Genomic DNA, 461373 nt, shown 5'->3' on the forward strand with positions numbered 1-461373 from the left:
TCCACTACTACAACCATGACCGCATCAAGCTGAGGCTCAATGGCCTGAGCCCTGTCGAGTACAGGACCCAGGCGGCAGCATAGAACTGTCCAACTTTTTGGGGGCAGTCCATTTGTTTCGGGCCAGTTACGCCTGAAGCATTGGCGCGCGGCCCCTTGGCGCCCGCCTCGATTTCGCGCCGTACAAACAAGGGCTCGCGCGCGCTGGCACAGACATGACTGGCCCGAAACAAATGTAGGAGCGGCCTTGCGTCGCGATGCGCCGCGCGGGCGGCGCTCGATATCTGCCCCACCTCCAAACCCAAGACAGGCACCTAGCCGCCATCACTCCATCTCCCGACAAGCACATTTGATCGTGCTGCCAGGGCGCCCTACCCCTGGGCCGAGAACAACGCGAACAGCTGGCTGCGAAAATGGATGCCTAGCCGGTCGAAGGCCCGGTTACGGTAAGTCTTCACAGTACTTTCCTTGATGCCCAGGTCGGCGGCGATGCCAGCGTGGGTCATGCCCTGTAGCAGGCGGGCACAGATGTTCAACTCTTGCGTGGTGAGCTCGGGGCAGCGCTGCAGCAACTGCTGCTGAGGGTTCTTGACCGGGTTCAGGCTGTTCAGCGCCAGGTGCCCGCGCAACAGCTGCAGCAGCGCCGGGCTGAGCGCTTCGCACATCTGCAATTCCTGGTCGTTGAAAAAACCCTGATCGTGGTGCCGGTAGAGGTTGAACTGCACCGGGCGCGCCTGTTCGTCCAGGTACACGCTGGACAACCGTTCGATCATGCCATTGCGCTGGTAGATCGCCTCGCGGTATGGCCCATGGCGGATGTCCTGGGCCAGCAGGTGGCCGACCTGCCCGGGGGACTCCTTCAACGGCTCGAACAAGGGGTCATAACGATGGTAGTGCTCGATGTACGCCCGGCCGCAGCGCAGCACCAGGCTGGCGTCAGGGTGGCGGGTGCCGGCCGCCAGCAGTTGCGGCCGCGCCCCGTCCATGCGCAACACGGAAAAATGCTCGCAGGCCGCCCACTGGCCCAGGCAGTCCAGCAACGCAGCGGGAAAGCCAGGCGTGCCCAACGTGCGGGTCAGGTCGCTGAAAGCGCGAATTTGCGCGGGCAAGGTCGATGCCTGTGGGGTGCTGAGACGAATCATGGCGGCACTCGGCTATTTATTGTTATTGGCTCGGGCAAACAGCGCCCGATAAATAGTTAACCTATTAACTATCAGTCTGCCGCCAATCCTCGGCCTTGTCCACCTCACGGGTGACAGCCCTGGCAAACGCACGTCCGTAAGCTGGCCCCGACAACGACAATGATCGGGAACACCCATGAACCAGCACCCACTGAACCTGCGCGTCACGCGCTACGCCGCAGAAGCCAAGGACGTGGCACTGATCGAGCTGCGTGCAGACGATGGCCGGGCACTGCCGCCCTTCAGCGCGGGTGCCCACCTGGAAATCCTCGTCGCAGGCGACCTGCCGCGCCACTACTCACTGCTCAACGCGCCCGATGAACGCGACCGCTACCTGATCGGCGTGGGCCTGGCACCTGATAGCCGCGGCGGCTCGCGTTTCATCCATCAGCAACTGCGCCTGGGCGACACCCTCGCCAGCAGCCTGCCGCGCAACCACTTCGGGCTGGACGAGCACCTGCAACGCTATTGCCTGGTGGCGGGCGGCATCGGCATCACGCCGATACTGGCGATGCTGCGCTGGTGCCAGGCGCACGACAAGGACTGGCGATTGGTGTACAGCGCCCGCAACCGGCAACGCGCCGCGTTCTACGAAACCCTGCGCGCCCTGGACCCTACCCGGGTGCAACTGCACTTCGACGACGAAGCGGGCGGCCATCTGGATACCGCGCAACTGCTCGACACCCTGCGCGATGACGAGCACCTGTACGCCTGCGGGCCAGCGCCGATGCTCGACGCTTTGCAAGCCGCTGCCGGGCCACACGCCGATCGCCTGCACATCGAACGCTTCAGCGCCGCACCGGCCAGCGCCGAGGGCGACCGTGGCTTCACCGTGCACCTGAACCTCAGCGACCGCAGCATCTGGGTCGCCCCCCAGCAAAGCATCCTCGAAGCCCTCGAGGCCCACGGCATCGAGCTGCCGTTTTCGTGCCGGGCCGGCATCTGCGGCAGTTGCCAGACCCGCGTCTGCGCAGGCGTGCCAGACCACCGCGACCTGATCCTCTCGGATGCCGACAGGGCCGCAGGCCACAGCCTGATGATCTGCGTCTCGCGTGCCCTGGGCGACAGCCTGGTGCTGGACCTCTGAACCGCCTCACCCTTCTTCAAGGAGCATCCCCATGTCACTGCCCACCAGCAACCTCATTGCGCATGCCCGCAAAGCCAGCGAACCGATGGCCAACCGCGAGACCCCGTTCATCTACAACGAGTGGTATGTCGCCGCCTTTGACGATGAAGTCGGCCGGCACTTGCTGGCCCGGCGCCTGCTCGACCGCCGCGTGGTGATGTACCGCACAGAGGCAGGCGAGCCGGTCGCCCTGGAAGACCGCTGCGCGCACCGCTCGTTCCCGCTCTCGCGCAGCCATCTGCAAGGCGACACCATCGTCTGTGGCTACCACGGCTTCCGCTACGACGCCGCCGGCGACCTGACCGAGGTGCCGTCACAGAAAAACTGCCCACGTGGTATTGGCGTACGCCGCTACCCGCTGGTGCGCCAAGGGCCGTTACTGTGGATCTGGCTGGGCGAGGAAGCCCTCGCCGACGCGGCGCAGATCCCCCATCAGGCATGGATCGACGACCCGGCCTGGGCCTGCACCTCCGGGTATTTCCATCACCCGGGCAACTACGTCAGCCTGCATGAAAACCTCATGGACCTGACCCACCTGAGCTTCCTGCATGCCAACACCATCGGCACCCCGGACTACGCCAGCGCGCCCTACAAGCTGGACCTCAAGGAAGGCCATTACACCCTGATCCGCGAAGTGGTGCCGACCACCCTGTCGCCAGTGTGGGGCAAGACCACAGGGCTGGAAGGCTGCCCCAGCGCGGCACGCATTGCCACGTCGGAGTTTCTTTCGCCGGGGCTGCACCGGGTCAGCGTGACCTTCTACGACAGCGCCCAGCCGCTGGAGCAGCGCCAGCAGTTCCACATCCGCACCGCGCATATCCTGACCCCGGAAACCGCCAACAGCCTGCACTACTTCATCGTCCATGGGCGCGACTTCGCCCAGCACGACGAAGCCCTGGGCGAGTACATGCACGAGCAGCTGTTCGCCGCCTTCAACGAAGACGTGGAAGGCCTCGGTGCACTGGAGGCCGCGCTCGACGACCGCGACGACCATCACTACGAAATATCCGTGGCCAGCGACGCCCCTGCCGTCGCCACCCGCCTCTACCTGAAGAAACGCGCCGATGCCGAGCGCCAGCACGACAGCCGCAAGGTCGGCTGAAGGCAGCGCTGGCCGCCGTCCATAACAACAATAAAAGGGACATCACATGTTCAAGCCTGAACCGGCTATCACCTGCCTGCGCCTGGCGCTGGTGGCAGCGCTGGCCTTGCCACTGCCAGCCCGCGCCGACTTCATCGGCGACAGCCAGGGCAGCCTGGAGCTGCGCAACTTCTACCAGAACCGCGATTATCGCCAGCACGGGGCCCAGGCTTCCCAGGTCGGCAACTGGTCGCAAGCCTTCATGCTGCGAATGCAATCGGGCTTCACCGAAGGGCCGGTCGGCGTTGGCCTGGACTACCTGGGCCTGCTGGGGGTCAAGCTCGACTCGGGGCGCGGCCGCAGCGGGGACGGCACGCTGCCCTTCGGTTCGCAGTCAGGCCGGCCGGTGGACGACTTCAGCCACATGGGTGTCACCGGCAAGCTGCGGGTGTCGAAGACCCGCCTCGATGTCGGCATCCTCACCCCGACGCTGCCCGTGGTCTTTCGCGATGACATGCGCCTGATGCCCCAGACGTTCGATGGCGCGCTGCTGCAATCGCAGGACGTCGAGCGGCTGACCCTGACCGCCGGGCAGCTCTGGCGCTCGCGCACCCGTGAGTCGTCGGGCAGCGACCGCATGTACCTGGCCGGGCGCAGCGCCGCGTTCGACAGCGGCGCCTTCGATGTGCTGGGCGCCAGTTATGACGTGGGCCACGGCTTGATCGCCAGTGCCTTTCGCGGCGAGCTGCATGACGTGTACCGGCAAGACTTCTACGGCCTGGTGCACACGCTGCCATTAGGGTCGGGGTTGTCGCTGCTCACCGACCTGCGTTACTTCGACAGCACCAGCGCCGGCACTGCCAAGGCCGGCAGCGTCGACAACCGCAACTTCAACATGATGAGCACCCTCAGCGTGGGTGCGCACAAGGTCGGCGTGGGCTACCAGCGCATGTACGGCAACGATGCCTTCCCCACCCTGAACGGCTACACCCCGCCCTACACCGCCAACCTGGTCACGATCGGCACCTTCACCAGCGCCGGCGAAGTGTCGTGGCAAGCCCGCTATGACTACAACTTCGCCGCCCTCGGGCTACCCGGGCTGAGCTTCATGACCCGCTACGTGCGCGGCGACGACATCCGCACCCGCGCGGCCGACGGCCATGAGTGGGAACGCGACACAGACCTCGCCTACGTCATCCAGGCCGGCTACTTCCAAGGGCTGGGCGTGCGTTGGCGCAACGCGGCCTATCGCTCCAGCTACGCCAGCGACATGGACGAGAACCGGCTGATCCTCAGCTACACCCTGAAACTCTGGTGACCCCCTTACACCTGCCCTTCGAGGTAACCCCATGAGCCAGACCTTCGAGTCTCTGCAACACGCGCAGAGCACTGCCAATACCCACCGCCAGATCAGTTGGCGGATCATGCCGCTGCTGCTGATCAGCTACGTTTTCGCCCACCTGGACCGCATCAACATCGGCTTCGCCAAGCTGCAGATGAGCAACGACCTGCAGTTCTCCGACACCGTCTACGGCCTGGGTGCCGGGCTGTTCTTCATCGCCTACGCGATGTTCGGCGTGCCGGCAAACCTGGTGCTCGACAAGCTCGGCCCACGGCGCTGGATCGCCCTGATGATGGTGACCTGGGGGCTGCTCTCCAGCGCCATGCTGCTGATTGAAAGCGCCCACGGCTTCTATGCCCTGCGTTTCGGCCTGGGGGTGGCCGAGGCCGGTTTCTTCCCGGGCATTCTGGTCTACCTCTACCGCTGGTTCCCGGCCGGGCGCCGGGCCTCGATCACCGCCCTGTTCACCCTGGCAGTCCCCATGGCCGGCGTGGTCGGCGGCCCGGTATCGGGCTGGATCCTCGAACACATGCAAGACACCGCCGGGCTGCGCGGGTGGCAGTGGATGTTTTTGATCGAAGGCCTGCCGGTCGTGGCCTTGGGCCTGGTGATACTGGCGCGGCTGGACGACCGCATCGAAGACGCACGCTGGCTCAGCGACGAACAGAAGCACGCCCTGCGCCAGACGCTGGCCCGTGAAGAAGCACGCAAACAGATCAGTTCCTGGCGCGGGATCTTTGCCAATGGCCAGGTCTGGCTGCTGGTGGCGATCTATTTCGCGGTCATGCTGGCGGTCAACACCCTGGCGTTCTGGATGCCGACCCTGATCCACGGCGCGGGCGTTGCCCACGACAGCCAGATCGGCCTGCTCAGTGCACTGCCCTATCTGGCCGGGTGTTTCTTCATGATTGCCGTGGGGCGCTCTTCCGACCACCACAAAGAGCGGCGCTGGCACCTGTGCGTGCCGATTCTGATGTGCGCGGTGGGGTTGACCCTGACCGGCCTGCAGCCGCAGTCACCGCTGTGGGTGATGACAGGCCTGGCCATTGCTGGCATGGGTGCCAGCAGTGCGTTGCCGATGTTCTGGCAATTGCCTCCGGCCTACCTGGCCGGGCCGATACTGGCGCCGGGGTTGGCCCTGATCAGCTCGCTGGGCAGCGTGGCGGCGTTTGTCGCGCCTTACCTGATCGGCTGGATGCGCGACAACACTCAAAGCGCCAGCCTGGCGCTCTACTTGTTGTCGTTGGTGATCGCCTTGGGCGCCTTGCTGGTGCTGCGCACCTCGGCTGCGGTGGTCAACCCACGCTGAGGCAAGGTACGCAGGCAGGCGTGGCTGAGCCACGCCTGCTTCAAGCAACGGTCTTGTCAGGGACGAACCGCCGTGACTTCGATCTCGACGCGCCAGGCTGGGTGTGCCAAGCCTGCAATCTGGAACGCCGAGCGGGCAGGCAGTACTGGCTGATTGGCCGCTGGCCCGAAGAACTGGGTGTAGCCGGCCATGAAGCCGTCGAAGTCCATCTTGCCGCCGTTCTCCGGCCCGCCTACCAGGAATACCTGCATCTTCACCACATCCTTGAGGCCCAGACCGAGGTCTTTGAGCTGCTTCTGGATGTTTTCAAGCACATTGATGGTCTGCGCTTTGGTATCACCGAAGGACTCCAGCGAATCCTTGGCGGCGTCGGGGTGGATGACCGACGGAACGGAGCCGCTCAGGTAAACGACTGTCTTGCCAGCAGGCACTTCCACAGCGGCCGAAATGGGGAAACTACCTGCGCTATGGCGCACAACATCCTGTGCATGAACGCTCCCGGCACCGGCGATCGTCAGGGCCAATGCAGCAACGGTCTTGAAAGCGACCTTCATGTGTTTCTCCTAAATGATTACCAAGGGTGATGCGCACGCATCGATGACGCGTGCACGGGTCATTCCATTGTCGTAGCAGGTTTAGAATCGATACAAGCTAAACGGCTCTGGATCAAGCACTGGCGCCTTGCCCAGCAGCAGGTCAACCGTCAACTCGGAGGACACCGGGCTCTCCGTCATGCCCCAGCCGGTCGCGGTGTTGATGACCAGGCCAGGGTATTCTTTGACCGTCGAAATGATGGGGTTCTCATCCGGCGCAATGGCCATGGCGCCGCTCCACTGATCGATCAGCTTCGAGTCGTTGAAGGCAGGGAATTCGACCTTGAGTTTGGCCAGGGATGCATCGAGCTCTGGAATGTCAGGGGCCGCAGTCATCAGCCTGTTCTTCTCGAACGGCGACACCTCATCCAGCCTCCAGCTGGTTGGCTGAGTGAACGAGTCGATCAGCTGCTTGTTCAGCGAGATGTGTACCGGGAAGTCTGGGATGGCCAGCAGTGGCAGGTATTTGTAGCCATACATGAACGACTCTTTGACCACCGGCGCAACGACAACGCGCGGCGAGGTGGCGTAGGTACCGTCAGCCTGCTCGCGGAAGTAGATATTCCCCGGCAATGCAACGTTGCCCCCCGGGGCACGGGGCGCAGCGCTGATGATTTGCTGGGATTGGTAGGCGGGCAAGGTTGGCACGTCGACGCCCAGGTTCTGCATGAACAACCGGGACCAGGCACCGCCCGCGACGATCACGCGAGACGCGCGAATGGCGCCCTTCTCGGTCACCACATCAGAGATGGCACCTGCCTGGGTTTCCAGGCCCCTTGCCGCGCAGTGGGTGTAGATACGCACACCCATTTTCTTGGCGTACTCGGCCATGACATACGAGGCGCGCTCGGCGTCCAGGCTACCGGAGTCTTCCTCGAAGCCTGCGACCTTCCAGCTGGAGGCTGAGCCGCGCAGCCGTTGATCGAGCTCATTGCCTTGGATGATGCGCGTCTTGAAGGGGATGTCCGAGCCGACTTCGCGGGTTTTCAGATCGATCCACTTTCTGACGCCTTCCAGGTCTTCTTCATCGAAAGGCACTTCGACCCGGCCTTGTGTGCGATAGCTGGTATCCGCACCTACTTTGGCGTTCATTTCACGCCAGCGTTGCTTGGCCAGGTGGTGCAACTGGAACGTCGCATCAGGCATCTTGTAGGTCATGACCTGACCATAGAACCGGCACGACTGCTCGCCGGCAATCTCACCTTTTTCGACGACAACGACGGAGAGGCCACGCTCGACGAGGTTGATCGCGGTCATGAGCCCCAAAATGCCAGCGCCAACAACGACCACGTCCGCTTGCTTGGGCAGCGTGCCCTCGGTGCCCTGTACAAAACCGAAGCGCGGTTTGCCGGGGATCAACCGACCTTCGCGGGTCAGCATAGGCGTCAGAATACCCGCACCCGCCGCAGCGGCCACGACGCCGCCGCCAATCAAAAATTTACGCCTTGTCATTCCCATGACACTTTCCTTTCCAAGCATTCGGTGTGGGTTACATCAGCCCAGAGAATGGGCCATAGGCTGGCCGACAGCCCCCGTGGCCAACTTTGTGGCCATCGCGTCAGGCTGACGGTTCAAATTGAGGGCGGGCATTCTGGTGATGCTGTGCAGACGGTGGAATCGCTAAGGACAAATAATTAGTTCATGGATTTCTTAACTATCATGGAGGGGACATATAAAGTTGATATGGCGACACGCCATATTAGTTATTGGGGATTAGTTGGGGTGAAGTAACTGGATGGTTAATTGTTATATGGGTGAGGGCTGCCAGGTGCCTGTCGTGGGATTAGTGGTGGGGCGTACATCGAGCGCCGCCCGCGCGGCGCTCGATCTCATAGGCGCTGTAAAAACCAAAGACAAGCACCTAGCCGCCCTCACCCGATCTCCCGACGTACATTCACTCCCACAGAATGCCGGTACACTAACGCCCCTATCAAACCCTACAGAACAATCGCCACAACGCATCTTCGGACTGTTCGGTATTGCCCCTGCACTGTCACCCAAGGAAGAGCGGGATGCTGCAAAACCAGATTCAACACCACTACCCCAGGGCACTGGGCCGCTGGCCAATAAAAGCAACCCGCCAACACCCGACCTTACAAGTGCAGCCTTCAAATAGCGGCTGAGCCAGTATCCAGGCGTTATCGTCGCGTCGGTGATACTTCGCCCAAATGGCAACTTGATTCCAAAGACGCTGCAAGAGAACGGCGTAAAAATACCGCCGCACGCCTGGAGCGTTAACGATTTTCGCGACCTGAACCAATACATGACCGGTGTGATTTCAAGAACCCCCTGATCCTGAAATGACTGGCAGGCGCTCAGCGCCGCACTGATAGCTGGCACCCTCAAGGCTGGCTTCAAACGCTTCAAGCCCCGCGTACACCTGCTGCAACCCACTGATCTGCGCCATCACTTCAAACTTCTTGTCGGCAATGGCCTTGCCCACCAGCGCCCACGGCAACGCTTGCCCACGGTGCCCCTGGAGGATCGCCTGCATTTCCTTGAGTTTGAAGCCCAACTGCTGCGCGCATTTGATGAGCGTCAGCAGCTCAATGCTTTGCTGGTTGTAAACGCGGTACTTTCCCTGACGCTCGGGCGGCGGCAGCAGGCCAATCGCTTCATAGTGGCGGATGGTCTTGATCGTGGTGCCCGACAGCTGGGCGGCTTTGCCGATGTACATGAACGTCCTTTTCGTTCGGGTGCGCCGCATCTTCACATAGCGCTGCCGGATCGGGAACCACCCGGGCCTGGTCAGCGGCTGGCGATACTGTTGGCCTTCGCGAGCCAGGCTTCGCGTTGCTGCGGGCTGGAGCCGAGCAGCGGCCCGAACGTCAGGGTCTTCAAGGGTTTTATGCCGCAGAACTGCAACGTCGTCTTGCGTACCTGATGAAGGCCAGGCATGCGGTAAACCCATCTGTAATACCACGCGGGAGTGTCCATCGTTACCAGCAGATGCGCCGTTCGCCCTTTCAGGCGTTGCTCGGGGAAGGCCTTGCCTGCGCGGTACTGGAAAGCAAAACCGGGCAGGAACACCCGGTCGAAAAAACCTTTCATCAAAGCGGGAATACCGCCCCACCAAATCGGGTAGATGAAGGCCAGGTGCTCAGCCCAGGTGATGTCTGCCTGGGCCTTGAGCAGGTCGGGCTCCAGTGGCTGAACCTGCCTGTAGCCTTCGCGCAGCACCGGGTCGAAGTTCAAGGCACCAAGGCGTAACACCCGTACATCATGCCCGGCACTGCTGGCTGCCTCGACGTAACGCGCGGCCAAAGCACCGCAGAAACTATCGCCAGAAGGGTGGCCCAGCACCACCAGTACGCGCTTACTCATCATGACCACATCCTGAACGTGAAGCCTTCAGGGTAAAGGCTGCCCGTAACAGGAGAGTCAAGGCCAGCCAGGCCGTTACTGCGAATCCAGATGGTTGATGCACACCACCTTGGGCTGGGTCATGTCTTCATAGGCAAAGCGCACCCCTTCGCGGCCGAGGCTGCCGTACTTGAAGCCGCCAAACGGCATGGCGTCGAAGCGGTAATCGGACGAGTCGTTGATCATCACGCCCCCTGCCTCGATCCGCCGCGCCAGCTTCAGCGCCGTCGACAGGTCCCGGGTAAACACCCCCGCATGCAGGCTGTATTCCGGCGCATTGGCCAGGGCAACGGCCTCATCCAAGGTGTCGAACGGCTCAAGGATCGCCACCGGCGCGAACACTTCCTGTAGCCAGATACGGCTGCTGTGGCTGACCTGCTCCAGCACAGTGGGCGCATACAGGGCGCCTTGCCGGCGATGGCCACAAAGCAGCGTTGCACCCTGCCCCAGCGCCTCGTCCACCCACTGCTCGGTGCGACGGGCCGCCTGTTCGGTGACCATGGGGCCGACATCCGTTTCCAGGTTCGCCGGGTCACCCAGCTGCAACGCCTTGGACTGCGCCACGAACTGTTCGCGGAATGCCGCGTACACCGCGCGCTGCACGAGGATCCGTTGCGTGCCGATGCAGTTCTGCCCCGCCGCCCAGAAAGCACCCGAGACACAGGACTCCACCGTCGGCCCCAAGTCGCAGTCCGCCAGCACCAGCACAGGCGCATTGCCGCCCAGGTCCATGGCAAGTTTTTTCAACCCTGCGCTGCGGGCGATCGACTCGCCGGTGGCAAAGCCGCCGGTGAAGGAAACCATGCGCACCTCGCGCAGTTCGACCAGCGCCTTGCCCAGTTCGACACCGCCGGTGGCGGTAGTCACCACGTTTTCGCCGAGCCCGGCCTGTACCAGGCAATCGACCAGTTTCAACGCCGACAGCGGCGCCAATTCGGACGGCTTGAGGATCACCGCATTGCCACCGGCAATCGCCGGGCCCAACTTGTGCGCCACCAGGTTCAGCGGGTCGTTGTAGGGCGTGATCGCCACAATCAGCCCCAGCGGTTCGCGGCTGAACCAGCCCTGGCGGGCCTCGGAGCCTTCATAGGCTTCGAACGGCACCACTTCGCCGGCATTGCGCCGCGCCTCCTCGGCGGACAGCTTCAGCGTGTTCACACAGCGCTTTACCTCCTTCTGGGCCTGACGCAGGGTTTTACCGGCTTCGGCCACGATCAGCTCGGCGAACGCGGCAGCATCGGCTTCCACCAACCGCGCCGCCTCTTCCAGAATGCGCGCGCGACGGTGCCGGGGCATTGCTGCACTTTCAAGGCACCCCGCCCGTGCACGCGCCAGCAAGGCGGGCACTGCACTGGCGTCCAGGCAGGGCACACGCCCCACCAGGCGACCGTCAAAGGGGCTGAACACGTCTATGTGGCTTGGCGCTACAGCGTGAACACTGGCCATGCGAGATACGCTCATAAAGGCTCCGTTACTGACGGTGGGTGGTGTGCAGGGCAATGATGTCGGAGAGCAAGGCGTAGGCCGTCTCGATGCGCCCTGCGCCCGGCCCGGACACCGTGACAGCGCCCAGCAGCCCGGTGTCGAACGACACCGCATTAATTGCGCCGCTGATGCCGGCAAGCGGATGCTCAAGTGGCAGCAAGCGGGCTTCGACACTCGCAGACACCGCACCGTCAGCCGCCTTGCTGGCAGCACCGATCAGCTTCCAGCACTGGCCGCTGGCCTGCGCCTTGACGATGTCCGACGCGCTGATGCCGCTGATGCCCGAGCACGTCACATCGCTGACGCTCAAGCGTGCATCCAGCAACTCATTGGCCAGGATCACCACCTTCAGGCGCACGTCATAGCCTTCGACGTCGGCCGTCGGGTCGGCTTCGGCATACCCCAGCTGCTGCGCCTGGGCCACGGCATCGGCGAACGACAAGCCGTCTTTCATGCGGGTCAGGACATAGTTGGAGGTGCCGTTGAGAATGCCCTCGAAGCCTTGTATCTGCGCACCCGCCAGGGCCTGCTTGGCCAGGCGGATCACCGGCGTGCCGCTCATCACCGCGCCTTCGTATTCGAACGCAACGTTGTGCCGCTGGGCCAGCGCCTTGAGCTCGGCCCCGTGCAAGGCAATCGGCCCTTTGTTGGTGGTCACCACATGGATGCCGCTCTCCAGCGCCCAGCGGCAGAAGGTGGCGGCCGGCTCACCATCGACCGGGTTGGTGAAGGTGGCCTCGGCGATGATGTCGGCGCCGGACTGCTTGATGACGGTTTCGTTGAACGCCTCGGCGGTGCCGCCTGGCAGCTGTGCAAACGCGCCCTTTTCGGCTGGCAAGGCCGCCAGTGCGGCAGCGTCCAGGCCATTGCGGTCGACCAGCGAGCCGAGGAACAGGTCGGTGACGCCGACGATCTTCAGGCTGAAGCCGAGGGTGGCCTGCCAGCTGTCGTTGCTCGTTGCAATCAGTTGGGCGAGGCCTCTGTTGACACCGCCAAAACCTACCAGGGCAATTTTGTATTCAGTCACGAAGGCGTTCCTTTTTGCTGTTGTTTGATGGGCTCAGCGTACGAGGTGGCGGCGGGCAGTAGAATTGGCCAAAACGCCGTATTTATTGGGCGATCTGCACAGGCTCGCAGGCCCGCGAATGGGGCCACGCGGTAGCTGACACCGGCTTTGCCGGTGTTCGCGGGGCAAGCCCGCGCCCACAGGGTCGCTGCGTAATCAATGAGATAGATTTTGTTCGGGGGGATAGAAGCGGGGTTAAAAGACGGCGGAGAGGACGAAGGAGGTGACGGTGTTTTCAACACCCTTGATGCCGGCGATTTCTTTCCACACGGCGTGGACCCGCTCCGGGGTAGCGGCATCGACCCTGAGCATCAGGTCAAACTCGCCGCTGAGCACTTCGCACTGCACCACCTCGGGGATGCTCCGCAAGGTGGCCAGCACGTCGTCACCGCGCATGCGGTCGTAGCGATAGACGAAAATCACCGCACTGATCAACGACGATGGCCGGCGGGCGTCCCCCAGCCTAACCGTATAGCCCTGTATCGCACCGTCGCGCTCAAGCCGTTCGATACGCTGGCGCACCGCATTGCGCGACAGGTTCACCTTGGCCCCGAGCTCGGCGTGGGCGATGCGTGCGTTGGCGGTCAGTTCGGCAAGGATGCGCTCGTCCAGCGGGTCGAGAATACGCTTCATGCGGGCCTCGACTGCGCCGCCAGCAAGGCCTTGCACAAGCCATCCAGGTCACCCCGATGCAACGCCGGTGGGCCCTCTTGCACCGGTGGCAGGCAGGCCAGCTCACCCTCCCAGACACCCAGCTGCGCCAGCAGCGCGGCAGACTTGCTTGGCGCGATCTGGCCCAGGGTCACCATCGGCGCACCCAGGCTGCGCCGATGCATGCGGCCCGCCAGTGCGCCGACGGCTGTGTGAGGGTCGACCAGTGTTGCCGCTTGCTCGCGCAGGGTGATGACTTCGCGGCGTACTTCGGCGTCGTCCACCGCATAGGAGTCGAACAACACCCGCGCCTCAAGCCATTGCGCATTGCCGATGCTCAATTCACCACAGGCCTCGAAATGCTCCATCAGCGCTGCGACACGGCTGCCGCTGCGCCCATACAGCTCCCAGATGAAGCGCTCCAGGTTCGAATACAGCGAAAAGTCCATGGCCGGTGACGACGTCCGCTGACTGGCATGGGGGGCGTAGCGGTTGCGATGAAGGAAACGGTGAAGGGCATCGTTGCTGTTGGTCGAAACGATCACCTGGTTGATCGGCAACCCCATTTTCTGCGCAATGAAGCCGGCGTAGATTTCCGCGAAGCTTGCCGCCGGTACGCTGAATGCAACCGGCCGGGTGCCGCCACCCAATTGCAGGGCCGCGTGGAAGTAGAACACGATCTGCGCCAGCACCCCTACCCAGTTGGTCGAGTTGAAACACACCGGTATCAAACCCTCCAGCGGCCAGGCACGAAACAGCCGTGCTACCAGGGTCTGACAGTCGTCGAAACTGCCCTCCACCGGCAGCAGCTGAACACTGGCGGGGTCCGCCGCCTGCAAGGCGACAAGGCGGTCTGCCGGGATCTCGCCCTGCGGGTAGAGAATGGCCAGGCGCACATTGGGCCTGGACGCAAAGGCCTCGATCGCGGCAATGCCGGTATCACCATTGGTGGCCCCGACCACCAGTGCCTCGCCGCCGGAGCGCGTCAGAAAGTGGCTGACCAGCCGCGCCTGGAGCTGCGCGGCGAAGTCCTTCGAGGTGCGTGTGGGGCCATGGAACAACTGCAGGATCCATTCGTTATGGCCAATCTGCTGCAAGGGTGTGATCGCGCGGTGGCTGAAGGCCTGGTAGCTGTCGCTGAGCAGCACGCGCAAGCACGGGTCATCAATGGCATCGCCGACAAAGGGCGCGATGACCCGCCAGACCAGCTCATCGAAGGGCAGCCAGGACCAACTGGCAATCGCCTCAGGGCTGATTACCGGCAAGTACGCCGGCACATACAGCCCGCCATCGGCGGCAGGCCCCGACAGCACGACTTCACGGAAGTCCGCTCGCACATCAGCGTTGCGGGTACTGACGTAATGCATGAAAACTCCCCAGGGTTACGAAGGCCGGTGCGCGTGTGCCACCAGCCAGGATGAAAACAGCGCAGCATCGGGTGGCAGTGGCCGCCCTTGCTCGCGTACCAGGTAAAACGATTCGCTCGCTTCGATGCGCTGGCTGAAGGGTGCGACCAGTTGGCCGTCCCTGAGCAGGTCCTCGACCACGGACGATCGCGCCAGCGCCACCCCCTGCCCCAGTTCGGCCATGCGAATGGTGGACACCAGCGTGTCGAACTGCAGCCCCCGCGAGTAATCGACATCGTCCGCGCCAACCCGCTTGAGCCAGTAGCCCCAGCCCTCCTCGTAGCCCAGCACATGCAGCAGCGGGTGGTGCCTGAGGTCGCGCGGCTGGCGAATGGGCGAGCGCGCCATCAGCGCCGGCGAACAGACCGGCACCAGCACGTCCCAGGTCAAGCGTTGGGCATGCAGCCCGGGCCATTCGCCATTGCCCCAGCGCACTTCCAGGTCGTCCTCGCCATCCGGCGCCTTGACCCACAGGTTGCTGATGTAGCGGATGTCGATGTGCGGGTGCTGGCGGCTGAAGTCAGGCAGCCGCGGGGCCAGCCAGTACTGCAGGAACGACAAGCTGCCGCGCACCTTCACCGGCCCGCGCTGGTGCTGGCCGAAGATCTCGTTGGTGCCCACCGCCAGGCGGCTGATCGCATCCTGCACCACCGGCAGGTAGGATTGCCCCTCTTCGGTCAGGCCCAGGCCCCTGGGCAGACGCTTGAACAAGGCCACGCCCAGGTGGTGTTCGAGTTGCCGAATCTGCTGGCTCACCGCCCCCTGGGTGAGGTGCAGCTCCTCGGCTGCGTGAGTAAAGTTCAAGGCGCGTGCCGACACTTCGAAAGACCGCAGCCAGTTGAGCGGCGGCAGGGTTTTTTGCTTCATCGACACGACCTCGTTCACAGTGGGGTCCGTGCATCATGAACCGGAAGGCTCAGCTCACGCCAACACTCGAACCTGCCGGCGCCAGGGCCGCCAGCCGCTGTGCACGCTTGTTGCGGGTAACCCAGTAGACGAAGTAGCACCAGCCAATGAACGGGATGCCGAAGTACAGGGCGACGCGTTGTTCGGGGTCGAAGGCGATGCCGACACAGGCCAGCACGCAGCAGGCAATCGCGCCCAGCGGCACCCAGGGGTAACCGCGCACCCTGAAGTGCAGGTCTTCGACCCGCCCGCCATTGGCCACGTAATGGCGGCGGAAGGCGATCTGGCTGCCGGCAATGCTCATCCACACCACCACCACCGCCAGGCCGGAAATCGACACCAGCGCCAGGTACACCGTGTCCGGTGCCAGCACGCTGCTGAGCAGCGACGCCGCGGCCCCGGCCATGCTCAGCACGATCGCGTTGACCGGCGTGCCACGCGGCGACAGGCGGGCGAAGCACTTGGGCATATGGCCCTGGTCACTGAGCGTCCACAGCATCCGTGAGGCCGCGTACAGCCCGGAGTTGGCGGCCGACAGCAAGGCAGTGAGGATCACGAAGTTCATGATGTCTGCCGAATACGGGATGCCGATCAGGTCGAAGACCATGACAAACGGGCTTTCGACCAGGCCTGCCTGTTCGCGCGGCAGCAAGGTGGCCAGCACGATGATGGTGCCGACGAAGAACAGCGCCAGGCGCACCACCGTGGTCCGAATAGCCTTGGGCACGCTCACCTGCGGGTCTTTTGCCTCGCCGGCGGCAATGCCGATCAGTTCGGTACCGGAAAACGCAAAGGACACCGCCAGAAGCGTCATCGCAATCGGCAGCACGCCGGTCGGGAACAAGCCCTCGCGGGTGAAGTTGGACAGCCCGATACCCTGCACATGCTGCACATCGAACAAGCCGAAGATGGCGCCAGCGCCGATGGCGATGAAGGCAATCACCGTCAGCACCTTGACCAGCGACAGCCAGAATTCGGTCTCGGCGAACAGGCGCACCGACACCACGTTGCTGACCAGCACCGTGATGGCGAACAGCGCGCTCCAGATCCACACCGGCGTGTCGGGAAACCAGCGGACCATCAGGATGCCCGCCGCGGTGAATTCCGAGCCGATGGCCACGGTCCAGGTCAGCCAGTACAACCAGGCCACCGTGTAGCCGGTGCCTGGCCCCAGGTAGCGGGTGGCATAGCTGCTGAACGAGCCGGTTTCGGGCATCTGCACCGCCAGCTCACCCAGGCAGACCATGACCAGGTAGACCATCACCGCGCCGACGCAATACGCGATCACCGCGCCCAGGGGGCCAGCCTGGTTGACCGTGTAGCCCGAGGTCAGAAACAGGCCCGTGCCGATCACCCCGCCCAGCGCCAACATGACGATATGGCGGGTGTGCATCTCTTTCTTGTACCCGGCCGCGTGGGCCGACGTCGGCTTTGATTGTTCGGTGGACATAATCGAGTTCTCATGAAGTGGCTGGCAATCGACCGGCAAGCGGCCCTGGGGCCGACCCCGTCGATGTGTCAGCGGCTGTTATTGTTATGGCTTTCATGAATCAGGAAGGGCGCGCCCAACGCCTCAGGTCGACACTTCAACATGCCGATCGCAGCGGTCGCTGCCCTGCCCCTGCTGGGCGCGCACTGTCGCGAACGCCTGGCGCAGGTCTGCCAGCAGGTCAGCGGTATCTTCGATGCCGACCGAAACCCGCACCAGGCCTTCGGAAATGCCCAGTGCCTGACGCTCTTCCAGGGTGTTTTCCACGTGGCTGGTTGTCCGTGCCGGCCCGTAGATGGTTTCCACTGCACCGAGGTTGCCGGCGCGGTGGGCATAGCGCAGCTTAGGCAGCAGCGCGACGACGGTGTCCATCCCGCCTGCCAGGACGAAACTGACGATCGCGCCAAAACCGCGCATCTGCGCGTTAGCGATCGCGTGGCCGGGGTGCTGCGGCAACCCGGGGTAGTTGACCGACTCCACCAGCGGCTCGGTGCACAGGTATTCGGCCAGGGCCTGGGCGCTGGCCTGTTGCTGACGCAGGCGCAGCGCCAGGGTCTTGATGCCGCGAATGATCAAGTAGGCGGAGAACGGGTCCAGCGAGGCGCCGTTGATTTCACGGTAGTGTCGCACCTGCGCCATCAAGGTTTCGGCACCGCAGACGACACCGCCCAGCACATCGCCATGCCCGGACAGGAATTTGGTCGCGCTGTGCACCACCACGTCGACGCCCAGCAGCAGCGGGTTCTGGTTCAGCGGCGTGGCGAAGGTGTTATCGGCAACCACCAGTGCCCCCACACGCTTGGCTGCGGCTACCAGGCGGCGGATGTCGAGGATTTTCAGCGTCGGGTTGCTCGGCGTCTCCAGGTAGACCACATCGCAACCGCGAGCGATTTCACGCTCCATGGCTTCACTGTCGAGGGTGTCGCACAGCGTCACCTCGATGCCCTGGCGGGGCAGAAACTCTTCGAAGATCTTGTTGGTGCCGCCGTAGCTGTCGCGGGTCGAGACCACCCGCTTGCCGTTGCACAGGAAGGTATGCAGTACACCGCTGATGGCGGCCATGCCGGTGCTGAAGGCCACGGCCGACTCGGCGTGTTCCAGGGCGCACAGTTTGTCTTCAAGGACCGCAACCGTCGGGTTGCTCATGCGGCTGTAGATGAAGCCAGGTTGTTTGCCCAGGGCGATGTCGTACCAGGCGTCGATGTCCTGGTAGCCGTAGGCGGCACTGGCGATGATCGGGGTTTGGGTGGCGTTGTAGGGGTGCTCGACCTGTTCACCCTCCCACACCACCTGGGTACCGATACCGGGCTGCACGCCGTGGGCGACCTTTGCTTGGTTATTCATGTAATTGTCTCGCATCGATGAAACACGACGGTGTTTCGACTGGTCTGCGAGGACTATAGAGCGCGCATACGCCCCTGAAAAACGATGCAATAAGGGCCTTAGGGGCGCTTTTTTTAATGGCTTCTGGGGGGCCGCTTTGCGGCCCCGGCGTCTAGCGAACCGCGTGCAAGGCTTGCTGGTCGGCATGGTAGGACGAGCGCACCAGCGGCCCCGACGCCACATTCCTGAAGCCCATCGCCACAGCCTGCTCGGCGAACCAGGCAAAGGTATCCGGGTGCACGAACCGCTGCACCGGCAGGTGGCTGCGCGAAGGCTGCAGGTACTGCCCCAGCGTCAGCATGTCGACCTGATGCTCGCGCATGCGCTGCATCACTTCCAGCACCTCGTCGTCGGTTTCCCCCAGGCCCAGCATCAGCCCGGACTTGGTCGGCACCCCGGGCACCCGGCGCTTGAAGTTCTCCAACAGGTCCAACGACCACTCGAAGTCCGACCCCGGCCGTGCCGCCTTGTACAGGCGCGGCACGGTCTCCAGGTTATGGTTGAACACATCTGGCGGCGCCTGCTCGGTGATGGCCAGGGCCACGTCCATGCGCCCCCGGTAATCCGGCACCAGGGTTTCCAGCGTCGTGCCCGGCGACAGCTTGCGGATTTCGCGCAGGCAGTCGACGAAGTGCTGGGCACCGCCGTCGCGCAGGTCGTCACGGTCCACCGAGGTGATCACCACGTACTTCAGGCGCAGCTCGGCAATGGCAATCGCCAGGTGCTTCGGCTCATCGGCATCCAGCGGTTTCGGCCGGCCATGGCCGACGTCGCAGAACGGGCAACGCCGAGTGCAGATGTCGCCCATGATCATGAAGGTCGCCGTGCCAGCGGAAAAGCACTCGCCCAGGTTCGGGCATGAGGCTTCTTCGCAGACGCTGTGCAGCTTGTGCTTGCGCAGCAGCGCTTTGACCCGGGCGACCTCGGGGGACGTGGCGATTTCCACGCGGATCCAGTCGGGTTTGCGCGGCACTTCCTCGGTGGGCAGAATCTTCACCGGGATGCGCGCCACCTTTTCGGCGCCTCGCAGTTTCACGCCGGCTTGCAGGGGCTGCGGGCGCGTGGCCGCAGTCAGGGTCTGGTTCATGTTCATGCTCCGCCAGTCAGGGCTTCATCCACGGTTGCTTCATCCACGAGGCTTCATCCACGGCCGATTCAGGCGCGGTAGACCGGATACTCCGCACACAGCTTGGCCACCGACCCGGCCACCTGGGCCTCGACATCGGCATCACCAAGGTGGTCGAGGATGTCGCAGACCCAGCCCGCCAGGGCCACACACTGGGCGACTTTAAAGCCGCGGGTGGTGACGGCCGGGGTGCCGATACGCAGGCCCGAAGTCACGAACGGCGACTGCGGGTCGTTGGGCACGGCGTTCTTGTTGACGGTGATGTGCGCGCGGCCAAGGGCGGCGTCGGCGTCTTTTCCGGTGAGGCCCTGGCGGATCAGGCTGACCAGGAACAGGTGGTTGTCGGTACCGCCAGAAACCACGTCGTAACCGCGTTCGATGAACACCTGGGCCATGGCTTGGGCGTTTTCGATGACCTGTTGCTGGTAGCGCTTGAACTCAGGCGCCAGCGCTTCCTTGAAGCACACAGCCTTGGCGGCGATGACGTGCATCAGCGGGCCGCCCTGGGCACCTGGGAATACGGCAGCGTTGAGCTTTTTCTCGATGTCTGCGTTGGCCTTGGCCAGGATCAGGCCGCCACGCGGGCCGCGCAAAGTCTTGTGGGTGGTGGTGGTGACCACGTCGGCGTACGGCAGCGGGTTGGGGTACAGGCCAGCGGCAACCAGGCCGGCGACGTGGGCCATGTCGACGAACAGCAGCGCACCGACCTTGTCGGCGATGGCGCGAAAGCGTGGGAAGTCGAGGGTCTTGGAGTAGGCCGAGAAGCCGGCAACAATCATCTTTGGCTTGTGCTCGACTGCCAGGCGCTCGACTTCGTCGTAGTCGATCAGGCCGGTGTCGGTGTTGATGCCGTACTGCACAGCGTTATACAGCTTGCCCGAAGACGACACCTTGGCGCCGTGGGTCAGGTGGCCGCCGTGGGCCAGGCTCATGCCCAGGAGGGTATCGCCAGCTTGCAGCAGGGCCAGGTACACCGCGCTGTTGGCGGAAGAGCCAGAGTGCGGCTGGACGTTGGCGTAATCGGCACCGAACAGCTGCTTGGCACGTTCGATGGCCAACTGTTCAACCACATCGACGTGTTCGCAGCCGCCGTAGTAGCGCTTGCCCGGGTAGCCTTCGGCGTACTTGTTGGTCAGCTCGGTGCCCTGGGCCTGCATCACTTGCGGGCTGGTGTAGTTCTCCGAGGCGATCAGCTCGATATGGTCTTCCTGGCGCTGCACTTCGCGGCTGATGGCCGCATGCAGCACAGGGTCGAAATCGGACAGGGTCAGGCTTTTATGGAACATGCGTGTGCTTCCTTGTTGTTGTGGGCAGGCAAGGCCCGGACCGGGTCCGGGCCCGAGCGGTCAGGCATCCTGGTAGAGCGACAGGGGTGGGCAGGCGCACGCCAGGTTGCGGTCACCGTAGACGTTGTCCACGCGCCCCACCGGCGGCCAGTACTTGTTATCGCGCAGCGCTGGCAGCGGGTACACCGCCAGCTCGCGGGCATAGCGATGGGGCCATTCGCCGACCAGTTCGCTGGCGGTGTGCGGTGCGTTCTTCAGCGGGTTGTCGAGCTTGTCGAGGGTGCCGTTTTCCACCGCGCGGATCTCCTCACGGATGCAGATCATGGCCTCGCAGAAGCGGTCGAGCTCTTCCTTGGACTCACTCTCGGTCGGCTCGACCATCAACGTGCCCGCCACAGGGAAGGACATGGTCGGGGCGTGGAAGCCGAAATCGATCAGGCGCTTGGCCACGTCTTCGACGCTGATGCCACTGCTGTCCTTTAGCGGGCGCAGGTCAAGGATGCACTCGTGGGCCACCAGGCCGTTCTCGCCGGTGTACAGCACCGGGTAGTGCTCCTCCAGCCGCCGGGCAATGTAGTTGGCACTCAGAATGGCCAGCTGCGAGGCGCGCTTGAGCCCTTCCCCACCCATCATGCGGATGTACATCCAGGTGATCGGCAGGATGCTCGCGCTGCCATAAGGCGCCGCGCAGACAGCGCCCTCTTTGTGCGCCATGTGCGCGTGGCCGGGCAGGAACGGCGCCAGGTGCGCTTTGACACCGATCGGGCCGACCCCGGGGCCGCCGCCGCCGTGGGGGATGCAGAAGGTCTTGTGCAGGTTCAGGTGCGACACGTCACCACCGAACTTGCCCGGCGCGCAGAGACCGACCATGGCGTTCATGTTGGCGCCGTCCAGGTACACCTGGCCGCCGTGCGCATGGATGATGTCGCAGATGCGGGTGATGCCCGCTTCGAACACGCCATGGGTCGAGGGGTAGGTGATCATCAGCGCGGCCAACTGGTCGCGGTGCTGCTCGGCCTTGGCTTGCAGGTCGGCCACATCGACGTTGCCACGCTCGTCGCAGTTGACCACCACCACACGCATGCCGGCCATCTGTGCCGTGGCCGGGTTGGTGCCATGGGCCGACGACGGGATCAGGCACACATCGCGGCCCGCTTCGCCGCGGCTGGCATGGTAGGCGCGGATGGCCAACAGGCCTGCGTATTCACCTTGGGAGCCGGCGTTGGGCTGCAGCGACATTGCGTCATAACCGGTGGCCTCGCAGAGCATGGCCTGCAGTTCATCGGTCAACTGGCGGTAACCGAGTGACTGTTCGGCCGGGGCGAACGGGTGCAGGTTGCCGAACTCGGGCCATGTGATCGGGATCATCTCACTGGCGGCGTTGAGCTTCATGGTGCACGAGCCCAGCGCGATCATGGTGCGGTCCAGGGCCAGGTCCTTGTCGGCCAGGCTACGCAGGTAGCGCATCAGCTCTGTTTCAGAGTGGTAGCGGTTGAACACCGGGTGCTGCAGGAACGCGGTTTCGCGCAGCAGTTGCGCCGGCAGGCGATCGCCACTGTCAGCGGCCAGGGCGGCGAAATCGGGCAGCGCCTGGCCAGGGGCGGCGAACACCTGCCACAAGGCCTCGACACTGGCCTGCTCGCAGGTTTCATCCAGCGACAGGCCGACGCGGGTCTGGTCAATCAGGCGCAAGTTCAACTGCGCACCCTGGGCGGCGGCCAGCACCTCGGCCACAGGCTGGGCAGTCACCACGCTGACGGTGTCGAAGAAGTGCGCCTGCTCCACCAGGTGCCCAAGCTGCTGCAGCCCTTGCACCAGGATCGCGGTCAGGCGGTGAACCCGCCGGGCAATCTGCGCCAGCCCCGCGGGGCCATGGTAGACCGCATACATGCTGGCAATGTTGGCCAGCAGCACCTGCGCGGTGCAGATGTTGCTGGTCGCCTTCTCACGACGGATGTGTTGCTCGCGGGTCTGCATGGCCAGGCGCAGGGCCGGGTTGCCGAAGCGGTCGATGGACACACCGACCAGGCGGCCGGGCATGTCGCGCTTGAACGCATCGCGGGTTGCAAAATACGCCGCGTGCGGGCCACCGAAGCCCAGCGGCACGCCGAAGCGCTGAGCGCTGCCCAGCACCACATCGGCATCAAATTCACCCGGTGGGGTCAGCAAGGTCAACGCCAGCAGGTCGGCAGACACCGCCACCAACGCACCGACGGCATGGGCGCGTGCTACCAGGCTGCGGTGGTCGGCGATGGCGCCGGTGCTGGCCGGGTACTGCAGCAGCAGGCCGAAGTATGGCTCAAGGCTTTGCCCCAACAGCGCCGCTTCATCACCGATGACCACTTCTATGCCCAGGGGTTGGGCGCGGGTGCGCAGCACGTCGAGGGTCTGCGGGTGGCAATGGCGGGAGGCAAAGAACGCCGGCGCCTTGCTCTTGGCCAGGCGTTTGCAGAAGGTCATGGCTTCGGCGGCGGCGGTGGCCTCGTCGAGCAAGGAGGCGTTGGCGATCTGCATGCCGGTGAGGTCGCTGACCAGGGTCTGGAAATTGAGCAGCGCTTCCAGGCGGCCTTGAGAAATCTCTGGCTGGTAAGGCGTGTACGCGGTGTACCAGGCCGGGTTTTCCAGCAGGTTGCGCAGGATCGGCGTCGGCGTATGGCACGGGTAGTAACCTTGGCCGATGTGGTTGCCAAACAGCAGGTTCTTCGCGGCGATGGCCTTGAGTGCTGCCAGGGCTTCAGCCTCGCCCTGCCCTTTGCTCAGCGCGAGCACGCTGGTGCCCTTGATGCTGTCGGGGATGACGCTGTCGATCAGGGCATCCAGGGTGTCGTGGCCGGTCAGCGCCAGCATCGCCTCGATGTCGTGCTCACGAGGGCCGATGTGACGTGCGATGAACGCGTTATCCGTGGTCAATGCGACAGGTGCGTTGGTCATGTCGATACCCTGGTTCAGGCGTTGTCGGCCAGGAAGCACTCATAGCCTTCCTGGTCCATCAAGGTGTCGAGGTCGGCGAGGTTGGCGACCTGGATGCGGAAGAACCAGCCGTCCTGCATCGGTGAGGCATTGACCAGTTCCGGGTCGTCGGCCAGGGCTTGGTTGACCGCCACCACGCTACCGTTCAGGGGCATGCTGATGTTGCTGGCGGCCTTCACCGACTCCAGCACCGCGACTTCATTGCCCTCGGCGTACTCGCCCGGCTCCGGCAACTGCACGAACACCACGTCACCCAGCGCCTCCTGGGCATAGGTGGTGATGCCGACGGTCAACTCGCCAGTCGCTTCCAGACGCAGCCATTCGTGCTCGGGGGTAAAACGCAGCGTGCTCATGGGTCTTCCTCTCTTGTTATCAGGTAGGTCCCGGTCCAGGACTGAAACTACAAGAGCAAGGGCGATGCCAACTTGTATAAATCCTTTAATTTCAACTAGTTAGTTGAAATTTTGGATCATTTTCAAACGGCTTCTGCGGAACGAAACAACTCCAGCGCGTCGCGCCGAGAGGCGCCCTTGAAGGGGCGTACCAATGAATGAGGGGGCCCCGTTCCAGTGGAGTGCATTCACTCCACTGGAACGTATTGGCACCAGGGCGGCTACGAGGGCCGGCTGGCGATGCCGTATTTGCGCAAGCGCTGGCCGATAGCCGTGTGCGAGGTCTGCAGGCGAGCAGCCAATTGCCGGGTCGAGGGGTACGTCGCATACAGGTTTTCCAGCAGGGACTTTTCAAACCCCTGCACCGCTGCTTCCAGGCTGATGACCGCTTGGGCGTCAGGCTGCTGGCTGCTCAGGGCGGTGCCGGCCAGTTCCAGGTCGTCGCAGTCGATCACCTCCCCTTCGCTGATGGCTGCCGCACGGAACACCACGTTCTGCAACTGGCGCACGTTGCCCGCCCAGCGGTTGCCCAGCAGCAACGGGTGGGTGGCCAGCGCCAGCCGGCAGGGCGAGCGCTGGATCTGCGCGCAGGCCTGGCGCAGGAAGTGCTCGGCCAGCAGCAGGATGTCCTTGCCACGCTCGCGCAAGGGCGGCACCTTCAGGTTGAGCACGTTGAGGCGGTAGTAGAGGTCTTCACGAAAGCTGCCTTCGAGCACCATGTTTTCCAGGTTGCGGTGGGTCGCACAGACCACCCGGACATTCACCCGCACCTCACCGCCGCCGCCCACCCGACGGAAGCTGCCGTCATTGAGAAAACGCAACAGCTTGGCCTGCAGGTAGGGCGACATCTCCCCCACCTCATCGAGAAACACCGTACCGCCATCGCCCAGCTCCAGCAGGCCAGGCTTGCCGCCGCGCTGTGCGCCAGTGAAGGCGCCGGCGGCGTAGCCGAACAGTTCGCTTTCGGCCAGGCTCTCTGGCAGTGCAGCACAGTTGAGCGCCAGAAACGACGCATCACGCCGGGCGCTGAGGGCATGGCAGGCACGGGCGACCAGCTCCTTGCCGGTGCCTGTCTCACCCTGGATCAGCAGCGGCGCTTCAAGGCCGGCCACTTTGTGCAGGCGCACCTTGAGTTCCTTGAGCGCGGTCGAGTCACCGAGCAGCCCGTCCAGCCCTTCGCCAGGGTCGTGCAGCAACGACGCCAGGCGCTCGCCGATGCGGCTTGGCGGGTAAAGGGTGAGCAGGCCGCCGACCAGGGCCTCGGCACCGCCACTGATGGGCGTGGCTTCCAGCAACAGCGCCTGGCCCTGGAAACCCACCTCGCACATGGGCAGGCGAAAGCCCTTGTCGATCAAGGTTTGCGCCAGGTCTGCCTCGGCAAACAGCCGCGACAACGGCTCACCGGCCGGCTCGCGGCCAATCAGGCTGACCAGCGTAGGGTTGGCCAGCAGCACATGGCCGCCAGCGTCCACCGCCAGCACCGGGTCACTCATCGCCGCCAGCAGCGCCTCCAGTTGCAGGCGTCGGCGATGGCCGGGCAGGAAGTCGACCAGCTTGACCGCCTGCACACCGGCCACCCGCAACAGCGCAGCATGCAGTTCGTCCAGCACTGCCTGCTGCAGCGCCGGGGCGTCGATGTAGACGTTGGGCGGGATCATTTCCACCGCATCCAGGTTGAGGTTGCGCGCCCCCAGCAGTGCCAGGATTTCCTGGGTGATGCCGACGCGGTCGATGAAGGTGACGTGGATTCTCATCGTGATTCCCTGGTTGGCAAAACGACAACAGGGGGACGGCGCACCCTGCGCTGTCCCCCTGGGTAAACGTGACGTTGGCGATCAATCCGCTTCGAAGGACAACGCGCTGTTCCCCTGTTTTTTCTGGCGGATGGACCGGTAGAACAGGCCCAGCAGCGCGAACCACACCGGCATGGCGAACAACGCCATGCGGGTGTCCGCTTCCAGGGCCAGCAAGCCGAGGATGAAGGCGAAGAACGCCAGGCACACCCAGCACATGATGGTGCCGCCCGGCATCTTGAATTTCGACGCACGGTGCAGGTGGTCGCGCTGCTTGCGGTACGCCAGGTACGACAGCAGGATCATCGACCAGACGAACATGAACAGCAGGGCCGACACCGTGGTGATCAGGGTGAAGGCGTCGAGCATGTTGGGCACCAGGTAGATCACCAGCGCACCGGCGGTCAGGCACACACAAGAGAAGATCAGGCCGTTGGACGGCACGGCGCGGCGCGACAGTGCGCTGAACGTGCCCGGTGCATCACCTTCCATCGCCAGGCCGTAGAGCATGCGGCTGGTCGAGAACACGCCGCTGTTGGCCGAAGACGCCGCTGACGTCAGCACCACGAAGTTGATGATGCCCGCTGCGGCGGGTAGCCCGGCCAGCACGAACAGCTCGACGAAGGGGCTCTTGTTGGCCACCACATCTCGCCAGGGGGTAACGGCCATGATGGCGATCAACGCCAGCACGTAGAAGACGATGATGCGCAGCGGAATGGAGTTGATGGCCCGCGGCAGGTTGCGTTCCGGGTTCTTGGTTTCGGCAGCCGTGGTGCCGACCAGCTCGATGCCGACGAAGGCGAACACCGCAATCTGGAAGCCGGCGAAGAAGCCCATGAGGCCATGGGGGAACATCCCGTCGTCGTTCCACAGGTTGGCCAGCGTGGCGACGTTGCCAGCGGGCGACTGGTAGGCTGCCGCCACCATGTACACCCCAGTGCAGACCAATGCGCAAATGGCCACGATCTTGATCATGGCGAACCAGAACTCCAGTTCACCGAACATCTTCACCGTCATCAGGTTGAGGCTCAGCAACAGCCCGACGCAGCCCAGCGCCGGCAACCACAAGGGAATATCCGGGAACCAGAATTGTGAATAGGCGGAAATGGCGATCACATCGGCAATCCCGGTGACGATCCAGCAAAACCAGTAAGTCCAGCCCGTGAAAAAGCCTGCCCACGGGCCTAACAAATCGGCGGAAAAATCGATGAACGACTTGTACTGCAAGTTGGACAAGAGCAGTTCGCCCATGGCCCGCATGACGAAAAACAGCATGAAGCCGATGATCATGTAGACGAAGATGATCGAAGGCCCAGCCAGGCTGATGGTCTTGCCAGAGCCCATGAACAGGCCGGTGCCAATCGCACCGCCGATGGCGATCAACTGGATGTGGCGGTTGGAAAGATTACGCTTGAGTTCGTGCGTGTCATCCTCAGGCGGACAGTGACCTTGCGGCAGGTTATTCATTGTTATTTACCTTGCTAGTTTAATTGTTTTTATAACGTCACAAGTTCAACTTTCTGGCCGGATATGCCGTGAAACATCCGGACGAGCACAAGGGAATCAGCAAGGACTGTGCCAAGGAGTACAGGCCACTAAACACGGGGTTCTGTGCAACTATCAACTTTTGCCACTGTAATGAAGCCACTCCAGTGGCAAGGCTAAAGGGCACGGTGTACGACACCGAAGCGTCGTATACCGTGCCCTGCCCTGCGCTGTATTGATATCACTACAATGGAGCGCTATCAGTCCAAGCCTCGCTTTCGCGTCTAAAACAGGTGTGCCCCCGCGAATACCGGCGAAGCCGGTGCCATACACCCCGCCGCGCCATTCGCGGGGCGAGCCCGCTCCCACAGCAATAGCGCGTCCGCTGGGGTTCCTACAGTCCGTACTAGGGATGTTTCAACCTGTGCGCACCTCGCGCCGTGGTGCGCGGCTGCGCTGTTGATCCTGCCAATCCTCTACCAACCCGACCGGCACATCGGCCGGCGCCAGCGGCTCGCGCCCGCGCACCAGGTCGGCAGCGCGCTCGGCGAGCATGATGGTCGGCGCATTGAGGTTGCCGTTGGGCTCGCTCGGGAACACCGACGAGTCGATCACCCGCAGCCCCTGCAAGCCGTGCACACGCAACGCCGAGTCGACCACCGCCATGTCGTCCTCGCCCATGCGGCACGAGCCGCAGGGGTGCATGGTGCTTTCCATGTTGGCACGCACGAAGGCATCGATCTGCTCATCGGTCTGCACCTGCGGCCCGGGCGCCAGTTCCTCGCCGCGGAAACGGTCCATCGCCGGCTGGGCAATGATCTCGCGGGTCAGGCGCACGCAGCGGCGGAAGCCCTCGCGGTCCTCTTCACGTTGCAGGTAGTTGAAGCGGATTTCCGGGTGCTGGTAAGGGTCGGCCGACAGCGCCCGCACATGCCCGCGGCTCTTGGGTTTGTTCGGCCCGGTCAGCACCATGAAACCATGGCCTTTGAAGGGTTTGTCGCCGTCATAGCGCATCGCCGCCGGCAGGAAGTGGAACTGAATGTCCGGCCAGCGCAGCCCCTTGGCCGAGCGGATGAAACCACCTGCCTCAAAATGGTTGCTGGCGCCCAGGCCATCTTTGAACAGCAACCAGCGCAGGCCGATCATCGCCTTGCCCAGCAGGCTCATCTTGCCGTTGAGCGTCACCGGCTCCTTGCAGGCGTACTGGATGTAGATTTCCGAGTGGTCCTGCAGGTTCTCGCCCACACCCGGCAGGGCATGAAGCACCTTGATCCCGGCCTTTTTCAGCACCGCCTCGGGGCCGATACCCGAGCGCTGCAGCAGGTGCGGCGAGCCGATCGGGCCGGATGCCACCAGCACTTCGCGGCTGCAATGAACCGTGTGGGTCTGGCCGCCTTCGTCGTACTCGACCCCCACCGCCCGCTTGCCATCGAGCAGGATGCGCCGGGTCATGGCGTGGGTCACGACGGTCAGGTTCGGCCGGCTCATGGCAGGGCGCAGGTAGGCATTGGCGGTGGACCAGCGCACCCCATCCTTCACGGTCATGTGCATGGCGCCGAAGCCTTCCTGCATGTAGCCATTGCAGTCGTCGGTCTTGATGTAGCCGGCCTCGGCACCGGCTTCTATCCAGGCGCCGTACAGCGGGTTCTGCATGTTGTTGCCGTTGTTGGTGGCGAGCGGCCCGGCGCCACCACGGTAGTCGTCGCCGCCGAACTTGAAATTTTCGGCGCGCTTGAAGTACGGCAGGCAGTTGCGATAACCCCAGCCGTTCGCGCCCAGGCTTTCCCACTCATCGAAGTCGCAGGCATGGCCACGGATGTAGACCAGGCCGTTGATCGAGGACGACCCACCCAGCACCTTGCCCCTTGGGCAGTGCAGGCGTCGGCCGTCCAGGTGGGTTTCGGCGGCGGTCTCGTAGCGCCAGTTGTACTTCTTGGTGTTCATCGGCAAGGAAAACGCACTGGGCATCTGGATCAGCACACTGCGGTCGCTGCCGCCGAACTCCAGCACCAGCACCGTGGTGGCAGGGTCTTCGCTGAGGCGGTTGGCCAGGACGCAGCCGGCAGAGCCTGCGCCGATGATGATGTAGTCGTATCGTTTGTTCATTGTTCTAGTCCTGTACGCGAAGGCCTGCGGCCTCGATGGTGCTTTCATTGCCCTTTGGGTAGCCGCCCCAGCCCAGGCGCGTAGCCAGCAGACGGGTCAGCCCGTAATGCACCAGCCCGGCCAACAGGCAGGACGGCAGCGAGGCGGTGGCGAAGGTGAAGAAGTCGGTATGGGCCAGGGTCTGCGGGTTGAACACCACCACGTAGATGGCAAAGCCTGCCACCAGCGCCAGCAGCGCGATGGGGTTGAAACCCTTGCAGAAGCGCAGCGGCGAGCCGCTTTGCTCGGCATACAGATGGCGTAGGTTCAGGCGCTGCTTGCGCAGGAAGAAGTAATCGGCAATGCCAATGCCGGCCAGGGCGCTGTTCAGTGCCGAGGTCCACACCAGGAAGATGAAGAAGCCGTCGTAGATACCCGGGGCCAACAGCACGATTACCACCGGTATGATGCAGAACAGCCCGATCAATACCCCCCAGCCCAGGCTGCGCAAACGCTCCCCGGCCAGTTGCCGCAGGCCGATCACCGCGGTGTAGAGGATGTTGACCATGCCGGTCAGGTTGGCCAGCGCCAGGAAGCTCAGGGCGATGACGCCGAAGGTCATGCCGCCGGCCAGCCGCATCCAGACCGTAGGGTCGCTGCTGCCCAGGGTGGTGGCGGCGAACAGGCTGACCGACTCGCCCAGCGAAGCGGCGCCGAAGATGCCCACCAGGTTGGGCCAGAAGGCCGTGCGCTGGTTGCTGCACAGGCGCGACAGGTTGCCGATGTAGGGCCACCAGGAGAACCCTGCGGCGATGTTGATTTCCACCGCGATCATGAAGTTGACGTGCGGGTTTTCGAAGGGTGGCTGCAAAGGCGGCATCGCCAACAGTTCGCCGAAGCTGTAACGGCGGGAGATGAAGTACATCAGCGCCAGCATGATCAGGATCAGGCTGGGCGCGATCACCGCGCTCAGGCGGCGGATCATGTCGGGCCCGCGCATGGCCACCAGCGCCGCCAGCACGATGGCCAGCAGGGCCCCGGCGGTCACCAGCCAGTCGCCGGCGTCGGGCTCGCTGTGCTGTAGCAGGGTTTCCAGGTTGTCCAGCGCCCGCCCGCACATCAACCCCAGCACCGCCAGCCAGCCCATGGTCAGTATCACCACCGAGAGGATGTACACCAGGCGGCTGCCATTGACGCCGAACATGCTGCGCAGGAAGGTGAACTGCTCGACGCCATATTTGCCACACGGCAGGCAGGTGGACGATGCCGCCAGTACCACGCCGATGATGTTGCCGATGATGATCGCGGCAATCCCTTGCAACGGCCCGACGAACAGCGCGGTGGCACCGCCGATCAAAAACACCCAGGTGGCCACCGCCAACGCCGAGTTGGCGTAGGCATAGCCCCAGAAGCCCCAGACCCGTTCACCCGGCAGCAAGGGCGTGTCGCCGCGTTCGGCGGCCAGGCGAAATTCCTGCTCTCTGGCCCGGCTCATGGCTGGCCCCCCAGCACATACGCGCCGACCACCATGACCAGGGTCAGCACGGCAAGGGCGATGACGTCCGTTGCCTTCAGCGCGCCGGGCCAGTGCGCCCTGCCCTCCAGTTCTTCATAGGCGCGCAGGCGCCGTTCCAGGTCTTGTGCACGCTCGGTATCCACTTGGCTGTTCATGGGCATCACCTCGACGGGTTCTTGTTCTTGAAATTCGATGCGTTCGTGTTGCCTGCGTCGCTCGCCAAACCAGGCGACGCAGGCCGGCCCTGTTCCTCAGGGCAAGGTGATCCAGACCGCCTTGGTCTCCAGCAGAAACTCCAGTTGTTCGGCGCCCATGTCCTTGCCATAGCCCGACTGCTTGTAGCCACCGAACGGCATGGACGGGTCGAGCGTGCTATGGGCATTGACGTAGACCGTGCCGGCACGCAGGCGCGGGATCAGCCCGTGAACCTTGCCCAGGTCGTTGGAGTAGATCGCCGCCGCCAGGCCGTACTGCGAATCGTTGGCCAGCGCCAGCGCCTGCTCCTCGGCGTCGAAGGGCATGGTTACCAGCACCGGCCCGAAGATTTCCTCACGGACGATGCGCATGTCGTTGGTGCAGTGGGCAAAGATGGTCGGCTGCACGAAGAAGCCAGCGCCCTCGACCGGCTCACCGCCGTAATACACCTGCGCCCCTTCGGCCTTGCCCAGGGCGATGTATTCCAGCACCCGCTGCTGTTGCTGGCGCGACACCATGGGGCTGATGAAGCAGTCCGGGTCCAGCCCCGGGGCGATCTTCAACGTCGCCGTGTAGCGCGCCAGCGCTTCGAGGAAGGCCGGGTAGACACTGCGCTCGACATAAGCACGGGTACCGGCATCGCACACCTGCCCCGAGTTGAAGAACACACCGTTGGCGACCGCCTCGGCCGCAGCAGAGATATCGGCATCGGCGAACACGATCACCGGCGACTTGCCGCCCAGTTCCAGGGTCAGGCGCTTCATCTGGTCCATCGCCGCCTTGCCCACCGAGCAGCCCACCGGGGTCGAACCGGTAAAGCTCAGCTTGTCGATGCCCGGGTGGCTGGACATCGCCGTGCCCACCACGCTGCCGCGCCCGGTGACAATGTTCAGCACACCGTCGGGGATGCCCGACGCCTGCACCAGCTCGGCAAAGCGCAAGGCCGACAGTGAGGTCAGCTCCGCCGGTTTGACCACCACGGTGCAGCCGGTCGCCAGCGCCGCGCCGAGCTTCCAGGCCATGGTTTGCAGGGGGAAGTTCCAGGGCACGATGGCCCCTACCACGCCGACGGCCTCCTTGCGGGTATAGGCCAGGTAGTTGCCCGGCAGCGAGGGCTCGACGGTACGCCCATGGATCTTGCTGGCCCAGCCGGCAAAGTAGCGCAGCGTATCGACGGTGCCCTGAATGTCCACGGCACGGGCCTGGGCGACCGACTTGCCCATGTCGATCGACTCGATCTGCGCCAGCTCGTCGCCATTAGCCTCGACCAGGTCGGCAAGGCGATGAATCAGGCGCTCGCGCTCCAGCGGCTTGAGCTGGCTCCACGGGCCGCCATCGAATTGCGCGCGGGCGGCACGCACCGCACGGTCCAGGTCGTCCGGGGTGCCCATGGGGATGCGCGTCAGCACGCCCTCGGTGGCCGGCTCGATGACCTCGGCGCTGGCACCATCACTGGCCTCCAGCCAGGCACCGCCGATGAACATACGCTGAGGCTTGCTGAGAAAACGCTGGGTGGCCTCTGAAACCCCGAAGGCCTGCAGGTAGGCTTTTACCTTGTTGTCCACGGTACAGTCTCCGGATCAGCGGGCGTTGGCGCGCGCGTGGAAGATGAAGCCGATGCTGTTCATCAGCAACTGCGCGGCAAGAATCGAGGTCACGCCTGCCGGGTCGTAGGCCGGGGCCACTTCCACCAGGTCCATGCCGACGATCCGCCCCTCGCTGCGCCGGGCCAGCGCCTGGATGATCTCCAGCACTTCGTAGTAGAAGAATCCGCCATGGCTCGGTGTGCCGGTGCCTGGGGCGATGGACGGGTCGAAACCATCGATGTCGATGGTGATGTAGTAGTCGCGGCCTTCGGGAATTTTCGCCATCACGCCTTCACAACCCAGGCGGCGCACGTCGCGTACCGAAAGGATCTGCGAGCCGGCGTCGCGCGCGGCATCGTAGTCATCGCGGTTGGAGGACGACACGTTGCGGATGCCCATCTGGGTCATGCCGACGATGTGGTCCAGCTCCGAGGCGCGGCGCAGGGGGCTGCCGTGGCCGTAGCGCACACCATGGCGCTCGTCGACGAAGTCCAGGTGGGCATCGAAGTGCACGATGTGGATCGGCCCATGCCCTTCAAAGGCCTTGATCACCGGCGCATGGATCGAGTGGTCGCCGCCCAGCACCACCGGCATGGCGCCGGCCTTGAGAATCTGGCGCACGGCCGACTCGATGTTGGCATTGCTGCTGGCCATGTCGGTGTGCACGATATCGGCGTCACCGACATCGACCATGCGCAGTTGGTCATCGGTCAGGTAGGTGGCGTCATCTTCGAAGTCGTAGGCGCCAGCATGGCCGAACGAGAACAGGGTCGATGCCTCGCGAATACCGCGCGGTCCGAAACGTGCGCCAGAGCGCCATTGGGTGCCCATGTCGTTGGGCGCACCGAGGATCGCCACATCGGCGTCGATGGCATCCCAGTCGGTGCAGATGGGCGATTTGGCGAAGGTGCAATGCCCGACGAAGGGCAGGTTCAGGCGGCCGGATTCATAACCGTGCTTTGCCATGTTCAGGTTTCTCCACTTATTGTTCTGGTCAGGAGACGGGGCGACTGCTCGACCGCCGTTGCAGCCACTATGGCGGCAGGCCAACAGCGGAAAAATGCGCAAGTGCAGATGCATACATCGGGCAACCCGAAGTATTCGCCCGAATGCCAAAGGCCCGCCGGCATTTCCAGGCGGCAGGCATTGCAGTGATCACGGGTGCGTGGTTAGCTTGAAAAAAAACAATGGCCGGACGCTCATATCAGCCAGCGCGATGTGACGCAGCGATGTGAAGCACCGCCAGGAGGCCACAGTGATCCAGCTCCACGATGTCGATCTGAAGCTTCTCAGGGTGTTCACCACCATCGTCAGGTGCGGGGGCTTTTCTGCCGCGCAGGCAGCACTCAACGCCGGCCAGTCGACCATCAGCGAACAGATGACGCACCTGGAAACCCGCCTGGGGGTCAAGCTTTGCCAGCGCGGGCGCAGCGGCTTTCGCCTGACCGAACAGGGCGTGGCCATCCATGAGGCCACCTTGCGCCTGCTAAGCGCGGTGGAGAGCTTCTGCATGGATGCCGACGTGCTCAAGCAGCACATCAGCGGCAAGCTCAACCTGGGCATCATCGACTCCACCCTGACCGACAACGCCTCGCCCCTGCCGCGCACCACCCAGCGCTTTGTCTCACGCGGGCACGATGCCCACCTGCACATCTACATCGGCGCCCCGGCGGAGCTCGAAGAGCGGGTACTGGACAGCCGGCTGCACCTGGCCATCGGCCACTTCCCGTTGCGCGTGCCGGGGCTGTCGTACCTGCCGCTGTACGACGAAGCCCTGGGGCTCTACTGTGGCCGCCGCCATCCGCTGTATGCCAGCAAGGCGGCCAACGGGCGCCTGCTGGAAGAAGTTCGCCAGTGCCATATCGTCGTGCGTGGCTACATGCAGCAGTACGACCTGGAGCAACTGGGCATCAGCAAGGCCGCCGCAACCGTGGAGAACATCGAGGCAGCGGCGATCCTGATCATTTCCGGCGCCTACATCGGCTTCCTGCCCGTGCACTTCGCCGAGCAGTGGGTCAAGACCGGCGAAATGCGCCGCCTGGGCGCCAGCACACTGGACCTGACCTCCCCCTTCGATGTAATCACCCGGCGTGGCGTGTCGCCGCCACCGATCCTGCGAGCGTTCCTTGAAGACCTGAACACCTGCATCCACCAGGCTGGCGTCTGACCACGCTCGGCTTATGCTGTGCTACGGCTTCCCGCAAGCTGCCCCTCGATCCAGTCCATGAAGGCACGCACCTGGGGCCGCTTCAACTGCTCCTTGCGGGCGACCAGGTAGTAGGCAAAGCGTGATGGCCAGGGCCTATCCACGGCCACCACCAGGCTGCCGTCACGCAGCCCCTCCTCGGCATGCTGCGCCTGGACCAGGGCGATGCCTTGACCGCTCGCGGCCGCGCGCAGCAACAGCAGCTCCTCGTCAAAGCTCGGCCCGCGCCGGCTGCGGCTGTCAGGCTCGAAGCCGTGGGCCTGCAACCACAGCGTCCAGTCGGCACGGTCGGCATCCTGCAGCAGCGGGTACTGCAGGCAATCTACGGGTTCATCCAGGGCCGGCCCACTGGCGAGCAGCGCCGGGCTGCAAACGGGTAGCAGCACAGGCGCCAGCAAAGGCATCGACTGCAGCCCCGGGTAGTCGCCCAGGCCATGGCGCAGGGCAATGTCGACACGCTCGCGCTGCAGGTCGACCAGTGCCGCTGTGGCCTCGACACGAACCTCGATACCGGGGTGCAGCGCGCTGAAGCTACTGAGGCGCGGCACCAGCCAGCTGGACGCGAAGGAAGGTTGCGTGCTGATGGTGAGGGTGCTGGCCCGTGCCAACGCTTCAAGGTCGAGCAAGGCGCTCTCGATTTCGCCGAAACCGCGCGAAACGCCGGGGTACAGGCCCGCCCCGGCCTCGGTGAGCTGCACGCCATGGCGGCTGCGTGTCAGCAGGGTGACGCCGAGGCGGTCCTCCAGCAGGCGAATCTGCTGGCTGATGGCTCCCGGCGTAACCCCCATGCGCTCGGCGGCAGCCTTCAGGCTGCCCAGGCGGGTGGTTTCGCTGAAGGCGCGCAAGGCAAGCAGTGGCAGAACGGCACCCATGGAATTCCTCGATTTAGAAAAACTAACGCTGGCGTAAGAAGCAATCGTTTTAGTATCGCGCTCAATCTGCATAGCATAGCGCTCAGGCCAAACAACTTGCGTTAGTTTTCCTGAGGTTATTTGACATGCATGATCCCTCGCTGGTGCTGTACACCGACAGCTCGCCCAATGGCTTCAAAGCCACCATCGCACTCGAAGAGATGGGCCTGCCCTATCGCCTGGAGCATGTTCGCATCGAGCACGGCGAGCATTTGCAACCGGGCTTTCTCGCGCTCAACCCGGCAGGCCGCATCCCGGTCTTGGTCGACCATGCTGCCAACATCGTGCTGTTCGAGTCTGCTGCCATTTTGCTGTACCTGGCACAGCTCAGCGGCCAATTGCTCGACCCCGCGCCGCAGCCGCGCTGGGCGGCGATCACCTGGTTGATGTACCACAGCGCCAGCATGGGGCCGCTGCTCGGCCAGCGCGTGCACTTCGAATGCTTCGAGGCCACGCCCAACCCTGCGGCGCTCAAGCGCTACCGCAGCCTTACCGAAGGCACCTTCAGCGTCCTCGACCAGCAGCTTGCCACCCAGCCATGGCTGGCCGGAGAGCGCTATTCGATCGCAGACATCGCGACCTTTGCCTGGCTGCACATCGCCGCCCTGGTGGGCTTCGACTTCAGCCCCCACCGCCACCTGGCCCGCTGGTACCGCCAGGTCGAGCAACGCCCCGCCGTGCAACGGGGTATCCGCCTGCCCGCCCCGGCCACTGGCCCATGAAATCGCCCAACCAAGGAACGGCCATGAACCCTACAACTCCCACCTGCGGCGCCAACGCCAGCGCCTTCGCCCAGCACCCCGGCTACCGGCGCATGTTCGCGCCCGATCAACTGACCTTGGGCATCTTCATGCCGCTGCGTTTCTACGACGGCAACATGCAGGCACTGGCCGGGCAGGCACGGCTGGTCGGCGACATCGACCGCCTGGGCTTTGCCGCCGCCTGGGTGCGTGATGTGCCCTTGTTCGACCCGGCCTTCGGTGACGCCGGGCAGGTATTCGACCCGTTCACCTACCTGGCCTACCTGGCCGCGCAGACTCAGCGCATTGCCCTGGTGACCGGCAGCGCGATCTTCGCCTTGCGCCACCCGATCGACCTGGCCAAGGCCGCTGCCACCCTCGATACCCTGTCGGGTGGGCGCCTTGTGCTGGGCATCGCCTCGGGCGACCGGCCCGTGGAGTTTCCAGCCTATGGCTTGGACCACGACAGCCGCGGCGAGCGCTTTGCGCAAAGCGTGGACTACTTCCGGCAACTGTTGGCCGAGCACCCTGGGCCGATCCAGTCGCCGCTGGGCCAACTCGGCAGCGCCCGGCTGCTGCCAAGGCCAGTGTCAGGGCGCATCCCATTGGTGGTGACCGGCTCGTCACGCCAAAGCCTGCAGTGGCTGGGCGAACACGCCGATGGCTGGCTCACTTACCCCGACGCCACCCATAACGTGCTTGGACCACGACGGTTGGCCGAAAAAATCCGCGCCTGGCGCGCAGCGATACCGGGCGGTGGTTTCCGCCCGCACATGACCAACGAATGGATCGACCTGGACGACGACCCGAACTTCCCGCGTACACCGCTGCAAGGCGGCTACGTGCTGCGCACCGGGCGCAACGGGTTGATCGACCTGCTCGGCGAGTGGCGCGAGGCCGGGGTCAACCATGCAGCATTGGGGGTGCAGATGGCGCGGCGCCCGGCCCAGGACATCCTTCAGGAACTGGCCGAAGAGGTACTGCCGCTGTTTCCGGCGCTGGCAGGGCCAGCACCGCATTCGCAGGACTGGTAGCGCGCTGCTCAGTTGCACAGTGGGTCGCGCAATGCATCGGCAGGCCAGTTGCATCAAGCGAAATGGATTGGGAACACCGCCAACAGGTAGAGATAAATCCGACCATACCTTGGTCAAGATCAGATCAAGCATGGCAATCGCCCAAAATGAAAAAGGGCCGCGTACGGTGTGCGGCCCAGAGGCTCAGACGCTGCGGGTAACGCCGCCGTCGACCTTGATGTTCTGGCCGGTAATGTAGGCTGCCCCTTCGCTCGCCAGGAAGGCGATAGTGGCGGCAATCTCCTCACTCGTGCCATAGCGCTTAAGTGGCACACCTTCTCGACGCTGCTCGGTAGCAGGGAGACTGTCGATCCAACCCGGCAGCACGTTATTAATGCGAATGTTGTCAGCGGCGTACTTGTCAGCAAAGATTTTGCTGAACGACGCCAAACCGGCACGGAAAACTGCCGAGGTAGGGAAGAGTTCGCTTGGTTCGAACACCCATGCAGTAGAAATATTGATTATTGCACCGCCGCTCTGGCGCTGCATGTACGGCGTCACCAGTCGCGTGGGACGAATGACGTTGAGCAGGTAGGTCTCCATACCCAGGTGCCAGTCTTCGTCGCTGATCTCAAGGATCGGTGCCCGTGGGCCATGGCCGGCGCTGTTAACTAATACATCGATACGGCCCCATTTCTGAATGACTGCATCGACGAGGCGCTGCAGATCTTCGTTTGACTGATTACTGCCGGTTACGCCGATACCGCCTAACGCTTGCGCCAGGGCCTCCCCCTTGCCAGAGGAAGAAAGAATACCGACCTTGAAGCCGTCGGCAGCCAGTCTACGTGCTGCTGCCGCTCCCATGCCGCTACCACCGGCAGTCACTATTGCTACTTTTTCTACTGACATACATCCTCCTGAGTGAGGCGTGGATGGGTGGTTGGTGAAATGAGACTAACAGCGCTCAGCACCGCTCAGAGAGACAGCAACGCTTGTTCATGTCAGTAGAAAATCTATAGCCTCGCTTCTTCAGGTAGCCATGTTCGGACGGCGGCCACCCGACAAATTCAAAATGATAATTTTTGCATGCCCAAGACAGGGTAGGCCTTGACGTTCGATTACTTCGAAACACGCGTCAGGCCAGGGGCCGCTATCGACCCATAGCGGCCTCTTGCGTTGGCCAGCATTCGGCCTAATGCGCGGCATTGATCAGAGCTTGGATTTCAGTGACCTGCGTGTAGACACTCACGACGGACAAAACCGGGGGCGATTCACTGCCCTCAGGTGAGCGTGATTTACGACCTGTTTGATGTGGTAACCAATACGATCGTGTCGGGATCGACCGGGCAACTTCTCGTTATCGAAAGCTGATTCACTCAGCAGAGAACGGGGGGTGTAGATAGCGGCCACTCGGTGCGGAAATGCCGAGGCGTGGGAGGCCGCTATCTACGAAGGGTTATGTGCGTTTAGCGTACGCTTGCCCGTACTTTTTCGCGGAAGCTGTTTTCGTAGCCGTCCTGGAGCTTCACCCTCTCGGCCAAGTTTGGCAGGAGGTTGCGAGCAACTACGATGATGCCATCCCGGTCACCGATAATGGCATCACCTGGATAGCAAACGACATTACCGCAGGCGACTGGAACGCCGACCTGGCCTGGGCCCCATTTTGAGGGGCCTGCTGGGTTTACTGCACGGGCGTAGATAGGCAGCCCCATGCTGTCGAGTTCTTCAATGTCACGTACCGCGCCATCGATGACGACCGCTGCAACCTGCTTGGCTAGGCAGATCTCACCGAGCAGATCACCGAACACTGAGCGGTTCACTTCGCTGTTGCCGTTGATGACCAGTACATCCCCTGGCTGTGCCTCGTCCAACGCACGATGGATAGCGAGATTGTCACCCTCGCGAGTGTTCAGCGGCAAGATGGTGCCGAAGAACGTAGATTTACCGGCGGTGTGGCGAATAGCCGAAGCCATCATGCCCATGCGGTGGAGTACGTCGCCGATGAGTGCCACCGGGTAATGCGAGATTTCCTCGATCAACGTCAGGTCAGCTCGCTCCCAGGTGGCATTAACGGTGATCGACTCATCGGACACATTGATGAACATTGAATACCTCCAGTTCGGAAAAAGGCTTAGCTGAACGATTTCGGCACAGGCTGGTTGACTGGGTGAGCAGGTGCTTCGCCCTTGAGTACGGCGGCTATGGCCTCCAATGCGCTCATGCCTACGCGCATCAACGATTCATCGGTCTGGCCGGCGACGTGGGCAGTGACGATCAGGTTGGGCGTGTTCGCGATGTCCGGCGTGGCATGGTCGAACGGCTTGATCATGTCGATGTTCTCGGCAGCGAGTACATCAGCCCCCGCGCCAGCCAGCTTTCCGCTCTTGAGGGCGTCGACCAGTGCTTGCTCGTCGACAACACCACCACGACTGGTGTTAATCAGCATTGCGCCGTCTTTCATCCTGGCGAACTCAGGTGCTCCGATCAGGTTGCGAGTGGTTTCCAGCAGAGGGACATGCAGGCTCACGACATCAGCCGTAGACAGGAGGGTGTCGAAGTCTACCCAGCGGCTGTCTGAGCTCGGGTCGATGGCGGGGTCGGTAAATATCACTTTCATGCCGAAGGCTTCAGCAACAGGTGCAACGCTGGAGCCTATGTTGCCGAACCCCACCAGGCCCAAAGTGCGTCCTTCGAGTTCGATACCGGTCAGCGAAAGGCGGTCTTCTGCCCAGACCCGATTGCGGGTTTGTTCGGATACCAGCGGCAGCTTGCGGCACAGCGACAAGAGCAACGCGAAGACATGCTCAATCACGCTGCGCTGGTTTGCACCTGGAGTGTTCGTGACCCAAACCCCGTGGTCGGCGGCTGCTTTGTAATCGACGTTGTCATAGCCGGCGCCATGGCGAGCAACAATCCGCAGCTTGGGCGAGGCAGCGATCATTTCAGCGCTGATGTGGCCGCCACGCAAAAACACGGCAGCCACCTGATTACGGATTTCTTCATACCCAACGGCATTAGGGCCGTAGCCGAGACGCACTTCCCCGACATCCGAAAGTCGGCTGAGGATTGTTTCGTGAATGGGGCTGGTGACGTAGATGAGAGGCATGCGGTAGTACTCAGGCGAATTGATGTTTTTTGTCGTCGGCAGCTGCTTGGCTGCGGACAGTCCACAGCACGATCAGGCCCAGAACCCCGGCACCGCTCAGGATGAAAGCGGGAGCCGTCTGGTTGCCGGTGGCGCCGATCAGCCAGGTCGCCATGAAAGGCCCAATGCCGCCGCCGATAACGGCACCGACGCTGTGGCCAAAGGCGACCCCGGTGTGGCGAACGTGGGTAGGGAAGAACTCAGGCATGACCGAGTAGGTGCCGGCCAGGCAAAGCGCGTAAGGAATCATTCCCAAGGCCAGACCGGCCATGGCCATGCTTACCTGGCCTTGCTGCATCAGCAGGAACGATGGAACGGAAAGAACGGCGTAGCCGAGATAAGCTAGGCGGAGCAAGGCTTTACTGCCAATGATCGACCCGAGGTGACCTGCTAACGGAATCATCAGGGCTGCAAAGCTGACAGCCACCAGAACGATGGTGGAAGCCTGTCCCTTCGAGTAACCGAGGATTGAGCTGAAGTACGCAGCGATGAAAACGGTGCCGATGTAGGTGCCGATGTTCTGCACCAGGGAGATCATCATGACCTTAGTGAGCGGGCGCGTGTAGTCGCGCACGAGCTCAGCGAAAGGTGCGCTGTGTTCTTTGTTCTCCTCGGCTTTTTTCGATTCGAATTCCGGGCTGTCTTCGATGCCCAGGCGCATCCACAGGCCGATGATGCCAAGCGGCAGTGCCAACAGGAACGGAATACGCCAACCCCAATCAGCCATCTGTGGGTCGGTCAGCCATGCAGCTGCAAGACCGGCGATGGCTGCGGCAAGACCTTTACCAAACTGAGCAATCGACGGCAGGAAAGAGATGTATAGCGAGCGACGATTGGCTGGAGCCCACTCACGGATGTAGCTAGCCGCACCGCCAATTTCCCCGCCGGCAGAGAAGCCCTGCAGCATGCGAAGTGCAACGAGGAGGATGGGGGCCCAGACGCCGATTTGCGCATAGCCAGGCAGCAGGCCGATGAGTGTCGCAGCAGCCCCCATCAGGGTGATGCTCGCGATCAGGCTAGCGCGGCGTCCTACCTTGTCCCCCAGCCAACCGAACGCTACAGCGCCAATCGGGCGGACGAGGAATGCAGAGCCGAAAACCAGGAAGGTATTGAGCAGGCCTGTTGTCGGGTCGTCTGATGGGAAGAAGACCAAGGCAAGGGTGGCAGCAAGATATCCGTAGATGCTGAAGTCGTAATACTCAACGAACGTCCCGAATACCGCAGCAGCGGTAGCCTTCTTGGCTTTGGTCTTGCGTTCGATTCCAGGCTCAGGCATAGCGACGGACTCCGTCAACGTATTGTTGTTATTCATAGGTCACTCCACTTTGTGGATCACGTCCATTTTTTAAAAAATGGGACAGTGTCCTGTTTTGTTTTTTTAAGAATCCTCGCGCCCAGCGTTATTGTCAACAGGCGGTGATTGCCCTGCGGCTCGAAACCGGCACAAAATGGAGCCTTCTTGATGCTCAGCAAGCTGATCAAATGCCTATCGCGCCCTCTCAAATTCTGGCTTCCAAAGCCCCTGCAGCCACATCCAGCCACGGTCGATTGATTGAGGTAATGGATGCTTTGGTCAGACGAGCGGATGGAGACGCGTGGGGCGTAAGAGAGCTAGCCCACGATCTTGGAGAGAGCAGAAGTACCGTCAACCGCATCTTGGTGGCCTTGGTTGACCGAAATTTTGCGGTTGAAGAGGGGGTTGGAAAGTATCGAGTGGGCCCGCGCTTCAGGGTACTGATGCACGCCTTGAATAATCGCAGTGCTTTGGTGAATACAGCTCGGCATCTCCTCGATGGCTTGGCGGAGAGTGCAAAGCAAGCAGCCTTACTGTCGGTCTATGCGCCGCATTTGAACGGCTACTACGTTCTTCACTGCGGTGAAGCCCCGGCCACCTTGTTCTTCAGACCGAAGAGCGGAAATCCCTTCCCCTTGGAGTTCGGAGATATCGGTAGAGGGTTCAGTGAGTTCCTTCGAAAGCATCCGTCACCAGATGACATCCCACCTCGCCTAACACCGATCGAACCACCCCAAAGCATCTCGGAGTCCGAGTTTCCCTCAGCGGTTTCCATGGTGGTGAGGAGGTTGGCACCGGGGCTGGTGATTTCGGTGTCGCTTCACGACCTTGGGGGCCTTGATGCCAAGGTACGACATGCCGCGCGGGCCAAACTTGATGAGGTAGCTGATCGGTTATCACAGGCAGTAGGCGTGTCGGATAGCTTCGGACGTGGGGTAGTCAGCGATGGAGACAGTGCTATTGTTGCCCGGCTTGAGGGGCTGCTGCAGTTGGTGTGCGCTGAGCCCAATGGGTACAAATGCAGATTGGGCATGGCCGCCCAGTTGCAATGCAATGCGGCAACTGCCAAGAAAATTATTGAATCTGCCACCCTTGAACGTTTGATCCATATCGACGGGCAGGTGATTTACCCGGCTGCCCGGCTACACCAGTGGGCTGCACTACTCAGCAATGAAACCTACTCTCCGGTGAAGCTATGCAAGTCCATAGTCGATTCTCTGGTGAAGGAAACGGGAGAAACAATCGCGTATCTCTCGTTTGACGGAACTACCTCCAAAGCCCAGTTCCTTGATGTTACTCAAGGCTGGAGGCCTATCCAGTACAAACTGGAAACTGGGGTTGATGTCCCGCTGTATGCCGGTGGTGCCGGTAAGGCTGTGCTGGCCCACTTGCCAGCAGATTTTGCTGAGGGCTTGAAACTGGAGAAACTCACCGATGCGACAATCACTTCGCACTCCAAGCTTCGGGCTGACCTTCAGTCGATCAGAGAGCGAGGATGGTCGGTGGGTGATGGTGAACGGGTTCTAGGCGCCTTTGGTATCGGCGTTCCGATTTTCATCGATGGGCAGATTGCTGGCTCAATCTCTGCGACGATACCGCAGTACCGCAAGGAAGACTGTGACGTACCTTCCCTGATAGAGAACATGAAGCAGGCCTCAAGGCGCATAGGTCACCTGCTTTCTCTGGGAGGAATGGGCGCGTTGGCCCCTGAAGCTCAAAGGGGATGCCCGTAACGGCAACCAAGCGATCATCTATTGCTCTTCAGATGGGGGGCTTTAGGCCGATTGCTGCATGTCTCTAACGGCGGCTGTGGGTCGATAGCTGCCGACCGAGGATGACCCCTATCGACCCATAACGGACGTTCATTCAACCGATTGAGACATGGCCACGCGACCGGTGGTTGGTAGTTTTCGGGCAAATAAGTCATGAGTAGGTGCGCCTGGGGACCCTTGATGGGATCAAGTCGTGGTTGACCCCCAGGCGCATTGAAAGTTACTTCATTCCAAGGCGTTCGAGCGTAGCTTCGAGCCCCAGTAGTTGAACGGTACTGATGCCGGCCTCGATGCCATGACGAATGCCGTCCTCCTTGTCCTCGCGAGCCCTGCTCAGACTGATGACTTCCTCTACGCGATCTTTCTCTACGACTACGAGGCCGTCTCGGTCACCGACGATGATATCGCCAGGCCGGATATGCACGTTGCCGATGACGATGGGCACGTTCACTTTTCCAGGCTGGCATTTGTTCGTCCCCTTGATGCTCAACCCACGAGCAAAGGTAGGGAAACCCATTTCGATGATGGCGTCCGCATCTCGCACCGCGCCGTTCATTACCAGTCCTACGATGCCGAGTTTTTGTGCGGCGAGGGTAAGCAGATCACCCCACGGGCCAGCTTCCATGAAGCCCTTGGCATCCACGACGAGCACATCCCCTGGCTTAGCCTTGGTCAAAGCGAAGTGAATCGCGAGGTTGTCGTCAGGGCGGCAGTCAACCGTCAGGGCCGGGCCGCATAGCCTCACAGTCGGATCAATCGGTTTGAAGCCGCTATCAAGCGCACCGGTCTGACCTTGGGCTTCATGAATAGTGGCTGAGCCGAGCTTCTTGAGGACTTCGATTTGTTCTTGTGGGATGGGCATGGCTGTATCCGTCTGGTTGGATCGGGCTCAAGCCTTGAGGACTGCTCGCTGATCAATGATCACGCTTCGCCGTTGCTTGAGCGAACACAGAAAGTGTCTGCAAATACAATAAAAGTACAATCATGGTTTATGCAAACAATTTCGGTACAAACGGTAGGGCCCGTTGCGATAATGAGCACTATACCGGTGCATCGGGCAAGGATTTCATGGTGCCTGCGGTAGTTCAGACAGACAGGAGAGAGAGCGGCGGATATGGCTAGTGAGCAAATCTACGAGACTTTGCGTAATCGCATCATTGCCGGTCAGTATGAGCCTGGGACTCAGTTGAAGGAGGAGCCTCTCAGTCGAGAGTTCGAGCTGAGCCGCACGCCTGTCCGTGCGTCCCTCAAGAGGCTTGTTGATGACGGATTGGCGGTCGTGGAGACCAATCGGGGTGTATTCGTTGCGGGATGGACGAAGTGGGACGTCGAAGAGATGTTCAGCTTGCGGGAACTGCTGGAACCGCACGCCGCCATGCTAGCTGCCATGCGGGCTACAGAGCAGGACGTACAAGCTCTCCATCGAATAAATGACGCAATGGCATCCGCTATCAAGCGGGGTGACGAGAACGTCCAGCTTGATGTCCAGGCGGCAAACAGGGAGTTTCATCATCAGTTGCTGGAGACTGCTCGCTCCCAACGATTGCGCTCCATGCTCCAGACCCTTATCGACATGCCTGTGATTACGCGGTCCTTTTTTCTCTACGCTGAAGCGGACTTCGCCCGAAGCCTGCAGCAGCACCTGGACATCACCTATGCGATCGAAATCGGAGACGGGGAGCTCGCCAAGCAGGCCATGACGACGCATATCCGGATGGCCTACCGGCGCTTCATGGCCCACCGATCGGGAAAAACAGGGCCCTCATAAAAAAATACAATCCTAGTACAATCTGGTTTATAGTCGGCTCCATAAGAACAATTTCGGAGGAGCCATGAGCCCCACCCCCCAAAAAATGGCTGACGCGCAACTGCCTGTATCTGCGCGCCTGTTTAGCAGTTCACGAACCTCCCGAATGGTTCGCCCTCTTTCGATGCTGTCATGGCCTGCTATCGCCGTGCCGAGGTTCAGTCATCGTCGACGCCCCGACCGCCATCCTCAGCATCTGCATCTTCTCGATCCGCCGACGTAGCGCTTAAAGGCCTTGCGTCCTAAAGCGCACAGGCATTCGAACAATCAAGGTAAGGTCGCTAAATGCACGGGCTTAGGTCCGACGGCATGCTGTTGCCGTAAACAAACCAAGAGCGACCTGCTGATAACCCGCAACCGTTAATAATAAGAGCAGGTGAAAGCATGAGTAACGGTATCAACAACGCCCAAAAACCATCTCGGTTCCGGTGGGTCGTCGCCGGACTGTTCTTCTTGGTCTATACAGTCGCGTCGGCTGACAGAGCAAACCTCGGAGTGGCACTCCCGTTTATCCGGGAAGAATATCCAATGACCAACGCCGAAGCAGGAGCGCTGCTCAGCGTATTCCTCTTGGCATACGCTTTGGCGCAAATTCCCTCCGGCTTCGCTTCAAGTCGTTATGGCGTAAGGAAGATTTTTTCCTTCTCCATGATCGCCACCTCCGTCTTCACGGCCTTAATGGGCACCGTCAGTTCGGTTGTGGGTCTTAAAATTTGTAGGTTCTTGCTCGGAATTGCCGAGGGGCCTCTGCCGATTGGCATCGCCTCGACGATCAACAACTGGTTCCCGGGCAAGGAAAAGGGCACGGCGACAGGCATTTTCCTAGCCGCCGTCAAATTCGGTCCAGTCTTGGTCCCACCGCTTTGCGTGGCTATCGTTGCGATATGGGGTTGGCGCGAAATTTTCTACTTCTTCGCCATTCCAGGGGTCATCTTGGCGATCATGTGGTATTTCCTAGTTACCAATCAGCCGTCGGAAAGCAAATTCGTAAACTCCAAGGAGCTCGAATACATCGCCGATGAAGCTAACAACGTTATTAGCCATCAAGACAAAGCTGCACGCCGGGACCTCAAAAAGCTCGACAAATTTATCCGTGTCACGCCGGTAGAACCCATTTCTACTAGCAAGGGCCTTTTCCGCTCTTGGAACGTCATCGGCTGCTCACTTGGCTACAGCTTTCAGGTCGGCATCTCTATGATCCTTCTGTCGTGGATCCCTACCTATCTTGTGAGCGTCAAAAACTTCTCGATCATGAACATGGGGTTCGTGGCCGCGGCGCCTTGGGTAGGCGCTATTTTCGGCAATCTGCTGGGCGGCATCCTTTCCGACCGCCTTCTGGGCAAGCGTCGGAAGCCGGGCATGATGCTCTCTGCTCTGGCAACGGCCGGGATGATGTACGCCTTGATCAACTCGCCCAACGATCCGCTTCTCTACGCAGGGCTGATGTTCCTCACGGGCACGCTCATCAGCATCGGCTATTCATCCTACATGGTTTACCCGATGGGTTTGGCCTCGAAGAAGGTATTCCCTGTGGCGAGCTCGATCGTTAACACGGGTGGACAGCTTGGCGGGGCAGCAGCGCCATTCCTCGTGGGATTGCTTCTCGACAGCTACGGCTGGTCCCAAGTGTTTCTGTGCATGGCGATCGCATCGTTCGTCAGCTTCCTAATTCTGCTCACTATTAAAGAGCCCGTTCCCGCAGCTGCTGTTATCACTTTGGACGCAGACGCCACCACTCAACATCAAGCTGAGCTGAAACCGTCCAATACCTAGTTGGTTTGAGCCGACTGCGAGCGACTGTTACTGGTTTGCTTCACCACAGAGGATTTTTAAATGACTGCCGCTTTCAAGGCACGGGTGTGCCGCCTGGATCTCTGGATCAACCCCATCTTTGACGAAACGCTGGCACGCAATGCCAACGTCGATCTACAGATTGCATCCCGAGATCCAGAGGACTCGGACACGGCTAATGCGTTAGCACAAAGCCATGGGTACCACGTTTGCGCAGCTAAAGATGATCTGCCCAAGCGCTGGTGGGTGACTGAAGCGTTCATCAAGTCTTGCCCCAACCTCCTCTGTGTGTCGGCGGGTGGGGCAGGATACGACACAGTGGACGTCGATGCTTGCACTGCTGCAGGCATCCCTGTCGTGAATCAGGCTGGTGCGAATGCCCACTCGGTGGCAGAGCACACATTCGCCCTACTTCTGGCTGTGGTCAAACGTGTGGTTGAGTCCGATAGAAAGCTCAGGACCGAAACCGGCTTCACACGCGAAGATCTGATGGGGGATGAAATTCACGGAGCCACGTTCGGCATCATCGGTATCGGTGAAATTGGTACCCGAACGGCAAACGTCGCGAAGGGTTTCGGTTTGGAGGTTTTGGCCTACGATCCCCATCTGACTCCGGATGAAATCCGGTCACGTGGGGCAGAGCCGGTTAGCCTGGAGGACCTTCTGCAGCGCAGTGACTTCGTCTCGCTGCACTGCCCACTGAACTCTCAAACCAGTCATATGATCGGCGCTGATGCATTCGCAATGATGAAGCCGGGTTCGGTGTTTATCTCCACCGCTCGGGGTGGAATTCATGATGAAGCCGCCTTGTACGAAGCGCTTAAAACTGGGCACCTGCGAGGTGCTGGTTTGGACGTTTGGGAAGTTGAACCACCACGCCATGAGGCCCCGCTTCTCAGCCTCAGCAATGTCGTTGCGACCTTCCATACCGCAGGGGTGAGTCATGGCGGACGTCGCAACGTCGCGCGCTCTTCCGCAGAGCAGCTGATTTCCATGCTCGAAGGCACTAGACCTCCCCATCTGCTAAATCCTGAGGTCTGGGACCGGTTCCTGTCGCGGCGCTCAGAAGTTCTAGGGCGGCTAGAGCAGCCCGAGGCTGTGTAAGTAAGAGCCCCCGCATGGACGGTCATTGTCAGTGCGGGGACTGACGTAAAGCTTGACCTCAATTTCACTGGATGACTCATGAGCCTCACGCGACGGCATTTCGTAGCGGCTTCGGCCTCACTTTTAGGATTCGCAGCCGCAGGGCAAAGTTTGGCTGCTGTCCCCTGGTCTACAGGCGAGCAACCGCCCAGACTAAAATTCCCCTCCGGTAGCGTCGACTGTCATATGCACCTGTTCGACGACCGCGTCCCTCCCGTACCAAATGCCAAGCTTCGACCACCGAATGCTACCCTAGCTGACTACCAGCAGCTTCAGGAGCGTCTGGGGGTTCATCGGATGGTAATAGTTACGCCCTCGACCTACGGCTTTAACAATCAGGTGCTGATGGACGGCTTGGAAGCCAGTAACGGCAACGCTCGCGGGGTCGCTGTAATCGAGCCGACTATCAGCGACTACGATCTACAAAAGATGCATGCCGCCGGGGTACGCGGCGTTCGCATCAATTTGAGCTTTGGTGGAGCTGGCATCGAATATCTTGAGCCCTTAGCTGCTCGAGTGAATGAACTGGGGTGGCATGTTCAGTTTGTATCCCCAGGGAAGGCGTTGCCCGGCTTAGAAGCGCGATTGCGCAAGCTCCCCGGTAATGTGGTCATCGATCACTTAGGCGAAGTAGAGCAACCTGGCGGCTTTGACTCTGAACCGTTCAAGGTCTTGCAGCGTTTGCTGGATACGGACAAGGTGTGGATCAAGCTATCGGGCGCCTACATCAGCTCTGTTGTCGGAGCCCCTTCTTACGAGGATTATGGACAGCTGGCAGGGCTTCTTGTTGCAAAACGCCCTGATCGTTTCGTGTGGGGATCTGATTGGCCGCACGTCACTGAAAAAGGGTCTAAGCCAGACGATGCCCTGCTGGCGGACTTACTTCTTGGATGGATACCGTCTGAATCAATTCGGAATCAGATATTGTCGTTGAACCCGAGCAAGCTGTATGGCTTTCCCAGATAGTTCAACAGGATTCGCAAGGCTACGGACTCTAAATCTAGCCCGTCCATGCGAGGTTTGATAGGCAAGGGCATTGCTATCTCAGGAGCGTTCGCCGCTCTAACAAGCCTCTCGACCACCTGATGCATTCCGTTAACTTGATCAATGTCCGCTTTGGGTCGAAAGCTGCCGTTCGTGGAAGGCGGCTTGTCGACCCAAAGCCGCCCATTATGCCCCCCCACTGATTCCACTCAGTTTCAGGTGGCAGCCGACTGCCTCAATCTGCGACTCAACCCAGGCGTCTTACCCGTAACACGCTTGAACGCCCGACTGAACGCCGCCTGAGACGTATAGCCCAAACGCTGCGCGACTTCTTCAATCGGTACCCTCTTAGCGTCAGACGCTCTGGGGCATCTCACCTTGTTGCAGTCGCGCTTCGATATCGGCGATCACTCCCGGCAACTCGGCAATGGTATCGATCAGGTAGTGCGGCCGTGCGCCCTCGAATATCTGGCCAATGCGCGTGCGCGCCTGCTCAAGCTCTGCCTCCGGCAGTGCCTTGTACTGTTCGTATGTCAGGCCAAGCGCATTGCCCGAGCAAGTCAGGGCAACCGTCCACATTCCGGCACTGCGGCCTTCGAGGATCCCAGGCCAGGTGTCGTCGACCTTGACGCATGCGGCCACGTCACTGATCCCCAAGGCAATGACGTTGGCCAAGGATTGCGCCGGATAGGGGCGCCCGTTCGGCACCTCATCGGTAGCGACCACATGATCGGCCACGTAGCCTTTGGTCCTGGCCAGCGCCACCACTTTATCCATTACCACTGCCGGATAGCCAGAGCATGAGCCGATTTTCAGGTGCTTTGCGCGCAATTGCTCGATGACCTCCAGAGCGCCAGGGATCAACGCCGAGTGCTCGGCGATTTTCTCGATCTGCAACGGCATGAAGCGTTCGTAGATAGCGGTCACATCGTTGTCGGTGGGCGTGCGGCCGAATGCCAGCCGATAGCGCTCGGCGATGGCCGGCAGGTCGCACAGCGTGCGGATATGGTCCCACTTGCCCATGCCCATTGGGCCGCGGGCTTCTTCCAGGCTGACTTGCACGCCGAACTCGGCGAAGGCTTCAACGAAGATCTGGGTCGGTGCAAATGAGCCAAAATCCACCACGGTGCCGGCCCAATCGAGAATCACGGCCTGCAGTTGCTTGGGTTGCTGATAGTTCATGACATTGCTCCTTGAGTGAAAAAGCGATGAGCGAAGCCCGCCTAGCACGGTAGCGCGCTGGCGTTGAGCGCTTGAATCAGTGATTGGTCAACGAATCGAACAATTCGCCGATGATTGGCCGCTTACGGCGGATGGCCAGGCAGCACAGGAAGTAGCTGATATGGAACGGGTCCTCGGCGAAGGCGATTGAGCGCGTACCCGGCCGATCGGCATGCTCTACAGCCGAGACGAAACCCACACCGATGCCGTGCACCACTGCATGGACAATCGCCTCGCGGCTGTTCAACTGCATGGCGCAGTCCAACGCCACTGCATGCTGGCGGCAGCCTTCTTCTACCAGTTGGCGAGTACGCGAGGCCGGTTCGCGCAGCACCACTGGCTGACCGGCTATCTCCTTCACGCTCACACTGGCTTGCCCGGCCCAAGGGTGATCGTCGCGAACCACCGCAAGAATCGGACAGGTGCGATACAACCGCGTACTGAGCCGGTGGTCGAACTCCGACAAGGCGAGGATCGCCAGGTCGATGTCGAAGTTGTAGAGCCGCTCCAATGTCCCGGCCTCGCTGCTGAACGAGGTTTCCAGCTCGATCTGCGGATAATGCTGCATCAGCTCGTAGGTCAGGCTCATGGCGATGGGAGGTGATACCGCGCCGATCCGCAGCATGCCCTGCTTGCGCTGGTGGAAGCTCTGCAGCAGTTGCAATGCCTCGTCTTCCTGGCCGAACAGACCCTGGGTGATGTCGTACAGCTGGCGGCCAGCTGTGCTCAGTTCGATGAAGCGGCCGCGGCGATGGAACAACTCCACCGAAAACCGCTTCTCCAGCCCGCTCACCTGCTCGCTGATGGTGGGCTGGCCGATACTCAGCAACTGCGCCGCCTGGGTAAAGCTGCCTGTGCTGGCGACTGCATGAAAGGACCGCAACCACTTGTGGTACTGGTACATGGCTTCTCTCGATCAAGAAACAGCTGCAAGCTGAAAGCATGGTGGCGCCCTCAACGGCGTACGAACAGCGCAACCAGCGCGCTGCAGGCACAAGCCGTGGTGACCACGATGAAAATCAGCGACGTATTGCCGGTTGTATCGAGCATACGACCGATCAGCGGCTCAGCCAGCCCGGCGAAGAGATACGATGAGAAATTCATGATGCCGGTCGCAGTACCGGCGCGGCGGGCACCTACCAGGTCCGGGCACAGTGCCCAGAAACTCGATGCCGGCCCATAGACGAAGAAGCCGCACAGGAACAACGCTAGCAGACCGACTGCGCTGTGCGCCGGGAGGCTCCACATCCACAGGCTGGTGAGTGCGCCAAGCACCATGTACAGCATGATCGCCAGGTACCGCTTGCTGCCGAACAGCTTGTCCGAGACCCAGCCGTTGCTAAGTGCTCCGACCGCCATACCCACGGGCAAGGCGATGGTGATCCACTTGGGGTCGATGAAACTGTCGCCCTTCTGCCAGTTGGCACCGAGGAAGTGCACCGGGACCCAGACGATCAAGCCGTAGCGAGCGGCGTTCTGAAAGCCGAGAGAAACCGCAGCCACCAACAAGCGCGGGTTCTTCAGCACCGCCAGGTAGCGTTGCCGCGAGGTCTCTTGGTCCGTCTGCGTGGCCTCGCTGCTGCGGTCCTGGGCATTGGCCACGCCGGTGTTGTCCAGCGCCGGGTAACCCATGTCCTGCGGCCGCTCCCGGGCCACCAGGTAGAAGACGATGCCTCCTGCCAGCATCAAGAGCACGGGCAGGCGAAAGATCCAGCGCCACTCCAGATGCAACACATCGAGAATGACCACCGAGGTGACATACGACAGCACCGAGGCACACCCGGCTGCGAACACGTAGAAGCCGTAGACCCTGCCCCGCTCGGCGGCGCTCCACCAGTTCGACAGCAGGCGACTGCCCGGCGCCCAGCCCAGTGCCTGGAAGTAGCCGTTGACGCCCCAGGGCAGCACCAGGCTCAGCAAGCCGCCAGCGAAGCTGGTCACCCAGTTGGCGCCACATGACAGCACTGCGCCCAGCGTCATGATGCGCCGCCCGCCGAATTTGTCGGCCAGGTTGCCATTGATGGCCTGGCCTATCGCGTACATCCACAACATCGCGCTGGAGGCCCAACCGAGCGTCTCCTTGCTCAGGCCGAATTCGGCCTGGATACCAGGGATGGCAAAACCGAAGGTCTGACGACCCGTGTAGAAAAACAGGTAGCAGAACATGGCAGCCAGCAGCATGCGCCACTGGGCCAGGCGGAACGGCATGGTAGTCGGGATCGAGCCAGGCAGTGTTTGTGCACGGTTCATGACGGTTTCCTTTTGTTCGCTGCCGCCGGCACGGGGGCGCGGCGAGTCGGCACTCTTGTTCGGTGCGGGAGGAAAAGCGTGATGCGTCAGGCGGCTTGAGAGCCGATGAAATTGCGTCCGCGTGGACCCTGCATGGCGTCATCGATCATCGCTTCGGCTTCGGCGGCTGTCACGCCGTAATCTTCAAACTCGGTGCGCACGCCCAAGCGATGCAAGAAACCCCGCAAGCGCTGCTGGGCGGCGTCAAGGTCAGGGCCGAAAACCTTCTGCAGGGTACGGTCGCGTTGGCCGTCACGGCCCCAGGCCAGGCCAAGGACCATCGGCAGGGTGAACGAACAGGCGATGCCATGGGGCAGCCCATGGCGCAGGGTCATTTCATACGAGATGGAATGGGCCAGGGCCGTCTTGGTGTTGGAGAACGCCATCCCGGCCTTGAGCGCGGCCAACGCCATGCGTGTGCGCAGCTCGGGGTTGCCCAGGTCCTGCTGCAACTGCGGCAGGCAGTCCAGGATGTCCTCGATGGCCGACACTGCAAAGGTGTCCGAAATAGGATTAGCGTTGTGGTTCCAGATCGCTTCCAGGGCATGTGATAACGCATCCAGCCCGGTGGACACTGTCACTCCGCCGGGTACGCTGAGCATCAGCTGTGGGTCGATCAACGCCACCTGAGGCCAGGTGCACGGCAAATGCAGGGAGTACTTCTTCTGCCGGCCGGCATCCCACAGCGTGGCCCACGGCGTGACCTCGCTGCCGGTACCCGCCGTGGTCGGCGCGGCAATCAGCCGCTTGTGCCGAGCCGGAGTGAACGGTTTGCCACTGGCCAACAACTCCAGCAGTTCATCGAAGTGCCCCGAGGCGGTCCCTACGATCAACGCTTTGGCCGTATCGATGGCGCTGCCACCGCCCAAGGCGAAGACGCTGTCGCAATCGCCATGGTCGGCCCAGAAACGCTCGTGGACTTCGCGCAACCACGCCACGTCCGGGTTCGGCTGCACATTGTCTATCACACAAACCAGGCGCTCGCCGAGCAGGCCGCGCACCCGCTCCACCAGCCCCAACTGCACAGCCTCGGGGAAGGTCACCAAGGCGACCTTGCCCGGGCACAGGTCGGCGATCCGCTCCAGGCTGCCAGCGCCGAAGACGGTCGAGACAGGATTATGGAAACAGGCAGGCATGGACAGTTCCTTATTGTTGTTGGAAGGTGCAGCCATGCTCGTCGGCTGGCAGCTTTCGTTCCAATCGTTTAAACGCAGGCAGGTATCGGCGAGACCGATAACAGCGTCAGCAGGCATCGCGGTTTCTCCAGGCAAGCCCCGCCCCTGCGCAAGCGAAGGGCGCAGAGGGTAAGGCCGGGGGAACAGGATCAGTGACGGGCTGAGCCCTGGATGGCTTCGCGCAGCCGGCTGGAAAGCAGGTCTGCCAGTACCACCATCAGGGTGATCAGCAGGATGCAGGTCGCAGTTTCTTGGTATTTGAATAGCTTCAAGCTGCTGACCAGCTCGAACCCAAGGCCGCCCGCACCGACCATGCCCAGCACGGTCGCCGAACGCAGGTTGACCTCGAAGCGGTAGAGCACCACGGCAATCCAGGCAGTGATGACCTGCGGTAACACACCGAAGATAATCACCTGCAGCGGCCGAGCGCCGGTTGCCTGCAAGGCCTCGATCGGACCTTGGTCGATTTCCTCGACGCTCTCGGCGAAGAACTTGCCAAGCATGCCCACACCGTGCAGTGCCAAAGCGAGCACGCCAGGGAATGGGCCCAGACCGACTGCCGAAACGAACACCAGCGCCAGGATCAGTTCGTTGATGCTACGAATCACATTGAGTAGTTGCCGAGTACCCTGATACAGCCAACGCTTGTTGTGCAGATTGCGCGCGGCAAGCAAGCCCAGCGGGATGGCGCCGACAATCCCCAGCAAAGTGCCCCACAGCGCGATCTGCAGGGTTTCCAGCGCTGGGTGCCAGAGGCTTGGCAGGATGCTCAGGTCCGGCGGCAGCGAGCGGCCGAGAAAGTCGCCAATCTGTGGCAGGCCGCTGGCCAGCTCGGTCCAGCTCAACTGCGCCCCCTCGGCGCTCAAATGCAGGATGCACAGGACTAACACCAGCAATGCAGCGCTGCCCAGCCAGCCGCGTGATGTGGCCGGCGTGCGCACCAGCCATTGGTGAGTACGTGGATTCATGTTCAGGCCCTCGTGCCACTAGCGATGGCAAGATTTTCAGCAAGCGGGGTATCGCCTGGCTGGCGAGGCGCGGCGCTGTGGTAAATACGCTGCAGCGCAGCGTCATCCAAGGCCTGCGCCGGACCATCAAATACCAGGCGGCCACTGGCCAAGCCGACGATACGGTCGCCGAAGGCCCTTGCCAGATCCACTTGGTGCAGGTTGCACACCACCGTGATGCCGAGGGTGCGGGTCGCCTCGCGCAGATAACGCATCACCAGGTGTGCCGTTTTCGGGTCTAGGCTGGCCACGGGTTCGTCAGCCAGGATCACATCGGGGCGCTGGGCCAGTGCCCGGGCGATGCCGACCCGCTGCAGTTGTCCGCCAGACAGCGAATCGGCGCGCGCGCTGGCCTTGTCGCTCAGTTCGACGCGGCCCAAACAATCATGGGCCAGGGCTACGTCCTCTCGTCGGAACAGCTGCAGCAGCGAGGCCAGAGTGCTGCAATACGCTAGACGCCCGGTCAGCACGTTTTTCAACACCGACAGGCGCGGCACCACGTTGTGGTGCTGGAAAATCATCGCTACGCGCCGGCGAAGTTCGCGCTGCTGGGAAGCCTGCATGGCGTCCACGCCGCCGACTTCCAGCACGCCACTGTCGGCGTGTGCCAGGCGGTTGATGCAGCGCAGCAAGGTGGATTTTCCGGCACCGGACTGACCGAGGATGACCAGGAACTCGCCGGCCTGGACCTGCAGGTCGATGCCACGCAGCACCGGGTTATCGGCATAGCCCTTGTTTAATTGCTGGATGCGGATCATTTCAGCCTCCGCAGGTCGAGATCAAGCACCTTGGCGGTATCGCGAACCACGTCATAAGCCGCGTCGCTGGTGGGCTGAAAACCGTCGAGCATGCCCTGGTCGCCCCAGGGCACATCCTTGATCGCGGCGAATGCACTGCGCAGCTTGGCTTGCAACTCAGGGTCAAGGCCTTTGCGCCAGACCATCGGCGATTCGGGAATGTCCGGCGAGGTCCACACCACGTGGAAGTCCTGCTGTTTAACCTGCCCGTTGTGCACCGCGCTAGCGAGGATGCGATCGGCCACCGCTGCGGCGTCCACTTTGCGGTTTTCCACGGCGAGGATGCTCGCGTCGTGTGATCCAGAGAAGATCACCCGCGAGAAAAGGGTCTTCGGATCGTGGCCAGCCTGCTCCAGGCCCGCCTTGGGAAACAGGTGCCCAGAAGCCGAGCTGGGGTCGACGAAGGCGAAGGTCTTCCCCTGCAGGCCTTGCAAGCTGCGAATGCCACTGTCGTTACGGGCGATGATGAGGCTGTGGTAGGCGCTGCTGCCGGTCTTGCGGGTCACGGCCACGGCAAACGCCTCGGCATCAGCCATCTGTTTGGCCAGCACGTACGAAAACGGACCCAGGTAGGCCACATCCAGCTTGCCGGCACGCAGGGCTTCGATCACGCCGTTGTAGTCGGTGGCCACGAAAGGTTTGACCGGCATGCCTAGACGCTGCTCAAGCTGGTCGAGCACCAACTGGCTGCTCTTGATCATTGCCTGAGAGTCCTCGGAAGGTATCAGGCCGACGGTCAGGGTCTGTTGGGCCTGTACTGCCGGCGTAAACATCAGGGGCAGCAGGATAAAGCGGGCAGAACGGCGCAGGTTGGCAAGGGAAATCATGGCGTCACCGCAGGGTTGTTTTTGGTGAGGCCAAAGCTAGGGCTGTCATGTGACAGTCACCGCATCAATTCAATATGGTTTTTGCCCCCTTTCCATTCAAAGGATCTATGGATGTCTTCTGCACGCCTGCGTACTTTCCTTGCCGTCGCCCGCCATGCCAGCTTCAGCGCCGGGGCCAGGGCCATCGGCGTCAGCCAGCCGACGGCTACCAACCAGGTCCAGGCCCTGGAGCGCGAGTTCAATGTCGAACTGTTCCACCGGCGCGGACGCCGTATCGAACTGACCACCGTGGGCCGTGCACTTTTGCCGATCGCAGGGCAACTGGCGCTGCTCGATGCCGAAGCCACCAACCTGCTGCGCGACGCCGGCAAGCTCAACCGCGGGCAACTGCGCATTGGCGCGGTTGGCCCGTTCCATGTGATCGAAATGGTTGACCGCTACCAAGCCCGATATCCGCAAATCGATGTCTCCATCCGTGTCGGCAACTCGGCCTCGGTGCTGGCCGATCTGGAAAACTACGTGAGCGACATCGGTGTACTAGCCGGGCGGCCGGAAAACCCGGCATTCGTCGCCCAACGCTACGCACGCCATCCGGTTATCTTGTTCGTCCATGTCGAACATCCCTTCGCCAAGCATGACGAAGTGCCCCTGCAAGCCTTGCAGGGGCAGCCACTGCTACGTCGCGAGCACGGCTCGACTACCCGCTTGGCACTGGAACGGGCCTTGCATGAGGCTGACGTCAGCCCGCGGGTGGCCATGGAAATCGGCAGCCGCGAGGCGCTGCGCGAAGCGGTCATCCGCAAGCTCGGCATCGGCGCGGTGTCGGAGGCGGAATACATTGGCGCCCCCTGCCTGAAAGTCATCCGCATCGCTGGCGATGTGGTATTTACTGAAACGTACCTGTATTACCTGGCCGAGCGGAGCAGCAGCCAGGTCATCGACTCGTTCCTGTCGATCGCGCTGCGTTGAAGGTGGCAAACCCGCGCGCCATCGATTTCGGTACCACAGTGCCATTGGTATGACCTTTGACAAATTCGCCAAAGCGGACTGAATCCTCCCGGGTTTTCCGGGTACATTCAACTGACTACGCCTGGCCGATAGCAGCCCTTGAAGTAGGTGTGTTGTCGCCATATGTTACTGGCATTCATGGAGGATTCTGACTGATTGCACGTGTGGGATTGATACTGACTCGCGGTTTTTCGCGCCTGCTACGGGGCAGTTTCGCGCCCAGGGTGGATTGGCGGTAACGGTCGATGGCAGGTTCCCCTAGAAGCGGTTGCACGGGCGGCAGGCATTTTCCGAGTGATTGAAAGTGGTACCACTACGCTGAACGTACTGGGCCATTCGCGTATGGCTCCAAGTCTTGTCATTTGCCAAGGCTTGAGGCAGGGTCGATACCACTGACATCTCTGCCAACGGAGTCACTCCATGTCGAGGCTTTATCCCAGTATTGATCCTGAGGGGCTGGTCGAGTACTCGGTGGTCTATACCGACCGCTCGCTCAATCACATGTCACAAACATTTCAGGGCGTGATGAAGAACATTTCCAAGACCCTGAAACAGGTCTATGGCGCCGAAGCTGTCGCGGTAGTGCCGGGCAGCGGTACATTCGGCATGGAGTCGGTAGCGCGACAGTTTGCCACCGGCCAGCAATGCCTGGTGATACGCAACGGCTGGTTCAGTTATCGCTGGAGCCAAATCCTTGATACGGGCAACATCCCGGCGGCCACCACGGTGCTGAAAGCCCGACCGGTCGACACCGTGCACCAGGCTGCCTACGCGCCCCCGCCGCTGGAGGAAGTGCTGGCGGCCATTCAGGCGCACAAGCCTCAGATTGTCTTCGCCCCCCACGTTGAAACCGCGTCAGGGATTATCCTGCCCGACGAGTACCTGCGGGCCGTCGGCGACGCCGTGCATGCGGTGGGTGGCCTGTTCGTGCTGGACTGCATCGCCTCCGGCACGCTTTGGGTTGATATGCAAAAGTGCGCAGTCGACCTGCTGATCAGCGCACCGCAGAAAGGCTGGAGCGCCTCCCCTTGCTGTGCCCTGGTGATGCTCAGCGCATTGGCCCTCGAGCGCATCGAGCACACGCAGAGCAGCAGCTTTGCCTGCGACCTGAAAAAGTGGCTGCAGATCATGCAGGCCTACGAACAAGGCGGACACGCCTACCATGCGACCATGCCCAGCGATTCGCTCGCCCGATTCAACGACGTGATGAACGAGATGCAGGCCTACGGTTTCGACAAGGTCCGCGACGAACAACAGGCGCTGGGTGATCGGGTGCGCGCCATGTTGACCGGTAAAGGTTTCAAGAGCGTGGCCGCAGCCGGCTTCCAGGCCCCAGGCGTCGTGGTCAGCTACACCGATGATGCCGACATCAAGAGCGGCAAGAAATTTGCCGCTCACGGCCTGCAGATAGCCGCCGGCGTGCCGCTGCAATGCGACGAGACGGCCGACTTCCAGACCTTCCGCATCGGCCTGTTCGGGCTCGAAAAACTGCACAATATCGAGCGCACGGTCAGCACCCTTGAGCAGGCACTGGACGAAGTGATGGCGAACTAGGCCATCAACCTCCTACCGTAAGGTGAATTTCAGGAAGGTAGCCTGCCAGGGTTACGGAGCGGCATTCGCTTCGTACGGCAGTGTTGAGCGCAGCAAGCTGCGAGGTGGCCCATAGCAGTCACCTTTATGCCGGGGCCGTTTCGCGGCCCATCGCCGGCAACAGAGCGTTGGGTCAGGTCCGCCTTGGGTCGAGAGCAGCCGGTCCCGACTGGCCGCTTTCGACCCATTGCTGCCATTCACGGACGGGAACAGCAATCGGCCAAGAGCGGACGTTTTTGGGCTACCCCTCTCTCCGCTAGACACCTGCATGAGACGTTTCGACCTCAGCAGACCTATTCCTCCCGTGCGACGTAACCCATTTGCAATAGACACGCTCCGCATGGATCGAGTAGTGTCGCGAGAGAACTGGCTCCCGCATCTGGTCGAGCAAACGAGGATGTTCACCTATGGTGTATAAGTCCCTTACACGCTCATCGGGAAGCTGGAAGCCTCAGCATAAACATGGATAGCAAGAGGAACAAGGAATGTTACACACCACACCCGCCCGGGGAGTTACGCATCAATTAGCGTCTAGTTATAGTTAGGCTTGGCGAATAATAAGGAATGAGATGAAAATACCCTCAGCACGAGACCCAGCTTCGCGATCCCATATCAATCCGAACATGAGATCCCACATCGACCCTAGAAGGCGCTCCCATATTGATCCCAATAGAAGAAGCCATATCGACCCTCATCGGAGATCTCATATAAATCCAAATCAAAGATCCCATATTGATCCTCGTAGAAGATCACACATTGATCCATTCCAAAGATCACATATCAACCCAAAGCTGAGGTCAGCCATAGACCCTAAAAGGACGTCAAGCATAGACCCAAATAGAGCCTCAAATATTTCAGGGCTATATATCTTCTCAGAAAGCTGCCAACCCATAGGCTTCACCGTAAAGGCAGACGAAGAAGTAACTCTGATCTTTGACGCTGCGTCGGAATGGGTTGGTTTTCTAGTTGCAACCGGGGATGGAGCATTTAATCAGTTTGATCTATCTAAAAACTGGATTGGATTCTGGTGTGACACAGGAGAAGAAAGCTTTAATATATTCAACATTAACCGGGAGTGGATTGGATTCACCACTTAAGGCTTATAAAAAATAAAGTACATCCGAAGCAAAAAGCAGCCCTATAAGTCGCTGTTGTCGCACAATTTCTCCACCGTTTCGCGGCTTCAAAATGGCCGTAAAAATCTAACGGGGGTATGTCCATGGCCTGTTACGGCTGCTCGTAATGGGGCATGCCACCGTTCCCGAGAGGCCGCTTTTGGCCGATTTCTGCCTTTCGCCACCGGCCGCTATGGGTCCATAGCAGACGCTCACGACCGGCCGCTCTCGACCCATAGCTGCCCTTCAAACGCGACCCCGTGCCTAGTTCGCGGGCAAGAGAATCACGAAGTTCTTTTTCATGTCTTCCAACACGGTCCATTTGCCCTTGGCGCCCGGTTCGATAATGAACGTGTCGCCAGCAGCTAGTGTGATGGGGGCGCAATCCTCAAGCTCGATGACGCAGCATCCACTCAGGACATGGCAGAACTCCCAAACTTTGTAGTCGATGCGCCACGCGCCGGTGCTGGCTTCCCATTCTCCGGAAATGCGACCTTGCTGTTCATCGTGATAGTACTTGGACGTCAGCGTATGAGGGGTGCCTTCCACGACCGCTTCAAAAAAGGGAAGGTCGCGCACCGGTTGAATATCCAGTTCGCGGAACACCGTCAGTTTCTTGTTCATGGTTTTTTCTCGAGCACGTTGTGGGTAGGGCGATACATCAAATAGGCTTCACCGGTTACGCCTAGCATCGGGTGCGGAACGATCTGGCAGGTTTTAACAATCTGAAAACCGTGACGTTCGTAGAAGCGGCGTGCAGCGTGGTTTTCTTCATAATCGATCAGGCATAGCCCATCCAGGCCAGCGGCCTCAGCGCGCTGCTGGGCGTGGCCAAGAAACTGGACACCCAGCCCCTGGCTACGCCAGGCCTCATCCAGGGCCAGGCTGGATATGTACAAGGTGTCGGGTATTTCCATATCGGAATAAGGCGCGAGGACCGGGTCTGTCTCGACAGGCCTGTCACGGGTCTCGCGCAAGGCATAGCTATGCATCATGCCGATGACGCGCCCTTCGAAAGTGGCCATCAGGCAGTTCTTGTAGGAAAAGTCGCCCTGCTCCCTGGCATAGCGAGACGCACCGACACTCAGCAATGCCTCTCCAGGTGCGGCAAGCTTGCTCCATATGTAATCGGCCATGCCCTCCGATGTCAGTTGAAAGAAGCGCGCAATATCGTGCGCGTCCGAGGCTTGAGCGGGTCTGAAGTCGACAGGCATGTACTGCGCTCCCATGGGATCGGCTGGTTAGTTGTTCAAGGATTACGCCTTTGACAGGGTGGCAGGGTAGCCGGGTTGAACGATTCCCATCATGCTCGGGGCGAACACCGTCAGCACGGCGTGCGACGCTGCCCGGTGCTCAAAGGCACGTGGCCGTCTACTCAACGACCAGGCCGTTGATACACGCCATCCAGCCACCGCCGGCCTCGTATATGTGGTTTCGCGGGCCTACCTAAGTCAGAACTTCGCCCGCAACGCCACATTGAAATTGCGCGGCTCACCGTAGAAATTCCAGTAATTAGTATTTCCCAGGGTCTGGTAGTACTTCTTGTCGAACACGTTATCAAGGTTGTACTGCAGCTCCAGGTTGCGGCTGATCTCGTAGATGGCGTGCAGGTTGGTCAGGTGGTAGGCATCCTGCCGGATCTTGTAATCCTTGCCGACCTCGGTCTGAGTCATCTTGCTCTGGGCGTAGAAGCTGCCACCTACACGCAGCTGGTTGAGCGTACCTGGCAGGCGGTAGTCGGTTGCAACCTTGAACAAATGGCGTGGCGAGGCGCCGTTGAAGTCTTCGCCTTTCTGCTCGCCCCCCATGTACTTGGACTGGGTATAGGTGTACCCCGCCGATACGTTCCAGTTCGGCAGCACCTCACCGGTCAGCTCCAGCTCGATACCTTTGTTGCGCACTTTGTCGGACGCCCGGTAGCAAGCCCAGGTCTGCGCACAGGTCACGCGCTCGGCACGGCCGGTCTGGTCCGCCTGGAACAGCGCGATAGCGGTTTGCAGGCGCTTGTCGAGGAACTCTCCCTTCAAGCCGATCTCGTAGTTGCTGCCGGTCATCGGCAAAAGCGTTGTGCCATCCGCATCCTGCGCGCTCTGCGGCTTGAAGATTTCGGTATAGCTGGCGTAGGCCGACCAGTTTTCGTTCAGGTCCTGCACCAGGCCCGCATAAGGGGTGACTTCGCCACTTTTGGAGAAGTGCTTATGGTCTGAGGGTTCACGCACGCCATTGGTGTCATCAAGCGAATCGTGGCTGTACCAGCTCAAGCGGCTGCCGAGAATAAACGTCGTGCTGTCGGTGAGACTGAACCGGCTGGCCACATACACGCCCTTTTGCTCCTGGGTGCGGTTGTATTGCCATTGGTTGACATTGAGGGCGGTCGGTGTAGGTGGGTCAAACGCTGCCAGGTTGTTCATGTCGACGATGTAGCGGTAGCTAGCATCGCGCCCGCCGTGGTAGTCGAAGTCGTCCTTGTTCCAGTTGCCACCCACAATCAGCTCATGCTGGCGGCCCAGCAGCTGGAACGGGCCCGTGAAATAGCCATCGATGCTGGTCTGGGTGTCATCGAAGTGAAAGTGGCGCGGATTGAGGGTGAACAGGTCGGTGCCACCGCCTGGGTAGGTGTAGTTACCCAGGAAATCCGACTTTGCCCACATCTGGTTGACTGCCACCACACCCTTCCAACCGTTGGCAAAGGTGTGCTGGATATCGGCGAACAGGGTGGTATTGCGCTTGTCCAGGTGGTTCCAGTCACCGGTCAGCGAGGTAGAACGCGACATCGGATAGAACGCGCCGCTCTCCTTGCTGGGCAGGCCCGACCAGTCATAACCGGAGTTGCGTTCCTTCTGGTAGGTAAAACCGAAAGTGGCCAGGGTCGACTCATCCAGGTCGGCCTCAATGATGCCGTAGAACAGCTGGTTTTCTTTCTGGGCCGTGTCCAGGTAGCTGTTGGCATTGTTGTAGGAAAGGACCGAGCGGCCGCGCAGGGTGCCGGCTTCATTCAGCGGCGCCGACAGGTCGAGCATGGTCTTGTAGTTGTCCCAGGAGCCAACCGAGGTTTCGATCAATGCCTGAGGCTCGGCCGTAGGCCGCTTTCGGACCAAGTTGATCGAGGCGGACGGGTTACCCGCACCTTCCATCAGGCCGGTGGCGCCCCGCACCACTTCAACGCGGTCGTAGATGTCGGTGTTGGGCTTGGAAATGGTGTCCATCGAGTACGGGTTGCCGATGTTGGTAGGCACGCCATCGATCTGCAGGTTTTCGACCGTCTGCCCGCGAGCCTGGTACAGCGAGCGCTCGCTCCCGTTCTTGATGATGGTGACGCCGGTGGCGTTACGCATGACGTCGTCGAGGTTTTGCATGTTCTGGTCATCCATGCGCTGGCGGGTGACCACGGTGACCGACTGCGGCGTTTCGCGCAGGCTCATCGGCAGTTTGGTGGCGGTGGACGAACGCCCCGTCGCGTAGGCCCCGGTGCCCTCGGTCAAGTCGCCCAATCCCTGACTGGAGATAGTGGTGCTGCCCAGGGTCACGGCACCGGCAGCGTTTTCAATTTGACGCACCAGCTGAAATTCCCGCTCGCCGGTGCCCACCGCCTCCACGCCGCTGCCCGCCAGCATCTGCGCCAGCGCCTCCTCGACACGGGTGGCGTGCACCACCTGGCCCTGCTTATTGGCGGTGAGCGTGGCATCACCGCCAATCAACAACCCTGCCTGTTTGGCCAGCAGGTTCAGTTGCTGTGCCAACGGCCCGGCCGGAATGTCGAACATCGCGCGCTGCATTGCTGCGCCGTTGCTTTCGGCCTGGGTGGTGGCAGCGTGACTGCCAAGGGCAAGGAGGATGGCCAAAGTCAGCGGATGAGGGCGCGAAAAAGCAGGATGGCGAAGCAGCATGAAAGGGTCCTTCCGGAAGTAGGATGAAGTAGCGTCATCCCACCAAGCGCATGAGCGTCGCAAAACCAGAAAAAGAATTATGAAATTTCTTCAGCGCGCCTCGATGGAGACCCACCAAGGCAAGGTGCGCACCACCCGAATGGGTAACGCACGCTCGAGCATGGCCAAGGTGCGGTCGGTGTCCAGCAGCGGGAAGGTACCCACCGCACGCAAGTTGTTCAGCACAGGGTCGATGCCCAGGTGGCCGTGACGGTGTTCGCGCAGAACGTCGACTACCTGGCCCAACGGCATGTCCTCCGCCACCAGCACGCCACGGCTCCAGTCCTGGCGCAGAGCCTGCGCAGCTGTTGATGCGCCTGCCTGTTGCGCATCGAACACGAGCATTTGCCCGGCGCCCAGCGTAGTGCGCACACCACTGCCGGCGCAGGTTGCCTGCACCGAGCCTGCAAACACACTCAAGGTCGTTGCCAGCCCCTGATCCCGTACGCTGAACCGCGTGCCGAGTGGCCGCATCCGCCCTGCCCGCGTCTCGACGTACAGTGGTCGTGAGTCCTCGCCGGTCTCGATCAGGATTTCGCCGCGGTACAGACGCAGTTGCCGCACGCCTTCATCGAACTGCACATCCAGTGCCGTCCCGCCGTTCAGCCACAACTGACTGCCATCGGCCAGTGTAAGCGGCCGCACGTCCCCCAGGCTGGTGCGATAGGTGGCGAACCAGGCGCGTGGCGAGTCCACCCAACCGCGCTGCCAGCCGCCCCACCCCAACATGCCACCCGCGCCCGCTACGCAAAGGCTGCCGAGCACGGCACGACGCGAATGCCGGTGACTGCGAGCGTTGTCGAACACCTGCCGGGCCAGTTCTGCCTGGCCATCGAGGTTGCCGAAGCGCTGGTTGATGTTTTCTACATAAGACCACGCCAGGCGATGCCGCGCATCCTCGGTCAGCCAGGCTTGCCATTGCGCCAGTGTTGCTGCGTCATGCCCTGCTGCGTGTAGCCGCGCGAACCACCCTGCCGCCGCTTGCAGCACGCCATGGTCGAGTTGCCCCCGGCTCATGCCAGCGAATCATCCAGTTCGGCTTCCAGCAACAGGCACTGGTACATCGCCTGAGCCAGGTAGCTGTTCACACTGCGCTCGCTCACGCCCAACTGCTCAGCGATCTCGCGTTGCTTCATGCCCTGCAGTTGCGCCATGGAGAACGCGTCGGCCACCCGCTTGGGCATGCGCTCGAACATCGCCTGCAGTTGTTCCAGTGTTTCGAGGATGACCGCCTGCTGCTCCAGCGAGGGTGCAAGTTGCTCGGGCTGGGCGGCCAACACGTCCAGATAAGCCTGCTCCACCCGCCGCCGCCGCCAGAAGTCGACACACGCATTGCGCGACATGCGCCCCAGATACGCGCGGGCATGCTCGTGGTCATTGAAAGCCCGGGGTTTGGTCAGCAACCGCACGAACACATCCTGCGCCAACTCCGCAGCATCGTGGGCATTGCCGAGCTTGCGCTGCAGCCACTGGCGGATCCAGCCGTGGTGGGCGCGGTAGAGGTTCTCCAGGTCGGAGCCAGCAGTGCCAGGAGAAGCGGTCATGGGAACGGCGCCTAGGGTTGCTAATGCGAATAATTAGCAATTCTAGCGTTGATGCGGATTTCGGGCAATTGGCCAGGTCGGCATCATCTTCTTAGTCATCGTGGCGGCTGTGCAGGCGCGCGGCCGCTTGGTTTATACAACGCGATATCGGGCCATGCACCAAGGGGTTCGCGCGCAAAACCTGCGGGACAATTGGCCTGAAACAAACGTAGGAGCGAGCGATAGCTCGCGATGCGCCGCGCGGGCGGCGCTCGATCTGGTAAGCGCCAGAAATGTCATGACGAACACCTCCAAGCCCACTCCGAACTCAACAGTATGACCGTCCGTTCAGGGGCGAAAGCGACCAGTCGGGAACGGCTGCTTCCGACCCAAAACGGCCGTTGGTATACGGCGAGAGAAATGGTCAAAGCTGGAGTTTCACGCCCCCACGCTTTAGGCTACCGCCGGGCTCGAAGTCCGTTACCACGCTAAACGCAATGACCGAAGGATCAGAATATGGATATCAAACTGGCTCGGCTGGGTGCAATCATGGGATTGGCCATGATTTTGGCAGCTTGCTCAGAGGAAAAAGTGCCCGGGCCGACAGCAGACAACTGTGCTCCGGAGATGTACGAAAAGAATCTGGCGAGCTTGTCGAAAGAATCGAACCGTAACGAGTTCATCGCAAACTGCAAGAGTTTCCTCGCCGCGAAGAAGATGACCGAATGGGAATTCAAGAAAAGCCCAGAAGACGATTTCTGAGAGACTAGCCTGACAAGCCACCTCGCCCAATAAGGAGCCTACGGGCTCCTTATCCTTCGGAACGCGCTCAGCGGGCCTTTTGCCCATAACCGCCGTTCTCGGATGACTCCAGATCATCGCACTTATCAATTAGATCTTCCGTCTTCTTGCCATCAGGCAGCTTCTACCAGTACTAGGGGTGCAATACTCTTCTGACACTGAATAATCAGGCTCACCGGCCGCCATGGCAAAACCTGAAGCAAGCGCAGCGGTGAGATAAATTACAGATTTGGTTGTCATAAGTTCATTCCGTTGAAATGGCCGGCTGTAATAGCAAAACGTCCTTCGGTTCACAAATGCGTCTGTCCGTTACCTTGGTGGTCTGCTATGGAGCGTGCCTGCCATTCAACGCAGCCCCCCCCCAGAGCAGGCAGCGTTCCAAAGCGCTAGCCAGTACCGGCCTCATCGCCAGCAAGCCGGCTCCCGCGAAAGTATCAGCAGTCTTCAGTCATGCGCTGGACCTATGAGAGCCGCGCTTGCCGGCGACCGACCGCTATCGACCCAACGCCCAACCGGATCGAAAACAATACGCGCACCTTTGCCCTCGGTGAGCGCTGCCACCTCGGCAATCAGATCCTCGTCCTGGGTGGCGATGACATGTTTTGCACCTGCATGCAGCAACGCCTGACGCTTGGCACTTGTGCGGGTAAGGGCCACCGGGATGGCTCCCTGCATGTTGGCGATCTGGATCGCTGCCAGGCCGACACTGCTCGACGCAGCCGGGATAAGCACGGTTTCGCCAACCTGTAGATTGCCGTACTCAATCAGGGCGCCGTATGCAGTAACAAACATCATCCAGCTGGCCGCTGCCTCCACGAAACTGAGGTTGGACGGATGCTTGACGACAGCATGCGCAGGCGCATTGACCACCTCGCCGCTTTTCGGCGTGGGTACCGCGACTTCATCGAGGATCAGAACATCAGCGTCACCGGTACAGTGAAAGTGAACAACCTTGGGCATGGCACACCTCATTAACGACAAGAGATAACGGTTCCTTCTGGAAGGCCGTGTTGATCCTACCCACCCTCTTGCCTGCGATAGAGAGCTGATCGGCTCATAAATTGGTACTCAAGAAGAACCAATCCCTAGCTGATCGGCAAACAGAAAGGCACGGATCCGCGAAGCGCAGCCATAGGTCGAAAGCGCCCGCTCATGGATAACGGCTATCGACCCAGAGCAGACCCTGGGTGCTGGGGCACTTCACAGCCCACCGCCGGCAAGCCCAGCCCCCACATGCACAGTGCAGGCGTGTAAGCTGCTTCCATGTCATGGACGGCAGGTCCTGCCACCTGCGTCATCGCTGATTCACAACGGAATCTATATGGAAGCCAAACTCCGCACCGGCGTACACGGTGGCTATTGCACGCTTGACTGGAACAGTGGATGCGACGTATCGCTCAATTACCCACGCCAGGCTTTGATGAGTGGTATGTCTTTGAGCGCTTGCCAGACTGGACGAAGCTCTCGAAATTCAGAAGCGCAATCGCATTTCAACCTTTTGCCGATGGGGTCAAGGCCGACGAGTTCTGGTCGCAAATTGAAGATCTGCAACCTGAGCACGCCCTCTTGGGCGCATGCCCAAGCCTGCTGCTGATAACTCGGGACGAAGCTGTTTACGAGCGCACTCTGGCGCTCTATTCCGCATCGGTGTTTCCCGTTGGTGGATGATGCCTCTCGCATCGCCTGCGACGCTGATCTGGCTGCAGAAAAAGGAAGTAGCGACCATTCGCAATGCGTCAGGCGCAGGCCTGACAACGCACAGCGACGGGCGGGACACGGCCGTCGCTATCCACCCCAAGGCGTCTACGGCCGAAGGTCGGGCGCAGGCTGGCGGAAACCTCGTGTCAGCCAGGTAAGGAAGACCACAGGGTTGAGCGTGCCGAAAAACTGCTTTGGGCGGTTTGTCGGCCCGGCCCATGAAGTCAAGCAGGCGGCTGGTGCACGGCCCCTGAAAGGCAGAATCTGCCGAGCCGGTCATGGCGCATTCACGGAAACAACAGCGATTCATCCTGTTTGGGCTGCTCCCAAGCGCTTTATGGAATATCCTTGCACCACGCAATCAACTTCGAAGCAGTGAATTGAACGATGGGTTTTGAACAACTAGCTGAGCTACGTGACCGCCTCAGGTCGGAAAAACAACAGGCCAAGGCCGATAGCGCGAAACACCCCAAGCGCAAGCCTTCCCCGCAGGCGAAGCCTCGTGCCCAGGATCCGGCAGTGGAAGCGATCTGGCCATTGCAGAAGCATTTTCCGTTGGCCTTCCCTGTCAACCCGGCCCCCAAGGTGCCGCTCAAGGAGGGTATCTTCAAGGATGCCGAGCAACACCTGGAGCTGCTGGGTCTGACCCGCGAGCAGCTTAAGCTGGGCATCTCTACCTGGTGTCGGGGGGCTCGGTACTGGGCAAGCATGGTGGAGAATGCGCCGCGCCTGGACCTGAACGGGCAAGTAGCTGGCACTGTGACCGCCGCACAGGCATTGCACGCGAAGCAACAAGCTTCGCGGCAACGCAGCCAGGGCCGACGCGATCGTGTGAAGCCAAAGGCGAGTGCCCCGGCCCCTGCCGCCGATGCCACAGCGGAGCCGTCTACGGACTGAATCCAGTCGCACGCTGCACTGTGCTTTTCAGCAAATCAGCCCAGGTGATGAAGCACGGCTGGCGAACATGCAGGAGGAGATGACAGCGATCTGTCATCTCCTCCTGCACTGCAGTTCCGGCGTCACAGCAGATCTGTAGCCGGGTACAACGTTAGTGCGTCTTTGCGCAAGCTGAATGATTTCGGCGTACGCTCAGGATTCCCCAGGCGATACCCAGAACGGCAGAAATTACCGATCCGCAAAGCACGCCTACCTTTGCTGCGCCGAGCAGACTGGCATCGGCGAACGCCAATGTGGCGATGAAGATCGACATGGTGAAGCCGATGCCCGCCAGCAAGCCGATAAGGGTGACGCCGGTCCAAGTGACACCCGCTGGCAATGTGCACCACCCCAGACGGACCATCAGCCAGCTCACGCTCAACACTCCAAGTGGTTTACCCGCCACCAATGCAATACCGATACCCAGCATCACCCAATGTGGCGCATCGCTGGACAAGTCAATGCCCTGCAGATTGACCCCCGCATTGGCCAGCGCAAACAGCGGCATGATCGCGTATGCCACCCAAGGGTGTAGCGCACTTTGTATCCGAACTACCGGCGGCAAAAGCTCGCGCTGAGCCAAGCGCAGTCGTTTGAGGGGATCAATCAACTCGTTGACGCCCTGCTCCGGTGCCTTTGCGCTGCCAATCAGCTCGCCAGTGAATCGTCCGATCGCATCCAGTGGGCGCTCGCGCATTGGCATAGCGACGACGGGGGTCATCATCCCGAGAATCACCCCGGCCAGCGTGGGGTGGGCACCGGTCATCAATATCCCGCCCCAGGTCACGGCGCCTGGAAGAATATAGGCATAGGCAGACCCGACCCCTATTTTTTGCAGGCCAATGACCATTGCCAGCCCCACTCCAGCCACTGCGAATCCTGAATAATCCAATCCGCCCGAGTAGAAGAAGGCAATGATCAGGACAGCAATGATGTCGTCGATGATGGCAAGGGCCAGCAAGAACACGCGGATATTCGATGGGATCGACTTGCCCAGTAGTGCCAACACGCCCACCGCGAACGCAATGTCGGTGGCGGTGGGCACTGCCCAGCCGTTTTGTTGCGGTGCTTGATGGTTGAACCCCAGATAGAGCAGCGCAGGGACTGCAACGCCACCCAATGCTGCAGCCATCGGCAAGGTCGCCTGGCGCAGGCTGGACAACGCCCCTTCATGGATCTCGCGGCGGATTTCCATACCTACAACCAGGAAGAAAATGGTCATCAAGCCATCGTTGATCCAAAAATGCAGGGACTGCGAGACAACGTGCGAGCCAATGCCGAATGACACCGCGGTATGCCACAAGTCTTCATAGCTGGCAGCGGCCGGGGAGTTGGCCCAGACCAACGCGGCTATGGCGCTAATCAACAGCACGACGCCACTGACCGCTTCGATATGGAGGAAGCGCTCCAGGTTGGCAAACGCTCGCTGGGCCAGTTGTTGAGCACGGGGCAATTCTACTGTTTGCATAGGCAAGGTCACTCGCGCGCGGCGGCCCGACCGGCGTTACTTTTAACCTGCCTCACCGCCCTATGCGGCTAGCACCCAGGCGAAGTCTACAGAATCATCCTAGGCGTTGCGAACCCCGGATACGCCTCAGGCGCTGGTCATTACCCTGCAACTTACGGTTTTCTGCCTAGACTGACTGTTGTTCTGATACGCCAAAGCGCGCACGGCGTAGAACCCTGGGAAAAATAAAAACGAGAGGATGCTCCTGATGTTCAAATCTCTATCCATCGTCTTCACCTGCGCGTTGGCGCTAGGCACCCTGAGCCTTGCCCATGCGGCAGATCCGGTCATCATCAAGTTCTCGCATGTGGTCGCGGACCAGACGCCCAAGGGGCAAGGCGCCCTGATGTTCAAGAAACTGGTAGAGGAACGCTTGCCCGGCAAGGTCAAGGTCGAGGTCTATCCGAACTCCTCGTTGTTTGGCGACGGCAAGGAGATGGAAGCGCTATTGCTAGGCGATGTGCAGATGATTGCGCCTTCCCTGGCCAAGTTCGAACAGTACACCAAGTCCCTGCAACTCTTCGACCTGCCCTTCCTGTTCAATGACATCGCTGCGGTCGACCGCTTTCAGTTGAGCCCACAGGGCCAGGGGCTGCTGAAGTCGATGGAAAGCAAGAACATTACCGGCCTGGCCTACTGGCACAACGGGATGAAGCAATTGTCAGCCAACAAGCCACTGCATGTGCCCGCCGATGCCCGTGGCCTGAAGTTCCGGGTGCAGGCCTCTGCCGTACTCGAAGAGCAGTTCAAGGCTGTCCGCGCCAACCCGCGCAAGATGAGTTTTGCCGAGGTTTATCAAGGGTTGCAGACCGGTGTGGTGAATGGTGCGGAGAACCCCTACTCGAATATCTACAGCCAGAAAATGCATGAAGTGCAGAAGTACATCACTGAATCCAACCACGGTGTACTGGACTACATGCTAATCACCAACACCCCGTTCTGGAACGGATTACCGGCGGACGTTCGCAGCGAGCTGGACAAGATCGTAGTTGAAGTCACCGCCCATGTGAACAAGGAAGCTGAGCAACTCAATGAGAGTGACAAGCAACGCATCCTCGCGGCGAAGACCACTGAAATCATCGTGCTGACCCCGGCGCAACGCGAACAATGGCGAGACGCGATGAAACCGGTCTGGAAAAAGTTTGAAGGCGATATCGGACCTGAACTGATCCAGGCAGCCGAAGCCGCCAACAAGGCTCAATGATCGCAAGGCAGATGCTGCCGGGGCGGCGTCTGCCAGTCGCCCTCGACGTGAGATACCATCGATGAAAGCGCTTCGGCGAATCTGGGAACACTTCGAGGAAGGCTTTATCGTCTTCCTTCTGGCCGCCATGACATTGGTCACGTTCATTTACGTGATCCTCAACAATTTCTACAGCCTTTTCTATTGGCTTGCCGATCGCTGGCCGAGCGCAAGCACCCCGTTGTTTGCCATTGGCGACGAAATCATGGGCATGGCTCAAGCGATGACCTGGAGTACCGCGCTGACCAAGGCGCTGTTTGGCTGGCTGATTTTTTTCGGGCTGGCCTATGGTGTGCGCACGGGCGGGCATATCGGGGTGGATGCACTGGTCAAGCTCACCCGCCGGCCGGTGCAGAAATTCATCGGCGTCGTGGCCTGCTTGTGCTGTCTGGCCTATGCAGGATTGCTCAGTGTCGCCAGCTTCGAATGGATTCAGACACTGATGATCGCAAGTATCGGCGCTGAGGATCTGGGCCACTTTGGCATCATGCAATGGCATATCGGGCTGATCGTACCCTTGGGGTTTGCCCTGGTTTTCATCCGTTTTGCCGAGATTCTTGTGCGCATCTTGCGCAACCACCAGACCGGCCTGGGCCTGGCCGACGAAGCCGCTGACGCGCTGAAGCTCGCCGAGCACGAGGATGACAAGCCATGACCATTGCGTTCTTGTTCGTAGCCCTGTTCGTCCTGATGTTCATCGGCGTGCCCATCGCGATCTCCCTCGGCCTGGCCGGCTCCATGACAATCATTTTCTTCAGCCCCGACTCGGTGCGTTCGCTGGCGATCAAGCTGTTCGAAACCTCGGAACATTACACGCTGCTGGCCATTCCGTTCTTCCTGCTGGCCGGTGCCTTCATGACCACCGGTGGTGTTGCCCGCCGCTTGATCGACTTCGCCAATGCTTGTGTCGGGCACATTCGCGGCGGCCTGGCCATCGCCGCAGTACTGGCCTGCATGTTATTCGCTGCCCTTTCCGGATCCAGCCCGGCGACCGTGGCTGCCGTGGGGTCAATCGCCATTGCCGGTATGGTCCGCTCCGGTTATCCGCAGGCCTTTGGTGCAGGCATTATCTGCAACGCCGGTACGTTGGGCATCCTCATTCCGCCTTCGATCGTGATGGTGGTCTACGCCGCGGCCACGGAGACCTCCGTCGGCAAGCTGTTCATGGCCGGTGTGGTGCCTGGCCTGCTTTTGGGAACAGCGCTGATGGTGGCGATCTATATCGTCGCCGTTAAGAAAAACCTGCCCGCCCTGCCGCGCGCGACACTGCGCGAGTGGTTGGGTACGGCGCGCCAGGCGATCTGGGGCTTGTTGCTGATGGTCATCATCCTGGGCGGCATCTATTCCGGGATGTTCACCCCAACCGAGGCGGCGGCTGTAGCGGCGGTTTACTCGGCCTTCATTGCCTTGTTCGTCTACAAGGATTTGACGTTTCGTGAAACGCCCAAAGTCCTGCTGGAATCCGCCAAGCTGAGCATCATGCTGATGTTCATCATCGCCAACGCCATGCTTTTCGCCCATGTACTGACCACCGAACAGCTTCCACAACAGATAACAGCCTGGGTGATCGACGCGGGCCTGACGCCCGTGACCTTTCTGCTGGTGGTCAACATCGTGCTGCTGATTGCCGGTGCCTTCATGGAGCCGTCGGCGATTATCCTGATCTTGGCGCCGATACTCTTCCCCATTGCCATGAAACTGGGCATCGACCCGATTCACCTCGGCATCATCATGGTCGTCAACCTTGAAATCGGCTTGATCACACCGCCGGTGGGCCTGAACCTGTTCGTCACCTCGGCAGTGACCGGGATGTCATTACCCGCGACCATCAAAGCGGCGATGCCCTGGTTGATGATTCTGCTGCTGTTCCTGATGCTGGTGACCTATGTACCTTGGATTTCGCTGGTCCTGCCGGCCTGGCTGGGTATGAGCTGATGCTGACTGCCTGTCCCCTTCGGCGCTGCGATCAACTACAGTGCAATCACTCTGGATAAAAGACATAACAAGACGGAGAAGTTCCCCATGCGAGTAAAGACACGCTTCGCCCTGCTGGTCGCCGCTACCTTGGCAGTCAGCACCGCAGCTCAAGCCGCGCCAGTGTTCATCAACATTCTCACCGGTGGGACCAGCGGGGTTTACTACCCGATCGGTGTCGGCTTGTCGCAGATCTACAGCGATGGCATTGCCGGCTCCAAGACCTCGGTCCAAGCCACCAAGGCCTCGGTGGAGAACCTGAACCTGCTGCAGGCTGGTCGAGGCGAGCTAGCGCTGGCGCTGGGCGATTCGGTTGCCGATGCCAAAAACGGCGTGGAGGACGCAGGCTTCAAGACACCGCTGACCAAGTTGCGTGCCCTTGGCGGGGCCTACCCCAACTACATTCAAATTGTTGCCAGCAAGGAATCAGGGATCAAGACGCTGGCCGATCTCAAAGGCAAGACGATCTCGGTCGGGGCACCCAAGTCCGGTACTGAGCTGAACGCCCGTGCGATCTTCAAGGCTGCGGGGCTTACTTATCAGGACATGGGTAAAGTGCAATACCTGCCGTTTGCTGAATCCGTCGAACTGATCAAGAACCGGCAATTGGATGCGACCCTGCAATCGTCCGGGTTGGGCATGGCCGCGATTCGCGACCTGGCCTCTGTCATGCCCCTCAACTACGTCGCCATCCCGCCTGAGGTGGTCACGAAGATTGGCAACCCGGCCTATCAGAGCGAAATGATTCCGGCCAACACGTATGACGGGCAAACCGAGGCGGTGCCGACGGTTGCCATCACCAACATACTGGTGACCCGCGCAGACATGTCCGATGAAGTCGTCTACGAGATGACCAAGCTCTTGTTCGAAAACTTGCCACGGCTGGGTAACTCACATTCGGCAGCCAAGGACATCAAACTGGAAAGCGCAGCCAAGAATCTGCCAATTGCACTGCACCCAGGCGCCGAACGCTACTACAAGGAAAAGGGCGCGCTGTAGCTGCACGAGGCGCAGTGGGTTGTATTGCCACTGCGCCATCGATTCTTTCCAGTGTGGCCATGAGGCAGGCAATCAATGAGTGACGAGCATCAGGGTATTTCCGCGAACCCGCGGGACTGGCCAAGAACCTTGTTTTATGTAGCGTTGCTGTTTTCGATTTTCCAGATCGTCACCGCAGCCTTCTCCCCCATCTCAAGCCAGGTGCTGCGTGCAGTACACGTCGGTTTCCTGCTCTGGGTGGTATTCCTCAGCTATCCAGCCCATGGCCAGGCCCGCCCCTGGCAACCGCTGGCCTGGCTGCTCAGCCTGGCTGGCATCGTCACCGCGCTGTATCAATGGGTGTTCGAGGCAGACTTGATCCAGCGCTCCGGCGACCTGACGCCAGCTGACATGGTGATCGGCGTGCTGCTGATCGCGCTGATCTTCGAAGCCGCTCGACGGGTGATGGGCATTGCACTGCCAATCATCTGTGGATTGTTCCTGGCCTACGGCTTGTTCGGTGAATACTTGCCCGGCGAACTGGCCCACCGAGGCTATGGTTTCGACCAGGTCATCAATCAACTGTCCTTCGGCACTGAAGGGCTCTATGGGACACCCACCTACGTTTCGGCTACCTATATCTTCTTGTTCATCCTGTTCGGCGCCTTCCTGGAGCAAGCAGGCATGATCAAGCTGTTTACCGACTTCGCCATGGGCTTGTTCGGTCACAAGCTGGGAGGACCGGCCAAGGTCGCCGTCGCTTCATCCGCGTTGATGGGGACCATTACTGGCTCAGGCATTGCCAACGTGGTGACCACGGGGCAATTCACCATCCCGCTGATGAAGCGCTTTGGTTATCGGGCCGCATTTGCCGGCGGCGTGGAAGCTACCTCCAGCATGGGCAGCCAGATAATGCCGCCAGTAATGGGCGCGGTTGCCTTCATCATGGCCGAAACCATCAATGTGCCGTTCGTGGAAATTGCCAAAGCGGCGTTGATACCCGCCATGCTGTATTTCGGCTCGGTGTTCTGGATGGTCCATCTGGAGGCCAAACGTTCCAACCTCAAAGGCTTGCCTAAAGACCAATGCCCCAGCGCTTTCGGCGCGGTAAAGGAAAGCTGGTACCTGCTGATTCCTCTAGTAGTGCTGGTTTACCTGCTGTTTTCCGGGCGTACCCCGCTGTTCTCCGGCATGGTCGGGTTAGCCTTGACCGCCATTGTCATTCTCGGCTCGGCGATCATTCTCAGGGTGCAGAGCTTCGGCTTGCGCTGTGCATTCTGGATTGCGCTGGGTATTCTCTGCACAGGCTTTTTTCAACTCGGTATCGGTGTGATTTTTGCGGTCGTTGCCGTGCTGATGGTGTTTTGCTGGTTTATCAAGGGCGGCCGGGAAACCCTGACCATTTGCCTGCACGCGTTGGTCGAAGGTGCACGGCATGCGGTTCCGGTAGGGATCGCCTGCGCGCTGGTGGGGGTGATCATCGGCATCGTCTCGCTCACAGGCGTTGCTTCAACCTTTGCCGGTTACATATTGGCGATCGGCCGGGAGAACCTGCTGCTGTCACTGATATTGACGATGATCACCTGCTTGGTGCTAGGCATGGGTATCCCAACCATCCCCAACTACATCATCACCAGCTCGATCGCAGCCCCTGCGCTGCTGGAACTGGGCGTGCCGCTAATTGTGTCGCACATGTTCGTGTTCTATTTCGGGATCCTCGCCGATCTGACCCCACCGGTCGCCCTCGCCTGTTTCGCCGCAGCCCCCATCGCCAAAGAAAGCGGATTCAAGATCAGCCTGTGGGCGGTACGCATTGCCCTGGCAGGTTTCGTCATCCCCTTCATGGCGGTCTATAACCCGGCGCTGATGCTGCAGGGCGATAATCTGTGGATGACGGCCTACATGTTGATCAAGACCCTTCTGGCAGTCGGCCTCTGGGGAGTAGCGTCCACCGGTTACCTGCAACAGAAAATGGCCATCTGGGAGCGCTTGTTGAGTTTGGGTGCGGGGGCCTTGTTGATCGTGGCGCTGCCACTGACCGACGAGATCGGTTTCGCGCTTGGGATTCTGGTATTGCTGCAGCATGTCTGGAGGTCCAGGCACGCAAGGACGGCGAACGCATGATCGGCTTGTGCCTGGGGCTGGATGGCGGGGTCTGGGCGCAACTGCCGGTGTCCCATTTCACCCTGGCATGGAATCACAGCATCGAGAAGATACGCTGGGAGGAAGACTATCGCCTCACCCGCGAAGGCCTGGTGTTGGAAGGCGCCAGGATTCGAGGTAATGGTGCAGGCATGGAGATACCCGATGATGCTCGATTGGAGCTGGGCAGTTGGCATTTCAAGCGCACGTTGCCGCCCCTGCAACCTTTGAAACTAGGACGCACCCCCGAAGCTGGCGACTATCAGCTATGCCTTGAGCAGGTGTGTCACGCCATGAGCCATTGGGTTGGAACGCCCTCTACCAACCAGCCCTTCATACAGCTGTGGAGTTGCGAGACAGATAGACATCCGGTACAGAACACCAATTCCTATCGAGCCACCTACTGAAAGCCGCCGCGCTGTAGCAGACGCTCTGCATTGGGCGTCTTATCGATCGTACTGATGATTACTATCGAGCGGCGCGCCTGTGTGGTGGCGCCCACCCACTCGTATAATCGCCTTCAATTTTCGCCCTCTCCTCGCCTGCTGCAGGCGACATCCCCCTTGGAACCCAGCATCATGCCAAGCGACAGCCAGGCCCCTAGCGGCCTTCCCGAACATAACCAACAAAGCGTCAAACAGCAGTGGCTGGCGATTCTTTCGGTCGCCGTGGGTGCCTTCGCCCTGGTCACCAGTGAGTTTCTCCCGGTGGGCGTGCTCAACGACGTTGCCAGCGACCTCGGCATCAGCGCAGGCCAGGCCGGCCTGATGGTGACCCTGCCCGGCATCATGGCCGCCCTCGCCGCCCCTTTGCTGTCGGTGGGCATTGGCGCCATGGACCGCCGTTACCTGCTGATCGGCCTGACGCTGATCATGATCATCGCCAACGCGGTGGTGGCCTACGCCAGTGACTTCAGCCTGCTGCTGTTCGGCCGCGTGCTGCTGGGCGTCAGCATCGGCGGCTTCTGGGCCACGGCCATTGCCCTCAGCGGCCGCCTGGCACCCAAAGGCGTGGGCGTTGCCCAGGCCACCTCGATCATCATGGTCGGGGTAACCCTGGCCACCGTGCTGGGCGTGCCCGTGGGCACCTGGCTGAGTGGCCTGATGGGCTGGCGCATGACCTTCCTGGTTACCGCGCTGGTGGGTGTACCGGTGCTGCTGGCGCAGGTCCTGCTGCTGCCGCGGCTCAACCCGGACAAGGCCATCCGCATCAGTGACCTGCCGGCCCTGTTCATAAACCCACAAGCGCGGGTTGGGTTGATTGCGGTATTGCTGATTGGCCTGGCGCACTTTGCCGCGTACACCTATGTGGCACCCTTCTTCAAACAGAACGCTGGCTTCGATGGGCCGACGATTGGCTCGCTGCTGTTGCTGTATGGCGTGGCCGGGGTAATCGGCAACATCTTCGCCGGCTTCGCCGCCAACCGCAGCGTGCGCCACACCCTGATGCTGGTGGCCGTGATGATTGGCGTCAGCACCGCCCTGTTCCCCCACTTCGCCACTGGCATGACAGGCGCTGCAATGTTGATCGCACTGTGGGGCTTCGCCTTCGGCGCCTTCCCGGCGTGCGCCAGTATCTGGATGTTTGTGGTCGCGCCCAAGGATGTCGAGCGCGGCATGCCCCTGTTCGTGGCGATGTTCCAGGTGATTATTGCGCTGGGTTCGTTCTTCGGCGGGCAGATCGTCGACCAGTTGGGCAGCTCGGTGCTGTTGAGCCTGGCCACGGCGCTGGTAGGTTGCGGCTTTGTCACAGTGCTGGTGCTGGGGCGTAGCGTCACTAACCGATTGGCCGTTCAGCCCTGCTGACAGGCCGTAGTAAAAAACCGGCATCAATCCACGAGCGGGTACTCACCCGCTCCGGTTCAACTGGGGCAACCTGCCGCTGGTCGACAGCACGGGCGATGGAGCGCCGCGCAACGTGACGGCGTTGGTGACCTGGAAGTATTGATCGGGGGTTTGCTTTTCAGTGATGAATAATCAGATTTAACCCCTTCCTTGTAGGCCTTTTCCCAAACATACTCCTGCCGCCTTTTTTCCGTTGCGGCCGCTCAGGCACCGCTCTAGTCTCGGCCTGTCGCTGCAAACAGCGATCGGCTTTGACAGGCCGCGACGGTACATGGCACAGCTCGTCCTTATGGCGGCTGTACGTGCGGGCACGCTTGCGTGCGCCGGAACTTGCTATGTCCGCCGGTCTGTCAACCCACGTACAGCTGCCACCCTTCTGTTTGACAGCAGGCAGGTGACCGCATCTCTAAAAGGACGTAGTCATGCTCAAGATCGTTCCCGATCCACCCCACAACCACCACTCTCTCGAAGACACCCTCATCCAGGCTGCGGACTACGCGCTGTGCGCACAGACCGTGGCCCATCAGGCGATTCTGCTTCAGCCCAAGTCCCCTGTGTCGATCCTTATGATGACGACCATGCATGAGCTGGAGGCGCTGCGTGTGCTGCTTGAGTCGGCGTTGATTCAGGTGCAGATGCCAGCAGAGCCGCGTACTCGGCATTAAGGGCCTATGCGATGTGTTGCCTGATCTGGCCTCTTCGCGGGGCAAGCCCGCTCCCACAGTACACATCAGGCTCGAGTCTGTGGTGATCCTGTGGGAGCGGGCTTGCCCCGCGAAGAGGCCAGACCAGGCTGCAAAACTTCAGCGCATTGGCCAAGGCGCTGATGGACGACGCGGAACTGGGCATGATGCATTGAGGCCCGTGTAGACTAGTGTGGTGTTTCAGAATACCAATGAAAATTACGTGCCCAAAGCGTGTCCTGCACGGATGACTGGGGCCAGAATGGCCTCGGCTTTTAAGGGGGATGCCTGGAGATTGTATATGGGGCCACCAGGTGCCTGGCTTGGCATTTTCAGCGCCTATGAAGAGCGCCGCCCCACCTCCAAACCCAAGACAGGCGCCTAGCCGCCATCACCCTATCTCCCGACAAGCACATAGCAGCCGCACATTGGATGATCTCAAGCCCAAAGCGCCCAATGACTCAGAACGGGTTCCAGAAATGCTTCAACAGTCTCAGGCCCTCTGGGAGCAATACGCCGAGGCGGAATGCAATGGGTTATACGAACAGAATATCGCTGGGACTATTCGGGGTTCCGTTTCGCAATATTGAAGATACCGCATGGCCCTCCAGCGCCTGACTGAATTGGACGAATGGTGAGTGATCAGATTTTTACCGTACAAGGGTGTCACGATCATCGCCACCGCCATCATGAAGATGGCTAAAGCCCCTGTGAAATCAATTCAGTACCCCTCGATCAGGCCCCAACCTAGAATACGTCTCAACTAGAGAGCCTATAAATATTCGAGTGGGACAGCCGACCATGACGAACACAGATTTCAACTTTTCCATCAAGACCATTCGTTTCGACGAACATTATCACCCCGCCGAAAACACACGCCTCACGACCAACTTCGCCAACCTGGCGAGGGGCGCGAGCCGCCAGCAAAACTTGCGCAACACCCTGGGGATGATCGACAACCGCTTCAACGCCCTGGCGCATTGGGACAACCCAAAAGGCGACCGTTACAGCGTCGAGCTTGAGATAATTTCCGTCGCGATGACGATCGATGCTGAACGCAGCGATCACGCCCTGCCCTTGATTGAAATATTGAAAACCCACATCATCGACCGAAAAACCGGCGAGCGCATCGCCGGCATGGTGGGGAACAATTTTTCGTCCTACGTGCGCGATTACGACTTCAGCGTACTGCTACTGGGGCACAACAAAAACCAGCCAGCGTTCAGCACACCTGAGCATTTTGGCGAGCTGCATGGCAAGCTGTTCAAGCGCTTCGTGAACTCCGCCACCTACAAACAGCACTTTGCCAAGCCCCCGGTCATCTGCCTGAGCGTGTCGAGCAGCAAGACTTACCATCGCACTGAAAACCAGCACCCGGTGCTGGGCTTTGAATACCAGCAAGATGAATACTCCTTGACCGATGAATACTTCGGGAAGATGGGATTGAAAGTGCGTTACTTCATGCCTGCAAACAGCGCTGCGCCGTTGGCTTTCTATTTTTCCGGCGATCTGCTCAGTGACTACAGCAACCTTGAGCTGATCAGCACCATCAGCACCATGGATACCTTCCAGAAAATCTACCGCCCCGAAATCTACAATGCCAATTCGGTGGCAGGAAAGTCCTACCAGCCCAGCTTGAAGCACGAAGATTATTCGCTGACACGCATTGTTTATGATCGGGAAGAACGTAGCCGGCTGGCTATTGAACAGGGACGATTTGTCGAAGAGCACTTCATCAAACCTTACCACGCCATGCTTGAGCAGTGGTCCGCCCACTACGCTTCCTGACTTACGCAAATACAAGGTCTTCTTTCATGAAAAAGCTGTTACCCACGTCGACTGCCGGCAGTTTGCCCAAACCCTCTTGGCTCGCACAACCCGAAACACTTTGGTCCCCCTGGAAGTTGCAGGACGAGGCGTTGACCGAAGGCAAACAGGATGCACTGCGCCTGTCATTGCAAGAGCAGCAACATGCCGGCATTGATATCGTCAGTGATGGCGAGCAAACGCGCCAACACTTTGTGACGACCTTCATCGAGCACCTCAGCGGCGTTGATTTCGAGAAACGTGAAACCGTGCGCATCCGCGATCGCTACGACGCAAGCGTACCGACGGTGGTGGGTGCTGTCGCTCGGCAAAAGCCCGTGTTTGTAGAAGATGCCAAGTTTTTGCGTCAGCAAACCCGGCAGCCCATCAAATGGGCGCTGCCAGGCCCCATGACCATGATTGATACGCTGTACGACAACCATTACAAAAGCCGCGAAAAACTGGCGTGGGAATTCGCCAAGATTCTCAACCAGGAAGCCCGGGAGCTAGAGGCTGCCGGTGTGGACATCATCCAGTTCGATGAACCCGCCTTCAATGTCTTCTTCGACGAAGTCAATGACTGGGGTGTGGCCACGCTGGAAAGGGCCATTGAAGGCCTCACGTGTGAAACGGCCGTGCATATTTGTTATGGCTATGGCATCAAAGCCAACACCGACTGGAAAAAGACCCTGGGCAGCGAGTGGCGCCAATATGAAGAAGCGTTCCCCAAACTGCAAAAATCCAGCATCGATATCATCTCGCTGGAATGCCACAACTCGCACGTCCCGCTGGACCTGATGGCGCTCATTCGCGGTAAGAAAGTGATGGTAGGCGCCATTGACGTGGCGAACCACACCATTGAAACCCCCGAGGAAGTCGCCGCTACCCTGCGCAAAGCACTGCAATTTGTAGATGCCGACAAACTCTACCCGTGCACCAATTGTGGCATGGCCCCCTTACCCCGCCAGGTCGCCAGGGGCAAGCTGAATGCGCTGAGTGCAGGCGCAGACATCGTGCGCAGAGAACTCCTGGCCCATTAAAGGCCCCCTCACGTCAGGACCTACCATGTCACTTCCCAGTACTGCCATCGCGCCATCGAGCTTTCGCGAAGCGCTCGGGCACTACGCGTCCGGTATCACGGTGATCACCTCGCTCATCGATGGCGCGCCGATTGGCTTCACCTGCCAGTCGTTCTATAGCGTGTCGATGAGCCCGCCGCTGGTGTCATTCAGCGTGATGGCCAGTTCGGCCAGCTACCCCGGCATTCGCCAGGCGGGCCGCTTCGCGGTCAATATCCTTTCGGGTGAACAGGTGGGGATTTCCAACCAGTTCGCCCGCAAAGGTGCGGACAAATGGCATGGGGTCAAGTGGCAGGCGTCGCCGCTGGGTAATCCGGTCATCGCCGGCAGCCTGCACTGGCTGGATTGCGAGATTCACGCCGAACACGCAGCCGGTGACCACGTGATCGTGATTGGCGAAGTGAAAGCGCTGAACGTGCAGGACGCCGCAGCGACGCAACCCTTGCTGTATTTCAAAGGACAATATTGCAACCTCGCCGCGCATTGCGCGGTTTGAGCGTTGCCCTCTTCTCATGATCGACTTGAGACACCTACGCACCCTTCATGCCCTGCGCGAAACGGACAGCCTGCCCGAGGCCGCCGAGTTCCTGCACCTGACGCAATCGGCACTGTCGCACCAGTTCCGGGAGCTGGAAAGTCGCCTCGGCATGCCCGTGTTCGTGCGCAAGTCCAAGCCGGTGCGCTTCACCACGGCCGGCCTCAAGCTGCTGCAACTGGCCGACCAGGTGCTGCCACTGATTCGCACCACGGAGCGCAAGCTGAGCAAACTGGCTGGCGGTACGGCCGACCGGCTGCACATCGCCATCGAGTGCCACAGTTGCTACCAATGGTTGATGCCCTCGGTGGACGATTTCCGCGAGGCATGGCCAGAGGTTGAACTGGACCTGGCCTCAGGGTTGTCGTTCGCGCCACTGCCGGCCCTGGAACGGGGGGACCTCGACCTGGTGGTGACCTCCGACCCGGTGACCGTGCCAGGTATCACCTACGTGCCGCTGTTCGGCTACGAGGCAATGCTGGCCATCGACAAGCACCACCCCCTGCGCGAAAAGCCCTACCTGGAACCCGCCGACATCGCCAGCCAAACCCTGATCACGTACCCGATCGAGCGCAACCGCCTGGACATCTTCACCCGCTTCTTCGACCCCGCCGACCTCGAGCCCGCCCAGGTACGCACCGCCGAGATGACCGTGATGATGATGCAGCTGGTGGCCAGCGGCCGCGGGGTTTGCTGCCTGCCGAACTGGGCGGTGCATGAATACACCTCGCGCGGCTATGTCATTGCCAAGCGCCTGGGCGAGAAAGGGCTGCAAGCCACGCTATTCGCGGCGGTTCGCAGCGATATGCTGGAAATGCCTTACATGAGGGACTTCCTGCTTACAGCAAAAGACATTTCCTTTGCGACTTTGGAGGGTGTCAATGCGGTGTAAGGCCCGTTGCCTGATAGCTATGGCTCGTAAGCTGTTGCTCAACACAGGCTAGTGTGGTGTTTCAGAAATACCAATTAAGATTACTTACCTAGGGCCCGTTCCGCACGGGCGACTGAGGCCAAAATGACCTCGGCTTTTTTATGGTCTTCACGGAATGTTGGGGAAGTGGGGCTGCCATGTGCTTGTCGGGGTATAGGGTGAGGGCAGCTAGGTGCCCTCACCCTATACCCCGACACGGCTCACCATCGGCAGTCCATTTTGTGGGAGCGGGCTTGCCCCGCGAAGAGGCCGAGCCAGAAAATGGGGTTGACTGGCACGGGCTACGCCCGTGTTCGCGGGGCTAGCCCGCTCCCACAGACGGCAGGAAGAACGACTACGGCCAGGCGTAGGCAGCATGTGAGCCGCCCTAGCCGTCCCCCTCCTGCACAGTAACCCTCACCCCCGTGCTTGCAATTTCGTACTCGGATTCAGAAATCCTACGCACCGCCCCACCAAACTGCATCTCGAAATGCTTCAGCCCTTCATGCCGAATCATGCCGTTTGGCGAGCGTTCAATCGTCTCGTCCTGATAAATGTTGATCACGTAGACCACGTTGTCCGTACCCACCCCGACGATCTTCCCAACATATTTATCTGCCATGTCCGCACTCCCTGAGTAAACCCCACAGTTGCTGCAACTGAGATGCTGACTGTTCAAGGATGTGCGCAATGGCGGTAAGGGTCTGTACGCTACCGAACAGACCCCTCACGTCATTCTGCCAGCCGACGCCGAAGACGCAGGGCTGGATGTTATCCTCGACACTTCAACCCGTTTGGCGGTATTGGACGGCGAACGAAGGACAAAAGGAAAATGTCATGCGCACACGCACCCTCCTCGCGGCAATCGGTACCGCTTTCACCTTGATCTCAGCCCCGGCATCAGCCACCCAGCCCGCATCGCAGGCGTCGGCAACGTTGAGCAAAGACCGCATCTCGGTAACCGTTGAGGGCGCCGGCCCGGATGTCATCCTGATCCCAGGCTTGGCGTCTTCCCGCGAAGTGTGGCAAGACCTGGCCGCCAGGCTAAAGCATAGCTACCGCCTGCACCTGGTGCAGGTTGCAGGCTTTGCTGGAGCACCGGCCGTCTCCAACCCGCAAGGCAACGTGGCCGCCCCAACGGCCGAGGCCATCGCTGACTACATCCGCACCCAGCACCTCAAGGCCCCGGTGATCATTGGCCACTCGCTGGGTGGCGAGGTGGCGCTGATGCTCGGTGCGCGTCATCCCGACCAGGTCGCACGCCTGATGATCGTCGATGCCCTGCCCTTCTACACCCTGCTGATGGACCCCGCCGCCACTCGCGAAACTGCCGCACCGCATGCGGCGGCGTTCCGTGATGCGCTGCTGGCGTCACCGCCGGCGCAAACCGAGGCCATGCAGCGCGCCTCCATAGCCCGCCTGGCAAAAAGCGAAGCGGCCAGGCCTGCACTGCTCGCGGCGGCATTAGGCTCGGACCGGCAGACCACGGCCGATGCCACCTATGAACTGATGACCACCGACCTGCGCCCTGAGCTCGGTCGCATCCAGGTGCCGGTAGAAGTCGTCTATGCCTACGACCCTCTCTACGGCATACCCGCTGCCAACGTCGAGGCCACCTTCCGCAACGCCTACGCCACCACCCCGCACATCCGCTTCAAGCGCATCGACGACAGCTTCCACTTCGTCATGCTCGACCAGCCACAGGCGTTCGCCAACGCGGTCACCGATTTTCTGAAACCGTAGCGTTTGCCGCAGCCGTTCAGCGCTTGAGCAGGGCAATGAAAAACAACCCGCCAAGCGCTGCGGTGGCAATGCCGATGGGCAAGTCTTGCGGGGCGATCAAGGTGCGTGCAGCCACATCCACCCAAACCAGAAAAATCGCCCCCAGCAGTGCACTCACCGGCATCAGCCGGCGGTTTTCCGCACCCACCAGCGCCCGCGCCATGTGCGGCACCATCAGGCCGACGAAGCCGATGGCGCCCGACAGCGATACCAGTACGCCGGTCAGCAGCGAGGTGCAGGTGAACACCTGCAGGCGCAGGCGTCGGCCGTTGAAACCCAGGCTCAGCGCCGTCTGCTCACCACTCATCAGCGCATTCAGGCCGCGCCCCAACATTTGCAGCGTGACCAGCCCCAGCACCACGCACAGCGCCGGCAGCCAGATGACATGCCAGCGCGCCGCGCCCAGGCCACCCAGCATCCAGAACACCACCGAAGCGGCGGCATGCTGATCGCCTGTGTACAACAGCAGGTTGACCACCGCCATCAGCACGAACGACACGGCGACGCCCGCCAGCAGCAGGCGGTCGGTTTCCATGCGGCCATTGCGCCGGGCCACGCCGATCACCAGCAACATGCTCGCCGCCGCGCCCATGAACGCCGCCAGTGGCAAGCTGAAGACCCCGATGAATTCGCCCAGGTAGAGCATCACCAGCACTGCCCCCAGCGCCGCCCCCGAGCTGACACCCAACAGGTGCGGGTCTGCCAGGGGGTTGCGGGTCACGGCTTGCAGCGCGCTGCCGACCAGCGCCAGGCCGGCACCCACCAAAGCCCCCAGCAACACCCGGGGCGCGCGGATCAGCCAGACGATATGGGCCTGGCTCTGGCTCCACTCACCCGGCATGTCGATGCCCAGTTGCTGGCCGACAATACCGGCAACCTTGGCCAGCGGCACCGACGCGGGGCCAAAGGCAAGCGCGATCAGGCACGACAGCAGCAACACGACACTCAGCAGCACGATCAGCCACCGGTACGCCGCAGTGCTGTGCCCGACCCTCATCGGGCAGCACCTTGGAGCAACGGGGGATGCAATGCATCGGCAAGCTTTTCGATGGCCACTGCGTTCTCCACGGACGGTGTCACCTCTAGGTAGGTCAGCACAATGAAGCGCTGATCATGAATCGCCCGCACGTCTTTCAACGCAGGTTGGCGCAGCAGGAAGTCGCGCTTCTGCTGCCAACTGCTGGGGCCGTAGTCGACGATCAGAATGACCTCCGGGTCGCGCTCTACCACGCTTTCCCAGTTCACCTCGGTCCAGCTGGCGGCCACATCGTCCATCACGTTGAGCCCGCCGGCAGCTTCGATCAGGGCCTGGGGCACGCCAAGCCTTCCCGAGGTGGTGGGGCGGTCTTCGCCACTGTCGTAAAGGAACACCCGTGGCATGTACCGCGCCTGCCCGACCCGATGCTGCACTTCACCGATACGCGCGCGCATGCTGGCGATCACGCGGTCGGCCTGGGGCTCGACCGAGAATATCCGCCCCAGGTTGCCCAGGTCGCGGTAGACATCGTCCAGGCTGGCCCGCTGCTGGGCCATGACCCACGAGCACGACTCGCTCAGCTCGTACACCGGGATGGCAAATGGCGCGAGGGTGCTGGGGGTCACCGGGCCGCCAACCTGCATGCCGTAGTTCCAGCCGGCAAAAAACAGATCGGCTTCAGCCGCCAGCAAGGTTTCGATGGCCGGGTAGCGGCTGGCCAGCTGCGGCACGCCCTGCAGCGCCGTGTCCAGCCACGGGTCGCGGTGCTTGCGGGCGCTGAAACCGGTGTAGCCGACGATGCGCTCGCGCAGCCCCAGGTGCAGCAGCATGGCGCTCATGTTCACATCGTGCACCACCACTCGCTGCGGTGCCTGGGTGAACGTCACGTCGCGGTCACAGCTGCGCACGCTCAAGGGGTAGTCGCTGGCCGTGGCAGGCAGCGCGGTCAGGATCGACAGCAAGCCGATCAGGTAGCGAAGGGTCATGGTCGTGTGATCCAGGTAATACGTGGGTAAGGGTGCAGAGGATGGCGGTCGACCAGCGCCTCGACACCGAAGACCTGCCTGAGCAGGCCGGGGGTCAGCACCGCTTGCGGCGTGCCGCTGGCAACAAGGCGCCCGCCGTCGATGACGTACAGCCGATCACAGAACGCGGCCGCCAAGTTAAGGTCGTGAAAGCTGGCCAGAATGCTCAGGCCCAGGCTGCGCAGGTGCTGGAGCAGCTCCAGTTGGTAGCGTGGGTCCAGGTGGTTGGTCGGCTCATCGAGCATCAGCAACTGCGGTGCCTGCACCAATGCCCGGGCCAGCAGCACGCGCTGTTTCTCGCCCCCGGACAGGCTGGCAAACGCTCGCTCGGCCTGCTCGGCAAGGCCCACCTGCGCAAGTGCCTGCACCACGTGCCGGGCATCCTCGGCACTGTCGCCATCGAACAGGCCCTTGTGCGGCGCGCGGCCCATGGCAACCACCTCGGCAACGCTCAAGCCGAACTCATCGGGAAACTCCTGCAGCACCACCGCGATGCGTTGTGCGCACCATCGCGCGCTGCGCTGCCAGATGTCATCCGCGCCAAGGCTCACCCGGCCTTGGTCAGGTGGGTTGGCGCGGTAGGCGCAGCGCAGCAGGCTGGTCTTGCCGCTGCCATTGGGGCCGATCAGGCCGACGAACTCGCCCGGCCCCACGTGCAGGTCCACGCCTTGCAACAGCGGGCGCGGTGCCCGCCCCCGTTCCTGCGGGGCCCAGGCGAGGGCCTCGATGTGCAGTTGCGTCATGGGCATCACCTCCAGGAGGCACCGGCCAATGACCGGTGCGACAGGCTCAGAAGCTGTAATCGGCCGTGACGAAGAATGAGCGCGGCTCACCCAGGTACCACTGCCGGCCGTTGTTGCCGGTGGTGATGGCGTACTGGCGATCGAACAGGTTGTTCAACTGCAGGCCCAGGGTCAGGTCCGGTTGCACGTGCCAGTCAACAGTGGCGTCGACCACGGTGTAGCTGGGCACCTGAACGGTATTGGCATTGTCGGCGTAACGGCTGTCGACATAACGCGCCCCGGCACCGGCACTGAAGCGTTGGCCGAAATCCTTGCTCAACCACAGGTTGGCGGAACGGCGAGGCACATCGGTGGGCTGGTTGCCGGAGTAGTCGTCGGTACCATTGGTAAATTCGTCATACTCTGCCCGCACCCAGGCGGCGTTGGCGGACAGCTGCACGTCGTAGGGCAGGCGCAGTTCGAGGGTGGCTTCGATACCGTCCGACGACTGCTGGCCGACCTGCTGTTGCAGCGTCGGGTTGAGCGGGTCGGTGCTTAGCAGCTTTTTCTTGACGATATGGTACGCCGCCAAGGTCCACTCCCCTCGCCCCTCGGGCAGCATCTGCTTGATGCCCACTTCGGTTTGCTTGGCGGTGCTCAGGTCCCACTGCTGCTGAGCGGCGTCGAGGGTCAGCAGGTCGCTTACGCCTTCGGTACTGGTGGCGTACTGGCCGTAGACCGACAGGTCCTCGGTAACCGCGAACACCAGCCCGGCGCGCCAGTTGTTGCCGGACAAGCTGCGGTCGGTGCGGGTATCGGTATCCAGGTCGTCGCTGTGCAAGTGCACCTGGTCGCGGCGCACGCCGGTGATCAGCGACAGGCGCTCGGTCAACTGCGTGCGGTTTTCGGCAAACAGCGAAAACTGCTTGGCCTGGTTGGCTTCGCGCGAGCGGAAGGGGTCGTTGCTGATGTATTCGCCACCCCCCGAACCCGACAACGGCACCGTATCGGTCAGGGTGTTGCCGAAGTCGTGTTTGCGCACGAAGCGGATCGTGTTGTAGTCGGCGCCTACCACGGTCTGGCTGTCGAGGCCGAACAGCGAGTGTTGCAAGGTGAACGACTGGCGGTCACCGAGCTGTTCTTGGGTCTGTTTGATGCTGATGAAGCTGCTACGGCGCACCTGGTCACCTGGCAACCAAGTGTAGGTCTCGGCGTTGCGCCAGCGACGCTGGGCCTTGAGGAAGTACAACTGGTTGCTGGCGGTCAGGTTGTCGTTGATCACCCAGTCGGTCACCAGGCGCGTGGACTGGTCGTTGTAATGCAGCTCGGCGTTGTCGACGTTGTAGTTGTGGTCGCGCAGCGACTCGCGGTAGTGCCCACCCACCAGCGGCGTACCCATGTACTGCTGCGGGTTCTGGTCACCGTAGTCGTGGCTGAGGGTGAAGCTCAGCTCATCACTGGGCTGCCAGCGCAGCGCGCCGCTGATGGCGAGGCTCTGCGAGTCGCCGCGATCGACCCAGCCGTTGCTGGCCTGTTTGTTCAGGTTCAGGCGATAGCTCAAGGTATCGGTCAGCGAACCGCCGCTGTCCAGGGCCATCTGCCGGCGGTCATCCGAGCCGTAGCCCAGGCGCAGGTGGTTGCGGATTTCACCCTCGAACGGCTTCTTCGGCACCACGTTGATCACCGCGCCGGTGGCGCCCTCCCCGTACAGCACCGATGCCGGGCCGCGCAGCACATCGATGCGTTCTACCGACCAGGTGTCCACCGGGAAGGTCACCGTGCCGGCGCCTACGTACAACCGGGTGCCGTCGTACAACTGCATGGTCGAACTGTGCCCGGTAAAACCGCGGGCCGACAACGCCGTGCCGCCGTTGCCGGGGGTACCGATGAAGGTGATGCCGGGCGAACGGGTCACCGCGTCCTGAACCGTTGCGTTGTTGCGCTTGAGGATTTGCTCGGCACTGATGCTGGTCACGCTGGCGGGTGTTTCCAGCGGCGTCAGGCCAAGCCGCGAGCCACTGGTGCCTGGGGTATGCAGGTCGGGCTGCGGGTTACGCTCGGCCGTGCCGGTAATGTCCGTGGCCGGCAGCGCCAGGGCGTTGTCCGCCTCGGCGGCGTGGGCGGCAACGCTAAGGAAAACACAGGGCAGCAGGCTTGCAGGCAACAGCGAGCCTGGCAGAAAACTGAACAGCGAATAACGGGACATGTCGTTCCACTTGAAGCAGGAATGAGAGAATCCCGGGGGAACAACGCAAAGGGGCAGCGCAGGCGCACACGCCTACGGAAACCGGCCTGCGCCCGCCCACCGCGGGTTTGCCAAACAATGCTTCAGGCCGGTCTCCGGGCTCGCGAGGGGCATGAAGCATTCACCTTCCCATGCCGAGGCACAGTGGTGTCTTGAATGCTTCTCTCGCATACCGTTGCGGGGGCAGCGCCGGACTGATCATCGCGCGATGACGAACCGGCTTCCCGTTTCACCCCATGCACGGCGGCAGGGGGCACCTGAAACAGGCGCGCAGATGACCATCAAAATGCCGCTACGTCAACCGCCCTGTACAGCGCAAAGGCGCTGCTACGCGACAGCAACGGCTAGACTGACTGTTTGTACCCGCGTCACAACCCGACTCGCTGGAGGCACCTGCGCACATGAGTTTCATTGTCTGGGTGGCCATGCTCGGCAACATGCTCTCTTTTGGCGGGCTGGTGGAGCGGGCGATGGAGGTCTTTCTGGTGACCTTGCTCGGGGTCGTGTTGATCGAGCACTGGGACTGGCGAGCGCTGGTCGTCGGCGCGGCATCGGTAGCCTCTACTGCCTGTTCTACGCGCTCAATCACCAGATGCTGCCCAGCGTTGCCGCGTCGAGTACCAACCTCACGTTGTCGGTGGTGGCGCTGAGCATCGTGGTGCATGGGCTAAGCGTCCAGCCCCTGCTGGCGCGCTACGAAACCGGCCGAAAACGCCGCGGCCAATAGCCCCTCAGGGGGCGTCGCCCGCTGGCAGCGAGGCCCCCTGAGGTTTTCAGGACGGGAAGCCCAACCCCGAAGACAAGTCAGTGTCCGCTGTTCGATGCGTGCCCGTGGGCGCCTCTTTCGCGGTGGCTTCCCTTACCGACTCTTTTACCGCCTCCTTGGCTTGCTCACCCTTGGCCTTCAGCGTGTCGGTCAAGCGGTCACTGCTGGCGCCCATCAGCTCATCCTCTTTACGGGTGCCGGGCAATGCCGCGCCCAAGGCTGCACCCAAGGCGATGCCTAGCGCCGCCAGCACCAAAGGCTGCTCCTTGAGCAACTGATCGAACTGGCCTTTCAGAGCCGTGGCCTGGTCACCGATCTGCTGGGCGCTGCCGCGCAGGCTGTCAGCCGACCCGTGCACCGTGTCGCGCGCGCCCTGCCCCAGCTCGCCAGCCCGGTCACGCAGGTCATGGGCCTTGCTGCTCACCGCGTGGCCGGCATCGTGCAGCGCCTCTGTGGCATGGGCAAAAGCCCCCTTCACACTGTCGACCGCATCACCCAGTTTTTCGCCCAGGCCTGGGCCGGTGTGCGCAGGGCCAGGGTTGAACGGGCGATTCTGATTGAAGCCCAGCCACGCCAGGCCAAGCACCGTGAGGGTGGTCGGCACCGGGTTGTTTTTCAAGGTGGTGCCCAGGTTATGGAAGAACTCCCCGCCGCTGCCCTTGCTGTAAGCCAGCACCTGGTCCATCAGCTGGCCCGGGCTCAGGCGCTGTTCCAGGGCATCGACCAGGTCACTGATATGCTCGCGCTTGGCATTGATCTGTTGCTCGAGCAGGTCAGGGTCTTTCTGCGTTTCTTGTTCGAAAGAAGTGCTCATGGCAGTTTCCTCTTCAGCGCATCCTTGTCCTGCTGCAGGGCATGCAGCGTGCGATCCGGGGCCAGTTGAGCAGGCTCGAACTGCTTCTTGCCGGCCTGCAGCATGATGAACCCGATGATCACCGTTACCGCCCCGACGATAAGCGCTGCAAGCCAGGGCACGAGCACCATCGACAAGGCATACACCGCTGCCAGCAGCAGGATGATGAAGCCCGCCAATAGCACGATGGCGCCTACCGCCACCGCTGCCGTACCGGCCTTCACGGCGTTGAGATTACGCTGCAGTTCGGCCTTGGCCAGGGCCAGCTCCTGGGTGAACAGCTCTGGGATTTCGCGCATCAACTGACGCAGCAAACCGCCCACCCCGACCGTGTCCTCTGCCGGGGTATGTAGCCCCGGCGCAGGTTGTAGAGGGTCTTTGTTCATCATTCACCTCCTTTGAGCGGGTCACGCTCCAATGGGCCACCGCTTACCGGCGTGCCGCCGCCCATGCCGACAGGGTCGACCGGGGTGTAGGGTTTGTGCGTGGACACGTCGCTGGCGCGGTCCGGCATCGGCGCAGCGGCGTGCCTGGGCTCGCTGCTGCCTTGCCCTGGCACCGGCGACGGCGCCGTAGTGGCGTGGCTGGCGCTGGCGCGCAGAAAGCGGGACAAGGCAAACCCTGCCGCCACACTGCCAGCCAGGAACAGCGCCGGATTGTCCCGCGCCAGGCGAGACCCTCGGTGCAGCAGGTCCTCAGCACTTTCATGGCGGATTTGTTCGGCAAAATTGCCCATCCACTCGGCAGCTTCGCCCAGGTAGTGGGAAAGCCCCAGGCTGTCGTTGCCCTGCAACGCGGATGCAGCCGAGCGTGCACCTTGTTGCAAGGAGTCAAGTTGCTCGGCGGCTGTGGTGCGGTAGTGCTCGTACTGCTCGGTGCCCTGGTGCTTTGCCTCGCTCAGTAGGGCGCCGGCCTCGTCGGTAATGGCGTGCAGGTGATCCTGGGGGCTGCTCGGCGGTGCCGCCGAGCCTTGATCGCGTTCCATGGTCATATCCCTCGCAAATGAACAACCGGCAGGTGCCGGACTGTGTGCCTTCATTCGGGGGACGTAGCGCTGGGGCCGGGAGTTCAGTCAGAGTGATCGGCAGCCATTGCCCTCTGCACCAATGGCCTGCACGGGGTTTACTGGGGGGCAACGCTTAAGTTTGTCGGGGCCGCCAGGTGCTTGGCTTGGTTTATCCGCCCCCTGAACAAACCAAGCCAAGCACCTAGTCAGACTGCAGATCAACCAACCACTGGCCTCAACAACACCTGCGCTTCATACAGCGGCGGCAAATAGCGCAGCCGTATCTCGTCAACGCTCAACCGTGAGGCGTGGGTGGTGACCGTCAGGGTCGCCTTCAATTCACCGCTGCGGTCCAGCAGCGGCACGCCCAGCACACGCATGCCGACTTCATACTCCTGGTCGACGATGCAGAAGCCCTGCTGGCGTACCCGTTGCAGCGCTTGCTCCAGTAGCGCCCTGTCTGTCTGCGTGTAGGGCGTGAGCTGGCGTAACGGGTTGCGCGAGAAATACGCGTCGCGCGCTGCCTCGCTCAGCGCGGCCAGCCAGATTCGCCCCCCGGCCGTGCAGTACATTGGCACCCGTGAACCGGGCCTGATCGACAACGAGGCGATGTGGCTGTAGCGGCTGCGCACCAGGTGGATGATTTCATCGCCGTCTCGGGTGCCGACCGAGACATGTTCCTGGGTCTGCCGGGCAACCTGCTCGACGATGGGCCGCAGCATGCGCGGCAGTTGCGCCGAATCCACGTAGGCCTGGCCAATGCGCAGCGCCTTGGGCGTGAGCCAGTAATGGCGGCTGTCGGTGTCGGCAAAGCCTTCGTGTACCAGGGTCAGCAGGAAGCGCCGCGCAGCGCTGGGGGTAAGGCCTGACTGACTGGCCGCCTGCGGCACGGTCAGGCGCGGCTGATCGACGCTGAACAGCTGCATCAACGCCAGGCCTTTCTGCAAGCCGGCGATCAGGTCGCGGGGGTGGATCTGCGGTTTGTCCATGCCTTCACCTCGTGCGGTCTGTCGTGATCCGGGCTGTACATTGTTCAGCACTCTGGTTCGATAATCGCCAGGCCACTGCGATTATCGCACTACTTGCCCGACAAGCGCATTGTCCCCCATCCCCTCGCACGCCACCCTTGCCTGCACAACAACAGCAAGCACGGAGGTCAGCATGATTCGGGGTTCGACAGAACTGGTCGCCATCGTCGGTTCACCCATCGCCCAGGTGAAATCGCCTGAAAACTTCAACACCTGGTTCGCCAGCCATGGCTGCGACCTGGCGATGCTTCCCATCGACTTGCAGGAAACGGCGCTCGACGCCTTCGTCGACAGCCTGCGTGGCTGGCGCAACCTGCGCGGTTGCGTGGTCACCGTGCCCTACAAACAGGCGCTGGCCACGCGCCTGGACGGCCTGAGCGAACGCGCTGGCGCACTGGGCTCGGTCAATGTGGTGCGGCGCGGCAGCGACGGGTGCCTGCTGGGTGACAACGTCGACGGCGCAGGCTTCCTCAGCGCCGCGCGCAAGCAGGGCTTTCAGCCGGCGGGCAAACGCGCACTGGTGATCGGCTGTGGTGGGGTCGGCAGCGCCATCGCTTATGCCCTGGGTGAGGCTGGCGTGGGCCAGGTCACCCTGAGCGACCCCTGCTCGGCACGGGCGGGCGCGCTTTGCGAACTGCTTGGCAACACCTTCCCCAGCCTCGAAGTCGCTACCCAATACCACTCGCTGGAGGCGTTCGACCTGCTGGTCAACGCTTCGCCCATCGGCATGGGCGGCAGCGACGAGCTGCCTCTGCCTGGCGCCCTGCTGGACACCCTGCAGCCCTGCACCCTGGTTGCCGACGTGGTCACCTCGCCAGAGATCACCCCCTTGCTGCACAGGGCACGCCAGCTCGGTTGTGCGATCCAGACTGGGCCACAGATGGCCTTTGCCCAACTCGGACTGCTCGGCGCCTTCATGGGCGTCACCCCGCTGGAGATCTGAGGCACTGCCCTCACCGTCGGCTGGCTCGTCGCCAGCCGTATTGCCGAACGCCTGCAGGCGTCGGCCCCTCACCCGGAGACTGTCGCATGTACTTTGAACTGAGAACCTACACCCTCGACCCGCTGAAAATGGCCGACTGGCTGGCCCTGTACCAGAGCCATGCGCTGGCGGTGCAGAGCGAACACCTGGGCAACCTGGTCGGCTTCTTCACCAGCGAATTCGGCGAGGTCAACCAGGTGGTGCACCTGTGGGGCTATGCCAGCCTCGACGAGCGCATGCAGCGCCGCGCAGCGATGGCTGCGGACCCGCGCTGGGCGGAGTTCTCCAAGCGCAATCGCGAACTGGGCGCCGTACTGCGGTTGCAATCGCGGCTAATGCGCCCGACCGGCTTTTCGCCCCTGCAGTGAATGCCTTGCCCCCCACCTGACCGGAGCGCACCCATGCAATCCCTGGAATGTGACGTACTTGTCCTCGGCTCCGGTGCCTCTGGCCTGGCTGCCGCAGTAACCGCCGCGCATCATGGCCTGAAGGTGATCGTCGCCGAAAAGGCCAGCCAGTTCGGCGGCACCAGCGCCTGGTCGGGGGGGTGGTTGTGGATCCCCCGCAACCCGCTGGCCATCGCTGAAGGCTACGTCGAAACCGACGATGCGCCCGAACGCTACCTGCGCGCGCAAACCCACGTTGCCGAGCTGAGCCCGCGCCAGCAGGCGTTCTTGCGCCATGGGCCGGAAATGGTGGCGTTCTTCCAACAGCACACCGCTGTGCAGTTCCAGTCCGGCACAAAGATGCCCGACATGCACGAGGGCGACGGCAGCGCACCGGGTGGGCGCTCCCTGTGCGCGCAGCCATTCGACGGGCGCCTGCTCGGGCACTGGGTGCACCGCCTTCGCCCCCCTTTGGACATCGTCAGCCTGGCCGGCATGGGCATCGCCGGTGGGGCGGACATGGCCGCGTTCTTCAATGCCAGCCGTTCGCCCAAGGCCGCCTGGCACGTTGGCAAGCGCCTGCTGCGCCATGGGCGCGACTTGCTGCTGCATCGTCGCGGCCTGCACCTGGTCAACGGCAATGCGCTGGTGGCGCGCCTGCTGCGCAGCGCCCTCGACCTGGGCGTGACGCTGCTGCATGCGCGACAGGCCACAGGGTTGCTCAGGGATGGGCGCATCACTGGCGTTCAGTTCAGCGATGGTCAGGTGATCCACACACGACGCGGTGTGGTGCTGGCCTGCGGCGGATTCCCGCATGACCGCCAGCGCATCGCGCAACTGATACCCCATGCGCCCGAAGGCGATCGCCACTACTCCGCTGCACCCTTACAAAACAGCGGCGACGGCCTGCGCCTGGGCGAGCAGGTTGGCGCACAAGTCGCCACCTCGGCGGCCCACGCCGGGGCCTGGGCGCCGGTGTCACAGGTGCCACGAAGCGACGGTAGCCTCGGCCATTTTCCGCACCTGATCGACCGTGCGAAGCCCGGTTTCATTGCCGTGCGCCGTGACGGCCGGCGGTTCGTCAACGAGGCCGACAGCTACCATGCCTTCATGAATGCGCTGTTCGCGGCCACGCCGCCAGGCGAGGCACCTGAGGCCTGGCTGATCTGCGATCACGCAGCGCAGCGCCGCCATGGCATCGGCTGGGCCAAGCCGTTCCCCTTCCCTACCGGCTTCTATGAACGGCGTGGCTACCTGTTCAGCGGCCCTAACCTGGCGCAGTTGGCCGCACGCTGTGGGATCGACGCCCAGCAACTGCAGCGCAGCGTGGCCCGTTTCAACCACTACGCAACGCAGGGCACAGACCCGGACTACCAGCGCGGCGCCTCGCGCTACAACCGCGCGCAGGGCGACCCGCTGCAAGCGCCCAACCCGTCACTGCGGCCCCTGCTGCACGGCCCCTTTCATGCGGTGAAGCTGCTGCCGGGCAGCCTGGGGACGTTCGCCGGCCTGTGCACGGAGGCGTCTGCCCAGGTCCTGGACAGCGAACAGCACCCGATACCCGGCCTCTATGCAGTCGGCAACGATATGCACAGCATCATGGGCGGGCACTACCCAAGCGGCGGCATCACCCTTGGTCCCGGCATGACCTTCGGCTACCTGGCGGGCAAAGCGCTGTGCGGCCCCGCAACTTAGCGCAGCAGCACTTTTGTTCGATCAGCGAACAGTAGCCCCATCTTTGAATTGACGCTCAATCATTCACTGCTCACCATTAAATGACCTTGCGTGCCCATCCTTGCCATGGGCAAAACCGCATTCCAGACGCACTGCCGTTCAAAACAATTTCAAGAAACGACCTCACATGACCCCTTCCAAGTTCAACACTGCCACCCCCCGCCTCGCCCATGGCTCCATCGGCGACAAGGTGCGTGGCGCCTTCGCCGTCGGCAAGACCCGCTGGGGCATGCTGGCCCTGGTGTTCTTCGCCACCACCCTCAACTACATCGACCGCGCCGCCCTCGGCATCATGCAACCGGTCCTGGCCAAGGACATGGGCTGGACGGCGATGGACTACGCCAACATCAACTTCTGGTTCCAGGTCGGCTACGCGATCGGCTTTCTGCTGCAGGGCCGGTTGATCGACAGGGTTGGGGTCAAGCACGCCTTCTTCGTTGCGGTGCTGCTGTGGAGCCTGGCCACCGGCGCCCACGGCCTGGCCACCTCGGCGGCCGGCTTCATGGTCTGCCGCTTCATCCTCGGCCTGACCGAGGCGGCCAACTACCCAGCCTGCGTGAAGACCACACGGTTGTGGTTCCCTGCCGGCGAACGCGCCATCGCCACCGGCCTGTTCAACGCCGGCACCAACGTCGGTGCCATGGTCACCCCGGCGCTGCTGCCGCTGATCCTGGCCGCCTGGGGCTGGCAGGCCGCGTTCATTGCCATGGGCAGCCTTGGCCTGGTGTGGGTGGTGTTGTGGGGGTTGAAGTACTTCAACCCGGAAGCGCACCCGCACGTGCGCCAAAGCGAGCTGGACTATATCCAGCAGGATGACGAGCCGGAAGCGAAGCCGATGCCGTTTCGCCGCATCTTGCGCCAGCGCGGCACCTGGGCCTTCGCCGTGGCTTACTCGATCACCGCGCCGGTGTTCTGGTTCTACCTCTACTGGCTGCCACCGTTTCTGAACCAGCAGTACGCGCTGGGCATCAGCGTGACGCAGATGGGTATCCCGTTGATCCTGATCTGGTTGACTGCGGATTTCGGCAGCATTGGCGGCGGGATACTTTCGTCGTGGCTGATCGGCCGCGGCGTGCGTGCGATCCGCGCACGGCTGATCTCGATGCTGATCTTTGCCTGCACCATTGTCAGTGTGGTCTTTGCTGCCCACGCCAGTGGCCTGTGGGTCGCAGTGCTCGCCATTGCCGTGGCGGTCGGCGCGCACCAGGCCTGGACCGCGAATATCTGGAGCCTGGTCATGGACTACACACCCAAGCACCTGGTGAGCACGGTGTTCGGCTTTGGCAGCATGTGTGCGGCCATTGGTGGGATGTTCATGACGCAGATCGTCGGCAGCGTGCTGACGGTCACCCACAACAATTATGCGGTGCTGTTTACCATGATCCCGGTGATGTACTTCCTGGCGCTGGTGTGGATGTACTTCATGGCGCCGCGTGGGGTTGAGGGGGCTTAGTGCCTGGCATTGGATGTGTGTTGGTGCATAGATCGAGCGCCGCGCGGGCGGCGCTCGATATCCACCCCACCTCAAAACCCAAGCCAGGCACTTGGCCGCCCCTACCCTATCTCACACCCGCGCCAGCACCGCCTTGGCCTTCTCCAGCGCCAGCCGCGCCCGCTGCTCGCCGCTGACACCTTGCTCCAGCAACTGCCGCGTCGGAATCTCCAGGCTCAGCGGCACGCTTGCCGGCAAGCCGCGCAACAACCCGACCAGGTCAGCATCGCCATCACCGGGGAAGCGCCGTTCATTGCGCGCCTGGCGCAATATCTCGCCCATATCCTCCGGCACCGGGCCGGCCACGTCGCACAACTGGGCGTAACGCATGCGCTGTGGTGCCAGGCGCGCCAGGTCGTCGAGCGAGGAGACAGAGCGGTTGAAATGGAACGCGTCCACCAGCACACAGCCATTTTCCCGGCCAGCGTTGGCTACCACACGCATGGCCTGGCGCAAGTCGCGAACGTCGGTCCAGGGCATGAACTCCAGGTGCGGATGGATACCGTAACCCGCCGCCAGGTCGCACAGCTCGGCAAAGCGCTCAGTAAGGCGGGCCTCGTCCGGGTCGTTGCCGGCAACCAGCAGTTCGGTACCCCCCAACTCGGCACCCACCGCCAGAATGGCCTCGAAATCAGCCACACAGGTTTCAGGCTTGAGGCGCAGGATTTCCAGGTCGAGCACCTTGATACCGGTGTCGCGCAGGCGCGCCTGGGTCTGGCGACGCAACTCGGCATCGGCAACCAGCGGGAAGTGCTGTTCCTCCGGGGTGGCCGCGACCAGTCGCAGGCCCACGTGGCTGTAGCCGGCTCGGGCGGCAGCTTCCACCATGGCGGGCGGCGAAAGCTCGAGCACCGTCAGCGCGGCAAGGGAAAAAATACGGTCAGTCATGTTCGTTACCTGAAAGCAAAAAAGGTGTGATCGAAGGTCGCGCTTTGCTCGCGTGTCAGGCAATGATCGCGGGGGCACACGCTCGGCCGCTTTCGGCGGCCTGGCGGATCGCCTCGATCAGGGCCAAGGTACGGGCGCCGTCTGCGGCGTCGGTCAGCGGTGCTTCTTCACCGCGGGCAACGCGCACGAAGTGCTGCAGTTGCAAGGTCAATGCCTCGCCCGCCGGGGTGCCAGCCTCGCTTTGCAGCAACGGTGTATGCCAACCCGAGCCGGCTTCGGCGTACTGCCAGCGCTTGAGCTGCGGAATACTCAGCGCACCCTGGGTGCCCGCCAGCAGGAAGCAGGGCTGGCCATCCTGGCGCGGGTAGATCGGGCTCTCGCCAGACGTCAGCTCCCAGCTCCAGGGTGCAGCCACCGCGTCGGAGCCCGTCAGGCTGCCCAGCGCGCCGTTGGCGAACTGCAGCAGTACCGCCGCGCTGTCTTCATTGGCATAACCGCGTACATCGTTGCGGGTGAACGCCTGTACCTGCACTACCTCGCCGCACAGATAACGCAGCAGATCCAGGTCGTGGATCAGGTTGGTCAACAAGAAACCAGCGCCTGGCTCACGGCGCCAGGGGGTGTCGAAGTAGCTGTCGGGCTTCTGCAACTGCCACAGCGCGGTGACGTTGATCAGCCTGCCCAGGGCGCCGTCGGCGATCATCCCACGGGCACTGGCGATCAAAGGGTTATGCCGTCGGTGGTGGCCGACCAGCACGGGCACGCCACAGCGCCGAGACGCCTCCACCAGCGCACGGACTTCATCCAGGTGCACGCCCACCGGTTTTTCCAACAGCACCGGCACACCGGCCTCGATGCAATCGAGCGCCGTGGCCACATGCAGGTTATTGGGGTTGGCGACGATCACCGCCTCGGGCTGGACTACCTCCAGCATGCGGCGGTGGTCAGCAAAACAAGGTACCGCGCATTCGGCCGCGAAGGCCTCGGCCTGCGGGCCAGGGTCTGCCACCGCGCACAACTGGGCTTGTGGGACCTGGCGCAGGTGCTGGTAATGCTGGCGGCCCATGATGCCGGCGCCAATCAGGGCGATACGAAGCGGTGCGTTCAACGGATTGTCCTCTTGTCATTGTTGTCGGCTCACGGATTACGGAACACTGTTCCAGAATCCACAATCGACAATTTAGAACCCCGTTCCGCTTTACAGAAGCACCGCACGCACAGACTGTGCGGTTATCGACCACAAACGCACAGGCCTGCGCATGTCAGGCAAACAGTTCGCTGGCCTGGCTGGCGGCGGACAGCTCGTCGGCTGCGGCCAACAGCTGCGCCGCCAGTTCAGGCAAACGCGTAGGCGCCAGCCGTGCGCTGGGGCCTGCAATGCTCAGCACGCCAATCACTTCGTCGGTACGGGGGCGCCGCACCACGGCGGCCAACGCCGACGTGCCCACTGCCGAGGTTTGCTCGACCCAGGCATAGCCCCGCTCGCGTGCCCGTTGCAGGTAGCCCAGCAGCTCGTCCGTGGAGCGCGGTGCATTCGGGCCGAACTGCGCGGGGTCGGCAATGCCCTGGCGCAACACCATCTGCACGGCATCGGCATCGCTCAGGCTGGCCAGCCAGGCATGCCCGGAGGCGGTGTAGAACAAGGGCGCATCGCGGCCCATGTCGGGGTCGTAGCGCAAACCCGAGCGCGCGCCCTGGGACTTGGCGATCCAAGTCTGGCGGCTACCGTCGATCACACCGAGGCGCACCAGCTCGCCGCTGTCCTGGGCCAGGCGGTCGAGAATCGGCTGGATGATGTCGGCACCACTGCTGGAGAGGTAGCGAAAGCCCAGCGCCACCAGCTTGGCAGACAACTGGTAGCGGCTGTTATCGCGGTTCTGCCGCACGTAGCCCAGGCGAATCAGCTCGGCCAGCATGCGGTGGGTGGCGCTTTTGGGAATCTCCAGGCGCTCGGCCAGGGTCTGCAGGGCAAGGCCCTCTGGCTCGCCGGTAAGGCTTTCTACAAGACTGAAGGCGCGTTCGATCTGACTACCAGCCATGACTAAGGTCCCTGAAAATGTGGCGAATTCTGGAAGATGATTCCACAACCAAGGCTACCGTGCAGCAGCGCTACGCTGAAGTGTCCGGTAATCGACCATTACCACGCGGCGCGGCTTGCATCTTAAATCGTCACACGCGAAGAATATGGAATCACATTCCAATAATACCCCCGGAGACCCTGCAATGCCCACCGACACCTTGCAAGCCGAATACGACGTACTGGTCATTGGCTCCGGCGCAGCCGGCCTGGCTGCGGCGGTAACGGCTGCCTGGCATGGGCAACGCGTGCTGCTGGTAGAGAAGGCGCCAGTGTTCGGCGGCGCCACCGCCTGGTCCGGCGGTTGGGCCTGGGTGCCACGCAACCCGCTGGCGCGCCGCGCCGGTATCGAAGAAGACATCGAGCAGCCACGCACCTACCTGCGCAACGAACTAGGCGTGCATTATGACGCTGAACGGGTGGATGCCTTCCTCCAGGCCTGCCCGCACATGGTCGCCTTTTTCGAGCAACACACCGCCCTGCAGTTCGTCGACGGCAACGCTATCCCCGACATGCACGGCGACACCCCCGGCGCCGCCACCGGCGGCCACCAGGTCATCGCCGCCCCCTATGATGCCCGTGAGGTGGGCGCGCTGTTGCCGCGCCTGCGCAAGACCCTGCGTGAAACCTCGTTCATGGGCATGCCGATCATGGCCGGTGCCGACCTGGCCGCCTTCCTCAACATGACCCGCTCGCCACGGGCCTTTGTGCAGGTTTGCAAGCGCTTTGGCCGCCACCTGTACCACCTCGCCCGTTATGGCCGGGCCATGCACTTGGTCAACGGCGTGGCGCTGGTGGCGCGCCTGGCCAAGTCGGCCGAAGACCTTGGCGTGCGCCTGCTGGAGTCTGCCCCAGCCAAGCGCCTGCTGATCGAGGACGGCCAGGTGCGCGGGGCTGTGATAGGCACACCGCAGGGCGCTATGACGGTGCGGGCGAAAGCCGTGGTACTCGCCGCCGGTGGCTTCCCCCACGACAGTGCGCGGCGCCAGCAGCTGTTTGCCGGTGACGCCACCGGCCATGACAACCTCGCCCTGCCCCCGCCGTCCTGCTCGGGCGATGGCCTGCGCCTTGGCGAGTCGGCTGGCGGCGTCGTCGCCACCGACCTGAAATCAGCGGTGGCCTGGGCACCGGTCTCCAAGGTGCCGCACCGCGACGGCAGTGTCGGCCACTTCCCGCACATCATCGAGCGCGGCAAGCCGGGGGTTATCGGGGTACTGGCCAGTGGCAAACGCTTCGTCAACGAGGCGCACGGTTACTACGACTATGTATCGGCCATGCTCGAGGCGGTGCCGCAGGGCGAGCAAGCCTGCTCGTGGCTGGTCTGCGACCACCGCTTCTTGCGTCGCTACGGCCTCGGCCACGCTCGCCCCGCGCCGCTGCCGGTATGGCCGCACCTACGCAGCGGCTACCTCAAGCGCGGCGCCAGCCTCGAACAATTGGCCAGCGCCTGTGGCATCGACCCAGCCGGGTTGAGTGCCACCGTCGCTGAGTACAACCGCTATGCGCGCCTGGGCCAGGACCCGGCATTTGGCCGCGGCTCCACGCCGTTCAACCGCAAGCAGGGTGACCCGGCTTACAGCGGGCCTAACCCCTGCGTCGCACCGATCGAACAAGGGCCGTTCTACGCGGTGAAGGTGCAGCCAGGTTGCTTTGGCACCTTCGCCGGCCTGCGCACCGACGGCCACGCCCGCGTGCTGGATGACCAGGGCCAACCGATCGGCGGGCTGTATGCGGCGGGTACCGACATGGCCAGCGTGTTTGGCGGCTGGTACCCCTCCGGCGGTATCAATCTGGGCCCGGCGCTGACCTTCGGCTACGTGGCCGGGCGGCATATTGCCGGGGCTCACGCACCGCAATGAGGCGGGTCTGTACGCTACCGAACAGACCGGCACTGCCTGGCCGGCGCACACTGCCCACCTGACCGGCCAGCTCACGGCACCCGACTCACCATGGACAACCCTTGGCTTCACGCACTCACCTACGTGCAACGCCTGGCCAACCGTGCCCGGCGCTGGCGTGCGCCGCGCCACACGTTCACCTACGAAAGCCTGCTGCGCTCGGAGCTCTACAGCGCCCAGCAACTGGCCGACCATGGCAGCTGGCTGGCCAGCCAGCACCGTTTGAGCAAACTGCCGGCCGACGACTCGCTGCTCGAACGCCTGGCCGACAACGAACGCATGCTCTACGCCAGCTGTTCGGCCCTCGCCAGCGCGCTGCCCGACGCGCGCCCGACCTTGCCTGCAGCGCAGTGGCTGCTCGACAACTTCTACCTGGTCGAAAGCCATATCCGCATTGCCAAACGCCACCTGCCGGCCGACTACAGCCTGCAGCTGCCACGCCTGGACACCGGTGCTTCGAGCGGCTTGCCGCGGGTCTATGACATTGCCCTGGAAACCATCTGCCACGGCGATGGCCGGGTCGATGCCGAGAGCCTGAGCCATTTCGTCGAGGCGTATCAGCACACCGCCACGCTGACCCTCGGCGAGCTGTGGGCGATCCCGATCATGCTCAGGCTGGCGCTGATCGAAAACCTGCGCCGCGTCGCCGCCCGGGTCATGGCCAGCCTGGCAGACCGCGACCTGGCCAATGACTGGGCCGACAAGCTTGGCGAAACCGCCGAACGCGATGCCAAGAGCGTGGTGCTGGTGGTGGCCGACATGGCCCGCTCGGACCCACCCATGACCACCGCCTTCGTCGCCGAACTGGCCAGGCGACTACAGGGCCACAGCAGCACGCTCACCCAGCCGCTGGCCTGGATCGAGCAGTTGCTCAGCGAGTCGTCCTTGAGTATCGAGCGCCATGTGCAGCTCGATGCGCAGCAGCAGGCCATCGACCAGGTGTCGATCAGCAACAGCATCGGCAGCCTGCGCCTGCTGTCGACCATTGACTGGCGGCTATTCGTCGAACACCTGAGCCACGTCGAACACATCCTCGGCGAAGACCCGGCGGCAGTGTATGCCGCCATGGACTTCGCCAGCCGCGATCACTATCGGCACATCGTCGAACAGCTGGCACGGCATAGCGCCTTCAGTGAAGAACAGGTGGCGCGCACGGCAATCGAGCTGGCGCAGGCCGCACACGCACAACCACGCGAGCAGGCAGCGCATGTCGGTTATTACCTGGCTGGCGATGGCTTGCTGCTGCTCGAACGGCAGCTTGCTGCGCGGGTGGCACTTGCCGAGCGTTGGCAGCGCCTGTTGCACCGGGCGCCGCTGGCCTTCTACCTGGTGCCGGCGGCGCTGCTGTCGTGCCTGCTGGCCTGGGGCTTCGTGGCTGGCATTGCCGCCGAAGGCTGGCCCATCTGGGTGGCAGCGGCCATGGCGTTGCCGGTGCTGCTGACCACCAGCCGGCTCGCCCTCGGCCTGGTCAACTGGCTGGTGACGCTGACCGTGAAGCCTGCGTTCCTGCCCCGGCTGGACTACACCGAAGGGATTCCCGTCGAGGCCCGTACCCTGGTCGTGGTGCCCAGCATGCTGGGCGCTGCCGGCGACGTCGAGGAACTGGTCGAAGGCCTTGAGGTGCGCTTTCTGGCCAACCGTGACGAGCACCTGCATTTCGCCCTGTTGACTGACTTCATGGATGCCCCCGAGCAGACCCGGCCCGACGACATGGCCCTGCTCGACCTTGCCAGCGACGGTATTCGCGCGTTGAACGCGAAGTACCCGAGCGGCGCTGAGCGCTTCTTCCTGCTGCATCGCCCCAGAGAGTGGAACGCCACTGAGCGCTGCTGGATGGGCCGTGAGCGCAAGCGCGGCAAGCTGGCTGAGCTCAATGCCCTGCTGCGTGGGCGCGGCGCCGAGCGTTTCATGCGCATCGTCGGCGACCTGCGCGCGCTGGACCGGGTGCGCTATGTCATCACCCTGGACACCGACACCCAGTTGCCGCGCGATGTGGCGCAAAAGTTCGTCGGCGCCATGCAGCACCCGCTGAACCGCGCACGTTTCGATGCCACGAGCGGTCGCCTGCAGTCAGGCTACGCGATCCTGCAACCGCGGGTGGGCATCAGCCTGCCCAGCGTGTCGCGCTCAACCTACGCACGGCTGTTCGGCAGCGATGCCGGGGTCGACCCCTACACCCTGGCCGTGTCGGATGTGTACCAGGACCTGTTCCTCAGTGGCTCGTTCATTGGCAAAGGCATCTACGCAGTGGATGCCTTCGAACGCGCACTGGAGGGGCGCTTTGCCGACAACCGTGTACTGAGCCACGACTTGATCGAGGGCTGCTACGCCCATGCCGGCCTGCTCAGTGACGTGCAGTTGTTCGAGGCCTACCCGGCACGCTACAGCGCCGATGTGAAGCGCCGCCACCGCTGGATACGGGGTGATTGGCAACTGCTGCCCTGGCTGCTGCCGTGGCCGCGCACCGGGCTGCAAGGCCAGGCGCAAAGCGGGCTGAGCGCGCTGTCGCGATGGAAGATTGTCGACAACCTGCGCCGCAGCCTGGAGCCGGCCGCCCTGCTGAGCGCGCTGCTGTGGGGCTGGCTGGCCAGCGCCTCGCCGCTGCTGTGGACGCTCGCGCTGCTGGGCCTGCTACTGACCCGCCCTGTGCTCGATTCGCTGCTCGAACTGCTACGCAAGACCATCGATGTGCCGCTGGCCGAACACCTGCTGGCGGCCCTGCACACCTCAAGCATCTATTTCGTGCGGGCTGGGTTGTCGCTGGCCTGGTTGCCGTTCGAGACCCTCTACAGCCTGGACGCCATTTGCCGCACGCTGTGGCGCCTGGCCGTGAGCAAACGCCGGCTGCTGCAATGGAACCCCTCGCGGGATGACGAACGCACCAGTGCCGATACCCTGCAAGCGTTCTATCGCGAACAATGGGTACAACCCGGGCTGGTGCTGTTGCTGGTGGGGGCATTGGCGATGCGTCCGAGTGTGCTGTTGCTGGCCGCCCCCATCCTTGCCCTGTGGCTGCTTGGCCCGGCCCTGGCCTGGTGGCTCAGCCGCACGCGGGGGCGCAGCGCGTTCGCGCCGCAGGCACAGGAGCTGCGGTTTCTGCATCGGCTGGCCCGGCGCAACTGGGCTTTTTTCGACCGGCATGTCGGGCCTGATGATAACTGCACCTGGCCGCCCTGCTGCTGACGCTAAGGCCAGGGCTGCTGGCGATGGCCGATACTCCTGTGCTGGACCGCCGCCTGAGCCAGGGCCTGCTGGACACCCTGGACATCCTGCGCGAAGCGTTCACCACCGCGGGCCGTGCCGACGAGCCGCTCCAGGCCTTGGGCAAACAGCTCTGGCAAGCCCATGAACAGCCAGGCCCGCTGCCCGCCTCGCTGCTGGAACAGCTCGCCGAGCAGCTACAGGGGCTAATCCAGCAGTACGCGCCACGCGCGGGCGAGGCCGACGACTGCCTGTTCTGGTTGCAGGCGATGCACCAGCAATGCCTGGACCTGGGCGGCGAGGTGCACGCCTTCCAGTTGCCACCTGGCAACGACTCCACGCTTCAGGCACCGTTGAGCTGGCGCCAGCTGGCCGAACTGCTGCCAGAGCAGTGGCCTGCCGCCGAACGTCCGGCCGTGGCCGACATACGCACGCTGGCCCGCCAGCGCATCGCACAGTCGCAAAGGCTGGCGCTGCGCATAGCCGCCATGGCCGACATGGACTTCACCTTCCTGTACGACAACCAGCGTGACCTGTTCGCCATCGGTTACAACGCCGATGAACATCGCCTCGATTCAGCCTTCTATGACCTGCTGGCATCGGAGATGCGCCTGACCAACTTCGTGGTCATCGCCCAGGGCCAGGTGCCCCAGGCCAGCTGGTTCGCCCTGGGCCGGCTGCTGACCAGCAATGCCGGGGTGCCGGTGCTGTTGTCCTGGTCGGGTTCGATGTTCGAATACCTGATGCCGCTGCTGGTGATGCCGAGCTACGAAGGCACCCTGCTCGACCAGACCTGCCAGGCCGCCGTCGAGCGGCAGATCGACCACGGCAATGTGCTGGGCATCCCCTGGGGCGTTTCAGAGTCGGCCTACAACGCCTTGGACGCTCACCTGAACTACCAATACCGGGCGTTTGGCGTACCGGGCCTGGGCCTCAAGCGCGGCCTGGGTGAAGAACGGGTGGTCGCCCCCTACGCCAGTGCACTTGCCCTGCTGGTGGCGCCAGGCGCCGCCTGCCGAAACCTGCAACGCCTGTGCACCCTGGGGCTGGCCGGCCGCTTCGGGTTGTACGAGGCCATTGACTACAGCGAGTCACGGCTGCCCCCCGGCCAGCAGGCCGTGGTGATCCGCTCGTTCATGGCCCACCACCAGGGCATGAGCTTGCTGGCCCTGACCGCCCTGCTGCTGGACAAACCCATGCAACGGCGCTTCGCCTCAGACCCGCAATTTCAGGCGAGCATGCTGCTGTTACAGGAGCGCGTACCGAAAACGGCCGCGCCCTACCTGCACACCCTGCAGGCCCCGGCTGTGGACGCTGCGGGCCAATCCGGCGAAACACGCTTGCGGGTGTTCAGCGAGCCGAATCGGCGCCACCCCGCCGTGCAGTTACTGTCCAACGGCCGCTACCACGTCATGGTCAACCATGTCGGCAGTGGCTACAGCAAGCGCGACGCGATGGCGCTGACACGGTGGCGCGAGGACGCCAGCTGCGACGCCCTGGGCAGCTTCTGTTACCTGCGTGACGTCGCCAGCGCAGCGTTCTGGTCTACCACCTACCAACCGACGCGGCATCGCGGCAAGAACCAGGAGGCGATCTTCAGTGATGGCCGCGCCGAGTTCCGCATCCGTGAAGGCGACTTCGACTGCCACACCGAAATAGCCGTTTCCCCCGAGGACGACATCGAACTGCGGCGCCTGCACCTGACCAACCATGGTGACCAACAGCGCACCCTGGAGCTGACCAGCTACGCCGAGGTGGTGCTGGCACCCGCCCTTGCCGATGCGTTGCACCCGGCGTTCAGCAAGCTGTTCGTGCAGACCGAACTGGTCCGCCCGCTGCAGGCCATCATCTGTTCCAGGCGGCCGCGCTCGCAGCAGGACGCCGTGCCGTGGATGTGCCATGTGCTCGCGGTGCATGGCGCCGACATCGATGCCGTGTCCTACGAAACCGACCGCGCCCGCTTCATAGGGCGCGGCCGCACGCTGGTCGCCCCGACGGCTCTGGACGCGCAGACAGAGGCCTTGTCCGACAGCGCCGGGGCGGTGCTTGACCCGATCGTGGCGATCCGCTGCCGTATCAGCCTGGCACCCGGCCAGAACGCCACGGTCGACCTGGTCACAGGGGTGTCCGACAGCCGCGACGCCTGCCTGCAGCAGATCGCCAAGTACCGCGACCGGCACCTGGCCGACCGGGTGTTCGACCTCGCCTGGCCACACAGCCAGGTGCAGTTGCGCCAGCTCAACGGCTCGCTCAACGATGCCAGGCTGTTCGAGCAGATGGCCGCTTCGGTGATCTACCCCAACGCGGCGCTACGGCCCCGCGGCGTCCCGCTGGCCGACGACCGGCGCAGCCAGTCAGGCCTGTGGGGCCAAGGGCTGTCGGGGGACCTGCCAATCGTGCTGGTGCAGATCAGCGACCCGGCCAACATCAACCTGGTCAAGCAGATGGTGCTTGCCCATGCCTATTGGCGACAGAAGGGCCTGGCGCTGGACCTGGTGATCTGGAACGAAGACCAGGCCGGTTACCGCCAGCAATTGCAGGATCTGATCATGGGCATCGTCACCTCCGGCAGCGAGGCGGCGCTGCTCGACCGCCCCGGGGGCATCTTTGTGCGCCCCGCACAGCAGCTGTCGGCAGAGGACCGCACCCTGACCCTTTCGGTAGCGCGGCTGGTGCTCAGCGACAGCCTTGGCACCCTCGCCGAACAACTGCACCACCGCCGCACACCGCCCGCACCCGCCGCGTTCGAGCCAGCTCCGGCAGCCCCGCAGGCGAAAGCCGATGGCCCCGCGCCGGCCCCCGCACCCGCGCTGATGCTTGCCAACCGCTACGGGGGGTACAGCAGCGACGGCCAGGAATACGTCATCCACCACGACCAGGCTCAGCCACCCCCGGCGCCCTGGGCCAATATCCTCGCCAACCCGCAGTTTGGCAGCGTGCTGTCGGAGGCCGGCAGTGCCTATACCTGGTACGAGAACGCGCACGAGTATCGGCTGACACCCTGGCACAACGACCCGGTCTGCGACCCCAGCGGCGAAACCCTCTACCTGCGTGACGAGGACAGCGGCCAGTACTGGTCACCCACGCCGATGCCGTGCCCCGGCCCTGGCCGCTATCGCACCCGCCATGGCTTTGGCTACAGCGTCTTCGAATACACCGACGACGGCCTGGACAGTGAGTTATGGGTACATGTCGCGCTGGATGCACCAATCAAGTTCAGCCGGCTCAAGCTGCACAACCGCTCGGCGCAGGCGCGGCGGTTGTCACTGACCTGCTACGTCGAGTGGGTGCTGGGCGATCTGCGCAGCAAGTCGGCCCTGCATGTAGTCAGCGAGATCGACCCGGTCAGCGGCGCCTTGTTTGCCCGCAATAGCTATGCCGAGGGGTTTTCCAGGCATGTGGGGTTTGTCGATTGCGACCTGCCCTTTTACGGTATTACCTGCGACCGCAGCGAGTTCCTTGGGCGCAATGGCGATTGCCAGGCGCCGGCCGGCATGCACCAGGCACGGTTGTCGGGGCGCACGGGCGCGAGGCTGGACCCGTGCGCGGCGGTGCAGGTCAACGTGCTGCTACAGCCTGGCGAACGCCGAGAGGTGGTGTTTCGCCTGGGTGCCGGGCCCAACGCCGAAGCCGCCAGCCGCTGTGTACAGCAATACCGCGGGCTGCGCGCGGCCATGGATGCGCTGGAGAAGGTGCGGGCCTACTGGCGCGAGACCTTGGGCAGCGTGCAGATCGAAACCCCGGAGCCGTCGCTGGACGTGCTGGCCAACGGCTGGTTGCTGTACCAGGTGATTGCCTGCCGCTTCTGGGCGCGCAGCGGTTACTACCAGTCGGGCGGCGCCATTGGCTTTCGCGATCAGTTGCAAGACAGCATGGCCATGCTCCACGCCGCCCCGGCCCTGGCGCGCCAGCACCTGCTCGACTGCGCCGGTCACCAGTATGCCGAAGGCGATGTGCAGCACTGGTGGCACCCACCCCTGCAACGGGGTGTACGCACCCGCTGCTCGGATGACCTGTTGTGGCTGCCACTGGCAACCAGCCGCTACGTGGCGCTGACCGGTGACCGCTCGGTGCTCGACGAGCCGGTCGGCTACCTGGAGGGGCGTGCGCTGAACGCGGGTGAAGAGTCCTATTACGACTTGCCCACCCAGGCGAACCTGGTCGAGAGCCTGTACCAGCATTGCCAGCGCGCCCTCGGGCATGCCCTGCAGTATGGCGCCCACGGCCTGCCGTTGATGGGCAGCGGGGACTGGAATGACGGCATGAACCGCGTCGGTGAACAAGGCCTTGGCGAAAGCGTGTGGCTGGGGTTCTTCGGCCACGAGGTGTTGCGGGCATTCGCCAGCGTTGCCCTGCGCCACGGCGACAGCACCTTCGCTCTGCAGTGCAGCCGGCAGGCGGCCACCCTGGCCGAGCACCTGGAGCAGCATGCCTGGGACGGTGACTGGTACCGCCGCGCCTGGTTCGACAACGGCCAGCTACTCGGCTCGGCAAGCAACCAGGAATGCCGCATCGACTCCGTGGCGCAGAGCTGGGCGGTGCTTTCCGGGGTTGCCCCGCCGGCACGCGCGCAGGCCGCCATGGCGGCGCTGGACAAGCACCTGGTGCGCCGCGACATCGGTATCGTCACACTGCTCGACCCACCCTTCGACCACGGCGACCTGGACCCCGGCTACATCAAGGGCTACCTGCCCGGCGTGCGCGAAAATGGCGGCCAGTACACCCACGCGGCCATCTGGGCGAGCATGGCCTATGCCCGCCTGGGCGATGCCGCCAAGGCCTGGGAACTGCTGCGCTTGATCAACCCGGTGCGCCAGGGTGCTAGCGGGCTGATAGAAACCTACAAGGTCGAACCCTATGTGATGGCCGCCGATGTCTATGCCGTCGCCCCCCATGCAGGGCGCGGTGGCTGGAGCTGGTACACAGGCTCGGCGGGCTGGATGTACCGGCTGATCGTGGAAAGCCTGCTGGGCCTGCAACGCTGCGGTGACACCCTGCGGATCGAGCCACTGCTGCCAGCGGACTGGCCCGGTTATACCCTGCACTACCGTTTTGGCAGCACCCTGTACCGCATAGAAGTGCGCAACGGCGCTGACACCGAACTGACCCTGACCCTCGACGGCCAGCAACTGGCCCAAGCGGTGCTGCCACTCAAGGATGATGGCGTGTTGCACCAGGTGATCGCCGAGTACCAGCCGTCAGCCTTGCCCACCCATTGAGGCCTGCCGCACGGCAGCACCTGCGCGCTGGGCTAACCTTGTTGCTTCAGCTGCAGCCCTCGACGGTGCCAAGCAATGCCCCCTACGTCCAGCCCCTTGCACAATCACTTGCTGGCCGCGCTTTCGGCAGAAACGTTCGACCGCCTGCAACCGCACCTGGAACGCAGCAACCTGCCGCTCGGCAAGGCGCTCTATGAGTCCGGCGACACCCTGCGCCATGTCTACTTCCCAACCGATGCAATCGTCTCGCTGCTGTATGTGATGGAGAACGGCGCCTCAGCGGAAATCTCGGTGGTGGGCAATGAAGGGCTGGTCGGCATCGCCGTGTTCATGGGCGGCGAGAGCACCCCCAGCCGGGCGATCGTGCAAAGTGCTGGGCATGCCTACCGCCTGCCCGGGCAGCGCCTGAAGGACGAGTTCAACCGTCATGGCGAGCTGATGATGCTGATGCTGCGCTACACCCAGGCGCTGATTACCCAGATGGCGCAGACGGCGGTGTGCAACCGGCATCACTCCATCGACCAGCAACTGTGCCGCTGGCTGCTGCTATCGCTGGATCGGCTGCCGGGTGACCGGCTGTGCATGACCCAGGAGCTGATCGCCAACATGCTGGGCGTACGTCGCGAGGGGGTGACCGATGCCGCTGGCAAACTCCAGCGGCTGGGGGTGATCGAATACAATCGAGGGCACATCAGGGTGCTCGACAGGGCGCACCTGGAACAGCTCAGTTGCGAATGCTACGCCGTGGTCAGGAAGGAGACCGAGCGCCTGCTCCCCTATCTGCCACAAGCACGCCCCACCGTTTAGCTAAGGGTCACGGATAACAGGCCTATGGCCCAATGCTGTCCACTCAAGATCGCCAACGCCGCTCTGCGGCCCTTTCGCGGCACAAGGCCACTCCTACAGTGTCCGCGTGAGGCCTGTACATGTTGGCTTGCGCGGTCGTTGTAGGAGCGGCCTTGTGCCGCGATGGGCTGCGAAGCAGCCCTAAGTGAGCAGCATTAGCCTATGGCCTTATCTTCTGCTGTGGCTGATAGCTGTAGCGCTCAGCCGCCGAGGCTCTGGAGGGGTCGGGACGACCTGAACCTTTTTCGCTTTCCCTGGGCGACTCGTCGAGGTAGTCATCGCGATCTTCGGGTCGAGAACGCTTGACGTCCTCGCTATCGTCTTCATCTTTCCCGGTTGGCCAGTCTTCGTCTTGCCCAGGTTCGACACCCGTGGCATCGACATCTGTGAAGCGCTTGCCAGTGGTCATACGCACCTCTCAATGCTCAGAAGTCCTGAGCTAAGACGAGTGTGCGCCTTCCAGGCTCGGCGCAGTTTTATATCGGACCAGTTGCCGTCGCGGCATTTGTCGCGCGCGCGTGTTGCAGGGCCGCCAGGCATGTATATATGATAAGCATTATCGTTTGCAGTAATGACTCACCTGGCGGCCGCACACCATGCTCCCTTCCCCTGATCCCCTTTTGTGCGATGTCGCGCTGCTCTACCGCCAGCAGCACAGCTGGTTGACGCGCTGGCTCAGGCAGCGCCTGAATTGCTCACAAAGCGCAGCGGACCTGGCCCAAGACACCTTCATCCGGCTGTTGAACAAGGAGCAGGTGCCGCAACTGCATGCGCCGCGTACCTTTCTGGCCAAGGTGGCGCAGAGCGTGTTGTGCAACCACTACCGGCGGCAAAAGCTCGAACGCGCCTACCTTGAGGCGCTGGCGACGCTGCCTGAGCCGGTGGTGCCAAGCCTGGAGACCCAGGCGATCCTGCTGGAAACCCTGATCGCCCTCGACGCGGCCCTCGATGGCCTGGAGCGCCCGGTGCGTGAGGCGTTCCTGTTGTCGCAGGTGGATGGCCTGGGGCACGCCGAAATCGCGCAACGGCTGGCCGTGTCGGTCACCACGGTCAAGCGCTACATCATCAAGGCAGGTGCACTGTGCATCATGCTCGACCACAGCCTGGACCTGCCATGAACGGCCAGGGCGCAACGTCGATCCCGGGCGAGGTGGCCGAGCAGGCCATGCACTGGCACCTCGAACTGCAAGAGCCGGCCGTCAGTGCCGCCACCCTGGCCGCCTGCATGAGCTGGCGCCAGGCGCACCCGCTACATGAACATGCCTGGCAACGGACCCAAGTGTTTGCCCAACGCCTGCGCGAAATGCGCAGCCCGGGCCAGCGCCCCTTGGCCCATGCGGCGCTGCGGCCGCAGCAGTCGCGGCGCACTGCGCTCAAGCAATTGTCGCTGCTGATGGCCGCAGGCGCAGGGGCCTGGTACTTGAAGGACGCCGCGCTGGTACAAGACTGGCGCGCTGATTACCACAGCCGCATCGGCGAGCAGCGGCGCCTGACCCTGGCCGATGGCACCCAGGTACAGCTGAACACCGACAGCGCCCTCAATGTGGCATTCGACCAGCAGGCACGCCGCCTGAGGCTGCTGCGCGGCGAGATGCTGATCACCCGCCCCGCCCTCGCCGATAGCCGCCCGCTGTGGGTAGACACCGAGCACGGCCGCCTTGAGTCGACGCTGGCGCAGTTCAATGTGCGGCTGCACGGCCAACATACCCAGGCCACCGTGTATCAGGGCAGCGTGGCGCTGCAACCAGCCCTGCATGCCCACCCGCCCATCCTGCTGGGCGCCGGAGAACAGGCCAGTTTCAACCAGCAGGGCTTGCTGGCACGGCAGGCCGTGGCCGCTGTCGCCCCCGCCTGGAGCCAGGGCATGCTGGTTGCTCAAGGCCAGCCCCTGGCTGCGTTTATCGAAGACCTGGCCCGCTATCGCCGCGGACACCTGGCCTGCGACCCGGCCTTGGCCGGCCTGCGTGTATCCGGCACGTTCCCGCTGGAAAACACCGACAAGATCATTGCTGCCGTGGCGGAAACCTTGCAGTTGGAGGTGCAGCATTTCACCCGCTACTGGGTGACATTGAAGCCGCGCATGGCCTGACGCAAAAAAGTTGCGCAGGGGTGGTCCGATTTCGCGCCTCACGAGACTTAACCCTCAGCACTTCAAATCAATGGGGGAACACTTGTGAATCGCACCGCACGCAAACGCCAGGGCTGGCAACGCTCAGTCTCGCAGAAACTCGCCGGCGCCGTGGTCCAGGGCATCGCTTGCATGGGCGCAAGCGCCCCGCTGCTGCTGATGCCCGCCTGGGCCACGGCCGCCGCACAGGCGCAGGCAGACTTCGACATCCCCGCAGGCCCCCTGGCGCCGGCATTGGCCCGCTTCGGCCAGAGTGCGCACATTCTGCTGTCCTACCCCACCGCATTGACCGAGGGCCGCAGCACTTCCGGGCTTGCTGGCCGCTTCGACATCGACCAGGGCCTGGCGATACTGCTCGCCGGCACAGGGCTTGAGGCCAGCCGCGGCGTCAACGGCAGCTATTCGCTGCAAGCCAGTGCCAGCACAGGCGCCCTGGAGCTGAGCGCGGTGTCCATTTCTGGCAAGGCGCCAGGCTCGACCACAGAAGGCACCGGGCTCTACACCACCTACTCGTCGAGCAGCTCGACGCGCCTCAACCTCACCCCACGCGAGACGCCGCAATCGCTGACGGTGATGACCCGCCAGCGCCTGGACGACCAACGCCTGACCAACCTCACCGACACACTGGAAGCCACCCCAGGCATCACCGTGGTGCGCGATGGCCTTGGCTCGGAAAGCGACTCGTACTGGTCGCGCGGCTTTGCCATTCAGAACTACGAGGTCGACGGTGTTCCGACCAGCACCCGCCTGGACAACTACTCGCAAAGCATGGCGATGTTCGACCGTGTCGAAATCGTGCGTGGCGCCACCGGCCTGATCAGCGGCATGGGCAACCCTTCGGCGACGATCAACCTCATCCGTAAACGCCCGACTGCCGAGGCCCAGGCCAGCATCACCGGCGAGGCCGGTAACTGGGACCGCTACGGCACAGGTTTCGACGTGTCCGGGCCGCTGACCGAAACCGGCAACATTCGCGGGCGCTTCGTCGCCGACTACAAAACCGAAAAAGCCTGGATCGACCGCTACAACCAGCAGTCGCAGCTGATGTATGGCATTACCGAATTCGACCTCAGCGAAGACACCTTGCTGACGGTGGGCTTCAGCTACCTGCGCAGCGACATCGACTCGCCCCTGCGCTCCGGCCTGCCCACACGCTTCTCGACCGGTGAGCGCACCAACCTCAAACGTTCGCTCAACGCAGCGCCGGACTGGTCCTACAACGACCACGAGCAAACCAGCTTCTTCACCTCCATCGAACAGCAACTGGGCAACGGCTGGAGCGGCAAGATCGAGCTCACCCATGCCGAGAACAAGTTCGACGAGCTGTTCAACTTTGCCATGGGTGAGCTGAACCCGGATGGCAGCGGCCTGTCGCAGTTGCCGGTGCGCTTCTCGGGCACGCCGCGCCAGGACAACCTCGACCTGTACGCTACCGGGCCGTTCAGCCTGTTCGGCCGCGAGCATGAACTGATCACCGGCATGACCCTGTCCCAGTACCGGGAAAAGACCCCGAGCTGGGGCGGCTGGCGCTATGACTACGCAGGCTCGCCCGCTGGGGCCATCGACAACCTGTTCAACTGGGACGGCAAGTCGGCCAAGCCGGCCTTCGTCGAAAGTGGCAAGTCGTCGATCGACGAAGACCAGTATGCGGCGTACCTGACCTCGCGTTTCAGCGTCACCGACGACCTCAGCCTGATCCTCGGCAGCCGCCTGATCAACTGGAAACGCGACACCTCGGACCGGCCTTATGGCGGCGACGAAACCGAAGTGAATCGCGAGGAAAACGGCGTCTTCATCCCCTATGCCGGCGTGGTCTACGACCTGGACGACACCTGGTCGCTGTACGCCAGCTACACCAAGATCTTCAACCCGCAAGGGTCGTGGGTCACCGACGAGAGCAACAAACCGCTCGACCCCATGGAAGGCGTAGGCTACGAGCTCGGCATCAAGGGCACTCACCTGGATGGCAAGCTCAACTCCAGCCTCGCGGTGTTCAAGCTGGAGCAGGACAACCTGGCCATCTGGCAACACGACAACGTCTACAGCGCCGAACAGGACACCACCTCCAAGGGCATCGAGCTTGAGCTTAACGGGGAACTGGCCGAGGGCTGGCAAGCGTCGGCCGGTTACGCCTACTCGGTCACCACCGATGCCGACGACCAGCGCATCAACACCAACCTGCCGCGCAACAGCTTCAAGACCTTCACCAGCTACCGGCTGCATGGGCCGCTGGACAAGATCACCATCGGTGGTGGGGTGAACTGGCAGAGCAAGGTCGGTGCCGACCTGCATACCTTCAGCCAGGGCAGCTACGCGGTCACCAACCTGATGGCGCGCTACGACATCAACCAGCACTTGAGTGCATCGGTGAACCTGAACAACGTGTTCGATCGCGAGTACTACAGCCAATCGGGCTTGTACGGGGTTTATGGTACGCCGCGCAATGTGATGACCAGCTTCAAGTACAGCTTCTGAACCCAATGAAGCCGGGGCGCAAAAGCGCCCCCGGCTTCAGCTAGTCCGCAATCACTACCACCTCTTTCAAGCGCTCGCTCGCCGGCGCCGGGCGCCCGTACAGATACCCCTGAAAATGCGAGCAGCCCTCCGCTGCCAGCCGCCGCATCTGCTCTTCCGACTCCACGCCCTCGGCCGTGGTCTTGATCATCAAGCTGTTGGACAAATCGGTAATGGCCCGAATGATCGACATCGCCTCACGGCTGTCGCACATGTCGTGCACGAACGACTTGTCGATCTTGATCCGGTCGAACGGGAACGAGCGCAGGTACCCCAGCGACGAATAACCAGTGCCGAAATCATCCAGCGAAATGGACACGCCCAGGTCTTTCAGTGCCCGCAGGGTTCGCACATTTTCTTCACTGTTGCCCAGCAACACCGACTCGGTGATCTCCAGCTCCAGGCGCCGCGCCGGCAACCCCGAATCGGCCAGGGCCAAGGCCACGGTGTGGACCAGGTTGGCATTCTTGAACTGCACCGGTGACAGGTTGACCGACACCGTCTGCTCACTGTCCCAGCTGGCCGCCTCCTGGCAGGCCAGGTTCAACGCGCGGATGCCCAGTTCATGGATCAGCCCGGTCTCTTCGGCGATGGGGATGAAGTCCATGGGCATGACCATGCCGCGGGTCGGGTGCTCCCAGCGCAGCAGCGCCTCGTAGCCCGTCACGCTGCTGGTCTGCTGGTCGACCACTGGCTGGTAATGCAGCTCCAGTTGGCCCAGGTGCAACGCCGTGCGCAGGTCGGTTTCGACCAGGCGGCGCTGGCGGGCGGCGACGTCCAGCTCGACGTTGAAGCACTCGTAGCGGTTGCGGCCATTGCGCTTGGCCTCGTACAAGGCCATGTCGGCATAGCCGAGCAGTTGCTCTGCCTGGTCGTTGTCGTCCGGGGCGATGGCCACACCGATACTCACACCCACGGTGAACTGGTGCCCCTCGATCTGAAACGGCGGGCAGATCGCGTTGATGAGGCGCTGGGCGGTGTTGCACGCGGCATCGCGGCCATCCAGGCCGGTGAGCACCACGGCAAACTCGTCACCGCCCAGGCGGGCCAGGGTGTCGTGCTCGCGCAGTTCGCGCCGCAGGCGCTTGCCCAAGGCACGCAGCAGCTTGTCGCCGAACGCATGGCCGAGTGAATCGTTGATGTTCTTGAAGTTGTCCAGGTCCAGGCACAGGGCTGCGGTCAGCTTGGCGTTCTCGTCACCGCGCACCAAGGCTTGGCGCAGGCGCTCATGGAACAGCGTGCGGTTGGGCAACCCGGTGAGGGCGTCGTGGTGCGCCATATGGTGGATCTGCGCATGGGCGGCCAACTCTTCGGTGGCATCTTCGGCCACGAACAGCACGTAGTCGGCCTGGCCCTCGCGGTTCTGGCTGAGCAGCGTACGGCTGCGCAGGGTGCGTGGGCCACGCAGGGTGTCGACCCGGGTCTCGGCGGCGTAGCCTTTGCTGCTGCGCGCGCCCCGGGCGAGCTGCTGCTCCAGGTACTCGGCAGCGGCCGGCGCCAGGCTGTCGGCGGGCCGTTGCCCGATCATGCGCGTGCCTGGCCCACCGAACAGGCGCTCGGCCTGCTGGTTGGCCAACAGGATGCGTTGGCTCTCCAGGTCCTGCACGATGACACTGGCGGGGATGTTGGCAATCACCGAGTCGAGAAACTGCGACAGCTTGGCCATTTCCTGGCTGTACTGCTCGGCCAGTTCCTTGGCCTTGAGCAGCTCCAGCTCCTGGTGGTGGCGTTCGGAGATGTCACGGGTGACCTTGGCGAACCCCACCAGGCGGCCGTCATCGTCGTGCACCGCGTCAATCACTACATGCGCATGGAACGCCGAGCCATCTTTGCGCAGGCGCGAGCCGACCTCTTCGAAACGCCCCGTGCATCGCGCCTGCTCAAGGTTGTATTCGGGCAGCCCGGCAGCCCGTTCGGCATCGTTGTAGAACACCGAATAGTGCTGGCCGACGATCTCGTCGGCATGGTACCCCTTGGCCCGCTGGGCGCCGGGGTTCCAGTTGGCGACGATGCCTTCGGGGGTGAGCAGGTAGATGGCATAGTCCACCACGCTCTGGATCAGAAACCGGTACATGATGTCGGGGCTTGCGACTAGCGACATGAAATTAACCTGAACCTTCGACGGGTACGAAAAGGAACCCCGGCAGTTGCGCGGCGGGGTCTTGTACAGAGGTAGTGGCATTATGCCGCCAACCTGGATTTTGTGAAGTGGCTCACAAAATTTTGCTGCACGGTTCTTTGGTGTTTGAAGGTTTGGAGGCGGCTAGGTGCTTGTCTTGGGTTTGGAAGTGGGGCGGATACTGGCAACTCACAAGCTAAGTACGGTCACCTCCATGATCGTCTCCGACATCATGGTCGGGACCGTCGTCCGCGCCATGCCCTACACCGTGGGCCTCACCCACATTGTGGTTGGCCTCATGGTTGGCACCATCATCGGCCCCGTTACGTCCGCTGTCACCCCGGCCTGAGCTGGCATGTCCGCCGCCGTCGCCACTGTGTCCGCTGCCACTGCCGCCATGGCCACCGCCGCCACTGCCGCCGCCACCGCCGTGGCCTCCACCTCCACCTCCGCCGCCATGGCCGCCACCACCGCCACCATGACCGCCACCTCCACCGCCGCCATCCTTCGCATACGCACTGGACGCACCGCCCATGGAGTCAGGCACCAACACTGCCGACGCTGACAAAACCGCGCCGATCGCCAAAGCCAACAAGCATTTCTTGAGCATGATGTGCCTCCGCTTGGAGTAGCACGGGGTTGCACAGGGCACCCCGTGAGTTCCGGCCCCCGTGGGGCGACCTGCAACCAGTGCGGCCTTCCATCTGCAGCGAGTGAGCGAGGTCCTTCAGGGCCAGCTGGCCAGTTAGTGCAAAATGTTTCTTACGTCCTGAGCGTAGTCATGCCGCCCGGCTTGTCGCCGACCAGTCATCCGAATGGCGCCTAAACGGTCGCTGTGCGCGGCATCAGGTCATACGGGTGCTTCCAACCGGGTGTGCCCTTGATACGCGCTTTCCAGGCCTCGATATGGGTGAATTCGGCCAGCGCGATACCGGTGTCTTCAGGCATGAACACATACCCTGCCAGCGACAGGTCGGCGATGGTCAACCGCCCGCCGACCATGAAGGGGGTTTTGGCCAAGTGCGCATCGACGATGCGATAGGCCGCCGTGGCGCGATCACGCAAGAACTTGGTCACCTCCGTTTCGCCCATCTTTTTCAGGCAGTAGATGAACCGCAGCGCCGCGTAGTAGCTGGTGAACTTGTGGTTGTCGAACAGCATCCAGCGCCAGATTTCGCGTTTCTCGTCCTCATCGCGCGGGCCAAACTGGCCGGTCTGTTCGGCCAGGTATTCGAGGATCAGCGCAGATTGGGTGAGCGACTTGCCAGCGTGCTCCAACACCGGCACCTCGCCTTGCTCGTTCACGTCATCGCGCCAGGATTGCTCGCGGGTCTGGCCGTTGAAGAAGTCGACGAACACCGGCTGCCAGGCCTGGCCGGTGAGTTCGAGCATGAGGGCGACTTTGTAGGCATTACCGGATTCTGCGAAGCAGTGGAGTTTGTATTCGGACATGGCAGACCTTCAGTTTACTTTGAATGATCGTTGGCTGCTGGGGGCCGTTGCATGGGCCAATCACCGGCCAACCGAGCAAATCACGAGCAACTCGCAAAGGTCAATTCAAAACCTCCCACGACCCGTCACTCCCGTTATATGCCCGCCGCGTGCGTCGTGCGACAGTGAGGAAAACAACACGGATAAACCCCATGTACAGAAACACCTCTACCCCTGCGGACGACAACGGTTGCGGCTGGTTCCACCTCAGCCCCGGGCGCCAGCCTTGCGCCGCGCATCGGGGGCGGAGCGAAGCGCGCTGGGTGGTGCTCGGTGCCGGCTTCACCGGCCTTGCGGCAGCACGGCAACTGGCGCTGCATCACCCCGACGACGAGATCGTCCTGGTGGAGGCCCAGGAAGTCGGCTTCGGCGCCTCGGGGCGCAATTCGGGCTTTGCCATCGACCTGCCCCACGACATCGGTGCGCCTGACTACATCGGTGAGCTGGCCACTGCGCGAATGAACCTCAAGTTGAACCTGCGCGCGCAGTCGATACTGCACAAGCTGATCGGCCAACACGGCATCGACTGCCAGTTACGCCCGGACGGCAAGTACCAGGCCGCCGTCGAAGACAAGGGCTTGGCCGTGCTGGAAGCCTACCGCAGCGGCCTGGAAAAACTTGGCCAGCCCTACCAGATGATCGATGCCCATGACCTGCCGGCACACCTCGGCACGTCGTTCTACCGCAAGGCGCTGTACACGCCCGGCACCCAGTTGCTGCAGCCGGCCGCCCTGGCCAAAGGCCTGGCGCAAAGCCTGCCCGGCAACGTGACGCTGTACGAACACACCACCATCACCCGCCTTGAACAGGGCTCGCGCATCACCCTCAAGCACGCCCACGGCGAGATCGTTGCCGACCAATTGCTGCTGACCAACAACGCCTTCGCCTCGTACTTCGGCTTTTTGCCGGGCCGGCTGCTGCCGATCTTCACCTACGCCAGCATGACCCGCCCCCTGAGCGACGACGAGCAGGCACGCCTGGGCGGCAAGGCAAGCTGGGGCATCATCCCCGCCGACCCGTTCGGCAGCACCCTGCGGCGCACCCCGGACCAGCGCCTGCTGGTACGCAACAGCTTCAGCTTCAACGCCGACGGCCGTGCCAATCAGCGCCACTTGCAGCGGGCCGCTCGACAGCACCGGGTGTCGTTCGAACGGCGCTTCCCGATGCTCTCGGGTACGCCGTTCGAGTTCACCTGGGGCGGCGCGATGTGCCTGTCGCGCAACCACCTGTCGCACTTCGGCACACTGGCACCCAATATCCATGCTGCGCTGTGCTGCAACGGCCTGGGGATTACCCGGGGCACCGCTACCGGTACCTTGCTGGCCGACTGGCTGAGCGGTGAGCGCGACGAACTGATCGACTTCCTGCTGGGCTCGGCGGGGCCTAACCGCAACCCACCGGAACCGCTGCTGAGCATGGGCGTGAACCTGAACCTGCACTGGGGCCAGCGCCGTGCCGGCCTGGAAAGCTGACAAGGAGGCATCATGCATAGTCTGGGTATTCTCGGGGTCGGCGAGCTGACCGAAAAAGTAGTAATGGGCCTGCGCCGCAGTGGTTTCGACGGCGCGATCCTGCTGTCGCCACGCAACGCCCAGCGCGCCGAAGCGCTGGCCCACACCCAAGGTTGCCAGGTACTGCCGAGCAACCAGGCGGTGGTCGATCAGGCCGAGCTGGTGATGCTGGGCGTGCGCCCGGCAGCGCTGGCACAACTCGCCAGCGAGGTGCGCCTGCGCCCCGGGCAACGCTTGCTGTCGTTGGCGGCGGGTGTGGGCCTGGCACAGTTGCAAGCGGCCTTCCCTGCGGCCCACTGCGTGCGCGTGATGCTGTCTTACGCGGCGCAACACAACCAGGCCACCGTGGTGGTCTGCCCGCCGGACGTACCTACCGAGCAGGGCCTGGGCGCGCTGGGCAACCTGGTGGTGCTGCAGGATGAAGCCGCGTTCGAGCTGGCCACGATTGCCGCGTGCATGAACGGCTGGTTCTACTTCCTGTTGCACGATTTGCAGCAGTGGCTGACCGACAAGGGTCTGCCGGCTGCCGAAGCGCGTGCTCTGGTGCTGGGCAACCTGCACGACTGTGTGACCAGTGCCCAGCGCCAGCCCGAGCACACGCTGAAGGCGTTGGGGCAGGCGATTGCCACGCCAGGCACCTTTACCGCCGATGGGCTGGCGGTACTGATGCATCAGCCAGTGAGTGCCAGCTGGGGCGCGGCCTGCGAGGTGGTGCTGGATGGGCTGTTGACGCGGTCCAGGTAACGTCCTCTTACGTACCGTCCGCTTGCCCGGCCAGTGCAACCTTGGGTGGCAGCTGCAACAAGCCACGCGGCAAGCGGAAGCCTTTGAAAGGCTGTTGGGTAATCGGGTTGAAGGCTTTTTCAGCATTCAGCCGATAGCGCATCACGCCGTCTCCGGTCCTGAAGCTCAGGTCCACGCTGGTTGCGGTGCGCCCATTGAGCGAGCCGCGGCTAAGCAAGCGGAACATCGACCAAGGCCCGCGGTACTCCAGGCTGCTGCTATTGCCGTTCTGCCGGAGCAACGTAAGGTTGCTGCGCACTTTGCGCCCCAGGGTATTGGGCCAGACAACCCCGCTGATCTGGCTTGGACCATGGGTGTAAGCAATCAACTGGCCATCCAGGTCCAGCAGACTGGTGCGCTGATTGGCGCTGAGCCCCAACGGCTCGATGCTGAATTGCACACTCAGGTTGCCACGCTGGTCGAAGAAGGTCTCGCGGATGCGGTCTGCCAGCGCCAACTGTTCGATCACGTCGCTGCGGATCAAGGACTGCCCCTGACCTGACTGCAGGGCTTCGAGGTTGTCCTTCAGGAACACCTTCAGGTACTGATCATTGAACTGTTGCAGGCGACCCTTCGGCCCAAAGAACGCCTCGAAGTCTTCCAGAGAGGCATCGGGCGCTTTCACCACGAAGGGGTAGCGCCCCGCCAGGCGTTGCTGGAAGAAGCTGTACACTTCAACGTCCCAGCGTCGCTCCAGTTCACGCAACGCTTCCACGTTCAACACCCGCGCGGTTTGATCCGCGACTTTTCTTACCTGGAAGTTGAGGGGTTCCGGCAACCCCGTCGCAACACGCTGCAAGGTACCGATCGGGTCGTGCCCCGTCATCGAGAAGCGCTGATGCACCGCTTGCAGGGCTGCCTTACCTCGATCGGGGCTGTCCTGCACCGCCTTGGCATAGTCGTGGACGGCGGCAATGGCGGCGAGCGTTTCATCGTAGTAACTCGGTTTATCGCCTGTTGCCTGCAACATGGCACTGAGGCCCGCGAATGCCCGCTGAATCGCTAACGTCTGTTGTTGCGCGGGTGGGCGACTTGCAGGCTGCAGCGCAGCAGCCTCACTCGGCGCTTCAATGCCTGCTGCCGAGGACAGCGACGTGTTTTCGCGCACGGTATCCAGCAGCCGCTGCAGCGGCGCTGCTGGCCCCGTCATCTGTTGCAGGATCACGACAGCATGATCCAGGTCGCGAAAGTCAGCCACCGCAAACGCATTCAGGGCACGCCGCCAGCTGTCGATGTAGTCGGTGCTGTACAGATTGCGCAAGCGTTCGCTCAGCGCCTCCCGGTCGGCGTCCGAATAGTCAAGTTGCGCGCGTTCGCCGAGTGCCCACTGGTCGATCATCGCCATTTCGGCGAACCGCTGGCTGCGCGGTTCAAAATACGCCGTGTAGCCTTTGGCGGTCAGCATGGGGGCCAGCAGAAGGTTATCCTCCCGTCCGGCCCCTGCAGACGGCTGGTAAACCACATCGAACGCCGGGCCCACTTGGTGACGCAGGTCCAAGCCGATGTGTAGCTGCTCCTGGGCCTGTTGCTTGAGGCCTGCATACACCCGCTGTGGCAACGGCACCTTGCGCAATGCCTGCTGCACTTCACTGACCCGCTGGCGGAACTGCGGCAGATCTGCATCGGCATACGCCAAGGCATATTCTAGGTGCTGCATGAGGTCGCGCTGCAGCTGCCCCTGGCCTGGAAACGCCTGTTGCCACTGCCGTGCCATCCACTCCTCGACCCATTCAGGCCGGCGGCTCTTGCGGTCTTCGAGCATACGGTAAACCCTGAGCGCCGCCATTTGCTGCTCACTGCCGGGGGGCGCCGCGTTCATGGCATCGATCACTCCGCTGGCCAAGGCCGGCAAGAAGCGCTTGGAGAGCAAGCTCAGGTAGGCTTCGTCCACCCGGGGCCCGATGGCGCGCCCCTGATACAGGCCCAAATCCGCCACACCAGGCCACGCAGCACGGTAATCGCCAAACACCGATACCGCATCACGGATCTGGTCCAGTGGCTCCAGCAAATTGCGGCCGGTCGGGTCCAGGCGCTGATCCACTTCGTGATGGCTGTACTCCTGGCTCTTGGCAAGCACCCCGGCGGCCTTGGTGCCATTGATATCGAAGTAGCGTTGCCAACTGGCAATGGCGATGCAGAACGCAAGCAGGCCTACACCAGAACCCACCCACAGCAATTGGCGCTTGCTGCGAGCCACCTTGACATTGTCCCCGGCAAGGCCGGCCTCCTGGAAGATCACCCGCGCAAAAGCCCGTTGGACGAAGTAGACCAGCGCCTTGCCTGGCGCCTTACCTTCACGCAAGGGAAGCTTCGTTTTATAGGGCTGAGCCGCTTCTCGGATGAATGCATTACGCATTTCGCCTTGCTGCGTGACGGATGACCAATACACACCACGGACCAAGGCCGGTGTGGTGAAACGGTCACTCGCCAAGGCCTCGCGTAGAAACCCTAGCAATATCGGCCGCAGCCCGATCAACTGCGCATGCAAGGAAAACAGCCGTGCGCGCAGGGGTGCACTGCCCACTGAATCGATACGGTCCACGACCTGCTCGAACAGCTGGCAAATCAAGCGATCGTAGTGTTCAGCGTATTCGTCCAGCCAGGCGTCGAACGCTTCGACCGCATCCAGCTTGAACGTGAACCCCAGCATGTTTGCGCGGCTGGCCGCTGAGAGCTTGCTGTAGAAAGGATCAAAACCATCGAGCAGATCGAATTTGCTGAGCACCACATACAGTGGCAAGCGCGAACCCAGCTGACTGCTTACCTCGTGCAAGCGTGTGCGCAACACATGGGCCAATGCCGTGCGTTGCTCAGGTGACCCATGCAACAGCCCGGGCAGGTCGACAACCAGCAACAAGCCATTGAGCGCTCTCTGGCTTCTATTGCGCAGCAACCAGCCCAGCAGATGGCTCCACAACTTGCCCTGGGTGCCTTCTGATACCGCGGGCTCACTGTTCGGCGAGCTTGCCAGCGCGCCCTGACTGATGAAGGCGCCGGGTGGGTCGATGATCACCGCGTCATTGCTGATCCACCACCCCACCGGGTAAGCAAGCGTTTCAGCCTGCCGGCCGCGTGCCTGGGCCTTGTCGATACGCGTCAGGGAAAAACTCTGATCGGTGCAATCGATGAAGCTGCTTTTCCCGGCATGCTCATCGCCCAGCACCAGATACCACGGCAACCGATACAAAGCCCGTCGACCGCCTGCATTGTCCAGATACCGTGCAAGGCCCTGGTTTAACGCCTTCTCTTGGGCGTGGACGAAGGGCAATGCAGGGTCCGACTCGGCAGCCATTGCCATAGCCCGCTCAGCTTGCAGGCGGCGAAAGCGCGCACGCAGTATGACCAGCCAGCACACCAAGGGCACCAGCACGAGCACCAGGCTCGCCAGACTGCGATGGGCCACGCTCGCCAGTGGCTGTTGTTCACGCCATGTCCAGTGCGGGCCAAGCCACCAGATGGCAACCAACATCAGCGCAGCGCCAATAGCCAACAGCAGCGGCAGTGCCAGGCCAATGCGCGTAGCCACCGGCAAGCCCCAGCGTTTGAGTTGCTTCCATAGTTGATTCATGAGGGCTCCTGGTCCTTGTTCTGGTTGGCCAACGCTGGGGCTGTGGCGTACTGCTGGAGCCGCTGGAACACCTCGGGCTCCCAGGCGTCGGCGGTGGTTTGCTGCATCGTGCGGGCCACACCGGCGCACAGGTCCTGGGCCAGCCAGGACACGCCCCGCGCCGCCAGCAAGTCAGCAGCAATCACGGTGGTATGGCAGCGATCACGAGGGGCACGAAAATCCGCCTGCAGCGCTTGCAAGCGGAGCAGAACCGGCTCTACACCGCCACTTTCCAGTTGGCTGACCAACTCCTCGCGCAAGCCGCTGAACTCATGAGTGGGGGCACCCTGCTCGCCCTGCCCCTGACCGCCCTTGAGCCAAGCCAGGCATTGGTCATCGACAAACACCCTGCCGTCGCTGAAGCCCAGCTGCTGCAGGGCGGGCATACGCTGTACGAACCGCGCGGTGGTCGCGCGGATCGCCTCAGCGACCTCGCCCATCGCCAGCCGCGAAGCGGTAGTCGCGGCCAGAAAACTGCCGCGAATCCAGAAGGGGCATGCCGCCACACTCTTTTCGATCCGCTGCAGTAACCCCGGGTCAATCACCGTGCCGGCGATAGCGTCTTCGTAGGCCCCTGCTATATCCAACGGAACCGCCATCAGTTCCGTACGGTTGCCGCCCTGCCTGGCTTGGGGTGCTGCCTGGAGGTGCGCCCACAAGCCAAAACGACGTAACTGATAGCCGGTCGGGTCGTACGGGTCCTGTTGATTGATGAGCTCGGCCATGGTCAACACGGCCCGTCGTGTCTCTCGTTCGTTGCCCATCGACACACGTGGCATAGGCGTGGCGATGACTTCGGCCAGCGGCGCAACATCAATGCTTGCCGCAGGCGCCTTGGGCGACGCATCAGGCTCGCCGATGCCGTCGGCAACCGCCGTGTGTTTACTAAGCAAGCGCTGCAGTTCGCCCAGCAGGCCCGCGTCCAGTTGGGCGATGCCCTGCTGCTGTTGCAGGCACGTCAACGCTTGCTGCGCCGCCGTCGCAAGCGCCGGCGTATAGGTGAAGCGGTCAAGGCGCGGCAACGCTTCGATCAAGCGGTTGAGCATCAAGGCCGCCAGCTTGCGTTTGCCCAGGAAACCTTTAGGGCCGGGCTTTGGATGGGCGGGTTCCCAGTAGTGTTCGACCATGCCGGCCAACAACGCCAACGTGTAGCCCCAGCGCTCCCAGCAGCCACTGCGCAGCCACGCAACACTGAGGTGAGAGACGATGCGCAGGTGCTTGCATTGCTGGCTCAGGTAAAGCCGGGACGCCTCTTCAATGTAAACCCAGTCGATCGAGGCTTCCTGCAGCCCGCCCAGCTTGACCATCTCCTGGTCAATGGCCTGGTAGGTTTCGTCCTCCACATCGAACAGCCCAGCAGGGACCGCCGGATCAATCGGTGCGAGCAACCCTGTGATGTGCTGCGCAGGCACCTGCTGTGCTACCACCGGCATGTGCTTCGCACCTGGCGGATCAAAGGGTCCAGACCTTGAGCATCAAAAATCAGCCCATCGACTTCGTTGTGATCACTCACAACTTCGATGCGCTGCGCCCCTATCAGCTGCTTGATCTGCTCGATCGCCGGCAAACCTCGCCCCGCGTCGAGCACTTGCCCGTTTTCCATCACCTGCCAGGGCGTCGCATTCGTAGACCCACCTTCCCCCTTCAGCCGCACAGTCACCCAGCTCGCGCCGATGGGCTGCCTGGCAATCAACTGCAGCCGGGAGATGTGCTGTATGCAACTGATGGCCAGATAGGAAGGGTCATCGCCTGAGGCAATGGCGGGGGCCGAAATGACCCATTCAGGTGCGCGGTCACTGCCCTCGCTTTGGCTGCCAATGCGAAACGTCAGGTCATCTGCCGTACGTGTGGCCTCATTTGCCATCACCCGTAACACGCTGGTTGCTTCCAGCTCCGGTGCTGACCACTGTTTTTTCGCCTTGTGCGCAGGTGTGCCGGCCGCCTGGTCGAAACAGGCCAACCGCTCAATGTTAGACACGATCGCGGGGCAGTCCTGAATAGGGCTTGCCAGCACCGGCTGCAGGAAAAACACCAACGAAAGACCGGCGACATATGCACAGCGAATTATCATTCCAAGTTCACTCTCTACAAACAGAATAAATGCCCTACATGGCCGTGCACACTTTTCCTACAAGCACGCACCAATAAACGCACTCACACACAGCCGACCCAAATAAAATCACCACGAGCCTAGTACATAGAACCAACTGCACACAAACAAATATTCGCTTACATTTTCCCGCTCGACCAAGAGACATTATTTACTGCATGGTTTTTATAGGCCACCGACAACTATATAGAGCCAACCATTGAAACTTAGGAAATTTCCTACAAAACAAGTATCGCAATTAAACACGCGACAATACGGACCTTGCAGAAAACGATCAAAAACAACCAGTGAGTTAAACGCCAATGTCAAAAAACACAGGCTCTGTAGCGCCTAAAGAGCGCATAAACATCAAGTATGTTCCTGCCACCGGGGACGAACAGGCCGAAGTAGAGCTGCCGCACAAAATGCTCGTCCTGGGCGATTTCGGCTTGGATGACAGCCGGGCGCTAGAAGACCGCGCGGTCATGCGCATTGATAAACACAGCTTCAACAACGTCCTGAGCGAAGCCGACGTGCGCCTGAATATGTCAGTGCCCTCCCTGCTCAGCACCGCCCCCGACGCCGAGCTGGCGGTCAGCCTGCAGTTCAAGTCCATCCATGACTTCGGGCCGGACCAGATCGCTCGACAGGTACCCGAACTGAACAAGCTATTGGAGCTGCGCGAGGCGCTGGTCGCCCTGAAGGGCCCGCTGGGCAACGTGCCGACATTCCGCAAGCAACTGCAACACCTGTTGAGCAATGAGCAAACCCGCAAGCAGCTCGCCAAAGAACTGGACCTGGTGCTTGAGGCGCCAAAAGAAGACTGAGACAACGGAGCGAACCCATGCCAAAGCAAAACAGCACTACCGTCGCCGTTGATACCCCTGCCGAAACGTTGAGCCCAACCACGCTGCTTGACCAGATCATGGCGCAAACCAAATTGGTGCCTGCGCAAGAAGGCTATCAGGTCGCCCGGCAGGGTGTATCTGCCTTTATTGCCGACATCCTCAAAAACCATGACCCAGAGCAACTTATCAATAAGCACCGTGTCGACCAGATGATTGCGGAACTGGACCGGGTGCTCAGCAAGCAGATGGACGCCATCGTGCATCAGCCCGCGTTCCAGCAGCTTGAGTCTTCCTGGCGCGGGCTGAAACTTCTGGTCGACCGCACGGACTTCCGCGAAAACATCAAGCTCGAAGTGTTGCATGTCAGCAAAGCCGATTTGCTCGATGATTTCGAACATGCGGCTGATATCACATCCAGCGGCATGTACAAACACGTTTACACGGCCGGTTACGGCCAATTCGGTGGCGAACCGGTTGCGGCCATGGTGAGTGACTATAACTTCGGCCCGTCCTCACCGGACATCAAACTGCTGAGCTACATGGCCTCGGTGGGCGCCATGTCGCATGCGCCCTTTCTCGCAGCGCCGTCCCCCGAATTCTTTAACTTGAGCAGTTTCGAAGAGCTGCCCAATCTCAAGGAAATCAAAGACATTTTTGCAGGGCCTCGGCATGCCAAGTGGCGGGCTTTCCGTGAAAGCGAGGACGCCCGTCACGTGGCCCTGACCGGGCCGCGGTTCATGCTTCGCTCCGTCTACCACCATCAGGACCAGCCGATCAGCAGCTTCAACTACGACGAGAACATCGACGGCCGGCATGACAATTATCTCTGGGGCAGTTCCGCGTTCCTGCTGGCCAGTTGCATCAACGACAGCTTTGCCCGCTACCGCTGGTGCCCGAATATCATCGGCCCGCAGTCGGGTGGCGCCGTCGAAGACCTGCCGGTTCATTTGTACGAATCCTTGGGCCAGTTGCAGGCCAAGATCCCGACCGAAGTGCTGATCTCCGATCGCAAGGAATTCGAGCTGGCTGAAGAAGGCTTCATCGCCCTGACCATGCGCAAAGACAGCGATAACGCGGCGTTCTTCTCCGCCAACTCGGTGCAGAAACCCAAGCACTTCCCGAAAACCGCTGAGGGCGTGCAGGCCCAGACCAACTACAAGCTTGGCACCCAGTTGCCCTACCTGTTCATCGTCAACCGGCTTGCCCACTACATCAAGGTGCTGCAGCGCGAACAGATCGGCAGCTGGAAGGAACGGCGGGACCTTGAATCCGAGCTCAACAAATGGATCAAGCAATACGTCGCCGACCAGGAAAACCCTTGCGCCGATGTTCGCAGCCGCCGCCCGCTGCGTGCAGCCAGGGTTGAAGTCTCGGACGTTGCCGGTGACCCGGGTTGGTACCAGGTTTCACTCGCCGTGCGCCCGCACTTCAAATACATGGGTGCGAATTTCGAGATTTCCCTGGTCGGGCGGCTCGACACGCAATGAGCGCCCTTTTCGATCGCTTGATGGCGGACCAGTCCACTCCCCGAGAGCCGTCCCGGCGGGAGAGCGCTTCGCAAAAATTCGCCGCCATCAAACGCCACCTTGAAACCTTGCTCAACGCCCGCCAGGGGTGCTCGCAGAGCAGCCCTGACCTGGGCCTGCGTGACTTCAACGGGCATGACGTGAGCAGCGGCGAATTGCTTGCGCAAGTGAGCGCGGATATTCGCCGCACCCTTCAACGCTACGAGCCACGCATACAGCTGCGCACCCTTAAAGCCGTACCCGATGTTCACGCCCCACTGGACTTGCATTTCAGGTTGGATTGCCACGTACAGGTCAACAACCACACGGAGCAGCTGCAACTCGAGCTGCTGGTCAACGGGCACAACCGTTACACCCGAGTGAGGTGACCCATGTCACTAAAGGACCGATTCAGCGAAGAGTTGCACTACCTGCGCGAGCTGGGGAACGACTTTGCCAAGGACAATCCACAGCTCGCCCGGCTGCTAGGCAAGGGAGGTAGCGACCCCGATGTGGAACGCCTGATGGAAGCCTTCGCGTTCCTGACGGCCAAGCTGCGGCTCAAGCTGGAAGACGACCTGCCAGAGCTGACCCACCCCATGCTGCAGTTGCTGTGGCCGAATTATCTGCGGCCCCTGCCCAGCGCGACGATCATCCAGTTCACGCCGCTCAAGCAGTCCCTCAGCCAGTCACAGCACATCCCCAAAGGTTCAAGGCTGTTCTCGAAGCCAGTAGACAGTGTGGCCTGCGAATTTCGCACCTGTACTGCGGTGAATATCCATCCGTTCGAGATCGAGGCGGTGGGCGCAACCCAGACATTGGACAGTTCGGTGGTTCGCATCGACCTTCAAGCATTGGTTGAGCGGCCACTGAACAGCCTGGGCTGCTCCAGCCTCGACTTCCACCTCAGCGGCGATAGCAGTAACGCCCGCACGCTGTACTTGTGGCTTTCCCAGTACCTGAAGCAAGTCAGCGTGACCATCAACGGTGAGGTGCGCCGGCTACCGGCCAGCAGCGTCCTCTTCCCGGGGTTCAGCCCCGACGACGCCTTGTTGCCCTACCCGCAGAACGTCTTTGACGGCTATCGCATCCTGCAGGAGTACTTCGTCTTCCCCCAGCGGTTTCACTTCTTCAGCGTGACCGGGCTGGAAAAACTGTGGCCCGTTCATGCCAGCCAACAGGTGAGCATGGCGTTTCACTTCACGCGTCAACTACCTGACTCACTGCGTGTCGGCAAAGCAGACTTCAGCCTGTATTGCACACCGGCGGTCAACCTGTTCGCGCACAGCGCCGAACCGATCGACCTGTCCAACGAGCACGCCCAGGTCCAACTGAAGCCTAAAGGCTCAGAGCAGTCCGTTTACGAAATTTTCAGTGTCGACCACGTCATCAGTACCCGAGCGACGACAGATGGGGGTAGCGGCGAGTACCTGCGGACCTTCCGCCCATTCGAGTCGTTTGCGCATGAAATCGAGCACGTGCAAGGGCGCACCGCGCTGTATTACCGCTACCAGCTCGAAGACTCGCTGCGCGGTGATGGCGTCACCCATCGCATCTCGTTCGTCCGCGCCGATGCCAACGCCTACATTGGCCAGCTGGAAACAGCGTCGATAGACCTGACCTGCACCAATCGGGACCTGCCGCTGGCGTTGGGCGTCAATGACATCAACGTGCTCACCGAGGTCACGCCGCCGCTCGCCGCCTATACCAACATCTGCGCGCCTACCCGCCCCTATCGCCCCGTGCTGGACGGTCAGTTGCAGTGGGCATTGGTCTCCAACATGTCGCTCAACTACCTGTCGCTGCTCTCGGTAGAGCCGTTGAAAGCGGTCATCCGTACCTACGACTTCGCAGCCTTGCACGATATCCAGCAAGCACGCACCACCGCTAAACGCCTCGACGGCATCCGTGAAATTCACACCGAACCTATGGATTGGCTGATCAAGGGGCAGCCCATCCGCGGCCTGCACACCCGGTTGAAGCTGGACCAGGCCGCCTTCCTCTGCGAAGGCGACTTGTACCTGTTCAGCTGCGTGCTCGCCCACTTCTTCGCGCTGTACGCGAGCATCAATTCCTTCCATCAACTGGAAGTGATCAACACCACCAACAACGAGCACTACACATGGCCAATCCAGACCGGCAAGCAACCGCTGATCTAGCCGACAGGCTGCTCGCCGACGCGCACCAGTACAACTTCTTCCAGTTGCTGGAGCGCTTGCACGGCTTGCACGGTGATGACCTGGAACCGCGCTGGCCAGACGAGGCCACCCGGCTGCGCGTGCGCCTGGCCAGCGATCCGCGGCTGACCTTCCCTGTGTCGGACGTATACAAAGCCGAACGCGTGCCCGGTGAACAGCCGCGCTATCGCGTTTGCACCACCTTCATGGGCTTGCATGGCACGGACTCACCGTTGCCCACCTATTACCTGGAGCAGCTGGCTTATGAACATGCGCAGGGTATTGGCGTGCGGCCGGCCTTCTTCGACTTCTTCAACCATTATGTGCTCAGCCTGCTGCATCGCATCTGGCGCAAATACCGCTACTACATCCGTTTTCAGCCGGGTGCCAGCGATGAATTCTCGCAGTACGTGTTCGCCCTGCTCGGGCTGAACAACAAGCAACTTCGAGGTGACACAGCGCTGCCCTGGAGCCGGCTGCTCAGCTTTGCCGGCGTCATCGCCAGCCGCAGCCGCGCGCCGGGCACCGTCGCCGGCATCATTGCCCATTGCTTCGATCTGAAGCACGTGCATATCCGTGAATTCGAAACGCGCTCGGTGCCCACTACGGGCAAACAGCGGGTCAGCCTCGGGCGTAGCAACGGCGAGCTGGGCAGCAGCTTCATGGTCGGCAGCCGCACGCGCACCCGCAGCAGCAAGTTCACCCTGGTGATCAGTGAGCTAGACCAGGCCCAGTTGCGAGACCTGCTGCCCAGCGGCATCAACTTCGGCCGCGTGCGGGCATTGATCGACTTTCTACTGCGTGATGGCCTGGCTTATGACCTGGAACTGCGGTTGAAGCAGAACGCGCTGCCACCTTTCTGCCTGCACCGTAACCAAGGCGCCTATCTGGGCTGGACCAGTTTTGTCGATGACCGCCATGGCGAGATCAGCCCCGTCGTGCGCTTTCGGGGGCGCGCATGAGCACATTGATCTTGAGCATCTCCAACCTCGACCAGTTGCAGCACGGCGTCACTGCTCGGCATGCGTTCGATTGCAAGGGCGGCACCATCGGCAGCGAAGGCGCCAATTGGCTGATCGATGACCGTCACCATACCGTTGCAGCGATCCACTGCGAAATCCGTTGGCTAGAGGGCGGCTTCTGCGTGATCGACCGCTGCAACCGCACCTACCTGAACGACAGCATCAACAGCCTGGGAGCACTACCCCCCAGGCGCCTTCTGGAAGGCGACCAACTGCGTATTGGCGCTTATCGGCTGCACATTCAGTACGCGCTCACCCATGCGCAGTCGCTGGAGGACCTGTTCAGCCCTGCCCCGCGCGTGCTCGACCAACTGATAGCCGATGCTCCAACCCAGGCTTGGCAACCGAGGCATTCAGCCCCCCACGCAGCCGTCGAGATCGGCTCGGTGTTCGAGCCTGCCAGTGGCAATGACCCTCTGGCAGCACTGAATGCCGTGCCGGATGCGAGGGCGTCTGAAGACAACCTGCTGCAACGTTTGATTGCAGGAGAACGCCCATGACGCGTCATCCGTTGGTAATCGCCCTGCTGGTCGCAATGGTTGGGCTCTCCGCCTGCACGTCCTTGAGCAGAGTAAGGCAAGTGGTCATGGACCCTTCACTGCCCATTGGGCCGCCCAAGGATCATCCCACCGAGGTCGCGTTCAGCATTAATGCCAGCCCCACGCTGAATGGCAACCCGAACAGCATCGACCTGCCGACTGAACACGAGAGCGTCCTGGAGCCCAGCCCCTATGGGGTCAGCTTGAGCGCGGGCGACCCTTATGCACTGACAGAGAAAGTGGCGAGCCTGTTCGCGTTCTTGCAGGCGCAATTTCCAGCGATGTCCCCCGTCGAAATGGCCGAGGACGACGAAGCTGACCTGCAACGCTCCCCCTTGGAAGAGAGCACACCCGGCAGCTATGACGACCCAACGGTAGTCCTTACGTTGCCACGCACAACGGCCGTCGCCGCAGAACCTGTTGCGACCCCCATCGCCATCAAGATCCTGCAACTGCGCGACGACTCACTGCTGCGTAACAGCGTGTATCGACTGCTAGACGAAGACCCGGCCACGGCCCTGCGCAGCACCTATATCCGCGATGACGATTACCTGCTGCGCCCCGGCCAGTTCAAGTTCATCCCCTTCGCGCCCATCGAGCCCGAGACCCGTTTCGTCGCAGTCATCGGCGACTACCAAAACCAGGAAAACGCCACCTGGCAGCAGGTGCTGCGCATTCCCCCACGGGGCCGCCAGATCATCCTTTCGGTGCTGGTCAACGACACACAGATCCTGCTCAAGGAGGAAGACTGATGACGCTTGCACACCTGTTGCCCCTCTCGCTTACCCACGCTGACATGGAGCCCTCATGAGTTCACGTAACCCCGTCCTGTGGCCCGAGGGCCTGTTCGTCAAGCCGCAACATTTTCAGCAGGCGGCCCGGGCCACGGAAGCGGCGCTGCACCAGCGCCTTGGCAGCCTCAGCGCAGCCTTTTATGGCTTCAGCGAACTGCAGTTGAACGATGAGTACCTGAGCCTGGGCAAGATCGCCATCACCCGGGCGCGGGGCATCATGCCGGACGGCACGGTGTTCGATATACCCGCAGACCTGCCGCCGCCGCCGCCGCTGGAAATCGATGATGATGGCGCCAAAGACAGTGAGGTGTACCTGTGCCTGCCGCTGCGCACCGAGGGCGGCCGCGAAGTGAGCTGGCCCGACAACACCGCCAACTTCCGTTACATCGCCCAGGCGTATGAGATCAAGGACACCCACACCGCCGACGGTGATTTGGCTCAGGTCGACCTCGCCATGCCCAACCTGCAGCTCAAACGCAAAGCCGAAGACAGCAGCGCCTACACCCGCCTGGCCCTGGCCCGTATTCTCGAACGGCGCCCCGACGGCAGCCTGCAGCTGGATGAAGCGTTTTACCCCACCAGCATATCGGTGCGCGCGGTGCCGGCGCTGCAGCGCTTTCTCGAAGAAATCTGCAATACCCTACGCGAACGGGCACGCAACCTCGCCACCCGCATTGGTGCATCGGGCCAGTCCGGGATCGCCGACATCCGCGACTTCAACCTCTTGCAAGCCATGAACCGCTGGTGGCCCTGCTTCCGCCACCTGGCCAGGCAAGCGCAGACGCACCCTGAGCAGCTCTACCTGTGCATGAGCCAGGCCTGTGGCGAGCTGGTGACCTTCACCGACGAGACCCGGCTGGCGCAGGAATACCCTGCGTATCACCACACCGCGCTGCACACCTCATTCAAACCGCTGCAAGAAACCTTGCGCCGGGCATTGAGCACAGTCCTGCAACCACGCGCCGTGTCGCTACCGTTGGAGTCCCTGGACTACGGCGTGATGACGACGACGCTGGAAGATCGCCGCCTGATCGACGAAGCCGACTTCATCCTCGCCGTGCGCGCCAATCTACCACCACAATCGCTGCGCCAGATGTTTGTGCAGAAAGCCAAGGTTACCTCGCTGGAGTCATTGAACGACCTGGTGCCACTGCAACTGCCCGGTATCCCCTTGAACCCCTTGCCCGTGGCACCTCGCGACCTGCCCTTCCATGCAGGTTTCAGCTACTTCGAACTGGACCGGCGAGACCCGGCCTGGGCGTGCATGACAAAGGCCAATGGGTTCGGCATCCACATTGCGGGTGAATTCCCGGGGCTTGAATTGCAGTTCTGGGCGATCAGGGGCGAATGAGATGAGAGAGAACAGTCAAGACAGTGTGGGTGAACATTTCGGCATGCCAGGCAAGGCGCCTATAGAGGGCAAGCGGTCTGCAGGGAACGCCGAGCCAGAGAAGGAACAGGCTGAGCCTACCTTCGAGGGTTATGCCGCTGATCCCGACTTCCAGCTACGGGGCGGCTACGCAAACCTGATGCTGGATGCTGCTGCCCCCCTGTTCGGCCTGGTCATGCGCCTGCGCACCCTCGATACATTGCCCAACATCAAGGACGTGCACGGGCAAGTCCGCAACCAGATCGCTAACATCCAGGAAGAAATGCGCCAGCACGGCTATGACCCCGCTCAGTTGCTGGCGTACTCGTATGGCCTGTGCCTTTACATTGATGAAGCCGTCATGGAAAGGCCCTGGGGCAAGAACAGCTGTTGGAGCCAGGAGCCACTGCTCAGCATCTTCCACCACGAAACCTGGGGAGGGGAGAAATTCTTCACCGTGCTTTCCCGCCTGATGCAAGAACCCCAGCGGTATCAGGACGTACTGGAGTTCATGTACTTCGCGCTGGCCCTAGGCCTGAAGGGCAAGTACGCCATCGCCCCGAAGGGCGAAGAAACACTCAATGCCTTGATTCACCAACTCCACGGGATCATCCGCGAGCTCCGCGGCCCTACGCCGGAAGACGTCTGCGACCCCTACACCCACGTGGCCCCGCGCAACTTTCGCATGAACCGGCAATGGCCGTGGTGGAGCCCTCTGCTGGCGTGCGCCTTTGCCATGGCGGTGGCCTATGGGATCTACAGCTACCGCCTGCACCTGGTCACCACCGAGGTACTGGAGTCGCTCAACGGCATTTTGCAGCAATAACCAACCGCCACACGGCGCCACTGAATTCAACGAATTAGCGGGGTTGCTGCCTCGCTGACAAGCCCATCGTTTCCGATGGCCACGCCACCTTGGGGTGCGCGTGTTTTATCCAAATGGACGCAGGAGAAACTGCCATGCCAACACCCGCTTACATCGCAATTGAAGGTACGTTTCAAGGCCTGATTACGAAAGACGCTTTCACACCTGACTCTGTAGGTAATGTTTATGTCGAAGGCCACGAGAACGAGATCCTCGCTCAGGAAATCAAGCATCAGGTAACCGTGCCGACTGACCCACAGAGCGGACAACCCTCTGGGCAACGCATTCACAAGCCCTTTGTGTTTACGTGCGCGCTGAACAAAGCAGTTCCTATGTTGTATCAGGCACTAGTAAGGGGTGAAGTACTACCTATGACCACTGTCCGGTGGTATCGAACATCGGTTGAAGGGAAGCAAGAGCATTTCTTCACAACAGAGCTAGTTGACGGAATCATTGTCGACATCAACAGCGTACTACCCCATGCACAGAATAAAGTGAACGAAAATTATACACAGCTCATTGAGGTATCGATGACTTATCGCAAAATTACCTGGGAGCATAGAGTAGCCGGGACGTCGGCTATTGACGATTGGCGCAAACCCATAGAAACCGCCGTTTGATCTAGCACGCTTGCAGCCGGGCGGGCAATTATGCCCGGCTGTCAGAACTACCAGGCGGCCGACAAGGATCTCTTATGCCTCGCCAATCCGATCTGCATTACAGCTTTCAGCCCCTCGTGGGCGATGCTCAATTCGACGTCGTGTCGTTCACGCTCAAGGAAGGCATCAGCCAACCCTTCTCGCTCGCGCTGGAACTGACCAGCTTCCAGGACGACATCGACTTCGGCCAGCTGCTCGACCAACCTGTGCTATTCACCCTCTGGGACCGCGAACGCCCCGTGCGTCATGTGCATGGCCTGGTCAGCCGTTTCAGCCAAGCGGAGAGTGGCTTCTACCGCACCTACTACCACGCGCTGATCGAACCGCAGCTGGCCCGCGCCAAGCTGCGCTCGAACTGGCGCATTTTCCAGCACAAGAGCGTCCCGCAAATTCTCGAACTGATGCTCAAGCGCCAAGGCATCAAGCAGTTCGAGCTACGCGCCTCCATGGACCATCAAGCGCGCGAGTTTTGCGTTCAGGCCGGCGAAACGGACCTGGACTTCATTGCCCGCCTGGCCGCTGAGGAAGGCTTCGTCTACCGCTTCGAGCACAGTGCAAAGCGCCACAACCTGATCATCACCGACCGGCTGCAATCGCTCGGTATGATCAGCCTTGGGGCCATCAAGGCCGAGGAGGAAGACGAGGGTTTCTTCGAAGAGGGCAAGCCGCTCGTTCCCTACACCGTGCTGTACCAAGCCAACAGCGGCGGCGACCAGGAAAAACCCTGCCTGCGGCGCCTGCGCTACAGCGAACAGGTACGTAACGCCCAACAGGTGCAGCGCGACTACACAGTCAATAGGCATAAAATAATCTATTCATACGAGGAAATTTTTTTCTACGCTGGCATAGCAGAGCAACAAAACTGGTAAAACCTCCAAAAACTTAGCAGGTTATCGTATAAAAAATAGCCGGAGGAGATATGGCCCGTAGCTAGTGAAACGCTTCGACAAGTTCGCGAAGAGCTATGCCGGCATGGTCTCAATTACTCAGCACCTAATTGACCATGCGCCGAGAACAAACAAGGGCAATGGACACGAGCACTGACTTGGCTGTATTTCTTGAGCAACTACCAGGCACAATTAGAGCAGTTAGAAAAAGACAGAAAACCACCTTAGACTTTTATGAGCAAGGCATAGAAAGATACTTAGAAATCTCTACTCCAGACATCGATGACCTGCATGACGTTCTTTGCACTAGCCATACTAAACTGGAGGCCCGACCCTGAAATCGAAAAAAATTACAGCCCTGAGCTACTGGAAATGTTATGCATAGCAAACAATACCCTTATCACAATATTGACAGAAGTATCGCCAAGCATAATCAATCACCCTTGAATCATGGATTGGAGGAACACTTAAGTTTATTTGTAATTTCGGTGATACCTATCGAGACCTAACTACCAATGACGATCTGAACAGCTTCGAGCCGCTGGACAGAATTGACGGAATGCCAAACAGCGAGGAAGTCCTCTTAGGCGGCCTGCCCGAACAGCTGACAAATATCCAGGGTAATACAGGCTGGTGCAGCGAGTATGTGACATGGGGAACCCCACGCGGCGAGTGGCCGGCCCCGAAGCAGCATTCTGCACGGCTCACTCGACGTACGCGTGATCGAAGCGCGTTTCAAGACCGCCCCCATCAACGCGCACCGCATAACAGCAGTGAGCAAGCCTGACATGGCTGACACCGTAATGGCCCACTAACAAGGCCAGTGGCCCCCCGAGTCTGTATAGCGCCCATAGGCAGCGGCATCGCCACCCGCACCCTACCCCGTCACCACTGGGCTGGACACCCGCACAGGCGTGGCCGCCATCCTGCGCGCCAACGAAATTTAATAAGTCCCGTTACGGCAGGTGCCAAGCCACCCGGCAAGGGCATGCCATGACCCGTCCCAACCGTTATATGGAACCTCTGCGGCCCGGTGCGATAGTGCGGCGGCGCTACTGCGTCGAATAACAACAAGAGGTAAGTCCAATGTCCGTATCGAAACGCTCCGTCGAAGATGCGCCACTCAATGCGTTCCACCGCAAGCTGACGGTCTATTCCGCTGGCGGGCCGTTCCTCGACGGCTATGTGCTGAGCATCATCGGCGTGGCCATGCTGCAGATCACCAATGCCCTGCAACTGTCCGCCTTCTGGGAGGGGCTGATTGCTGCCTCGGCGCTGATCGGGGTGTTCCTTGGCGGGTTTCTGGGGGGGTGGTTCACCGACAAGTACGGGCGCAAGGTGCTGTACCTGATCGACCTGATCGCCATTGTCGGGTTTTCGGTGGCGCAGTTCTGGGTGGAGTCGGCCTGGGCGCTGTTTGCCTGGCGGCTGTTGATCGGTATCGCGGTGGGCGCCGACTACCCCATCGCCACCTCGCTGCTGGCCGAGTTCCTGCCACGCAAGCAACGCGGGCCGCTGCTGGCCGCGATGGTGCTGATGTGGTTCGCCGGGGCCGCCGCTGCCTACATGGTCGGTGAGCTGTTGCTGCGTGTCGGCGGCGACGACGGCTGGCGCTGGGTACTGGCCAGTGCGTTGGTGCCGGGTGCCTTGTTCCTGATTGCCCGTAGCGGCACGCCGGAATCACCACGCTGGCTGCTGAGCAAAGGCCGCACTGCCGAGGCGGATGCAGTGATCAAGCGGGTTTATGGCCAGGACTACTCCATTGCCGACCTGCCGGAGCAAGTCAGCGACAAACCCGTGTCGGTGTGGTCGCTGTTCCACTCCGGCTACGGCAAGCGCATGGCCTTCGTCACGCTGTTCTGGACGTGCGCCATCGTGCCGCTGTTCGCCATCTACGCGTTCGCCCCGAAAGTGCTGCAGGCGCTGAAACTCACCGGTGACTGGGCGGCCTATGGCTCGATCGCCATCACCTTGCTGTTCACCCTGGGCTGCCTGGTGGCCACCAAGCTGATCAACCGCCTGGGGCGGCGCAAGATGCTGATCCACAGCTTCCTCTGGTCGGGCATGTCGCTGTTGCTGCTGGGCCTGTTCCCCGATGCATCACCCACCACCGTGCTGGTGCTGTTTGGTGCCTATGCGGTGCTGATTGGCGGTGCTCAGGTGCTGGAGTACGTCTACCCCAACGAACTGTTCCCCACCGAAATCCGCGCCTCCGCCGTGGGCCTGGCCACTTCGCTGTCGCGTGTTGGCGCGGCCGTGGGTACCTACCTGGTGCCGATCTCGCTGGTGTCCTACGGCATTGCCAACACCATGTTCGCCGCCGCCTTGATCTCGCTGTTCGGTGCACTGATCTCGTGGTGGCTGGCGCCAGAGACCAGCAAGCTCGACCTGCAACAAGCCGCCGCGCTGGGCAGCACCAGCGCTGCACCGTCACCGTCCCACAAAACTGTCGCTCGTAAAGCCTGAAGGAGCCCTTCCATGACTCAAGTACTTACCGTTGTACGCAATGCCGCTGCTTCGCCCTTGGGCGCACCCGCCCCTGCCCGCCTGCCGATCGGCGAACCGATTGCCCTGGCCGCCACGGCGCAGGAGCAGACCGATGAAGCGGTCGGCGCCAGCATCGGCGTCTGGGAAAGCAGCGCGGGGGTGTTCCGCCGCTACCTGAAAAACCGTGAGTTCAGCCACATCGTCAGCGGCAGTTGCACCTTCACCCCCGACGGCGGCGAGCCGGTCGAGCTGCGGGCGGGCGACGCGGTATTGTTCCCGGAGAACTGCGAAGGCGTGTGGGACATCCACGAGACCCTGCGCAAGACTTACGTGTTGTTCTAGGCGTGAGACAGTTCGGATCGAGACTCAGGGGTTTGGCTGGTTTTGACAGTGCATCTGACTGAGATTTTGGGGCCGTTAGCGGCCCCAAAAAAGCTTGAGCAACACCCTACAACTCCGGGTCCAGCCCTACCTTGTCCCCATGCCAATCGAACCGCTCCACCTCGTGGCGCCGCTTGCGGAAGCTGTACGGCGTCTCGCCATACTGCTTGCGGAACCACAAGATGAAGTGCGACGCATCGGAAAACCCGCACGCCAAGGCAATGGTGGTGATGTTCTGGCTGGTATTCACCAGCAACCGCCGCGCATGGTCCAGGCGCAGCTTGCGCCAATAATTGGCCGGTGGTTCCTGGGTGTTGGCGACGAACTCGCGATGCAACTGGCGAGGATGGGTGCCCACCGCCTCGGCCACGGCCTTGAGCGTCATCGATGCATCCAGGTTGGCGCGCATGAAGGCAATGGCGCGCTGCACGCGGTCGTTCTGGTACACCGAATCACTGGCGGCCTGGCCTTCCTGCTGGTCGGCGCGCTCGTCCACCAGCAGGTACTCCAGCCCTTTTTGCGCGCGCACCGCACCGCAATGCCTGCGGATCAGGTTGGCCGCCAGGTCGATCGCCGTGCCGCCCGGGCAGGTGATGATGCCACGGTCATCCACATAGCTCTTGTCGATCACTGCGGTGGACAGCGGGAAGCGCTCCTTGAACTCGTCGCGCAAGGTGAAATGCAACGCGCAACGCCGGCCATCGAGCAGGCCTGCCTTGCCCAGCACGAACGACGCCGAACACAGGGCAATGATCGGGATGTTCGCGGCATGCACCTCACACAGCGCATCAAGCAGCCAGCCTGGCGGGTTGCGCGTTTCGCTCAACAGCCCGCCCGCCAGCACGATGTAGTCGTACTGGGCAAACAGGTTCAGCGGCTTGGTTGGCGAAATGGGCATGCCACAGCTGGCGGTGATCGGTTGGTCGTCGAGGGTCATCCAGTCCCATTGGCAGTACACCTGCTGGCTGCGGAACGACTTGTCGGCGGCGAAGCGCAGCGAATCGACCAGCCCGGCGACGGGCACCAAGGTGAACTGATTGAGAAGGAGGAAACCGACCCGCAGTTCAGGCTTGATCTGCGAGACGGTTTCGGCGGCCTGCGGTTGTTGTAGGTATTGTTCGGCGACCATGGACGCTGCTCTCATCACATCCGAAGTGAATGCCATTCTAAGCGTACACCGGCGTCCGCCCTATCATATTCAGCACTATAAATAGAAGATCTCAGACAAGGCAGGACGCTACGGTTGTCTGTCTAGATACCCCGCCAAGGCCTCGCTCTTCCTTACTCTGACAAGGGTGCCAGTCCCTCGCTGAGCGAACGCCTACTTCCTATCAATTGTCATGACTGTAATATCGCCCCCTGGCCGCGCTGAGCATCATGTAGGCACAAGACAAACATGCTCAGAGGCACCCCTCATGTACCGTGGATTCTGGTATGCCCAGGCGCTGGACCTGGACAACGACCTCGCCCCTGCCCTGCAGGACTCGATTCAAGCCGACGTGTGTATCGTCGGCGGCGGCTTCCTTGGCTTGTGGTCGGCTATCCGCCTGAAGCAGGCCCACCCGGAACAAACCATTGTCATCGTCGAGCGTGACCGCTGTGGCTCGGGTGCCAGCGGACGCAACGGCGGCGTTGCCACCAACTGGTGGGGCAAGTACCTGTCGGTGCGCACCATCTGCGGCGACGCCGAAGCCAGGCGCATCTGCGAGGCCGCCGAGTCGGCCATCGACGAAATCGGCAGCTTCTGCCAGGAACACGGGATTGATGCCCAGTACCGCAAGGACGGCTGGCTGTGGACTGCCACCAACCCGCGCCAGATGAATTCGTGGCGAGTGCTGACCGACGGCCTGCAGAAGCTCGACGTCAACCCCTTCCAGGAACTGGACCGCCAGACCATTCGCGGGCGGGTCGGCTCGCCGCTGGTGCTGGGCGGCATCTACGACCCCAACGCCGCCACCGTGCAGCCCGCCATGCTCGCCCGTGGCCTGCGCCGGGTGGCGCTGAAACTGGGCGTGCAGATATTCGAGAAGTCACCGTTCACCCACCTGCAGCGCGGCGCCAACCCCGTGGTGCACACTGCCAAGGGCCAGGTAAAAGCCAAACAAGTGGTACTGGCACTCAACGCCTGGGGCGCGCAGTTCCCGGAGCTGCGCCGGATGATCGCGATCATGTCCAGCGACATGGTGGCGACGGCACCGGTCAAGGCCAAGCTCTATGCCATCGGCTTCAGTGGCGGCGAATGCATGACCGACTCGCGCACCGTACTCAACTACTGGCGCAACACCCCCGATGGGCGCGTGGTGTTCGGCAAGCCACTGGGCCAGTTCGCCTACGCCGGGCGCATTGGCAACCTGTATGAAAAACCCTCGCCGGCGGCCGACAAGGTCGCAGCCGAACTGCGCCGCCTGTACCCACAACTGCAAGATGTGCCAGTGGTCAGCAGCTGGACCGGCCCCATCGACCGGGCCATGAAGGGCTTGCCGAACTTCGGCTACCTCGACCACCACCAGAACATCAGCTACGGCATTGGTTTTTCCGGCAACGGCGTGGCGACCACCGTGTTTGCCAGCCGCATCATCAAGTCGCTGGTCGAGCACGCCAATGACGAATGGGCCAACTGTGGCCTGGTCAACCAGAAGATGAAAATGTTGCCGCCAGAGCCGTTGCGCTTCTTCGGCGCGCACCTGGTGCGTGACGCCCTGGTTCGCAAGGAAACCCTCGAAGACCATGATCAGGATGCCGGTTTCGTCACCCGCCGCCTGGTGGCCATGGCCCCGGCCGGCTACGTGCCAGCCCAGAAAAAATAAGGAACGGACCGTGAGCGAACATATCGTACTGCTCGACGACGAGGGCCTGGCGCCCTCCACCCGCCTCAAGCGCCCCGACTGCGCGCACACCTGGCAGCAGTTTGCCTACACCTGCCCCGAGCAGATGCTCGACCACCTGCAGGACGCGACCATCGCCTTCACCTGCAGCGTGCCACTGCGTGAGGAACACCTGCGCCAGTTGCCGAAGCTGAAGATGATCTCGCTGGCCCTCACTGGCCGCGATATCGTCGACGTCGATTACTGCGACGCCCATGGCATCGAGGTCGCCAGCGTGCCGGGCTATGCCGCCAACACCGTGGCCGAGCACAGCCTGGCGATGATCCTCGAACTGTTCCGCCGCCCGGCCGCGTTCACCCGGCTGATGCGCCAGGTGCATGCCGGCGAGAAACCGTACCAGAACATCTACTTCAACCACCGCATCCGCGATGTGCGCGACAAGCAGTTGGCGATCATCGGCAGCGGCCCGATCGCCCTGCGCCTGGCGCACCTGGCGCGAGCCTTCGGCATGCAGGTGCTGTTCGAAGACCGCGGCGGCAAGCGCCAGGGCCCGGACTGCCGACCGTTGGCCGAATTGCTGCGCAGCTGCGACGTGCTGTCGATCAACTGCCCACTGACGCCGGCCACCTACAACCTGATCGATGCCGCGCAGTTGGCGCTGATGAAGCCCGATGCCGTGGTGGTCAATACCGGCCGTGGCGGCGTGGTCAATGAGGCTGCGCTGATCCAGGCGCTGCAGGCAGGCCGCCTGGGCGGCGTGGCACTGGATGTGGTCGAGCAGGAGCCGCTGCACCCGAGCAACCCGCTGTTCCAGCTGATCGACCGCGACGACTTCTTGCTCAACCCGCACATCGCCTGGAGCAGTGAAGATGCCATGCAGCAGTTGATGGACAGCGCCGTGGACAACATCAGCGCTTTCGTCGCCCGCCAAGCCAACGCAAAAAGGATCCGAAGCGCATGACCCTGGTCACCAAGAGCAACTATGTCGATGGCGCCTTCGTCGCGCTGGACAGCAGCAATGATGTGCTGGAAAACCGCAACCCGTCCAACCCCAGCGAGGTGGTCGAGCGTTTCGTGCGGGCCGACCAGGCGCTGACCGAGCGGGCCCTGCTGGCTGCCCGCCGGGCCGCGCCCGCCTGGGCCCGCAGCAACCCGCAGCAACGCGCCGACGCACTGGACTTCATTGGCACAGAAATACTTGCCCGCCGCGAAGAACTGGCCACGCTGCTGGCCCGCGAGGAAGGCAAGGTGCTGCGTGAGGCACTGGGCGAAGTCGACCGGGCCGGCCGTTCGTTCAAGTTCTACGCCCAGGAAGCCCTGCGCGCCGAAGGCGAAAAGTACCCATCGGTGCGCCAAGACGTGGGCATCGATGTGTTCACCCAGCCACTGGGCGTGGTCGCCATCATCGCCCCGTGGAACTTCCCGATCGCCATCCCGGCGTGGAAGATCGCCCCGGCGCTGTGTTTCGGTAACTGCGTGGTGTTCAAGCCGGCCGAACGGGTGCCCTCCTCGGCCTGGGCGCTGGCCGAGATCATCTCGCGGGCCAACTTGCCCGCCGGGGTGTTCAACCTGCTGATCGGGCCAGGGCGCAGCGTGGGCGACACCCTGATCCGCTCGCCGCTGGTTGATGGCATCAGCTTCACAGGTTCCGAGCACACCGGCCGGCAGATCGCCAGGCTGGCCGCCGAAGGCATGAAGAAAGTGCAGCTGGAGATGGGGGGCAAAAACCCGTTGATCGTGCTGGACGATGCGGACCTTGAACAGGCAGTGGAGGTGGCACTGAACGGCTCGTTCTACAGCACCGGCCAGCGCTGCACGGCCAGTTCTCGGGTCATCGTCACCGAAGGTATTCATGACGCCTTCGTGGCGCGCCTGGCGGAGCGCACCCGCGCGCTGAAGGTGGGCGATGCGTTGCAAGCGGCTACCGACATCGGCCCCGTGGTCGATAGCCGGCAGTTGGAGCAGAACCTGTCGTACGTGGCCTCTGGCCTTGAGCAGGGCGCGAAGCTGGTGTGTGGTGGGGAGCGTATCGACAACCAGGCCGGGGCCTACCTGTTCACCCCCGCCCTGTTCACCGAGGTCACGCCGCAGATGCGCATCTACCGCGAGGAGATCTTCGGGCCGGTGCTGAGTGTGCTCAAGGTGAGTGATTACGACGCGGCGTTTGCGGCTGCCGAGGACACTGCATTTGGCCTTTCAGCCGGGATCGTGACCACTTCGCTGCGCCACGCCGAGCATTTCAAACGGCACAGTTCAGCGGGGATGGTGATGGTCAACCTGCCCACGGCGGGGGTGGATTATCACGTGCCGTTTGGCGGCAACGGCGCTTCGAGCCTGGGCTCGCGGGAGCAAGGGACCCATGCGCGGCAGTTTTTTACCCGGGTGAAGACCACTTACCAATTGGCGTAAACGGCGCTTGGTGGCGCCATGCGGCGGCAACCCAGAAATTGAACTACTCGCACGTTGAGGCGCTCTTAAACACTGAGTGGTTTATTTCCTTGGGCTTCACGCTACTGGAGAATACGCTATGCGCCACCTATTCCTCGCCCCCGCGCTGCTGCTCCTGCTGCCTGCCGGTGCTGCCTTGGCCCGCGTCGACGCGGGCGACGTGGCCACCTCGGCCGGTGTTTCCGCTTCGTTGTATTCGACCTTCAAGGACGACAAACGGATCATCCCGGCCCGTGACGAGCTGTCTGCGTTCGTCGCCAGCGGTGGTGCGATCCGCGGCGCCTATGTGGAGTCGGCGCTGGAACAGGCGCGCAAGGACCATCCCGGCCTGCAGGCCAATGATGAAGAACTGGCCCGCGCCATACTCTCGCAGGACGACCCTGTCGCCGACCATTGATAACACCGCCCTGAGCAAACCCGCCCCTACCCTTTTCGCAGCGTGTGCAGGTGCGGGTTTGTGCGGCAACAGTTCTCACATTGCTCGCAGTCGGCTGAAGGGATGATAGGCTTCCAGCAACAATAACAATTGCCGCCGAGTGAGCCGATGAACATCCTCTACGACGAGCGGGTCGATGGGGCGCTGCCTGCCGTTGACCTGCCCGCCCTGCTGCAGGCCCTGCATCAAGCGTTGCCGGGCCTGGCGATTCTGCACCGCGCGGAAGACCTCAAACCCTATGAATGCGACGGCCTCTCGGCCTACCGCACAGTGCCGCTGCTGGTGGTGCTGCCCGAGCGTCTGGAGCAAGTGCAGACCTTGCTGCAACTGTGCCACCAGCGCGGTGTGCCGGTGGTGGCGCGCGGTGCCGGCACCGGTCTCTCTGGCGGCGCCTTGCCACTTGCCAAAGGCATTCTGCTGGTGATGGCGCGCTTCAATCGCATTCTCGAAATCAACGCCCAGGGCCGCTTCGCCCGTGTTCAGCCCGGGGTACGCAACCTGGCCATCTCCCAGGCTGCAGCGCCCCATGGCCTGTACTACGCCCCCGATCCCTCATCACAGATTGCCTGCACCATCGGCGGCAATGTGGCGGAAAATGCCGGCGGCGTGCATTGCCTGAAGTACGGTTTGACCGTGCACAACCTGCTCAAAGTGGAGATGCTCACGGTCGAGGGCGAACGCCTGACGCTCGGCAGCGACGCCCTCGACAGCCCCGGTTTCGACCTACTGGCACTGTTCACCGGCTCCGAAGGCATGCTCGGCATCATCACCGAGGTGACCGTCAAGCTGTTGCCCAAGCCCCAGGTGGCGCGGGTGCTGCTGGCCAGTTTCGACTGCGTGGAGGATGCAGGCAGGGCCGTGGCCGAGATCATCGCCGCCGGGATCATCCCTGGCGGGCTGGAGATGATGGACAACCTGGCGATTCGCGCCGCCGAGGACTTCATCCACGCCGGCTACCCGGTGGACGCGGCGGCGATCCTGCTGTGCGAGCTTGATGGTGTCGAGGCAGACGTGCATGACGACTGCCAGCGGGTCGCAGCGGTGCTGACCCAGGCAGGCGCCCGCGAGGTGCGGCTGGCCTGCGACGAGGCTGAACGCGCGCGCTTCTGGGCCGGGCGCAAGAACGCGTTCCCGGCGGTGGGGCGCATCTCGCCGGACTACTACTGCATGGACGGCACCATCCCCCGCCGCGAGCTGCCCCGGGTGCTCAAGGGCATCAGCGAACTCTCCGAGCAGTACGGCCTGCGTGTGGCCAACGTGTTTCATGCCGGCGACGGCAACATGCACCCGTTGATCCTGTTCGATGCCAACCGCCCAGGCGAACTGGAACGCGCCGAGGCCATCGGCGGCAAGATCCTCGAACTGTGCGTGGCCGTGGGCGGCAGCATCACCGGCGAGCACGGCGTCGGGCGAGAGAAGATCAACCAGATGTGCGCGCAGTTCAACCGCGACGAAATCACCCTGTTCCACGCGGTCAAGGCCGCTTTCGATCCGCAGGGTTTGCTCAACCCGGGCAAGAACATCCCTACCCTGCACCGCTGCGCCGAGTTCGGCGCGCTGCACGTGCACCACGGGCAGCTGCCCTTCCCCGAGCTGGAGCGCTTCTGATGAGCAAGGACCGCGACATGAGCCAGGCCCTGCTGGACCAGGTCAACCAGGCACTGAGGCTGGGCACCGCGCTGCGTATCCAGGGCGGCAACAGCAAGGCCATGCTGGGCCGCCCGGTGACCGGGGAGCTCGTCGATACCCGCAACCATCGCGGCATCGTCAGCTATGACCCGACCGAGCTGGTGATTACCGCACGCGCTGGCACGCCGCTGCTGGAGATCGAGGCGGCGCTGCACGAAGCCGGCCAGATGCTGCCCTGCGAACCCCCACACCTGGGCGCCGAAGCCACCCTCGGCGGCGTAGTCGCTGCGGGCTTGTCCGGGCCACGGCGGCCATGGGCCGGGGCGGTGCGCGATTACGTGCTCGGCACTCGTGTCATCACCGGCCACGGCAAGCTGCTGCGCTTTGGGGGCGAGGTGATGAAGAATGTTGCGGGGTACGACGTTTCGCGGCTGATGGCCGGCAGTTTCGGGTGCCTTGGCCTGCTCACCGAGGTGTCGCTGAAGGTATTGCCGCGGCCGCGCCAATGCCTGAGCCTGTGCCTGCCGATGGGCCGCCAGCAGGCGCTCGCGGCACTGGCCGAATGGGGCCAGCAGCCGCTGCCGATCAGCGCCGCCTGCCATGACGGCGAGGCACTTTACCTGCGCCTGGAAGGCGGTGAAGGCTCGGTGCAGTCGGCACGCCAACGCCTGGGGGGCGACGAGCTCGACAGCGGGTTCTGGCACGACCTGCGCGAACAACGCCTGGCCTTTTTCGACGACCCGGCGCCGTTGTGGCGGTTGTCCGTGCCCATCGCCAGCGGGGCGCTGAACTTGCCTGGGCGCCAGCTCATCGACTGGGGCGGTGCGCAGCGCTGGCTGAAGTCGAGCGCATCGGCCCAGTCGCTTCGTGCCGCCGTCGCCCAGGTCGGCGGCCATGTCACCGGCTACGCGCCAGGTGAGGACAGCAGCGCACCACTGCCTGCGGCCCTATTGCACTACCACCGGGCACTCAAGCAACAGCTCGACCCCCAGGGCATTTTCAACCCTGGCCGCCTGTACCCGGACTTGTGAGGCCCTGCCATGCAAACCAATCTGAGCGAAGCCGCCAAACACCTGGCCCGCGCCGAAGAGGCCGAAAGCATTCTGCGCAGCTGCGTGCACTGTGGGTTCTGTACGGCCACCTGCCCCACCTACCAGTTGCTCGGCGACGAACTGGACGGGCCACGCGGGCGCATCTACCTGATCAAGCAGGTGCTCGAAGGCGCGCCGGTCACCACCAGCACGCAACTGCACCTGGACCGCTGCCTGAGCTGCCGCAACTGCGAAACCACCTGCCCTTCCGGCGTGAAGTACCACGACTTGCTGGACATTGGCCGCGCCGTGGTCGAACAACAAGTACCGCGCCCGCTTGGCCAGCGCCTGCTGCGCCAGGCCCTACGGACCGTGGTGCCGCGCCCCGCACTGTTCAAGGCCCTGAGCTTCACCGGCCAGGCGCTGCGCCCGCTGTTGCCGGCGCTACTCAAAAGCAAGTTGCCGGCCCAGGTCGCCGCACCCGGACAAAGACCGGCGCCGCGCCATGCGCGCCGGGTGCTGTTGCTCGAAGGGTGCGTGCAGCCTGCACTGTCGCCCAATACCAACGCCGCCGCCGCACGCCTGCTGGACCGCCTCGGCATCAGCGTCGAACCGATCCGCGAGGCCGGTTGCTGTGGCGCGGTGGATTACCACCTCAACGCCCAGGCCCAAGGTTTGCAGCGCGCCCGGCGCAATATCGACGCTTGGTGGCCGGCCATCGAGGCAGGTGCCGAAGCCATCGTGCAGACGGCAAGCGGCTGCGGCGCATTTGTGCGCGATTATGCCCACCTGCTGGAGAAGGACACGCAGTACGCCGCCAAGGCTGCACGGGTCAGCGCCCTGTCCCGTGACCTGGTGGAAGTGCTGCGTGAAGAGCCGGTCGAGCAACTTGGCCTGTGCGCCGAACAACGCCTGGCCTTCCATTGCCCCTGCACCCTGCAACACGCCCTCAAGCTCAGCGGAGCAGTGGAAAGCCTGCTGACACGGCTGGGCTTCACCCTCACCCCGGTGCCGGACGGTCATTTGTGCTGCGGCTCGGCCGGAACCTACTCGTTGACCCAACCTGAGCTGTCACGGCAATTGCGCGACAACCGCCTCGACGCCTTGGAAAGCGGCATGCCGTCTATTATCGTCACCGCCAACATTGGCTGCCAAACCCACCTCGACGGGGCCGGGCGCACACCAGTAAGGCACTGGATCGAAGTCGTCGATGCAGCCTTGAACCCGGAGAACAACCAGGCATAGCAAGCCCGTGATCGCTGCTGATTGGACAGCAGGGGATAGCGGCAAGGAGAAGTGACCAAGCCTTCAGCGCGATCTGCAACTGATTCAGGCCTGGATCTAGGTGCACCAAAAGGCAGGCTACAGCGCACAGACGGAACCTGCCCATTGGCCAACTCAGACCTTTCTTACAAGCTATTCGGAATCGGCTTACTTGTGGCTTTCCACCAGTAAAAACATGATCAGCATTCTCGATCCAGAGGAGGCTGCGCATGCACCCACAGAACCGCACCACCGCCGAACTACGCAGCGCCCTGCGTGAATTGATCGCCCACGAAATAAGCAACCCGGACGATGACCCGCACCTGTCGGGGGTGCTGTTTTTCTGCGCCACCGACGAGCGCACCCGTGAGTTGATCGAACGCATCGAGCTGCTGGCCAGCGAGGTCTTCTTCGACGCCAGTGGGCGTGCCATTACCCACAGAATGCAGGCTGTTGCGGTTGACGGGGTGCGTATCAAGCACAAGCACAAGGCGCCAACCGATGAGACGGTAATACGCATAGCACTGTCCGACAAGGGCTACATCACCGTGAGTGCGGCACGCTTGTAAAGCGCCACATTCGCACTGTGCGATGAATCGCGATCCGCTATCCTCAGCATTCCCCTGCTCCGGACCGTTTCATGGAACTGCACATCCGCCTTGAAGGCCGCAAAGGCCTGGCCGACCAGCTGTACCGGCAATTGCGCGCGGGCATCGACAGCGGCCACCTGGCCGCTGGCACCCAACTGCCACCCACCCGTCTGCTCGCCGAACAACTGGGCGTGTCACGCAAGACCGTGGCCGAGGCCTACTCGCGGCTGACCTACGACAACCTGCTCAGTGGCGTGGTCGGCCGTGGCTCCTTCATTACCCCGCAACTGCCTGTGCGCACCAACGAAGTGGCCGCCATCCCCCTGGCGGGTGCCGCATCCCTCGAGCGCTGGCAACAACGGGCTACCGTGCTGGGCAGGCGGCAACTGCAAGCACCGTCGCGCTATGACTTCGTCGGCGGCGCCTCGAGCAAGGCGCAGTTCCCCTTCGACCAGTGGCGCAGCTGCCTCAACTACGCCTTGCGCCGCAGCCAGCGCCATCCAGAGCGGCAGTTCACTGCCCAGGGCCTGCCCGAACTGCGCGAAGCCATCGCCCACCACATCGCCTACGCCCGCGGCGTACACTGCAGCGCCGCGGACGTGCTGGTGTGCAATGGTGCGCAACAGGCGCTCGACCTGATCGCCCGGGTGCTGATCGAACCCGGTTGCCCGGTGGCCATGGAAGACCCCGGTTACCCGCCAGCACGGCAACTGTTTCTGGCCTTGGGCGCACGCCTGCAGTCAGTAGCGGTGGATGATGAAGGGATGTGCGTCGAACAGATCGCCGATGGCACACGGCTGATCTACGTGACTCCTTCGCACCAGTTCCCATTGGGTATGCCGATGAGCGAACCGCGCAGGCGGGCCTTGTTGGCACGCGCCGCCGAGCTTGGCGCATTGATCATCGAGGACGACTACGACTGCGAATTCCGCTACCAAGGGCCCGCCGCCGACGCCCTGCAGCGCCTTGACCGACATGGCCTGGTCGCCTACGTCGGGACCTTCTCCAAGACCCTGTTGCAGGAGTTGCGCCTGGGCTATGCGGTGCTGCCACCCGCCGTGCTGCAGGCCGCCTGCGTGGCCAAGCACCTCAGCGACTGGCACAGCCCGACCCTGCTGCAATGGGCCCTGGCCCGCTTCATCAGCGAAGGCCACCTGAACAGGCACATCCGCCGCTGCCACGACGTCTACAGCGCCCGCCGCGAACGCATCCTCGCGCGCCTGGAGGGCGACCTGGCGCCTTGGTTCAGCGCCATACCGGCCAGCGCCGGTTTCCACCTGAGTGCGCTGGCCAAGCCTGGGGTGGATGTCGAACTGCTGGCCAACCTCGCACGCAAGGTGGAGGTCGGCCTCTATTCGCTGGCACCGTTTTTCAGCGAGGTGCCGGTGCGTCCCGGGCTGGTGCTAGGCTTTGGCGCCATCGAGCTGCTCGACATCGACACCGCGCTCGACCGCGTTTGCGATACCCTGCAACGCCTCAGTTGACCGGCGCCGCCTGGCCCTTGCCCGCCGGCCGTGCGATGGCGGCGGCATAGCCGCGTGGCGCGAAACACACTGTCACCAGCAGCATTGCCAGCACCGTCACCGTCAACAGCGTCCATGACGCCTGAAAGTCGCCACTGACATCGCGCAGCCAACCGGTGATGTACGGCACGATACCGGTGATGATAAAGCCGATACCCTGGACAAAGGCCGCTAGGCTGCCAGCCTCGGCGGGCGTTTTCAGGTGCTCCAGGGTCAGCGTCAGGCTCTGGCTGAAACAGGCCCCCAGGCCGAGACCGATCATCGCGACCCACAGGCCCATCGACAGCGTTGGCGCCAGCAACAGGCCAAGGAAACCTGCCAGCTGGATCGATAGCGCCAGCCACAACCCAGGCCGACGATCCACCCAGCGACGCAGCAGCAACGGCAGGCCCAGCGCGCCGGCAACCTGAAAGATCGTCATCAGGCCCACCAGGTCGCCGCCGCCCTGGGCAGTACCGCCATGCTCCAGGTGATAGGCCGGCAGCCAGGCGACCATGCTGGTGTAGCCGCCATTGATCAGGCCGAAATACAACGCCAGCAACCAGGCACGCCGCGTACCGAACCAGTGCCCGCCAGCGGCGCCCGCCAGCTTGGGCGCATCCTGGCGCGGCCGCAGCAGCGTCCAGGCCAGCATCGCCAGCAATGCCGGGATGGCCCACAGGCCCAGCCCGGCCTGCCAGTGGCCAAAGTACCCACTGATATGCGGCCCAAGCACCGCCGCCAGGCCACCACCACTCATCAGCGCTGCGGAATACATACCCATGGCGCCCGCCAGGCGACCCGGGAACCAGCGGTTGACCAGCCCCGGCATCATGCCCTGAACCACCGCGACGCCGAGGCCGGCGACCACTGCGCTGGCAATGAGCGCCCAGGCGCTGCCCAGTTGCAGCCGCCACAGGCAGGCCAGCGCGATCGCCGCAAGGCCCGCGAGCATGCCGCCATGCTCGCTGATCCAGCGCCGCAGCCAGGGTTGCAACAACGGCACCAGGCCCATGCACAGCACCGGCAGCGCGGTCAGTAGCGCCGCCTGCTGGTAACCCAGGCCCGTGCTGGCGCGCATGGGTTCGAGCAGCGGCCCGATGCTGGTAAGGATCGGCCGCAGGTTCAGTGCCAGCAGCATCACCAGCAACACGTTCAAAGCCGCTCTCATTGCGCGTTGGCCTGCTGCCACTCAAGGTACAGGTCGGCTTCGCCACTCGGTTTCAGCGCCCGCACTGGCAGGCTCTGTTGCTGCGGCGGGCGCGTCATCTGCGCGTAGACTGCGGCCGTGGACAACCCATAGGGCTCGCCCTCATCGTTGCCATAGGCGAACCAAGCCCGTTCGATGCCGCACAGGTGCATGGCCGCCAGGCACATCGGGCACGGGTGGCCGCTGGCATAGATTTCGGCGCCGTCCAGGCGCGCCTGGCCCAGGGCATGCGCGGCCTTGCGAATGGCCAGCAGTTCGGCATGGGCGGTCGGGTCCTGGCTGCTGTGGATCTCGTTGACCGCGCGTGCCACCACGCGCCCCTGATACACCAGCACGGCGCCAAAAGGCCGACCACCGGCCTTGATGTTGGCACGGGCCAGATCGAGCGCTTCGCGCATGTAGCGTGCTTCGGACATGAATCGGTGCTCCTGTTGCAAGACCTGGCCATTATCCCGGCTTGCTGGCGTTGACAGAAATGAAGAGATTGGATGCACGTCAGTGGCCACCTGAATGCACCGATTGGCCTCCCGGCAAACGCTGCGATTGGCTATCGGGCCGATCGACGGGCAGCGCTAAGGTAGCGCCATGTCCACCCCACACCTTCTGGAGAACACCATGAACACGCGTATCGAATGGGCCAAGCACGCACCGGAAGCCTACAAAGCCATGGTTGGCCTGGAACAGGCGCTGGCCAAGAGCGGCCTGGAAAATTCGTTGCTCGAACTGGTGCGCCTGCGCGCTTCGCAGATCAACGGCTGCGCCTACTGCATCAACATGCATGCCAATGACGCACGCCAGGCCGGCGAAACCGAAGCACGCCTGCAGACGCTGAGCGTGTGGCAAGAAACCGCCTATTTCACCCCGCGCGAACGCGCCGCGCTGGCCTGGGTAGAAAACCTGACCCGCTTGCCGGAGCGCGGTGCGCCACAGCCTGAGTACGAGGCGCTGCAAGCCCATTTCGAGCCGCAGGAAGTGGTCAACCTGACGCTGGCCATCGCCACCATCAATGCCTGGAACCGCTTCGGCGTCGGGTTTGCCATGGTTCCGGCGTAATCGATTGCTGATTGCCTGTACCGGCCCGTTTGCGGCCGGTACTGGCACACCTACCGCGCAACCAACCTGGCGCGATAGCTGCCCGGGCTCTGCCCCGTCCATTTCTTGAACGCCCGGTGAAACGCGCTGGGTTCCTGAAACCCCGCCAGCTCAGCCACTTCGGCGATGCTCAGTACCCCTTCGCGCAGGTGTTCAAACGCCATTGCCCGGCGCACTTCGTCCTTGATTTGCTGGTACGAACGCCCTTCCCGCTCCAACTGCCGGCGGAAGGTGCTGGCGCTGATACCCTGCAGCTGCGCCAACGCCGCCAAGGTCGGCCACTGCCCATAGCGCCGCGCGCGCAGGTGGCGATAGACCTCGGCCACCAGGCCATTCTGGTTGCGAAAGCGAATCACCAGGCCTTGGGGCGCGCTACGCAAGAAGCCCTTCAAAGCTTGCAGGTTCTGCACCACGGGCAGGCGCAAGTAAGCGCTGTCGAACTCCACTTCGGTACGCCCACTGCCCAGGCGCAGGTCAGGCCCCCACAGCAGCAGGTCGTCGTCCTGGGCAGGGCGCGACACCGCCAGTTCGGTACGGTCGATGCCAATGCGCCGCCCCGCCAGCCAGCACAGCAGGCCGATCATCAGCACCAGGTAGGTTTCCTCGGCGTATACCCGGGTCAGCGGGTCGGCGATGCTCGACTGCACGCTGATCACTGCCCTGCCCGCGCGCACCGTGAGGCTGCCGCGAAGGTCACGCAAGAACAAGCCAAAACCACCCATGCACTGACGCAGGGCTTTTTCCAGGTTCGGCTCCAGAATCAGGCCGCGGCAGATCAAGGCAAAGCTGCCCAGCGGCATGCCGTGGCTGTCGAGGCAGAAGAACTCGTCGTCCAACCGTTGAATCAGCGCCAGCCACAGCTGGGCGAATGCCTTGGCCGGCACGCGGGCCTGGGGCTGGTCGAGCAGCTGTGGATCGATGCCGACCTCACGCAGGTGTGCATCGCGCACGTCCGGGCGGTCGCGCAGGGCGTGCAGCATGGCCTTGAGGAAGTACACGGCGACCGTATCGCTATCGCGCATGGCGGGTTTCGCTGTCTATGCTGAGTGGCAAAAACTGCCAGGTTGAATGAACAGATCCGGCATAGGCTCTGGCAGAGCCTTTGCCTAGACTCGGGTGGACAAAGGGATCGCCGGCCATTCTCGCAGAGCCAGGCCCGGTCCCGCCATGCCTTCGCAATCGGAGCCCTTATGAGCAGCGCAGAAATCTACGTCGTCAGTGCCGTCCGTTCAGCCATTGGTGGCTTTGGCGGCTCTCTCAAGGACCTGCCGCTGGCAGACCTCGCCACCGCCGTGACCCGCGCCGCCATCGAGCGTGCCGGCGTGGATGCCGGGCAGATCGGCCACATGGTGATGGGCAGCGTGATCCCCACCGAGCCGCGTGATGCCTACCTGGCCCGGGTGGCGGCGATGAACGCCGGCATCCCCAAGGAAACCCCGGCCTTCAACGTCAACCGCCTGTGCGGCTCGGGCTTGCAAGCCATTGTTTCGGCAGCGCAGTGCCTGCTGCTGGGCGACACCGACGTGGCCCTGGCGGCGGGCGCCGAGTCCATGAGCCGCGGCCCGTACTTGCTGCCGCAGGCACGTTGGGGCGCGCGCATGGGCGACTTGCAAGGCATCGACTACACCGTCGGCGTGCTGCAGGACCCCTTCGAACACTTCCACATGGGCATCACCGCCGAGAACGTTTCGGCCAAGCACGGCATCACCCGTGAAATGCAGGACGAGCTGGCCCTGACCAGCCAACGCCGCGCCGCACGCGCCATCGCCGAAGGCCGCTTCACCAGCCAGATCGTCCCGCTGGAACTGAAAACCCGCAAAGGCAGCGTGCAGTTCAGCGTCGATGAGCACGTGCGTGGCGATGTCACCGCAGAACAACTGGCCGCCATGAAGACCGTGTTCAAGAAAGACGGCACCGTCACCGCCGGCAATGCCAGTGGCATCAACGACGGCGCTGCCGGCCTGGTGCTGGCCAGCGGTGACGCCGTGCGCCGTCTGGGCCTGAAGCCGCTGGCACGCCTGGTGGCTTACGCCCATGCCGGCGTCGAGCCCGAGCTGATGGGCCTGGGCCCGATCCCGGCGACCCGCAAGGTGCTGGAAAAAACCGGCCTGCGTGTGCAGGACCTGGACGTGATCGAGTCCAACGAGGCCTTCGCCGCCCAGGCCTGCGCCGTAGCCCGTGCGCTGGACTTCGACCCGGAAAAGGTCAACCCGAACGGTTCGGGTATCTCCCTCGGCCACCCGGTCGGCGCCACCGGTGCGATCATCGCCACCAAGGCCATCCATGAGCTACACCGCATTCAGGGCCGCTACGCCCTGGCCACCATGTGCATCGGCGGTGGCCAAGGCATCGCCGTGGTCTTCGAGCGCGTCTGAGGGAAACTGACCCATGAACATTGAACAAATTGCCGTGATCGGCGCGGGCACCATGGGCAACGGTATCGCTCAAGTGTGCGCGGTGGCGGGCTACCAGGTGCTGCTGGTGGACGTGTCCGATGCCGCGCTGGAGCGTGGCGTGGCAACCTTGAGCAAAAACCTGGAGCGCCAGGTCAGCAAAGGCACGCTCGACGCCGACAAGGCCGAGGCAGCGAAAACCCGCATCCGCACCAGCACCGACTATGCCCAGCTCAGTGGCGCGCAGCTGGTGATCGAGGCGGCCACCGAAAACCTGCAGCTAAAGCAGCGCATTTTGCAGCAAGTGGCCGGCAACGTTGCCGCCGACTGCCTGATTGCCACCAACACCTCGTCGCTGTCGGTGACGCAACTGGCCGCGAGCATCGAGCACCCGGAGCGTTTCATCGGCGTGCACTTCTTCAACCCGGTGCCAATGATGGCCCTGGTCGAGATCATCCGTGGCCTGCAGACCAGTGACAGCACCTATGCCCAGGCCTTGCTGGTGACCGAAAAGTTCGGCAAGACCCCGATTACCGCCGGCAACCGCCCAGGCTTCGTGGTCAACCGCATCCTGGTGCCGATGATCAACGAAGCGATCTTCGTGCGCCAGGAGGGCCTGGCCAGTGCCGAGGACATCGACACCGGCATGCGCCTAGGCTGCAACCAGCCGATCGGCCCCTTGGCACTGGCCGACCTGATTGGCCTGGATACCCTGCTGGCGATCATGGAGGCCTTCCATGAGGGCTTCAATGACAGCAAGTACCGCCCTGCCCCGTTGCTCAAGGAAATGGTCGCGGCCGGTTGGCTGGGGCGCAAAAGCGGCCGCGGTTTCTTCACCTATTGAGGAGCGAGTGCCATGCCCCCGGTTAACGCTGCGATGCGCTGTGCCAGCTTTGAAGAGCGACGTGACCAGGCCATGGCGCTGTTTGCCGAGAAGGGTTTTGGCCAGGTCAGCATGCGTGAACTGGCAGCCCACGTGGGGTTGACCGCCGGTTCGCTGTATCACCATTTCCCGAGCAAGCAGGACCTGCTGTACGACTTGATCGAAGAGTTGTACGAGGAGCTGCAGGCCACCCTGGACCAAGGCCGCCGCGCCATGGCCCGGGGGGCATCGGCGTTGTCGTGCCTGATCGCGGCGCATTGGCAGTTGCATGCCGAGCGGCCCTTGCAGTTTCGCCTGGCAGAGCGGGATTTATGTTGTTTGAGCGAGGCGCAACAGGTGCACCTGGCGTCGTTGCGCAAGCGCTATGAGGCAGGGTTGCTGCGTTTGATTGCACCGCAGGCGAAACTGCCAGGGCAAGCGCTGGAGGCTACTGCGCATGTGCTGGCGACGTTGCTCAACCAACTGCCGGGGTTGCTCAAGGCATTGCCTCAAGAACAAGGCTTGGAGCTGATGGAGAACTTGCTGGTCGGTGGGATCGAGCGGACGCTGCGATAGCCTGCCAGGGCCTCTTCGCGGAGCACAGCGGATCGCCGCACCGCCGCGAAGGCCAGCTGCCTCAGCGCAACAGCGCCTGAATCTGTTCGTGCAGGGTATCCAGGTCGAACGGCTTGGCCAGGATCGGCGCCTTGCGCGTGATCGGGCTGCCCGATTCGAGAATCTCCGCCGGGTAGCCACTGATGAAAATCACCTTAAGCTCCGGTCGCAGTTTTACCGCAGGCTCGGCGATCTCCACCCCCGAAATGCCCCCTGGCAATCGAAAATCAGTGACCATCAAATCCAGGTGCGGCTTGCTCGCCAGGATCTTGAAGGCCTGTTCACCGTCTTCGGCCACCAGTACGTGATAACCCTCGCCTGCCAGGTAATCACGCAAAATCATGCGAATGGCCGGTTCATCCTCGACCACCAGCACCACATCTTGTGCATCTTCACTCATGATAACGCCTTGAAATTCTTACAGTTGGCCATCTGACCCCAGGCTTACGCAGAGGTTGCCCGCGCCTGGTCGTTTTGTTGTTGGAACGTTGCCAGCGGCAATTGCAGGGTGAATGTGGCGCCCTGGCCTTCCTCGCTGTCAACCAGAATCCGCCCACCGTGGGCCTGGACGATCTGCTCGGAGATGAACAGCCCCAACCCCAGCCCACCGCTGGCCTGCTGTGCAGCGACCCGCTCGAACTGCTGGAAGATCCGCTGCTGGTTGGCGGCGCTGATACCGATGCCCTGGTCCTGCACCTGTACCCAGGCCATGCCATCCTGCTCGAACACGCGAACCTCCACCGGCTTGCGTTCGCCGTAACGCATGGCATTGGACAACAGGTTGGCCACCACTTGTTCAATCCGAAACTCGTCCCACTCGCCCTGCAACGTTTCGCAGCACTGCAGCACAATGTGCGTTTCCAACGCCGTGGCCTGGGCCGTGAAGTTTTCCACCAGGCCACGCACCAGCTGGCCGATGTCAAACACCTTGGGCCGCAACGACAACTTGCCGGTACGGATGCGCGAGACGTCGAGCATGTCCTCGATCAAGCGGATCAGGCTGTTGATCTGCCGTTCGTCACGTTCGACCATGGCCTGCAGCTTGTCGGCGCTGAAAGCCTCCAGGTTACCCCGTGCCAGGTGCATCTTGCGCAGCTGGGTTTCCAGGATCAGGCCATTGAGCGGCGTACGCACCTCGTGCGAGACGATCGACATGAAGTCGTCGCGCATGCGCACGGCATGCTCCAGCTCGCCCCGCGCCAGTTGCAGCTGGTTCAGCAATATCTCCTGCTCCTGGCGGCTGCGTTCCAGGGCTTCGAGCTGCCGACCTAGCACCTTGCGCTGGCGAAACAGGTCGACGAACACCGAGACCTTGCTTTTTACCGCCAGGGTGTCGAGCGGCTTGTGCAGAAAGTCCACCGCCCCGCTCTCGTAGCCCTTGAAGGCGTAATTCATCTCGCGCCCCGCCGCACTGACGAACACGATCGGGATGTTCTTGGTCTTGTCGGTGCCGCGCATCAACTCGGCCAGCTCGAAGCCGTTCATGCCCGGCATCTGCACATCGAGAATGGCCAGCGCGAATTCGTGCTCCAGCAGCAGCGACAACGCAGCTTCGGCAGACTGGGCCTGGTGCACCTCGCGGTCTTCGCCCTGGATCAGGGCATCGAGCGCCAGCAGGTTTTCCGGCAGATCGTCGACGATCAGCAGTTTGGCGATGGTGTGGCTTAGCATGCGCGGGTTTCCAAGGTCGCGAGCAGTTGCCCGATACCGCTCAGAGTAAGGATATGGTCGGGCTGATGCAGGGCCAGGGCGGCCTCTGGCATCAGGGCGACCTGTGCGTCGCGAGGGTCCTGGACAATTGTGCGGCCCCCATTGTTCTTGATGTAGGCAAGGCCCTTGGCGCCGTCTTCGTTGGCACCGGTGAGCAGCACGCCAAGCAGGCCGTCGCCATAGGCATCGGCCGCCGAAATGAACAGAAAATCGATCGCCGGGCGGGAGAAATGCACAGGTGCCTCCTGGCTCAGCGACAGCGTCAGGTCGTGCTCCACCGACAAGTGATAGCTCGGCCCCGCCACGTAGACCTGCCCGGCACTGATCCGTTCCTTGTCGCACGCCTCGCGCACCGGCCGGTGCAAGCGCCGCTGCAGCACTTCGGCCAGTTGGCTGTGGCGGTCGTCCGGCAGGTGCAGCACGCACAGCACCGGAAGGCTGAACGCCGGTGGCAGCGCGCCGAGCACCTCGAACAGTGCCGCCACCCCGCCCGCCGAGGCGCCAATCACCACTGCACGTACGCCGTTCATGATTTGCGGTAGATCCGTTCGGGCTTGACCAGTGGCTCGAAGCGCTCGCTGTAGGCCGAAAAATCTACCGACTCCTTGCTGCCCAGCACCAGGAACCCCCGATGGCAGAGCGACTCATGGAACAGCCCCAAGGCCCGATCCTGCAGCTCCTTGTTGAAGTAGATCAGCACGTTGCGGCACGACACCAGCTGGGTTTCGGAGAACACGCTGTCGGTGGCCAGGCTGTGGTCGGCGAAGGTCACGTTGTCGCGCAGGCTGCTGTCCATGATGGCGTTGCCATAGGCCGCGGTGTAGTACTCGGCGAAGTCGCGACGGCCACCGGCCAGGCGGTAGTTTTCTTCATACTCGCGCATGCTCTGCATCGAGTAGATACCTTGCTTGGCCTTGTCCAGCGAATGCGGGTTGATGTCGGTGGCATAGAGGATGGTGCGCTCGAGCAGGCCTTCCTCTCGCAGCAGGATGGCCATCGAGTACACCTCTTCACCGGTGCTGCAGCCGGCGACCCAGATCTTGATCGACGGCCATGTGCGCAGCAGCGGCACCACTTCATTGCGCAGCGCCAGGAAGTGGCTTGGGTCACGGAACATCTCGCTGACCGGGATCGTCAGGAACTGCAGCAACTGCATGAACATGCCCGGGTCGTGCAGCACCCGCTCCTGCAGCGCCGAGACTGTCAGGCAGTCGAACTGGCGCAGGGCATGAAGGATCCGGCGTTTGATCGAAGCGCCGGAATAGTTGCGAAAATCGTAGCTGTACTTGAGGTAGATCGCCTCGATCAGCAGCCGAATCTCGATGTCGGTGTTGCGCTCGCTAGTCAAATTCGCTCCAGTTGCGGCAGCCACACCCGGATCAACGAGAACAGGCGGTCCAGGTCGATCGGTTTGGCCAGGTAATCATTGGCGCCAGCCTGCAGGCAACGCTGCTGGTCATCCTTCATCGCCTTGGCGGTCACGGCGATGATCGGCAGCTTGCGCCAGCGCGCTTGCTGGCGGATCAGCCGGGTCGCCTCGAAGCCGTCCATCTCCGGCATCATCACATCCATCAACACCAGGTCGATGTCGTCGTGCTGCTCCAGGCGCTCGATGGCCTCGCGCCCGTTTCGGCCGATCTCGACGATGGCGCCCTTGTGCTCCAGGGCACTGGTGAGGGCGAAGATATTACGCACATCGTCGTCCACCAGCAGCACTTTGCGGCCCTCGAACACCTTGTCGCGGCTGCGCGCGGTCTTGAGCATGCGCTGGCGCTCATGGGACAGCTGCGATTCGACTTTGTGCAGGAACAACGTCACTTCGTCGAGCAGGCGCTCAGGCGAGCGAGCGCCCTTGATGATGATCGAGCGCGAATACTTGAGCAGGTCGGTCTCTTCTTCACGGGTGAGGTTGCGCCCGGTGTAGACGATCACGGGTGGGAATGAACGGATGTCCTCTGCGGTCATGCGCTTGAGCAGCTCGTTGCCAAGCATGTCGGGCAGTTTGAGGTCGATGATCATGCAGTCGTAGATGTTCTCGCGCAGCAGCGCCAGGGCGTCCTGGGCCATGGCCACGGCGGTGATCTCGACATCGTCGTCGCCGATCAGGCGGGCGATGCTTTCACGCTGCAGGTCGTCATCTTCCACCAGCAGGATGTGCTTGAGCTTCTGGGTCAGTTTGGCTTCCAGGCGGGCGAACACTTCCTTGAGCTCTTCGCGGCTGGTCGGCTTGACCGCGTAACCCACCGCGCCCATGTGCATGGCCGCCTCGACGCGGTCTTCGACCGAAATGATGTGCACCGGAATGTGCCGGGTGCCGGCCAGCTCCTTGAGGCGCTGCAGCACGGTAAGGCCGGAGTGGTCGGGCAGGCGCATGTCCAGCAGCACGGCATCGGGAATGTAGCGCGCGGCCAGCTCGAAGCCTTCGTCGGCGCCCTGGGCCACCAGGCAGCTGTAACCCAGTTCGTGGGCCAGGTCGAAGAGGATCCGGGCGAAGTTCGGCTCGTCTTCGATCACCAGGATGCAGCGGTTGTCGAACGGCGCCCGGTCGCGGTCATCGGCGAAGGTAAGCGCCGGCAGTTTCGGTGCCGTGGCGGTGGAAACCTTGGGCGCCGGCGGCAGTGTGTCGACCGCAGGCCGCAGGCTGAGCGCCTCGACCTCCTCGCTTTCAACCTCGTAGCGCTCCGGCACGATCAGGCTGAACACGCTGCCTTGGCCCGGGCTGCTGTCGACGCTGATCTGCCCACCCAGCAAATGCGCCAGGTCGCGGGAAATCGACAGGCCCAGCCCAGTGCCGCCATAGCGGCGGTTGCTGCTGCCGTCGACCTGGTGGAAAGCGCCGAAGATCGCCTGCTGCTGGTCGGCGGCGATGCCGATGCCAGAGTCGCGGACGGCGAACACGATGCCGGTGCCGGCCTGGTAGCTGATGGTCATGTCGACCTGGCCCTGGTCGGTGAACTTGATGGCGTTGGACAACAGGTTCTTGAGGATCTGCTCCAGCCGTTGCCGATCGGTGAACAGTGTCACCGGCACCTGGGGTTCGAGCTTGACCTCGAAGGCCAGCCCCTTGTGCTCGGCCAGTGGCAGGAACATGCCGCGCAGGCCTTCGACCAGGCGCGCCAGCTGGGTGGTTTCTGGCCGCACTTCAAGCTTGCCGGCCTCGACCTTGGCGATGTCGAGGATATCGTTGATCAGGTTGAGCAGGTCGTTGCCAGCCGAATAGATGGAATCGGCGAACTTGATCTGCTCCCCGGTGAGGTTGCCCTCGCCGTTTTCCGCCAGCAGCTTGGCCAGGATCAGCGAGCTGTTGAGGGGCGTGCGCAGCTCGTGGGACATGTTGGCAAGGAATTCGGACTTGTACTTGCTTGAACGCTGCAGGTCATCAGCACGGGCCTGCAGCTCTTGCTGGGCCTGGCTGAGCTCGTCGTTCTTGCGGTCCAGGGCATCGGTGCGTTCGGACAACTGCTCGTTGGTCTGCTCCAGTTCGGCCTGCTGGGTCTCCAGGTGGGCCTGGGACTCCTTGAGCACGCGGGACTGTTCTTCGAGCTCTTCGTTGGCGGTTTTCAGCTCTTCTTGCTGCACTTGCAGCTCTTCGTTCAACTGCTGGGTCTCGGCCAGCACTTCCTGCAGACGCTGGCGATAACGCGCACTTTCGATGGACATGCCAAGGTTGCCGCCAACCCGCTCCATCAGCTCTTCATCGCGCGCCTGCAACGGGCGCAGGAACCCCAGTTCGATCACGCCGTTGATCTGCCCATCATCGGTGGCGGGCATCAGCAGTGCGCTGCGCGGCAGGCCATTGCCAAGGCCGGAACTCAAGCGGTAATAGTCGTCGGGCAGGTCCTCCAGGCGCAACAGCCGACCTTCACGCACAGCTTGGGCCAGCAAGCCATCGTGGTCGCCCTTGATCTGCTCGCGGGCCTGCTCTTCGGCGCTCAGGCCATAGCTGGCCACGCGCACCAGGCTGCCATGCTCATCGCGCACATACACCGCGCCGACCACGCTGCCCAGCGCCGCCGCGAAGAAGCGCAGGATGTTGTCGCCGAGCATCGGCAGGGTCAGTTGCCCCAGTACCTGCTGGGCCAGTTGGGTCTGGCCGTTGCGCAGCCAGGCCTGGTGCTCCAGACGCTCAGCAGCGCGCCGCTGGGCCTCGAGGTTTTCCGCGTAGCTGCTCGACAGCGCCAGCAGGTCGCGGCGCCCGAGGTAGGCCAGCAAGGCACTGAGGCCGACGATGAGCAGCACGAAGACCGAGATCGCGGTCACGGTGACCGAGCTGACTTTCTCGTTACGGGCCATGCGCAGTTGCTGCTCGGTGCTGATCAGGCCGTCGAATTCCTTGCGGATCTCGTCGGTGATGCGCTTGCCCCGCCCGTTGCCGATCGATGCCTGGTAGTCGCCCTGGTTACGGCGCAGGGTAATCATCTGGTTGCCGAAGTCGTTCCAGGCCTGCTGCAAGGCCATCAGCCGGTCGATACGGTCAACCTGCTGCGGGTTGTCCTCGACCATTGCGCGCAGGCTCTGAAGGCTGCCGAGAATTTTCGGCTTGGCCACCTCGTAGGGGTCGAGAAAGCGTTCGTCCCCGGTGATCAGGAAGCCGCGCATGCCGGTTTCCATGTCGATCGACAGCTTGACCGTCTCGTTGGCATTGCCGATCACCCGATCGGTATGCTCGACCCATTGCATGGCCGAGAGCAGGTAGTTGATCACCGCGACAAACGCCACGGCCCCCAAAAGCCCCACCCCAAGGGGCAGGCCGATGTTGCGGCTCAACAGCTTGCGGAAGCTTTGCTGGTCTATCGAGGCTGCTTGAATCATGTGATGACGCCCGAGCGAAAAAGTCCATTAAGAAGTGCGGCGAAAGACCGTTATTATTGCCAGCCACTGTGCTCACTGATAACAGCGAGTCTAACCAGCTTTGCCGAGCCTGGCAGGGCATTTAGCCAGTATTTGAAGGCTGGGTTTGCCAATCGTTCCATCTGATTGCAAGGATCGGTATCCTCGGGAACTTCTGCTGGCGTGCAGCGTACAGATTAAAGACATTCATTTGCACAGGAACCCAACCATGCACCTTCTGGTAGTCGAAGACGACGACATCGTACGCATGCTGATGGTCGAAGTGCTCGCCGAATTGGGCTACGAAGTCATCGAAGCGCAAGACGCCACCACCGCCTTGCGAGTGCTCGAAGATGCTTCGCAGGCCTTGGCGCTGATGATGACAGACGTGGGCCTACCGGACATGCGCGGCGAAGAGCTGGCGCACCGTGCACGCGCACTGCGCCCGTTACTGCCGGTACTGTTTGCCAGTGGCTATGCCGAGAATGTCAACGTGCCAGAGGGCATGCACATGATCAGCAAGCCGTTCGGCATTGACCAGTTGCGCGACAAGGTCATGCAGATACTGCCCCCCCCCTGAACCCTGCGCGCACTCTTCGCGGCCACCCGCGAAGAGGCCCGCCCCCCTGCAATCGATTACAGCGTTCGGCGCAACAGGTAGGTGTCCATGATCCACCCCTTGCGCAATCTCTCCTGCGCCCGCACCTGCAAAATCCTCGCCTTCACCGCCTGCAACGGCCCGGCAATCAACACCTCGTCCGCGGTCCCCAGGTAGGCCCCCCAGTAAATTATCAGGTCAGGGTCATCGAGCGCAGCAAACGCGCCCTGCCCGTCGAGCATCACCACCACATTGTCGATGCGCGCCTGCTCGGCCAGGCGACGCCCCGGCAGCACGGTCAGCGGTTCACCGATACGGTTGAGCGGCACCTGATGCCGAGCGGCCAGGGCCTGGACGCTACTGATGCCGGGGACCACCTGCAGGCGCACTGCCAACCCGCCTTCGCGGACAAGGTCGAGAATGCGCAGGGTGCTGTCGTACAGGCCAGGTTCGCCCCACAACAGAAAGGCACCGGCTTCGCCGACAGCCACCTCGTCTTCGATCATGCGGGCATACAGCGCGGCGCGCTGGCGGTGCCAGTCCTGCACCGCGCCCACATAATCCGCCGCCTGGCCGTCGCGCGAAGGGTCGGCCACCTGCACCAGCCGGTAGCCACCCTCGGGTCGATAGCGTTCGAGAATCGCCTTGCGCAAGCGCACCAGTTCGTCCTTCTGCGTGCCCTTGTCGAGCACGAAGAAAACGCTGGCGCGACGTAGCGCCTCGACCGCTTCATAGGTGATCTGAAGCGGATCACCCGGGCCGATGCCAATCAACAACAGGTCTTTCATTGCCCTGCCCTTTGCCACTACCCGTGACCATTCTCGGCCAGCCATGGGTCTTTGGCAAAGCCACCGGCTAGAAGATGGAGAAGTTGTAACTGACGATGACGCGAGTCTCGTCCATGTCACGTGCCCACTTCTCATAGTTGCTGCGGTAAGTGGAGTTGCGCAGACGTACGCTGACATCCTTGAATGTGCCACTTTGCACCTGGTACTTGAACTCGGTGTCGCGTTCCCATTCCTTGCCTTCGCCCGTGCTGCCCGGGACCTTGATATGGTCGCCATTGATGTAACGGGTGAAGAAGGTCAGGCCGGGGACACCCAGCGCTTTGAAGTCATAGTCATAACGCAGTTGCCAGGAACGTTCCTGGGCGGCGGCGAAGTCGTTGACCTGGGCGTAGTTGACCAGATAAGGGTTGCTGCCATCCAGGTACGGCATGGCGCTGTCACCGTACATGCGCTGCCAGCCGGCACTGACCTTGTGGCCCCCCAGGCTGTAGCCGAGCATACCGCTGAAGGCACGGTGGTCGATGGCGCCTGCGCGGGCATTGCCGATGTCGTCGCTCTTGATCAGGCGCAGGTCGGCCGACAGGCTGCCCACCGCCAGCGGCTGGCTCGCCACCAGGCCGAGAAAGTGCTGGCGATAGATGTTCTCCAGCTTGGCCACCTGGTACTGGGCGCTGACACGGTCACTGAAACGGTAGTCGAGGCCCGCCAGGTCGAAGTGGTCGGCTTCGATATCGCAGGCATAGCGCTTGTTCTTGCAGTGCACGCGAATGTCCTGGCGGTCAGTGGAGTCCCGTGCGGTGTACTTGTTCAGGCGCGCCAGGGTGAACTTCAGATCGTGTATTTCTTCGGAGGTCAACAGCGCGCCGTGGAACAGTGTGGGCAGCAGCCGGCCATCGTTGTATTTGATCAGCGGCATGTCCGGCATCATCGAGCCGTACTTGAAGACCGTGTTGGACACTTTGACCTTGGCCGCCAAGCCCATCTTCGCGTATTGATCCGCCGAATGCCGCGGGTCGTGGCCAGAAGACGGCAGCAGGCCGCTGTTACTGTCCGCCGGGCTGGAATCGAGCTTTACCCCGAACAGGCCGATTGCATCAACGCCAACGCCTACCGGCCCCTGGGTAAAGCCGGACTGCACATTGAGGATAAAACCTTGCGCCCACTCTTCGCGCTTGGAGGCGCCCTGGCTGGAACTGCTGAGGCCATCACGGAAGTCGCGGTTGAAGTAGACATTCCGCGCTTCGACCTTGGCGCTGCTGTCTTCAAGAAAACCGGCGGCCTGGGCATTGACGCCGGCACACAAAAGGAACAAGCCGGCAACACGGCGCCCTGGGGCGTGAGGGAGGGGGGCAAACATGCGTGGAAACATCCAGAAAGAAAGGCAAAAAACAACCTGCAGCAAACACCTGCTGCGGTACTGCGACACGCCCGAACAGTCGCCGGGCATCATCTGAAATGATCGCGCAAAGGCTCTGGCTCAGGCCATTGGACCTTGGTCTAGAACCGTTCGCGATGGCCCTCGAACTCCTCACGAAATAGCGCCCGGAAAACCTGTAAAGTTCCGTGCTTACTTATAAAAAGTTTGCAGTTTACCCAGTAGCAATGAATGACTACACTCGATGTCAGCGAACAGCGGAACCCACCCCGTGGCCGGCGTTTTGTACTACTTCAATGTTCGTCACGCCCTGCCACGAAAGACGTACAGGAGTGATTACAGTGTCCAGACTTGCAGAGTTTCGTGCTGCCGAAAAAGCGCTTCAGGAACAAATGGCTCAACTGGAAGCGCTGAAAAAGGATGCCGGCCTCAAACGCGAAATCGAATTCGAGCAGAAACTAGTCGGCCTGATGAAAAGCTATGACAAGGGCCTGCGCGATATCATCGCCATCCTCGACCCCAAGGCGGCAACTCGGGCCACCAGTACTGCCCCCAAACAACAGCGCCGACCGCGCGTGGTCAAGGTGTACGAGAACCCCCACACCGGCGAGCTGATTGAAACCAAAGGGGGCAACCATCGTGGGCTGAAGGCCTGGAAGGAAGAGTACGGCGCCGCCACGGTAGAAAGTTGGGTACGCTGATGAAACGTCCACATGTACTTCACACTTTTTTCACAAGGGCTGGCTCACTATCGAGACAGCTAAAGGACTAGCGACCCCACGCGCCCGCACATGCGGGCCTCTCTTCCAGCGCCCTGCCTCGTGCAGGGCGCTTTCATTTGCGCAATCGCTTCACTGCCGTATCATGGCCAGCCTGTCTGTTTTGCCGGTGCCTCGCGCCCGGCCCCGTCTCAGGAGTTCCCATGAGCCTGCACGATCTGCAAACCCTGCCTGGCGTCACCGCGCAGCCGGATACCGCCACTGCCAAATTCGTCTTCAACCACACCATGCTGCGGGTCAAGGACATCGAGAAGTCGCTGGACTTCTACACCCGCGTCCTGGGCTTCCGCCTGGTGGACAAGCGCGACTTCCCCGAAGCCGCCTTCAGCCTGTACTTCCTGGCCCTGGTCGACCCGGCGCAGATCCCTGCCGATGACGCCGCGCGCCACCAGTGGATGAAGTCGATCCCAGGTGTTCTGGAGCTGACCCACAACCACGGCACCGAACACGACGCCGATTTTGCCTACCACAACGGCAACACCGACCCACGCGGTTTCGGCCACATCTGCATTTCGGTGCCAGACGTGCGCGAAGCCTGCGCGCGCTTCGAAGCACTCGAAGTCCCCTTCCAGAAACGCCTGGCAGATGGGCGCATGAACCACCTGGCCTTCGTCAAGGACCCGGATGGCTACTGGATCGAAGTGATTCAGCCGACTGAACTCAAGGGCTGAGCCTCAACGCTATTCGCTCGTCGGGCCGGGAACTCTCGGCCCCTTGCTGTGGTATATGAAAGTAACGGTTTCATAAGCACAGCGAGGTAAGGACGATGCAATCTCTTCACTGTGAACACCGCAAGTACACCATCACCGCCAGCGTGATGCCCCACCCCGACTCCCCCCTACCCTACGCCGCCGGGTGCCTGATCACCGACCCTGAAGGGCATACCAGCAGGCGCATCCCCATGCCGATGAAGTTCTTCTCGGACCTTGAGAACGCCCAACACGTGTCACTGGCGCATGGGCGTGCCTTGGTGGATCAGCAGTTGGACAAGGGCCACAAGGCGTTCTGACTGATTGCTAACCGGTGCTGGCCCCTTCGCGGCTACCCGCGAAGAGGCCGGTCAAGACGACCTAGATATCCCTGGCATATACCACAGCAGCTTCAACCTGCTCACGTGTCGGCCGCACGTCGGTATACAGCACGAACTGCTCCAGTGCCTGCAATGCAATCACCTCCAGGCCTGTGATCACCGGCTTGCCCAACGCCTGCGCCCGCTTGATCAAGGGCGTCTGCGCCGGCATCGCCACCACATCGAATACCCGCTCTGCCGCTGCAATGGCGTTCTCGGAAAACGCCAGCACGTCGGCCTCCGGCCCACCGGCCATGCCAATGGGTGTCACGTTCACCAGCATCGGCGGGCACAGGTCACCGAGTTCGGCAACCCACCGATAACCACAGACATCCGCCAGTTGCCGCCCAGCCTGCTCGTTGCGCGCCACGATCATGCCCTCGTTGAAGCCCGCATCACGCAGGGCGCTGGCCACCGCCTTAGCCATGCCGCCACTCCCGCGCAGGGCAAAGGCGGTGGCCGAGTCGACCTGATGCTGCTCCAGCAATTGACGCACCGCCAGGTAATCGGTGTTGTACGCCTTCAGATGGCCGCCGGTATTGACCAGCGTGTTGACCGACTCGATGGCAGCGGCGGAGGGGTCAACCTCATCGACCAGGGCCATGCAGGCCTCCTTGTAGGGCATCGACACCCCACACCCGCGAATCCCTAGAGCACGAATGCCCGCCACCGCCGCCGGCAGGTCGTCGGTGCTCATGGCCTTGTAGTAGAAGTCCAGGCCCAACTGCTGATACAGGTGGTTATGGAAACGCACGCCGAAGGTACCGGGCCGGCCGGCCAGGGAGATGCACAGCTGCGTGTCTCTGCTGGGAGTCGTCGACATAACCTGCTCCTTTTTCAGAACTGAATCGTTTTTTCAGCGTATCAGACGCAGCCGCTTGTCGTCCCTTACACAACGTTTATGGCGGGCGTGATCGCGCTCGCCACGCTGGTGATCGTTGATAAAACTAATGACCACTATCGAGCAAGTTGATTTCAAACCACCGAGGCTGCTGCGTAAGGTAGGGCCATGTTCCACAGGAGGTCCCCATGGCCACTATCCAGATCATGTCCGTTGTTGGCAGCGCCGTCCCCCCTTCACTGCGTCAGCAGGGCCAGCTGGCGTGCTGGTACCTGGTGCGCAACGGCGAGCCCGTGAGCGGCCCCCTGCTGACCCGCGCCTCGGCCCAAGCCCTGGCTGAGCAGTTGCAGCCAGGTACCCTGGTCGCTTGACCTGAACGTGTTGTGCGTTGCTCCCTCTCCCTTTTGCGGCCCGCCTTTTGGCGGGCCTTTTTTTTCTTCACGGAATGCTGGGGAAGTGGGGCTGCTATGTGCTTGTCGGGAGAAAGGGTGATGGCGGCTAGCTGCCATCACCGTGTGCGGTAACCGAACGATTGTTGCTGACGCCTTGCATGTGCCAGCGCATACGTGCAAGGGTAAAAAAGGAACGTCAGCCACCAAAAAGGAAGATAAGCACCTTATGCTTGGAATCACACGTATCCATCGCTACGTGCGCCCATTGCCTGCAAGCCAAGCTGCAGCCAGTGGGCGTGACGTCAACGGCAAACCAGGCGCCCGCCTGGCCGCAAAGCTTACCGCCCTCCTCTGCACACCCCGCGCCGTCCCGCCCTACCTCTGGGTCGACCCCGAGCGCGCCCCTGTTGATCGCCTGCCCCCTACCTGACCGCCCATGCGCCGTCATACCGCACTCGCCATTCAGTGACTGAAGGTGGGATGTTTCACGCAAGAAAAGGGGCAACACCCAATGATCATGTTTCAGGGCAAGAAAATTCACAGCGCCATCTTCGACATGGATGGCACGATGTTCGACACCGAGCGCCTACGTTTCAGAACGCTGAAACAGGCTTCGCTGGAAATCTTCGGCAAAGCCTTGAGCGAGCAGACACTGATCGGCTCGCTGGGCCTGAGCGCGAAAAGGGCCGAGGCCCTCGCCAAGGCCCACAACGGCGATGACTTCCCTTATGCGCAGATCCGCCAGCGCGCCGACGAGCTCGAACTGGAGCACGTGCGCAACCATGGCGTGCCGATCAAGGCCGGCCTGCTCGAGGTGCTGGAGCGCCTGCGCAAGTCCGGCCTGACCCTGGCGGTCGCCACTTCCAGCCGACGTGCCATCGCCGAGGAGTACCTGATCAATGCCAACGTGCTCAAGTACTTCGACATCACCGTCTGCGGCGACGAAGTCAGTCAAGGCAAACCCCACCCAGAAATCTTTCTGCGCGCCGCCCGCGCGCTCAATTGCCAACCCAGCCAGTGCTTCATGGTCGAGGACTCGGAAAACGGCTTGCTCTCGGCGATCCGCGCCGAGGGCCAGGCAATCCTGATCGAAGACATCAAGCCGCCCGCGCCCGAGGTCAAGGCCGGCGCGCTTAAAGCCTACCCTGGCATGCACGCCTTCCTCGCCGACTTGAGCGAGTGCGTGCCCGACTTGGGCATGCCGGCGCTCGACGATTCGTTCCCTGCTTCACTGAACCAGTTCCGTGTCGGCATCCACGGCTTCGGCGCTATCGGTGGAGGCTACCTGACCCAGGTGTTGTCCCATTGGGACGGCTACACGCGTCCCTGTGAAATCATTGCTGCGACCCGTTCACGCATGCTCCGGGAATCAGTCGCTGCGTTCGGCCGCTACAGCGTGCGCTACGGCGCCAGCGCGTTCGACCAGACCATCGACAATGTGCGCATGATCGACATGGACGACGAGGAGGCGGTGATCGAGATGTACAACGCCGCCGAAGTGGTCGGCATGAGTCTGCCCGAACAGGCAATCCATCATCAGGCCAGGGCCATTGCCAAGGGCTTGCTGCGACGCTTCGAACGCAGGGGGCGCGAGCTGACGCTCCTGATCGTGTTGAACAAGATCGGCGGTGCAGCGTTCGTCCGGCGCCAGGTGCAAGCGCAGTTGGCATTGCTGTGCACGCCACAGGTGTGCAAGCAGGTGCTGGAAAAGACCCACTTCGCCGAAACGGTAGTCAGCCGCATCGTTTCCAAGATCAGCAATGACGCGCTGGTTCGGCAGTTGCGCATCAAGTCGCAGATCTTCAGGAACAGCCTGGAGGACGAGCCGACGGTCACCCGCAAACCCGCCACGCCGGCCCCTGAGTACGAACGGCTGATCGGGCACTTCAGGCCTTTTGCGCAGTCCAGCAGCGCCATGAGCCAGTTGCACCTGATCCTGTTCAACAGCGAGCCCGACATGCCGCTGTACGTGGAGCGTGGCAGTGATTTGCTGGAGCGGCTGCGCCAGGTGAAAACGGTCGCGGACATTACCCAGATCCAGATCATCAAGAACCGTTTGTGGAATGGGCCGCATGCAATCATCGCCTGGTATGCCAGCCTGCTGGGGCATACCTGGGTTGGCCAGGGGATGGGGGACGCCCGTGTCAGTGCGCTGGCAGAGCGTCTCATTCACCAGGAAGTGGCGCCGGCATTGATGGCCGAGTACCCGCAGATGTCAGAGGTTGTCAGCAGCTTTGCCAATGCGTTCCTCGAACGGTGCAAAACGTCGTTCAAGGACCCTTGCGTGCGGGTCGGGCGCGATCCGATGCGTAAATTGCAGCGTAACGAGCGCATCCTCAGCAGTATCGACCTGGCGCGCAAGCATGGCATTCAGACGCCTGCGCTGGCGTTCGGGGCGGCGCTGGCCATTCACTATGCGCTGCACGGCAACGCCAGCAAGGACCGGGAAGCCCAGTTGATGAAGGCGCTGTACAAGGCCAGTGACGAACGTGTCGAAGCGGTGTTGACCCATGACGGGGATTATCACGGCAAGCCTTACCTGGGACTGGACCCGGTCAGTGATGCGGACCTGGTCGAAAGCATTTCGGCCAACTTCCGGCTGTTGCAGCAACGGGACAGGGCTGACTGGACACTGCCCTCTGCGTTGACGCGCGGATCATCTCCATCCCACCTCTGCGAAGTGACGGAATGCGACCGGTGATGGCTCCGAGTTGGCCACGCTTGAAACGAGGGTAATGGGTACAGGATGGGTACAGGATTAAATTTCGTTCACGTAGCGCCCTTTAGTCATAAGGCATTCGACAGCAATTCAGCCATACTCCAGAATGCAGCGGTTTTTGGGGGAAAACCCTTGCACAGCCAACGACATACCAACCTTTAGTGAGCCTCAACGTGAAAACATCCCTGTCTATCCTCAGCCTGCTGCTGTTGCTCACAGGTACCGCGACCCTCCCGTCGACTGCTGCTGCACAACCCCCGACCCAGGTGCAACGCGACCCGGCCAAATTGCACCTGGCCTCTGGCAGCGCGCTGCTGATCGACCTGAATACCAACCGGGAACTGTATTCGAGCCATGCCGATCGCGTGGTCCCTATCGCTTCGGTCACCAAACTGATGACGGCGATGGTGGTGCTGGACGCCAAGCTGCCGATGAACGAAATGCTCACCATGACCATCGCCAACAACCCGGAGATGAAAGGCGTGTATTCGCGCGTGCGCCTGGGCAGCCAACTGGACCGCCATGAAACGTTGCTGATCACGTTGATGTCTTCGGAGAACCGCGCCGCCAACACCCTGGCCAACCATTACCCGGGCGGTTACCCGGCGTTCATCAAGGCCATGAATGCCAAGGCGCGTAGCCTGGGCATGGCGCACACCCGCTATGTCGAGCCGACTGGCCTGTCGACGCTGAACGTGTCCACTGCCCGCGACCTGTCCAAGCTGCTGATGGCGTCGCGCAAGTATCCGATGCTGAGCGAGCTGTCGACCACCCGCGAGAAGACCGTGGCGTTCCGCAAGCCTAATTACACCCTGGGCTTCCGTAACACCGACCACCTGGTGAACAAGAGCAACTGGGACATCAAGCTGACCAAGACCGGCTTCACCAATGAAGCTGGCCATTGCCTGGTGCTGCTGACCCGAATGGACAACCGCCCGGTGGCCATGGTGATCCTCGATGCGTTCGGCAAATACACCCACTTCGCCGATGCCAGCCGCATGCGTCAGTGGCTGGAAACCGGGGCAGCCAAGCCAGCGCCGGCAGTGGCCATGCAGTACAAGGCCGATCGGCAGGTCAAGGGCCGCCTGGCGTCCGAGTAACCGCCATAACCCAAGGCTGCACGGCCTGCTAGGCCGTGCCGCTGACCATGCCGCCCGCGCTGCTGCCACCCTCTTGCTGCAGCAGCTCCAGCAACTGCGCCGTGGCAGCCATGATCTGCCCGTTGAGGGTGGCGATGCTTGCCTGCTTGGCGCCCACAGCAGCCGCCTTGGCAGTTTCGTCCATCTTGCTGTTCTGCAGCGCGGCCAGCTGCTTCTGCTCCTCGACCAGTTGCTTTTGCAGGTCCTTGATCAGCTGACGCAGCTCCTTCACGGTGTCCGAGTCGCCGTTGTCAGTCTCCGTGGATTGCGCCTGCCCAGCCCCGGAAATCTTCATGCTGTCGCTACTGATGCTCAAGGGTCCCAGTGCCTCACCGGCCTCTTGTGCCTGCGCGCGTTCGGTGGCTGCATTGGCACTCAGCGTCTGCGCCGAGACGCCGTTGATCATCAGGTTGCTTGCCGTTATCCCGCTCATGTCGATTCCCTGCCTGAAAGATAGGTCCTTACCGTAACCCCCCTATCGGCCGCCCCATGCAGTTCTTTAGCCCGCTTAAATTCCCCCCTGCCTGGCTCGTTCCAAGAAATGTACTTGCGCAGGAGCCGGAGCCCCGGCGGGCGTCCACATTCGACCATTCAGGGAATCGCAGCCATGAGCCAGTCCTCACACCAGGAAACAATCAAAGATCTGATCGGCGTGGGCTTCGGCCCTTCCAACCTGGCCTTGGCCATCGCCCTGGAAGAACTCGCTCAGTCCCAGGGCCACGCCCTGGACGCGCTGTTCATCGACAAGCAGAAAGACTACCGCTGGCACGGCGAAACCCTGGCCACCCAGAGCGAGCTGCAGATTTCGTTCCTCAAGGACTTGGTTTCCCTGCGCAACCCGACCAGCCCCTACAGCTTCGTCAACTACCTGCACCAGAAGCAGCGACTGGCCGACTTCATCAACCTCGGCACCTTCTACCCCTGCCGCCTGGAGTACAACGACTACCTGCGCTGGGCCGCAGAGCACTTCGCCACCCAGGCGGTGTATGGCGAGGAAGTGGTGCGCATCGAACCCGAGGTGAATGCCGGCCGGGTCGAACACCTGCGCCTGGTATCGCGTGACCAGCAGGGCCGCGAATACAGCCGCCGCACCCGCTCGGTGGTGGTCGGCAGCGGCGGCACGCCGAAAATCCCGGAAAAATTCGGCGCGTTCAAGGACGACCCGCGCGTCTTCCACCACTCCCAATACCTGAGCAGCCTGAACAAGCTGCCGTGCACCGAAGGCAAGCCGATGCGCATCGCGGTGATCGGCTCCGGCCAGAGCGCCGCCGAGGCGTTCATCGACCTCAACGACAGTTACCCGTCGGTCAAGGTCGACATGATTCTGCGTGGCTCGGCCCTCAAGCCGGCCGACGACAGCCCGTTCGTCAACGAGATCTTCTCGCCGGGCTACACCGACCTGGTCTACAACGAGCCGGCCGATCAACGCAGCAAGCTGTTGGGCGAGTACCACAACACCAACTACTCGGTGGTCGACCTGAACTTGATCGAGCGCATCTACGGCATCCTCTATCGCCAGAAGGTCGCGCACCAGTTCCGCCACAACGTGCTGTGCCGACGCCAGGTAGAAGCGGTGGTGGCCACCCGTGAAGGCCTGGAACTGACCCTGCGCGACCTGGCCACCGGCCAGCAGCAGACCCACCGCTATGACGCCGTGATCCTGGCCACCGGCTACGAGCGTCGCTCGCACCGCGACCTGCTGGCGCCGCTGGCGGGCTTCCTGGACGACTTCAGCGTCGACCGCAACTATCGGGTCCTGGCCAGCCCAGACCTGCAGGCCTCGGTTTACCTGCAAGGCTTCTGCGAAAACAGCCACGGCCTGAGCGATACCTTGCTCTCGGTGCTGCCCTCCCGCGCGGCCGAAATCGGCCAGTCGCTGTACCAGGACCTGTCGCGCCTGAACGGCCGTTCGCAGCCGGCTGTCGCCTTGACCCGCGCCTGATTGCCCGCCTCTTCAAGCCGGCCTGACGCCTCGCGCGAAGGCCGGCTTACGCCTTCTGAAACATTTGCTTGCATTTAAAACGGCAGGATTTCCATTCTCATTCGTCTTTATAGGTGCAGCCCTCTAGGTTGGGCATAAGCTCGACTACACATTTCAGAAGACGATCAGATGGCCAAATCACCGAAAAAATCCAAATCCAAGCTGTGGTTCCTGGTCCACAGCTGGCTCGCCCTACCGATCTGGTTCTTTGTGCTGATCGTCTGTTTTACCGGCATGCTCGCCGTGGTCAGCCAGGAAATCGTCTGGCTGGCCAACCCGGACGTGCGCGCCAGCAAGCCTGACGGCGATGCCGAACGCTTGAGTTATCAGCAGGTGCTCGACGCTTTGCACAAGGCCGAGCCGGACATGGCCGTGGAGTCGCTCAGGCAGCCGGATGGTTCGCACTTCGCGCTGACCGCCGATGTGACCTTCCCTGACGGCACCAGCCCAACGCTCTACGTCAACCCCTACACCGGGGCCATCCAGGGCAAGAGCCCGGACTTCAACTTCGAAGGCTTCACCCGCGCCTTGCATGGCTGGTGGCTGGTGCCCTTCACCAATGGTTTCAGTTGGGGTTGGTACCTCGTCTCGATCCTCGGCCTGCCGATGCTGGCCTCGCTGGTCACGGGCCTGGTGGTCTACAAGAAATTCTGGAAGGGCTTCTTCAAGCCAGTGCGCACCGGCCATGGTTCGCGTATCTTCTGGGGCGACCTGCACCGGCTGGCCGGGGTCTGGTCGATCTGGTTCATTGCGGTCATTTCCATTACCGGTACCTGGTTCCTGATCCAGGCGATCCTGTTCGACAACAACATCAGCATCTCCAGCCGACCTATCGTGCCGGTCATCGCCCGTGAGGATGTGCCGCAAACAGCCGATGGTAGCCAGGCGCCGCGCATTGATGTGGATGAAGCGGCGCGCATCGCCGGCTTGGCGATCCCGGGCCTGGAGATCAGCTCCGTCTCACTGCCTGCTACTGCCTACAGCCATGTCACCCTGGGTGGCCGCGGCTGGTACCCGCTGATGTTCCAGTCCGCCGCCGTCAACCCCTACACCCGCACCGTCGACAGCCAGTTCTTGATCAGCGACCGCTCTGCCCTGGAGTTTGTCACCGAGTCCATGCGCCCCCTGCACACCGGCGACTTTGGCGGCCTGCCGATCAAGCTGATCTGGTTCTTCTTCGGCCTGGTCCTCACCCTGATGGTATTCAGCGGCCTGCTGATCTGGACCAAACGCACCGCCCAGGCGACCGCCGCCGCCCTCAAGCGCAGCGAGCGTGCGCCACGCGTGGCAAGCCGTGAAACCACCGTGGAGATCCGCCCATGAGCCAGGCCCAGACCCTGCCCGCCAGCCCGCTCAAACAGTGGTGGCTGAAGTGGCGCTTTCACCTGAACATCCTGCTGATCCTCATCCCGCTGGGGTTCATGCCCAAGTACTTCGCCGACGCCAAGCTGTTTCGCGGCGACGCGGGGCTTGGGGTGAACGTGATCAGCGACATCCAGGTCGGCCCCTACAGCCTGGACCTGGCCGAAATGCGCGACGAGGCGCCACGCGCCGACGGCCCGGCGGGCCACTTCAAGTCGTTCAATGCCTCGCTGTGCAAGGCGTGCATCAATGACGTCAAGGCGGTCTACCTGCGCATTGGCAAACCGCGCAGCCTGCGCGCCGCTGGCACCATCTTCTTCGGCGCACCGTATCGCATGGGCACCAACCTGCCGATACCGCCACGCACTCAGCCTGATGCACAAATCTGGATCACCCTCGAAGGCTGGGACGGCAGCATGCACCAAGCTTCAGTGCCACTGGCCAAGGCTTCGCCCGCCACCGTGGCGTGGCTCGAAAAACAAGGAGGCAAGAAATGAAACACCTGATGCGCAAGCTCGCCCTGCCCTTGCTGGTGCTGGCCGCCGGCCCCGCCCTGGCACACAACCCGATGTGCGAATGCGAAGAGGTCGCCAGCGGCCAGGTCAAATGCACCGGCGGCTTCTCGGATGGCAGCGGCGCCCCTGGGGTGACCCTGGATGTGATCGGCTACGACGAGCAGGTGCTGGTTGGCGGCAAGCTCGGCGACGACTCGACCCTCACCTTCAAGCGCCCCGACGGTGAGTTCTACGTGCTGTTCGATGCCGGCCCTGGGCACGTTGTCGAAGTCGACTACGCCGACATTGGCCAACCATGAGCACGCCTACCATGAGCCGTGCCCAGGTCGTACGCCCGGCTGGCGCTGGGCACGAAACCCTGTACGTGCTGCTGGTCAGCCTGCTGATCGTGATTCTTGCCGCTACCGTGGTGATGCTGCGCGGCGAACGCGAGGACGAGCAGGCCATCGCCAGCCACCAGATCGACGCCCGCCGCGACCTCACCGCCGCTGAACAGGGGCTTTACACCGACCTGCGCGTGGCCTTCGACGAGATCCAGCTGCTGCGTGAAGAAACCGCCGCCGTGCCCAGTGTGCAAGCCCTGGCCGACGAAGGCCTGCCACCCTTCGTGGTCGACGCAGGCAGCCAGAGCCGCGGTAGCCACCAGTGGTCATGGCTGGAAACCGGCGCCTACCTGGGCCGCAGCCAGGCCCCGCAGGTAGCGGGCAGCCTGCTGCTGATCCTGCCGGGCGACAGCAGCGGCCAGGCAGATGTCTGGCTACGCCGCGACAGCGCTGCCGTCACGCCGGATGACCTGGGCCACGCCGCCCTGATCGCCGCCGGCTGGCAACAGGTGGTCAGCCACTACGACGCCGGGGTCACCCGCGAACACCGTCACTGAACCCAAGGACTTCCCCATGTTCCGCTCCGCCCTCGCCCTGCTTCTGGCCCTTGCCCTGCCGGCAATGGCCCTGGCCGATAACGGCAAGCCGTTGCGCATCGGCATTACCCTGCACCCGTATTACAGCTACGTGAGCAACATTGTCGGCGACAAGGCCGAAGTGGTGCCGCTGATTCCGGCGGGGTTCAACCCGCATGCCTACGAACCACGGGCCGAAGACATCAAACGCATCGGTACGCTGGATGTGGTGGTACTCAACGGTGTCGGCCATGATGATTTCGCCGACCGCATGATTGCCGCCAGCGAAAAGCCCGGCATCGCCACCATTGAAGCCAACCAGAACGTGCCTTTGCTGGCCGCCACCGGTATCGCCGCCCGGGGTGCCGGCAAGGTGGTCAACCCGCACACGTTCCTGTCGATCAGCACCACCATCGCCCAAGTCAACAACATTGCCCGGGAGCTGGGCAAGCTCGACCCCGACAACGCCAAGCTCTACACGCAGAATGCCCGCGCCTATGCCAAGCGCCTGCGTGCCCTGCGTGCCGAAGCCCTGGCCAAGGTCACCGAAGCACCCAGCGCCACCTTCCGCGTGGCGACCATCCATGCGGCCTACGACTACCTGGTGCGTGACTTCGGCCTGGAGGTCACAGCGGTGGTCGAGCCGGCCCATGGCATCGAACCCAGCCCGGCCCAGCTGAAAAAAACCATCGACCAGCTCAAGGCGCTGGACGTCAAGGTGATCTTCTCGGAAATGGACTTCCCGTCCGCCTATGTCGAAACCATCCAGCGCGAGTCGGGCGTGCGCCTGTACCCGCTGACGCACATTTCCTACGGCGACTACACCAAGGAGAAGTACGAGGTAGAGATGAAGCGCAACCTCGATACCGTGGTCCGCGCCATCCAGGAGAACCGCGCATGACCGCCGCCGCCCACCTCGACGCGCCCAGTGGCCCGCGCATCGAATTCGCCGGCATCGACCTGACCCTCGGGCGTACCCGCATTCTTGAGCAGGTCAGCTTCAACGTGGCGGCCGGCAGCGTGCATGCGATCGTCGGCCCCAACGGCGGCGGCAAGAGTTCGCTGATCAAGACCCTGCTCGGGCAGATGCCCCACCAAGGCCAGTTGACTTTGCACTGGCCCAGCGCCCTTGAGGTGATCGGCTATGTACCCCAGGCGTTGGAGTTCGACCGGGGCCTGCCGATGACCGTGGACGATTTCATGGCCGCGATGTGCCAGCGCCGGCCGGCCTTTCTGGGGCTGTCGCGCCGCGTGCAACCGGCCATCGATGCCGCCTTGGCGCGGGTCGGCATGCTCGACAAGCGCAAACGGCGCATGGGCGCGTTGTCGGGCGGTGAGCGTCAACGGGTGCTACTGGCCCAGGGCCTGATCCCCGAGCCGCAACTGCTGGTGCTGGATGAACCCATGTCGGCCCTCGATGAAGCGGGCATCCAGGTCTTCGAACAACTGCTGCACAGTTGGCGCCAGTCCGGCACCACCGTGCTATGGATCGAGCACGACCTGCAAGCCGTGTTGCGCCTGGCCGACCGGGTCACCGGCCTGAGCCGCCAGGTACTGTTCGACGCCCCACCGGCACAGGCCCTGACCCCGGAGCGCCTGCTCAGCCTGTTCTCCGTTCACCCGCGCAGCGAGAGCCTTGCCTGATGAGTTTTGAAGCATTTCGCCAACTGGTCCAGGAATGGGCCAACGCCGGCTACCTGCCCGAGGCACTGGCCTACGGCTTCGTGGTCAATGCCCTGCTGGCCGGCCTGATGATCGGCCCGGTGCTGGGCGGCCTGGGCACCCTGGTGGTGGTCAAGCGCTTTGCCTTCTTCTCCGAGGCGGTCGGCCATGCCGCGCTCACCGGCGTGGCCATCGGCATCCTGCTGGGCGAGCCCTATACCGGCCCCTACGGCAGCCTGTTCGGCTACTGCCTGCTGTTCGGCATCCTGCTCAACTTCCTGCGCAACCGCACCGGGCTGTCGCCGGATACGCTGATCGGCGTGTTCCTGTCGGTGTCCCTGGCCCTGGGCGCCAGCCTGCTGCTGATGCTGGCGGGCAAGATCAACGTGCATATCCTTGAGAACGTGCTGTTCGGCTCGGTACTGACCGTCAGTGCCCAGGACCTTATGGTGCTGGGTATCGTCGCGGTGCTGGTACTGGCCCTGGCCTTGCCCCTGTACAACCGCATCATGCTGGCCAGTTTCAACCCGCAACTGGCGGCGGTGCGCGGGGTAGCGGTAAAGACCCTGGACTACCTGTTCGTGGTGCTGGTAACGCTGGTCACTGTGGCTTCGGTGAAGGTGATCGGGGCGATTCTGGTCGGCGCGCTGCTGGTGATACCGGCGGCGGCCGCACGCCTGGTCAGCCAGTCACTGAAGGGCTTTTTCTTCATTTCGGTGCTGATCGCCACGCTGAGCACCCTGCTCGGCATTCTGCTGCCAATCGTCTACGACCTGCCGGTGCCCTCGGGCGCGGCAATCATCCTGGTGGCCGGTATCTGCTTCGCCTTGGCCGCGCTGGCCCGCGCCCTCGTTCCACGCCTGCAAGGAAACCCGGCATGAACCTGAAACAGCTGACCTTGGCACTGGCCCTAGCGGGCCTGCCCTCGCTCTCTTTCGCCACGCAAGTGCTGACCACCCTGCCCGTCACCCACAGCCTGGCCACGGCGTTGCTCGACGGTACCTCGGTGCAACTCAAGCGCGCCGCACCTGCCAACCTGCCGGCCAGCCGCCAGCCGTCCTACTTCAGTGGCCGCGGCGGCGCCACCCTGGAGAAGGCCGCGCAACAGGCAGACGCCGTCATTGGCGTACGCTCGATCTGGCGTGATGACCCGCTATACCCGATGGCCCGGCGCAGCAACATCCGCATCGTCGAAATCGATGCGGCGCGGCCGGTGGACGGTGCCTTGCCGGGGATTGCAGTGACCGGTGACGATGCCTACGGCGCGTACCCGTGGCTCAATCCGACCAACCTCGGGCGCATGGCCGATGTGGTGGCCAATGACCTTGAGCGCTTGTCGCCGGCTGACAAGGCGAAGATCCAAGGCAACCTGGCAGGCCTCAAGCGCCAGTTGCTGGAGTTGACGGCCAACAGCCAGACCCAACTGGCCGAGGTCGACAACCTTACGGTGGTGAGCCTGTCCGAGCGCTTGGGGTACCTGGCCAGCGGGTTGAACCTGGATGTGGTGGAGCAGGCGCTACCGGCCGAGGGCAAGTGGGATGAAGCGGCGCTCAAGGCGCTGGGGGACAACCTGAAGAATCAGGATGTGGCGCTGGTGCTCGACCACCGCCAGCCGGATGCCGCGGTGGCCGAGGTGATCAAGGCCTCTGGGGCGACGCTGTTGGTGGTGGAGAGTGATGCCGATGATGCTGTGGCAGGGTTGAAGGCCAGTGTCGAGCAGGTGGTTGGAGCATTGACCGAAAGCTGACGCCTGGTGCTAGGAGCGCCCTTGCAGGGCGCTCCTACACAAGGTTTTAGCGCTAGCGCTTCATGCACCGCTGATAACGCTCATCCACCCTGCCGGCGAACCACGCGGTGGTCAGTTTGCGGGTAATTTTCGGGCTCTTCAGCTGAATCCCAGGCAGTACCGCACGCGGCACCGGCTTACCCGCCGCTGCATCCGCCAAGGCGAATACCCCGCTGTACAGCTTGCTGTCTTCAAAGGCCAGGCTGTCGCCCAATTCCAGCTGGCTGCGAATCTGCGGGTTGCGCAACCCCAGCTTCACCCCCAGCCTGCGCGCCGCCTGCTCGGTGCTCCCTGGCATGATCGCGCCTGGGGCAATCAAGTCCCCGTCCAAGGCCAGGTTGGCTCCCGCCACCTTGCTCAGCGCAGCCTGGAACGCCGCATTGCGGCTGGCGTACCAGCCTGCGTTGAAATCTGCGAAACGGTACAGCTGGCGGTCGTAATGCACCGGGTAGCCGAGCAGGTGGGCAATCCCGAAATACATGCCCCCACGCCGGCTGAACACTTCCTGGCGTACCGTGCCGTCGTAGGTGTAGGGGTAACCCTTGGCATGCTGTTCGGCAAATTCGATGCTCACCTGCATCGGCCCGCCGGTGTGCACCGGGTTGAGCCCGCCCAGCAAGGTCTTGCCCAATGGCAGGCGGGCAATGACTTCGTCGAACAGTGCACTCAGCTGCTTCTCGCTGCGTACCGCAAGTAGCCGCTGCTGATAGCTTTGGCCGTTGCCGGACGGCGTTTTCAGTGCACCGTCGACCAGCAAGCGCGGGATGTGCAGGCGCGCGGCGCGGCGGTCGATCTCGTCACGGGCAATACGCCCCAGGTTGGGCACCTGCGGGTCGGCATTGAAGGTCGACTCTTGCTCGGTCACCGCCAGTACCGCGCACAAGTTGCTCTTGCTGGGGGCAATGCGCTGGGCTTCGAAGGCCTGCTGAATGTCCTTGGCCCAGCCCTCACGGTCCTTGGCCTGAGCGGGTAAAAGCCGCAGCAACTGCGCACGCACCTTGGCCGGGTCCGCTTCTGGTTCTTCTTCACGGCGCCCGGCACAGCCTTGCAGCAGCGCCAGGGCCATCAGCCCCGCCGCCAGTAACCGCGCGTTCAGGGCTGCTCACCGACCAGGTAGGTCTTGCTGATATGGCGGAACAGCGGATGGCTGGCACTGCCCATCAGCTCGAACAGCACCATCTCGCGGGTCACGATGTGCGCCCCGGCTGCGCGCATGCGCGCCAGGCCTGCAGCCTTGCTGGCGGCCGTGCGGCTGTCACAGGCATCCTCGACCACGAACACCTGCTTGCCCAACGCCAACAGGCCGAGCACGGTCTGCAACACGCAAACGTGGGTTTCCATGCCGCAGACGATCACCTGCTCACGCGCTATCAGGCTGGCCGGCAGGCACTCGGCGGCCACACAGGAAAAATGGCTTTTTTCCACTACCTCGGCAGCGGGCGACGCAGCAATCAGCTCTGCCAACGTATGGCCAAGCCCTTTGGGGTACTGCTCGGAAACCACGGTGGGCAGCTCCAGCTCGGCAGTCGCCGCCAACAACCAGCGCGCCCGCGCGCGGGTGCCCTCAGGGTCGCTCATGGCGCCGATGAGTTTTTCCTGGATGTCGACGACCAGCAGCGTGGCCTTGTGTGGATTGATCAGCATTGTCTGCCCCTTGCCTGGGAAAAGGCCTAGCCTCCCCCAGGCAAGCGGTGACGTCAATCAGGCAGAAAGCCGATGCGGCTCAAGCGACGCGGCCAGCACGCCGAGTACGCGGTCCTCGTGTTCGTGGATGAAGAAGTGGCTGCCGGGGAACACTTCCAACGAAAAGTCCCCCAAGGTTTCCTTGCGCCAGGCCAGCAGTTGCTCCTCGCTGGCTCGGTCATCCTCGCCACCCAGCACGTGCAGCGGGCACTGCAACGCAGGCCGCTGACGATAGGCATAACGGCCGCAGAGCAAGAAATCGGCACGCAGAATCGGCAAGGTCAGGCTCATCAGCTCGGCGTTGCCCAGTACTTCCTCTGGCGTACCGTTGAGTTCGCGCAACTCGCTGATCAGCTCATCGTCGCTTTTAGGGTCGCGCCAGTTCTTGCCGTCATAGTCTTCACGCCGGGTAGGGGCGGCGGTGCCGCAGGCAAACAACGCCAACGGCGGCGGACAACCCAGCGCCTGCAGCTCGTGGGCCAGCTCGAAGGCCAGCAACGCGCCCAGGCTATGGCCAAGCAGTGCGTAGGGCGCGCTGGCCGCCAAACGCTGTTCGCCTGCCAGTTGCCGGGCAAGCGCCTGCATGTCGGTTTGCAGCGCTTCCCCCATGCGCGCGCCGCGCCCAGGCAGCTCCACCGGCCGCACCTGAAGCCAGGCTGGCAGCTTGCGCCGCCAGCGGCTGTAGACCATGGCGCTGGCCCCCGAGTACGGCAGGCACAGCAGGTTCAGCGTGGTCACTGCGCTGCGGCTTCGGCCATCTTCTGGCGCAGGCTCAGCGGGCGCATGTCGGTCCAGACTTCGTCGATGTAGGCCAGGCAGTCTTTTTTCAGGCCGCTCTTGCCCACTGCACGCCAGCCAGTGGGGATTGCCTTGTAGTCGGGCCAGATCGAGTATTGCTCTTCGTGGTTGACCACTACCTGGAACTGGATATCGTCGCGGTCGAAAACGGAAGTCATTGCCTGTCTCCTTGAGTGATAGAGGCCGATACGCGTAGGGCGTAGGGCGGCTCTTAAGTAGACGTAGGGTGGTGCGGAAAAATTAGGGGGATTTGGGGTGCAAGACTTGGGCCTTGCAGCGCCTGTCAGCCAATTCACCGGCCCCCCTTCAAGCCCCCCGCAGCAGGTCATGGTCATCGAGCAAGCGATAAGCCACCTGCGGATTACGCTCCAACCCCCGCCGAATCGCTGCCGGTATCAACTGCCGGGTCTTGCGGCACAACCCCGGCTGCTCATCCAGCTCGATCACGATCCCGCGCATGGTCCGCACCTCGTTGAACCCAGGCGCAATGCGCACACGAATACCCAGGTTCTCGTACATCCGTTGCTGCAGCCGCTGCAGGTCATCCAGGTCCTTGAGGTTTTCCAACCGCTCGATCAGGCGTTTTTCTTCCTGCCGGGTAAGCAGGAGGATGCGCTGCGCCGCCGGCGGGTGCTCGGCCAGGTGCTCGCGGCCGCAGTTACAGACACCAGGGGGGCAAGGTTGGCGAAGGCTGGGTGCTGTGCTCATGGGCCAAGCATAGCGCGTGCCGGCCTCTTCGCAGGTACACCCACCCTGACAGGGAGGACGCAGCCTTAAAAAATTTCCTGTCAGGATAAAAAGTTTCACAAAACCCTAGACCGCGACCCACCTCTTCGCCTATAAATCGCCTAAAGGAAATTAATATTCCTAACAGGAAACAATATTCGCCGCCCCGCGAACCTCTTTGCCCTTGTGCCGACCTGCCCCACTCCACCACGAGGCCCCGACATGCACCCCGCTCCCGATCATTTCATCCTGCGCGTCAGCTGCCCGGCCGTGTCCGGCATCGTCGCCGCAGTGACCACCTACCTGGCCGAGCACGGCTGCTACATCAGCGAGATGGCGCAGTTCGACGACGAGGACAATGGCCGCTTCTTCATGCGCGCCGTGTTCCGCTACAACACCGGCGTGAGCGGCGACACAGCGCAACTGGAAGCGGGCTTCACCGACGTTGCCCAGCGCTTCGACATGGACTGGAGCCTGCACAGCAGCGCCCGCCCGATGCGCGTGCTGCTGATGGTCAGCAAGTTCGACCACTGCCTGTCCGACCTGCTCTACCGCCACGCCAAGGGCGAGCTGGACATGCACATCACCGCGGTGGTCTCCAACCACCTCGACCTGCGCCCCATGGCCGAGCGCCAGGGCATCCGTTTCGTCTACCTGCCGGTGACCAGGGAGACCAAGGCCGAGCAGGAGGCCGCGCTGATGCGCATCGTCGAGGACAGCGGCACCGAGCTGGTGGTACTGGCGCGCTACATGCAAATCCTCTCCGACGACCTGTGCCGCCAGCTGTCCGGCCGGGCAATCAACATCCACCACTCGTTCCTGCCCGGCTTCAAGGGTGCCAAGCCCTATCACCAGGCCTATCAGCGGGGCGTCAAGCTGATCGGTGCCACCGCCCACTACGTCACCAGCGACCTCGACGAAGGCCCGATCATCGAGCAGGAAGTGCAGCGCGTGGACCACGCCTACGCCCCCGAAAACCTGGTGGCGATCGGTCGTGACACCGAGACCATCGCATTGTCCCGTGCGGTGAAGTACCACCTGGAGCACCGGGTGTTCCTCAACCACGACCGCACGGTGATCTTCAAATGAACGCCACCCTCAGCGTCAAACTGATCGACGGCAAGGCCACCGCCGCGCGGGTATTGGCTGAAGTCCGAGAGCAGGTGCAGACCTTGCGTCAGGGCGGCGTGCAACCGGGCCTGGCCGTTGTGCTGGTGGGGGCAGATGCCGCCAGCCAGGTGTATGTGCGCAACAAGGTGCTGCGTGCCGAGGAAGTGGGCATCCACTCGCTGGAACATCGCCTGCCCGCCGACACCTCCCAGGCTCAACTGCTGACCCTCATAGACCGGCTCAACCGCGACAGCGCGGTCAACGGCATCCTCGTGCAGTTGCCACTGCCGGCGCATATCGACGCACACCGCGTACTGCAGGCCATCAACCCGCTCAAGGACGTGGATGGCTTTCACAGTGAAAACGTCGGCGGCCTGGCCCAGGGCCGCGATGTGCTCACCCCTTGCACGCCCAGTGGCTGCATGCGCCTGCTGCGCGATGCCTGCGGTGAGCTGCGCGGCAAGCATGCGGTGGTGGTCGGCCGCTCGAACATCGTCGGCAAACCCATGGCCGCGTTGCTGTTGCAGGCCGACTGCACGGTGACCGTGGTGCACTCGCGCAGCCACGACCTGCCAACGTTGTGCCGCCAGGCCGACATCCTCGTCGCGGCGGTCGGCAAGCCGAGGTTGATCGGTGCCGACTGGCTCAAGCCCGGCGTGGTGGTGATCGACGTGGGCATCAACCGCTTCGATGAACACGGCCGCAGCCGCCTGGTCGGCGATGTCGACTTTGCCGCCGCCTTGCCCCAGGTCGCCGGCATCACCCCGGTGCCCGGCGGCGTCGGCCCGATGACCATCGCCTACCTGATGAAAAACACCCTGCTCGCCCTCGACCTGCAACAACAGGCCGCCCACCAGGAGCGCACCGCATGCCTTTCGCCCTGCTGAAATACGGCCTGAGCGCCGACTACCCGGTGGAGGTCGACCTGCCACCCCCTTGCGACCTCAAGCCGCACTACGACGTGGTGATCATCGGTGGCGGCGGCCACGGGCTGGCCATCGCCTATTACCTGGCCAAGTACCACGGCATCACCAATGTCGCGGTGCTGGAAAAGGCCTACCTGGGCGGCGGCAACACCGCACGCAACACGGCGGTGATCCGCTCCAACTACCTCACCAGCGAAGGCGTGCGCTTCTACGCAGAATCCGTGCGGATGTTCCAGAACCTGTCCAACGAGTTCGACTTCAACATCATGTACTCCGAGCGCGGCCAGCTCACCCTGGCGCACACCGACGCCACCGTGCGGGCCTTCCGCCAGCGGGCCGAGGTCAACAAGCACTTCGGCGGGCGTACCGAGATGATCGACCGCCAGCAGATTCGCGAGCTGGTGCCGAGCCTCAACCTCGACCCCGGCCACCTGCCGGTGCTGGCTGGGCTGTGGCATATCGACGGCGCCACCGCGCGCCACGACGCCGTGGCCTGGGGCTATGCCAAGCAGGCGGCCAAGCGCGGTGTGCAGATCCACCAGCTGACCGAAGTGCAGGAGCTGCTGATCCGCAACGGGCGCATCGAGGCGGTCAAGACCAACCGCGGCACCGTGCAGTGCGGTTGCGTGGTGCAGGCGGTGGCCGGGGCCAGTTCGCTATTGATGGCCAAGGCCGGCATCCGCGCGCCGATCCATACCTACCCGCTGCAGGCCATGGTCACTCAGCCGTTCAAGCCGTTTCTCGATCCGCTGGTCAGCTCGTCGGCGCTGCACTGCTACGTGCAGCAGACCAGCCGTGGCGAAATCGTCTTCGGCGGCGGCTCCGACCCCTACCCGCTGTACAACACCCGCTCCACCCTCGACCTCAAGGAAAGCCTGCTGGCCCACGCCATCGAGATGTTCCCGTTCATGGCCAACGCCAAGCTGATGCGCCAATGGGCCGGGAGCACCGACATGACCCCGGACTACAGCCCGATCATGGGCCTGTCGCCGGTCGACAACTACTACCTGGACGCCGGCTGGGGTACCTGGGGCTTCAAGGCCACGCCCATCTGCGGAAAGACCATGGCCGAGCTGGTCGCCAGTGGCGGCAAGGTGCCAGAGATGATCGCGCCGTTCGCCCTGGAGCGCTTCAGCCGCTTCCAGCAAGTCAACGAGATGGGCGCCACGGCGGCCAGCCACTAGAGGAACGCACGATGAAGATCCTCACCTGCCCCTTGAACGGCCCGCGCAACATCAGCGAATTCACCTACGGCGGCGAGTTCAAGCTAATGCCCGACCCGGCCCGTTGCAGCGACGTCGAATGGGCCGACTACGTGTTCAACAGCGACAACCTTGCCGGCGTGGTCACCGAATGGTGGCTGCACAACGCTTCCAGCTACTGGTTCCTGGCCGAGCGCCACACGGTCAGCGACCAGGTGCTGCGCACCTTCGACCCAAACGAAATCTTCGACCGCCGTGTCGAGTTCACCCCAGCCGCCAACCCGGAGATAGCCGGATGAACAGCCTCACTCGCCTCCCCGCCCCCATGGGCCTTTTGATCGACCGCGAGCGGCCGCTGCGCTTTATCTTCGATGGCCAGGCCTGCCAGGGCTTTGCGGGCGACAGCATCGCCAGCGCACTGCTCGGCAGTGGCCGCTGGCTGCTGTCGCGCTCGTTCAAGTACCACCGCCCGCGTGGCCCGCTGAGCCTGGCCGGGCAAGATGCCAACACCTTGGTGCAACTGCCCGACGAACCCAACGTGCTGGCCGATATGGAGGCGGCCCGTGATGGCCAGGTGGTCGCAGGCCAGAACTTCAACGATAGCCTGGAGCACGATCGTGACGCCTACCTGGGCAAGTTTTCGCGGTTCATGCCGGTTGGCTTCTATTACCGGTCGTTCTACAAGCCCAAAGGCATGTGGAAGGTCTGGGAGCCGCTGATCCGCAAGAAAGCCGGCCTTGGCGTGCTCGACCTGGGCTTCAAACCGCAGTACCACGACAAGGCTTACCTGTTTGTCGACGTGGCCGTGATCGGCGGCGGCCCTGCTGGCCTGCGCGCGGCGCTGGACGCGGCCTCTGCCGGGGCCAAGGTGCTGCTGATCGAGCAGCAGCCCGTGCTGGGCGGTTCGCTCACCTACGCCCGCTTCGACATTGCCGGCACCCGCGCCACCCGCCTGCGCCAGGCATTGCTCGATGCCGTCGAGGCCCACCCGAACATCCAGGTGCTGCTGCAGGCCACCTGCAACGGCTGGTTCACCGACAACTACCTGCCGGTGATCCAGCACACACGCCTGTACAAGGTGCGTGCCACTCGCTGCCTGGTCACGGCCGGTGCGTTCGACCAGCCGGTGGTGTTCCGCAACAACGACCTGCCTGGGATCATGCTGACCAGCGCCGCGCAACGGCTGATGAAGTTGTACGCGGTCAAGCCGGGGCAGCGTGCGGTGGTCCTCACCGGCCACGACGACGGCTACCTGGCGGCCCTCGACCTGCAAGATCAAGGCGTGGCCGTCGCCGCCCTGGTGGACATGCGCGCGGCGCCGGCAGACGCCGCATTGGCCAGCGAGCTCAAGCGCCGCGACATCCCTCTGCACCTGGGCAGCACCGTTTATGAAGCCCTGCACGGCAAGGGCATGCGCCATGTCAGCGGCGTCGACATCCGCCCCATCACCGGCCAAGGCAAGGTGGGTACGCAAGGCCTGCGCCTGGCCTGCGACCTGCTGTGCATGTCGGCCGGCTACATGCCGGTGTATCAACTGCTGTGCCAGGCAGGCGGCAAGCTGGCATACGACGTCGACCGTGATGCCTTCAGCCTCAGCAACTTGCCAGTCGGTCTGGCTATCGCAGGGTCGGTGAATGGCCGGCATCACCTGGACAACGTGCTCGCCGACGCGACCCGCGCCGCTGCCGAGGCGGTCGCGGCGCTGGGCCTGCCAGCGCCCGCGCTGAAGGCTTTCGGCCCCGAGGCCAAGGTCAACTTCCCCTGGCCGATCTTCCCGCACCCCAAGGGCAAGGACTTCGTCGATTTCGATGAAGACTTGCAGGTGCGCGATATCGTCAACGCCACCCGCAGTGGCTACCGCGACGTGCAACTGGTCAAGCGTTTCTCCACGGTAGGCATGGGCCCGTCCCAGGGCCGGCATTCGGCGCTGCCCACCGCGCGCCTGGTGGCCCAGGCCACCGGGCGCAGCATCAGCGAAACCGGCGTGACCACCGCCCGGCCACCCTTTCAGGCCGAGAAGCTGGCGCATGTCGCCGGCCGTGCCTTCGACCCGTACCGGCAGACGCCGATGCACCGCCGCCATGTGGCGGCGGGCGCGAAGATGATGCCCGCCGGCATCTGGCAGCGCCCTGCCTACTACGGCAAACCCGACGAGCGCGAACGCTGCATGCAGGAAGAAGCCCGCCATGTGCGCGAGAAGGTCGGCCTGATCGACGTCTCCACCTTGGGCGGCCTCGACGTGCGCGGCCACGACGCCGCCGAACTGCTCGAACGCCTGTACACCTTCGGCTTTGCCAAGCTGGCCATCGGCCGCACTCGCTATGCGCTGATGACCAACGAGCATGGCGTGGTGATCGATGATGGCGTGTGCGCCCGCCTGAGCGAGCAGCATTTCTACGTCACCGCCACCACCAGTGGCGTCGACCGCATCTACCAGCAGATGCTCAAGTGGAACGCGCAGTGGCGGCTGGACGTGGACATCACCAACGTCACCGCCGCCCTGGCCGCCGTCAACCTGGCAGGCCCGCTGTCGCGCCAGGTGTTGGCAACGGTGTGCGAGGGTGTGGATCTTTCGGCCGAGGCCTTCCCTTACCTGGGCGTGCGCCTGGGCAAGGTGGCCGGCATCGCGGCGCGCATCTTGCGGGTCGGTTTCGTTGGCGAGCTGGGCTATGAGGTGCATGTGCCGGCGCGCCATGCCGAACGCCTGTGGGACGCGTTGATGCAGGCCGGCGCCGGGCTGGGTATCCGCCCCTTCGGCGTCGAGGCTCAGCGCCTGCTGCGCCTGGAAAAGGGCCATGTGATCATCAGCCAGGACACCGACGGCATGACCCACCCGGCCGAGATCGACATGCAATGGGCAATCGGCCGCAAGAAGCCGTTTTTCGTCGGCAAACGTTCGATCGAGATCCTTGAAGCGCAGCCGCTCAAGCGCAAGCTGGTCGGCTTCACCCTGCCCAAGGGCAGCCCGCAGCCACTGGAAGGCCACCTGGTGCTGGACGGCCCGGACATCAGCGGCAACGTCACCTCCTGCGAGTACTCGCAAATCCTCGGGCAGATCATCGGCCTGGCCTACGCCGGCGCCCATCAGGCCACGCCTGGCATGCACATCCCGATCCGCGTCGAGGGCGGGGTGATGGTCAATGCCAAGGTGGTGCAACTGCCCTTCCACGACCCCGACAACCTGCGCCAGGAACGCTGAGCCATGACCAACTTGAACACGCAAGCATTCCTCTCAAACGGCCCGCAGACCTGCGCGTTGACCGACCTCACCGATTTGCCGCGGGTCGGTTTTAGGGGCAGCGACAGCGCGGGCTACCTGCAAGCGCACGGTTACCATTTGCCATCGCTGCCTAACCAGGCGCTGCGCCAGGACGACGGTGGCTGGGTGGCGCGCCTGTCGGCCAGTGAGTACCTGCTGTTGGGCAGCCTCAGCGACCAGGGCGCGAGGGTGGCCGCGCAAGAGGCCGACTGGGTGCAGGATGCCCAGCGCAACTACCTGCTGCCGCGCCAGGACAGCCATGCCTGGCTGCAGTTGTCGGGGCAGCATTGCAGCGCGGTGATGGCCAAGCTGTGTGGCGTTGACCTGCGTGCACAGGCGTTTCCGGTCGGTGCCGTGGCGCAGACATCGGCGGCGCGGATCAACGTGATGGTGGTGAATGTGGCCAGTGAGGGGGTGCCGAGGTTGCAGATCCTGTTTGATCGGCCTTCGCTGGCGTATTTCCGCGAGGCGATGCTGGATGCCATGGCGGAGTTCGATGGGCGGCTTGTCGGGTGAATCCCCAAACAAGCCCACACGATCAATACAGGCCGTTCAGCACTTGAAGTTGCGCCAATCGCTCCCGTAGAAACTCGACAAACCCCTGCACCGGCCTGGCCACCTGCCGGTGCTGCGGATACACCGCCGACAACTGCAACGCCGGCGGTGTCCAGCCTTGCAGCAGGCTTACCAACCGCCCATCGGCCAACGCCTGCCCGACAATGAAGGTCGGCAGGTACGTCACCCCCATCCCGGCAATCGCCGCGTCCCTTAGCAGCTCGCCATTGTTGGCCCGCATCCGGCCGGTCACCGCGATGGCCTGAGCCTTGCCACCTTGGGTGAACTGCCATTGCACCTGCCGTGAATGCCCATAGGGCAGGCAGTCATGCTCGGCCAGCGCTTCGGGCCGCTGCGGCACGCCTCGCGCGTCCAGATACGCCGGGCTGGCGCAATACACCCGCTCGACGCTGGCAATCCGCCGCGCGATCAGGCTGGAGTCCTCCAGCGCGCCGATGCGCAGGGCCAGGTCGTAGCCTTCGCCGATCAGGTCCACGGCACGGTCGCTGAGGTCCACCTCCACATCCAGCTGCGGGTGCAGGCGCAGAAACTCGGTCAGCAGGCAGCCCAGGTGCGACATGGCAAACGACAGCGGCGCACTCAGACGCAAGGTACCGCGCAGGGCCTGGGCCTGGCCGCTGATGTCGTGCTCCACCTGTTGCACCTCGCCCAGCAGGCGCAGCGCCGACTGGTAGTAGTGCTGGCCGAGCGGCGTGGCGTCCAGGCGCCGGGTGGAGCGGTTGAGCAGGCGCACGCCCAGGCGTTCTTCGAGCTGCATCAGGCGCCGGCTGACCGATTGCTTGGACATGCCCAGGCGGTCGGCGGCAGCGGTGAAGCTGCCGGCTTCCATGACCTGGGCAAAGATACGCATGTCTTCGTAGGGGTTCATTGTCTCGCTCTTGATGACAGTCCGCCGCTTTATAGCGGTTTTCCACCCTCAGCGCAGCTGCATAATGCTTTACATTTCTACGAAAATAACGCCAAGCATCGGCATTACCACGTAAAGCAATTCACTACTGCGATTGACAATAGAATCCCTGACACCATGAGGCCCATTGCTAATTGCATACGGAACTTCAAATACCCTGGAAACTCATCATGATCATCAGGATGCAAGGTGCCGCGCCGAATGAAGAGGCTTGGCCAGATGAGAGGCGTCGTCATACCTGCAATTATCAAGAAGCGAGACTTGAGGCCAAAATCACCTGAAGTCCGCTGTTCTTCCTTCAAGGCGGCACTGCGGCGGAACGAATCGCACATGACCTGATAGTGACGAGACATGGCTATATGCCAATTTATCGCCAGGCCCCCCAGCAACGCCACGACCGGAACAAACATTAACACCAGTCGAACGCCTATGGGCCAACCGCTCAAGTCAATCATAGATAGCCTCGTAGATCTGCTCTCCTAAAAACTCACCAAAAGCTTCGACGCCTTTTGAACTGCCGAACGCCAACCCACCAACAGTGACAATGCCACAGGCAGCTTTACCCCAAGCACCGAATTTACAGACTGCGGATGCAGCCGACTTTCCAGCGGCAGCCCCCACCGCCCCCCCGACAAGGCCTCCTGAAAAAGTACCTGCCTCTGTAAAGCGTAATTTCTTACACTCATCGGTCTCACCTGCACGGCAAGCTTCATGTACTTTCAGGTAGGAAGCACCGGCGCCAAGTCCGATCCCAACCCAACCGCCATACTTCAGATACTTTGAGACCTTTGCCACTTCGTCCAGATGCGTCACGTAACCCGGGATCTGCCCTGGCACACCCGCTTTCTTCCAGTGATGCACCACACTCTTGGTAGAGATCCCGAGATCACGTCGTAAATTATCGTAGCTTCCCAAACCTAGCGATTTGTTCAGAAACGCCGTGCGCAATTGGCCATCCAGTTGCTTGTGGAGCTCCTTGCGCAACGCAAAAAACTCAGGGCTATTTAGATGGCCATGGAGCGCAAATTGGCGTTGGTGTAAAGCTTCGATGCCTTTCAACGTATCCTTCACCTGCGACAGCCCCCGCTCCAGCATGTCCTTGCCCACCCCCATTGACTGACTTGCGCCATTGAGCACCCCGGCAATCTCACCGATGTGCTTCATCATGAAGTTTGCCTCCTCCTCGGAAAGGATCGCCAGCGACGCTCTTGCCTCCTCCGCCACCATAATCAATTCGGCCTCCGCTGCACTGCAGGAAAACCCGCTGTGGGGGCTGCCGAGCACAAAAATTTCACCCGCCTTGAAACCCTCTGGGTACGTAGGATTCAAGCGCTGCAATAACGCCACTGGCAAAGGGCTGTGCGTCGCGCCAAGGCTCTGAAGCACCTGCTCGAACGACATGCTGCGTTGCACAATATGGAAGCCAGGCTCAAGTATCGATGATGAGCCGACGGGAGATGCGTTGTACACTTGAGCAGGACTCTGCCCTGATGAAGGCGCCGAATGGCTGACGGCAGAGGCAGGCGATGCAGCCTGAGCAGGACGGCTGCCAGCCCGGTGCATGGCTGACTGCGCGATGACCCGGTTGCTGCCGTTTGGGCAATCACACTTGACCAGCGCCCCATCGACAACAGCCGGTTTACCTCCGATGACGAAAGCATTCACCCCTTCTACAATGACACCGACCTTCTTGCAGTTCGGGCACTCGGTCGTGGCATCGCCCAGGCGCAGCGCACGTCGGTTGTCCCCCCGGTAGTTCGTACTGCTGGCAATGCAGACTGCGCCTGTGGTGGTGATATCGCCATCCAGCGCTTGCCCTTTTCCATGTATCGATATGCGCGTCATGAATAGCCTCCGGCCTTAGAAAGCTGGAAGCTAGCACTGGAAAAACATGTACAGACCTGGTTCGAGGAAAATCAGAATTACCTTACAAGAACGCCAGTACTCATCCGCTCAGGGCTCGAACCCCTCGACAATGATGACCTCAGCCTTCGCCACGCCTTGGCGATGGCCGCAGGCGTCCTGGTACAGCTCGGACCGGTAACAGGCCAGCGCCTGCTCATACGATTCGAACTCGATCACCACACTGCGCTGCGGCGTCTGCCTGCCTTCCATCGCCTCGCTGCGCCCACCCCGGGCCAGGAACCGCCCGCCGAAAGCCGCAAAGGCGGAAGGCGCACGCTGGGTGTACTGCTGGTACTGCTCAGGGTCGGTCACGTCCACGTGGGCGATCCAATACGCTTTCATCCGCTGATCTCCTGTTGCAAATCTATTTGTGTATGATGGTATACCATAATAATCACCCCATCACAGCGAGCGTGCAACATGGCTTTCAACAGCATCGAAGAACTCCTCGAAGACTACCGGCAAGGCAAAATGGTACTGCTGGTGGACGACGAGGATCGAGAAAACGAAGGCGACCTGCTGATCGCCGCCGAGCGCTGTGACGCCCAGGCCATCAACTTCATGGCCCGCGAAGCCCGTGGCCTGATCTGCCTGACCTTGACCGACGATCACTGCCAGCGCCTGGGCCTGGAGCAGATGGTGCCGGCCAACGGCAGCGTGTTCAGCACCGCCTTCACGGTGTCGATCGAAGCCGCCACGGGCGTTACCACCGGTATTTCCGCGGCTGACCGGGCACGCACCGTGGCTGCGGCCATGGCGCCGAGCGCACGCCCCGAAGACCTGGTACAGCCTGGGCATATCTTCCCCTTGCGTGCCCGCGAAGGCGGTGTGCTGACCCGCGCCGGCCACACCGAAGCCGGCTGCGACCTGGCCCGCCTGGCCGGTTTCAGCGCCGCTTCGGTAATCGTCGAAGTGCTCAACGACGACGGCACCATGGCCCGCCGCCCGGACCTGGAAGTGTTCGCAGCACGGCACGGCATCAAGATCGGCACCATCGCCGACCTGATCCACTACCGCCTGAGCACCGAACAGACCATCAAGCGCATCGGCGAACGCGAACTGCCCACGGTGCACGGCACCTTCCGCCTGGTCACCTATGAAGACCGCATCGAAGGCGGTGTGCACATGGCCATGGTGATGGGCGATATCCGCCGTGAACAGCCCACCCTGGTGCGTGTGCATGTGATCGACCCGCTGCGCGACCTGGTGGGCGCCGAATATGCAGGCCCGGCCAACTGGACGCTGTGGGCGGCGCTGCAGAAGGTGGCCGAAGAAGGCACCGGCGTGGTGGTGATCCTGGCCAACCATGAATCCTCGCAGGCGTTGCTCGAACGCGTGCCGCAACTGACACAGCCGGTGCGGCCTTACCAACGCGGGCAGTCCAAGGTGTATTCGGAGGTCGGTACCGGGGCGCAGATTCTGCAGGATCTGGGCGTGGGCAAGCTGCGCCATCTGGGGCCGCCGCTGAAGTACGCGGGGCTGGCGGGGTATGAGCTGGAGGTGGTGCAGAGCATTCCCTTCGAACCCGGTGTGGAAGGCTGACACCGCCCCTACACCCAACAGCGTTGGGATGTTTGCAGAGGTGGAGTGATGGCCGGTCGCCTTCGCCTCTTGCCAAAAGTTTGGAATACCATAATATGATATCCCGTAGACCTTGAATGTGCAGGCCAGCACCTAGAATCACAATCGGCCACACGACACTTTGTTTTAGCTGCTCCCCGAATACTGTTGGCGGGCGCACCAAAAGCCCCGCCTCGAATAACAAAAGCAACGAGGGCGTAACCATGCTGTTGAGCAAACGTGTAACCGCAGTGCTGTCCGCCAGCCTGCTGACCCTGGCATGTCAGGCCACACAGGCCGCTGACAGCCTGAACTTCGTCAGCTGGGGCGGTACCACCCAGGACGCCCAGAAAGAAGCATGGGCCGTACCCTTCTCCAAATCGACCAACATCAAAGTCGTCCAGGACGGCCCGACCGACTACGGCAAGCTCAAGGCCATGGTCGAGAGCGGCAACGTGCAGTGGGACGTGGTCGACGTCGAAGCCGACTTCGCCCTGCGCGCCGCCAGCGAAGGCCTGCTCGAACCCCTGGATTTCAACACGGTCAAGAAAGACCGCATCGACCCGCGCTTCGTCTCCGATCATGGCGTCGGCTCGTTCTTCTTCTCGTTCGTGCTCGGCTACAACGAAGGCAAGCTCGGTGCCAACAAGCCGGTGGACTGGACCTCGCTGTTCGACACCAAGACCTACCCCGGCAAGCGCGCCCTGTACAAGTGGCCGAGCCCCGGCGTGCTGGAGCTGGCCTTGCTGGCCGACGGCGTCGCGCCTGACAAGCTCTACCCGCTGGACCTGGACCGCGCCTTCAAGAAACTCGACACCATCAAGAAAGACATCGTCTGGTGGGGCGGTGGCGCCCAGTCGCAGCAATTGCTGGCCTCCGGTGAAGCCTCGCTTGGCCAGTTCTGGAACGGCCGCGTCTACGCCTTGCAGCAAGACGGTGCACCGGTTGGCGTGAGCTGGAAGCAGAACCTGGTCATGGCCGACTTCCTGGTCATCCCCAAAGGCGCCAAGAACAAGGACGCGGCCATGAAGTTCCTGGCCAACGCCAGCAGCCCCGAAGGCCAGGCCGATTTTGCCAACCTCACGGCGTACGCACCGGTCAACCTGGACAGCGTGCCCAAGCTCAAAGCCGACCTCGCGCCAAACCTGCCGACCGCCTACGCCCAGGACCAGGTAACCCTGGACTTCGCCTACTGGGCGAAGAACGGCCAGGCCATCGCCGCGCGCTGGAATGAGTGGCTGGTCAAATGAAAGTCGCCATCAACGCCCTGCACAACGCGCAAGGTGCCCCCACGGGCACCGGCGCCCCGGGAACGGCCCCCCGCCGCGTGAGCCTGGGCCAGCGCTGGAAAGGCAGCCGCAACCTGCTGCCTGCCTTGCTGTTTCTTGGCCTGTTCTTCTTCGCCCCGCTGATCGGCCTGTTGCTGCGCGGTGTGCTGGAGCCGGTGCCGGGCCTGGGTAACTACGAGCAGTTGTTCGCCAACTCGGCCTACGCCCGGGTGCTGTTCAACACCTTCTCGGTGGCTGGGGTGGTAACGCTGATCAGCGTGCTGCTGGGCTTCCCGCTGGCCTGGGCGATCACCCTGGTACCCAATGGCTGGGGCCGCTGGCTGCTGAACATCGTGCTGCTGTCGATGTGGACCAGCCTGCTGGCGCGCACCTACTCGTGGCTGGTGTTGCTGCAGAGTTCGGGGGTGATCAACAAGGCGTTGATGGCCATGGGGATCATCGATACCCCGCTGGAAATGGTGCACAACCTCACCGGCGTGGTAATCGGCATGAGCTACATCATGATCCCGTTCATCGTGCTGCCGCTGCAGGCGACCATGCATGCCATCGACCCGATGGTGCTGCAAGCAGGCTCGATCTGCGGCGCCAGCCCATGGACCAACTTCTGGAAGGTGTTCCTGCCGCTGTGCCGCTCGGGGCTGTTCTCGGGGGCGTTGATGGTGTTCGTGATGTCGCTCGGTTACTACGTCACCCCAGCCCTGCTCGGCGGTGCGCAGAACATGATGCTGCCCGAATTCATCATCCAGCAGGTGCAGTCGTTCCTCAACTGGGGCCTGGCCAGCGCCGCCGCCGCACTGCTGGTGGTCATCACCCTGGTGCTCTTCTACCTGTACCTGAAGCTGCAGCCGGAATCCCCGGTCGGCAACGCGAGGTAATCCGCCATGCTCCTGTCACCCAATGCCATGGGCCGCCCGCTGCGTACGGGCTTGTACCTGACCACCGGGGTCATCGCCGCCTTCCTGTTGTTGCCGGTGGTGTTCATCGTGCTGCTGTCGTTCGGCTCGTCCCAGTGGCTGGTATTCCCGCCACCGGGCTGGACCTTCAAATGGTATGACCAGTTCTTCTCCAACCCTGAGTGGATGGACGCAGCCCTGGCCAGCCTCAAGGTCGCCGTGCTGACCACGGTCGCCGCAGTACTGCTGGGCCTGCCCACCGCGTTTGCCCTGGTACGTGGCCGCTTCCCCGGCCGCGAGATGCTCTACGGCCTGTTCACCATGCCGATGATCGTGCCGCTGGTGATCATCGCCGTGGCGGTGTATGCGCTGTTCCTCAAATTGGGCTACACCGGCACGCTGTTCGCGTTCGTGGTCAGCCACGTGATCGTCGCCCTGCCCTTCACCATCATCTCGATCATCAACTCGCTCAAGCTGTTCGACCAGTCGATCGAGGACGCTGCAGTCATTTGCGGGGCCTCGCGCCTGCAGGCGATCTTCAAGGTGACCTTCCCGGCCATTCGCCCGGGGATGATCGCCGGCGGCCTGTTCGCCTTCCTCGTCTCGTGGGACGAAGTGGTGCTCAGCGTGATGATGGCGAGCCCCGACCTGCAGACCCTGCCCGTGAAGATGTGGACCACCCTGCGCCAGGACCTGAGCCCCGTGATCGCCGTGGCCTCGACGCTGCTGATCGGCCTGTCCCTGCTTGTGATGATTATTGCCGCCGCCCTGCGCCGGCGCACCGAAGTCAACGCCTGAGTGCCGGAGAGAACAATAATGAGTGCAGTGATCAAAGACAACGCGCACACCAAGACCCTGGTCAGCCTGCGCGGCCTGAACAAGCACTACGGCGACTTCACCGCCGTGGACAACCTAGACCTGGAAATCCAGGACGGCGAGTTCCTGACCTTTCTCGGCTCCAGCGGTTCGGGCAAGTCCACGACCCTGTCGATGCTGGCCGGTTTCGAGACCCCGAGCAGCGGCGAGATTCTGGTCGAGGGCCAATCGCTGGTGAACGTGCCGCCGCACAAGCGTGATATCGGCATGGTGTTCCAGCGCTACTCGCTGTTCCCGCACTTGAACGTGCGCGACAACATCGCCTTCCCCCTGGCCATCCGCAAGCTTGGCAGCGCCGAAATCAACAAGCGGGTCGACGCCATGCTCAAGCTGGTGCAACTGGAGAAGTTCGCCCACCGCAAGCCTTCGCAGATGTCCGGCGGCCAGCAGCAGCGCGTGGCGATTGCCCGGGCGCTGGTCTACGAGCCCCGCATCTTGCTGATGGACGAACCGCTGGGCGCGCTCGACAAGAAGCTGCGTGAGGACCTGCAGGACGAACTGCGCCAGTTGCACCGGCGCTTGGGCATCACCATCGTCTATGTGACCCATGACCAGGAAGAGGCCATGCGCCTGTCCCAGCGCATCGCTATCTTCAGCCATGGCAAGATTGTCGGGCTGGGCAGTGGTTACGACCTTTACCAGAACCCGCCGAACGCGTTCGTCGCCTCGTTCCTGGGCAACTCCAACTTCCTGCGGATCAAGGCCAGCAGCAACGGCGCGGGCAGTTTCGAGGGCCAGCCTGTGGCGATCCGCCTGACCGCCGGTTTGGCTGCCGGGCAGGAGGCGCTGATCATGGTGCGCCCGGAAAAAGCCTTGGCGCTGAGCACCGCCCAGGCTGCGGCGCAACCCCTGCCGCCCGGCTGGAACGAGGTGGCTGCCAAGGTCGCCGAGGTGCTGTTCCTGGGTGAAAGCCAGACCTGCCATGTGGTCACCGCAGGCGGTACCGAGATGACCGTGAAGGCGCTGTCTGCGGCAGGCATGCCGATGCAGCCCGGCGACACCGTTAACGTGCGCTGGGCGGTGGCCGATGCCTGCGTCTATACCGAGTGGGCAGAAAGTGACCTGAGCAAGTCGGCAGGCGCGCACTGAGGGTGCTGGGGCCGCAAAGCGGCCCTAGGTGACTGTCATATTTCCATCACGCAACCGTCGTAATCTGCCGGGCAACTCTATGCCATAGGTAGCCCGGCATGCCCCGCCTGCTGCTCGCTCTACTCGCCCTGCTGCCGCTATCGGCCCTGGCCGATTCTGCCCATTTGCGCGTGCAGGGCTCCAACACCATCGGTGCTGCGCTGCTGCCGGCCTTGGTCCAGGGGCAATTGCGCTCGCAACAGGCAACCGCCATCGAGCAGGCCCCCGGCGCGCAGGCCAACGAAACCGTCATCACTGCCCGCGACGTGCGCGGGCAACCGTTGCGTATCGATATCGCCGCGCATGGGTCCAGCACTGGCTTCGCTGCCTTGGGCCGTGGCGAGGCCGACCTGGCTGCCGCCTCACGGCCAATCAACGACGCAGAAGTGCGCCAACTGCAGGCCCTGGGCAATTTGCGCGCGGCCAGCGCCGAGCAGGTCATCGGCCTGGATGGCGTGGCGGTGATCGTGCACCCCGACAACCCGCTGCCACAACTGACCACCCGGCAACTGGCGCAGATCTTCTCTGGGCAAGTCCAGCGCTGGGACCAGCTGGGCATCACCGGAGGGTCGATTCACCTTTACGCCCGCGACGATCGTTCCGGCACCTACGAAACGTTCAAGGCACTGGTGCTCGACCCTCATCAGGGCGCGCTGTCGCCCCAGGCCCAGCGCTTTGAGTCCAGTGATGAGCTGGCCGAGCGGGTCAGCAGCGACCGCCAGGCCATCGGTTTCAGCAGCCTGGCCGCAGTGCACGGGGCCAAGGTGCTGGCAGTAGCCGAGGGCGATGCGCCGGCCATGCTGCCGCAGCGCGCGCAGGTGGCCAGCGAAGATTACCCACTGTCGCGGCGCTTGTATTTCTACCTGCCAGCCAATGCCAAACCTCAGGCCAAAGCCCTGGCCGACTTCACCCAGAGCCCGGCGGGCCAGGCCATCGTCGCCCAGCTGGGTTTCGTCTCGCAGCAAGTCAAGGCCCAGGCAGTGCAGCCCCAGGCCGACATGCCGCCGCGCTACCGATCGCTGGCCCAGCAAGCGCAGCGGCTGAGTGTGAACTTTCGCTTTCAGGAAGGCAGCGCCAGCCTCGACAACAAGGCCTTGCGCGATGTGCAGCGGGTGGCCGACTACCTGCGCCAGGCGGGCAAGCTGCAGAGCAAGGCGGTGCTGGTGGGGTTTGGCGACCCCAAGGAAACACCGGGGCGTGCGGCGCTGCTTTCACGCTTGCGGGCGCTGGCGGTGCGCCGCGAGCTGGCACGCGATGGTGTGGACGTGCTGGAAGTGACCGGCATGGGCGATGAGCTGCCGGTGGCCGGGAATGACCAGGAACAAGGTCGCTTGCGCAATCGGCGGGTGGAAGTGTGGGTCTATTGAAGCGCCCGCGCACCAGGCAAAGAAATGTAACAGGTCGGCGTTCGGCATCCCGGGGAAACGCGGCTAGGCTCAAGCCTATGTGATACCGGGCCCCTCTGACGGCTGCCAAGCCGCCATGTCGGATCACTGTTGCCATGCAACGTCGACAATCAAGGAGGGGCTCATGACAGCTCTGCACACATTCCTCACCACCCCGTTTCTCGGTACCAGCACCTGGTTGTGGCTGGTGTTCATGGCCATCGTCATCGGTTTGCTAGTGCTCGACCTGGGCGTGCTGCACCGCCAGGACCGCGAGATCGAAATGCGCGAGAGCCTGCTGCTGTACTCGGGTTATTTCAGCGTCGGCGTGCTGTTCGGGGCCTGGGTCTGGTTCGAGCTGGGCGCGCAGTCGGCGCTGGAGTTCTACACCGGGTTCCTGGTCGAGCAGTCGCTGTCGATGGACAACGTGTTCGTCATGGCGATGATCTTCGGCTTCTTCGCCATCCCCCGCCGCTACCAGCACCGGGTATTGTTCTGGGGCATTCTGGGTGTGGTGTTCCTGCGCGCGATCATGATCGGCGTGGGTGCGACACTGGTGCAGAACTTTGAATGGGTGTTGTACATCTTCGGCGCTTTCCTGCTGTTCACCGGGGTGAAGATGGCGCTGTCGAAAGAAGACAGCCATCTGGACCTGGCCAACAACCCGGTCCTGAAATTCGTGCGCCGGCACATGCGCGTTACCGACCAGATCCACGGCTCGCATTTCTTCGTGCGCCTGACCCCGCCCGGGCACAGCAAGGCGCTGCGCTATGCCACGCCGCTGTTCCTGGCGCTGGTGCTGATCGAACTGGCCGACCTGGTATTTGCCGTCGACAGCGTGCCAGCGATCTTTGCCATTACCCAGGACCCGTTCATCGTCTACACCTCGAACATCTTTGCCATCCTGGGTTTGCGTTCGCTGTACTTCGCACTTTCGGCATTGATGCACCGGTTCGTGTACCTCAAGTATGCGCTGGCGATGGTGCTGATCTTCATCGGCTGCAAGATCTTCTACCACGGCATGGTGGGCAAGGTGCCGGCGTTGCTGTCGTTGGGGGTGACGTTTGGGTTGTTGTTGGGTGGGGTGGTGGTGTCACTGGTCAAGACGCGGGGGGACAAAGCGACGGTGGAGGCAAAATTGCAGCATCTTCCGCCTGAGAAAAGTGACGATGAGCAGAAGGAGAAAGACCCGCAATTGCGGGTCTGACTGACGCGCATCTCATACGTTCTAATGGACCATTGTCGCAGCAGGCATAAGTCAATTATCAAGAAACAAAAATTACTTCATTTTGGAAATTTCTATAACACAAGCTGCGAGCATCAGCCACCCAAAACCAATGATGATAAGCCATGCAGACACAGCCAGCCATCGCTTCAATTTTGGTGGGAAAACTTTTAGCTCGTCAGCATCGAGCTGGCCTCGACGAAGCACAAACCCAGGGAATGTGACAACCCCCCCAATTGCACAAACCAACATGAGCCGCCACTTAAAGCTAGAGCCACCCCATGCAATCTTCAAGCTCTCAATATACGAATTACTTTCAATCGAAGAGCAAACTATCTCATAATTTCGCGTCAAAGCTATATAGGCACTTATCGACACACCTGACAGAGAAATTACAAATGGCATCAATACAAATGATAGCTTTAGCGCAGCAGGCCAAGCATCAATATCAATCACTTGTTGCCCCATAGATGTATTCGCCTGTCCATTCCCCGAGAACTTCACCCCCCTTGCCGCCTACGAATCCTCCGCCCCCAACTACTAAAATACCGCACAATGGTGTCGCAACTCCCCCAGTACCTACGGCGAAAAAAGCACATGCTGTTCCCGCAGCTAAACTCGCAAGTGCAGAGCCTGCTATTCCACCGCTAACGCTGCCGCTGAATTTTCCGGCCTCTACAAAACGGGCGCTTCTACAAGCCTCCGTGTTCCCTGCCTGGCAAACCTCTTTCACATTGAGATACGACGATGTCCCACTGAGTCCAATAGCCGCATTCCCACCATACTTAAGGTACTTGGAAAGCTTCGCCACTTTATCAAGATGCGTCGCATACCCCGGTATCTGCCCCGCCCCACCCGCTTTCGACCAATGGTGCACAAGACTCTTGGTAGAAATATTCAGACTCTTCTTTAAACGTTCATAGTTGCCGAGGTTAAGCTGTTTATTGAGCAGCGCCGCTTTCAACTGAACATCCAGTTGCTGCAACAGCTGGCGCCGCGAGGCGAAAAACTCACGACTGTTCAAATGCCCGTGCCGCAAGAACTCACGCTGATGCAACTGCTCGATCTGGTTCAGCGTGCTCTTGACCTGTTTCAACCCTTGATCGAGCATGTCCTTGCCCACGCCCATCGACTGGCTGGCACTGCTCAGCAAACCGGCAATCTCAGCCTGGTGCTGCACCATGAAGTCGGATTCTGCGAAATCGAGCACCGCCAACGCGCGCCGTGCATCCTGAGCGGCAGCCATCAGCTTGGCCTCCTCGAGGGTACAGGCATCACCATTGTCCGGGTCACCGATGACGAAGATTTCCCCAGCCTTGAAACCTTGCTCGAACGTGGGGTTGAGCCGCTGCAAACGGGAGATCGGCAAGGTGGCGTCGTGCTCGGATAATTGCAGCAGAACCTGAGAAAACGACATGCTTTTGGGCACCACGTAGAAGCCCGGCTCCAACGTGCCTGGCATCGCAGTCACCGCGCCCTGCACGAGGCTTTTCGGATGGGCGCCGGCCGCTGCCTCGGTAGGCATTGCGCGACTGTTCGCAAGTGCCTGCCTGGATAGCGGGGCCGCACCCAGTGGTGCTACGACCCGATTGCTGCCGGACGGGCAACCACACGCCACCAGTGCACCGTCCATGGCCACGGCTTGACCGTTGGAGATGAAGTACCGAACGCCCTCAACGACAGTCCCTTGCTCGCCACAGCGCGGACAAGGCGTCGTTTTGTCCCCCTCCCGAAGCACCCTGCGGCCATTGCTCAAATAACCGAGGCCGGCAGCGATGCAAATAGCACCTGTCGTGGTGACATCGCCATCAACCGCCTGGCCTTTACCACCCAGATTGACACGCATCGGCAAGTACCTTGTGCAAAAAGTAAGGTATCGAAACCTAACAGCTGCAAAGGGCTTTTAGTGCCTGAACGTGAAAACCAGACACTTCCTACACTAAATACACATTTCATTTACAGCTGGTTCTCAAGAGCATTCCACGAGTACGGCACTACAACTTCCTACATCACCCACCGAATTCCCTGATTGTTCAACCCCTCCTTTTTTAGCCAGCATGCGCGTTCTCCGGACAAGGATTTTCCATGCAAAAGCTTACCCTCCCTGACATCACCCAAATACGCATCAACCGCAAGTTTGTCGCCGCAATCACCCTCCCGGTACTAGTCGTCGGCGGCCTCGCTGCATTGTTCAACGCAGTGTTGTTCTACAACGAAGCAGGCCAGATGACCCATGTGCGAACGATATTCGGCGAAGAAAAAGTTGTCGAAGACGTGGGCTATGCAACCCAATGGTTTGGCCGCAGTACTGTCTGGCGCCGGACCATCGGTGTACAGTCGGCGCTGCAAGTGGACGGGCAGGACGAAGCCCGCCGTGGGCACCCTTCGGTAACGCTGGACAACCTGCCCATCGCGTTCCTGGGCAACGTCGACGCCAAGGCCGAATTCAGCACCCAGTTTCGCCTGCCGTCAGGCGACGACTTTCTCAAGATTGCTCAGGAATACCGCACGCCGGACAACTTCCTGCAACGCGCGCTGTTGCCGGCAGTCAAGGAAACATTGCAGGCCACCGCCTCGTTGATGAGCGCCGATGACTACTACGCCGGTAACCGCAGCCACTTCGGCGCCGAATTCGAAAACCAGTTGCGCAACGGCCTGTACCTGACCAGCCGCAAGGAAATTCGTGTGCAGCGCGACAACTATCCGGCTCAGACAGCCATCCTTCAAGCCGGTACAGACCAGGGCAGCTTTGGCGATAACTCTGCGACCCGTTTCATCATCGAGAAGAAACTCGACAAGGACGGCCAGGAAATGCGTAAGCAGCAACAGTTCCGGTTGTTCGGCGTCGAAGTCGTCGATGCTCGGGTGACGCATATCGACCCCAACCCGCAATATCAGGAGCGAATGGTTCGGGTGCAGCAAGCATTGGCCGAACTGGCGGTGGCCCGGCAGAACAGGCTCAAGGAGGAAGAAGAAAAGCAACTTGTCTCTGCCCGCGGCGCCAAGGATGTCGAAGCCAAGCGCCAGGAAAGCCTGCGCCAGCAGATCGAACGCACCACCGCAGCCGAAACCGAGAAGCAACTCACGCTGATCAACGCGGAGCGAGAAAAACGGCGGGCCGAGATCGACAAGCAGACCGCTGAACTCCTGCGTGACAAGGCCCGGGTAAATGCCGAAGCCACCCGAATAACTGCCGATGCCGAGGCTCACGCACGTGAAGCATCGATCAAGGCCGATGGCGCGCTGCAAACCAAGCTTGACGCGCTGGTGCAGATCAATCGCGCCTGGGCCGATGCGGCGGCACGCGCCCCGGTGCCCAACGTGATGATGGGCGGCGGGGCAGAGTCCGGCATCGGTCGCCAGGATGAAATGACCAAGCTCATGAGTGTGCTGGCAACCAAGGCTGCAAAGGATCTGGTGGTGGACCTCAAGACGCCGTGAGCCGTTGAATGCCTTCTGCCCGGCATACGAGCAAGAAGGCCACCGGCTTCATCTTGAACTGCGCAGCATCTCCACCGGCACATACTTGCCGATCTCATATTTGCCAATCGCCGCCCGGTGCACTTTGTCCGGCCCAAGTCAGGGCTTGCCTGGGGGCTGGCCATTACCGGCCCGCACATAAAAAATCTGACAGTTCCCGGCTACTTATATTTTACCAGTGCCCATATAACCAACATCCAAACAGCGCCCCCCAGGCTCAGACACGCTGAAAGAACAAGTCTGCGCTTGAGGCGGAGCGGGAAAGCGGCCAACTCGTTCAAATCCAACCGCCCTGCACGCAATTCGACCCACGGAAATGCTACAAGCCCGCTTACTGTGCATACCAGCATCCATCGCCACTTAAAACCGCTATTCCCCCAAGCACCCTTTACTGTTTGAAAATAAGGATTACTGGTGATGGAGGAGCAGACGACATCGTAATCCTTAGTCAGAGTTGTATATGCACTTATGGCGACTCCCGGAACACCTATTACAAAGGGACTGAGTAAAAGAATAAGCTTTGCCATTGCTGGCCAGCCCGTAATGTCAATCATGGGTGACCTCGTAAATGAATTCTCCCACTGACTCGCCAAATGCTTCACCAGCAGTACTTCCCGCCAGCCCTCCTGTCCCTACTAATACAATCCCGCAGACGGGTATGGCAAGACCTCCCGTCCCTATGGAAATAGCGCCACATAAAGTACCGGCTACCGCACCCATAGCCCCAGAAGCAAGCATCCCTCCGACCAATCCACCTGAAAAACTGCCCGTTTCAGTGAACCGAACCTTCTTGCAAGCAGCAGCCTCACCCGCTCGACATACACCCTGAACTTTCAAGTAAGACGAAGCACCGCCTATTCCAACCCCCACATGTCCACCATATTTTATAAATTTACTAAGTCTCGCAACCTGATCCAAGTGTGTCGCATACCCCGGTATCTGCCCCACCCCACCCGCTTTCGACCAATGGTGCACAAGGCTTTTGGTAGAAATATTCAGACTCTTCTTTAAACGTTCATAGTTGCCGAGGTTAAGCTGTTTATTGAGCAGCGCCGCTTTCAACTGAACATCCAGTTGCTGCAGCAGCTGGCGCCGCGAGGCGAAAAACTCACGACTGTTCAAATGCCCGTGCCGCAAGAACTCACGCTGATGCAACTGCTCGATCTGGTTCAGCGTGCTCTTGACCTGTTTCAACCCTTGATCGAGCATGTCCTTGCCCACGCCCATCGACTGGCTGGCACTGCTCAGCAAACCGGCAATCTCAGCCTGGTGCTGCACCATGAAGTCGGATTCTGCGAAATCGAGCACCGCCAACGCGCGCCGTGCATCCTGAGCGGCAGCCATCAGCTTGGCCTCCTCGAGGGTACAGGCATCACCATTGTCCGGGTCACCGATGACGAAGATTTCCCCAGCCTTGAAACCTTGCTCGAACGTGGGGTTGAGCCGCTGCAAACGGGAGATCGGCAAGGTGGCGTCGTGCTCGGATAATTGCAGCAGAACCTGAGAAAACGACATGCTTTTGGGCACCACGTAGAAGCCCGGCTCCAACGTGCCTGGCATCGCAGTCACCGCGCCCTGCACGAGGCTTTTCGGATGGGCGCCGGCCGCTGCCTCGGTAGGCATTGCGCGACTGTTCGCAAGTGCCTGCCTGGATAGCGGGGCCGCACCCAGTGGTGCTACGACCCGATTGCTGCCGGACGGGCAACCACACGCCACCAGTGCACCGTCCATGGCCACGGCTTGACCGTTGGAGATGAAGTACCGAACGCCCTCAACGACAGTCCCTTGCTCGCCACAGCGCGGACAAGGCGTCGTTTTGTCCCCCTCCCGAAGCACCCTGCGGCCATTGCTCAAATAACCGAGGCCGGCAGCGATGCAAATAGCACCTGTCGTGGTGACATCGCCATCAACCGCCTGGCCTTTACCACCCAGATTGACACGCATCGGCAAGTACCTTGTGCAAAAAGTAAGGTGTCGAAACCTAACAGTTGCAAAAGGGCTTTTAGTGCCTGAACGTGAAAACCAGACACTTCCTACACCAAATACATACTTGTTCAGCCAGCTCATCCGTAGCCAGCATGCGCGTTAATCGGACAAGGAATTCCCGTGCAAGAACTTCCGATTCTTCATCTTGAACTGCGCAGCATCTCCACCGGCACATACTTGCCGATCTCATATTTGCCAATCGCCGCCCGGTGCACTTCGTCCGGCCCGTCGGCCAGGCGCAAGGTGCGCTGCATGGCGTACATGTAGGCCAAGGGGAAGTCACCGCTCACGCCCGCGCCGCCATGCATCTGGATCGCCCGGTCGATGACCTTCAAGGCCACATTCGGCGCCACCACCTTGATCTGGGCGATTTCACTGCGTGCGACCTTGTTGCCCACGGTGTCCATCATGTACGCCGCCTTGAGCGTCAGCAGGCGTGCCATGTCGATTTCCATGCGCGAGTCGGCGATCTTGTCGACGTTGCCGCCCAGCCGGGCCAGAGGCCGGCCGAAGGCAGTGCGCTCGACCGAGCGTTTGCACATCAACTCCAGCGCCCGCTCGGCCATGCCGACCGAACGCATGCAGTGGTGAATACGGCCTGGGCCTAGGCGCCCCTGGGCGATCTCGAAGCCGCGGCCTTCGCCGAGGATCACGTTTTCATAAGGCACCCGCACATTCTCGAACAGCACCTCGGCATGGCCATGTGGCGCGTCGTCGTAGCCGAACACCGGCAACGGCCGCACTATCTTCACGCCCGGCGTATCGGTCGGCACCAGTACCATCGAGTGCTGCTGGTGGCGCGGCCCCTCAGGGTCGGACAGGCCCATGAAGATCATGACCTTGCAACGCGGGTCACACGCGCCGGATGTCCACCACTTGCGGCCGTTGATCACCCATTCATCGCCATCACGCACGGCGGTGGCAGCCATGTTGGTGGCGTCTGATGAGGCCACGTCCGGCTCGGTCATGGCGAACGCCGAACGGATCTCGCCGCGCAGCAGTGGCTCCAGCCACTGGCGTTTCTGCGCCTCGCTGCCATACCGCACCAGCACTTCCATGTTGCCGGTATCCGGTGCCGAGCAGTTGAACGGCTCTGGCCCGAGCAGCGAGCGGCCCATGATTTCGGCCAGTGGGGCGTATTCCAGGTTGCTCAGCCCGGCGCCGTACTCCGACTCGGGCAAGAACAGGTTCCACAACCCCTCGGCGCGGGCCTTGGCCTTGAGCTCTTCCATGATCGCGGTGGGCTGCCAGCGATCACCCTCGGCGACCTGGCGCTCGAACACCGCTTCAGCGGGATAGACGTAGGCATCCATGAACGCAGTGACGCGCTCGCGCAGTGCCTGGACCTTGGGCGAATAGGCGAAATCCATCGGGGCTACCTTCACGGTTCGGAGTACATGGGCCAGAGCCTAGAGCAGCAAGCGCCCATCCACCTAGTCTATTTTCCGCGTGTATAAACATTCATAACCGATATATGATCGGGCAATAATTCCAACAATGAGCGGCGCACATGAACCTCAGCAAGGTCGACCTCAACCTGTTCATCGTCTTCGATGCCATCTACACCGAAGCCAACCTGACCCGCGCCGGGCAGATTGTCGGCATCACTCAGCCGGCGGTGTCCAATGCCCTGTCGCGACTGCGCGAAACCTTCAACGACCCGCTGTTCGTGCGTACCGCGCAAGGCATGGTGCCCACGCCCATGGCCCAGAACATCATTGGCCCGGTGCGCAACGCCCTGGCCCTGCTGCGCACGTCGGTGCAGGAAAGCCGTATCTTCAACCCGCAGCAGGCCAACAAGACCTTTCGCATCAGCATGACCGACCTGACCGAAGCGGTGATCCTGCCGCCGTTGTTCCAGCGGCTGCGCCGCCTGGCACCTGCAGTGCTGATTGAAAGCTTTCTGTGCAAACGGCGCGAAACCACCAAGGAACTGGCGGCCGGGCGCCTGGATTTCGCGGTCGATGCCCCGCTGAACACCGACCCGCAGGTGCGCCACGTCAAACTGATGCAAGACCGCTACGTCTGCGCCCTGCGCCAAGGCCACCCGCTGGCCGACAGCAAACTGACCCTGGACAGCTACCTGGGCATGACCCATATCCATATTTCCAGCCGCCGCAATGGCCTGGGCTATGTTGACCTGGCCTTGGGCAAGATGGGCGTACAGCGCAAGGTTGCCTTGCGCTCACAGCATTACCTGATGGCTTCGCAGGTGTTGCAGCAGACCGACATGGCCATGACCGTGCCCGAGCGTTTCGCCCGCCGTCATCAATTGCGCTACCAGCCATTGCCGGTAGACGTACCGGCGCTGGAAACGCACTTGTACTGGCACGAGAGCACTGACCAAGACCCTGCCAACCGCTGGATGCGCGAGCAGATCATCGAGTTGTGCGAACGGGTGGTGGCCGAGGAAGAACGCGCGCTGGCGCCGGCCTGAGGCGATTGCCAAAGGTCGTTTACGCCGAGTATTGAAAATTAATTTCTCCAGAAACGGGCAAAGCGAGAATTATTTTCCAAGCCTGGGCACAATCAGCCAGGCATAAGACAAAAACCATCAGCCCACGGGCGGGTACGCTTGCACCAACGATCATCGAATCCAACGTGACAGACACGGACCCGCCCCCATGCCCAGCGCCCCGCTCTACTTCGACTACGCCGCCACCACCCCCGTTGACGACCGCGTCATCGAAACGATGCTCGCCTGCCTTGGCCGCCACGCCAACTTCGGCAACCCCGCCTCCAGTGGCCATGCCTATGGTCAGGCTGCCCGCAACGCGGTGGAACAGGCACGCCAGCAGGTGGCCGAACGCGTTGGCGCCCGTGCTGATCAGCTGGTGTGGACGTCAGGCGCGACCGAATCCAACAACCTCGCACTCAAAGGCATCGCCCAAGGCATCAGCCAACCGGGCCACCTGATCACCAGCCAGCTGGAACACAAGGCCGTGCTCGACACGGTCGCTGAACTGGAGCGCCAAGGCTGGTCCATCACGCGCCTGGCTGCGGATGCGGCCGGGCTGATTCAGCCCGATGCCGTGCAGGCGGCATTGCGCGCCGATACCCGCCTGGTCTCGCTGATGGCGGTCAACAACGAATTGGGTACCGTGACCGATTTCGCCGCCATTGGTGAGCGTGTGCGTGCCCATGGGGCGCTGTTGCATGTGGACGCGGCCCAGGCGGTGGGCAAGCTGGCCATCGACCTTGCGGCAATGGCGGTGGACCTGATGTCGTTCTCGGCCCACAAAGCCTATGGCCCCAAAGGCATCGGCGCGCTCTACGTCGGCCCGCGTGCCCGCGAACTGATGCGCGCGCAGATGCACGGCGGTGGGCATGAGCAGGGGCTGCGTTCCGGCACCCTGGCAACCCACCAGATCGTCGGTATGGGTAGCGCCTTCGCCCTGGCTGGCCAGCCGGGCGACAGTGAACACCAGCGCATCGAACAACTGGCCCAGCGCCTGCGCGACGGGTTGCTGGCCTTGCCGGCGGTAAGCCTCAATGGCTGTGCCACGCAGCGCATCCCGCATACCTTGAACCTGTGTATCGATAGCCAAGGCTTCAACAGTGCCGCGTTGGCCAGTGAGTTGGCGTTGTCGACCACGTCGGCCTGCAACTCGGCGAGCAATGCACCCTCGCATGTGCTGCTGGCCCTGGGGCTGGATGAAAGCCGGGCGCGCAACAGCGTGCGCTTGAGTATCGGACGCTTCAGCACCGAGGCCGAAGTAGATAAAGCACTCGAGGTGTTCGCCAGGGTCACAGCGGCGGCTTCGCTGGCGCTCTGGTAAGGCGCAAACAGCAGGGGCCGGCGGGCGGCCCCTGGCGCTATCAGAGGAAGGTGAATACCTTCGCAGCCGGCAACCGCGACTTGTTCAGCCCCGCATTGAAATCACCCTCGCTACGGTAGCCCAGGCTCAAGATCACCACACTGGTAAAGCCCTGCTCACGCAAGCCCAGTTCGGCATCCAGTACCTTGCTGTCGAAGCCTTCGATGGGCGTGGCATCCAGGCCATGCGCCGCCGCACCGAGCAGCGCGGTGCCAAGGGCCAGGTAGGTCTGCTTTTCCATCCAGTGCTGCACGTCTTTCTGGTCGAAACGGTGCAGGTCGACGTAATGGCGACGGCTCTGGTTCTGCGCGGCGCGGGCCTGCTCGTCACGAAAACGACCATCGGCGGCTTCCTGGTCTAGCAGCGCCTGCAGATGAGCCTCGGGCATTTCGGTACGGGCGCAGAACACGATTACATGGGACGCATCGAGGATCTTCGGCGAGTTGTAGGCGAAACGGTCCTGGGTGCTCTTGGCCAACCGTGCCTTGCCTTCGGCGCTGTCGGCGACGACGAAGTGCCAAGGCTGGGAGTTGACCGAGGACGGGCTGTGGCGCAGTTGCTCGAGCAACGCGTCGATCGTGGCCTGAGGAATGCGGCGCGAGGCGTCGTAAGCCTTGGTGGTGTAGCGGCGCTTGGCCAGGGAAACGGTATCCATGCAACAACTCCTGCGGTGAAAATGGGATGTGTCGCGCATGTTATCTTTCCTGTAAAAAAGAAAAACCGGCACAATGCAGCAACACTTTCATCCCAGGAGTGAAAATGCTACGCATCGCCGACCTCGAACTGTTCGTGCGCAGCAGCGTGCTGGGCAGCTTCACCGCCGCCGCCCACGAGGCCGAACTGCTGCCGGGCCAGGTGGCCGCCGCCATCAAGCGCCTGGAGCGTGAGCTGGACGTACGCCTGTTCGCGCGCACTACCCGTAGCCTGCGCCTGACCGCCGAGGGCGAGCTGTACCTGCCAACGGCGCAGAACGTACTGGAAAGCCTGCGCCAAGGCCGCGAGGACCTGCACGGCAACGCCAGTACCTTGCGCGGGACCCTGCAGGTTTCGGCACCTTCGGACATGGGCCGCAACATGCTGCTGCCTTGGCTGAGCGCATTCCGTCGCGAGCACCCGGCGCTGCACCTGCGCTTCTTTCTGTCCGACCAGATGGCCGACCTCAATCGCGACCCGGTGGACATCGCCATCCGCTATGGCCTTAACCAGGACGCCAACTACATCGCCCTGCCCCTGGCCAACTGGAACCGTCGGGTGCTGGTTGCCTCCCCGGACTACCTGGCGCGCCACGGCCGCCCGCAGACACCGGAGGCCCTGCAGCAGCATGCCTGCCTGTTGTACCTGCAACAGAACCGCGTCTATGACAAATGGCGGGTGGGCAACCGCACCGTGCAGGTACGGGGGCCGCTGGTCAGCGACGACGCCGACGTGATTCGCCGACTGGCCCTGCTAGGTGAAGGTATCGTCTATAAATCGTGGCTGGATGTGAGCGCCGACATCGAGGCGGGCGAGCTGGAGATCCTCTTGCCGGAGTACCTGGGCGAGCCGACGCCGGTCACCTTGGTCTGCCCACACCGCAAGCAACTGACCCCGGCAGTGACGCAGTTGCACCTGTGGCTGCGCGAGCGCTTCGAAGCCCTGCGGCCCCGGCTGCTGAACAAGGGCTGCACAATCGTTCCAGACTGATACGGGTACGTGCGTTAAGGTAGCCATTTCCCCCACGGGCTGCACCCATGAGCAACTGGATCGTCCTCAAGCAAGACGCCGACACCGGCATCGAGTCGGTCCGCGCGCATTTCACCGGGCATGCCTACGACCCCCACTGGCATGACAGTTTTCTGGTCGGTATCACCGAGCAAGGCGTGCAGCAGTTCAACTGCCGGCGGGTGCGCCATCGCAGCACGCCGGGGCAGGTGTTTCTGCTGGAGCCCGGCGACCTCCACGACGGCCTCGCGCCGACCGACGAAGGCTTTACCTACTCGACGCTGTACCTGGAGCCTGCATGGCTCGAAGACCAGTTACGAACGCTGTTCGAGCATGCACCCAGCGCCAGCTTGCCCAGCTTTGCCGATACCCTGTGCCACGACGCGCGCCTGGCACGGGCCACCGCACTGGCCTTTCACACCGTGCACAACCAGGATTTTCGCATCGTTCGCCAGACGGCCATGGACGACCTGCTTGCCTGCCTGACCCGCCACCTGCACTGGCGCAAACGCCTCAACCCAGACCCTCGCCTGCCGCTGACCGCTCAGCGCGCACGTGACTACCTGCATGCTCACCTGGACCGTGACATCGGCCTGGAAGACCTGGCCCAGGCCTGTGGCGTCGACCGTTTTCGCCTGACCCGCGCCTTCAAGGCCGCGTTCGGCCTGGCACCGCACGCCTACCTGATACAGTTGCGCCTGGCCCGCGCCCGGCGCCTGCTCGCCCAAGGCCAGACGCCCGCTGAAGTGGCCATGGCGCTGGGCTTTGCCGACCAGAGCCACCTGGGCCGCTGGTTCCGCCGGGCCTATCGGTTGACCCCGGCCGACTACCGCAGGCGCTGCTCAAACCTTCCAGACTGACGGCGGCCTGACGGCGAACATGGTGCTTCGACCCCTCGGAGCTTTGTGTCATGTCGCAGTCGTTGTTGCCCTTCATTCTCTTCGCCCTGGTTGCCAGTATCAGCCCGGGGCCGACCAACTTGTTGATTCTGGCGCACGGTGCACGGCAGGGCCTGCGCGCAAGCGTGGCACCGATCCTGGCCGGTTGTGGCGCCGCCGCAGCGGTGGTGCTGCTGGTCGGGCTTGGGCTGGGCGAGCTGTTACTGCGTCACCCCCTGGCCCAGCAACTGATGAGCTGGGCTGGCGTACTCTGGTTGAGCTGGCTGGCCTGGCGCATTCTGCGCAGCGCCGGGCAGCCCTTGGACCTCAGCGCAGACAAGCACTTTGATGCGTTCAGCGCAGCTTCGCTGCAAGTGGTCAACCCGAAAGTGTGGATGATGGCAGTGGCGGTGATCGGGGTATTTGCCGCGCCGGCGCTGCCGGTGTGGCAGTTGGCGCTGGTGTTTCTGCTGATCGCCCTGCCGTGCATGACGGCCTGGGCGCTGCTGGGGGTGGGCAGTGCACGCTGGTTGCAGGCCCCTGCGCGGTTGCTGTGGTTCAACCGAGGGTTGGCGGGGATGTTGCTGGTGTCGGCCTGGGCGGCGCTGCTTGGTTGAATTTGATGGTGGCTGCGCCGGCCGCTTCTCGGGCAAACCCACGAAGCGGCCGGCACGGTCAATCAGATGCCTAAGGCTTCGCGAAAGCGCCGAGTGCTGGCGAAGGCCAGGGCCAACCCCACCACCGCCACACAGCCTCCGACCAGGCCAATATAGGCCACATCCATCTGGCTGCTGACGATACTGCCCAGCAGTGCCCCACCGCCGATCCCGATGTTGTAGATACCCGAGAACAAGGCCATGGCCACGTCGGTGGCATCGGACGCCAGCTTCAAGGTCTTGGACTGCAACGACAGGCTGAAACTCAGGATCGCCACACCCCAGAACATGCTCAACGCACAAAACACGTAGAAGTTGCCCGACAGCGGCAACAGCAACAATAGGCAAGCCGCCAGCAGGCCGATCGAACCCACCAGAAAGCCTTGGGGGAAACGTTCACTGTAACGGCTGAACAGCACCGAACCGAACACCCCGGCGCCACCGAACAACAGCAGCAGCAACGTAGTGCGCTCGCCACTGATCTGCGCCACGTTCAGGGCGAAGGGTTCGATGTAGCTGTAGGCGGTGAACTGTGCGGTGATCACCAGCGTCACCAGCAGGTAGGTGACGACCAGGGCCGGGCGCTTGAACAGGATCGGCAGGCTGCGTAGCGAACCGGAGTTCTGGCTTGGCAGCAGCGGCAACGACTTCATCAGGCAAAGCATGGTGGCCAATGCCACCCCGGCAATGCTGAGGAACGTTACCCGCCAGCCCAAGGCTTCCCCTACCACGCGGCCCAGTGGAATACCCAACACCATCGCCAGGGTGGTGCCGGTGGCCAGCAGGCCGAGTGCCTTGGCCTGCTGGCCAGGCGGCGCCACGCGCACCGCCAGCGACGCAGTGATGGCCCAGAACACGGCATGGGCCAGGGCGATGCCGATGCGGCTCACCAGCAGCATGGCAAAGCTCTGCGACAGCCACGACAACAGGTGGCTGACGATGAACACCAGAAACACGAACAACAGCAGGCGCCGTCGCTCGATGTTGCGGGTCAGCAGCATCATCGGCAGCGACGCCAGGGCGACCACCCAGGCATAGATGGTCAGCATCAGGCCGACCTGAGCGGTGCTCATGTCGAAGCTGCGGCCAATGTCGCTGAGCAGCGCCACCGGGACGAATTCGGTGGTGTTGAAGATGAAGGCCGCCAAGGCCAGGGCAATGACGCTCAGCCAGCTGCCGCCACCGGTGGTCGGCGGCAGGACGGTGGGTATGGGTCCGTTCATGGGTGGAATTCTATGCTCCGCAGGCATGGCGAAAAGACGCGCGTCAGGGGCCAAGTATCGGCCGCGCTGAGGCACGGGTTTGTTATTGGAAGGAATGCCGGCATGGTACGCGTCAATACCAGGCCTCACAACCCGCGCACATTGCGCGTAACATGCGCGCTTTGTGTGAACTGCAAGCGGAACAAGGAGCCCGATCCGCCCATGGACAAGCAACAACCCCAGCAGCAGTGGCAGCAGGCGGTCACCGCCTACGCCCAGGCCATCAACCGCTACGTCGCGCAAGGCTGCGAGCAGGGCTGGGATGACCTCGAAGAACCCCAGCACGCTGCCACCGAGCACTTGCTCGACGCCTGGCAGGCCGCCCTGCAAGCGATCAACCAGCCGGGGGTAGACGAACAGCAACGCCAGGCCTTCCGCACGGCCTGGCCGCCTGCACACCTGCCGCTGGTGCCATTGCTCGACACGCATGGGCAAGGTATCAGCAATGTCTTGCTGCTGGACGACGGCAGCCTGCTCGCACGCATTGGCATGCCCTATGAAAAGGGCCAGGTAGTACGCATCGATCAGCAGGGCGTGACGCCGGTCATCGGTATCGAGCATTTCGGCCGTTGCCCGCAGCGCCGCTACTTTGCCCTGGCCAACGCCGAGGGCGTGCGCGTGACCGATGGCTGGGGCGGCCCGCAGGTCGCCCGGCTCCCTTGGCCTAGCGGGTTGGAGGGGCTGCCAGCCGGTTACCCCTTCGACCCCTTCGACCTGCCGCCGACCCCCACCACGCTGGTGCCCTTCGCGCAAGGCCAACGGGTACTGCTGGTGAGCGCCGAGGGCATCTTCCTGCTGGCGGCCGAAGGCGCCACCCGGTTGCTGCCGCGCCAATCGCAAATACTCGAAGAGCTGGCCGAAGGCACCGACCCGGACGATATCGCCTTGGGCCTGGCCATGGAGCATGGTGCGGTGTCGCCGGATGGGCGCCTGATCGTGGTCGGCGAACAGAGCAGCCGCCATCTGGTGTTGGACGATCAGTTGGCGCTGGTGGCGCAGGTAGGCCCAGGTGGTGAGTACCCGCATTTCGCCCTGTTCAACCGCCGCGGCGACCAGTTGATCGTCAATGCCTGCCACTTCTACAACGGCGGCACGCTCGGGGTACGCGTGGCCGACCTGCCGGGGCTGGATACCGACTACTACAGTGAAGACCCACGCACACCGCTGCTGCAGGATGGGGCGCGGGTTTACGCTGGGGTCGCAGGCGATGGCGAGTATATCGTCGGTGACGCCTACGGCTACTTGCGGGCCTTTGGCGAGGATGGCGCGGAACACTGGCAGCACTACCTGGGTTCGACCATCAGTGCCATGGACATCAGCGCGGACGGGCGCACGCTGGTTGCGGCGAGCCATGCCGGCTTCATTTCGGTGATTGCCCTGGGCAGCGGGCGGCCTGAATGGCAGATCGGCACCGGGGCGCATGGCGAAGTGCGGCGGTGGTTGTTCTGGAAGGGGTGGGACAAGGCGCTGGCCTGGTAAATCTGCACTGGCCCTTTCGCGGGCAACGCCGCGAAAGGGCCAGTGCAGGCCAACCCGTGGATCAACCCTGAAGCGTGGCCATGTCGATCACGAAGCGATACTTCACATCGCCGGCAATCATCCGCTCGTAAGCCTGGTTGATATTGCGGATATCGAGCATTTCGATGTCGCAACGGATGTCGTGCTCGGCACAGAAATCCAGCACTTCCTGGGTCTCGGCGATACCGCCGATCAACGACCCGGCCAGTACCCGGCGCTTGAGCACCAGGTTGGCCGCGTGCACCGCCGGGTCGATCGGTTCGATCAGGCCGACCAGGATGTGCACGCCATCGAACTTGAGGGTTTCCAGGTACGGGTTGAGGTCGTGCTGCACCGGGATGGTGTCGAGCAGGAAGTCAAAATGGCCGGCCGCAGCACGCATCTGCTCGTCATCGGTGGACACGATCACATGGTCGGCACCCTGGCGGCGGGCTTCTTCGGCCTTGGCCTGGGAGCGGGTGAACAAGGTCACTTCCGCGCCCAGGGCCTTGGCCAGCTTGATGCCCATGTGGCCGAGGCCGCCCATGCCCAGGATGCCGACCTTGTGGCCCGGCCCTACTCCGTGGTGCTTGAGCGGCGAATAGGTGGTGATGCCGGCGCACAGGATAGGCGCGGCGCTGGGCAGGTCCATGCCGGCGGGGATACGCACCACAAAGTGCTCGCTGACCACGATGCTGCTGGAGTAGCCGCCCATGGTGTTGCTGCCATCGACCCGGTCCGGCGTGGCATAGGTCATGGTCGGGCCTTCCAGGCAGTATTGCTCCAGGTCCTTGGCGCATGCCTCGCAGTGGCGGCACGAGTCGACCATGCAGCCGACGCCTACCAGGTCGCCGACCTTGTGTGCAGACACCTTGTCGCCCACGGCGGTGACGCGGCCGATGATCTCGTGGCCCGGCATCAGTGGGTACACGGCGATGCCCCACTCGTTGCGTGCCTGGTGGATGTCGGAGTGGCACACGCCGCAATACAAGATGTCGATAGCGACGTCGTCCGGGCGCGGGCTGCGGCGTTCGAAGGTCATGGGGGCCAGTGGGCTGGTCGGGGTTTGGGCGGCATAACCGATGGCGGTGTACATGCGGGACCTCGCAGAGAAGTGAAACGATTCAGGCGGCGCATTCTGCGCGTCATGCCCCACCTCGCCCACCGCAGATTCTCCGGCATCCATGCCCGATTCTCCGGAGTTGCCTGCCAGTATCTGACGCTAGACCGTCAATCTGCGATGATGCAACTGTCTGATTCTCTGCCCAGGTTAACCATGCAGCTCACTCGTCACGTCGACGCCAATGCCCCCCTTTGCGCGCTGATCCGCCGCCTCGCCACGCGTCCGGGCTTCGTCCCCACACACCTGCCTCAGGTTCAGGTACTGAGCTGGGACCACTATGTGGCCAGCAGCCCGCAGATCTACGAGCCGAGCCTGATGATCCTGGCCCAGGGCAGCAAACTCGCGCGCCTGGGGCCACGCACCCTGGAGTACGGCGCCGGCCACTACCTGGTCCAGGCGCTGTCGGTGCCGTTCATGTGTGAAACCTTTGCCACCGGTGATGCGCCTCTGCTGGGCGTGGCGGTGGACATTGACCGTGGCGTGCTCGGTGAACTGGTGCAAAGCATGGACCTGGCCCCGGATGCCGCCGTACAGGCGCAGACCCCGCAGTCGATGACGTCGGCGGCCCTGGATGCGCCCATGCGCGACAGTGTCGAGCGGCTACTGCAGTGCCTGCAGGACCCGCTGGATGCCAAGGTGCTCGGCCCGGCACGGGTGCGCGAAGTGCTGTATACCGCGCTGCGCGGCCCGCAGGCCGGGGTGCTGCGGGCACTGGTCGAGCAGCAGGGGCATTTCGCCCGCATCGGCGCCGCCCTCGCCCACCTGCGCGAACACTACACCGAGCCACTGAGTGTCGAGGCACTGGCTGCGCGTGCCAACATGAGCGTGTCGACCTTCCACGAACACTTCAAGCGCTGCACCGACATGGCGCCGATGCAGTACCTCAAGCGCCTGCGGCTGCTCAAGGCGCAGCAGATGTTGATTGGTGAGGGCCTTGGCGTGGCTCAGGCGGCGCACCGGGTGGGGTACCAGAGCACCTCGCAGTTCAGCCGCGAGTACAAGCGCCAGTTTGACCGCAGCCCTGGGGATGAGACGGCTTATCAGAGCTTGCCGGTTTAGTTGCGGGGGGAATGTGTGGGGTGTTCAGGTGCCTGGCTGGGGATTTGTGGGGGAGCGGATATCGAGCGCCGCGCGGGCGGCGCTCGATATCCGCCCCACCGCCAAACCCAGCCGTACACCCCGAAGACCCACGCCCCCATTGCTACCCACCAGACTCCCCAGCTACCATTGAGAACGATTCACACTCACAACTGGATGCCAGGCGTTGGACAGCACCTCGACCCGCAAGCTGGGCTTCTTCTTCAGCGACCATCACCGCTGGCTGCTCCAACACATCTTCAAACGCCTGCGCAATCGCGCCGACGCCGAAGACACTGCGGCCGAAGCGTTCTGCCAGATGCTCGGCGCGCGTGTCGACCCGGACAGCATCCAGCAGCCGCGCGCCTACCTCTCGACCATCGCCCGGCGGCTGATCTTCGACCGGCATCGCCGCCGCCAACTCGAAGAGGCCTACCTCGAACGCTTGGCACTGCTGCCCGAGCCAGTCGCCCCTTCGGCCGAAGAGCAACTGCTGCTGATCGAGGCACTGGTGGCCATCGATAAGGTGCTGGACGGTTTGCCCGCCGTGGTCAAGGCCACCTTCCTGTTCAGCCAGCTCGACGGCATGAGCTATGTCGACATCGCCGCCCGGCTGCAGATCAGTGAACGCACCGTCAGCCGCTACATGAAGCAGGCCCTGCGCCAGTGCTACCTGTGCGAGGTGCAAGCATGAGCGCAGCCGGCCTGGACCCGATAAGCGAGCAGGCCATCGACTGGATGGTCGCGCTGAAAGCCGGCACGCCAGACGAGGCATTGCTGCAACGCCTGGCCCACTGGTTGCGCCAGGACCCCGCGCACCAACGGGCCTGGGACCGCTTGCAACAGCGCGTCGGCAGCCCGTTTGCCGCGTTGCGCGCGCTGGACCGGCGCGCCCCCGGGCATGCCGCCGATGCGCGCCAGGTCTTGCTCGCCCCCACCCACTCCCGGCGCGAAGTGCTGGGGGCCCTGGCTGGCCTGAGCGTCGCTGCTGCCGCAGCCTGGGGCGGCTGGCGCAGCGACGGGGCGCAAAACTGGTTGGCCGACCTGCACACCGCCAGTGGCGAACGGCGCAGCTTCACCTTGGCCGATGGCAGCCGCCTGAGCCTCAACAGTGGCAGTGCCGTCGACCTGGACTTCGATGCCAACCAACGGCTGCTGATACTGCGCCGCGGAGACCTGTTGATCCAGGTCGAGGCAGACCCGCGACGGCCGCTGCGGGTGCGCACGGCGCAAGGGCAGGTGCAGGCGCTGGGCACCCGTTTCCTGGTGAGCCAGGAAGCCAACGCCACCCGCGTTGTGGTGTTCGAGCACAGCGTGCGCGCCAGCCTGCCCGATGGCCGCTGGCAAGACCTGCAACAGGGGCAGGCAGCACTGCTGCGCAGCGATGGCATCCAGCGTCTGGATGGCGAGCAACAACAACGTGCAGCCTGGCTGCAGGGCCGCCTGGAAGTGCTCGACGAACCGCTGCATGCCGTGGTCGATGCGCTGCGGCCGTACCAACGGGGCTATATCCGGGTAGCGCCAGCGGTACGAGACATACGCGTGCAAGGTGTATTCCCGCTGGACCAGCCACAGCAGGCGCTGGCGGCCCTGGCCGAGGCCCTGCCGATCAGCGTCGAGCGCTATGGCCCGTGGCTGATGATGATCGGCCCCGAGCACAATAAATGAAAATATTTGTGAAAATCATTCGCAGACGTGTCCGGTTTTCGTTTCTCGTCCCACCTATCTCCTGACAAGCCACTTCATTCGGGAGAATTCTGTGCTCAACCTCTGGCCCCGCGCCCTGCCCCTCGTCGTCGCCCTGACCAGCCTCAACGCCCATGCCCAGGTGCAGACCCTGGCGTTCGACCTGCCGCCCGCCAGCCTGGCTACCACCCTTAACCGGATCGCGAGCCAGAGCGGCTACATCATCGCCCTCGAACCGCAACGGGTGCGTGGCAAGCAAGCGCCCGCGGTGGTCGGCCAGATGAGCGCCGAGCAAGCCATGCAAGCCGCCCTTGCCGGTAGCGGCCTGCAATTGCGGCTCACCAGCAGCGGGCACTTCAGCGTCGCCCCGGCCACCCCTGAGACCGACGTGCTGGAGCTTGGCAGTACCAGCATCACCGACAACTACCTGGATGCCACCAGCGAAGGCAGTGGTTCGTACGCAGCCCGTGCGGTGACCCTTGGCAAAGGCACCCACAGCCTCAAGGAAATCCCCCAGTCGGTAACGGTGATCACCCGTAAACAGCTGGACGACCAAGGCATCACCGACCTGCAGGATGCACTCAACCACACCACCGGGATCGTCGGCGCACAGGGCATCGGCCCTGGCGTGGTGGTGACTTCGCGCGGCTTCCAGATCGACGACTGGCAGTACGACGGCGTGCCGATTCCACGCAACACCTACTCGCTGGGCAACTGGGCAACCCAGGACTTGGTGTTCTTCGACCGCGTGGAGGTGCTGCGCGGCGCCTCGGGCCTGTTGCAAGGTACCGGCAGCCCCGGCGGCGCGATCAATCTCGTGCGCAAGCGTGGCCAGGCCACCCCGACGGTCACTGTCACCGGCAAGGCCGGCTCCTGGGACCACTATGGCCTGCAACTGGACGCAGGCGGCCCATTGACCGCCGATGGGCGTGTGCGCGGTCGGTTTGTCGCCGACGAGGACCAGAGCGACAGTTTCATCGACTACCAGTGGAGCAAATCGCACTCGCTGTATGGCGCACTGGACATCGACCTGAACGACGCCACCACCGTGGGTGCCGGCATCAGCTACAACCGCCAGCAGTCGCGGCCGATGCTGCGTGGCATCCCTCGCTATGCCACCGGTGAACCGGTTGACCTGCCACGCTCGACCTTCACCGGCGCCCGCTGGAACCGGGCGCAGACTGACGTCACCACCTACTACCTGGACCTTGAGCACCGCTTCGACGACGATTGGACCTTCAAGGCTGCAGCCCTGCGTATGGGCGAAACCAACACGTCCACCCATCAACGGACGCAAACGGTGCTGGAAGGCCTGGAGCCTGACGGCAGTGGCCTCGAATATGCCGACTGGATCACAGACTTCCACTCAACCAAACTGGGCCTGGACATGAACCTGGTGGGGCACTTCGACACCGGCCCCCTGGCCCACGAGGTGACCCTCGGTGGCAACTACTCCAAGCTGACCACCGATGATGGTTACTGGCGCACCTTTGGTGGCAATGACAACATTTTCGACATCGACCATGATCGCCCCGAGCCCAGCCGCGACAGCTTGCTTGCAACCCCCTTCGGGCGTTCCGAACGCAGCGCCTATGATATCCGCCAAAAAGGCTTGTACGGTGCCTGGCGGATCAAGCCGACTGACCGTTTGACGCTGATTCTGGGGGCGCGTGTCAGTTGGTTCGACTACAGCTATGCCACTACCACTTACCGCGGCCTCAACCCAGGCCAGGTCAACCCCACCAGCCACATGACCGAAACAGGGGAAGTGACACCGTATGCAGGATTTGTCTACGACCTGACCCGCGAATGGGCCTGGTACGCCAGCTACACCGATGTCTTCGTCCCGCAGACCGAGCGCGCCCTCGGCAATGCCCCTCTCAAGCCGGTGATCGGCAGCAACTACGAAACGGGCCTGAAGGGCGAGTTGCTGGACGGCCGCGTCAACGCCTCGCTGGCGCTGTTCCGCTACGACCAGGAAAACCGCGCGGTTACCGACGTGGCCTCGGGCTTTGCCTGTGATGGCGGGTACTGCTCCACCGCGGCAGGCAAGGTGCGCAGCCAGGGCATCGAGGCCGAGATCAGCGGCGAGGTGCTCAGCGGCCTGCAACTGTTCGCAGGTTATACCTACAACACCACCAAGTTCCTCGACGACCCAGATAACGAAGGCCGCGTATTCAGCCAGTGGACCCCCAAGCACATGCTGCGCGCCTGGGCCGACTACACCCTGCCGCTGGACGGCCAGCGCTGGAGCACCGGCCTGGGCTTCACCAGCCAAAGCCACACCTTGGGCTACGAGCGCACCTACACCGTGCCCGGCTACACCGTATGGAGCGCGCGCCTGGCCTACCAGCTGACGCCGGAAGTGAACCTGGCAGTGAACGCCAACAACCTGTTCGACAAGAAGTACTGGGTCGCCGGCTTCAACCAGCTCAATGGCAGCAACAACTACGGCGAACCGCGCAACTTCATGCTGACGGTCAAGTACACCCCTGAGTTTTAAGCAGCAGAACGTTCCGAGCAGGCGTCAGTCGGCCATCGGCCATTGCGCAAGCGGCCAGTAAACGCCCTTGCGCGACTCGTACAGGGTGAAATGCCGCGCGGCCAGGAAGAACTCCGGGGCGCTGGCGGCCTCTGGCGGCTGGCCGCGATAGTCCCTGGACAAGGTCAGGTGCGGGCGGTACTCGCGGCTCGCCGCCTCCAGGCCCAAGGGCAGCAGCGCCTGCTGCAAGCCATAGACCAGCTGCAACAAGGCCGGCGGCGTTTGTTGCGGCTCAAGCACCAGGGCGCCGGCGCGCGGCCACACCTGCAAGCGGTCAAGCAACAGGCGCGGCGGCGCAGCCGGGCGCTTGAGCACGTCGACCGCAGCGCAGATCGCCGGCACCAGGGCAGTGTCCACATCCCCCAAAAACAGCAGCGTCACATGGAAGTTGTCGGCCGGTACCGGCTTGCCGCTGCGCAGGTTCAAGCCGCGCCGCCACTGGGCCAGGGCACGGCGCTGGACATCGCTGACCGGCAAGGCGAAAAACAGCCGTTTGAAGGGGGCGCCACTGGCGCGAGCGTCCTGAACCATGTGATCTCCTTGGCGTGAATCGTTTGCGCAAGCGCTAGGCCATTACACCTAAGTCGCGCGGTAGTCACGTAACAATAAGTACAAACTGCCCCCATGATTGTTTATGCTGGCGAGCTTATGCCATGGCGCATGGCCATTTTTCGACAAGTAAACGTCCATGAAAATTGCACTCGTACTCCTTTTCGTTCTCTCGATCGCCTATGTTCACCTGCGCGGTCGGGTTCGTCACAAGCTGACTCGCCAACTGGGCGACCACTCCAGCTTCCTGGCGCCGGTCAACAGCTTCCTTTACCTGTTTTCCAAGCACCCGGCCAAACCTTACCTGCCGGTCGAGGCCTTCCCTGAACTGCAACCGCTGCAGGATCACTGGCAGGAAATCCGTGCCGAGGCTCAGCAGTTGCTGCACGTGGGCGAAATCAAGAAGTCCGAGAATTATGACGACGTGGGCTTCAACTCGTTCTTCAAGACCGGCTGGAAGCGCTTCTACCTGAAGTGGTACGGCGAAAGCCACCCGTCTGCCATGGCCCTGTGCCCGCGTACCACCGAGTTGCTGCAAGGTATCGGCACGGTCAAGGCGGCGATGTTCGCCACCCTGCCACCGGGCGCCAAGCTGGTGCGCCACCGCGACCCGTATGCCGGGTCCTACCGCTACCACCTGGGCCTGGACACGCCGAACGACGACGGCTGCTACATCGATGTGGACGGCGAGAAGTATTCGTGGCGCGACGGTGAGGGGGTGATCTTCGATGAAACCTACATCCACTACGCCGCCAACACCACCGAGCACAACCGCATCATTCTGTTCTGCGATGTCGAGCGCCCGCTCAAGTACCGCTGGGCAACCGCATTCAACCGATGGTTCAGCCGCAACGTCATGGCTGCCGCTGCCGCGCCCAACGATGCCAACGACAAGACCGGCGGCATCAACCGGCTGTTCACCCGCATCTACAAGATCCGCGAGCGCGGCAAGGCGCTGAAAAAGCGCAACCGCATGCGCTACTACCTGGAGAAGTGGGCGGTGGTGGCAGCGCTGGTACTGGTGTTTATCTACATCTGACGCTTCGCCGTGGGTGCTGTCGTTGTAGGAGCGGCCTTGCGTCGCGAACGGGCTGCGTAGCGGCCCCTGTATTTCAGCGTCACGCAAGTACCCAGGGGCCGCTACGCAGCCCGTTCGCGACGCAAGGCCGCTCCTACACAGACAGCACACAGGCATCCCTAACATCGACTAGCCTGAAAGCTCCACTCGCAACCCTTCCCAAGGTGAAGACGATGAGCATGATGGACTGGGACGCCTACCGTAAGCAGTTGATGGCCGGCATCGGCGACCTCAAGCAGTTGTCCCCCGACACCGTGGCCGGCTACATGACCGCCAGCGGTGCGGGCGCCAAGACCAACCACCTGGACGCCAAGACCCGTGAGCTGATCTCCCTGGCAGTGGCCGTGACCACCCGCTGCGACGGCTGTATCGCCGTGCACTCGCAGCAAGCGGTGAAACACGGCGCCAGCCGCGAAGAGATCGCCGAGGCCCTCGGTGTGGCCGTGGCGATGAATGCAGGGGCCGCACTGGTCTACTCGGCCCGCGCCATGGATGCAGTGGGCAAGGCCACCGGCTGAGCCCACGCGGCGCATCGCCCTTGCGCGATGGCGCCGCGCCACCCAGACTTGGCGGCCAGCCATTGCAGGATCCACCATGAGCCACATCCGCCCCATGACGCTTGAGGACTTCGAGCGCTTCTGGCCCACCTTCCAGGCCATTGTCCAGGCCCGCGAAACCTACGCCTTCGACCCCGCCTTGAGCGTCGAACAGGCCCGGCACTTGTGGCTGGAGCTACCCCTGCATACGTGGGTGCTTGAGGACGCCGGTGAGCTACTGGGCTCGTACTACCTCAAAGCCAATGCCGCCGGCCCCGGTGCCCATGTGGGCAACTGTGGCTACATGGTGTGCGAGGCCGCACGCGGCCGTGGCGTGGCCCGTGCTATGTGCGAGCATTCGCAGAAGCTGGCGCGTCAGGAAGGGTTTCTTGCGTTGCAGTTCAATTCGGTCGTGGCCAGCAACGAAGTGGCCGTGGCGCTGTGGCACAAGCTTGGCTTCGACACCGTCGGCCGCCTGCCCAAGGCATTCCGCCACGCCCGCCTGGGCCTGGTGGATTGCCTGGTGATGTACAAGTGGCTGGCGGATGAGCCCGTGGTGGAAAAACCCGCCTTGCTGATCGGGCGCAAGAATATCGAGGCCCGGGTGTCGCGGCGGCGCGGGCGTTAATCGCCAACCCCGGGGTAGGAGCACGCTTGCGCGGCTCCTACACGTACCACGGCGTTGGCCAATCGCCGCTTAGAACGCCAAGCCGACCTTGAAACCAAACTCGTCACGCTTGAGCTTGGTGTTGTCCGCCACGGGCGAGTCGCCATCGAGCTTGTATTCAGTGCGGGTGTAGTAGACCCCGGCCTGCACCGGCATGCCGCCCTGCTGGTTCATCAGCAGCGTTACCTCGGCATAAGGGTTGGTGCGGTCCTTGAGGTCCACGCTGTCACTGCCAAAATCATCCACCTTCAGGCGCGCCCGGCCATCGAGGGTATGCCGTGCCCCCACTTCCACGCGCAGGGTCGAGGCGTCGAACTGGTGGTTGTAGCCCAGCGCGGCCTTGGCGAAGGGCGATTTGACCGTGAGCTTGGTATCCAGGTCGTTGATTTCGGGCTCGAAGCGCGACCAGCTGTAACCACCGCCCACGGTCACGTCGACGAAGTTGCGGGCATCCAGCGCCGCACGCCAGCCGAGGTCGAGATCGGCCTGGGCTTCCTTGAGTTTGTTGTCGTTCTTCTTGCCGTACTTGGCCTCGGCGCCGACCTGATAGATGAAGCCGGATTCGGCGGTCATCTTGTTGCCGAAGGTAGCGAACACACCGCCCTGGCCCAGGTGTTCCTTGTCGGTTTCGCTGCCCCCTTCGAACTTGAATTTGTCGTAGGCACCCAGCAGGCCGAAGGTGAACAGAGGGTCGGTGCTGGGCGCGGCGGTGGCCGCCAGGGGCGATGCAATAAGGGCAAGCAGGCAGGTGTGACGCAGCAGATGACGAGCGGACATGCGTGGAGTCTCCATGACTTGTGAATAAATGATGAACGATCGGTTCGAGACACACGCTGTCGAGAAAGTTCGAAAAGAAATCAGTTAGAACGCGCAATGCGATGTTTTTAAAAGGTATTTCTGGGGCGCCAAAAATTGACGCGCAAGGTAGTTGGTGGGGTGCATGCCTGAATTCAACCTAAACCGTCATTGCCGGAAACCCGAATAAAGATATAAGATAACATTTCATAACAACACTCCATTCCTACCAGCGACCCCTCATGACCAGCGCCAGCGCAACCCCCACTCTCGTCACCCAGCGCCTGCAGAGCATCGATGCCCTGCGCGGCCTGGTGATCCTGTTCATGCTCCTGGACCACGTCCGCGAGACCTTTTTCCTCCATCGCCAGGTCAGCGACCCGATGGCCATCGACGCCACCGACCCATCGCTGTTCTTCAGCCGCACCCTGGCCCACCTGTGTGCGCCGGTGTTCGTCCTGCTGACTGGCTTGTCGGCCTGGTTGTATGGCGAGAAGTATCAGGGCCGCAGCGACGTCTGCGCCTTCCTGTTCAAGCGCGGGCTGTTTCTGGTGGTGCTGGAGTTCACCTTGGTCAACTTCGCCTGGACCTTCCAGCTGCCCCCGAGCGTGGTCTACCTGCAGGTGATCTGGGCTATCGGCGTGAGCATGATCGCGCTGTCGCTGCTGGTGTGGTTGCCACGTGCGGCGCTGATCGCCCTGGGTGCAATCATCGTCGGCGGCCACAACCTGCTCGACCACCTGCACTTCGGCGCAGAGTCGGCCATGCACGTGCCGTGGGCGATCCTGCATGATCGCGGCTGGCTGGCGTTTTCCGACAACCTGCGCCTGCGCACCTCGTACCCTGTGCTGCCCTGGATCGGCGTGATCGCCCTGGGCTACGGCCTCGGCCCCTGGTTCGCCCGCAACAGCGATGCAGGTCAACGCCAACACCGGCTGTTGCTGGCCGGGGCGATCGCGTTGCTCGGCTTTATCGCGCTGCGCATGCTCAACGGCTATGGCGAAGCCCCCTGGAGCGGGTACCCGACGTTGACGCAGACGCTGATGAGCTTCTTCAACATCACCAAGTACCCGCCCAGCTTGCTGTTCCTCGCCCTCACCCTGGGCTGCGGCCTGCTGCTGTTGCGCGGCTTCGAGCGCGTCGGCCAGGCGCGCTGGATCAGCGCCCTTGCGGTGTACGGCGCAGCACCGATGTTTTTCTACCTGCTGCACCTGTATGTGCTGAAGCTGTTGTATCTGGCCTGCGTCGCCCTGTTCGGTCACAACCAGGGTGATTATTTCGGTTTCGACGGCATCACCGCGGTGTGGCTGAGTGCCGCGTTGCTGGCCGTGTCGCTGTACCTGCCGGTACGCGGGTTCGCCCGTTTGAAGGCGCGGCGGCGTGACATCACCTGGCTGAAGTACTTCTGAAAAGCGTTTTCACCCGGTTGCCTGATGGTCTACCATGCGGGCCGCCGGTTTCCACCACGGAATCAATAGGGAATCCCAGGCCCGTCACCGGGCCAAACGGAACTGCCCCCGCAACTGTAGGTGCCGAGCCTGCTCCATCAATGCCACTGGATCAATCCGGGAAGGCTGGAGCCGGGCCATGACGCACCAGTCAGGAGACCTGCCGGCGAAAATCCACCAACCGGCGGGGTGTCCGGGATGGCCATCTCCACCCGTTTGCGGGTGCTGCCCCCTGCCCTGCGCAAGGGGCATCGGCGATGCCTGTCCGTGCGTTCATGCCGTGAACCATTCGATAGGAGATCGCCCCACCATGCTGCCCCGTATTGCCGCCCTGATCGCTGGCCTCGGCCTCACTGGCCTGGCCCAGGCCGCTGCCACCCACTACCCGCTCACGGTCGACAACTGCGGCATGCCACAGACCTTCGCCCACGCCCCCGAGCGTGCGGTCACCATCGGCCAGGCCGGCACCGAAATCCTCTATGCACTGGGCCTGGGCCACACGCTGGCCGGCACGTCGCTGTGGTTCAACAACGTGCTGCCCGAGTTCAAGGCCATGAACGACAAGGTCGAGCGCCTGGCCGACAACGACCCGAGCTTCGAGGCTGTGGTGGGCAAGCGTCCGCAGCTGGTGGCGGTGCAATTCGAGTGGATGGTCGGCGCTCAAGGCGTGGTGGGTACCCGCGAACAGTTCGACGAGTTGAAGATCCCGACCTACCTGTTGCCCTCGGACTGCGAAGGCAAGGACAACCTGGTGGGTGCCGATGGCACCCGCCTGCAGGCATTCCAGGTCGACAGCATCTATAAAAGCGTCAGCCAGCTGGCGGAGATCTTCGACGTGCAAGACCGCGGTGCGACGTTGAACGCCGACCTCAAGGGCCGCCTGGACAGCGCCACGGCGCAACTGGCCGGCAAGGACCTGTCCAACACCTCGGCGCTGTTCTGGTTCTCCAGCGCCGACCTGGATATCGACCCCTATGTGGCTGGCCGCGAAGGCGTCGCCGACTTCATGCTGCGCACCCTGGGCGTACGCAACGTGGTCGAGTCCACCGAAGAATGGCCGACCGTGGGCTGGGAAACCCTGGCCAAGGCCAACCCGACCTGGCTGATCATCGCCCGCATGGACCGCCGCCGCTTCCCCGCAGACGACTACCAGAAAAAACTCGAGTTCCTGCACAACGACCCGGTAACCCGCAACATGGACGCGGTGAAGCACGACCGCATCATCGTCCTTGACGCCGACGCCATGCAGGCCGGCATCCGCCTGTTCCGAGGCCTGCAGACCCTGTCTGCGGCGTTCGCCAGCGGTAAAGCGGCACAGTGATGAGCCGCTTGTTGCCTTACAGCGTCCTGGCCTTGGCAGCCCTGTGCGCCGCGCTGCTGGCCGGTACCGCGATCGGCGAGAGCGACCTGGCGCCGAACGTGGTCTACCAGGTGCTGGCCAATCACCTGTGGCAGGCCGGTTACCCGGTCGACCCGATCGACGCCGGGATCGTCTGGAACTACCGCCTGACCCGCACCCTGGTGGCGGCCGCCTGCGGCGCCGGGCTGGCCACGTGCGGGGTGATCCTGCAGGCGCTGCTGCGCAACCCGCTGGCCGAACCCTACCTGCTGGGGTTGTCCGCTGGCGCCTCGACCGGCGCGGTGCTGGTCGGCCTACTGGGGCTGGGCAGCGTGGCCCTGAGCATGTCAGGCGGTGCCTTCATCGGCGCGCTGGCGGCTTTCACGCTGGTGCTGGTGCTAGCCCGCGCTGCCGGGCCGAGCAACAACAATGCTCAGGTGATCCTTGCCGGCATTGCCGGCTCGCAGCTGTTCACCGCCCTTACCGCCTTTCTCATCACCAAGTCGGCCACCGCCGAGCAAGCACGCGGCATTCTGTTCTGGCTGCTGGGCAACCTCAGCGGCGTGCGCTGGCCGTCGGTGTGGCTGGCATTGCCGGTGGCGCTGTTCGGGCTGGTGGTGTGCCTGTGGCATCGCCGCGCACTGGATGCCTTTACCTTCGGCACCGATTCGGCGGCATCCCTGGGGATCCCGGTGCGGCGTACCCAATTGCTGTTGATCAGTTGCGCCGCGCTGGTGACCGCAGTGATGGTGTCCATCGTCGGCGCCATCGGCTTTGTCGGGCTGGTGATTCCCCACGCCCTGCGCCTGCTGCTCGGCCCCGGGCATAGCCGCCTGCTGCCGGCCAGCGCACTGGGTGGGGCATTGTTTCTGATCACTGCGGATATCCTGTCGCGCACGCTGATCCCAGGCCAGGTGATCCCGGTGGGCGTGGTCACCGCGCTGATCGGCGCTCCGGTGTTCGCGCTGATACTGGTCAGCCGACGGGGGCGCCCATGACCGTCATGGCCAACCTGCAGATCGCCCCGCTTGCCTGTCAGGGCCTGGGCTTGCAGCTGGGCGGCAGGAGCGTGCTGCGCGACATCGACCTGGCCGCTATCCAGGGCGAAACGCTGGCCATCGTCGGCCCTAACGGCTCTGGCAAATCGACCCTGCTAAAACTGCTGGCGGGCTTGCGCAAGCCTGGCAGTGGCCGTGTCGACCTGCTGGGTGAGCCCCTGGCGCAGCTGCCACGCCGGCGCATTGCCCAGGCCCTGGCACTGGTCGAGCAGCAGGCGGACACAGCTGATGCGATCAGCGTATACGACGCGGTTGCCCTGGGCCGTACCCCCTGGCTGTCGGCCCTGGCGCCGTTCGCCAGCCAGGACCGTGCCATCGTCGAGCAGGCCTTGGCCGACCTTGACGCCCTGCACCTGCGCACGCGCCTGTGGCATTCGCTTTCAGGTGGCGAACGCCAGCGTGTGCACATTGCCCGCGCCCTGGCCCAACGCCCGCAGGTGCTATTGCTCGACGAGCCAACCAACCACCTGGACATCCAGCACCAGTTGAGCCTGCTGCAACAGGTCCAGGCGCTGTCGGTCACCACCCTGGTGGCCCTGCACGACCTCAACCAGGCGCTGACCTGCGACCGCGTCGCGGTGCTCGACCAAGGCCGCCTGGTCGCCCTCGGCAAGCCGTTCGACGTGCTCACCCCCGAGCGCCTGCTGAGTACCTTCGGCGTGCGCGCCCACTACCTCACCGACCCCTTCGACGGCGCGCGCATTCTGCGTTTTCGCGCCCCCTGAACCAGGAAGTTCCCACCATGCTGTTGCGCCCTGTCGCCCTGCTGCTCGCCAGTACCCTGTTTGCCCCTGCCGTGCTGGCAGAGGTGCACGAAGTGAAGATGCTCAACCGTGGCACGCAGGGTGCGATGGTCTACGAGCCCGATCACCTGCACATCGCAACCGGTGACACGGTGCGCTTTCTACCGACCATGAGTGGGCATAACGCTGCCAGCGTGCCAGGGTTGCTGCCACAGGGGGCGCAGGCGTTCAAGAGCAAACTGAACCAGCCTTACGAGCACCAGTTCAGCGTGCCGGGCGTGTACGGCATCCAGTGCATTCCGCACTTGGCGATGGGTATGGTGATGGTCATTCAGGTGGGTGACGCGGCGCCTGCCGAATTGCCTGCCAACCTACCTGCACGGGCGCAAGCCCGCTTTGCTGCGCAACTGCAGAAGCTGGGGGCTGGGCAATGAAGCGCCTGTTGTTGGCGCTTCCACTGGTGGGGCTTACTCCTTTCGCGACGGCTGACTCTGCCCAGTCCAACAGCAAGGGCTTCATTGAAGACGGCAGTTGGAGCCTGCTTAATCGCAGCGTATTCGACCAGCGCGATTACCGGCACGGCGGGCGCAACAGCAGTGGCCGCAATGCCTACAAGCCCCGAAGCGAACGCAGCGGCAAGGCTGAGGAATGGGCTTACGGGCTGATGGGCACGTTCCAGTCCGGCTTCACCCAGGGCCTGGTTGGCGTCGGTGTCGATGCCCATGCCTACCTGGGCGTACAGCTCGACAGTGGCGGTGGCCGTGTCGGCAAGGCGCGTCTGCTGGGTGTCGACAACGATGGGCACCCAAAAAACGAATACAGCCGAGCGGGCGCTGCGCTGAAGGTGCGGGTGTCAAACACGGTGCTGTCCTACGGCGAGCAGCGGGTAAAGACCCCGGTGTTCAGTTCGTCCGACAGCCGTTTGCTGCCCGAGACCGCCACCGGCTTTTTCCTCAACAGTAGCGAGATCGACACGCTCCGGCTGGTCGCCGGCCACTTCAACGAAAGCACCGACCGCAACGCCTCAAGCCATGATCAGGGGTTCGTGGTGAACTACTCCAATGGCCGCCAGGGCAATAGCTTCGACCTGGCCGGCGTGGTCTGGAACCCCGGCGCGGCCTTCAACGCCAGCCTGTATACCTCACGTTACGAGGACAGCTGGAACCAGCACTACCTGGGCAGCACCCTCACCCACGCCTTGGACGAGCGCCGCAGCCTGAGCCTGGACCTCAACCTGTACCGCACCACCGACACCGGCAAGGCGCTGTCCGGGCGCATCGACAACACCACCTGGAGCCTGGTCTCGCGTTACAACCAGGGGCCGCACGGTTTCAGCCTGGGCTGGCAGCAGGTGGACGGCAATACGCCTTTCGACTATGTGACGCGCGGCGCGATCTTCATTGCCAACGCCGTGCAGATGTCGGACTTCAACGCGCCAAACGAGAAATCATGGCAGGCGCGGTATGACCTGAACATGGGCGCCTACGGGGTGCCGGGTTTGAACCTGACGGCGCTGTATGTGCGCGGGTTCGATATCGATGGCACGCATGTCGACCCCGCTGGCGGCTATGCGTACCTGGGCTACGGCAAGGGCGGCAAGCATTGGGAGCGCGACCTTGAGGCGCGGTACGTGGTGCAAAGTGGCAAGGCCAAGGGCACCACGTTCTCGATTCGCCATAATGCACACCGGGGCAACACGGCGCAGGCGGAGCTCGACGGTGATCAGATTCGCCTGGCAGTCGAGTGGCCGCTGGGGGGCGGGTTCTGACACGCCCTGAAGCAGGTCCCAGGGTCAAGGTGCCGCAGCGGATTGCGCCTGCAACCCCCACTCGGCCTTTTCCTGCGCCGTCATCGACACAAGCACTTCGGCAAACGTCTGGCCCAACTCTGCGCTGACATTGCCGAATGCCTTGTAGTTGGTCAGCAGGTAGCGCTTCACGGTCCTGGGCCAACGCCCTTCCTTGTGCGCCGTATTGATGATGCCCTTGGCGTCGTGGCGCGTGGCGCCCCGCCACAAGTCCATCAGCCTGTTTTCGAAGTGGCCGAATGACCATAGGTCCCTACGGTCTTCGAATTCATCGAGCAGTTTGAGCTTGTACAAGGCCATGTGTGGCATCGGCGATTCTCCCGCTTGTGCATGGTTCGAGCTGTGAGCGGGAAGGTAAGCAAGCTGGCGTGCTTTTGAAATGAACGCGTTGAGCACAGCAGAACGCCAGCTGTAGGGGGTTTCTGAACGGTTACGCGCAGCTCATGCCAGTTGCAATTGCATATGGGTGGTTTGCCACACCGGGTCCTGCTCCACATCGATCACCGCGAACCCTTGGCGCTGCCAGAACGTAATCGCTCCCGGCAGAAACGGGTGCGTGTGCAGGTACAGGCACTCGACGCCCGCCTGCTCGGCCGCCTGGCGCAACGCGGCGAACAACGCCGCGGCCAGCCCATGTCGGCGATACGCCGGCAAGACGAACAGGCGCACCACCTCGACCACGTGCATGCGCTGATACGCAAGCTGGGCAAAGCGATGGTCATAGGGGACATAGCCAATCACCGCCACCAGCCGGCCCTGATCGCGGGCTTCGAGGAACACGCCTTCGCCGTCCAGGTAGGTCTCGGCAAAACGAGCCAGGTCATGGGGCAACGGTGCAGCGGCGAGCAGGGGGAAGAGCTCGCGGCGGGCGCTGTCGACGAAAGCCACGACTTCGTCGATGGCTGCCTGCGGGACGGCTTGGATGATCCAGTTCGGCATGGGGGCAAAGGCTTTGGGAGTGAGGGCAAAGGTTCTACCGCAGCGGGCCGCCCCTGGCAAATTCAGGGGTCGTCGCGGTCTGGCCGACCTCGCTATAATCCGAGGTCTTGACCGCCCACCAGGCCATTCCATGCCCCGCTTCCAGACGTTGCTGCTGCCACTGCTACTGACCGCGGCCCTCGCCGCCTGCGACCAGAAACCCTCTCGCGAACAACAGATACTGGCGCAACTGCCACTGCAGGACGCCTATGAGCACAACATCGACCGCATGGCGGCGCTGCTGTCACGCCGCTACCCGCAAGTGCCTGAAGCGAGCATCCGGGATGTCCTGCGCAAGCACCTGACGGTCGACGACCAGCGCCAGGACTTGTTCAAGCTCTACAGCGAGAAGAACTTCAGCGACGCCGAATTCGCCAGCATCGTCGAAGCCATGCAGGACCCGGCCAAGGCCCGCGCCATGGAAGACACCGAGGCTGGCAAACGCCTGAGCGAGAAGCTGACCGCCCTGATGCGCGAAACCGCCCGTGACGCGAAGGTACAGGCACTGGTCGAGCAGCGCATGCAAGATGTCGAGAATGAGCTGGATGCACTGGCAAAGGAAAAGTCAGGTTCCTGATCGACGTTGCACGCGGCTGCGGCGACAATAGCCCACTACACCTATAAAAAGCAGGGTTACTCCCTTTTCGTACCAGCGAGGTCAGGATTGACACACACCAAGCATGGATTGCGCCTGGATCTACGCTCGCTCATTCTGGTTCTTTGCGCCCTGACCGCCTTGGTCATGCTCTGCGCCAGTTATTTCGCCAGCTATCGAGTTCAGCGCCAGTTGCTGATCGACCACGCCCTGGAGGCCAACCGGGTGTACGCAGCAAAACTGGCCTCGATCACTGAGACCTTCATCGCCAGCGCCTTGCGGCAGTTGGCGTTCAGCGCCGGGGTACAAGCCAACCAATTGGCCGATGCCGACGCCCTGCAGGCAGAAACCGATCGCGTGTTGCACCAAGGCATGGCCTTCAACTCGACCTTCGTGGTCGATGCCCAAGGCATCCTGCGGGCCATATCCCCTGCTACATTGCGCCACTACCTGAACACCAAGGTGCAGTCACCCGGTGTTCAGGAAGCCTTGCATGAGCGCAGGGCGCTGGTTTCGACACCCTACCTGTCAGCCGCCAACAACCTGGTGGTGGCACTGTCGCAACCCATCTTCGATAGCAATGGCCGCTACCTGGGGTACGTCGGCGGCAGCCTGTACCTGCGCGAGCGCAACATCCTCAACAGCCTGCTGGGCGAGCACTTCTACAAGGATGGCTCGTACCTCTATGTGGTCGACCGCAATCGCCGCCTGCTCTATCACCCGGACAGCCAGCGAGTAGGCACGGTGGTGGAAGGCAACGCGCTGATCGATCAACTGGCGACACTGGACAGCGGTACCCGCCAGCTTACCAACAGCCAGGGCGTGCCCATGCTGGCAGGCTTCGCCACGGTGCCGAGCGCTCGCTGGGGGGTGGTGGCGCAGCAACCGCTGGAACAGACCGTGGCACCGCTGAGCCGCCTTGTGCTCAACGTGGTGGGCACCTCCGCGCCGCTGGCACTGGTCGGCAGCCTGGTGCTGTGGTGGCTGGCAATGACCATCGCCCGGCCACTCTGGCAACTGGCGGCCGGGGCCAGGTCGATGGACCGCGCGGGCACCGCCGAGCGCCTGCATCGGGTGCCGGCCTGGTACTTCGAGGCGGCCGAACTCAAACGTGCGCTGCTATTCGGGCTCAACCTGCTGCAAGAGCGCATCGGCCGGCTGAACCGCGATGCCCAGACCGACCCGCTGACCGGGCTGGGCAACCGCCGCAGCCTGGATTTCAGCCTGTCGCTGCTGGAGGCCGAAGGGCGGGCATTTTCGGCCATCGTGCTGGATATCGACCACTTCAAGCGGGTCAATGATGGGCATGGGCATGAGGTCGGCGACCAGGTGCTGCAGCGGCTAGCCGAGCTCATGCGGCGTTGTTGCCGCGAAGGCGACCTGCTGTGTCGCACCGGCGGCGAGGAGTTTCTCATGCTGCTGCCGGGGGCCAGCCTGGAGGTTGCCGCAGCGGTGGCGCAGCGGCTGCGGGCGGCGGTGCAGGATACGCCGGTGGAACCGGTGGGGGCAGTAACCGTGTCGCTGGGCGTGGCGCATTGGCCTGGCCATGCAGGCAGCGAGCCTGGCGATGCATTGAGCAAGGCAGACCGGGCGCTTTACAGCGCAAAACAACAGGGGCGCAATCGGGTGTGCGTCGAGGGTTTATAGCGCTGAACCCATACAGCCCGCTCGCCCCCTGAGTTGTTACAAGCCTTGTCATAAAACTGTCGTGTTTCAGTCATAGGATTGACCCCAACCTGACATTTTCACTCTTCATGGATGAGCGTCTCATGCGTCGTGTGGTTTTCAATCAGAAAGGTGGCGTGGGCAAATCAAGCATTGCCTGCAACCTGGCGGCCGCCAGTGCCGCTGAAGGCTATCGCACCTTGCTCGTCGACCTCGACCCGCAGGCCAATGCCACCTACTACCTGACCGGGCTGGTCAATGACGCCATCCCCTCGGGCATTGCCGATTTCTTCCGCCAGACGTTGTCCCCCGCCACCGCGCACGGCAAGAAGCACCGCGTGGCCATCACCGAGACCCGCTACAGCAACTTGCACCTGATCACCGCCAGCCCTGACCTTACCGACCTGCAAAGCAAGCTGGAGAGCAAGTTCAAGATCAACAAGCTGCGCAAGCTGCTGGTGGAACTGGCCGAAGACTACGAGCGGATCTATATCGACACGCCACCGGCGCTGAACTTTTACACCTTCAGCGCGCTGGTGGCTGCCGAACGCCTGCTGATCCCGTTCGATTGCGACAGCTTCTCGCGCCAGGCGCTGCACAGCGTCATGGCCGAGGTGGAAGAACTGCGTCAGGACCATAACCCGACGCTGCAGGTGGAAGGGATTGTCGTCAACCAGTTCGCCGGGCGCACTGCACTGCATCAGACCCTGGTCGATCAATTGCGGGGGGAAGGCGTGCCGGTGCTGCCGGTGTACTTGAGCAGCTCTATCAAGATGCGCGAGTCGCATCAGGTGTCGGTGCCGTTGGTGCATCTGGCGCCGCGGCACAAGTTGACGCTGGAATTTGCCGACCTGCTGGATGTGCTGGAGCGGGCGGCTTGAGCGGACCTGGAACACACCCTACCTCGTTGCTTTAGTAGAGGACAGTGTGGGCAATTGCCTACAGACCCAGCATTTTGGGTGATCAGGGCTACCCGATCACTCATCCGGGTGATAGATTCGCCGCCATGAAAACCACCCGGCAGACCCGCACGCTGAGCGCATGGACGCTCTATGCCAGCGTCCTGTTCAGCCTGTTGCTGTGCGGCCTGCACCACGGCCAGATGGGCGGCCTGCGCCTGGCTGGCCTGGAAGGTGGTTTCTGCTCGATCAGCAGTGAGCATGGCCCGGCCATCGACCTGGATCACGCCGGTGGTGACCAGCACATGGCCCAGCTCGACTGCCCGGTATGCTCCTCGTTCGGCCTGGCAGTACCGCTTGCCCACACCAGCTGGGCGTTCATGCCCACCCAGGCCGGGGTCAACTCACCCATCGTCGTGCGCAGCTGGGCCCAACCGCCGCCACGCTACCTACGCCCCGCCCTCAACCCCCGCGCCTCCCCCGCTGTGCTTCACGCCGCCCTTCAGTTCGCCTGACCTCGACCCGGCGCGCCTCAGTGCGCGCGGGTGGTCAGCCATGACCTTTGCGTGGAAGACACGACAACATGATCCGCAATACCTCCCTGGTGCTCCTCATGGGCACTTGCACTTTCGCCTGGGCCGAAACCGCCCCGCTCGAACTCAACGCCACCACCATCGATGGCGAACGCGACACCCCCTCCGGCGTGCAACTGGACGAGCCGATCCGCACCGGCTCGCGCCTGGGCCTCAGCGCGCGGGAAACCCCCGCGTCGGTCAGCGTCTCGGACCGCCGCCTGATCGAGGCGCGCGACGCCAAGGACAGCCAGGACGTGATCAACGCCATGACTGGCGTCAACGCCTCGGCCAACCCAGGTTACGGCGGCTTCGTCGCCTACCGGGGATTCACCCAGAACCAGGTTACCCAGCTCTACAACGGCATCAACCTGGGCTACAGCAGTGCCACCCGGCCCGTGGATGCCTGGGTGCTCGACCGGGTCGAGCTGATTGGCGGGCCGTCATCCTTCCTGCACGGCGCAGGTGCCGTGGGCGGCTCGATCAACTACATCACCAAGCTTGCCAGCCGTGACCAGCAGACCCTCGACGGGCGCGTACGCTATGGCAGTTACGATGACTCGGAGGTGGCCTTCGGCATCAATCAGGCACTGGCCAGCAACCCCGCCGATGCCCGCCACTTCATGCGCCTGGATTTCAGCCGGGGCCAGGGCAATGGCTACATCGACCGCAACCAGCGACACAGCGACAGCCTGGCATTCTCGCTGCTCAGCGACCTGGCGCCCAACCTGACCCACACCCTGGCGCTGGAGTATCAGGAAGACCGCGAGGACAGCCCCTACTGGGGCTCGCCGATCCTGCCCGGGCGCAGCACGATGAAAATCGACAAAAGCCGCCGCTTTGAAAACTACAACGTCGCTGACGGTCGCTACGAACAGCGGGTACGCTGGCTGCGCTCGATCCTCGACTACCAGCTCAGCGACAGCACCAGGGTGCAAAATACGCTGTACCACTACAATGCCCAGCGCGACTACCGCAACGTCGAACGCTACAGCTACACCCCTGATGGCAAGGTGCAGCGCAGCAGCCCCTACCTGCAAAGCCACGACCAGAACCTGCTGGGCGATCGCATCGAGTTGCGCCATGACAACACGCTGTTCGGCTTCGCCAGCCAGTGGTCGCTGGGGCTGGAGTACTCGCGCATGCGCCAGACCCTCTACCCGACGTCGAGCAGTTGGAGCGACGTCGTCGACGCCGACCATTTCGACCCCGGCAGTTTCGACGATATCCCAGGGGTAAATGCCGGGCTGACCAAACAGCGCCGCCACGAAGTCACCAACCGCGCGGTGTTCGCCGAAAACCGCTTGCAACTGACCGATCGCCTGGCCTTGCTGACTGCCCTGCGCTACGACTACCTGGACATGCAAGTGACCAACTATGGCGCGGTCTCGCCGACTTCGCCGGCGTTCTTCGAGCGCCGCTGGGAGCCGCTTTCCGGGCGCATCGGCCTGACCTACGCGCTGACCCCCACCGCCAGCGTATACGCCCAGTACAGCAGCTCTGCGGATTTGCCGGCCGGTTCGCTGGCGGCGGCGACCTATTCCAACGTGGGCTTGTTCGACTTGTCCAAAGGCGAGCAATGGGAAGTCGGCAGCAAGTTCGACTTCCTCGACGGCCGCGCCGCCGCCACCCTGGCGCTGTACCAGATCGTGCGCAAGGACTTTGCCGTGCGCGACTCCAACGATGCCAACCTGACGGTGCAGGCCGGCCAGCAGACCTCGCGCGGTGTCGAGCTGTCCGGGCGGTTGCAGGTCACGCCCAAGCTGCTAGCCGAGGCCAACTACGCCTACGTCGATGCGCAGTACGATGCGTTCAACGAAGCAGTCAACGGGGTATCGGTATCGCGCAAGGGCAATGCCCCGGTCAATGTCCCGGCCAACGTCGGCAACCTGTGGCTGACCTACAGCTTCACCCAGGCGTGGTCGGCAGGGGTCGATGGGCGCTACGTGGGCTCGGTCTATGCCGACAACGCCAACACCCTCAAGGCACCGGCCTACACACTGTTCGGCGCTTTCGCGCGCTACCGGCTGGATGAGTACACTACGGTCACCGGGCGGGTGCGCAACATGACCGACGAGGTGTATGCCAAGCAGGCCTACAGCAGCCAGTACTACATGGGTGCCCCGCGCACCTTCGAGCTGGCGCTGGATATGCGCTTCTGACCAACCGGCTCTGGCGCGGGGGTTACCTCGCGACAGGGCCGCCAGTGATAAGCTTCCACCTTCATGATCAGCCGGCTCACGAAGACACCCGGCTACCGCTTCAGCAAGGACGTTCACGTGTACAAGACACTGCCCCCCGCGCTTCTCGGCGCGGCCCTGATTACCCTGATTGGCTGCCAATCGTCCCCTTCCGCCGACCGACCGGCAGACGTCGATCCGCAAGCCCTGAAAACGTTCACCGTCAACACGCAGCAAGCCTTGCAGCGGAGCATCGCCCTGGCCCCAACCGGCGAGCAGATGGGCGCCGTTACGCTACAGGTCACCTTCGACCGGCAAAGCGCGCCGGTCGCCTGCAAGGCCGAAAAAGCCCCGTTCGAGTATGGCGCGCTGCTGCCTGCCGATGTAACGCCCACCGACCATCAGGCGCTGGCGAACCTGGTCGAAGCCCTGTGCTGGAAGACCATCTACCCCGTCGTGCCGGCGGCGTTGTACAACGACGATGAAACCGTCGAAGTGCGGGCGCCGATCATCGTCCAGCTACCTCGCGCGGTTCAGGCCCCCGGCACCGCCCGCTACCGGGCCATTGCCCAACGCGAGTACTTCTGGCAACAACTGCTGCGCGATCTGCCGGTCACCAGCATCGGCAAGGCCTCGGTGTTCTACCAGGCCAACGCACAAGGCAAGGTCGACGGCTGCCTGGTGCAGCTTTCCCCCAACCCGCTGCGCGAGGACGCCTTCCGCCTGGACGGCAACCTGCAGGCGCAACTCAACAGCCGTTGCATGAAGCTCGACCTGAGCAAGATGCCAGGCTTCAGCAGCAACGAGCAGGGCAAGGCCGAAGGCTACAGCGAAGTCGACTATGCCCCGTGGATGGTGGGTTTGTAGGAGCGGCCTTGCGTCGCGAAAGGGTCGCGCAGCGGCCCCAGGTTGTGTGGCGCAGCAAAAATCGCCGGGGCCGCTTCGCAGCCCTTTCGCGACGCAAGGCCGCTCCTACAGAACGGTTGAAACAGGTATCCCGATGTCGCCCTCGACGAAGCACCCGCAGGCGCTCGCCGCTCTACTGGACAGCACAACAATGATGACGCGGCCCGACCGTGTCACGTTCATTCAGGCTGCCAATGGAAACCGGAGAGCATCCGCATGTCCACACCTCATGAGGTATCCCCCGCCACCCTGCGCCGGGTGATCGCCGCCTCGGCCATCGGCAACTTCGTCGAGTGGTTCGACTTCGCCGTCTATGGCTTTCTCGCAACCCTTATCGCCAGCCAGTTCTTCGCCAGTGAAGATGCCAGCGTGGCCTTGCTCAAGACCTTCGCCGTGTTTGCCGTGGCGTTTGCCCTGCGCCCGCTGGGCGGGATCGTGTTCGGCGCGCTGGGCGACCGCCTTGGGCGCAAGCGCATTCTGTCGTTGACCATCTTGTTGATGGCCGGCTCCACCACCTTGATCGGTTTGCTGCCGACCTATGCCAGCATTGGCCTGGCGGCCCCTGTCCTGCTAACCCTGGCCCGTTGCCTGCAAGGCTTCTCGGCAGGCGGCGAGTATGCCGGTGCCTGCGCCTACCTGATGGAACATGCGCCAAACGACAAGCGCGCGTTCTACGGCAGCTTCGTGCCGGTCTCGACCTTTTCCGCCTTTGCCTGCGCGGCGGTGATCGCCTATGGCCTGGAAGCAAGCCTGTCGGCCGAGGCCATGAGCAGCTGGGGCTGGCGCGTGCCATTCCTGATCGCCGCCCCGCTGGGGTTGGTGGGCCTGTACCTGCGCTGGCGCATGGAGGAAACCCCGGCGTTCCGCGAAGCCGTGGCACAGGGCAAAGAACATGAGCATTCACCGCTCAAAGAGACCCTGCGCAACCATGGCCGGGCCATCCGCAACCTGGGGGCGTTCATCTCGCTGACGGCGCTGTCGTTCTATATGTTCACCACCTACTTTGCCACCTACCTGCAGCTGGTCGGCAACCTGACCCGCGCCCAGTCGCTGCTGGTAACCACCGTGGCCTTGCTGTTCGCCGCCGTCGGCTGCCCGCTGGCTGGGGCGTTTTCCGACCGGGTGGGGCGGCGCAAGACCATTGGCTTTACCTGCCTGTGGGTGATGATCTGCGTGTTCCCTGCGTATTGGCTGGCCAGTTCCGGTTCGCTGTTCGGGGCGCTGCTGGGGGTGATTCTGCTGGCGGTGGGTGCGTTGTGCAGTGGCGTGGTGACCGCGGCATTACTGTCGGAAAGCTTCCCGACGCGGACCCGCTACACCGCCTCGGCGATCACCTACAACGTCGCGTATACGCTGTTTGGCGGCACTGCGCCATTGGTCGCTACCTGGTTGATCGGGCAGACCGGCAGCAGCCTGGCACCGGCATTCTACCTGGTGGTGATTGCACTGGTGGCGCTGGTGGGCGGGTTGGCGCTGCCGGAGACGTCGCGGATTTCTCTGCATGATGAGGCAGGCGTCGACGGCGTGCAGATTACAGCGCGTAGTAACGTTTGAGCGTATGGGGCCGCCTTGCGGCCCCGGCATTCTCAGCCTTCTTGCTCCTCATCGCGCCGATACGCCCACTGGTACAACGCCGGCAGCACCAGTAACGTCAACGCCGTCGACGACAGGATCCCGCCAATCACCACGGTCGCCAGCGGCCGCTGCACTTCTGCTCCGGTCCCGGTCGCCAACGCCATCGGAATGAACCCCAGCGATGCCACCAGCGCGGTCATCAGCACCGGCCGCAAGCGCGTCAGCGCGCCCTCTTCGACCGCCGTGCGCAAGGGACGCCCTTCCTCGCGCAGGCTGCGGATAAAGGCGATCATCACCAGGCCATTGAGCACCGCCACCCCCGACAGGGCGATAAAGCCCACCCCGGCCGAAATGGACATCGGGATATCCCGCAGCCACAACGCCAGTACCCCCCCGGTCAAGGCAAACGGGATACCGGTGAACACCAGCAAGCCATCCTTGAGGTTGTTGAACATCATCAGCAGCAGCGCCAGCACCAGCAGCAAGGCCACCGGCACCACCACCTGCAGACGCTCGGCCGCCGACTGCAACTGCTCGAACTGGCCACCCCAGCGCGTCCAGTAACCGGGCGGGATCTGTACCTGCTCGATCAGGGCCTGTTCGGCCTGGCGCACAAACGATCCAAGGTCGCGCCCGCGCACGTTGGCACTGACCACCACCACGCGCTTGCCATCCTCACGGCTGACCTGGTTCGGCCCCAACTGCAGGTTCAGTGACGCCACCTGCGACAGCGGGATGAAGCCGATCTGGGCAGCACCGGCTGCGCTGCTGGCCGGTACCGGAATCAACAGGCCAGAAAGCCCGTCGACATCGGTGCGCAAGGCCTCGGACAGCCGCACCACCATGTCGAAACGCCGGTCGCCCTCATACAACGTGCCGGCCGTGCGCCCGCCCACGGCAATGGCGATGGCGTCCTGCACGTCGCCCACGTTCAGGCCATACCGGGCAGCCTTGTCGCGGTCGATGTCAATGGTCAGCACCGGCAAGCCCGTGGTCTGCTCGACCTTCACCTCAGAAGCGCCTGGTACGTTCTGCAGGCTGCTGGCGACCGCTGCGGCGGTACGGTTAAGCACGTCCATGTCATCGCCGAAGATCTTCACCGCCACATCACTGCGCACGCCCGAAATCAGTTCGTTGAAGCGCAACTGGATCGGTTGCGACAACTCGTAGTTGCTGCCCGGCACACTGGCGGCGGCGCGCTGCACCTCGGCAATCAATGCTTCACGCGATTTACCCGGGTCAGCCCATTGCGCATGCGGGCGCAACATGACGTAGGCATCGGAGATGTTCGGCGGCATCGGGTCGGAGGCGATTTCGGCGGTACCGGTACGGGCAAACACGCGCTCCACCTCCGGGACCTGGGCAATGATCGCCCGTTCCAGGCGCTGCTGCATGTCCACCGACTGCGTCAGGCTGGTGCCTGGCACACGCAGGGCTTGCAGGGCGAAGTCGCCCTCGCTGAGGCTGGGGATGAACTCGCTGCCCATGCGGCTGGCCATCACCCCGGACAACAGCACCAGCACCGCCGCCGCACTGAACGCCAGCTTGCGGCGGCCCAGTACCCAGCCCAGCACCGGTGCATAGCGCTGGCGCGCGGTGCGCATGACCAGGCCTTCTTCTTCCTTGACCTTGCCGGTCACGAACAGCGCAATTGCTGCGGGCACGAAGGTCACCGAAAGGATCATCGCGCCCAATAGGGCAATGACCACGGTGAAGGCCATAGGGTGGAACATCTTGCCTTCGACCCCGGTCAGGGCAAAGATCGGCAGGTACACCACCATGATGATCAACTGCCCGTAGATCAGCGGGCGGCGTGCTTCACGGGCGGCGGCGAACACCTCGTGGAAGCGCTCGGCACGGGTCAGCATGCGGCCATGGCGTTGCTGCGCGTGGGCCAGCCGGCGAATGGCGTTTTCGACGATCACTACCGCGCCATCGACGATGATGCCGAAGTCCAGCGCGCCAAGGCTCATGAGGTTGGCGCTGACCTTGTTGCTGAACATGCCGGTGAAGGTGAACAGCATCGACAACGGGATGACCATGGCGGTAATCAGCGCGGCGCGGATGTTGCCCAGGAACAGAAACAACACGGCGATGACCAGGATCGCGCCTTCGATGAGGTTTTTCTTTACCGTGGCGATGGCTTTTTCGACCAGGTTGGTACGGTCGTACACGGTGACCGCAACCACCCCCTTGGGCAGGTTGCGGTTGATCTCGACCAATTTGGCCGCAACCGCCTGGGAGACCGTGCGGCTGTTCTCGCCGATCAGCATGAACACCGTGCCCAATACCACCTCCCGGCCATTTTCGGTCGCCGCCCCGGCGCGTAGCTCTTGGCCGAGGCCAACCTGGGCGACATGGCTGACGCGTATGGGGGTGCCATCGACGCTGGAAATAACGATGTTGGCGATGTCTTCGGCGGAGTCCACCTGGCCCGGTGCGCGAATCAGCAACTGCTCGCCATTGCGCTCGATATACCCAGCACCGACGTTGGCATTGTTGCGCTCCAGCGCCGCGATCAGGTCATTGAGGGTGAGCTTGTAGGCGGCCAGGCGCTTGAGCTCGGGCGCGATCAGGTACTGCTTGGCATGGCCACCGATGCTGTTGACCTCGGCCACCCCGGGCACGTTGCGCAACTGCGGCTTGATGATCCAGTCCTGGATGACGCGCAGATCGGTCTGGGTGTAGGGCGTACCGTCGTCCTTGAGCGCGCCCTCCTCGGCCTCGACGGTCCACAGGAAGATCTCCCCCAATCCGGTGGAAATCGGCCCCATGCCCGCCTCGATGCCCTCGGGCAACTGCTCCCGCGCCACTTGCAGGCGCTCATTGACCAGTTGCCGGGCGAAGAACAGGTCGGTGCCGTCAGCGAAGATCACCGTGACCTGGGACAAACCCGAACGTGACAACGAACGGGTCTGCTTCAGGCCAGGCAGGCCGGCCATGGCCGTCTCGATGGCGAAAGTGATGCGCTGCTCGGTCTCAAGCGGTGAGTAGCCGGGCGCGGCGGTATTGATCTGCACCTGGACGTTGGTGATGTCCGGGACTGCATCGATCGGCAGTTGCTGGTAGCTGTGAATACCCACTGCGGCCATCAACAGCACGGCAAGCATCACCACCAGGCGCTGCTCGATGGCGAATTGGATCAGACGTTCGAACATGGGTGCGTTCCCGGTTTCAATGGCTGTGCTCGGCAGAACCTTTGCCAAGCTCAGACTTGAGGACGAAGCTGCCGGCGGTGGCAACCTGGGTGCCTGCCGCCAGCCCGGCGGTGACTTCCACCTGGCCTGCGTCGCGGCGGCCGGTCTGCACCGGGCGCGCTTCGAAGCCTTGCTCGGTGCGGACAAACACCACGGTCTGCGCTTCCCAGGTCTGCAGAGCGCTTTCCGGCACCACCACGGCGGCGCCGGCGCGCTCGACGCTGACCGCGATGTTCACGAACAGCCCAGGGCGCCAGGCGCCATTGGGGTTGGCCAGGGTGGCACGCACGGTGGCGGCGCGGTTCTGCTCACCGAGCAGGCTGCCGACATAGTTGACCTTGCCCTCGACCTCGGCCCCCAGGTCCGGTGCACTGACCGTGACGCTGCGGCCGGTGACCACTCTGTTCAAATCGCGCGGGGCCACGGCGAACGTCGCCCAGACACGGCTGAGGTCGGACAAGGTGAACGCATTGCTGGTCTCGTCGACCACCTCGCCCACGGTCAGGTGCTTTTCCACCACCACCGCATCGAAGGGGGCACGCAGCTCATAGCGGTTGCCGGCGCCGGCCGGGCCGACTGCCGCGACCTTCTGCCGGGCGTTTGCCAAGGCGATCTCGGCCTCTTGCAACGCCTGTCGAGCCTGCAGGTAATCTTGTTCGGCACTGATGCGTTCCTGCCACAGCTGTTGTTCACGCTGGAAGGTCAGGCTTGCCAGCTCCAGGCGGCGCTGCGCGGCCTGTTGTTCGCTGCGCAGGTCGGAAATCTGCTGGCTGGCGATCACCGCCAGCACCTGGCCGCGCTTTACCGCCTGGCCAAGGTCAGCCTGCACCGACTCCACCACGCCAGGTACACGGGGTACGACGTGGGCGGTGCGGTCTTCATCGAAGCGAATTTCACCCGGGAAGTTGATGGCGGTGCCCAGCTCACGAGGGCCGGCCGCCGCCAACTGCACGCCTGCCGCCTCGATCTGGGCGCCGGACAGGTGCAGTTGGCCCACCTCGTCTTCGTGGTCTTCGCCGGCCTGTTCATCAGCGTGGCCGTGGCTATCTTCGCCATGCGCGTCGTGTTGGGCTTCGCCGCTGCTGGCCTGGCCGAGGTTGCCGGTCCAGGCCAGGCCACCGAGGCCGAGCACGGCCAAGGCGACAGCCAGCATGGCAATCTTGCGTGGGTTATCCATTGTTGCTCCTGCTGTAGGATTTTTTGCGAATCACAAACTGCCTTCGAGGTCGCCATAGACCCGCTCGAGCTGGGCCCGCGCATCGGTCGCCGCGGCCAATGCAGCCAGATACAACCCGCGCGCCTCAATCAACGTGCGCTGGGCATCGAGCACATCGAGGAAGGCGAACTTGCCCATCTCGAAGCCGCGGGTGGCGGTGTCCACCGCCTGCTGCGCCGAGGGCAGGATGGTGCGGTCGTAGGCCTGCACCTCCTGCATGGCCGTGGCCCACTGGCTGAGGGCGCTGCGGGTTTCACTGCGCAAGCGCAGCTCGACAGCATTGCGCAGGTCACGTGCCTGGTCGGCCCGGCGCGCGGCCACCAGCACGTTGCCCTGGTTGCGGTCGAACAACGGCAGGGGCATGGACAGCCCGACCACATTGACCCGCTCGCGGTCCTCGCGGCTGTACTGGCTGCCAAGGCTGACGGTGAGGTCGGGGATGCGTTGGGCCTTTTCCGAGCCCAGCGACGCTTCACCGCGTTCGACCTGCGCCGCTGCCAGGCGCCACTCGGCGGTTTGCTCGACCTTGTCGAGCAGGGCCTCGGCCGTGGGCGCGGCACCCGGCGACAGCTTGGCGGCTTGCAGGTGGTCGAAGGTCGCCAGCGGGCTACCTGTCAGCCGCGCCAAGGCCTGGTAGGCCACGCTGCGCTGCGAAGCCGCGCGGCCTACCTCAGACTGTGCCTGGGCCAGTTGCACCTGGGCGCGCGTAGCCTCCACCGGCGAAGCCTGGCCGGCCGTAACACGCCCTTGCACCACACGCAGCCCACGCTCGGTCAGCGCCTGCGACTGCTGCGCGAGTTCCAGCGCCGTTTGCGCACGCAACGCCGTGTGAAAGGCCTGTACCACATCGGCGCGCAAGCCATTGCGCTGTCGCTCCAGTTCAAGCTGGGCGATGGCCTGCCCGATGGTGGCCACGGCGACGCGCGCCCCGCGCTTGCCACCCAGTTCAAATGGCTGGCTCAGGGTGACGGTGGTAGTGCGGGTATCGCGGCGAGTGTCCTCTGCCTCCCAGGACAGTTCCGGGTTGGGCAGCAAACCCGCCTGGTGCCGCTCGCCCTCGGCGACACCCACTTCACGGCCGGCGGCGGCGAGTTCCGGGTTATGCGCAAAAGCGGCGGCCAGCGCTTCAGGCAGGCTCAGGCCGGCATTGGCCTGGGCACTGCCGATGGCCGCCAATAGCAGGCTGAGCAAGGCGATCTTGCGGGGGATGGCATGGGTGCGGGGCACGAAACAGGTCCTCGTCGGCGAGCGTTGGCGAGGGACTGTAGGGTGGCGTGCTTATCGGGGTGGTGGCGGCAACATTACAATTCTGTCATCCGAAGAATGCCGGCCATGGCGCAAAACGTCCGGTTATCGCCCACTATCCGGCCACAGCGGCTCCATGCAATTGACGAAACTAACCAGGTGGTACAAATATAAGCGCAACCAAAAACAACAAAGCGATGCCTGTCATGAAGCCCCTTATTCTTGTGCTGAACGGCCCTAACCTGAACATGCTGGGCACCCGCGAGCCTACCCAGTATGGTCGCGAAACCCTCGCCGACCTCGCCCAGGGCTGCGCCGACAGCGCCCACACCCTGGGCCTGGATATCGAATTTCGCCAGACCAACCACGAGGGCGAACTGATCGATTGGATCCACGCGGCCCGTGGCCGCTGCGCCGGTATCCTGATCAACCCCGGCGCCTGGACCCACACCTCGGTGGCCATCCGCGACGCCCTGGTTGCCAGTGAACTGCCGGTCATCGAGGTGCACCTGTCGAACGTGCACAAACGCGAACCCTTCCGCCACCTGTCGTTCGTCTCGTCGATTGCCGTTGGCGTGATCTGCGGCCTCGGCAGCCATGGCTACCGCCTGGCCCTGAGCCATTTCGCAGACATGCTGCGGGAGCAGGCAGCATGAGCAAACAAGCCATCCTCGCCGGCCTGATCGGCCGTGGCATCCAGCTGTCACGCACCCCGGCGCTGCACGAGCACGAAGGCGACGCTCAAGCGCTGCGCTACCTTTATCGCCTGATCGATGCCGATCAGTTGCAGTTGGACGACAGCGCCCTGCCCGGCCTGCTCGATGCCGCACAGCACACCGGCTTCACCGGGCTCAACATCACCTACCCGTTCAAGCAGGCGATTCTGCCGCTGCTCGACGACCTGTCGGATGAAGCGCGCGGGATCGGCGCGGTGAACACCGTGGTGCTCAAGGACGGCAAGCGGGTTGGCCACAATACCGACTGCCTGGGTTTTGCCGAAGGCATGCGCCGCGGCTTGCCAGATGTGGCACGCCGGCAGGTGGTGCAGATGGGAGCTGGCGGCGCCGGTTCAGCGGTGGCCCATGCCCTGTTGGGTGGCGGCGTGGAACAGCTGGTGCTGTTCGAGGTGGACACTGCGCGGGCGCAAGCACTGGTCGACAACCTCAACGCGCACTTCGGCGCAGGCCGAGCAGTGGTCGGTACAGACTTGAGCGCGGCAGTGGCCGAGGCAGACGGGTTGGTCAATACCACGCCAGTGGGCATGGCCAAGCTGCCGGGGACGCCGTTGCCGGTGGCGCTGCTGCACGCACGTTTATGGGTGGCGGAGATCATCTACTTCCCGCTGGAAACCGAACTGTTGCGGGCAGCGCGAGCGCTGGGCTGCCGTACGCTGGACGGCAGCAACATGGCGGTGTTCCAGGCGGTCAAGGCGTTCGAACTGTTCAGCGGGCGCGAGGCCGATGCGGGGCGGATGCAGGCCCACTTTGCCAGTTTCAGCTGAACCGGCATCGGCAATTTCGCGGGTTTGCCCCGCGAAAGTGCCGGCACAGGCCGATCAAGCCTTTTCATCCAGCAATGCCTGTATCACCTGTTCCTGCGCGCCATAGTCCCCCTCGCCAAAATGCACATGGCGTACCTGCCCTTTGCGGTCGACAAAATAATGCGCCGGCCAGAACTGGTTGCCCCAGGCATTCCACACCTGATGGTCGTTGTCCACTGCCACGGGGTAAGCGATCCCCAGCATGGCCACCTTGTCGCGCAAGGTTGCAACATCATGCTCGTAATCGTATTCAGGCGTATGCACGCCGACCACGACCAGGCCCTGGTCGGCGTAGCGCCGTGCCCAGTCATTCACATGCGGCAGGCTGCGCTGGCAGTTGATGCAGTCCCAGGTCCAGAAGTCCACCAGCACCACCTTGCCTTTGAGTGCCGGCGCATCCAGTGGCGGGGAGTTCAGCCACTGGCTGGCGCCCACCAGCGAAGGCATGGCGCCGTAACTGTCGCCTGCATTCAGGTAACCGGCCAGGCCCAGGCTTGTCAGCGCCAGCGCCAGGCCGCCCACCTTCAGCGCCAGGCGCCGATCAATTCTCATGGCAGCCGCCGGTGGCGTAGGAGCGGTATTGCACGCTCCGCTGCTGCCCTTTGGAGTCGAGATAGTCCATGCGGGTGTTGACCAGGCCGCAGGTGTTGCTTTGATCATCCTGCACCGACAAGACTTTCTTCACATCCAGGTGATCACCGTAACGGTACTGCATGACACTGGCATCGTTCATCGGCGCCATGGCGGCCTGGGCGGTCAAGGCGCCGAAGCTGAGCACGGCAAGCAGGCTGGCGCTGGCGATGGATTTGAGGTTCATGGCAACTCTCCTGTGGAACGCTGGGGGTGGGGAGGATTGCTCCCCGGTCGAGAGCCATTACACGTCCGCCAGGTATCCCGTATGTGTCACCTGAGCCTGTGATCTGCTTCCTCCTGTATCTGTACCCGCAGCAGATACACTGCAATACAAAGCCCCGCAGGCAAGCCCGATAACGCTCGGTACACTGCGCCCACCCCCTTCCACACAGGAACGCTGCGCATGGAACACGTCGATCACATCCTGATCGTCGACGACGACCGCGAGATCCGCGAACTGGTCGGCAACTACCTGAAGAAGAACGGCCTGCGCACCAGCATCGTCGCCGATGGCCGGCAGATGCGCGCCTTTCTCGAAGCCAACAGCGTCGACCTGATCGTCCTCGACATCATGATGCCCGGCGACGATGGCCTGTTGCTGTGCCGTGAACTGCGCGCCAGCAAGCACCGCAACACGCCGGTGCTGATGCTGACTGCGCGCAACGATGAAACCGACCGCATCATCGGCCTGGAGATGGGCGCCGACGACTACCTGACCAAACCGTTCTCCGCACGCGAACTGCTGGCCCGCATCAATGCCGTGCTGCGCCGCACGCGCATGCTGCCGCCCAACCTGACCATCAGTGAAAGCAGCCGCCTGCTTGCCTTCGGCCCGTGGCGCCTGGACACCACCGCACGCCACCTGCTCGACAGCGAAGATACCCTGGTGGCCCTGAGCGGCGCCGAGTACCGGCTGTTGCGGGTATTCCTCGACCACCCGCAGCGGGTACTCAGCCGCGAACAACTGCTCAACCTGACCCAGGGCCGCGAGGCGGACATCTTCGACCGCTCCATCGACCTGCTGGTCAGCCGCCTGCGCCAGCGCCTGGGGGACGACGCCCGCGAACCTGCCTGCATCAAGACCGTGCGCAGCGAGGGCTATGTGTTCTCACTGCCGGTGCAACTGCTCGAGTCGCCCTCATGAAATGGCCACGTACCCTGGCCTCGCGCCTGGCGCTGATCTTCTTCACGGGCCTGGTGCTGGCCTATGGGCTTTCGTTCGGCCTGCAAGCCTATGAGCGCTACATCAGCAGCCGTTCGATGATGCTCAGCAACCTGGAGCAGGACGTCGCCACGTCGGTGGCCATCCTCGACCGCCTGCCCGCAGCCGAACGCGCTGCCTGGCTGCCACGCCTGGAACGGCGCACCTACCGCTACCACCTTGACCAGGGCCTGCAAGGCCAGGCGATGCCGACCAGCGACCCGCCCATGGCCGCCGATTCGATCGTCAAGGCCATCGGCGACGACTATCGCCTTACGTTCCAGGAGATCCCTGGCCCGAATGCGCACTTTCAGGTGCACTTGACCCTGGCCGACGGCGCACCCCTGACCCTCGACGTCACCCCGGCAAGCGTACCGGTGGCCCGCTGGCTGCCTGTGGTGCTGCTGATCCAGCTGGCCTTGCTGTTGCTGTGCACCTGGCTGGCAGTGCGCCTGGCCATCGGCCCGCTCACCCGCCTGTCGCAGGCGGTGGACAACCTCGACCCGGACAAGCCCGGTGTACAACTGGACGAAAGCGGCCCACGCGAAGTGAAGTACGCCGCCGTCGCCTTCAATGCCTTGCAAGCGCGCATCGCGGCCTACCTCAAGGAGCGCATGCAGCTGCTGGCAGCGATTTCCCACGACCTGCAAACCCCCATCACCCGCATGAAGCTGCGCGTCGAAGTGATGGACGAGGGGGTCGAGAAAGACAAGCTGTGGCATGACCTGAGCGCCATGGAGCACCTGGTACGCGAAGGTGTGGCGTATGCCCGCAGCATGGACATCAACACCGAGGCCCCGTGCCGGATCAACCTCGGCGCGTTCCTCGACAGCCTGGTGTTCGATTACCAGGACAGCGGCGCCCAGGTCGAACGCCACGGCAACGCCGATGGCCTGTTGGAAACCCGCCCACATGCACTGCGCAGGGTGCTGGTCAATCTGGTGGACAATGCCCTCAAGTTCGCTGGCAAAGCACAACTGGAGGTCAGCCGTGAACAGGGCTGCACCCGAATTCGGGTACTCGATGACGGCCCCGGTATCCCGGACGATGAGCTCAATGAGGTGCTCAAGCCCTTTTACCGGGTAGAAAGCTCGCGCAACCGCAGTACCGGGGGCACAGGGCTGGGGTTGGCGATCGCTCAGCAATTGACCCAGGCCATGGGCGGGCGCTTGACCCTGAGCAATCGCCAGGGCGGCGGACTGTGTGCAGAAATCGAGCTGCGGTGAGTTCAGGCCCTACTCCTGGCTTACACAACCGATGGCTACAGTCCGATACACACTGACGCATCCACCGACACACTGCCGATACGCCACCGCTACACACTCCTGGCCACACAATGGCACACCAGGAGTTACAGCGATGAAACCGCTAAGCATGACGGCAATCACCCGCGCGTTCACCCGTATCGACCGTATCGGCAACTGGAGCGCCGACCTGCCGCTGCGGCTGTTTCTGGCCTGGGAGTTCTTCGAGTCTGGCTGGGAGAAATTCACCGGCTACAACTGGTTCGGTCACCTGCAGTCGAACTTGCCGTTTCCCTTCAGCGCACTGCCGGCAGAACTGAACTGGCAACTCTCGATGTGGGCCGAATTGGTGCTGCCTGTGCTTCTGCTGCTTGGCCTGGGTACGCGGCTGGCCTCGGCCGGGCTCATGGTCGTTACTGTGGTGGCCATCGCGGCGGTGCACTGGCCGGCACAGTGGTCGGGCCTTGGGGAGCTGGCACAGGGGTATGCGATCACCGACCAGGGCTTTGGCAACTTCAAGTTGCCAGTGATCTACTTGGTGGCATTGCTGCCACTGCTGCTCCAGGGCGCCGGCCGTCTGAGCCTTGACCATTGGCTCCGGGCACGGCTCGCGGCCAGAGGCTGAATAGCAATGAAATGATTATTCAGGATAGGTTGGTAACCCCAACCCTATCCCCTGCCTGCCTCAGCCTGCCCCGGCAACCGTACCGATAACAACCCCTTGCGCGCGCAAGCTTTCCAGCAGTGCCAAGCCCTGCCCCTGGTCCGCTGCCAGTGCTTGCAGGCGCTCCCGCCCCGTGCCCCCCACCTCGGCCAGCAAGCGATAGGCCATGGGCGCCAGACGGGCGAAGCGCACCTGCAACCCGACATCTCGGTAGACCAGCAGCAACGTGGGCGCCTCAGGCGCCGCCTGCGGCTGATAGCCAGGGCCGATACGCTCGACAGGCCAACGGTAAGCCAACACCCTGGCCATGCACGACAGCAGCGGCTCGCCCTGCAGCAGGTCCCCCTGCGGATCATGCGCCGGGTCCTGGGCATCGCTCAGGTACAGCTGGGCTTCGACCCACTCGTAGTGGGCGAGCTCCAGCTGCCACGGAGCATCGAGCTCGACACCCTGGAGGTAGTCGATGAACGTCTCGGCGATTTCGGTGAACAAAGGTGTCTGGCTGCGGTAGTTGGCATAAAAATCACGCACCCGGGCATGCCAGTGCGGCTCGCCCAGGGTTTGCCGCATCACCGGGAAGCTGCCGGCCAACAGACCCTCGATGGTGTCGTAGAACAGTTCACGGTAAACCTTCAAGCGGCGCGCTTCGATGCCAGGCGGTGGGGCATGCCGGGCCGGATCACGCAAATGCCGCGCCAGTGTGTACTGCTGTTCACGCAACACTTCGCGCATGCGCCACCTCCTGCTGCACAGCACGCATGCGGGCGAGTTCGTCGAGCAGTTCGGCCAATGGCGGGTAATTGAAGTCACGCTCAAGCACCGTCGGCTTGGCGCCGAAACACTTGCAGGCCATCGCGAACAAGGCCCACACATCTTCTTTTACCGGTGCTCCGTGGGTGTCGACCTTGAGGTCGGGGGCCTCATCGTAGTGACCCGCCACATGCATGCCGATGACCCTCGCCTGTGGCAGCCCCTGAAGGAACGCCTGCGCATCGTAAGCATGGTTGCACGCGTTGACGAACACGTTGTTGACGTCCAGCAGCAGGTCGCAATCAGCCTCGTCGAGCACCGCACGGATGAAATCCAACTCGCTCATCGCCTGGTAAGGCGCTGCGTAGTAGCTGATGTTTTCCACGGCGATGCGCCGCTGCAGGTGGTCCTGGGCCTGTCGGATCCTGGCGGCAACGTGATGTACCGCCTCTTCGGTGAAAGGCATCGGCAACAGGTCATAAAGGTGGCCGTCATCGCTGCAGTAACTCAAGTGTTCGCTGTACAGGCGTACCTGGTAGCGATCGAGGAAGTCACGGGTCTGGTCCAGAAAGCTCCGATCAAGCGGCAGGCTGCCGCCAAGGGACAGGGACAGGCCGTGGCAGGCCAGGGCAAAGCGTTCGGTCAGTTGCGCCAGGCCTCGGCCATAGGCACCGCCAACAGCGATCCAGTTTTCCGGCGCACATTCGAGAAAGTCCACTGCGCCCTCTTCAAGGGTCAACAACTCGGGCATCAGGCCACGGCGCAGGCCAAGGCCTGTAAACAAGCGAGAGGTAGTCATCGATAAGTCTCCGCAACATGCACAACGCCCCACCTGACCAGCAGGCGGGGCGTTTTAGCATTTCAAAGATTGAAGTCAGGACTTACCGGTCACCTTGGCATCACCCGCCTTGCCAGCGGCGCCACATTTACCTTCACCGCATTTACCTTCGCCCTCGCTGGCCTTCTTGTCGCCACCGCATTTGCCTTCACCTTGGCTGGCCTTGTTGCTGCCCCCGCACTTGCCTTCGCCACATTTGCCCTCGCCGGCAACCTTAGCCGAAGCCAGTTGATAACCCTGGGACAGGGGCTCGACAGCGAACGCGCTGCTGCCAAAGGCCATGCTGCCGAGCAGTGCGGCGCCGAGCAGGCCGAGGGTGTTCCGTGCATGAGTCATGATGTTGCTCCACTGTGGTTGGGGTGTGGAGCCATTAGGCCGCGTGGGTGTGTCGGGGATGTATCGCCGATATCCGAATTTTGTACAGAAATGGGTCTGCAGCCGTGCAGGATACAGTGCGATACAAAGCGCCCGCCCCTGCGGCCAGGGAGCGGGCGAAGGCGATCAGTCCTCCAGCGGTTTGGGCGGTGCAGCTGGCTTGACCGGTTTGGCCGGTTTGCTGTCCTTGCCCTTGGCTTCAGGCGCTGCCGCGACAGGCTCCGGCGCCGTCACGGCCTTCTCGCTCGCCGGCAGTTCATCGACCGCCTTGAGGATGGCCTGCGGGTCGATCGGCTCGCCGGTCGCGTCATCCTTGAGCATGTGCCGTTCACCGTCCTTGCCCACCAGGATCACCTTGGTACCCGCGCTCGCGCCGAGCTTGAGCTCGCGGATCAGGGCCATGGTGGTCTGCTGCTCGAGGTTCTTGTCCTCGCGCTTGCCCACCATTTTGGCCACGCTGTACAGCACCAGGCTGCGCTCCTTGAAGGCCGCCTGAATGGCAGGGTCTTCCAGTGCTTTATTCAACCCGCGCAGTGTCGGGTCGGCTGTACTGGGGGCGATGATCACCAAAGGCCGTGCCTTGCCCAACTCCTTGGCCAAAGGCGCGTCGCTGTCTGCGGCGAACAGTGGGCTGGTGACGGCGAGCAAGGTGGCGAGGGTCAGTGACCGAACGAGCATACACATCTCCTTAATATCTCGATAAACCAATGACTGCAGATCACGGAGAAAAATCCGACCTGGAGCCTAAACCACTTCAAACACTCGGTGTGTCAGGGAAAAGTAACGGGCAATTTCCAGCCATGCGTCAGAACAGGATGACGGCCTTTACCGAACACGCCGCCCTGTCACTGAGCATAGTCCAAAGCCGCTGCAGAGACGGCTGTGCCCTGCCAGTCGGGGCCATTACACATCGATACCCGCATCCGTGGGCCCGGCTTCGAGTGCCGCCAGCGTCATGTCGAGCATCAGCCCCCGCCGTGCTGCGCGCTGTTCGCCAAGAATGGCATCGGACTGTGCCTGTCTGGTCTCGTCGGTCAGCGCCTCATCATCGAGTACGCTGTCGAGCCGGCGCCGGAACGGCCTGTCGACTTGCGCGAAACGTTCCGGGTGAGTGCGTTCCAGGTGCGCCTGCCAGAAGGTCCGGTCCACCAGCGAACGGGCGACCTGCTCTTGCGTCTCGGCCTCAAGCACTTGCGCTTCGACCCGTGCAAGGTGCGCTTCAGTCACCCCTGCCAGTGGCCGAAAACTCATGTCTCCCACTTGAATGGGCAAGCCCAGACGATCACGCAATCCAAGGCGATAGGCGAGCCCCACCTCGCTTTCATCCGGGTTGCCACCGCGATCAAGAATGTCGCGCACGGCAAGGCGGTCGACTTCATCCAGACGCCACAAACGCCGCCCCAACGCCAGCAAGGCATGCTCCGTATTACCTTGCGCATCCGCACGGGCTTGCCACACCAGCACATTCAACTCAAGGTTGCTGAGGCACCAGGTAGCGCCATCCTGACAACCCCACTCGTCGTTGGCGATGTCCAACAATGCCTGACGCAGAGCGGGTTCCTTGGACATCGCCTGCAGCACAGCCAGTACCCGCTGCGAGAGTGCCTGGGGATTGATGTGAAAATCCGCAGACTGCAGCAACTGCTGCAGCACGCGAAAGAAACGCTCTGCAGGCTCGCCTACATCTACCGCCTCCCATGCAGCGATCAGCAGGCCACGGTGCTGCGGACCGATAGCATCCCCCCAAACCTCCCGGCTACGGACAAACTGTTCTCGCAGCAAGGCCTCGTCCAGCGGCACGAGAGGTGCCATGGACGAAGCCTGCAGACGCACCAGCTCGTCGCCTTCCAGCGGATTGCCGGCCAACCTGGTGCGCCGCCGAACCCCGGGCGGCAGTTGATAGAACCAGTGGGGGATCTGGGTAATGCGGTTTTCACGCATATCCATGAGAACCAGGTTTGAACGGCTGGCCATACCATGGGGAAAATGCGTCAGGCCAGTGTTGCGCAAGTTCAACCAGCGCAGCGTAGTCAACCCACTCAGGGTAAAGGTGCGCCCCAATGGGTTGTGGGACAGGTCGATGTACTCCAAGTTTGTGGCGCTTGCCAAGGTAGCCGCCTGGCTGGTGCTCAACACGATTCGGTTATTGGTCAGGGTAAGCTGACGCAAGTACGGTAGCTGCAACAAGGGCTGCGGCAATTGAGTCAGGAGGTTCCCGCCCAGGTCCAGCATGCTCAGGCGCGAGAAGGCGAGCAGGAAACTCGCAGGAACGTCTCGAAGTTCCAAGCGCAGCAGGGACAGATCGGAAACATGAGCGAAGCTGACCTGGGCCGGTATTTCCGGCAGCCCTTCAGGGTTCATGTTGTACAAGACCATGCGATAGTTGTGGTCGGTGTTGAGGTGGGTTTGCCCGGCGTCGGTGGTGCGCTGCCAACAATCGATCAGCGTGTCGCGCAAGCAGGCCCGGTCCTCCCTGGTTTCACCTACGGCCTCCCCAACCCATGCGTCCAGGCTGTTGCGCAGCGCCCTGTACTCTGTGCGCAGCGCGGCCAGTACCGCATCCAGCTGCCGACCCGAGCGCCGCACATTGTCGGCCCATACCGCCACCTGCTCATCACTGAACGACGGAAACAGGTCACGCACCATCGCCCCCAGCGCCCGCTCGGGCCGTCCAGGGCCACCCGAGTTGCTGCCGCCCAAGGGGTAGCCCAAACGGCCATCAGCCAAACGCTGCGGTAGCCGGAAAAAGCCCAGGCGCTGTACACCCAGCAGGCCTTCGACTTCAGCGTGCCGTCGCATGGCCTCACGCGCCAGCGTGACCCTCAGGTTATGGGCGAAAGGCTCGTTCACCTGCATGGCCGCGCGCTGATGCGGTGCATAGGCAGCAGTCATCACCTCGAACAACTCGCCGGTCTGACCTTGCGGTACGCCTTGCGAATCGAGCAATTGGAAGGCGCCATGCTGGTGCAAGAGATCGAAACCGTGAGTGCCCTCCTCAACCGATGACAGCAGTGGCCCACCGCGCTGGCCTTCGAAAAGACGCCAGCGTACACCTTGGTCAGCGCCAGGCAGGTACTTGAGCAACCCCAGTACCACTCGTGCCAGGTCGGCGTTCTGTGGGGTATCCAGGGTCAACGCTTCAAGCACTCGAACCCTGCGGATGTCCGAGACACTGCGCCTGGCCGCTTCGGCCAGGTTCAATGGCACGCGACCGCTTTGCATCAACCGCCGCCGATCATCCCCGTTGGCCGCCGCCAGCAGCGCTCGTGCGGCACGCGAATGCAGCCCCGGAAACACCTTGCGCAGCAAGGCGGAACCGGGCGTGTCGCTGGGCTGCACGGCCTCATACAACTGCCCCAGCAAGTGCCTGCGCTGGGCCCATGCCAGTTCGGCCAACGCCTGGTCTGACGCACCGGAGGCACCTTGCAGGCGCCGGGCATGCTGGAGCACGGTGAAATCCTCAACCTGCTCACCCGCGCGCAGATGGCTGACCACCTGGCGGATCCGCCAGTCAAGCCTGGAGCGCTCGGCGCTGTCGAGCATCCCCGGCTCCGGCGCACGCCCGTAAATATGCAGCGCCCGCAGGTGATCGGCGTTGAGCTCATGAAAGCCCAGCACCTGGTCGATCTGCTCGTCACTCATGCTGTCCAGCGGTGCGCCAAGACGGCGGAACATGCGGTAGGTGTCGTCCCATTGCGCGGGCTGCTCGGTCCATACCCGCCAGGCGCCAGCGCCGTTGTGGCGTAGCGCAGGCCCGTTGCCACCGCGTGGGCGAAGTTGCCATTGGCCATCGCCAGCCGGCTCGACCACAGGGTAGTGATGCCCGTCCATTTCGACCCAGGCCTGGCCACCGTAGCGCCGAATACCCAAGGCATCCTGGGCCGCCGCACTGCTCGGCGCGATGCTGCGATACGCTGCCAGGTCCTGCTGCCAGAGCTTGGTGCTACCGTCTTCAAGCCGCGCAGGCACCATCGCATCGACCACCGCCGAACGTGCCCACAGCCGCTTGGTCAGCGAGACGCCCGCCGCCGTGGCCGCGACAATTGCAAGGTCGGTGGCGACGTTGGTCAGGTGATCAAGTGCCTGTTGGGTGTCACCGTCATGCAGGGCCTCGATAGCGTGGTAGACCTCGCCCAGCAACTCCCATACGGTCACCGCGAGCACGACCAGCCCCAAGCCCGGTGCAAAGAACGATGCCAGGTTGAGCAGCGCCCACCCTTCTGCGGCCAGCCGTTCGTCATGGGCACGCTGAAGCTCGCGATCAAGCCGAGCCACCGGCACCGCGATCATCGCTGCGTCCTCCTTGATCTGGCGGATGCGCGCCTGCGCCAGGCTGTTGAACAGCGGTGACGGATACGCCTGCAAATACGGTTTCAGGTCAAAACTGGCCCAGTCTGGAAGGTCGTCAAAAGCCGGCACTACCCTGGCGAAAAATGCCTGGCTGTCGCGCCTGAGCACGAAACGGCTGAAGAACCGTTGATACGTCTTGAGGCGCAGGCGATGGCCCAGCGCGCGGTTAAGGTCATCGAGGCTGTCGAATGCACTCCAGGCCGCCACCGGGTCACCCGGCACATGCATCAACAACCGCCGAGTAGTGTTGAACAGGGGCCCTTGATCGATCACTTCGAGCACCACGACCTGCTCAATGGCGCACCCGAGCAGCCTCAGTTGCCTGGCCACCACCAGGTCACCTGCCAGGCGCAACAGCTTGCCCTCAAGGCACATGCTCACCAACAGTTTCAGGTCGCTGGCATCGAGCACCTCTTCTTGCCTGGCCTTGTACCCGTCCACCAACATGGCATAGCGGATTGCATCGACCAGCAGCGACTCGATGCGTTTTGGGTTATCGTCGGGCTTGAGGATGGCATCCAGATGACGCTGATAGCCCTCGCCCAGGTCCAGCTCGCGGCACAATGCGGCAAAGGCGATGGCGGTGGGGAGGTTGTGGGTGCCTGCACGCGGTACCAGCAGCCGGTTGCCGACAGGCTGGCCGCCTGCGCTGGCCTGTTCGGCAGTGAAGTTACGCAGTACCACCTCGAGCAATGGTTTTTCTTCGTACACCACCTCGGTGAGGTGGGCCCCAACGGGTTGAGCGTTGATTACCGGCTCACGGCGCCCTTCGAGAAACGTCAGCCGGCGTGGATTGCCCGTGACGCCATAGCGCTCGGTGAGCGCATTCTGCAGCGCTGATACAACGAAATGATCGATCCCGTCGATGCGCGCCAGCAGCGCGCCCAGTTGCTGACGGCACTCAAGGCTCTTGGCCAGTGCGCGACTGATCTCCGGCAGCTGCTCAACCGGCGCCTGGCGCAGCCAGCGGGGCAAGCGCTGGCCGATGATGTCATCCTGAAACGCCTCGCTGTCGCGCTGCAGCGTGTCCAGATGCGGCAAGCCTGACTCAACATCATTGCCCACGGTAGTGCCCATGCTCAAAGCCTCCTGTTCAGTGAAGAGGCCAGCCTAGGCAGAAGAGGTTGGTCGAGGCGTTAGATAGCTAATGCCCGCACTTAGAACAACGCTAACTGGCTGCCCGTCAACGCCGCGAAATCATCACCGACAAAGGGCAGGATGGCATCGGCCACCGGCTGCAGTTGGCGGCTCAGGTAGTGCTCGTAGTCGATGGGCGCCTGCAGGTTCTCCAAGGGTTCAGGGCCGGCAGTGGTGATCAGGTAGCTGATCCAGCCACCGTTCTGGTACTGCCGTGGACGGCCGAGGCGGCTGTTGTACGCGTCGGCCAGGCGCGCCGCACGCACGTGCGGCGGTACGTTTCGCTGGTAGTCGGCCAGCGGGCGGCGCAAGCGCTTGCGGTAGACCATCAGCTCATCCAGTTCACCGGCCAGGGTCTGTTGCACGTACTGGCGCACGTAGTCGCGGTACGGTTGGCCGCGGAAGATACGCCCGTACAGCGCCTGCTGGAACTCCCGCGCCAGCGGCGACCAGTCGGTGCGCACCGACTCCAGGCCCTTGTACACCATCTGTTCACTGCCGTCGGCACGCTGTACCAGGCCGGCGTAACGCTTTTTGCTGCCCTCTTCGGTGCCGCGAATGGTGGGCATCAGGAAGCGTCGGTAATGGGTTTCGAACTGCAACTCCAGGGCGCTGTCCAGCCCCATCGAATCGTGCAGGTGCTGGCGCCACCACAGGTTCACTTCTGCCACCAACTCACGGCCGATGCGCGCGGCGGCATCTTCGTCATGGGCGCCCTTGAGCCAGACGAAGGTGGAGTCGGTATCGCCGTAGATCACATCAAAACCACGCGCTTCGATCAATTCACGGGTCTGGCGCATGATCTGGTGGCCGCGCAGGGTGATCGACGACGCCAGGCGCGGGTCAAAGAAGCGGCAGCCGCTGGAACCCAGTACACCGTAGAAGGCATTCATGATGATTTTCAGTGCCTGCGACAGCGGCGCGTTACCCGCGCGCTTGGCCGCCTCCCTGCCCTGCCACACACGCTCGACGATGGCTGGCAGGCAGTGCCGGCTACGGGAGAAGCGAGCGCCGCGAAAGCCAGCCACCGAGTGCTGGTCATCGGGCTGGCGCAGGCCTTCGGCCAGGCCGACCGGGTCGATCAGAAAGGTGCGGATGATCGAGGGGTACAGGCTTTTGTAGTCCAGCACCAGCACCGAATCGTAGAGACCAGGGCGTGAGTCCATCACGAAGCCACCGGGGCTGGCCTCGTCGGGGCGGCTGCCGAGGTTAGGCGCGACAAAGCCCAGGCGGTGCATCTGAGGCATGTACAAATGGCAGAACGCCGCCACCGAGCCACCGCTTCGGTCCACGGCCAACCCCGTGACGCTGGCACGCTCAAGCAGGAATTCGAGTAGGCGGGTATGGGCGAAGATGCGCGTGACCAGTTCGCAGTCCTTGAGGTTGTAGCGTGCCAGCGACGGTTTGTCCTCGGCGAACATGCGGTTGATTTCGTCCATGCGCTGATAAGGTGTGCTGATGGCCTTGCCCTCGCCCAGCAGCGTTTGTGCCACGTTTTCCAGGCTGAACGAAGGGAAGCTCCAGGTGGCCGAACGCAAGGCTTCGATACCGTCGATCAGCAGCCGCCCGGGGGCATCGGCGAATACGTGACCGCCGCTGGCGTGAGCGCGCAGGGTCATGGGCGCGCCGTTGCGCCCCAGGGCCAAAGGCACCTGCAATTGCTTGGCGTGTTCGTGCAACAGGCGCAGGTCGAACTGCACCAGGTTCCAGCCGATGATCGCATCCGGATCGTGCCGGGCCATCCATTGGTTGAGGCACGCGAGCAGCGCGGCAGGGTCGTCGCAGTAATGCAGGTCGAAGTCCACGGCGCTGCTGTCGCCGTTTGCCGGGCCAAGCATGTACACCTGGCGCTGGCCGCAGCCTTCGAGGGCAATACTGTAGAGCTCACCGCGCTGGCTGGTTTCGATATCCAGCGACACCAGGCGCAGTGGCGGGCGATAGTCCGGCAGGGGCTTGAGCTGGGCATCGCAGAGCACGCCGTGGCCGTCGGGTTGGCCGGTGAACTGCACGGGGGCGGTAATGAAGCGCTCCATGAGATAGCGCTCGGGTGGGCGGATGTCCGCCTCGTACACCTCAACGCCGGCGTTGCGCAGGCGTTGCTCCACCTGCATCAACTGGCGATGCTGGCGGCAGTACAGGCCCAGCACCGGGCGCTGATCGAAGTCACGCAGTTGCAAGGGTTTGAGCTCGACGCCCGGCTCGTTGGCCAACAGCACGCGAGCATGCTCGGCTTGCGCCTGGGGGAGGAACGCCACCGACACCTGCGGCGCCAGGCGCAATTGCCGCGGCCCCTGGTCGGTAGCCAGCCAGAACTCCACGCACGTGCCTTCGGGTGTGTCATGCCAATGCCGGGTCAGGACAAAGCCCTGCTGCAAATCCACCGCGTCGACCTCTGGTTGTCTGTTGTGCCTGAAGTGACGATTCTACCCTTTGCAGGGCAGCCTGTGGCTTTGCATGTCTTGCCGGGGCAACTCAGCGCTGTTTTCAGCGGGAACCGGCGACGAACCCGCTACGCCGCCCTGCCCACGCCAGCAGCCACGCCAAGCCGATCAACAGCAACGCCACTGGCGCAAACCACGCGACACCGGCCCCGGTCAGCAGCAAACCGCCAATAATCCCCCCCAACGCAATCGCACTGTTCCACACCGTCACCAGCATCGATTGCGCCACATCACCGCCCTCGCCCGCCGCATCCGCACAGGCCGTCTGCAACAGCGTTGGCGCGCCGCCGTACGTCACGCCCCACAGCGCAATGCTCAGGTACATCGCCCACGAAGACGCCTGCCCCAGCACCAGCGTGGCCACGGCAAACCCGGCGAGGCTCAGCAGCACCAGCTTGCGCAGATGCCGATCGACCAACAACCCGACCAGCCCGATGCCCGCCAGCGCCGATAGGCCGAACACCATCAACACCTGGCCAATCTCGGCGGCCATCCCCGCCGCCGCCAACAGCGGCACGATGTAGGTATAGAGGATGTTGTGGCCCAGGACCCAGGCCAGGATCACCAGCAGCACCCGCGCCACGCCCGGTGTGCGCAACACCTGCAACGCCGCAGGGCGCTTGCCGGCTACCTGCCCCGGGTAATCCGGAACCGCGCGCAATACCCAGACCACCAGCAACAGCGCCACCAGGGTGACCACGACGAAGGTGGCACGCCACCCCAGCATTGCCCCAAGCCAGGTACCAATAGGCAACCCGAGGGACAACGCTATCGGCTGCCCAAGCATGGCCACGGCCATCGCCCGCCCCTGCAAGGCCACCGGGACCATGCGCCGGGCATGGCCGGCGATCAGCCCCCAGGCCAGGCCGGCAGCGGCACCGGTGAAAAAGCGCAGCACCAGGGTAAGAGCGTTGGACGACGACAACACCGTCAAGCCGTTGAACAGCACAAAGCCGCCGATCGCCAGCAGCAAAGCGCGACGGCGATACCAGCCCTGGGTCAGGGTCACCAAGGGAATGGCAGTCAACAACGAACCGAGTGCATAGGCCGTAACCCATTGCCCGGCCATGGCCTGGCTGATGTGCATGCCACCGGCGATCTGGTCCAGCAAACCGGCAGGCAGGGTTTCGCTGAGGATGGCGATAAAGCCGGTCATGGCCAGCGCCAGCAGGCCACTCAGGGGCAGGCGCTCGGCGCGCTCAACCAATGGCGGTGCGCAAGATATCTGGGACATTGCAGGGTGCCTTGAAGTGGAAATCGAGGGCGACAGTGTGCACGGCGGCGGCATTACGGAAAAAGACGGTTACAATGCCGCTCACCCCGGACATCAATGTCCGCAATCAGGAACATGTCATGGACAGCCTCAGCGGCTTCGTGGTCTTCAACCGGGTTGCCGAAACCCGCAGCTTCGTCGCTGCCGGTCAGTCACTGGGCATCACTGCCTCGGCCGTGGGCAAGCGCGTGGCACGGCTGGAAAGTCGCCTGGGTGTGCGCCTGTTCCATCGCAGCACGCGCAGCATCACCCTGACCGCCGAAGGCACGCTGTTTCTAGAGCGCAGCCGGCGCATCCTGGCGGAAATCGAAGCGACCGAGCAGGCGCTGTCCCAGGCCAGCGAAACCCCGCGCGGCCGCCTGCGCGTGAGCCTGCCCCAGGTCACCGGGCTGGTGATGCCGGCGTTGGCCGAGTTCATGGCGCTGTACCCCCAGGTTGAGCTGGACCTGGAGTTCACCGACCGCATGGTGGATATCGTCGGAGAGGGTTTCGATGTGGTCATGCGGGGTGGCCAGCCGCTGGACTCACGCCTCAATGCCAAATTCCTCGGCCACTTCCAGCACCGCCTGGTGGCATCACCCGAATACTTGCGCGAGCGCGGCACGCCCAGCCACCCGCATGACTTGAGCACACACGCCTGCCTACACTACCGCTTCCCCAGCAACGGCAAGCTGGAGGTCTGGCCGCTGCGCCAGGAGCACCCCGACCAAGGCTATGACATCCCCATTTCGATGGTGTGCAACCACGTCGAGACGCGCATCTGCTTTGCCCTAAACCACCGCGGCATCACCTGCCTGCCAGACTTCAGCGTGCGCCGCGAATTGGCCGCAGGCACACTGGTGAGCGTGCTCGAGAGTTTCATGGAACGGCGTGGCAGCTTCTACCTGCTGTGGCCGTCGGGGCGCCACGTGCCGCCCAAGCTGCGAGTGTTCATCGACTTCATGCTCGAACGGGTATTGCCTGGCGGCCCTCAGCCATACAAGTAGTTGATGTCCTTGTAGGCCAGCGGCGGTACCTGGCCGAACAGAAAATCTCGCAGCTTGTGCATCTGCCGGGCCTTGGGGCTGGATTTGAGCCAGGTCATGTAATAGCCGTCGCCCGTGGCTACCGCGTACTTGAACGGTGTGACCAGGCGCCCTGCCGAAAGATCGGTGGTGGCCAGCACCAGGTCCACCACCGAGATGCCCAACCCTTGCTGAGCCGCCGAGATGCCCTGGTCGAGGGTGTCGAACACCTGCCCTTGGTCGATGCTGATGTCCAGCGCATCCATGCGCGCCAGCCAACGCCGCCAATCGCGTCGGTCCGGGGACGGGTGAAGGAACTCGCATTGGCGCAGGTCGCCCAGGTCGGGCTGCGGTTGTGCCATGTAGTCGGGGTGGCAGACCGGGATCAGCCATTCATCGAACAGTTTGAAGCTCTCGACGTCGGCGGGGAAACGCCCGTTGGCCAGCAGGATGGCGCAGTCGTAGGGTTCGGAATAGAAATCCACGCTGTCGATGTCCATCCACACGCTCGACAGTTGCACGCTGCAGCTGTCGTCGTTCTTCTTGAACCCGTCCAGTGCCCTGAGCAGCCAGCGCATGGTAAGCGTGGACGGGGCCTTGAGGCGCAGGCCGTAGCGGTCCTGACGCAGCAACGCGCAGGCATTCTCGATGATCTTGAAGCCGACCTTGAGCTCCTGGGACAACAGGCGACCGTGCTCGGTCAGGCTCAGTTTCGGGCCACGGCGCTCGAACAGGTCGCAGCCGAACATGGCCTCAAGGGTCTTGATGTGGTGGCTGACTGCCCCTTGGGTCAGTGCCAGCTCCTCCGCCGCACGGGTAAAGGAGCCATAACGAGAGGCCACCTCGAAAGCACGCAAGGCGTGCAGAGCCTGAATCCGTTCCGACATGGCGACGTCCGAAGCATGAGTAAGACTAATAGTAGGTCATAGTTCCACGCGTTTTACAACGTTAAGTCCGTCTCAGAAAATGCATGTAAATAATAAAGATAACCAAGATTCTGCCTGCATATGCCTGGAACGTTACTTAATTGGAAACCTGGGGAAATCATGTTTACGGGTTATGGAAACTGCTATCGCCTGGATGCGCTAGAGCTGGCCACTGAACATGTCCGGAACACGCAGCATTGGACGTACAAAACCATACAGCATTTTCGCGGCATTCTCGCCAGCCCCGACTTTCCGTGCCTGTTCGGGCGCAAGGCGGTCGCCAGCGAGACCTGCCACATCCTCTTCGCCCGCGCCGAGCAGCTGGCCGATGACATCGCTCAGGGCCTGGCCGACTATGTGCGCACCATCGCACCGATTCCGCTCAAGCAGCGCATCGGCAGCCCACTGGTGGTGTTTCTCGAAACCCCTGGCGACTACACCCTCGCCGAGCAACAGGCCTTGGCCTGGAAGGTGCTGCGTGGGGTCCATGCCCGCGACCCACATCCATGGCCGCAGGCCATACCCTCCGACCCGGACGATAACGGCTGGTCGTTCTGCTACGCCGGCATGCCGCTGTTCATCAACATGAACTTCCCGGGCCACCGGCAAATGAAAAGCCGCAACCTGGGCCCGCACATCACCTTCGTCATCAACCCCCGGGAGAACTTCGACGAAGTGGCCAACGCCAGCACTGAAAGTGGCAAGCGTATTCGTGCCCGCATCCGCGAGCGCGTGGCCCACTATAACGACGGCGTCATGCCCGACACCCTTGGCGCTTTCGGCGATGCCGACAACTACGAGTGGAAGCAGTACCAACTGCAGGAGGCAGGTTCGCTCAACCCGTCACGCTGCCCGTTCCACGCCCATGTACCCGCCGACACACTGATCGAGAATTGACCGTGAATACCGCACTGACCGCCACCTATGCACTGACCGTGCTGCTGCTGATCGCCACCCCTGGCCCGGTGGTAGCACTGATCGTCAACACCGCTGCCGCCTCCGGCTCGCGCAAGGCCATGTTCACCGCCGTGGGTACCAACTGGGCGTCCCTGGTACTGATAGGCGCGGCAGCCTGGATCATCCTGACCAGCGCGGCCATCGACAAGGCCTGGCTCAGCGGCATGAGCCTGATGGGCTGCCTGTTCATCGGCTACATCGCCGTGTGCACCCTCAAGGAAGCCCTGCAGGCGCCGGCGTCGGACGCGGCGAACGAGACACAGGGGCCTGGGCGCGGCGGCCTGCTGCAAGGCTTCATGGTGGGCATCTCCAACCCCAAGGACATCATCTTCTTCATCGCCTTTTTCCCCCAGTTCATCCAGATCACCGAGTCGTTCGGCAAGAGCATGGTGGTGCTGTCGCTGCTGTGGGTGGCCATCGATTTCGCCGTGCTCAGCCTGTACATCTTCGCTATCGGCAAGATCGCCTCGCAACGCAGCAACCGCCTGATCAGCCTGGCTTCGGGCGTCGCCCTGTTGCTGATCGCAGCGGGCGGCCTGCTTTACAACCTCAAGGAACTGGCGGCCTGAGCCAGCAACAACGCGAAGGAGTGCCCATGAGATCGACCGACACCAGCACGCCTGTCCCGGGCCCTCCTTCGCCGCTGCAACAGGACTACCAGCGCTTTCTGTTACTAGGCAACCACCGTGCGCCACACACCCTGCAGGTGCACGAGCGCGGTTATCGCTCCGGCACTATCAACACCGATGCCCTTGGCCTGCGCTACAGCCATTGTGCGGGCAAGCGTTTCTCGGCGGCCGAGCGCGGCGCGGCGCCGCGCATCAACTTGCTGGTGGGGGGCTCTACCGCCTTGGGTATCGGCGCCAGCTGCGACGAACATACGGTGGCTTCACATTTGTCGATGCTGACCGGTGAAGTCTGGCTGAACCTGGCCGGCTGCGGGCTCAATGCCGGCCAGGAGCTGCTGATGTTCCTCACCCACCAGCATCGGCTCGGCCAATTGGGGCATGTGGTGGTGCTCAGCGGCCTCAATACACTGGCCCATGAAGCCCTTGGCGAAGTCCTCGCCAGCCCCCACGACCCGCTTCACGCCACGGCCCTGCGCGACACGCTGAACAGCTACAGCGACGGCATGCCGCCTGCTGTGGCCCCGCGCCCGCAATCGCTCTGGCGACGGCTTGGCCAAGCCTTGACCACGCGCCCGCCCGTAGCGCCTGTCGCCAGGCCATTATCGCCCCCTGAAAAGCGACTGGCCCGCGCGGCCGACACCATCGGCCGCACCTTGCGCCAATGGGAGCGTCTGCTGGCAGACAGCCATGCCACCCTCACCTTCATACTCCAGCCACTGCTGCCCTGGTGCCGCGAAACCCTGCCTGAGGGTGAGCAGGCCATGCTGACGGCGCTGGAGCAACAGCCGGCCAACTTCGACCGCCTGCTCGACGGGGTCTTTGACAGCCAGTTGCACATGGCCTTCTTTCGCCGCATCAAAAGCCAGGCCGACCCGGTACCCTGTTACGACATGAACAGCATGCTCAGCAGCTCGCCGGTATTCGGCGCCGACCTGTTCGTCGACCGCCTGCACCTCAACGACCTGGGCAACAATGCCCTGGCCAAGGTCATTACCGCCAAGCTGGGCCTGGCCCAGGAAAAACACGCTCAGCGCAAGGTCACACCCATCAAGCTCGTCTGACAGTTGCCTGCTGGTCTTTCGGCGAGGGCCCTTGGGTGGCTAGAATACGTCGTCGTTCCGATCCGCCTGAGGCGCACCTGTACCTGTCATGAACATCGAAGCCGTCCATCAACAACTGGCCGCCTGCCGTGACTGCGCTTTTCACGAGGCATGCCTGTGAGTCGCGCGGTCATCCTGCCCCCGCTGTTGATCGCCCTGATGCCGTTGGCTGCGCAAGCGCTTGACGTGCGCATCGACCCTCATGCCGACCTGCTCTACCGCCAGGCCCTGCCGCTGCTGGAACAGGCCGACAGCCAAGATGACAGCGCCAGTTCACTGCGCACTGCCCTGGGCAGCGACCCGGAACTCACCCGTCAGGGCCAGGCCCTTGCCCACACGTTGCCTACCGCCGTGGCACTGCTGAAAAAGTCAGTGGCGCTGGGCCACCCGGTGGCGCAGTACCGGCTGGCGCTCTACTACATGACCTATTTGCCCGCCGGGCAGATCCCCGACGCGGCCTGCCCTTTGCTGGTAGCCAGCCTCAAGCAAGGCTTCGCGGCTCCGGCACCGGCCATCGCCACCTGGTGCCCGCCCTACAACGCCAGCGTGGAGTATCGCGCTGCACTGGAGGCGATCCCGAGCATGGCCACCCAGTACGCCCCCTACTACCCGCAACCTGCCACGCGACTGGCCTGTAGCCGCAGCCAGCCGCAGGGCCTGGAAATGCAGTGGGGGCGTCAGCGCGACTACCAGGCCGAGGTGTACCGGCTGCTGGCAGACCTGGACTCGCAACAGCGTCAGACCTTGCTGCAGAAGGCCGTGGACATCAACGGGTGCGTGACAGCGCAACACGGATTGGCCAGCCATCGCTAACGCCCTTGAGCCCGAACAGGGCCCAAACCAGCAAGATCGTTCAAGCCATCGCCATTACCACTCTGGCATGCTGCGCAACCGAGTACACGCGTTGCAGCCACCATGCCCCACAGCCCACACATTGCCCGCCAAGCCTTTCTGCGTGGCGCCATCGCCATCCTCCCGCTGTCCCTGGCCGTGGCCCCCTGGGGCCTTTTGGCCGGGTCCATGGCCATTGAAGCCAACCTCAGTGCCTGGGAAGGCCAAGGCCTGTCGGCTATCGTCTTTGCCGGTGCCGCGCAACTGGTGGCGATTGGCATGCTCAAGGGCGGCGCCAACCTGGCGTCGATCCTGCTCACCACCTTGCTGCTGACCTCGCAGCACCTGTTGTACGGCCTGTCCATGCGCCCCGTGCTGTCGAACCAGCCACTGCGCTGGCGGTTGGGCCTGGGCTTTTTGCTGACCGACGAATTCTTTGCCCTGACCAGCCATTACGACCAGCAACAGTTCAACCGCTGGTACGCGCTGGGCGTGGGCCTGACCTTCTATGTCGCCTGGAACCTGTTCACCCTGGCCGGCATCGTGCTTGGCCAGAACATTCCGCACCTCGACCAGTTGGGCCTGGACTTTTCCATTGTCGCCACCTTCGTCGCCCTGATCGCGCCCCTGGTGCGCAACCTCGCAACGGTAGTGTGTGTGGCCGTTTCGCTGTTCTGCTCGGTGCTGTTCAGTGCCTGGCACTGGGAAACCGCCTTGGTGGCGGCAGGCCTGCTCGGCATGAGCGCCGGTTTCGTTTGCCAGAAGTGCTTTGGAGGCCGTGCATGACCTGGTTACTGATATTCGCCATGGGCGCCATCGTGTTCCTCAACCGCTATGCGTTTCTCGAACCGCGCCTGCCTTTGCGCCTGAGCTCCAACGCCCGGCAGTTTCTCGGGTTTGCGGTGCCGGGCATGCTCACCGCCATCTGCGGGCCGATCATCTTCATGCCTGACCATCACCTGAACCTGAGCCTGCTCAACCCGTATCTGCTGGGCTCAGTGGTGGCCGTCGCCCTGGTGCTGTTGACCCGCAGCGTGTTGCTGAGCATGCTGGTGAGCATGTTGATCTTCTTCCTCCTGCGCAGCTGGCTGGCATGACCACGCCCCTGCGTGAACAGACACACCTGTGGCAGGCGCCGGCGCTGGGCGACGTCGAGATGCTGCACGCGCGGTACTTTCAGCAACGCTTCGCCCCGCACGTGCACGAAGGCTATGTGTTCACCGTGATCGAGTCCGGCGCCCAGCGCTTCTGGCATCGTGGCAGCGAGCACCTGGCCCCGGTCGGCAGCATGGTGCTGATCAACCCCGACGAGCTGCACACCGGCGCCACTGCCCATGAAGCCGGTTGGCGCTATCGCGGCTTCTACCCAGAACATGAACGGGTCACCGGCGTGCTGGAGGAGCTGGAGCTCGGCCGGCACGGCATGCCCAGCTTCAAGGACAGTGTGATCCAGGACCCGGCCCTGGCGCTGGCCTTCAGCCAGCTGCACCAGCTGTCCAAATCGGCTGCCAGTGCGCTGGAGCAGCAGACCGCCTGGCGCCATGCCGTGCTGGCCTTGGTGCAACGCCACGGGCAGTGCGCCGAGCCATCAGCACCCGGCCTCGAGCCCCTGGCGGTGGCGCGTGCGCGCGAATTGCTGGAGAGCCAATTGGCCGACCCGCCCTCGCTTGAAGCCCTGGCGGCTGCGGTCAACCTGTCGCCCTTCCACTTCGCCCGGGTGTTTCGCCAGGCCACCGGTTTGCCGCCGCATGCCTGGCTCAAGCAAAGGCGCCTGGCCCGAGCCCGGGAATTCTTGAAAAGCGGCCTGGCGGCGTCCGAGGTGGCATTCAGCCTGGGCTTCGCTGACCAAAGCCACCTGAGCCGGCAGTTCAAGCAGGCCTATGGCGTGACGCCGGGGGCCTATCGACAGGCCTGCCTGCACAGCTAGGCAGGCCGCAGAACTGGCCGGGCAAACGGGTCAGGCACTGCTACACTGACAGGGCTGAATTGGAGGATCCTGCCATGTCCGAAAGAGAGCTCACCACCCTCATATCGCTGATGAACCAGCGTCAGGCCTGCCTGAGCAGTGCTTGCAAGGAGATCGCCGACTGGATCGACCGGCAGGGCGATGTGCCCGTCGCCGGCAAGATTCGCGCGAGCCTCAAGGCCCTGGAGGCCGACGAAGCCCAGGTACGCAAGACCTTGACCTCGCTGACCCTGGACAGGCCGCTGCCACGCTTTCGCAGCTGAATGAACTGGGGCCGCTATGCGGCCCCCGGTATTTCAGTGGTTCATGTGCATGTGGTCATGCCCACCGCCAGCCTCGGCGTTGAGCGGGCGCACCGGCGCCTGCACCTGCAGCGTTTGCTTGCCACCCTTGGCGTCTTCGATGAGCAGGGTCAGAGGCACCTGTTCACCCTCCTTCACCTGCTGCTTCAAGCCCATCAGCATGACGTGCAAGCCATTTGGGTCCAGGGTTACCGCCTTGCCAGCCGGCAACTCGACCGCCTTGACCTCACGCATGCCCATCACATCACCGTTCATGGTCATTTCATGCACCTGCACGGTCTTGGCCACTGGCGACTCGACCCCTACCAGCTTGCTGTCGCTGCTGGCAGTCAAGGTCATGAAGGCACCGGTGGACTGCTGGTGCGGCACGCTGGCACGGACCCAGGCATCACTCACGGTGGTCTCGGCCAACGCTGGCAGGGCAAGCCCCAGCAGGGCGATGGCGGCCAGGCCGCGCTTGAACGGTTGCAGTGAAACAGCCATTAGCAAATCTCCATCAGGGTGACCAGGTCTTCGGCGCATTCCTTGGCGTTCAGGGAATGGCCCAGGCTCAGGCGCAGAGTGCCACGTGTGTCGTAGACGTAGCTGGTGGACGAATGAGAGATGGTGTAGGTGTCACCGGCCGGGACCTTCTCGTAGAACACCTTGAATTCCTTGGCCACCTCGGCGATTTCCTCAGGGGTACCGGTCAGGGCGGTGAACGACGGGTCGAACGCCTTGACGTAGGCATCGAGCACTTCCGGGGTGTCGCGCTCCGGGTCCAGGGTGATGAACACCACCTGGAACAGGTCACGGTCACGGCCCTTGAGCATTTGCCTGATTTGCGCCGCGCGCGCCAGCGTGGTCGGGCAGACCGCCGGGCACTGGGTGAAGCCGAAGAAGATCATCGGCATGCTGCCGTAGAAGCTCGACAGGGTACGCGGGTTGCCTTGGGGGTCCTTGAGGTTGAACTTGCGCCCAAGGATTTCGTTGCTCATGTTCTTGCCGTACTTGAACTCGAGACCCCGGGCCGGGCTGCAGCCGGCCAGCAGGCCAAGCCCGAGAACGCCCATCCCAGCGACAACCGCGCGCCGGGTATACAGATCATTCATGGAACCATCCTTTACAGGCCATCCTTCACAGGAAAGGTGCCGACCCAGGGAGGGGCCGGTCGAAAAACCGGGGCATTCTTACATGACACCCCAAGTGCTTCTACCCGATGAAGGCGGTGTTGGCCTGCAGCCCTTTGAATACGGGCTGCGGCCTGTTGTCGCAGGGGTTGAATCCGTAACAGTTTGTTGCTAAGGACGCGTACTCGTCAGTAGTACGCGTTTTCCTTCTGGGTGTGGTCAGTCACGTCACGCACACCTTTGAGCTCGGGAATGCGCTCGAGCAGGGTGCGCTCGATGCCTTCCTTCAACGTCACGTCAGCCTGGCCGCAGCCTTGGCAACCGCCGCCGAACTGCAGCACGGCAATGCCGTCGTCGACCACGTCCACCAGGCTCACCTGGCCGCCATGGCTGGCCAGACCGGGGTTGATCTCGGTCTGCAGGTAGTAGTTGATACGCTCGTTGATCGGGCTGTCCTCGTTGACCATCGGCACCTTGGCGTTTGGCGCCTTGATTGTCAGCTGGCCGCCCATGCGGTCGGTGGCGTAGTCGACCAGCGCGTCTTCAAGGAAGGGCACGCTGACCGCATCGAGGTAAGCGGTGAAGCTCTTCAGACCCACGGCGGTGTCGTCGGGCTTCTCTTCGCCCGGCTTGCAGTAGGCAATGCACGTCTCTGCGTACTGGGTGCCTGGCTGGGTGATGAAAATGCGAATGCCGATGCCGGGCGTATTCTGCTTGGAGAGCAGATCGGCCAGGTAATCATGGGCGGCGTCGGTAATGGTTATAGCGCTCATGTAAGTTCCTCACAGACTTGCGGCCAAGTGTACGCCAACCTGGCCCCGGCACAAAGTCCTAGTATTTGACTCGGGAAAGCACGTAAGCCGGGGCCTGCCCCCGTGGGGCCGCCAGCCAGGCCTGCATTCGCCGGTACAAGCCACGCTCCAGCCACTGGTAGCTGAACCAGGACATTAGTCCAATGGACGGCACGCACAGGGCAAACACCAGATACGGGTTCAAGTGCAGCCGCTGGCTGGCAAACCAGCCGGCATATAGCACCAGCACGTGGATCAGGTACACCGAATACGAGCAGTCGCCCAGTGCCTTGAGCACCTGGTTACCCTTGAAGCAAGGTTCCAGGGCAATGAAGGCCAGCACCACCAAGGCGCTGGGCACGCCCCAGTGCAACAGACGCTGGGAAGCGTCCAGGTGATAGAGGGCGTACCCCGCCACCCCGAGCAACGCCAGCGGCATCCACACGCCCTCGCGAATCAGGCCCCGGCGATACAGCACACCCAGGCCGATGCCGAGCAGGAATTCATAGATGATGTCGTTGTTGTAGAAATGGCTGAGCACGCCCAGCCGGCCCAGCACTTCACTGACCAGCAACAGCGCCGCGCTCACCAGCCACAGGTGATGGCGCTGGCGCACCAGGAACGCCAGGCCGAACAGCAGGTAGAAGAACATTTCGAAATTCAGCGTCCAGCCCACGTTCAAGGTCGGGTAGAGCCCGTACCCCCCTGGGTTTTCCGCTGGCACGAACAGCAACGACAGCAACAGGTGCTGCCAGTCGAACTGCTGGTGCGGCATCCAGCGGCTGGCCGCCAGCAGCAGGCCCGCCATGAGCAAGCTGTAGAACCAATACGCCGGCACGATGCGCAGCACCCGGTTGAGCAGGAACTGACGCGGTTCGATGGTTTTGTCACGGGTCGACAGGTAGATCACCAGCCCACTGATGACGAAGAAGATATCGACGCCTACGGCGCCCCGGTCGGTAAGCAGTTGGCCGATCGGGCCGCTGGCGTGGAAGTCGAAGAAAATCTGCATGAAATGGTGGCAAACCACCACCCAGGCGGCGAACGCCCGCAGTGCCTGAAGCGAATACAGCATGGAATACCCTGCGATTGCCGGTGCATTGAGGCCGGTGACCGAGCGCAGAGGGGGCAATACCCGCGAAAGGCTGCCCAGCAGCCCCCCCTGCAGTCGATCAGGACCACCCACCGTTTCCGACCGCAGCTACCCCGGAAAGGTCAGGCCAACCGATCAGAGGTTCTCGTAGCGGTTCATGTCCAGCACACCCGCTTCCACCGGCTGGGTCTCCTTGATGTAGCTGTTCAGGTCATGGAAGTACTGCCAGAACTGCGGATGGCTACGGCGCACACCCCAGCGCATGACGATGCGCTCGAACTTGCTCGGGTCATCACGCGCATACTCCATGTCTTCGACAAATTCCGGCACATCCTGGGTCGGTATGTTGAAGATGAAATTCGGGTAGCTGCTGAGTACGCCCGGGTACAAGGTCAGTGTGTCCAGCCCTGGCTGATAGCGGGAAGCCTCGCCCAGCAGGAAGGCGACGTTGCTGTGCGCACGGTTGCGCAGCAGGCTGTACACCTGGCGCTGACCGCCCTGCCCTTCGATGCGCAGCATGCTTGCCTCAGGCAGCTGGTTGATGACCTTGAGCCCCGCCGCCGGGCGCGACACCAGGCGGCTGAGCGACTGCTCGGCATTGCGGAACTCTTCGCTCATTTGCGGCCGTGAGCAGTAGGCACCCTGGCACCGGTTGATCGGGTCGGGCGCCGCATTCAGGCTGCCGGTGCGCTGCAACAGCTTGAGGCCGAAGTCGCGCTTGGGGTTGCCAGGGTCGAGCTTGATGCCGCTCGGGGTATCGGTATCGATGTCTTCATAGTCGAGCCACATCTTCACTTTGCCGCTGGTCTGGTACCAGTCGCTGAGGATCGCACCGCGCTGATCGGCCGGCATCAGGCGCAAGAAATTGACCTCGGCACCGTTGCGGATCAGGTCGAAGTACAGGCGTGTCTGCAACTGGTGCGAGACGTTGCCGAACACATCGAAGTTGACCGCCAACTGGTAATAGGTGCGCTCCAGCAACGGGTAGTCGAACAGCCACACCGTGAGCGGCACATCGCCGACCAGGCCTTTGCTCACCGAGGCGCTGTCGAAGTGGCGGAAAATGCTCAGCAGCGCATTGTCGTTACCCGCCCACAACGTCGACCAGCCCGGCGCCGGCATTTCGGCATAGGCTTCGCGGCGCAGTTTTTCGTACTCGTTGCGCTTGTCGCGGTAGGCGTGCCAGAGGCTCAGCACACTGCCCACGTCATCGATCTGCCCCGGCATGGCCAGCAACGGGGTGGCGGCGCCGCGGTACTGGGCATCGGTGATGTAGCGATCATGGGCCGGCTCCTGGAACAGCGCCCAGAAGTTGTCGCGAATCACGTCGGTCGCAATCTGCCCACGGCACACCGGGCCGCGGATGAAGGTGCGCACGAAGTACTCGGCGTTGTCCAGCATGAACTGGTAGCGCGCCACCGCCGGGATCGCCTCGAAGGTCTCGAACGGGTTGGCCCGATGACGCGGGCCATAGCCGGGCAGCGCCGCAGCGTGCCAGTCACCGGCGTAAAACAGTTGCTTCACCCGCTTGAGCTTTTGTGGGCCCATTGGGTAGGTGATGTGCGTCTTGTGCACGATCACGCCTTGCACCGGAATCAGCCGGTAATAGAAGTCGGTGCCCGGTGGATCGTTGGGGCGACGGGTAGCGATCAGGTCGACCGGCTGGCCGCTGGGCGTGCGCGAACGCACCCATTGGAAGAAGTGGCCCTGCTCCCCGCCAACGAAGTAGATGTGCGCAAGGAACAGGTGCTCGTAAAGCCAACGCCCGACCAGGGCTTCGGTGGAGCCCGGGCGGTTGAGCAGCTCTTCCCAGTCGGCAATCTGCCTGGCCTCGGCCGGGTTCGGCTGGACCGGCTGGTACTCTACCGGCGCCCCCGTGGCCAGCCAGCGTTGCAGCGTGCTGTACTCCTGGTCGGTCAGGCCGGTGACCGCCAGCGGCATGCCTTCCCTGGGGTGCGCGCCGGCGTAGGCGTCGAACTCATGGGGCAACGGGCACATGTTGTTGCGGCTGATCCCCAGGACGATGTCCTCGGGCAACTTGGCATTGGGCGTGAGCGGTGTCTTGTGCCCAAGTTCGAGCATGCGCGCCATCAGCGCCGCCTGGCTGCCCTGGCTGTCGAGCACCGAGTAGAAGCCCTTCTTGCGCCACTCGCCCTCGCTGTGGGCGTCGTAGAACAGCCGCGTGGTGGGCACCGCCTTGCTTCGGTCGCCCTGGTACACCGGTACCTTGGTGGCCCCGCGCACGGCCCCTTCGGGGCTTTCCAGCTTGAGCTGGCAGGCCGCATCGTTACAAGCGTGGCAGGCCACGCATTTCTCGGTGAAGATCGGCTGAATGTCCCGGGTGTAGGAAATGGCCGGACTCGACTGGGGGGCTTGCCCGAACGCCACGCCGCTGATGAGCAAGGCGAAGACGCCGGCAAGAATACGTTGCAGCATGTGCGAAAAGTCCTGGTTCCTGAAAGCCATCACGATTGCCTGGTCGCGCCTGGGTGCTTGTGCGCCAACATGAGCAAAATTCATGCAAATGGGCGATGCGCCTAAAAACCGCGCAGCTTTGTTATGATTCGGCACCTTCTGATATCGCCCGACCAGGTAGTTCCTATGTCCGACCGCAGCGCTCGTCTCCAAGCACTCCAGCACGCACTCAAAGAGCGCATCCTGATCCTCGACGGCGGCATGGGTACTATGATCCAAAGTTATCGCCTCGAGGAACACGACTATCGTGGCACGCGCTTTGCCGATTGGCCAAGCGATGTAAAGGGTAACAACGATCTGTTGCTGCTCAGCCGCCCCGATGTCATCGCCGCCATCGAAAAAGCCTACCTGGATGCTGGCGCCGATATTCTCGAAACCAACACCTTCAACGCCACGCAGATTTCCCAGGCCGACTACGCCATGGAGTCGCTGGTTTACGAGCTGAACGTCGAAGGCGCGCGCATCGCCCGCCAGGTCGCCGATGCCAAGACCCTGGAGACGCCCGACAAACCGCGCTTCGTCGCCGGCGTGCTTGGCCCGACCAGCCGCACCTGCTCGATTTCCCCGGACGTCAACGACCCCAGCTACCGCAACGTCACCTTCGACGAGCTGGTGGAAAACTACGTCGAGGCCACCCGCGGCCTGATCGAGGGCGGTGCCGACCTGATCCTGATCGAAACCATTTTCGATACCCTGAACGCCAAGGCGGCGATCTTCGCCGTGCAGCAGGTGTTCGAGGATGACCAGGTCGAATTGCCGATCATGATCTCCGGCACCATCACCGACGCCTCCGGCCGGACCTTGTCCGGGCAGACCACCGAAGCCTTCTGGAACTCGGTGCGCCATGCCAAGCCGATTTCCGTGGGCCTGAACTGCGCCCTGGGCGCCAAGGACCTGCGCCCGTACCTGGAAGAGTTGTCGACCAAGGCCGACACCCATGTCTCGGCGCACCCCAACGCCGGCCTGCCCAACGCCTTCGGCGAGTACGACGAAACCCCGGCCGAGATGGCCGCAGTGGTTGAGGAGTTCGCCGCCAGCGGCTTCCTCAACATCATCGGCGGCTGCTGCGGCACCACCCCGGGCCACATCCAGGCCATCGCCGAAGCCGTGGCCAAGTACAAACCTCGCGAGATCCCGGAAATCGCCAAGGCCTGCCGCCTGTCGGGCCTGGAACCGTTCACCATCGATCGTGAGTCGCTGTTCGTCAACGTTGGCGAGCGCACCAACATCACCGGCTCGGCCAAGTTCGCCCGGCTGATCCGTGAAGAGAACTACACCGAAGCCCTGGAAGTGGCCCTGCAGCAGGTCGAGGCCGGCGCCCAGGTGATCGATATCAACATGGACGAAGGGATGCTCGACTCCCAGGCCGCCATGGTCCGCTTCCTCAACATGATCGCGGGTGAGCCGGATATCTCCCGGGTACCGATCATGATCGACTCCTCCAAATGGGAAGTGATCGAGGCGGGCCTGAAGTGCATCCAAGGCAAGGGCATCGTCAACTCGATCTCCATGAAAGAAGGCGTCGAGCAGTTCAAGCACCACGCCCGCCTGTGCAAACGCTACGGCGCCGCCGTGGTGGTGATGGCCTTCGACGAGGTCGGCCAGGCCGACACCGCCGCGCGCAAGAAAGAAATCTGCAAGCGCAGCTACGACATCCTGGTCAACGAAGTGGGCTTCCCGCCGGAAGACATCATCTTCGACCCGAACATCTTCGCCGTCGCCACCGGCATCGAAGAGCACAACAACTATGCCGTCGACTTCATCGAAGCCTGCGCCTACATCCGTGACCACCTGCCGCACGCGCTGAGCTCGGGCGGGGTGTCCAACGTGTCGTTCTCGTTCCGCGGCAACAACCCGGTGCGTGAAGCGATCCACTCGGTGTTCCTGTTCCACGCCATCCGCAACGGCCTGACCATGGGTATCGTCAACGCCGGCCAGTTGGAGATCTACGACGAGATCCCGGCCGACCTGCGCAACAAGGTCGAGGACGTGGTGCTCAACCGCACCCCGGAAGGCACCGATGCACTGCTGGCCATTGCCGACGACTACAAAGGCGGCGGCGCCACCAAGGAAGTCGAGAACGAGGCCTGGCGCTCACTGCCGGTCGGCAAGCGCCTGGAACACGCCCTGGTCAAAGGCATCACTGCGCACATCGTCGAAGACACCGAAGAATGCCGCCAGCAATGCGCGCGGCCCATCGAGGTCATCGAAGGCCCGCTGATGAGCGGCATGAACGTGGTCGGCGACCTGTTCGGTGCCGGCAAGATGTTCCTGCCCCAGGTGGTCAAGTCGGCACGCGTGATGAAGCAGGCCGTAGCCCACCTGATCCCGTTCATCGAAGCCGAAAAAGGCGACAAGCCCGAGGCCAAGGGCAAAATCTTGATGGCCACGGTCAAGGGCGACGTGCACGACATCGGCAAGAACATCGTCGGCGTGGTCCTGGGCTGTAACGGCTACGACATCGTCGACCTCGGCGTGATGGTGCCGGCAGAGAAGATTCTGCAAACCGCACGCGACGAGAAATGCGACATCATCGGCCTGTCCGGCCTGATTACCCCGTCGCTGGACGAGATGGTCCACGTTGCCCGCGAAATGCAGCGCCAGGGCTTCAACCTGCCGCTGATGATCGGTGGTGCAACCACGTCCAAGGCGCACACGGCCGTGAAGATCGAGCCCAAGTACAGCAACGACGCGGTGATCTACGTCACCGACGCTTCGCGCGCCGTCGGCGTAGCGACCCAGCTGCTGTCCAAGGAGCTCAAACCCGGCTTCGTCGAAAAGACCCGCCTGGACTACGTCGATGTCCGCGAGCGCACGGCCAACCGCAGTGCCCGTACCGAGCGCCTGAGCTACGCCAAGGCGATTGCCGCCAAGCCGCAATACGACTGGGCCGGCTACCAGCCCGCAGTGCCCTCCTTCACCGGCGTCAAGGTGCTGCAGGACATCGACCTGCGGACCCTGGCCGAGTACATCGACTGGACCCCCTTCTTCATCTCCTGGGACCTGGCCGGCAAGTTCCCGCGCATCCTCACCGACGAAGTGGTCGGCGAAGCGGCCACAGCGCTGTACAAAGATGCCCGCGAGATGCTCGACAAGTTGATCGACGAGAAGCTGATCAGTGCCCGCGCAGTGTTCGGCTTCTGGCCGGCCAATCAGGTCGCCGATGACGATATCGAGGTGTATGGCGACGACGGCCAGCCGCTGGCGACCCTGCACCACCTACGCCAGCAGACCATCAAGCCCGACGGCAAGCCGAACTGGTCGTTGGCCGACTTCGTCGCGCCGAAGGGCAGCGGTGTCACCGACTACGTCGGCGGCTTCATCACCACCGCCGGCATCGGCGCCGAGGAAGTGGCCAAGGCGTATCAGGACAAGGGCGACGACTACAGCTCGATCATGGTCAAGGCCTTGGCCGACCGCCTGGCCGAAGCCTGCGCCGAGTGGCTGCACGAACAGGTGCGTAAAGAGCACTGGGGTTACGCCCGTGACGAACACCTGGACAACGAGGCGTTGATCAAGGAGCAGTACAGCGGCATCCGCCCTGCCCCAGGCTACCCGGCCTGCCCGGACCACACCGAGAAAGAAACCTTGTTCCGCCTGCTCGATGGCACGGCCATTGGCGAGACCGGCGCAAGCGGCGTGTTCCTGACCGAACACTTCGCGATGTTCCCGGCGGCGGCGGTCAGTGGCTGGTATTTTGCCCACCCACAGGCGCAGTACTTTGCCGTGGGCAAGGTAGACAAGGACCAGATCGAGCGCTACAGCGCGCGCAAGGGCCAGGAAGTGAGCGTGAGCGAGCGTTGGTTGGCACCTAACCTCGGGTACGACAACTAAGACTCTGCTGGCCCTTTCGCGGGTTCAACCGCGAAAGGGCCAGCAAAGCCAACTACCCTGGCATTGCCTACACTGTCCCTGATTGCCTCCGAAACCCAGGAGCCACCATGGACGACTCAAGCCAAGGCAAGCCCCCCACCTTCTGGCAAATGCTGCACAGCATCCTCGCCGCCGCCTTCGGCGTGCAAAGCGGCAAGAACCGCGCGCGCGACTTCACCCACGGCAAGGCCAGCCACTTCATTGCCATGGGCACGGTGTTCACCCTGCTGTTCATTCTGCTGCTGATCGGGTTGGTGCAACTGGCCATGCACCTGACGGCACGCTGACGTTCAGCCTGAATGAAAACGCCTGCGGGCATCCACCCCGCAGGCGCTCAGGCTGCATCACGGTCTGACGGGAAGTCTACTGGTGGCTGACCCAATACACGGCGGTAACGACCACCAGCACGATCAAGCACAGAATCGCCCAGGCATCGACACTGCTGTCAGCTTTGCGGACCTTGGTTGAGTTTCCCATTGCATTGCCTCTTGTAGTGGTTATGGGAATGCACTTCACCCAAAGCAGTAAAGACGAGCAATGCCCTTCCCTCAAGCAGGGTTTTTCGCCAGTCGCAGCCAGGCAGATCAATAGTCCACAGGGGATGTCAGGAAGGGGTACTGAAAATCGGATGGACGGCCTTCAGCGCTGTAGCGTCGAAAGTCGACGCCGTAGTCGTCACGTCCGAGCAGCTTGAGCCAGCGTCGGGCCTTGTCCGGGTCAATCGACTGCAGCACCGGCACACTGTGCTCACGCCGCCCGTCCCGATTGATCGGCAGCCCCTGCGCATCGTCATTGAGCATGACCATGGCCCAACCACCCAAGGTGAAATGCCCGCCCATGAGCACGCCCAGACGCCCGTCGATGCGCGCACGCAGCGCTTGCGGCGAGCTGTTGACGGCGCTGAATACCGCATCCCGCCCCGGTATTCGCCCGGCAGCCTCGAACGCCTGCATGGCGCCGAAGGCCATCTCGTCGTTGGCCGACCACACCAGGCGTGTGCCCGGGTAGCGCTGCAACAGCAGTTGCGCCTGCTCGAATGCACGCTGCCGGTTCCAGCCGCCATACACCACCTGGCGCAAGCGCACCTGGGGGAAGTCGGCCAAGGCGCGGCGCATGCCCGCTTCACGCAGCTGCGAGGCGGGGGTGGTCTTGACCCCGGCAAACGCCACGAGGTCCACCGGCTCGTTGCTCGGCGGCAGCAGGGCGACCATCTCGTGCAGCATCTGGTAACCGGCTTGCTCGTCGTTGGTGATCAACGTGCCCAGTACCTGGGCATACTTCTCGGGCTGGGCCTCGATGCTCTGCGCCTGGCTGGCGGTCAGGCCGTTATTGACCAGAAACAGCTTGACCCCGGTGCCCTGGGACAGCCGGATGATTTCCGGCGCCACGTACTGCTCGTTGACCAGCACCAGGTAGTCCGGGCGCTGCGGGCCTTTGAGCAGCGCCCGTGCCTGGTTCAGCGCACGTTCGGCGCTGCGTTCGCTGTATTCCACCCGCAGCGTCAGGCCCAGGTCGTCGGCTGCCGCCTGCATGAAGCGCGAATAGCCAACCCAGAATGTCTCGTTCGAAAGGCCCGGGTTAAGGAACACGACTGAAGCAGCCTGCGCATTGGCTGCCAACGGCAGGCTCAGGCACAAGCTTTGGCACAGCGCCTTGAGCATGCGGTTACACCCCTTGCAACAAACCCGCGAGTATAAACCTACGACCCGCGTTGACGAACAAATGCCAGTCAGTCTCACTTAGTTCGTTTGGTTCTTTTCATATGCAAAAACATCACTTTAGCGCATAAACACACTCTGATATCGTTTCCCAGCTCCGAACCGGAGTGCGCGGCCGTGCGCGCGAATAGCTGCATGCAGCCTGAGACAGGACTTTTATGTACGTATACGACGAGTACGATCAGCGGATCATCGAGGACCGCGTCAAGCAGTTCCGTGATCAGACCCGCCGCTACCTGGCCGGTGAGCTGAGCGAAGAAGAATTCCGCCCTCTGCGCCTGCAGAACGGCCTGTATATCCAACGTTTCGCGCCGATGCTGCGCGTCGCCGTGCCTTATGGCCAGCTGAACGCCCGCCAGGTCCGCACACTGGCCAAGATCGCTCGCGACTACGACAAGGGCTACGCCCACATTTCCACCCGCCAGAACGTGCAGTACAACTGGCCGGCGCTGGAAGACATCCCGGACATCCTTGCCGAGCTGGCCACCGTGCAGATGCACGCGATCCAGACCAGCGGCAACTGCCTGCGCAACACCACCACCGACCAGTTCGCCGGTGTCGCCGCAGATGAGCTGATCGACCCGCGCCCGTGGTGCGAGATCGTCCGTCAGTGGACCACCTTCCACCCGGAATTCGCCTACCTGCCGCGCAAGTTCAAGATTGCCATCAACGGCTCGAAGGAAGACCGCGCTGCCATCGAAGTGCACGATATCGGCCTGGAGCCGGTGCGCAACGAAGCCGGCGAGCTTGGCTTCCGCGTGCTGGTGGGCGGCGGCCTGGGCCGTACCCCGGTGGTCGGCTCGTTCATCAACGAGTTCCTGCCCTGGCAGGACCTGATCAGCTACCTGGACGCCATCCTGCGCGTGTACAACCGTTACGGTCGCCGTGACAACAAGTACAAGGCGCGGATCAAGATTCTGGTCAAGGCGCTGACGCCTGAAGTGTTCGCCGAAAAGGTCGAGGCCGAAATGGTCCACCTGCGTGGCGGCAGCAGCACCCTGACCGAAGATGAAGTCCAGCGCGTGTCGCGCCACTTCGTCGACCCGGACTACCTGGCCCTCGACAACGTCGATTACAGTGCCCAGGACGCCGAATACCCAGGTTTCGCTCGCTGGCGCTCGCGCAACACCCGCGCCCACAAGCGCCCTGGCTACGTGGCCGTGACCTTGTCGCTGAAGCCCACCGGCGTTGCCCCTGGCGACCTGACCGACAAGCAGCTGGACGCCGTGGCGGACCTCGCCGAGCGCTACAGCTTTGGCTTCCTGCGCACCTCGCACGAGCAGAACATCATCCTCGCCGACGTCGAGCAGCGCCAGCTGCACGCCCTGTGGCAGGAGCTGCGTGAAGGTGGCTTCGCCACGCCGAACATCGGCCTGTTGACCGACATCATCTGCTGCCCGGGGGGTGACTACTGCTCGCTGGCCAACGCCAAGTCGATCCCGATCGCCGAATCCATCCAGCGCCGTTTCGACGACCTGGACTACCTGTTCGACATCGGCGAGATCGACCTCAACATCTCTGGCTGCATGAACGCCTGCGGCCACCACCACGTGGGCCACATCGGCATCCTCGGCGTGGACAAGAAAGGCGAGGAGTTCTACCAGGTGTCCCTGGGCGGCAACGCTGCGCGTGACGCGAGCCTGGGCAAGATCCTCGGCCCATCCTTCGCCCAGGACGCCATGGCCGACGTGATTGAAAAGCTGATCGCCGTGTACGTCGAACAACGTACCGAGGAAGAGCGCTTCATCGACACCTACCAGCGTATCGGCATCGACCCCTTCAAGGAACGCGTCTATGCAGCGAATCATTAAGAACAACCAGATCGTCGACGAAACCTGGCACCTGCTGCCCAAGGAAACCACCCTCGACGAGCTGAGCAACTGCGACGATTACATCGTCCCGCTGCAACTGTGGCGTGACCATGCCCACGTGCTCAAGGCCCGCGACGGCGGCCTGGGCGTGTGGCTGGACAGCGACGAGGAAGCGGAAGAGATCGGCGAGGACGTGCAGCACTTCCAGGTCATCGCCCTGAACTTCCCGGCCTTCACTGATGGGCGCAACTACTCCAACGCGCGCCTGCTGCGTGACCGCTACCAGTTCAAAGGCGAGCTGCGCGCCATCGGCGACGTTCTGCGCGACCAGCTGTTTTTCATGGCCCGTTGCGGTTTCGATGCGTTTGCCATCCGTGCCGACAAGGACCCGGAAGATGCACTGGAAGGTCTGAAAGACTTCTCGGTGACCTATCAGGGCGCCACCGATCAACCGCTGCCGCTGTTCCGCCGCCGCTGACCGCTGCAAGTACGGCCCACCACCTGGCGGGCCGTACCCTTTCTTCTACCGCAACCCACGCAACACCGCTTTTCAGCCTCTGCGGCCCCGGGGTTTCCTGCTCGCAGTGGCTTGCTGCTGCTCTAGCGCCCTGGCCCATTCGGCCTGCACCCGTGTCAGCGCCTCGCGTATTCGCTGCATGACCTCTTCGTTCAGCTGATTGTGTTCGAGATTGATCGTTTCCGGGTGGGCTTCGATCCAGTTCAACGCGTCCTCGCCAAGCGTCGCAATGCGGTTACCACGCAGGTCCACGACCAGGTCCGGGTAGCGCTGCATCAACGCCAGCGGAACACTGCGCAAGCCCGTTGCACGCAACGACACGTACTGCAGGTGAACGTTGTAGCGCAACTGAGGGGCCACACCCAACGGGTTTCCATCAAAGTCCAGGACTTCCAACCGGGAGAACCACTCCAGGCGCAACTGGCTTGCTGCATCGAGGGTTATCACATTGTCGTGCAGGTACAGCTGGGTCAGCCTGCCCAGATGATTCAAATGCTCCGGGACAGTGGCAAAGCGGTTCGCGCCAAGGTTGAGAATATTCAGTTGGGCAAGGTTGCCAAGGCTGCTGGGCACACTGCTCAGCAGGTTACCGCTCAACTGCAGGTTCTCAAGACTTGCCAACTGCCCGATGCGCTCATCGAGTACGTTGAGCCGATTGAACGAAAGGTCCAGGCTGGCCAATTGGGCCAACTGCTCGACTCCGGCCGGCAGTTGCTCCAGGTGGTTGCCACTGAGGTCCAGATCGGTCAGGAGGGTCAGGTGCTGCAACCCTGTCACCGTCTCAAGCAGATTTTCGCCAAGGTCCAAGCTGCGCAACTGCGGCAGGTGTTCCAGCCCGCCAAGCTCGGTCAGTCGGTTGCCAGACAGCTGCAAGACCTCCAGATTGGGGAAATGACGCAGGAAATCAGGCTCGATGGTCGAAAGCTGATGATTGCCCAGAGACAAGCCTCGTAGCCGGTCGAACATGATGCCGCCGGGCAGCACTGGCAAAGAACTGATGGTCATTCCCGTGCGGGTTGTGCCCAGGGACGGCCCGTCTTCGCGATAATTCGACTGCCAGAACGTGCGCAGTACATCCGCGACATGGGACCGCGCTGCATGCTCTGGCTCGCCCGGCAAACCGCGCCATAGCGCCAGGCTTGTTTCAAGCCGCCTCGACAGGTGCGCAAACGCCCGGGTGCCAGGCCCCTGGGGAGGGTGGAGCCGATACCATGTCCAGTAACTGCCGCGGGCCAGTGTCAGCGTCAGTGCCTGCTCCTCCTCCCGGCGCTGTTCGGTGATGCGCGCCAACGCTTCTGGCGCCCCCTGATCGTGGCCTTGGTCTGCGGCAAGTGCGGCTTGTCGTTCAGCGTAGGCCTGACGGATGACGGCAAACTGATCGTCGTAAGCAACCCGAACGTGATCTTCCCAGAACGCCTGCTGCGCCAGGAACTGGCTGAGCGCCTCGGACGTCTCGGCCTCGTACACAGCTGCTTCGGCCCCGACAAGATCATCTGGCGTCACATGCTCGATGTGCCTGAAACTCAAGTACGTCGGCTGGCCATAAATGCCCAACTGCTCTGCGAGCTGTGCCCGAAATGCCAGGTAGATCTCACTCGGGTTGAATGACACGGCGCGCAGACGCAGGCCGTCCATATGACGTGCAGCAAAGCGGTTCACCTGATCGAGCCTGAACAGTTCACGCCCAAGGCTACGCAGCTCACGCTCGATACGCCGGCCGTGCACCCCATCGGTACGCAATGCAACCTGCAACCTGATGATGAGGGCATCAAGGTCGACGCTGCTGCGAGGCACAGCCGCTTGCAGGAAAATTGCCTGTCGAATGTGAGCATGGTGGTACATGGCGCTTATCAACTCGCCTACCCGACGCCGCATCTCTGCGGGTTCAAGCGCAAACTTCTCGCTAGCCAGCAACGCATCGAGAAATGCGAAGAACCCGCCGCTTCCAGCCTCATGCTCTAGCGCCCGCCACTGGCTGCGATGCAGTGCCGCTTCGTGCTCGCTCACCCCTTCGAACCAGCGCTCACTGCTTCCTGCGCCCTGCTCGAGTGGTACTGCAGGCGCCCCCAGCGCCAGCCGCTCGCGTGCTACTGCCGATAGCGGATTACCCAGCAAATGCACCCGTTCGGGGTTGGCGCGCAGCGCGTTCGCCTGCGCTTCGCTGATGTCAACGATGAGGTTGTCGCGCAGATCAATCTGCCGAAGCTGCGTCAATGCAGCAGTTTCGGGTATCGATGTTAACCGGTTAGACGACAAATCCAGCCGATGCACATTGGGAAAGCGGGCGAGAAAAGCCGAGTCGACAGTTGTCAGATCCAGGCTACGCAGGGTAAGCGTGGTCACATGATCAAAACGCACCGTTTCTGGCAGTTCCGGCAGGGTGCCCAGGCGCGTGCCTTCCAACGTCAGTGCTGGATGCCCTTCAACATCGTGCACGCGTCGTTGCCAGGCATGACGAATCCGTCGTGCCATACGCACCCGTCTGAGCAACTGGATCGGCCCGGACGATTGTCGCCGCCACAGGCCCAATGCCTGATCCAGGGCACGCAGCTCTTCACACAGGCGCAGGTAGTAGTTCCAAGGGGTCAGCCCAAGCGCGCGGGCGTCTTGCGCGAAGCGTGCCATCGTACTTGAGTCAATGTCGGGGAACAGCCGTTGGATACCGCGCCGCAACGCACGATCGCTGCTCTCGCCACGCCCGCTCAGCGGGTAGCCCAGGCGACCATCGCCGAGCCGTACCGGTGGCCTGAAACCACGTCCGATCGGCGCCATGCCCAACAGCGCTGCGGCATGATCGCGCTGCTCACCGGCCCACAGCGACAGCGCCTCAGCCAGCGCCTCAGGTGAGTCGCCAGCGTTACCCAAAGCCCGCTTCTGCCAAGGGTCAAGTTGCAGCAACAGGGCCTGGAACAAAGAGTCTTCGGCCGTTGCCGATGGCAGTGGGATACCGTGCGCATCCAACGCCTGATAGCCATGGGCAGTTCTGACTACGCTACGGACTTCACTAGCCTCTTGCGCACCGGCCCAGGCAGACCGTGCGCCCAAGTGCGTATCGCCGCGCACCTCGATACGCACGCCGCGCCAAGGAGCACGGTCAGCGATCAGGCCCAGCGCCAGTTGCTCGGTATCACGATTGATCGCTGCGGCTTGCAGCAGCCCCGCGCAAGCGCGGTCCAGGCGCGTATCGCGCAAGTACCAGCGCGCGTGCTCGGCCAAGGCCAGCGGTACACGCTGGTGCGCCTGCAACTGCTCGACCAGGTCTTCACCAGCGTGTGCGATGATCTCCCGCGCGCCCAGCACCGACAACCCGGGGAAATCCCGACGCAGCAGGGTTTCGGCCTCGGACGGCCAGGGCTGCTGCGCCAGCAACTGCAGCTCGAAGCCCTCGCCTTGCAGCCCTGGCAACTGCGTGTGCAACTGTTGCCGCTGCAGCGCATCCAACACGCGGGCCGGGGGCGAGGCGTGTTCCACATGCAATCGGCGCAACAGGTCTTCATTGAGCCCTGTGGCCCGCATCACGTTATGTATGGCCTGCTCGTCGAGGTTCGCCCAATCTGCAGCGAGGTCCTTGAACAGCTGAACACTGCCGTGCCATTCATGTGGGGTCTCAAGTTCATGCTGCCAGCCACCGGCATCGTTGCCTTCAAGCAACGGTGCGTAGGCATTGCTGCGCGTGGGGTGCCGGATACGGCGCTGCTGGGTTTCGCCGTCTGCTGAGGTCACATGGCTGGCCAGGGGGGTACGCACCACTTCTGCGCCTTGCACCGTGACCACCGTGCCGACGGTGCCTTGGTGTTGAACGGCATACCCTGGCAAGTCGAGGTCGCACAACTTCACCGTGCCATCAACCGCATGCACCGGCACCAACGTTTCGACCCGTACGTTACGCGCCAGCCGGTGCGATGCTGCGCCTGCACCAGCATTCACAGCGGTCATGGCCACGGTTTCTGCAACCGCATACACATGTTCCAGAGCGCCCTGGCGGTCCCCCAGTTGCCAATCGGCATAACCCTCGTAGACCTCATCCGCCACCTGCAGCGCAGTGATGCCCAGCAACGGCAAAGCCAGCACGGGCAGCGCGAAACTTGCCAGGCCCAACGCATCAAGGGCAAAACTCAGGTAGAAATGCAGGCGCCTGTCGCGTACCTGCGCATCCACTTCTGCAGTGGGCACGCCGTGCACCTTGGCGTTGTCCAGCAGGGTGTCGATCTGCTGCGTGCGCAAATGCTCGAACAGCGGCAGCTCGATTGCTTCATGACGCCCGTCAAGCTCGACCGGCACATCCCGGTCGGTGGCTTTCAGCGCGTTATCCAGGGCGCGCACGTAGGCTTGCAGGTCACGTGCACCGATGAACCGCTGAAAGAACTCGACGTACCCAGGCAAGCGAAACTGCTTGCCCAGGGTCAAGTACAAGGCATCCCAGGACGGGTACCAGGTCAAGGGGCCTTGAGGGTCATCGGGGATCCAGCACAATATCCCCTCGAATACCTCACCAGTGGCCTCCTGATGAGTGATTTCAAACGCCACCGCACCGCGTACCCGCTGACCGAATACCCGCAGTTGCATGGGCCGCAGCCCTGAAGCCGAAAACGCCTCGGATGAAAACAACGCAACCAGCGCAGCACAATGTTCATAAGCGTGCTGCGCAATTTCCCCGTTGACCAGCGATAACCGCAACGCCGCCTCCAGGTTTGCACGCAAGCCCTCCTCGATCAGTGCTTCGAGTTGCCGACCGGCCTCCCCTGCTGGTGTCAGGTGCGCCTGGAGGTACGACTGGTACTGGCCCCCGAGGTCGAGCGAGCGGCACAGCCTGAAGAATGCCTTGGGAGCAAGCGAACAAGGCTGCCCGGTTGCATCCAGCACCGCGGTCCCCTGCATGATTGCGCTGGCGAATGTTTCGCCCTCGGTGAAATTATGCAAGGCCGATTGCAGCAAGCTGTGTTCATAAACCTGTTCTTTGACCCCATCTGGCACGTGCGCAATGTGCGAGGGGAAGCGCTGCAAGGTTCTGCGTCGCAATCTGGCCTGACGCACATCGAGCGTCAGCTGATGCTGCGCTTGCAGTGCGTGTTGCAGCAATGGAGCGGCGAACACGTCCAGCGGTGCGATCTGCGCCAGCAGGTCGTGCAGTAGCTGTTGTACCTGCTGTTGACGGCGCTGGCTTTCGTGTAACGCGTAAAGGGTATCGAGTGGGGCCTCGGTCAGCCAGGCAGGCAAGCGACTGGCAATCAAGGCATCTGTTGACGCTTCGGGAAATGGCGGGGTCTGCATCACAGGCTCCTTATGGCGAGAGCTGCGATTGCACCACTGCCAAGCGGGGGGCTGGCGGTAACTATTGCAAACCGCCCCCCCTGGCAGCGGCAGCCCTTGAATCAACCGCGCTGGCTTAGCGTGTCGAACTGCACCCGCGCGGCACGCCAACGTGCCAGCACCTGCTCATCAAGGGGATTGTTGTTGATGTTGAGCCGGTTCGGGTGCTGGCGAATCCAGATCAAGGCCCGCTCGCTCAATTCGACGATCAGATTATCGGCAAGGTCCACATACAGCTGCGGATGATGCTCCAGAAAAGCCAATGGAAATTCCCTCAGGCCTGTCGAGCGCAGCGACAGATGGGCCAGGTGGTCGAGGTTACGCAGTGGCGGGATCATGCCGATCGGGTTGCCATTCAAGGTGAAGGTTCGCAACGCGCTGAACGCTTCCAGGCGTTGGCCGCCTGAGACATCGATGACGATCTGGTTATCGCCCAGGTACAGTTCGGTCAGCTGTCTCAGCCGTTCCAGGCCCTCGGGTATCGCGGTGAGCTGGTTGCCGCGCAAATTGAGGATTTTAAGGCTGGTCAGGTTACCAATGGCCGCCGGGACATTCACTAGCCTGTTCTCGGCCACGTGCAGCTGCAACAACCGGCTCAGCCCGCCTAACGCCTCCGGCAGTTGGTCAAGGCGATTGCCGGCAAGGTCCAACTTGGTCAACCCGACCATGCGCTCGACACCCGCAGGCAACGACGCGAACTGGTTATTGCTCAGGTTCAGATACTGTAGCCGGATCAACCTGTGAATCTGATCGGGAAGGCCAGACAACAGGTTGTCACTCAGGTCCAACTGAGTCAGCAGCGTCAGGCCCTCCACACCCTCAAGCGCAGTCAGCCGGTTGCGCCGCAGATCCAGACGGGTGAGTCTGGTTAGCGTTGCCAACCCAGGCACCTCACTGACCTCGTTGTCATTCAAGATCAGTTGCGTCAGCGACGACATATGCTGAACCCCATCGACGGTGGTCAAGCGGTTGTGCTGCAGGTCCAGGCTGATCAAACGGCGCAGGCCGCTCAAGCCAGGCACCGCAGTCAGTTTGTTGCCACTCAATCGCAGGCTCCGCAACTGGGTGAAACGGCCAAGGAAATCATCCTCCAGCGAGGTCAACCTGAGATTGCTCAAGCACAGTCGGTGCAGGTTCGCGAACTGGATATCAGCTGGCAGCAGGGGCAGGCCCTCGACTGGCTCATTGCGTACTACCAACTCCTCCACACCGCCGGGTCCATAGAAATCAGGCTCCCACGCCTCACGAATCAGTTGCCCGACGCGCTGGCGGCGATGGTAATTTTCCGGCGTGGCTTGCCCCCGCCAACCACGCAGGCTGAGGTCTAGCCGCTCGACCTGCCTGGCCAGGTCACTGAACGCTGTCCAGACCGTGCGGCCCGGCCTCTGCTCCAGTTGCATCGCCAACCACATCACATCCCTTGCCGAGCGGTGCGTGAACAACTGGTGCAGCCCAGTGCGAATGGACCCGCGGGCACGCAGGTCTGCCGTGGTGAATACCTGACCGCGCAGTGGGCGCGAGGCATCGCCACCACTCAGCGGGTAGCCCAGTCGACCATCGCCAAGGCGCACCGGCGGGCGTACAGCCCCCTCTGCCGGCGCCATGCCAAGCAACGTTGCCGCGCGCTCCCGTGGTTCGCCAGCGCGAATGGCCAAGGTATGGCCAAGCTGCTCAGCCGTAGCTACACCCTCGCCAAGCACCTGCTTCTGCGCCTCATCGAGGTGCCACCATAGCGCCTGGCAGAGGCTGTCATTTTCGCTCGCCGACGGCAGTGGCGCCCCCGATTCATGCAGAGCCTGGTAACCCTGGCCACGCCTGACGATGTACCTCACTTGGCTGGCATCCTGTGCACCGCACTGGGCGAGCAGATCGCCGTCCAGGCGCTCGCTGCGCAGCTCGACCCGCACGGTTTGCGGCCACGGTGCCGCCTCTGCGATCAGACCCAGCGCCAACCGCTCGGTGTCAGCATTCACCGCTGCCGCCTGATAGAACCCTGCGCAGGCACGATCCAAGCGGCAATCATGCAACAGCCAGCGTGCTTCGGTGGCCAAGGCAAGCGGCACGCGTTGGCTGCTGTTCATGGCTTCGATCACTTCGGGCCCCGCACGCTGGGTAATCTCCCGCGCGCCACGCGGCGTCAGGCCGGGGAAGTCGCGCCTCAACACCCGCTCGGCGGGTTCTGCAGGGGCCTGCAGCCCACTCAGGTGCAGCTCGAAAGCGTCACCGTGCAACGCGGGATGCTGTGCATGCAACTGGTAGCGCTGCACAGCATCCTGCAACCGTGCAGGCGCTGGCGCATGCTCAAGGTGCAAGCGGCGCAGACGCGCTTCATCGAAGCCTGTAATGCGCATGACATGCTCGGCAGTCAGTGGCTCGAGCGCCGCCCAGGCACTGTTCAAGCGTTGCATCAGTTGCGTAGAACCCTGCCAATGCTGTGGGGTTTCCAACTGATGGCGCCAACCGCCCTCGCCATTGCCGTCGAGCAACGGCGAGTAGGCCTGCGCCCTGCTGGGGTGGCGGATGCGCAAGCCCGCCCCTTTAGCATCCTCGACCACCTGGTAGGTCGCCAGGTGGGTACGCAAGCGCATCTGCCCCACCACCTCGGCCCGCTCGCCAACGGCCAGCCTTCCATCTGGCAGCGCGTAGCCTGGCAGAGCTGCATCGATCAGGCGCAACCCATGGTTTTCGGTCAACACCGGCATCAATGCGTCCACGTAGGCAGACCGTTCGATCAGGCGCCCTGCTACCAAACCGATCGACGCCAATGCCACCCCTGCGGCCAGGTTTTCGGCAACGCCCCACAGGTGATTCAGCGCGCCTTCCCGGTCCCCTAGCTGCCAGTCGGCATACCCTTCATAAACCTCATGGCTGGCCTGCACCGCAGCGATACCCAACAACGGCAGGCCAAGCACGGGGACGAACAGGCTGGCCAGCCCCAACAGGTCAAGACCTGCACTGGCATAGTCGCCCATGCGCCGCTCGCGCTCTGCCTGGTTGGCCATGGCAGTGGGTGTGGCCAGCACGCACGCATCGTCAAGCAGCGTATCGATACGCACCTGGCGTACATGCTGAAACAGCTGCCCTTCGATCGCCTGGCTGCGGCCATCGAGCTGGACTGTCTGGCTGTTGGTATGGGTCTGCAACAAGCGTTGCAGTGTCTGGCTGAAGGCGCACCGGTCGCGCTCGCTGACGAAGCGCTGAATGAAGGCAGGATAGCCGTCCTGCCGGCACCTTTGGCCCAGGGCCTGCCACAGGTCATCCCAGCAATCATAGCGTTGCAACGCACCATGAACATAATCCGGCACCCACAGCACCACCCCCTCGAGCGGTGCGCTCGGCAGCCCCTCCTGGCGCGCTTCGAACGCCACCATCCCGCGCATCAACTTGCCCAGCAGGCGCAGCTCGAAGGGCAGCAAACGGGTTGGGTCGGACGCCACCACGGCAACTTCCGCGATGACCGGCAGGCATTGCAAGTACGTGCGCTCATCGATCTCGCCTTTGGCTGCCGCCAGGCGCACGTCGGCCTCCAGGTTGGCGCGGGCGCTTTCTTCGAGCAATGCGGCTACCTGCGTACCCGGCACGCCCGGCGCCAGCAGTATGGATTCAAGATGCCCCTGGTACTGCCCCCCGACATCCACGCTTCGGCATAGCGCAACGTAGGTTTGCGGGTCAAGCGCCTGCACCGTGCCTTCAGCGTCAACGATCACCTGGGTCTGCAGCGAGCCTGCGGGCGCGGCTTCCTGTTCGGCGAAGTTGTGCAGCGCAGCAACCAGCAACGTCACCTCGCTGACCTCGGTCTGCGACTGGCCCAACCCGCCAGGTACCGTAGACGAACCAGGAAGGATGGTGGTGCGCCGCAACTTGACCTGCCGCACATCAAGCCCAGGCAACTGTCGATCGCTCAATGCCTGGTCAAGCAACGCTTCGGCGAAGGCATCCAATGGGGTTACACGGGAAAACAGCGTCGCCAGCCTGTGCTGGGTGCGCTGCTGGTGCTGCAGGCTTGTCCGCAATTTGCCCAGGTGATCGAGTGAGGCCGTGCTGAGCCAGGTGGGTAATAGGCTGGCGATGAGGGTGTCGGTGAGATTGGGTTGCTGCGATGGCGTGGTCATGGGCGGCATTTTCCGGTTGGAGGTTCAGCCCGCAGCTAAACAGCGGTGCGCCGGGCAGCCGCACTACTTAAGTCAACCAGCGCGGCAATCGATGGATTGCCTGCGACTTGATCACGGTCACCCCCGCCATTCGTGACTACAAGTCAAATGACCTTCGCCCAGACCCGCCTTAATCATTTCACCTGAACCCCGCACACTGCTGCCCACTCGAACAGTCTCACTCAACAGGAGCACTTCCATGAGCATTCCCTCTTTCGGCCTGGGCACCTTCCGCCTCAACGGCCAAGCCGTCATCGACTCGGTCAGCTCGGCACTGCAACTGGGCTACCGCGCCATCGACACCGCACAGATCTACAAGAACGAAGCCGACGTGGGTCAGGCCATTGCCGAAAGCGGCGTGGCGCGCAGCGAGCTGTTCATCACCACCAAGATCTGGGTCGACAACTATGCAGCCGACAAACTGATCCCCAGCCTGCGCGAAAGCCTGGCCAAACTGCGCACCGACTATGTCGACCTGTTGCTGATCCACTGGCCCGCACCGGGCAATGGCATCGAGCTGCCCGAATACATGACTGCACTGGCTGAGGCCAAGGCGCTGGGCCTGACCCGCCAGATCGGTGTGTCCAACTTCAACATCGACCTGGCCCGCCAGGCCATCGAAGTGGTGGGCAAGGGCGAAATCGCCACCAACCAGATCGAGCTCAGCCCTTATCTGCAAAACAGCGCGCTGAGCGCTTTCCTCAAGGAACAGGGCATCACCGTCACCTCCTACATGACCCTGGCCTATGGCAAGGTCCTGAAGGACCCGCTGCTGGCCGAAATCGCCGCCAAGCACAAAGCCACCGTCGCGCAGGTCGCGCTGGCCTGGGCCCTGCAAATGGGTTATGCGGTAATCCCGTCCTCCACCAAGCGCGAAAACCTGGCCAGCAACCTGCTCGCCCGTGACCTGCACCTGGATACCGACGACATGGCGCGCATTGCCACCCTCGAGCGCAATGGCCGCGAAGTCAGCCCCGACGGCCTGGCGCCGCACTGGGACTGAGCCGGCTGAACCTGGGTTGCGCTACGGTGCCAGAACTCGATATTACCCCGTACAGCGCATTGTTCCGCAGCCCGCAACTATGAAGTGTCAAACGCACCCATTCTCCTCACCAGACTCGGTGACTACTCTGAACAGGTGCAAATCACCTCAGGAGTGCCTACGATGCCCCGCCCACCGCTGCCCCCCTTCACCCGCGAAACCGCCATCGAAAAAGTCCGCCTCGCCGAAGACGGCTGGAACAGCCGCGACGCGGCCAAGGTGGCACTCGCCTACACGCCCGATACGGTGTGGCGTAACCGCGTCGAGTTCCCCCGTGGCCGGGCCGAGGTGCAGGCCTTTCTGACACGCAAGTGGAACCATGAGCTGGAGTATCGCCTGATCAAGGAGCTGTGGGCCTTCACCGGCAACCGCATTGCCGTGCGTTACGCCTACGAGTACCACGATGACAGCGGCCAATGGTTCCGCGCGTATGGTAACGAGAACTGGGAGTTCGCCGACGATGGCCTGATGCACAACCGCCATTCGAGTATCAATGAGCAACCCATAGCCGAAGCGGATCGCAAGTTCCACTGGCCCCTGGGCCGGCGCCCGGACGATCACCCTGGCCTCAGTGACCTGGGGCTCTGAGCACGGCGGCCCGGTCAACCGACCGGCAGTGTGACCCTGACCTCAAGCCCGCCGCCCTGGCGGTTGCTCAGGGTCACGCTGCCGCCCTGCTCCAGCACGATGGCGCGTGCCGCCGGCAAGCCAAGGCCCACCCCGCCGGTGTCCTTGTTGCGCGAGCCTTCGATGCGGTAGAAAGGCTCGAAAACGCGCGCCTGGAGCGGCTCAGCAATGCCCGGCCCTCGGTCAAGCACCGCAATGACGAGGTGCTCGTCAGCAACGTGCAACTGCACGGTCGGCTCACAGCCGTACTTCACTGCGTTGTCGATCAGGTTCACCACCACCCGTTTGATGCCGATGGGCCGGCCCGCATAGACGCAGCGGCGCGGGCCGCTGAGGCGGATGTCCAGGCCTGCATCCCTGAAGTCATCCACCACCGTCGACAGCAATTCGCCCAGGTCAAACGCCGTGCTCGGCTCCAGCCGCGCATCGTCACGGAAGAACTGCAGTGCGGCGTCGACCATCGCCTGCATCTCGTCCACGTCCTTGAACAACTTGGCCTGCAGTTCACTGTCCTCGATGAACTCGGCGCGCAGGCGCATGCGGGTCAGCGGGGCGCGCAGGTCATGGGAGATGGCGGCGAGCATTTGCGTGCGGTCATCGAGAAAGTGCTTGAGCTGGGCCTGCGTGGCGTTGAAGGCAAGGATGGCCCGGCGCAGGTCGTAAGGGCCGACTACCGGTATCGGCGGCGCGTTGAAGTCCTTGCCAAAGCGCCGCGCCCCTTCGGCGAAACGCTCCAGAGGCTGGGCGAGGTAACGCGTGGCGAGCAGCGCCAAGGCCAGGCTGGAGGCAATCATCAACGCCAGAATGATCAGGTTGCGCGGCAGTTCATCCAGCCCCCAGCTGCGGTCGCTGGCGCGATACAGCAGCCACGACTTGTCCGACAGTTCGATCAGCAGGGCATACCCACGCTGCTGCGCCTGCGCGGGCAGATCCTGCGGTCCGAAGACCTCGATTTGCGCATCCGGGCGCTTCAACAGCGCACGCAAGGTCGGCGCGCCTTCGCGAAATTCGCTATCGGCCAGGGTCGGCAAGCCAGCGTCGGCATGCCGCCGCAGCCATTGCACGCTGTAGGCCGCATCACCCGCTGCGCTGGCCAGGGCCGGCCGCTGCGCCGCAGGCGCGGCGTCGATCATGCGGGCGACCGAGGCAACCTTGTCGATCAGGCCGCTTTCCAGCAACGGCGGTTGCGCCCACACACTGAGCAGCACACTGAACAGCCACTTGAGCAGCAGCAGGCTAAGCATGGCAGCCAGGGTGGTGAGTGCAATCCAGCGGGCGATGGTGACCCGCGGTCGCGGCAGCGCCTTGCGCACCCAGGCAAGCGGACTCATCGTTTGCTCACGCTGGCGCTGAACAGGTAGCCGACGTTGCGCAAGGTGCGGATCAGCGGCTCGCAGTCGTCATCGCGCTCAAGCTTGCGCCGCAGCCGGCTCACCTGCACATCGATGCTTCGATCATAGGCTTCGTGCGCTTTACCCCGCGCCAGGTCCAGCAATTGCTGGCGGCTGAGCACGCGCCTGGGGTGCTCGGCAAACACCAGCAGCAGTTCGAATTCGCCCGTGGACAAGGGGATCAGCACGCCCTCTGGCGAGCGCAACTCACGGCGCAGTACCTCCAGTTGCCAGCCCGAGAACTCAAGTACCGTACGCACGTCAGCGGGTGGGCTGCTCGCGCTTTCGCCTGCCCGGCGCAGCACCGCCCGCACCCTGGCCAACAGCTCACGGGCAGCGAACGGCTTGGTCAGGTAGTCGTCCGCGCCCAGCTCCAGCCCGACCACACGGTCGCTCAGCTCGCCCATGGCGGTGAGCATGATCACCGCTACCTTGTATTCGGCACGCAAGCGCTGGCACAGCACCAGGCCGCTGTCGCCCGGCAGCATCACATCAAGAATGACCAGGTCTGGCACCCGCCGTTCGAGCGCCTGCCAAAGGCCTTTGCCATCACTGGCCACATCGACTTCGTAACCATGCTGACGGAGAAACTTCTGCAGCAGGTCGAGTACTTCGACATCATCGTCGACAATCAGCAAATGGCTCACACCGGGGCACCGCGAACAGGGACAGTAAAGGCTTACTGTACGGCCATCGCGCAGCTGCCGTCATATATTTCAACCCAGAAACAAAGTGACAACCGCGAAGCAATCCGGACATTCCCAGGCAATCAATCGGCCACACCATCGGCGCCAGTTCTTGTCAGGAATGCGCCCATGCCCAACCTCCCTCATGCCTGGTCTTCAGCCCGCAATGCCCTACTCGCCCTGTCACTGCTCGCCGCCGCGGGCTGCAGTCAGCGGCCGCCTGCCAGTGCCTGCGGGCCTGTGGCCTATCAACTCAGCGACCCCGCCGAACCCGCCAACCGCGCCGTGTTCGCCTTCAACCGAAGTGTCGATGACTACCTGCTGGCACCCATCGCCCGTGGCTATAGCGCATTGCCTGATTTCACCCAGCAGGGCGTGCACAACTTCGTCGCCAACTTCGGCGAGCCCAAGGTCTTTCTCAACGACCTGCTGCAAGGCAATGGCGAGCGGGCAATGACCAGCCTTGCACGCTTCACCTTCAACACGACCCTGGGCGTGGCAGGCCTGGTCGATGTGTCCGGGAAGATGGGGCTAGCCCGACACACCTCGGACTTTGGCCAGACCTTCGGTGTGTGGAACATTGCCGATGGCCCGATCGTCGAACTGCCGTTGCTCGGCACGCACAACCTGCGCGATGCAACCGGCAGGGTGCTGGGCATTGCAGTCGCGCCGTTTGGCGACAACAGCGACACGGTCGACACCCTGGGCAACGCGGCAACGGCAGGTGGGCTGGTGGATGGCCGCGCCGACGTGCTGCCGCTGACCGACAGGCTGCGCACTCAGCCAGACTACTATCAGGCCGTGCGCGACTACACTGCCCAGCAGCGTGCCGAGCGGGTGGCCGAGGGCAAAGCTGACCAGCCAGCGCGCTGCCAGGGGGTGCCGGCCGATGCGTGATGCACAACCACCCGTGGTACTGTTCAGGCGCCTGGAGAGCAACGCCCGCCAACAGTTGCTACACGAACTGGAGGCCCGGGTCTCCGAGGATGGCCGGGACCTGATCATCAGCCGCTATCGCGAACGCTCTGGCGAGGCAGCTGCGCAGCAGCGGCACGAAGTGCACCGCCGCGTGCCCATCGCAACGCTGTTGAAGTGGATGGCCAGGGAAGGCGCAGAAGGCGAGCCATGCTGATGGCGTTTTTCGGTGTACAGTAACCCCACAACAAAGCCCGTCAAGGAGCCCGGCGATGACCGTGACGCTGTCCCCCCTGCAGATCGACTGCGATTTTGATTCCGGCAACATCCAGGTACTGGATGCCAGCAACCCTGCCCAGGTGCACCTGGCCATCCGCCCGGACACCCACAGCGGCCACTTCCAGTGGTTTCACTTCAAGGTCAGCGGGCTGACACCGGGGCAGGTCCATCGCTTCAGCCTGGATAACGCCTCCGAATCATCGTACAAGCAGGCCTGGGCCGGCTACAACGCGGTGGCCTCCTACGACCAGCAGGCCTGGTTCCGCGTACCCAGCCAGTTCGATGGCAAGGCCTTGTCGTTCGAGCTGAACGCTGAGCACGAACAGGTCTGGTTCGCCTACTTCCAACCTTACCCTCGCGCCCGCCACAACCAACTGATCGAACGCGCACGGCAAATTCCGGGGGTCGAGCTGCTGGCATGCGGCCGCAGCGTGCAGGGCCGTGACATCCCTTTGCTGCGTGCCGGCAACGGCGCACCCGGCAAACGCAAGCTGTGGCTGATCGCCCAACAGCACCCGGGCGAACACATGGCCGAGTGGTTCATGGAGGGCGTGATCGACCGCCTGCAAGCAAACGATGACAAGGTGCGGCAACTCCTGGAAAAAGCCGACCTGTACCTGATCCCCAACATGAACCCAGACGGTGCCTTCCTCGGGCATCTGCGCACCAATTTCAAAGGCAAGGACCTCAACCGCGCCTGGCAGGACGCCAGCGTCGAACTCAGCCCCGAGGTATTCTTTGCCCAGGCGCAGATGAAGCAGTACGGCGTGGATGCATTCATCGATGTGCATGGGGATGAAGAAATCCCCCACGTGTTCACCGCAGCGTGTGAAGGCAACCCCGGTTACACGCCACGCCTGGCGACGCTGGAGGAACAGTTCCGTAGCACGCTGTGCAGCGTGACGCCTGACTTCCAGACCGTGCATGGCTACACGCGCGATGAGCCTGGGCAGGCCAATACCACGCTGGCGTGCAATGCCGTGGGGATGGCCCATGACTGCCTGTCACTGACGCTGGAGATGCCGTTCAAGGACCATGACGATGCGCCTGATCCGGTTGCCGGGTGGTCGGGGGCGCGGTCGAAGGCATTGGCCGGGGCTGTGCTGGAGACGTTGCTGAAAATGGTTGACGACCTGCGTTGATCGCAAGGGCCGACCGCTAAAACTGCACATCCAGCGTCACATTGTCGGTATAGGTGGCCTCCGGCGGTGTGGCCTGGTCGGTGTACACCTTGGCGTTGTAGTTGAACACCTGGCTGCCCGTGCCGGTGCCAGCCCCCGGGTTGATGTCGGCGTCACTGCTCGAACGCCGGTCACCGGTGACCGAGCCCCAGCGCACCGCGCTGGCGCTCTTGAAAATATCGTAGGCCAGGTAGTTGTTGGCTGCAGATTTCATCCTGCGCCGCCCGCCAGACACGTTCTGCCCGTCATCCAGCCCCACCGTGTAGCTGGTACCCTTGGTGCATGTCAGGCTTACGCCCTGGTTCACCGTGGCAAACCCCGATACCACGGGTGCACTGCCGAAACTGATGGCGGGGGTGGTGATCTGGCAGTCGTTGCTCACCGTCAGGCTGACCGTGAGCGGCTGGGTGCCAGAACTGTTGTCGCGCCCAATGCACAAGCCGCCAATGCCGATGCCGTCGCAATAGTTCCAGGCCCAGCCGACGCTCAGCGTTTCCTGATAAAGCCCCGCCGCAACGTTACTGCCGACCTGGGTCCGCATGTAGATCGGTACCGCCTTGGGCGTACCATTGAGCAACCCGAGCAGGTCGAGAATGCCGTTGCGGGCGAAATCGAAGGCCACGCCCCGGGTGATCGGGTAGTTGGTGCTGCTGTCGGCATACAACGTGTAGGGGATGACGTCGCCTGTGGGGCCGACCAAGCCACCTGTGGCCGGAAGTATGGTCGCTTTGAAGGTATCGCCGCTGCCGAGCACGCTGAGCACCGAGCCGTTGCACTGCAACCCCGAATTGCTGCTGAAAGCGGTCTGTACCGTGCTGCGCACCAAGGTCGAACTGATGGTGCCAAATGTCGCGGGCACCGTTGGCACTGACGTGCATTTGCTCCATGCCACGCCTGCCGGCAGCAGCAGCAGCAGCAGCAGCGCGCTGGCCCATAACCTTCGTTGCCAGGCCTTCATCGGCACACCAATGGGCCAATCAAGGGGATCGACCCTGCACTTTCAGGCAGGTCGAATTCAACCTGGCAATGCCCGCCCCCCTCCAGCGCAACTTGCAGGCGGTTGTGCGGCGACAGGTTCTCCAGGTAGACCAACCCATCCCAGCCAACCACGGCCTGGCTGCCACTTTCCTCATGGGTCACGCGGCTGCCGAGTTTGATCACCTGCTGGTTGCCATCCACCAGTTCAATGCTCGCCGCCAGCACACGATTGATCGGGAACTCCAGCAAGTAACCACTGCCCCGACGGACCGCCACGCGTTGCTCCACTTCCGGCGCCAGGATGTCGGGCGGCAGGTCCATCGGGTCGATTTCATACTTGCCCCGGTAGTAGCCGCTGCTGTAAGGCACCAGCAGATGGCCATTGCTGTCGGTGCGGCCGATCTGCTGATTTTCGTAGCGCACCGGCACATCGGCATAGCCATTGGTGCTGACTACTACGAAGGCGTCGTCGATGCGGTTGGCGGCGAACACCCCGGCGTCCATCCACACCAGTGAGCCACTGGCATCAGCCCAACGGGTCATCTCGCCACTGCTGCCATACACACCGGCCTGCAAATGCACCGACTGCAGGCGCCAGGTGACATCGGCCTGGCGGTAAGCATCGCGGTTGCCACCGGTGGCGTAACCCAGGTTGTAGCCGACACCACCGCCCACCGGCACCGCACGGCTGTAATTGACCCGCTGCAGGTCCTCGCCTTCCTTGCTGCGCTCCACACTCATGGCCAAGGTGCCATTGAAGTCGAACGGAATCACCAGTTGCGCCTGCACGGCCCACTGGCTGTCACCAACCTCGCGGTTGCCCGACAGGTAGATGCTGGTGTTGCCCCATAGCGACTTGCTCCAGCTGAGGTTGATCAGCCGGGTGCGCGAACCGTCCCCGGCCCGGACATCGAAATAGCCGGCGCCGAGGCTGCCGTATTCGTTGAGGTTGAAGCTGACAGTGGCCTGCTCGCTGCGTTGGCTCAGCTGCATGTCCGGGCTGTCGACCCGTGACAGGTCGGCATAGTCGCCATAGCGCTGCAGGCGTTGGTAGCTGAAGCCGATGCGCTGGCTGTTGTACTGGTAGCCGAGGGCGACCTGATGGCCCTTCTCGCCCTCGAACTGGCTCTGCGCCAAGGCCGCGTTGAGCACCCCGAAGTTGCCCACTCGCATGTTGCCACCCAGCCCGCCCAGCAAAAGCGATTCAGAGGTTTCGATGTGGCTTTCGAGGGTAAAGCTGTCACTCAGGCCATAGCGCAGGCTGCCCGAGGCGACGCCTGGGCCGTAGCTGAAGTCGCGCACCGCGTAGTCGCGGCGCAGGCTACCGGCAGCTACCGAAAAGTCCGACAGACCTTTTTGCAGCAGGCTGCTGGTGACATAGAACGGCAGCGTGGTCGACACCTGCCGGCCAAGGGCGTCGGTGGTCACCACCACTGCCTCGCCGGCGCCGTTGATGAACGGCACGTTGGTCAGGGTGTAAGGGCCCGGCTGCAGCTCGGTAGTACTGGACTTGTAGCCGTTGATGAACAGGTCGAGCGAGGTCGGCACCGCCGCCTCACCGGCGAATGCAGGCAGTGGGTAGGTGACCAGGTCGGGACGGGCGCCGAAGTCTCGCGACAGTTGCAGGCCGCCGACCCGCACCGAGCTGGTCCAGGGCAAAGCACCGGTGACGAAATCACCGGCTTCGTAACTGAGCAGGCGTTGTTCATCCGTGAAGCGCCAGGTGCTGTCGTAACGCAGGAAGCCCTGGCGCGTCTGGTCGGCCTGCGCACCATTGAACGACTGACGCCACTGACCGGTGCTGGAGAAGGTTCCCCAGCTATCGAACAGGCGTAGTTCATTCCAGGCCGCCAGGTAGGTGCCGCCTTCATCGGTATCGTTGAGGTACAGGTCATAGTTGAACAACACGCCGAAGCTGCTGCGTGCATCGCTGGCCGGGTACAGGCTGCGGTCGCCGACCTGTTGGCCCGGCAGCCAGGCGGGTGGTACCTGCAACAGCAGGCGTTGGTTCGCGCTGTCGTAGTCGGTGTGCAAGCCCGGCACCGCATCCAGGGCCAGTTCGCCCTGGGGCTCGCCCGGCAGGCTGATACCGGCAGCCCGCAACACATCGCTGCTCAGGTACAGGCGCCCGGCCCGTTGTTGCACGGGCACCAGCTCAGCCTTGGGCATCTGGTTCACCAGCAGGTCGAGGTACAGCGTGGCATCGGCGGTGGCGGACATCTCCGTTGGCGGTGGCGGCAGGTCGTTGGCCAGCACCAGGCAGGGGCCGAACATGGTCAGCCCCAGGCACCAGCGGCGCGTTGTCGCCGACAGCCAGTTCACACACGGTTTCCAACCATTGCCGGGTCCTCCCTGGCCCCTGCCCTTCATTCAATTGCTGGCTCATTGCCCTTGGCGGATGGCATCCGCCGCGCTCTGGCCATTGACCCGCCCCTTGAGCACGCTGCCGGCGCTCGGCGCCAGTGGTGCAGGCCAGCGCATGCTGGCACCGGGCAGCACATAGCCCAGCAGGCCTTCGGCCAATGGTTTGCTCTGGCTGCCCTGCTGCACCACCATGTCGGTCAGGCGCGCATGCACCGGGCCGGTGTTGCGCAGTTCCACGTAGGGCTTGCCCTGCACCGTCACCGCGCGCCAGCTCAATTGCGGCTTGCCCACGCCCTCGGCGTTGCGCTTGCCCTCGGGATCGGCCTTGCCCCACAAGCCTTCGCCGTAGACGAACAGCGGCACCGAGTAGCGCATCTGCAGGCGGATGGCGGCCGTGGCGCCCTGGCTGGCGGGGTCGGCCGGTATCGCCGGGGGGATTTCATCGATGATGATGCGATAGGCCTGCTCCTGGCCGGCGGGCGAGCTGCCGGTGCGGGTCAGGCGAATCAGCTGCTTCTGCCCAGGGGCGATGTTGGCCACTGGCGGGCTGCCAATGATGTCGCGCTGCGGCTGAAACTGCTCCTGGTAATCCCCCTGGCGCCAGGCGAACACCCGCACCTGCAAGTTGGCCGGGGCGCTGCCGCGGTTTTCCAGCCACAGCGCACCGGCCTTCTGGTCGGCCTCCAGCACCGGATCAATCGGCCAGATCAGCACCGAGGTGGCGGCCCCCGCCGGCAGGCTTGCCAGCAGCAACAACCCGATCAAACCATGCGCCCACTTCGCGCCTGCCCCCATGCCACTCTCCTTAGATTGCTGTCATTGGTGCCGGCTGTTTCACCAGGTCACCGTCACTTGCACTACATCGGTGTAGGTCCCTGCCGGCAGCGTGCCGGTCAACTGGGTTCGGCCATACACCGGCAACTTGATCGCCATGGGGTCGGTGTAACTGACCGCCACGCTCTGGCCGATGCCAAAGGCTTGGCTGTAGGCCGCGTCGCGGTACAACTGGTAGGCCAGCACTTGCGTGCCGCCTGTGCGTTTGAGGTTGCGGGTGCCGCTGGCGTTGTTCTGCCCGCCGTCCAGGCTCATGCTCAAGGCCACGCCTGGGGTGCACTGGAAGGTCACCGTGCTGCCCCCCAGCGAGGTGCTCAGGGTACCGCTGGCCAGCGCCGACTCGGTGCCGAAGTTGAGGGCCCCGTAATTGCTCACGCCCCCGACCACCAGGCAGCCGGCGACGATCTGTGCAGACACCTGGAACGTGCTGGTGGGCGCCGCACCCAGGGGCGTCGCCAGCAGCACAGCGATACCCGTGAGGCCACCTGCCAGCCAGGCGCGCATGGCTCAGAACGTCAGCTCGACCGCCACGGTGTCGGTGTACACCCCCGCCGGCAGCCCCGCCTTGCCGCGTGCCTGGCCGTACAGGTTGACGGTCTGCGCCACGCCGGTGCTGGTCGGCAAGGTGATGGTGCCGTCGATATCCAGCACCTGAGTGCGCCCGGTGTCGGTGTAGAAGTCATACGGCACGAAGTTGCCGGCACCGTCGGCGAGCGCACGCGTCCCGCCGCTGGACTGGCCATCGTTGGTACCGGCCCGCACGCGGATCGCCGGTATGGTGCCCGCCGAGCACAGGATGCTCATGGCGCCACCGCTACCGCCAAGCACTTGTGCGTTGGCGGTGCCGAACAGAGCATCCTGGGTACCGAAGTCGAGGGCACCGAAGTTCAACCCTGAACTCGCGGAACTGCCGTTGACCTGGCAGGCCGAGATCAGTGTCAGCGTCGAGGTGATGTTGCCAGTCACCGTGGCGGCCTGGGCCTGGGAAGCCAAGGCCAAACCGAGGCCGGCGAGGATGCAGTGGGTGAGGTTCGTTCGCATCGGAGTCTCCTTGCGTGGTTACCAGTCCAGGGTCACTCTCAGGGTGTCGCGGTACAGCCCGGCAGGCAGCGCGCGCGGTTGCGCCACCACCACACCGTAAATCGGAATCGGAATCTGCTGGGTGCTGCTGATGGTGAAGGCGCGCGCCTGGCCGATGCCGTAGCGGCTGTTGCCGCCTGGGTCTACCGCCAGTTGATAAGGGATCAGTTCACGGCCGTTGCTCAGGCGTCGCACACCGTCGCTGCCATTCAAGCCGCCATTGATCCGCACATTGAAGGCCCGCACCTCGGGCGTGCAGCTGATCTGCAAGCTGCCTTCACCAGCCACTTCGTCGACCCGGCTGCGCAGTGGCTGGTCCCAGTTCGGGCCGCGTTCACCGAAGTCCATCAGGCCGGGGTTGCCCAGAGTCGCGGGTTGGTCGGTGCCGCTGCTGATCTGGCAGGCCGCGCTGATCACCAACCGTGCCTGGATGAAACCGGTGGTGGTGCCATGGGCCATACCGCCGGGCAACAGCAGTGGGCCAAGGGTAAGCAGCAGGATCGAGGTGCGGTTCATGGCGTCGCGTCCTTGCGCATGGTGGCGTCCCTACCAAGTGACCGTGATCTTGAGCAGGTCGCCATACAGGCCTGCCCGTGGTACCCAGGCCAGTTTGTCGATACGGGCGTATAACGGCAGTTCAATGGACCCGCTGTCCGGCACCCGTGCCGAATGCGCCACATCGACCGCAACCGGTTCGCGCCAGGCAGCGTCGCGGTACAAGCGATAAGGAATGGGCCGGGCCTTGGCGTCGTCGTTGGCCAGAAAGCGCAGCTCACCTGCGCCACCGTGCTGGCCGCCATCGACCCGCACCTGGTAGGGCGTGTCAGGGTTGCATTCAAGGCGTGGCGGCCGTTGGTTGAGGAGTACACCGCTCAAGGGCGCATCAGGGCCATCCAGACGCGCAGCGCTACCCAGGTCGATCCGACCCAACGCTTGTGCGCCAGCGTCGCGCGTCTGGTTGACGAGCATGCAGCCGCGCTGCACCAGCACCCGCACTTCCACGAGAAAGTCAGCCGCTACGGCACTGCCGCTCAACATCAGGCCCAACAACGCGACCACAAAGCGTTCCGTCACTTGATAATCCTTGTCGCTGTGTGCTCACCTGAGCGTAGCAGCGCGTTGGAATATCATTGATGGCTTCAAGCCATTTTTTTGGTACTAGCGAGAAAGCGATAGCGCGTGTTCAAGGCCACTCCTCGACAGCCGTCAGGAAAAAATCTTCTTCATCAGCGAACCCCTCGTCGCACAGTGCCTCCAATGGCCATGAGCCGGCAAATCAGCCGACATTCTGGTACGGTGCATGGCTACCCTCATCCCGTGCCAGACAGATGCGGCATGCACGGACAGGCATGACAGGAGCGTTTTCATTGATGACTGCAGACAACCCATTCGCCGAGGCCGCAGAGCGCTGTGCCCAGGAGCCTATCCAGGTGCCTGGCAGCATCCAGCCCCACGGGTTTCTGCTGGTGCTGGACGAAACCGACCTGCGCATCCTCCAGGCCAGCGAGAACACCGAGCGCTGGCTCGGCTTGCCGGCCAGGGAACTGCTGGGCCGCACGGTTGCCGACCTGGTCAGTGACGCCTTCGATGTACGGGCGCACCTTGCGCGCCTGCCCGACGACGAGGCCTTTCCTTTCCATATAGGCAATGTGCGCCTGCGCCAGGGCGCCCCCTGCACCGAGCCATTGCGCGTAATGGCCCACCGTCACGACCAGGTGCTGATCGTTGAGTTCGAGCCGGTGCTCAGGCTTGCGAACACGGCCGAGCAAGGTGATTACTACCCACTGGTGCGCAGCTTTGTCGGTAACCTGCACCTGGCTACCAGCCTTGAGGAGTTGCTGCAGCAGTCGGTGCAACAGCTCAAGCGCATCACCGGTTTTGGCCGGGTCAAGGCGTACCGTTTCGACAGCGAAGGCAACGGTCAGGTGCTGGCCGAGGTGGCCGACCCAGGCTACCCCAGCTACCTGGGCCTGTGCTTCCCCGCTTCGGACATCCCGCGCCAGGCCCGCGAGCTGTATCGGGTCAACCGTATCCGCGTGATCGAAGACGCCAACTACCAGCCCTCGCCGCTGGTGCCTGCCGCCAACCCGCGTACCGGCAAGGCACTGGACATGAGCTTCGCTGCGCTGCGCAGCGTGTCGCCGGTGCACCTGCAATACATGCGCAACATGGGCACCCTGGCGTCGATGTCGTTGTCGATCGTGGTCGACGGGCAGCTGTGGGGGCTGGTGTCCTGTCACCACGATCAGCCGCGCCCGGTGGGCCTGCCTACTCGCACCGCCTGCGAGCTGCTGGCCAGCGTGCTGTCGCTGCAGATCGAATCGCGCGAGTCTCACGCCAGCACGCGCAAACTGCTCGACCTGCGCCAGCACATCGTGCGCATGATTTCGTCGATGGCCGACCATGACAGCGTCAGTGACGGCCTGCGCGACCTGCCCGAGGTCTTGCTGGAGTTCGCCGACGCCTGCGGCGCTGCGGTGATCTCGGCCGACCGCTGCGACCTGATCGGCAAGACGCCACCGCAAGCGCAAGTCACGGCGCTGGTGCATTGGTTGGCCCAGCGCGGTGAAGACACGGTATTCCACAGCGACAACGTACGCCGCGACATCGACGAGTTGCCTGAGCTGGCGGCCCATGCCGGCGGTGTGCTGGCGGTGGCCATCTCGCAAATCCATTCGCACTACCTGGTGTGGTTCCGCCCTGAACAAGTGCGCACGGTGAACTGGGCCGGGCAGCCTGCGAAACAGCTCGGCCCGCAAGGCCAGCTGGACCCGCGGCACAGCTTCGAACGCTGGCAGGAGGACGTGCGCGGTTATTGCCAACCCTGGGACCCTTTGATCGTCGAAGGTGTGGTTGAACTGCGCACCGCCGTGCTGGGCATCGTCCTGCGCAAGGCCGAAGAGCTGGCGCAACTGGCAGGCGAGCTGCGCCGTTCGAACAAGGAACTCGAAGCCTTTTCCTACAGCGTGTCCCACGACCTGCGAGCGCCCTTGCGGCATATCGCCGGCTACACCGAGCTGCTGGGCGAGATCGAGGGCCAGGGCCTGAGCGAACGCGGTCGACGTTTTTTGCAGCATATAGAAGAAGCGGCGCATTTTGCCGGCAGCCTGGTGGACAACCTGCTGAACTTCTCGCAGATGGGCCGCTCGGCCCTGCGCCTGTCGGATGTCGACCTCAATGCCCTGGTCGACGCCATTCGCACCGAGCTGGCCCCGGACTACCAGGGCCGCGAAATCGTCTGGGATATCGCCACGCTGCCGAAGGTGATTGCCGACCCGGCGTTCATCAACCTGGCGCTGCAGAACCTCATTGGCAACGCCATCAAGTACACCCGCGGGCGTGACCCGGCGCGTATCGAAATCAGCGCCCAGGTGCATCAGGGCGAAGTCGAGGTGTGCATCCGCGACAATGGCGTGGGGTTCGACATGGCCTACGCCAACAAGCTGTTCGGCGTATTCCAGCGCCTGCACCGTATGGAAGACTTCGAAGGCACTGGGATCGGCCTGGCAAGCGTACGCCGCATCATCGAGCGCCATGACGGCCGCGTCTGGGCGCAAGGCCAGATCGACCAGGGCGCCAGTTTTCACTTCACCCTCCCGCGGCCCGCCGCGACTACATGAGGCCCCTGTACCATCATGCTCAAACCCATCCTGCTGGTAGAAGACAACCCCCGGGACCTGGAGCTCACCCTGCTGGCCCTGGAGCGCAGCCAGTTGGCCAACGAAGTCATCGTGCTGCGTGACGGCGCCGATGCCCTGGACTACCTGCTGCGCCGCAACGCCTATGCTGCACGCGACGACGGCAACCCCGCCGTGCTGTTGCTGGACCTCAAGCTGCCCAAGGTCGATGGCCTGGAAGTGCTCAAGGAAGTCCGTTCCACGCCTGACCTGCGCAGTATCCCGACGGTGATGCTGACCTCGTCTCGAGAGGAGCCCGACCTGCTGCGCGCCTACGAGCTGGGGGTTAATGCCTACGTGGTCAAGCCCGTGGAATTCAAAGAGTTCGTCGCCGCCATCTCCGACCTCGGGATATTCTGGGCCGTGCTCAACGAACCGCCACCCGGCTCGCTGCGCCTAAACCGCCGCAGCAGCAATTGAGGCCACCGCAAAGATGCTGCCAACGCCGCTGAAACTGTTGATGGTCGAAGACAGCTCGATGGACGCCGAGCTGACCCTGCTGCGCCTGGAGCGCAGCGGGCTGCACGTTGAGTCGCAGCTGGTGTTCGACCATATAGGGGTCGAGCACGCGCTGCGTGAGGCTCATTACGACCTGATCCTCTGCGACTGCGTGCTGCCCGGCTCGTCCGGCACCGACGTGCTGGCCATTGCCCAGCGCCTGGCACCGGACACCCCGTTCATCTTCCTTTCCGGCATCTACGGTGAAGAGCACGCGGTGGAGATGATCCGCCTGGGTGCCACCGACTATGTGCTGAAGAAAAACCTGCCCCTGCTACCCAAGGCCGTGCGGCGGGCCCTGACCGAGGTACAGGAGCGCCAGCGCCGACGCCGCGCCGAAGAAGCGCTGGCAGATGTCGAAGCGCGCGCACGCATCGCCATCGACGCCGCCGGCATGGGCACCTGGGACCTGCGCCCACAAGAAGGCCTGTTGCTGTGGGACGACCGCTGCAAAACCTTGTTCGGGTTGCCCACCAGCACCGAGATGAGCATGGAGGTGTTCCTGGCCGGCATCTACCCCGATGACGTCGCCATGGTCCGTGACGCCGTGCAGCATGCCATGCGTTCCGAGAGCGACGGCCACTACCGGGTCGAATTCCGTAGCGCGCTACTCGACGGCCTGGAACCGCGCTGGCTGCTCAGCAGCGGCCAGACCCAGTTCGTCGACGGCCAGTGCGTGCGCTTTTCCGGCGTGCTGCAGGACATCCATACCCAGCGCCAGGCCACCCAAGCCCTCAAGCAACTCAACGAGATGCTCGGTGAACGGGTCGAGCGCCGCACCCGTGAACGCGACCGTGCCTGGGAGCTGTCGCAGGACTTGCTGGCGGTGTTGAACAAAGACCTCACCCCGGTCGCGCTCAACCCGGCCTGGGAGGCGAGCCTGGGCCTTTCCCGCGAGCGGCTGAGCCAGGCGTCGCTGCTGCACCTGTTACCCGAACCCGATCAAGAACTGTTGCTCACCGAACTGGCCGCCCTCGCCCACGGCCGCACCAGCGCGCGCTTCGTCGGGCGCATCCTGCATGCCGGCGGCCAGCAGCGCTGGCTGTCCTGGGTGGTGGTACCGGAAGACACCCTGCTGTATGTGGTGGCCCGCGACATCACCAGCGAGCGCGAGGCCGCCCTGGGGCTGGCCGAGGCCAACACCCGCCTGCGTGAGCAAATCACCGAGCGCGAGCGCATCGAGGCCGCGTTGCAACAGATGCAGCGCCTGGAAGCAGTCGGCCAACTGACCGCTGGCGTGGCACACGACTTCAACAACCTGCTGACAGTGATCCTCACCGGTGCCAGCTTCCTTGAGCGCGACCTGAACAAGGCCGACCTGAACAAGGCACGCACCCGCCTCACGCATATTCGCGAAGCGGGCGAACGGGGTGCCAAGCTGACCTCGCAGTTGCTGGCCTTCTCCCGACGCCAGCGCCTGGAGCCGGTGCCACTGAACCTGAACCGGACCCTGGCCGGCCTTGAGGAGTTGCTGCGCCGCACCCTTGGCGGCAACGTGTCGGTGCGCCTGGACCTGGACCCGAACCTGTGGCAGGCACTGACCGACCCGACCCAGACCGAGATGATCATCCTCAACCTGGCGATCAATGCCCGGGATGCCATGCCGGACGGCGGCCAACTGGCCCTCTCGACCCGCAACACCCACATCGAGGCCCGCCCTCAGCGCCCGGAAGACCCCGACCCCGGCGAGTACGTGATGCTGAGCATCCGCGACACCGGCTGCGGCATGAGCGAAGACGTGCTGGCCAAGGTGTTCGAGCCCTTCTTCACCACCAAGGACATCGGCAAGGGCTCGGGCCTGGGACTGGCCCAGGTATTCGGCTTTGCCAAGCAGTCGGGCGGTGGCGTGCGCATCGACACCGAGCCTGGTCGCGGCACTCAGGTGGCAGTGTACCTGCCGGCGGTAAAGGATCACGTGCAGAGCGAACCGGTGGCCCCACTGCTTGCCCAGCCGACCAGTGCAAGTGGCCACAACCGCACGGTGCTGCTGGTGGATGACGACCACCTGGTACGCGACATGCTCGGCGATGTGCTGCGCCAGTACGGCTATCAGGTGCGTCAGGCGCACAGCGGTGAGCAGGCCCTGGCCTTGCTCGATGACGAGATTGACCTGTTGCTGACCGACTTTGCCATGCCCGAATTCAACGGCGCGCAGTTGGCGCTGGCGGCGCGCGAACGGCACCCGCGTTTGCCGGTGGTGTTTCTGACCGGTTATGCAGAGCTGGAGGGGTTGGAGTTGCCGGGTAGCCTGGTGATGCAGAAGCCTGTGCAGGCCGATGAACTGGCGCGTGCGCTGAGTGAACTGCTGCGCACCTCGCCGTAGTTTGCACCCCCTGCCCATGTCGCCGGCTTACCGGCGACATGGGCAGGTACAAACGCCGGAAACGACAAAACCCGGCGCTTGTCTTGCTAAGCACCGAGAAAAGAATAGGTAATGTGAAACAGAAAATGGCAGGGGCGGCTGGATTCGAACCAACGCATGGCAGGATCAAAACCTGCTGCCTTACCGCTTGGCGACGCCCCTGTATCGGATGCAGCAATTGCTGCTTTGACAATTCCAACTGCCTGACAACTGGGTTGTTGTCGTGGAATGCGCGGCACTTTAACAACATTCTTTAGAGCTGTGAACCCCCTTTATGAAAAAAAATGCTTTAAAACAGCAAGTTACTCTTCGTCACCGGCGCGAAGCGCCCATCCCCGGCAACCACCCGTCGCTTTCCCCCTGCCCCGCGTCAACACAATCGTATTTCACCCTTCCAATCAGATAAGCGCACTGCATTGACCAAGGAGGCACCCATGCCTGTCTCACACGACCTTTACCAGGACTTGCACTACCCCCGCGAAATCGTCCAGCAACGTCGCCAGCAGGACAGGGCCCTGGACCGGCTCTTGGACGAGTACATGGACATCGACAACCAAGTGCTGGCCGCCGAGTCGATCTCCGCTGGCAATTTCGTCGACGAAGACCTGCGCCACCTCAAGGAACGCCGCCTGGCGGTGAAGTACATGATCGAGCGCCAACTGGAACGTAAAGGCTGAGGGCCGCGCGAACCTATCTCGTCTGGCGATCATTGCCCACTGCTTTCTCTATTGGTCAAAATGGCGGCCTTCGCGCAAGCTGCGCCCCGCCCCCTCGACCAAGGAGCTATCGATTTGCCTGCCTGGATCCCTACACCGCTGCGTCAGCTCGGCCAGCGCCTGCGCGCAAGCGCTGCCCCTCAGAGCGAATTGCTGGCCTGGTTCGAGGACAAGGCCAGCAGCCGTGGCTACCAGCTCAGCGAGGGTCAGCGTCGGGTCATCCAGTGCATGGCCGAGCAGGTGGCACAGCTGGAAAACGGACAACCGCGCAGCCTCTACCTGCATGGCTCAGTGGGCCGGGGCAAAAGCTGGCTGCTCGACGGTTTTTTCCAGGCTGTGCCGGTTGCGACCAAGCGGCGCCTGCACTTCCATGATTTCTTTGCCCGACTGCACCAGGGCATGCACCGCCACCGGGCGCTGGACGATGCCCTCGGGGCGACCCTGGACGAGCTGCTCGGCGCGTGTCGAGTGCTGTGTTTCGACGAATTCCATGTGCATGACATTGGCGATGCCATGCTGCTCACCCGGCTGTTCACCGCGCTGTTCGAGCGTGGGATATGGCTATTGGTAACGTCGAACTACGCACCGGAAGGGCTGTTGCCCAACCCGCTTTACCACGAACGTTTTCTGCCGGTGATCCGCCTGATCAACGGCCGAATGCAGGTGCTGGAAGTCGGCGGCGACACCGATTTTCGCAGCCTGCCAGCCAACCGCGAGCACCAGCGGTTTACCCAAGGTCACTATGTGTGGCCCGGCACCGCCGAGCAGCGCCAGGCACTGAACGTGCCGGGCGCGCAGCCTGCCACGCTGGATATCAACAAACGCAGCCTGCGCGCACTGGCCCATCAAGGTCGGCAGGTGATGTTTGCCTTCGACGACCTGTGCGAGCAGCCTACTGCGGTGATCGATTACCTGGCGCTGGCGGCGCAGTACGATGCGTGGGTCATCGATGGGCTGGGCGATTTGTCCGACTGCTCATTGGCCGCGCAGCAGCGATTCGTGAACCTGGTGGATGTGCTATATGACCAGGACAAGCAGCTGACGGTGATCGGGCAGCGTCCGCTGGATGAGAGCCTGGGTGGCGCGATTACCGACCTGATGCGCACGCGCAGCCGGCTGGGGCAGTTGCATCAGGTGGGGCCTGATTGATGCCGGGGCTGCCATGCAGCCCCAGCATCCCGCCTCAACCCGCCCGCGGCAGGTCCGCCAGCACCGCCTCGATTTCCCCCAGCACAGCGGGGTCATCCAGGGTCGAAGGCGGCACATAGTCCTGGCCATCGGCAATCTTGCGCAGCACCGCCCGCAAGATCTTCCCTGAGCGGGTCTTGGGCAACCGCTTGACCAGCCGCACCCGGTTGAAACACGCCAGTGCCCCGATTTCCTCGCGCACGTTGCCCACCAATTCGACCAACAACTGCGACTCGGCAATGCCTTCGCCATCCTTGAGCACCACCAGTGCCAAAGGCACCTGCCCCTTGATATCGTCATGCACGCCGATCACCGCGCATTCGGCGACCGCCGGGTGACGCGCCACCAGGTCCTCCATCTCGCCGGTAGACAGACGATGCCCGGAGACGTTTATCACGTCGTCCGTGCGCCCCATGATGTACACGAAACCGTCATCATCGAGATAACCGCCGTCGCCTGTGTGGTAGTAGCCGGGGTAGGTGCGCAGGTAGGCCTGCAGGTAGCGCTCGTGGTCGCCCCACAGCGTCTGGCTGCACCCGGGCGGCAACGGCAGCGCGATGACGATCGAGCCCTGGTGGTTGGGCCCCAGCAAATGGCCTTCATCGTCCAGCACACGTACGTTGTAGCCCGGCACGGCGCGGTTGCTCGAGCCCGCTCGCGCGGCGCTGCCGTCCAGCCCAACGCAAGGTGCGGTGACCGGCCAGCCGGTCTCGGTTTGCCACCAATGGTCGTGCACCGGTTTGCCAGTGACCCGCTCCAGCCATTCATGGGTGCTGGAGTCGAGCTTCTCCCCAGCCAGAAACAGCTGACGCAGCGAGCTCAGGTCATGCCCTTTGATCAACGCGCCGTCCGGGTCTTCCTTGCGGATTGCACGCATGGCGGTCGGCGCGCAGAACAAGGCGTTGACCTTGTATTGCTCGACCACCCGCCAATACGCCGAGGCGTCCGGGGTGCGTATCGGTTTGCCCTCATAAAACACCGTGGTGCAACCGCTCATCAACGGGCCATACACAATCAGCGAATGGCCGACCACCCAGCCCACATCGGAAATCCCCCACCACACGTCACCGGCCTGCATACCGTAGATGTGGCGCATGGCATAGCACAGCGCTACCGCGTTGCCGCCGTTTTCCCGCACGATGCCCTTGGGCTTCCCGGTGGTACCGGAGGTGTACATGATGTACAGCGGGTCACCTGCATCCAGCTCGACAGGGGCGACCGGCTTGGCCATTGCCAGCGCTTGCTGCCAATCGAGGTCGCGGCCAGGCTGCAACGGGGCGCGGGCCTGGGGCCGCTGCAATACCAGCACATTGCGCGGCTGGTGGCGGGCCAATTGCAGGGCGCGATCGACCAACGGCTTGTATTCGATCACCCGGTCGAACTCCAGGCCACAGGACGCCGTCAGCAGCAACGCGGGCCGGGCATCATCGATGCGCAAGGCCAGTTCGTTGGCGGCAAAACCGCCGAACACCACCGAATGCACCGCACCGATCCGCGCGCAGGCCAGCATGGCCATGGCCGCCTGGGGCACCATGGGCATGTAGATGATCACCCCGTCCCCCTTGTTGACCCCCAGCTGGCGCAGCAAGCCCGCCAGGCGTGCCACCTCGTCGCGCAACTGACGATAGGTATACGCCTGTTGCACGCCTGTCACAGGCGAGTCGTAGATCAGCGCCAACTGCTCGCCGCGACCTTGTTCGATCTGGTGGTCGAGGGCAAGGTGGCAGCTGTTCAGGCGGCCGTCGGCAAACCAGCGGTGGGTACCGTCCGGGTTGTCCTGCAAGGTGAGGGAAGGCGTGCGGTGCCAGGCCAGGTGCGCGGCCTGTTCGGCCCAGAATGCGGCAGGGTCGGCAATGGAATGGGCGTAGCTGTGCTGATAGCTCATGGCGTAGAAAACCCGGTACTTGTTGTTATTGAAGGGCGAAACTTGAGTATGGACCGCCACACCGGGGCCGCCATGGGACTAAAGTCACAACCGACCTGCAAATTTGCAGACAACGCCAATACGCCCCATAACGGTGCAAATTCTCTAGAATAGGCCTCCCCTTCCGCCACTGAGCACCCCATGGATATCGAACAGGCCCGTACCTTTCTGGAAATCGTGCGTTGCGGCAGCCTGGTCGCCGCCGCTGAGCGCCTGTTCGTGTCGCAGACCGCGATCACTGCACGGGTGCAGCGCCTGGAGCAGCAACTGGGCTGCCAGTTGTTCGTACGCAGCCGCAACGGCGCCAGCTTGACCAGCGATGGCGAGGCCTTCGTCAGCTATGCCAACCAGCTGGTGCAGACGTGGGAGGCAGCGCGCCGCGACCTGCCGCTGCCTGAAGGGTGCCAGCAGGTGCTGCATGTGGGCGGCGAAGTGAGCCTGGGCAACCCGATGATGCTCGACTGGGTCAGCGCCCTGCACCGCGAACTGCCCAGCCATGCCATCCGCAGCGAGGTGAGCGATGGCGAGTCGCTGCTGCGCAAGGTGGAGATGGGTCTGCTGGACGCCGCGCTGGTGTATCAGCCGACCTACGGGCCGGGCCTGCAGGTGGAGCAATTGATGGAAGAGAAGTTGATCCGCGTGCGCCGGGTTGACCAGCCAGACCCGTACATCTACATCGACTGGGGGGAGGCATTCCGCCGCCAGCACGACGCTGCCCTGCCCGACTGCGCGCGCCCGGCACTGAGCTTCAACCTCGGGCCCCTGGCTCTGCAGTTCATCCTCGACCAGGGCGGCAGCGGCTACTTCCGTACCCGCGTAGTGCAGGCCTATCTGGACAGCGGGGTGTTCGAGCGGGTACCCCAGGCACCAGAATTCACCTACCCGACATTTCTGGTGTACCCGCGCAAGCGCGACAGCGAGGCCCTGCAACAGGCATTCGCGATACTGCGCCGGCTGGTGGCCGCCGGCGCCAGCGACTGGTCACAGCGCTGGGACCCGGTGATCTGAAGCATTGCCTGCGGCGCTGAGCAACTGGCGTTTGAGGCCGGCGATCAGGTCGGTCTGGGTGACCACCCCGACCAATTGGCCAGCGTCGATTACCGGCAAGCAGTGCAGCCCTTGTTCACACAGCAAGGGCAACAGGCGCTCCAGCGGGTGCTGGCTGCTGACACTGATCACCCGCCGGCTCATCACCTGCGCCATGCGCACCGCCTTGCGCCCGAACAGGCCGCGCCAACGGAACTGCCCCCGCTGCATGGCCGGCCCGACCAGGTCGCTGAGGCTGACGATGCCTACCAACTTGCCGTGCTGCAGCACCGGCAGGGTTTTCAGGTGGTGACTGGCCAGCATCGTCCACGCCTGCTCCAGGGTGGTGTCGGGTGACGCGAACTGCACATCCCGGGACATCACCGATGCCGCCGTGATACCGCCAAGGCTGCGTTGCAGGGCATGCTGCTCGGTGGCAAGGATGATGCGTTCCAGCTCGTCGCGGGTGACGTCTACGAACTCGCCCAACTCTTCAAGCGCCTGGTCCAGATCGGCGCCGCTGACCCCCACGCGCTCACTGGGCAATGGGTCATGGGTGTGATGCAGCTCTTTGCGCGGGGCATTGCCCTTGGGGTAGCGCACGCCGGTCAAACGGTTGTAGAGCACCGCGACTGCCACCAGGATCAGCGCATTGAGCAGCACCGGCTCCAGCAGATGGTCACCCAGGGCCGTAAGCCCCGAATCGGCCAGCACTGCACTCACCGCCACCCCACCGCCCGGCGGGTGCAGGCAGCGCAGCAGGCACATCAACAGCACCGAGATCGCCAGGGCTGCGGCAGCCACCCACAGCTCAGGCCCGAAGCCCTGGCGCATGGCCAGGCCGACAGCGCCCGCCAGGGCGTAACTGCCCAGCACTGGCCAAGGCTGGGCCAAAGGGCCGGAATGCACGGCAAATACCAGCACTGCCGAGGCAGCCAAGGGGCCTAGAAGGTGCAAGGCGATGCCAGGGCCGTAGGCCAGGCTGGTCAGCCAGCCGGCGAGGAACAGGCCGAGCAGTGCACCGGCTCCAGCACGCAGCCATTCTTTAGGGGATGTATTGAGGGGCGCAGGCAACAGCCGCTGCAGACGACTTTCGGAACGCGAGGCAGGCATTGGAATAATCGGGATCGTAGTTTTTCTGGTGAAAAAGAAAGCCCAGCCGAGCTGGCCTGGGCCCTGTATTGCCAAAGCAATAGCGCAAGGGGCTCCGTCCGTGGAGAGATGGAAACTGGGAAGTTTCGTGAGGGGATTGTGCCGGGCGGGGCTTACAAGGGCCAATTCAAAAAAATGCGGCTGTACTGCAATATTTTTGCAGTGGTGATCTGGCAGGCCCCGGCGTTATCGAGCCCGGCGCGGCAACTCGATATTCACCCGCAACCCGCCCAAAGGGCTTTCGAGCAACACCAGGCGCCCGCCCCAGGCCTCAACGATGTCGCGCACGATGCCCAGCCCCAGGCCATGTCCATCGACCTGTTCATCCAGCCGCGAACCGCGCTCCAGCACCTGCAGACGCTGGCCTTCAGGGATGCCCGGGCCGTCATCGTCAACCCACAGCTGATAACCCCCTTCACGCGGCGCAATCCCCAGGCGCACCTCGCTGTCGGCCCACTTGCAGGCGTTGTCCAGCAGATTGCCCAGCAGCTCCAGCACGTCTTCGCGATCCCAGGGCAGCAACAGCCCAGGCGGTACGTCCCGCTCAAGCACCAGGCCTTCACCGTGGATCATCCCCAAGGTACCCAACAGCCCTGGCAATTCGGCATCGCAGTCGAACTGGGCACCCGGCAAGGCATCGCCCGCCAGGCGAGCCCGGTTGAGTTCGCGCACCAGGCGCTGCTGAATCTGCTCAAGCTGTGCGCGCATCTGCTCACGCACGTCGGGCAGCCCCTGCAAGCGCTCGCTGGACGCCAGGCTCAGCAGCACCGCCAACGGCGTCTTCAGCGCATGGCCCAGGTTGCCCAGGGCATTGCGCGAGCGGCGCAGGCTGTCTTCGGTGTGGCTCAGCAAATGGTTGATCTGCCCCACCAACGGTGCCAGTTCCACAGGCACTTCGGCATCCAGCTGGGAGCGCTGGCCCTGTTGCAACTGGGCGATCTGTTGACGGGCTCGCTCCAGTGGGCGCAACGAGCGCTTCACCGTGATGCGCTGCAGTACCAGCACCAGTATCAAGGCCACCAGCCCCATGCCCAGGCCGATCTGCTGCATGCGCCGGAAGCCTTCGCGCACCGGTGAGTAATCCTGCGCCACACTGATCGAGATATCCTGGCCAAGGCGTCGATAGTCAGCGCGCAGCGCCAGCAATTGCTGGCCCTCAGGGCCTAGCTCGTGGCTATCGGAAAGGCCGGGCGCAGCAGGCTTGGGCATGTCAAGGTCCCACAGCGAGCGCGAACGCCAGGTACCTTGGTCAAAATCGATGCGAAAGTAATAACCGGAAAACGGCCGCTGATAAGCGCCGGAAATACGCCGCTCATCCAGCTGCAACCCCGAAGGGCCACGCACCAGTGCCACCAACAGGTTCTCGCTTTCCTTGCGCAGGCCGTTTTCCAGGTAGCGCTGCAGGCCCGCCTCGAACAACCACAGGGTGAGCTGCGCCAGCACCACGCCCACCACCACCAGCACCGCCACCAGCCCCAGGCTCAGGCGCGCCTGGATCGACTTCACGCGACGTTCCCGGCGTAGATGTAGCCTTGCCCGCGACGGGTTTCGATCACACTGCGGCCCAACTTGCGACGCAGGTGATTGACATGCACTTCAAGCACATTGGAGTCGCGCTCGGTCTCGCCATCGTAGAGGTGTTCGGCCAGGTGGCTTTTGGAGAGGATCTGCTGCGGATGCAGCATGAAATAGCGCAGCAGCCGAAACTCGGCGGCGGTCAACTGGATATCGGCCCCATCGCGGCTCACGCACTGTCGGCTTTCATCCAGGTGCAAGCCGGCAGCTTCCAGGGTGGGCTGATTGGCCAGGCCGCGGGCACGGCGCAGCAATGCCTGGATGCGCAACTGCAACTCTTCCGGGTGGAAGGGTTTGCTCATGTAATCGTCGGCCCCAGCCTTCAGGCCCTCGATACGTTCGGCCCAGGAGCCGCGCGCGGTCAACACCAGCACCGGCGTGGCCAGGCCGCCGGCGCGCCACTGGGCCAGCACATCGAGCCCCGGCAAGCCCGGCAGGCCGAGGTCGAGGACAATCAGGTCGTAGGGTTCGCTCTGGCCCTGGTACACCGCATCACGGCCGTCGGCCAGCCAGTCCACGGCATAGCCCTGGCGTTGCAGGCCGGCGATCAGTTCATCGGCCAGCGGCACATTGTCCTCGACAAGCAACAGGCGCATTCAGTCGTCTTCCTCGTCTTTGAGCAGCACGCCGCTGCGGGCATCCAGCTTGATCTCGCGCACCACCCCGGCAGGGGTCAGCAGCTCGACCTCGTATTCGTAGCGGCCGTGTTTTTCTTCCAGCTCTGCCTCCAGCAGACGCGCCCCGGGGTAACGCCCCAGGGCTGAGTCAAGCAATTGCTCAAGCGGCAGGATGACGCCCTTTTGCCGCAGCTCAAGGGCTTCATCCTGATCGAGGTCACGGGCAACCGCCAGCGAACAGACAGCCATCAGCGCGAGGGCCAGGTAGCGAGCCTTGCGCGGTAACGCTTTCATCAGGTGTCCTGTTTGTCCTTCAGTACTTCACCCGTCTTGGCGTCCAGATCGACGTCCCACTCGACGTTTTGCGCATCACGCAGTTCGACCTTGAGGATGTAACGGCCGTACTCGTTCTCGAGCTCCGAATCGGTGATGGTAGAGCCCGGGTGTTTTGCCTTGGCCGTTTCAGCCAGTTTCTGCAGGGACTGAACGGTACCGGCTTTTTCCAGGCCGCTGATTTCGTGAGCCGGCACATCGGCCAGGGCAACGTTGGCACCAACAGCCAGAGCAGCGGCAGCGAACAGGGCAGTCAAAGTCTTCATGAGGTTCTCTCCTGAGAGATGTTCAAGTTGTCTACGGGGTTAAGATTACCCAGCGGTCCTTAATTCAACCTGAAAACAGCTGGCGCCATGATAAACTGCGCGCATTATTGATTCATACAGAGTTTTGAAAGCGTGGAAATCTTCAAGGAATTTACATTCGAATCGGCCCACCGCCTGCCCCACGTCCCTGCCGGCCACAAGTGCGGCCGGCTGCATGGTCACTCGTTCAAGGTTGGCCTGCACCTTACCGGCCCGCTCGACCCGCATACCGGCTGGATCCGCGATTTTTCCGAGATCAAGGCGATCTTCAAGCCGATCTACGAGCAACTGGACCACAACTACCTGAACGACATCCCAGGCCTGGAAAACCCCACCAGCGAAGTCATCGCCAAGTGGATCTGGGAGCAGGTAAAGCCGTTACTGCCGGAGCTGTCCAAAGTGCGTATCCACGAGACCTGCACCAGCGGATGTGAATACACCGGGGATTGATCCCAGAGGTTGCCGGCTGCCTCGCAAGGCAAACTCGCGAAGCAGCCGGATCACTTACCGCGTCAGCCCTGCCTTTGCTCGAGGGCATCGCGCAAGAAGCACGGGGCGATGTAACGCTGGTAATGCGCCTCGGAAAGCAAAAAGAACTCCCGGTCGATCGCGTCGCGCAATTGCGGCAGATCCCAGCCACGGAATTCGGGCAACAGCACCATGCCATAGGCCTCCAGGTCGCGAATCATCCGCGCCCCACGGGCGATCAACTGGTAAGCCCAGCAGTATTCCGACTGATGTTCGACAAAACGGATGGCACGCTGCTCCAGTTGCTGGCGCAGCAGGCTTTTGTCGAAGACTTCCAGCTTGGCCATCATCACCTGCACCAGCAACTGCTCCAGACGCAACCACACGGCGCGCTTCTGCGCGTCGTCGTAGCCGTTCCAGTTGATCACTTCATGGTGAAAACGCTTGCAGCCACGGCATACCGTGTCTCCGTACACCGTGGAGCACAGGCCGACGCAAGGGGTCTTGATGGACTTGTTGGACATGAAAAACAACGGCTTTGCGGAGGAATACGAGCCCATGTTAGCCCTTTGTCTAACCGGGGTCACTCGTTAAAGTCATGTTCGCCGCCTTACCTTCGGGCTTTTTTTGCCGTAGAATCATCCCGCCTTTTCAAGGCAACAATGTCCGTTGGAAGCTGTTTTCAAAGCGTCACGAGCACAGTTAATCCGGTAGAACGGCGTTGGCCCGGGCCATGCACCCTCGCATGCCCGCGCCAGCCCTCATCAGCTCCCCGTTCTGCAGGCGTAAAACTTTGAAAGCAGCTTCTGTAAGGATTCTCTGCGACCCTGGCTGGGCGGCCCAAGAAGCCGTGATTGCGCATGGGTGCATGGAATGCTGGATGAGCGTCCCGGACTCCCTTTAGGGACCACTGATGAGGGTAATAACTGTGCTTGAAGCCTACCGCAAACACATCGAAGAGCGTGCCGCCCTGGGTATCGTGCCCCAGCCGCTGAACGCCGAACAAACTGCAGGCCTGGTCGAGCTGCTGAAAAACCCGCCGGCCGGCGAAGAAGCCTTCCTCGTAGACCTGATCACCAACCGCGTACCGCCAGGGGTCGACGAAGCTGCCTACGTCAAGGCCGCTTTCCTCTCCGCCGTGGCCAAGGGCGAAGCCAAGTCGCCACTGATCGACCGCAAGCACGCCACCGAGCTGCTGGGCACCATGCAGGGCGGCTACAACATCGAAACGCTGGTCGCGCTGCTGGATGACGCCGAACTGGGCGCCGTCGCGGCCGAACAGCTCAAGCATACCCTGCTGATGTTCGATGCCTTCCACGACGTGGCCGAAAAAGCCAAGTCGGGCAACGCCCACGCCAAGGCCGTGCTGGAGTCCTGGGCTGCCGGCGAGTGGTTCACCACGCGCCCGGCCATCGCCGACAAGTACACCCTGACCGTGTTCAAGGTGCCTGGCGAAACCAACACCGACGACCTGTCCCCTGCCCCGGATGCCTGGTCGCGCCCAGACATCCCGCTGCACGCCCTGGCCATGCTGAAAATGGCCCGCGACGGTATCGAGCCTCAGCAGCCAGGTTCGGTCGGCCCGCTGGCGCAGATCGAAGCGGTCAAGGCCAAAGGCTTCCCGGTCGCCTACGTCGGTGACGTCGTCGGTACCGGTTCTTCGCGTAAATCCGCCACCAACTCGGTGCTGTGGTTCTTCGGCGACGACATCCCGTACGTGCCGAACAAGCGCGCCGGTGGTTTCTGCTTCGGCACCAAGATCGCCCCGATCTTCTACAACACCATGGAAGACGCCGGCGCCCTGCCGATCGAGTTCGACTGCACCAACCTGGGCATGGGCGACGTCATCGACGTATACCCATACAAAGGTGAAGTACGCCGTCACGACAGCGACGAACTGGTCACCAACTTCGCCCTGAAAACCGAAGTACTGCTGGACGAAGTCCGTGCTGGCGGCCGTATCCCGTTGATCGTTGGCCGTGGCCTGACCGAAAAAGCCCGCGCCGAACTGGGCCTGGGTGCGTCCGACCTGTTCAAGAAACCAGAGCAGCCTGCCGAATCCAACAAGGGCTTCACCCTGGCGCAGAAAATGGTCGGCCGCGCGTGCGGCCTGCCAGAAGGCCAAGGCGTGCGCCCAGGTGCATACTGCGAGCCGAAGATGACCACCGTCGGCTCCCAGGACACCACTGGCCCGATGACCCGCGACGAGCTGAAAGACCTGGCGTGCCTGGGCTTCTCCGCTGACCTGGTGATGCAGTCGTTCTGCCACACCGCGGCTTACCCCAAGCCGATCGACGTCACCACCCACCACACCCTGCCAGACTTCATCCGCACCCGTGGCGGCGTGTCGCTGCGCCCAGGCGACGGCATCATCCACAGCTGGCTGAACCGCATGCTGATGCCTGACACCGTCGGCACCGGTGGCGACTCGCACACCCGCTTCCCGATCGGCATCTCGTTCCCGGCCGGCTCCGGCCTGGTGGCCTTCGCCGCCGCCACCGGCGTCATGCCGCTGGACATGCCAGAGTCGATCCTGGTGCGCTTCAAGGGCAAACTGCAACCCGGCATCACCCTGCGTGACCTGGTGCATGCCATCCCTTACTACGCCATCCAGAACGGCCTGCTGACCGTCGAGAAGAAGGGCAAGAAAAACGCCTTCTCCGGCCGCATCCTGGAAATCGAAGGCCTGGACGAACTGACCGTCGAGCAAGCGTTCGAGCTGTCCGACGCCTCGGCCGAGCGTTCCGCTGCCGGCTGCACCATCAAGCTGCCGGAAAAGGCCATCGCCGAGTACCTGAAGTCCAACATCACCCTGCTGCGCTGGATGATCGGCGAAGGCTACGGCGACCCACGTACCCTGGAGCGTCGCGCCCAGGCCATGGAAGCCTGGCTGGCCAACCCTGAGCTGCTGTCGGCCGACGCCGATGCCGAGTACGCCGAAATCATCGAAATCGACCTGGCCGACGTCAAGGAGCCTGTGCTCTGCGCGCCGAACGACCCGGACGATGCCCGCCTGCTGTCTTCGGTGCAGGGCGAGAAGATCGACGAAGTGTTCATCGGTTCGTGCATGACCAACATCGGCCACTTCCGCGCTGCCGGCAAGTTGCTGGAGAAGGTCAAGGGTGGCATCCCTACCCGTCTGTGGCTGGCTCCGCCAACCAAGATGGACGCTCACCAGCTGACCGAAGAAGGCTACTACGGCATCTACGGCAAGGCCGGTGCGCGCATGGAAATGCCAGGCTGCTCGCTGTGCATGGGTAACCAGGCGCGCGTGCAGACCGGTTCGACCGTGGTCTCCACCTCGACCCGTAACTTCCCGAACCGTCTGGGCGACGCGACCAACGTGTACCTGGCATCGGCCGAGCTGGCTGCTGTCGCTTCGATCATCGGCAAACTGCCGACCGTCGAAGAGTACATGCAGTACGCCAAAGACATCGACAGCATGGCTGCCGACGTCTACCGCTACCTGAGCTTCGACCAGATTGCCGAGTTCCGCGAGGCTGCGGCCAACGCCAAGATCCCGGTGGTTCAAGCGTAATCAGCGGTAAGCAGTAACAAAAACCCCGGCAGAAGTGCCGGGGTTTTTTATTGGGCGCTCGGCCCTCAGGGATGACTCCCTACCAGTGGGAGCGGGCTTGCCCCGCGAAGAGGCCCGCAAAGGCAACCTCAGATCACGAACAGGTCGACAAACCTGTGCACCGCCGTCGATTCCAGCTTCTGCTGGTCCTCGCACAGCTCGAAAATCGCCTCACAACGCTGCCGCGCAAACCGGGTCGCCAGGTTTTCCCTGAACTTCGCCTCCAGCAAGGGTATGCCCTCCCCGCGCCTGCGCCGGTGCCCGACCGGGTACTCGACCACCACCTGCTCGGTGCTGCTGCCATCCTTGAAGAACACCTGCAGGGCGTTGGCGATGGAGCGCTTGTCAGCTTCCAGGTATTCACGTGTGAAACGCGGGTCCTCGACCACCTCCATTTTCTCGCGCAGGCGGTCGATGCTCGGATGCGCAGCGTGGAAGGCATCCTCGTAATGCTCGGCCACCAGATGGCCGAAAATCAGCGGCACTGCCACCATGTACTGCAGGCAGTGGTCGCGGTCGGCGGCATTGGCCAGCGGGCCGCCCTTGGAGATGATGCGTATCGCCGACTCCTGGGTGGTGATGACGATGCGGTCTACCTCATGCAGGCGATTACGCACCTGCGGGTGCAGGCTCACCGCCGCCTCGCAGGCGGTCTGCGCGTGGAACTCAGCCGGGAAACTGACCTTGAACAGCACGTTCTCCATCACATAGCTGGCCAGCGGCTGCGGCACGCGCAGCTCCTGCTGGGCGCTGGGTTTAAGCGCCAGGTCCTTGTTGGTATGGCTGAACGACACGTCGTAAAAGCCCCATTGCGGCGCAGTCAGCACACCCGGCACGCCCATCTCGCCACGCAGCGCGATATCGGCCAGGCGCACCCCACGACTGGAAGCATCGCCCGCCGCCCAGGACTTGCGCGAACCGGCGTTGGGCGCATGACGGTAGGTACGCAGTGCCTGGCCGTCGACGAAAGCATGGGACAACGCCGAGAGCAGTTGCTCCCGGGTGGCGCCCATCAGCTTTGCGCACACGGCCGTGGAGGCCACCTTGACCAGTATCACGTGGTCGAGGCCAACGCGGTTGAAGGAATTTTCCAGCGCCAGCACACCCTGGATCTCGTGAGCCATGACCATGGCTTCTAGCACTTCGCGCATGAGCAGTGGGCTTTCACCCTTTGCCACGTGTTTTTGCGACAGGTGATCGGCCACGGCCAGGATGCCGCCAAGGTTGTCCGAGGGGTGCGCCCACTCGGCGGCCAGCCAGGTGTCGTTGTAGTCCAGCCAGCGCACGATGCAGCCGATATCCCAAGCGGCCTTGACCGGGTCCAGCCGGTACGCGGTGCCGGGCACACGGGCGCCGTTGGGCACCACGGTGCCTTCCACCAGCGGGCCAAGGTGCTTGGTACATTCAGGGAAGCGCAGGGCCAGCAGGCCGCAGCCCAGGGTGTCCATCAGGCAGTTGCGCGCGGTGTCCAGCGCCTCGGGGGATTCGACCCGGTAGGTCAGGACATAGTCGGCGAGGGTTTGCAGCACCCGGTCGTAGTCCGGGCGCTGGTTGAGGTCTACGTTGGCGCTCATCATCTGCTCCCTTCAGAAGTACAGGGGCTGCTGTGCAGCCCCGCTTGAAGCCGAGCGCCAATGGTGCGTCAGAAGCTATCGCCGGGCACCCTCACCCAGCCTTCCATCAGCACGCGAGCACTGCGGCTCATGATTGCCTTGGTCACCGTCCACTCGCCCTTCACCTGACGCGCTTCGGCGCCCACCCGCAAGGTGCCCGAGGGGTGACCGAAACGCACGGCACTGCGCTCACCCCCGCCTGCGGCGAGGTTGACCAGCGTGCCCGGAATGGCAGCAGCGGTACCGATGGCCACTGCGGCAGTGCCCATCATTGCGTGGTGCAGCTTGCCCATGGACAACGCACGCACCAGCAGGTCGATGTCAGCCGCCGCGACAACCTTGCCACTGGACGCAGTGTAGGTGGTCGGCGGGGCGACGAAGGCCACTTTCGGTGTGTGCTGACGCCCGGCCGCCTGGTCGACATGCTCAATCAGGCCCATGCGCACGGCGCCATAGGCGCGAAGGGTCTCGAACCGCAGCAGCGCTTGCGGATCGCCGTTGATCGCGTCCTGCAGCTCGGTACCGGTGTAGCCGATATCGCCCGCATTGATGAAGATGGTCGGGATCCCTGCATTGATCAGGGTCGCTTTGAAGGTACCAACACCGGGCACTTCCAGGTCGTCCACCAGATTGCCGGTGGGAAACATCGAGCCGCCGTCGCCGTCTTCATCAGCAGCCGGGTCGAGGAACTCCAACTGCACCTCGGCGGCCGGAAAGGTCACGCCATCAAGCTCGAAATCGCCCGTTTCCTGAACTTCACCTTCGGTAATCGGTACATGGGCGACGATGGTCTTGCCGATGTTGGCCTGCCAGATCCGCACGGTGGCCATGCCGTTGCGCGGCAGGCGCGACGAATCCACCAGGCCGCTGCTGATGGCGAACGAGCCGACAGCGGCAGACAGGTTGCCGCAGTTACCGCTCCAGTCGACGAAAGCCTTGTCGATGCTGACCTGGCCGAACAGGTAGTCGACATCGTGCTCGGGCTTGATGCTGCGCGAAAGGATCACCGTCTTGCTGGTGCTCGAAGTGGCGCCGCCCATGCCATCGATTTGCTTGCCGTAAGGGTCGGGGCTGCCGATAACCCGCAACAGCAGCGCATCACGGGCTGGGCCCGGGACCTGCGCCTGCTCGGGCAGGTCTTGCAGGCGGAAGAATACGCCCTTGCTGGTGCCGCCACGGATGTAGGTGGCAGGGATCTTGATTTGTGCTGCATGTGCCATTGCTGTGCCGTCCTGTCTGAAAATGCAATAACCCTTTGGGCCGCTGCGCGGCCCCAGCCGTCAAGCGGAGGCTTCGAGGAAGTCCTGGGCAAAGCGCTGTAGCACCCCACCCGCCTCGTAGATCGACACTTCCTCGGCAGTATCCAGGCGGCAAGTCACCGGCACCTCGACCCGCTCACCGTTGCGACGCGTCACCACCAGGGTCAGGGTCGCGCGTGGCGTGCGCTGACCCAGCACATCGTAGGTCTCGCTGCCATCGAGCGCCAAGGTATTGCGGTCGGTCCCCGGCTTGAACTCCAGCGGCAGCACGCCCATGCCCACCAGGTTGGTACGATGGATCCGCTCGAAGCCTTCGGCAACGATCGCCTCGACCCCGGCCAGGCGCACGCCCTTGGCCGCCCAGTCACGCGACGAACCCTGACCGTAGTCGGCACCAGCAACAATGATCAGCGGCTGCTTGCGCTCCATGTAGGTTTCGATCGCCTCCCACATGCGGGTCACCTTGCCTTCAGGCTCCAGACGCGTCAGCGAGCCTTGCTTCACGCTGCCATCTTCCTTGCGCACCATTTCGTTGAACAGCTTGGGGTTGGCGAAGGTGGCGCGCTGCGCAGTCAGGTGGTCGCCACGGTGAGTGGCGTAGGAGTTGAAGTCCTCTTCCGGCAGGCCCATCTTCGCCAGGTATTCACCCGCCGCACTGTCCAGCATGATGGCGTTGGACGGCGACAAGTGATCGGTGGTGATGTTGTCCGGCAGCACCGCCAACGGGCGCATGCCACGCAGGCTGCGCTCACCGGCCAGGGCACCTTCCCAGTACGGCGGACGGCGGATGTAGGTGCTCATCGGGCGCCACTCATACAGCGGCGCAACCTTCGGCCCGCGGTCCTCCTCGATGGCGAACATCGGGATGTAGACCTTGCGGAACTGCTCCGGCTTGACCGCCGCACGCACCACGGCATCGATCTCTTCATCGCTCGGCCAGATATCCTTGAGGCGGATTTCCTTGCCGTCGACCACCCCCAGCACGTCTTTTTCGATGTCGAAGCGGATAGTACCGGCGATGGCATAGGCCACCACGAGCGGCGGCGAGGCCAGGAAGGCCTGCTTGGCGTAAGGGTGGATGCGCCCGTCGAAGTTGCGGTTGCCCGACAGCACGGCAGTGGCATACAGGTCGCGGTCGACGATCTCCTGCTGAATCACCGGGTCCAATGCACCGGACATGCCGTTGCAGGTGGTGCAGGCGAAAGCGACGATGCCAAAGCCCATCTGCTCCAGCTCTTTCTCCAGCCCCGCTTCTTCCAGGTACAGCTGCACCGCCTTGGAGCCTGGCGCCAGCGAGGACTTGACCCAAGGTTTGCGCGCCAGGCCGAGCTTGTTGGCATTGCGTGCCAGAAGGCCTGCGGCTATCACGTTGCGCGGGTTGCTGGTGTTGGTGCAACTGGTGATGGCGGCGATGATGACCGCGCCGTCCGGCATTTGCCCCGGCACTTCCTCCCAGGCCCCGGCGATGCCCTTGGCCGCCAGCTCGCTGGTGGCAACGCGGGCGTGCGGGTTGGACGGGCCGGCCATGTTGCGCACCACGCTCGACAGGTCGAAGCTCAGGGTGCGCTCGTAGACGGCGCCGCCCAGGCTGTCGGCCCACAGGCCGGTGGCCTTGGCGTAGGTTTCTACCAGCTTGACCTGCTGATCCTCGCGACCGGTCAGCTTCAGGTAGTCGATGGTCTGCTGGTCGATGGCGAACATCGCTGCAGTGGCGCCATATTCCGGGGCCATGTTGGAGATGGTCGCACGGTCGCCCAGGGTCAGGGCACGGGCGCCCTCGCCGTGGAACTCCAGATAGGCACCGACGACTTTCTGTTTACGCAGGAATTCGGTCAGGGCCAGCACCAGGTCGGTGGCGGTGATGTTCGGCGCCAGCTTGCCGGTCAGCTCGACGCCGACGATTTCCGGCAGGCGCATCCACGAGGCACGGCCGAGCATCACGTTCTCGGCTTCCAGGCCGCCGACACCGATGGCGATCACGCCCAGGGCGTCGACATGCGGGGTGTGGCTGTCGGTGCCGACACAGGTGTCCGGGTAGGCCACGCCGCGGTCGCTGTGGATCACCGGCGACATCTTCTCCAGGTTGATCTGGTGCATGATGCCGTTGCCCGGCTGGATCACATCGACGTTCTTGAACGCCTTCTTGGTCCAGTTGATGAAATGGAAACGGTCTTCGTTGCGGCGGTCTTCGATGGCGCGGTTTTTCTCGAACGCCTGCGGGTCGAAACCACCACACTCGACGGCCAAGGAGTGGTCGACGATCAGTTGCACCGGCACCACCGGGTTGACCTGAGCCGGGTCACCACCTTTGTCGGCAATGGCGTCACGCAGGCCGGCCAGGTCGACCAGGGCAGTCTGGCCGAGAATGTCGTGGCACACCACACGGGCCGGGAACCAGGGGAAGTCGAGATCGCGCTTGCGCTCGATCAACTGAGCCAGGGAGGCGTCGAGGGTGCTCGGGTCGCAGCGGCGCACCAGGTTTTCGGCGAGCACGCGGGAGGTGTACGGCAGGCCGTCGTAGGCGCCGGGCTTGATCGCCTCGACCGCCGCGCGGGCATCGAAGTAGTCCAGGTCGGTGCCTGGCAGATTCTTGCGGTATGCGGTGTTCATATAGTTATCAGGCTCGGTCACGGTAGTCGGTAGGTCTGGCCGTCGGGGCTGCGTTACAGCCCGCAACGGCCTTCAACTCAACGCTGTTCGATCGGCACGAACTGGCGCTGTTCGACGCCGACATACTCGGCGCTCGGGCGGATGATGCGGTTGTTGGCACGCTGTTCGAAGACATGCGCCGCCCAGCCGGTCAGGCGCGAGCAAACGAAGATCGGGGTAAACAGCTTGGTCGGGATGCCCATGAAGTGGTACGCCGACGCGTGGTAGAAGTCAGCATTGGGGAACAGGCGTTTCTGCTCCCACATGGTCTTGTCGATGGCTTCGGAAACCGGGTACAGCACCTTGTCGCCGACCTCGTCGGCCAGTTGCTTCGACCAGCCCTTGATCACCTCGTTGCGCGGGTCGGACTCTTTGTAGATGGCATGGCCAAAGCCCATGATCTTGTCCTTGCGCTCCAGCATCCTCAGCAGTTCGGCCGTCGCGTCCTGCGGGCTCTGGAAGCGCTCGATCAGCTCCATCGCCGCTTCGTTGGCACCGCCATGCAGTGGGCCGCGCAGCGAGCCAATGGCAGCGGTGATGCAGGAGTACAGGTCGGACAGGGTCGAAGCGCACACGCGCGCGGTAAAGGTCGATGCGTTGAACTCGTGCTCGGCGTAGAGGATCAGCGACACGTTCATCACTTTGACGTGCAATTCGCTGGGCTTCTTGCCGTGCAGCAGGTGCAAGAAATGCCCGCCCAGGGTGTCTTCATCGCTGGTGCAGTCGATGCGCACACCATGGTGGGTGAAGCGGTACCAGTAGCACATGACCGCCGGGAACAGCGCCAGCAGGCGGTCGGTCTTGTCGTGCTGAGCGTCGAAGGTCAGTTCCGGCTCCAGGGTACCCAGCAGCGAACAGCCAGTGCGCATCACGTCCATCGGGTGGGCGTCGCGCGGGATGCGCTCGAGCACTTCCTTGAGGGCTTGCGGCAGGTCACGCAGGCCCTTGAGCTTGTGCTTGTACTCGGCCAGCTCGGCGCTGCTTGGCAGTTCGCCGTACAACAGCAGATAGGCCACTTCCTCGAACTCGGCACCGGCCGCCAGGTCACGGACATCGTAGCCGCGGTAAGTCAGGCCGGCACCGGCCTGGCCAACGGTCGACAACGCGGTCTGGCCGGCCACCTGGCCACGCAGGCCTGCGCCACTGAGTACTTTTGCTTCGGCCATGGTGTTTCTCCTTTCTTGAATTTGTTATGGATTGCTTTCTGGCTAATTCGGCGTGCCTTGCCGGCCTCTTCGCGGCTAAAGCCGCTGCCAAAGGGGGCCGGCGCCATCGCTTACCCTTTCTTCTGCGCAAACAACGCATCGAGGCTCTGCTCGAAGGCGTGATAACCAATGGCGTCATAGAGCTCCATGCGGGTTTGCATGGTATCGATCACGTTCTTCTGGGTGCCGTCGCGACGCAGCGCGGTGTACACATTTTCGGCCGCCTTGTTCATGGCCCGGAAGGCCGACAGCGGGTACAGCACCAGCGACACGTCGACCGACGCCAGCTCTTCGGTGGTGTACAGCGGCGTGGCACCGAATTCGGTGATGTTGGCCAGAATCGGCGCCTTCACACGGTCAGCGAAGGTCTTGTACATCGAAAGCTCGGTGATGGCCTCCGGGAAGATCATGTCGGCGCCCGCCTCGACGCAGGCAGCGGCGCGGTCCAGGGCAGCGTTCAGGCCTTCGACGGCCAGGGCGTCGGTACGCGCCATGATCACGAAGCTGTCATCGGTACGCGCATCGACGGCGGCCTTGATCCGGTCGACCATCTCCTGCTGGGTGACGATTTCCTTGTTCGGGCGATGGCCGCAGCGCTTGGCACCGACCTGGTCCTCGATATGGATGGCGGCAGCGCCGAACTTGCACATCGAACGCACCGTACGTGCCACGTTGAACGCCGAGGCGCCAAAACCGGTATCGACATCCACCAGCAGCGGCAGGTCGCAGACATCGGTGATGCGGCGCACGTCGGTGAGCACATCGTCCAGGCCACTGATACCCAGGTCCGGCAGGCCGAGCGAGCCGGCAGCAACACCGCCACCGGACAGGTAAATGGCCTTGAAACCGGCGCGCTTGGCCAGCAGGGCATGGTTGGCGTTGATCGCGCCGACCACCTGCAAGGGATGTTCGGCGGCAACCGCGTCGCGGAAACGTTGGCCGGGCGTGCTCTTCACAGTCATGAATCACCTCGTGGGCTGTTGTCGTTGGCGTCCAGGTAGTGACGCTCGATGTTGCGTTTGGACGCGCCGATGTGGCGGCGCATCAGGAGTTCGGCCAGTTCACCGTCACGGTCGGCGATGGCATCAAGGATCCGGTGGTGCTCGGCAAACGCCTGGCGCGGCCGATTGGGCGTGGCGGAGAACTGGATGCGGTACATGCGCACCAGTTGGTACAGCTCGCCGCAGAGCATCTTGACCAGGGTCTGGTTGCCGCTGCCCTGGATGATCCGGTAATGGAAGTCGTAGTCGCCTTCCTGCTGGTAGTAGCCGACACCGGCCTGGAACGCCGCATCGCGCTCATGGGTGTCGAGCACCCGGCGCAGCTCGTCGATATCGGCCTGGCTCATGCGCTCGGCGGCCAGGCGGCAGGCCATGCCTTCGAGCGATTCGCGGATTTCGTACAGCTCGATCAGCTCGGCGTGGTTGAGCGACACCACCCGCGCCCCGACATGCGGTACGCGCACCAGCAGGCGCTGGCCTTCGAGCCGGTGGATGGCTTCGCGCAGCGGCCCGCGGCTGATGCCGTAGGTACGCGCCAGCTCCGGCTCGGAGATCTTGCTGCCCGGGGCGATCTCGCCCTTGACGATGGCCGCCTGGATTCGCCGAAAGACGTTTTCGGACAAGGTTTCCGTTTCGTCTGCCAACGCGGGGCTGGAAGTGGAAAGGTCCAGCATATTGTCGACACCCTGATAATCACATGGCCAGAAATTAGCTAATTAAGCGCTATCAGTCAAAGACAAAATCAACATTGTCGACAATCGTCTAAGAACGAACTAACCCTGCCCAGCCGCTGTCAGATCGCGACGCGCTGGCGTCAAGACGTCGGCGTGATAGAATGCCGCGCCTCCGACGGAGTATGGATAGCGTGTCTGTCATCTATTCATGTTGTTGACAGATGAACGAGGAAGCTTGCGCAGTCGTTGCCAGTCGCCTTGCCCCGAACCCTGCACAGTACCGCGCCAGGACTATGAGACTTACACCCGTTTTATTGCTGCTATGCCTCACCCTGCTGCCGGCCATCGGCCAAGCGGCGGGCAAGACCGTGTACGGTCTCAACGAATACGCACAGTTGGGCGACCTTGACCTGGAAGTGGCCGCCAAGCTCGACACCGGCGCCAAGACCGCCTCGCTCAGTGCCCGAGACATCAAGCGCTTCAAGCGCAACGGCGAGAGCTGGGTACGCTTCTACCTGGCCATCGATGCCGCCCACTCGCACCCGATCGAGCGCCCCCTTGCGCGCGTCAGCAAGATCAAGCGACGAGCAGGCGACTACGATGCCGAATCGGGCAAGGCCTATACCGCGCGCCCGGTCATCGAACTCGAAATCTGCATGGGCCAGGCCCTGCGCACCATCGAAGTCAACCTCACCGACCGCAGCGCGTTCCAGTTCCCGCTGCTGATCGGCTCCGAGGCGCTCAAGCACTTCGACGCGCTGGTCGACCCAAGCCTTAAATACGCGGCCGGCAAACCTGCCTGTGCCACCGACGCTCCCAAAGCAGAGTAATCCCGATGCGCTCTCTTACCCTCCATCTGAAAGTCCTGATCACCGTGCTGGTGTTGCTGGGCGTGGCGGTCACGGCTTATCAGATCTTCTTCCTCGGCATCCCGGTGACCGAGGATGAAACCGACGACCTGTGGAACATCGACGCCAAGGTCGAGTTCGTGGCCAGCACCAAAGACCCGGTCAAGGTGCAGATGTTCGTGCCGCCGCTGAACCGCGACTACGTGAGCCTCAACGAGAGCTTCATCTCCAACAACTACGGGGTGAGCGTCAACCGTGCCGACGGCAACCGCAAGGTGACCTGGTCGGCACGCCGCGCCAGCGGCAATCAGACCCTCTACTACCGCCTGGTGCTGACCAAGCGCTACAGCAACGAGAAGACCACCGTCAAAGGCCCGACCTTCCGTGACAGCCTGGCTGTCGAAGGCCCCGAAAAAATCGCCGCCGAGGCCCTGATGGCGCCGATCCGCCAGCATTCGGCCGACGTCGAGACCTTCGTCAGCGAGACCATCAAGCGGGTCAACAATCTCAACGACGACAACGTCAAGCTGCTGCTGGCCGGCGACACCTCGGCCATGAAAAAAGCCCAGATCATCGACCTGCTGCTGTCCATTGCCCACGTGCCGATGGAAAAGGTCCACACCATCCGCCTGGTCGCCGACACCCCGCAGACCCCGGAGCTGTGGCTGCGCAGCTTCAACGGCAACGACTGGCTGTACTTCAACCCGGACACCGGCGAGCAGGGCCTGCCCAGCGACCGCCTGCTGTGGTGGACCGGTGACGACAACCTGATCAGCGTCGATGGCGGCAAGAAAGCCAACGTCACCTTCAGCATGAACAACAGCGAGATGAACGCCATCCGCCTGGCCAAGCTGACCGACGAGAACACCGACGCCGACTTCCTCGAATACTCGCTGTACAGCCTGCCGCTGCAGACCCAGCAGACCTTCATGATCATGGTGATGATCCCGATCGGCGTGCTGGTGATTCTGGTCCTGCGCAACCTGATCGGCCTGCAGACCCTGGGTACCTTCACCCCGGTACTGATCGCCCTGGCCTTCCGTGAAACCCAGTTGGGCTTCGGCATCGTGCTGTTCACGGTGATCACGGCACTGGGCCTGTCACTGCGCTCGTACCTCGAACACCTCAAGCTGCAGATGCTGCCACGCCTGTCGGTGGTGCTGACCTTCGTGGTGGTGCTGATCGCCGCTATCAGCCTGTTCAGTCACAAGCTGGGCCTGGAGCGCGGGCTGTCGGTGGCGCTGTTCCCGATGGTGATTCTGACCATGACCATCGAACGTCTGTCGATCACCTGGGAAGAGCGCGGCGGCGGCCATGCCATGAAAGTGGCCATCGGCACCCTGTTCGCAGCCTCCGTGGCGCACCTGTTGATGATGGTGCCGGAGCTGGTGTACTTCGTCTTCACCTTCCCGGCGGTGCTGCTGATCCTGGTGGGCTTCATGCTGGCAATGGGCCGCTACCGCGGCTACCGCCTGACCGAGCTCGTTCGCTTCAAAGCGTTCCTGAAGAAGGCTGACGCCTGATGTTCGGACTGATCAAGACCTGGAAAGCCCTGGAGGCCCGGGGCATCATGGGTATCAACCGGCGCAACGCGGACTATGTCCTGAAGTACAACAAGCGCCACCTGTACCCGATCGTCGACGACAAGATCATCACCAAGGAGCGCGCACTCGCAGCGGGCATCCATGTGCCGGAAATGTACGGCGTCATCGAGACCGAGAAAGAGATCGAGAAGCTCGACCAGATCATTGGCGGGCGCAGTGATTTCGTCATCAAGCCGGCGCAAGGCGCCGGCGGTGACGGCATCCTGGTGATCGCCGATCGCTTCGAGGACCGTTACCGCACGGTGTCGGGCAAGATCATCAGCCACGAAGAGATCGAGCACCAGGTCTCGAGCATCCTGACCGGCCTGTACTCACTCGGCGGCCACCGTGACCGTGCGCTGATCGAATACCGGGTGACACCGGACCAGATCTTCAAGAGCATCAGCTACGAAGGCGTACCGGACATCCGCATCATCGTGCTGATGGGCTACCCGGTCATGGCCATGCTGCGCCTGCCGACCCGCCAGTCCGGCGGCAAGGCCAACCTGCACCAGGGCGCCATCGGCGTAGGTGTCGACCTGGCAACCGGCGTGACGCTGCGTGGTACCTGGCTGAACAACATCATCAGCAAGCACCCGGACACCACCAATGCGGTGGACGGCGTGCAGCTGCCCAACTGGGACGGCTTCATGAAGCTCGCAGCCGGCTGCTACGAGCTGTGCGGCCTGGGCTACATCGGTGTCGACATGGTGCTGGACCAGGAGAAGGGGCCGCTGATCCTGGAACTCAATGCCCGCCCGGGCTTGAACATCCAGATTGCCAACGACTGCGGGCTGACCCAGCGCACCCATGCCATCGAGGCGCACATTGAAGCACTGGCCAAGGATGGCCTGACCGAAGATGCCGAACAGCGTGTTCGCGTATCGCAAGGGCTGTTCGGGCACGTGCATCCGCACTGACAGCCTGCCGCTATCCAGACCTTCGCGGGTTCACCTGCGAAAGTCTGGATAGCGGCACCGGCACGCAATCGAACGGTTTAATGTCGCGCCCAGCGCTAGGCGCTTTTCCTACACAGGTCTACAATCGCCCCCTCGCTTTTACATCGCCGTCCACACTGATGCCGACCTGTACGCTCTACCCCCTGCCCTACCAGCCCGATCCCGCTGCCTATTTCGCCCGCCTGCGCCAGGCACCCGGCGCGATCCTGCTCGACAGTGCCCGCCCCGGCGCCGAACGCGGGCGCTATGACCTGTTGAGCGCCTGGCCCGTGCACTATCTGCAAGCGCAAGCAGACGAGGACGGCCGCGCGTTCCTCCAACGCCTGCGTGCAGGGCTGGCGCAACTCGGCCACGCCGAATTGCCCAATGGGGTGCAACTGCCGTTTGCCGGCGGCCTGATCGGCTACCTCAGCTACGACTTCGGCCGCCGCCTGGAGCAACTGCCCAGCCTCGCCGCAGACGACCTCAGCCTGCCCGATGCCCAGCTGGGGCTGTATGACTGGGCGCTGGTGACCGATCACCAGCTAGGCACCAGCCAACTGGTGTTCCACCCCCACCTTGCAGCTGACGAGCGCGAGCGCCTGATCACCCTGTTCCACGCAGCGGATACCCCCGCGGGTGGCAAGTTCCACCTACTCGCCGCCATGAAGGGCGATTTGCAACCCGCGCAATACGAGGCCGCATTCAACCAGGTACAGCGGTATATCCAGGCCGGCGATTGCTACCAGATCAACCTGACTCAACGTTTCCGCGCCCCCTGCGAAGGCGACCCGTGGCACGCCTATCAGGCGCTACGCAAGGCGTGCCCAACGCCGTTCTCCGGCTACCAGCAACTGGCCGACGGCAGCGCACTGCTGAGCTTTTCCCCGGAACGCTTCATCCGCGTCAGCCAGGGGCTGGTCGAGACCCGCCCGATCAAAGGCACCCGCCCGCGCGCAAGCGACCCGGACGAAGACGCCCGCAATGCCGAAGAACTGCTGCACAGCGCCAAGGACCGCTCGGAAAACCTGATGATCGTCGACCTGCTGCGCAACGACCTGGGCCGCACCTGCCAGATCGGTTCGGTCAAGGTGCCCGAGCTGTTCAGCCTGGAAAGCTACCCCAACGTGCATCACCTGGTCAGCAGCATCACCGGGCAACTGGCCAGCAACAAGGATGCCCTGGACCTGATCGGCGACAGCTTCCCGGGCGGCTCGATCACCGGCGCGCCCAAGATTCGTGCCATGCAGATCATCGACGAGCTGGAGCCTACCCGCCGAGCCCTGTATTGCGGCTCTCTGCTGTACATCGACGTACGCGGCGAAATGGACAGCTCGATCGCCATTCGCAGCTTGCTGGTCAAGGATGGGCACGTGAGCTGTTGGGGAGGTGGCGCGGTGGTGGCAGATTCGAACTGGGAGGCGGAGTATGAAGAATCGATTGCCAAGGTACGGGTGCTGATGCAAACCCTGCAACAGCTCTGACCCGGCGCCACAAGCCTCTATGCCGGGCGTCTAACCCCGTATTTTTTGTTACCATCACCCTATTACGAGCGCACAGCGCCACAGCCAAGATGGAAACCGCCTGATGAGCCAACCCTTCGACGTCGCCGCCCTTGCCGCGACCTATGCCAACAAGTCCCCGCAGGACATCCTCAAGCTCGCCTTCGAACACTTCGGCGACGACTTGTGGATCTCTTTCAGCGGCGCCGAAGACGTGGTACTGGTCGACATGGCCTGGAAGCTGAACAAGCAGGTCAAGGTGTTCAGCCTCGACACCGGCCGCCTGCACCCGGAAACCTACCGGTTCATCGACCAGGTCCGCGAGCAGTACAACCTGCCGATCGAACTGCTCAGCCCCGATCGCAGCAAGCTCGACCCGTTCGTCAAGGAAAAGGGCCTGTTCAGCTTCTACAAGGATGGCCATGGCGAGTGCTGCGGCATCCGCAAGATCGAGCCTTTGCGACGCAAACTGGCCACGGTAAGTGCCTGGGCCACCGGCCAACGCCGAGACCAGAGCCCGGGCACCCGCAGCCAGGTGGCGGCATTGGAAATCGACGGCGCCTTCTCGACCCCCGAGCGTACGCTGTACAAGTTCAACCCGCTGGCACAGATGAGCAGTGAGGAAGTCTGGGGCTACATTCGCATGCTCGAACTGCCTTACAACAGCCTGCACGAGCGCGGCTTCATCAGTATTGGCTGCGAGCCGTGCACACGCCCGGTGCTGCCGAACCAGCATGAGCGCGAAGGCCGCTGGTGGTGGGAAGAGTCGACCCAGAAGGAATGCGGGCTGCACGCTGGCAACCTGATCAGCAAGGCATAAATGAATGGGGCCGCTTTTGCGGCCCCTTACATTTCAGGATCAGTGCACCGGCAGCTCGACGCCGTCGAACAGCTCTTCGAGCTCCTGCTTGTTATGGCATTGAATGGCCTTGGCCATCACTTCACGGGTCAGGTGCGGGGCAAACTTCTCGATGAAGTCGCACATGAACCCACGCAGGAAGGTGCCACGGCGGAAGCCGATCTTGGTGATGCTGGCCTCGAACAACTCGCTGGCATCCAGGGCCACCAGGTCGCTGTCGAGCTTGGTGTCTACTGCCATCTTGGCGACGATACCGACACCCAACCCCAGGCGCACGTAAGTCTTGATCACGTCGGCATCCGCTGCGGTGAACACGACCTTCGGCGTCAGGCCGCGATGGTTGAAAGCCTCGTCCAGCTTCGAACGGCCAGTGAAGCCGAACACGTAGGTAACGATAGGGTATTCGGCGACCGCTTCCAGGGTCAGCTTCGGCAGCTTGGTCAGCGGGTGCCCCTGTGGTACCACGACGCAGCGGTTCCACTTGTAGCACGGCATCATGATCAGGTCGCCGAACAGCTCCAGCGCCTCGGTGGCAATCGCGAAGTCGACAGTGCCATCAGCGGCCATCTCGGCAATCTGCATGGGCGAGCCCTGGTGCATGTGCAGGGCCACTTCCGGATACTGCTTGATGAAGCTGCTGATCACCGGCGGCAGCGCATAGCGTGCCTGGGTGTGGGTGGTGGCGATGGACAGGGTGCCCTTCTTCTCGTTGGAGAATTCCTGGGCGATCTGCTTGATGCTCTCGACCTTGCGCAGGATCTCGCCAGCGGTATTGATGATGCGCTCACCGGCCGGGGTGACGCGGGTCAGGTGCTTGCCGCTGCGGGCAAAGACTTCAACACCCAGCTCATCCTCGAGCAGGCGGATCTGCTTGCTGATACCTGGCTGGGAGGTATACAGGCTCTGCGCCGTCGCGGAGACGTTGAGGTCGTGGTGCGCCACTTCCCAGATGTAGCGCAGTTGTTGAAGCTTCATAGGTTTCCCTCGGTTCAGCGGTGAGTCAGCGGCAGCAGGCAGCGACGATATATAACTATATTAGTGGTTCTGGAAATTAATCTAGAACTATTTTGTTACACGCGCCCCGTAAAAGCCTACAGCCAGCTTCACGTTTTCCTACGCCCCAAATGCTGTGCAAGCGGCACCATATATACCGGCACAGGCGACAGCTGAAGCAATCGCACCGCCGTTCGCCCAAGCGGTACATCAACCCCCGCACCTGCACTGTGGCTCCCAAAAATCAGCAGATCGACACTCAGGCGCTGGGCCTGGTCGAGGATCACCTGGGCAGGGTCACCCTGGCGCACACGCACCGCCTTGATGACAGCCAGGTCTGCCTCTTCACCCAGTTCATCGCGAAAGTTTTCCAGCACGCGTTGTTCGATATTGGCCATGACGGTGGTGACGCCCTGGCTGTGCAACTGGTCCAGCGTCTGTTCATCCAGGTAGCTTTGCAGGAGCGATTCGGCAAACTGCCCCATGGGCTCTACCGCGTGGATCACATACAGCTCTGCATTGAACGTCCGCGCCAGGGCCAGGGCGTGCTGCATGACAAAAGGGGCGTAGACACCGAGGTCGGTGGCGTACAGCATGGAGCGGATCATTCGACCTCCTCGACTGCCGCTGCGGCAGAGCAAGCTTCAGCTTAGCAGCGCGCCGCACGCACGCTTTGCCGTCCGGCGTGCTGCCGGCGCGGGCTGTGCAGGCTTCAGGGGTGCCGGCCAGCGCGGTCGATGAACGACAGTGCCTGGTAAAGCATCTGCATGCGCGGCAAGTTGCAACCTGCCGCTCGCGCCTGCGCCAACGGCTCGGCATAGATAGCCTGAAGCTCCAGCGGGCGCTGCTGCGCGTGGTCGTGGTACATGCTTGGCCAATAGTCGGGCATCCGCTCGGTGATCTGGAACAGATGCTCGGCATAGCCCTCGGGCAGTACGTGGCCGCAGGCAGCGGCACCCTGGACCACCTCGGCCATCAACGCCTGGACCAGCGCCCGGCTGTGCGGGTCGGCCATCAACGGTGTGGTGCTGGCGCCGAGCAACACCGAAAGCCCGTTATAAGGCACGTTCCACACCAGCTTTTGCCAACGCGCCTGGCTCAGGTTATCCATGGCCTGGGAATCGATGCCCGCCGCCTGGAACAACCCCGCCCCCTCCTTAACCAGCGCGGCACCGCCATCGCGGGCAGGCCCGCTGTGATAGCCAAGATTGACCGCCCCCAGCGCCTGATGGCGAATCACCCCAGGCGCCTGGCGGTTGACACAAATGAAACACAAGCCGCCGAGCAAGTGCATGTCATCGCGCAAGGCCGGACGCAACTGTGCCTCTACACCCAGGCCGTTCTGCAGCAATACCACCCTCGCATCGGGCGCGGCGGCCTGGACGATCAGCGGCGCCAACTGCTCGTTACTGGTGGCCTTGGCCCCCACCAACAGCCAGTCGCATTGCGGCATGTCGGCAGCGCTGACATAAGCCTGAACCTTCATCTGCAAGGTGCCATGCACTGCGCTTTCAAGCATCAGCCCCTGGTCGCGCACCACTTCATACTCACTGCGCAACAGGAAATGCACATCGAAACCGGCCCGTGCCAGCATCAACCCATAAAAGCCGCCGATAGCACCACTGCCGATGATGCCGATACGTGGTTTGCGCGGATGCATGCCAATCTCCAGGTAAATGTCCGTGCGCTTTTTTACACCGGTTGCTGCACCCTGGGCACCCCAATCGCACCACACCACCGCCAGCGTGGGGAAAATCCCTGGGTTGACGGGGTCAAGCCCATTGTCGCGCCCCCTGTAACGCGCTAAGGTTCGGCTCCCCGCTGCGAACATTCTTGCTGCTGGGCCGCACGGGGATTGCTGGCGGCCGGCACCCGTGACCTGACGAGTAACACGATGGCTGATTTACCGATCGACGACTTAAACGTTGCTTCCAACGAGACCCTGATCACCCCCGATCAGCTCAAGAAGGAAATCCCTCTCAGCGCCAAGGCTCTGCAGACCGTGACTGCCGGCCGCGAAGTGGTGCGCAATATCCTCGACGGCAAGGACCATCGCCTGTTCGTCGTGGTCGGCCCCTGCTCCATCCACGATATCAAGGCTGCCCACGAGTATGCCGAACGCCTGAAGGTACTGGCCGCAGAAGTGTCCGACACGCTGTACCTGGTCATGCGCGTGTACTTCGAAAAGCCGCGCACGACGGTCGGCTGGAAAGGCCTGATCAACGATCCGTACCTGGATGACTCGTTCAAGATCCAGGACGGCCTGCACATTGGTCGCCAACTGCTGCTGGACCTGGCTGAAATGGGCCTGCCGACGGCCACCGAAGCGCTTGACCCGATTTCCCCGCAGTACCTGCAGGACCTGATCAGCTGGTCGGCCATCGGCGCCCGCACCACCGAATCCCAGACCCACCGGGAAATGGCCTCGGGCCTGTCTTCGGCAGTCGGCTTCAAGAACGGCACCGATGGCGGCCTGACCGTAGCGATCAACGCCCTGCAGTCGGTATCCAAACCGCACCGGTTCCTGGGCATCAACCAGGAAGGCGGCGTATCGATCGTCACCACCAAGGGCAACCCTTACGGTCACGTGGTATTGCGCGGCGGCAATGGCAAGCCGAACTACGATTCGGTCAGCGTCGCCCTGTGCGAACAAGACCTGGCCAAGGCCAAGATCAAGGCCAACATCATGGTCGATTGCAGCCACGCCAACTCCAACAAGGACCCGGCCCTGCAGCCGCTGGTGATGGAAAACGTCGCCAACCAGATCCTCGAAGGCAACCAATCGATCATAGGCCTGATGGTCGAGAGCCATTTGAACTGGGGTTGCCAGTCGATCCCCAAAGACCTGAACGAACTGCAATATGGTGTTTCGGTCACCGATGCCTGCATCGACTGGTCCGCCACCGAGAAGACCCTGCGCAGCATGCACGCCAAGCTCAAGGATGTATTGCCACAGCGCCAGCGCGGCTGAGCAAAGACGAAAAAAGGGGCCGCGAACGGCCCCTTTTCTTTTATCTAATAGTTCAAGCCTTGCTGGAGTGACGCTGCTGGCGCTCCATGTAGCGTTCTACATAAGAGCACGACGGTATCACCGTGTAACCCATCTGCTCGGCATACTCCAAGGCCCGCTCGGTCAGTGCTGCGGCAATCCCACGCCCGCGCAGGGCGTTGGGCACGAAGGTGCGATAGATGTCCAGCGTCTGCTTGCCCAGGTCCATGTACGTCAGATAGGCACGATGACCGTCCACGCTGGTCTCGAACTGATGACCGGCCTGGTCATGGTGGATGGTCAGCGCTTCGCTCATCACAACTCCTCGCAGGTCTTCTCGGCAGACCCATACCTTAACCGATGGTGGTTGATCCGGCATAGAACCTCTACGCCACCTGTTGCCCCTTGGACCGCAAGGCGCTTGCAATGGTTCTGCACCCGGCACTCACAAGATAGTAGGCGCGGCAGGCGGGATTGCTCAAGGTGGCAGCGGTTAAAAATGGCGAGAAACGGGGTTAAATCGACTCTTCCCGGTACGCCAACAGAAGCCGGATGTTCTAGCCCTTAAGACGCTGAAGGACAGCCAAAGTCACCGTTAGTTCAACAAAAAAGTTACCGTACTACAACCGCTTGCGCGCCTTGGCCGTTTTTTCCACAAAAGCGTCGCAATGCGTGTCGGCGTGAGCTGGCGCAACATTTTTTTTGCAGTTCTTGCGCTCAGTCAGTTTACTTACTACAAGTAATGGGTACTATGTACGCCGGCCAGTTTCTCTATTCCGAGAGATGGCTCTTTAATAGAAAGTCCTTGAAGGGGAACACGATGAACAACGTTCTGAAATTCTCTGCTCTGGCTCTGGCCGCAGTTCTGGCTACCGGTTGCAGCAGCGTATCCAAAGAAACCGAAGCTCGTCTGACTGCGACTGAAGACGCAGCAGCTCGCGCTCAAGCTCGTGCTGACGAAGCCTACCGTAAGGCTGACGACGCACTGGCAGCCGCTCAGAAGGCTCAGCAGACCGCTGACGAAGCCAACGAGCGTGCTCTGCGTATGCTGGACAAAGCCAGCCGCAAGTAATAGTCCTCACGGATTGTTATGAAGCCGACCCACTTGTGGGTCGGCTTTTTTATTGCCGCTCAACACGCAGCGCACATACGAAAAGGCCTGCACTAAGGCAGGCCCTGGGCAGGTCGCGAAACCTTACTGCAATTCGGGCGGAATGCTCGTCACCATCGGTGCAGTACCCTGATTATCGACCGGCACGGCGATCTCGACAGGCATGCCATCTTCGGCGGCGACCACGTCGCGCACCATGTCCCAGTTCATCCGCAGGTTGTTCGCCAGGTCTTCACGCTTGAGCAAGGCATTGATGACCGCAGTGTGTTTGTCCACGACTGACGGGTTGCCCTGATCGTCCAGCGGAGTGTGCGCTTCGAGATAGACCTTGCCGGCACTGATACCGAACTTGTAGGGCTCGTTGATGATGCGTACCGGCGTACCGACCGGGACCATTTTCGACAGTTCGAGTACGTTGTTGTTGAGCATGCGGAAGCACCCATGGCTGGTACGCATGCCAATACCAAACTTCTTGTTCGAACCGTGAATCAGGTAACCCGGTACACCCAGGGTGAACTTGAAAGGCCCCAGCGGGTTGTCTGGGCCGGCAGGCACCACTGTCGGCAGGATATCGCCGTCGGCAGCATGCTCGGCACGGATAGAGGCCGGCGGGGTCCAGGTCGGATTCGGGGTCTTGGCGGTAATCTTGGTGTTGGCGATCGGCGAACCCCACCCTTCACGACCAATACCCAGCGGGAAGGTATGCACCACGCTCTCCCCTTTCGGGAAGTAGTACAGGCGGTACTCGGCAAGGTTGATGACGATACCTTCGCGCGGGCCGGGCGGCAGCACATAGCGGGTCGGCAGGATGATCTCGGTGCCGGCGCCCGGCAACCAGGGGTCGACACCCGGGTTGGCGGCGATCATTTCCAGGTAGCCAAGGTCGTTGGCGGTACCGATGTCGGCGAACGTGTCTTCGTACTTGGCCTTGATCACCTGCACCTGGCCGATAATGTCTTCACCAGGGGGTGGCAGTGGCAGTTCCAGCGCAGCAGCGGGGCCCGCTACCAGCAGGGCGGCCAGGGACAGGCTACGGGTGACGGCAGGAAAGCGCGGCAACATCCGGTAAATCCTTCGAAAGGTGGGTCAAGAGGATCGATTGTACACCCGCACCGATGCAAGCGGGAGGCATTGGCGGTATGCAAGCGTTTCAGATGATGAAAGGTGTGACAGTTTGCCCGTCAAAGCTGCGGCCACACCGGCCGCATGCCGCGCCGCTGGGCGTCGAGAATGGCACGGCACAGCGCGCACAGACGGTTGTCGCGGTAGATCGAGCGCTGCACGCCCGACCAGCGCGGCTGCGCGGGCAGCAGGCCGCCACACAGGGTGCGGTCGACCGGCACGCCAAGCTCAAGCTGGCGAGCGGCCAGGTGGACGCGGATTTCCTGGCAGGCAAACAGGTCGAGCTGTTCGTCAGGCTCGATCAGTTGGTAGGCATAAAGGGACCAGGCAGGGCGCGGCATCGGGGGCTCTCGAAACGGGGGGCGCAACCTTAGCCGAAACCCGCCCCCGTTTAAAGCGTCACAGCAAGGGTTTTATCTTCGGCCAGGCATTTTCCAGCAAGCGCTGCTGGGCACCTTGCGCCGGATGGATGCCATCGGCCTGCATCAACTCCGGCACGCCACCCACGCCCTCAAGGAAAAAAGGCACTAATGGCACCTGTTTTTCTGCCGCCAACTGCTCATACACCTGGGCAAACGCCGTGGTGTAGCGCACACCATAATTGGGCGGCAGGCGCATACCCAGCAGCAGCACCTTGGCACCCGCTTGCCGAGCGCTCTCGATCATCGAAGCAAGATTTTGTTGCAATTGCTGCGGCGGCTGCCCGCGCAGCCCGTCATTGCCGCCCAATTCCAGCACCACCACGGCCGGCTTGTGCGCTGCAAGCAGCGCCGGCAGCCGCGCCTGGCCTCCGGCGCTGGTGTCACCACTGATCGAGGCATTGACCACCTGATCATCGAAACCTTCGTCCTTGAGCCGGGTCTGCAACAAAGAGACCCACCCCTGGCGGCTATCCAGGCCAAAACCGGCGCTGATACTATCGCCAACCACCAGCACCGTTCCCGCCGTGGCGCTCTGGGCCAGGCAATACAAGGCCAGACCGGCACTCAACCACCACATTCGCATTGGATTCTCCATGGGCCCCAGCATTCTCGTTGCGCAGAACCTTAGCAAAGTGGTCCCCAGCGCGGAAGGCGACCTGACCATCCTCCACGCACTTTCTCTCGACCTCGCCCAGGGCGACAGCCTGGCCATCGTCGGCGCCTCGGGCTCAGGCAAGTCGACCTTGCTCGGCTTGCTGGCCGGCCTCGACCGCCCCAGCGCCGGCAAGGTTATCCTCGCCGGGCACGACCTGGGGCCACTGGACGAAGACCAACGCGCCCGCGTGCGCGCCGAGCATGTCGGGTTCGTGTTCCAGTCGTTCCAGCTTCTCGACAGCCTTAACGCACTGGAGAATGTCATGCTGCCGTTGGAGCTCGACGGGCGCCGCGATGCCCGCGAGCACGCCCGCACCCTGCTTGAACGGGTTGGCCTGGGCAAGCGCCTGAGCCACACGCCGCGCCAGCTGTCCGGCGGTGAACAACAGCGGGTGGCCATCGCCCGCGCCTTCGCCGCACAACCTGCCGTGCTGTTCGCCGACGAGCCCACCGGCAACCTCGACAGCCATACCGGCGAGCGCATCAGCGACCTGCTGTTCGAATTGAACAAGGAGCGTGGCACCACCCTGGTACTGGTCACCCATGACGAGCGCCTGGCCCGCCGCTGCCGGCGCCTGATCCGCCTGGACGCGGGGCGCCTGGTAGCCCCCGTGGAGGTCTGAGCCCGATGACCAGCATGCCCTTCTCCCGACTGTGCGGCCTGGCATTACGCCAGTTGCTGCGCGACATCCGCGCCAGCGAAGTGCGCGTGCTGTTCTTTGCCCTGCTGGTAGCCGTAGCCGCCAGCACCGCAATCGGTTACTTCGGCGCCCGCCTCAACGGCGCCATGCAACTGCGCGCCAGCGAGTTCCTCGGCGCCGACCTGGTGCTGCAGGGCAGCTCACCGGCCCGCGACGAGCAGATCAGTGCAGGCACATCACTCGGTTTGCGCCACGCACAGCTGGTCGAGTTCACCAGTGTGGTGGGCGGCGATAGCGGCATCCAGTTGTCCAGCGTCAAGGCCGCCGACGGCGCCTACCCCTTGCGCGGGCAAGTCCGCAGCGCCGCAGCACCCTATGCCGAAGAAACCCCCGGCGGTGGCCCGGCGCCCGGCGAGGCCTGGGTAGAACCGAGGTTGCTGGCCGCGCTGGGGCTGTCGATCGGCGACAGCATCGATGTGGGCATGAAAACCCTGCGCATGAGCCGTGTACTGACCTACGAACCGGACCGCGCCAATAATTTCTACAGCCTGACCCCTCGGGTAATGATGAACCTCACGGACCTGCAGGCGACCGGGGTGATCCAGCCCGGCAGCCGGGTGACCTACCGTGACCTGTGGCGCGGCGACATCGACGCACTGGCCCAGTATCGCCAGGCCGTGGAAAAAGACCTGGCGGCCAGCCAGCGCCTGCGCGACACCCGCGATGGCAACCGACAGATCGGTGGCGCCTTGAGCAAGGCCGAGCGCTATCTGAACATGGCCAGCCTGGTGGCGGTACTGCTGGCCGGCGTTGCCGTGGCCATGTCGGCCAGCCGCTACGCCGCACGGCGCCTGGATGCCAGTGCGCTGCTACGCTGCCTTGGCCTGTCCCGGCGGCAAGCGCTGGGCCTGTACTGCCTGCAACTGGCCATGCTTGGCCTGGTGGCGGCCGTGGCAGGCGCCCTGCTCGGCTGGCTGGCACAGCTGGGCCTGTTCCGGCTGCTGCATGGCCTGCTGCCGAGTGTGGTGCCACCGGGCGGCATCTTGCCGGCGCTCGCCGGTATGGGCACCGGGCTGGTGGCCCTTGCTGGCTTCGCCTTGCCGCCGCTCGCCGCCCTCGGCCAGGTGCCGCCGCTGCGCGTGTTGCGCCGCGACCTGCTGCCGGTGCCGCCCAGCAGTTGGCTGGTGTATGGCGCTGCGTTGCTGGCCCTGGGCCTGATCATGTGGCGCCTGAGCCTCGACCTGCTGCTGACGTTCGCACTGCTGGGCGGCGGCCTGGTCGCCGCCGTGGTACTCGGCGGCCTGTTGCTGCTCGGGCTCCGCAGCCTGCGCCAACTGCTGGTCGGCGCACCGCTGGCCTGGCGCCTGGGGCTGGGGCAGCTGTTGCGTCACCCCTTGGCAGCCGCTGGCCAGGCCCTGGCGTTTGGCCTGATCCTGTTGGCCATGGCGCTGGTTGCACTGCTGCGCGCCGAACTGCTCGACACCTGGCAGGCGCAACTGCCCAAGGACGCGCCGAATCACTTTGCCCTGAACATCCTGCCAGATGATCGCGAGCCGTTCGCCCAGCGCCTGCGGCAGGTCAATGCGGCCTCGGCGCCGCTATACCCGGTGACACCCGGCCGCCTGATCCAGATCAACCAGCAACCGGTGCAACAGGTCGTCAGCAAGGACTCTGCCGGCGAGCGGGCCGTACAACGCGACCTCAGCCTGACCTGGGCCGCCGAGCTACCCGACGGCAACGCGCTGACGGCGGGCAACTGGTGGCAGGCACTGCCTTCCGGCGATGAGGTGCCCGGTGTATCGGTCGAGGCAGAACTGGCCACCAGCCTGAAGCTACAACTGGGCGACCTGCTGACCTTCGACATCGGTGGCCAGCAACGCCAGGCCCGGGTCAGCAGCCTGCGCAGCGTGCACTGGGACAGTTTCCAGCCGAACTTCTACATGATCTTCCAGCCTGGAACGCTGCAGGGATTACCCACCACTTACCTCACCAGTTTCTACCTGGCCCCAGGTCATGACCTGGATGTGGTCGCCCTTTCCCGGGCCTTCCCGGCAGTGACCATCCTTCAGGTCGACGCCTTGCTTGATCAACTGCGCAGCATCCTCGCCCAAGTCACCCTGGCGGTCGAGTATGTACTGTTGTTCGTGTTGGCGGCGGGGCTGGCCGTGCTGTTCGCCGGCTTGCAGGCAACGCTCGACGAACGCATCCGCCAGGGCGCCTTGCTGCGTGCGCTGGGTGCGGCGCGGCCGTTGCTGGTCAAGGCGCGGCGTATCGAGTTTGGCCTTCTGGGCGCGGCCAGCGGGTTACTGGCCGCACTCGGTTGCGAGCTGATCACGCTGGTGCTGTACCGCTACGCCTTCGACCTGCAGTGGCACCCGCACCCATGGCTGCTGGTACTGCCACTGGTGGGGGCGGTGCTGGTGGGTGGCGCTGGGGTGCTGGGCACACGGCGGGCGCTCAATGCCAGCCCGTTGACGGTGTTGCGGGAGGGGTAAGAAACACCGTGAATGGCCGCTACAGGCAATCGCCGATCATTGCCCGTAGCGGATGCTGTTCACGTACCACGCCGCATCCCCGGTCGGGGTCTTCACCACCACTTCATCGCCCTCCTCCTTCTTGAGCAAGGCCCGGGCCATGGGGGAGTCGATCGAGATGTAGTCGTTGCGCCCATAGATTTCGTCATACCCGACAATGCGAAACTGCTTGGTCTCACCCTCGTCGTTCTCGATCTCGACCCAAGCGCCGAAAAACACCTTGCCCTCCTGCTCCGGCGAATAAGCCACCACCTTTACATCTTCAAGGCGTTTGCGCAGGTACCGCACCCGACGGTCGATCTCGCGCAACAGCTTCTTGTTGTACTGGTAGTCGGCATTCTCGCTGCGATCGCCAAGCGAAGCCGCCCAGGCGACCTTCTGGGTGATCTCGGGGCGGTACACGCGCCACAGGTGATCCAGCTCCTTCTTCAGGGCCTCATGACCTTCGGTGGTGATGATATTGGTGCTCAACAGCACTCTCCTCAACGGCGGGTAATCAGGCCTTGGCGAGCAATGCGGGTGAGATGGCCGATGACTTCGGCGGCCTCGGCAGAGGCCGGCGCCTGTATCACTGCCAGGTCGAAACGGTCGTTGCCGTACTGCGCAAGGTGGCAGCAGGTTTCGCTGAACTGGATGAGAAAGGCACGGGCCTGGCCTTTACGACGCGAAAGCCCTTCAAGGTGACGCAAAAGAGTGGGTTGATGCTGGCCACCGAGCAGGATACGCGGTGTGCGGGAAGCCTGGTTGGCAGGCAAAGGGCTCAAACAGACACTGGTACGTGGGCAACTCATGGCGCTTCTCTCAGCCTCGCGATTCCCGCTGGGCAGCGGTGGGAGGCGTCACCGAACCAGCGCTTTAGCGGTATTTCGGATGACCGGAGGGCCTTTCCTGCGCCCCGCAAGTAGCTGTTTAAATCGGCGCAGGCGGTATGCTAGAGCTACAAGCGCTAAGTTACAAGCCTCAAGCTGCATTGCTCAGCGCTTGGCCACCCGCTCCAGCACGGCACGCTCGCGGTTGAACGCCAGGAAGTACTTGTTGACGCTGTTGACGAAATTGACCGGGCCCATGCCGACCTGCTCCATGGCAATACGCTCGGTTTGGAAAAACCACTGGTTGCCGTTGAGCCCACGCCGACGCGCTTCGGCACGCATCGCCTGGACCCGCTCGGGCCCCAGGTTGTAAGCCGCCAGCACGAACGCCATGCGCTCGCGCTCGTTGATCTGTGGGCTGGCAAAGAACTTGCGCCGGATCAACGCCAGGTAGCGGGCACTGGCCTGCACATTGCCGTCCACCGTGGCGGTATTGCTCACCCCTACCCGCTGGGCGGCCGAAGGGGTGATCTGCATCAGGCCGTGGGCCCCGCCTGTGCCGCGCGCAGCGGGGTTGAGTGTCGACTCCTTGAAGGCCAGCGCCGCCAGGTTGAGCCAGTCGATCTGCTGGGCCTGGCCATGCTTCTGCAGCACCGCACGCACCGCACTGAGGCGTTGGCGATCCTTGCTCGCCAAGGGGTTGTGTACCCGGTACTGGCGGCGGTAGATACGCTCGAATGCGGCGTCCTGGTTGTCCGGCGCGCGATAGCCCTGAAGGAAGCGATCGACCGTGGCCAGCAATTGCGGCGCATCGCGCCCTACATACCAGCGCATGGCTTGCGGCGAGCCCAGGTGCACACGGCTGTCCAGGCGCAGACGCGGCATCACCCTGGCCCACCGCCGGGCAATCGGGCGCTCTACCACGGTCAGGTGGTAGATGCCGGCCTGCACCATCTCCAAGACATCCTCCACCGCCAGGGTCGAATCGACCCACTCCACCTTGATCGGCGCGCGCTTGCGCAGGGCCAGCTGCTGGTTCACCTGCTGGATCACCGGGCCGGCAGCACTGGCACTGGTCAAGGCCACGGTGCGCCCGGACAACTGCTCGACATGGCTGAAGCTGCGCTCCCCCTTGCGCCCGACCAGCAACAAGGGCACTTGGTCCAGCACCGGCGCGCTGCTGCTGACACCGCGCACCACCACCGGGTCGAGCAGTTCACCGGGCGCCGCCAGGTCGCCCTCGCCGCGCTGCAACGCACCCAGCAACTGCTCCTTGGCCCGAGGGATAAGCTTCAGCTGAATCTGCTGCCCGTCACCTGCGCGGGCATTCAGGTAATGCTCGAGCGCACGCAGGCGGTAGTATTCGATGCCGACCGGCTCGCCCTTGACCTCGCCAGAGCTGTTGCGGCTTTGATTGACCAGCACCCGCAACACCTTGCTCGCCCGAACCTGCTGCAGGTCACGCAGCTTGCTGGGCGGGATGTTCTGCTGCGGCCCCGGCAGGCGCGCCTGGGCAGCACCGGCCGTGGTCAGCCCAAGCATCAGCAGGAAGGTCAGCAGGTATCGCAGCATGCGAAAACGAGTCCGAGGTCGGTGGGCGGCACTCATGTGGCATGGCCGCCTGGTGATAAATGACGGCAGAAGACCACGGCAACCGCATGAAGTTCTTGGATTTTTCCGAGAAACGCGGATTTTGCTATGCTGGCCGCCCCGCGGCACGAGGTAGCACCATGCAACTGATCGATATTGGCGTCAACCTGACCAACAGCAGTTTCCACGACCAGCAGGCCGCCATTGTCGAGCGCGCCATCGAGGCTGGCGTGGCGCAGATGGTGCTGACCGGCACCAGCCTTGCGGTCAGCGAACAGGCACTGGAGCTGTGCCAGCAGCTGGATGCGGCCGCTGAACACCTGTTCGCCACGGCGGGCGTCCACCCCCACGATGCCAAGTCCTGGGACGCTGGCAGCGAGCGGCAACTGCGCCAATTGTTGAATGAGCAACGGGTGCGCGCAGTGGGTGAGTGCGGCCTGGACTTCAACCGCGACTTCTCCCCTCGCCCTCAGCAGGAAAAGGCCTTGGAGGCACAGCTGACGCTCGCGGCCGAACTGGGCTTGCCCGTGTTTCTGCACGAACGCGACGCCAGCGCGCGCTTGCTGGCCATCCTCAAGGACTACAGGGACCACTTGACCGGCGCTGTGGTGCATTGCTTCACCGGCGAGCGCGAGGCGTTGTTCGCCTACCTGGACCTGGACCTGCACATCGGCATCACCGGCTGGATTTGTGACGAACGTCGCGGGACGCACCTGCACCCGCTGGTCGGTAATATCCCTGAAGGGCGCCTGATGCTGGAGAGCGATGCGCCTTACCTGCTGCCGCGCAGCCTGAGGCCCAAGCCGAAAAATGGCCGTAACGAACCGGCGTTTCTGCTGGAAGTGCTGAGGGAGGTGGCGCTGCACCGGGGCGAGTCGATGGAACACACGGCAACCCATACCACCGCGGCGGCACGGGCATTCTTTCGGCTGAGCTAAGCCTGCATCGGGCCCCGTCGATACAGGCACCTCGGTTTTTTCTTGATACATATCAAGAACGGCTCTGGCAGGCGCAGGCACAATGATGGCACCTTGCCAATATTGTTTCCGCTCAACTCAGAGAAGACCTGCCCATGGGTGCCTGGCTTAGCAATATTTCCCTGAAGTACAAATTCTGGGCCGTCAACGCGGTGGCCTTTGTCACGACCCTTTTGCTGGTGCTATACGCCGTGCATCTGGAGCAGCGCGCCCGTGCGGACGCCGCCCAGGCCCAAGCGGCGGCACAGGCCCAGCTGTTGGCAGCATGGCCCGTCGGGCAAACGCTGCCCCGCCAGGCCAATGTCATCACCTGGCTGCCAGGCCAGACCCCGACCTTTGCCGGCGAACCGCTGGAGGCCCTGCGCGATGCCCAGGGCTGGGTCGAACTGCCCGCTGCCTGGCTGCTTGGCGATAACCCCCTGCGCGGCGCCCAGGTGCTGCGCAACGGCGATCAGCAACTGGCCGTGCTGGCCCAGTCGCCGAGCGTACGCCAGGTGTTCTTCGAACGTTTCACCAACTATGCCGTGTGCGTGCTGATACTGATGCTGGCCATGCTTGGCGCCTCGCAGTTGCTGATCCGCTTTCTGCTCAGCCAGCTCAACACCCTCAAGGACGTCATGCTCCATGTGGAGAAGACCGGCGACCTGTCGGCACGCGTACCCCTGGCGTGCGGCGACGAAGTCGGCCAGATGGCGGGCGCCTTCAACGCCATGCAAGGCACCTATCACCGCGTGGTCAGCACTGTGGCCCACACTGCCGCACAGCTCGACGCCGGCGCCGCACGCCTGGCGGCGAGCATGAATGACGTACGCCACGGTATGCTCGGCCAGCAGAGCGAGACCGACCAGGCCGCCACGGCCATCAACCAGATGTCGGCCACGGTGCACCATATCGCCCAGCATGCCGGCGCCACACGCGACCTGTCGCAGACCGCCGATACCCTCGCCGGCAGCGGCCAGGAGGTCGTCAGCCGCGTTCAGGACTCGATTTCCGGGCTGTCCAGCGGCGTGCAGCAGACCGCCGAGATGATCCGCCAACTGGCCGAGGACAGCCAGAAGATCAATGGCGTGGTCGGGGTGATCCACAGCATTGCCGAACAAACCAACCTGCTGGCACTCAATGCCGCCATCGAAGCAGCCCGTGCCGGTGACTTGGGCCGCGGCTTCGCAGTGGTCGCCGATGAGGTACGCAACTTGGCCAAGCGCGTGCAGACGTCCACGGACGAAATCACCACCATGGTCTCGGCGCTTCAGTCCGGCACCCGCGATGCAGTCGAGTTCATGCAGGAGAGCTCGTACAAGGCTGACGATTGCGTCCGGCAGGCCCAGGCAGCCGGTGCAGCGCTGGCCGAGATCACCGGTGCGGTCGCGCAGATGCGCGAAAGCAACACCCAGATCGCCGTGGCTGCCGAACAGCAGAGCCAGGTGGCCGAAGAAATGAACCGGGCAGTGGTGAGTATCCGCGACGTCACCGAACACACCGTGCAACAGACCGTCGGCTCGGCCACCACCAGCAACGAACTGGCGACGCTGGCCGGTGAGCTGAACAAGGTGATAGGCCAGCTCAAGCTATAGCCCCCATTTACAGTCACGATAGCCAGCCTCGATTGGCCCCCTTCCGGGGGCCGCACTAAGCTTTGGACATGACCGAGAGGACCTGCCCATGAGCAAACGCCTACCCAACCTGCCCGCCTGGCAATGGCGCGGGTACCACCATAATCACCGTCACCCGGCCAACCTGGTACTGCACCTGATCGCCGTGCCGCTGTTCATTCTCGGCGCATTACTGGTGCTGTCCGGCCTATTCGCCCTGGACCTGGGGCAGATCGCCGTTGGCGTCATCTCCCTGATTGCCGGCCTGGGCCTGCAGCGCCACGGGCATCGCCTCGAAGCCGAACAACCGGAGCCATTCGCCAACCGCAAAGACGCCGTGCAGCGCCTGCTGACCGAGCAGTTCATCACCTTTCCACGCTTTGTGCTGAGCGGCGCCTGGTGGCGTGCCTGGCGCGAGCGGCACAAGCATCGCCGTTGACCCTGCCGCCCATTACGGCTAAGCGAAAACCGTCACCGTCTGCCGGCTCAATGCCAGCAACTCGCCCTCTGCGGACCACAGCGCGGCGGCGGCATGCCCATAACCCTCACGAGCGTGCTCGGTCTCGACGCAATAGCGGCACCAGTCCAGTGTCGACAACTGCGGTATGGGCTGGATGAATTCGATGGTCCAGGTCAGTGTGCTACCCGCCGCCGGCCGCTTCAGGTACGGCAACAGGCTGGGCGGCCAGGCATCTACCAGTGCCAGCAGATGAGCCTCGTTCAACGGCTCGTCAGCGATGTCCCGCAAGCGTACCCAGCCCCCCATCTGCCGCGAATCGTTACCACTGAACGGCAGCCCACCAACCGCCCAACGCAGGGCTACATGGCGCATGAACTCTGGGGTCACACCTTTGATGTAGGGAAGCTCAGGGGCAGCCTGCTCCAGCGGCTTCATGGCAACCGCAGCCTTAGCCGGGACCTCGACCTCCGAGGAGCGACCCGCACCGAAATTGCCCTGCACCAGGGTGACGACCTGCCCCTCCTGCACCGCGCGGCCAAGCAAGGTACTGACCGCTTTGCCCTCACGCAGCACGTCGACCTCGAAACGGATCGGCACGTCAGCCGCAGCAGGCGCCACGAAACTGATCGCCAAAGAGCGCACAGGCCGATCATCGGCAAGCTTCAGGCGCATCGCTTCATAGACCATGGCGGCCATGAGCCCACCGAAGGCCGCGCGGCCCTGGGCCCATGACGCCGGTACCGAAACCGATTCAGGGTTGGCTCGAACGGCTTCGAGCAATTGGGTGAAGTTCATGGCAGGTGGGCTCCTGTGCCGTGGCGATCCGGGGCACGCCCTTCACGTGCCCTGCGTCGGGACATACTAACCAGCCACTCGGCTCCGTTCAGCCCGCATATCGGTCATTTGCCGGGCTATCGCTGTTTCAACGCCACCTGCAAGGCATCCAGCGTGACATCGGATTTGCCCTCGGCCTCCTGCAACTGCTGCTGCCAATCGAGCGTGCAGACTGCCAGATCGGCGTCCTTGCGCGCTTGCAACAACCACTGCAGACGGTCATGCCACGTACCCAGGTCGCTCTGTGCCTTCTTCAACAGACGTTGCAGTTTTTTCCCGGCATGTTCAAGTTGCGGGTAGGCCTCATCGCCATAGCGTGCCCGCTTGATCAACAACCGTAGCCGATGCCGATCATGGGCGGGGTCCGCCAATGCCTTGCGCAGCTTGCGCCATTGCTTGCCGAGGCGTTTGTCGATGCGCTTGGCCAGCGCATCTACCAGGCCTTCGCGATCAGCCGCGCGCAGGAACAACGGAAATGCATCGACGATCGCCAGCAGACGGGCCAGCTGTGCGCAACTCGCGACACTGGCAAAGGTACTGCCCCGCCCCGCCAACCGTCGCTGCGCCGCCTCATTCAAGCCCCGCCCGGACAATTCGGCCGCCAGCACCTCGCGGTCACGCAGCGGCGTCGTCAACGCCCCCAGGGCCTTGGCTGCGCCTTCCAGCTGTTCGACCCCCGGCAACCCCTGCAGCGGCCGCAGAAGGCTGCGCAAACGCCGTACAGCGATGCGCAGGTCATGCAATGCCTCGCTGTCGGTATCGGCAGCGAGGCGCTCACGGCAGGCCAGCAGGCGCACCTGCAAGGCCAGTATCTGTGACACCACGTGATCGACCATGGCAGACATGGGAAGCTCCTTGGTCAGCGGCCAGCGCGCGACTCACGAATGTAGAATCGCGCCTTCTCGGCCTTCTTGGTGCAACCTTCAAACCCCTCGAACTGCTGCTGGGTCTTGGCGCCGGTCAGCAGCGACAAGGCCTTGGAGTAACTGACAGTACCGGCGAAACCCTCGGCCTTGGCCAGGTCGAGCTCCTTCCAGGCGGCATCCAGCTGGGTTGCGCAGCTGTCACGGTAGGCCGTCTTGCCCGCACAGCCAGCAAGGGCCAGCGCAATCAGTGGAAGGCAGATCCAGGCTTTCATCGGTAATTCCTCAAAGTGAAAAGAGTGGCTGTTCGACGCACCTGCAATAGAAAAGTGCCCGCCAAGGCGCTTTGCTTAGCGTAGATCAGCGCGGTGTACATTGAAGCACAGGCAGCAATGGGTGCATTGTTAAACCATGGTTGCACAGGCTGAGGGAAAATCATGAGTAAACGCGTTGCGCTGGTACTGGGATCGGGGGGTGCCCGAGGGTATGCACACATCGGTGTGATCGAAGAAATCGAACGACGCGGCTACGACATCGCCTGCGTCGCCGGCTGCTCCATGGGGGCGGTGGTGGGTGGCATCTATGCCGCCGGCAAACTCGAAGAGTATCGCAACTGGATCGAAAGCCTCGACTACCTGGACGTCCTGCGCCTGGTCGATGTCAGCTTCCGCCTTGGCGCGATCCGCGGTGACAAGGTGTTCGGCCAGATCCGCAAGATCGTCGGCGAGATCAACATCGAGCAGTTGCGCATCCCCTACACCGCAGTGGCCACCGACCTTACCAACCAACAGGAAATCTGGTTCCAGGAAGGGTGCCTGCACCAGGCCATGCGCGCGTCTGCAGCAATCCCCAGCCTGTTCACACCGGTGATGCAAGGCAACCGCATGCTGGTCGACGGTGGCATTCTCAACCCGCTGCCGATCGTGCCGGTGGTGTCCAGCCACTGCGACTTGATCATTGCGGTCAACCTCAACGCTACCAACCAGAAGCAGTACCAGTTGCCGGTGATCGAACGCCCGGCGGCATTCAAGATGCGCTTCGATTCGCTGCTCAGCTCGCTGGGTTCACGCCTGCCCTTCCGGCGCAAGCCGGCGGAAGAGCTGATACGTATCGAACAGGAAATCGTCGCCGAAGGGCTGGCGCCGCCCAGCCCGTGGCTGGCAGGTACTGCAGACCCGGAAGGCCAGCAGCCTGCGGCGGCCCCCGAACGTGAAGGCGCACCCAAGTCTGCTACCGGGTCATTCATCATCGACAACGTGGGGCCTGCGTCGCTGCTGGACCTGATCAACCAGAGCTTCGAAGTGATGCAGACGTCGTTGGCGCAATACAAGATTGCAGGGTACCCGCCCGATGTACTGATCAACGTACCCAAGCGCGTGTGCCGGTTCTTCGAGTTCTACAAAGCACCGGAGCTGATCGCTCTGGGTCGGGAGATTGCGCGGGATACGCTGGATAACTATGAAGGGGTGAAGCGCTAGAGGGCCGCTCAGGCCAGAAACAAGACAGGCCGCATTACGCGGCCTGTCTTGTCATGCAACGATCACTCAGTAACGGGTGATATCAGCATTGGCTTCCAACTGCTTGCGGTAGGCAGCGAAGTCCTGCTGGCCGGCACGCGAAGCGAGGTAGCGGCGAATCTGCTGCTTCTCTTCGTCGGTGGCCGCAGCGCCTTCGTTGACCCCTTTGAGCTGCAAGACCACCAGGCTGCCGTCGCCCAGCACCACACTGGTGTAGACCGGCTTGTCCTTGGCCTGCGGCTTGCCCAGGCGGAACACTGCCTGCAGCTCGGCCGGGTCGATGCCGTCCTCACCACGGGTCACTGCCTCGTAGGTTTTCCAGCCCTGCCCCTCATGGACGCTGTCAGCGGCAATGGAGCCATCACGCAGGCCGGCAATCAGCTTGTCCGCCTTGGTCTTGAGTTCGGCTGTCGCCTTCTCCTTGGCCAGGTGTTCGCTGATGTTCTTGGCCACGGCTTCCAACGGCAGCTGTTCCGGCTTGCGGTGCTCCTTGACGCGCAGCACCACGGTGGTTTCCGGATCGAGTTCGATGGCGGTGCTGTTGGCAGCCTCCTCCAGCACTTCCTCCGAGAACGCCGCCTGAACCACCGCACGGTTGGCAGTGATACCTTCGCCACCCTCACGGCCGAACGCGGCGGAGGTGTGCACCTTCAGGTTCAGGTCCTGGGCAGGCTGAGCCAGGTCGGAAGCCTCGTAGGCGGCATCCTGCAACTGCTTGCTGGCGTCGACGTAGCGCTGTTCGACCAGCGGGGTCTTCAAGTCACGGGTCAGCTTGTCCTTCAGGCTGGCGAAGCTTGGCACCTGCGGCGCCTCGACACCCAGCAGCTTGATCAGGTGGTAACCGAACTCGGTGCGCACCGGGGCCGATACCTGGCCATCTTTCAACTGGTACAAGGCATCTTCAAAGGCCGGGTCGTACACGCCAGGGCCGGCGAAGCCGAGGTCACCACCCGTAGTGGCCGAACCTGGGTCCTGGGAGAACTCCTTGGCCAGTGCGGCGAAGTCTTCACCCTTGGCCAGGCGCTGTTCGATCTCTTCGGCACGGGCCTTGGCCTGGGCGTCGGTGACCTTGTCGTTGACCTCGATCAGAATGTGCGCGGCATGGCGCTGTTCGGCGAGGTTGGCGATTTCTTTCTCGTACTGGGCCTTGAGCTCGTCATCACTGACCTTGACCTGGTCAAAGAACACCGACTTCTTCAGCTCGATGTAATCGATGACAACCTGGTCAGGCGACATGAATTCCTTGGCGTGCTGGTCGTAGTGCGCCTTGACCTCTGCTTCGCTGACCTTGACCGCGGCCGGGTCGGCCTTGAAGGTCAGGGAGGCGAAATCGCGGGTCTGCTTCTCCAGGCGCGCGAACGCCTCGACCTGCTTGTCAGTGACGAAGCTGCTGCCGGCAAGGCCGGTACGCAGTTGGCCGATGAGCATTTCCTCGGCAAGCATGTCGCGGAATTGCAGGCGGCCATAACCCATCTGGCGAATGACCTGGTCGAAACGATCGGCGTTGAATTTGCCGTCAACCTGGAACTCCGGAGTCTGCAGGATCACTTGATCCAGCGCAGCCTCGGAGAAGGCGAACTTGGCGTCTTCGGCGCCCTGCAACAGCAGCTTGCGAGTGATCAGGCCCTTGAGCGCCTCATCACGCAGCAGCTTGTCATCCAGCAGCGCAGGGTCGAAATCCTTGCCCAACTGTTGGATCAGCTGGCGGCGCTGCATGTCGGTCGCCTGGCTCAGCTCGTTCTGGCTGATGGTCTGGCCGTTCACCTTGGCGGCGTCCTGGCTATGGCTGGCAGCCTGGAAAATGGCCTCGAAGCCGGTCAACGCCATCAACACGACGATAAGGCCGATGATGGTCTTGGCAATCCAACCTTGTGAATTGTCCCTGATATTTTGCAGCATGCGTCCCCCAGAAACGGCTGTACCACTGCGTCGACAACCGCGGAGCGTGGGTAGAATCCTGATAAAAGAAAGGCGCATCCGAGGATGCGCCTTTTCTTAGCAAACGTGTCAGGCGGGAACGTTTGCGACCCGCCTCACGTGCTCGAACCTGGCCAGGCCGGGTCCGGCTGAAAGAGACGACTTAGTTGACGGCGTCTTTCAGGCCTTTGCCAGCCTTGAAGCCTGGAACCTTGGCGGCTTCGATCTTGATAGCCTTGCCAGTTTGAGGGTTACGGCCAGTACGCTCGGCGCGATCCTTGACCGAGAAGGTACCGAAGCCAACCAGAACGACGTCGTCGCCTGCTTTCAGGGCACCCGTTACGGAGTCGATCACAGCATCCAGAGCCTTACCTGCGGTAGCTTTGGAAATGTCAGCCGATGCAGCGATAGCGTCAATCAGTTCCGACTTGTTCACTCTAAGTCCCCTTATTTCTCTAATGAGTTTGTTTCTAAGTATGTAATGAAAAGCGTATGTAACGTGCGCTGGGTGGCCTGATAACAATAGCGTGCCGCTTTATAGCAAGGCCCCGAAAAAACTGTCAAGGAAAGCCCCCCAGCTAAAAACTACTAATGCGTGCTGATTCTTTCCTTAGCATCGCTGTCGCGCTTCTCATCCTTTGCGACAATCTCCGGAGCCACATCTGGCAAGGGCTCCGGGGCGTATTGCAGCGCAATTTGCAGGACTTCGTCAATCCATTTGACCGGTTTGATCTGAAGATCCTGTTTGATATTTTCCGGAATCTCCTTCAGATCGCGGACATTCTCCTCGGGAATGATCACCGTCTTGATGCCGCCACGGTGTGCCGCCAGCAGTTTTTCCTTCAACCCACCAATGGCCAGGACCTGACCACGCAAGGTGATCTCGCCGGTCATGGCCACGTCGGCACGTACCGGAATCTGCGTCAGCGCCGACACCAGCGCGGTGCACATGCCGATACCCGCACTTGGGCCGTCCTTGGGCGTGGCGCCCTCGGGCATGTGGATATGCACATCGTGCTTCTCGTGGAAGTCAGCGGCGATGCCCAGGCTGCGGGCGCGGCTGCGCACCACGGTCTGCGCGGCAGTGATCGACTCGACCATGACATCGCCCAGGGAACCGGTCTTGATCAGCTGGCCCTTGCCGGGGATCACTACCGCCTCGATGGTCAGCAATTCGCCACCCACCTGGGTCCACGCCAGGCCGGTTACTTGACCGATCTGGTCCTGTTGCTCGGCTAGGCCGTAACGGAACTTGCGCACGCCCAGCAGGTGTTCGAGCTGCTCGCTGGCCACCTTTACCTTGACCTGCTTCTGCCCGGTATGTTCCTTGACCACCTTGCGGCAGACCTTGGCAATCTGCCGCTCCAGGCCCCGCACGCCGGCTTCGCGGGTGTAGTAACGGATGATGTCGCGGATCGCCGAGACATCGATCTCGAGCTCTTCCTTCTTCAGGCCGTTGGCCTTGACCTGCTTGGGCACCAGGTACTTGACCGCGATGTTGATCTTCTCGTCTTCGGTGTAGCCCGGCAGACGGATGACTTCCATGCGGTCCAGCAACGCTGGCGGGATGTTCATCGAGTTGGAGGTGCAGAGGAACATCACGTCCGAGAGGTCGTAGTCGACTTCCAGGTAGTGGTCGTTGAAGTTGTGGTTCTGCTCGGGGTCGAGTACTTCGAGCAATGCCGAGGCCGGGTCGCCACGCATGTCGCTGCCCATCTTGTCGATCTCGTCGAGCAGGAACAGCGGGTTGCGCACGCCCACCTTGGTCATCTTCTGGATCAGACGGCCCGGCATGGAGCCGATGTAGGTGCGACGGTGGCCACGAATCTCGGCCTCGTCACGCACGCCGCCCAGGGCCATGCGCACGAACTTGCGGTTGGTGGCGGCAGCGATCGACTCGGCCAGCGAGGTCTTACCGACGCCAGGCGGGCCGACCAGGCACAGCACCGGGCCGCGGATCTTCTTCACGCGCTTTTGCACGGCAAGGTATTCGAGGATGCGTTCCTTGACCTCTTCCAGGCCATAGTGGTCGGCATCAAGGATTTCCTCGGCCTTGGCCAGGTCCAGGCGTACCTTGCTCTGGGCCTTCCACGGCACCTGGACGAGCCAGTCGAGGTAGGAGCGAACCACCGTCGCTTCAGCCGACATCGGCGACATCTGCTTGAGCTTGTTCAGCTCGGCCTGGGCCTTGGTCAGGGCATCCTTGGGCAGGCCAGCGGCTTCGATGCGCTTTTTCAGCTCTTCGACTTCGTTATGGCCTTCGTCGCCATCACCGAGCTCTTTCTGAATGGCCTTCATCTGCTCATTCAGGTAGTACTCGCGCTGGCTGCGCTCCATTTGCTTTTTGACCCGACCACGGATGCGCTTCTCGACCTGCAACAGGTCGATCTCGGCATCCAGCAGCGCCAGCACGTGCTCGACGCGGGCCGTCAGGTCGACGATCTCGAGGATTTCCTGCTTCTGCTCGATCTTCAGCGCCATGTGCGCGGCCATGGTATCGACCAGGCGCCCAGGCTCTTCAATGCTGTTCAGCGACGACAGTACTTCGGCGGGCACTTTCTTGCCCAACTGCACGTACTGCTCGAATTGCGACAGCAGCGTGCGCACGAAGACTTCCGACTCGCGCTCGGCGGCATCGACTTCATCGATCAGGGAAACTTCGGCACGGATGTGCCCTTCTACTTCGGTGAAGCGCTCGACCGCACCGCGCTGCTCGCCCTCGACCAGCACCTTGACGGTGCCATCGGGCAGTTTCAGCAATTGCAACACGGTGGCAACGGTACCGACACGGTACAGGGCGTCTTCGCCTGGATCGTCATCGGCCGGGTTCTTCTGGGCCAGCAGCAGAATCTGCTTCTCGCCCGTCATCGCTGCCTCAAGGGCTTCGATGGATTTTTCGCGCCCCACGAACAGCGGGATGACCATGTGCGGGTAAACAACGACATCGCGCAATGGCAAAAGAGGCAAGTCGAGGGTGGTCTTCATGATTTCGCCTCTACAGCGGCCTTTATGGCCGGAAACCGGTGGAAATGATGCTTGGACCTAATGTGGGGGCACGCCTGGGAAATTACAAGCGCTTGCGCAGGAAAAGCAGAAAGGGGCCCGTAGGCCCCTTTCATTCTTGCTTGCAACCACCACCTGGTTATCGCCTGGATCAGGCGTCAGGTGCGGCCTTGGCTTGCGGCTCGCTGTTCTCGTAGATCATCAGCGGCTGCGAAGTACCCTCGATGACGCTCTCATCGATCACCACCTTGCTGACATCCTTCTGCGAAGGGATCTCGTACATGGTGTCGAGCAGCACACCTTCGAGGATCGAACGCAGGCCACGGGCACCGGTTTTGCGCTCCAAGGCCTTGCGAGCAACGGCCTTGAGTGCATCGCTGCGGAACTCGAGGTCGACGCTTTCCATCTCGAACAGCTTGGCATACTGCTTGGTCAGCGCGTTCTTCGGCTCGGTGAGAATCTGCATCAAAGCAGCCTCATCCAGCTCATCGAGCGTCGCCAGTACAGGCAGACGGCCGACGAACTCGGGGATCAGGCCAAACTTGACCAGGTCGTCCGGCTCGACTTCACGCAGGGACTCGCCAACTTTCTTGCCTTCTTCCTTGCTACGTACTTCTGCGCTGAAACCAATGCCACCCTTGGTGGAGCGGTTCTGGATGACCTTTTCCAGGCCCGAGAACGCGCCACCGCAAATGAACAGGATATTGCGGGTATCAACCTGCAGGAATTCCTGTTGCGGGTGCTTGCGCCCACCTTGCGGCGGAACCGAAGCAACGGTGCCTTCGATCAGTTTCAACAGCGCCTGCTGCACGCCTTCGCCCGATACGTCACGGGTGATGGACGGGTTGTCCGACTTCCGCGAAATCTTGTCGATTTCGTCGATGTAGACAATGCCCATCTGGGCCTTTTCCACGTCGTAGTCGCACTTCTGCAGCAGTTTCTGAATGATGTTCTCGACGTCCTCACCCACATAACCGGCTTCGGTCAGGGTGGTGGCGTCAGCAATGGTGAACGGTACGTTCAGCAGACGTGCAAGGGTTTCGGCGAGCAGGGTCTTGCCCGAGCCGGTAGGCCCGATGAGCAGGATGTTGCTCTTGCCGAGTTCGACTTCGTCGCCCTTCTTGTCACGCTGGTTAAGGCGCTTGTAGTGGTTGTACACCGCTACGGCCAGCACCTTCTTCGCGCGCTCCTGACCAATCACATACTGGTCCAGGATGCCGCTGATTTCTTTCGGCGAAGGCAATTTGTGCGCGCTGCTCTCGGCCTGGGCTTCCTGCACCTCCTCACGGATGATGTCATTGCACAGGTCGACGCACTCGTCGCAGATAAATACCGAGGGCCCGGCAATCAATTTGCGCACTTCGTGCTGGCTTTTGCCGCAGAAGGAGCAATAGAGCAATTTGCCGCTGTCCTCGCCGTTACGGGTGTCAGTCATTCGATCGATCCAATCCGGTAGGCTTGCAACACAAGATGAAGGCAATTGCGGGCTTTTTCAAGTCCGCAGGTAGGCGCTTTCGGCGCCCACCTGCTCTGGCCCCTGGGATCAGGAGGCCAGTTGCCGCTTGTCGTATACCGAGTCGATCAGGCCGTACTCGGCCGCGCGCGTGGCGCTCATGAAGTTGTCACGCTCGGTGTCGCGCTTGATGGTCTCCAGATCCTGGCCAGTGTGGTAGGCCAGCAACTCGTTCAGACGCGCCTTGATATTGAGGATTTCCTGGGCGTGGATCTCGATATCGGTAGCCTGGCCCTGGAAGCCGCCCAGCGGCTGGTGAATCATCACACGCGAGTTAGGCAGGCAGTGACGCTTGCCTTTGGCACCGGCAGTCAGCAGGAAGGCGCCCATGCTGCAGGCTTGGCCGATGCAGATGGTCGAGACGTCCGGCTTGATGAACTGCATGGTGTCGTAGATCGACATGCCGGCGGTGACAGAGCCACCCGGCGAGTTGATGTACAGATGGATATCCTTGTCCGGGTTTTCCGCTTCGAGGAACAACATCTGCGCCACGACGAGGTTGGCCATGTAGTCTTCTACCGGGCCCACCAGGAAAATCACTCGCTCCTTCAACAAACGCGAGTAGATGTCGTAAGCGCGTTCGCCACGGGCGGACTGCTCGATAACCATCGGGACCAGGCCGCCTGCGGCCTGGATGTCAGAGCTCTGCTGAATATAAGAATTGCGGGACATGTCCTGCGCTCACTCCCAAATAGTCATGGCTTGAATACGCACAAGCCAGCGCGAAGGCTGGCTTGTGGGGGTTTCCTACGAGAGTAGCGTATTACTCGGCTTCGGCAGGTGCCTCAGCGGGTTTTACGGCTTCTTCGTACGAGACCGATTTGTCGGTCACAGTCGCTTTCTGCAGAACAGTATCTACAACTTGCTCTTCCAGCACAACCGAACGGACTTCGTTCAGTTGCTGGTCGTTCTTGTAGTACCAGGAGATGACCTGCTCTGGCTCTTGGTAAGCCGAGGCCATTTCTTCGATCATCTCGCGAACCTTGCCTTCGTCCGGCTTCAGTTCGAACTGCTTGACCACTTCAGCGACGATCAGGCCCAGGACCACACGGCGCTTGGCTTGTTCGGTGAACAGCTCGGCCGGCAGTTGCTCAGGCTTGATGTTGCCGCCGAACTGTTGAACAGCCTGCACGCGCAGACGGTTGACTTCGTTCTCCAGCAGGGCTTTTGGCACTTCGATCGGGTTGGCGGCCAGCAGACCGTCCATGACCTGGTTCTTGACCTTGGCCTTGATCGCCTGACGCAGCTCACGCTCCATGTTCTTGCGAACTTCGGTGCGGAAGCCTTCCAGGGTCGATTCCTTGATGCCGAACTGGGCGAAGAATTCTTCGTTCAGCTCAGGCAGCGCAGGTGCCGAAACGCTGTTGACGGTGATGGTGAACTCGGCGGCCTTGCCGGCCAGGTCCAGGTTCTGATAGTCCTCTGGGAAGGTCACGTTGACAACGCGCTCTTCGCCAGCCTTGGCGCCTACCAGGCCATCTTCGAAGCCCGGGATCATGCGGCCCGAGCCCAGCACCAGCTGAGTGCCCTTGGCCGAACCGCCAGCGAATACTTCACCGTCTACCTTGCCGACGAAGTCGATGTTGACTTGGTCGTCGTTCTGCGCAGCGCGTTCAACGGTTTCGAAGCGGGTGTTCTGCTTGCGCAGCACTTCCAGCATGTTGTCCAGGTCGGCGTCAGCCACTTCGGCGCTCAGGCGCTCGACGTTGATCGACTCGAGGCCGGCAACGGTGAACTCAGGGAACACTTCGAAGATAGCGACGAATTCCAGGTCCTTGCCTTTTTCGAAGGACTTCGGCTCGACAGCCGGTGCGCCAGCCGGGTTCAGCTTCTGCTCGACCACAGCTTCGTAGAAGGAGGACTGGACCAGATCACCGAACACTTCCTGACGGGCGTCAGCTTCGAAACGCTGACGGATCACGCTCATCGGTACTTTGCCAGGACGGAAGCCTGCAACCTTGGCGCGACGGGCAGTCTGCTGCAGACGCTTGTTGACTTCGGTCTCGACGCGATCGGCCGGGACGGCGATGGTCATGCGGCGCTCGAGAGCGGAAGTGTTTTCAACAGAAACTTGCATGGATATTCCTCGTTGCACAGACGTTAGCCGGCGTTAGCCCGACTCCAGAATCAAGGGCAAGCATTCTAGTGAGTCGCGCAGCAGAAGTCACCCCACTCGGGACGACGGGAAACCACGCCGGTCGATTAACTTGCAGGGCACGTACGGCGTACCGTCGAGCCCGATTCACTTGAGGCTGCGCGCCACCTTGGGCGACCCGCAGCCGAAATACCTTGTCAAACAACTGCAGCCAACGAATTCGCCTTCTTTATTGAGGGTCGATTTCGTTGAACTGGCAGTACTCTTCCCAGGCCATGCCCAGCGCCTCAGCGACCTCGCGGTGCGTCTCCAGGCGCATGGCCTGCAGCTGCTCCGGGCTTTCGGCGATCAATTGCAGCGCCAGCTCCCAAGGTTCTATACCTTGCTCCTCGGCCGCATCTTCGAAGGCCCATTCGATCTGCTGGGCTTGCTCATGCGCATCCAGCTCGCGGATTTCTTCGAGCAGTTGCGGGTTGGCGTCGGCGAAGCGCTGCAGCGCCATGGCCTGACGGGCTTCTTTTGCAATCATGGGGTCTTTCCTCTGCCGACCGCAGGGCCGGTGCTTCAACCGGCTGAAATCTATCAGCTTTTATTGGGGCGCCACCAGAGGATTACAAGGGGGATCAGGTGGATTGCCAAACACTTTTCCGCCGCGCACAAAAAAAGCCGCAATCAGCGGCTTTTCTCGACACCCCACCACGCCCGCGTGGTGCAGACAAAACAAAGGCGCCTGATTTTGCAATCAAGGCGCCTTCGAAAAATATGGGGTGGACGATGGGAATCGAACCCACGACAACTGGAATCACAATCCAGCGCTCTACCAACTGAGCTACGCCCACCATATTGCGGTCTTGCGGTATGCTGCAAATGCAGGGTGTTACAGAAGCATGGTGCGGACGAAGAGACTCGAACTCTTACAGCTTGCGCCGCTGGAACCTAAATCCAGTGTGTCTACCAATTTCACCACGTCCGCGTAACGCTTAAAACAAAGGCGCCGGATCGTACAATCAAGGCGCCCCTGTAAAATATGGGGTGGACGATGGGAATCGAACCCACGACAACTGGAATCACAATCCAGCGCTCTACCAACTGAGCTACGCCCACCATATTGCGGTACAACTACTTGCTTGCCTAAGCTGCCTGATGGCGCACCCGGCAGGACTCGAACCTGCGACCATCCGCTTAGAAGGCGGATGCTCTATCCAGCTGAGCTACGGGCGCATAAGCGATCAGCCTAACCGAACGATGACTCAACAGCGAACTGCCAAACCACTCATTCTGCCCGACTTTGCCAACCAGTGCTAGGCAGTGCCCGACAAGTGCGGCGAATGTTATAGCCGAGCCGCTAGGTCGTCAACATCTTTTTCTAAAAAATTTAAATTATTTAAGGGCTTAGGGGATTTGCCCGACCACCCGCCTTTGCCCTCGGGCCGTGTCGTGCGAGAATGTGCGCTCTTTATTGTTTCCTTCTCGATGGTTAATCACGCGTCTATGACTGCACACCTAATCGATGGCAAGGCGATCGCCGCCAGCCTGCGCCAGCAGATCGCTCAACGTGTCGTGGAGCGTCGCCAGCAAGGCCTGCGCACCCCGGGCCTGGCTGTGATCCTGGTCGGCACCGACCCCGCCTCCCAAGTCTATGTCTCGCACAAGCGCAAGGACTGTGAAGAGGTCGGCTTCATTTCCCAGGCGTTCGACCTGCCCAGCGAAACCACGCAGCAAGCCCTGACCGAGCTGATCGACCGCCTCAATGACGACCCGGCCGTCGACGGCATCCTGCTGCAACTGCCGCTGCCCGCTCACCTGGACGCCTCGCTGCTGCTTGAGCGCATCCGCCCGGACAAAGATGTCGACGGCTTCCATCCGTACAACGTCGGCCGCCTGGCCCAGCGTATTCCGCTGCTGCGTCCCTGCACGCCGAAAGGCATCATGACCCTGCTCGAAAGCACCGGTCAGGACCTGTACGGCATGAACGCGGTCATCGTCGGCGCCTCCAATATCGTCGGCCGCCCCATGGCCATGGAGCTGTTGCTGGCCGGCTGCACCGTCACGGTCTGCCACCGCTTCACCAAAGACCTGGCCGGCCACGTCGGCCGTGCCGACCTGGTGGTCGTGGCCGCCGGCAAGCCGGGGCTGGTCAAGGGTGAGTGGGTCAAGGAAGGCGCCATCGTCATCGACGTGGGCATCAACCGCCAGGAAGATGGCAAGCTGGTTGGCGACGTGGTCTACGAGACTGCCTTGCCACGCGCGGGCTGGATCACCCCAGTGCCGGGTGGCGTCGGCCCGATGACCCGGGCTTGCTTGCTGGAAAACACGCTGTATGCAGCTGAAGAGCTGCATAAGTAAGAAAGCGTGATAAAAAACGGCACCGATTGCAGGTGCCGTTTTTTTTGCCTGCGGTTTATCGGCTGACTGTACCGACCTTTGCGCGGTCGTTAGCCGATCACTTGCGCGCCGCCTCCCACGACTTCAGCAGCTCGTTGTAGCTCACCGTCTCGCCCTTGGGCTTTTCGTTGGCCAGCTTAGGCTTCGGCGCGCCCGGCTGGTCGTACCAGTATTGGGCGTCCCGTTCCGGGTTGAGCTTCGGCGCACAGGTTGCCTGGGCATTGGAACGCTGCAGCCGCTCCATCATCCGGTCCTGATCACGGGCCAGGCCATCCAGCGCCTCCTGCGGGGTCTTCTCGCCGCTGGCCACTTCGGCGATATGGCTCCACCACAATTGCGCCAGCCGCGGGTAATCAGGCACGTTGGTGCCGGTGGGCGTCCATTGCACCCGTGCCGGGCTGCGGTAGAACTCCACCAGCCCGCCCAGCTTGGGCGCAAGGTCGGTCATCGCCTGGGAGTTGATGTCCGACTCGCGAATCGGCGTCAGACCGACGATGGTCTTTTTCAGCGACACCGTCTTGGATGTCACGAACTGCGCATACAGCCAGGCAGCCAGGCGCTGCTTCTCGGGGGTGGACTTGAAGAACGTCCAGGAGCCGGTGTCCTGATAGCCCAGCTTCATCCCCTCCTCCCAGTACGGCCCCTTGGGCGATGGCGCCATGCGCCACTTCGGCGTGCCATCGGCGTTGACCACCGGCAGCCCGGGCTTGGTCATGTCGGCGGTAAAGGCGGTGTACCAGAAGATCTGCTGGGCAATGTTGCCCTGCGCCGGCACCGGGCCTGCCTCGGAGAAGGTCATGCCCTGGGCTTCCTTGGGCGCGTAGGCGCGCATCCAGTCCACGTACTTCTGTGTTGCGTACACGGCCGCCGGGCCATTGGTATCACCGCCGCGGGTAACGCTGGAACCCACCGGGTGGCAGTCCTCCACGCGGATACCCCACTCGTCCACCGGCAGGCCATTGGGCAGGCCCTTGTCGCCACCGCCGGCCATCGAGAACCAGGCATCGGTAAAGCGCCACCCCAGCGACGGGTCCTTCTTGCCGTAGTCCATGTGGCCATAGACACGCTTGCCGTCGATTTCCTTGACGTCCTCGCTGAAGAATTGGGCGATGTCCTCGTAGGCCGACCAGTTCACCGGCACGCCCAGCTCATAGCCGTACTTCTCCTTGAACCTGGCTTTGAGCGCTGGCCGCTCGAACCAGTCGGCACGAAACCAGTAAAGGTTGGCGAACTGCTGGTCAGGCAACTGGTAGACCTTGCCATCCGGCGCGGTGGTAAACGAGATGCCGATGAAATCCTTGAGGTCGAGGGTCGGCGAAGTGTAGGCCTTGCCCTCGTTGGCCATCAGGTCGGTGATCGATTCGACCTTGCCATAGCGAAAATGCGTACCGATCAGGTCCGAATCGTTGACCCAGCCGTCATAGATGTTCTTGTCCGATTGCATCTGGGTCTGCAGCTTCTCGACCACGTCACCTTCCTGCAGCAGGTCGTGGGTCAGCTGGATGCCGGTGATCTCACTGAAGGCCTTGGCCAGCACCTTGGATTCGTACTCATGGGTGGTGATGGTTTCCGACACCACATTGATCTTCATCCCACGAAACGGTTCGGCGGCCTTGATGAACCACTTGAGTTCGGCCAACTGCTGCTCAGGTGTCAGGGTCGAAGGCTTGAACTCGCTGCCGATCCACCGCGATGCCGCATCCTCGTACTGGTCGGCCCACGCCGCGCCTGGCACGCTGGCCAGCACGAGCAACGCGGCCAGGGTCAAATGTCGCCTTTTGTCATTGTCATGGAACATTGTGATCTCCCGATTGAGTTATTCCCGGAGCCGTCGCTCAGCCCCAACGCAGCACCACCACAAGCCAGCCCAGCGACAGCAGCGAGGCCACCCACAACGGCCAGTCGCTGACCCCGACTACCAACAAGTGCAGGTAGGCGCTGACCAGCAAGCCAACGAACAACCGGTCGCCACGGCTGGTGACGATCGGCAGAAAGCCGCGCCGCTCCACACAGGGGTGGCGCAGTTCGAGCAGGGTCATGCACACCAGCAGCACACCGACGGCAGCGAAGAACAGCGCTGTCGGCAGGGTCCAGGCCATCCATTCCATGCGTTGCCCTCCTTACACCCGGCCAAGGGCAAAGCCCTTGGCCACATGGTTGCGGACAAACCAGATCACCAGCATGCCCGGCAAGATGGTCAGCACGCCGGCAGCGGCCAGCACGCCCCAGTCGATACCGGAAGCCGAAACGGTACGTGTCATCACCGCCGCGATCGGCTTGGCATTGACTGAGGTGAGGGTGCGCGCCAGCAGCAGTTCGACCCACGAAAACATGAAGCAGAAAAACGCCGTCACGCCGATGCCGGAGCCAATCAGCGGGATGAAGATCTTCACGAAGAAACGCGGGAAGCTGTAACCGTCGATGTAAGCCGTTTCGTCGATCTCCTTCGGCACCCCCGACATGAAGCCCTCAAGGATCCACACCGCCAGCGGCACGTTGAACAAGCAATGGGCCAGCGCCACGGCAATGTGCGTGTCGAACAGGCCGATCGAGGAATACAGCTGAAAAAACGGCAACAGGAACACCGCTGGCGGCGCCATGCGGTTGGTCAGCAACCAGAAGAACAGGTGGCGGTCGCCAAGAAAGCGATAGCGTGAGAAGGCATAGGCCGCCGGCAACGCCACCGCCAGCGAAATAAGCGTGTTCAGGCACACGTAGTACAGCGAGTTGATATAGCCGCTGTACCAGCTGGCATCGGTGAAAATGACCCGGTAATTGTCGAGCGTGAATGCCTGTGGCCACAGGGTCAGGCCGCCAAGGATCTCGGTGTTGCTCTTGAACGACATGTTCAGCAGCCAGTAGATCGGCACCAGCAGGAAGAAGAAGTACAGCAGCAGGGGCAATGCCTTGCGCGCGCTCATGGCCTAGTCCTTGTCGGCGTGCGTCATGGCGGTGTAGAACAGCCACGACACCAGCAGGATGATCAGGAAGTACACCAGCGAAAATGCCGCAGCCGGCCCCAGGTCGAACTGCCCTACCGCCATGCGCGTGAGGGTCTGGCTAAGGAACGTGGTGGCATTGCCGGGCCCGCCACCGGTCAGCACGAACGGCTCGGTGTAGATCATGAAGCTGTCCATGAAACGCAGCATCACTGCGATCAACAGCACGTTCTTGAGCTTCGGCAGCTGGATGTGGCGGAACACCGCCCAGGCCGACGCCCGGTCGATGCGGGCGGCCTGGTAATAGACATCTGGTATGGCCCGCAAGCCCGAATAACACAGCAGCGCCACCAGCGACGTCCAGTGCCAGACATCCATCACCAACACCGTGAGCCAGGCGTCGAACGGGTCACTGGCATAGTTGTAGTTGACCCCGAGCTTGGCCAACGCGGCGCCCATCAGGCCAATGTCGGCACGGCCGAAGATCTGCCAGATGGTGCCGACCACGTTCCACGGGATCAGCAGCGGAATGGCCATCACGATCAAGCAGATCGACGCCATGCGGCCCTTGGTCGGCATCGTCAGGGCGATGGCGATCCCCAGCGGAATCTCGATCAGCAGCACGCAGCCTGAATAGATGAACTGGCGCAGCAGGGCATCGTGCAGGGCAGGGTCACGCAGTACCTGGCGGTACCAGTCGGCCCCCACAAAATAGCGATTGGACTGATCGAAGATGTCCTGCACCGAATAGTTGACCACGGTCATCATCGGCACCACCGCGCTGAACGCCACCAGCGTGAACACCGGCAGCACCAGCCACCAGGCCTTGTTGTTGCGCACCTTGTTCATGGCCCGGCCTCCAGCAGTACATCATCGACGTAGAGCATCAGCCATTGGCTGGGCAGGCTCACCCAGGCCTGGCCCACCGGCAGTGGGCGGTCCTCGCCCAGGCGCGCCTTGAGCGTGGCACCGCCGAGCGTGAAGGTGACGATGCGGTAGGTGCCCAGGTCTTCGACATCCAGCACCTGCACCGCAAAGGCGTGGTCGAGCGGGGTGTCCCAGAGCTGCACGAACTCCGGCCGTATCCCTACTTGCAGGCGCCCACCTCCCGTTGCCGCCAAGCGTTCGCGCAAGCCATCGGGCAATGCCAGGTGCAGGCCGCCGAAGCTCACCCCATCGGCTTCGGCGTGTACGTCGATGAAGTTCATGCCCGGGCTGCCAATGAAATAGCCGACAAAGGTATGACGTGGCCGCTCGAACAACTCGCGCGGGGTTGCGAACTGGACGATGCGCCCAGCGTGCATCACCGCGATCTTGTCGGCGAAGGTCGAGGCCTCCAGCTGATCGTGGGTGACGTAGATCATGGTGATGTTGAACTGCTCATGGATCTGCTTGAGCTTGCGCCGCAGCTTCCACTTCAGGTGCGGGTCGATCACCGTCAAAGGCTCGTCGAAGAGGATCGCCGAGACGTCTTCGCGTACCAGGCCACGGCCCATCGAGACTTTCTGCTTCTCGTCGGCGCTGAGGTTGCGCGCCTTCTTTTTCAGCACGGCGGACAGGTCGAGCACCTCGGCGATCTCCTCCACCCGTGCTCGCACCCTGCCCTCGTCCACCCCCTGGTTGCGTAACGGGAACGCCAGGTTGTCGAAGACCGTCATGGTGTCGTACACCACCGGAAACTGGAACACCTGGGCAATGTTGCGCGCCTGCGGCGACAGCGCGTTGACCGGCTTGCCGTCGAACAGCACTTCGCCGTGAGAAGGCGTAAGCAGCCCCGAGATGATGTTGAGCAAGGTCGACTTGCCGCAACCCGAAGGCCCGAGCAAGGCATAGGCACCCCCTTGCTCCCACACGTGCTCCAGCGCGTGCAAGGCGTAGTCTGCCTCCGAGGCCGGCTGGCGGCTGTAGCTGTGCGCCAGCTGGCGCAGACGGATCTCGGCCATCAACGACGCCTTGCCTGGCGCAGGCCCGGGGCCTGTACCAAGGCCCCGGCATTGTCGAAGACAAACAGCTTGTGCGTGGGGATGAACACCCTGATCGGCGTGTCCACCTGGTACTCGTGCACGCCCGGCAAGTGCAGGGTCATCCGCCAGTGCTCATTGCGCACATGGAGGAAGGTTTCCGAGCCACTGATCTCGGCCAGCTCCACCAGTACCGCCAGCTCCAGGTCATCGTCATGGGTCGGCACCAGGGTGATGTGGCTGGGGCGCACACCAAAGCGGTAGTCACCTTCGCCTAGGCGTTGCAGGTCGGCGTTGCGGGCAAAGTGCACCGCCTGCGCCAGGCTCACCTCATTGCCCGCGATGCGCCCGGGTATCAGGTTGATGGGGGGTTCGGAAAACAGCTCGGCGGCCAGCACGCTGCTGGGCTGCTGATAGACCGCCGTGGTTGGGCCGCTCTGCACAATGCGCCCCTGGTGCAAGAGCGTTGTGGTACCGCCCAGCGCCAGCGCTTCATTGGGCTCGGTGGTGGCATAGACGGCAATGCAGTTGCGCTGGGCGAACAACGCCCGCAGCTCTTGGCGCAGGCCTTCGCGCAGCTTGTAATCGAGGTTGACCAACGGCTCGTCGAACAGGATCAACGAAGCATCCTTGACCAGCGCCCGGGCCATCGCCGTGCGTTGCTGCTGGCCACCGGACAACTCCAGCGGCAAGCGCTGCAGGTAAGCCTCGATGCGCAGCATTTCGGCGGTTTCCTGTACCCGTCGGCGCACCTCTGCCTCGGCCAGGCGTGCCTGGCGCAGGGGTGAAGCGATGTTCTCGTACACGCTCAGGGTCGGGTAATTGATGAACTGCTGATACACCATCGACACGTTGCGCTGGCGCACCGGCACCCCGGTGACATCGCTGCCGGCCATCAGCACGCGGCCCCGGTCCGGTCGGTCAAGCCCCGCCATCAGGCGCATCAGGCTGGTCTTGCCGGCCAAGGTGCGGCCCAGCAGCACGTTGAACGACCCCGGCTCGAAACGCAGGGACGCATCGACGATGCACGCCTGGTTGTCGACACTGCGGCTGACCTGCTCCAGCACCAGGGACATGGCGTGGCCTTTTCTTGATTGTTGTGCGCAGGGCACAGCCAGTTTCGTGCCAGCCCTGCCTGATCGCTCTGGCCCGCGCCTTAACCTGCCAGGGCCTGCCATTGCCCGTTCACACCTGAACACCTGCCCTGAACAGCTGAACAGGCGTGGGTTTGACAATGAACAACCGTGGACGACACTGAACAGCGGTCGACTGATAACAACAAACACACAGGACAGGCCCATGGCCGCATCCGCTTCGCCCCATGCCCAACTGATCCAGGCGTCCTGGGCGCGATGCCGCGAGCATGGCCTGCAACCCCAGCGTGCACCCGACTTCGATTGCCTGACCGCAACCGAACTGAACAGCCTGCTGGAGCGGCGCCATGCGCTGTTGCGGCTGACCCGTGATGAAGTGCTGCCACACTATGCACACCTGCTGGGCAACGCCAGCTACCTGGTGATGCTGGCCGACGCCAGTGGTTGCCTGCTTGACACCTGGGGTTCGCAACGCTTCGTCGACCCGCGTCAACGCCATGGTTTCAGCGCAGGCGCCCATTGGCTCGAACGCGGCGTGGGCACCAATGCCCTGGGTACTGCGCTGGTCTGCGCCGAAGCGATCCACGTTGGCCAGGATGAACACTTTCTGCAGCAGAACCGCTACCTATGCAGCGCCGCTGCGCCGGTGTTCGATGCCGAGCGGCAACTGGTCGGCGCGCTCGATGTGGCCAGCGACGGCTACCTGCCCGCCAGCCAGACGCTCGGCCTGGTGCGCATGATGGGCCAGAGTCTGGAGAACCGGTTGATCCTCGCGCAGCATGGCGACCATCACGCCCAGCTGCTGTTCAACAGCGCCTGCGACAACCTCGACAGCCCTTGGGCGGGCTTGCTGGTATTCGATGAGCGCGGCCAGGTGCTCGCGGCCAATCACCGGGCCGACAGTTTGCTCGGCGGCAACCCGCTGCGGCAGAACCTCGAACAATTGTTCCAAACGCCCTTGCAGCAGTTGCTGGCCCAGCCCCAGCAACAGCCGTTTGCCCTGCAGGCGGCCGGCCGCCACCGTTTCCACTGCCAATGGCAACCGCCCCGCCACGGCCCCACACCCACGTCACCCGGTCACGGTGACCCGCGCCTGGGCCAAGCCTTGGGCCAAGCCAGCCTGCTACTGGAAAAGGACATCCCGGTATTGATCCAGGGTGAAACCGGGGTGGGCAAGGAAGTCTTCGTCGAGGCCCTGCACCGCGCCAGTAGCCGCGCCGGCCAGCCGCTGATCGCCGTCAACTGCGCGGCAATCCCCGCCGAGCTGGTCGAGTCGGAGCTGTTCGGCTATGACAAAGGCGCCTTCACCGGCGCTCATCACAAGGGCAACCCCGGGCTGATCCGCAAGGCCGATCACGGCATTCTGTTTCTCGACGAAATCGGCGACATGCCACTGCCGACCCAGGCCCGACTGCTGCGCGTACTGCAATCACGCAGCATTCAGCCCCTGGGCAGCGGCGAGCCAGTGACCGTAGATATCCGCGTGGTATCGGCGAGCAATCGCGACCTGGCCGACGCCGTGCGTACCGGTCGATTTCGCGAAGACCTTTACTACCGGGTAGCCGGGCTGACCCTCAGCTTGCCGGCCTTGCGCGAACGCAGTGATCGGCGCGCGCTGATCGAGCAGGTGCACGCCCGGCACCTCGCCCCCGGGCAACCACGGCAATTACCACCCAGCACCCTTGAACTGTTGTTGCACCATCCCTGGCCGGGCAACCTGCGCCAACTCAACAGCGTACTGCAGGTAGCCCTGGCCCTGGCCGGCACGCAGCCAATCGGCATCGAGCACTTTTCAGTGTGCTTCCTTGCCCAGGCCAGTGCACTCACGCCAAGCCCGCAGGTCGCAGCGACGCAAACGCCCGCCACTGACCTGGCCCACCTGCTGAACACCTGCGACGGCAACATTTCTGCGCTGGCGCGCTTGCTGGGCATTAGCCGCACCACCCTGTACAAACGCCTGCGCGAACAAGGGCTGGAACCCTCCCACCTGTAAGCCTGTAGCGGCCTCTCAACCATCAACCGCCGCGCCAGGCCTCGGGCTGCCGATAGCCTTGCGCCCACGCCACCACCTCGCTCGCCGGCATCGGCCGGGCAATGCAATAGCCCTGCGCCAGCTCACAGCCCAGCGCCATCAACACCCGCCCGTGCTCGACACTCTCCAGGCCTTCGGCAATCACCTCGCGGCCAAACGCCCGCGCCAGCCCGATCACCGCCCCGGTCAGGGCCAGGTCGTCCTGGTCATGAAGGATGTCGCGCACGAATGACTTGTCGATCTTGATGGTTTGGGTGGGCAAGCGCTTGAGGTAGCTGAGCGACGAATAACCGGTGCCGAAATCGTCCAGCGAAAAGCGCACGCCCAGGGCCCGGCAAGCATCCAGGCAGCGGCTGACATGCTGCAGGTTGTCGATGGCCACCGACTCGACGATTTCCAGGTCCAGCCGCGTCGGGTCAACCCCCGCATGCGCTGCCAGCAACTGCTCCAGGCGCTCGACGAAATCATTGCGCTGCAGATGCCGCGCCGCGATGTTGACACTCAGCGACCAAGGCTGCCCCAGTCGTTGCCAGGCCTGCAGCTGGCTCAACGCCTGGTCGATCACCCATTCGCCAATCTCGATGATCAAGTCGGTCTGCTCCACCCAGGGCAGGAACTCACCGGGAGGCACCAGGCCACGACCCGGCCGTTGCCAACGCAACAAACCCTCGAACCCCAGCACCTGGCCGCTGCGCAAATTGACCTTGGGCTGGTAGTGGAGGCACAGCTCACTATTGCGCAGTGCCCGACGTACCCGCGCCACAGTCTGGTGGGTGGCCTTGAGCTCCTGCTCCTGGGACACATCGAACAGGTGATAGCGGTTGCGCCCCCGCTGCTTGGCCACGTACATGGCCTGGTCAGCGTGGCGCACCAGTGTATCGGCATCCTCATCGTCGAGCGGGTAGAGCGTGACGCCGATACTGGCGCTTAGCGAAAGGGTGTGCTCACGTACTACATACGGGGTCGACAGCGCGCGCAACACACGGCGCAGGGCCGCATCCAGCTGACGGTCGTCACCGACATTGCGCAGGATCAACACGAACTCGTCACCCGATAACCGGGCGACGGCATCCCCACCGCGCAAGATACCTTTCAGGCGCTGCGCCACTTCGACCAGCAACAGGTCACCCGTGGCATGCCCGTAACCATCGTTGACCGCCTTGAAGCCATCCAGGTCGAGCATGCACACGGCCAGCGGTATGTCCTCGCGACGCGAAAAAGCCAACGCCTGGTTGAGCAAGTCGGACAGGAAGGCGCGGTTGGGCAGGCCCGTCAGCACATCGTGGCCCACCCGCCACTGCAGGGTATGCAGCAGCTGGCGCTTCTCGGTGACATCGAAACGTATCGACACATACTTGCGTACCTTCCCAGTCGCGGGGTCGACCAGCGGCACCATGGTACTGTCCACCCAGTACAGCGAACCGTCCCTGGCACGGTTGCAGATCTCGCCCTTCCACACCTTGCCGGCGGCCAGTGCCCGCCACATGCCCTCGAAGAACTCCGGCTCATGCAGGCCGGAGTTCAGAATGCGATGGTTGGCGCCCAGCAGTTCGTCCCGGCTGTAACCCGAGATGCTGCAAAACTGCTGGTTGACATAGGTAATGCAGCCACGCAGGTCGGTTTCGGAAAAGATCGCGGCCGCGTCCACGGCCGCGCGGTAGTTATCGTCCATAAGCATCCTGCCCTAGCGGTTGAAGCGCTCCACGAGGGCGCGTAATCCTGCGCACACCTCTTCCAGCTCGGCACCGCGCGAGGCGGCGGCGTTGGCACTGTGGGCGCTGTGTTGGGCAATACCCGCCACACCGTTGATCTGCCGCGACACCTCTTCGGCCACGACAGACTGCTGCTGCGAGGCCGTGGCCATCTGCTGGCTCATGTCACTGATACGCTGCACCGCTGCACGAATACCGTGCAGTGCCTGCTGTGCTTCCTGCACCTGGGCTACGCCCTCTTCGGCACCCTGGATACCTTGGCTGGCAATGGCCACGGCGTCCTCGGCGCCGCTGCGCAGGCCGTCGATGATGGCCTGGATATGCAACGTCGACTGCCGGGTCTTGTCGGCCAACGCCCTTACTTCATCGGCTACCACGGCGAAGCCGCGGCCCTGCTCGCCGGCACGGGCGGCCTCGATGGCGGCATTGAGGGCCAGCAGGTTGGTCTGTTCGGCAATGCCACGGATCATCCCGGCAGCCTCGGCGATGGCACCGGTCTGGCCGGCCAGGTGGGTGACCGCCTGATTGATCTGGTCCACCGTGCCGGCCAAGGCGCGAATAGCCGTGCCGCTGGCGTCGGCCACGCGGCTGCCCTGCTCGGCCAGCAGGTGCGCGGTTTGCGCCTCGGCTGCGGTGAGCTGCACATGGTTGACCACCTCACCGATCGATGCAGTCATCTGGGCCATGGCGGTTGCGCTCAGGTCGGTTTCGGCGCGCTGTTCCAGCAGCGCCGTTTCGGTGCCGCGCGACAACCGCCCGGCATCGTGGGCGGCCACCGCCATCTGCGTGGCGAGATCGCTGAGGCGGGTCAACGCGGTCTTCAGGCGGGCTTCTTCACCGATCAGGATCAGTTGCAGTTGCCCAGCCGCACCGGGCAAGTCGCTGTAGGTCAAGGCGGCGGTCGGGTCGGCGAAGGTCCCTTCGGCGCCCCGGATCACCCGCCGCAGCTGGCGGCCCAGGTCGTTGCGCATCCACAGGCCGTAGGCGGCGAACAAGGCCAGGGTCACGCCCTGCCCTGGCCAGCCCGGCAAGAGCTGGTTGGCGCCCACCGCCAACACCCCGCCCAGCAGTGGCAACGCCAAGGCCTGGGCCAGCAGCGCCAGGCGGCGGGCGTTCGACAGCGGCGCCTGGCCTTGGCGCAAGCGCGCATACAATGCCTCGGCACGGCGCACCTGCTCGCGGGTCGGGCAGACCCGCACCGACTCGTAGCCAATGACCCGGCCCCCTTCAAGGATCGGCGTGACATAGGCATTGACCCAGTAGTAGTCACCGTTGCGGCAGCGGTTCTTGACGATACCCATCCAGCTTTTGCCGGCTTTCAGGTGGCGCCACATCAAGGCATACACCGCTGCGGGCATGTCCGGGTGGCGCACCAGGTTGTGCGGGCTGCCGATCAGTTCGGCCTCGCTGTAGCCGCTGATGGCGGCAAACTCTGGGTTGCAGTAGGTAATCAGGCTGGTGGTGTCGGTGGCGGAAATAAGCCGCTGACCCGAGGGGAAACGTTGCTCGACCGGGGTTACCGGGAGATTGAGGCGCACGATGAGACTCCATTCACTGACGAACCGGCACTCTGCCCATCGATGGCCATCGGAACCGATCCGCATCGATCCGCTCAAATGTGCACATGTGCTTCCAGCCACACCGGCATGAGGCCGAATGACACTGGAGACTCGATGATGACTGTCCGGTCAAGTGGCGAATTCTACGAAATCCATCACATAAATCCAACAAAGGTGATCAATCATGGCGTTGCGCCATGCGGATAGATATCGTTAAGTTCTTGATTCTAAATGGGAATTAAGTGATGACGAGATCAGCTCTGGGGTTTGCCCTGCGTCGCTACCGCAAGCTGGCGGGTCTGACCCAGGCACAATTCGCCGAGCGAACCGGCTTCGACCCCAAGACTATCAGCCGTTTCGAGACGGGCACCTATACCCCCAGCGTTGATGCGCTCATGGCGTTCGCCGGCGTGCTGGGCGTCAAACCCAAGGACTTCTTCGCCGAACCGGACGACGAAGAGGAGCAGCGCGCCTATCTGTTCGGTGTCATCCACAACGCCCCACCCAAAGACCTTGGCAAGCTGATTGCAGCAGTGGACGAGGTATTGGCCAAGCCCTGATCTGATTCTTCCCTTTCTTGGGGCGAACTGTGCAGCCCCGACCAAATGGCAACGCACCGAATTAGAGCCTGGCAGGGCCGATTGCACCACAACTGGTCAGACCGGTAAGGCCAAAAACCCTTGCAATGTAGGATTTTTCGCGCTTTTATGGCCTCGCGCTGAACAAACCGGTAAGACCACAATAATTAAGTCCTGCGCTCTTTGACCCTCGCGGCATCGAAGCAAGGACACCGATCAGAGATCACTCCCATGCTCAAATGGTGCTCGCGTTCGATCTTCCTGCAAGTTGTGCTGGGCCTTGCCCTCGGCATTGCCTGCGGCCTCAGCTTCCCCGACCTCTCCCTGCAACTCAAACCCCTCGGCGACGGCTTCATCAAGCTGATCAAGATGCTCATCGGCCTGATCGTGTTCTGTGTCGTGGTCAGTGGTATTTCCGGTGCGGGCGACCTCAAGAAGGTCGGGCGAATCGGCCTGAAGTCGGTCATCTACTTCGAAGTGCTGACCACCATCGCCTTGGTGATCGGCCTGGTATTCGCCTTCAGCAGCGGCATCGGCAGCGGCGCCAACATCCACCTGGACCAGTTGTCCAGCGCCGATGCCAACGGCCTGGCCGAGCGCGGCCAGCACATCCACGGTGCCACCGCGTTCTTCATGGACCTGATCCCGACCTCGGTAGTCGGTGCCTTCGCTGACAACAACATCCTGCAGGTGCTGCTGTTCTCGGTGCTGTTCGGCAGCGCGCTGAACCTGGTGGGCGATTCGGCGGCGGGTATTTCGCGGCTGATCAACGAGCTCAGCCACGTGATCTTCCGCATCATGGGCATGATCGTGCGCCTGGCACCGATCGGTGTGTTCGGCGCCATCGCCTTCACCACCAGCAAATATGGCCTGGAATCGCTGCAACACCTGGGTGGCTTGGTCGCGTTGTTCTACCTGACCTGCGCCGGCTTCGTGCTGGTCGTGCTGGGCACCGTCATGCGCGTGTCGGGCCTGAAACTGCTGCCCCTGATCAAATACCTGCGCGAAGAACTGACCATCGTTCTTGGTACCGCCTCGTCCGACGCCGTGCTGCCACAGATCATGCGCAAGCTCGAGCACCTGGGCATTGGCAGCTCCACCGTCGGCCTGGTCATCCCGACCGGGTACTCGTTCAACCTCGACGGCTTCTCCATCTACCTGACCCTGGCCATCGTGTTCATCGCCAATGCCACCGGCACGCCACTGGAGATGACCGACCTGCTGACCATCCTGCTGGTATCGCTGGTGACTTCCAAGGGTGCTCATGGCATCCCAGGCTCGGCGTTGGTGATCCTCGCCGCCACCCTGACCGCTGTGCCGGCCATCCCGGTAGTAGGCCTGGTGCTGGTGCTGGCCGTGGACTGGTTCATGGGGATCGGGCGGGCACTGACCAACCTGATCGGCAACTGCGTGGCCACCGTGGCCATCGCGCGCTGGGAAAAGGACATCGACCTGGAACGCGCGCAGAACGTGCTCGCTGGCAAACCTGGTTTTGCCCACACACCCCGCAAGCAGCCCAACGCCCATCAACAGGAATTCTGATCGAACAAGGCCGGCGTTGGACGCCGGCCCTTCCAGGAGCGAACCGTGATCAGCTCATCAACCGTCGTCACCTCAGTGGTGGAAAAACTGCGCCAGGCCCTGGCCCGCGGCCAATGGCGTTCTGGCGACATGCTGCCGGGCCAGCGCGAACTGGCCGAACAACTGGGCATCAGCCGCCCCAGCCTGCGCGAGGCCGTCACCGTGCTGGAAACCTTGGGCCTGGTGCGCGCCCTACCGGGTAAAGGCGTACTGGTATTGGATGCCGACGCCGCCCTGCCGGAGCCCGGCATCGACACCAGCGCGTCGGCCAGCCTGGCCGATGTGCTGGAGCTGCGCTACACCCTCGAACCCTTCATCGTCGGCCTGGTGGCGCAGTCGGCCAACAGCCACGACATCGGCCAACTGCGCCTGACGCTGATGGACATGCGCGAAGCACTGGACGCCGATGACAGCGAAGCCGGAGTCAAAGCCTACATCGCGCTGCATGAGGCGCTGTTCGCCCTGACCACCAACCCGATCTTCCAGAGCGTGGTGCAACAGACCAGCAATGCCCTCAAGCAAAGCGCCGACATGCTGCGCAACTCGCCCGAGCATCTGGCCGCGCGGCTGAAGGAAAGCAATGCCGTGGTGCGCGCCATCCGCGAACGCAACAGCGCCGAGGCCAGTGCCCAGATGCGTCAGCACATCCTTGCCGAAGGCCAGCGCATGGGCATCCAGCTGAACATCCCGGACGAACACCCACGCCCTTGACCACAGGAGAGCGACCATGACCGCCAGCGCCCACGCCGCCCCCCACCTGCCTGCCCTGCTCGTCGCTGGCGAAACTCGCCTGTCGGCCGACCAGATCTACCCACGGCTATTCGACGCGATCCTCGAACAGCGCCTGCCACCCGGCGCCCTGCTGCCCGAGCAAGCCCTGGGGCATGCCTTTGGGGTAAGCCGGACGGTGATCCGTCGGGTGCTCGGCCGCCTGTCGGACCAGCAGGTGGTGGTCCAGCGCCCCAGCCACACTGCGCACCTGGCCGCCCCCGACCCAGACCAGGCGCGCCAGGTGCTCAGTGCCAGGCGCCTGGCTGAAACCACCTTGATTACCCTGGCTGCGCAGCGCGCGCGGCCGGCTCAGATCCGCCAGCTGCGCCTGTTGGTCGAGCGCGAGCGCCAGCACCATGAAAGTGGTGAGCGCTGCGCGGCCATCCGCCTGGGCGGCGAGTTTCACCTGAAGCTCGCGCAGGTCGCCGCCAACGCGCCACTGGCGCGGTTCCTCAACGGCCTGGTGCCGATGACCTCGCTGATCATTGCCCGCTACGAGTCACCCTGCTGCGACCACTGCGCCTGGGAAGAGCATGCGGCGATCATCGATGCGGTGGAAGCCGGGGATGCGGCGGCAGCGCTGGCATTGATGCATGAGCATCTTGACCGGCTGCAAGACAAACTCGACCTGGGCTGAGGTTTTTTTCACGGCCGCCCTATACTCGAGAAACCACCCCAGCCTCTACCCAGGGAGGCGGCCGCGTGAGCTCGCGTATGCCGTTACTGCTGCTTTGCCTGCTGTTGGCCCTCGGCGGCTGCGCGGGCAAGCGCCCGCCTGCCCCGCCACCTGCCGCGGTGCTGACCCCGGCCACGTGGCAGCGCATCGATCAGGACCTGATCGATGCCTCGGTGGGCGCTGCAGGTTCTGCCAACGACTATGCCCGGCGCTCCATGCGGGTGTGGAAGGAACAGGTGCAGCAACGTACCGAAAATGAGTTCATCCCATGGTTCACCGGTTACTGGACCCAGCAATGGCTGACCCTCAAGGTGGCCTGGTACAAGCTCGACAGCGGTGAAGGCCGCGAGCCTGCGCAAAAACGCCTGGCGCTGTACCTTCAGGAGCAGTACCACGAGCGGGTGATCGAGCCGGTGGCCGAGCAGATCAACCCGGAGGGCATCCGCGACCGTGCCTGTGAGCTGTATGTGCAGTTGCTCGGCCAGCAACTGCCGGCCATCATCGCCCGCTACAACGCGCCGCCCGAGCAACTCAGCCAACGCCTCAATCGCATACCCGCCATCGCCCTGGGCCCACCCGATGCGCGCAACGCCAGCCTCTATCAACTGCTGCGCGCCAAGTCGCTGGACCAGCAACCGGCCTGGCAAGCCATGCGCCAGCATCTGCACGAGCAAGCCAGCAAAGGGCCTGGGCAGACCGACGTGGGGCTGTCATCGGTGGCCACGCGGGCCAGCGAGAAACTCGGTGCCACCCTGGCGCCGCGCGGCATTGCCAGCGCCGTGGCTTCGGCGGTGGGCAAGGTGGCCGGGGCGATGATCTCGGTGGCGGCGGCAGGCTACGGCATGATCACCCACGACCGTGAGCAACCGCAGATGGTCGAGCAGTTGCGGGTGATCCTCAATGTCGCGCTGAACCAGGAATGGCAGGAGCTGATGGAAAACCGCCAGAGCGGGGCGATGGCCGGCGTCTATTACCTGTCGGGGCAGGTCGAGGACAACCTGCTGGCCAGCGCGCCGCGGCCGGTGGAGCCTGTGGAGCCGCAGGCAGAACAGAAGCAGACGCCACTGTTGATACGCCTGCCGCCGTAGCGGTTAGCGGTACCGGCCTCAGGCAGTGGCCAGCGCCGAGCGGGGCAAGCCGAAAATCCGGTCGAACGCCCAGTTGTAGGCAAAGGTGTAGCACGGCACCAGAATGATGAATGCCAGGTCCACCACAAACGCCTCCACCAGGCTCATCCCCAGCCACCAGGCAATCAGCGGAATCAAGTACACCACCAAGGTCAGCTGAAACCCGATGGCATGTGCCACACGCCGCCCCACGCTGCGCCCGCGCTTGGCCTGGCGGCTCTCCCAGCGCTCGAACAGCGTGTTGTAGATCAGGTTCCAGAGCATGGCGATGGTGGTGATCATCACGGCCAGTGGCCCGGTGTGGGACGCCTCAGTGTCTGACAGATACGCCAGCCCGAGGGTCGACATGCACAGCCCGATCAATTCATAAAACGTCACGTAGACCAATTTGCGTTTAACGCCCTGCACCCCGTTTTACCTCTATTTGACTAACAACGATGGGGCGGGAGAATGCTTCAATCTTCTTGACAGTAAAAGTCAGCAGCTGTCAGATCAACTGACAGGAGGCTGCCATGAACTTTTCCAGCGACAATATCCAGCTGTTTCTCGCCGTGCTCGATCGCGGCTCGTTCTCTGCGGCCGCGCGCGCGTTGCACCGCGTGCCCTCGGCGGTAAGCATGGCCATCGGCAACCTGGAGGCAGAGCTCGGCTACAGCCTGTTTGAACGTGGCCCGCGCGAAGTCCGCGCGACCGCCCAAGCCTTGGCCCTGGAGCCCCATGCCAGGCTGATCGCCGAACAGCTCGGGCTGTTGCAAGTACATGCCCTGGAGCTGTCCCAAGGGCTTGAGAGCAGCCTGACCATCGCCGTGATCCCGGACATCGACCATCGCCCGCTGCTGGCCGCCATCGCCCAGCTTGGTGAGCGCTACCCGTTGCTCGACATCGCACTGCTCAGCGCCCCGCAGGAAGACGCACTGCACCTGCTCGACAGTGGCCGCGCCGACCTCTGCGTGGCCTTCGCCGGCCTGCAGGTGGATGCCCGTCGCGGCTTTCAGCACATCGGCATGGAATCGCTGGTGGCAACGCTGTCACCCGCGCACCCGGCCGTGCTCGAAGACCGCGTTCACTACCTCGAAGACCTGATCAACGTGCGCCAGATCCTGGTGCGCAGCCGCGACCTGCCGCTGACCGACCCGCGCGCCCTGATTGGTGCCACGCACTGGTCCACCGACAGCTTCGATGTCGCCCTGCAGATGGTCGAGGCCGGCCTCGGCTGGGGGGACCTGCCACTCTCGCGCATCGCACCGCTGCTAGCGGCCGGGCGCCTGGTGCGGCTGGGCTTTCGCAATACCCGCAACGAGTTGCAGTTACCCGTGCACCTTTTGTGGCGCAAGCAGCAGCCGCTGCAGCAGGCGGCGCGTTTGTTGATTGAGCAGCTGTCCATGCGTTGAACGCCGTTCGTCGAAACGTCCTAAAGAAATTTCGCTAAGTGTTTCAATTTTTTAACCCGCAAGCCGATAGCCAATCGACAGGGCGCAGCGCGTCATGAGCGCGCTACGCCCTCCCCTCATTGGCCCAAGGTCTCGAAACATGAACCTGAAATTTCGCCACAAGATCCTGCTCAGCGCCTGCGGCGTCGTGGTCCTGGCTTTTGCCCTGTTCACGCTCTACAACGACTACCTGCAACGCAACACCATTCGCCAGAACATCGAGTCTTCGGTGCAGCAATCCGGTGAGCTAACCGCCAGCAGCGTGCAGAACTGGATGAGCGGGCGCATCCTGGTGCTGGAAAACCTGGCCCAGGACATCGGCCAGCAAGGTGCCGGTGACACCCTGGCCGGGTTTATCGAGCAGCCTTCTTACACGCGCAATTTCCTGTTCACCTACCTGGGCCAGGCCAACGGCGCATTCACCCAGCGCCCCGACGCGCAGATGCCCGCCGGTTACGACCCCCGCCAGCGCCCGTGGTACAGCACCGCGGCAAGCGCCGGGCAAACCGTGTTGACCCCGCCCTACCAAGGCGCCGTCGGCGGCCTGGTGGTGACCATTGCCACCCCTGTGAAAAGCAAGGCCAATGGCGAGCTGATCGGCGTGGTAGGCGGTGACGTCACTCTCGATACCCTGGTAGAGATCATCAACTCGGTTGATTTCGGCGGCATCGGCCACGCCTTCCTTGCCGACAGCAATGGCCAGGTAATCGTCAGCCCCGATAAAGACCAGGTGATGAAAAACCTCAAGGACATCTACCCTGGCAGTGGCTTGCGCGTCGTGTCGGGCATGCAAGATGTCACCCTCAACGGCCAGCAGCGCCTCATCTCCTTCGCGCCGGTTTCCGGCCTGCCTTCCGCACAGTGGTACATCGGCCTGTCGATCGACAAGGACAAGGCCTACGCCGCCCTTGACCAGTTCCGCACGTCGGCAATCATCGCCATGCTCATCGCCGTAGCGGCCATCGCCGGCCTGTTGGGCTTGCTGATCCCGGTGCTGATGCAACCGCTGACCACCATGGGCCGTGCCATGCGCGACATCGCCGAAGGCGAAGGCGACCTGACCCGCCGCCTGGCCGTGCAGAACAAGGACGAGTTCGGCGAACTGGCCACCTCGTTCAACCGCTTCGTCGAACGCATCCATGCCTCGATCAGCGAAGTGTCCTCGGCCACCCGCCTGGTGCATGACCTGTCGGAAAAAGTCGTCAATGCCTCCAACGCTTCGATCACCGGCTCCGAAGAACAGAGCATGCGCACCAACAGCGTGGCGGCGGCGATCAACGAGCTGGGCGCCGCCACCCAGGAGATCGCCCGCAACGCGGCCGACGCCTCGCAGCATGCCAGCGGTGCCAGCGAGCAGGCCCATGGCGGCCGCGAAGTGGTCGAGGAAGCGATCAGTGCCATGACCGCCCTGTCGCAGCGCATCAGCGAGTCCTGCGCGCAGATCGAAACGCTCAATGCCAGCACTGATGAGATCGGCAAGATCCTCGATGTGATCAAGGGCATCTCGCAGCAGACCAACTTGCTGGCGCTCAACGCTGCCATCGAGGCAGCCCGTGCCGGTGAGGCCGGCCGAGGCTTTGCCGTGGTCGCCGACGAGGTACGCAACCTGGCGCACCGCACCCAGGAATCGGCCGAAGAAATCCACCGCATGATCACCAGCCTGCAGGTGGGTTCACGCGAGGCGGTGCATACCATGAACACCAGCCAGGTCTCCAGCGAGCAGACCGTGCAGGTGGCCAACCAGGCCGGCGTGCGCCTGGCCAGCGTGACCCAGCGTATCGGTGAGATCGATGGCATGAACCAGTCAGTGGCCACTGCCACCGAAGAACAGACCGCCGTGGTCGAGAGCCTCAACCTGGACATTACCCAGATCAACGCCCTCAACCAGCAAGGCGTCGAGAACCTGAACGAAACATTGCTGCACTGCGATCAACTGGCCCAACAGGCTGGCCGCTTGAAGCAGCTGGTAGGCAGCTTCAGAATCTGAGTGCCGCTGTAACGCAAGGCCGCTCCTGTAGGAGCGGCCTTGCGTCGCGATGGGCTGCAAAGCAGCCCCCTACACCACCACCACCTTCGCAGCCTTACCCCGCCGCACCCAAGCCACCAACACCGCCGCCATCAGCACAAACCCCAGGTACCCAAACAGCGGATACACCTCGCCCACCAAGCTGATGAACCCCACCAGGCTGCAGCCGAACGCCACCACCCCTGTCACCACCGAGCCCCAGCGAAACTTCGCCGTACCCGCCGGCAACAGCCGCGACAGGAACGAGAACATCGTCCCCACCGCCGTGTTGACGATCATGCCGAAGATGATCAGGCACATCACCACCCCCAACACCGGCGACACCTCATTAGCGATCGACAGCATCGGCATCGGCAGGTCGGCGACACTGTCCAGGCGTGACAACAGCCCGGCGGTCATCACCAGCATCAAGCCGCCCAGCGCCGCGCCCCCCAGCAAGCCACCCCATACCGCCGTCTTCTCGCCTTTGGCCGAGCCCCCCAGAATGGCCAGGATCGGCGCACCGGCAACGATGTTGTAGGACACATACAGAAACGCGCCCAGCAGCCAATGGCGCGTGCCTGCCTGCTGCTGGCTGGCCAGGTGGTCGAGGTCGGCGAAACTCTGTTCACGGGTAAACACGGCATACAGTGCAATCGCCGAAGCCACCAGAATCAGCAACGGGGTGATCGCGCCGATGGCCAGGATCACCTTGCGCACGTCCAGGCACACGATGCCCACCACCACGAGCGTTACCAGCACACTGCCGGTCAATGCCGGGATGCCGAACTGCTGCTCCAGCAAAGCACCGCCACCGGCCAGCATGACCACGGTGACGGCGAACATGAAGAAGGTGATCAGCCAATCGACGAACAGGCCCAGGTGACGGCCACAGATGGCCTGGATCACGTCTTTGTGCGACGTGGCCCGCTGGCGGTTGCCCAACCCCGCCAGGGCCATGCCGAGGAAGGTGAACAAGGCGGCGCTGACCATCGCGCCAACCAACCCCCAGACCCCGAAATCGACAAAGAACAACAGCAGTTCCCGCCCCGAAGCAAAGCCCGCCCCTACGATCACGCCGACAAAGGCGCCGGCGATTTTCAGCTGCTCTTGCATGTGAACCTCTGTATTTATTGTTGTTAGGTGTGTTTGAGCGCCACGCATTCCTGTACAGAAGCGGCCTTGCCAGGGCGACCTGTCACTCCCCGATAAACGCCTGCACTTCGATTTCTACATCGACCCCCAGTGCCAATGCCGAGGCCACCGTCGAGCGCACAGGCAACGCGGCGCCGAAGTACGCTTTGTAAACCTCGTTGAAACCCGCAAAGTGGCTCATGTCCGAAAGCCACACCGTGGCCTTCACCACCTGGTCGAAACTCGCCCCACAGGCCGCCAGGCTTTCGCCGATGCGCTCGCAGGCAGCGCGGGTCTGGGTCTGAATATCCCCCCGTACCACTTCACCGCCGGCACTCATCGGCACCTGCCCGGACAGGAACAGAAAACCGCCCGCCTTCACCGCACGCGAAAACGGAAACGGCAAGCTGCTGGGGAAACGCTGGATGTCATTGCTCATGAGAAGCTCCTTTCAAGGTTGCTGGAAACGTGCCGGGGACAAGCGCTCGGGCGCCACCCCCTGGCGGACAAGGCTAGGGCACAGCGGCTGACCGAGCAGCAGGTCGGCCGCCAGGCGTGAAGCCCCTGCGGCCGACTGGATGCCATAACCACCTTGTGCCGCCAGCCAGAAGAACGCGGGGCTGCGCGCATCGAAACCGATCACCAGGTCGCCATCGGCTACGAATGAACGTAAACCGGCCCAGCTGTGGCTCGGGCGGCGGATACTTAGCGTGGTCATGGCTTCGATGTTGTAGATGCCCAGTGCCACATCGAGCTCCTCGGGCGCAGCGTCCTGGGGTTCGACCGGGTCGGCGTTGGCCGGCGAACCAAGCAGCTGGCCGGCGTCGGGCTTGAAGTAGAAGCTCTCGTCAACGCCGATCACCGCCGGCCAGCGGGCGAAGTCCTGGTCTGCCGGGCCGGGGAAGGTGAAGGCGCTGCGCCGGCACGGTTGCAGGCCGATGGGGCCAACGCCGCACTGCTCGGCGACACGGTCGGCCCAGGCACCGGCGGCATTGACCAGCCGACGTGCCTGGAGATGGCTGCCATCGCTCAGTTGCACCTGCCATACCCCGTCGAGGTAGCAGGCCTGGGCCAACTCGGCATTGCAGCGAAGCTCGCCGCCGGCAGCGCGATAGCCGCGCAAAAAACCCTGGTGCAGCGCGTGCACGTCCAGGTCCATGGCGCCCGGCTCCAGCACCGCGCCCGCCAGTACTTCAGCGCGCAAGTTCGGCACCAGGGCCAGGGCCGCATCGCGGTCGAGCAGGCTGACGTCGGTGCCGTTGGCCAAGTTCTGCGCGTGGGCCTGTTCGAGCAGTTGCCGTTGCTCGACGCTGGCGACATAGAGACAGCCGCGCGGTTCAAGCAGGGGGTGTTCGCAGAAGCCTTGTGGCGGCGTTTCATAGAACGCGCGGCTGGCGCGGGTCAGGGCTTGGATCTGCGGGGTGCCGTAGGCCTCCATGAACATCGCGGCCGAGCGCCCCGTCGAGTGGTAGCCCGGTTGCGACTCGCGCTCGAGCAGCAGCACCCGTTGCTGGCCCGCCAGGCGATAGCCCAGCGAGGCGCCGGCGATTCCGGCGCCAATGATCAAGGTGTCGTAGATCGTGGTCATGCGCGCTCCTGCCCCTATAATTATCATTTATGAGAATTCTAATATATGAGAATTTAGAGATGCGCAAGTGTCCAAGGTAATATGCCCGACCAACGCCGTATGCCGAGTGCACCGAATGCCCGATGACCGCCCCGATGCTTTGCCCCTGCTAGACCGCGCCGCCGTAGGCAGGCGCCTGCGCCAGGTGCGCAAGGCCCGCCAGCTGACCCTCAAGCAGTTGTCCGAAGCCAGCGGCGTGCCGGTGTCGACGTTGTCGAAAATGGAGCTCGCCCAAGTCTCGGTCAGTTACGAAAAACTGGCCGCCGCCGCCCGCGCCCTGAATGTCGATATCGCCCAGTTGTTTCGTGCCAGCGGCACGGCCGATACGCCAGTACCGGTGACGGTGGTGGTTGATTCACTGGCGGCCGTTGCGGGCTACGCGACCGGCACCTACGACTATCACCCGATTGCCGGCGCCTTCCCCGAGCGCCGCATGACCCCGGCCTATGCCCGCATCATCGCCCGCGAACGCGGGCAGTTCGACGATTTTATCCGCCATCCTGGCCAGGAGTTCGCCTTGGTCATCTGCGGGCGTGTGCGTATCGAGTTCGAGACCGGTGAAGCGGTCAGCATCGGCCCGCAGGAGACCGCGTACTTCAACAGCCAGGTGGGGCATATCTATCTGTCGGAAAGCGAGGATGGCGGGGATGCGCATGTGATGGTGGTCATGACAGACCGTTAAGGCGCGCTTTCACGCTCCTGTGCAGACGCCACGCGGTTATAACCTAATAACGAACAAGTCTATTTGGCTATAAAAAATTCTATATGCTGGCTTCTATCCGATAACGGGCAAAGTTGGGCAGTCGAGTAGCGTATGGATGTAGGTTCTTTCGGTTTCACCCTTGCCGGGCTGGTTGTAGGTTTCATCGTCGGCATGACCGGCGTGGGTGGCGGCTCGCTGATGACCCCTATCCTCTTGTGGTTTGGCATCAACCCGGCCACCGCTGTCGGCACCGACCTGCTGTATGCCGCCATCACCAAGGCCAGTGGCGTCTGGGTGCATGCCCGCAACAAGAACATCGACTGGAAAATCACCGGCCTGCTGAGCCTGGGCAGCGTACCCGCCGCCGCCATCACCTTGTGGTTCCTCAGCACCCTGCACACGGACACCTCGGCGCTCAACGCCATCATCAAACAGGGCCTGGCGGTGGTGTTGATCCTCACCGCACTGGCCATTCTGTTCAAGTCGCGCCTGCAGGCCTTCGCCAGCCGCCATGCCGGTGATCACTACCACCTCAGCGACCGCAGCCTGAACACGCTTACCGTGCTCACTGGCGTGGTGCTGGGTGTCATGGTCACCCTCACCTCCATCGGCGCCGGTGCCTTGGGCACCGTGGCACTGTTCCTGCTGTACCCGTTCCTGGTCACCCGCCGCCTGGTCGGCACCGAAATCGCCCATGCTGTGCCGCTGACCCTGGTCGCGGGCCTGGGCCACGCCGGCATGGGCAACATGGACTGGTCGTTGCTGGGTTACCTGCTGCTCGGCTCGCTGCCGGGTATCTACATGGGCAGCCACCTCACCGGGCGCATTTCCGACCGCGTATTGCGCCCTTGCCTGGCGGCGATGCTGCTGATGATCGGCTACAAGCTGGCGTTCTGAACCACGCTTGCCGCCGCTAGGCGCCCAGACGCAGCCGCCACTGCCCGGTAAAGCTGAGTTCAAGGCGCGATAGCGGCAGCACATCGATGCGCTGGTGGGTGCTCAACGGGCACCCCAACAGCTGTACCAGCACGGCACGGATGACCATAGGGTGGGTCACTGCCAACCATTCGCCCGGCGTGTCGAACGCCGCCAGCCAGGCCGCCACGCGCTGGCACAGTTGTGCAAAAGACTCCCCGCCATGGGGCGCGCTGTGCGGATTATCCAACCACTCGGACAACGCCTGCGGGTTCTGCGCCTGCAACTGCTTGAGCGACAGCCCCTGCCACTGCCCCAAGTCGCAATCTGCCAACGCAGGCTCAACACGCGCCTGTGTCTGCGCCGATAACCAAGCCGCCGTCTCGCAAGCTCGGCGCTCCGGCGCTGTCAGTACCTGCATAGCAGGCCCGATTGCCACAGGCGGCTGCACCAGCGCCAGCATGCCGTCTTTGGGCGTGGGCAAGCGCCCGGTCTTCTGGGCTTGAGTCAGGGCATGACAAACAAGGGTCAGGCGAATGGCTTTCACCGGTGCTTCCTTCATGGCAGGCGGGGGCGAATGGTTTAGTATGCGATGATGTTTTTTTCTGCAACAAGATGCACCACCTAGGCTATTTGCCACTAGTAAGTGCCTTTCAGACGGATCTTCCCCTGCTGTACCCTTAGAAAACAAAGAAGTTGCTGCATGACCGATATGACACGTCGATCGTTGGTAGGCCTGTGCATGTCCCTACCGCTGCTCGGCTAGCTAAGTTGGGCCAGTGAAGCCCCAACGGCTGCCAGCCCTCGCCCGGTATGTATCAACTACAACGAAAGCCCGTTGGCCCCAAACTCGGCAGCCCGCCAGGCGATGAGCGAGGGTATCAGCCTGTACAGATGCTATCCTTACTACGCACTGTATCGACTGATTGATGTATTCGCCGGCTAGCATGGGCCTGGACGAGGAGCAGGGGTTCTGTGGCTCCAAACTGGCCCAGCAGCATGCGGTGATGGTATTTACCGGGACGCGCAGCCTGGTGGTGGCCGAACCGTCTTATGAAGCGACGGCGCAAGCCGCCGAAGGTCGTGGTACCACTGTGCACAGCATCAACCTGAACGCCAGCCACGCTCACGACATAGACGCTATGCTCGCGGCCGACCGCTCACCGGGGCTAATCTGCCTGTGCAACCCCAACAACCCAACTGGTAGTTTGACACCACGCTAGGCCATCGAACGATTGCTCACGCATAAACCGGTCGGCAGCGTGGTATGTAGCGGACTAGGCCTAACTTTATTTCAACGACGCCCAGATCTGCATCGGCGCGATCAAGGAATAGCCTGAGCTACTGGTACTGCAGACCTTCTGCAAACTCTATGGCATGGCAGGTGCGGCCTGAGTCTGGCCATTGCTCAGCCGCCGCTGCTGAAACGTCTTGAAGTCCACGACGGCCAGAATCTATCCGCTGCCCCCACGCTGATGGCAGACCTGGCCAGCCTGTAAGACCGCCAGTTGGTCCCCCAACGCAAGGCCGAAAACGCCCGCCTGGGTGAACAGACGATCACCTGGCTGGGCGAACGTGGCTTATGTGTGAGCGTTGGGACATACAGCGGTTCGCGAGGCGTTTGCCAAGGTGATGCTGGGAACAAAAAACTCACTACAGATCTCACCCCCCTAAAACATCCAATAATTTCAAGTTTCAACCTGCAACATATTAGAAAGAAAACCGAGAAGCAAGGTAGCCACAGCAACAGATTGACCAGGCATCTCTAACCATACGTTAAATAGAGCTTGATCTATCCACTCTCTCCACTCGTATCAACCATACATTTAGAAAAGTACGCTTTGTTTACTCCGCAATCCGGACACACCCAGTCACCAGGGAGATCCATAAAATCTATTTCAACCCAAACGCCTGACTCTTGGCACACCTGAACCCCTTCATATTCATACCAACACTTGTGACAAATATATCGTCCTTCCTTCATATTTTCACAACCCCGCTAAAGAAGAAAGATTCATAAGCGTGTTTTTTTCCAACCCTGACTAGCGGCTGCGAGCTCACTCAAAAGATATGAAACCATGACTTTAACTCGTTTCGACAGAAATTTTCCAGATTGATAAACGACCCATGCAGTACCCTGTGGTTCCCCTTTAAAAACCCAATCAGGCAGCAAAACCTGCAACCTATTGTCTCCAATTGCCTCTGCAGCCAAGCACACAGGCAAACACGAGATACCAACACCCGAAAGTGTGGCAGTTAACGTAGCCTCAGGACACTCTGACAAATATCTACCTGGAATTACTACATCACAGCTTTCTGAGACCGATGAGAATCTCCAACATTGTTTATCAGGGTCCCCCACGAAAGGAATACAGCTATGCGAGGTCAAGTCTGAAGGATGATTAGGCCTACTAGATTCCCTGAAATAATTTTCAGCCGCACAAATCACAAAGTCAATCTCGCAGAGCTTGCGCGCGATCATGCCCTCCGGAGGTCTATCAGTTATTATTATTCCCAGATCAATGCCATCTGATATAAAGTCAAACCTTTCACCACACAGCATTTGGACATCCACTTCTCTGTATCGAGACAAAAAAGCAGGAATCAACTTACTACACGCCGCATACAATGATTTTGTCACTGCAATGCGTAACAAGCCCTGGGGGTTATCTGTAAGCTTATCCTTTAATCTAAAAACATTAGCTGACGATTCAAGCACACTTTTGCAGTACCCATAAACCTCCTCTCCCTCCGGGTTTAATTTCAAGTTTCGCGTCGTTCGCTCTAGCAGCCTCAAAGATAATACGCTCTCCAACTTTGTAATTTGCTTACTAATTGAAGAGGCAGTGACACCCAGCCTGACGGAAGCTTCGACAAAACTCCCACTTTCAACAACCACAGCAAATGTCGCCATGCAGGGTAAAATATCAACATGACTTTTTGGTAGGTAGCCTTTAGATTCCATTTCTTGACCACTCACTTTTATGTAAATGTGGCGCTACTGCATCGCACCGCCTTCACCTCTAATTTACAAATCCCAAGACCCAGCCATTAAACCAAATGCAACACTACCGCACCAGCTAAGACCAAGACAATACCCAGCCATTGCAACAAAGTTAATCTATCCCTATAAAATATGTAACCAAGAACAGCAGCCACCCCTCCTGAAAGCGTACTAATTACTGTCACAATCGCAACAGACCCGCTGAGCGCTCCATATGAAAAAGCTGTAAACCCCCCTAAATTAAATAGACTAGCGCCACCTAGCGCCCCATAAGAACTCAACCCAATACTTTTTTTAGTCTTCACACTGAAAACCAGTGGCATCAGAAGCAAAGCTCCAACCAAGTAACTCATCCACAACATATTCACGGCACCGACAGCAGGCAACGCGTAGTTTCCTTGGACCCAGAAACTGCTCCCATAAAGAATGGCAGCTATCAGAGCAAAGCAGATTGCACCTCCCTCCTTCCTATTGCCCATAAACCCATGAGACTTATGCCCCAACCCTACAAGCATTACACCGAACGCGCACACACCTAACCCAAGAATCTGGTAAAAGGTCAGATTCTCCCCACTCATCCACGCCAATAATGTCGTAAAAATACCGTACGACGTTACCAACGGAGCAATTATTGCGATTCTTCCATGCTCGAAGGCTCTAGTAAGTGAAACGGCACCAATTAAGGTTAGAATTGCGGCCGATGCACATATAAGGACAACATCCAGAGGCAATCTAATGATGAATGAGAACCCACTGCTGGAGATGAATACGAAACCACTCAGCATGAGAAACCCTATCAACTGACTGAAGAATACAGAATATTTCACACCAAAGGTTCGCGCATTCACTCCTACTAGATAATCAGTAACCCCCCAACACAAAGCGGCCACAAGCCCCATTATCACATCCATTTTTCGACCTTCTTAAGTTGCGCCAAAAGGCGAATTATCGTCACCCCTTTGGACATCCGCCATGCTGCCCAAAATAACTATTTAAGAAGGCCAACATTGGAACTGTCAACATCATGGATGCGACAGAAAGGATCAATAGCACAGTATAGGAATCGTCTGACAAGAGCCCCTCTCGATATCCTACAGCCAGCACAACCAACTCAGCAGTACCTTTCGTACTCATTAATATCCCGAGCTGCATTGACGCACGCTGCCTCATGCCTACAAGTAATCCCGCAATATAGCAGCTGATAATTTTGCTAATTGTGGCCCCCAATAAAAATACGAATAACCAGAACCAAATATGCACCTGTGAAAGGCCACTTACAGAAATCATCCCCCCAGAAGCTATAAAAAACATAGGAATAACAAGCTGCCTGATACCAAACAGGTACTTATCCCAAGCACCTTTGACCCCAGCTACATCACCCACCACATAAGCAGCTAATAAAGCGCCAACTGAGCTATGAACCCCAAAAAATTCTGTCAACTGCGAGGAGCCAAGCACAATTATAACTGTCACCACCACCTTCACACCATCACCAAGCCCAGCCACTAACTGGGACTTCATTATTATCGGCCTCACTACAAGCAGCATAGTCGCGACATAAATAAGCCCAACCCCAAAATTTAATGCAATGCCGCCTCCTACCCCAGCGCCCAACACAATTGAAATAACAGCCAACGCACACCAGACAAAAACATCTGTATACACTGCTGCAACAACAGCAACGCGCCCTGCTTTAGCCTCAACTATCGCAATATCATCCAGAAGCAAAACCAGAACAGGGAGCGCAGTAACTGAGAATGCAATACCACAAAACAAAATATAACCAAGCAGGGTATGCTGCAACCCCATATCCTCACTAGAATAGAAGGCCAAAACCCCACCAACAGCAAAAGACGTTACAACACCAAAGAATGCAACCAAAGCAATTTTACTATTACTGAGATCTCCTTCTCTTCGAGAAATACCGTGCCAGCATATCTCTACTAAGATTATTATCAAGCCGAGCTCACCAAGGGCATTCAACAGCCCCCTAGTCTCAGGTAAGCCTATGCGGAATGAGATGCTTGGTAGATAGGCGTCAAATATAGCCGGCCCCATAAGCATACCTGTAACTATATCACCAAGCACTCTAGGTTGTCCGAGCGCTACTACCGCCCTTCTACAGACCACGCACACAAACAATAAAACCAACATTACAACTATCAACTTAGACATAATAACACCGTGCTGATCACCTCCAAAAAAACAAACCTCGTTAACTCAGTCGCAAATCAGCGCAAGTGTTTTATGTACAAAGTCAGAGTCTCTAGCCAATACCTCCTGACTTTCATGAACAAGGTAAACCATGCCCCAAGATGATAGAAAATCTCGCGTCCGCCCTACAACTTCGCCCTCCGCTACTGACAGTTCCAACATATAAAATGAGTCAAGGCCTTCCACCTTCTCCAATCCGGTTATATTTTTTACCACTCCAGACACATTGCAAATCAAGCAGCAAATACAAAAGTGCCTGCTAAACTCCACCGATTCAAGCGCACTCGAAAATCCACCCTGAAAGATATCTATATTTAGCTCATAGCAATTCACACCAGAACAAGCCTCTATCAACCTCGGAACATTCGCCCCAGGCAATCGGCCATTCTGCTCAATAATCAGCGGCCCATTCGAGCCGATCTTTAACTCGATATCATTAATACCCCAAAAAAATTCAAGAGCGCTATTAACCTCTGACGCATATGAGAATGCGAGAAGCGCCCGACAATCATTAAGAGAAAGTGAGCGTATATTTTTATAGATACTTGGATTGCCATCTGCCTCGACCTTCTCGTACCTAGCAAAGCACAGCATTATCTTATGCCCACTCAGACCGCAATTCGCAGTCACAACAAAATACTCATCACCCGCCAAGTATTTTTCGACCAGCGCATAAAGCTCGCCATCAGATTGGATTTCTCTATTTTTTTCGACAGCCTGAACTGCCGCGTACAACTCTCGATGATTGCGGCAAACTTTGACATTGCGGCTACCCGTGCCCTGAGCCGGCTTCACGACTAACGGGTAGTCATTTTTCTTAAATGTATCAATCTTAAGCTCCTCTAGCCTGACTCCACGAGCCCAAGTAGCCGGTACGCCTGCAGCAATTAACTTTTTTTTCAACTCTAATTTATTTAGTCGGGTCTGGGAGCTTTCGACGGGATTACCAAGTAAACCATACATACTACTGAGCGCATCGGAAAACTTAATACCTACGTCAGACCCCGGGATAACTGCACGAATACTGTACCGAGAAAGCGCTTGCATTGCTTCATCAAGGTCATCTGCATAAACAATAGATTCAAACTCATTTAGGTTTTGTAGACGACGAACCGCTTCAGACAACCGCTTTACGCTGATTAAAGCTATACTCAAGTAGCCGTGCTTTTGAATCTCCGCACCGTAATAACACGCAGAACTTATCGGATCCACAACAACCACAGCTGAAAGCTTAGTCATTGAGAGATACTCCGCATCATCTGGTACATGTGATGATAATAACGCAGCGCCACGTTATAACGAATGCTAACACCCAGCGCTAGTTCTCGGACAACCTCCTCCCCACTACCGGCATAATAATCCAGAACAACCTCTAGCCACGCATTACTATGCCGGGTATCGATACTAATATGAGACTGGTGATACGCTATTACTTTTTTCGGCACCTGTAGCCGTTCAAGAGCTTCTGTAGTTGCCCGAAAACGGACAGGGGCCGAACCTTCAATGATCCCTATAGCACCGATCAGTCTTACATTGTATTCCCGCCTCAGCGCCCACATCAACAGAACATTACCATTCATAAGACACTCTAACGTTGGTTGCTCTGCTGTTATGTTTGCCTGCCGCAGGATATCTCGCATGAAGATAGAGGAATCTTTGAACATCACAGTGTGGACCGCAGCGGCATTGCCACCCCCCATTTCATCCCAATAGTTCTCCGCCGCCACCATCTTCGGCTTTAGTGGCATCCCCAGCTGCACCATAGCCATTAAATCATCGAATGCCCCATCCACTAGCTCTTCCATGCATATGTAATAGGCTATTTGCTCTAAACTTGCTTTCCGCCTCAAAAACTCGATGAAGAATCGGATATCGGAATTCATCCTCCGTTCCATAACCAAATACCAGTTAATGAACTCTGCCTTGACCTTAGGCAGTCCAGCCAAGTCAATACAACCCTCTTCAACCGCATTCCAATTATTTTCCAATGAATATACTGAACGCCTCAGCGTTTCAGCATCCCTGCCAAGACCGATTATGCTTTCGGGCGCACCAAATGCCTTTTTGTAATATACAGCAAGCTGTTTTTGATCCTCATAAACCAGAGCACCCATAGTTCCCTCTCAATAAATGGAAATTGGCCCATAAGAATTTTTCAGATCGAATGCTCTGTAAGAAGCACCTTTTTCAAACAACCAAGTCAATCGTTCATGTGCTTCCAAAAGACTAGGGACATGCCCCCTCCTCACCCACCACAAGACCATCCTAGGGTGCATAATTTTGTGGAACCATTCATGGCCTTTACTCAGCATTTGAGCATGTGGCGTGTGATAGAGAAATTTCTTCAGAGACGCAACATCATCCCAAACTGATAGCGTATATAGATATCCTTCGCCCCATAAAGCTTGAAGCCCTTCCTGATCCTCGTTAGTTTCTCTCCAAATAAAACCATCTGAACTCTCTGCAATGCTATTGATGCGATCAACATTCGCATAAAACCCTGCCATCTCCACTGATTCTTTTGGAAATCTCGGCTTCACCAAATCAAATTGCGCCAATACCTTACTCATCAATCCTCCCAGCTTTGGATTTCAATGATATTTCTATCAGGATCCCGAACATACACAAAAGTACATACTCCGACCCCCTCAACCGGGAGCTTTGCCAACCGCCCCAGCATCGTCCCACCATAACGAACTACATTTGCGCACACAGAATCAAGATCTGTAACTTCAAATGCTAAATGCGTGATGCCACGAGTATTTGCGTGCTTTAAGGGTTGCCGAATGTGCCTGCTGTATTGGAATATTTCCAGTGTAGGTCCATCGCTCCCAAATCCTGGTAAGCGTAAATGCAATCCTTCGATCTGTGGCCTTGAAACTCCAGTGCCTTCAGCAACGGAGCACCCCGATAGCTGCCTAACTGGACCAGACGGCACACAGTGGAATACGTCAATATAGAACTGAGATAGCTTCTTCCAGTCTGGAGTAATCAGATTTGTGTGTGAGAACTTAATAGCACTCATGCTCACTCACCCATCAATCTCGAAAGACGAATGTTTCATGTTCCACGTGACGATCCTTATCTCGTGCACGCTCCCATGTCGTATTCAGAATAATCCTTCGTACATTTTTAGTAAGGGGCTTCACTCGATGCAATGTCGTATCAGCTTTCAGTAGATAGACATCTCCTGATGAATGAAAATACGAGTCTATTTTATTTTCGAGCAAGAGATTTTCCACTCTTGGATTACTTTTATCCCAGCGAGTGTGAGGCACACATTCCAATAGTCCTCCGCACTCGATATCGGGCGCTTCTACCACCCAAATAATAGTGTACGGGTAGTCGCCCCAGTGCCAACCGTGAGTATCACCGACCTTATGCTGGCTATTGATGATATAGTTATCCCATTTCCAGGGAGTCGGAATCACATCCTCCTTAACTATACCACTGATCAAACCCGCCAAATAATTAGACCTATACGCCCTCGGAATATATCTACCCTCCTGCTCTATGGTCTCTTGGGGGACATTACTCAAATATCGAGGGGTATTCCCGGTTGATTCAATAAGAAAATCTCTCCGCTTTGCGAAGTTCGAGAGGAGATACTTAACATCGCTGGTGATTTCTTGATTGACCTCACTGTCTATCAAGTGATTTATCTTAAGATATCCATCACGCTCAAAACGGTGCTGCTCCCAAAAAAAGTCACGCCCAGCAAATGGATTTTCCTTTAGCAGATCGCTTGTTTTTACATGTTCAAATTTATCTGATTGATCTGACATATTCATCGCTCCCTTTTGATTGCTGAATGCCTCAGCGACATTGAACGAATCCTACAATCGACAGAGCAAATCAATAAAGTGGCTGCGCGGCAGTTTACAATTTCCAAAAACACTGGAATTGACGCGCAAAACCCAAAGGGAATTTTGAGTTATATTTACTCACCCAATTCCACTAGACACATCAAGAAAGGCGAGCTAAGGACGACTGATAAACCGCTTACGATTCCGGATCGGAGCATAGGTAATTTGAGGGATCCGCATGATCGAATAAGGGTTCACGTATTCCTACATACCTCCATGCCTAATAATGAGGCCCAAATAGGAGGTAACATGAGCCCTCACCGCTACCCCAAAGAATTCAAGAGTTTATCGGTCAAGTAAGTGCCGATAGAGGAAAACCTGCTATCGATTTTGCCCAGCGCCTGGGCGTATCCGTTCACAGCCTCGACTCCAAGATAAAGCTCTACAGCAAGCCCCAAGAACAGCGGCGACAAGCGATGATCAGCAGGCTGAGCTTTGCAAGCCCCCGGTGTCAGGATAGTTGTCGCCTCTCCGATTTTTCCTAACAAAACACATCGGGGGCGGAAAGAGACGGATCGTGCCGTACTATTCACCTGAACGCAGAGCCGCATTACTCAAGATGCTGCTTCCCCCGCTGAACCTGTCGATGGCCGAGGTTTCCCGGCGCAAGGGGTCAGCGAAATGTCTTTGTCCAACTGGCGCAAGCAGCTCAGTTCTGAAGGAAGTGCAGTGTCCGAAAACAAGTCATCGGCCGAGAGCTAGCCAGCCGAAACCAAATTTGCCGTCGTTCTCGAAGCGGCCGGCTTGTCCGAGATCGACCTGGGCGAGTATTGCCGTCGTAAAGGCCTTTACCCCGAGCAAATCACGGCTTGGCGGCAAGCCTTCATCGCCGGCCAGAAGTCGGAGAAGGCTCAGCAAAAAGAAGATCGGGAGCAGTCGCACAAAGACAAGAAACGTATCCATGAACTTAAGCGCGAACTGCGCCGCAAAGACAAGGCGCTCGCTGAAACAGCCGCGTAGTTGGTGCTGCGAAAAAAGCTCAACGACTACTGGGGGGCAACTGACTTCTTTGCCGCAACGGCAGTTGTTCATTGACTGGCTGAGCGAAGCCGTCGCGGCGGGAGCCAGAAAAATCAAGGCCTGCCGGGAGGTTGGCCTGTCGCTGCGTACCCTGCAACGCTGGACTGGCCCCGAGATCGTTCAGGCCGATGGGCGAACGACTATCGCGCGACCAGCGCCGTGTAATGCGCTGAGTGAGGTCGAGCGACAGGCAATTGTGACGCTGTGCAACAGCGCTGATTATGCTCACTTGCCACCCAGCCAGATCGTGCCGCGCCTGGCCGATCAAGGGCGTTATCTGGCGTCGGAGGCGACGTTTTATCGCGTCTTGCGCATGACGGGTCAACAGCATCATCGAGGTCGCAGTCAGCGCCCCAGGCGGCAGGCGGCGCCGACGACACATGCGACAAAAGGGACGAATCAGGTGTGGTCATGGGACATCACGTATCTACCGTCGCCGATACGCGGCAAGTATTGCTGCCTCTATCTGATCGAGGATATCTACAGTCGCAAGGCCGTGGGCTGGGAGGTCTACGACGTGGAAAGCGGCGAGAAAGCCGCCGAGCTGCTGCAACGCAGCGTGATCGGTGAGCAATGTCTACGCGAACCGCTGGTGCTGCACTCGGACAACGGAGCGCCGATGAAATCGGTGACGCTGCTGAGCAAGATGTACGAACTGGGGATCACGCCCTCGCGAGACCGACCGCGGGTCAGCAACGACAATCCCTACTCGGAGTCGCTGTTTAGAACGCTGAAATACTGCCCGCAATGGCCGCAGAATGGTTTTGCCAGTCTGGACACCGCACGAGCATGGGTGAGGGACTTCATGCGTTGGTACAACAACGAGCACCACAGGTCGAGAAGAGAGCGGCATAGTTAGACGGTTGACGCGACAACTACCTTGAAAAACGCCGGCAGTCACTCACCTAGAGAGAACAATCAATTCCCACAGCCCTTTGCTCAAGGAACTGCTGAACAAGTGACACCGAGGACGGATATCCATCTCACTTGCGGCGAGCGACGCTTCGCGAGAATGAAGCACCTCACATTCGAGACCGACACGGCAACTTTGCAGCCGATCACAGCGGTTCGGCGCCTCGACGCGCCAGCACCTACAGGTACAGCGCGAATACCAAAGTTCGGCACACACCAAATTCCAGGCACAAAAAAAGAGGCCATAAGGCCTCTTTTTTGTGATCCCAGCGACGCACTGAGGATCGAATTTGGAGCGGGAAACGAGACTCGAACTCGCGACCCCGACCTTGGCAAGGTCGTGCTCTACCAACTGAGCTATTCCCGCGTCGTGATGGGTGCCATTCTAGCAATATCTAAAACGGCGTCAACCCCTTGATTCAAAAAAGTTTTTATTTCTGCTCCGAGCCTTCGCGCAGGTGTGGCCAGGCGGCCAGCAGATAATGCGCCATCGACCACAGGGTCAAGCCCGCTGCCACCAGCAGCAGCCCGTAACCCAGAATGACCCAGAAGGTCACACCCGGCGGGTTGGCCAGCAGGATCACCAGCGCAAGCATTTGCGCCGCAGTTTTCCACTTGCCAAGGTTGGACACTGCCACATGCGCCCTCGCCCCCAGTTCGGCCATCCACTCGCGCAGCGCCGACACCACGATCTCGCGGCCGATGATCACCGCCGCCGGCAAGGTCAGCCAGAAGTTCGCGTGCACCTGCACCAGCAACACCAGGGCCACGGCGACCATCAGCTTGTCTGCCACCGGGTCCAGGAAGGCACCGAACGGTGTGCTCTGCTGCAGGCGGCGCGCCAGGTAGCCGTCCAGCCAGTCAGTGGCGGCGGCGACGGCGAACACGCTGCTGGCGGCCATGTAGCTCCAGTGATAGGGCACATAGAACAGCAGGATGAAGATCGGGATGAGCAGGACGCGTAGAACGGTGAGCAGGTTTGGAATATTCATCGGTACGACTGGCTGCGGGTTGAGCCAGGCATTCTACTCGCTATGCAGGCTGGCATAAATCGACTCGGCAAGCTTTTTACTGATACCAGGGGCTTTGGCGATTTCATCGACACTGGCGCGGTTGAGCTCTTGCAGGCCGCCGAAGTGTTTCAGCAGGTCACGACGGCGCTTGGGGCCGACCCCGGCTACGTCTTCCAGGCTGGACACGCGACGGGCTTTGCCGCGCCGGGCGCGGTGGCCGGTGATGGCGAAACGGTGGGCTTCGTCGCGGATCTGCTGGATCAGGTGCAGGGCCGGTGAGTCGCCCTTGAGGGTGAACTCGTGGTGCACGTCGTTGAGGTACAGGGTCTCGAAACCGGCCTTGCGGGTCACGCCCTTGGCAACGCCCAGCAGGGTCAGGTCAGTGAAGGCCAGCTCCTGCATGACGTCGCGGGCCATGTTCAACTGGCCCTTGCCGCCGTCCACCAGCAACACGTCGGGCAGCTTGCCCTCGCCGTCCTTGATGCGCCCGTAGCGGCGGGTCAGGGCCTGGTGCATGGCCGCATAGTCGTCGCCGGCGGTCACGCCTTCGATGTTGAAACGGCGGTAATCGGACTTGATCGGGCCTTCCGGGCCGAACACCACGCAGCTGGCCACGGTGGCCTCGCCGCTGGAGTGGCTGATGTCGTAGCACTCCAGGCGCTGCGGTACTTCGTCCAGGCCAAGCACCTGGGCCAGGGCCTCGAAACGGGCGGCCATGTGCTGGCGGTTGGCCAGGCGGGCGTTGAGGGCCTGCTCGGCGTTGGTCACTGCCAACTGCTGCCAGCGGGCCCGGGTGCCGCGCACCCGGTGGGTGATGGTCAGCTCGCGGCCGCGCAGGGTTTGCAGGGCTTCACGGATGGCTTCGAAGTCTTCGTGCACCACGTTGACGATGAGCTCACCGGGCAGTTCGCGTTCGGCATTGCCCACGTAGTACTGGGACAGGAACGCAGCCATGACCTCGGCCACCTCCTCCTCGATGCCCACCTGGGGGAAGAAGTTCTTGCTGCCCAGCACCCGCCCGCCGCGCACGCTGATCAGGTGCACGCAGGCGCCACCGGGGTTGACGAAGGCGGCGATCACATCGACGTCACCGGTACCGCCCTCGATGTACTGCTGGTCCTGCACGCGGCGCAGCAAGGCGATCTGGTCGCGCAGCTCGGCGGCCTTCTCGAAATTGAGGGCCATGGCGGCCTTTTCCATCTCGGCATTAAGCTCGTTGCCCAACTGCTGGCTGCGGCCTTCGAGGAACATCACCGAGTGGCGAATATCGTCGGCGTACTCGTCTTTGTCGACCAGGCCGACGCACGGCCCCTTGCAGCGCTTGATCTGGTACTGCAGGCAGGGCCGGGTGCGGTTGGCGTAGTAGCTGTCTTCGCACTGGCGCACCGAAAAGGCCTTTTGCAACAGGCTGAGGCTTTCGCGAATGGCACCGGCGCTGGGGTATGGGCCGAAGTATCGGCCCTTGGCCTTTTTCGCACCGCGGTGGATGCCCAGGCGCGGGAAGTCGCCGTCAGACATAAACACGTAGGGGTAGGATTTATCGTCGCGCAGCAGGATGTTGTACGGCGGCCGCCATTCCTTGATCAGGTTCTGCTCCAGCAGCAGCGCCTCGGTCTCGTTGGCGGTGATGGTGGTCTCGACCTGGGCGATGCGGCCCACCAGCGCAGCGGTCTTGGGCGCCAGGCCGGTTTTGCGGAAATAGCTGGCCAGGCGCTTCTTGAGGTTTTTGGCCTTGCCCACATAGAGCAGCCGCGCCTCGGCGTCGAACATACGATAAACGCCCGGGCGACCGCTGCAGGTCGCCAGAAACGCGCTGGCATCAAAAGCTTGGGACATGAGGTTTACAGGCTTGCGTCAACCATACCGTGGCGAACGGCCAGCAAGGTCAGTTCGACGTCGCTGGTGACCGAGAGTTTTTCAAAGATCCGATAACGGTAAGTATTGACGGTCTTGGGCGAGAGACACAACTTGTCGGAGATGATCTGCACTTTCTGGCAGCCGACGATCATCAAGGCGATCTGGATTTCGCGCTCTGACAACGCATCGAACGGCGAGCCTTGTGGCTGGAACGACTTGAGTGCCAGTTGCTGGGCGATCTGCGGGCTGATGTAGCGCTGGCCGGCAAAGGCCAGGCGGATGGCCTGGACCATTTCGTCGAGCCCGGCGCCCTTGGTCAGGTAACCGGCAGCACCGGCTTGCAGCAGGCGCGTGGGGAACGGGTCTTCCTCGCACACGGTGACCGCGACCACTTTGATGTCGGGATGGCTGCGCAACAGTTTGCGGGTGGCCTCCAGGCCGCCGATGCCGGGCATTTTCACATCCATCAGGACGACGTCGGGTTTGAGTTCCCGCGCCAGCTTGAGCGCCGACTCCCCCGAATCCCCCTCACCCACCACTTGCAGGCCATCGATGTCGGCCAGCATGCGGGTAATACCGGTTCGTACCAGATCGTGATCATCGACCACTAAGACCCTAATCAAGCACACACCTCGTCTGCAGGGCGATTGGATCCCGCCACCTTAACAAAATTTTTCATGGCGGGCCTAACGCAAAACTTCTGTCAGATACGCCTGACGGCCAAGTGTGAAAGGCCTCACTGTTTCACGGCTTTTAGCCTCACCTGACAAACGCCCAAGCAAGTGCCAGAGCGCGGCTTGATCGTCGACCGGCAGTTGCCGAAAAGCGCCCAGCAAGTCGGCCTCGTCCTGGGTCAGGTTGCCCAGCGGTGCCGGGGTGCGCACACCGCTAAGCACATAGAGCGCGTCCATGCCCTGGGCGGCCAGTGCTGCGAGGTAATCGGCGCGGGGCGTGCGCTCACCGCTCTCGTACTTACCTTGGGCATTGGGCTCGACCCCACCGATGTCACCAAACACCCGTTGGGTCATGCCCAGCCGTTCGCGCTCTTCGCGCAGTCGCGGACCGAATCCATTCATCTCACGTTTCTCCTTTGTCCTTGAACATCATCCAACGCCGCCCACCGTCCTGTAAGCAGCGGTAAATTTCAGACCCCACTATGCCCATGGTCACCAGCCGCGACAAGCCATCACTGCGCTATCAGTCGATGACGCGCTGCATGCGCACGAAGCATTCATCCTCGCCCACCTCCGCAAAGCCCCTGCGTTGATACAACAACCGAGCCGGGTTGCTGCGAAACACCATCAAGCGCAGCAGTGGCAAACGCCGCTGTTTCGCCCAGCCGGCGAGGGCCTCCAGCACCCGGCCGCCGATGCCGCGCCCGCGGTGCTCAGGCAGCAGGTGCAGCTCTCGAATGAACAATGCCTGGCGGTCCTGGCTGAGGCTGCAGTAGCCCAGCACCTCTTCACCCTCCATCACCAGCCACTGCTCGCGCCAGGCCCAGGCCTGGTCAAAGGCTTCTTCGATCCACAGCAGGTCGAATTCGCGGTAGTACGGCAGCATGGCCCGGCGCGTGAGGTCGCGGGCGAAACTGCGGTGGGCATCGGTGGCGGGTATGAGCTTCATGCCGTTATTGTGCACCGCTTTAGGTGGCATAGCACACGGGCGAACTGCCCGGGCCATGGCGCTCCAACTCATCTTCCAGCCATTGGGCGAGTACCTGGGCGTTGTTGTGCTCGGTGTCCTTGGCGGCATAGAGCAAGGTCAGCGTGCCCCTGGCGGCCAGGCCCAGCAGCGGGTACCAGTACTCGGGGTGTGCGGTCAGCTCCTGCCGGTAGCGTTGGGTGAAACCGGCAAAATCCACCTCGCCCTGGTGAAATGCCTTGCGCAAACCCTGCGAGGGCGCCACCTCGCGCAGCCATTGGCCATGCAGGTCATCCTTGCGCTTGTTGCGCGGCCACAGGCGGTCGACCAGCACACGCTGGCCGTCTTCCTCGGCGAGCGCTTCGTAGACACGTTTGCAGCGGATCATGGGCTTCTCCGGCCATTGCCGTCTGTCTTGAGCCTAGATAATTCATTGACCGAGGTCACGGGCCAGTAACGAATTGTTTCTATGCTCACAGCCTTCGGCACCTTCGCCCGACGCCAATCGGAGCCCCCATGGCAACCCCGTCCCTGGCCAGCCAGCCGCACCTGGCCCAACGCGATGCGCGCCCGCAGCTGTCTCACAAGCCCGGCCGCGCCACCGTGGTTCTGTTCTTCGGCCTGCTGCTGGCCGGCCTCGCCTATACCGCCTGGAGCCTGAAACAGGACGTCAGCGCCAGCGGCACGGTAATCACCACCGTCACGCCGTTCCTGCTGCTGGGCCTGGCGTTGCTGATTGCCCTGGGTTTCGAATTCGTCAACGGCTTCCACGACACCGCCAACGCCGTGGCCACAGTCATCTATACCCACTCGTTGCCGGCACCGGTTGCCGTGGTCTGGTCGGGTTTGTGCAACTTCCTCGGCGTGCTGTTCTCCAGCGGTGCGGTGGCGTTCGGCATCATCGCCTTGCTGCCGGTAGAGCTGATTTTGCAAGTCGGCTCTTCGGCCGGTTTCGCCATGGTCTTTGCCTTGCTGCTAGCCGCGATCATCTGGAACCTGGGCACCTGGTGGCTGGGCCTGCCGGCCTCGTCTTCGCACACGCTGATCGGCTCGATCATCGGCGTAGGGGTGGCTAATGCGCTGATGCACGGGCGCGACGGCACCAGCGGAGTGGACTGGGGCCAGGCCAGCAAGGTGGGCTACGCGCTGCTGTTTTCGCCGCTGATCGGCTTTGCCTGCGCCGCCCTGTTGCTGCTAGCCCTGCGCGCACTGGTCAAGCGCAAGGCGCTGTACCAGGCACCCGAAGGCCAGACACCGCCGCCGTGGTGGATCCGCGGCGTGCTGATCCTGACCTGCACCGGGGTGTCCTTTGCCCACGGCTCCAACGATGGCCAGAAAGGCATGGGGCTGATCATGCTGATTCTGGTCGGCACGCTGCCGATGGCGTATGCCCTGAACAAGACCATGCCCAGCGAGCAGTCCTTGCAGTTTTCGGCCGTTGCCGAGGTGACGCGCCAGGCGCTGGTGCGCAGCGATCCGCAACCGGTGCCGGCAGACCCTCGCCAGGTGCTGACCCTGTTCATCACCGAGCCCAAGCCCACCCCGCAACTGGTGCCCGCACTCGCGGCACTGACCGGCATGATCGGCGAAGAAGTCAAAGGCTATGGCTCGCTCAAGCGCGTGCCGGCCGAGGCCATGGCCAACGTGCGTAACGACATGTACCTGACCAGCGAAGCCATCCGCCTGATCGAGAAAAACCAGCTGGTAACCTTTGATGCCGACACCCGCAGCCATGTGCAACTGTTCAAGACCCAATTGGACGACGCCACGCGCTACATCCCGTTGTGGGTCAAGGTGGCCGTGGCCATCGCCCTGGGGCTGGGCACCCTGGTCGGCTGGCGGCGCATCGTGGTGACGGTGGGCGAGAAGATTGGCAAGACCCACCTGAGCTACGCCCAGGGCGCCTCGGCCGAGGTGGTGGCGATGTGCACCATCGGCGCGGCGGACATGTTCGGGCTGCCTGTGTCGACCACCCATGTGCTGAGCTCTGGTGTGGCCGGGACCATGGTCGCCAATGGCTCGGGGATCCAGAAGCGCACGCTGATCAACCTGCTGATGGCGTGGGTGCTGACCCTGCCAGCGGCGATGCTGCTGGCGGGTAGCCTGTACTGGGTGTTGAATCAGATTTTCTAGTCTGCAAGATGAGGCTGTGGGAACAAGCCCCACAGGTTAAGTACCTGGCGTTCAGCCCGGGATTTTCAGGCCCCGCTGAACGGCAGGGCGTTCGAGGAAGTTGGCCAGCACCCGTTGCACTTCCTTGAACGCATCGAAGCCCACCAGCTCACGGGCGTTGTAGCGCTCCACCAGGTTGCGCACCCAGGGGAAGATGGCGATATCGGCGATGCTGTACGTGTCGACCATCCACTCCCGCCCTTCAAGGTGCCGATCCAGCACGCCCAGCAGGCGCTTCGATTCGTTGACATAGCGGTCGCGCGGGCGCTTGTCTTCGTATTCCTTGCCTGCAAAGAAGTGGAAGAACCCGACCTGGCCAAACATCGGGCCGATGCCGCCCATCTGGAACATCAACCACTGCAGGGTCTGGTAACGGACGGCAGGGTCCTGGCTGAGCAACTGGCCACTTTTCTCGGCCAGGTACTGCAGGATCGCGCCCGACTCGAACAGCCCCAGCGGCTGGCCGCCGGGGCCGTTCGGGTCGAGGATGGCGGGGATCTTGTTGTTGGCGCTGAGGGAGATGAACTCAGGGCTCATCTGGTCATCGGTGTCGAAGCTGACCTTGTGCGGCTCGTACGCCAGGCCGATCTCTTCCAGCATGATCGACACCTTGACGCCGTTGGGCGTGGGCAGCGAATACAGCTGCAGGCGCTCGGGGTGCTGGGCGGGCCATTTGCGGGTGATGGGGAATGCGCTCAGATCGGTCATGGTCAACCTTGCCTGGGGGATGGGCTTGTCACTCTAGTGACATCCCCGCCCGCTGACCATCACCGACCACTCATCGGCACTGGCCGATCACGCCTGGCCATGGGCCTTGAGCTTGAGCTTTTCGGTGTCGACCCGCACGAATACCGAGTCGGCAGTCACCGTCAGCACATCGTCCGCCCAGACCTCGCAGATGACCCGGCTCTTGCGCCCTACTTCGCCTTCTACGCGCGCCTTGAGCAGCAGCTCGACCCCCATGGGCGTCGGTTTCAGGTAGCTGAGGTTGAGCGTGCCGGTGACGCAATCGATGCGTGGCAAGCTGCCCGCTTCGCGGCCTTCGTTGCGGTAGTGGTAGGCCATGGCGGTCCAGTTGGAATGGCAGTCGACCAGCATCGCCAGCAAGCCGCCGTAGACCAGGCCGGGCCAGCCGATGAAGCTGCTGTCGGGCGAGTGTCGGCACAACAGGTGAATGCCATCGGCGTCCCAGTGGCTTTGCAGGTGCAGGCCGCTGGGGTGGGCACAGCCACAGCCGTAGCAGCTGCCTTCTGGCGCGGCGAGTTGCTGGAGGGAAAGGGTTTGCTCGTTCATACGCTTCCTGTGCTTGTTGGAATGGGAAGGGATGCAAGCGTCGATGGTAGCGCCGCGATTTGCCAGCGCCAATGAGAATGCCGGGGCTGCGTTGCAGCCCATCGCGGCATAAGGCCGCTCCCAGCAGTCTGTACACGACAGCACAGTACCTGTGGGAGCGGCCTTGTGCCGCGAATGGGGCGCAAAGCGCCCCCAAGGATCACGCGGTCTGCGCAACCACCTTGCCGCGCCGCTGGGTCAGCGACACCAGCAGGATGAACAGCGTCACCCCCGCCGTCATCAGCGTCTCGTAACGGTAGGCATCGCTGAACAGCATGTAGCCCAACACCATGACAATGGTGCCGATCACCAGCCAGGTCAGCCAGGGGAACAGCCACATCTTCAGCTCCAGCGGTGTGCCTTCACGTTCGGCACGTGCCCGCATGCGCAGCTGGGACACGGCGATCACCAGGTACACCAGCAAGGCGATGGCACCGGTGGTGGACAGCAGGAACCCGAACACCTTGCCGGGGAACACATAGTTGACCAGGCAACCGGCAAAGCCTGCCAAGGTCGAGAAGATGACCGCGACCGTCGGCACGCCAGCACCGGAGATACGCTTGGTCATGCTCAACGCCTGGCCACGGGCACCCAGGGAGTAGAGCATCCGCGACGCGGTGTAGAGGCCGGAGTTCATGCAACTGGTCACCGCTACCAGCACCACCAGGTCCACTAGCAGCTTCGCGCCCGGCACGTTCAGTACTTCCAGTACCCGCTGGAACGAGCCCACGGCTTTCAGGGCCGGGTCGTTCCAGGCCACCAGCGACACCACCAGGAAGATCGAGGCCAGGTAGAAGATGGCGATGCGGTACACCACCAGGTTGGTGGCGCGGCGAATCTTGTCTTTCGGGTTTGCCGTTTCGTCAGCGGCAATGGTGACGATTTCGGCGCCGAAGAACGAGAAGATGGTAATCAGCACGCCGCCCAGCACGGTGCCGAAGCCATTGGGCATGAAGCCGCCGTTGTCCCACAGCCGGCTCACACCCGACACCTCGGCCAGCGGCCAGAAGCCGAATACGGCCAGGCTGCAGACAACGATGAAGGCAATGATGGCAATCACCTTGACCAGTGCGAACCAGTACTCGAAGGCACCGAAGTTCTTCACGCTGATCAGGTTGGTACCCGACAGCAAGACCATGATCAGGAAGGCGAACAGCCACGATGGCACACCGGGGAAGTAGGTATGCAGGATGTCTGCGCCAGCGATGGCCTCGACCGGGATGATCAGTACCCAGAACCACCAGTACAACCACCCGATGGTGAAGCCTGCCCATGGGCCGATGGCCTCGGAGGCGTAGGTGGAGAACGACCCGCTGTTGGGGTTGGCGATGGCCATTTCGCCCAGCATGCGCATCACCAGCAGCACCAGCAGGCCGGTCATGGCATAGGAAATGAGAATGGCCGGGCCGGCGGTGGCAATCGCGTTGGAGGAGCCGATGAACAGGCCGGCACCGATGATGCCGGCGATGGAGATCATGGACACCTGACGGGACGTCAGGCCGTGCTGCAAGGAACGCTGTTTCTTGTTGTCTAGCGAAGCCATGGAGAACCCTCGAATGGGTCGCCGCGCGGGGGCGGCTAAAAATTGGAGCAGAATTCTTATCAATTTCTGATGTTGGTTTTTTTGTTGTTCTGAAGATGCCGGTACTGGCTACTTCCCTCCTCTTCGCACGACCGGTTGTAATCGTTGATCCAGGTCAGTATTAATCTATAGGTCTGGGTCAACAAACGACCTTTTCGAAGCACATGATTCCGATTTGGAATGAACTTCATCCTTTTTTTGCTCGGTACGCGCCTGTCATGTCCAAACGCCTGATGCCCTCGACCACCGCCCTCCAGTGCTTCGAAGCGGCTGCCCGCCACCTCAGCTTCACCCGCGCGGCGCAAGAGCTGCACCTGACCCAGAGCGCGGTCAGCAAACAGGTCGCGCAACTTGAAGAGATGCTGTCGCACTCGTTGTTCCAGCGCATTCGCCGGCGCCTGCACCTGACCCCGGCCGGTGCGCTGTACCTGACCGAGGTGAACAAGATCCTCACCCAGATCGACATTTCCAGCCGCTACATCCTCAGCTATGGCGACGAGACCGAAGTGCTGCGCATCGCCACCCAGCCGACCTTCGGCGCCCGCTGGCTGGTGCCCAGGCTCAAGGGTTTTGGCGATCGCTACCCGCGCATCCACCTGGATATTCGCAACGAACTGGAACCCTTCGACCTGGTGCAGGCCAAGGCCGACATCGCCTTTTTCTTCGGCCAGGGCACTTGGCCCGGGGCGACCTGCATCGAACTGTTCAGCGAAGAAGTGCTGCCGGTGTGCGCCCCGGAGCTACTGGCCAGCCACCAGTTCAGCAGCGCCGAGGCGCTGACCGAACACCGCCTGCTGCAGTGCGTGTCCCGCCCGGAGGCCTGGCATGAATGGTTTCTGGGGCTGGGGCTGCACAGCCAGAACAGCTACCACGGGCCGCGCTTTGACACGTTCTACCTGTGCATCCGCGCCGCCATCGCCGGTTGCGGCATTGCCCTGATCCCTCGCTACCTGGTGGCCGAAGAGCTGAGCGAAGGCAAGCTGGTGGTGGCCTGGGACCACCCGGTGCCGAGCAACGGCCGGCACTTCATCGCCCATGCCGAGCATGCGGCCGAGGTGCCGAAGATCAGAGCGTTCGTGCAGTGGATTCGCGAGCGGGTGGCCGAGGGCGATTGAGGTTGCCCGTCCAAACCCTAAAAACTGGCCAGATCATGAATCCAGGGAATGACCGCAATCGAATAATTCGTTTGCGGAATAACCCGCCGGCACGCTTGGATAATAAGAAACTCGAACAAGGTCCGCGTGCCCCATGAATCAGGAAAGTATCAGCCAGTCCATTGCCATCGTTCACCCCATCACACTTTCCCATGGCAAGAATGCGGAAGTCTGGGACACCGACGGTAAACGTTATATCGACTTCGTCGGCGGCATCGGCGTACTCAACCTGGGGCATTGCAACCCTGCCGTGGTCGAGGCGATCCAAACCCAGGCCACCCGCCTGACCCACTATGCATTCAACGCCGCGCCCCATGGCCCGTACCTTGAGCTGATGGAACGCCTCAGCCAGTTCGTCCCCGTCAGCTACCCGCTGGCCGGCATGCTGACCAACAGCGGCGCGGAAGCGGCGGAAAACGCCCTGAAAGTAGCCCGCGGTGCCACCGGCAAGCGCGCCATCATTGCCTTCGACGGGGGTTTCCATGGCCGCACCCTGGCCACCCTGAACCTCAACGGCAAGGTCGCCCCCTACAAACAACGGGTCGGCGAGCTACCCGGCCCGGTCTACCACCTGCCCTACCCCAGCGCCGACACCGGCGTCACCTGCGAGCAGGCGCTCAAGGCCATGGACCGGCTGTTCAGCGTCGAGCTGGCGGTCGAAGACGTGGCAGCGTTCATCCTTGAACCGGTGCAAGGCGAAGGTGGCTTCCTCGCCCTCGACCCGGCATTCGCCCAGGCACTGCGCCGCTTCTGCGACCAACACGGGATTTTGATCATCATCGACGAGATCCAGTCGGGCTTTGGTCGTACCGGCCAGCGTTTCGCCTTCCCTCGCCTGGGTATCGAGCCAGACCTGCTGCTGCTGGCCAAAAGTATCGCTGGCGGCATGCCACTGGGTGCGGTAGTCGGGCGTCAGCCCTTGATGGCGGCGCTGCCCAAGGGCGGCCTGGGCGGCACTTACTCGGGCAACCCGATTGCCTGCGCGGCGGCGCTGGCAAGCTTGGCGCAGATGACCGACGAAAACGTCGCCACCTGGGGCGAGCGCCAGGAGCAGGCCATCGTCAGCCGCGTGGAGCGCTGGAAAAAACAGCACCCCTTCATCGGCCGCCTGACCGGCGTCGGTGCAATGCGCGGCATCGAGTTCGTCAATGCCGACGGCAGCCCAGCCCCCGCGCAACTGGCCAAGGTGATGGAAGCGGCGCGGGCCAAGGGTTTGCTGCTGATGCCCAGCGGCAAGGCGCGGCACATCATTCGCCTGCTGGCACCACTGACCATCGAAGCCAATGTGCTCGAAGAAGGGCTGGATATCCTCGAGCAATGCCTGGCCGAGCTGAACTGAGGGTTACAGGCCCAGTTCTTCGGGGGTGAGCATGTCGGACTCGAAGGCGATCCAGCCGCCTTCGAGTTCGGCGTGGCCGTTGACGATCGGGCCGTAGTAGGTCAGGCCGTTTTCCAGGGTGACGCAGATGTGCGTGGCGGGCTTTTCGGGGGCCGCGAGCGCGCCGACGAAGTGCACCTTTTTCAGGGTTTCAGTCACCGCTTCAAGGCCAACACGGATGTTGGCGTTCTCCGATGCCTCGACATCGCCCCCACGGTCTTCGGTGCTGACGGTCACGGTGGCGATGTACGGGTACTTGCTGCTCAAGCGGGTTACCTCAATAGGATAGGTAGGCGTGTGGGCGCGTAGAGTACGGCAGCCTTTCGTTGTTGTCTCTACTGGCCTGATCGCGGGCAACTCGGATCGCCGCACCGCCGCCAACAGGTGATCTGAATGCCCCGATCTGTTAGGGTGCCCGCCGATGCACGCCACACCACACGAGGATCCCGAGTGAGCGCCGAAGAACCCCTGATCGCCGACCTGTTCGAGGTCGACAAACGCCTGTCCCTCAAGCCCGTCGTGGACTTCAACAACTACCTGCGCAACGCGTTCGCCGAAGGCCCGTGCCAGTGCCACCGCTGCCGTGACGGTGGCGACCAGAACAGCTACAGCCATCAGCACAACTTCACCCTCGAAGGCCGAGCGCTCAACCGCCGCTTCGCCACCACCGCAGGCAGCGACGTGCTGCTGGTGCTGAAAAAAGCCTGGCTGTCGTACCACAAGGAAGACCTGAACCTGGTCGGCGCACTGGACCTGGCCAAGCTCAAGACCTTTACCGACGCCGCCCTGCACGAGCGCCTGCTGGCCCTGTTGCCTGCCAGCGGCCTGGCCCGCGAAGTGGACGGCCAATGGCTGCTGCAAGCCCAGGCCGACTGACGGCCCGGCGGTAAAGCAGGATTCTTCCGGTCTGCTACCTTGGGAGAATCCGCATCCCCGCAGGTAGTCCGCCATGGCCCGTACAACGCCCATCGAGCTGTATCGCAATATCGGCATCGTCGCCCACGTGGATGCCGGCAAGACCACCACCACCGAACGCATCCTGTTCTACACCGGGGTCAACCACAAGATGGGCGAGGTGCACGATGGTGCCGCGACCATGGACTGGATGGCCCAGGAACAGGAGCGCGGCATCACCATCACCTCGGCGGCGACCACAGCCTTCTGGCAAGGCTCGACCAAGCAGTTTGCCGACAAGTACCGCTTCAACATCATCGATACCCCAGGCCACGTCGACTTCACCATTGAAGTGGAGCGCTCGCTGCGCGTGCTCGATGGCGCCGTGGTGGTGTTCAGCGGTGCCGACGGGGTCGAACCGCAATCGGAAACCGTCTGGCGCCAGGCCAACAAGTACCATGTGCCGCGCTTGGCCTACATCAACAAGATGGACCGCCAGGGCGCCGACTTCCTGCGTGTGGTCAAGCAGATCGACCAGCGCCTGGGGCATCATCCGGTACCGATCCAGCTGGCGATCGGCAGCGAAGAGCACTTTATCGGCCAGATCGACTTGGTGAAGATGAAGGCCATCTACTGGAACGACGCCGACCAGGGCACCACCTATCGGGAAGAAGAGATCCCTGCCGAGCTTCGGCCGCTCGCCGACGAATGGCGCGCACACCTGGTCGAGGCGGCCGCCGATGCCAATGATGAACTGACCCAGAAATATCTCGACGGCGAAGAACTGACCATCGACGAGATCAAGGCCGCCTTGCGTCAACGCACCATCGCCAACCAGATCGTGCCGACGATTCTGGGCTCCTCGTTCAAGAACAAGGGCGTGCCGCTGATGCTCGATGCGGTGATCGACTACCTGCCCGCGCCCTCCGAGATCCCTGCCATCAAGGGCACCGACCCAGACGATGAAGAAAAACACCTGGAACGCCACGCCGACGACAACGAGCCGTTCTCGGCCCTGGCCTTCAAGATTGCCACCGACCCGTTCGTCGGCACCCTGACCTTCGCCCGGGTGTACTCCGGCGTACTCAGTTCTGGCCATGCCGTGCTCAATTCGGTCAAGGGCAAGAAGGAGCGCATCGGCCGCATGGTGCAGATGCATGCCAACCAACGCGCCGAGATCAAGGACGTCTGCGCCGGCGACATCGCCGCGCTGATCGGCATGAAGGACGTGACCACCGGCGACACGTTGTGTGACATGGACAAGCCGATCATCCTCGAACGCATGGACTTCCCCGACCCGGTCATCTCCGTGGCGGTAGAGCCCAAGACCAAGGCCGACCAGGAGAAAATGGGCGTTGCCCTGGGCAAGCTGGCCCAGGAAGACCCGTCATTCCGGGTACGCACCGACGAAGAGACCGGCCAGACGATCATCTCTGGCATGGGTGAGTTGCACCTGGACATCATCGTCGACCGCATGCGCCGCGAGTTCAACGTCGAGGCCAACATCGGCAAGCCGCAGGTGGCGTACCGCGAGAAGATCCGCAACACCTGCGAGATCGAAGGCCGCTTCGTCCGCCAGTCCGGCGGGCGCGGCCAGTATGGCCACTGCTGGATCCGCTTCGCCCCTGGCGACGAAGGCCAGGAGGGCTTGGAGTTTATCAACGAGATCGTCGGCGGCGTGGTGCCACGCGAGTACATCCCGGCCATCCAGAAGGGCATCGAGGAGCAGATGAAGAACGGCGTGCTCGCCGGTTATCCGCTGATCAGCCTGAAGGCGGCGGTGTTCGACGGCTCCTACCACGACGTCGACTCCAACGAGATGGCCTACAAGATCGCCGCCTCCATGGCCACCAAGCAACTCTCGCAAAAAGGCGGGGCGGTGCTGCTGGAGCCGGTCATGAAGGTTGAGGTGGTGACGCCGGAGGAATACCAGGGCGACATCATGGGCGACCTGAGCCGACGCCGCGGGATGATTCAGGATGGCGACGAGACGCCAGCCGGCAAGGTGATTCGTGCCGAGGTGCCGCTGGGTGAGATGTTCGGCTATGCCACGTCGATGCGCTCGATGACCCAGGGGCGGGCCAGCTATTCGATGGAGTTCACCCGCTATGCCGAGGCGCCGGCCAGCATCGCCGACGGCATAGTGAAGAAAAACCGCGGCGAATGATCGTGCGCCCAGTGCCAGCAACTGCCTTGCTCAGATGCCCAAAGCCGGCGTGATCTCAGTGGGAGCGGGCTTGCCCCGCGAACAGGCCGGCCCAGACACTGCCGCTGCCTGGCACCGGCTTCGCCGGTATTCGCGGGGCGAGCCCGCTGCCACCACGGATCATGACAACGCTCAGTGCTGTTCGCCGGCCCGTTTCAGCAGCTTCTTGCAGCGCTCGGACAGGTGCACCACCCGCAACTGCTTGCCCGCCTTGGCATAGCGCTCGCGCAAGGTCTTCAACGCCGCAATTGCCGAGTAGTCGACAAAGCTCAGGTGCTGGCAATCCAGGGTGACCTTGGCCGGGTCGCCCGCCGCATCGAACTGATTGAGAAACGGCGTGACCGAGGCAAAGAACAGCGTGCCATGCACCTGGTAGCGCTTGCCCCCCTCGCCGTCCTCGTGGCTATCGGCATACAACTCCCGGGCATGCTGCCAGGCAAAGTTCACCGCCGCGATGACGATACCGAACAGCACGGCCATGGCCAGGTCGGTGAACACCGTGACGACGGTCACCGCAATGATCGCCAGCACATCGCTGACCGGCACCTTGTGCAACACGCGCAACGAGGCCCAGGCAAAGGTCTGCTGGGCAACCACGAACATCACCCCTACCAGGGCCGCCAGCGGGATGCGCTCGATCAGCGGCGACAGGAACAGCACGAACAGCAAGATCATCACCCCAGCGACCACCCCAGACAGCCGACCACGGCCGTTGGAGCTGAGGTTGATCACCGTCTGCCCGATCATCGCGCAGCCGCCCATGCCGCCACATAGCCCGGAGACCATGTTGGCCGCCCCCAGGGCCACGCACTCGCGGTCCGGGAAGCCACGGCTCTCGGTGATCTCGTCGGTGAGGTTGAGTGTCAACAGGGTTTCCAGCAAGCCGACCATGGCCATCAGCACTGCGTACGGGGCAATGATCTGAAGCGTTTCAAGGTTCCATGGCACACTCGGCAGTGCCAGTTCCGGCAAACCGCCGGCGATATGCGCCATGTCGCCGAGGGTACGGGTCGGTAAACCGAGCAGGTACACCAGCAGGCCTACCCCAAGGATGGCCACCAGCGCGGGCGGCACGGCGCGGGTCAGCTTCGGCAGTACGTAGACCACCAGCATGGTCAACGCCACCAGGCCGATCATCAGGTACAGCGGTGCACCACTGAGCCAGTGATCGCCCTGCTTGAAGTGCTCCAGCTGGGCCAGGGCGATGACGATCGCCAGGCCGTTGACGAAGCCGAGCATCACCGGGTACGGCACCAGGCGCACCAGTTTGCCCAGGCGCAGAACGCCAAACAGAATCATCACCAAACCGCCCAGCAGCACCGTGGCCAGCAAGTACTGCACGCCGTGTTGCACCACCAGCGCGACGATCACCACCGCCATCGAGCCGGCAGCGCCAGAGATCATGCCGGGGCGGCCGCCAAACAGCGCGGTCAGGGTGCAGATGATGAAGGCGCCATACAGGCCCATCAACGGGTTGAGGTGCGCCACCAGGGCAAAGGCGATGCACTCGGGCACCAAGGCGAACGAAGTGGTGAGGCCGGCGAGCACGTCGGCGCGGAGTCGGGCGGGTTTCATGGCGTTCCTGTGAGGCGGTCCAGGCGGACGGGCTGGCAAGCAAGGGGCGCAATGTTACGGAATTTGTCTAACAGCGGCCACCACTCAACGCACCCGGTCAAGGCTCTGTACCGCCAGGTCCAGCGCACGCTGCATGTCCAGGCGCGCCGAGCGGCCCAGGTCCGGGTGGTTCAGCCGGCCGCCCCGCTCAGACGGCAAAATCGGCGCAGTCAGGTCCTCGGCATCCATGGCTTCGAAGTCCTGCTCGGTACCCAAGGTCAATGCACTGCGCCGCAACAACATGCGGACCTGCTCGGGTGTCAGTGCCGGGTTGATCGACAACATCGCCGCCACCGTCGCGCTCACCAGCGGCGTGGCATACGAGGTGCCACAGTGTGGCCTCTTGGCACCCGCGGGGCGGATGCAGGCCGCGGCGCTGACATCGACGCGCATGTCGATGTTCGAGCTGCGGCGCTTGCGCACATGCTGCGGGTCCTCGACCGGCACCGCCTTGTCGCTGCGCTGGTGGCCGCCCACCACCAGCAATTGCTCGGTAATGAACGACGATGGCAAACGGTATTCGTCAGTGCCGGACCACGAGGCGCCGTTGCCCGCCGAGTTGATGACCACCACGTCTGGGTGCTCGGCCCGCAACCAGAGGAAGAACTCTTCCAGCAGCTCCTCATACCCGCTCATCGCCAGGCCCGAGCGGACCAACGAATCGACTTCATCACCCGCGACATTTTTCGCGCCCACCCGATGGATGCCCCAGCTCCAGTTCAGAACGCGCACGCCGTCTTCGACAAGGTTGACCGAAGCCGCGATGTTGGCGGTGATACCGGCATCCGAATTGCGTTCGACAATAACCTCGAAGCCCGGGCTGGGTTTGCCCAACCCCGGCAGAAACCCGCCTTCCACGCCTTTACCCTGAGCCGCGAGAATGCCGGCGACATGGCTGCCGTGGCTGTCGGCACGGTTGCCATCCCGGCCATACAGGCAGGTATTGCCCTTCGCACAGGCGCCGCGATAGCCGATGAATCCCGGTGCGTCGAAATCCACATCGCGCTCGATCACCCCGACGCGAATGCTCTGTACCGCCACCTTGGAAGCAGGGATGCGCCGCTGGTAGAAATACAGCGCATCCATGAAGCGGTTGGCCGCCCACTCGTCTGCCTGGTCCATGGCCTGGCGGCTGCGACCGCCACCTTCCTCTGCACGTTCGGGGGCGGACTCTTCGACAATCACGGCATCGACGCTGACTTCACTGCCCATGCGCAGGATCATCGCGTCGCGCTGCACCAGGTCGTGCACCGGCAAGCGCAGTTGATAGACGTTGAGTGGTGGGATGGCGCCGACCACCTTGGCGCCAAACTTGTCGGCGATACGCTGTGCTTCTTTGCGGCCGTCGTGTTTTTCTTCGATCAACAGGCTTACCAGGTCGAGGTACGTGGTCAGCCCATCCATGTTCTTCGCCACTTCCCCGGGGCCAGCGGCGAGCACATGGCTGCCCTGGCGGCTGAGCCAGACGGGGTTGCTCTTGCGCCCAGCGGCCTCGATCCACAGCGGCGCGCTGCGCTGGGCGGTACTGTGCAAGGTCAGCTTGAGGTTATCGCCTTGCCGCTCGATATCGGCCTGCGCCAATTGCGCGTCGCCGAGCCAGACCGCAGGCACCTGCGGCCCCAGTCCTTCGCTGCGCAAGCACCATTGCAGGCGCCTGGCATCGAGCAGGTCACCGCAACGCTGAAGTTGCTTGATGCGCAGCGTGTCGCCGGCCGCACCGGCAACGCTGGCGAACAGGCACAACAACAACGTGGCACAGCGCTTCATGCGGTCACTCCCGGCGGCGTCTGAGGTTGCGACTGCCGGGGCAAATCAAAGGTTCAGCCGCAGCCCAATGTCAGTCGTTGATGTGCAGCCTGCACAACCTGAGCAAATTTGCCATCATGTTGATTCCCCCTGCGGAGATCATGGACATGCCGCTACGCCCCTTTTTCGCCTCGCTGCTGCTGGCGGCGAGCCTGAGCGCTCAAGCCGCCACCGAAGTCATGCCGCTGCAGTACCGCAGCAGTGCCGAGTTGCTGCCCGCCGCGCAATCGTTCATCGGCAAGGACGGCACCGTCAGCGCCTTCGAGAACAAGCTGATCGTCAATGCCAGCCCCGAGCGCATCGACGACCTGCGCAGCCTGCTGCAACAGCTGGACACCGCGCCCAAGCGCCTGCTGATCAGCGTCGACAACAACGACAGCAACTTCCAGGACAACCGCGGCAACGCCCATGTCATCCGCTACGGCACCAGCAACCGTGAAGGCGGCCTGCAACAGGTGCAGGCCAGCGAAGGCCAGGCGGCGCTGATCCAGGTGGGCCAGAGCATACCGGTGACCAGTACCAGCACCGACGGTTACGGGCGCATCCAGAGCAACACCGAATACCGCAATGTGACCCAAGGTTTCTACGTCACCCCAAGCTTGAGCGGCGAGACGGTTCGTCTGCAAATAAGCACCAATAATGACCGTATCAGCCAGGAACGTGCCGATGTAGTGAAAGTGCAAAGCACCGACACGACCGTCACCGGCAAGCTCGGCGAGTGGATCACCCTAGCGGGGTTCAATCAGCAGAGCCAAGCCGATCGAAGCGCATCCAGCCACACCTACAGCACACAGCGCGGCGAAAACATGACTTTACGGGTAAAAGTCGACCTTCTGGACTGATCCCAGGCAATTCAAGGCCTCGACCAAAGGCCTTGAAACTGACTGCCGAGTCGTATTAGACCAAAGATGTAGTAACCTAAAAAAGTCACTACAAAACATTTGACAGGCACTTTTTCCCAAGGGCATGATGGCCTCGCTCCCGCTAATCAGGGGCCCTGGCAAGGGCCTTCGAGGCGTGCTCCTCCCACCCCTGGAGGCGCCTCGTGTCTATACGGCCCACAAGGCGGTTCGACGGGATTGCGACTGCAACGAAGAAGTTGTCCCGAGGGACGGAAGCGCATCACCGCAGTTCTGGCAATCGCGTCGCACCGCAGCAAGGCAACCACGAGCCGACCTGCAGGGCACACCTTCGCCTGGCCTGCCCCTCCTTCCCCTTCGAGCCTTCGCGTTCGCCGCCGCACTCCCCCGGACAGGACAGCCGTCAGGCCTCTGATCTGCACCCGAGCATCAGCACAATTACCCCAAGATCGATGCGACGAGGTTTATTTCCATGGCACTGACACGCGAACAGCAAATTGCAGCCCTCGAGAAAGACTGGGCCGAGAACCCGCGCTGGAAAGGCGTGACCCGTACCTACACCGCCGCTGATGTCGTTCGCCTGCGTGGCTCCCTGCAGCCGGAGCACACCCTGGCTCGCCAGGGCGCAGAAAAACTGTGGAAGCTGGTCACCCAAGGTGCCCACCCGTCCTTCCGCCCAGAAAAAGATTTTGTCAACTGCATGGGCGCCCTGACCGGCGGCCAGGCAGTGCAGCAGGTCAAGGCCGGCATCCAGGCCATCTATCTGTCTGGCTGGCAGGTTGCCGCCGACAATAACTCGGCCGAGTCCATGTACCCCGACCAGTCGCTGTACCCGGTCGACTCGGTACCGACCGTGGTCAAGCGCATCAACAACTCGTTCCGCCGCGCTGACCAGATCCAGTGGAAAGCCGGCAAGAACCCAGGCGACGACGGTTACATCGACTACTTTGCGCCCATCGTGGCTGACGCCGAAGCCGGTTTCGGCGGCGTGCTGAACGCCTACGAGCTGATGAAGAACATGATTGAAGCGGGCGCCGCCGGCGTGCACTTCGAAGACCAGCTGGCCTCGGTTAAAAAATGTGGCCACATGGGTGGCAAGGTACTGGTACCGACCCAGGAAGCCGTACAGAAGCTGGTTGCCGCACGCCTGGCAGCAGACGTCTCGGGCGTGCCGACCATCATTCTGGCCCGCACCGACGCCAACGCCGCCGACCTGCTGACCAGCGACTGCGACCCGTACGACCAACCGTTCGTGATCGGCGAGCGTACCCGTGAAGGCTTCTACAAGGTGCGCGCCGGCCTCGACCAGGCGATCTCCCGCGGCTTGGCCTACGCTCCGTACGCCGACCTGATCTGGTGCGAAACCGCCAAGCCAGACCTGGACGAAGCCCGCCGCTTCGCCGAAGCGATCAAGAAGGAGTACCCGGACCAGATCCTGTCGTACAACTGCTCGCCTTCCTTCAACTGGAAGAAGAACCTGGACGACGCCACCATTGCCAAGTTCCAGCGCGAGCTGTCGGCCATGGGCTACAAGCACCAGTTCATCACCCTGGCCGGCATCCACAACATGTGGCACGGCATGTTCAACCTGGCGCACGACTACGCCCGCAACGACATGACCGCCTACGTGAAGCTGCAGGAGCAGGAATTCGCCGATGCCAGCAAGGGCTACACCTTCGTGGCGCACCAGCAGGAAGTGGGCACTGGCTACTTCGATGACATGACCACCGTGATTCAGGGTGGGGCTTCGTCGGTGACTGCACTCACTGGTTCGACCGAGGAAGAGCAGTTCCACTGATAGCAGTGGGCTGGTGAAGCGAGGCCCGGGGTTCGTGAGGACCCCGGGCTTTTCTATTGTAGAAGGGCTTGCCACGATATTTTCAGCGCCTATGAGATCGAGCGCCGCGCGGGCGGCGCTCGATCTCATAGCCACCACCCCCTCACGCCAAGCACCTGCCAACCCCACCCCCTTCGCCAAGGCAGGTAAAAGCAAAACGCAGAATCCGGACTATGCTTGGGGCAGCCCAGTAGCAGCCGCCACCCGCCACCCCCATGCCCTCTCAATCACTTCGTCAGCCCACAATGGCTCAACCGATAAAGTATTGACCCAGAGCGGTGCGCGAGGGTTTGGAAGCTGCTAGAACGAGAGTTTTTCTCATTTGCAAGTAGCGCTGCAGCCCGATGAACTTGCAAGGCTCACTAAAGGAGAATTTCAACGCATCAAATTTAATGCGATTAATTATCATTACGAACTTACGAATTCGTTACGCCGCGCAAGAAACATAATTAACAAAAGCGCACGCAATGCCCGAATTTCAAGGCTTTCAGCCAGTTACGAAAGAGTTTTGTTCTTAATCCTACGAATAAATTTGCCACAGAAATTTTACTTGCACCGGGTTTACCCATAAAATCAGCGCGATTGATTCAGCTGCGACATTTGGTCACTGCATGTGCGACACCAAGTCGCCGCTCTACTTATTTCAGACTGCAGAGCTGGGTCTCTGTATAAGGATCTCTAGCATGTCCGATTCGGCAGGACTCATCGCCCACAACTGGGGCTTTGCCATCTTCCTTTTGGGTGTCGTCGGCCTGTGTGCCTTCATGCTCGGCCTGTCCAGCCTGCTCGGTAGCAAGGCCTGGGGCCGCGCCAAGAACGAACCCTTCGAATCCGGCATGCTGCCCGTCGGCAGCGCCCGCCTGCGCCTGTCCGCCAAATTCTATCTGGTCGCGATGCTGTTCGTGATCTTCGATATCGAAGCCCTCTTTCTCTTTGCATGGTCTGTGTCCGTCCGCGAAAGCGGCTGGACCGGGTTCGTCGAAGCGCTCGTTTTCATAGCAATTCTGTTGGCAGGTCTTGTCTACCTTTGGCGCGTCGGGGCACTTGATTGGGCTCCCGAAGGTCGCCGCAAGCGGCAAGCGAAGCTGAAACAATGAGGCTTTGGCAATGCAATACAATCTCACCAGAATCGATCCGGATGCGCCCAACGAGCAGTACCCGGTCGGTGAACGGGAAACCGTCACCGATCAGCTGCTAGAGGACCAGGTCCACAAGAACATCTACATGGGGAAACTCGAAGATGTGCTGCGTGGCGCGGTCAACTGGGGTCGCAAGAACTCCCTGTGGCCGTACAACTTCGGCCTGTCCTGCTGCTACGTGGAAATGACCACGGCCTTCACGGCGCCCCACGACATCGCCCGCTTCGGCGCCGAAGTCATCCGGGCCTCGCCGCGTCAGGCCGACTTCATGGTCATCGCCGGTACCTGCTTCATCAAGATGGCGCCGATCATTCAGCGCCTGTACGAGCAGATGCTCGAGCCGAAGTGGGTCATCTCCATGGGTTCGTGTGCCAACTCCGGTGGCATGTACGACATCTACTCGGTCGTTCAGGGGGTCGACAAGTTCCTCCCCGTGGATGTCTATGTGCCTGGCTGCCCGCCACGCCCTGAGGCTTTCCTGCAAGGCTTGATGCTGCTGCAGGAGTCGATCGGCCAAGAACGACGCCCGCTTTCCTGGGTTGTTGGTGATCAAGGTATTTACCGTGCCGAGATGCCAGCCCAGAAAGACCTGCGTCGTGAGCAGCGCATTGCAGTAACCAACCTGCGCAGCCCCGACGAAGTCTGATCCAGCGACCTGCCGCCCGCTCCCCAAGGAGCCGGCGGCCTGGCTTCATTCTTAACGTTGACCCAAAGCGACCGAGACCATGACAGCGGACAACGCTATTTTCATTCCGCCCTACAAGGCTGACGACCAGGATGTGGTCGTCGAACTGAACAACCGTTTTGGCGCCGAAGCATTCGTCGCCCAGGAGACTCGCACCGGCATGCCCGTGCTGTGGGTCAAGCGTGCGCAGCTCAAAGAGGTGCTCAGCTTCCTGCGCGGCGTAGCCAAGCCCTACAGCATGTTGTACGACCTGCACGGTGTCGACGAGCGCCTGCGCACCCAGCGCCGTGGCCTGCCCGCCGCCGATTTCAGCGTGTTCTACCACCTGCTGTCGGTCGAACGTAACAGCGACGTGATGATCAAGGTGTCGCTCAGCGAAGGCGACCTGAACCTGCCGACCGTGACCGGCATCTGGCCAAACGCCAACTGGTACGAGCGCGAAGTCTGGGACATGTTCGGCATCGACTTTGCCGGCCACCCACACCTGAGCCGCATCATGATGCCGCCCACCTGGGAAGGTCACCCGCTGCGCAAGGACTACCCAGCCCGTGCCACCGAGTTCGACCCCTACAGCCTGACCCTGGCCAAGCAGCAGCTTGAAGAGGAATCGGCACGCTTCAACCCGGAAGCCTGGGGCATGAAGCGTCAGGGCGCCAACGAGGACTACATGTTCCTCAACCTGGGCCCCAACCACCCGTCTGCCCACGGTGCGTTCCGTATCGTCCTGCAGCTGGACGGTGAAGAGATCGTCGACTGCGTGCCGGACATCGGTTACCACCACCGTGGTGCCGAAAAGATGGCCGAGCGCCAGTCCTGGCACAGCTTCATCCCCTACACCGACCGTATCGACTACCTCGGCGGGGTGATGAACAACCTGCCGTACGTCCTGGCGGTGGAAAAGCTGGCCGGCATCAAGGTGCCGCAGAAGGTCGACGTGATTCGCATCATGCTCGCCGAGTTCTTCCGCATCACCAGCCACCTGCTGTTCCTGGGTACCTACATCCAGGACGTCGGCGCCATGACCCCGGTGTTCTTCACCTTCACCGACCGCCAGCGCGCCTACACCGTGATCGAAGCGATCACCGGTTTCCGCCTGCACCCGGCCTGGTACCGCATCGGTGGCGTCGCCCACGACCTGCCGCGCGGCTGGGACAAGCTGGTCAAGGACTTCGTCGATTGGCTGCCCAAGCGCCTGGACGAGTACACCAAGGCTGCCCTGCAGAACAGTATCCTCAAGGGCCGTACCGTCGGCGTTGCCGCGTACAACACCAAGGAAGCGCTGGAATGGGGCACTACCGGTGCCGGCCTGCGTTCCACCGGTTGCGACTTCGACCTGCGTAAAGCGCGCCCTTACTCCGGCTACGAGAACTTCGAGTTCGAAGTGCCGCTGGCCCACAACGGCGATGCCTACGATCGCTGCATGGTCCGTGTCGAAGAGATGCGCCAGAGTATCCGCATCATCGACCAGTGCCTGCGCAACATGCCGGAAGGCCCGTACAAGGCGGATCACCCGCTGACCACGCCGCCGCCGAAAGAGCGCACCCTGCAGCACATCGAAACCTTGATCACGCACTTCCTGCAAGTCTCGTGGGGCCCGGTCATGCCGGCCAACGAGTCGTTCCAGATGATCGAAGCGACCAAGGGCATCAACAGTTACTACCTGACGAGCGATGGCGGCACCATGAGCTACCGCACCCGGATCCGTACCCCGAGCTACCCGCACCTGCAGCAGATCCCTTCGGTGATCAAAGGCAGCATGGTCGCCGACCTCATTGCGTACCTGGGCAGTATCGACTTCGTTATGGCTGACGTGGACCGCTAAGCATGAACAGCACGCTTATCCAGACAGACCGTTTCGCCCTCAGCGAAACCGAGCGCTCGGCCATCGAGCACGAGATGCATCACTACGAGGACCCGCGCGCGGCGTCCATCGAAGCCTTGAAGATCGTCCAGAAGGAACGTGGCTGGGTGCCGGACGGCGCCATTCACGCGATCGGCGAAGTGCTGGGCATCCCTGCCAGTGACGTCGAAGGCGTGGCCACCTTCTACAGCCAGATCTTCCGCCAGCCGGTCGGCCGCCACATCATCCGCGTGTGCGACAGCATGGTCTGCTACATCGGTGGCCACGAGTCCGTGGTCAGCCAGATTCAGAGCGAACTGGGCATCGGCCTCGGCCAGACCACCGCAGACGGGCGTTTCACCCTGCTGCCAGTGTGCTGCCTGGGCAACTGCGACAAGGCCCCGGCACTGATGATCGACGACGACACCTTTGGCGACGTGCAGCCGACTGGCGTTTCCAAACTGCTGGAGGGTTACGTATGACCATTACTTCCTTCGGCCCGGCCAACCGCATCGCGCGTTCGGCCGAAACCCACCCACTGACCTGGCGCCTGCGTGACGACGGCGAGCCGGTATGGCTTGCCGAGTACGAATCCAAGAACGGCTACGCCGCTGCCCGCAAGGCACTGGCGCAGATGTCGCAGGACGACATCGTCCAGGCGGTCAAAGACTCCGGCCTCAAGGGCCGTGGCGGTGCGGGCTTCCCCACTGGCGTGAAGTGGGGCCTGATGCCCAAAGACGAATCCATGAACATCCGCTACCTGCTGTGCAACGCGGATGAAATGGAGCCGAACACCTGGAAGGACCGCATGCTGATGGAGCAACAGCCCCATCTGCTGGTCGAGGGCATGCTCATCAGCGCCCGCGCCCTGAAGGCCTACCGCGGCTACATCTTCCTGCGTGGCGAATACACCACCGCAGCGAAGAACCTCAACCGCGCCATCGACGAAGCCAAGGCCGCAGGCCTGCTGGGCAAGAACATCCTCGGTTCGGGCTTCGACTTCGAGCTGTTCGTGCACACCGGCGCCGGTCGCTACATCTGCGGTGAAGAAACCGCACTGATCAACTCGCTCGAAGGCCGCCGCGCCAACCCACGCTCCAAGCCGCCCTTCCCTGCCGCCGTGGGCGTGTGGGGCAAGCCGACCTGCGTGAACAACGTCGAGACCCTGTGCAACGTCCCGGCCATCGTCGCCAACGGCAACGACTGGTACAAGTCGCTGGCTCGCGAAGGCAGCGAGGACCACGGCACCAAGCTGATGGGCTTCTCCGGCAAGGTGAAGAACCCGGGCCTGTGGGAACTGCCGTTCGGCGTCACCGCCCGCGAGCTGTTCGAGGACTACGCCGGTGGCATGCGCGACGGCTTCAAGCTCAAGTGCTGGCAGCCAGGCGGCGCCGGTACCGGCTTCCTGCTGCCCGAGCACCTCGACGCCCAGATGTACGCCGGCGGCATCGCCAAGGTCGGCACCCGTATGGGTACGGGCCTGGCCATGGCGGTCGACGACAGCGTCAACATGGTCTCGCTGCTGCGCAACATGGAAGAGTTCTTCGCCCGCGAATCGTGCGGCTGGTGCACCCCTTGCCGTGACGGCCTGCCGTGGAGCGTGAAGATGCTGCGCGCGCTGGAAAACGGCCAGGGCCGCGCCGAAGACATCGAGACCCTGCTGGGTCTGGTCAACTTCCTCGGCCCAGGCCGCACCTTCTGTGCTCACGCACCGGGTGCCGTCGAGCCCTTGGGCAGTGCCATCAAATACTTCCGCTCCGAATTCGAGGCCGGTGTCGCCCCAGCCAGTGCTGCCGACACCCTGCGCCCGAACCTGGCCAAGCCAGTGCCGAGCGGGCCGATCGTGGTCGGCGCATAACAAGATGAGCTGCGGGTGGTCCGTGCCACCCGCCAGCCTGCAGGCCGGCCCGAACGATTCGAGGCGGGCCGCAGGCATACAGATTTCCATTAGCCACGCCCGCTCACGCGGGCCAACGAAGAACTTTGAACAATGGCCACTATCCACGTAGACGGCAAAGCGCTCGAAGTCAACGGTGCAGACAACCTGTTACAGGCGTGTCTGTCGCTCGGCCTCGACATCCCTTATTTCTGCTGGCACCCGGCGCTTGGTAGCGTTGGCGCCTGCCGGCAATGTGCGGTCAAGCAGTACACCGACGAGAACGACACCCGTGGTCGTATCGTCATGTCCTGCATGACCCCTGCCTCCGACGGCACCTGGATCTCCATCGAAGATGACGAGTCCAAGGCGTTTCGCGCCAGCGTCGTCGAGTGGCTGATGACCAACCACCCGCACGACTGCCCCGTGTGCGAGGAAGGCGGTCACTGCCACCTGCAGGACATGACGGTAATGACCGGCCACAACGAGCGCCGTTACCGTTTCACCAAGCGTACCCACCAGAACCAGGACCTCGGCCCGTTCATCGCCCACGAGATGAACCGCTGCATCGCCTGCTACCGCTGCGTGCGTTACTACAAGGACTACGCAGGCGGCACCGACCTGGGTGTCTACGGCGCCCACGACAACGTGTACTTCGGCCGCGTTGAAGACGGCGTGCTGGAGAGCGAGTTCTCCGGCAACCTGACCGAGGTCTGCCCGACCGGTGTATTCACCGACAAGACCCACTCCGAGCGCTACAACCGCAAGTGGGACATGCAGTTTGCCCCAAGCATCTGCCACGGTTGCTCCAGCGGCTGCAACATCAGCCCGGGCGAGCGCTACGGTGAACTGCGTCGCATCGAGAACCGCTTCAACGGCTCGGTCAACCAGTACTTCTTGTGCGACCGTGGCCGCTTCGGCTATGGCTACGTCAACCGCACCGACCGCCCACGCCAGCCACGCCTGGCCGATGGCACCAAGCTGAGCCTGGACGCCGCCCTGGACAAGGCCGCCGACCTGCTGCGCGGCCGCACCATCGTCGGCATCGGCTCGCCACGCGCCAGCCTCGAAAGCAACTACGGCCTGCGCGAGCTGGTCGGTGCCGAGTACTTCTACTCCGGCATGGAAGCAGGCGAACTGGCCCGCGTGCGCCTGGCCCTGAACGTGCTGAACAACAGCCCGCTGCCCGTGCCGACCCTGCGCGACATCGAAGACCACGACGCAGTGTTCGTGCTCGGTGAAGACCTGACCCAGACCGCCGCCCGCGTTGCCCTGGCCGTACGCCAGGCCACCAAAGGCAAGGCCGAAGCCATGGCCGAGGCGATGAAAGTGCAGCCTTGGCTGGACGCTGCGGTGAAAAACATCGGCCAGCACGCGCTGTACCCGCTGTTCATCGCGTCCCTGGCTGAAACCAAGCTGGACGACGTTGCCGAAGAATGCGTGCACGCAGCCCCGGCCGACTTGGCCCGCATCGGTTTCGCCGTGGCCCACGCCATCGACCCGAGCGCCCCGGCCGTTGCTGGCTTGGACGACGAAGCCAAGGCCCTGGCCCAGCGCATCGCCGACGCCCTGGTCGCGGCCAAGCGCCCGCTGGTGGTTGCCGGTACTTCGCTGGCCGACCCTGCCCTGATCGAAGCCGCCGCCAACATCGCCAAGGCCCTGAAGCTGCGCGACAAGAACGGTTCGCTGAGCCTGGTTGTGCCTGAGGCCAACAGCCTCGGCCTGGCCATGCTTGGCGGTGAGTCCGTCGATGCCGCGCTGGATGCGGTCATCAGCGGCAAGGCCGACGCCATCGTGATCGTGGAAAACGACCTGTACACCCGCGTAGCGGCCGCCAAGGTCGATGCCGCACTGGCCGCAGCCAAGGTGGTGATCGTCGCCGATCACTCCCACACCGCGACCCTGGAGCGTGCGCACCTGGTGCTGCCAGCGGCCTCGTTCGCCGAAGGCGACGGTACCCTGGTCAGCCAGGAAGGCCGTGCCCAGCGCTTCTTCCAGGTGTTCGACCCGCAGTACCTGGACAGCAGCATCCTGGTCCACGAAGGCTGGCGCTGGATGCACGCCCTGCGTGCCACCCTGCTGAACAAGCCGGTCGACTGGACCCAGCTGGACCACGTCACCAGCGCCTGCGCCGAAGCCGCCCCGCAACTGGCTGGCATCGTCAACGCTGCGCCAAGCGCCGCCTTCCGCATCAAGGGCATGAAGCTTGCCCGTGAGCCGCTGCGCTACTCCGGCCGTACCGCCATGCGCGCCAACATCAGCGTGCACGAGCCACGCACCCCGCAAGACAAGGACACCGCGTTCGCCTTCTCGATGGAAGGCTACTCGGGCTCCGCCGAACCGCGCCAGCAAGTGCCGTTCGCCTGGTCGCCGGGCTGGAACTCGCCGCAAGCCTGGAACAAGTTCCAGGACGAGGTTGGCGGCCACCTGCGTGCCGGTGACCCGGGCGTGCGCCTGATCGAATCGCAAGGCGATCGCCTGAACTGGTTCAACGCCATCCCGGGCGCCTTCAACCCGGCCCGTGGCACCTGGACTGCAGTACCGTTCTTCCACCTGTTCGGCAGCGAAGAAAGCTCCTCGCGCGCCGCCCCGGTGCAAACGCGGATTCCAGCCGCCTATGTCGGCCTGGCCAAGTCCGAAGCCGACCGCCTGGGTGTCAACGAAGGAGCGCTGCTGAGCCTGAACGTGGCTGGCGTGGCCCTGCGCCTGCCGCTGCGTATCAATGAAGAGCTGGGCGCAGGCCTGGTCGCGCTGCCGAAAGGCCTGGCCGGCATTCCGCCTGCCATCTTCGGTGCACCCGTAGAAGGCCTGCAGGAGGCAGCACAATGAGCTGGTTCACCCCCGAAGAGATCGATGTGATCATCCAGGTCGTCAAGGCTATCGTGGTGCTGCTGGCCGTCGTGGTCTGCGGCGCCCTGCTCAGCTTCGTCGAGCGCCGCCTGCTGGGCTGGTGGCAGGATCGCTACGGCCCTAACCGTGTCGGCCCGTTCGGCATGTTCCAGATCGCCGCCGACATGCTGAAGATGTTCTTCAAGGAAGACTGGAACCCGCCCTTCGTCGACAAGATGATTTTCACCCTGGCGCCGGTCGTGGCCATGAGCGCGCTGCTGATCGGCTTCTCGATCATCCCGATCACACCGGGCTGGGTCGTTGCCGACCTGAACATCGGCCTGCTGTTCTTCTTCGCCATGGCTGGCCTGTCGGTATACGCCGTACTGTTCGCCGGTTGGTCGTCGAACAACAAGTACGCCTTGCTGGGCAGCCTGCGGGCGTCGGCACAGACCGTTTCGTACGAGGTGTTCCTGGGCCTGGCGCTGATGGGCGTGGTGGTGCAGGTGGGTTCGTTCAACATGCGCGACATCGTTGAATACCAGGCCCAGAACCTGTGGTTCATCATTCCGCAGTTCTTCGGCTTCTGCACCTTCTTCATCGCTGGCGTCGCCGTGACTCACCGTCACCCGTTCGACCAGCCAGAAGCGGAACAGGAACTGGCCGACGGCTACCACATCGAGTATGCCGGCATGAAATGGGGCATGTTCTTCGTCGGTGAGTACATCGGCATCATCCTCATCTCGGCGCTGCTGGTGACCCTGTTCTTCGGCGGCTGGCACGGCCCGTTCGGTATCCTGCCGCAGGTGCCGTTCCTGTGGTTCGCGCTGAAAACCGCGTTCTTCATCATGCTGTTCATCCTGCTGCGCGCCTCGATCCCGCGCCCACGCTATGACCAGGTGATGGACTTCAGCTGGAAGTTCTGCCTGCCGCTGACCCTGATCAATTTGCTGGTGACCGCTGCGATCGTGCTTTACAACACGCCAGCCGTCGCGGCCCAGTGAGGATTTGACCCATGTTCAAATATATCGGCGACATCGTTAAAGGCACCGGCACTCAGCTGCGCAGCCTGGCAATGGTGTTCTCCCACGGGTTCCGCAAGCGCGACACCCTGCAGTACCCCGAAGAAGCTGTGTACCTGCCGCCGCGCTATCGCGGCCGCATCGTCCTCACCCGCGACCCCGACGGCGAGGAGCGCTGCGTGGCGTGCAACCTCTGCGCGGTGGCCTGCCCGGTCGGCTGCATCTCGCTGCAGAAGGCCGAGACCGAGGACGGCCGTTGGTACCCTGAGTTCTTCCGCATCAACTTCTCGCGTTGCATCTTCTGCGGCCTGTGCGAGGAAGCGTGCCCGACCACCGCGATCCAGCTGACTCCGGATTTCGAAATGGCCGAGTTCAAGCGTCAGGACCTGGTGTACGAGAAAGAAGATCTGCTGATCTCCGGCCCCGGCAAGAACCCTGACTACAACTTCTACCGTGTTGCGGGTATGGCGATCGCTGGCAAGCCGAAGGGCTCTGCGCAGAACGAGGCCGAGCCGATCAACGTGAAGAGCTTGCTCCCATAAGGACAGAAAGATGGAATTCGCTTTCTACTTCGCATCCGGGATCGCCGTGGTCTCCACCCTTCGGGTGGTAACCGGCACCAACCCCGTGCACGCCCTGCTCTACCTGATCATTTCGCTGATTTCCGTGGCAATGATCTTCTTCGCCCTCGGTGCGCCGTTTGCCGGCGCCCTGGAAGTGATCGCCTACGCTGGCGCCATCATGGTGCTGTTCGTGTTCGTGGTGATGATGCTCAACCTGGGGCCGGCCTCAGTCGCCCAGGAACGCGGCTGGCTCAAGCCCGGCATATGGGCGGGGCCGGTGATACTGGGCACCCTGCTGCTGCTGGAGCTGCTGTACGTGCTGTTCGTCACCCCGAGCGGTGCCGGCATCAGCGGTACCACCGTGGGCCCGAAAGAAGTGGGCATCAGCCTGTTCGGCCCGTACCTGCTGGTGGTCGAACTGGCTTCGATGCTGCTGCTCGCCGCAGCCGTCACCGCCTTCCACCTGGGCCGCAACGAGGCGAAGGAGTAAATCATGGGTGCTATCCCTCTCGAGCATGGTCTGGCGGTCGCCGGCATCCTGTTCTGCTTAGGTCTGGTTGGCCTGATGGTCCGCCGCAACATCCTCTTCGTGCTCATGAGCCTGGAAGTCATGATGAACGCCTCTGCCCTGGCGTTCGTCGTCGCCGGTGCCCGTTGGGTCCAGCCCGACGGCCAGGTGATGTTCATTCTGGTGATCAGCCTGGCAGCCGCCGAGGCCAGCATTGGCCTGGCCATCCTGCTGCAGCTGTATCGCCGCTTCCACACTCTCGACATCGATGCTGCCAGTGAGATGCGCGGATGAACCTTCTCTTCCTGACTTTCGTCTTCCCCCTGATCGGCTTCCTGCTGCTGTCGTTCTCGCGCGGGCGGTTCTCGGAGAACCTGTCCGCCCTGATCGGCGTCGGCTCGGTCGGCCTCTCGGCCGCGACAGCCGCCTACGTCATCTGGCAATTCAACGTCGCACCGCCTGAAGGCGGCGCGTACAGCCAGCTGCTGTGGCAGTGGATGTCGGTGGACGGCTTCGCGCCGACCTTCACCCTGCACCTGGACGGCCTGTCGGTCACCATGCTCGGCGTGGTCACTGGCGTGGGCTTCCTGATCCACCTGTTCGCGTCCTGGTACATGCGTGGCGAAGCCGGTTACTCGCGCTTCTTCTCGTACACCAACCTGTTCATCGCCAGCATGCTGTTCCTGATCCTGGGCGATAACCTGCTGTTCATCTACTTCGGCTGGGAAGGCGTGGGCCTGTGCTCGTACCTGTTGATCGGTTTCTACTACAGCAACCGCAACAACGGTAACGCGGCACTCAAGGCCTTCATCGTCACCCGTATCGGCGACGTGTTCATGGCCATCGGCCTGTTCATCCTGTTCGCCCAGCTGGGTACCTTGAACGTGCAGGAACTGCTGGTACTGGCACCGCAGAAGTTCCAGGCGGGCGACACCTGGATGGTGCTGGCGACCCTGATGCTGTTGGGTGGCGCGGTCGGTAAATCGGCCCAGTTGCCCTTGCAGACCTGGCTGGCCGACGCGATGGCAGGCCCTACCCCGGTTTCGGCACTGATCCACGCGGCAACCATGGTGACTGCGGGCGTGTACCTGATCGCCCGTACCAACGGCCTGTTCCTGCTGGCCCCGGACATCCTGCACCTGGTGGGTGTGGTCGGTGGTGTGACCCTGGTGCTGGCCGGCTTCGCCGCGCTGGTACAGACCGACATCAAGCGTATCCTCGCCTACTCGACCATGAGCCAGATCGGCTACATGTTCCTGGCCCTGGGCGTGGGTGCCTGGGACGCGGCGATCTTCCACCTGATGACCCACGCCTTCTTCAAGGCCCTGCTGTTCCTTGCGTCCGGTGCGGTGATCGTTGCCTGCCACCACGAGCAGAACATCTTCAAGATGGGCGGCCTGTGGAAGAAGCTGCCGCTGGCCTACGCCAGCTTCGTGGTCGGTGGCGCCGCCCTGGCGGCCCTGCCGATCGTGACCGTGGGTTTCTACTCCAAGGACGAGATCCTCTGGGAAGCCTTCGCCAGCGGCAATACCGGCCTGCTGTACGCCGGCCTGGTCGGTGCGTTCATGACCTCGCTGTACACCTTCCGCCTGATCTTCATCGCCTTCCACGGCGAAGCCAAGACCGAAGCCCACGCCGGCCACGGCATCAGCCACTGGCTGCCGCTGGGCGTGCTGATCGTGCTGTCGACCTTCGTCGGCGCCTGGATCACCCCACCGCTGGCAGGCGTGCTGCCTGAAAGCGCCGGTCACGCCGGTGGTGACGCCAAGCACTCGCTGGAGATCGCTTCGGGCGCCATCGCCATCGCCGGTATCCTGCTGTCAGCCCTGCTGTTCCTGGGCAAGCGCCGCTTCGTCAGCGCGATCGCCAACAGCGGCATCGGCCGTGTCCTGTCGGCCTGGTGGTTCGCCGCCTGGGGCTTCGACTGGATCTACGACAAGCTCTTCGTCAAACCTTACCTGCTGATCTGCCACATCCTGCGCAAGGACCCGGTAGACCGCAGCATCGGCCTGATCCCTCGGATGGCGCGTGGCGGCCACGTCGCCATGAGCAAGACCGAGACTGGCCAGCTGCGCTGGTACACCGCCTCGATCGCCGTCGGCGCCGTGCTGGTGCTCGGTGCTGTGGTAGTGGCTGCGGTATGACTATGAATCTTGCGACTTTGCCAAAGGAAACCAACCCGTCATGATTTTGCCTTGGCTGATCCTGATCCCCTTCATCGGCGGCTTCCTGTGCTGGCTGGGTGAGCGCTTCGGCGCCACCCTGCCGCGCTGGATCGCGCTGCTGACCATGTCCCTGTTGCTCGGCATCGGCCTGTACCTGTGGGGCACCGGCGACTACACCCTGGCGCCTGCGCCGGGTGCCGAACCTGCCTGGGCACTCGAATACAAAGTCGAGTGGATCAAGCGCTTCGGCATCAGCATCCACCTGGCCCTCGATGGCTTGTCGCTGCTGATGATCCTGCTCACCGGCCTGCTCGGTGTGCTGTCGGTACTGTGCTCCTGGAAAGAGATCCAGCGCCACGTCGGCTTCTTCCACCTCAACCTGATGTGGATCCTCGGCGGCGTGGTCGGTGTATTCCTGGCCCTGGACCTGTTCCTGTTCTTCTTCTTCTGGGAAATGATGCTGGTGCCGATGTATTTCCTCATCGCGCTCTGGGGTCACAGCTCGGCGGACGGCAAGAAGACCCGGATCTACGCCGCAACCAAGTTCTTCATCTTCACCCAGGCCAGCGGCCTGATCATGCTGGTCGCGATCCTTGGCTTGGTGCTGGTCAACTACAACACCACCGGCGTGCTCACCTTCAACTACAGCGACCTGCTCAAGGCCGAGCTGCCGCCTGGCGTCGAATACGTGCTGATGCTGGGCTTCTTCATCGCCTTCGCGGTCAAGCTGCCAGTGGTGCCGTTCCACTCCTGGCTGCCTGATGCGCACGCCCAGGCGCCAACCGCAGGTTCCGTGGACCTGGCGGGTATCTTGTTGAAGACTGCGGCCTACGGCCTGCTGCGCTTCGCCCTGCCGCTGTTCCCGAACGCTTCGGCAGAGTTTGCGCCGATCGCCATGACCCTGGGCCTGATCGGTATCTTCTACGGTGCCTTCCTGGCCTTCGCGCAAACCGACATCAAGCGCTTGATCGCCTTCTCCAGCGTCTCGCACATGGGCTTCGTGCTGATCGGTATCTACTCCGGCAGCCAGCAAGCCCTGCAAGGCGCGGTGATCCAGATGCTGGCCCACGGCCTGTCGGCCGCCGCACTGTTCATTCTGTCCGGCCAGCTGTACGAGCGCCTGCACACCCGTGACATGCGTCAAATGGGTGGCCTGTGGCACCGCATCGCCTACCTGCCTGCAATCAGCCTGTTCTTCGCCGCCGCATCGCTGGGCCTACCAGGCACCGGCAACTTCGTCGGCGAGTTCCTGATCCTGATCGGCAGCTTCGCCAGCGTGCCATGGATCACCGTGATCGCCACCACCGGCCTGGTCTTCGGCTCGGTCTACTCGCTGATCATGATCCACCGTGCCTACTTCGGCCCAAGCAAGAGCGACACCGTGCTGGCCGGCATGGACGGCCGCGAGCTGATCATGGTGCTGGGCCTGGCGGTGCTGCTGATCGTGCTTGGTGTGTACCCGCAGCCGTTCCTCGACACTTCTGCCGCCACCATGAGCGGTGTGCAGCAGTGGCTTGGCTCCGCTTTCACTCAACTCGCTTCGGCCCGGTAAGAGCGCTATGGAATTCACCACTCAACACTTCATCGCATTGGCGCCGATGCTGATCACCACCATCACCACGGTGGTGGTGATGCTGGCGATCGCCTGGAAGCGCAACCACTCGCAGACCTTCCTGCTGTCCACCGTCGGCCTTAACCTGGCCTTGCTGTCGATTCTGCCGGCCCTCAAGGTTGCACCGCTGGCGGTCACCTCGCTGATCACCATCGACAAGTTCGCCTGCCTGTACATGGCGATCATCCTGGTGGCTACGCTGGCCTGCGTCACCCTCGCCCACGCCTACCTTGGCGAAGGCTCCAAGGGCTTCCCGGGCAACCGCGAAGAACTGTACCTGCTGCTGCTGATGTCGGCCCTCGGTGGCCTGGTGCTGGTCAGCGCCAACCACCTGGCCGGCCTGTTCATCGGCCTGGAGCTGCTGTCGGTACCGGTCTACGGCCTGGTGGCGTACGCCTTCTTCAACAAGCGCTCGCTGGAAGCCGGCATCAAGTACATGGTGCTGTCGGCCGCAGGTTCGGCCTTCCTGCTGTTCGGCATGGCACTGCTGTACGCCGATGCAGGCAGCCTGAGCTTCGACCAGATCGGCAAAGCCCTGGCAGCCACCAACATGCCAAGCCTGGTTGCGCAACTGGGCCTGGGCATGATGCTGGTCGGCCTGGCCTTCAAGCTATCGCTGGTCCCCTTCCACCTGTGGACCCCGGACGTGTACGAAGGCGCCCCGGCGCCGGTCGCCGCGTTCCTGGCCACCGCGAGCAAGGTGGCGGTGTTCGCCGTGGTCGTGCGCCTGTTCATGCTCTCCCCTGCTGCCAGCAGCGGCGTGCTGAGCACCGTACTGGCGGTGATCGCGGTTGCCTCGATCCTGGTCGGTAACCTGCTGGCTCTGACCCAGAGCAACCTCAAGCGCCTGCTCGGTTACTCGTCCATCGCCCACTTCGGCTACCTGGTCATCGCCCTGGTCGCCAGCAAGGGCCTGGCCCTGGAGGCCATGGGCGTGTACCTGGTCACCTACGTGATCACCAGCCTTGGCGCCTTCGGCGTCATCACGCTGATGTCCTCGCCTTACGGCGGCCGTGACGCCGATGCCCTGTACGAGTACCGCGGCCTGTTCTGGCGCCGCCCGTACCTGACTGCGGTACTGACCGTGATGATGCTGTCGCTGGCCGGTATCCCGCTGACTGCGGGCTTCATCGGCAAGTTCTACATCATCGCCACCGGCGTCGAGTCGCACCTGTGGTGGCTGGTCGGCGCCCTGGTGATCGGTAGCGCCATCGGCGTTTACTACTACCTGCGCGTCATGGTCACCCTGTACCTGGTCGAGCCGAACCTGCGTCGCCACGACGCCCCGCTGAAGTGGGAACAGCGCACTGGCGGCGTGATGCTGCTGGCTATCGCGATCCTGGCCTTCGTGCTCGGTGTCTACCCGCAACCGCTGCTGGAAATGGTTCAGCAGGCGGGCCTGCAACTGATCGGCTGACCTCCGGCGATCCTGAACAACCCCGCCTCGGCGGGGTTGTTCTTTTTCAGGGCTACAGAACGAAAGCTGTGCTTCGTCTGACACTTGCAGCGTCAGATTCCCGCTTATCGATCTGGAAGCCCTTGCCATGCGCCCTACCCTCCCCCTCTCCTTGCTGGCCCTGTTGGTCTCCAGCGCCACCCAGGCCACAGGCCGCGTCGAACTCGACCAAGTGTTGATCGAAGATCAGCAACAGACCGAACTGGAGGCTGCCGCCGAGCACCTGCGGGAAATCCCTGGCGCCAGCAATCTGGTGGACATGAACCGCGTGGGGCAAGGCCGGGTCGCCAGCAATCAGGATGTGCTGGCCTACCAGCCTGGGGTGTTCGCCCAGTCGGCGGGCAACGATGGCATCAAGCTGTCGATCCGTGGTTCGGGCATCAACCGCGCTCCGGGGGCGCACGGCTCCGGGGTCTACACGATGTTCGACGGCTTGCCGCTGACCGGCCCCGGCGGCACCCCCTATGAACTGTTCGAGCCGCTATGGCTGAGTCGCGCCGAGGTATTGCGCGGGGCCAACGGTTTCGATCAGGGCGCCCTGGCCCTGGGGGGTGCCATCAACTATGTCACCCACACCGGTTACGATGCCGCGCCACTGCAGGTGCGCTACGAGGTTGGTAGCCGCGGCTACCAACATCGGCACATCAGTTCTGGCCAGGTGCTGGGCAACCTCGATTACTACGTGGCGCTGACCGACTCGGAATACGACGGCTATCAGGCGCACAGCAGTGGCAGCGCCAAGGGTATCGCCGCCAATGTCGGCTACCGGTTCAACCCGAACCTTGAAACACGTTTTTACCTGCGTTATCGCGAAACCGAGAACGACCTGGCCGGGCGCCTGACCAAGGACCAGATCAAGCACGACCCGCGTGCCGCCAACGCGGCGTACCTGGCCCGCGACGACAGCCGGCCGCAACCGGGCAGCACCTGGGTGGCCAACAAGACCACCTTCTACCTTGAGGACGATGCCCGGGTAGAAGCCGGGCTGGTCTATCACGACTTCCCGATGGACCTGCGCGAAGGCCCAATGCGCCTCAAGGTGGCCTACACCGATGTCAGCGGCACCCTGAACTACCTGCGCCGCGATACCCTGCTGGGCCACGAGAGCAAGACCACCGTGGGCTGGCGAACCACCAAACACCTGCCCAACAGCGGTGCCTCGCAATTTGCCCGCACCAGCGGTGACAACTTCGGCGCACGCAGCCGCGACTTCAGCTACCAGGGCTCGGATACCGTGCTGCATGTCGGCAACGATCTGGAACTGATCCCTGATTTGTGGCTGACCACGGGCCTGGCGATGATCTATACCCGACGTGAAAGTGACGTCAGCTACCCTGCCACCGGCGGCAAGGTCAGCCAGCACGACTGGGACTACGCGCCGCGCCTGGGCCTGCGCTATGACATCAACCCGCACCTGCAGGTCTATGGCAACCTGAGCCGGTCCGTCGAGCCACCGCACCCGTGGTCGCTGATCTGGAGCGCCACGGCGGCGACACAACCTGTCGAAATGCAGAACCAGACAGCCACCACGCTTGAACTGGGCGCACGCGGCGACTCTGCGCTGGGGCGCTGGGACCTGGCGTGGTATTACTCGCAAGTGCGCCACGAACTGCTGGCCGTGGAAATCGTGCAGGGCCTGCCGGCCAAAGAATACAATGCCAGCGCCACCGTACACCAAGGTGTCGAGGCGGGCCTGGACAGCACCTTGTGGGAGCAAGCCGGCAGGGGCAAGCTGAGCCTGCGCCAGGCCTACACCTTCAGTGACTTCCACTACCGCGACGACGACACCTTCGCTGACAACCGCCTGCCTGGCATCCCCATGCATTACTACCAGGCCGAGTTGCGCTACGACTGGCCGAGCGGGTTCTATGCCGGGGTCAATACGCAGATGGCCTCCAAGGTGCAGGTCGACTATGCCAACAGTTACCACGCCGATGCCTATGCCTTGCTGGGGGCACGCCTGGGTTGGGACTCACCGAAACAGGACTGGCAGACCTGGCTGGACCTGCGCAACCTGACCAACAAACGCTATGCCGCGACAGTGACGCCGGGTTACAACGATGGCGGGCAGGACATCGCCCGGTCGACGCCGGGCGAAGGGTTTGCGGTCTATGCAGGGGTGTCCTACAGCTTCCGATAAACGGCCGGGGCCGCTGTGCGGCCCATTGCCGTCACCCTCAAACCGCCCTGTTCAACTTCACCCACGAGGCGAACTTGTCGATAAAGGCCTGCAGAAACGGCCGGGTCTTGTCGTTGAGTTTGCCCGAATCCTCGAACAGGTTGGCCGCGCCACCGAGGTACGCCTCAGGCATCTGCATGCAGGGCATGTCGAGAAACACCAGCGACTGGCGCACGGCATGGTTGGCGCCAAAACCGCCAATCGCCCCCGGCGACACACTCACCACCGCAGCCGGTTTGCCGCTCCAGGCGCTTTGACCATAGGGCCGCGAGCCGACGTCGATGGCATTTTTCAAGCAACCCGGCACCGAACGGTTGTACTCCGGCGTGACGAACAGCACCGCATCACTGCCGCGGATCTGCTCGCGAAAGCGCTGCCAGGGCTCAGGTGCGTTGGCCTCGACGTCCTCGTTATACAGGGGCAGGTCGCCAATCTCGACGATCTTCAAGGCAAGGCTGGACGGCGCCAGCTCCGAAAGTGCGCGGGCTACCTTGCGGTTGTAGGAATCCTTGCGCAAGCTGCCGACGACGACCGCTACCGAATACACCTGGCTCATGGCGATTTCCAACCTTTGCTGGCTAAGAGACGTTGTAGTTATAGATGACCGTTTCTCGCCGCTTTGGTTTTTTTTCCACGAGGGGAAAACTTCCGGGTATCTTGTACGGTCTATGTTTGCAGATATTTCCTACGTAATTCAGAGGTTTTCACCCAAATGGCAGCAGTAATGGTCGGCCAATTCCACGCCCGTGACGCCGAAGGCCGCATCTACCCCGTCCACGAGTTCCAGGAGTCCACCCTCCAGGTCGACGGCAGCGCGCTGGGCGCACCGATCACCACCTACCGCCTGGCAATCGGCGACCGCGTCAACCACCTGGGCGAAAACCGTTTCGAGCTGGCACAGACCGGCGTCGAGATCATTCGCATTCCTTGATGCAGTCCACGGTGTAGCGACCGCTTTCGTTCTGCAGGCCATGCACGTCGGCAACGAAACCCGGGAAGCCATCGTTGAAAGCTCGGGCAAACGCCAGGTAGTCGAGTATCGAGCGGGTCGCTTCGGTGAACCGCTCTCCCGGCATTATCAATGGAATGCCGGGCGGATACGGCACCAGCATCACCGCTGCGACACGGCCGAGCAGCGCTTCGATCGGCACCGCCTCCACTTCGCCGCGTACCATCTGGTCATAGGCCCGTGCCGGGCTGACGGCAACCTCCGGCAAGCTTGTGAACAACCGTTTGAGCTGCTTGGCCGTGGCATTGGCGCGGTAGCACTCGTGAAGCTGGTCACACAGCTCGCGCAACCCCATGCCTTGATAACGTGAAGTGTCCGCTGCCACCACACTCGGCAGGCAGGCGCTCAACCGGGTATTGCCGTCATAGTGGCGTTTGAACTCCAGTAGCTCTGTCAGCAAGGTGCTCCACTTGCCCTTGGTGATGCCCATGGAGAACAGCACCAGGAAGCTGTACAGGCCGGTTTTTTCCACCACCAGGCCGCGCTCCCATAGAAACTTGCTGACCACCGCCGCCGGAATGCCCTGCTCGCCCAACACACCCCCTGCGCTCAAGCCGGGCATGACCAAGGTCACCTTCAGCGGGTCGAGCAACACGTAGTTGCCCGCCACTTCACCAAAACCATGCCACTCAGCCCCCGGCTGAAGCTGCCAGTCCTGCGCGGCAAGGTGCTGTATGCCCTCTGCCGCTGGCGGTTGCCAGATGCTGAACCACCAGTCGGCAGCGGCAATATGCTTGCGCAGGTTGGCCAGCGCCCGGCGAAAGCTCAACGCCTCGTCGAACATTTCCTGCAACAGCGAGCGCCCGGCCGGCCCCTCCATCATGGTCGAGGCCACGTCCAGTGACGCTAGGATGCTGTACTGCGGCGACGTCGAGATGTGCATCATGAACGCTTCGTTGAAGCGGTCACGGTCCAGCTGGCGGCTGGCACCCTCCTGCACATGGATCATCGACGCCTGGCTGAAGGCCGCCAACAGCTTGTGCGTGGAGTGGGTGCTGAACACCAGCGGGCTGTCAGCCGCGCAAGCCGTGCCCATGGCATAGCGCCCCTCGAAGAACTCGTGAAACGCCGCGTAGGCGAACCAGGCCTCGTCAAAGTGCAGCACCTCGACACTCGCCCCCAGCGTCTGCTTGATCATCCCGGCGTGGTAGCACAGGCCGTCGTAGGTGGAGTTGGTGACCACTGCCAGCTTGATCCGCTGCCCGCGATCACGCGCCAGGGGGTTGGCCTGGACCTTCGCCCGGATCGATGCGGGGCTGAACTCACTGAGGGGTATCGGGCCGATGATGCCCAGCTCGTTGCGCTCGGGGCACAGGTAAATGGGAATGGCCCCGGTCATGATGATCGCGTGGACCACCGATTTGTGGCAGTTGCGGTCCACCAGCACCAGGTCATCACGGCCGACCATGGCGTGCCAGACGATCTTGTTGGCAGTGGAGGTGCCGTTGATCACGAAAAACGTGTGGTCGGCACCGAAGTTGCGTGCAGCCCTGGCCTCTGCCTGGGCCAAGGGGCCGGTGTGGTCTAGCAGCGAACCCAGCTCCGGCACTGAAACGGACAAATCCGAACGCAGGGTGTTTTCGCCAAAAAACTGGTGAAAGGCCTGGCCCACCGGGCTCTTGTGGTAGGCCACACCGCCGCCGTGCCCCGGTGTGTGCCAGGAGTAGTTGGATTGCGCGGTGTGTTGCACCAAGGCTTTGAAAAACGGCGGCAGCAGGCCGTCAAGGTAGCTGTGGGCGGCGCGTGCCACCTGGCGCGCAAGAAACGGCACGGTGTCTTCGAACAGATAGAGAATGCCGCGCAACTGGTTCAGCTCGCTCATGACCTCGGCGGGGGCGTTCTCCAGGGTGACCTGTTCGCCCAACGCAAAAATCGGCAGGTCAGGTGCGCGCAAACGGGCCAGGCGAATCAGCTCGGCCATGTTCTGTAGCAGGTGAGTGTTCTCGCCCACGCCCTCGGCGGCGATCAGCATGCAGGCCAGGCCGTGGTGGGTGGCCGCGACCAGGCGCGCTTCGGCGTGGTCCGCTGCGGCCAGGATGGCAAAGCCGTCCTGGCGCAACTCCTCGGCGATACCCCGGATGCGGTCACCGGCAACACTGTCGGCCTTGATCGCACGGTGGACGATGAGGATGGGGAACTTGAGGTCCTTATACATCAGGCAGCTACCTCTGCAGGACGGGGTGTCCTTTTCAGGGTAGTTGTAGGAGCGGCCTTGCGTCGCGAAAGGGTCGCGTAGCGGCCCCAGGTTCTATGTCGCTGCAGAGATTGACGGGGCCGCTACGCGCCCCTTTCCGACCGGTCCGGCGCCCCGGCAAGGCCGCTCCTACAAAGGGCGCATGGTCAAGATGCAGGTGCCTCGCTCAACGCCTGCCACATCGCCGGCGCCCCCGCCGATTTGGCGATCGCCGCCAGCCGTTCGGCATGCGCCTCCAGCTCTTCGGCACTGGCCATGATCACCCGCCCAGGTGCACGGCCGGTAATACGGCGGATCTCGCTGCCGCCACCGCCCTGCCCGTCACTGTCGCCGTCAGCACCTTGCCCGGCTAGCGACAGGCTGGTCTGGCCGCCGGTCATTGCCAGGTAAACGTCGGCCAGCAGTTCCGAGTCGAGCAGTGCGCCGTGCAGCTCGCGGCCCGAGTTGTCGATGTCGTAGCGTTTGCACAACGCGTCGAGGCTGTTGCGCTGCCCCGGGTGACGGGAACGCGCCAGCAGCAGGGTATCGAGGATGGTGCAATGCTGCGCAAGGTCGGCGCGGTCGTGCTGGCCCAGCAGGGCGAACTCGTTGTTGATGAAGCCAACGTCGAACGCCGCGTTGTGGATGACCAGCGTGGCGCCCTGGATGAACTCGAAGAATTCATCCGCAACCTCGGCGAAGCGCGGCTTGCCGATCAGGAAGCTGTCGGTGATGCCGTGAACGCCGATGGCGCCCTCGTCACTCTCGCGGTCCGGTTGCAGGTAGACGTGGAAATGCCGCCCGGTCAGGCGACGGCCCATGACCTCGACACAGCCGATCTCGATGATGCGATGGCCTTCGCTGACCGGCATGCCGGTGGTTTCGGTATCGAGAATGACCAGGCGTTTATCTTGCTGCTGCTCCACGCGGGGGGCTCCAACTTGCATCAGTTACAAAGGACGCGATTGTACCCCAGCTCAACGCTGGGCGCGCACCTCATCGACCCCGCGGTTGGCCAGCTGGTCGGCCCGTTCGTTGCCCGGGTGGCCGATGTGGCCGCGCACCCACTTCCAGCTCACCTTGTGCCGGTTGACCTGTTCGTCGAGCAACTGCCAGAGGTCGGCGTTTTTCACCGGCTCCTTGGCTGCAGTCTTCCAGCCCCGTTTCTTCCAGTTGACCATCCATTCGTTGATGCCTTTCATCACGTACTGCGAGTCGGTGGTCAGCACTACCTCGCATTCACGCTTGAGCGACATCAGGCCCTGGATCGCGGCCATCAGCTCCATGCGGTTGTTGGTGGTCTCGCGTTCGCCGCCCCACAGTTCCTTCTCGACGCCCTTGTAGATCATCAGCACGCCCCAGCCGCCAGGGCCAGGGTTGCCCTTGCAGGCGCCATCGGTAAACATTTCGACGCTATCGCTCATGTACCACTCTTGTTCAGTGCTTTTCAGTATCAGGATTGGCCGCCGTACGGTTGACCTTGGCCAGCGGCAGCGGCAGCAGTTTGCCCATGGGTTCGCGGCGCTCCAGGCGCAACGGCCGCAGGCCGACCACCATCTTGCGCGCCACCAGCAGGTACACGCCGCCGCCGGAAATTTGCCAGCCGCCCGCCACCCGCTCCCAGCCTGCCAGGCGTTGCTGCCAGGCCGGCGAGGCAAGCGGCGGACGATAGCACCCGAAGCGGCGTTTCTCCAGCGCGAAGCCGAGCAGGTTGAGCCAGTCGCCAACCCGCGAAGGCGAGATGCAGCGGGCCTTGCGCAGGGCGCCATGGCTGAACAGGTGGCGCATGCCCCAACTGCTCCAGGGGTTGATGCCGACAATCAGCAGGTGCCCACCCGGGCGAACGGCGCTGGCGGCCTCGCGCAACAAGCCATGGGGGGTGAGGCTGAAGTCCAGGCCATGCTGCAGCACCACCACGTCGGCAGCATGCTCGCTCAATGGCCAGGCCTGCTCTTCACAGACGATTTCCACGCCCGGCAAGGGTGCCCCGAGGCGCACGTTGCGCTGCACCTGGGGCGCGCTGGGCGGTGCTTCGGCACAGGGCCCATAGTGCACCAGGTAACCGCCAAAGAAGCGCCCCAGCTCTTCTTCCAGCAGTTTTTCCTCTTCTTTGAGCATCAACTGGCCGAGCGGGCCATTGAACCACTCACGGGCCAGGCTGATCAGCTCGACCCAATCGGGGTCGGCCTGGGCAAAGGCTTGGTCGGTCATTGCGTTCTCCCTCGAAGGTTCTCGTGCCACGCCATCGCGGCTAAGATGCCCTCATGTCCCACGCTTGGCGATACGGATCCGCACCATGATACAGATCGATGCTCTACCCGCTTTCTCCGACAACTACATCTGGTTGTTACAGGATACTGCCAAACGCCGTTGCGCGGTGGTTGACCCCGGCGACGCCGGCCCAGTGGAACGTTGGCTGGCGGCCAACCCCGACTGGGTATTGAGCGATATCCTCGTGACCCACCATCACAACGACCATGTCGGCGGCGTCGAACGGCTCAAGCAATTGACCGGCGCCAAGGTCTACGGCCCGGCCAACGAGCAGATTCCCGCCCGCGATGCTGCACTGGCGGACGGCGATGAAATCAGCGTGCTGGGCCTAGCGTTCCAGGTCATCGGCGTACCCGGCCATACGCTGGGGCATATCGCCTTTTACACAGCGCAACCAGCCACACCCCTGCTGTTCAGTGGCGACACGCTGTTCGCCGCCGGTTGCGGGCGCATGTTCGAAGGCACTGCCGAACAGATGCACCCTTCCCTGCAGCGCCTGGCCGCCCTGCCGGCGCACACCGAGGTGTATTGCGCCCACGAATACACGCTGAGCAACCTGCGCTTTGCCAAGGCGGTGGAGCCACAAAACCCGCACGTTCTGCAGCGCTTCGACGAGGTTACCCGGCTACGCGCCGACAATCGCATCACATTGCCATCAACGATTGGCCTGGAACGGCTTACCAACCCCTTTATTCGCACGACTGAAACATCCGTTAAACAAAAAGCAGACGAATGGAAGGGACATTCAAACACCACGCATGTCGCTGTTTTTGCTGCCTTGAGGTCTTGGAAGGACACCTTCTGATAACCTCAAGATATATCGCATGTGAGGGTCAAAGGTTGACCAGGCCGGTAGCGGTTTCTAGAATCGCCGAAATTTTTCGCCCGGATACCTGTCCCAGCCGATGTCTTCCCGTAGCCGCAGAACCTCTCATTCCGTCGCCCTGACGCGTCTGGCCCAAATCAGTGCGCTGGCCCTGGCCGCCACGTTGGTGGGCTGCCAGAGCACCCGTCAGCTCGACGAATCCGATAGCGTTCGCGCGCACAACTATCAGGCGCGGATCAAGCACAAACCGGCCCCGCTGCTGATCAAGCCGGCCGAGCAGGCGCCGCAGGACGTGTGGGAGCGCATGCGCCAGGGCTTCACCCTGCAGGACAGCATCGACGTCAACCCGCGCATCGAGCAGCAGCGCCTTTGGTTCGCCAGCAACCCGCGCTTCATCGAAAGCGCCGGCGAGCGCGGCAGCCTCTACCTGCATTACATCGTCGAGCGCCTCGAAGAACGCGATATGCCGCTGGAGCTCGCGCTGCTGCCAGCCATCGAAAGCGCCTACAACCCGATGGCCTACTCGCGCGCCCATGCGGCAGGCATGTGGCAGTTCATCCCGTCCACCGGCCGCCACTTCAACCTGCGCCAAACCAACTTCTATGACGGCCGTCGCGACGTGACCGCCTCGACCAACGCCGCGCTGGACTACCTGAGCCGCCTGCACGACATGTTCAACGGCGACTGGCTGCTGGCCCTGGCCGCCTACAATGCCGGTGAAGGCACGGTCAGCCGCGCCATCGAACGCAACGAAAAGCTCGGCCTGCCAACCGATTACTGGAACCTGCCCCTGCCGCAGGAAACCCGCGACTACGTGCCTAAACTGCTGGCCCTGTCGCAGGTGGTGTCCACTCCGGATGCCTATGGCGTCAACTTGAACCCGATTGCCAACGAACCCTACTTCGAGGCGGTCGCCATCAATGATCGCCTCGACCTTTCGCGCGTTGCGGCGTTCGCCGACATCGACGAAGACGAGCTGATCCAGCTAAACCCGGCCTTCAAGAAGCGCATGACTGTAGACGGCCCCCAGCAATTGCTGGTGCCCACCGCCAAGGCGCAACTGCTGTCCGCCAGCCTGTCCAACCTCAAGCCTGAGCAGTTGATCAGCCTGCAGCCGAACAAGGCCGTGTTCGCCCGCGCCGTGGCCGAAGCCAAGGCCCCGGTGGCAGCGCGCAGCTACCGGGTCAAGCGTGGCGACAACCTGGGCAGCATTGCCAAGGCGAATCGCGTATCGGTCAGGGACATCAAGCGCTGGAACCGTATGTCCGGCAACGGCCTCCGGGCCGGCCAGGTACTGGCTCTGCGCGGCGGCAATGCGCCGAGTGCCGCCGGTAACCGGGTGGCGGCGTCCTCGAAACGCTCGACCCAGTACAAAGTACGCAAGGGTGACTCGCTGTACCTGGTGGCCAAGCGTTTCAATGTCGAAATGAAACACCTCAAGCGTTGGAACCCGCGCAGCGGGCATGCGCTCAAGCCAGGGCAGACGCTGACCGTTTACCTCTCTCACTGATGTAATGCCAGGGGCCGCTTTGCGGCCCTTTCGCGACGCAAGGCCGCTCCTGCAGGTTTAGCTTTCCTCAAACGATCAACCGCCTTCAAAACCTCTCTTTTTCCAACCCCACCAAGCTGTTACTGTACTCGATCAAAGCCCAACGCCTCTGGATCGGATGCCGACTTGATACGTCCCCTCCTGCTGTCACTCAGCCTGGCCTTGAGCTTTCCCGCCGTCGCGATGGTGAGCGAAAGCCACGGATACGCGCAGTTCGGCATGCTCAAGTACCCAGCCACATTCACCCACTTCGACTGGGTCAACCCGCAAGCGCCCAAAGGCGGCACCTTGCGGGCCATGGCATTCGGTACCTTCGACACGCTCAACCCTTACACCTTCAAGGGTTCGAGCCCGATTACCACACCGAACTTCCAGCAGTACGGCATCAGCGAACTGAACGAACCGCTGATGATCGGCACCGGGCAGTACGACCCCTCGGGCGACGAACCCACCTCCAGCTACGGCCTGATCGCGCGCTCGGTGGAGTACAGCGAAGACCGCAGCTGGGTGGTGTTCAACCTGCGCCCGCAGGCACGCTTCCATGACGGCCGCCCGATCACCGCGGCGGACGTGGCGTTCTCCTATCGCACGCTGCTCAAGGATGGCCACCCCATCTACCGCACCAACCTGCAAGAAGTGCAGCGGGTGGACATCCTCGGGCCCCTGCGTATTCGCTTTGTCTTCAAGCGTGCCGGCAACCCGCTGCTGATCCTGCGCCTGGGTGAAATGCCGGTGTTGCCCAAGCACTACTGGCAAGGCCGCGACTTCAAGGCCACCACCTTCGAGCCGCCGCTGGGCAGTGGGCCCTATCGCATCACCCAGGTGTTGCCTGGGCGCCGCCTGGTGTTCGAGCGGGTAAAGAACTACTGGGGCAAGGACCTTGCGGTCAACCGCGGCAAGTACAACTTCAACCGGGTCGAGTACGAGTTCTACCGCGACGCCACCGTGGCGTTCGAGGCGTTCAAGGCCGGTGAGTTCGACATCTACATCGAGCACCAGGCAAAGAACTGGGCCAATGGCTACAACTTCCCGGCGGTACGCCGTGGCGATGTGATCAAGGCGCAAATCCCGCACCGCATCCCAACCCAGACCCAAGGCCTGTTCATGAACAGCCGCAGGGTAGCCTTCAGCGACCCCCGAGTGCGCCAGGCGCTGGGGCTGATGCTCGACTTCGAGTGGACCAACCGCGCCCTGTTCAGCAGCGCCTACCGCCGCTCGACCAGCTACTACCCCAACAGCGAATTCGCCGCCACCGGCCTGCCCACCGGCAAGGAGTGGCTGTTGCTGGCACCGTTCCGTGATCAGTTGCCGGAAAAACTGTTCAGCGAACCCTACAAAGTCAGCCAGACCGACGGCCGCGGCATCAACCGCCAGACCCTGCGCCAGGCCCTGAGCCTGCTCGGCGAAGCCGGCTGGAAGCTGAACGGCCAGCGCCTGGTGGACAGCAAAGGCCAGCAACTGCGCCTGGAGTTGCTGCTGGTTAACCCCAACCTCGAACGCATCCTGCAACCTTATGTCGAAAATCTGTCCAGCATCGGTATCGACGCACGCTTGCGTACCGTGGACCGCGCCCAGTACAAACAACGCCTGGACCAGTTCGATTTCGACATGATTCTGATGACCCTGAACCAGACCTTGAGCCCCGGCCTCGAACAGTGGCTGTACTTTCACTCAAGCCAGGCCGCGACCAAAGGCAGCAAGAACTATGCTGGGGTCAAGGACCCGGTGGTCGACCATCTGCTCGACACCTTGCTCGCCGCGCGCACCCGCGATGACCAGGTGGCCGCCGCCCGCGCCCTGGACCGCGTGCTTTCATGGCAGTACTACATGATCCCCAACTGGTACCTCGACAATCACCGCCTGGCCTACCGCAACCGGTTCGCCTTTGTCACCACGCCGCCCTATACCCTCGGGCTGAACAGCTGGTGGATCAAGACTTCGGAGAAAGCCCAATGATGCCAACGCACCGCCTGCGCCGGCTGGCCGGCAGCCTGCTGCTGGCCTGCCTGAGCCTTCCGGCCCTGGCCGCGCCGCAACACGCGCTTACGCTCTACGACGAGGCGCCCAAGTACCCGGCCAACTTCCAGCACTTCGACTACGTCAACCCGGATGCCCCCAAGGGCGGCACCTTCCGCCAGTCCAGCTTCGGTGGCTTCGACAGCCTCAACCCGTTCATCAACAAGGGCGTGTCGGCCGAGAACATCAGCGTCATCTACGACACGTTGATGCGCCAGAGCCTGGACGAGCCGTTCACCGAATACGGCCTGGTCGCCGGCAAGATCGAAAAGGCCCCGGACAACAGCTGGGTACGCTTCTACCTGCGCCCCGAAGCGCGCTTCCATGACGGCCACCCGATGCGCGCTGAGGATGTGGTGTTCACCTTCAACGCCCTGATCAAGGACGGCGCACCGCTGTACCGCCAATACTACGGCGACGTCGCCGAAGTGGTCGCCGAAGACCCGCTACGGGTGCTGTTCAAGTTCAAGCACCAGAACAACCGCGAACTGCCGCTGATTCTGGGCCAACTGCCGGTACTGCCCAAGCACTGGTACGAAAGCCGCGAGTTCAACCGCGGCAACCTGGAAATCCCCCTGGGCAGCGGCCCGTACAAGGTCGCCGAGGTCAAGGCCGGGCGCACCATCCGCTACGAGCGGGTCAAGGACTACTGGGCCAAGGACCTGCCGATCAACCGCGGCCAGTTCAACTTCGATGCCATGACCTTCGACTCCTACCGCGACACGGCCGTCGCACTGGAGGCATTGAAGGCCGGGGCGTTCGACTATGCGCTGGAGGTCAGCGCAAAAAACTGGGCCACCGCCTACAACGTCCCGGCGGTCCGCGATGGCCGCCTGATCAAGGAAGAGCTGCCCAACGGCAACCCCACCGGCATGCAGGGCTTCATTTTCAACCTGCGCAAACCGGTGTTCCAGGACATCCGCGTGCGCCAGGCGCTAAGCCTGCTGCTGGACTTCGAGTGGACCAACAAGCAGCTGTTCAACGGTGCCTACACCCGCACCGGCAGCTACTTCGAAAACTCCGACATGGCCGCCCGGGGCGTGCCCACGCCTGACGAGCTGAAAATTCTCGAACCGCTGCGCGGCAAAGTGCCCGAGCAGGTCTTCAGCGAGGCTTTCCGCAACCCGGTCACCGACGCCAGCGGCATGATCCGCGAACAGCAGCGCCAGGCCTACAAGCTGCTGCAGGACGCCGGCTGGAAGATCGTCGACGACAAGATGGTCGACAAGGACGGCAAGCCGGTGTCCATCGAGTTCCTGCTGGCACAGACCGAGTTCGAGCGCATCCTGCTGCCGTTCAAGCGTAACCTCGCCGACCTGGGCATTGACCTGAACATCCGCCGGGTCGACGTTTCGCAGTACATCACCCGCCTGCGCTCACGCGACTTCGACATGATCGTCGGGGGTTACCCGCAGTCCAATTCGCCGGGCAACGAACAGCGCGAGTTCTGGTCCAGTGCCGCTGCCGACAATCCTGGCAGCCGCAACTTCATCGGCCTGCGCGACCCGGCCATCGACCAGTTGGTAGAGCGGCTGATCAATGCCGAATCACGCCAGAGCCTGATCAACCATGCGCGCGCGCTCGACCGGGTACTGCTGTGGGGCTACTACGTGATCCCCAACTGGCACATCAAGACCTGGCGCGTGGCCTACTGGAACCACATCGGCCACCCCAAGGTGTCGCCCAAGTACGACATCGGCATCGACACCTGGTGGATCAAGCCCGGCGTGACCCCGGCTGTCAGCGACGCCACCCCGGCCGAGGCCAACTGAGATGCTGGCCTATATCCTGCGCCGCCTGCTGCTGATCATCC

The 461373-nt window shown here is 62.5% G+C and carries 399 protein-coding genes, 6 tRNA genes, 10 pseudogenes and 2 riboswitches (1 of these 417 only partly in view); of the genes and pseudogenes, 212 read left to right on the forward strand and 203 right to left on the reverse strand.

Going from position 1 to position 461373, the window contains the following annotated elements; translation table 11 throughout:
* A partial coding sequence (locus tag HU770_RS03630; RefSeq protein WP_186653653.1) for an IS3 family transposase occupies positions 1 to 83 on the forward strand: 83 nt, incomplete at its 5' end.
* A 287-nt stretch (positions 84 to 370) separates the two neighbouring features.
* Here HU770_RS03630 and HU770_RS03635 read toward each other — a convergent pair.
* Positions 371 to 1141, reverse strand: a complete 771-nt coding sequence (locus HU770_RS03635) for a helix-turn-helix transcriptional regulator (protein WP_186663052.1) — start codon at positions 1139 to 1141, stop codon at positions 371 to 373.
* A gap of 175 nt (positions 1142 to 1316) precedes the next feature.
* On the opposite strand from HU770_RS03635, the gene HU770_RS03640 reads away from it, so the two are divergent.
* Genes HU770_RS03640 through HU770_RS03655 form a run of 4 tightly spaced genes read left to right on the forward strand, consistent with a single transcriptional unit; the run spans position 1317 to position 6038 of the window.
* Positions 1317 to 2267: a PDR/VanB family oxidoreductase gene (locus HU770_RS03640; RefSeq protein WP_186663053.1), complete on the forward strand. Its 951-nt coding sequence runs from the start codon at positions 1317 to 1319 to the stop codon at positions 2265 to 2267.
* 31 nt (positions 2268 to 2298) lie between these two features.
* Complete coding sequence (locus tag HU770_RS03645) at positions 2299 to 3408, forward strand: aromatic ring-hydroxylating dioxygenase subunit alpha (protein WP_186663054.1); 1110 nt, start codon at positions 2299 to 2301, stop codon at positions 3406 to 3408.
* Between the two features lie 46 nt (positions 3409 to 3454).
* Positions 3455 to 4705, forward strand: a complete 1251-nt coding sequence (locus HU770_RS03650) for an OprD family porin (RefSeq protein ID WP_186663055.1) — start codon at positions 3455 to 3457, stop codon at positions 4703 to 4705.
* Between the two features lie 31 nt (positions 4706 to 4736).
* Positions 4737 to 6038: an MFS transporter gene (locus tag HU770_RS03655; protein WP_186663056.1), complete on the forward strand. Its 1302-nt coding sequence runs from the start codon at positions 4737 to 4739 to the stop codon at positions 6036 to 6038.
* A 56-nt stretch (positions 6039 to 6094) separates the two neighbouring features.
* On the opposite strand, the gene HU770_RS03660 is transcribed toward HU770_RS03655, so the two are convergent.
* Positions 6095 to 6592, reverse strand: a complete 498-nt coding sequence (locus HU770_RS03660) for a RidA family protein (RefSeq protein WP_186663057.1) — start codon at positions 6590 to 6592, stop codon at positions 6095 to 6097.
* 81 nt (positions 6593 to 6673) lie between these two features.
* Entirely contained in the window at positions 6674 to 8089 is a 1416-nt protein-coding gene (locus HU770_RS03665) for an FAD-binding oxidoreductase (protein ID WP_033698595.1), read from the reverse strand.
* Between the two features lie 586 nt (positions 8090 to 8675).
* On the opposite strand from HU770_RS03665, the pseudogene HU770_RS27005 reads away from it, so the two are divergent.
* A pseudogene (locus HU770_RS27005) lies at positions 8676 to 8924 on the forward strand (cytochrome C); the annotation flags it as partial.
* Here HU770_RS27005 and HU770_RS03670 read toward each other — a convergent pair.
* From HU770_RS03670 to speB, 20 genes are all read right to left on the reverse strand, one after another.
* Positions 8910 to 9308 carry a MerR family transcriptional regulator gene (locus HU770_RS03670; RefSeq protein WP_186660985.1) on the reverse strand — a complete coding sequence of 133 codons (399 nt, stop codon included), beginning with the start codon at positions 9306 to 9308 and terminating at the stop codon, positions 8910 to 8912. The pseudogene HU770_RS27005 and the gene HU770_RS03670 sit on opposite strands and share 15 nt — an antisense overlap.
* A gap of 71 nt (positions 9309 to 9379) precedes the next feature.
* Positions 9380 to 9958, reverse strand: coding sequence for an NAD(P)H-dependent oxidoreductase (locus tag HU770_RS03675; RefSeq protein WP_186660987.1), 579 nt, complete (start codon positions 9956 to 9958; stop codon positions 9380 to 9382).
* 72 nt (positions 9959 to 10030) lie between these two features.
* A complete protein-coding gene (locus HU770_RS03680) occupies positions 10031 to 11455 on the reverse strand; it encodes an aldehyde dehydrogenase family protein (protein ID WP_186660989.1) in 1425 nt (474 codons plus the stop codon).
* A gap of 10 nt (positions 11456 to 11465) precedes the next feature.
* Positions 11466 to 12506, reverse strand: a complete 1041-nt coding sequence (locus tag HU770_RS03685) for a homoserine dehydrogenase (RefSeq protein WP_186663058.1) — start codon at positions 12504 to 12506, stop codon at positions 11466 to 11468.
* A 234-nt stretch (positions 12507 to 12740) separates the two neighbouring features.
* Positions 12741 to 13178, reverse strand: coding sequence for an Lrp/AsnC family transcriptional regulator (locus tag HU770_RS03690; RefSeq protein ID WP_047583424.1), 438 nt, complete (start codon positions 13176 to 13178; stop codon positions 12741 to 12743).
* Positions 13175 to 14563, reverse strand: coding sequence for a threonine synthase (gene thrC, locus HU770_RS03695; protein WP_047583404.1), 1389 nt, complete (start codon positions 14561 to 14563; stop codon positions 13175 to 13177). Before thrC ends, HU770_RS03690 begins: the two co-directional genes overlap by 4 nt.
* A 15-nt stretch (positions 14564 to 14578) precedes the next feature.
* On the reverse strand, positions 14579 to 15469 hold the full coding sequence (locus HU770_RS03700; protein WP_033698604.1) for a LysR substrate-binding domain-containing protein: 891 nt from the start codon (positions 15467 to 15469) through the stop codon (positions 14579 to 14581).
* Positions 15470 to 15518: 49 nt separating this feature from the next.
* Positions 15519 to 16958 carry an amino acid permease gene (locus HU770_RS03705; protein WP_186663059.1) on the reverse strand — a complete coding sequence of 480 codons (1440 nt, stop codon included), beginning with the start codon at positions 16956 to 16958 and terminating at the stop codon, positions 15519 to 15521.
* 123 nt (positions 16959 to 17081) lie between these two features.
* Positions 17082 to 18341, reverse strand: a complete 1260-nt coding sequence (locus tag HU770_RS03710; protein WP_186660997.1) for a cystathionine gamma-synthase family protein — start codon at positions 18339 to 18341, stop codon at positions 17082 to 17084.
* A gap of 151 nt (positions 18342 to 18492) precedes the next feature.
* Positions 18493 to 19467, reverse strand: coding sequence for a lipoyl synthase (lipA, locus tag HU770_RS03715; protein WP_238338660.1), 975 nt, complete (start codon positions 19465 to 19467; stop codon positions 18493 to 18495).
* A 68-nt stretch (positions 19468 to 19535) separates the two neighbouring features.
* Positions 19536 to 20792, reverse strand: coding sequence for a serine hydroxymethyltransferase (gene glyA / locus HU770_RS03720; protein ID WP_186663060.1), 1257 nt, complete (start codon positions 20790 to 20792; stop codon positions 19536 to 19538).
* Between the two features lie 60 nt (positions 20793 to 20852).
* Positions 20853 to 23723, reverse strand: coding sequence for an aminomethyl-transferring glycine dehydrogenase (gcvP, locus tag HU770_RS03725; protein ID WP_186663061.1), 2871 nt, complete (start codon positions 23721 to 23723; stop codon positions 20853 to 20855).
* Positions 23724 to 23737: 14 nt separating this feature from the next.
* Positions 23738 to 24115, reverse strand: coding sequence for a glycine cleavage system protein GcvH (gcvH, locus tag HU770_RS03730; RefSeq protein WP_047583409.1), 378 nt, complete (start codon positions 24113 to 24115; stop codon positions 23738 to 23740).
* A 260-nt stretch (positions 24116 to 24375) separates the two neighbouring features.
* Positions 24376 to 25908: a sigma-54-dependent transcriptional regulator gene (locus tag HU770_RS03735; RefSeq protein WP_186661564.1), complete on the reverse strand. Its 1533-nt coding sequence runs from the start codon at positions 25906 to 25908 to the stop codon at positions 24376 to 24378.
* Positions 25909 to 25989: 81 nt separating this feature from the next.
* Complete coding sequence (gene cycA, locus HU770_RS03740) at positions 25990 to 27414, reverse strand: D-serine/D-alanine/glycine transporter (protein ID WP_186663062.1); 1425 nt, start codon at positions 27412 to 27414, stop codon at positions 25990 to 25992.
* 435 nt (positions 27415 to 27849) lie between these two features.
* Entirely contained in the window at positions 27850 to 29538 is a 1689-nt protein-coding gene (gene betA / locus HU770_RS03745; protein ID WP_186663063.1) for a choline dehydrogenase, read from the reverse strand.
* 4 nt (positions 29539 to 29542) lie between these two features.
* Positions 29543 to 31012, reverse strand: a complete 1470-nt coding sequence (locus tag HU770_RS03750) for a cytosine permease (RefSeq protein WP_186663064.1) — start codon at positions 31010 to 31012, stop codon at positions 29543 to 29545.
* Entirely contained in the window at positions 31009 to 31188 is a 180-nt protein-coding gene (locus HU770_RS03755) for a hypothetical protein (protein ID WP_033698618.1), read from the reverse strand. The genes HU770_RS03750 and HU770_RS03755 overlap by 4 nt, the downstream gene beginning before the upstream one ends.
* A 96-nt stretch (positions 31189 to 31284) precedes the next feature.
* Positions 31285 to 32793, reverse strand: coding sequence for an aldehyde dehydrogenase family protein (locus HU770_RS03760; RefSeq protein ID WP_186663065.1), 1509 nt, complete (start codon positions 32791 to 32793; stop codon positions 31285 to 31287).
* Positions 32794 to 32808: 15 nt separating this feature from the next.
* Positions 32809 to 33780, reverse strand: a complete 972-nt coding sequence (speB, locus tag HU770_RS03765; RefSeq protein ID WP_186663066.1) for an agmatinase — start codon at positions 33778 to 33780, stop codon at positions 32809 to 32811.
* Positions 33781 to 34069: 289 nt separating this feature from the next.
* On the opposite strand from speB, the gene HU770_RS03770 reads away from it, so the two are divergent.
* Positions 34070 to 34981, forward strand: coding sequence for a LysR family transcriptional regulator (locus HU770_RS03770; protein WP_047583414.1), 912 nt, complete (start codon positions 34070 to 34072; stop codon positions 34979 to 34981).
* 11 nt (positions 34982 to 34992) lie between these two features.
* Here HU770_RS03770 and HU770_RS03775 read toward each other — a convergent pair whose 3' ends face one another.
* On the reverse strand, positions 34993 to 35892 hold the full coding sequence (locus HU770_RS03775) for a LysR substrate-binding domain-containing protein (protein ID WP_186663067.1): 900 nt from the start codon (positions 35890 to 35892) through the stop codon (positions 34993 to 34995).
* Positions 35893 to 36017: 125 nt separating this feature from the next.
* On the opposite strand from HU770_RS03775, the gene HU770_RS03780 reads away from it, so the two are divergent.
* Together HU770_RS03780 and HU770_RS03785 are read left to right on the forward strand one after the other, a co-directional pair.
* The gene (locus HU770_RS03780) at positions 36018 to 36653 is read left to right on the forward strand and encodes a glutathione S-transferase family protein (protein ID WP_186663068.1); all 636 of its coding nucleotides are present in this window, start codon (positions 36018 to 36020) and stop codon (positions 36651 to 36653) included.
* 23 nt (positions 36654 to 36676) lie between these two features.
* Positions 36677 to 37705 carry an LLM class oxidoreductase gene (locus tag HU770_RS03785; RefSeq protein WP_047583416.1) on the forward strand — a complete coding sequence of 343 codons (1029 nt, stop codon included), beginning with the start codon at positions 36677 to 36679 and terminating at the stop codon, positions 37703 to 37705.
* Between the two features lie 183 nt (positions 37706 to 37888).
* Here the strand turns inward: HU770_RS03785 and HU770_RS03790 are convergent, their stop codons facing one another.
* The 4 genes from HU770_RS03790 to HU770_RS03805 form a co-directional block, all read right to left on the reverse strand.
* Positions 37889 to 38593, reverse strand: a complete 705-nt coding sequence (locus HU770_RS03790; protein ID WP_186661539.1) for an SDR family oxidoreductase — start codon at positions 38591 to 38593, stop codon at positions 37889 to 37891.
* 557 nt (positions 38594 to 39150) lie between these two features.
* Positions 39151 to 39789, reverse strand: a complete 639-nt coding sequence (locus HU770_RS03795) for an RraA family protein (protein WP_186663069.1) — start codon at positions 39787 to 39789, stop codon at positions 39151 to 39153.
* A 26-nt stretch (positions 39790 to 39815) separates the two neighbouring features.
* The gene (locus tag HU770_RS03800) at positions 39816 to 40790 is read right to left on the reverse strand and encodes a hydroxyacid dehydrogenase (protein ID WP_186663070.1); all 975 of its coding nucleotides are present in this window, start codon (positions 40788 to 40790) and stop codon (positions 39816 to 39818) included.
* Between the two features lie 10 nt (positions 40791 to 40800).
* Positions 40801 to 42141: an MFS transporter gene (locus HU770_RS03805; RefSeq protein WP_186663071.1), complete on the reverse strand. Its 1341-nt coding sequence runs from the start codon at positions 42139 to 42141 to the stop codon at positions 40801 to 40803.
* A gap of 104 nt (positions 42142 to 42245) precedes the next feature.
* Between HU770_RS03805 and HU770_RS03810 the strand changes: the two genes are divergently transcribed.
* Positions 42246 to 43856 (forward strand): IclR family transcriptional regulator C-terminal domain-containing protein, encoded by a 1611-nt coding sequence (locus tag HU770_RS03810; RefSeq protein ID WP_186663072.1) that lies wholly within the window; start codon positions 42246 to 42248, stop codon positions 43854 to 43856.
* Positions 43857 to 44115: 259 nt separating this feature from the next.
* Here HU770_RS03810 and HU770_RS03815 read toward each other — a convergent pair whose 3' ends face one another.
* The gene (locus HU770_RS03815) at positions 44116 to 44757 is read right to left on the reverse strand and encodes a 4-carboxy-4-hydroxy-2-oxoadipate aldolase/oxaloacetate decarboxylase (RefSeq protein WP_186663073.1); all 642 of its coding nucleotides are present in this window, start codon (positions 44755 to 44757) and stop codon (positions 44116 to 44118) included.
* Between the two features lie 252 nt (positions 44758 to 45009).
* Between HU770_RS03815 and HU770_RS03820 the strand changes: the two genes are divergently transcribed.
* The 4 genes from HU770_RS03820 to HU770_RS03835 all read left to right on the forward strand — a co-directional run bounded on the left by HU770_RS03820 (position 45010) and on the right by HU770_RS03835 (position 49602).
* Positions 45010 to 45663: a GntR family transcriptional regulator gene (locus HU770_RS03820; protein ID WP_008091552.1), complete on the forward strand. Its 654-nt coding sequence runs from the start codon at positions 45010 to 45012 to the stop codon at positions 45661 to 45663.
* 423 nt (positions 45664 to 46086) lie between these two features.
* Positions 46087 to 47475: an MFS transporter gene (locus tag HU770_RS03825; protein ID WP_186663074.1), complete on the forward strand. Its 1389-nt coding sequence runs from the start codon at positions 46087 to 46089 to the stop codon at positions 47473 to 47475.
* 60 nt (positions 47476 to 47535) lie between these two features.
* On the forward strand, positions 47536 to 48597 hold the full coding sequence (locus HU770_RS03830) for a hydroxyacid dehydrogenase (protein WP_186663075.1): 1062 nt from the start codon (positions 47536 to 47538) through the stop codon (positions 48595 to 48597).
* Between the two features lie 225 nt (positions 48598 to 48822).
* On the forward strand, positions 48823 to 49602 hold the full coding sequence (locus HU770_RS03835; RefSeq protein ID WP_238347507.1) for an amidohydrolase family protein: 780 nt from the start codon (positions 48823 to 48825) through the stop codon (positions 49600 to 49602).
* Positions 49603 to 49835: 233 nt separating this feature from the next.
* Here the strand turns inward: HU770_RS03835 and HU770_RS03840 are convergent.
* The 8 genes and pseudogenes from HU770_RS03840 to phnD form a co-directional block, all read right to left on the reverse strand.
* Positions 49836 to 49990: pseudogene (locus tag HU770_RS03840) on the reverse strand (helix-turn-helix domain-containing protein); the annotation flags it as partial.
* Positions 49975 to 50802: a phosphonoacetaldehyde hydrolase gene (phnX, locus tag HU770_RS03845; protein WP_186663077.1), complete on the reverse strand. Its 828-nt coding sequence runs from the start codon at positions 50800 to 50802 to the stop codon at positions 49975 to 49977. The gene phnX and the pseudogene HU770_RS03840, both read right to left, overlap by 16 nt.
* A 76-nt stretch (positions 50803 to 50878) precedes the next feature.
* Positions 50879 to 51745, reverse strand: a complete 867-nt coding sequence (locus HU770_RS03850; RefSeq protein WP_186663078.1) for a LysR substrate-binding domain-containing protein — start codon at positions 51743 to 51745, stop codon at positions 50879 to 50881.
* A 50-nt stretch (positions 51746 to 51795) separates the two neighbouring features.
* Positions 51796 to 53091, reverse strand: a complete 1296-nt coding sequence (locus HU770_RS03855) for an MFS transporter (RefSeq protein WP_186663079.1) — start codon at positions 53089 to 53091, stop codon at positions 51796 to 51798.
* Between the two features lie 86 nt (positions 53092 to 53177).
* The gene (gene psrA, locus HU770_RS03860; RefSeq protein ID WP_186663080.1) at positions 53178 to 54266 is read right to left on the reverse strand and encodes an iron-containing alcohol dehydrogenase PsrA; all 1089 of its coding nucleotides are present in this window, start codon (positions 54264 to 54266) and stop codon (positions 53178 to 53180) included.
* A 188-nt stretch (positions 54267 to 54454) separates the two neighbouring features.
* Positions 54455 to 55273 carry a phosphonate ABC transporter, permease protein PhnE gene (gene phnE / locus HU770_RS03865; RefSeq protein ID WP_186663081.1) on the reverse strand — a complete coding sequence of 273 codons (819 nt, stop codon included), beginning with the start codon at positions 55271 to 55273 and terminating at the stop codon, positions 54455 to 54457.
* A gap of 2 nt (positions 55274 to 55275) precedes the next feature.
* On the reverse strand, positions 55276 to 56070 hold the full coding sequence (gene phnC, locus HU770_RS03870; RefSeq protein ID WP_186663082.1) for a phosphonate ABC transporter ATP-binding protein: 795 nt from the start codon (positions 56068 to 56070) through the stop codon (positions 55276 to 55278).
* Positions 56067 to 56936 (reverse strand): phosphonate ABC transporter substrate-binding protein, encoded by an 870-nt coding sequence (gene phnD, locus HU770_RS03875; RefSeq protein ID WP_186663083.1) that lies wholly within the window; start codon positions 56934 to 56936, stop codon positions 56067 to 56069. Before phnD ends, phnC begins: the two co-directional genes overlap by 4 nt.
* Positions 56937 to 57047: 111 nt before the next feature.
* On the opposite strand from phnD, the gene HU770_RS03880 reads away from it, so the two are divergent.
* Positions 57048 to 57905: a LysR substrate-binding domain-containing protein gene (locus HU770_RS03880; protein ID WP_186663084.1), complete on the forward strand. Its 858-nt coding sequence runs from the start codon at positions 57048 to 57050 to the stop codon at positions 57903 to 57905.
* 459 nt (positions 57906 to 58364) lie between these two features.
* Positions 58365 to 59498, forward strand: a complete 1134-nt coding sequence (locus tag HU770_RS03885; protein WP_186663085.1) for an aminotransferase class V-fold PLP-dependent enzyme — start codon at positions 58365 to 58367, stop codon at positions 59496 to 59498.
* A gap of 1418 nt (positions 59499 to 60916) precedes the next feature.
* Here HU770_RS03885 and HU770_RS03890 read toward each other — a convergent pair.
* From HU770_RS03890 to HU770_RS03910, 5 genes are all read right to left on the reverse strand, one after another.
* Complete coding sequence (locus HU770_RS03890) at positions 60917 to 61276, reverse strand: cupin domain-containing protein (protein WP_186663086.1); 360 nt, start codon at positions 61274 to 61276, stop codon at positions 60917 to 60919.
* On the reverse strand, positions 61273 to 61866 hold the full coding sequence (locus HU770_RS03895; RefSeq protein WP_238347506.1) for an N-acetyltransferase: 594 nt from the start codon (positions 61864 to 61866) through the stop codon (positions 61273 to 61275). Before HU770_RS03895 ends, HU770_RS03890 begins: the two co-directional genes overlap by 4 nt.
* A 237-nt stretch (positions 61867 to 62103) precedes the next feature.
* The gene (locus tag HU770_RS03900) at positions 62104 to 64539 is read right to left on the reverse strand and encodes a TonB-dependent siderophore receptor (protein WP_186663088.1); all 2436 of its coding nucleotides are present in this window, start codon (positions 64537 to 64539) and stop codon (positions 62104 to 62106) included.
* A 90-nt stretch (positions 64540 to 64629) separates the two neighbouring features.
* A complete protein-coding gene (locus tag HU770_RS03905; RefSeq protein ID WP_186663089.1) occupies positions 64630 to 65595 on the reverse strand; it encodes a FecR domain-containing protein in 966 nt (321 codons plus the stop codon).
* The gene (locus tag HU770_RS03910; protein ID WP_186663090.1) at positions 65592 to 66122 is read right to left on the reverse strand and encodes a sigma-70 family RNA polymerase sigma factor; all 531 of its coding nucleotides are present in this window, start codon (positions 66120 to 66122) and stop codon (positions 65592 to 65594) included. The genes HU770_RS03905 and HU770_RS03910 overlap by 4 nt, the downstream gene beginning before the upstream one ends.
* A gap of 495 nt (positions 66123 to 66617) precedes the next feature.
* Between HU770_RS03910 and trbK the strand changes: the two genes are divergently transcribed.
* Positions 66618 to 66863 carry an entry exclusion lipoprotein TrbK gene (gene trbK / locus HU770_RS03915; protein WP_186663091.1) on the forward strand — a complete coding sequence of 82 codons (246 nt, stop codon included), beginning with the start codon at positions 66618 to 66620 and terminating at the stop codon, positions 66861 to 66863.
* Between the two features lie 546 nt (positions 66864 to 67409).
* Here trbK and HU770_RS03920 read toward each other — a convergent pair.
* Positions 67410 to 67862, reverse strand: a pseudogene (locus HU770_RS03920) (zinc-binding dehydrogenase); the annotation flags it as partial.
* 423 nt (positions 67863 to 68285) lie between these two features.
* Here HU770_RS03920 and HU770_RS03925 point away from each other — a divergent pair.
* Both HU770_RS03925 and HU770_RS03930 read left to right on the forward strand, forming a co-directional pair.
* The gene (locus HU770_RS03925; RefSeq protein WP_186663092.1) at positions 68286 to 68570 is read left to right on the forward strand and encodes a hypothetical protein; all 285 of its coding nucleotides are present in this window, start codon (positions 68286 to 68288) and stop codon (positions 68568 to 68570) included.
* 417 nt (positions 68571 to 68987) lie between these two features.
* Positions 68988 to 69497 carry a ProQ/FinO family protein gene (locus HU770_RS03930; RefSeq protein ID WP_186660867.1) on the forward strand — a complete coding sequence of 170 codons (510 nt, stop codon included), beginning with the start codon at positions 68988 to 68990 and terminating at the stop codon, positions 69495 to 69497.
* A 151-nt stretch (positions 69498 to 69648) separates the two neighbouring features.
* On the opposite strand, the gene nhaA is transcribed toward HU770_RS03930, so the two are convergent.
* On the reverse strand, positions 69649 to 71004 hold the full coding sequence (nhaA, locus tag HU770_RS03935) for a Na+/H+ antiporter NhaA (RefSeq protein ID WP_186663093.1): 1356 nt from the start codon (positions 71002 to 71004) through the stop codon (positions 69649 to 69651).
* 247 nt (positions 71005 to 71251) lie between these two features.
* Between nhaA and HU770_RS03940 the strand changes: the two genes are divergently transcribed.
* From HU770_RS03940 to HU770_RS04000, 12 genes are all read left to right on the forward strand, one after another.
* A complete protein-coding gene (locus HU770_RS03940) occupies positions 71252 to 72247 on the forward strand; it encodes a TRAP transporter substrate-binding protein (protein WP_186663094.1) in 996 nt (331 codons plus the stop codon).
* Between the two features lie 61 nt (positions 72248 to 72308).
* On the forward strand, positions 72309 to 72941 hold the full coding sequence (locus HU770_RS03945; protein WP_186660861.1) for a TRAP transporter small permease: 633 nt from the start codon (positions 72309 to 72311) through the stop codon (positions 72939 to 72941).
* A complete protein-coding gene (gene dctM / locus HU770_RS03950) occupies positions 72938 to 74221 on the forward strand; it encodes a C4-dicarboxylate TRAP transporter large permease protein DctM (protein WP_186663095.1) in 1284 nt (427 codons plus the stop codon). The genes HU770_RS03945 and dctM overlap by 4 nt, the downstream gene beginning before the upstream one ends.
* An 87-nt stretch (positions 74222 to 74308) precedes the next feature.
* A complete protein-coding gene (locus HU770_RS03955; protein ID WP_186660856.1) occupies positions 74309 to 75259 on the forward strand; it encodes a TAXI family TRAP transporter solute-binding subunit in 951 nt (316 codons plus the stop codon).
* Positions 75260 to 75334: 75 nt separating this feature from the next.
* Entirely contained in the window at positions 75335 to 77362 is a 2028-nt protein-coding gene (locus HU770_RS03960; RefSeq protein WP_186660854.1) for a TRAP transporter permease, read from the forward strand.
* Complete coding sequence (locus tag HU770_RS03965; RefSeq protein WP_186660852.1) at positions 77359 to 77787, forward strand: DUF1850 domain-containing protein; 429 nt, start codon at positions 77359 to 77361, stop codon at positions 77785 to 77787. The genes HU770_RS03960 and HU770_RS03965 overlap by 4 nt, the downstream gene beginning before the upstream one ends.
* 171 nt (positions 77788 to 77958) lie before the next feature.
* On the forward strand, positions 77959 to 79185 hold the full coding sequence (locus tag HU770_RS03970) for an MFS transporter (protein WP_033700140.1): 1227 nt from the start codon (positions 77959 to 77961) through the stop codon (positions 79183 to 79185).
* Positions 79186 to 79646: 461 nt separating this feature from the next.
* Positions 79647 to 79889, forward strand: a complete 243-nt coding sequence (locus HU770_RS03975) for a hypothetical protein (protein ID WP_156311152.1) — start codon at positions 79647 to 79649, stop codon at positions 79887 to 79889.
* A gap of 819 nt (positions 79890 to 80708) precedes the next feature.
* Positions 80709 to 81695, forward strand: a complete 987-nt coding sequence (locus HU770_RS03985) for a DUF1852 domain-containing protein (protein ID WP_186663097.1) — start codon at positions 80709 to 80711, stop codon at positions 81693 to 81695.
* A 26-nt stretch (positions 81696 to 81721) separates the two neighbouring features.
* The gene (locus HU770_RS03990) at positions 81722 to 82753 is read left to right on the forward strand and encodes a methionine synthase (protein WP_186663098.1); all 1032 of its coding nucleotides are present in this window, start codon (positions 81722 to 81724) and stop codon (positions 82751 to 82753) included.
* Between the two features lie 25 nt (positions 82754 to 82778).
* Entirely contained in the window at positions 82779 to 83288 is a 510-nt protein-coding gene (locus tag HU770_RS03995) for a flavin reductase family protein (RefSeq protein ID WP_186663099.1), read from the forward strand.
* Positions 83289 to 83304: 16 nt separating this feature from the next.
* Positions 83305 to 84219 carry a LysR family transcriptional regulator gene (locus HU770_RS04000; protein ID WP_186663100.1) on the forward strand — a complete coding sequence of 305 codons (915 nt, stop codon included), beginning with the start codon at positions 83305 to 83307 and terminating at the stop codon, positions 84217 to 84219.
* Positions 84220 to 84625: 406 nt separating this feature from the next.
* On the opposite strand, the gene HU770_RS04005 is transcribed toward HU770_RS04000, so the two are convergent.
* On the reverse strand, positions 84626 to 84859 hold the full coding sequence (locus HU770_RS04005) for a hypothetical protein (protein WP_095065529.1): 234 nt from the start codon (positions 84857 to 84859) through the stop codon (positions 84626 to 84628).
* A gap of 215 nt (positions 84860 to 85074) precedes the next feature.
* Here HU770_RS04005 and HU770_RS04010 point away from each other — a divergent pair, with 215 nt between their 5' ends.
* Complete coding sequence (locus HU770_RS04010) at positions 85075 to 85980, forward strand: alpha/beta hydrolase (protein WP_047583784.1); 906 nt, start codon at positions 85075 to 85077, stop codon at positions 85978 to 85980.
* Positions 85981 to 85996: 16 nt separating this feature from the next.
* On the opposite strand, the gene HU770_RS04015 is transcribed toward HU770_RS04010, so the two are convergent.
* From HU770_RS04015 to HU770_RS04030, 4 genes are read right to left on the reverse strand one after another with little or no spacing between them, the layout of a single operon-like run.
* Positions 85997 to 87016 carry an iron ABC transporter permease gene (locus HU770_RS04015; protein WP_033698673.1) on the reverse strand — a complete coding sequence of 340 codons (1020 nt, stop codon included), beginning with the start codon at positions 87014 to 87016 and terminating at the stop codon, positions 85997 to 85999.
* Positions 87013 to 87981, reverse strand: a complete 969-nt coding sequence (locus HU770_RS04020; RefSeq protein ID WP_186663101.1) for an ABC transporter substrate-binding protein — start codon at positions 87979 to 87981, stop codon at positions 87013 to 87015. Before HU770_RS04020 ends, HU770_RS04015 begins: the two co-directional genes overlap by 4 nt.
* On the reverse strand, positions 87978 to 88763 hold the full coding sequence (locus tag HU770_RS04025) for an ABC transporter ATP-binding protein (RefSeq protein ID WP_186660828.1): 786 nt from the start codon (positions 88761 to 88763) through the stop codon (positions 87978 to 87980). Before HU770_RS04025 ends, HU770_RS04020 begins: the two co-directional genes overlap by 4 nt.
* 46 nt (positions 88764 to 88809) lie before the next feature.
* Positions 88810 to 90948, reverse strand: a complete 2139-nt coding sequence (locus tag HU770_RS04030) for a TonB-dependent receptor (RefSeq protein WP_186663102.1) — start codon at positions 90946 to 90948, stop codon at positions 88810 to 88812.
* A 107-nt stretch (positions 90949 to 91055) separates the two neighbouring features.
* Positions 91056 to 91263, reverse strand: a riboswitch (cobalamin riboswitch).
* Between the two features lie 149 nt (positions 91264 to 91412).
* Here HU770_RS04030 and HU770_RS04035 point away from each other — a divergent pair.
* Positions 91413 to 91714, forward strand: a pseudogene (locus HU770_RS04035) (sodium:proton antiporter); the annotation flags it as partial.
* Positions 91715 to 91760: 46 nt separating this feature from the next.
* On the opposite strand, the gene HU770_RS04040 reads toward HU770_RS04035, so the two are convergent.
* From HU770_RS04040 to HU770_RS04055, 4 genes are all read right to left on the reverse strand, one after another.
* Positions 91761 to 92567: a DUF3618 domain-containing protein gene (locus HU770_RS04040; RefSeq protein WP_033698680.1), complete on the reverse strand. Its 807-nt coding sequence runs from the start codon at positions 92565 to 92567 to the stop codon at positions 91761 to 91763.
* Entirely contained in the window at positions 92564 to 92992 is a 429-nt protein-coding gene (locus HU770_RS04045) for a phage holin family protein (RefSeq protein WP_186660824.1), read from the reverse strand. The genes HU770_RS04040 and HU770_RS04045 overlap by 4 nt, the downstream gene beginning before the upstream one ends.
* A complete protein-coding gene (locus HU770_RS04050; RefSeq protein ID WP_033698683.1) occupies positions 92992 to 93591 on the reverse strand; it encodes a hypothetical protein in 600 nt (199 codons plus the stop codon). Before HU770_RS04050 ends, HU770_RS04045 begins: the two co-directional genes overlap by 1 nt.
* A 239-nt stretch (positions 93592 to 93830) precedes the next feature.
* A complete protein-coding gene (locus HU770_RS04055; RefSeq protein ID WP_186660820.1) occupies positions 93831 to 94601 on the reverse strand; it encodes an IclR family transcriptional regulator C-terminal domain-containing protein in 771 nt (256 codons plus the stop codon).
* Positions 94602 to 94773: 172 nt separating this feature from the next.
* Here HU770_RS04055 and HU770_RS04060 point away from each other — a divergent pair, with 172 nt between their 5' ends.
* The 4 genes from HU770_RS04060 (at position 94774) to HU770_RS04075 (ending at position 99195) form a co-directional block, all read left to right on the forward strand.
* A complete protein-coding gene (locus HU770_RS04060) occupies positions 94774 to 95583 on the forward strand; it encodes a shikimate dehydrogenase (RefSeq protein WP_186663103.1) in 810 nt (269 codons plus the stop codon).
* A gap of 86 nt (positions 95584 to 95669) precedes the next feature.
* Positions 95670 to 95990 (forward strand): NIPSNAP family protein, encoded by a 321-nt coding sequence (locus HU770_RS04065; protein WP_095065537.1) that lies wholly within the window; start codon positions 95670 to 95672, stop codon positions 95988 to 95990.
* A gap of 33 nt (positions 95991 to 96023) precedes the next feature.
* Positions 96024 to 97703: an FAD-dependent oxidoreductase gene (locus HU770_RS04070; RefSeq protein WP_186663104.1), complete on the forward strand. Its 1680-nt coding sequence runs from the start codon at positions 96024 to 96026 to the stop codon at positions 97701 to 97703.
* Between the two features lie 166 nt (positions 97704 to 97869).
* Positions 97870 to 99195: an MFS transporter gene (locus tag HU770_RS04075; protein ID WP_033698689.1), complete on the forward strand. Its 1326-nt coding sequence runs from the start codon at positions 97870 to 97872 to the stop codon at positions 99193 to 99195.
* Between the two features lie 111 nt (positions 99196 to 99306).
* On the opposite strand, the gene HU770_RS04080 is transcribed toward HU770_RS04075, so the two are convergent.
* The 3 genes from HU770_RS04080 to HU770_RS04090 all read right to left on the reverse strand — a co-directional run bounded on the left by HU770_RS04080 (position 99307) and on the right by HU770_RS04090 (position 102161).
* A complete protein-coding gene (locus tag HU770_RS04080) occupies positions 99307 to 100122 on the reverse strand; it encodes a sugar phosphate isomerase/epimerase (protein WP_186663105.1) in 816 nt (271 codons plus the stop codon).
* Between the two features lie 55 nt (positions 100123 to 100177).
* Positions 100178 to 101230 carry a Gfo/Idh/MocA family oxidoreductase gene (locus HU770_RS04085; RefSeq protein WP_186660812.1) on the reverse strand — a complete coding sequence of 351 codons (1053 nt, stop codon included), beginning with the start codon at positions 101228 to 101230 and terminating at the stop codon, positions 100178 to 100180.
* A gap of 154 nt (positions 101231 to 101384) precedes the next feature.
* Positions 101385 to 102161, reverse strand: a complete 777-nt coding sequence (locus tag HU770_RS04090; protein WP_033698693.1) for an IclR family transcriptional regulator — start codon at positions 102159 to 102161, stop codon at positions 101385 to 101387.
* Between the two features lie 184 nt (positions 102162 to 102345).
* Between HU770_RS04090 and HU770_RS04095 the strand changes: the two genes are divergently transcribed.
* The 3 genes and pseudogenes from HU770_RS04095 (at position 102346) to HU770_RS04105 (ending at position 113324) form a co-directional block, all read left to right on the forward strand.
* The gene (locus tag HU770_RS04095; protein WP_186663106.1) at positions 102346 to 104058 is read left to right on the forward strand and encodes an FAD-dependent oxidoreductase; all 1713 of its coding nucleotides are present in this window, start codon (positions 102346 to 102348) and stop codon (positions 104056 to 104058) included.
* A 90-nt stretch (positions 104059 to 104148) separates the two neighbouring features.
* Positions 104149 to 112517: pseudogene (locus tag HU770_RS04100) on the forward strand (glucoamylase family protein).
* 75 nt (positions 112518 to 112592) lie between these two features.
* On the forward strand, positions 112593 to 113324 hold the full coding sequence (locus tag HU770_RS04105) for a Crp/Fnr family transcriptional regulator (protein ID WP_186663107.1): 732 nt from the start codon (positions 112593 to 112595) through the stop codon (positions 113322 to 113324).
* Positions 113325 to 113523: 199 nt separating this feature from the next.
* Here HU770_RS04105 and HU770_RS04110 read toward each other — a convergent pair whose 3' ends face one another.
* Positions 113524 to 113772 carry a hypothetical protein gene (locus HU770_RS04110; RefSeq protein WP_033698701.1) on the reverse strand — a complete coding sequence of 83 codons (249 nt, stop codon included), beginning with the start codon at positions 113770 to 113772 and terminating at the stop codon, positions 113524 to 113526.
* 187 nt (positions 113773 to 113959) lie between these two features.
* Here HU770_RS04110 and HU770_RS04115 point away from each other — a divergent pair, with 187 nt between their 5' ends.
* The 3 genes from HU770_RS04115 (at position 113960) to HU770_RS04125 (ending at position 117966) form a co-directional block, all read left to right on the forward strand.
* Positions 113960 to 114481, forward strand: coding sequence for a sigma-70 family RNA polymerase sigma factor (locus tag HU770_RS04115; protein WP_186660805.1), 522 nt, complete (start codon positions 113960 to 113962; stop codon positions 114479 to 114481).
* Complete coding sequence (locus HU770_RS04120; protein ID WP_186663108.1) at positions 114478 to 115452, forward strand: FecR family protein; 975 nt, start codon at positions 114478 to 114480, stop codon at positions 115450 to 115452. The genes HU770_RS04115 and HU770_RS04120 overlap by 4 nt, the downstream gene beginning before the upstream one ends.
* Positions 115453 to 115650: 198 nt before the next feature.
* A complete protein-coding gene (locus HU770_RS04125; RefSeq protein ID WP_238347508.1) occupies positions 115651 to 117966 on the forward strand; it encodes a TonB-dependent receptor in 2316 nt (771 codons plus the stop codon).
* 40 nt (positions 117967 to 118006) lie between these two features.
* Here the strand turns inward: HU770_RS04125 and HU770_RS04130 are convergent, their stop codons facing one another.
* From HU770_RS04130 to HU770_RS04140, 3 genes and pseudogenes are all read right to left on the reverse strand, one after another.
* Entirely contained in the window at positions 118007 to 120106 is a 2100-nt protein-coding gene (locus HU770_RS04130; protein WP_033698706.1) for an EAL domain-containing protein, read from the reverse strand.
* Between the two features lie 112 nt (positions 120107 to 120218).
* Positions 120219 to 120737, reverse strand: a pseudogene (locus HU770_RS27340) (hypothetical protein).
* 209 nt (positions 120738 to 120946) lie between these two features.
* Positions 120947 to 121576: a glutathione S-transferase gene (locus HU770_RS04140; protein WP_033697216.1), complete on the reverse strand. Its 630-nt coding sequence runs from the start codon at positions 121574 to 121576 to the stop codon at positions 120947 to 120949.
* 191 nt (positions 121577 to 121767) lie between these two features.
* On the opposite strand from HU770_RS04140, the gene HU770_RS04145 reads away from it, so the two are divergent.
* Complete coding sequence (locus tag HU770_RS04145; RefSeq protein ID WP_186663110.1) at positions 121768 to 123087, forward strand: FAD-binding oxidoreductase; 1320 nt, start codon at positions 121768 to 121770, stop codon at positions 123085 to 123087.
* Between the two features lie 12 nt (positions 123088 to 123099).
* Positions 123100 to 123870 (forward strand): NAD(P)-binding domain-containing protein, encoded by a 771-nt coding sequence (locus tag HU770_RS04150; RefSeq protein ID WP_186663111.1) that lies wholly within the window; start codon positions 123100 to 123102, stop codon positions 123868 to 123870.
* 7 nt (positions 123871 to 123877) lie between these two features.
* Here HU770_RS04150 and tssM read toward each other — a convergent pair whose 3' ends face one another.
* The 3 genes from tssM to vasI are packed head-to-tail and all read right to left on the reverse strand — an operon-like array spanning position 123878 to position 129587.
* Positions 123878 to 127477, reverse strand: coding sequence for a type VI secretion system membrane subunit TssM (tssM, locus tag HU770_RS04155; RefSeq protein WP_186663112.1), 3600 nt, complete (start codon positions 127475 to 127477; stop codon positions 123878 to 123880).
* A complete protein-coding gene (tssA, locus tag HU770_RS04160) occupies positions 127474 to 128949 on the reverse strand; it encodes a type VI secretion system protein TssA (protein WP_186663113.1) in 1476 nt (491 codons plus the stop codon). The genes tssM and tssA overlap by 4 nt, the downstream gene beginning before the upstream one ends.
* On the reverse strand, positions 128937 to 129587 hold the full coding sequence (gene vasI / locus HU770_RS04165) for a type VI secretion system-associated protein VasI (RefSeq protein ID WP_186663114.1): 651 nt from the start codon (positions 129585 to 129587) through the stop codon (positions 128937 to 128939). The genes tssA and vasI overlap by 13 nt, the downstream gene beginning before the upstream one ends.
* Before the next feature lie 341 nt (positions 129588 to 129928).
* On the opposite strand from vasI, the gene tssB reads away from it, so the two are divergent.
* The 13 genes and pseudogenes from tssB (at position 129929) to HU770_RS04230 (ending at position 143099) form a co-directional block, all read left to right on the forward strand.
* A complete protein-coding gene (tssB, locus tag HU770_RS04170; protein ID WP_186660765.1) occupies positions 129929 to 130432 on the forward strand; it encodes a type VI secretion system contractile sheath small subunit in 504 nt (167 codons plus the stop codon).
* 17 nt (positions 130433 to 130449) lie between these two features.
* The gene (gene tssC / locus HU770_RS04175) at positions 130450 to 131940 is read left to right on the forward strand and encodes a type VI secretion system contractile sheath large subunit (protein ID WP_186660756.1); all 1491 of its coding nucleotides are present in this window, start codon (positions 130450 to 130452) and stop codon (positions 131938 to 131940) included.
* Positions 131937 to 132347 carry a type VI secretion system baseplate subunit TssE gene (gene tssE, locus HU770_RS04180; protein WP_186660747.1) on the forward strand — a complete coding sequence of 137 codons (411 nt, stop codon included), beginning with the start codon at positions 131937 to 131939 and terminating at the stop codon, positions 132345 to 132347. The genes tssC and tssE overlap by 4 nt, the downstream gene beginning before the upstream one ends.
* 3 nt (positions 132348 to 132350) lie before the next feature.
* Positions 132351 to 134117, forward strand: coding sequence for a type VI secretion system baseplate subunit TssF (gene tssF / locus HU770_RS04185; protein ID WP_186660745.1), 1767 nt, complete (start codon positions 132351 to 132353; stop codon positions 134115 to 134117).
* The gene (gene tssG / locus HU770_RS04190; RefSeq protein ID WP_186660736.1) at positions 134081 to 135097 is read left to right on the forward strand and encodes a type VI secretion system baseplate subunit TssG; all 1017 of its coding nucleotides are present in this window, start codon (positions 134081 to 134083) and stop codon (positions 135095 to 135097) included. Before tssF ends, tssG begins: the two co-directional genes overlap by 37 nt.
* Positions 135094 to 135657, forward strand: a complete 564-nt coding sequence (locus tag HU770_RS04195; protein ID WP_186663115.1) for an FHA domain-containing protein — start codon at positions 135094 to 135096, stop codon at positions 135655 to 135657. Before tssG ends, HU770_RS04195 begins: the two co-directional genes overlap by 4 nt.
* Positions 135654 to 136448, forward strand: a complete 795-nt coding sequence (tssJ, locus tag HU770_RS04200) for a type VI secretion system lipoprotein TssJ (RefSeq protein ID WP_186660732.1) — start codon at positions 135654 to 135656, stop codon at positions 136446 to 136448. Before HU770_RS04195 ends, tssJ begins: the two co-directional genes overlap by 4 nt.
* A 55-nt stretch (positions 136449 to 136503) precedes the next feature.
* Positions 136504 to 137841, forward strand: coding sequence for a type VI secretion system baseplate subunit TssK (gene tssK, locus HU770_RS04205; RefSeq protein ID WP_186663116.1), 1338 nt, complete (start codon positions 136504 to 136506; stop codon positions 137839 to 137841).
* Between the two features lie 43 nt (positions 137842 to 137884).
* A complete protein-coding gene (icmH, locus tag HU770_RS04210; RefSeq protein WP_186663308.1) occupies positions 137885 to 138685 on the forward strand; it encodes a type IVB secretion system protein IcmH/DotU in 801 nt (266 codons plus the stop codon).
* A gap of 134 nt (positions 138686 to 138819) precedes the next feature.
* Positions 138820 to 139344: an Hcp family type VI secretion system effector gene (locus tag HU770_RS04215; protein ID WP_186663117.1), complete on the forward strand. Its 525-nt coding sequence runs from the start codon at positions 138820 to 138822 to the stop codon at positions 139342 to 139344.
* 74 nt (positions 139345 to 139418) lie between these two features.
* A pseudogene (gene vgrG / locus HU770_RS04220) lies at positions 139419 to 140174 on the forward strand (type VI secretion system tip protein VgrG); the annotation flags it as partial.
* 1182 nt (positions 140175 to 141356) lie between these two features.
* On the forward strand, positions 141357 to 142736 hold the full coding sequence (locus HU770_RS04225; protein ID WP_186663119.1) for an MFS transporter: 1380 nt from the start codon (positions 141357 to 141359) through the stop codon (positions 142734 to 142736).
* Between the two features lie 12 nt (positions 142737 to 142748).
* Complete coding sequence (locus tag HU770_RS04230; protein ID WP_186661243.1) at positions 142749 to 143099, forward strand: cupin domain-containing protein; 351 nt, start codon at positions 142749 to 142751, stop codon at positions 143097 to 143099.
* 106 nt (positions 143100 to 143205) lie between these two features.
* Here HU770_RS04230 and HU770_RS04235 read toward each other — a convergent pair whose 3' ends face one another.
* Complete coding sequence (locus HU770_RS04235; protein WP_186663120.1) at positions 143206 to 144267, reverse strand: GlxA family transcriptional regulator; 1062 nt, start codon at positions 144265 to 144267, stop codon at positions 143206 to 143208.
* Between the two features lie 286 nt (positions 144268 to 144553).
* Here HU770_RS04235 and HU770_RS04240 point away from each other — a divergent pair, with 286 nt between their 5' ends.
* The 9 genes from HU770_RS04240 (at position 144554) to HU770_RS04280 (ending at position 154844) form a co-directional block, all read left to right on the forward strand.
* Complete coding sequence (locus HU770_RS04240) at positions 144554 to 145945, forward strand: FAD-binding oxidoreductase (protein WP_186663121.1); 1392 nt, start codon at positions 144554 to 144556, stop codon at positions 145943 to 145945.
* Between the two features lie 10 nt (positions 145946 to 145955).
* Positions 145956 to 146924, forward strand: a complete 969-nt coding sequence (locus tag HU770_RS04245) for an NAD(P)-dependent oxidoreductase (protein WP_047580973.1) — start codon at positions 145956 to 145958, stop codon at positions 146922 to 146924.
* Entirely contained in the window at positions 146921 to 148372 is a 1452-nt protein-coding gene (locus tag HU770_RS04250) for an aldehyde dehydrogenase family protein (protein ID WP_186663122.1), read from the forward strand. Before HU770_RS04245 ends, HU770_RS04250 begins: the two co-directional genes overlap by 4 nt.
* 118 nt (positions 148373 to 148490) lie before the next feature.
* A complete protein-coding gene (locus tag HU770_RS04255; protein ID WP_012271811.1) occupies positions 148491 to 148808 on the forward strand; it encodes a DUF2388 domain-containing protein in 318 nt (105 codons plus the stop codon).
* A 147-nt stretch (positions 148809 to 148955) separates the two neighbouring features.
* Positions 148956 to 150455 (forward strand): glycolate oxidase subunit GlcD, encoded by a 1500-nt coding sequence (glcD, locus tag HU770_RS04260; protein WP_186663123.1) that lies wholly within the window; start codon positions 148956 to 148958, stop codon positions 150453 to 150455.
* A complete protein-coding gene (glcE, locus tag HU770_RS04265; RefSeq protein WP_186663124.1) occupies positions 150455 to 151507 on the forward strand; it encodes a glycolate oxidase subunit GlcE in 1053 nt (350 codons plus the stop codon). The genes glcD and glcE overlap by 1 nt, the downstream gene beginning before the upstream one ends.
* Before the next feature lie 9 nt (positions 151508 to 151516).
* The gene (glcF, locus tag HU770_RS04270) at positions 151517 to 152752 is read left to right on the forward strand and encodes a glycolate oxidase subunit GlcF (protein ID WP_186663125.1); all 1236 of its coding nucleotides are present in this window, start codon (positions 151517 to 151519) and stop codon (positions 152750 to 152752) included.
* 248 nt (positions 152753 to 153000) lie between these two features.
* The gene (locus HU770_RS04275; RefSeq protein WP_186661260.1) at positions 153001 to 153339 is read left to right on the forward strand and encodes a hypothetical protein; all 339 of its coding nucleotides are present in this window, start codon (positions 153001 to 153003) and stop codon (positions 153337 to 153339) included.
* 71 nt (positions 153340 to 153410) lie between these two features.
* Positions 153411 to 154844, forward strand: a complete 1434-nt coding sequence (locus tag HU770_RS04280) for a PLP-dependent aminotransferase family protein (protein ID WP_186663126.1) — start codon at positions 153411 to 153413, stop codon at positions 154842 to 154844.
* On the opposite strand, the gene HU770_RS04285 is transcribed toward HU770_RS04280, so the two are convergent.
* Both HU770_RS04285 and HU770_RS04290 read right to left on the reverse strand, forming a co-directional pair.
* Entirely contained in the window at positions 154837 to 156033 is a 1197-nt protein-coding gene (locus HU770_RS04285; protein WP_186663127.1) for a cyanate transporter, read from the reverse strand. The two genes, HU770_RS04280 and HU770_RS04285, sit on opposite strands and share 8 nt — an antisense overlap.
* Positions 156030 to 156488 carry a nucleoside deaminase gene (locus HU770_RS04290; protein ID WP_186663128.1) on the reverse strand — a complete coding sequence of 153 codons (459 nt, stop codon included), beginning with the start codon at positions 156486 to 156488 and terminating at the stop codon, positions 156030 to 156032. Before HU770_RS04290 ends, HU770_RS04285 begins: the two co-directional genes overlap by 4 nt.
* A 199-nt stretch (positions 156489 to 156687) precedes the next feature.
* Here HU770_RS04290 and HU770_RS04295 point away from each other — a divergent pair, with 199 nt between their 5' ends.
* Entirely contained in the window at positions 156688 to 157125 is a 438-nt protein-coding gene (locus tag HU770_RS04295; RefSeq protein WP_186661299.1) for a carboxymuconolactone decarboxylase family protein, read from the forward strand.
* 50 nt (positions 157126 to 157175) lie between these two features.
* Here HU770_RS04295 and HU770_RS04300 read toward each other — a convergent pair whose 3' ends face one another.
* Positions 157176 to 158186 (reverse strand): AraC family transcriptional regulator, encoded by a 1011-nt coding sequence (locus tag HU770_RS04300; RefSeq protein ID WP_186663129.1) that lies wholly within the window; start codon positions 158184 to 158186, stop codon positions 157176 to 157178.
* A 168-nt stretch (positions 158187 to 158354) separates the two neighbouring features.
* On the opposite strand from HU770_RS04300, the gene HU770_RS04305 reads away from it, so the two are divergent.
* From HU770_RS04305 to HU770_RS04315, 3 genes are read left to right on the forward strand one after another with little or no spacing between them, the layout of a single operon-like run.
* On the forward strand, positions 158355 to 159539 hold the full coding sequence (locus HU770_RS04305) for an acetyl-CoA C-acyltransferase family protein (protein ID WP_033698835.1): 1185 nt from the start codon (positions 158355 to 158357) through the stop codon (positions 159537 to 159539).
* A 13-nt stretch (positions 159540 to 159552) separates the two neighbouring features.
* A complete protein-coding gene (locus HU770_RS04310) occupies positions 159553 to 160401 on the forward strand; it encodes a 3-hydroxybutyryl-CoA dehydrogenase (protein WP_186663130.1) in 849 nt (282 codons plus the stop codon).
* A gap of 12 nt (positions 160402 to 160413) precedes the next feature.
* Entirely contained in the window at positions 160414 to 160995 is a 582-nt protein-coding gene (locus HU770_RS04315) for a TetR/AcrR family transcriptional regulator (protein WP_186661270.1), read from the forward strand.
* Positions 160996 to 161056: 61 nt separating this feature from the next.
* Here HU770_RS04315 and HU770_RS04320 read toward each other — a convergent pair whose 3' ends face one another.
* From HU770_RS04320 to HU770_RS04340, 5 genes are read right to left on the reverse strand one after another with little or no spacing between them, the layout of a single operon-like run.
* Positions 161057 to 161434, reverse strand: coding sequence for a response regulator (locus HU770_RS04320; protein ID WP_186661272.1), 378 nt, complete (start codon positions 161432 to 161434; stop codon positions 161057 to 161059).
* 44 nt (positions 161435 to 161478) lie between these two features.
* Entirely contained in the window at positions 161479 to 162705 is a 1227-nt protein-coding gene (locus HU770_RS04325; protein ID WP_186663131.1) for a hybrid sensor histidine kinase/response regulator, read from the reverse strand.
* Positions 162699 to 163274 (reverse strand): chemotaxis protein CheB, encoded by a 576-nt coding sequence (locus HU770_RS04330; RefSeq protein WP_033698842.1) that lies wholly within the window; start codon positions 163272 to 163274, stop codon positions 162699 to 162701. The genes HU770_RS04325 and HU770_RS04330 overlap by 7 nt, the downstream gene beginning before the upstream one ends.
* The gene (locus tag HU770_RS04335) at positions 163271 to 164092 is read right to left on the reverse strand and encodes a protein-glutamate O-methyltransferase CheR (protein WP_033698843.1); all 822 of its coding nucleotides are present in this window, start codon (positions 164090 to 164092) and stop codon (positions 163271 to 163273) included. Before HU770_RS04335 ends, HU770_RS04330 begins: the two co-directional genes overlap by 4 nt.
* On the reverse strand, positions 164089 to 167556 hold the full coding sequence (locus HU770_RS04340; RefSeq protein ID WP_186663132.1) for a response regulator: 3468 nt from the start codon (positions 167554 to 167556) through the stop codon (positions 164089 to 164091). The genes HU770_RS04335 and HU770_RS04340 overlap by 4 nt, the downstream gene beginning before the upstream one ends.
* 247 nt (positions 167557 to 167803) lie before the next feature.
* Here HU770_RS04340 and HU770_RS04345 point away from each other — a divergent pair, with 247 nt between their 5' ends.
* Positions 167804 to 168154 carry a response regulator gene (locus HU770_RS04345; RefSeq protein WP_186663133.1) on the forward strand — a complete coding sequence of 117 codons (351 nt, stop codon included), beginning with the start codon at positions 167804 to 167806 and terminating at the stop codon, positions 168152 to 168154.
* 56 nt (positions 168155 to 168210) lie between these two features.
* Here the strand turns inward: HU770_RS04345 and cobF are convergent, their stop codons facing one another.
* Both cobF and HU770_RS04355 read right to left on the reverse strand, forming a co-directional pair.
* Entirely contained in the window at positions 168211 to 168960 is a 750-nt protein-coding gene (cobF, locus tag HU770_RS04350; protein WP_186663134.1) for a precorrin-6A synthase (deacetylating), read from the reverse strand.
* Between the two features lie 67 nt (positions 168961 to 169027).
* A complete protein-coding gene (locus HU770_RS04355) occupies positions 169028 to 170317 on the reverse strand; it encodes an OprD family porin (protein ID WP_186663135.1) in 1290 nt (429 codons plus the stop codon).
* 359 nt (positions 170318 to 170676) lie between these two features.
* Between HU770_RS04355 and HU770_RS04360 the strand changes: the two genes are divergently transcribed.
* The 3 genes from HU770_RS04360 to HU770_RS04370 all read left to right on the forward strand — a co-directional run bounded on the left by HU770_RS04360 (position 170677) and on the right by HU770_RS04370 (position 172123).
* The gene (locus HU770_RS04360; protein ID WP_033698852.1) at positions 170677 to 171036 is read left to right on the forward strand and encodes a histone-like nucleoid-structuring protein, MvaT/MvaU family; all 360 of its coding nucleotides are present in this window, start codon (positions 170677 to 170679) and stop codon (positions 171034 to 171036) included.
* Between the two features lie 221 nt (positions 171037 to 171257).
* On the forward strand, positions 171258 to 171785 hold the full coding sequence (gloA, locus tag HU770_RS04365; protein WP_047580995.1) for a lactoylglutathione lyase: 528 nt from the start codon (positions 171258 to 171260) through the stop codon (positions 171783 to 171785).
* Positions 171786 to 171880: 95 nt separating this feature from the next.
* Complete coding sequence (locus HU770_RS04370) at positions 171881 to 172123, forward strand: hypothetical protein (RefSeq protein ID WP_186663136.1); 243 nt, start codon at positions 171881 to 171883, stop codon at positions 172121 to 172123.
* Between the two features lie 61 nt (positions 172124 to 172184).
* Here HU770_RS04370 and HU770_RS04375 read toward each other — a convergent pair whose 3' ends face one another.
* Entirely contained in the window at positions 172185 to 173006 is an 822-nt protein-coding gene (locus HU770_RS04375) for a shikimate 5-dehydrogenase (protein WP_186663137.1), read from the reverse strand.
* A 206-nt stretch (positions 173007 to 173212) separates the two neighbouring features.
* Here HU770_RS04375 and HU770_RS04380 point away from each other — a divergent pair, with 206 nt between their 5' ends.
* The 3 genes from HU770_RS04380 (at position 173213) to pbpG (ending at position 177235) form a co-directional block, all read left to right on the forward strand.
* Positions 173213 to 173395 carry a hypothetical protein gene (locus HU770_RS04380; RefSeq protein WP_033698857.1) on the forward strand — a complete coding sequence of 61 codons (183 nt, stop codon included), beginning with the start codon at positions 173213 to 173215 and terminating at the stop codon, positions 173393 to 173395.
* A 532-nt stretch (positions 173396 to 173927) separates the two neighbouring features.
* Positions 173928 to 176117: an HAD family hydrolase gene (locus HU770_RS04385; protein WP_186661287.1), complete on the forward strand. Its 2190-nt coding sequence runs from the start codon at positions 173928 to 173930 to the stop codon at positions 176115 to 176117.
* 191 nt (positions 176118 to 176308) lie between these two features.
* Positions 176309 to 177235: a D-alanyl-D-alanine endopeptidase gene (gene pbpG / locus HU770_RS04390; protein WP_033698861.1), complete on the forward strand. Its 927-nt coding sequence runs from the start codon at positions 176309 to 176311 to the stop codon at positions 177233 to 177235.
* A 28-nt stretch (positions 177236 to 177263) separates the two neighbouring features.
* On the opposite strand, the gene HU770_RS04395 is transcribed toward pbpG, so the two are convergent.
* The gene (locus HU770_RS04395) at positions 177264 to 177707 is read right to left on the reverse strand and encodes a hypothetical protein (RefSeq protein ID WP_186663138.1); all 444 of its coding nucleotides are present in this window, start codon (positions 177705 to 177707) and stop codon (positions 177264 to 177266) included.
* 174 nt (positions 177708 to 177881) lie between these two features.
* Here HU770_RS04395 and HU770_RS04400 point away from each other — a divergent pair, with 174 nt between their 5' ends.
* From HU770_RS04400 to HU770_RS04440, 9 genes are all read left to right on the forward strand, one after another.
* The gene (locus HU770_RS04400; RefSeq protein WP_033698863.1) at positions 177882 to 179216 is read left to right on the forward strand and encodes a SidA/IucD/PvdA family monooxygenase; all 1335 of its coding nucleotides are present in this window, start codon (positions 177882 to 177884) and stop codon (positions 179214 to 179216) included.
* Positions 179217 to 179384: 168 nt separating this feature from the next.
* Positions 179385 to 180578 (forward strand): PepSY domain-containing protein, encoded by a 1194-nt coding sequence (locus HU770_RS04405; RefSeq protein ID WP_047580997.1) that lies wholly within the window; start codon positions 179385 to 179387, stop codon positions 180576 to 180578.
* On the forward strand, positions 180575 to 181114 hold the full coding sequence (locus HU770_RS04410) for a hypothetical protein (RefSeq protein ID WP_033698866.1): 540 nt from the start codon (positions 180575 to 180577) through the stop codon (positions 181112 to 181114). Before HU770_RS04405 ends, HU770_RS04410 begins: the two co-directional genes overlap by 4 nt.
* A complete protein-coding gene (locus HU770_RS04415; RefSeq protein WP_033698867.1) occupies positions 181111 to 181431 on the forward strand; it encodes a hypothetical protein in 321 nt (106 codons plus the stop codon). The genes HU770_RS04410 and HU770_RS04415 overlap by 4 nt, the downstream gene beginning before the upstream one ends.
* Before the next feature lie 11 nt (positions 181432 to 181442).
* A complete protein-coding gene (locus HU770_RS04420) occupies positions 181443 to 182012 on the forward strand; it encodes a DUF6162 family protein (protein WP_033698869.1) in 570 nt (189 codons plus the stop codon).
* Between the two features lie 16 nt (positions 182013 to 182028).
* Entirely contained in the window at positions 182029 to 182931 is a 903-nt protein-coding gene (locus HU770_RS04425) for a metal ABC transporter substrate-binding protein (RefSeq protein WP_033698871.1), read from the forward strand.
* A complete protein-coding gene (locus HU770_RS04430; protein WP_047581000.1) occupies positions 182928 to 183674 on the forward strand; it encodes a metal ABC transporter ATP-binding protein in 747 nt (248 codons plus the stop codon). The genes HU770_RS04425 and HU770_RS04430 overlap by 4 nt, the downstream gene beginning before the upstream one ends.
* Positions 183674 to 184573 (forward strand): metal ABC transporter permease, encoded by a 900-nt coding sequence (locus tag HU770_RS04435; protein WP_033698874.1) that lies wholly within the window; start codon positions 183674 to 183676, stop codon positions 184571 to 184573. Before HU770_RS04430 ends, HU770_RS04435 begins: the two co-directional genes overlap by 1 nt.
* Positions 184570 to 185439 carry a zinc ABC transporter substrate-binding protein gene (locus HU770_RS04440; RefSeq protein WP_033698876.1) on the forward strand — a complete coding sequence of 290 codons (870 nt, stop codon included), beginning with the start codon at positions 184570 to 184572 and terminating at the stop codon, positions 185437 to 185439. Before HU770_RS04435 ends, HU770_RS04440 begins: the two co-directional genes overlap by 4 nt.
* 52 nt (positions 185440 to 185491) lie before the next feature.
* Here HU770_RS04440 and HU770_RS04445 read toward each other — a convergent pair whose 3' ends face one another.
* The 5 genes from HU770_RS04445 to HU770_RS04465 form a co-directional block, all read right to left on the reverse strand.
* The gene (locus HU770_RS04445; protein ID WP_186654818.1) at positions 185492 to 186544 is read right to left on the reverse strand and encodes a DUF1615 domain-containing protein; all 1053 of its coding nucleotides are present in this window, start codon (positions 186542 to 186544) and stop codon (positions 185492 to 185494) included.
* Between the two features lie 26 nt (positions 186545 to 186570).
* Positions 186571 to 187122, reverse strand: coding sequence for a hydrolase (locus HU770_RS04450; protein ID WP_186663139.1), 552 nt, complete (start codon positions 187120 to 187122; stop codon positions 186571 to 186573).
* A 57-nt stretch (positions 187123 to 187179) separates the two neighbouring features.
* Positions 187180 to 187899, reverse strand: a complete 720-nt coding sequence (locus tag HU770_RS04455) for an alpha/beta fold hydrolase (protein ID WP_186663140.1) — start codon at positions 187897 to 187899, stop codon at positions 187180 to 187182.
* Positions 187896 to 188117 (reverse strand): MbtH family protein, encoded by a 222-nt coding sequence (locus HU770_RS04460; protein ID WP_033698884.1) that lies wholly within the window; start codon positions 188115 to 188117, stop codon positions 187896 to 187898. The genes HU770_RS04455 and HU770_RS04460 overlap by 4 nt, the downstream gene beginning before the upstream one ends.
* A 148-nt stretch (positions 188118 to 188265) precedes the next feature.
* Positions 188266 to 188667 (reverse strand): hypothetical protein, encoded by a 402-nt coding sequence (locus HU770_RS04465; protein ID WP_186663141.1) that lies wholly within the window; start codon positions 188665 to 188667, stop codon positions 188266 to 188268.
* Between the two features lie 240 nt (positions 188668 to 188907).
* On the opposite strand from HU770_RS04465, the gene purU reads away from it, so the two are divergent.
* The 6 genes from purU to HU770_RS04495 are packed head-to-tail and all read left to right on the forward strand — an operon-like array spanning position 188908 to position 195698.
* The gene (gene purU / locus HU770_RS04470) at positions 188908 to 189774 is read left to right on the forward strand and encodes a formyltetrahydrofolate deformylase (RefSeq protein WP_033698887.1); all 867 of its coding nucleotides are present in this window, start codon (positions 188908 to 188910) and stop codon (positions 189772 to 189774) included.
* Entirely contained in the window at positions 189771 to 190682 is a 912-nt protein-coding gene (gene folD, locus HU770_RS04475) for a bifunctional methylenetetrahydrofolate dehydrogenase/methenyltetrahydrofolate cyclohydrolase FolD (RefSeq protein WP_186663142.1), read from the forward strand. The genes purU and folD (HU770_RS04475) overlap by 4 nt, the downstream gene beginning before the upstream one ends.
* A complete protein-coding gene (locus HU770_RS04480; RefSeq protein WP_033698889.1) occupies positions 190664 to 191905 on the forward strand; it encodes an FAD-dependent oxidoreductase in 1242 nt (413 codons plus the stop codon). The genes folD (HU770_RS04475) and HU770_RS04480 overlap by 19 nt, the downstream gene beginning before the upstream one ends.
* Positions 191906 to 191916: 11 nt before the next feature.
* Positions 191917 to 192222, forward strand: a complete 306-nt coding sequence (locus HU770_RS04485) for a sarcosine oxidase subunit delta (RefSeq protein ID WP_033698890.1) — start codon at positions 191917 to 191919, stop codon at positions 192220 to 192222.
* Positions 192219 to 195122 carry a 2Fe-2S iron-sulfur cluster-binding protein gene (locus HU770_RS04490; RefSeq protein ID WP_186663143.1) on the forward strand — a complete coding sequence of 968 codons (2904 nt, stop codon included), beginning with the start codon at positions 192219 to 192221 and terminating at the stop codon, positions 195120 to 195122. Before HU770_RS04485 ends, HU770_RS04490 begins: the two co-directional genes overlap by 4 nt.
* Positions 195123 to 195125: 3 nt before the next feature.
* Positions 195126 to 195698: a sarcosine oxidase gene (locus HU770_RS04495; protein ID WP_186654832.1), complete on the forward strand. Its 573-nt coding sequence runs from the start codon at positions 195126 to 195128 to the stop codon at positions 195696 to 195698.
* A 22-nt stretch (positions 195699 to 195720) separates the two neighbouring features.
* Here the strand turns inward: HU770_RS04495 and HU770_RS04500 are convergent, their stop codons facing one another.
* From HU770_RS04500 to HU770_RS04515, 4 genes are all read right to left on the reverse strand, one after another.
* A complete protein-coding gene (locus HU770_RS04500) occupies positions 195721 to 196626 on the reverse strand; it encodes a LysR family transcriptional regulator (RefSeq protein WP_047581006.1) in 906 nt (301 codons plus the stop codon).
* A gap of 104 nt (positions 196627 to 196730) precedes the next feature.
* Positions 196731 to 197120: a hypothetical protein gene (locus HU770_RS04505; protein WP_186663144.1), complete on the reverse strand. Its 390-nt coding sequence runs from the start codon at positions 197118 to 197120 to the stop codon at positions 196731 to 196733.
* The gene (locus HU770_RS04510) at positions 197113 to 198510 is read right to left on the reverse strand and encodes a PAAR domain-containing protein (protein WP_186663145.1); all 1398 of its coding nucleotides are present in this window, start codon (positions 198508 to 198510) and stop codon (positions 197113 to 197115) included. The genes HU770_RS04505 and HU770_RS04510 overlap by 8 nt, the downstream gene beginning before the upstream one ends.
* A gap of 108 nt (positions 198511 to 198618) precedes the next feature.
* Positions 198619 to 198912, reverse strand: a complete 294-nt coding sequence (locus tag HU770_RS04515) for a DUF1330 domain-containing protein (RefSeq protein WP_186663146.1) — start codon at positions 198910 to 198912, stop codon at positions 198619 to 198621.
* A 78-nt stretch (positions 198913 to 198990) separates the two neighbouring features.
* Here HU770_RS04515 and ribBA point away from each other — a divergent pair, with 78 nt between their 5' ends.
* From ribBA to HU770_RS04550, 7 genes are all read left to right on the forward strand, one after another.
* Entirely contained in the window at positions 198991 to 200112 is a 1122-nt protein-coding gene (ribBA, locus tag HU770_RS04520; RefSeq protein WP_033698897.1) for a bifunctional 3,4-dihydroxy-2-butanone-4-phosphate synthase/GTP cyclohydrolase II, read from the forward strand.
* Between the two features lie 242 nt (positions 200113 to 200354).
* A complete protein-coding gene (locus HU770_RS04525) occupies positions 200355 to 201380 on the forward strand; it encodes an ABC transporter substrate-binding protein (protein WP_033698898.1) in 1026 nt (341 codons plus the stop codon).
* Complete coding sequence (locus HU770_RS04530; protein WP_033698899.1) at positions 201377 to 202294, forward strand: ABC transporter permease; 918 nt, start codon at positions 201377 to 201379, stop codon at positions 202292 to 202294. The genes HU770_RS04525 and HU770_RS04530 overlap by 4 nt, the downstream gene beginning before the upstream one ends.
* A gap of 6 nt (positions 202295 to 202300) precedes the next feature.
* Positions 202301 to 203110 carry an ABC transporter permease gene (locus HU770_RS04535; RefSeq protein ID WP_186654843.1) on the forward strand — a complete coding sequence of 270 codons (810 nt, stop codon included), beginning with the start codon at positions 202301 to 202303 and terminating at the stop codon, positions 203108 to 203110.
* Between the two features lie 18 nt (positions 203111 to 203128).
* Positions 203129 to 204277, forward strand: coding sequence for an ABC transporter ATP-binding protein (locus HU770_RS04540; RefSeq protein WP_186654846.1), 1149 nt, complete (start codon positions 203129 to 203131; stop codon positions 204275 to 204277).
* 98 nt (positions 204278 to 204375) lie between these two features.
* A complete protein-coding gene (locus tag HU770_RS04545) occupies positions 204376 to 205683 on the forward strand; it encodes a substrate-binding domain-containing protein (RefSeq protein ID WP_186663147.1) in 1308 nt (435 codons plus the stop codon).
* A gap of 163 nt (positions 205684 to 205846) precedes the next feature.
* Positions 205847 to 206908, forward strand: a complete 1062-nt coding sequence (locus HU770_RS04550) for a TerC family protein (protein WP_033698903.1) — start codon at positions 205847 to 205849, stop codon at positions 206906 to 206908.
* 72 nt (positions 206909 to 206980) lie between these two features.
* Here the strand turns inward: HU770_RS04550 and HU770_RS04555 are convergent, their stop codons facing one another.
* Both HU770_RS04555 and HU770_RS04560 read right to left on the reverse strand, forming a co-directional pair.
* Complete coding sequence (locus HU770_RS04555) at positions 206981 to 207394, reverse strand: hypothetical protein (RefSeq protein ID WP_186663148.1); 414 nt, start codon at positions 207392 to 207394, stop codon at positions 206981 to 206983.
* Positions 207375 to 208772, reverse strand: coding sequence for a PAAR domain-containing protein (locus HU770_RS04560; protein ID WP_186663149.1), 1398 nt, complete (start codon positions 208770 to 208772; stop codon positions 207375 to 207377). The genes HU770_RS04555 and HU770_RS04560 overlap by 20 nt, the downstream gene beginning before the upstream one ends.
* 239 nt (positions 208773 to 209011) lie before the next feature.
* Here HU770_RS04560 and HU770_RS04565 point away from each other — a divergent pair, with 239 nt between their 5' ends.
* The gene (locus tag HU770_RS04565; protein ID WP_186663150.1) at positions 209012 to 210367 is read left to right on the forward strand and encodes an SPFH domain-containing protein; all 1356 of its coding nucleotides are present in this window, start codon (positions 209012 to 209014) and stop codon (positions 210365 to 210367) included.
* A gap of 585 nt (positions 210368 to 210952) precedes the next feature.
* Here HU770_RS04565 and HU770_RS04570 read toward each other — a convergent pair.
* Both HU770_RS04570 and HU770_RS04575 read right to left on the reverse strand, forming a co-directional pair.
* On the reverse strand, positions 210953 to 212350 hold the full coding sequence (locus HU770_RS04570; RefSeq protein ID WP_186663151.1) for a PAAR domain-containing protein: 1398 nt from the start codon (positions 212348 to 212350) through the stop codon (positions 210953 to 210955).
* A gap of 182 nt (positions 212351 to 212532) precedes the next feature.
* Positions 212533 to 213762 (reverse strand): acyl-CoA dehydrogenase, encoded by a 1230-nt coding sequence (locus HU770_RS04575; RefSeq protein ID WP_033698905.1) that lies wholly within the window; start codon positions 213760 to 213762, stop codon positions 212533 to 212535.
* A 140-nt stretch (positions 213763 to 213902) separates the two neighbouring features.
* Here HU770_RS04575 and HU770_RS04580 point away from each other — a divergent pair, with 140 nt between their 5' ends.
* Positions 213903 to 214829, forward strand: a complete 927-nt coding sequence (locus HU770_RS04580) for a LysR family transcriptional regulator (protein ID WP_186663152.1) — start codon at positions 213903 to 213905, stop codon at positions 214827 to 214829.
* Positions 214830 to 215016: 187 nt separating this feature from the next.
* Positions 215017 to 216171 (forward strand): aminotransferase class V-fold PLP-dependent enzyme, encoded by a 1155-nt coding sequence (locus HU770_RS04585; RefSeq protein WP_186663153.1) that lies wholly within the window; start codon positions 215017 to 215019, stop codon positions 216169 to 216171.
* Positions 216172 to 216211: 40 nt separating this feature from the next.
* Here the strand turns inward: HU770_RS04585 and nfsB are convergent, their stop codons facing one another.
* Entirely contained in the window at positions 216212 to 216865 is a 654-nt protein-coding gene (gene nfsB, locus HU770_RS04590; protein WP_095063613.1) for an oxygen-insensitive NAD(P)H nitroreductase, read from the reverse strand.
* A gap of 104 nt (positions 216866 to 216969) precedes the next feature.
* Here nfsB and HU770_RS04595 point away from each other — a divergent pair, with 104 nt between their 5' ends.
* The 3 genes from HU770_RS04595 to HU770_RS04605 are packed head-to-tail and all read left to right on the forward strand — an operon-like array spanning position 216970 to position 219406.
* On the forward strand, positions 216970 to 217893 hold the full coding sequence (locus tag HU770_RS04595; protein ID WP_033698913.1) for a LysR family transcriptional regulator: 924 nt from the start codon (positions 216970 to 216972) through the stop codon (positions 217891 to 217893).
* Between the two features lie 47 nt (positions 217894 to 217940).
* Positions 217941 to 218771 carry an AraC family transcriptional regulator gene (locus HU770_RS04600; protein WP_033698915.1) on the forward strand — a complete coding sequence of 277 codons (831 nt, stop codon included), beginning with the start codon at positions 217941 to 217943 and terminating at the stop codon, positions 218769 to 218771.
* Positions 218772 to 218821: 50 nt separating this feature from the next.
* A complete protein-coding gene (locus HU770_RS04605) occupies positions 218822 to 219406 on the forward strand; it encodes a LysE family translocator (RefSeq protein WP_186663154.1) in 585 nt (194 codons plus the stop codon).
* Between the two features lie 62 nt (positions 219407 to 219468).
* Here the strand turns inward: HU770_RS04605 and HU770_RS04610 are convergent, their stop codons facing one another.
* Positions 219469 to 220668: a sugar transporter gene (locus tag HU770_RS04610; protein ID WP_186663155.1), complete on the reverse strand. Its 1200-nt coding sequence runs from the start codon at positions 220666 to 220668 to the stop codon at positions 219469 to 219471.
* Between the two features lie 201 nt (positions 220669 to 220869).
* Here HU770_RS04610 and HU770_RS04615 point away from each other — a divergent pair, with 201 nt between their 5' ends.
* Positions 220870 to 222186 carry a hypothetical protein gene (locus HU770_RS04615; RefSeq protein ID WP_186654865.1) on the forward strand — a complete coding sequence of 439 codons (1317 nt, stop codon included), beginning with the start codon at positions 220870 to 220872 and terminating at the stop codon, positions 222184 to 222186.
* A gap of 61 nt (positions 222187 to 222247) precedes the next feature.
* On the opposite strand, the gene calA is transcribed toward HU770_RS04615, so the two are convergent.
* Positions 222248 to 223300 (reverse strand): vanillin reductase, encoded by a 1053-nt coding sequence (gene calA, locus HU770_RS04620; protein ID WP_186655255.1) that lies wholly within the window; start codon positions 223298 to 223300, stop codon positions 222248 to 222250.
* A 180-nt stretch (positions 223301 to 223480) separates the two neighbouring features.
* Here calA and HU770_RS04625 point away from each other — a divergent pair, with 180 nt between their 5' ends.
* The 4 genes from HU770_RS04625 (at position 223481) to HU770_RS04640 (ending at position 228593) form a co-directional block, all read left to right on the forward strand.
* Positions 223481 to 224386: an AraC family transcriptional regulator gene (locus HU770_RS04625; RefSeq protein ID WP_186654868.1), complete on the forward strand. Its 906-nt coding sequence runs from the start codon at positions 223481 to 223483 to the stop codon at positions 224384 to 224386.
* 205 nt (positions 224387 to 224591) lie between these two features.
* On the forward strand, positions 224592 to 225098 hold the full coding sequence (locus HU770_RS04630) for a sigma-70 family RNA polymerase sigma factor (protein WP_033698927.1): 507 nt from the start codon (positions 224592 to 224594) through the stop codon (positions 225096 to 225098).
* Positions 225095 to 226072 (forward strand): FecR domain-containing protein, encoded by a 978-nt coding sequence (locus HU770_RS04635; protein WP_186663156.1) that lies wholly within the window; start codon positions 225095 to 225097, stop codon positions 226070 to 226072. Before HU770_RS04630 ends, HU770_RS04635 begins: the two co-directional genes overlap by 4 nt.
* A gap of 91 nt (positions 226073 to 226163) precedes the next feature.
* Positions 226164 to 228593, forward strand: a complete 2430-nt coding sequence (locus HU770_RS04640) for a TonB-dependent siderophore receptor (RefSeq protein WP_186663157.1) — start codon at positions 226164 to 226166, stop codon at positions 228591 to 228593.
* A gap of 24 nt (positions 228594 to 228617) precedes the next feature.
* Here the strand turns inward: HU770_RS04640 and thpR are convergent, their stop codons facing one another.
* Positions 228618 to 229163 carry an RNA 2',3'-cyclic phosphodiesterase gene (thpR, locus tag HU770_RS04645; RefSeq protein WP_186654877.1) on the reverse strand — a complete coding sequence of 182 codons (546 nt, stop codon included), beginning with the start codon at positions 229161 to 229163 and terminating at the stop codon, positions 228618 to 228620.
* Between the two features lie 157 nt (positions 229164 to 229320).
* On the opposite strand from thpR, the gene lpxO reads away from it, so the two are divergent.
* The 3 genes from lpxO to HU770_RS04660 all read left to right on the forward strand — a co-directional run bounded on the left by lpxO (position 229321) and on the right by HU770_RS04660 (position 231423).
* Positions 229321 to 230220: a lipid A hydroxylase LpxO gene (gene lpxO / locus HU770_RS04650; protein WP_033698934.1), complete on the forward strand. Its 900-nt coding sequence runs from the start codon at positions 229321 to 229323 to the stop codon at positions 230218 to 230220.
* A gap of 212 nt (positions 230221 to 230432) precedes the next feature.
* On the forward strand, positions 230433 to 230777 hold the full coding sequence (locus HU770_RS04655; protein WP_033698936.1) for a carboxymuconolactone decarboxylase family protein: 345 nt from the start codon (positions 230433 to 230435) through the stop codon (positions 230775 to 230777).
* A gap of 76 nt (positions 230778 to 230853) precedes the next feature.
* Positions 230854 to 231423 carry a GNAT family N-acetyltransferase gene (locus tag HU770_RS04660; RefSeq protein WP_186654880.1) on the forward strand — a complete coding sequence of 190 codons (570 nt, stop codon included), beginning with the start codon at positions 230854 to 230856 and terminating at the stop codon, positions 231421 to 231423.
* A 69-nt stretch (positions 231424 to 231492) separates the two neighbouring features.
* Here the strand turns inward: HU770_RS04660 and HU770_RS04665 are convergent, their stop codons facing one another.
* Positions 231493 to 232239, reverse strand: coding sequence for an outer membrane beta-barrel protein (locus tag HU770_RS04665; protein ID WP_186654882.1), 747 nt, complete (start codon positions 232237 to 232239; stop codon positions 231493 to 231495).
* 260 nt (positions 232240 to 232499) lie between these two features.
* On the opposite strand from HU770_RS04665, the gene HU770_RS04670 reads away from it, so the two are divergent.
* From HU770_RS04670 to HU770_RS04695, 6 genes are all read left to right on the forward strand, one after another.
* The gene (locus HU770_RS04670; protein ID WP_186663158.1) at positions 232500 to 233666 is read left to right on the forward strand and encodes a heparan-alpha-glucosaminide N-acetyltransferase domain-containing protein; all 1167 of its coding nucleotides are present in this window, start codon (positions 232500 to 232502) and stop codon (positions 233664 to 233666) included.
* 28 nt (positions 233667 to 233694) lie between these two features.
* Positions 233695 to 233888: riboswitch (cobalamin riboswitch) on the forward strand.
* Positions 233889 to 234015: 127 nt separating this feature from the next.
* Positions 234016 to 235026 (forward strand): ABC transporter substrate-binding protein, encoded by a 1011-nt coding sequence (locus tag HU770_RS04675; protein ID WP_186663159.1) that lies wholly within the window; start codon positions 234016 to 234018, stop codon positions 235024 to 235026.
* Complete coding sequence (locus HU770_RS04680) at positions 235026 to 236042, forward strand: iron ABC transporter permease (RefSeq protein WP_033698945.1); 1017 nt, start codon at positions 235026 to 235028, stop codon at positions 236040 to 236042. Before HU770_RS04675 ends, HU770_RS04680 begins: the two co-directional genes overlap by 1 nt.
* On the forward strand, positions 236039 to 236827 hold the full coding sequence (locus HU770_RS04685) for an ABC transporter ATP-binding protein (protein ID WP_186663160.1): 789 nt from the start codon (positions 236039 to 236041) through the stop codon (positions 236825 to 236827). The genes HU770_RS04680 and HU770_RS04685 overlap by 4 nt, the downstream gene beginning before the upstream one ends.
* Before the next feature lie 17 nt (positions 236828 to 236844).
* Positions 236845 to 237279 carry a pseudoazurin gene (locus HU770_RS04690; RefSeq protein ID WP_186654897.1) on the forward strand — a complete coding sequence of 145 codons (435 nt, stop codon included), beginning with the start codon at positions 236845 to 236847 and terminating at the stop codon, positions 237277 to 237279.
* Positions 237276 to 238613 (forward strand): OprD family porin, encoded by a 1338-nt coding sequence (locus HU770_RS04695; RefSeq protein ID WP_186654900.1) that lies wholly within the window; start codon positions 237276 to 237278, stop codon positions 238611 to 238613. The genes HU770_RS04690 and HU770_RS04695 overlap by 4 nt, the downstream gene beginning before the upstream one ends.
* Before the next feature lie 24 nt (positions 238614 to 238637).
* Here the strand turns inward: HU770_RS04695 and HU770_RS04700 are convergent, their stop codons facing one another.
* Together HU770_RS04700 and HU770_RS04705 are read right to left on the reverse strand one after the other, a co-directional pair.
* On the reverse strand, positions 238638 to 238961 hold the full coding sequence (locus tag HU770_RS04700) for a hypothetical protein (protein ID WP_033698953.1): 324 nt from the start codon (positions 238959 to 238961) through the stop codon (positions 238638 to 238640).
* Between the two features lie 132 nt (positions 238962 to 239093).
* Complete coding sequence (locus HU770_RS04705) at positions 239094 to 239591, reverse strand: GNAT family N-acetyltransferase (RefSeq protein ID WP_186663161.1); 498 nt, start codon at positions 239589 to 239591, stop codon at positions 239094 to 239096.
* Between the two features lie 130 nt (positions 239592 to 239721).
* Between HU770_RS04705 and HU770_RS04710 the strand changes: the two genes are divergently transcribed.
* From HU770_RS04710 to HU770_RS04740, 7 genes are all read left to right on the forward strand, one after another.
* Complete coding sequence (locus tag HU770_RS04710) at positions 239722 to 240207, forward strand: hypothetical protein (protein WP_186654908.1); 486 nt, start codon at positions 239722 to 239724, stop codon at positions 240205 to 240207.
* Positions 240208 to 240294: 87 nt separating this feature from the next.
* Entirely contained in the window at positions 240295 to 241872 is a 1578-nt protein-coding gene (locus HU770_RS04715) for a diguanylate cyclase (RefSeq protein ID WP_186663162.1), read from the forward strand.
* A 122-nt stretch (positions 241873 to 241994) separates the two neighbouring features.
* Complete coding sequence (locus HU770_RS04720) at positions 241995 to 242771, forward strand: ParA family protein (RefSeq protein WP_033698961.1); 777 nt, start codon at positions 241995 to 241997, stop codon at positions 242769 to 242771.
* 125 nt (positions 242772 to 242896) lie between these two features.
* A complete protein-coding gene (locus HU770_RS04725; protein ID WP_186663163.1) occupies positions 242897 to 243304 on the forward strand; it encodes a DUF2946 family protein in 408 nt (135 codons plus the stop codon).
* Positions 243305 to 243372: 68 nt separating this feature from the next.
* Entirely contained in the window at positions 243373 to 245523 is a 2151-nt protein-coding gene (locus HU770_RS04730) for a TonB-dependent receptor (RefSeq protein WP_186663164.1), read from the forward strand.
* A gap of 117 nt (positions 245524 to 245640) precedes the next feature.
* The gene (locus tag HU770_RS04735; RefSeq protein WP_186663165.1) at positions 245641 to 246408 is read left to right on the forward strand and encodes a hypothetical protein; all 768 of its coding nucleotides are present in this window, start codon (positions 245641 to 245643) and stop codon (positions 246406 to 246408) included.
* 255 nt (positions 246409 to 246663) lie between these two features.
* Complete coding sequence (locus HU770_RS04740; protein WP_186663166.1) at positions 246664 to 248001, forward strand: MFS transporter; 1338 nt, start codon at positions 246664 to 246666, stop codon at positions 247999 to 248001.
* Positions 248002 to 248033: 32 nt separating this feature from the next.
* Here the strand turns inward: HU770_RS04740 and HU770_RS04745 are convergent, their stop codons facing one another.
* The 3 genes from HU770_RS04745 to HU770_RS04755 are packed head-to-tail and all read right to left on the reverse strand — an operon-like array spanning position 248034 to position 253644.
* Positions 248034 to 251180 carry a CusA/CzcA family heavy metal efflux RND transporter gene (locus HU770_RS04745; protein ID WP_186663167.1) on the reverse strand — a complete coding sequence of 1049 codons (3147 nt, stop codon included), beginning with the start codon at positions 251178 to 251180 and terminating at the stop codon, positions 248034 to 248036.
* 16 nt (positions 251181 to 251196) lie between these two features.
* Positions 251197 to 252396 (reverse strand): efflux RND transporter periplasmic adaptor subunit, encoded by a 1200-nt coding sequence (locus tag HU770_RS04750; protein WP_186663168.1) that lies wholly within the window; start codon positions 252394 to 252396, stop codon positions 251197 to 251199.
* A gap of 30 nt (positions 252397 to 252426) precedes the next feature.
* Positions 252427 to 253644, reverse strand: coding sequence for a TolC family protein (locus tag HU770_RS04755; RefSeq protein WP_186663310.1), 1218 nt, complete (start codon positions 253642 to 253644; stop codon positions 252427 to 252429).
* Between the two features lie 242 nt (positions 253645 to 253886).
* Here HU770_RS04755 and aroQ point away from each other — a divergent pair, with 242 nt between their 5' ends.
* Together aroQ and HU770_RS04765 are read left to right on the forward strand one after the other, a co-directional pair.
* Positions 253887 to 254336 carry a type II 3-dehydroquinate dehydratase gene (aroQ, locus tag HU770_RS04760; RefSeq protein WP_186654935.1) on the forward strand — a complete coding sequence of 150 codons (450 nt, stop codon included), beginning with the start codon at positions 253887 to 253889 and terminating at the stop codon, positions 254334 to 254336.
* On the forward strand, positions 254333 to 255181 hold the full coding sequence (locus HU770_RS04765; protein ID WP_047581061.1) for a shikimate dehydrogenase: 849 nt from the start codon (positions 254333 to 254335) through the stop codon (positions 255179 to 255181). Before aroQ ends, HU770_RS04765 begins: the two co-directional genes overlap by 4 nt.
* 54 nt (positions 255182 to 255235) lie before the next feature.
* On the opposite strand, the gene HU770_RS04770 is transcribed toward HU770_RS04765, so the two are convergent.
* Both HU770_RS04770 and HU770_RS04775 read right to left on the reverse strand, forming a co-directional pair.
* Positions 255236 to 255772, reverse strand: a complete 537-nt coding sequence (locus HU770_RS04770; RefSeq protein WP_033698975.1) for a thioredoxin family protein — start codon at positions 255770 to 255772, stop codon at positions 255236 to 255238.
* The gene (locus HU770_RS04775) at positions 255762 to 256037 is read right to left on the reverse strand and encodes a DUF2790 domain-containing protein (protein WP_186654937.1); all 276 of its coding nucleotides are present in this window, start codon (positions 256035 to 256037) and stop codon (positions 255762 to 255764) included. Before HU770_RS04775 ends, HU770_RS04770 begins: the two co-directional genes overlap by 11 nt.
* 219 nt (positions 256038 to 256256) lie before the next feature.
* On the opposite strand from HU770_RS04775, the gene HU770_RS04780 reads away from it, so the two are divergent.
* The 3 genes from HU770_RS04780 to HU770_RS04790 all read left to right on the forward strand — a co-directional run bounded on the left by HU770_RS04780 (position 256257) and on the right by HU770_RS04790 (position 258923).
* A complete protein-coding gene (locus HU770_RS04780) occupies positions 256257 to 256997 on the forward strand; it encodes a response regulator (RefSeq protein ID WP_033698977.1) in 741 nt (246 codons plus the stop codon).
* Positions 256994 to 258280, forward strand: a complete 1287-nt coding sequence (locus HU770_RS04785) for a HAMP domain-containing sensor histidine kinase (RefSeq protein ID WP_186663169.1) — start codon at positions 256994 to 256996, stop codon at positions 258278 to 258280. The genes HU770_RS04780 and HU770_RS04785 overlap by 4 nt, the downstream gene beginning before the upstream one ends.
* Before the next feature lie 148 nt (positions 258281 to 258428).
* On the forward strand, positions 258429 to 258923 hold the full coding sequence (locus HU770_RS04790; RefSeq protein WP_186663311.1) for a DoxX family protein: 495 nt from the start codon (positions 258429 to 258431) through the stop codon (positions 258921 to 258923).
* 60 nt (positions 258924 to 258983) lie between these two features.
* On the opposite strand, the gene HU770_RS04795 is transcribed toward HU770_RS04790, so the two are convergent.
* The 7 genes and pseudogenes from HU770_RS04795 to HU770_RS04825 form a co-directional block, all read right to left on the reverse strand.
* Entirely contained in the window at positions 258984 to 259694 is a 711-nt protein-coding gene (locus HU770_RS04795; protein WP_186663170.1) for a putative DNA-binding domain-containing protein, read from the reverse strand.
* A complete protein-coding gene (locus HU770_RS04800; RefSeq protein ID WP_186654954.1) occupies positions 259675 to 260511 on the reverse strand; it encodes a DUF692 domain-containing protein in 837 nt (278 codons plus the stop codon). The genes HU770_RS04795 and HU770_RS04800 overlap by 20 nt, the downstream gene beginning before the upstream one ends.
* Positions 260512 to 260625: 114 nt before the next feature.
* Positions 260626 to 260886 (reverse strand): annotated as a pseudogene (locus tag HU770_RS04805) (EF-hand domain-containing protein); the annotation flags it as partial.
* Positions 260887 to 261051: 165 nt separating this feature from the next.
* A complete protein-coding gene (locus HU770_RS04810) occupies positions 261052 to 261603 on the reverse strand; it encodes a DUF4174 domain-containing protein (protein WP_186663171.1) in 552 nt (183 codons plus the stop codon).
* A gap of 225 nt (positions 261604 to 261828) precedes the next feature.
* Complete coding sequence (locus HU770_RS04815) at positions 261829 to 266352, reverse strand: NEL-type E3 ubiquitin ligase domain-containing protein (protein ID WP_186663172.1); 4524 nt, start codon at positions 266350 to 266352, stop codon at positions 261829 to 261831.
* An 80-nt stretch (positions 266353 to 266432) separates the two neighbouring features.
* Positions 266433 to 268793, reverse strand: a complete 2361-nt coding sequence (locus HU770_RS04820; RefSeq protein ID WP_033698989.1) for a DNA polymerase II — start codon at positions 268791 to 268793, stop codon at positions 266433 to 266435.
* Between the two features lie 103 nt (positions 268794 to 268896).
* Entirely contained in the window at positions 268897 to 270087 is a 1191-nt protein-coding gene (locus tag HU770_RS04825; RefSeq protein ID WP_186654964.1) for an MFS transporter, read from the reverse strand.
* A gap of 119 nt (positions 270088 to 270206) precedes the next feature.
* On the opposite strand from HU770_RS04825, the gene HU770_RS04830 reads away from it, so the two are divergent.
* Positions 270207 to 271112, forward strand: coding sequence for a LysR family transcriptional regulator (locus HU770_RS04830; RefSeq protein WP_186663173.1), 906 nt, complete (start codon positions 270207 to 270209; stop codon positions 271110 to 271112).
* Here the strand turns inward: HU770_RS04830 and HU770_RS04835 are convergent.
* Complete coding sequence (locus HU770_RS04835) at positions 271097 to 272017, reverse strand: LysR substrate-binding domain-containing protein (protein ID WP_033698993.1); 921 nt, start codon at positions 272015 to 272017, stop codon at positions 271097 to 271099. The two genes, HU770_RS04830 and HU770_RS04835, sit on opposite strands and share 16 nt — an antisense overlap.
* Before the next feature lie 159 nt (positions 272018 to 272176).
* Here HU770_RS04835 and HU770_RS04840 point away from each other — a divergent pair, with 159 nt between their 5' ends.
* The 8 genes from HU770_RS04840 to HU770_RS04875 all read left to right on the forward strand — a co-directional run bounded on the left by HU770_RS04840 (position 272177) and on the right by HU770_RS04875 (position 277802).
* Entirely contained in the window at positions 272177 to 272953 is a 777-nt protein-coding gene (locus tag HU770_RS04840) for a YqcI/YcgG family protein (RefSeq protein ID WP_033698995.1), read from the forward strand.
* Positions 272954 to 272955: 2 nt separating this feature from the next.
* Positions 272956 to 273582, forward strand: a complete 627-nt coding sequence (locus HU770_RS04845) for a LysE family translocator (protein WP_033698997.1) — start codon at positions 272956 to 272958, stop codon at positions 273580 to 273582.
* Positions 273583 to 273608: 26 nt separating this feature from the next.
* The gene (locus HU770_RS04850; protein ID WP_033698999.1) at positions 273609 to 274703 is read left to right on the forward strand and encodes a hypothetical protein; all 1095 of its coding nucleotides are present in this window, start codon (positions 273609 to 273611) and stop codon (positions 274701 to 274703) included.
* Positions 274704 to 274853: 150 nt separating this feature from the next.
* Positions 274854 to 275555 (forward strand): hypothetical protein, encoded by a 702-nt coding sequence (locus HU770_RS04855; RefSeq protein ID WP_033699001.1) that lies wholly within the window; start codon positions 274854 to 274856, stop codon positions 275553 to 275555.
* Positions 275556 to 275657: 102 nt separating this feature from the next.
* A complete protein-coding gene (locus HU770_RS04860) occupies positions 275658 to 276359 on the forward strand; it encodes an AzlC family ABC transporter permease (RefSeq protein ID WP_186663174.1) in 702 nt (233 codons plus the stop codon).
* Entirely contained in the window at positions 276356 to 276670 is a 315-nt protein-coding gene (locus tag HU770_RS04865; RefSeq protein ID WP_047581077.1) for an AzlD domain-containing protein, read from the forward strand. Before HU770_RS04860 ends, HU770_RS04865 begins: the two co-directional genes overlap by 4 nt.
* The gene (locus HU770_RS04870; RefSeq protein WP_186663175.1) at positions 276667 to 277500 is read left to right on the forward strand and encodes an AraC family transcriptional regulator; all 834 of its coding nucleotides are present in this window, start codon (positions 276667 to 276669) and stop codon (positions 277498 to 277500) included. The genes HU770_RS04865 and HU770_RS04870 overlap by 4 nt, the downstream gene beginning before the upstream one ends.
* Positions 277501 to 277574: 74 nt before the next feature.
* Positions 277575 to 277802, forward strand: coding sequence for a hypothetical protein (locus HU770_RS04875; protein WP_033699008.1), 228 nt, complete (start codon positions 277575 to 277577; stop codon positions 277800 to 277802).
* A 33-nt stretch (positions 277803 to 277835) separates the two neighbouring features.
* On the opposite strand, the gene HU770_RS04880 is transcribed toward HU770_RS04875, so the two are convergent.
* The 5 genes from HU770_RS04880 to HU770_RS04900 all read right to left on the reverse strand — a co-directional run bounded on the left by HU770_RS04880 (position 277836) and on the right by HU770_RS04900 (position 283270).
* Positions 277836 to 278324: a copper chaperone PCu(A)C gene (locus HU770_RS04880; protein ID WP_186663176.1), complete on the reverse strand. Its 489-nt coding sequence runs from the start codon at positions 278322 to 278324 to the stop codon at positions 277836 to 277838.
* A complete protein-coding gene (locus HU770_RS04885) occupies positions 278324 to 278932 on the reverse strand; it encodes an SCO family protein (RefSeq protein WP_033699010.1) in 609 nt (202 codons plus the stop codon). Before HU770_RS04885 ends, HU770_RS04880 begins: the two co-directional genes overlap by 1 nt.
* Before the next feature lie 206 nt (positions 278933 to 279138).
* On the reverse strand, positions 279139 to 279723 hold the full coding sequence (gene nfuA, locus HU770_RS04890; RefSeq protein ID WP_012271640.1) for a Fe-S biogenesis protein NfuA: 585 nt from the start codon (positions 279721 to 279723) through the stop codon (positions 279139 to 279141).
* A gap of 58 nt (positions 279724 to 279781) precedes the next feature.
* A complete protein-coding gene (locus HU770_RS04895) occupies positions 279782 to 280816 on the reverse strand; it encodes an acyltransferase (RefSeq protein WP_033699011.1) in 1035 nt (344 codons plus the stop codon).
* Between the two features lie 153 nt (positions 280817 to 280969).
* Positions 280970 to 283270 (reverse strand): fatty acid cis/trans isomerase, encoded by a 2301-nt coding sequence (locus HU770_RS04900; RefSeq protein ID WP_047581147.1) that lies wholly within the window; start codon positions 283268 to 283270, stop codon positions 280970 to 280972.
* A gap of 165 nt (positions 283271 to 283435) precedes the next feature.
* Here HU770_RS04900 and metH point away from each other — a divergent pair, with 165 nt between their 5' ends.
* Both metH and HU770_RS04910 read left to right on the forward strand, forming a co-directional pair.
* Positions 283436 to 287143: a methionine synthase gene (gene metH, locus HU770_RS04905; protein ID WP_186663177.1), complete on the forward strand. Its 3708-nt coding sequence runs from the start codon at positions 283436 to 283438 to the stop codon at positions 287141 to 287143.
* Positions 287144 to 287250: 107 nt separating this feature from the next.
* Positions 287251 to 287469 carry a DUF2970 domain-containing protein gene (locus HU770_RS04910; RefSeq protein ID WP_033699015.1) on the forward strand — a complete coding sequence of 73 codons (219 nt, stop codon included), beginning with the start codon at positions 287251 to 287253 and terminating at the stop codon, positions 287467 to 287469.
* A 297-nt stretch (positions 287470 to 287766) separates the two neighbouring features.
* On the opposite strand, the gene HU770_RS04915 is transcribed toward HU770_RS04910, so the two are convergent.
* Positions 287767 to 288843 carry an ABC transporter substrate-binding protein gene (locus HU770_RS04915; RefSeq protein ID WP_033699017.1) on the reverse strand — a complete coding sequence of 359 codons (1077 nt, stop codon included), beginning with the start codon at positions 288841 to 288843 and terminating at the stop codon, positions 287767 to 287769.
* 215 nt (positions 288844 to 289058) lie between these two features.
* Here HU770_RS04915 and HU770_RS04920 point away from each other — a divergent pair, with 215 nt between their 5' ends.
* Positions 289059 to 290711 (forward strand): nitrite/sulfite reductase, encoded by a 1653-nt coding sequence (locus HU770_RS04920; RefSeq protein WP_033699019.1) that lies wholly within the window; start codon positions 289059 to 289061, stop codon positions 290709 to 290711.
* Positions 290695 to 291189, forward strand: coding sequence for a DUF934 domain-containing protein (locus tag HU770_RS04925; RefSeq protein WP_033699021.1), 495 nt, complete (start codon positions 290695 to 290697; stop codon positions 291187 to 291189). Before HU770_RS04920 ends, HU770_RS04925 begins: the two co-directional genes overlap by 17 nt.
* A 72-nt stretch (positions 291190 to 291261) precedes the next feature.
* On the opposite strand, the gene HU770_RS04930 is transcribed toward HU770_RS04925, so the two are convergent.
* A complete protein-coding gene (locus HU770_RS04930; protein WP_186663178.1) occupies positions 291262 to 296499 on the reverse strand; it encodes an NEL-type E3 ubiquitin ligase domain-containing protein in 5238 nt (1745 codons plus the stop codon).
* Positions 296500 to 296600: 101 nt separating this feature from the next.
* Positions 296601 to 300650 (reverse strand): leucine-rich repeat domain-containing protein, encoded by a 4050-nt coding sequence (locus tag HU770_RS04935; RefSeq protein WP_186663179.1) that lies wholly within the window; start codon positions 300648 to 300650, stop codon positions 296601 to 296603.
* A gap of 238 nt (positions 300651 to 300888) precedes the next feature.
* On the opposite strand from HU770_RS04935, the gene dkgB reads away from it, so the two are divergent.
* On the forward strand, positions 300889 to 301692 hold the full coding sequence (dkgB, locus tag HU770_RS04940) for a 2,5-didehydrogluconate reductase DkgB (protein WP_186663180.1): 804 nt from the start codon (positions 300889 to 300891) through the stop codon (positions 301690 to 301692).
* Positions 301693 to 301854: 162 nt separating this feature from the next.
* The gene (locus HU770_RS04945) at positions 301855 to 302319 is read left to right on the forward strand and encodes a DUF1348 family protein (RefSeq protein ID WP_033699026.1); all 465 of its coding nucleotides are present in this window, start codon (positions 301855 to 301857) and stop codon (positions 302317 to 302319) included.
* Positions 302320 to 302333: 14 nt separating this feature from the next.
* On the opposite strand, the gene HU770_RS04950 is transcribed toward HU770_RS04945, so the two are convergent.
* Both HU770_RS04950 and HU770_RS04955 read right to left on the reverse strand, forming a co-directional pair.
* Positions 302334 to 303689, reverse strand: coding sequence for an ATP-binding protein (locus HU770_RS04950; protein ID WP_186654997.1), 1356 nt, complete (start codon positions 303687 to 303689; stop codon positions 302334 to 302336).
* Positions 303686 to 304396, reverse strand: coding sequence for a response regulator (locus HU770_RS04955; RefSeq protein WP_186663181.1), 711 nt, complete (start codon positions 304394 to 304396; stop codon positions 303686 to 303688). Before HU770_RS04955 ends, HU770_RS04950 begins: the two co-directional genes overlap by 4 nt.
* A gap of 168 nt (positions 304397 to 304564) precedes the next feature.
* Between HU770_RS04955 and HU770_RS04960 the strand changes: the two genes are divergently transcribed.
* From HU770_RS04960 to HU770_RS04970, 3 genes are read left to right on the forward strand one after another with little or no spacing between them, the layout of a single operon-like run.
* Complete coding sequence (locus HU770_RS04960; protein ID WP_186663182.1) at positions 304565 to 305332, forward strand: VacJ family lipoprotein; 768 nt, start codon at positions 304565 to 304567, stop codon at positions 305330 to 305332.
* On the forward strand, positions 305325 to 305567 hold the full coding sequence (locus tag HU770_RS04965) for a hypothetical protein (protein WP_033699033.1): 243 nt from the start codon (positions 305325 to 305327) through the stop codon (positions 305565 to 305567). Before HU770_RS04960 ends, HU770_RS04965 begins: the two co-directional genes overlap by 8 nt.
* 55 nt (positions 305568 to 305622) lie before the next feature.
* Positions 305623 to 306771 carry a carboxypeptidase family protein gene (locus tag HU770_RS04970; protein ID WP_186655019.1) on the forward strand — a complete coding sequence of 383 codons (1149 nt, stop codon included), beginning with the start codon at positions 305623 to 305625 and terminating at the stop codon, positions 306769 to 306771.
* Positions 306772 to 306787: 16 nt separating this feature from the next.
* Here HU770_RS04970 and HU770_RS04975 read toward each other — a convergent pair whose 3' ends face one another.
* The 7 genes from HU770_RS04975 to HU770_RS05005 form a co-directional block, all read right to left on the reverse strand.
* Positions 306788 to 307768 (reverse strand): spore coat U domain-containing protein, encoded by a 981-nt coding sequence (locus HU770_RS04975; protein ID WP_186663183.1) that lies wholly within the window; start codon positions 307766 to 307768, stop codon positions 306788 to 306790.
* Entirely contained in the window at positions 307765 to 310062 is a 2298-nt protein-coding gene (locus HU770_RS04980) for a fimbria/pilus outer membrane usher protein (protein WP_186663312.1), read from the reverse strand. Before HU770_RS04980 ends, HU770_RS04975 begins: the two co-directional genes overlap by 4 nt.
* Before the next feature lie 108 nt (positions 310063 to 310170).
* Positions 310171 to 310947, reverse strand: a complete 777-nt coding sequence (locus HU770_RS04985; protein ID WP_186663184.1) for a molecular chaperone — start codon at positions 310945 to 310947, stop codon at positions 310171 to 310173.
* 39 nt (positions 310948 to 310986) lie between these two features.
* Positions 310987 to 311490: a spore coat U domain-containing protein gene (locus tag HU770_RS04990; protein WP_186655027.1), complete on the reverse strand. Its 504-nt coding sequence runs from the start codon at positions 311488 to 311490 to the stop codon at positions 310987 to 310989.
* Between the two features lie 3 nt (positions 311491 to 311493).
* On the reverse strand, positions 311494 to 312027 hold the full coding sequence (locus HU770_RS04995; RefSeq protein WP_186655029.1) for a spore coat protein U domain-containing protein: 534 nt from the start codon (positions 312025 to 312027) through the stop codon (positions 311494 to 311496).
* Positions 312028 to 312045: 18 nt separating this feature from the next.
* Positions 312046 to 312582: a spore coat U domain-containing protein gene (locus tag HU770_RS05000; protein ID WP_095063636.1), complete on the reverse strand. Its 537-nt coding sequence runs from the start codon at positions 312580 to 312582 to the stop codon at positions 312046 to 312048.
* Positions 312583 to 312612: 30 nt separating this feature from the next.
* Complete coding sequence (locus tag HU770_RS05005; protein ID WP_186655031.1) at positions 312613 to 313140, reverse strand: spore coat protein U domain-containing protein; 528 nt, start codon at positions 313138 to 313140, stop codon at positions 312613 to 312615.
* A gap of 296 nt (positions 313141 to 313436) precedes the next feature.
* Here HU770_RS05005 and HU770_RS05010 point away from each other — a divergent pair, with 296 nt between their 5' ends.
* Genes HU770_RS05010 through HU770_RS05020 form a run of 3 tightly spaced genes read left to right on the forward strand, consistent with a single transcriptional unit; the run spans position 313437 to position 318564 of the window.
* The gene (locus HU770_RS05010) at positions 313437 to 315686 is read left to right on the forward strand and encodes an ATP-binding protein (protein ID WP_186663191.1); all 2250 of its coding nucleotides are present in this window, start codon (positions 313437 to 313439) and stop codon (positions 315684 to 315686) included.
* A gap of 15 nt (positions 315687 to 315701) precedes the next feature.
* Positions 315702 to 316163: a response regulator gene (locus tag HU770_RS05015; protein ID WP_186655050.1), complete on the forward strand. Its 462-nt coding sequence runs from the start codon at positions 315702 to 315704 to the stop codon at positions 316161 to 316163.
* A gap of 13 nt (positions 316164 to 316176) precedes the next feature.
* The gene (locus HU770_RS05020; protein ID WP_047581098.1) at positions 316177 to 318564 is read left to right on the forward strand and encodes a response regulator; all 2388 of its coding nucleotides are present in this window, start codon (positions 316177 to 316179) and stop codon (positions 318562 to 318564) included.
* Positions 318565 to 318690: 126 nt separating this feature from the next.
* Here HU770_RS05020 and HU770_RS05025 read toward each other — a convergent pair.
* Positions 318691 to 318765, reverse strand: a tRNA-Gln gene (locus HU770_RS05025).
* Positions 318766 to 319037: 272 nt separating this feature from the next.
* Here HU770_RS05025 and HU770_RS05030 point away from each other — a divergent pair.
* Positions 319038 to 319280 carry a hypothetical protein gene (locus tag HU770_RS05030; protein ID WP_186655053.1) on the forward strand — a complete coding sequence of 81 codons (243 nt, stop codon included), beginning with the start codon at positions 319038 to 319040 and terminating at the stop codon, positions 319278 to 319280.
* A gap of 114 nt (positions 319281 to 319394) precedes the next feature.
* Positions 319395 to 320468: a cell division protein ZapE gene (gene zapE, locus HU770_RS05035; RefSeq protein WP_047581101.1), complete on the forward strand. Its 1074-nt coding sequence runs from the start codon at positions 319395 to 319397 to the stop codon at positions 320466 to 320468.
* Positions 320469 to 320502: 34 nt separating this feature from the next.
* Here zapE and HU770_RS05040 read toward each other — a convergent pair whose 3' ends face one another.
* The gene (locus HU770_RS05040) at positions 320503 to 322392 is read right to left on the reverse strand and encodes a propionyl-CoA synthetase (protein WP_186663192.1); all 1890 of its coding nucleotides are present in this window, start codon (positions 322390 to 322392) and stop codon (positions 320503 to 320505) included.
* Positions 322393 to 322572: 180 nt separating this feature from the next.
* Here HU770_RS05040 and HU770_RS05045 point away from each other — a divergent pair, with 180 nt between their 5' ends.
* Positions 322573 to 323439 carry a LysR family transcriptional regulator gene (locus tag HU770_RS05045; protein WP_186655077.1) on the forward strand — a complete coding sequence of 289 codons (867 nt, stop codon included), beginning with the start codon at positions 322573 to 322575 and terminating at the stop codon, positions 323437 to 323439.
* Here HU770_RS05045 and HU770_RS05050 read toward each other — a convergent pair.
* The 5 genes from HU770_RS05050 to HU770_RS05070 form a co-directional block, all read right to left on the reverse strand.
* Positions 323413 to 324570 (reverse strand): HPP family protein, encoded by a 1158-nt coding sequence (locus HU770_RS05050; protein WP_186655080.1) that lies wholly within the window; start codon positions 324568 to 324570, stop codon positions 323413 to 323415. The two genes, HU770_RS05045 and HU770_RS05050, sit on opposite strands and share 27 nt — an antisense overlap.
* A 225-nt stretch (positions 324571 to 324795) precedes the next feature.
* Positions 324796 to 326115 carry a sensor histidine kinase gene (locus tag HU770_RS05055; RefSeq protein WP_186655083.1) on the reverse strand — a complete coding sequence of 440 codons (1320 nt, stop codon included), beginning with the start codon at positions 326113 to 326115 and terminating at the stop codon, positions 324796 to 324798.
* Positions 326112 to 326780, reverse strand: a complete 669-nt coding sequence (locus HU770_RS05060) for a response regulator transcription factor (RefSeq protein WP_033699056.1) — start codon at positions 326778 to 326780, stop codon at positions 326112 to 326114. The genes HU770_RS05055 and HU770_RS05060 overlap by 4 nt, the downstream gene beginning before the upstream one ends.
* A complete protein-coding gene (locus HU770_RS05065) occupies positions 326781 to 327095 on the reverse strand; it encodes a PepSY domain-containing protein (RefSeq protein WP_186655086.1) in 315 nt (104 codons plus the stop codon).
* Positions 327095 to 327400 carry a PepSY domain-containing protein gene (locus HU770_RS05070; protein ID WP_186655089.1) on the reverse strand — a complete coding sequence of 102 codons (306 nt, stop codon included), beginning with the start codon at positions 327398 to 327400 and terminating at the stop codon, positions 327095 to 327097. Before HU770_RS05070 ends, HU770_RS05065 begins: the two co-directional genes overlap by 1 nt.
* A 132-nt stretch (positions 327401 to 327532) precedes the next feature.
* Here HU770_RS05070 and queD point away from each other — a divergent pair, with 132 nt between their 5' ends.
* Complete coding sequence (queD, locus tag HU770_RS05075; RefSeq protein WP_033699061.1) at positions 327533 to 327889, forward strand: 6-carboxytetrahydropterin synthase QueD; 357 nt, start codon at positions 327533 to 327535, stop codon at positions 327887 to 327889.
* 62 nt (positions 327890 to 327951) lie between these two features.
* On the opposite strand, the gene HU770_RS05080 is transcribed toward queD, so the two are convergent.
* Positions 327952 to 328431, reverse strand: coding sequence for a DUF1289 domain-containing protein (locus HU770_RS05080; RefSeq protein ID WP_186655091.1), 480 nt, complete (start codon positions 328429 to 328431; stop codon positions 327952 to 327954).
* A gap of 404 nt (positions 328432 to 328835) precedes the next feature.
* Between HU770_RS05080 and acnB the strand changes: the two genes are divergently transcribed.
* On the forward strand, positions 328836 to 331445 hold the full coding sequence (acnB, locus tag HU770_RS05085) for a bifunctional aconitate hydratase 2/2-methylisocitrate dehydratase (RefSeq protein ID WP_033699063.1): 2610 nt from the start codon (positions 328836 to 328838) through the stop codon (positions 331443 to 331445).
* A gap of 128 nt (positions 331446 to 331573) precedes the next feature.
* On the opposite strand, the gene prpD is transcribed toward acnB, so the two are convergent.
* From prpD to HU770_RS05115, 6 genes are all read right to left on the reverse strand, one after another.
* Positions 331574 to 333058: a 2-methylcitrate dehydratase gene (gene prpD, locus HU770_RS05090; protein ID WP_033699065.1), complete on the reverse strand. Its 1485-nt coding sequence runs from the start codon at positions 333056 to 333058 to the stop codon at positions 331574 to 331576.
* Between the two features lie 68 nt (positions 333059 to 333126).
* Positions 333127 to 334317, reverse strand: a complete 1191-nt coding sequence (gene prpF, locus HU770_RS05095; RefSeq protein ID WP_186655095.1) for a 2-methylaconitate cis-trans isomerase PrpF — start codon at positions 334315 to 334317, stop codon at positions 333127 to 333129.
* A 60-nt stretch (positions 334318 to 334377) separates the two neighbouring features.
* Positions 334378 to 336966: a Fe/S-dependent 2-methylisocitrate dehydratase AcnD gene (gene acnD, locus HU770_RS05100; RefSeq protein ID WP_186655097.1), complete on the reverse strand. Its 2589-nt coding sequence runs from the start codon at positions 336964 to 336966 to the stop codon at positions 334378 to 334380.
* 77 nt (positions 336967 to 337043) lie between these two features.
* Entirely contained in the window at positions 337044 to 338171 is a 1128-nt protein-coding gene (gene prpC, locus HU770_RS05105; protein ID WP_033699070.1) for a 2-methylcitrate synthase, read from the reverse strand.
* Between the two features lie 110 nt (positions 338172 to 338281).
* Positions 338282 to 339172, reverse strand: coding sequence for a methylisocitrate lyase (gene prpB / locus HU770_RS05110; RefSeq protein ID WP_033699071.1), 891 nt, complete (start codon positions 339170 to 339172; stop codon positions 338282 to 338284).
* Positions 339169 to 339885 carry a GntR family transcriptional regulator gene (locus HU770_RS05115; protein WP_050506083.1) on the reverse strand — a complete coding sequence of 239 codons (717 nt, stop codon included), beginning with the start codon at positions 339883 to 339885 and terminating at the stop codon, positions 339169 to 339171. Before HU770_RS05115 ends, prpB begins: the two co-directional genes overlap by 4 nt.
* A gap of 293 nt (positions 339886 to 340178) precedes the next feature.
* On the opposite strand from HU770_RS05115, the gene HU770_RS05120 reads away from it, so the two are divergent.
* From HU770_RS05120 to HU770_RS05140, 5 genes are all read left to right on the forward strand, one after another.
* Complete coding sequence (locus HU770_RS05120; RefSeq protein WP_033699072.1) at positions 340179 to 340715, forward strand: ATP-dependent zinc protease; 537 nt, start codon at positions 340179 to 340181, stop codon at positions 340713 to 340715.
* A 5-nt stretch (positions 340716 to 340720) separates the two neighbouring features.
* The gene (locus HU770_RS05125) at positions 340721 to 342256 is read left to right on the forward strand and encodes an inactive transglutaminase family protein (RefSeq protein WP_033699073.1); all 1536 of its coding nucleotides are present in this window, start codon (positions 340721 to 340723) and stop codon (positions 342254 to 342256) included.
* A complete protein-coding gene (locus HU770_RS05130) occupies positions 342256 to 343236 on the forward strand; it encodes an alpha-L-glutamate ligase-like protein (RefSeq protein ID WP_033699074.1) in 981 nt (326 codons plus the stop codon). The genes HU770_RS05125 and HU770_RS05130 overlap by 1 nt, the downstream gene beginning before the upstream one ends.
* 158 nt (positions 343237 to 343394) lie before the next feature.
* Entirely contained in the window at positions 343395 to 344738 is a 1344-nt protein-coding gene (gene pabB / locus HU770_RS05135; protein WP_186655099.1) for an aminodeoxychorismate synthase component I, read from the forward strand.
* A gap of 103 nt (positions 344739 to 344841) precedes the next feature.
* Positions 344842 to 345576, forward strand: a complete 735-nt coding sequence (locus HU770_RS05140; RefSeq protein ID WP_033699077.1) for a phosphoadenylyl-sulfate reductase — start codon at positions 344842 to 344844, stop codon at positions 345574 to 345576.
* Positions 345577 to 345615: 39 nt separating this feature from the next.
* Here HU770_RS05140 and cysB read toward each other — a convergent pair whose 3' ends face one another.
* From cysB to HU770_RS05155, 3 genes are all read right to left on the reverse strand, one after another.
* Positions 345616 to 346590 carry an HTH-type transcriptional regulator CysB gene (gene cysB / locus HU770_RS05145; RefSeq protein ID WP_033699078.1) on the reverse strand — a complete coding sequence of 325 codons (975 nt, stop codon included), beginning with the start codon at positions 346588 to 346590 and terminating at the stop codon, positions 345616 to 345618.
* A gap of 128 nt (positions 346591 to 346718) precedes the next feature.
* On the reverse strand, positions 346719 to 347216 hold the full coding sequence (locus HU770_RS05150; protein ID WP_033699079.1) for a universal stress protein: 498 nt from the start codon (positions 347214 to 347216) through the stop codon (positions 346719 to 346721).
* Between the two features lie 104 nt (positions 347217 to 347320).
* Entirely contained in the window at positions 347321 to 348268 is a 948-nt protein-coding gene (locus HU770_RS05155; protein ID WP_186663193.1) for a putative 2-dehydropantoate 2-reductase, read from the reverse strand.
* 234 nt (positions 348269 to 348502) lie between these two features.
* Here HU770_RS05155 and HU770_RS05160 point away from each other — a divergent pair, with 234 nt between their 5' ends.
* A complete protein-coding gene (locus HU770_RS05160; protein WP_033699083.1) occupies positions 348503 to 349579 on the forward strand; it encodes a 3-deoxy-7-phosphoheptulonate synthase in 1077 nt (358 codons plus the stop codon).
* A 52-nt stretch (positions 349580 to 349631) separates the two neighbouring features.
* On the opposite strand, the gene HU770_RS05165 is transcribed toward HU770_RS05160, so the two are convergent.
* Positions 349632 to 349913 carry a GNAT family N-acetyltransferase gene (locus tag HU770_RS05165; protein ID WP_033699084.1) on the reverse strand — a complete coding sequence of 94 codons (282 nt, stop codon included), beginning with the start codon at positions 349911 to 349913 and terminating at the stop codon, positions 349632 to 349634.
* 504 nt (positions 349914 to 350417) lie between these two features.
* Between HU770_RS05165 and oprI the strand changes: the two genes are divergently transcribed.
* Positions 350418 to 350669 (forward strand): outer membrane lipoprotei OprI, encoded by a 252-nt coding sequence (oprI, locus tag HU770_RS05170; RefSeq protein ID WP_003259780.1) that lies wholly within the window; start codon positions 350418 to 350420, stop codon positions 350667 to 350669.
* Positions 350670 to 350792: 123 nt separating this feature from the next.
* On the opposite strand, the gene HU770_RS05175 is transcribed toward oprI, so the two are convergent.
* The 3 genes from HU770_RS05175 to HU770_RS05185 form a co-directional block, all read right to left on the reverse strand.
* Positions 350793 to 351770 (reverse strand): L,D-transpeptidase family protein, encoded by a 978-nt coding sequence (locus HU770_RS05175; RefSeq protein WP_186655126.1) that lies wholly within the window; start codon positions 351768 to 351770, stop codon positions 350793 to 350795.
* Between the two features lie 119 nt (positions 351771 to 351889).
* Positions 351890 to 352171, reverse strand: coding sequence for a hypothetical protein (locus tag HU770_RS05180; protein WP_033699086.1), 282 nt, complete (start codon positions 352169 to 352171; stop codon positions 351890 to 351892).
* A gap of 58 nt (positions 352172 to 352229) precedes the next feature.
* Entirely contained in the window at positions 352230 to 352835 is a 606-nt protein-coding gene (locus HU770_RS05185) for an arylesterase (protein WP_186663194.1), read from the reverse strand.
* 10 nt (positions 352836 to 352845) lie between these two features.
* On the opposite strand from HU770_RS05185, the gene HU770_RS05190 reads away from it, so the two are divergent.
* Entirely contained in the window at positions 352846 to 353529 is a 684-nt protein-coding gene (locus HU770_RS05190; RefSeq protein ID WP_033699089.1) for an ABC transporter ATP-binding protein, read from the forward strand.
* A 5-nt stretch (positions 353530 to 353534) separates the two neighbouring features.
* Complete coding sequence (locus tag HU770_RS05195; protein WP_186663195.1) at positions 353535 to 356042, forward strand: ABC transporter permease; 2508 nt, start codon at positions 353535 to 353537, stop codon at positions 356040 to 356042.
* Between the two features lie 36 nt (positions 356043 to 356078).
* On the opposite strand, the gene greB is transcribed toward HU770_RS05195, so the two are convergent.
* From greB to HU770_RS05210, 3 genes are all read right to left on the reverse strand, one after another.
* Positions 356079 to 356552: a transcription elongation factor GreB gene (gene greB, locus HU770_RS05200; protein ID WP_186663196.1), complete on the reverse strand. Its 474-nt coding sequence runs from the start codon at positions 356550 to 356552 to the stop codon at positions 356079 to 356081.
* An 11-nt stretch (positions 356553 to 356563) separates the two neighbouring features.
* Positions 356564 to 356872 carry a hypothetical protein gene (locus HU770_RS05205; protein WP_095063653.1) on the reverse strand — a complete coding sequence of 103 codons (309 nt, stop codon included), beginning with the start codon at positions 356870 to 356872 and terminating at the stop codon, positions 356564 to 356566.
* A 183-nt stretch (positions 356873 to 357055) separates the two neighbouring features.
* On the reverse strand, positions 357056 to 358462 hold the full coding sequence (locus HU770_RS05210) for a transglycosylase SLT domain-containing protein (protein ID WP_186655142.1): 1407 nt from the start codon (positions 358460 to 358462) through the stop codon (positions 357056 to 357058).
* Positions 358463 to 358620: 158 nt separating this feature from the next.
* On the opposite strand from HU770_RS05210, the gene HU770_RS05215 reads away from it, so the two are divergent.
* The 3 genes from HU770_RS05215 (at position 358621) to HU770_RS05225 (ending at position 361488) form a co-directional block, all read left to right on the forward strand.
* Positions 358621 to 359418 carry a TatD family hydrolase gene (locus HU770_RS05215; protein ID WP_186663198.1) on the forward strand — a complete coding sequence of 266 codons (798 nt, stop codon included), beginning with the start codon at positions 358621 to 358623 and terminating at the stop codon, positions 359416 to 359418.
* Between the two features lie 134 nt (positions 359419 to 359552).
* Positions 359553 to 361031 carry a methyl-accepting chemotaxis protein gene (locus HU770_RS05220; RefSeq protein ID WP_186663200.1) on the forward strand — a complete coding sequence of 493 codons (1479 nt, stop codon included), beginning with the start codon at positions 359553 to 359555 and terminating at the stop codon, positions 361029 to 361031.
* Between the two features lie 88 nt (positions 361032 to 361119).
* Positions 361120 to 361488 carry an Mpo1-like protein gene (locus tag HU770_RS05225; RefSeq protein WP_095063657.1) on the forward strand — a complete coding sequence of 123 codons (369 nt, stop codon included), beginning with the start codon at positions 361120 to 361122 and terminating at the stop codon, positions 361486 to 361488.
* An 18-nt stretch (positions 361489 to 361506) separates the two neighbouring features.
* Here HU770_RS05225 and HU770_RS05230 read toward each other — a convergent pair whose 3' ends face one another.
* The 3 genes from HU770_RS05230 to HU770_RS05240 form a co-directional block, all read right to left on the reverse strand.
* Positions 361507 to 362304, reverse strand: a complete 798-nt coding sequence (locus tag HU770_RS05230; protein WP_186655154.1) for a thioesterase family protein — start codon at positions 362302 to 362304, stop codon at positions 361507 to 361509.
* 116 nt (positions 362305 to 362420) lie between these two features.
* Positions 362421 to 363188, reverse strand: coding sequence for a CHAD domain-containing protein (locus HU770_RS05235; RefSeq protein ID WP_095063659.1), 768 nt, complete (start codon positions 363186 to 363188; stop codon positions 362421 to 362423).
* A gap of 14 nt (positions 363189 to 363202) precedes the next feature.
* Entirely contained in the window at positions 363203 to 363481 is a 279-nt protein-coding gene (locus tag HU770_RS05240; protein WP_027593946.1) for a hypothetical protein, read from the reverse strand.
* 162 nt (positions 363482 to 363643) lie between these two features.
* Between HU770_RS05240 and HU770_RS05245 the strand changes: the two genes are divergently transcribed.
* The gene (locus HU770_RS05245) at positions 363644 to 364684 is read left to right on the forward strand and encodes a patatin-like phospholipase family protein (RefSeq protein WP_033699102.1); all 1041 of its coding nucleotides are present in this window, start codon (positions 363644 to 363646) and stop codon (positions 364682 to 364684) included.
* Positions 364685 to 364750: 66 nt separating this feature from the next.
* Here the strand turns inward: HU770_RS05245 and HU770_RS05250 are convergent, their stop codons facing one another.
* From HU770_RS05250 to HU770_RS05300, 11 genes are all read right to left on the reverse strand, one after another.
* A complete protein-coding gene (locus HU770_RS05250) occupies positions 364751 to 366622 on the reverse strand; it encodes a SurA N-terminal domain-containing protein (RefSeq protein WP_186655158.1) in 1872 nt (623 codons plus the stop codon).
* Between the two features lie 181 nt (positions 366623 to 366803).
* The gene (locus HU770_RS05255) at positions 366804 to 367076 is read right to left on the reverse strand and encodes an HU family DNA-binding protein (RefSeq protein ID WP_016485887.1); all 273 of its coding nucleotides are present in this window, start codon (positions 367074 to 367076) and stop codon (positions 366804 to 366806) included.
* 152 nt (positions 367077 to 367228) lie between these two features.
* A complete protein-coding gene (gene lon, locus HU770_RS05260) occupies positions 367229 to 369625 on the reverse strand; it encodes an endopeptidase La (protein WP_186663202.1) in 2397 nt (798 codons plus the stop codon).
* A gap of 169 nt (positions 369626 to 369794) precedes the next feature.
* Complete coding sequence (gene clpX / locus HU770_RS05265; protein WP_033699106.1) at positions 369795 to 371078, reverse strand: ATP-dependent Clp protease ATP-binding subunit ClpX; 1284 nt, start codon at positions 371076 to 371078, stop codon at positions 369795 to 369797.
* Positions 371079 to 371186: 108 nt separating this feature from the next.
* A complete protein-coding gene (gene clpP, locus HU770_RS05270; protein ID WP_186655164.1) occupies positions 371187 to 371828 on the reverse strand; it encodes an ATP-dependent Clp endopeptidase proteolytic subunit ClpP in 642 nt (213 codons plus the stop codon).
* A 91-nt stretch (positions 371829 to 371919) separates the two neighbouring features.
* The gene (gene tig, locus HU770_RS05275) at positions 371920 to 373233 is read right to left on the reverse strand and encodes a trigger factor (protein ID WP_033699108.1); all 1314 of its coding nucleotides are present in this window, start codon (positions 373231 to 373233) and stop codon (positions 371920 to 371922) included.
* A gap of 247 nt (positions 373234 to 373480) precedes the next feature.
* A complete protein-coding gene (locus HU770_RS05280; protein WP_033699109.1) occupies positions 373481 to 373780 on the reverse strand; it encodes a DUF6388 family protein in 300 nt (99 codons plus the stop codon).
* A 234-nt stretch (positions 373781 to 374014) separates the two neighbouring features.
* Positions 374015 to 374090, reverse strand: a tRNA-His gene (locus HU770_RS05285).
* Positions 374091 to 374139: 49 nt separating this feature from the next.
* Positions 374140 to 374224 (reverse strand) — tRNA-Leu (locus HU770_RS05290).
* 55 nt (positions 374225 to 374279) lie between these two features.
* Positions 374280 to 374355 (reverse strand) — tRNA-His (locus HU770_RS05295).
* A gap of 40 nt (positions 374356 to 374395) precedes the next feature.
* A tRNA-Arg gene (locus HU770_RS05300) sits at positions 374396 to 374472 on the reverse strand.
* A 270-nt stretch (positions 374473 to 374742) separates the two neighbouring features.
* Between HU770_RS05300 and folD (HU770_RS05305) the strand changes: the two genes are divergently transcribed.
* Positions 374743 to 375597, forward strand: coding sequence for a bifunctional methylenetetrahydrofolate dehydrogenase/methenyltetrahydrofolate cyclohydrolase FolD (gene folD / locus HU770_RS05305; RefSeq protein ID WP_095063661.1), 855 nt, complete (start codon positions 374743 to 374745; stop codon positions 375595 to 375597).
* A 97-nt stretch (positions 375598 to 375694) separates the two neighbouring features.
* On the opposite strand, the gene HU770_RS05310 is transcribed toward folD (HU770_RS05305), so the two are convergent.
* The 6 genes from HU770_RS05310 to HU770_RS05335 are packed head-to-tail and all read right to left on the reverse strand — an operon-like array spanning position 375695 to position 381612.
* Entirely contained in the window at positions 375695 to 377434 is a 1740-nt protein-coding gene (locus HU770_RS05310) for an ABC transporter substrate-binding protein (RefSeq protein ID WP_033699112.1), read from the reverse strand.
* A 37-nt stretch (positions 377435 to 377471) separates the two neighbouring features.
* The gene (locus HU770_RS05315) at positions 377472 to 377744 is read right to left on the reverse strand and encodes a DUF2160 domain-containing protein (RefSeq protein WP_047581170.1); all 273 of its coding nucleotides are present in this window, start codon (positions 377742 to 377744) and stop codon (positions 377472 to 377474) included.
* Positions 377745 to 377756: 12 nt separating this feature from the next.
* The gene (locus tag HU770_RS05320; RefSeq protein ID WP_033699115.1) at positions 377757 to 378557 is read right to left on the reverse strand and encodes a carbohydrate ABC transporter permease; all 801 of its coding nucleotides are present in this window, start codon (positions 378555 to 378557) and stop codon (positions 377757 to 377759) included.
* 3 nt (positions 378558 to 378560) lie between these two features.
* On the reverse strand, positions 378561 to 379424 hold the full coding sequence (locus HU770_RS05325; protein WP_033699117.1) for a sugar ABC transporter permease: 864 nt from the start codon (positions 379422 to 379424) through the stop codon (positions 378561 to 378563).
* Complete coding sequence (locus HU770_RS05330) at positions 379421 to 380518, reverse strand: ABC transporter ATP-binding protein (protein ID WP_186663204.1); 1098 nt, start codon at positions 380516 to 380518, stop codon at positions 379421 to 379423. The genes HU770_RS05325 and HU770_RS05330 overlap by 4 nt, the downstream gene beginning before the upstream one ends.
* On the reverse strand, positions 380518 to 381612 hold the full coding sequence (locus tag HU770_RS05335) for an ABC transporter ATP-binding protein (protein ID WP_186655173.1): 1095 nt from the start codon (positions 381610 to 381612) through the stop codon (positions 380518 to 380520). Before HU770_RS05335 ends, HU770_RS05330 begins: the two co-directional genes overlap by 1 nt.
* Positions 381613 to 381835: 223 nt before the next feature.
* Here HU770_RS05335 and HU770_RS05340 point away from each other — a divergent pair, with 223 nt between their 5' ends.
* Positions 381836 to 383623, forward strand: a complete 1788-nt coding sequence (locus HU770_RS05340; RefSeq protein WP_186663206.1) for a sigma-54-dependent Fis family transcriptional regulator — start codon at positions 381836 to 381838, stop codon at positions 383621 to 383623.
* A 22-nt stretch (positions 383624 to 383645) separates the two neighbouring features.
* Here the strand turns inward: HU770_RS05340 and HU770_RS05345 are convergent, their stop codons facing one another.
* The gene (locus tag HU770_RS05345; RefSeq protein WP_186663207.1) at positions 383646 to 385334 is read right to left on the reverse strand and encodes a GGDEF and EAL domain-containing protein; all 1689 of its coding nucleotides are present in this window, start codon (positions 385332 to 385334) and stop codon (positions 383646 to 383648) included.
* 12 nt (positions 385335 to 385346) lie between these two features.
* Entirely contained in the window at positions 385347 to 386912 is a 1566-nt protein-coding gene (locus HU770_RS05350; protein WP_186663209.1) for a methyl-accepting chemotaxis protein, read from the reverse strand.
* Positions 386913 to 387178: 266 nt separating this feature from the next.
* Here HU770_RS05350 and HU770_RS05355 point away from each other — a divergent pair, with 266 nt between their 5' ends.
* From HU770_RS05355 to HU770_RS05375, 5 genes are all read left to right on the forward strand, one after another.
* A complete protein-coding gene (locus HU770_RS05355) occupies positions 387179 to 387493 on the forward strand; it encodes a helix-turn-helix transcriptional regulator (protein ID WP_033699126.1) in 315 nt (104 codons plus the stop codon).
* 249 nt (positions 387494 to 387742) lie between these two features.
* Positions 387743 to 389053, forward strand: coding sequence for a C4-dicarboxylate transporter DctA (locus HU770_RS05360; protein WP_033699127.1), 1311 nt, complete (start codon positions 387743 to 387745; stop codon positions 389051 to 389053).
* Between the two features lie 45 nt (positions 389054 to 389098).
* Positions 389099 to 389803, forward strand: coding sequence for an FCD domain-containing protein (locus HU770_RS05365; protein WP_033699128.1), 705 nt, complete (start codon positions 389099 to 389101; stop codon positions 389801 to 389803).
* Between the two features lie 16 nt (positions 389804 to 389819).
* Positions 389820 to 390500, forward strand: coding sequence for a GntR family transcriptional regulator (locus HU770_RS05370; protein ID WP_033699129.1), 681 nt, complete (start codon positions 389820 to 389822; stop codon positions 390498 to 390500).
* A gap of 65 nt (positions 390501 to 390565) precedes the next feature.
* Positions 390566 to 391627 (forward strand): hypothetical protein, encoded by a 1062-nt coding sequence (locus HU770_RS05375; protein WP_186663211.1) that lies wholly within the window; start codon positions 390566 to 390568, stop codon positions 391625 to 391627.
* 18 nt (positions 391628 to 391645) lie between these two features.
* On the opposite strand, the gene HU770_RS05380 is transcribed toward HU770_RS05375, so the two are convergent.
* Positions 391646 to 392074: a PACE efflux transporter gene (locus HU770_RS05380; RefSeq protein ID WP_033699132.1), complete on the reverse strand. Its 429-nt coding sequence runs from the start codon at positions 392072 to 392074 to the stop codon at positions 391646 to 391648.
* Positions 392075 to 392178: 104 nt separating this feature from the next.
* On the opposite strand from HU770_RS05380, the gene HU770_RS05385 reads away from it, so the two are divergent.
* Positions 392179 to 393057 (forward strand): LysR family transcriptional regulator, encoded by an 879-nt coding sequence (locus HU770_RS05385; RefSeq protein WP_033699134.1) that lies wholly within the window; start codon positions 392179 to 392181, stop codon positions 393055 to 393057.
* A 139-nt stretch (positions 393058 to 393196) separates the two neighbouring features.
* Positions 393197 to 395083, forward strand: coding sequence for a methyl-accepting chemotaxis protein McpA (mcpA, locus tag HU770_RS05390; protein ID WP_186663213.1), 1887 nt, complete (start codon positions 393197 to 393199; stop codon positions 395081 to 395083).
* Positions 395084 to 395152: 69 nt separating this feature from the next.
* On the opposite strand, the gene HU770_RS05395 is transcribed toward mcpA, so the two are convergent.
* The 3 genes from HU770_RS05395 to HU770_RS05405 all read right to left on the reverse strand — a co-directional run bounded on the left by HU770_RS05395 (position 395153) and on the right by HU770_RS05405 (position 397823).
* On the reverse strand, positions 395153 to 396217 hold the full coding sequence (locus tag HU770_RS05395; protein WP_186655214.1) for a hypothetical protein: 1065 nt from the start codon (positions 396215 to 396217) through the stop codon (positions 395153 to 395155).
* An 82-nt stretch (positions 396218 to 396299) separates the two neighbouring features.
* Positions 396300 to 396674: a RidA family protein gene (locus HU770_RS05400; RefSeq protein WP_186655217.1), complete on the reverse strand. Its 375-nt coding sequence runs from the start codon at positions 396672 to 396674 to the stop codon at positions 396300 to 396302.
* 12 nt (positions 396675 to 396686) lie between these two features.
* Complete coding sequence (locus tag HU770_RS05405) at positions 396687 to 397823, reverse strand: FAD-dependent oxidoreductase (RefSeq protein ID WP_186663215.1); 1137 nt, start codon at positions 397821 to 397823, stop codon at positions 396687 to 396689.
* Positions 397824 to 397938: 115 nt separating this feature from the next.
* On the opposite strand from HU770_RS05405, the gene HU770_RS05410 reads away from it, so the two are divergent.
* Positions 397939 to 398544 (forward strand): XRE family transcriptional regulator, encoded by a 606-nt coding sequence (locus HU770_RS05410; RefSeq protein ID WP_033699140.1) that lies wholly within the window; start codon positions 397939 to 397941, stop codon positions 398542 to 398544.
* A 132-nt stretch (positions 398545 to 398676) separates the two neighbouring features.
* Positions 398677 to 399462, forward strand: coding sequence for a sulfite exporter TauE/SafE family protein (locus HU770_RS05415; protein WP_186655227.1), 786 nt, complete (start codon positions 398677 to 398679; stop codon positions 399460 to 399462).
* A 16-nt stretch (positions 399463 to 399478) separates the two neighbouring features.
* On the opposite strand, the gene HU770_RS05420 is transcribed toward HU770_RS05415, so the two are convergent.
* Entirely contained in the window at positions 399479 to 400027 is a 549-nt protein-coding gene (locus HU770_RS05420; protein ID WP_186663217.1) for a histidine phosphatase family protein, read from the reverse strand.
* Positions 400028 to 400409: 382 nt separating this feature from the next.
* Here HU770_RS05420 and HU770_RS05425 point away from each other — a divergent pair, with 382 nt between their 5' ends.
* Complete coding sequence (locus tag HU770_RS05425; protein ID WP_186663219.1) at positions 400410 to 400703, forward strand: aminotransferase class I/II-fold pyridoxal phosphate-dependent enzyme; 294 nt, start codon at positions 400410 to 400412, stop codon at positions 400701 to 400703.
* A gap of 791 nt (positions 400704 to 401494) precedes the next feature.
* Here the strand turns inward: HU770_RS05425 and HU770_RS05435 are convergent.
* From HU770_RS05435 to HU770_RS05470, 8 genes are all read right to left on the reverse strand, one after another.
* Complete coding sequence (locus tag HU770_RS05435) at positions 401495 to 402445, reverse strand: LysR family transcriptional regulator (RefSeq protein ID WP_186657487.1); 951 nt, start codon at positions 402443 to 402445, stop codon at positions 401495 to 401497.
* Positions 402446 to 402531: 86 nt separating this feature from the next.
* Positions 402532 to 403395 carry a DMT family transporter gene (locus tag HU770_RS05440; RefSeq protein ID WP_186663220.1) on the reverse strand — a complete coding sequence of 288 codons (864 nt, stop codon included), beginning with the start codon at positions 403393 to 403395 and terminating at the stop codon, positions 402532 to 402534.
* 40 nt (positions 403396 to 403435) lie between these two features.
* The gene (locus tag HU770_RS05445) at positions 403436 to 404659 is read right to left on the reverse strand and encodes a cation:proton antiporter (protein ID WP_186657484.1); all 1224 of its coding nucleotides are present in this window, start codon (positions 404657 to 404659) and stop codon (positions 403436 to 403438) included.
* 45 nt (positions 404660 to 404704) lie between these two features.
* Positions 404705 to 405937, reverse strand: coding sequence for an ATP-grasp domain-containing protein (locus tag HU770_RS05450; protein ID WP_186663222.1), 1233 nt, complete (start codon positions 405935 to 405937; stop codon positions 404705 to 404707).
* Entirely contained in the window at positions 405934 to 406812 is an 879-nt protein-coding gene (locus HU770_RS05455) for an iron-containing redox enzyme family protein (protein ID WP_186663224.1), read from the reverse strand. The genes HU770_RS05450 and HU770_RS05455 overlap by 4 nt, the downstream gene beginning before the upstream one ends.
* A 9-nt stretch (positions 406813 to 406821) precedes the next feature.
* The gene (locus HU770_RS05460) at positions 406822 to 407268 is read right to left on the reverse strand and encodes a DUF3291 domain-containing protein (protein ID WP_186663226.1); all 447 of its coding nucleotides are present in this window, start codon (positions 407266 to 407268) and stop codon (positions 406822 to 406824) included.
* Entirely contained in the window at positions 407268 to 407723 is a 456-nt protein-coding gene (locus HU770_RS05465; protein ID WP_186657460.1) for a VOC family protein, read from the reverse strand. Before HU770_RS05465 ends, HU770_RS05460 begins: the two co-directional genes overlap by 1 nt.
* Positions 407724 to 407736: 13 nt before the next feature.
* Complete coding sequence (locus tag HU770_RS05470) at positions 407737 to 408483, reverse strand: ArpA protein (RefSeq protein WP_186657446.1); 747 nt, start codon at positions 408481 to 408483, stop codon at positions 407737 to 407739.
* A gap of 381 nt (positions 408484 to 408864) precedes the next feature.
* Here HU770_RS05470 and HU770_RS27015 point away from each other — a divergent pair.
* A pseudogene (locus tag HU770_RS27015) lies at positions 408865 to 409006 on the forward strand (IS3 family transposase); the annotation flags it as partial.
* 75 nt (positions 409007 to 409081) lie between these two features.
* Positions 409082 to 410413, forward strand: a pseudogene (locus HU770_RS05475) (IS3 family transposase); the annotation flags it as partial.
* 374 nt (positions 410414 to 410787) lie between these two features.
* On the opposite strand, the gene HU770_RS05480 reads toward HU770_RS05475, so the two are convergent.
* The 7 genes from HU770_RS05480 to HU770_RS05510 all read right to left on the reverse strand — a co-directional run bounded on the left by HU770_RS05480 (position 410788) and on the right by HU770_RS05510 (position 415395).
* Positions 410788 to 410863: transfer RNA gene (locus tag HU770_RS05480), tRNA-Gly, on the reverse strand.
* Between the two features lie 64 nt (positions 410864 to 410927).
* Positions 410928 to 411488 carry a CDP-diacylglycerol--glycerol-3-phosphate 3-phosphatidyltransferase gene (gene pgsA, locus HU770_RS05485; protein WP_033699146.1) on the reverse strand — a complete coding sequence of 187 codons (561 nt, stop codon included), beginning with the start codon at positions 411486 to 411488 and terminating at the stop codon, positions 410928 to 410930.
* 33 nt (positions 411489 to 411521) lie between these two features.
* Positions 411522 to 413345: an excinuclease ABC subunit UvrC gene (gene uvrC, locus HU770_RS05490; protein WP_047581216.1), complete on the reverse strand. Its 1824-nt coding sequence runs from the start codon at positions 413343 to 413345 to the stop codon at positions 411522 to 411524.
* A gap of 5 nt (positions 413346 to 413350) precedes the next feature.
* On the reverse strand, positions 413351 to 413989 hold the full coding sequence (uvrY, locus tag HU770_RS05495; RefSeq protein WP_027916239.1) for a UvrY/SirA/GacA family response regulator transcription factor: 639 nt from the start codon (positions 413987 to 413989) through the stop codon (positions 413351 to 413353).
* Positions 413990 to 414052: 63 nt separating this feature from the next.
* Positions 414053 to 414442, reverse strand: a complete 390-nt coding sequence (locus tag HU770_RS05500; RefSeq protein WP_186657444.1) for a helix-turn-helix domain-containing protein — start codon at positions 414440 to 414442, stop codon at positions 414053 to 414055.
* Between the two features lie 121 nt (positions 414443 to 414563).
* On the reverse strand, positions 414564 to 414989 hold the full coding sequence (locus HU770_RS05505; RefSeq protein ID WP_186657441.1) for a GNAT family N-acetyltransferase: 426 nt from the start codon (positions 414987 to 414989) through the stop codon (positions 414564 to 414566).
* Positions 414990 to 415008: 19 nt separating this feature from the next.
* Positions 415009 to 415395, reverse strand: coding sequence for a DUF488 family protein (locus HU770_RS05510; RefSeq protein ID WP_186657438.1), 387 nt, complete (start codon positions 415393 to 415395; stop codon positions 415009 to 415011).
* A gap of 128 nt (positions 415396 to 415523) precedes the next feature.
* Between HU770_RS05510 and HU770_RS05515 the strand changes: the two genes are divergently transcribed.
* Positions 415524 to 417140 carry an inorganic phosphate transporter gene (locus tag HU770_RS05515; protein WP_186657434.1) on the forward strand — a complete coding sequence of 539 codons (1617 nt, stop codon included), beginning with the start codon at positions 415524 to 415526 and terminating at the stop codon, positions 417138 to 417140.
* 51 nt (positions 417141 to 417191) lie between these two features.
* On the opposite strand, the gene HU770_RS05520 is transcribed toward HU770_RS05515, so the two are convergent.
* The 3 genes from HU770_RS05520 to HU770_RS05530 form a co-directional block, all read right to left on the reverse strand.
* A complete protein-coding gene (locus tag HU770_RS05520) occupies positions 417192 to 417887 on the reverse strand; it encodes a glutathione S-transferase N-terminal domain-containing protein (RefSeq protein ID WP_186657431.1) in 696 nt (231 codons plus the stop codon).
* An 87-nt stretch (positions 417888 to 417974) separates the two neighbouring features.
* Complete coding sequence (locus HU770_RS05525; protein WP_186657428.1) at positions 417975 to 418472, reverse strand: PaaI family thioesterase; 498 nt, start codon at positions 418470 to 418472, stop codon at positions 417975 to 417977.
* Between the two features lie 199 nt (positions 418473 to 418671).
* Complete coding sequence (locus tag HU770_RS05530) at positions 418672 to 420054, reverse strand: amino acid permease (RefSeq protein WP_186663228.1); 1383 nt, start codon at positions 420052 to 420054, stop codon at positions 418672 to 418674.
* A 257-nt stretch (positions 420055 to 420311) separates the two neighbouring features.
* On the opposite strand from HU770_RS05530, the gene gcvA reads away from it, so the two are divergent.
* Both gcvA and HU770_RS05540 read left to right on the forward strand, forming a co-directional pair.
* Positions 420312 to 421208 (forward strand): transcriptional regulator GcvA, encoded by an 897-nt coding sequence (gene gcvA, locus HU770_RS05535; protein ID WP_186663230.1) that lies wholly within the window; start codon positions 420312 to 420314, stop codon positions 421206 to 421208.
* Between the two features lie 133 nt (positions 421209 to 421341).
* The gene (locus tag HU770_RS05540; protein WP_047581219.1) at positions 421342 to 422586 is read left to right on the forward strand and encodes an aspartate aminotransferase family protein; all 1245 of its coding nucleotides are present in this window, start codon (positions 421342 to 421344) and stop codon (positions 422584 to 422586) included.
* Between the two features lie 3 nt (positions 422587 to 422589).
* On the opposite strand, the gene HU770_RS05545 is transcribed toward HU770_RS05540, so the two are convergent.
* On the reverse strand, positions 422590 to 422892 hold the full coding sequence (locus HU770_RS05545) for a hypothetical protein (RefSeq protein ID WP_033699169.1): 303 nt from the start codon (positions 422890 to 422892) through the stop codon (positions 422590 to 422592).
* Positions 422893 to 423075: 183 nt separating this feature from the next.
* Between HU770_RS05545 and HU770_RS05550 the strand changes: the two genes are divergently transcribed.
* Both HU770_RS05550 and fusA read left to right on the forward strand, forming a co-directional pair.
* Positions 423076 to 423501 (forward strand): hypothetical protein, encoded by a 426-nt coding sequence (locus HU770_RS05550; RefSeq protein WP_033699172.1) that lies wholly within the window; start codon positions 423076 to 423078, stop codon positions 423499 to 423501.
* Positions 423502 to 423574: 73 nt separating this feature from the next.
* Entirely contained in the window at positions 423575 to 425686 is a 2112-nt protein-coding gene (gene fusA, locus HU770_RS05555; RefSeq protein ID WP_033699174.1) for an elongation factor G, read from the forward strand.
* Positions 425687 to 425857: 171 nt separating this feature from the next.
* Here fusA and HU770_RS05560 read toward each other — a convergent pair whose 3' ends face one another.
* Together HU770_RS05560 and HU770_RS05565 are read right to left on the reverse strand one after the other, a co-directional pair.
* Complete coding sequence (locus HU770_RS05560; protein WP_186663232.1) at positions 425858 to 427300, reverse strand: SulP family inorganic anion transporter; 1443 nt, start codon at positions 427298 to 427300, stop codon at positions 425858 to 425860.
* 84 nt (positions 427301 to 427384) lie between these two features.
* Positions 427385 to 429106 carry a S8/S53 family peptidase gene (locus HU770_RS05565; RefSeq protein WP_186663234.1) on the reverse strand — a complete coding sequence of 574 codons (1722 nt, stop codon included), beginning with the start codon at positions 429104 to 429106 and terminating at the stop codon, positions 427385 to 427387.
* Between the two features lie 146 nt (positions 429107 to 429252).
* Between HU770_RS05565 and HU770_RS05570 the strand changes: the two genes are divergently transcribed.
* The 16 genes from HU770_RS05570 to HU770_RS05645 all read left to right on the forward strand — a co-directional run bounded on the left by HU770_RS05570 (position 429253) and on the right by HU770_RS05645 (position 449677).
* Positions 429253 to 429987, forward strand: coding sequence for a secretin N-terminal domain-containing protein (locus HU770_RS05570; RefSeq protein ID WP_033700171.1), 735 nt, complete (start codon positions 429253 to 429255; stop codon positions 429985 to 429987).
* Positions 429988 to 430477: 490 nt separating this feature from the next.
* Positions 430478 to 431803 (forward strand): isocitrate lyase, encoded by a 1326-nt coding sequence (gene aceA / locus HU770_RS05575; protein WP_033699180.1) that lies wholly within the window; start codon positions 430478 to 430480, stop codon positions 431801 to 431803.
* 722 nt (positions 431804 to 432525) lie between these two features.
* Positions 432526 to 432939, forward strand: a complete 414-nt coding sequence (locus HU770_RS05580) for an NADH-quinone oxidoreductase subunit A (protein WP_003251427.1) — start codon at positions 432526 to 432528, stop codon at positions 432937 to 432939.
* A 10-nt stretch (positions 432940 to 432949) separates the two neighbouring features.
* A complete protein-coding gene (locus HU770_RS05585) occupies positions 432950 to 433627 on the forward strand; it encodes an NADH-quinone oxidoreductase subunit B (protein WP_012313769.1) in 678 nt (225 codons plus the stop codon).
* Positions 433628 to 433706: 79 nt separating this feature from the next.
* Entirely contained in the window at positions 433707 to 435488 is a 1782-nt protein-coding gene (nuoC, locus tag HU770_RS05590) for an NADH-quinone oxidoreductase subunit C/D (protein ID WP_033699182.1), read from the forward strand.
* A gap of 2 nt (positions 435489 to 435490) precedes the next feature.
* Complete coding sequence (gene nuoE, locus HU770_RS05595) at positions 435491 to 435988, forward strand: NADH-quinone oxidoreductase subunit NuoE (RefSeq protein WP_027592810.1); 498 nt, start codon at positions 435491 to 435493, stop codon at positions 435986 to 435988.
* Complete coding sequence (gene nuoF, locus HU770_RS05600) at positions 435985 to 437364, forward strand: NADH-quinone oxidoreductase subunit NuoF (protein WP_033699184.1); 1380 nt, start codon at positions 435985 to 435987, stop codon at positions 437362 to 437364. Before nuoE ends, nuoF begins: the two co-directional genes overlap by 4 nt.
* A 132-nt stretch (positions 437365 to 437496) precedes the next feature.
* Entirely contained in the window at positions 437497 to 440211 is a 2715-nt protein-coding gene (gene nuoG / locus HU770_RS05605; RefSeq protein ID WP_186657397.1) for an NADH-quinone oxidoreductase subunit NuoG, read from the forward strand.
* The gene (nuoH, locus tag HU770_RS05610) at positions 440208 to 441215 is read left to right on the forward strand and encodes an NADH-quinone oxidoreductase subunit NuoH (RefSeq protein ID WP_186663236.1); all 1008 of its coding nucleotides are present in this window, start codon (positions 440208 to 440210) and stop codon (positions 441213 to 441215) included. The genes nuoG and nuoH overlap by 4 nt, the downstream gene beginning before the upstream one ends.
* A gap of 11 nt (positions 441216 to 441226) precedes the next feature.
* Positions 441227 to 441775, forward strand: coding sequence for an NADH-quinone oxidoreductase subunit NuoI (gene nuoI / locus HU770_RS05615; RefSeq protein ID WP_027592814.1), 549 nt, complete (start codon positions 441227 to 441229; stop codon positions 441773 to 441775).
* A gap of 10 nt (positions 441776 to 441785) precedes the next feature.
* A complete protein-coding gene (gene nuoJ, locus HU770_RS05620) occupies positions 441786 to 442286 on the forward strand; it encodes an NADH-quinone oxidoreductase subunit J (protein ID WP_012313764.1) in 501 nt (166 codons plus the stop codon).
* A gap of 3 nt (positions 442287 to 442289) precedes the next feature.
* Complete coding sequence (gene nuoK / locus HU770_RS05625; protein ID WP_003251446.1) at positions 442290 to 442598, forward strand: NADH-quinone oxidoreductase subunit NuoK; 309 nt, start codon at positions 442290 to 442292, stop codon at positions 442596 to 442598.
* Entirely contained in the window at positions 442595 to 444448 is a 1854-nt protein-coding gene (nuoL, locus tag HU770_RS05630) for an NADH-quinone oxidoreductase subunit L (protein ID WP_033699189.1), read from the forward strand. Before nuoK ends, nuoL begins: the two co-directional genes overlap by 4 nt.
* Before the next feature lie 40 nt (positions 444449 to 444488).
* Positions 444489 to 446021 carry an NADH-quinone oxidoreductase subunit M gene (nuoM, locus tag HU770_RS05635; RefSeq protein ID WP_033699192.1) on the forward strand — a complete coding sequence of 511 codons (1533 nt, stop codon included), beginning with the start codon at positions 444489 to 444491 and terminating at the stop codon, positions 446019 to 446021.
* A 7-nt stretch (positions 446022 to 446028) separates the two neighbouring features.
* A complete protein-coding gene (gene nuoN, locus HU770_RS05640; RefSeq protein WP_033699194.1) occupies positions 446029 to 447498 on the forward strand; it encodes an NADH-quinone oxidoreductase subunit NuoN in 1470 nt (489 codons plus the stop codon).
* Positions 447499 to 447625: 127 nt separating this feature from the next.
* A complete protein-coding gene (locus HU770_RS05645) occupies positions 447626 to 449677 on the forward strand; it encodes a TonB-dependent receptor (RefSeq protein WP_186657389.1) in 2052 nt (683 codons plus the stop codon).
* Positions 449678 to 449714: 37 nt separating this feature from the next.
* On the opposite strand, the gene HU770_RS05650 is transcribed toward HU770_RS05645, so the two are convergent.
* Entirely contained in the window at positions 449715 to 450272 is a 558-nt protein-coding gene (locus tag HU770_RS05650) for an NAD(P)H-dependent oxidoreductase (protein ID WP_033699197.1), read from the reverse strand.
* A 156-nt stretch (positions 450273 to 450428) separates the two neighbouring features.
* On the opposite strand from HU770_RS05650, the gene HU770_RS05655 reads away from it, so the two are divergent.
* Positions 450429 to 450647 (forward strand): hypothetical protein, encoded by a 219-nt coding sequence (locus HU770_RS05655; RefSeq protein WP_033699199.1) that lies wholly within the window; start codon positions 450429 to 450431, stop codon positions 450645 to 450647.
* Here the strand turns inward: HU770_RS05655 and HU770_RS05660 are convergent.
* The 4 genes from HU770_RS05660 to HU770_RS05675 all read right to left on the reverse strand — a co-directional run bounded on the left by HU770_RS05660 (position 450631) and on the right by HU770_RS05675 (position 455109).
* A complete protein-coding gene (locus HU770_RS05660) occupies positions 450631 to 452880 on the reverse strand; it encodes an Orn/Lys/Arg decarboxylase N-terminal domain-containing protein (protein ID WP_186657385.1) in 2250 nt (749 codons plus the stop codon). The two genes, HU770_RS05655 and HU770_RS05660, sit on opposite strands and share 17 nt — an antisense overlap.
* Before the next feature lie 185 nt (positions 452881 to 453065).
* A complete protein-coding gene (gene dnaQ, locus HU770_RS05665) occupies positions 453066 to 453824 on the reverse strand; it encodes a DNA polymerase III subunit epsilon (RefSeq protein ID WP_186657382.1) in 759 nt (252 codons plus the stop codon).
* Positions 453825 to 453875: 51 nt separating this feature from the next.
* On the reverse strand, positions 453876 to 454322 hold the full coding sequence (gene rnhA / locus HU770_RS05670; protein WP_033699205.1) for a ribonuclease HI: 447 nt from the start codon (positions 454320 to 454322) through the stop codon (positions 453876 to 453878).
* Positions 454323 to 454335: 13 nt separating this feature from the next.
* Complete coding sequence (locus HU770_RS05675) at positions 454336 to 455109, reverse strand: methyltransferase domain-containing protein (RefSeq protein WP_186657371.1); 774 nt, start codon at positions 455107 to 455109, stop codon at positions 454336 to 454338.
* Positions 455110 to 455194: 85 nt separating this feature from the next.
* Between HU770_RS05675 and gloB the strand changes: the two genes are divergently transcribed.
* From gloB to HU770_RS05700, 5 genes are all read left to right on the forward strand, one after another.
* Entirely contained in the window at positions 455195 to 455974 is a 780-nt protein-coding gene (gene gloB, locus HU770_RS05680; RefSeq protein ID WP_186663314.1) for a hydroxyacylglutathione hydrolase, read from the forward strand.
* Between the two features lie 100 nt (positions 455975 to 456074).
* Entirely contained in the window at positions 456075 to 457505 is a 1431-nt protein-coding gene (locus HU770_RS05685) for a lytic transglycosylase domain-containing protein (RefSeq protein WP_186657368.1), read from the forward strand.
* 165 nt (positions 457506 to 457670) lie between these two features.
* The gene (locus HU770_RS05690; protein ID WP_202883658.1) at positions 457671 to 459500 is read left to right on the forward strand and encodes an extracellular solute-binding protein; all 1830 of its coding nucleotides are present in this window, start codon (positions 457671 to 457673) and stop codon (positions 459498 to 459500) included.
* Positions 459497 to 461332 carry an extracellular solute-binding protein gene (locus HU770_RS05695; protein ID WP_186663238.1) on the forward strand — a complete coding sequence of 612 codons (1836 nt, stop codon included), beginning with the start codon at positions 459497 to 459499 and terminating at the stop codon, positions 461330 to 461332. The genes HU770_RS05690 and HU770_RS05695 overlap by 4 nt, the downstream gene beginning before the upstream one ends.
* 1 nt (position 461333) lies before the next feature.
* A protein-coding gene (locus tag HU770_RS05700) for a microcin C ABC transporter permease YejB (RefSeq protein ID WP_033699217.1) crosses the window boundary here: on the forward strand, positions 461334 to 461373 show its 5' portion. The gene runs 1034 nt beyond the window's last position; the window shows 40 of its 1074 coding nt (coding positions 1-40); it begins with the start codon at positions 461334 to 461336; its stop codon lies beyond the right edge, outside the window.

It is taken from the genome of Pseudomonas sp. SWRI68, assembly GCF_014269165.1.
Lineage (GTDB): Bacteria > Pseudomonadota > Gammaproteobacteria > Pseudomonadales > Pseudomonadaceae > Aquipseudomonas > Aquipseudomonas capeferrum.

Bases quoted from the DNA above. Each gene is read 5' to 3' on its own strand.
- HU770_RS03635 (WP_186663052.1), bottom strand. From the start codon at position 1,141: ATGATTCGTCTCAGCACCCCACAGGCATCGACCTTGCCCGCGCAAATT.
- HU770_RS03640 (WP_186663053.1), top strand. From the start codon at position 1,317: ATGAACCAGCACCCACTGAACCTGCGCGTCACGCGCTACGCCGCAGAA.
- HU770_RS03645 (WP_186663054.1), top strand. From the start codon at position 2,299: ATGTCACTGCCCACCAGCAACCTCATTGCGCATGCCCGCAAAGCCAGC.
- HU770_RS03650 (WP_186663055.1), top strand. From the start codon at position 3,455: ATGTTCAAGCCTGAACCGGCTATCACCTGCCTGCGCCTGGCGCTGGTG.
- HU770_RS03655 (WP_186663056.1), top strand. From the start codon at position 4,737: ATGAGCCAGACCTTCGAGTCTCTGCAACACGCGCAGAGCACTGCCAAT.
- HU770_RS03660 (WP_186663057.1), bottom strand. From the start codon at position 6,592: ATGAAGGTCGCTTTCAAGACCGTTGCTGCATTGGCCCTGACGATCGCC.
- HU770_RS03665 (WP_033698595.1), bottom strand. From the start codon at position 8,089: ATGGGAATGACAAGGCGTAAATTTTTGATTGGCGGCGGCGTCGTGGCC.
- HU770_RS03670 (WP_186660985.1), bottom strand. From the start codon at position 9,308: ATGTACATCGGCAAAGCCGCCCAGCTGTCGGGCACCACGATCAAGACC.
- HU770_RS03675 (WP_186660987.1), bottom strand. From the start codon at position 9,958: ATGATGAGTAAGCGCGTACTGGTGGTGCTGGGCCACCCTTCTGGCGAT.
- HU770_RS03680 (WP_186660989.1), bottom strand. From the start codon at position 11,455: ATGAGCGTATCTCGCATGGCCAGTGTTCACGCTGTAGCGCCAAGCCAC.
- HU770_RS03690 (WP_047583424.1), bottom strand. From the start codon at position 13,178: ATGAAGCGTATTCTCGACCCGCTGGACGAGCGCATCCTTGCCGAACTG.
- thrC (WP_047583404.1), bottom strand. From the start codon at position 14,563: ATGCATTACGTCAGTACCCGCAACGCTGATGTGCGAGCGGACTTCCGT.
- HU770_RS03700 (WP_033698604.1), bottom strand. From the start codon at position 15,469: ATGAAGCAAAAAACCCTGCCGCCGCTCAACTGGCTGCGGTCTTTCGAA.
- HU770_RS03705 (WP_186663059.1), bottom strand. From the start codon at position 16,958: ATGTCCACCGAACAATCAAAGCCGACGTCGGCCCACGCGGCCGGGTAC.
- HU770_RS03710 (WP_186660997.1), bottom strand. From the start codon at position 18,341: ATGAATAACCAAGCAAAGGTCGCCCACGGCGTGCAGCCCGGTATCGGT.
- lipA (WP_238338660.1), bottom strand. From the start codon at position 19,467: ATGAACCAGACCCTGACTGCGGCCACGCGCCCGCAGCCCCTGCAAGCC.
- glyA (WP_186663060.1), bottom strand. From the start codon at position 20,792: ATGTTCCATAAAAGCCTGACCCTGTCCGATTTCGACCCTGTGCTGCAT.
- gcvP (WP_186663061.1), bottom strand. From the start codon at position 23,723: ATGACCAACGCACCTGTCGCATTGACCACGGATAACGCGTTCATCGCA.
- gcvH (WP_047583409.1), bottom strand. From the start codon at position 24,115: ATGAGCACGCTGCGTTTTACCCCCGAGCACGAATGGCTGCGTCTGGAA.
- HU770_RS03735 (WP_186661564.1), bottom strand. From the start codon at position 25,908: ATGAGAATCCACGTCACCTTCATCGACCGCGTCGGCATCACCCAGGAA.
- cycA (WP_186663062.1), bottom strand. From the start codon at position 27,414: ATGAATAACCTGCCGCAAGGTCACTGTCCGCCTGAGGATGACACGCAC.
- betA (WP_186663063.1), bottom strand. From the start codon at position 29,538: ATGAACAAACGATACGACTACATCATCATCGGCGCAGGCTCTGCCGGC.
- HU770_RS03750 (WP_186663064.1), bottom strand. From the start codon at position 31,012: ATGAGCCGGGCCAGAGAGCAGGAATTTCGCCTGGCCGCCGAACGCGGC.
- HU770_RS03755 (WP_033698618.1), bottom strand. From the start codon at position 31,188: ATGAACAGCCAAGTGGATACCGAGCGTGCACAAGACCTGGAACGGCGC.
- speB (WP_186663066.1), bottom strand. From the start codon at position 33,780: ATGGCAAAGCACGGTTATGAATCCGGCCGCCTGAACCTGCCCTTCGTC.
- HU770_RS03775 (WP_186663067.1), bottom strand. From the start codon at position 35,892: ATGGGTGCCGTTCTGCCACTGCTTGCCTTGCGCGCCTTCAGCGAAACC.
- HU770_RS03780 (WP_186663068.1), top strand. From the start codon at position 36,018: ATGCATGATCCCTCGCTGGTGCTGTACACCGACAGCTCGCCCAATGGC.
- HU770_RS03785 (WP_047583416.1), top strand. From the start codon at position 36,677: ATGAACCCTACAACTCCCACCTGCGGCGCCAACGCCAGCGCCTTCGCC.
- HU770_RS03790 (WP_186661539.1), bottom strand. From the start codon at position 38,593: ATGTCAGTAGAAAAAGTAGCAATAGTGACTGCCGGTGGTAGCGGCATG.
- HU770_RS03795 (WP_186663069.1), bottom strand. From the start codon at position 39,789: ATGTTCATCAATGTGTCCGATGAGTCGATCACCGTTAATGCCACCTGG.
- HU770_RS03800 (WP_186663070.1), bottom strand. From the start codon at position 40,790: ATGCCTCTCATCTACGTCACCAGCCCCATTCACGAAACAATCCTCAGC.
- HU770_RS03805 (WP_186663071.1), bottom strand. From the start codon at position 42,141: ATGAATAACAACAATACGTTGACGGAGTCCGTCGCTATGCCTGAGCCT.
- HU770_RS03815 (WP_186663073.1), bottom strand. From the start codon at position 44,757: ATGCCCATCCCACAAGAACAAATCGAAGTCCTCAAGAAGCTCGGCTCA.
- HU770_RS03820 (WP_008091552.1), top strand. From the start codon at position 45,010: ATGGCTAGTGAGCAAATCTACGAGACTTTGCGTAATCGCATCATTGCC.
- HU770_RS03825 (WP_186663074.1), top strand. From the start codon at position 46,087: ATGAGTAACGGTATCAACAACGCCCAAAAACCATCTCGGTTCCGGTGG.
- HU770_RS03830 (WP_186663075.1), top strand. From the start codon at position 47,536: ATGACTGCCGCTTTCAAGGCACGGGTGTGCCGCCTGGATCTCTGGATC.
- HU770_RS03835 (WP_238347507.1), top strand. From the start codon at position 48,823: ATGCACCTGTTCGACGACCGCGTCCCTCCCGTACCAAATGCCAAGCTT.
- phnX (WP_186663077.1), bottom strand. From the start codon at position 50,802: ATGAACTATCAGCAACCCAAGCAACTGCAGGCCGTGATTCTCGATTGG.
- HU770_RS03850 (WP_186663078.1), bottom strand. From the start codon at position 51,745: ATGTACCAGTACCACAAGTGGTTGCGGTCCTTTCATGCAGTCGCCAGC.
- HU770_RS03855 (WP_186663079.1), bottom strand. From the start codon at position 53,091: ATGAACCGTGCACAAACACTGCCTGGCTCGATCCCGACTACCATGCCG.
- psrA (WP_186663080.1), bottom strand. From the start codon at position 54,266: ATGCCTGCCTGTTTCCATAATCCTGTCTCGACCGTCTTCGGCGCTGGC.
- phnE (WP_186663081.1), bottom strand. From the start codon at position 55,273: ATGAATCCACGTACTCACCAATGGCTGGTGCGCACGCCGGCCACATCA.
- phnC (WP_186663082.1), bottom strand. From the start codon at position 56,070: ATGATCCGCATCCAGCAATTAAACAAGGGCTATGCCGATAACCCGGTG.
- phnD (WP_186663083.1), bottom strand. From the start codon at position 56,936: ATGATTTCCCTTGCCAACCTGCGCCGTTCTGCCCGCTTTATCCTGCTG.
- HU770_RS03880 (WP_186663084.1), top strand. From the start codon at position 57,048: ATGTCTTCTGCACGCCTGCGTACTTTCCTTGCCGTCGCCCGCCATGCC.
- HU770_RS03885 (WP_186663085.1), top strand. From the start codon at position 58,365: ATGTCGAGGCTTTATCCCAGTATTGATCCTGAGGGGCTGGTCGAGTAC.
- HU770_RS03890 (WP_186663086.1), bottom strand. From the start codon at position 61,276: ATGAACAAGAAACTGACGGTGTTCCGCGAACTGGATATTCAACCGGTG.
- HU770_RS03895 (WP_238347506.1), bottom strand. From the start codon at position 61,866: ATGCCTGTCGACTTCAGACCCGCTCAAGCCTCGGACGCGCACGATATT.
- HU770_RS03900 (WP_186663088.1), bottom strand. From the start codon at position 64,539: ATGCTGCTTCGCCATCCTGCTTTTTCGCGCCCTCATCCGCTGACTTTG.
- HU770_RS03905 (WP_186663089.1), bottom strand. From the start codon at position 65,595: ATGAGCCGGGGGCAACTCGACCATGGCGTGCTGCAAGCGGCGGCAGGG.
- HU770_RS03910 (WP_186663090.1), bottom strand. From the start codon at position 66,122: ATGACCGCTTCTCCTGGCACTGCTGGCTCCGACCTGGAGAACCTCTAC.
- trbK (WP_186663091.1), top strand. From the start codon at position 66,618: ATGGATATCAAACTGGCTCGGCTGGGTGCAATCATGGGATTGGCCATG.
- HU770_RS03925 (WP_186663092.1), top strand. From the start codon at position 68,286: ATGCGACGTATCGCTCAATTACCCACGCCAGGCTTTGATGAGTGGTAT.
- HU770_RS03930 (WP_186660867.1), top strand. From the start codon at position 68,988: ATGGGTTTTGAACAACTAGCTGAGCTACGTGACCGCCTCAGGTCGGAA.
- nhaA (WP_186663093.1), bottom strand. From the start codon at position 71,004: ATGCAAACAGTAGAATTGCCCCGTGCTCAACAACTGGCCCAGCGAGCG.
- HU770_RS03940 (WP_186663094.1), top strand. From the start codon at position 71,252: ATGTTCAAATCTCTATCCATCGTCTTCACCTGCGCGTTGGCGCTAGGC.
- HU770_RS03945 (WP_186660861.1), top strand. From the start codon at position 72,309: ATGAAAGCGCTTCGGCGAATCTGGGAACACTTCGAGGAAGGCTTTATC.
- dctM (WP_186663095.1), top strand. From the start codon at position 72,938: ATGACCATTGCGTTCTTGTTCGTAGCCCTGTTCGTCCTGATGTTCATC.
- HU770_RS03955 (WP_186660856.1), top strand. From the start codon at position 74,309: ATGCGAGTAAAGACACGCTTCGCCCTGCTGGTCGCCGCTACCTTGGCA.
- HU770_RS03960 (WP_186660854.1), top strand. From the start codon at position 75,335: ATGAGTGACGAGCATCAGGGTATTTCCGCGAACCCGCGGGACTGGCCA.
- HU770_RS03965 (WP_186660852.1), top strand. From the start codon at position 77,359: ATGATCGGCTTGTGCCTGGGGCTGGATGGCGGGGTCTGGGCGCAACTG.
- HU770_RS03970 (WP_033700140.1), top strand. From the start codon at position 77,959: ATGCCAAGCGACAGCCAGGCCCCTAGCGGCCTTCCCGAACATAACCAA.
- HU770_RS03975 (WP_156311152.1), top strand. From the start codon at position 79,647: ATGCTCAAGATCGTTCCCGATCCACCCCACAACCACCACTCTCTCGAA.
- HU770_RS03985 (WP_186663097.1), top strand. From the start codon at position 80,709: ATGACGAACACAGATTTCAACTTTTCCATCAAGACCATTCGTTTCGAC.
- HU770_RS03990 (WP_186663098.1), top strand. From the start codon at position 81,722: ATGAAAAAGCTGTTACCCACGTCGACTGCCGGCAGTTTGCCCAAACCC.
- HU770_RS03995 (WP_186663099.1), top strand. From the start codon at position 82,779: ATGTCACTTCCCAGTACTGCCATCGCGCCATCGAGCTTTCGCGAAGCG.
- HU770_RS04000 (WP_186663100.1), top strand. From the start codon at position 83,305: ATGATCGACTTGAGACACCTACGCACCCTTCATGCCCTGCGCGAAACG.
- HU770_RS04005 (WP_095065529.1), bottom strand. From the start codon at position 84,859: ATGGCAGATAAATATGTTGGGAAGATCGTCGGGGTGGGTACGGACAAC.
- HU770_RS04010 (WP_047583784.1), top strand. From the start codon at position 85,075: ATGCGCACACGCACCCTCCTCGCGGCAATCGGTACCGCTTTCACCTTG.
- HU770_RS04015 (WP_033698673.1), bottom strand. From the start codon at position 87,016: ATGAGGGTCGGGCACAGCACTGCGGCGTACCGGTGGCTGATCGTGCTG.
- HU770_RS04020 (WP_186663101.1), bottom strand. From the start codon at position 87,981: ATGACCCTTCGCTACCTGATCGGCTTGCTGTCGATCCTGACCGCGCTG.
- HU770_RS04025 (WP_186660828.1), bottom strand. From the start codon at position 88,763: ATGACGCAACTGCACATCGAGGCCCTCGCCTGGGCCCCGCAGGAACGG.
- HU770_RS04030 (WP_186663102.1), bottom strand. From the start codon at position 90,948: ATGTCCCGTTATTCGCTGTTCAGTTTTCTGCCAGGCTCGCTGTTGCCT.
- HU770_RS04040 (WP_033698680.1), bottom strand. From the start codon at position 92,567: ATGAGCACTTCTTTCGAACAAGAAACGCAGAAAGACCCTGACCTGCTC.
- HU770_RS04045 (WP_186660824.1), bottom strand. From the start codon at position 92,992: ATGAACAAAGACCCTCTACAACCTGCGCCGGGGCTACATACCCCGGCA.
- HU770_RS04050 (WP_033698683.1), bottom strand. From the start codon at position 93,591: ATGGAACGCGATCAAGGCTCGGCGGCACCGCCGAGCAGCCCCCAGGAT.
- HU770_RS04055 (WP_186660820.1), bottom strand. From the start codon at position 94,601: ATGGACAAACCGCAGATCCACCCCCGCGACCTGATCGCCGGCTTGCAG.
- HU770_RS04060 (WP_186663103.1), top strand. From the start codon at position 94,774: ATGATTCGGGGTTCGACAGAACTGGTCGCCATCGTCGGTTCACCCATC.
- HU770_RS04065 (WP_095065537.1), top strand. From the start codon at position 95,670: ATGTACTTTGAACTGAGAACCTACACCCTCGACCCGCTGAAAATGGCC.
- HU770_RS04070 (WP_186663104.1), top strand. From the start codon at position 96,024: ATGCAATCCCTGGAATGTGACGTACTTGTCCTCGGCTCCGGTGCCTCT.
- HU770_RS04075 (WP_033698689.1), top strand. From the start codon at position 97,870: ATGACCCCTTCCAAGTTCAACACTGCCACCCCCCGCCTCGCCCATGGC.
- HU770_RS04080 (WP_186663105.1), bottom strand. From the start codon at position 100,122: ATGACTGACCGTATTTTTTCCCTTGCCGCGCTGACGGTGCTCGAGCTT.
- HU770_RS04090 (WP_033698693.1), bottom strand. From the start codon at position 102,161: ATGGCTGGTAGTCAGATCGAACGCGCCTTCAGTCTTGTAGAAAGCCTT.
- HU770_RS04095 (WP_186663106.1), top strand. From the start codon at position 102,346: ATGCCCACCGACACCTTGCAAGCCGAATACGACGTACTGGTCATTGGC.
- HU770_RS04105 (WP_186663107.1), top strand. From the start codon at position 112,593: ATGCCCCCTACGTCCAGCCCCTTGCACAATCACTTGCTGGCCGCGCTT.
- HU770_RS04110 (WP_033698701.1), bottom strand. From the start codon at position 113,772: ATGACCACTGGCAAGCGCTTCACAGATGTCGATGCCACGGGTGTCGAA.
- HU770_RS04115 (WP_186660805.1), top strand. From the start codon at position 113,960: ATGCTCCCTTCCCCTGATCCCCTTTTGTGCGATGTCGCGCTGCTCTAC.
- HU770_RS04120 (WP_186663108.1), top strand. From the start codon at position 114,478: ATGAACGGCCAGGGCGCAACGTCGATCCCGGGCGAGGTGGCCGAGCAG.
- HU770_RS04125 (WP_238347508.1), top strand. From the start codon at position 115,651: ATGCCCGCCTGGGCCACGGCCGCCGCACAGGCGCAGGCAGACTTCGAC.
- HU770_RS04130 (WP_033698706.1), bottom strand. From the start codon at position 120,106: ATGTCGCTAGTCGCAAGCCCCGACATCATGTACCGGTTTCTGATCCAG.
- HU770_RS04140 (WP_033697216.1), bottom strand. From the start codon at position 121,576: ATGTCCGAATACAAACTCCACTGCTTCGCAGAATCCGGTAATGCCTAC.
- HU770_RS04145 (WP_186663110.1), top strand. From the start codon at position 121,768: ATGTACAGAAACACCTCTACCCCTGCGGACGACAACGGTTGCGGCTGG.
- HU770_RS04150 (WP_186663111.1), top strand. From the start codon at position 123,100: ATGCATAGTCTGGGTATTCTCGGGGTCGGCGAGCTGACCGAAAAAGTA.
- tssM (WP_186663112.1), bottom strand. From the start codon at position 127,477: ATGAATCAACTATGGAAGCAACTCAAACGCTGGGGCTTGCCGGTGGCT.
- tssA (WP_186663113.1), bottom strand. From the start codon at position 128,949: ATGCCGGTGGTAGCACAGCAGGTGCCTGCGCAGCACATCACAGGGTTG.
- vasI (WP_186663114.1), bottom strand. From the start codon at position 129,587: ATGATAATTCGCTGTGCATATGTCGCCGGTCTTTCGTTGGTGTTTTTC.
- tssB (WP_186660765.1), top strand. From the start codon at position 129,929: ATGTCAAAAAACACAGGCTCTGTAGCGCCTAAAGAGCGCATAAACATC.
- tssC (WP_186660756.1), top strand. From the start codon at position 130,450: ATGCCAAAGCAAAACAGCACTACCGTCGCCGTTGATACCCCTGCCGAA.
- tssE (WP_186660747.1), top strand. From the start codon at position 131,937: ATGAGCGCCCTTTTCGATCGCTTGATGGCGGACCAGTCCACTCCCCGA.
- tssF (WP_186660745.1), top strand. From the start codon at position 132,351: ATGTCACTAAAGGACCGATTCAGCGAAGAGTTGCACTACCTGCGCGAG.
- tssG (WP_186660736.1), top strand. From the start codon at position 134,081: ATGGCCAATCCAGACCGGCAAGCAACCGCTGATCTAGCCGACAGGCTG.
- HU770_RS04195 (WP_186663115.1), top strand. From the start codon at position 135,094: ATGAGCACATTGATCTTGAGCATCTCCAACCTCGACCAGTTGCAGCAC.
- tssJ (WP_186660732.1), top strand. From the start codon at position 135,654: ATGACGCGTCATCCGTTGGTAATCGCCCTGCTGGTCGCAATGGTTGGG.
- tssK (WP_186663116.1), top strand. From the start codon at position 136,504: ATGAGTTCACGTAACCCCGTCCTGTGGCCCGAGGGCCTGTTCGTCAAG.
- icmH (WP_186663308.1), top strand. From the start codon at position 137,885: ATGCCAGGCAAGGCGCCTATAGAGGGCAAGCGGTCTGCAGGGAACGCC.
- HU770_RS04215 (WP_186663117.1), top strand. From the start codon at position 138,820: ATGCCAACACCCGCTTACATCGCAATTGAAGGTACGTTTCAAGGCCTG.
- HU770_RS04225 (WP_186663119.1), top strand. From the start codon at position 141,357: ATGTCCGTATCGAAACGCTCCGTCGAAGATGCGCCACTCAATGCGTTC.
- HU770_RS04230 (WP_186661243.1), top strand. From the start codon at position 142,749: ATGACTCAAGTACTTACCGTTGTACGCAATGCCGCTGCTTCGCCCTTG.
- HU770_RS04235 (WP_186663120.1), bottom strand. From the start codon at position 144,267: ATGGTCGCCGAACAATACCTACAACAACCGCAGGCCGCCGAAACCGTC.
- HU770_RS04240 (WP_186663121.1), top strand. From the start codon at position 144,554: ATGTACCGTGGATTCTGGTATGCCCAGGCGCTGGACCTGGACAACGAC.
- HU770_RS04250 (WP_186663122.1), top strand. From the start codon at position 146,921: ATGACCCTGGTCACCAAGAGCAACTATGTCGATGGCGCCTTCGTCGCG.
- HU770_RS04255 (WP_012271811.1), top strand. From the start codon at position 148,491: ATGCGCCACCTATTCCTCGCCCCCGCGCTGCTGCTCCTGCTGCCTGCC.
- glcD (WP_186663123.1), top strand. From the start codon at position 148,956: ATGAACATCCTCTACGACGAGCGGGTCGATGGGGCGCTGCCTGCCGTT.
- glcE (WP_186663124.1), top strand. From the start codon at position 150,455: ATGAGCAAGGACCGCGACATGAGCCAGGCCCTGCTGGACCAGGTCAAC.
- glcF (WP_186663125.1), top strand. From the start codon at position 151,517: ATGCAAACCAATCTGAGCGAAGCCGCCAAACACCTGGCCCGCGCCGAA.
- HU770_RS04275 (WP_186661260.1), top strand. From the start codon at position 153,001: ATGCACCCACAGAACCGCACCACCGCCGAACTACGCAGCGCCCTGCGT.
- HU770_RS04280 (WP_186663126.1), top strand. From the start codon at position 153,411: ATGGAACTGCACATCCGCCTTGAAGGCCGCAAAGGCCTGGCCGACCAG.
- HU770_RS04285 (WP_186663127.1), bottom strand. From the start codon at position 156,033: ATGAGAGCGGCTTTGAACGTGTTGCTGGTGATGCTGCTGGCACTGAAC.
- HU770_RS04290 (WP_186663128.1), bottom strand. From the start codon at position 156,488: ATGTCCGAAGCACGCTACATGCGCGAAGCGCTCGATCTGGCCCGTGCC.
- HU770_RS04295 (WP_186661299.1), top strand. From the start codon at position 156,688: ATGAACACGCGTATCGAATGGGCCAAGCACGCACCGGAAGCCTACAAA.
- HU770_RS04300 (WP_186663129.1), bottom strand. From the start codon at position 158,186: ATGCGCGATAGCGATACGGTCGCCGTGTACTTCCTCAAGGCCATGCTG.
- HU770_RS04305 (WP_033698835.1), top strand. From the start codon at position 158,355: ATGAGCAGCGCAGAAATCTACGTCGTCAGTGCCGTCCGTTCAGCCATT.
- HU770_RS04310 (WP_186663130.1), top strand. From the start codon at position 159,553: ATGAACATTGAACAAATTGCCGTGATCGGCGCGGGCACCATGGGCAAC.
- HU770_RS04315 (WP_186661270.1), top strand. From the start codon at position 160,414: ATGCCCCCGGTTAACGCTGCGATGCGCTGTGCCAGCTTTGAAGAGCGA.
- HU770_RS04320 (WP_186661272.1), bottom strand. From the start codon at position 161,434: ATGAGTGAAGATGCACAAGATGTGGTGCTGGTGGTCGAGGATGAACCG.
- HU770_RS04325 (WP_186663131.1), bottom strand. From the start codon at position 162,705: ATGCTAAGCCACACCATCGCCAAACTGCTGATCGTCGACGATCTGCCG.
- HU770_RS04330 (WP_033698842.1), bottom strand. From the start codon at position 163,274: ATGAACGGCGTACGTGCAGTGGTGATTGGCGCCTCGGCGGGCGGGGTG.
- HU770_RS04340 (WP_186663132.1), bottom strand. From the start codon at position 167,556: ATGATTCAAGCAGCCTCGATAGACCAGCAAAGCTTCCGCAAGCTGTTG.
- HU770_RS04345 (WP_186663133.1), top strand. From the start codon at position 167,804: ATGCACCTTCTGGTAGTCGAAGACGACGACATCGTACGCATGCTGATG.
- cobF (WP_186663134.1), bottom strand. From the start codon at position 168,960: ATGAAAGACCTGTTGTTGATTGGCATCGGCCCGGGTGATCCGCTTCAG.
- HU770_RS04355 (WP_186663135.1), bottom strand. From the start codon at position 170,317: ATGTTTGCCCCCCTCCCTCACGCCCCAGGGCGCCGTGTTGCCGGCTTG.
- gloA (WP_047580995.1), top strand. From the start codon at position 171,258: ATGAGCCTGCACGATCTGCAAACCCTGCCTGGCGTCACCGCGCAGCCG.
- HU770_RS04370 (WP_186663136.1), top strand. From the start codon at position 171,881: ATGCAATCTCTTCACTGTGAACACCGCAAGTACACCATCACCGCCAGC.
- HU770_RS04375 (WP_186663137.1), bottom strand. From the start codon at position 173,006: ATGTCGACGACTCCCAGCAGAGACACGCAGCTGTGCATCTCCCTGGCC.
- HU770_RS04380 (WP_033698857.1), top strand. From the start codon at position 173,213: ATGGCCACTATCCAGATCATGTCCGTTGTTGGCAGCGCCGTCCCCCCT.
- HU770_RS04385 (WP_186661287.1), top strand. From the start codon at position 173,928: ATGATCATGTTTCAGGGCAAGAAAATTCACAGCGCCATCTTCGACATG.
- HU770_RS04395 (WP_186663138.1), bottom strand. From the start codon at position 177,707: ATGAGCGGGATAACGGCAAGCAACCTGATGATCAACGGCGTCTCGGCG.
- HU770_RS04400 (WP_033698863.1), top strand. From the start codon at position 177,882: ATGAGCCAGTCCTCACACCAGGAAACAATCAAAGATCTGATCGGCGTG.
- HU770_RS04405 (WP_047580997.1), top strand. From the start codon at position 179,385: ATGGCCAAATCACCGAAAAAATCCAAATCCAAGCTGTGGTTCCTGGTC.
- HU770_RS04410 (WP_033698866.1), top strand. From the start codon at position 180,575: ATGAGCCAGGCCCAGACCCTGCCCGCCAGCCCGCTCAAACAGTGGTGG.
- HU770_RS04415 (WP_033698867.1), top strand. From the start codon at position 181,111: ATGAAACACCTGATGCGCAAGCTCGCCCTGCCCTTGCTGGTGCTGGCC.
- HU770_RS04420 (WP_033698869.1), top strand. From the start codon at position 181,443: ATGAGCCGTGCCCAGGTCGTACGCCCGGCTGGCGCTGGGCACGAAACC.
- HU770_RS04425 (WP_033698871.1), top strand. From the start codon at position 182,029: ATGTTCCGCTCCGCCCTCGCCCTGCTTCTGGCCCTTGCCCTGCCGGCA.
- HU770_RS04430 (WP_047581000.1), top strand. From the start codon at position 182,928: ATGACCGCCGCCGCCCACCTCGACGCGCCCAGTGGCCCGCGCATCGAA.
- HU770_RS04435 (WP_033698874.1), top strand. From the start codon at position 183,674: ATGAGTTTTGAAGCATTTCGCCAACTGGTCCAGGAATGGGCCAACGCC.
- HU770_RS04440 (WP_033698876.1), top strand. From the start codon at position 184,570: ATGAACCTGAAACAGCTGACCTTGGCACTGGCCCTAGCGGGCCTGCCC.
- HU770_RS04445 (WP_186654818.1), bottom strand. From the start codon at position 186,544: ATGGCCCTGGCGCTGCTGCAAGGCTGTGCCGGGCGCCGTGAAGAAGAA.
- HU770_RS04450 (WP_186663139.1), bottom strand. From the start codon at position 187,122: ATGCTGATCAATCCACACAAGGCCACGCTGCTGGTCGTCGACATCCAG.
- HU770_RS04460 (WP_033698884.1), bottom strand. From the start codon at position 188,117: ATGACTTCCGTTTTCGACCGCGACGATATCCAGTTCCAGGTAGTGGTC.
- HU770_RS04465 (WP_186663141.1), bottom strand. From the start codon at position 188,667: ATGAGCACAGCACCCAGCCTTCGCCAACCTTGCCCCCCTGGTGTCTGT.
- purU (WP_033698887.1), top strand. From the start codon at position 188,908: ATGCACCCCGCTCCCGATCATTTCATCCTGCGCGTCAGCTGCCCGGCC.
- folD (WP_186663142.1), top strand. From the start codon at position 189,771: ATGAACGCCACCCTCAGCGTCAAACTGATCGACGGCAAGGCCACCGCC.
- HU770_RS04480 (WP_033698889.1), top strand. From the start codon at position 190,664: ATGCCTTTCGCCCTGCTGAAATACGGCCTGAGCGCCGACTACCCGGTG.
- HU770_RS04485 (WP_033698890.1), top strand. From the start codon at position 191,917: ATGAAGATCCTCACCTGCCCCTTGAACGGCCCGCGCAACATCAGCGAA.
- HU770_RS04490 (WP_186663143.1), top strand. From the start codon at position 192,219: ATGAACAGCCTCACTCGCCTCCCCGCCCCCATGGGCCTTTTGATCGAC.
- HU770_RS04495 (WP_186654832.1), top strand. From the start codon at position 195,126: ATGACCAACTTGAACACGCAAGCATTCCTCTCAAACGGCCCGCAGACC.
- HU770_RS04500 (WP_047581006.1), bottom strand. From the start codon at position 196,626: ATGAACCCCTACGAAGACATGCGTATCTTTGCCCAGGTCATGGAAGCC.
- HU770_RS04505 (WP_186663144.1), bottom strand. From the start codon at position 197,120: ATGATTGACTTGAGCGGTTGGCCCATAGGCGTTCGACTGGTGTTAATG.
- HU770_RS04510 (WP_186663145.1), bottom strand. From the start codon at position 198,510: ATGACGCGCATATCGATACATGGAAAAGGGCAAGCGCTGGATGGCGAT.
- HU770_RS04515 (WP_186663146.1), bottom strand. From the start codon at position 198,912: ATGAAAGCGTATTGGATCGCCCACGTGGACGTGACCGACCCTGAGCAG.
- ribBA (WP_033698897.1), top strand. From the start codon at position 198,991: ATGGCTTTCAACAGCATCGAAGAACTCCTCGAAGACTACCGGCAAGGC.
- HU770_RS04525 (WP_033698898.1), top strand. From the start codon at position 200,355: ATGCTGTTGAGCAAACGTGTAACCGCAGTGCTGTCCGCCAGCCTGCTG.
- HU770_RS04530 (WP_033698899.1), top strand. From the start codon at position 201,377: ATGAAAGTCGCCATCAACGCCCTGCACAACGCGCAAGGTGCCCCCACG.
- HU770_RS04535 (WP_186654843.1), top strand. From the start codon at position 202,301: ATGCTCCTGTCACCCAATGCCATGGGCCGCCCGCTGCGTACGGGCTTG.
- HU770_RS04540 (WP_186654846.1), top strand. From the start codon at position 203,129: ATGAGTGCAGTGATCAAAGACAACGCGCACACCAAGACCCTGGTCAGC.
- HU770_RS04545 (WP_186663147.1), top strand. From the start codon at position 204,376: ATGCCCCGCCTGCTGCTCGCTCTACTCGCCCTGCTGCCGCTATCGGCC.
- HU770_RS04550 (WP_033698903.1), top strand. From the start codon at position 205,847: ATGACAGCTCTGCACACATTCCTCACCACCCCGTTTCTCGGTACCAGC.
- HU770_RS04555 (WP_186663148.1), bottom strand. From the start codon at position 207,394: ATGGGGCAACAAGTGATTGATATTGATGCTTGGCCTGCTGCGCTAAAG.
- HU770_RS04560 (WP_186663149.1), bottom strand. From the start codon at position 208,772: ATGCGTGTCAATCTGGGTGGTAAAGGCCAGGCGGTTGATGGCGATGTC.
- HU770_RS04565 (WP_186663150.1), top strand. From the start codon at position 209,012: ATGCAAAAGCTTACCCTCCCTGACATCACCCAAATACGCATCAACCGC.
- HU770_RS04570 (WP_186663151.1), bottom strand. From the start codon at position 212,350: ATGCGTGTCAATCTGGGTGGTAAAGGCCAGGCGGTTGATGGCGATGTC.
- HU770_RS04575 (WP_033698905.1), bottom strand. From the start codon at position 213,762: ATGGATTTCGCCTATTCGCCCAAGGTCCAGGCACTGCGCGAGCGCGTC.
- HU770_RS04580 (WP_186663152.1), top strand. From the start codon at position 213,903: ATGAACCTCAGCAAGGTCGACCTCAACCTGTTCATCGTCTTCGATGCC.
- HU770_RS04585 (WP_186663153.1), top strand. From the start codon at position 215,017: ATGCCCAGCGCCCCGCTCTACTTCGACTACGCCGCCACCACCCCCGTT.
- nfsB (WP_095063613.1), bottom strand. From the start codon at position 216,865: ATGGATACCGTTTCCCTGGCCAAGCGCCGCTACACCACCAAGGCTTAC.
- HU770_RS04595 (WP_033698913.1), top strand. From the start codon at position 216,970: ATGCTACGCATCGCCGACCTCGAACTGTTCGTGCGCAGCAGCGTGCTG.
- HU770_RS04600 (WP_033698915.1), top strand. From the start codon at position 217,941: ATGAGCAACTGGATCGTCCTCAAGCAAGACGCCGACACCGGCATCGAG.
- HU770_RS04605 (WP_186663154.1), top strand. From the start codon at position 218,822: ATGTCGCAGTCGTTGTTGCCCTTCATTCTCTTCGCCCTGGTTGCCAGT.
- HU770_RS04610 (WP_186663155.1), bottom strand. From the start codon at position 220,668: ATGAACGGACCCATACCCACCGTCCTGCCGCCGACCACCGGTGGCGGC.
- HU770_RS04615 (WP_186654865.1), top strand. From the start codon at position 220,870: ATGGACAAGCAACAACCCCAGCAGCAGTGGCAGCAGGCGGTCACCGCC.
- calA (WP_186655255.1), bottom strand. From the start codon at position 223,300: ATGTACACCGCCATCGGTTATGCCGCCCAAACCCCGACCAGCCCACTG.
- HU770_RS04625 (WP_186654868.1), top strand. From the start codon at position 223,481: ATGCAGCTCACTCGTCACGTCGACGCCAATGCCCCCCTTTGCGCGCTG.
- HU770_RS04635 (WP_186663156.1), top strand. From the start codon at position 225,095: ATGAGCGCAGCCGGCCTGGACCCGATAAGCGAGCAGGCCATCGACTGG.
- thpR (WP_186654877.1), bottom strand. From the start codon at position 229,163: ATGGTTCAGGACGCTCGCGCCAGTGGCGCCCCCTTCAAACGGCTGTTT.
- lpxO (WP_033698934.1), top strand. From the start codon at position 229,321: ATGAAAATTGCACTCGTACTCCTTTTCGTTCTCTCGATCGCCTATGTT.
- HU770_RS04655 (WP_033698936.1), top strand. From the start codon at position 230,433: ATGAGCATGATGGACTGGGACGCCTACCGTAAGCAGTTGATGGCCGGC.
- HU770_RS04660 (WP_186654880.1), top strand. From the start codon at position 230,854: ATGAGCCACATCCGCCCCATGACGCTTGAGGACTTCGAGCGCTTCTGG.
- HU770_RS04665 (WP_186654882.1), bottom strand. From the start codon at position 232,239: ATGTCCGCTCGTCATCTGCTGCGTCACACCTGCCTGCTTGCCCTTATT.
- HU770_RS04670 (WP_186663158.1), top strand. From the start codon at position 232,500: ATGACCAGCGCCAGCGCAACCCCCACTCTCGTCACCCAGCGCCTGCAG.
- HU770_RS04675 (WP_186663159.1), top strand. From the start codon at position 234,016: ATGCTGCCCCGTATTGCCGCCCTGATCGCTGGCCTCGGCCTCACTGGC.
- HU770_RS04680 (WP_033698945.1), top strand. From the start codon at position 235,026: ATGAGCCGCTTGTTGCCTTACAGCGTCCTGGCCTTGGCAGCCCTGTGC.
- HU770_RS04685 (WP_186663160.1), top strand. From the start codon at position 236,039: ATGACCGTCATGGCCAACCTGCAGATCGCCCCGCTTGCCTGTCAGGGC.
- HU770_RS04690 (WP_186654897.1), top strand. From the start codon at position 236,845: ATGCTGTTGCGCCCTGTCGCCCTGCTGCTCGCCAGTACCCTGTTTGCC.
- HU770_RS04695 (WP_186654900.1), top strand. From the start codon at position 237,276: ATGAAGCGCCTGTTGTTGGCGCTTCCACTGGTGGGGCTTACTCCTTTC.
- HU770_RS04700 (WP_033698953.1), bottom strand. From the start codon at position 238,961: ATGCCACACATGGCCTTGTACAAGCTCAAACTGCTCGATGAATTCGAA.
- HU770_RS04705 (WP_186663161.1), bottom strand. From the start codon at position 239,591: ATGCCGAACTGGATCATCCAAGCCGTCCCGCAGGCAGCCATCGACGAA.
- HU770_RS04710 (WP_186654908.1), top strand. From the start codon at position 239,722: ATGCCCCGCTTCCAGACGTTGCTGCTGCCACTGCTACTGACCGCGGCC.
- HU770_RS04720 (WP_033698961.1), top strand. From the start codon at position 241,995: ATGCGTCGTGTGGTTTTCAATCAGAAAGGTGGCGTGGGCAAATCAAGC.
- HU770_RS04725 (WP_186663163.1), top strand. From the start codon at position 242,897: ATGAAAACCACCCGGCAGACCCGCACGCTGAGCGCATGGACGCTCTAT.
- HU770_RS04730 (WP_186663164.1), top strand. From the start codon at position 243,373: ATGATCCGCAATACCTCCCTGGTGCTCCTCATGGGCACTTGCACTTTC.
- HU770_RS04740 (WP_186663166.1), top strand. From the start codon at position 246,664: ATGTCCACACCTCATGAGGTATCCCCCGCCACCCTGCGCCGGGTGATC.
- HU770_RS04745 (WP_186663167.1), bottom strand. From the start codon at position 251,180: ATGTTCGAACGTCTGATCCAATTCGCCATCGAGCAGCGCCTGGTGGTG.
- HU770_RS04750 (WP_186663168.1), bottom strand. From the start codon at position 252,396: ATGGATAACCCACGCAAGATTGCCATGCTGGCTGTCGCCTTGGCCGTG.
- aroQ (WP_186654935.1), top strand. From the start codon at position 253,887: ATGAAGCCCCTTATTCTTGTGCTGAACGGCCCTAACCTGAACATGCTG.
- HU770_RS04765 (WP_047581061.1), top strand. From the start codon at position 254,333: ATGAGCAAACAAGCCATCCTCGCCGGCCTGATCGGCCGTGGCATCCAG.
- HU770_RS04770 (WP_033698975.1), bottom strand. From the start codon at position 255,772: ATGAGAATTGATCGGCGCCTGGCGCTGAAGGTGGGCGGCCTGGCGCTG.
- HU770_RS04775 (WP_186654937.1), bottom strand. From the start codon at position 256,037: ATGAACCTCAAATCCATCGCCAGCGCCAGCCTGCTTGCCGTGCTCAGC.
- HU770_RS04780 (WP_033698977.1), top strand. From the start codon at position 256,257: ATGGAACACGTCGATCACATCCTGATCGTCGACGACGACCGCGAGATC.
- HU770_RS04785 (WP_186663169.1), top strand. From the start codon at position 256,994: ATGAAATGGCCACGTACCCTGGCCTCGCGCCTGGCGCTGATCTTCTTC.
- HU770_RS04790 (WP_186663311.1), top strand. From the start codon at position 258,429: ATGACGGCAATCACCCGCGCGTTCACCCGTATCGACCGTATCGGCAAC.
- HU770_RS04795 (WP_186663170.1), bottom strand. From the start codon at position 259,694: ATGCGCGAAGTGTTGCGTGAACAGCAGTACACACTGGCGCGGCATTTG.
- HU770_RS04800 (WP_186654954.1), bottom strand. From the start codon at position 260,511: ATGACTACCTCTCGCTTGTTTACAGGCCTTGGCCTGCGCCGTGGCCTG.
- HU770_RS04810 (WP_186663171.1), bottom strand. From the start codon at position 261,603: ATGCTCGTTCGGTCACTGACCCTCGCCACCTTGCTCGCCGTCACCAGC.
- HU770_RS04815 (WP_186663172.1), bottom strand. From the start codon at position 266,352: ATGGGCACTACCGTGGGCAATGATGTTGAGTCAGGCTTGCCGCATCTG.
- HU770_RS04825 (WP_186654964.1), bottom strand. From the start codon at position 270,087: ATGTCCCAGATATCTTGCGCACCGCCATTGGTTGAGCGCGCCGAGCGC.
- HU770_RS04830 (WP_186663173.1), top strand. From the start codon at position 270,207: ATGGACAGCCTCAGCGGCTTCGTGGTCTTCAACCGGGTTGCCGAAACC.
- HU770_RS04835 (WP_033698993.1), bottom strand. From the start codon at position 272,017: ATGTCGGAACGGATTCAGGCTCTGCACGCCTTGCGTGCTTTCGAGGTG.
- HU770_RS04840 (WP_033698995.1), top strand. From the start codon at position 272,177: ATGTTTACGGGTTATGGAAACTGCTATCGCCTGGATGCGCTAGAGCTG.
- HU770_RS04850 (WP_033698999.1), top strand. From the start codon at position 273,609: ATGAGATCGACCGACACCAGCACGCCTGTCCCGGGCCCTCCTTCGCCG.
- HU770_RS04855 (WP_033699001.1), top strand. From the start codon at position 274,854: ATGCCTGTGAGTCGCGCGGTCATCCTGCCCCCGCTGTTGATCGCCCTG.
- HU770_RS04860 (WP_186663174.1), top strand. From the start codon at position 275,658: ATGCCCCACAGCCCACACATTGCCCGCCAAGCCTTTCTGCGTGGCGCC.
- HU770_RS04865 (WP_047581077.1), top strand. From the start codon at position 276,356: ATGACCTGGTTACTGATATTCGCCATGGGCGCCATCGTGTTCCTCAAC.
- HU770_RS04870 (WP_186663175.1), top strand. From the start codon at position 276,667: ATGACCACGCCCCTGCGTGAACAGACACACCTGTGGCAGGCGCCGGCG.
- HU770_RS04875 (WP_033699008.1), top strand. From the start codon at position 277,575: ATGTCCGAAAGAGAGCTCACCACCCTCATATCGCTGATGAACCAGCGT.
- HU770_RS04880 (WP_186663176.1), bottom strand. From the start codon at position 278,324: ATGGCTGTTTCACTGCAACCGTTCAAGCGCGGCCTGGCCGCCATCGCC.
- HU770_RS04885 (WP_033699010.1), bottom strand. From the start codon at position 278,932: ATGAATGATCTGTATACCCGGCGCGCGGTTGTCGCTGGGATGGGCGTT.
- nfuA (WP_012271640.1), bottom strand. From the start codon at position 279,723: ATGAGCGCTATAACCATTACCGACGCCGCCCATGATTACCTGGCCGAT.
- HU770_RS04895 (WP_033699011.1), bottom strand. From the start codon at position 280,816: ATGCTGTATTCGCTTCAGGCACTGCGGGCGTTCGCCGCCTGGGTGGTG.
- HU770_RS04900 (WP_047581147.1), bottom strand. From the start codon at position 283,270: ATGCTGCAACGTATTCTTGCCGGCGTCTTCGCCTTGCTCATCAGCGGC.
- metH (WP_186663177.1), top strand. From the start codon at position 283,436: ATGTCCGACCGCAGCGCTCGTCTCCAAGCACTCCAGCACGCACTCAAA.
- HU770_RS04910 (WP_033699015.1), top strand. From the start codon at position 287,251: ATGGACGACTCAAGCCAAGGCAAGCCCCCCACCTTCTGGCAAATGCTG.
- HU770_RS04915 (WP_033699017.1), bottom strand. From the start codon at position 288,843: ATGCTCAAGGCGCTGTGCCAAAGCTTGTGCCTGAGCCTGCCGTTGGCA.
- HU770_RS04920 (WP_033699019.1), top strand. From the start codon at position 289,059: ATGTACGTATACGACGAGTACGATCAGCGGATCATCGAGGACCGCGTC.
- HU770_RS04925 (WP_033699021.1), top strand. From the start codon at position 290,695: ATGCAGCGAATCATTAAGAACAACCAGATCGTCGACGAAACCTGGCAC.
- HU770_RS04930 (WP_186663178.1), bottom strand. From the start codon at position 296,499: ATGCAGACCCCGCCATTTCCCGAAGCGTCAACAGATGCCTTGATTGCC.
- HU770_RS04935 (WP_186663179.1), bottom strand. From the start codon at position 300,650: ATGACCACGCCATCGCAGCAACCCAATCTCACCGACACCCTCATCGCC.
- dkgB (WP_186663180.1), top strand. From the start codon at position 300,889: ATGAGCATTCCCTCTTTCGGCCTGGGCACCTTCCGCCTCAACGGCCAA.
- HU770_RS04945 (WP_033699026.1), top strand. From the start codon at position 301,855: ATGCCCCGCCCACCGCTGCCCCCCTTCACCCGCGAAACCGCCATCGAA.
- HU770_RS04950 (WP_186654997.1), bottom strand. From the start codon at position 303,689: ATGAGTCCGCTTGCCTGGGTGCGCAAGGCGCTGCCGCGACCGCGGGTC.
- HU770_RS04960 (WP_186663182.1), top strand. From the start codon at position 304,565: ATGCCCAACCTCCCTCATGCCTGGTCTTCAGCCCGCAATGCCCTACTC.
- HU770_RS04965 (WP_033699033.1), top strand. From the start codon at position 305,325: ATGCGTGATGCACAACCACCCGTGGTACTGTTCAGGCGCCTGGAGAGC.
- HU770_RS04970 (WP_186655019.1), top strand. From the start codon at position 305,623: ATGACCGTGACGCTGTCCCCCCTGCAGATCGACTGCGATTTTGATTCC.
- HU770_RS04975 (WP_186663183.1), bottom strand. From the start codon at position 307,768: ATGAAGGCCTGGCAACGAAGGTTATGGGCCAGCGCGCTGCTGCTGCTG.
- HU770_RS04980 (WP_186663312.1), bottom strand. From the start codon at position 310,062: ATGTTCGGCCCCTGCCTGGTGCTGGCCAACGACCTGCCGCCACCGCCA.
- HU770_RS04985 (WP_186663184.1), bottom strand. From the start codon at position 310,947: ATGGGGGCAGGCGCGAAGTGGGCGCATGGTTTGATCGGGTTGTTGCTG.
- HU770_RS04990 (WP_186655027.1), bottom strand. From the start codon at position 311,490: ATGCGCGCCTGGCTGGCAGGTGGCCTCACGGGTATCGCTGTGCTGCTG.
- HU770_RS04995 (WP_186655029.1), bottom strand. From the start codon at position 312,027: ATGCGAACGAACCTCACCCACTGCATCCTCGCCGGCCTCGGTTTGGCC.
- HU770_RS05000 (WP_095063636.1), bottom strand. From the start codon at position 312,582: ATGAACCGCACCTCGATCCTGCTGCTTACCCTTGGCCCACTGCTGTTG.
- HU770_RS05010 (WP_186663191.1), top strand. From the start codon at position 313,437: ATGACTGCAGACAACCCATTCGCCGAGGCCGCAGAGCGCTGTGCCCAG.
- HU770_RS05015 (WP_186655050.1), top strand. From the start codon at position 315,702: ATGCTCAAACCCATCCTGCTGGTAGAAGACAACCCCCGGGACCTGGAG.
- HU770_RS05020 (WP_047581098.1), top strand. From the start codon at position 316,177: ATGCTGCCAACGCCGCTGAAACTGTTGATGGTCGAAGACAGCTCGATG.
- HU770_RS05030 (WP_186655053.1), top strand. From the start codon at position 319,038: ATGCCTGTCTCACACGACCTTTACCAGGACTTGCACTACCCCCGCGAA.
- HU770_RS05040 (WP_186663192.1), bottom strand. From the start codon at position 322,392: ATGAGCTATCAGCACAGCTACGCCCATTCCATTGCCGACCCTGCCGCA.
- HU770_RS05045 (WP_186655077.1), top strand. From the start codon at position 322,573: ATGGATATCGAACAGGCCCGTACCTTTCTGGAAATCGTGCGTTGCGGC.
- HU770_RS05050 (WP_186655080.1), bottom strand. From the start codon at position 324,570: ATGCCTGCCTCGCGTTCCGAAAGTCGTCTGCAGCGGCTGTTGCCTGCG.
- HU770_RS05060 (WP_033699056.1), bottom strand. From the start codon at position 326,780: ATGCGCCTGTTGCTTGTCGAGGACAATGTGCCGCTGGCCGATGAACTG.
- HU770_RS05065 (WP_186655086.1), bottom strand. From the start codon at position 327,095: ATGAAAGCGTTACCGCGCAAGGCTCGCTACCTGGCCCTCGCGCTGATG.
- HU770_RS05070 (WP_186655089.1), bottom strand. From the start codon at position 327,400: ATGAAGACTTTGACTGCCCTGTTCGCTGCCGCTGCTCTGGCTGTTGGT.
- HU770_RS05080 (WP_186655091.1), bottom strand. From the start codon at position 328,431: ATGTCCAACAAGTCCATCAAGACCCCTTGCGTCGGCCTGTGCTCCACG.
- prpD (WP_033699065.1), bottom strand. From the start codon at position 333,058: ATGAGCGCCAACGTAGACCTCAACCAGCGCCCGGACTACGACCGGGTG.
- prpF (WP_186655095.1), bottom strand. From the start codon at position 334,317: ATGGCACATGCAGCACAAATCAAGATCCCTGCCACCTACATCCGTGGC.
- acnD (WP_186655097.1), bottom strand. From the start codon at position 336,966: ATGAACACCGCATACCGCAAGAATCTGCCAGGCACCGACCTGGACTAC.
- prpC (WP_033699070.1), bottom strand. From the start codon at position 338,171: ATGGCCGAAGCAAAAGTACTCAGTGGCGCAGGCCTGCGTGGCCAGGTG.
- prpB (WP_033699071.1), bottom strand. From the start codon at position 339,172: ATGACTGTGAAGAGCACGCCCGGCCAACGTTTCCGCGACGCGGTTGCC.
- HU770_RS05115 (WP_050506083.1), bottom strand. From the start codon at position 339,885: ATGCTGGACCTTTCCACTTCCAGCCCCGCGTTGGCAGACGAAACGGAA.
- HU770_RS05120 (WP_033699072.1), top strand. From the start codon at position 340,179: ATGAGACTTACACCCGTTTTATTGCTGCTATGCCTCACCCTGCTGCCG.
- HU770_RS05125 (WP_033699073.1), top strand. From the start codon at position 340,721: ATGCGCTCTCTTACCCTCCATCTGAAAGTCCTGATCACCGTGCTGGTG.
- HU770_RS05130 (WP_033699074.1), top strand. From the start codon at position 342,256: ATGTTCGGACTGATCAAGACCTGGAAAGCCCTGGAGGCCCGGGGCATC.
- pabB (WP_186655099.1), top strand. From the start codon at position 343,395: ATGCCGACCTGTACGCTCTACCCCCTGCCCTACCAGCCCGATCCCGCT.
- HU770_RS05140 (WP_033699077.1), top strand. From the start codon at position 344,842: ATGAGCCAACCCTTCGACGTCGCCGCCCTTGCCGCGACCTATGCCAAC.
- cysB (WP_033699078.1), bottom strand. From the start codon at position 346,590: ATGAAGCTTCAACAACTGCGCTACATCTGGGAAGTGGCGCACCACGAC.
- HU770_RS05150 (WP_033699079.1), bottom strand. From the start codon at position 347,216: ATGATCCGCTCCATGCTGTACGCCACCGACCTCGGTGTCTACGCCCCT.
- HU770_RS05155 (WP_186663193.1), bottom strand. From the start codon at position 348,268: ATGCATCCGCGCAAACCACGTATCGGCATCATCGGCAGTGGTGCTATC.
- HU770_RS05160 (WP_033699083.1), top strand. From the start codon at position 348,503: ATGGCTGATTTACCGATCGACGACTTAAACGTTGCTTCCAACGAGACC.
- HU770_RS05165 (WP_033699084.1), bottom strand. From the start codon at position 349,913: ATGAGCGAAGCGCTGACCATCCACCATGACCAGGCCGGTCATCAGTTC.
- oprI (WP_003259780.1), top strand. From the start codon at position 350,418: ATGAACAACGTTCTGAAATTCTCTGCTCTGGCTCTGGCCGCAGTTCTG.
- HU770_RS05175 (WP_186655126.1), bottom strand. From the start codon at position 351,770: ATGTTGCCGCGCTTTCCTGCCGTCACCCGTAGCCTGTCCCTGGCCGCC.
- HU770_RS05180 (WP_033699086.1), bottom strand. From the start codon at position 352,171: ATGCCGCGCCCTGCCTGGTCCCTTTATGCCTACCAACTGATCGAGCCT.
- HU770_RS05185 (WP_186663194.1), bottom strand. From the start codon at position 352,835: ATGCGAATGTGGTGGTTGAGTGCCGGTCTGGCCTTGTATTGCCTGGCC.
- HU770_RS05190 (WP_033699089.1), top strand. From the start codon at position 352,846: ATGGGCCCCAGCATTCTCGTTGCGCAGAACCTTAGCAAAGTGGTCCCC.
- HU770_RS05195 (WP_186663195.1), top strand. From the start codon at position 353,535: ATGACCAGCATGCCCTTCTCCCGACTGTGCGGCCTGGCATTACGCCAG.
- HU770_RS05205 (WP_095063653.1), bottom strand. From the start codon at position 356,872: ATGAGTTGCCCACGTACCAGTGTCTGTTTGAGCCCTTTGCCTGCCAAC.
- HU770_RS05210 (WP_186655142.1), bottom strand. From the start codon at position 358,462: ATGCTGCGATACCTGCTGACCTTCCTGCTGATGCTTGGGCTGACCACG.
- HU770_RS05215 (WP_186663198.1), top strand. From the start codon at position 358,621: ATGCAACTGATCGATATTGGCGTCAACCTGACCAACAGCAGTTTCCAC.
- HU770_RS05220 (WP_186663200.1), top strand. From the start codon at position 359,553: ATGGGTGCCTGGCTTAGCAATATTTCCCTGAAGTACAAATTCTGGGCC.
- HU770_RS05225 (WP_095063657.1), top strand. From the start codon at position 361,120: ATGAGCAAACGCCTACCCAACCTGCCCGCCTGGCAATGGCGCGGGTAC.
- HU770_RS05230 (WP_186655154.1), bottom strand. From the start codon at position 362,304: ATGAACTTCACCCAATTGCTCGAAGCCGTTCGAGCCAACCCTGAATCG.
- HU770_RS05235 (WP_095063659.1), bottom strand. From the start codon at position 363,188: ATGTCTGCCATGGTCGATCACGTGGTGTCACAGATACTGGCCTTGCAG.
- HU770_RS05240 (WP_027593946.1), bottom strand. From the start codon at position 363,481: ATGAAAGCCTGGATCTGCCTTCCACTGATTGCGCTGGCCCTTGCTGGC.
- HU770_RS05245 (WP_033699102.1), top strand. From the start codon at position 363,644: ATGAGTAAACGCGTTGCGCTGGTACTGGGATCGGGGGGTGCCCGAGGG.
- HU770_RS05250 (WP_186655158.1), bottom strand. From the start codon at position 366,622: ATGCTGCAAAATATCAGGGACAATTCACAAGGTTGGATTGCCAAGACC.
- lon (WP_186663202.1), bottom strand. From the start codon at position 369,625: ATGAAGACCACCCTCGACTTGCCTCTTTTGCCATTGCGCGATGTCGTT.
- clpX (WP_033699106.1), bottom strand. From the start codon at position 371,078: ATGACTGACACCCGTAACGGCGAGGACAGCGGCAAATTGCTCTATTGC.
- clpP (WP_186655164.1), bottom strand. From the start codon at position 371,828: ATGTCCCGCAATTCTTATATTCAGCAGAGCTCTGACATCCAGGCCGCA.
- tig (WP_033699108.1), bottom strand. From the start codon at position 373,233: ATGCAAGTTTCTGTTGAAAACACTTCCGCTCTCGAGCGCCGCATGACC.
- HU770_RS05280 (WP_033699109.1), bottom strand. From the start codon at position 373,780: ATGATTGCAAAAGAAGCCCGTCAGGCCATGGCGCTGCAGCGCTTCGCC.
- folD (WP_095063661.1), top strand. From the start codon at position 374,743: ATGACTGCACACCTAATCGATGGCAAGGCGATCGCCGCCAGCCTGCGC.
- HU770_RS05310 (WP_033699112.1), bottom strand. From the start codon at position 377,434: ATGTTCCATGACAATGACAAAAGGCGACATTTGACCCTGGCCGCGTTG.
- HU770_RS05315 (WP_047581170.1), bottom strand. From the start codon at position 377,744: ATGGAATGGATGGCCTGGACCCTGCCGACAGCGCTGTTCTTCGCTGCC.
- HU770_RS05320 (WP_033699115.1), bottom strand. From the start codon at position 378,557: ATGAGCGCGCGCAAGGCATTGCCCCTGCTGCTGTACTTCTTCTTCCTG.
- HU770_RS05325 (WP_033699117.1), bottom strand. From the start codon at position 379,424: ATGAACAAGGTGCGCAACAACAAGGCCTGGTGGCTGGTGCTGCCGGTG.
- HU770_RS05330 (WP_186663204.1), bottom strand. From the start codon at position 380,518: ATGGCCGAGATCCGTCTGCGCCAGCTGGCGCACAGCTACAGCCGCCAG.
- HU770_RS05335 (WP_186655173.1), bottom strand. From the start codon at position 381,612: ATGTCCCTGGTGCTGGAGCAGGTCAGCCGCAGTGTCGACAACCAGGCG.
- HU770_RS05340 (WP_186663206.1), top strand. From the start codon at position 381,836: ATGGCCGCATCCGCTTCGCCCCATGCCCAACTGATCCAGGCGTCCTGG.
- HU770_RS05345 (WP_186663207.1), bottom strand. From the start codon at position 385,334: ATGGACGATAACTACCGCGCGGCCGTGGACGCGGCCGCGATCTTTTCC.
- HU770_RS05355 (WP_033699126.1), top strand. From the start codon at position 387,179: ATGACGAGATCAGCTCTGGGGTTTGCCCTGCGTCGCTACCGCAAGCTG.
- HU770_RS05360 (WP_033699127.1), top strand. From the start codon at position 387,743: ATGCTCAAATGGTGCTCGCGTTCGATCTTCCTGCAAGTTGTGCTGGGC.
- HU770_RS05370 (WP_033699129.1), top strand. From the start codon at position 389,820: ATGACCGCCAGCGCCCACGCCGCCCCCCACCTGCCTGCCCTGCTCGTC.
- HU770_RS05385 (WP_033699134.1), top strand. From the start codon at position 392,179: ATGAACTTTTCCAGCGACAATATCCAGCTGTTTCTCGCCGTGCTCGAT.
- mcpA (WP_186663213.1), top strand. From the start codon at position 393,197: ATGAACCTGAAATTTCGCCACAAGATCCTGCTCAGCGCCTGCGGCGTC.
- HU770_RS05395 (WP_186655214.1), bottom strand. From the start codon at position 396,217: ATGCAAGAGCAGCTGAAAATCGCCGGCGCCTTTGTCGGCGTGATCGTA.
- HU770_RS05400 (WP_186655217.1), bottom strand. From the start codon at position 396,674: ATGAGCAATGACATCCAGCGTTTCCCCAGCAGCTTGCCGTTTCCGTTT.
- HU770_RS05405 (WP_186663215.1), bottom strand. From the start codon at position 397,823: ATGACCACGATCTACGACACCTTGATCATTGGCGCCGGAATCGCCGGC.
- HU770_RS05410 (WP_033699140.1), top strand. From the start codon at position 397,939: ATGCCCGATGACCGCCCCGATGCTTTGCCCCTGCTAGACCGCGCCGCC.
- HU770_RS05415 (WP_186655227.1), top strand. From the start codon at position 398,677: ATGGATGTAGGTTCTTTCGGTTTCACCCTTGCCGGGCTGGTTGTAGGT.
- HU770_RS05425 (WP_186663219.1), top strand. From the start codon at position 400,410: ATGTATTCGCCGGCTAGCATGGGCCTGGACGAGGAGCAGGGGTTCTGT.
- HU770_RS05435 (WP_186657487.1), bottom strand. From the start codon at position 402,445: ATGGAATCTAAAGGCTACCTACCAAAAAGTCATGTTGATATTTTACCC.
- HU770_RS05440 (WP_186663220.1), bottom strand. From the start codon at position 403,395: ATGGATGTGATAATGGGGCTTGTGGCCGCTTTGTGTTGGGGGGTTACT.
- HU770_RS05445 (WP_186657484.1), bottom strand. From the start codon at position 404,659: ATGTCTAAGTTGATAGTTGTAATGTTGGTTTTATTGTTTGTGTGCGTG.
- HU770_RS05450 (WP_186663222.1), bottom strand. From the start codon at position 405,937: ATGACTAAGCTTTCAGCTGTGGTTGTTGTGGATCCGATAAGTTCTGCG.
- HU770_RS05455 (WP_186663224.1), bottom strand. From the start codon at position 406,812: ATGGGTGCTCTGGTTTATGAGGATCAAAAACAGCTTGCTGTATATTAC.
- HU770_RS05460 (WP_186663226.1), bottom strand. From the start codon at position 407,268: ATGAGTAAGGTATTGGCGCAATTTGATTTGGTGAAGCCGAGATTTCCA.
- HU770_RS05465 (WP_186657460.1), bottom strand. From the start codon at position 407,723: ATGAGTGCTATTAAGTTCTCACACACAAATCTGATTACTCCAGACTGG.
- HU770_RS05470 (WP_186657446.1), bottom strand. From the start codon at position 408,483: ATGTCAGATCAATCAGATAAATTTGAACATGTAAAAACAAGCGATCTG.
- pgsA (WP_033699146.1), bottom strand. From the start codon at position 411,488: ATGAATATTCCAAACCTGCTCACCGTTCTACGCGTCCTGCTCATCCCG.
- uvrC (WP_047581216.1), bottom strand. From the start codon at position 413,345: ATGTCCCAAGCTTTTGATGCCAGCGCGTTTCTGGCGACCTGCAGCGGT.
- HU770_RS05500 (WP_186657444.1), bottom strand. From the start codon at position 414,442: ATGAATGGATTCGGTCCGCGACTGCGCGAAGAGCGCGAACGGCTGGGC.
- HU770_RS05505 (WP_186657441.1), bottom strand. From the start codon at position 414,989: ATGAAGCTCATACCCGCCACCGATGCCCACCGCAGTTTCGCCCGCGAC.
- HU770_RS05510 (WP_186657438.1), bottom strand. From the start codon at position 415,395: ATGATCCGCTGCAAACGTGTCTACGAAGCGCTCGCCGAGGAAGACGGC.
- HU770_RS05515 (WP_186657434.1), top strand. From the start codon at position 415,524: ATGGCAACCCCGTCCCTGGCCAGCCAGCCGCACCTGGCCCAACGCGAT.
- HU770_RS05520 (WP_186657431.1), bottom strand. From the start codon at position 417,887: ATGACCGATCTGAGCGCATTCCCCATCACCCGCAAATGGCCCGCCCAG.
- HU770_RS05525 (WP_186657428.1), bottom strand. From the start codon at position 418,472: ATGAACGAGCAAACCCTTTCCCTCCAGCAACTCGCCGCGCCAGAAGGC.
- HU770_RS05530 (WP_186663228.1), bottom strand. From the start codon at position 420,054: ATGGCTTCGCTAGACAACAAGAAACAGCGTTCCTTGCAGCACGGCCTG.
- gcvA (WP_186663230.1), top strand. From the start codon at position 420,312: ATGTCCAAACGCCTGATGCCCTCGACCACCGCCCTCCAGTGCTTCGAA.
- HU770_RS05540 (WP_047581219.1), top strand. From the start codon at position 421,342: ATGAATCAGGAAAGTATCAGCCAGTCCATTGCCATCGTTCACCCCATC.
- fusA (WP_033699174.1), top strand. From the start codon at position 423,575: ATGGCCCGTACAACGCCCATCGAGCTGTATCGCAATATCGGCATCGTC.
- HU770_RS05560 (WP_186663232.1), bottom strand. From the start codon at position 427,300: ATGAAACCCGCCCGACTCCGCGCCGACGTGCTCGCCGGCCTCACCACT.
- HU770_RS05565 (WP_186663234.1), bottom strand. From the start codon at position 429,106: ATGAAGCGCTGTGCCACGTTGTTGTTGTGCCTGTTCGCCAGCGTTGCC.
- HU770_RS05570 (WP_033700171.1), top strand. From the start codon at position 429,253: ATGCCGCTACGCCCCTTTTTCGCCTCGCTGCTGCTGGCGGCGAGCCTG.
- aceA (WP_033699180.1), top strand. From the start codon at position 430,478: ATGGCACTGACACGCGAACAGCAAATTGCAGCCCTCGAGAAAGACTGG.
- HU770_RS05580 (WP_003251427.1), top strand. From the start codon at position 432,526: ATGTCCGATTCGGCAGGACTCATCGCCCACAACTGGGGCTTTGCCATC.
- HU770_RS05585 (WP_012313769.1), top strand. From the start codon at position 432,950: ATGCAATACAATCTCACCAGAATCGATCCGGATGCGCCCAACGAGCAG.
- nuoC (WP_033699182.1), top strand. From the start codon at position 433,707: ATGACAGCGGACAACGCTATTTTCATTCCGCCCTACAAGGCTGACGAC.
- nuoE (WP_027592810.1), top strand. From the start codon at position 435,491: ATGAACAGCACGCTTATCCAGACAGACCGTTTCGCCCTCAGCGAAACC.
- nuoF (WP_033699184.1), top strand. From the start codon at position 435,985: ATGACCATTACTTCCTTCGGCCCGGCCAACCGCATCGCGCGTTCGGCC.
- nuoG (WP_186657397.1), top strand. From the start codon at position 437,497: ATGGCCACTATCCACGTAGACGGCAAAGCGCTCGAAGTCAACGGTGCA.
- nuoH (WP_186663236.1), top strand. From the start codon at position 440,208: ATGAGCTGGTTCACCCCCGAAGAGATCGATGTGATCATCCAGGTCGTC.
- nuoI (WP_027592814.1), top strand. From the start codon at position 441,227: ATGTTCAAATATATCGGCGACATCGTTAAAGGCACCGGCACTCAGCTG.
- nuoJ (WP_012313764.1), top strand. From the start codon at position 441,786: ATGGAATTCGCTTTCTACTTCGCATCCGGGATCGCCGTGGTCTCCACC.
- nuoK (WP_003251446.1), top strand. From the start codon at position 442,290: ATGGGTGCTATCCCTCTCGAGCATGGTCTGGCGGTCGCCGGCATCCTG.
- nuoL (WP_033699189.1), top strand. From the start codon at position 442,595: ATGAACCTTCTCTTCCTGACTTTCGTCTTCCCCCTGATCGGCTTCCTG.
- nuoM (WP_033699192.1), top strand. From the start codon at position 444,489: ATGATTTTGCCTTGGCTGATCCTGATCCCCTTCATCGGCGGCTTCCTG.
- nuoN (WP_033699194.1), top strand. From the start codon at position 446,029: ATGGAATTCACCACTCAACACTTCATCGCATTGGCGCCGATGCTGATC.
- HU770_RS05645 (WP_186657389.1), top strand. From the start codon at position 447,626: ATGCGCCCTACCCTCCCCCTCTCCTTGCTGGCCCTGTTGGTCTCCAGC.
- HU770_RS05650 (WP_033699197.1), bottom strand. From the start codon at position 450,272: ATGAGCCAGGTGTATTCGGTAGCGGTCGTCGTCGGCAGCTTGCGCAAG.
- HU770_RS05655 (WP_033699199.1), top strand. From the start codon at position 450,429: ATGGCAGCAGTAATGGTCGGCCAATTCCACGCCCGTGACGCCGAAGGC.
- HU770_RS05660 (WP_186657385.1), bottom strand. From the start codon at position 452,880: ATGTATAAGGACCTCAAGTTCCCCATCCTCATCGTCCACCGTGCGATC.
- rnhA (WP_033699205.1), bottom strand. From the start codon at position 454,322: ATGAGCGATAGCGTCGAAATGTTTACCGATGGCGCCTGCAAGGGCAAC.
- HU770_RS05675 (WP_186657371.1), bottom strand. From the start codon at position 455,109: ATGACCGACCAAGCCTTTGCCCAGGCCGACCCCGATTGGGTCGAGCTG.
- gloB (WP_186663314.1), top strand. From the start codon at position 455,195: ATGATACAGATCGATGCTCTACCCGCTTTCTCCGACAACTACATCTGG.
- HU770_RS05685 (WP_186657368.1), top strand. From the start codon at position 456,075: ATGTCTTCCCGTAGCCGCAGAACCTCTCATTCCGTCGCCCTGACGCGT.
- HU770_RS05695 (WP_186663238.1), top strand. From the start codon at position 459,497: ATGATGCCAACGCACCGCCTGCGCCGGCTGGCCGGCAGCCTGCTGCTG.